Here is a 461373-nt window from a genome sequence, read left to right as displayed (position 1 = left end):
ATAGTAACTTTTTAAAGAGCATAGTGTGTTTAATTTATTACAAGTGCAAGTTAATCATTAGTATTGAAATATTCTTCTAGAGTAACATAAGACTAAAAGAAATTAAATGCTTTTCATTGATTATTATGCCATATTTCTGTTAGAAATAAATTAGTATTAATTTTAAAGTTTTATAAGAAAAAGGACTTTTTTTATCTATAATGTAATGCTATTTGTCCAAGTTGTCCAACAATTTGAACAGAGTCTCTCATGGATAGTTTAGATCCATCGGCATGAACCCATCTTTTAAGAGGTTGTTCACAGATGTATGAAATTGCTTTTTGCTTTCCGTAATGATTTCGCATTCTCATAAAGATTTCAACATCAAAAATCCAACGCGTAATAAACTTATCTTTAAACATAATATTAACAATATCTTTATCCATAATTTTTGCGCCACATTGTGTATCATTGAATGACATACCCAAGATGGTTCTAATTATAAGGTTTATTGTTTTACTTATTATTGCACGGGCAGATTCTTTAGCAATATTGGCACCCATTCTTGTCATTCTGGAGCCACTAACAATTTTAAAATCTGTGGTTTCTATGGTTTTAACTAGATCGTCAAAATCTCTAAAATCTGTTGATAAATCGGCATCTAAATACCCTATATAATCTAATTGAGGGTCTTTTGCCAAGTGTAATACACCTTGTCTTACGGCTTCAGCCTTTCCTCCATTTTTTTCACAGTTATAAATACTTATATTTTTTTCTCTATCTTTTTGTAATTCATTTAAAACATCTAAAGTTTTATCTGTACTACCATCATTTACAAAACATAAATGATAGCCTAAATTACTATCAACAAAATCAATAAACTCTTTACTTAATAGTCTATCTTCCTCATTATAACAAGGAATAACAACACCTACACAACGTTTTTGAAGTATCTGATCTTTTGTGGTCTTACTTTGTAGCTTATCTGTTTTTAACCCAAATATTCTAGATATCCTTACAGTTACTTCGTTAAGAGATACGGGTTTTTTCATGTAATCATCAATACCTAAGTCAAAGCCATCAATAATGGTATCATCATCAGTATTTCCAGAAAGTACTAAAATTTTTGTATCAGATTTTTTTTCAATTCTAATTTTCTTTACAACCTCTAATCCAGACATGCCATCCATATTAATATCTACAATAACGATATCTGGTTTAAACGTGTCGAAAAGATCTAAGCCTTTTTCTCCGCTGTCAGCACATTTTATATCAAAGCCTAAATCGGTTAAATGCTTTTCTAATGATAACAGAATTAATTGCTGATCATCTATGGCTAGAATTTTTATCATGATTTTAGGTTTTTGTTTAATTTTTTATTTTAACATTTTATTTGAAAGTGTATTATCAAGTTGTAAATGTAATATTTTATTGAAAGAAAGATATTATAATTTTGATTTATTTATCGACAAAGTGTTATATTTACACGTTTTAATGTAGGATATAGTATAATTGACCTAATTAATTTGTCTTTATTTAAGGATTTATTTCTTAGTTATTAGAACAAATAAAAATGAACCAAACGAACTTATTATGAAGTTAGCCATTATAACCGCATACCCACCAAGTAAAGTTACTTTAACCGAATATGCCTATCATTTAGTTAAATCTTTCAGGCAAAACAAAGCAATAACAGAATTAATATTATTATGCGATTTTACAGAAGGAGCAAAGGATATTGAATTTGAAGAAGCTGGGTGTAAAATTACGGTTAAAGAGTGTTGGTCTTTTAATAGCTATTCGAACATATTAAATGTTACCAAAGCAATAAATAAGACACAACCAGATGCTGTTTTATTTAATTTACAATTCATGAAATTTGGTGACAAAAAAATAGCAGCAGCATTGGGATTGATGTTACCCTTAGTATGTAAGCTTAAAAAGATACCAAATATTGTGTTATTGCATAATATTTTAGAAGAAGTAGACTTAGGAAGTGCTGGTTTTACATCTAATAAAGTGATGCAAAAACTATATGGTTTTATAGGAACAACTTTAACTAAATTAATTCTTAAAGCAGATACTGTTGCTGTTACTATGCAGAAGTATGTTGATATTTTACAACCTAAATATAACGTTAATAATGTTAAATTAATACCGCATGGTACGTTTGAAATTCCAGATGAGCCAGATTATAAAGTACCTACAAATCCTATGCAAGTGATGGCTTTTGGTAAATTTGGCACTTATAAAAAAGTTGAGAATATGATAGAAGCCGTTGCGAAGGTTAGGGAGTCTACAGGTTTAAATCTAGAGGTTGTTATCGCTGGTACAGATAACCCTAATGTTCCAGGATATTTAGCTAAAGTAAAAGATGATTATAAGCATATACCGCAAATTCGTTTTACGGGTTATGTTGAAGAATATTCAGTTCCTATTTTATTTAATGAAAGCACGGTTGTTGTCTTTCCTTATACATCTACCACAGGTAGTTCTGGTGTGTTACATCAAGCAGGTAGTTATGGTAAGGCTGTAATTATGCCAGATTTAGGAGATTTAGCGCTATTAGTTAAAGATGAAGGCTATCAAGGAGAATTTTTCGATCCAACATCTGTAGCTAGTTTAGCTAAAGCTATTGAAAATATTGTTACTAATGACGCTTATAGGATAGAATTAGGACGTGTAAATTACAAAGCAGCAACGGCACATCCTATGTCACATATAGCTCAAATGTATATAGATACCTTTAATAAAATTATTAGCGAAAAATAATTTTTAAAATAATGTATAGCTTTTATTTTGATAATAGATCTATTCATCTAAAGCTAAACGTAATTCACCGAAATATAAAAGCACGCCATTGATTATTAAGAGATATTTGTAATAGAAATAAAGATCTTATAATAAAGTGTTTGTAGGTATTGGCATAATTAATAGAACATTAATTTTTAAAACAAAAGGCATGCAAATTTTAAGCACTTTAAAATCTAAAAAAATTACTCCAGAGCAATTCTTTATGTTAAGTGTTCTAATAGTAAACGGTGGTAATTATTTGTATAATTTAATTCTAGGTCGTGTATTAGGACCAGCTCAATTTGCAGATGCGGCAGTTCTTATTACATTTTTGTTAGTATTGAGTTTTGCTGCCATGACGTTTCAATTAGTAACAGCAAAATTCTCAGTACTTTTTGAGAACGAAATTTTTAAAAGTTTCGTTTCCAAAATATATAAAAATGCACTTTTGGTTGGTGTTATAATGGGAGTACTCATTATCATTTTTTCAAACCAATTGCAAAACCTATTTAACACATCTTCATCAAATATGTTTCTTATTTTTGGTTGTGGTGTTCCGTTATACTTTTTAATGAGTGTAAATCGTGGTGTTTATCAGGGAAAAAAAGCATTTAAATCTTTGTCGATTACCTATCAAAGTGAGATGTTAAGTCGTTTAATTATAACGTTAGGACTTATCTTAATTTTTGATATACAATCGTCAGTGGTTATTGCTATTGGTATTGTCGTTTCTTTTGTGTTTGGATTGATACCGTTTAGATTTCCTACTCTAATTCCGAAGAAGGCCTTAATATTAAGTGATACACATTCAAAAGACATAAGGAGTTTCTTTATGATTACTGCATTTTATGAGCTCACACAAATCATTATAAACAATAGTGATATACTTTTAGTTAAGCATTACTTTGAGTCTTATGAAGCTGGTTTATATGCTTCTTTAGCTTTAATAGGTAGAATTGTTTACTTTATCGCTTGGATGTTTGTTATGCTCTTATTACCAACAGTAGTTCAACTAAAAAAAGAAGGGAAAGAAACTGCGCCAACGCTTTTTAAATATGTAGGCTATATTGCCGCTATTTCAATATGCATAATAGTGGTTTGTTTATGTTTTCCAGAAACTATTATAACATTGCTTTTTGGTGATAGTTATATAGCTATGGCACCTTTATTATGGCAATACGCGATTGCAACATCTATGTTTGCTATATCTAATATTTTCGCTTATTACTATTTATCTTTAGATAAATATATTCCCGTAGTTATATCTGGTATATTCGGGATGCTACAAATGGGATTGGTTATTTTTTATCATGATAGTTTAGAGCAAGTAGTACACATGCAAATTATAGCAATGGTTTTATTGTTAATTATACAGCTGTCATTTTTCTTTTTTGAATATAAATCGAAAACTGAAAAATAGTTAACCTATAACAATTCAAAAACAGAAACCTCTAGCTTATTCTAGAGGTTTTTTTATTTTATAAAAGTAAAAGAATTATAATAGCAATAATACCTATAACAATCAGTTATAGTTAATCTATAGTGATATTCCATTCGTCTGCAGCAATTGGTAATCTATCTAAAGACAACTGTTTTACTCTTTTTAATATTGCAAATTTGCAGTGTAAAAATTAATTAAAACTTATAATGAAACTAGCAATAGTAACTGCATACCCTCCAAGTAAAGTAACCTTAAACGAGTATGCATACCATTTGGTAAAACACTTTAGACAGAAAGAAGACGTAACAGAATTGGTTTTATTAACCGATAAAACTTATGAGCATAAAGATGTTGTTTTTACCGAAGATGGATGTAAAATTACAATAGAAGAGTGTTGGGAGTTTAATAGTTATAGTAATATTTTAAACGTTACCAATGCAATAAGTCGTGTAAATCCAGATGCTGTATTATTTAATTTACAGTTTATGAAGTTTGGTGATAAAAAAGTAGCGGCTGCTTTAGGTTTAATGTTGCCTTTAGTTTGTAAGTTAAAAAAAATACCAAGTATTGTTTTATTACATAATATTTTAGAAGAAGTTGATTTAGGAAGCGCAGGGTTTACAAAAAATAAGGTGATGCAGAAAGTTTATGGCTTTATAGGATCTAGTTTAACCCGTTTAATTCTACAAGCTGATACGGTTGCTGTAACCATGCAAAAATATGTAGATATTTTAGAAAAGAAATACAACGCCAAAAACGTGAAATTAATTCCTCATGGTACTTTTGAAATTCCTGAAAAACCAGATTTTAATGTACCAGTTGGACCGATGCAAATTATGACATTCGGAAAATTTGGAACTTATAAGAAAGTAGAAGGGATGATTGAGGCTGTAGAAAAAGTTAGAGAATCTACAGGTCTAGATTTAGAAGTAGTTATTGCAGGAACAGATAATCCTAACGTACCAGGTTATTTAGCCAAAGTACAAGAAGATTATAAGCACGTGCCGCAAGTTCGTTTTACCGGTTATGTGGAAGAAAAGGAAGTGCCTAAATTATTTAACGATAGTGCTGTAGTTGTGTTTCCTTATACATCTACCACAGGTAGTTCTGGTGTATTACATCAAGCAGGAAGTTATGGTAAAGCTGTGGTTATGCCAGATTTAGGAGATTTGACTTCTTTAATACAAGATGAAGGATATCGCGGTGAATTTTTTGAGCCTACAAGTGTTGATAGCTTAGCAAAAGCGATTGAAAATATTGTAACAAATAAAATCTATAGACGTGAATTAGGAAAGGCTAATTATCAAGCAGCAACGGGATATCCTATGTCCGAAATAACAGAAATATATTTAAATACTTTTAAAAAAATTATGGAGATACCTTCTAGAGCTGTAATGTTAATAGTTTAAAATTAGTTAGAAGAAATATATTTTAAAGCGGGTTTAGTCTCTCCATTTTTGTTGATAAAACCAAAATGTTCTTGAGCTCGCTTGCGCCAAGGAAGTCGTCCAACGACTTCCTTTGGTATTTCTACAAAGTCGTAAAGTGTCCAAGACATAAAACTGATGGTATTATTACTAAAAATAGTTTGGCATTTTTTATGATATTCGCTCTGGTCTTTTTCATTATTTCCAAAAGGATTCCATAAACCTTTGTAAGATGATAACCCGAATTCGGTGATAGCAATAGGCTTATTTGAAACTTCTAGTTTTAAATTTCTAAAGGCTAATTCTAAATCATCCAAATCTTCATAATAATGAAAACTAATAAGGTCTAATTTGTCTTTTAGAATAGTAGCGCTTTCAATATTAGACCACCCAATTGTTACAGGATGCTTTGGGTCTATTGTTTTCACTAAATCGATCATTTTATCTAACCATGCAGTAACTAATGTTTCTCCACGAGAATCAAAATCCAAATTGGGTTCGTTTTTAATGTCCCAAGCTAATAGTGCGTTATGGTTTTTAAAGGTTTCAATAATTTTTTCTGCGTGACGCTGATTTAAAGTCCAGTTTAAAACTGAATAATCACCGTAAAAATCGAACAATGTTAAAACTACTTTCAGGTTATTTTCTTCTGCAGCATCTAAAGTTTGTTTTAATTTCTCTAATTTTAGTGGGTTCACTTTTGCTTTCCCGAAGTCATCATATTGCACAAAAATCCGCACCGAACTTAAGCCAGCATCTTTTATAATTTTAAAGTCTTTTGCTATGGTGTCTTTTGCAAAAGCATCGCCAAACATATTCCAAGGGGTTGCCTGCGGATAGTAATTAATGCCTTTAATGGTTAGCCCGTTAGTTTCAATTGGTGCAGCTTCAACTTTATATAGTTCACTGTTTTCTTTTACCAAATGCCTAATACGCCAAAAACCATCCTCTAATAAAAATACTATTTTATACGTAGATGTTTCTGTGGTTTCTAAAACTAATTTTTTGGCTTTAAAAACACGTTTAAACTCGACAACATTTCTATCTGTAACGACTGCTAATTGTCCATCCTCACTAAAAAACTCTAAAGTAGGATTGTGGTTTAAAGTGGTTGCTTCAATATTGATGTTTTCATCTTTATTGCGTTCAATAAAATCAAAAATATTTTCTTTGGCACTATCTGTATAATAATCTTTGATGCCAGCTATCGAATTACTGCTGTAGGCAACTTGCTTAACATACCAAGCATCTAAATAGTCGTTTTCTAAAGCCTTTAGATTTTGGTTATCCATTGGTCTGCCTTCATTATTTAAAGGTTCCCAAACAATTTTAGGTAAATATTGTTCTATTTTTTTTATTTCAGTATGCAACATTTTACTTCGGTCTGCTCCCGTATTTAGATAACTGAATAAGGCGCTAACACCATAAATTATTAGAGCAATAATTATAATATATGATGCTACTAGTATGGTACGTAGTATGTTTTTGTTAAGCCCTACCATAGTTTTTTTGTATTGGATTCTTTTGTTTTTCCAGCAGTTTCAATTCTAAAATTATAATCGCCATTTTCATAAATAGCAGGTTTTAAAATAAAGTTAACATAGCCATTATATGATGTTTTTGTAAGCGTATCTATAAGTAAATTGTGTTTATAAATTTTAAGTTTTACTTGTAAACCATCAGGAATCATTTGTAGCATAAAACTTTGCAAAGGCCCTATCGTTATTTTTCTGTTTTTTTCTGAAAACGCAATATCAAAATCTTCAATAACTTGTTTGTATTTAAGTGATATTATTTTGCTTTCAGACATGCCATCAATGTAAGCTTTGATACTCCAAGTATCTTTGAAATTTGGATGAATTATTTTAGCATGCGCCACACCTTCAATAGTAGTTCCTGTAGTTTTTAAAATATTTTCGTCAGCATTGGTGATAAAAAACGTAACAAATGTACCATCACTAACCACATTGCCTTGCTTGTCTTTTATTATAGATGTTGAAAATGTAGTGACTTGATTTCCATCTGCATAATCATGAGGTCGCTTTGCCGAAATAGTGAAATCGGTTGGAATTGCAGCTTTTATATTTATAGTAAATTCTTTAGAATTGATACCTAAACTTTCAGAGGACACTAACATTCTGCCGCTTTCTTTTTTAGAATTTATATTTTTATAAGCAATTAAATTTTTAGTGAAAATATCATTGTTTTCTTCGGAAGCTAAAAATTGATGTTTTGCTTTTACTAAAGAGTTTTCAGCTAAAGGGTTATCTAAAGAATCTGTTGGAATAACAACCAGCATAGTATAATCCGTTCCACCAGCTTCAATACTTGGTGGCCCTATATATGTCTCCATAGTTGCAACTTCTTTTCTGGGTGTTATTTTGATTGTACCTGTAATAGATTCAATAGTATCCAATATTTTCCAATTAACGGCACCTATTTTTTTACTGATAGTTTGTGGAAGAGTATATTGAAGTGTGTTGCTTTCTAAATTTGGTGACACTAAAGTAGAACCATAGCTATTTGAACAATACAATAAAGGTTTTGAAGTTTCTGTAGTTGAGAATTTTAAAACAATTTTGCTGCCAGCTTCATAATTGGTTTGTGAGGTTAGCAACTCTATTTTATTTGCCGTTTTATTTTGTTGCACGACAGCAAAAGATGATAATAAAATTAAACCTAAAACGAATATGTATATATGTTTTAACTGCATTAATTTGGACTTCCTATGTACGTGTTAATTTCAATTTTAATATAACTAAATTCTGGATGATCAATTTTTTGTAATTGTGCATCGCTGTGGTTTTTAATTCTATCTGGTACTATTTTACTAGCAATAGCATTGTTTGGTAAACCATTTACAAAAATATTTTTCATATCATCATTAATAATTTTCACTCGGCCATCTTTTAAAATTTGGTATTCAAAAGCTTGTTTGCGTTGCTGCCTGATTCCTGCTTTTACAAATAAATGGTCTACCCAAACCATATTCTTATTCGCATCATAATAGGTAATTAAAAGTTGTGGAATGGTTATTTCCTGAATTCCGCTATTAAATAAGTTCCCGTTTATAGTTCCGTTTTTAATATTAATAGCACTCAACACTACATTTTTATATAAATCAGAACCAGACACATTTCCTGCTATTTGTAGGTTGAATTTTGTTGGTTGTTCTTCAAAAGCAATAGGTGTAAATTCATCTGGGTTAAACGTATCAGGAATAGAATCTTGTGTTTTAGACCAAGCTATACCTTCAAAATTAATACGAAAACTACTAGATTCTTTAGGCATCAACTTATGCTTAATATGATATTTTGCATTGTAGGTTGCTAGTTGTTTATTGTCATCATTATACAAGGTTCCTTTTAAAATAACATCTGCAGGAACATTGTCTATATTTTGAACTTCACCAATAATGGCATAACTGCCATCATACTTTACTAATTTGGCCGAAAGTACTTCTAAAACAGGTTGTTTTAGTATATCCTCATGGTGTGTTTGCTCGGTTGTAATGCGGCGTCTACCTTGGTTAAAATATTTTGTGGTATTGGCAGAGTATAGTTGATCTGGTGGTAAATCGTTGTTTAAATCGTCTGGTTGTAAATACCATTTTCCTTTCCGTTTAGATAGCGATTTATAATCTGTTTTTTCAATTTTTTCTAAAGGTGTAATCCAATTCGTAGTCACTTTTGCAGAGACTGTACTGTCGTTATATTTTGTAATTTCAGTCTCTATAGCATCCATTTTAGCATAACTACTTAATAAGCCATCAGTCACCGAAATTTCTAGCATATATTGGGCTATAGGTAATTTACTTTCTGGATCCACTAAACTATATGCTTTTTCAAATTCTTTAAAATCTAAAGCATCGTAATAGGCAATAATTGCATTCTCAGGACTACGTTGCGAATCGTTTTTTAGGTAGAATAAATAAATACCATAAAATAACACAATGGCCAAAATGAACGACCAAATATGAGTAATACGTAAAACGGTTCGTGAAAACTTATTATAAGTAACAGGGTATTTTAAAAAGTCTGGAATGGGTTTTACTCGTGTTTTTAGCATGTTTACCCAAAGCATTTGTATGTTAAGTACAAAAGCAACTAAAACAGTTAAAAAAGGAATAACACCCCAAATAATTTTAATCCATTTTGCAACATCTTCTTTTGGTAAAATAGCAGAGACAGGAGGGATGTTAAGGCGTTCCCAAACCATAATTCCATTTTCTAATTGACGTAAACGTTGCCAACCACAGAAGTAGAGAATAGGGTCGTAAAATTTATCGTTAGAAAATATATACTTGAGGTTATATTTTTCGGGTGTTGTTAAAAACTGTTGTAAAGATCCAATACCCGCAACACCTTTAAATTTTGAGTTCTCTAAACGTTCTATTGGTCTGGTTGTTAATTCGGGTAATCGCCTTGCAGAGTGATAGTTTCCATCTACCGTCATCGCATTAGTTTGTGCACTTAACCAAGCCATTTGGTCGCCAAAACCAAGTGTTAAAAAACGCCATTTGTCGTGATCATCTTGATTTAAAAAATTCACGATTGGGAGCATCTTTATTTTCTGTGGTTGCGATGGTCTAAAATAATTTAAACTCATGGTGAATATTACCATAAACACTAATAATCCAGCTAGTATTCCACCAATAATACGATGGTAAATAGCGCCAAGTTTAGTTTGTATTAATTCTTTTAAATCGCCTTCCACAAAACGATAGGTGAATTCGCCTAACATGGGTATCGATAAAATGGAGGCCCAAAGCGTAAACCTATCAAGCGTTAAAATATTAAAAGCAGTTTCACCTAACATTTTTAGTGGTACAGGCGTAGTACCTCCAGTTCCTAAAATGGTGCAAATGGTTATGGATAAACCAAAAAACATATATCGTTTACTGTAGTATCGGTAAAATATATAAGGCAATAATATGAGTAAAATTCCCCAAGGGATTAAAAAGAACACCAATCCAGACGAAGTGATTTCTAAAAAATTATCTCGGGAACCATGAGGGATTGGAACTTGGGTAATTGGGTTGGCCTTTGAGTTTAACCAATATGGAAAAATGCAACCTATGATTAGCACTAACGATAACATCCCGAAACTAATTATACGCTTAAAGAGTTTGAAAAAACTATTTAAAAACACTTTAAAGGTTACTTCTTTCATCGAGTTGACTTGCTCTCTCGAAACATCCATTATAACCATCCCTATTAAAGGAAAGATGAAAAAGATCATCCCGAAAATAGGTGTAACGTGATGAGATGTAACCGTTACAGCTATTAATGATAAAGATGTCGCTAAGTACCATTTCTTACCTGTTTTTAACCATAAATAAATTTCTGGTAAGGCGTGCATTAAAACAGAAACACCAATAATACTTGGTAATTGTCCAAAAATATGGAGTGTTTCTACAAATGAAGACGAGAATACAGCTAAAACTGCTGCATAACCAGCAACTGTTTTGCTGGCCGTCATCATTAAAGAAAAGCGATAAGCTCCGGTAATAAATAGAACAATAGCAATAAGAGCAACACTGAACATTCCAAATTTCAACCCACCAATCATAGACAATAGTGCTATAGATTGGTGAACTAAGGGCGGATAACTTTGTACCGTAAACCCTGTATACCATTCGTAATTCCAAGGTTCGAACCAACTATTTGCATAATGATCTGCAAAAAACAAGTGTATTAATGCATCATACGTGGTTTCCAAAGTGAAAAAGATAGCACTACCATGAAAGGCTAACCCTAAAAGGATGGCCGTGATTAAGAATTTATTTGAGGTTTCTTTCATTAATGACTTGACAGGTAGTAACTACATGGTAAAGATAAATAATTTAATTACGGTACATAATTTATTTATCTATACAAATCTACCATTCGTCTACAGTTCTTCATTCCTTAGGCTAAATATTAATTTTAAACGCCTCTTCAAATGTATTTTTGTCAGGTAATCCATTATTAAAATTAGTAAAAATGAAAATATTAGCCATCGACGATGACCAATTAGTTTTGCTTCCCTTAAGCAAAAGATTAGAGGAATTAGGATATAAAGTCTGTACCACAACCAATCCTAAAAAAGGGACCGAATTATTTGGGTCATTCAAACCAGATTTAATTATTGTCGATATCAATATGCCTAAATTTTCAGGATTAGAATATATCAGGTATGTTAGAAAGATTAAAAATTCCTCTATTCCAATTATCGTGCTATCTGGAAATACAAGTATAGAAGTTATGTCCGAAGGATTCAAATTAGGAATTAGCGATTATATAAAAAAACCAATAAGTTTAAGTGAGATTTGTAATCGTATTAAACGTATTAATATTTATTTCAGAACCCATTAACCATTTCTATTAACCTTAACCTACAATAAAAAATTAGTTATGAAAATATTAGCCATAGATGACCAACAGTTGGTTTTACTTCCTCTCCAAAAGCGATTAAGCGATTTAGGATACGAAGTTAAAATAGAAACTGATGCGAATAAAGCGATATCCCTTTACAACGACTTTGTTCCAGATCTAGTAATTGTCGATATTAATATGCCTAGCGTCTCTGGGTTAGATATTGTAAAATATATAAGAAACTCCGAATATAGCGATACTCCAATTATGGTTTTATCGGGTAACACTGAAGATAAAGTGATTACTGAAGGTTTTGAATTAGGTATTAACGATTATATGAAAAAACCTTTAAGCTTAAATGAAATTTCAGCAAGGGTAAAAAGATTAATCGGTCAACCAGATGTTGTATCTACCAATGATACAACTGGAGATGGTGTAATACAACACCGTTGTGTAGGCGTTGTAATCCCTTGTTATGATGAAGAAGAGCGCCTGTTAAGTAAAGAGTTTACAGATTTTATAAGTAAAAACACGGGTTACCATTTGTGTTTTGTTAATGATGGTAGTAAAGATGATACTTTAAGAGTTTTAAAAGATTTAAAAAAGGGTCGAGAAGATTTTATTACTGTTTACGATTGTGAAAAAAATGGAGGTAAAGCGGAAGCTGTTAGACTTGGGATGTTGCATATGGCTCAGCATGATGATCTAGATTATATTGGCTTTTTAGATGCCGATTTATCAACCGATTTAAGAGATTTTGACGATTTAGTTAAAACCATAGAAAGTTCAGATTTTAAAATTGTTAGTGGCTCTCGAATTAGTAGAATGGGAGCAAATATCACTAAAGAATCTGCAAGAAAAATAATTAGTATGACTATTAATTTCATTATCCGAAAGATTTTGGGAATGGATTTTAAGGATACGCAATGTGGTGCTAAAATTTTCAGTAAAGATGTTATTGAACTTTCTTTTAGAGAAAAGTTTGTAACACAATGGATTTTTGATGTTGAGATATTTAAAAGAATGACGCTTTATTTCGGCACAGAAAAAGCTAAAACATATATCTGTGAACAACCATTAAAAAGATGGATACATGCCGATGGATCTAAGTTATCTATGAAATATTCTGTAAAAATTGTATTTCAATTGGCACAAATTACATGGGTATATAGAGGAAAAAAAATGAATACTTCAAATATAAAAGCTGTTAATAGTTTTTCTAGCTAATTATAATGAAAATTGGAGTAATAATAGTGTTTGATAATAACGCTGTAGATATTGAAAAAGGTTTATTTGATGGCTTGTTTGGTTTTCGTAGTGATGTTCACTTATGTTTAGTAAACAATGGCAGTAGAGATGATACTCTGGATAAATTAGAAATGTTAATTGATACGTCGGGATTAGATTGCACTTTAATAGATATTAAGCAAAATAAAGGAGTGAATTTTGCGATAAAGGCAGGTGCTAGATATTTTTTTAGCCAAAATAAGTTGAAATATTTTGGATATTCTACCACCTCAAATGTAAGAGCAACAAACGATTTGTTCTCATTAATGAATGAAATTGAAAATTTTTTAAAAACAATGATTAATTATAAAGTGGATAAGTCGCAAAGTACAAGTCCAATTAAACCGGTGTTTTTTAAAATTCAGAAATAACAAACAATTAAATATCGCTTGTAAAGCATCGTGATATTTAACTTGTGAAAGCACGCATAACCTAACTTATGTTGTTACTAAAAAACGTTGAAATCCTCCCCAGATTTTAGCGTTTTTTTTATTCTAAATTTTGTCAAATCACTTTGCGATTAATGCGGTAATTCTTTTAGTAATCTTATTGCCAATAAGTACTTTGTCTGTTTTGTTTGATGTGAAATTAACCACCAATAGTAATCATACTACGGTTATTGTTATGCAATTTAGGCTCTTGTAGTTTTTTTAATGTATCCATACCACCTCGCACTTTAAATTTAGCTTGTACCGCTTTTTGTATAATAGGTTCTATGTTTTTCCCTTCTCTCAAGCTTGTTAGTAAATCCGATTCTCCAGAAGAAAATAAACAGTTTTTTAATTGTCCGTTGGCTGTTAAACGCAATCTGTTACAAGAATCGCAAAAGGGATTGGTAACCGAACTAATCACTGCAAAACTACCTTTATAACCTCTTATTTTGTAGTTTTTAGATGTATCATTTGGAGCATCGATTAAGCGTTCAATTTCTTCTTCGGAAAAGGAAGCGTTAACTAAATGCATCACATCGGCATAAGATACCATTTTGCTCATATCCCATTTATTGCCATCAAAAGGCATAAATTCTATAAACCGAACAGAAATTGGTAAATCTTTGGTGAAATGAATGAAATCGATAATTTCATCTTCATTAAAATCTTTCATTAAAACGGCGTTCAATTTCACATTAAAACCTTCTTTTACTAGAAGTAGAATGTTGTTATAAACTTTCGTGAATTGATCACGACGGGTAATATGTTTAAATTTTTCCGCATCTAAAGAATCTAAACTCACGTTGATTTTTTTAACGCCATGTTTTTTAAGAATATCAATATATTTATCGATAATTACAGCATTAGAGGTAATTGATAATTCCACAGGAAGTGATGCCAAACGTTCTAAAATAACAGGAATATCTTTTCTTATTAACGGTTCGCCACCTGTAAGTCTAATTTTTGTAACACCATGTTTTACAAAGGTTTTAGCAATGTCATAGATTTCCTCATAAGTCATTAAATGGCTTTTTGGAGAAAGAGGAACACCTTCGGCAGGCATGCAGTATGAGCATCGTAAATTGCAACGCTCAATTAACGAAATTCGTAAATATGCGTGATCTCTGCCGTGTAAATCCTGTAATACGGGGATTTCGTTTTTCATTACTATTCTTTTAATTTATTCTATATTTTCACGTTTAAAAAACCAGAAGTAATCTTTTACTAACTAATCGTGTCTTGCACCTTTCAAAATCCTGAAACTATGCAAAACAGCAGGGAAAATGGCATCCATAGATTCCTTGGCTCCATTGGTTGAACCTGGTAAAGCTAAAATCAAAGTATCTTTTATTGTTCCTGCAACACTGCGCGAAAGCATAGAATATGGTGTGCGATCTTGCCCATAATTTCTAATAGCTTCTTCAATACCCGGAATACGTCTATCTAGCAAAGGAATTAAAGCTTCTGGAGTAACATCACGTCCCGAAAGCCCTGTGCCACCGGTGTATATTACCATATCGATACCTTGTGCTTCAAAATGTTTAGCTTTATTTTGAATGTCATCAATTTCATCTGGAATAATAACGTATTCTGCAATTTTCACATCGCAAGATTCTAATTTTTTAATAATTGCTTTTCCTGCTTTATCTTCTTTATGTCCTGCCGAAATAGTATCGGAACACACCACAACAGCAGCTTTTAAATCTTTTCTAAAACGATCTCTAAAATCCGATTTTCCGCCTTTTTTCTCTAATAATTTAATAGCATGAATTTCAATGCCTTTATCAATAGGTTTCAGCATGTCGTACATGTTTAGTGCAACAACACTTGCGCCATGCATCGCTTCAACTTCAACACCTGTTTTGTAAATAGTTTTTACTGTGAAAAGCACGGTGATTTCTAGTCCGTTAATTTCGTATTCTACACCTGTAAATTCAATAGGTAAAGGGTGACAATCAGGTAAAATATCCGGCGTTCGTTTTACACCCAACAGCCCGGCAGCTTTGCTCATCGCAAAAACATGACCTTTAGGTACGGTATCGTTTTTAATAGCTTCTATAGTTTCGGGTTTACTTACTTTTACCACAGCTTGAGCAGTTGCGGTGCGTAAAGTTGTGCTTTTATGGGTGATGTCTACCATTGTATTGTTATGTATTTAACTGAAATTTGCGTAAAGGATTTAGTTTATTAGGGGTTTTTCAATTTAATTCTTTCGCTATAAAATATATTATGAATTCACTTTCCATTGATGTGTTTCATCTTCAAAAATTTCTTTTCCAAAAACAGGAACGTCTGCTTTAATCGCTTCAACAATAAACTCTAAAGCTTTAAAAACCACTTTTCGTCTTGGAGAAGATACAAATACAAAGAGGCAGATCTCACCTGCTTTTACAGTTCCTAAACTGTGATAAATATGCATGCAGGTTAAGTCGAATTTTTCAAAAGCCAATTCTCTAACTTCATGAAATTTAGCGTTGGCCATCTCTTCGTATGCTGTATATTCTATAGCGGCCACCGTTTTATTATCGATAACATCGGCACGTACTTGGCCTAAAAATATATTATGTGCACCAATGCTCGTTTTGGTTTGATGTTTAGCAATTGAATTTCCGATAAATTCGGATGAAATTGCGCCTTGTTGAAATACGTTTTTTGATTTTTTAGGTTCCATATGTTTGTTTTTTAGACTGTTTTAGTTTTTAAAGTTTCTATAAGTTCTAAAGCTCCTTCTTTTAAACTAAAACAATTATTAATTCCATTGTTTTTCAAAATTGAAACGGCTTTTTTACTGCGCATTCCCGATTTGCAAAACAAGTAATTCTCTTTTTTTGAATCTATTGTATTTAAGTTGTTTTCTAATTGAGATAAAGGAAGGTTTATCACATTCAAACCTTGAATTTTAGGTGTCTCATGTGTTTCACGAACATCGATAAATTGAATATTTTCTTTATTTAATATACTTTTAATTGAAATTGTTTCGTTCTCGAATTCACAATTGAAATTGAATATTTTAGATTGAAAGTTATCTTTTTCATCTAAAACCGTTTGAATAACAGTTTCATTTCTTTTTATTTTTAAGGTCGAAGTTTGATAAGTTAAGGCATTGTAAAACAGAATTTTTCCTGAAAGCACGTTGCCTATGCCTAAAATAATCTTTAAAACTTCGTTCGCTTGCATAGTGCCGATAATACCAGGAAGGACACCTAAAACTCCAGTTTCCGAACAATTAGGAACGCTATCTTTCTCCGGTGGATTTGGAAATAAGCAACGGTAACTTGGCCCGTTTTGATAGTTAAATACCGAAACCTGACCTTCGAATTTATAAATAGCTCCAAATACCAATGGTTTGTTGGTTATTACGCAAGCATCGTTAACTAAGTATCGGGTTTCAAAATTATCAGATCCATCAACTATAATGTCGTAGTTTTTAAATAAATTTAAGGCGTTTTTATAAGTCAGTTTTTCAGGAAATGCTTTTATAGAAACGGTATCGTTTAAATCTTCTAAACGTTGTTTTGCAGCAATAGCTTTGTTGATTCCTAGAGTTGATTTTCCAAATAAAACTTGGCGTTGCAAATTAGATAATTCTACCACATCAAAATCTATAATCCCAATTGTCCCAATTCCTGCAGCCGCTAAATATTGCAAAATAGGGCAACCCAAACCACCAGCGCCAATAACTAAAACCTTGGCTTGGTTTAGTTTATTTTGACCTGTTTTTCCTATTTCAGAAAGGGTGATATGCCGGTTGTATCTGCTGCTCATTAACTTATTTTATTTTGAAAAAAATTTATACTAAAACTTAAATAATTATCCACCAGCAAATGGAGGCAATAATGCAATATCTGCACCTGTTATTTCTGTGTTTCCCGAAACCAATTCTTGATTTTGAGCCACTTGAAAATCTTTGTGTTTTAAGTTTTCATATTTTGAATACAATACCTTTAAAAGTTCAGAAACGTCATCTCCTAAAAACTCAATTAACTCTTCATTAACCTGAGTAACTTCAGCAATTTGCCCAAAATATTTTATGCTTATTTGCATGCTTTTAGTTGTTTTAATTCGTCTTTAGTATTTACGTTTGTTGTAAACTGATTTTCATTGTCTTCAATTGAAACACTCTTAACTTTACATTGATTTACAGCAAACTGTAACTTGCGTTCACCTTTATTTAAAAGGTTTATAAAAGTTGTTTCGCAAGACTTATTATATAAAGCAATTAGCGGCATTTTTTGTCCTTTACTTTCTATTTGAATAACTTCTGATGTTTTATCAATACCTAAAATTAATCGATTTAAAATATTAGCATTTATTAAGGGAATGTCGCAACTTAAAACCAAATTGTACTTGGTTTTAGATGCTTTTAAACCTGAATAAATTCCCGCTAAAGGTCCTGTGTTTTCAATAATATCGTCTATTCTTTTTAAACCAAATACATCATAATCTGTATTATTTGAAACAATTATTATTTTGGAAACTAATGGTTTTAAAGCATCGATGCTATGTTGTATAAACGATTTATTATTCAACATTAAAAAACCTTTGTCCGTACCCATTCTAGAGCTTTTTCCTCCTGCTAGAATAATACCCGATATGTTTTTTTTATCTATCATATTATGTGAAAAATAATTTGCCACAGGCCATAATTAAAACAAAAGCTAAAATATAGCGCAACTGCATGTTGTTAATTTTTTTACTTCCGTAATATCCACCTAGAATACCACCGATTAACGCAATGGCTACTAATAAAAATGATTCTTTTTCAATGGTTACACCACTATATAGTTGACCAACCAAACCTGATGCTGAATTCACCCAAATAAATAATGCCGAAACAGCTGCTGCTTCCTTCATTTTACCCCAATGGAATAATAGAATTACCGGACTTAAAATGATGCCACCACCAATACCAATTAATCCTGAGAAAAAACCAATAGTACCGCCGAAAAGCAATCCTTTCCAAAGCTTAATTTCTTTTATGTTATCGCTTTCTTTTCCAAAAACATTCAGCATTTTAAGTATGGCGAAAATCAATAAAACAGCTAATATTTTTTTATAGATAGAAGCATCAATTTCAATAGTTCCTCCTAAAAAAGCGAATGGAATAGAGGTGATTGCAAAAGCTAGAAATAGTTTTTTATTAAAAAATCCAGCTTTATAATAATAATAAAATGATATACCTGCTACAAATATATTAAGCAGTAGAGCAGTGGGTTTCATGGTTTCTGGAGCAAACGAAAATATTGCCATTAATGCTAAATAACCGCTAGCGCCACCATGACCTACACTGGAGTACAGAAAGGATATAATGGGCAAAATAATTAAAAACAAGGTTATGTTTTCGATTTGTAGCATGTTAAACTTTTATAGCTCTTCGAGTTTTATTAATTGTTCGTCTAAAAAGTTCCAGCAGTTTTGGTTTATTTCATCGAAAACGGAAATTAATTTTTTGCCGTAATCGGTGAGTTCCGCACCACCACCACCTTTTCCGCCAGTGCTATTTATGGTTACTGGTTTTTTAGCCGATTTGTTAACTGAATCTATTAAAGACCATGCTTTTTTGTATGATAAACCTAAAGTTTTTGCAGCTTTAGATAAAGAACCTTCTGTTTCAATGGCTTTTAATAATTGTACACGACCTTCTCCCAAAAGCACATGGTTTTCGGCTTCTATCCAAATTCGACTTTTAATTTTGTAGCTCATATTATATGGGTAAAATTATAGTTTCAACTGTTTTGCCTATAGTTATTTCTTGTTCGTTTTCATCCATAAATACTAAAGCATTTGCTAAAGCAAAAGTTTGTTGCATAGCCGAACTTTGTCCTTCTAAAATTTCAACTTCACCTTTATTGTAAATGGCTTTTAAAAATTGAGCTCTATCACCTTTTTTTATAAAGCTTGTTATCGATTTGGCGTCTACTCGCTCTAGTTCTAAGGCATCACGATTCATCATGTTTTGCAAAGCGATGTATACATAAATGTAAAAACATGTTAATGCCGCTGCAGGGTTTCCTGGTAAAGCAAAAACTTGAGTACTTCCTTTTTTTCCGTAGAATAATGGTTTTCCCGGTTTTTGTTTTACTTTATAAAAGAGCTCTTCAACGTGTAATTCTGTTAAGGCTCTGCTAACAAAATCGTAATCACCAACCGATATACCACCTGTTATAATAACAAGATCATTCTCGTTAATGGCCTCTTTTAATTTGGTTACCGTTTGGCCATAATTATCGGATACATTATATAAATTAACATCGTAGAATTTTAAATTGTACAATGCGCTCAAAAGCATTTTTGAATTGCTTTCGTAAATTTTTCCGTAGCTTAAATCGTTTCCAGGTTCTATTAATTCGTTACCTGTTGTTATAATAGCTATCGCTGGTTTTTTGTAAACCGCAACAGTTCCAACACCTAAAGATGCTAAAAACCCAATAGCTGCGGGTGTTAGTTTTGTACCTTCTTTTAAAGCTAAATCCCCTTGTTTAACTTGTTCGCCTAGCGGACGGATATTTTGATTTAAAGATGTTGAGCCTTCAATATGAATAAACGTTTTTTCGATCTTAACCTTTTCTTGCATAACTACCGCATTAGCAGAATTAGGTACCGCAGCTCCAGTAAATATGCGCACGGCTTCTCCTGGTTTTAATATAGGTTGGTGTTTATCGCCTGCCTGAATTTCACCTATTAAGAGGTAAGTTGCACCATTATGTAAGTTTAAAGCGTAACCATCCATTGCGGATTGGTTAAAAGGCGGCATATTTATAGGAGACTTCACAGCTTTAGAGAGGATATAACCTCCTGCTTTTTCTACCGTTTTTACGGTAGTTTTCATTAAAGGCTTGGTGTTTTGTTTAACTGTAGAAATGGCTTGTTCTATGGAAATCATCATAAATATCGTTATGTATTGGCAAATATAACGAATTTAATTTTTTATTTTAACTTTATTATAACATGATATTTGTCATTAATTTTTATAAAATAATACTACATTTTTGCTAAATAATTAAAAGACTTGATGTTAGTTTTGTTTGAAATAATAAAAAAACGTATTTTTAACAGAATATTAAGATTTGAATTGAAGAACATTTAAAAGAGGTAAAAGGCAGCTTATTAATAAACTTGATAATTTATACTTGTGAATATCCAAAACAAATTATTACCAAATAAAAAATCTAGATGGCGTACAATAGCGGTTTTTTTTATTGCTATTATTACAGGTTTAGGTTTGTTTATGACAAAAGAAGCTGAACTAGTTTCCTATATGTCCGATGATCCTTTAGCTTGTGTAAACTGCCATGTGATGACGCCAGTTTACAATAGCTGGATGCATAGTTCTCATAGGCAATGGGCTTCCTGTAACGATTGCCATGTACCACATAATAACATATTTAATAAGTACTATTTTAAAGCGAAGGATGGTTTATTTCATGCATCGGTTTTTACTTTAAGAGCAGAACCCGAAGTAATGTTTATGAGAGAGGAATCTCAAGAAGTGGTTCAAAATAACTGTATTCGTTGCCATGTGCAACAAGTTACTCAAGTAAAGTATGATGGTTATATAGAAGATCATGCTAAAAATAGAACAGAAAGACAATGCTGGTCATGTCACCAAGAAGTACCACATGGTACAGTTCATGGCATTTCAACAATTAAAAGTAATATTTCGCCACTACCAACCGATAAAGAAGAAGCTGTAATACCAAGCTGGTTGGAGAAAGAAATGGAAACCAAATAGATTATTAAAATAATTATACTTAATACATGAAAAACAAGGTTTTATTTATCGTAACAGTAGTAGTCGTGTTTCTACTGGGATTATTAGCATCAAGTATTGTTAATAGGAAAAACGAAGCTAAATATCAATATGTTCCAAAGGTTAACATTGGCGATAATGAACCAAGAAACGCCGAATGGGGAAAAAATTATCCAGCGGAATATCAATCGTTTTTGCAAACAGCCGATACTAGTTTTGCCTCTTTTCAAGGAGGTTCTGCTATGCGCGACATGTTAGATGAAGATACAAATCTAGTAGTGCTTTGGGCTGGTTATGGTTTCTCTAAAGATTATAGCCAAGGTAGAGGACACATGAATGCTATTAAGGATATAACAAATTCACTTAGAACTGGTGGACCTAAAGGAGAAGGTGATGGACCAATGCCTGCTACATGTTGGACTTGTAAGAGTCCTGATGTGCCACGTTTAATGAATGAAAAAGGTATAGCCGAATTTTATTCTGGTAAATGGGCTGATAAAGGTGACGAGATTGTAAACCCAATTGGTTGTGCAGATTGTCATGATTCTAAAACTATGAAATTAACGATATCTCGTCCTGCTTTAGTGGAAGCCTTTGATGCTATGGGTAAAGATATTAACCAAGCCACGCACCAAGAAATGCGATCTTTGGTTTGTGCGCAATGCCATGTGGAGTATTATTTCGATAAAAAATTACCAGGAAAAGAAGGTGTTCCATATTTGAAGTTACCTTGGGAAAACGGTATGTCTGTAGAAGCTATGGAAGAGTATTATGATGCTATTGAATTTAGTGATTGGACACACAAATTAAGTCGTGCGCCAATGTTAAAAGCACAACATCCAGGTTACGAAACATACTTAACTGGAGTTCATGCAGATCGTGGTGTATCTTGCGCAGATTGCCATATGCCATATAAAAGTGAAGGCGGACAAAAATTTACGGATCACCATATACAATCACCTTTAAACAATGTATCTAACGCTTGTCAAGTTTGCCATAGAGAAGATGCTGATAAATTAAAGTTGAACGTTTACGATCGTCAACGTAAAACAGCAGAGAACAGATTAAAATTAGAAGGGTTTATAGTGAAAGCGCATGTAGAAGCTAAAAAAGCTTGGGATTTGGGAGCTACGGAAGAACAAATGAAAGATATTTTAATGGATATTCGTCACGCACAATGGCGTTGGGATTATGCAGCAGCATCTCACGGTGCATCATTTCACTCGCCAGTTGAAACTGCTAGAGTTATAGGTAGTGGTTTTACAATTATTCAAGACGGACGTGTAAAATTAGCACGTTTACTTGCAGATTTAGGATATAATAAACCAGTTGAAATGCCAGACATTTCCACAAAAGCAAAAGCTCAAGAATATATAGGCTTGGATATGGAAGCTTTAAGAAAAGAAAAAGCTGAATTCAAGAAAAACTTAGTACCTAAGTGGTTAGAAGCTGCTAAAGAAAGAGAGTCTAAATACGATTCTAAAGATGTATCTTTAAACAATTAGGAATTAGTATTCGTTTTTAATAATTAAGAAAGATAGTTTTTGATGATTAGTAAGATCACCAAAGCTATCTTTCTTCTTTTAATAGAGTTTTATGCAGAAATTATACAAGTTTTTTTCATCATCACGATTGGCTTTACTTTTATTACTAACATTTGCCGTATCAATGGCTATAGCCACGTTTGTTGAGAATGATTATGGAACAAAAACAGCTTGGGTTATCATTTACGATTCTTGGTGGTTCGAGGTGGTAATGGTTGGTCTGGTTTTTTCATTTATTGCAAATATTTTTAAATATAATTTGCTTCGGAAGGAAAAATGGCCAATTCTGCTTTTTCATGTTTCATTTATCATTATTATTTTAGGTGCAGGTATTACACGATACACATCTTATGGAGGTGTTATGCGGATTAGAGAAGGGCAATCATCTAATGTTGTTATTTCCGATACTAATTTCCTGTCTCTTACAATTACCGATGGAACAACTTCAAAAACAGTAAAAGAAAAATTATCTTTTTCATCTATAAAAAATAACGATTTCACTTTAAAAACAGATTTTGAAGGCGCAACAGTAGCTGTGTCTTATAAAGATTATGTAGAAGATGCTATTGCAGAAGTTATTGAGGATGAGAAACACGGCGAGCCACTCCTAGAAATGGTAGTAACTGAAGGGAAAGGCAGGAACACGGTATATCTTAAAAAAGGAGAAATTGAAAAAATAGGGGAACACCAGCATGAAATTGGTTTCAATTCTAATAAAAAAGGCATTATTAATATTGTCGAAGAAAATGGTGCTTTCAGTATCAATTCTCCACACGATTTAGATTTCTTCATCATGTCGTCTCAACAGGCAGGAATAATATCGAAAGATAGTTTGCATGCTATTACTTTAAGAACTTTATATCGATCTGGCGATATTTCATTTGTGCCACTAACGTATTTTGAAAGCGGAATTTTTCATTTAAAAAGTGAATCTGAAGATTCTAAAGAAAATGATAAAATGAAGGATGACGCGTTACTTGTAAATGTATCTGTAAATGATGTTGAAAAGCCATTAAATATATTGTATCGTGAAGGGTTTTTACCAACACATCACGAGGTTAATATTGATAATTTAAGAGTGATTTTATCTTATGGAGCAGGAGCAATAGAAACACCGTTTGCTATTCAGTTAGATGATTTTCAGCTAGAGCGTTATCCCGGTTCTTCTAGTCCGTCGGCCTATGCTAGTGAAGTTACTATTTTAGATCAAGATGAAAAAACACCTTTTAGAATTTTCATGAATAATGTGTTAGATTACAGAGGTTATCGTTTTTTTCAAGCTAGTTATGATACCGATGAAAAAGGTACCGTACTTTCTGTTAACCATGATAGTTTAGGTACTTGGATTACTTATTTAGGTTATCTGCTTATGACGTTTGGTATGTTTGCCACGCTTTTTGGAAAAACATCTCGTTTTCATTTAATTAATAAAAAGTTGAAGCATTTAAAAAAGAAACATGTAGCCGTTGTTATATTGCTTTTTGGTTTGCAAGCCTCATTTGCACAACAATTAAACGATTCTACGGCACTTCAAATAGAGAATTTAGTAAAATCGCAAGAAGTAGATAGAGCACATGCTGATTATTTCGGGCGGATTTTGGTGCAAGATCTTGACGGTAGAATAAAACCTGTAAATACTTTAGGATCTGAATTTTTGAGAAAAATATCAAGAAAATCGAGTTTTTCATATCAAATAAATGATGAAAAAGTAACTTTTGATGCGAATCAAACGTTTTTAGCCATGCATATAGCGCCACATGTTTGGCAGAAAATACCGCTGGTTAAAGTTGATTTCGATAAAACAGGCGATCTTTTTAAAGATGTGGTAGTTGGTACAAATAATCTTTTACCTTATACTAGTTTGCTAGATGATAAAGGTGATTATATTTTAACCAATCAAGTTGAAGAAGCTAACAAGAAAAAGCCTGCAGAACGTAATGAGTTTGATAAAGAGGTTTTAAAAGTTGATGAGCGATTTAATATTTTATATAATTTATTTGCTGGAAATTATTTAAAAATTTTCCCGAATAAGAATGATGCCAATAATACGTGGTTTAGTTTTAAACATCATTTTAGAGATTTTCCAGAGGAAGATGCTCAGTTCGCGCAAAACATTATCCCATCTTATTTTAATGACATTGTAATGCTTAAGTATGATGATGCTCAAGAGAAATTAATGTACATTAAAAAGTATCAAGAGGTTCTAGGTGCAAGTGTGATACCAACTCCGGAGCGCATAGAAGCAGAACTTTGGTACAATAAGGCCAATATTAATTTTTGGTTATTTCAAGTGTTTTTTACACTTGGGTTGGTGTTATTAGTTTTAGCTATTGTAAAAATGTTTGTTCAAAAGAAAGCTATAGAATTTTTTAATAATGCATTTATAGTATTAACGCTCGTTTCATTTTTATGCTTTACCGGAAACATTATTTTACGTTGGTATGTGGCCCAACATGCGCCATGGAGTAATGGCTACGAGATGTTGGTTTTTGTTTCTTGGGTGCTGCTTTTATGCGGTTTACTTACGTTCCGTAAATCCGATTTTTCTTTACCCTTAGCAACACTGTTTTCAGGAGCTTTATTGTTTGTAAGTTACTTAGATTGGTTAAACCCAGAAATCACGAATTTAATGCCTGTTTTAAAGTCGTATTGGTTAAAAATACATGTGGCAACCATTGTTAGTAGCTATGCGCCTTTGGCTTTATCTGCTATTCTAGGTTTAATGGCATTGTTACTTTATATTTTTAAAACACCAAAAACGAAGGCGATAATAGAAATTAAAATTAAAGAGCTTACTTATATTAATGAAATAGCCATGACTATTGGTTTGTTTGTTTTAGCTGTAGGTACATTTTTAGGTGGTGTTTGGGCTAATGAATCTTGGGGACGTTATTGGGCTTGGGATCCAAAGGAAACATGGGCTTTAATAAGTATTATTGTTTATGCTATTGTGTTGCATTTAAGATTTATCCCGAAACTGAATAACAACTTTGTTGTAAACGTAGCAAGTATGTTTGCTTTTTGGTCTATTATCATGACGTCTTTTGGAGTAAACTATTACTTGTCTGGGTTGCATAGTTATGCCGCTGGCGATCCGTTGCCAATCCCTAAATTTGTTTATGTTTTAGCGGCGTTTATGGTTATTGTAACGCTTTTAGCGTATTACAGAAAGAAGACTTTTTGTCGTAAAAAATGAGAGTAGTAGAATAGATTTAAACTCTTAATCAATAGAACGATATACATAAAATCTATTTTTAAAATTACGGTTTTAATAATAAAGGCATCATAAATATATGATGTCTTTATTATTTGAAGAATCTATTTGTGTAATTATCAAAAATAAGTAGTGTTTTAAATAATTACGTATTAATACTTATATTTGTGTAAGTAGCTTAAAAGCTTGATATGCAAAACACAGTTATAAATACATATAGAACAACATCGAACGGGAGATCGCTCACAGGGACAGCTTGCGAAGTATGTGTTAATAACAATTGTTTAATAAAGAATGCATTAAATACCTTAGGTCCTGCAATTCTAGAAAAAGAAAAGAGTGATATCCGTTGTAAAAAAGGACAACAATTTATAATAGAAGGAGCGCCAGTTAATGGGTTGTTTTTTATTCTGAAAGGAACGGTTAAGGTTTTCAGGACTGGTATTAATGGTCGTGAGCAAATAGTTCGTTTTGCTAAAGAAGGCGAAATTATCGGGCATCGTGGTTTTGGTACCGAAGAGTATTATTCTATTGGTGCTGTGGCTTTACAAGACACTGTGCTTTGTTATTTTTCTAAAGATAGTTTACAAGAAGCCTTAAGGAAAAGTCCTGAGTTTAGTTATGAGTTAATGCTTTTTTATGCCAACGAGCTTAATCGTAGTGAATCTAAAGTAAAGTCTATTTCTCAAATGACGGTTCGTGAGCGTGTTATTGATACATTGTTATACATTAATAGAAAATTTGGAGATTTACGTGGTTATCTCAATTTACCACTAAGTAGAAAAGAATACGCCGATTACGCAGGAACCACAGAAGAACAGGTTATTCGTGTATTTTCTTTATTAAAAAAAGAAGGTTTAATTTCTGCTAAAGGAAAAAAAATTGGTGTTCCTAATGTACAATCGCTCAAAAATGAAATTAGCGAACATAACTATTTCTTAGATAGTTAAGCTACATTTCAAAGTAATATTATATACTTTTTCATTTCTTTCTTCAACTTAAAAACCGCCTTGGTTGTTTTAAGTTATGCTTCATTTAAAATATTATTTCAACTTAATTTTTATAAATACTCATTTTTATACGTAGTTTTTCACGCTCACTATGTTGGTTTACGTAGTTTGTTTTATGTGTTTAAGTTGTTTTTATTCAGTTGGTTATTTCTTTTAACTGTGTTTTCGCAGGTTTTTATATGCTAAAAAAGATGTTATTATATGGGGAATATCATGTAATAAATTAGGTTCTACTTATATATTTGCAACAAGTAAGTATTAATACTTAGTAATTAATTAAAACAATTCAACATGAAATCATTATTAACAAAATCCTCTTTAGTTGTTGCCTTAGCGGTTGCATTAAGTGCTTGCGGAGGCAAAGAGAAAAAGAAAGAAATAGCAGAAACTGTTGTCGCTGAAGTTTCTAAAACAAAAACATTAGATATTGAAAAACCTCAATTAACATTTGGTTTTATAAAATTGACAGATATGGCACCTTTAGCCATTGCAAAAGAAAAAGGGTTTTTTGAAGATGAAGGTTTATTTGTTTCAGTTGAAGCACAATCGAACTGGAAAAACATTTTAGATCGTGTAATTGATGGTCAGTTAGATGGTTCGCATATGTTAGCAGGGCAACCAATTGCTGCAGGAGCAGGATTTGGACGTCAAGCCGATTTAGTAACGCCATTTTCAATGGATTTAAATGGTAATGCCATTACGGTATCTAACGATGTTTGGTCTAAAATGAAATCTCATGTACCAACAGGAGAAGATGGAAAACCTGTACACCCAATTAAGGCAGAAGCATTACAACCTGTAATTACAGAGTATAAAAATTCTGGTAAGCCTTTTAAAATGGGAATGGTATTTCCGGTATCTACACATAATTATGAAATTAGATATTGGTTAGCAGCAGCTGGAATTCACCCAGGAATGTATACTGCAGATAATGTTCAAGGACAAATTGATGCTGAAGTTTTACTATCTGTAACACCTCCGCCACAAATGCCAGCAACGTTAGAAGCAGGAACTATTCACGGGTATTGCGTAGGTGAACCATGGAATCAACAAGCCGTATTTAAAGGTATTGGAGTTCCTGTAGTAACAAATTATGATATCTGGAAAAACAACCCAGAGAAGGTTTTTGTAATGACAAAAAAGTTTGTTGAAGATAACCCAAACACGGCTATAGCTGTTACTAAAGCTTTAATTAGAGCTGGTAAATGGTTAGATGAGCCAAGTAATAGAGCAGAGGCTGTAAAAATATTATCAATGTCTCAATATGTTGGTGCGCCAGAAGAGGTTTTAGCGAATTCTATGACAGGAACTTTTGAGTTTGAGAAAGGTGATAAACGTGATATGCCAGATTTTAATGTATTCTACAAGTACAATGCAACATATCCGTTTTATTCTGATGGTATTTGGTTCTTAACTCAAATGCGTAGATGGGGACAAATTCCTGAGGCTAAGCCAGCAGCATGGTATGCAGAAACTATTAATAACATTTACAGACCAGATATCTGGAAAGAAGCGGCTAAGCTTTTAGTTGAAGAAGGAAATATTCCTGCAGGAGATATTCCAACAACAGATGGATTTAAGCCTGCAACATCAGATTTTATCGATGGGACGACTTACGATGGAAAAGATCCAATTTCTTACATCAACAGTTTTAAAATAGGAAATAAAGATAAAGCGATACAATAATTAGTAAAGCCAATAAATAAAGAAGTCATGAAACAAAGTATAACATTAGGAAAAGTAACCAATTTTATAGGTCTAGGTTTTTTAAGCACATTAAAAGATTTATTTACTGGTAAGCTGGAAAGAGAAGATTTAAAAAACCTCCTACGTAAAACAGTTGTTCCACTGGCTTCTATGCTATTATTTATTGGACTGTGGCATTTGGGTGCAAAATCTTTGTACAACATTGAAGCCGAACATAAAATTGAAAAAGCACTTACAGATCAAGGACAAGAAGCTGCCGATGCTTTGCAAGCATGTATTGCATCGGGAGATTCTAGTTGTCAACCTAATACGTTGCCATCTCCAAGTCAGGTTTGGGATTCTTATAAATCGTTATTAAGAGATCACAATATTATAAAAGCAGATAAAGCTGCGTTTATTGAAAAAACAGCTGTTTTAAACGAGAAACGATTGGCAGAAGGCAAGGATGCTATTACTTATACTGGGCGACCATCATTTGTAGATCAAATATTTAGAAGTTTAAAAACGGTATTCGCAGGGTTTTTATTGGCCTTATTTATTGCGGTGCCCTTAGGGATTTTCATAGGGTTGAGTCCTACTTTAAAAAGCGCTTTTAACTGGTTTATTCAAATTTTTAAGCCTGTTTCTCCGGTAGTATGGTACTTACTTGTTTTTATGATTGTAAAAACATTATTGATAGATTCTAACGAAGATAGTTCGTTTACCATATCCTTTATAAGTGTTGGTTTTTGTTCTATGTGGGCTACTTTGGTTAATACGGCAATGGGTGTAGCTACTGTAGATAAAGATTATATTAATGTTGCTAAAGTATTGAAGTTAGGGCCGTTTCAAAAAATATTTAAAGTTGTGCTTCCTTCATCTTTACCATTAATTTTTACTGGTTTAAAAATCACATTATCAGTAGCTTGGATGGTTTTAATTGCCATTGAATTATTAGCACAGAGCCCTGGTTTAGGCTTATTTGTCTGGGAAGAATTCCAGAACGGAGCAAACGATTCTAATGCAAAAATTATTGTTGCCATGTTTGTTATTGGAATTATTGGTTTCTTATTAGATAGAATCATGTTAACCATACAAAACTGGGTGTCTTTTGATAAAACAGAAGGGATTTAATTGAATAGACGAATTTGCGTTAGGGATTGCAGTGGAAAGCCCACAGCGTAGGAACGGAGCGAGGACTTGAAGCGTAAAGCCCGACCCTTGTGGTAACGCCCAAATAAAACTTAGAAAAATGGCATATTTAGAATTAAATAATATTTATAAAACTTACGGTAAAGGCGAAAACGAACCGGAAGTATTATCGAACATTAATTTATCGATAGAAGAAGGTGAATTTGTTGCTATTGTAGGGTTTACTGGTAGCGGAAAAACAACTTTGGTAAACTTAATTAACGGTTTAATTACTCCAACTAAAGGTGAGGTTTTGTTTAAAGGCGAGCCGGTTATAGGAACTAGCCATGAGCGTGGTGTGATTTTTCAGAATTACTCATTATTGCCTTGGTTAACGGTTGGGCAAAATGTGTATATGGCGGTTAAAGAAGCTTTTCCTAAAAAAACTAAAGCTGAGTTACATGCTATTGTTGCCGATTATGTAGAGATGGTGAGTTTAACACCCGCTATTAATAAAAGGCCTAAAGAATTATCGGGTGGTATGCGCCAGCGTGTATCGGTTGCTAGAGCATTAGCTATGAAGCCAGAGATGATTATTATGGACGAACCACTTGGTGCTCTAGATGCATTAACGCGTGGTAATTTACAAGATGAAATTTTAAATATCTGGGGAAAAGATAAACGTACAGCTCTATTAATTACGAACGATGTGGATGAAGGGATTTATATGGCAGACCGTATTATTCCGTTACGTCCAGGACCAAATGCAACTTTAGGACCTGAGTTTAAAATTGATATTGAACGTCCTAGAGATAAAACAGAAATGAATGATAATCCTAATTTCAAAAAAACAAGAAATGCTATTATTGAGTATTTAATGGATATTGGAAATGAAAGGAAAACTGAGGCTAAGGAAGCCATTGTACTTCCGGATTTAAGTCCTAAGGATTTTGTTAATCAATTTGAATTTTAATGAGCGATATAATGGAAAATATAAAAGCAAAACACGTTTTTAAGAACGAACTTTTTCCTTCGAATGAGGTGATGCTAAATTTAGAGCATTTAAAGAAGGTTTACCCAACGCCTAAAGGAGATTATGTGGTTTTGGAAGATTTAAACCTACAGATTAGAAAGGAAGAGTTTGTTACCATCATTGGCCATTCGGGCTGTGGAAAAACAACCATGCTTTCTATGATTGCGGGATTAAATCCTATTTCTGGTGGTCATATATCGGTTTTAGGAAAACACATAAAAGGACCAGGACCGGATAGAGGTGTTATTTTTCAGGCGCCTAGTTTAATGCCTTGGATGACCTCTTTACAAAATGTGCTACTTGGTGTTAATAAAGTGTTTCCGCATGCTACAAAAGCACAAAGGCATGATATTGCTAAGTACTATTTACAGAAAGTAGGGTTAGAGGATGCTTTTGATAAGAAGGCATCAGATTTGTCTCAAGGTATGCAACAGCGTGTAGGTATTGCTCGTGCGTTTGCAATTAAACCTAAAGTATTATTGTTAGATGAACCTTTTGGAATGCTAGATTCTTTAACACGAGGTGAGTTGCAAGATATTTTAATTGAAATTTGGAATAAAGAAAAAATTACAGCGGTAATGATCACGCACGATGTAGATGAAGCTATTTTTTTAGCAGATCGTGTGGTTATGATGACGAGTGGACCTAAGGCGAAAATTGGTGATATTTTGAACATTGATTTTGAGAGACCAAGAACACGAAAATCGGTGTTAGAGCATGATGATTACTACAAATATAGAAAACACTTAATAGACTTTTTAGAACACTAAAAATGAGTATTAATATGAGATTTATCATAAAGTAAGACTTAACAGTCGCATATATTTGCCATGATAAATTAAACTTATTGATACTAAATAAAACGAACAATTAACGACTACAAATTTAAAATTATGAAAAAAATTTATTTAACTATAGGCATCTTAACCATGATGGTTCAATTTGCTCAAGCACAATTTACATTGGATGGTGAGTTTAGGCCAAGAACAGAATACCGTAATGGTTTTGGAAGTATTATTCCCGATGCTGCAGATCCAGGTTTTGGTATTTCTACTAGAATTAGATTAAATACAGGTTACTCTACAGAGGCTTATAAGTTTTATGTAAGCTTACAAGATATTATGGTTTGGGGAGAAAACAGACAAATTTTACCATACGATCAAAATAACTCGTTTGCAGTATTTCAAGCTTGGGCAGAAGTGAAATTAGGCGAAGGGTTTACTACTAAATTAGGACGTCAGGTTATTTCTTATGATGATCAACGTATTTTTGGTGGCTTAGATTGGGCACAACAAGGGCGTAATCATGATGCTGCATTATTGAAATACAAAAAAGGTAAATTTTTATTAGATGTAGGATTAGCTTTTAGTCAAGATTATTCTAATCCAACAGGATTTCAATCGACTTCTACAGCTTACGGTACTACAGGATATTTTTCTTATAAAACCATGCAATATGCTTATTTAAAACAATCTTGGGATAGTTTTTCTGGTAGTTTATTATTGTTAAACAATGGTTTTCAAAAATATGAAGCCGATGGTGTAACACCAGATGGCGTAAACAGCATTCAAACTTTAGGAACGCATTTAGATTATAAAAGTGGTGATTTTGGAGCGGCTTTAAATGCTTACACGCAAATGGGTGATACTGTTGATGGTGCATATTTATTAGGTTTAGAACTGACTTACAAAGCATCGACTAAAGTTGCTTTAGGTGCAGGTATGGAGATTATTAGTGGTAACGATACAACAACTTCAGATTCTGAGGCGTTTTTTCCATTATACGGAACAAACCACAAGTTTAATGGTTTTATGGATTATTTCTACGTAGGGAACCATGCCAATAATGTTGGTTTAGTTGATTTCCACGTAAGTGCTAACTTCAAATTAAACGAAACGTCTAGCTTAATGGTTAAAGCTTTAAATTTTAGCGGAGAGCAAGAATTAGCTAGTGGAGAGAAATCTTTAGGAACCGAGTTAGATTTAGTGTACTCTAAACAGTTTAAAGGTTATGCTTTAAAATTAGGTTACTCGCAAATGTTTGCTAGCGATGGTATGTACGAATTAAAAGGTGTTACAGAATCTGCTGCTGCAGATATGCAAAACTGGGCTTGGGCTATGTTAGTTATCAAACCTAAGTTTTTAAACTAAGAGCTTTTAAAATAAAATTGATATTATATGAAATCCCGCTTATGGCGGGATTTTTTATGTTTAAGAATTAAGCCTAATCGGAAAAGAACTTACACGCATTGAAAAACGCTGTTAACTCATTCTTGATATTTTGTAGGCTATGATATTTATAAATTCGAATAAGAAAAATAAATATTATGAAACAACAATTAAGTATTTCGGTAAAGCAACCATGTTCGGAAGATTATAATCAATTTAAACCTACGGCTTGTGGCGGGTTTTGTAATTCCTGCGACAAGGAAGTTATAGACTTCAGGAGAATGAGTGATGATAAGTTAAAGGCTTATTTTAAAACCAATAAGGAAAATACCTGTGGCATTTTTGCGACCTCGCAGTTAAAGACTTATACTTTCGAAGATAAAAAAGGAAGACATACATCGTCTTTTAATTTTCTAAGAGTAGCTAGTGTGGCTTTTATTTCGTTAATTTCTTTACAAAATATACAGGCGCAACAACTACAACGACCGACGCAAACGGTACAAAAAGTAAGTGCTTTTGATAGTGAAAAGCAAACTGAAACAACTCCTTCTAAAACTGAATTTTTAAAAGGAACGGTTTCTGATACGTCTAGTCCGTTACCAGGTGTAAATATTATATTAAAAGGTACTACTATTGGTACAAGCACTAATTTTGATGGTGAGTTTGAGTTTCCTGAAACCTTAAAGGAAGGAGATATTTTGGTTATAAGTTACATTGGTTTCGAAACACAAGAAATCGCCATTAAAAAGAATCAAAAACCATTAGAGATTGTAATGCGTGATGATGTTTGCATACTTGTTGGTAAAGTAGCAGTAAAAGAGGTTTACGAGTCTAAGCCAAACTTATGGCAAAAAATAAAAGGTATATTTTAGATGAAGCGTTTTCTATTCATTTTAGTTGCGTTAGTTGGTTTTTCGGCAATATCTCAACAGTCAGATTTCAATACTATCGATTTTAAAAAAGCCGATAGTATTTCTGAGTTTTATAATCATACTGCATTAAAGAATTTGCCAGTTTTAGCACATAATCTCACGTTTCATTTAGACTCTGATGTCGAAAAATTTAGAGCCATTTACAAATGGGTTTGCCTCAATATAGAAGGCGATTATGGCTTTTATTTAAAAACCACTCGTAAGCGGAAAAAGTTTAAAAATGATAGTTTGGCTTTTACTAATTGGAATAAGACTTTGCAGAAAAAAGTATTCAAGCAATTGGTAGACAACCAAAAAACTATTTGTTCAGGTTATGCTTATTTAATTAAAGAATTGGCGGCACTATCTGGTATTGAGTGTGAGATTGTAAATGGCTATAGCCGTTCGCCAAGTAGTCAAATTGGTGAACTAGGTGGAGCAAATCATTCATGGAATGCGGTGAAGCTGAATAATAAATGGTATTTGGTAGATGCTACTTTAGCGAGTGGTTATTTTAATGTGAATGAAAACAAATTTGTTAAGAATTATAACGATGGTTATTTTTTAGCCTCACCAGAGCAGTTTTCTAAAAGTCATTTTCCTTTAGATTCAAAGTGGTTATTGTTAGATGATAAACCACGGGCTGATGAATTTGTTAATGGGCCGATGGTTTATGGAAGTTCTTTTAAATATAAGATTTTGCCTATTTTTCCACAGAATCTAAAAAATGAAATTTTAAAAAATGATTATGTTGTTTTCAAGTTGAAGGTTTTTGACGAGAATGATATAGAAGAGATAGAGCTTATAATAACCAAAGGAAGTAGTTCTAAAGTAATTAAATTAGTCGACTATAAATATGAAGATGGTTTACTTGAATTCAAACATCAGTTTAATAAAAAAGGCTCCTTTGATGTTCATCTTAAAAAAGGAAATGATATTCTTGCTTCTTATAGCGTAATAGTGGAGAAGGAGAAAAAGATTTTGATATAATTTAAGAAAGTATGAGTGCTATTTTGTTTTAAAAATCTCGCCTTATTTTTAGAAAATAAATGAGACGAGATTTTTTTTAAATTAAAAATTAATTTTTTACAAGCTTATAAGTTGTACTTTGGTTTTTGTCATTACTCAACTTAACAAAATAAATTCCTTTGCTTAAGTTATCCATAGAAGCAGAATAAATATCACTGTTTAAATTTACTTTATTTACAACTTGCCCAGTTGAATTTAAGATAGAGATTTCAGAGATGTTCTCTTTAGATTCTATAGTCAGTTTTTGGTCTCCAGAAATAGGGTTAGGATAAAAGCTAATTATATTTTTAGAGAAGTTATTGACACTTAAAGAAGATGATGCTAATTTTCTAATTCGGTGATTATTGTAATCCGCAAAGATTACATTTCCAGAATTATCAATAGCAATACCTGTTGGTTTATTTAACAAAGTAGCTGTGCCTATTTGTCCATCTCCATTATATCCTCCACCAGAATAACCAGTAGTGCCAGTTCCAACAATAGTATTAATAATACCATCTGTTCCAATTTTTCTAACTCTATGATTATCTCTGTCAACAACATATATATTTCCGGTTGCATCTAATGCAATTCCATTGGGGTCATTGAATTCTGCATCTGTAGCTTGTCCTCCGTCTCCACTAAAAGCATTAAAACCTCCTTTGCCTGCAACAGTAGTAATAATACCGCTGGTGCTTATTTTTCTAATTCGATCGTTGCTTCTGTCTGAAAAATAGACATTTCCAGCGGCGTCAACAGCTATGCCATCAGGGCTTTTTAATTTTGCGGCAGTGGCTTGACCGTTATCTCCAGAAAATCCACTATCACCGGTTCCGGCATAAGTAGATATAACTCCACTTGTATTGATTTTTCTTATTTTATTGTTATACCAATCAGAAATATAAATATTTCCATTAGCATCAACTGCAACATCCCTAGGATTGTCTAAGTTTGCAGCAGTAGCTTGACCACCATCACCACTATCACCATCAGTACCATTACCTGCAACAGTAGATATAATACCGTCAGTAGCCACTTTTCTAATTCTATGATTCCCTCTGTCGGATATATATAAATTGCCATTAGCGTCTACTGCTAATCCTGCAGGGAAGTCTAGTTTTGCTACACTAGCAGGTCCACCATCACCATCAAAACTACAATTACCGACAACACCGGCTATTGTTGTTATTGTTCCATCTGTAGCTATCTTTCTAACAACACAATTAGTGAGTTCTGAAAAATAAATATTTCCAGAATTATCAATCACAACATCTGAAGGAAAGTTTGTAACAGCAGAAGTAGCAGGACCTCCATCACCACTATAACCTTGACTACCATCACCGGCAATAGTTGACACATTTCCATATTGAGAAAAGGAAAGTTGGAAGCATAAAAATAATAAAAAAGCGTATTTTTTTTTCATAAATGTAGGTTTTAAATGAAAACAAATATCTAATTTAATATTGTTAAAAAAAAATTATTTATTAAAATAACCTTATTAAATCAAGGTAAAAACTTACTTTTTTATCTGTTTAACGGTGAAAATGTTATTAATATCCAATATTAGCTTGTTTGTTAAATGTTGCAATGAATTCATTTATAGGTGCTTAAAAAATGGATTTTCTGCTTTTTAAGTTTAAGGAGTTATTATAGTAAATCTAAAACGGTATCAGTAATTATTTTTTTAGTTAGTATGTGTTTCAATTAAATTAGCTAATCAAAAGTAGTATTACTATTGCATATCTCACAACTGAATAGTAATATTGAAATAATGAAAAAAATATTCGCAAAAGCAATTTGGTTAATCCTATACTTAGCATTCAATATTGTTTTATTTTTTATTTAAATAAACCTGTTCTTCAAGAAGAATAACGCTAGTTAAATTGATTATAGTGGTGTTATTTCATTGGATGATTTTTTTGCTTTATCTCATGCTTCTTTTAATGTCCTTGGAGAATTAGCAATAGTAGGGTTTTCATTTGTAGCTATGAGTATAGCTTTGGTTGCTTTTTTACTTTTTATACCACTTCAAGTTTATATTATAAAACCTAAATACAAAACCAGTAAGAAGAATTTTTTATTTAGTTTGCTAGCTGCTTTCTCCATAGTGATGATACTAAAATTGATTGTTTATATTTGGATGTTTGTGGATCTTAATTATTAATGTTCGCTTTTTATTTACAACTAGATATGTCATTAATTTAAACAATAACCCATGAAGAAACTGATAGTTTTATTATTAATATTGGTAGTGAGGTTTGCATCTTGTAAAAATTCAGAAAAGCAAATTGACAAGATTGAAATTTCAAAACAATACTTTAAAGGTCTTAGCAATTCGGATTACTCTAGAATATTGTCTTGTCTTACAGATAGCATAGCTACAATTGAAGGCGAGTACGAGGTAGCATATTTTAAAAAGGATTATTTAGAGTTATTGAAATGGGATGCTGTTTTTAGCCCTAACTATGAAATACTTGAAATTGAGGAAAAGGATGGAATGGTGAAAGTAAAAATTTCAAAAATGGATAAAAGAATAGCTTTTCTTCAGGAAGCGCCATTTATAACGCATCAAACTATAAAATTTCAAAAGGAAAAAATAATTAGTATTGAAACGGAATATTTGGATTTTAAAGAAGCTACATGGGAAAGGAACAAAAACACACTTATAAGCTGGATTGATAAAAATCATCCTGAATTGAATGGATTTATACACGACCAAACAGAATCTGGCGGAATCAAATTTTTGAAAGCCATAACGCTTTATAAAAACAGAGAATAAAGTGTTAGAACAATGTGGAAAATAATTCACTAAATTTAGAGATTAAACATCGGAACTATTCGTATAAGTAAACTTCTAATGATACAACTTGAAAAACTATTAATTGCATTTTTATTATTGAGTATTGTTTCTTGTGACCACAACAAAAAAGATACGTACGTAGCTCCAAAAGCAGATACGGGAATTCAAATTGGCTTAATAGATACCTTATATTCTAAAGTACTAAACCAAGAAAGAGAACTTGTTATTTATATTCCTGAAAGTGCTAAAGACCCAAAAAGAAAAAGAAAACAATACCCTGTAGTTTATCTATTAGATGGTGATTATAATTTTGTGCCATTTGTTGGAATGTTAAAACATTACAGTGAAATGAACGACACTAAGATTCTGCCAGAAATGATAGTCGTCGGTATTCCTAATATAGATAATAATAGTAGAATGATGGATTTCTCACCAACAACAGATGGAAAGCCGGAACAACAAGGAGGCGGAAATAAGTTTTTAGAGTTTATGGAAACAGAGCTTTTTCCGTACATCGAACAAAATTACTCAGGTTCTCAAAATAGAAGCATTATTGGGCACTCATTTGGTGGTTTAGTGGTTATGAATGCGCTAACAACGCATCCAGAAATGTTTACTAACTATTTGTTAATAGATGGCAGTTTATATTTTGACGACAAGTTATTTTTGAATAATCCCAAGTATAGTTTAAAAGGTAAAGATTTAAAAAACAAAAATCTTTATATCGGTATTGCAAACACTGCAACTTATGGAAGTGATTTAGAAAGTATAAAAAAAGATACTATTCGAGCTAATAAATATGTTCGTCATTCTCTTGAACTTGTCAACCAAATAGAAAGTTTTGATACTAATTTAAATATGAAATGGAAATATTATGAAAATGATACACACGGAAGTACGGCCTTTTTATCTCAAATGGATGGTTTTCGATTTTTCTATTCTTGGTTTGAGTTTAAAGATGAATACAAATACAGAGGAAAAAGTTTTATCCCGAAGACTATTGAAGATCACTTTGCAAATTTAACCAAATCTCATTTTGAACTTGTCTCCAAAAAAATAGGTTATACTTTTAAACCCGAAGAGCAGTGGGTTAGTGGAAATGCAAGTATGCTTTTTAATTATCATAAACTTCCTAAACAGGCATTGGAAAACTATAATCTAAATATAGAATATTATCCAAATAGCTCAAAAGTTTATAAAGATTTAGCAGACTTTTATCTATTGCAGGAAGATACTATTGCAGCTAAGGAATATTATGCTAAAACCCTCGAATTGGATGATAATTCTTAGTATATAAAATACTAAGAAAATTAGAGAATTAAAGCAAGCATAGGAAAAGCTTTAACATAACAAAGTGCAGGCATAAAAAACTCGTTTTCCTTTATTATTAAATAATTTCAATTAGAATAAAAGTATACAGTAATTAGGGATGAAACTTAATTAATTATAAAGTATCAAATACATTTGTTACATTTAAGCATAAAACAATGTTGATTTATGCTTAAAAAAGTTTTTGCTAGTGCCGTTTTCGGTGTGGAAGCTTCGACAATTACAGTCGAGGTAAACGTAGATAAGGGAGTCGGTTATCATTTAGTAGGTTTACCAGATAATGCTATTAAGGAGAGTAATTTTAGAATTGCCGCCGCACTTCAGAATAACGGATATAAAATTCCTGGTAAAAAAATTATCATTAATATGTCGCCAGCAGATTTGCGAAAAGAAGGATCTGCTTACGATTTAACTTTAGCTATCGGCATATTAGCTTCAACAGACCAAATTAAAGCTGACGATTTAGATAAATATCTCATTATGGGAGAATTATCTCTCGATGGGAATTTACAGCCTATAAAAGGCGCTTTACCCATTGCTGTAAAAGCAAGAGAAGAAGGATTTAAAGGTTTTATTTTGCCAGTCCAGAATGCGAAAGAAGCCGCTATTGTAGATAATTTGGAAGTTTTTGGTGTAGAAAATATTAAACAAGTGATTGACTTTTTTGATAAAGGCATCGCTCTAGAGCAAACCATAATTAATACACGAGAAGAGTTTGAGAAAAGTTTAGATTTTCCTGAATTCGATTTCTCGGATGTAAAAGGCCAAGAAGGCATTAAACGCTGTATGGAAATTGCTGCGGCTGGCGGACATAATATTATTTTAATTGGGCCACCAGGAGCAGGGAAAACTATGTTAGCAAAACGATTGCCTAGTATTTTACCACCAATGACGTTGCATGAAGCTTTGGAGACTACTAAAATTCATTCGGTGGTTGGTCGTGTAAAAGATACTGGGTTAATGTCGCAACGTCCGTTTAGAAGTCCGCATCATACAATATCAAACGTCGCTTTAGTCGGCGGAGGAAGTTACCCGCAACCTGGCGAAATTTCTATGTCGCATAACGGTGTTTTATTTTTAGATGAATTACCAGAGTTTAAGCGCGAAGTATTAGAAGTTATGCGCCAACCATTAGAGGATAGAGAAGTAACAATTTCAAGAGCAAAATTTACGGTTACCTATCCATCATCTTTTATGTTGGTGGCAAGTATGAATCCTAGTCCGAGTGGTTATTTTAACGATCCTAATGCGCCCGTAACATCAAGTCCTGCAGAAATGCAACGTTATTTAAGTAAAGTTTCTGGACCGCTTTTAGATCGTATTGATATCCATATAGAAGTAACACCTGTGCCTTTTGAAAAACTATCGGATGATAGAAAGGGAGAAACATCTGTTGATATTAGAAAACGTGTTACGGAAGCTAGAGAACGACAAACACAACGTTTTGCAGAGTCTGATACCGTACATTATAATGCGCAAATGAATACCAAACAAATTAGAAAACATTGTGTGTTAGATGAAGCTTCTAAGCAGTTATTAAAAACAGCTATGGAACGTTTGAATTTATCGGCTCGAGCTTATGATAGAATTTTGAAAGTTTCAAGAACTATCGCCGATTTAGAAGGTGTTGACAAAGTTGATGGTTCGCATATTGGTGAGGCAATTCAGTATAGAAGCTTAGATCGTGAAGGTTGGTTGGGATAGATTGCTTGTAGGTTTGTAATTTTTGTTCCAAATATTATATAAGGATTTTTTTAATAGTAAAGGAGCACTGTTTTATACCTTTTGAACTTTAGCTTATAGTGATTATTTTACTTTTATTGTAGTATTGATTAATCTTGCTAATGTTACAAGAGTAATGTTTTTAACATTGTATAAATAAATTGTAAATGTTAAAACAGTAGTTAAGTTTTTTTATGACTAAATTGATTTTAAATAAGCGTTGTATTCTATTTTTTATGATTCTCTTTTTTTTAATCGTAAAAGCGTATAGTTCTGTTTTTATATATAATACACCTTATAATTTCGATGGAGATGCTGTGGTATCTCAAGAGGGATCTTTTAACATGTTTTCTTTAGATGTTCTGCCACCCAGTTGTACAACCTTATCATCACCAATATCTGGAGATACAGGTGTTCCTGTAAACACAACGTTATCTTGGAACTCCGTATCCAATGTAACAGGTTATAAATTAACTATAGGAACCGTTTCTGGCGGAACGGATATTTTGAATGCGTTTGATGTTGGAAATGTTTTAATTTATAATCTACCTATAAGTTTACCAGAGAGCACAACTATATATGTTAGCATAATACCTTATAATTTAGATGGAGATGCTCTAGGATGCCAAGAGGATTTTTTTAACACATTCGCTCCAAATGTTCTGGCACCTATTTGTACAATATTAAGAACCCCATTGGCAGGAGATATTAGAGTACCTCTTGAAACCGATTTATCTTGGGAGTCTATCTCCAATGCTACAGGCTATAAGTTGACTATAGGAACAACTTCCGGAGGAACAGACATACTAAACGCTTTTGATGTTGGTAACGTATTAAGTTATAATTTGCCTTTGAATTTACCAGAGTTTACAGCTATTTATGTTAGCATAACACCATACAATATAGCTGGTGAAGCCTTTGCCTGTGATGAAGAATTTTTTACAACAAAATCTTTAGTTCCAGTGCCTAGTTGCACGAGTTTGTTAGTACCATTAGATAATGCTAAAAATGTACCTGTTGATACAAATATAGAATGGCCCTCTGTTCCTGGTGCAACTGGCTACATGTTAACTTTAGAAACACTTACAACAGGAATAGATGTTTTAAATATATTCGACCTTGGAGATGTTACCAGTTATACGCCTCCTACAAATTTGCCTAAAAACAGAACTATTGTAATTACAATAGTTCCTTATAATATAGGAGGAGAAGCTATAGGCTGTATTGAAGAATTTTTTCAAACAGGAGAAGTTATAGGAGCCGAAATACCTCCTAAGTTTTTTACACCAAACAACGACAACACTAACGATTATTGGATAGTTCCAAACCTATTAAACCAAGTCTCTAAAGTGTTAATTTATAATCGTTACGGAAAGCTGTTAAAGCAAATCAATGATTTATCCATAGGATGGGACGGCACACTTAATGGAAATCCTTTGCAGAAAGATGATTATTGGTATCAAATAATCTATAAAGATGGCAAGGTTTTAAAAGGTCATTTTAGTTTAGTTCGATAATGTTTAACATACGCAGTTAGATGGTAGTTTTATTGTCTCTTTTTAAATGATAAATAAAACTCTTTTCAAAAATTGAATTAGAAAAGTATTCGTATAATTTAAGCCAATTCTAAAGCGATTTTAATCATATCATTAAATGTAGTCTCACGTTCTTTACTTGTGGTACGCTCACCAGTTACTAAAGAATCAGAAATGGTAAGAATTGTTAATGCATTCACACCGTGTTTGGATGCAATTGTATAAAGTCCAGCCGTTTCCATTTCAACACAAAGAACTCCAAATTTGGACCATTTTTTATAAGATTCAAAATCGTCAGCATAAAATTCATCCGAAGTAAATACATTACCAGCTTTTATAGGTATGTTTTTTGTTTTTGCAGCATCTACAGCTTTTTGAAACAATTCAAAGTTTGCGGTAGGTGCGTAATCTGCTCCTCCAAAACGGAGTACGTTAACTCCAGAATTTGATGATGCGGCCATGGCTAAAACAATATCTCTAATTTTTATCTCCTTTTGATAAGAGCCAGCACTTCCAACGCGAACTAAATTTTTAACACCATATTCTGTAATGAGTTCGTTCGCATAAATTGAAATAGAAGGTACACCCATACCTGTGCCCATAACAGAAACTTGTTTTCCTTGATAGGTACCTGTAAAACCTAACATTCCTCTAACTTTGTTAAAGCAAACCGGATTTTCTAAAAATGTTTCAGCAATCCATTTTGCCCTTAAAGGATCTCCTGGTAATAGAATGGTTTCTGCAATTTCACCTTTTTTGGCTTCAATATGTACACTCATTATTAATAATTTGAATTTGATGATTTATCATTGGTAATTATTGCAATCCCAGAAGATGTTCCTAAACGTTCAGCACCAATATTTATGAATTCTAAAGCGGTTTTAGTGTCTTTAATACCTCCCGAAGCTTTTATTTTGGCTTCATTTTTTGCTACACTCTTCATAAGTTTTACATCTTCAATAGTAGCGCCACCAGTTCCAAAACCTGTTGAGGTTTTTATAAAATCGGCACCACTTTGTATGGCAAGTTCACTAGCTTTAATAATTTCTACTTCTTCAAGATAGCAGGTTTCTAAAATAACTTTTAGAATATTATTAGGCATAATTTCTTTAACAGCTTCGATATCTTTCCAAACGGCATCAAAATCTTTGCTTTTTAGTAAGCCAATATTGATAACCATATCAATCTCATCTGCACCATCATTTAATGCTGATTTTGCTTCTTCAACTTTGGCTTGGGTACTCATTGCTCCCAATGGAAAACCAATAACACTACACACGTTTACTTTACTGTTTTTTAATTCTGATTTGGCTAATGCCACATAACAACTATTAACACAAACTGAAAAAAACTGGTATTCTTTAGCTTCTTTACAGAGTTTAATGATCTCGTTTTTAGTGGCTGTCGGTTTTAGTAGAGTGTGGTCTATATATGTATTTAAAAGTTTCATAGTCATATTAAAAATAAGTATGTTTTTATAAATAAAACGGATTAATAACTAGTGATTTATAAAACCCTAAGATGCGCATAAAGAGTGTTTCCAAACTATGATTTAAGTCAGGTTTTTATTATTTGCTGAATAATAACATAATCTTAATTACTTGTTTTATGTTATTTGCAGTTAATGCACAAGATAATGAAATTAGTTCAACTGCAAATTATAGAAAATGGCAAGTAAGATTGCGTGCTTTAGTTTAAAAAGTAAAAAGATGGTTGTTTTATTTTAGATATAAGCGATTAATTTCAAAATAAGGAAGTCATTTGTAGCTTTTTATACTGAATTGGCACATGTTTAATTCGCTAAACTTTTGTTAAAGTATTCATAACCAATATATGTTACTTGCAAATTATTTATTGTTTAGCTATATTCGCACAAGTTTAAACAAAAAAAATAGTTATGGATATTTTAAAAGAAGCAACAATCTTTGAAAGCGCCAAGATGAGTCATATGTCTACAAGTGATAGAGTGGTGGCTTCAAGAGAAGCAAAGCGGCTTATTTTAGCAATCAACGAGATTTATAAGAAAACTAAAGATATTACGCTCATGGATGCCATGAAGAGGTTAACAGCTAAGAAAAAGAGAATTGATATTCGGTTAAAAGGAAGACCTGATTCAGGTATCTAATAATGCGTAAAAGCAGTGACTAAATATTTTTAGAACTCATTTAGAGGCGTGTTGCAATAATCTTGTGATAGTACATTTTAAGGATGAGTTTTGAGTTACTTTCTAATACACACACGCACACATTTTTTTTCTCTCTTATTTCAACTCAATAAATTTTTATAAAATTTCTAGAATTTACTTTTTTACTTCAATAGCTTACTTGAGTTTGTTTGTTTTAAAATTAGGTTTAAATATCTTTTGAAAAAGATTGAGATATTATATCTTTTAAAATATAGTTATGAAAACAATTGATAAAGCCAAATTAGCTTCGAATAAATCTACTGAAATAAAAAAGCATTCAATTTATGATATAGCTATTAATGCTATAGATGGTAAATCTATTTCTCTTTCAGAATTTAAAGGGAAGAAAATACTTTTTGTTAATGTTGCTTCAAAGTGCGGATTTACAAAACAATATAAGGATTTGCAAATGATGAATGATAAGTATAAAGAAGAGCTAGTAATTATTGGCTCACCATGTAATCAATTTGGACAACAAGAGAGAGGTGATGCTTCACAAATCCAAAAATTTTGTGAACTCAATTTTGGTGTTAAATTTTTACTTACAGAAAAGATTGATGTTAAAGGAGCCAAACAACATTCTTTATATAAGTGGTTGACAACTAAAGATCTTAACGGGAAAATGAGCTCAAGTGTAAAATGGAATTTTCAAAAATATTTAGTTGATGATAATGGCGGTCTTATAGATTACTATTATTCAATAACCAATCCAATGAGTTCAAAAATAACTAAGTATTTGTGATATTTTAAACTTTGGCTAATGTTAAGTAGAGCTAATATTTATTAGTTAAGAATAATTGATTTGTCAAGTTTTGGTTAACTAATAGAATACAAAATTAGAATATATAAAAAACCCCATAAACATAATGTTTACGGGGCTTTTTTTTGGAGAGTAGTGAGCTATCTATAATTATTACTTTACCAATGTTTAAAGTTTTTTTGAGAGCTAAAAAATGTAGTTTTCCGAATTGGCCACTTTTCAATATTTATTAAATATTAGACTATTTTACTGTTAATTCATTTTATAAGTCCGAAGGTGTTGTGTTTTTAAATCAAATTTTATCTTAGAATACCTTTCATTAATATTCGAACATATGTATCAGGAATAATAACATGCATTGCTTATTTTTTAAGTCATTTAAATAAAATATAGAAGAAATTTCATTATTAAAATTAAAGGTTTATCTTACATTTTATTATTCAGTATTATAGATTGTGCAATACTTTTTTTAGAGTGTTTTGTTTTATTTGAAAGTAATTTTAACATATCTCGACAAACCCATAACTAACACATTAACAATCAAATGAAATTAACTAAAACTTTAGGGTATCTAGGCCTTATTGCTTCTATTCTTGTAGGTTTGGGCGAATACTTTTTACACTATTCACCCTCAATTTTAGAACATTCCGAAAACTATCAATTTTTTAAATTTGTATCATTAAATAATCTTACCGCAGGTCATTTCTTGGCCGTTATTGGATTGCCTTTTTATTTTGCAGGATACATTCATATATACAGAATGTTAAAATCTGGAAACGAAACATTGGCTAGGCTGGTTTTAGCTATAGGGTTTATAGCTTTTGCTGTTGGCGGTGTATGGATTGGCTCACGCGCTTCTATTGGTAATATTGTGCATTTAAAAGAGAGTATGGATGCCTCAGTTTACCAAAACCTATTAGCGCATTACACCAACCACATGGAAGTATTAGTGCAAGCGCTACGTGTTATTATAGCAACATTATCTATTGTTTTTGCTGTCGCTATTTTAAAAGGAGGCACGTATTACAAAAAATGGATGGCAATTTTCAACCCTATTGTTATACTTATTTTATTAGTGGTTTTAGGAAAACTAATACCTGCTTTAGGAAAGCACATGCTGCCTATCTTAATGAACGTCACTCATTTTATTCTTTTCGGGTTATCATTATACCAATTTAACAAATACATTAAAAATCAAAAAAATGCTTAAAAAAATTCTAAAATTCACAGGAATAGTAATCCTTTTACTGGTTGTACTTATTCTTGGTTTTTTCTGGCGCGATTCAGTTTCAGATAAATATGACATCACAATAGAAGATAGTAAAATTCCTTTATTCGAGGACGTTGTAATCGATTTTAAACATCAATATAATGACGATAAATCGTTACCAATTGCACCTTCAGCTTTAATAGATATTGATAACGATAATATAGATGAAGTCTTTTTTGGAGGCGGTATGTTTCAAGAAGACGCCATTTTTGCTTATCGAGATAATAAGTTTGTCGATATTTCTTCCGAAGTTAATTTACAGAAAAAAGGAAACACTTTAACCACGGTTGGTGTCGTTTCTGCCGATTTTGATAACAACGGATTTACAGATATTATACTTGGTAGAGAAGATGGGTTAACAATCTATTATAATACCGATGGAAAATTTACCGCTAAAAAAATTGACACACCTATAAACGAAAAATCAACACCTGCGGGATTAACGGTTGGTGATATTGATAAAGATGGTGATTTAGATATTTTTATGGCAACCTACCTTAAAAAAGAGTTAATGGAAGGGCAAACCATTTTTGAAGATTATACTTATGGTTCTACAAGTGAATTACTTTTAAATACTGGAAACGAAAACTTTGTAAGTATTACTAAACAAGCTGGCTTAGACTATGTTCATAATACGTTTCAAGGTGTATTGGTCGATATTGATAACGATTCTTGGTTAGATTTAGTTGTGGTACATGATACCGGTGAAGCAAGAACGTATAGAAATAATGGAGACCTAACATACACTATGAAGCCAAACCCATTAACCAAAAAATTTGCCTACCCAATGGGATTAGCAGTTGGTGATTATAATAATGATGGTTTGGTAGATTTTATGTTTTCTAATACAGGAAGTACGTTACCAAGAGCTTTAGCTAAAGGTGATATAAAAGATGCATCTTTATTTAATGAAAAATGGATTCTGTTTAGAAATGATGGCGATTTTAAATTTACAGATACAGCCGAAGAAACTAAAATTGCAGATTATGAATTTTCTTGGGGATGTACTTTCGCAGATATGAATAACGACGGTTTACAAGATTTAATGGTAGCTGAAAATTATGTGGATTTTGCACCTAATAAACTATTTAAGTTACCTAGTAGATTTTTAGTTCAGAAGGAAGATGGCACGTTTGCACCAACCGAAGAAAAAAGTGGTGTTGTTAACCCATATTACGCTATAACATCATTAGTAAGTGATTTTAATCAAGATGGTTATTTAGACATGATTTGGGTAAATATCGATTCGCCATCTTTAGCCTACATCAATAAAGGCGGAACTAATAATTATCTACAAGTAGATTTGGGAGAATCTGTAAATGCACAAGGAGCAAAAGTAACAGTAACTACGCCAACAAAAACGTTAACCGATTGGTTGGTAAGTGGAGAAGGTTTAGCTAGTGATCAAACGGCATTACTTCAATTTGGATTAGGTAAAGAATCTACTGTTCTGAATGTAAAAGTCCTTTTGGCAGACAACAGGGAAATTAGTCTTGATAACCCAAAAATTAACTCGATTATAGATTTAAAATCGCAGGTTAAAGTTCAAGTTGCTCAAGAAATAGATGTAGATACAGAAACAATCGAAGAAAGTAAGTAAGAAATGAAGTTTATAAAACAATTATTAGGAAAAGGTAAACAGGAGACGATCAATGATTTATCTAAGGGCTATTGTCCTAATTGTTGGGGGCATCAAGAGTACGATAACCTCATAAGAGAAAAGTATGAAGATGCACAGATAAGTGTTAATAACCATAGTGCTAATTATGCATTTGTACAGAATTTCATGGTAACACATCTAAATGGCATAAAATTAAAGAGCACAGTTAAAGGTACAGAATGCCCTACATGTGTGGTTGTAAATAACAAATAATGCTAAAAAGAATTGCATATTATGCTATTCTTGGTATACTCATAATAGGCGTATATGGAGCTGGCGGATTAGTTGTGGAAGAATTTAAAACAGGTGAAGGCTGCCCAAAAATAATGGGCATCCCCATGTGTTTGGTTATTCTATTCTGTTTTCTTGTTCCGTTAATAGTACATCTTTTAAAAAAGAAGAATGTCTTGTACTTTTTATTTACAGGCTTAGCAGGTAGTATTGCTTTAATGGCTTCAGTCATGCAGTTTTTAGGTTATGCCGAATGCCCGAAAACAGCTTCAGGAACGCCAATGTGTTATTATTCTTTATTGCTTTTTAGTAGTTTAATAGTACTAAAAATTTACCATCAAAAACCAAACAAATTATGAGTATTTTAAAAAGTTTTAGAAAAAATATTTTATATTTTTTCCTACTGACGGTTTCCATTGTTTTGGGACAAAAAAACGATAAATCAATCTATCTAATAGCCAATACAGGTACAGCAAATGATACTAATGTATTGGATGAAATTATCAAGGATTCTAAAACATCCGAAAATTCTATATTATTATTGCTTGGGAATTCAGTAAGCGACAATGATAGTAGTAAAGATTTTGAACAAAATATTTTATCTCAATTAGATAAGCTGTCTTTGTTCAATGGGGAAGCTTATTTTATGCCTGGAAAAAACGAATGGGCAATTAATGGACACAAAGGTGTTCAATCTATTGAAAACCATATTCAAAAAAATAGTAATTCAAAATTTTATCCGGACGATGGTGAGGCTATAAAACATAAAGATATATCTGAAAATATAGTGCTTATTACCGTCGATACACAGTGGTTTCTGGAAGATTGGGATAAGCATAGTTATATAAATGATGATAGTGAAATTAAAAATAGAACATTATTTTTCTTAGAATTTGAGAATAGAATAAAGAAAGCCTATGGTAAAACAATTCTAGTTGCATTACATCATCCTATTGAAACAAATACAAAACAAGGGCTGTTAAGTAATGTAGGAGGAGTTAGGTCGCACGATTTTCAGAACAAGAAATACAGAAAACTTAGAAACAGATTAAAAACGATTGCTCAGGCTGCTGGTAATATCATTTTTATATCTGGGAAAGATAAAAATTTACAATATATAGATAAAGGCATACCTCAAATTATTAGTGGGGCGGTTGGAAAGACTAAAAATATTAGTAACGTTAGTGAAGGTGATTTTGGTCTTGCAGAAAACGGCTTCGCAAAGTTAGAAATAGGTGATAATGGTGCTGCACAGGTAAAGTTTTATACTGTAAAAAAGGGTGTGTCTACTGAAGTTTTTACATCTAAAATTTTAGAAGGAGATGAAGACGATAGTCAAATCAACCATTCTTTTGAAGAAACGTTTCCAAAAACGCAATCGGCTTCAATCTATACAGAGGAAGCTATTGATAAAAGTAGTTTTTACAAAACAGTTTGGGGAGAACACTATAGACCGTTTTACGGAACAAATGTAAATGTACCAGTAGTTTTATTAGATACATTAATGGGCGGACTTTCTCCTATAAAAAGAGGTGGAGGTCAACAATCGAAATCGCTTAGATTAGAAGATAAAAATGGAAAGCAGTTTGTTATGAGGGCCATAAAAAAGAGCACAGCTAAGTTTTTGCAAGCCAATGCTTTTCCTAATACTTTTATAGAAAATTCACTTGATGATACAACTATAGATAAGTTTTTATCAGATTTTTATACTACATCAAATCCTTACGCGGCATTTGCAATTGGTGGATTATCAAGTGCAGTAGGTGTTAATCATACAAATCCGATATTATATTACATTCCTAAGCAAAAAACATTAGGTACGTTTAATGAAGATTTTGGTGATGAGTTATACATGATAGAGGAACATGTTGGAAGTACGCAGGCAGGTTTAGAAAGTTTTGGAAATCCTAAACAAATATTGAGTACAGCTGATGTTTTACAGGAAATTCATAGATCTGGAAAATCTGTTGTTGATGAGCCATCATACATTAAAGCGAGACTTTTTGATATGCTTTTAGGAGATTGGGACAGACATGAAGATCAATGGCGTTGGGCTTATTATGATGATGAGGATGGAACATCACATTGTGAGCCTATTCCTAGAGATAGAGATCAGGCATTTTCAAAATATGATGGAGCTCTAATTTCTTTTCTAACCCGTTCCATTCCGGCGCTTCGTAAAATGCAATCTTATGATGAAGAAATTAGAAGTGTAAAATGGTTAGCATCTTCTCCTTATCATTTAGATTTAATGCTGGTTAATTCTTCTGGTTGGGATGAATGGGAAAAACAAGCACAACACATTCAAGAGCATCTTACAGATGAAGATGTAGAGAAAGCTTTTGAAGCTTTTCCATTAGAAGTAAGAGGTGAAGTTATTGATGATATAAAAGTAAAACTTAAAGGAAGACGGTCTAATTTGGTTAAAATAGCAAAAGCGTATTACGAGTATTTAAATAAATTTAAAGTTATTGTTGGAACTCAAAAAACAGATACATTTTCTATAACACGCCTTCCAAATGGAGATACTGCTATAAAAATAGATCGTAAAGACATGGGGCTTTTAAACAGAACTTTTTCTCATGATATTACCAAAGAAATATGGATTTATGGTCTAGACGGAAAAGATACTTTTGTTGTAGATGGAGAAGGAGATCATCTTATTAAAATTAGAATAGTTGGTGGAAAGAAAAACGATATATACGATTTTAAAAACACCAAAAAAGTAAAACTTTATGATTACAAGAGTAAAGAAAATACCATTGTAAACAAAAAATCTAAAAAGTGGCTCGTTGATGATTATGAATTAAATAATTACGACCATAAAAAAGTAAAACATAATTTTAGTCAAATACTACCTTTATTAGGTGTAAATCCAGATGATGGCGTTAAACTAGGGGTTCTAAATAACTTTTCATACTTCGGCTTACAACGCAACGAGTTCACTTATAAACATAGTATAAGTGCGGCATATTACACAGGGAACTCAGGGTATGATTTATCTTATAAAGGTGAATTTTCAAATATTTTTCATAAATGGAATTTTGGAGTAGAAGGTAAGTACACGAGTCCAAACTTTGCACAGAACTTCTTTGGTTTTGGTAATGAAACAAGCTATGATAAAGATGAGGTAGAACTCGATTTTAATAGAGTAAGTATAAAAGAATGGAATGCTGCAGTGTCATTAATATGGCATGGTGAAAATGGAGGCTCTTTTTATTTTAAACCTTTAATAGAATCTTTTGAAGTTGAAAATGTAGAAGATAGATTTGTTAATATTTTACCTGAAGAAGCAACCCTCTTTGAAAAACAAATTTATGTTGGTAGTGAAGTAAACTATACGTTTAAAAACAGAAATGATATTGCTTATCCTACAATGGGCTTAGATGCAGGAATTACAGTTGGTTATAAAACTGTAATTGATGGAGGAAATGATGATAGTTCTTTTGGTTATATTAAACCACATATCGCTGTTAATCACAAGTTAAATAAAAGTGGTAGCTTAGTATTTGCAACAAAATTAGGAGGAGAAGCTATTCTTGGAGATGATTTTGAATTGTATCATGCAGCACAATTAGGAGGTGGAGAAAACCTTCGTGGGTACAGAAAAGAACGTTTTATAGGTAATTATTCAGTGTTTCAAAGTACCGATTTAAGATTAGAAATAGGTGATTTTAACAGTGCTATTATTCCAACAAAATATGGTGTAACTGGTGGTTTTGATTATGGTCGAGTTTGGTTGAAAAATGACACATCAGATAAATGGCACAATAGTTTGGGAGGTTCTTTTTGGATTAGCGGCTTGGAAACATTTACACTAAATGCAGGATATTATTCAAGTGCCGATGGAGGAATAATCTCAGTTGTGCTTGGTTTCTCTTTTTAAATCTAACATAAAAACATAAATATAACCATGAAAAAACCAGTAGTAATTGCTCAAGTAAGTACTTTAGAAAATAAGCAACCGGAACACGCCCTAGTAAATGGGTTGGATTTAGTAATCGTAAAATTTGATGATGATATTTCTGTACTCTACGGAAGATGTTTACACAGAGGCGCACTAATGTCCGACGGTCACGTAGATGGAGAAAATTTAATTTGTGGTGTTCATGGATGGGATTATCGTGTAGATTCTGGAGTTTCAGAATATAATAATAAAGAAGTACTTCATAAATTTTCAACTAAAATTGAAGGTGATGATTTATTTGTAGATGCATTCGAAATTGAATCTTATTTAGTAAATAGTCCGCAACCCTTTAATCGTGATGCTTATTTAGGTGCTTATGCAGATACGCATCCGGAAGAAACAGAACCATACACTGGTTATATAAAGGAACTGGCTACAAATGGATTAAAAAATATTGGACATCATGGATTTTCTGCATCTATGGGAGTCGATAGAGATACGCTTCCTAAATGGAACGATATTCAGTTTTTACCAGCACAATTAGCATCAAGACCTTTATTAGATCATGAAGATGTTGCAACTAAAGTTGTTATTGGTCCAAACGCAAAAAAACCGCTAGAACTAGACATGCCACTTTTTGTAAGTGATATGAGTTTTGGAGCTTTATCTCGCGAAGCTAAAATAGCATTATCAAAAGGAGCGCAATTAGCAGGAACAGGAATTTGTTCTGGTGAAGGTGGTATGCTGCCAGAAGAACAAGCTAGCAATTCTAAATATTTTTACGAATTGGCTTCGGCACAGTTTGGGTTCTCTTGGGATAAATTAGATAACGTACAAGCCTTTCACTTTAAAGGTGGGCAAGGTGCAAAAACAGGAACAGGTGGACACTTACCAGGAAGTAAAGTAAGTAAAGAAATTGCAGAGGTTAGAGGTTTAAAAGAAGGAGAAACAGCTATTTCTCCTGCTGCTAATCCTAATTTTCATACCGTTGAAGATTTTAAAGTATTTGCAGATAAAGTAAGAGCACGTACAGGAGGAATTCCTATAGGGTTTAAAATTGCTGCAAGTCATATTGAAAAAGATATCCAATTTGCGTTAGATGTTGGTGTAGATTATATTATTCTCGATGGTCGTGGTGGCGGAACAGGTTCTGCTCCAACCATTTTAAGAGATCATATTAATGTGCCAACCATTCCAGCATTAGCAAGAGCAAGAGCGTATATGGATAAAGTAGGAGCAACAGGTGTCACTTTAGTAATTACTGGAGGTTTGCGTGTTGCTGAGGATTTTGCTAAAGCGATGATGCTTGGCGCAGATGCTATTGCGGTCTCTAATTCTGCATTACAAGCTATTGGCTGTTTAGGTATGCGCGCTTGCGGATCTAATAACTGTCCGGTTGGTATCGCAACTCAAAAAGAATCGTTACGTAGTCGAATAATTATAGACTCTTCTGCTAAACAATTACAAAATTACTTTGAAGCAACAAACGATTTAATAAGGGTTGTAGCACGTGCTTGTGGTTACGATGATGTTACTAAGTTTAATCCAGACGACCTTTCAACCTTTGATAGAGATATACATTATTTAACAGGAATTAACTACGCAGGTTTAAAATAATATATCATGGAAAAACAAATGCATTTAGTGGCACAATATTTAGCTGCTGCTGGAATTAGTTTTCTAGAAAAGGAGTCAGACGACAGTCATACAAACCTAGGTTTTAACATAGAAAATGGATGTCTTTCTACGCATACACTTTCCGAAAATGGAGATGTATTATGTTTAAATTACAAAAGTTTTACACTAGAGTGGAAATCGAATCAAGAAACAAAAACGTTTAGTTTAGATGGTGCAACGCATACTGAAGTTTTAAAATGGCTTACAGATACTTCTAAAGCATTCTTAAATAAAACATATCAATATAAATTTCATTACGATTTACCTTATGCAATAGACGATGCGTTTACATTCAAATTAGCAGATGTGTCTAAGTTGAAAGCGTTAATGCATTTGCGTGTTTTGGCACAATTGGTTCTTGAAAATATAGATAAACAATACAATCTTAATACTTCAATTAGAATCTGGCCACATCACTTCGATACAGGTATTTATAGCGCTCTACCAAATTCTGATATTACTATTGGATTAGGTTTAGCAATACCAGATAGTATTTGTAACAACCATTATTTATATATCTCTGGATACAAAAATGGAAATACCATGGACACTTCTAAATTATCGAAATTAGAATCTGGAGAGTGGAAATCTAATGGGTTTACTGGAGCTATTCTCGATACAAATACTATCGTAGAATCTAAAGGTGTCGCATTTTTTAAAGAAGCAATTAACCAACTAAAGAACAATTAATAATGAATACAATAGATTTATATGGCGCAGATTGGTGTCCAGACTGCCAAAGAGCAAAAGCCTATTTAAAAGAGAATAATGTTGATTTCAATTTTATTGATGTCGATTTAGATAAAGATGCAACAGCGAGAGTAGAGGGTATTAACAATGGTAAACGTATTATACCAACCATTCTTATTAACGAAAAACCATATACCAATCCAGATAATAGTGTTTTAGCAAACGTATTAGGGATTAATGAGCAAGGACGTGTTATTTTATATGGAGCAGATTGGTGTCCAGATTGTCAGAGAGCAAAAGGATATTTGCAGGACAATCATATTAATTTTCAATATATAGAAGTCGATAAATACGATTGGGCTGCCGAAAAAGTAGAAGAAATTAATAACGGAAAACGTATTATTCCTACCTTATTTATTGGTGATAAAAGCTATACCAATCCAGATAATTCAATTTTAAAAGACGTTTTAAACATTGGTAAAGAATCAGAAAAAAAGGTTTACGATAGTATTATTGTAGGTGCTGGTGCAGCAGGATTAACGGCTTCTATTTACATTCAACGCGATCGTTTTAGTTCTTTAATTCTTGAAAAAAAGAATATTGGAGGTAATGCCTTTTTAACACAAAAAATTGAAAACTATCCTGGTTTTACAGAGATTTCTGGCCCAAAATTAATGCAACGTATGGCAGAACAAGCCAAGGTATACGGAGCAAGCATTGAAACTGGTGTGGAGGTAAAAAGCATTTCTAAAAACGGTAACTTATTTGATATAGATTCTAATATGGGCGCATACCAAAGTAAATCTGTGGTACTAGCTTTAGGGTCTACATATCGCAAATTAGGTATTACAAATGAAGAAGATTTAGTAGGTGCAGGTATTCACTTTTGCGCTACTTGCGATGGTGCTTTTTATAGAGATAAAGAAGTGCTTGTAATTGGTGGAGGAAATAGTGCTTTGGAAGAAGGTATATTTTTAGCAGGTTTTTGTAAAAAAGTAACGATTGTAAATCGTGGTTCAGCATTTTCAGCTTCTGAAACTTATATTGAAAAATTACCATCCATAAAAAATATAGAAACACACCTTAATAAAGAATCCTTAGCATTTACCAAAGATGAGAAGGGCAACTTTAAAGGTTTGGAAATCAAAGATAAAACGACTGGAGAAACGGAAGAATTAACCGCAGATGGTGCTTTTATTTTTATCGGATTAATTCCAAACACAACGAGTGTAAAAGGCGTAATTGACTTAAATAAAAGCGGGTTTATTACCACAACGGCTTTAGGAGAAACCAATGTAGCTGGTGTTTTTGCTGCTGGTGATTGTCGCGAAGGTGCAATTGCACAAGTAGCAGCTGCTACAGGCGAAGGTGTATTGGCAAGTTATGGTGTTCGAAATCACTTAAAATAGAGATATGGAAAACTGGCATTTACCAATTACAATTGTTCCTGGCTTAGGTTTACTTATTCTTTCTACTTCAAATTTAATGGTAACATTGAGTAATGAAATAAGCGGAATGATCGAAAATTCTAATAAAAAATCAATTACTGCAAGAAAATTGAAACAACTAAGGTTGCTTAATATGGCTATGGTTTTTTTCTATGTGGCTGTAGCACTTTTATTAATTTCTGCCGTTATTAATGGTTTATATGAAGTAGGAAAAACGTCTTTATATACAAGCGTTTTGGCAATTGTTTTTGCGCTCATTGGTCTTATTTCTTTGATTGTTTATTCTTTTAGAGCGGTAACCATTCGTCAAAATCAATTTAAAAGCAAACTAGATTAAACCTGAAATATTATGAAAAAAACAACAAAATGGTACAGTGTTTTAAAAGATAAAACAACTTTACCAGAAGGACGTGTACAAACAGTAACTGCAGGTCATCAAGGTGTATGTTTAACACATTATGATGGTAAATTTTCTGCATTAGATAATAAATGTCCGCATCAAGGTGGACCATTAGGAGAAGGTTCTATTGAAAACGGTATGTTACGTTGCCCTTGGCATGGATGGGATTTCGATCCTTGTTCTGGTTTACCACCAGGAGGTTTTGATGATGGCGTTAAAACCTTTGAAGTAAAAGAAGAAGGTGACGAAATTTTTGTTGGTGTTTTGGAAGAAGAAGAACATCAAGATACCATTTCGGATGTGATGATGCAGACCATGGTAAATTGGGGAGTTGATACAGGTTTTGGCATGGTTGGCCATTCTAACTTAGCAGTTGCCGATGCTATGATGCGATTAGAACAACAAGATAAATTTCAGTTTTTTGGTATTCGTCATGAAGGTGCAGCAGCTTTTGCAGCTTCAGCTTATGGAAAATTAATGGGAAAACCGGCAGTTTGTTTTGGTATTGCAGGACCAGGTTCGACCAATATGTTTACTGGAATGTGGGATGCAAAAGTAGACCGATCACCAATGTTAGTATTGTCTGGTCAAGTAAATACACAAGTATTAGGCACAGGTGCCTTTCAAGAAGTAGATTTAGTTGGTGCGTTTCAAACCGTAGCCAATTTTAACCATAGCGTACAACAAAACTCAAAGCATAGCGAGTTAATGAGTTTAGCCATAAAAAGTGCTTTATTAAACAGAGATGTTTCCCATATAACATTTCCAGATGAAGTCGCATTTATGCCAAAACCAGAAGGAGAAGAAGCGCAAACACCAGAAGATAGAATAACACCTATGAATATTTCGCCGCCAAGGCAAATGGTTGCAAAAGCCGTAGGCATGTTAGAAAATGCTAAAATGCCAGCAATTATTGTTGGTCACGGTGCTCGTTTTCATATGGAAGCTATTACCGCTTTCGCGGAAAAGTTAAACTGCCCAGTAATTACGACATTTAAAGGAAAAGGATTAATAGCAGATAATCATTCATTAGGCTGTGGTGTACTAGGAAGAAGTGGTACACCAATAGCCTCTTGGTTTATGAACGAAAGTGATTTACTGCTAGTCTTTGGAGCTTCGTTCTCTAATCATACAGGTATTACACCTAAAAAACCAATTATTCAGGTGGATTACGATCCTGCAGCTCTAAGTAAATTTCATAAAGTAGATGCTGGGCTTTGGGGAGAGATTTCCGAAACTTTAGCATTAATTGAAGAACAAACGCAAGGTAAACTGAATACAATCGACAGACGACCAGAGATTGCTGAACGTTGGGCGATTTGGCAAGAAGAAAAAGCAAGTCGATTAAAAGACGAAAGTAAAGTTGGATTAAGTTCTATTGCTGTTTTCGAAGCAATGAATAAAGTCGTACCAGAGAATGCAGTAATTGCTGTAGATGTAGGGAATAATACGTATTCTTTTGGGCGCTATTTTGAGCCTAAGAATCAGTCGGTTTTAATGTCTGGTTATTTAGGATCTATAGGTTTTTCATTACCAGCAGCAATGGGAGCTTGGGCAGCACAAGGAAAAGAGAGACCCATTTGGTCGGTTTCTGGTGATGGTGGTTTCGGGCAGTATTTAGGAGAAATGATGACTTTGGTGAAGTACAATATGAACATCAAGCACGTATTGCTTAACAACTCAGAAATTGGAAAAATTTCAAAAGAACAGAAAGCAGCAGAATTAGACGTTTGGAAAACATCTTTACACAATGCAAACTTTGCTAAATATGCAGAAAATTGTGGCGCATTAGGCATAAGAGTCACCAAAAAAGAAGAACTATTACCAGCTTTAGAAAAGCTAAGAGATCATAATGGTCCTGCATTATTAGAAATAATTACTGATGCAACTTTAATATAAATAAAAACAAATAAAATGAAACAAAATTTAAAAGACGGAACAGCAGCACAAGGATATGATGTGGTATCATTCTTTAACGGAAGCCCTAAAAAAGGAAACGCAGCTTATACTTCAACTTATAACAATGCAAAGTACCTATTTGCGTCATTAGAGGATAAAGAAAAATTTGAAAAAGCACCAGAATCGTATACACCAGAATACGGTGGGTTTTGTGCGATTGCAATGTCTGAAGATAAACAGTTAGATCCTAATCCTAAAAGTTGGGAAGTTAGAGATGGAAAGTTATATTTTTTCACTAGAATGTTTTTCGGAATTATAGATGCAAAAAGACAATGGGTTAAAAAGCCAGAAGAATTAAGAGATTTAGCAGATACTGCTTGGGCTAAAATGAATGCTTAAAAAGGCAGCACGATTCTAATAAAGAATCGTAGTACTTTATATAAAAAAATACAAGGGAAAGATTGAAGTAAATACTACAGATAATCTTTCTCGAGTATATTCTCCTAGACTAACCGGCGCATTGTTTTGCTATAGTAGAGAATTAGAAACAAGCTTACACTAATTATTATGAATAAAATTAAAAGCATAGTTTATTTAGTTATACTAGTTATTACTACTAACCTAAATGCACAAGATCTATCTGCTTTATTCAAAGAACTCGATCCATCAGTGGTAACCATTGAGGTTATAGAATATAAGGTAAAAGATGACAAAATAACAAGTTCAGGAGGTTTAGGCTCTGGGGTTATTATTGATAAAGAAGGCTTTATTTTAACAGCAGCTCATGTTGTTGAATCGGCAAATAAAGTATCGGTTAAACTTCAAAATGGTGTTGAGTTTACGGCAGATGTGTTATCAAGTTCAACAGCTGCAGATGTAGCTCTTCTTAAAATAAGAACGGTACCTATAAATTTAAAACCAGTAAAAGTAGGAAGTTCTAATACTTCAGAAGTTGGAGAACAAATACTTGTAATTGGTGCACCTTTAGGTTTGGAGCACTCATTATCTGTTGGGCATATTAGCCGTAAGATGAAAAAAAATATTATTTCTAATGGTGAGATGGCCGGTTTTATACAAACAGATGCTTCTATAAATCATGGGAATTCTGGAGGGCCAATGTTTAATACCAAAGGAGAATTAATTGGTATTGTAAGCTTTATTTTGTCTAATAGTGGAGGGTTTGAAGGACTTGGTTTTGCTGTAGATATTGATACGGCGAAAAAAGTTTTGTTTGATGTTAATAGTTTTTGGACAGGGTTTGAAGGTGTTTTTTTAAGCGAAGGTCTTGCTGGTGTTTTTAATACACCACAAAAATCTGGAGTCTTAATTCAGCGTATAACGCCTAACTCTTTTGCAAATAAAATTGGATTAAAACCTGGTGTTATTCAAGCAGAAATATTAGGTCAGAAATTATGGCTAGGTGGTGATATTATTTTAAGTATTCAAGGCTTAAGCTGCAATGCACCTCACGATTTGGGGAATATTAAAAAGCAGATAGAAAGTCTAAAAGTTGGAGATAAAGTGTTAATTGAGGTTTTAAGAAAAGGAAAGGTATTAACGCTTGAGTCTAATTTTTAATATATAATGAAGCTACAATCAGTAATTAACTGGAAGAAAATTATAAAATATAAGTATTTGATTGCGCTTGTAGCGGCCTTCAATTTTTTATTGACCCCAGTACATGTAGCATTTAGCAGTTTTAGTGCAAGTTATGTAGTAGTTATAAATTATACATTGGTTATTTTGAGTAGCTCGTTACTTGCCACTAAAAAAATCGCGAAATTAACTACCTATATTATTGGTTTTCTGACCTTATTGGCTATTTGGTTAGAGTTTGCAAATGCTAATTCTGAGTCAATTTTAATTTGTAGGTTAATGTTTTCTTTTGTGCTATTTGCTTGTTTTAGTGTTATTCTTATAAGGCAACTACTAAAAATAAAGGAGATAAGCCTGCAGTTTATCCTTGGACCATTATTAGGGTTTCTTTACTTAGGTATTCTTGGAGGCATTCTTTTTGAAGCTATTAACTTCTTAAATCCAAATTCATTTCAACTCATTGAAGGGTTTTCAGGCTTTAGTTTTTACTATTTCAGTTTTATAAGTATTACCACTGTTGGTTATGGAGACATTACACCGCTTACGGCGCCAGCACAATCTCTTACGCTTGTTATGAATATCATCGGGCAATTTTATCTGGCTATTGTTATCGGTGTTTTTGTAGGTAAATACATTAATACAAAATCTAAATAAAATGTTCGAATCTTTCAGTATTGTATTTACAATTTCAGCACTTTTTAGCTACATTAATTATAAGTGGTTAAAATTACCAACAACTATTGGGTTAATGATTTTAAGTTTAATCTTAATCATCCCAATAACCCTAAGTAAAACTATTTTCCCTGAATTTTACAGGTTCTTTTGCGACATTATTGTTAATGCAGATTTTAAAACACTACTACTTAATGGTATTTTAAGTTTTTTACTGTTTGCTGGAGCTCTACATGTTAACCTTGCCGCACTTAAAAAAGAAAAAAAATCAATTTTTCTGTTTGCAACTTTAGGGGTTCTCATATCTACATTTTTAGTTGGTGGTTTAACCTTTTTTGGTGCGCAACTTATTGGTTTAGAATTACCTTTTTTACACGCACTTTTATTTGGTGCATTAATATCTCCAACCGATCCAATTGCTGTTATGGCTATTTTAAAAGAGGCTAATATTGCGGAAAGTTTAGGAATTAAAATAGAAGGAGAATCGTTGTTTAATGATGGTATTGGTGTTGTTGTTTTTTCAGGAGTATTATTAATAGCTGCTGCGACAGGAGAGCATAGTTCAACCGAAATAGGAACAGAAATAGGAACATTATTTTTAGAAGAAGTAGTAGGAGGAGTATTCTATGGACTAGTAATTGGTTTTCTAGGATTAAAATGTATTCAATCTTTAAAAGAAAATCCTCAATTAGCGGTAATGATTACACTTGCTGTAGTTATGGGTGGAACAGCAGGTGCCTTTTTATTGCATATTTCAGCACCATTAGGGATGGTTGTTGCAGGATTATTTATAGGAAACAAAATACATCTTAATGAAGATAAAAACCCTGTGCAAAAAGCAATTAGTTCTTTTTGGGAGATTTTAGACGATGTATTTAATGGTATTTTATTTGTACTTATTGGGCTTGCCATTCATTTATTAAATTTTAATACAGGTTATATTGTATTAGGTATTCTTGCTATTCTAATTGTGCTTCTAGCTCGGTTTATTTCTGTGCTTTTACCATATTCATTATTAAAACATGAAGAAGAAAAACCAATTAAAACAGTTGCTATTTTGACATGGGGCGGCTTACGAGGCGGTATTTCTATAGCATTAGCTTTAAGTTTAAGTAAAGAACTTTCAGGAGATTTAATACTTCATATAACTTATATTATTGTGTTGTTCTCAATTATTGTACAAGGATTAAGTATAGGTCGTTTTGTAAAGAAATTATATAAATAAACAACATAGGTGAAAATGAAAAACTTAAAAGCTCTGTGTTTTACAATTACTCTATTTATTATAAACTTTAGTTTTGCTCAATTAAGCGATTTAGCAAGAATTGACTATACAATACTTCCAGCGGGAGAATCTAATATTCAATATAGTCGGGTACGTGCATTATTTAACTATCCTATTAAATTAAAAAAAGAGGGTACATATTTATTTTTAGGAGTTGATTATAGTACTGTAAATCTTAATATGAGAGAAACTCCTTCTTTTGGCAAAGAGGAGCTTAATGATTTTCAATTATTAGATATTAATATAGCTTATACAGCGCCTTTAAAAAACGATTGGCGTTTAGGTGTAAGATTAACACCAGGCTTTAGCTCTAATTTAACGGCAAATGATTTAAATCTTGAAGATGTAATACTCTCCGGAGATGTTATTTTTATAAAAGATAAAAAGGAAAGTAAAGATGTAAAAAAACCATGGAGACTTGTCTTAGGTGTATCTTATTCAGGAAACCGTGGGTATCCTTTTCCTTTACCATTTATTAGTTATTACAGGAAATTTCATTCAAAATGGTCGTATAACCTTGGGGTTCCAAAATCAAATTTACAATATCACGCTTCAATTAAACACCGATTTAAATTATATACAGAGCTTGATGGTTTTACATCAAACTTGCAGCGTGGTGTTCTTATAAATAATTCTATAGTTGCAAAAAGTATTAATATGTCTTTACTTTTAAGTGGATTGCAATATGAATTTCACATTACCAACAATATTCAATTTTATGCAAGAACATCTTACGTGCTAAGTAATTCAGTTAATTTAAGGGATAAAAACAAAGATGATATTGTTGGATTAGATAGCTCTAATCCGCTGTATTTAAGAACAGGAATTCGCTTTAAAATTTAGAAAACATGTTAAACACAAAGGAGTATTATAATAGAGATTTATCATGGTTAAGGTTTAATCATCGCGTACTTCAGGAAGCCGCAGATGAAAGAAACCCATTGTATGAACGTATTAAATTTTTGGCCATATTTTCTTCTAATTTAGATGAGTTTTTTAAAGTTAGAGTTTCAGATATTAGAAAAATAAAACAATTAGATAAACCACTTAGAAAACGTTTAATAACAAAGCCAAATAAATTACTGAGAGAAATTAAAAAACAAGTTAATGTACAGCAAAAAGAATTTGGACGAATTTTTTTTACTAAAATAATTCCGGCATTAGAAAATGAAGGTGTTAATTTGATTTGTTATAAAGAATTTAATCAAGAACAACAGGCGTTTAGTAAAATATATTATAAAGAAAAAATAGAGTCTTCGCAATCTTTAAATATCAGTAAAGAGAAGCCTTTTCTTGAAAATGAAGCATTGTATTTAGTTTCTCAAATGGAAGATGATTCTCTTATTTGGGTAAAAATAAATGAGCAAACACCTCGATTTATAGAACTTCCTTCAATAGATAATAAGCATTATATAACATTTGTTGATGATATTTTAAAAGATAATCTTAAAGCAGTTTATAAACAGAGTTTTTATAGTGTAAAGATATCAAGAGATGCAGAACTGTATATAGACAATGAATATTCTGGTAATTTATTAGATAAAATTAAAGCAGCATTGCCTAATAGAATTAGCGGTCAGGTTACAAGAGCTTTAATAGATGAGCTATCTCCCAAAAAATTACAGCTTAAATTAAACGAGGTTTTAGATATTAATGAAACCGATATTATAAAAGGCGGTACTTATCATAATTTTAAAGATCTGTTTACTTTTCTTAATCCAACTACTAAAAATTTATCTTTTGCAAGTTTACCACCCTTATTAAGCAAAGAGTTTATTGATTATGACACTATGTTCCAGTCTATTAAAGCTAAAGATAGACTTTTGTGTTTTCCATATCAATCCTACCAACCGGTTATTCAATTATTAGATGAAGCCTCTAATGACGATAGCGTTACAAAAATTAAAATCACTTTATATCGAATTTCAAAAAAATCACTTGTTGCAAATGCACTTTTAAATGCAGCGAAAAATGGAAAAGAAGTGTTTGTTTTTATTGAAACAAAAGCACGTTTTGATGAAGAAAATAATATAAAATGGGGAAAAGTTTTAGAAGAAAATGGAGCGCATGTAGTCTACAGTTATCCGGGAATAAAAGTACATTCTAAAATTTTATATATAGAACGTATTGAGAAAAATAAATCGCTTATTTATGGTTATATAAGTACGGGTAATTTTAATGAAAAAACCTCGGAGATTTATACCGATTTTGGGTTAATGACTGTAAACCCTAAAGTTACAGGAGAACTTTGCCAGGTATTTCAAGTATTACAAGGACAAATTATTATACCAAAATCTAAAAAACTTTTAATATCTCCATTTACAACACGAAGTAAATTTAGAGAATTAATAGAGTCGGAAATTGAAAATGCTATAGCAGGTAAAGAAGCCTATATCATTTTGAAACTAAATAGTCTTCAAGATGCTAAAATGATTAAGTTACTCTATAAAGCAAGTAATGCAGGAGTGAAAATAAGATTACTTATACGCGGTATTTGTTGTTTGGTTCCAGGAATTGAAGGACAAAGTGTAAACATATTTATAACTAGTATTGTAGATCGATTTTTAGAACACGGTAGAATTTATGTTTTTGGAAATAATGGAAAAGAAAAAATGTATCTTGGTTCTGCAGATTGGATGACACGTAATTTAGATCATAGAATAGAAGTTATAACACCTATTTTAGATAGAGATATTCATTTAAAATTAAAAGAATTATTAGACTTACAATTAAAGGATACTATAAAATCTAGAGTAATAGATTCTAATCAAAACAACAGTTATGTAGAAAAAGGTTCATTAGGAGAATCTTCTCAACATATAATTTATAAAACATTATTATGAGTGATAAACAAAAAGAAAAAGCAGAAGATAAGTATTTAATGGATGAATTAAGTCTTGATAAAGACGGCTTAAAGCAGTTAAAAAAGAAATTAGCTAAAGTAGCACCAAGGTCGGAAAGAGGTGTAGAAACATTGTTTAGATTGTTATCTAAAAATCAGTATACATTGAATACAATGATAGATACAAAATCAAATATTTTGATATCTATAAATGCTTTAATTTTATCGTTAATATTAGGGACTGTCATGAGCCAATTAAGTAACGACCCACATCTTATTTATCCAATAGTGATGATATTATTCACCAATTTAGCATCAATTACTTTTGCCATTTTTGCAACACGTCCAGAATTGGTTCACGGAAAAAGTGAAGCGAAAAATTTAATGTTTTATGGCAATTTTCAAGATATGGAAGAAGATGAATATGTTAATAATATTACCAATTTAATGAATGAAGGGGATGAGCTTTATAAAACAATTGCAAAAGATACTTATCATTTAGGGAAAACGATTGATCGTAAATTTAAGCTCCTTCGTAAATCGTTTAATATTTTTTTGATTGGCATTATTTTATCTGTGATTGCTTTTATCGCATGTCATGCTTTGTTTGGAGGATTCATGTAGTTTTAAATGTGTTACTATTAATGTGGATAGATTTTTATGACAATCTTCAAGGTTACAGAAATGGTTAGGAACAACAAATTATATTGTACGGCATAATTAAAAATTTTTATTCTTTGGAAAAATTAAAAAATAACTTCTAATAAAAAAAGAACTCATAAGAGTTCTTTTTTTATTGTACCATAATGATTACTAGTAGTTTTATGAAAATTACTCACCCTTAAATATTCTTTATTTGAATCATCCATAATCAGTGAGTTCTGACTATCTGCCAAAAACAAAAACCCCATAAACATAATGTTTAAGGGGTTTTACAGAGATTTTGTAATCTCTAAGCGGAGAGTAAGGGATTCGAACCCCTGGAGGTGTGACCCTCAACAGTTTTCAAGACTGCCGCATTCGACCACTCTGCCAACTCTCCAGTGTGTCTCATCAAGTATTCCCTGATTGCGGGTGCAAATATAAGAGCCTTTTTCGTTCTATTCAAATAAAATTTAAGTTTTTTTACATTAATTTTAAAACTAGTTTATAAAGTATTCATTTATAGGTAAAAACAATGAAATTGAGTTTTAGAAATAATAAAACAAATTCAGTAATCATCAATATTTACCAATCAATTCAAAAAAAATAAAATTATAAAACCTTACTTTTGCATAGCAATCAAGTAAAACTAGATGGATATTATAAAACAGTTGCAATGGCGTTATGCAACAAAAAAATTCGACGTAAACAAAACACTAACACCTACTAAGTTAAATACACTAAAAGAAGCCTTTAACCTAACCGCAACCTCTTTTGGTTTGCAAACGTTAAGCCTTGTTATAGTAAAGAACAAAACACTTCGTGAAAGCCTACTGCCTCACTCTTATAACCAATCGCAAGTGGTAAACGCATCACATTTACTTGTAATATGTATTCAAGAAAATATAGAAGAAAACGATGTAATCGACTATTATAATAACATAAAAAATATACGTAATACACCCGAAAGTATTCTAAAACCATACCGGGAACAGCTAGCTGGGATGATGGAGAGTAAAAGCCTAGAACAACGCCAAAGCTGGTCTAAAAACCAAGCCTACATTGCACTAGGTAATCTCATGACGGTTTGCGCTATAGAAAATATAGACGCTTGCCCAATGGAAGGGTTTATCCCAGAAAAATACGACAAAATCCTTCAACTAAAACAAAAAGGACTAAAATCCGTATTAACTTTACCTGTAGGTTATCGCGCCGAGGATGATATGTTTTCAACCTTAAAAAAAGTACGAAAACCAATTAACCAAACCATTATAGAAATTTAATGTTTTTGGGCGTTACCGCAAGGGTCGGGCTTTCACTACTCAATCTTTTTGTTTTTTCACTAAAACAAAAAGGATTTCAAACAAGCCGTTCAATCCCTAACGCAGCAACCGTCCACCATTAAATAAAAAGATAAAAAAAATAACAATATGCCAGGATTTGAATTATTTGGAGAACTAGAAAAACAAGAAGTAAATGATGTTTTAGACAATGGTGTTTTAATGCGCTATGGTTTCGATGGTATGCGTAAAGGGCATTGGAAAGCCAAAGCCTTAGAAAGCGAACTGCAAAACACATTTCAATCCAAACACGTACAACTCGTATCTAGCGGAACAGCTGCTGTATCGGTAGCTTTAGGGGCTGCTGGCGTTGGAGCAGGAGACGAGGTTATTATGCCAACCTTTACCTTTGTAGCCAGTTTTGAAGCTATAATGATGTTAGGAGCTATTCCTGTTTTAGCAGATATAGATGATACTTTAGGCTTAAACCCAGAAGCTGTAGAAGCCGCTATAACACCAAAAACAAAAGCCATTATGGTGGTGCAAATGTGTGGTAGTATGGCTAATATGGATGCGCTTAAAGATATTGCAGATAGACATAACCTTCTTTTAGTAGAAGATGCTTGTCAAGCTATTGGCGGAACTTTTAATGGTAAACCATTAGGGAGCGTTGGAGATCTTGGATGTTTTTCATTCGATTTTGTTAAAACCATAACCTGTGGAGAAGGAGGAGCTGTAATAACCAATAACGAGAAATATTACACTAATGCCGATCATTATAGCGATCATGGTCACGATCACGTTGGTAGCGATCGTGGAGCAGAAACACATCCGTTTTTAGGATATAACTTTAGAATATCAGAATTGCATGCCGCTGTAGGTTTAGCGCAAGTAAAACGGTTACCAGAATTTTTAGATATACAGAGGCGTAATTTTAATATTATACGTGAAGCTTTATCAACCATTCCAGAAGTTGTTTTTAGAACGGTTCCAGAAGGTGGAGTAGAAAGTTGTGCATTTTTAAACTTCTTTTTACCCGATTTAGAAACATCTAGAAAAGTAATAGAAGCCTTTAAAAATGGAGGCGTAGATGCTTGTTGGAATTATTTCGATAACAATTGGCATTACATTCGTAAATGGGATCATTTAAAGAATTTAAAATCGTTGTTTCCTATTTCTAAAGAAGTTAAAGAAGGATTAGAATATCTTCAAACTAGAACATTCGAAAAATCCGATCACTATATTTCTAGAAACATATCTTGTTTAATAAAACTATCATGGACAGAGGAGGAAGTTAAACAACGTGCTAATAAAATGGCAGAACTCATTAAAAGTGTATTATAAGTTATAAACACATAACCTTATAGGTTGTTATAGAATAACATAAACATAAAAAAGGCTTTAAATTTAATATTTAAAGCCTTTTTTATGTAAAGATTTTAACTGCAATCATCTGTTTTTTATATAATTGCGTATATTTAGTAAGCTATTAATTATTCTTATGAAATTCGCATGCTTTCCATTTTTATTTTTGGTCTGTTTTTGTTCTTTAGGACAAAATGATAAACAGTCAGATTCTGCTGTAATTGCAAAATACAAAACAAAGGTAATTCAGTACATAAATCCAAAGCCCGACAGTGCGCTTTATTATATACAGAAGAGTTTTAAAGTTGCAAAAAAAAGCAGTTATAAAAAGGGTATTGCCGATACGGAATATTTATATGCTCAGTATTTTAGACGCACGCAACAAAGGGATTCTGCCTTATATTATTTTCAAAGTTCAGCAAGGAAATCAGAAAATGAAAAATATAATATTGGAGCAGCCATAGCTTACAATGGGTTGTGTAGAAATTTGTACCTCTTAAGCGAATTTAAAGAAGCAGAATTTGCATGTGAGAAAGCTTTATTAAATATTAATAGCGAAGACGAACTGTCTTATATGACCAAAGCAGATACATACACCGCTTTAGGAACTATTTATAAGCAACAAAATTTTATTAAAAAGGCTCAAATATATTTTTTAAAGGTCGATTCTATGCATGTTAAAAAGACATTAAGACCAGATGTTATTGCTGCAGCATATCAAAATTTAGGAAGTATTTACTTGGAGTTTGACGATCTTGAACTTGCCGAATCATATTATTTAAAAGCAAATAATCAGTTTGGAAAACTACCCGCGGCAGCTGCCGAATATTACATGAGTACTAATAATGTAGAGTTAGGTAAACTATATTTTAAACAACAAAAATTAAACTTAGCAGATAGTATTTTAACCAATTCGCAGAAATTTTTTATAAAAATTAAAGACTTAAGTAATGCCGCAGAGATAGGGAGAGCACTTGGCCTTATTAAATTGGATAAAAATCAACTAGAAGAAGCAAAAGTCTATTTTACGAAATCTTTTGAATTTTATAAGAAATCAAAATTTAATTTACAAGCGGCCACAAATGCACTTGAACTCGCAAAACTTTCATTACTCCAAAATAATTTACAAAAAGCTTTATCATGGTCTCAAGTTGGGATTCAATTAAATGAAAGTATAAATAACAGCATACTTAAAAAGGATTTGGCATTTGTTATTGCAGATGTTTATACTCAAACAGGGGAGCATCAAAAAGCAAATAACCTCAATAAAATAGCGTACAAAATAAAAGATTCACTCAGTCAAATTCAAATTGCTGAAACGATTAAAGAAATTGAAGAGAAATATCAAACAGAACAAAAAGACAAGGAGATAAAATCTTTAAAAGCAGAAAGTGATTTAGCCCTACAACAACAAAAGAATGAGCGCAACTTATTAGTTGGCGGTTTAGGGTTTACAACGCTTGCTGGACTATTTCTTTTCGTGCTTTACAGAAATCATCAAAAAACAAATACTAAATTAAAAGAGCTGGATACTGCCAAATCAAACTTTTTCGCTAATATATCGCACGAGTTTCGAACACCACTTACTTTAATATCAAATCCAATAGATGCCGCTATTGAAGATCCTTCTATTTCAGATAAAAAACGAGAGCAGTTTGTTATGGCTAAACGCAATTCCGATAGGTTATTGGCATTAGTTAATCAATTATTAGATCTATCAAAAATAGACGCAGGACAATTAAAACTTCATATTCAAACAGGTAATATTCAAGACCTTATTTCTGGGCTAGCAGAATCTTTTAACTATTCAGCTAAACAAAACCATATTAATTATCAACTACAAATTGAAAAATATGAAGATACCGTTTGGTTTGATAAGGACGCAGTTGAGAAAATAAGTATCAATTTATTGTCTAACGCCATAAAATACACACCCGCTAATGGCAGTGTTACTTGTAAGTCTTATATAGAAAATAATACATGGCATTTTAGTGTAAAAAATACAGGTGTAGGATTAACAAAGCAAGAACAAGAAGATGTTTTTACTCGTTTTTATCAAACCGATGAAAACAACCAGGGAACAGGTATTGGTTTAGCTCTAGTGAAGGAATTAGTAGAACTTCATAAAGGAACCATAAAAGTGGAAAGTAAGCTTAATGAAGCTATTTGCTTTAGTGTTACATTGCCCATAGATAAAAATAGTTTTAAAAATGAGGTATTTATAGCATCATCTAAAATTACCGACAATTACGAATCCGTTCAAATTGAAGCTTCCAAAAACATAGAGGACGATTTTGAAGATGCAGATAAGCCTATTTTGTTAATAGTTGAAGACAATGCAGACGTTACCATTTTACTAAAACAAACATTTGAAGATTATTATAATATTATTACGGCTAAAAATGGACAAATTGGTATAGATTTAGCTATCGAGCATGTGCCAGATATTATAATATCTGATATTATGATGCCTGTTAAAGATGGTGTAGCACTTACTGAAACATTAAAAGATAACGAGCTTACTAGCCATATTCCCATTATTTTGCTAACCGCGAAAGCAGGGGACAAAAACGAATTGAAAGGTATAGAAATTGGTGCCGATGATTATATTACAAAACCATTTAACTCTAAACTGTTAAAAACTAAAGTATCTAACCTTATCGCGATTAGGCAAAAGCTTCAAAGTCGCTATAGTCAGGAAATAGTGCTAACTCCTAAAGATATTGCTGTTACTAATTTAGACGAACAATTCTTAAATAAAGTTCAGGAAATTCTAGAAACAAACCTCATAGAGTCTTCTTTCAATGTCGAAAATTTCAGTAAAGCTGTCGGTATGAGCCGTATGCAACTGCATCGCAAAATAAAAGCACTTACTGGTTTATCGGCTTCGGAATTTGTTAGATCACAACGTTTAAAATTAGCTGCTCAGCTTTTAAAAACTTCCGATATTAATATTTCTCAAGTAGGATATTCGGTTGGTTTTAACGATCATTCTTATTTCGCAAAATGCTTTAAAGATACTTACAAGTGTACACCAACCGAGTATGCAAAAAAGCATGAAAATTTATAAGGTTTTAATAAAATATTTCTCGTTTTCTTTAATCTTTAAAAAGAATTAATCTATTAATGTCTTAAAAATTAGGTAGGCAAAACTAGGTCTATTATAATTCAACGCTTATGAAATTTCTTTCTTAAATCAAGCTATTACTAGCTTGTTACATATGTTATATGTATTGTTACATATGTTATAACTATCATGTTTTTAGTGTTTTATATTTGAAGTAATTATTAGCAATAGTTTTTACCTTAATAGCAAGTGGCACACAAAAACAAAACTTATAACGGTAAAATTGAATCTCTCCCGAAGCATAAAATTTATCTAAATGTTACGCATTTAGAGCATGGTAAATACATCTTAAATATAGTTTATAAAAATAAGATTATTAAAAAAATCAGCTTTAAAAAATAACGACATGAAAAAACTTTACACTTTATTCTTTGCAATATGTTTTGCAGCTATTTCTAATTTATGTGCACAAACCGAGTTTCGGTTAGATTCTACACATGTGTATTCTTGGTATATCGACGATTGGTCGCACAATACTAGGGAGCTTTATACTTATGAAAATGGAGGAACCAAAGAAACTAATTTATTACGCTTGATTGGCAATGCGAGTGGTTGGGTTAATTATTACCAACGAAATAAAATATATAATGCTGCTAATAATATTACAGAAAACATCCAACAAAACTGGGAATCTGGCGCTTGGGTAGATAAATTGAGAGAAAGCTATACTTACGATGATTTAGATAACCAAACATCATACGTATCTGCCATTCTAGTTGGCGGAACTTGGGGCAGCACTAAAAGAGAGGTTAAAACCTATGAGAGTGGTAGGCTTGTTTCTAAAACTGTCGAAAGTGCTTATGTTGGTGCTACTTTAGTGCCTACAACTAGATATTTATATGATTATGACCCATTAACAAATGAGTTAAGCGAAGAAATAGAACAAACTTATTTTGCAGATGTTGATGTATGGCAAAACGTGCGAAAAATGAAGTACAGTTATACCACTTTTGGAGCATTACACACAGTAGAAGACATTGGGTTTAATTCTCGAAACGGTGAGTTTAACAATTTTCCTACCCTACAAACCTTGTTTAATTATAATGCTTTACAGCAACTTACCGACCAAGTTGTGCAATTGCGCATAAATGATGGCTATAGAAATAACAGCCGCTTTGTATATGTATACACGTTTGGTAATCAAACAGAATTGATAATTCAGGAATGGCATAATTTAAGTGAATCTTGGCAAAATAAGAGTAGACAATTACGAACTTTTAATACCGATAACAATGAAACTTCGCTTATTTACCAAAGTTGGGATGCAGATACAGAAACATGGAAAGGCTTTGTACGTACAGATTCGTTCTGGAGTATAGCTGAAGATTTTGATATTACACTAAGCAATACGGAACCTATTGAAAAGGAGTTTGGTATATCGATGTATCCTAACCCAGCTACAAATTTTATAAATATAAATTCACAGGAAGAGGTGAAGTCTATTACGCTTTATAATCTGCATGGACAGCAAATTTTAGTTGATAAAAACAACACAAGGCTTGATGTAAGCCATTTGGCAGCGGGACTTTATGTGGCTAAAATAGATTTAGGAAACTCTATAAAAACAAAGAAAATACTAATTAAAAACTAAAAAAATGAAAAACTTAATCAGCTTTGGTATTGCATTTCTAATGGTTTCAGCAAATTTAACCGCACAATGCACCGATATCAACACAAAAGAAATAGCCAATTATTTAAACGAAAAAGTTAAACCTAGGTTAGATATTAAACTGGATAGAACCGATGGGTTCGTTGCCCTTAATGGTACCAGGCAAAATTTAGATCTTCAAGACATTAAAATCAGTCCAATTAAAAGGGAATGGACTTATTTTTTTCAGGATGTAAGGCGTGCAGATAGTAATTTTTGGTACGATTCAAAAAAAAATAGTTTTATACTAGATGTAAAATTTGAAAATAATGGCATTGAAATAAAAGGAAGGTGTGAAGGGTGTATAACAAATAGAATGAAGGATAGCCGTGCACCAGACATTGAGTGGAGAGCGCCACAAATACTACGTTTTACATTAAAACCTATAACCTATCAAAGATCTGTGTCTTTCGAGGTAACAGAAGTTGAAATGATTGGTAAGTTAGAAGGTGGTGGTTTAGCTAAGGTTATTAAAAAGCTAACAGCAAGCGTAGGCGGTATGGTAAGTAAAGATTTAAAAAGGGTTTTTGCATCGGATGTTACAAAGCGATTATTAAATGATGCTATGCGCCCGCTATTAAAATCTAAAAACACAGTGTCTGCAAATAGCGTATCACTAGCATCAACTAGTTTAAGAGTTTGTAAATAATTAAAAATCACTAAAAACTAAAATTAATCCATCATGAAAAAACTATCAATTATCCTCTTTATTCTTGTAAATTCAATCTTCACGTTTGCCCAACAAGGTATTAACTATAAAGCCATTATTAAAGATGCTAGTGGCAATGTATTAAGTAATTCGTACATGACGATACAATTTAGCATTCATCAAAATACAGAAACAGGTACTGTGGTGTACCAAGAAGATCATAATTATACCACCGATGCTAACGGTCTCGTAATATTAAGCATAGGTACAGATATTACACCAAGTATTGGCGATTTTAATAGTATAGCTTGGGGTAAATATGCTCATTTTTTGCAAACAAGTGTAAACTATAGTGGTGGCACTATTAATTTTGATGCTACCGAGTTCATGTCTGTTCCCTATGCCAAACACGCTGAAACTGCAGCTGTGGCCGAAAATGTATTTAGTGGCGATTATAACGATTTAATAAACCAGCCTACTACTATTGCTACAGGTTTAGAGTCTATAGATGAAGGTAATGGTTCGGGATGGAGGCTAATAGGTAATAATCCTGAAAATTATGGTGAGATTGGATCGGGTGCTGTTGATTTAAGTTTTAGTGATGAAACCTCAGAGTTATATGGTGCTACAGGATATGCTTCTTTTGCAATGGGAGCTTACACAGAAGCTTCAGGCCGGTATTCAACAGGAATGGGAGTGTACGCAAAGGCTTTAGGAGATTGGTCTACAGCCACGGGGAGTGGAACAACAGCTTCAGGAGATTTTTCAACAGCCATGGGCTATTTTTCAGAAGCTTCAGGATATTCGTCTACAGCCATGGGGCGTGGAACAACAGCTTCAGGAGATTTTTCAACAGCCATGGGGACTGGGACAACAGCTTCAGGAGGTTTATCTACAGCAATGGGATCTGGAACAGAAGCTCCATCTTTTGTAGAAATGGCTATCGGTAGATATAATACAACCTATGAACCAACGGATATACTAAGTTGGGACGAAAATGATCGCTTGTTTGTTGTAGGTAATGGCAATTCAGACACAAATAGAAATGATGCATTTAAAGTTTTAAAAAATGGCACAATAACAGCACCATCATTAACCCCAGAATTAATTGAGTTTGCAGGAGATAAAGCCTTAATAACTAAAGAATATATAAGCCCAATGGTCCCTATAGCTTACGGCCTAGTAGAATCTAATGGTAATATTTTAAATGGTACAGGTAATTTTACAGCAAGTGTAAATAGTAATGTTTTTACTATAAATATAGATAATGAAAATTTTAGCCATGAAAATAATGTGTGCTTTATTACTCCAATTTCAGGAGGTTTTAGAACGTCTAGTATTAGTAGCTCTGGCGGTAATGTTACGGTTCGCATTTTTAATTCAGATGGAAATACCACGAGCACATCATTTCAATTTATGGTCTATAAACTTTAATCTAAAACTCATGCAAACATACAAATTCATCTTACTACTCGCCATATTTGCAATGTCGTGTAAAAACGAAACTAAAACAGCAGAAGTTGAGAATAATACGCCAGAAATAGTTAAAAAGGAAACTCCAAGTGTAGCCAATAAAACATCAAAGGGCACTTTTCTTTGTAAAATTAACGGTAAAGACTGGAGTTATACTAAAGCGTCTGGAATTGTATTAACACATAAAAAAACAGGAATAGTTACCGCTATTGTCACGTTTACAAAGCAGTTAGAGAAAGGTAAAGAAACCTTGCAACTTTTTTATGATGGTGACACTAAGCAATTAGAAAAAGTATCGGTACATTTAAAACAGCCCACAAAAGAAGGAGGCAGAATGACTGCCATGTACCAGTTACTCGTAAAAGGAGGGAAGCGACATCCTGAAAGCAAAATATCTGGAACGATAGATTTATCTCATCCAACAACAGCCTCTGGTAATGCCGAAGTTTCTAAGATAAAAATGCTTTTTGAAGCCAATAAATTAGAAGATGAGAGCATGCAAATAATTTCACTTTCTTCTATTCAGTTTAGCGGTATAGGATATTCTAAATAAAACGCACAATTATGAAAACTATAAAATTAACTTTAATGATAATTACCTTATGCACATGGTGTGGATATAGCCAATCAATTGAAAAATTTAGTATCGATTCGGGTGGCGCATCTACTTCTGCAGGTGGTTTGCAAATACTATATGTTATTGGAGAGGTAAATGTGGCAGAGCAGATCTCTGGCGATTTGAGCGTATCCGAAGGCTTTATAAGTGGCGGTTTGTTAAATACCTTAGATGTTAATGATGTTGACGTTTCTGTCCCTCAGATTGAAATCTATCCAAATCCTGCATCAGATGTGATACATATTAATTCTGATATTCAATTTACAAAAATTGAAATATATGATATGTTAGGAAAGCAAGTTTTTAAATCTTCTTATTTGAATAAGATTAATGTGGAACAGTATAAATCTGGTATTTATATTCTTAAAATGTACGCAAACGATAATCAATTTATAAGTAAGCGCATTGTTATTAATTAGTAGTCTATAATCTAAAAACCAAAATGGCTGAAGCTTATAAGCTTATATGTATTCTTAACCTTTTAAATAAAACAATTATGAAACAAGTAATTTCAAAAACAAAACAAGTATTTATTGTATTAGTAACAGTATTAGCATTTTCGTGTAGCGCAGAGGATGGTGCTGAAGGACCAGCAGGTGCTGATGGTACAGATGGTAATGCTAATGTTCAAGTTTTTACTTTTACAGATTTTAATGCAGAGTTTCCAACTGCTAGATATGATTTTTATTTACCAATAGCATCATTAACAACAGAGCAAAATGACACAGTAACGGTACTGGTTTATCTAGAAAGTAGTTTAGGTTATATTCAAGCTCCAGGTCTAGGTGCAACAATTGATCATACAATAGAATATTTTAGTTATCTTGACGGTGCTACTCCAAGTATTAACGTAGAGTTTATTACCACTTCAACCCCATTAACAAGTTACATAGTTGAGGAAGGTACATATTCCAAAGCAAAAATTATTTTAATAGAAGCTTCAACCGTAGTTAGCGGTAAGAGCAATGTTAAAGATAAGTTAGCTAAATCTGGTGTAGATTATACTGATTATTACTCAGTTTGCGATTATTATGGTTTAGCGTATTAGTAATTCTAGATTTAATTTTTTATATTTTAAAGCAATTTAAAAAAAGGAAATGTCAATTAAGTTTTTTTTGATGCTTCCTTTTTTTAATACTTAACGTAATCCACAATCTCTAGACCGTAACCAATTAAACCAACACGTTTGGTTTGTTCGGTATTAGAAATTAAGCGTAATTTATGTATGTTTAAGTCGTGTAATATTTGCGCGCCAATACCAAAATCACGGTTATCCATGTTTATCTTTGGTGCTTTAGTAACACTATTTTCAGCTTGATTATCTTTTAGAAAAGCTAATCGACTTAAAATATTCATTGATTGTACCTCTTGGTTTATAAAGATAATAGCACCTTTTCCTTCATTATTAATAACCTTAAACATGTTTTCTAGTTGTGCGTCTACATTGTTTGTAAGCGTTCCTAAAATGTCGTTATTTATAAGCGTAGAGTTTATTCTAGTTGGCACAGCTTCTTCATCGGTCCAAGAGCCTTTTGTTAAAGCTATATGGATTTGGTTGTTCGTGGTTTGTTTGTAAGCTCTTAGTCTATAACTTCCAAAGCGAGTTTCAATCTCGAAATCTTCTTTTTTCTCAATTAAAGAGTCGTGTTGCATTCTATAAGCCACTAAATCTTCAATAGAAACGATTTTTATATCGTGTTTTTGTGCAATTTTGTACAATTCAGGTAAACGTGCCATGGTACCATCTTCATTCATTATTTCAACAATTACACCTGCTGGTTGTAAACCTGCTAAGCGAGCAAAATCTATTGCAGCTTCCGTGTGTCCAGTTCGTCTTAAAACACCACCTTCTCTTGCTACTAGTGGGAAAATATGTCCAGGTCGTGCTAAATCTTGTGGCTTTGTAGATGGATCTATTAATGCTTTTACGGTTTTTGAGCGGTCTCCTGCCGATATTCCCGTAGTTACTCCTTGTCCGCGTAAATCTACAGATACTGTAAAAGCCGTCTCCATTGGGTCTGTATTATTCCTAACCATCATGTTTAGGTCAAGAGCTTTACATTGTGTTTCCGTTAATGGTGCGCAAATTAATCCACGGCCATGTGTGGCCATAAAGTTTATAACTTCTGGAGTTACCTTTTCGGCAGCAGCCAAGAAATCTCCTTCATTTTCTCTGTTTTCATCATCGACTACGATAATAACTTTTCCATTTCTAATGTCTTCAATAGCATCGTGAATGGTGTTTAATTTAATATCTGGGTTCGAAGTTTGGTTCATAATTTCTGTAATCATGTATTATAAAATATTGTTATTTCAAAGAATCTAAACAAAATCGCTTTATATCTTCTTTCAATTTAACATTCAATAGTGGATATGTTATCATATAAAACGGTAATCCTAAAATTAGTAAACCAAGGTTAGGGCGTTTTGTTTTTTTGTTGATATAGGTGTAAAAACTATTTAAATTGAAAATAGTTTTTGCATAGTAAATAACGTAAAGAGCAAATGATACAACGCTTAATTGTATAGAAGCCGTTGCAAGTGGTAGTAGTTTATTGTTCTTAAATACAAAAAACAGAATAAGTAATACCGCAGATGTTCCGTAAAGGAAAATAGCAAACTTAGAATGATCGGTGTAATCTTTAGAAATCTTTTCCGAAGCATCGTAGCTCTTGTCTATGTTAATTTTATTGGCCTCTTGTAAATCTTGAATACTGTATCCGCGTTCATTTAAAATATTAAGCGCTTCATAACGGCAGTTTTCATCGTGTCCTAATGCTTCATAATTTTTAACGACATCAATAAGTTCTTCGTTTTTGTAAGATCCTAAAAATTTATAATCAACACTGTCTTTTTCTTTAATTTTGAAGATTTTTTTAAGCGGAACCATAATACTTCCAACTTCAAATAAACCTTTATCGTCAGTAGCACGTTTAGTTAGAAAAAAGCCCAAAGGCAGCATAACTAATGTTGAAAACCAACTGGCTAGAACAGGATTAAAATCACCCGTTTTAGCAGAGTTTGTTGCGAAAATCCCTATAAAGTGATAAGTTAAAAATAATAAAATGGCAACAACCATTGGCAAACCAATACCACCTTTTCTAATTAATGCACCCAAAGGAGCACCAACAAAGAATAAAATAATACAAGCTATACCTAACGCGAATTTTTCGTGAAATGAGATAATATGGCGGTTAAATGATGTTTTTGCTTTTTTAGATGTTATAATTTTTTGACTTACAGTTTGCAGTGTGCTTGATGCGGCTTTTAGGGTGAGTTCTACTAATTTAGATTTTTCTTTAGTATCAAAAACATCAAGAATAGGGCCAGTGTAAACAGAGTCCGTACGTTTTTTAGTGTTACGGTATACTTTAGTAACGCTCGATCTATTAATTAAATTTTTAGCAAGGCCTTCGCTTTGGTTTTTTTGTTGTACAATTAACGAGTCCATTGCAGTGTTTAAATCTACAACATCGAGCATACTGTATTTATCAGTTTGAGATTGCTCGTCCATATCGACTTTATTAAGGTCCGATAAATCGATGTTTATAATATACTTTTCAAATGTGCTTTTTGCAAAAGGTTTTTTCTCTCTGCTTTTTTTATTTTTACTAGTGATATCGCTATAATAGTTTCCGTCGAATAAAATTAGCTTTAAAACGTTAGAATCTGGCGCACTAGCTAATTCTCCTGTTTTCGACTTAATAGTTGTGGCATTTGTACGTCCATCTGCAGCTTTTAAGTGGATGGTAACATCTTCTAAATACTGATCGCGATCACCGTATTTATTGGCAAATTTAATATTGTAGTTATCGACTTGGTTAAATTGACCTTCAGCGAGTAACATGGCCGGTTTCATTTTGGCTATATTTCGTCGGAGATTATAAGAGTTAACTTCTGCCCAAGGAATAACGTTATTAGCAAAGAAAAAAGTAAGAATACCAAGACCTACAATAAAAACACTTAAACCCGACATAGCACGTTGCAATGAAATACCTGTAGATTTCATTGCAGCAAACTCATAGTTTTCTGCAAAACTACCAAACACCATAATGGATGACAGTAAAATGGTAAGCGGTAATACCAATGGTATAAGCTTAGGCATAAAATAGATTAAGAACTTAAAAATAACACCTATTTCTAGATCTTTACCTGCAAGTTCTTTAATGTATAACCAAATGGTTTGTAAAACAAAAATCAGCATGAGTATAATAAACACGCTGAAAAAAGTTTTTAGGTAAGTTGTTAATATGTAACGGTCTAATATTTTCAAAGGAAACCTAATCTAATTTATTGATATAATAGTCTTGATACTTGTTAGCATCAAAGGTAAATAAGGTTTTTGATAAAGTCTCGTTTGTTTTAAAAGAATTAACAGTAAGTGTTGTTTTTGTACTGTTTTTCCCCATTTGTATTAGATTATAAATATTTTTTGTTTTAGAATCTATACCTAACAAGATGGTTTTAATTTCCGAACTAGAATCAATAGGTGTTAATTTTACATATTGAATTTTTCTTCCATTAATGTTTTGCTCGATATCTAAAGCGTAAGTGTAACCATCTTCATAAAAAGATAGCATTTTACTTGGTGTAATAGCATCGTTTTCATCATCATTTTCCGAAGAAATTGTTACCTCTTCATCTTCTGGACTTATGCTATATAAAGTTTTTCCGTCGAATAGGCGTGTAATACCAAGAATGTTTAATTTGTAATTATCACCTTGCATAACAACATCACCTTTTGTGACTTGTTTAATACTTTCGGCCGTGTTTTCTAACACATATTTAAAATCTATTGAAATGTTATCATAACTTTTTACTTTTTGAGAGACTTCATTCAACAGTGCTTTTCCTTTATTTTGAGCAAAGGCGTTAACTGAAAGGGTAATTAATAAAAGTGCAATAATTTTCTTCATTATTATTTTAAATTATATTTCGTTTTCTAAATGTAGATCCAATGCTACTAAATCTGTTATTAATACTTGTCTGGCTTTACTACCTTCAAATTGGCCAACAATTCCTGCGGCTTCTAATTGATCGATAATTCGTCCCGCGCGGTTATAACCTAATTTCAACTTTCGTTGTAATAATGAGGCCGAACCTTGCTGTGCTGTTACAATAACTACAGCAGCATCTTTAAAGAGTTTATCTCTATCCGATATATCTATATCAAGACTTGTGCCACTTTCTTCGCCAACATACTCAGGAAGTAAATAAGCTTCTGGATACGCTTTTTGTGCACCAATAAAGTCTACAATACGTTCTACTTCTGGCGTATCAACAAAGGCACACTGTACACGTATTAAATCGTTTCCTTGCGTGTAAAGCATATCTCCACGACCAATAAGTTGATCGGCACCCGAACCATCCAAAATGGTACGTGAATCGATTTTAGAGGTTACTCTAAAAGCAATACGTGCAGGGAAATTGGCTTTAATAATACCGGTAATTACATTTACCGACGGACGCTGTGTGGCAATAATTAAGTGAATACCAATGGCACGAGCAAGTTGAGCTAAACGCGCTATAGGAGTTTCTACTTCTTTACCAGCCGTCATAATTAAATCTGCAAACTCATCGACCACCAAAACAATATATGGTAAAAATTGGTGTCCGTCGTTTGGGTTTAATTTACGAGCTTTAAACTTAACGTTGTATTCGGCAATGTTTCTACAAAGTGCATTTTTAAGCATTTCGTAACGGTTATCCATTTCAATACAAAGTGAATTTAATGTATTGATAACCTTAGTGTTGTCTGTTATAATAGCTTCTTCGCTATCTGGAAGTTTCGCTAAATAATGACGTTCAATTTTATTGAAAAGCGTTAGTTCTACCTTTTTAGGATCGACTAATATAAACTTAACTTCCGCAGGGTGTTTTTTATAAAGTAAGGACGTTAAAACAGCATTTAAACCAACCGATTTACCTTGTCCTGTAGCACCTGCCATAAGCAAGTGAGGCATTTTAGCTAAATCCACAACAAGTGTTTCATTACTAATTGTTTTTCCTAAAGCTATAGGAAGTTGCATTTCGGATTTTTGGAATTTCTGCGAAGCAATAGCAGATCGCATGGAAACAATAGTGGAATCTTTATTTGGTACCTCAATACCAATAGTTCCTTTTCCAGGAATAGGAGCAATGATACGAATTCCTAAAGCGGCTAATGAAAGTGCAATATCATCTTCTAAATTCTTAATTTTAGAAATACGTACACCTGCTTCTGGTACAATTTCATAAAGAGTAACTGTTGGTCCAATGGTAGCTTTAATACTTGCAATACCAATTTTATAATTGCTTAAAGTATCAACAATTTTATTCTTATTACTTTCTAATTCTTCTTGGTTGATGGTAATACCACCAGTATCATACTGTTTTAGTAAATCTAAAGGTGGGAATTGATATTTACCAAGTTCTAGAGTAGGGTCGAACTGCCCAAAATCTTCAACCAGTTTATTGGCTAAATTATCGGTTTCCGAAAGTTCTTCAGGAACTTCTACCACTTTCATTTCTAAATCTTCATCGATAGCTTCTTCTTCAGCAACTTTTACTACTAATGGTGTTTTATCTTCAACCGTAACTTTTTCTACTTTAGGTTTTATAGGAACTTCAACCTTTTGGAGAGGTGTTTCTATTGGTTTTTCATCCTCTGCAGTAATATTGAAAGCCGCTTTAATATCATCTGCTTCTTCAGATAAATTATTATCTAAAGGCACGATCATATCTTCTTTCATATCCGATAACTCACTTTTTAAATTGCTTTTTGCAGATTTAAATTGATTCGAAATACTTTCAAACGTAAGTTTAAATCGAATAGCCAAATAGGTAATTAAGCCAAAAAGAAGTAAAAGTGAAACGCCTATTTTTCCAATATAATCTTGTAGGTAGCTGTTAATTTCGAAACCTATAGTACCGCCAAGAATGGCATTTTTATTTCCGAAGAAACCAAAAAGTACAGATAACCAAATGATGATTAAAACGCCCCAAAACCAATGTCTTCTCAGTTTTTCTTTATTGATGTTCATTAAAACATACATACCCGATAGGCAAAGTAGACCAGCAAATATGAATGAAGGCAAGCCAAAACCACGTTGAATAAAAAAATCGCTTAACCATGCGCCAGATTTACTTAACCAGTTCTCGGTTTCGATCTCGCGATCTGCAAAATGAGATAAAGTGCTTTGATCGGCTTCTCCTGTAAAAAAGAACGATACAAAGGCAATGGCTAGCACAAAGCCGAAAATTATTAAAAAGCTACCTAATACTAGTTTTTGTTGACTAGATATTTTAAAACTAGGTAGTTCTGCTTTTTTACGAGGTGCTTTTTTAGGTTTAGTTTTACTTTTCGCCATTAATGCGTTTAGATTTCATGATTGAGGTCTTGAATCGAATTCAAAAGAGGTCATTATATTTATAACGACACAAAAATACAAATTACTAACGTTAACGAAACTATATTTTAAAAAATTGCAGAGTAAACCTTTTAATTCACTCATTTTTAAAAGATGATGTCTAGAAAATTTTAGGAATATAAATGATAAGCCCAATAATAGAGGTGAAAATAGCAGCAATAAATACGGCTCCGGCGGCAATATCTTTTATTAAACCTATTTTTTCGTGATGTTCTGGGTGAATAAAATCGGCTATAGCTTCAATGGCTGTATTAACGCCTTCGGCACACATCACTAAGGCAATGGCCAAAAGCTGAATAAGCCACTCGGTAGTAGATATATTGTAGTAAAACCCAGCGATAGTAACTATAACGCCGAGTGTAAATTGAATTTTAATGCTGGCTTCGGTTTTAAGGAGCAATACAGCACCTTTAAAAGCAAAGCCAACACTTTTTAATCTATTTACTAAAAAAGATTCTTTTTTGTTACTCATTTAAAAGAGCTTCTAAAGCAGCTTTATAGTTTGGTTCTTCTGTAGTTTCTGCAACTTGCTCTGTGTATAAAACCGTTCCTTTTTCATCTAAAACAACAACGCTTCTAGAGTGTAAACCATCTAAAGGGCCATCGATAAAATCTAAACCATAAGCTTTCCCAAAGTCTCCCGTTTTAAAATCAGATAAACTAATTACATCATTTAAACCTTCTGCACCACAAAAACGCGCATTAGCAAATGGTAAATCGCGAGAAACACATAATACTTTAGTATTGTCTAATTCACTAGCTTCACGGTTAAATTCGCGAACAGATGTTGCGCAAGTTCCTGTATCTACACTAGGGAATATATTTAAAACTACTTTGCTACCTGCAAAATCGCTTAATTTTTTTATTGATAAATCGTTTGCTGTTAAAGCAAAATCAGGTGCTTTTGTTCCTTTTGCAGGAAGATTTCCCGATGTATGTATTGCGCCACCTTTTAATGTTACTGTTGCCATAGTTTTATGTTTTATTAATTGTGTTGTAAAATTAAGAATAATAAGATGTTTAAACTATTTGTTTAATCTTTTTTTAATGCTTATGATTTTGATTAAATCACTATGAATCAAATAAATGAATATCTCTATGCGTTAATAAAGTGTTAATGCTGAAATTCTTATAAACCAATATCGACTAAGTCTCGTATATGTAAGATAATTTGTATAATTACGATTTTGGATAAAGAATAATTATAAAACACTCAATACTAATGGAATACATAATTAATGTGTTTAATACTATAATATTACAATTATCTTAATTTACTAGGGATTTATTAAGATTATTTAAAAAGCTGCTTCAAACTGAAGTGGCTTTTTTTTTGTCCCCTAAGTTAGGTTTGCGTAAATTTAGAGACAGATTAGAATAGAAGGATTATAAGAATTACTTATGATAAAATAAAAACAATCAATTTTATTTATCGTTTTAAAGTTCTATAATAGAGTAATTTTATAAAAAAATTAAAACGTAATAACTATATAATATGGATCATAACAGCAGCGGAGACATGAGCAAATGCCCTTTTATGCAAGGCGCAATTACTACAACCGAAAAAACAGTAACAGATTGGTGGCCAAACACACTTAATCTAGATATTTTACACCAACAGGATACAAAAACAAATCCATTAGGTGCAGATTTTGATTACCAAGAAGAACTGAAAAAATTAGATGTAGCCGCTTTAAAGAAAGATGTTCATGATTTTATGACGGATAGCCAAGATTGGTGGCCTGCAGATTGGGGACACTATGGTGGATTAATGATTAGAATGGCATGGCACGCAGCAGGTTCATATAGATTAGCAGATGGTCGTGGTGGCGGTGGTACCGGTAACCAACGTTTTGCACCTTTAAACTCTTGGCCAGATAATGCCAGTTTAGATAAAGCGAGACGTTTACTTTGGCCAATCAAGAAAAAATACGGTAATACCGTTAGTTGGGCAGATCTTATTATTTTGGCAGGAACCATTGCTTACGAAAGTATGGGATTAAAAACCTATGGTTTTGCCTTTGGTCGTCAAGATATTTGGCACCCAGAAAAAGATGTGTATTGGGGAGCAGAAAAAGAATGGTTAGCACCAAGTGATGAGCGTTACACAAGTGTAGATCATCCTGATACTATGGAAAACCCGTTGGCAGCAGTACAAATGGGTTTAATTTATGTAAACCCAGAAGGTGTAAATGGTAAGCCAGATCCTTTAAAAACCGCTTTGCAAGTTAGAGAAACGTTTAAGCGTATGGCGATGAACGATGAGGAAACGGTTGCTTTAACAGCTGGCGGACATACCGTTGGAAAAACACACGGAAATGGAGATGCTAGTATTTTAGGTCCAGATCCTGAAAGTGCAGATGTAGAAGAACAAGGTTTAGGTTGGTTTAATCCAACAAAATCAGGTAAAGGTAGGTATACGGTTACAAGTGGTTTAGAAGGCGCATGGACAACAAACCCAACAAAATGGGATAATGGCTTTTTCGAAATGTTATTTAACCACGATTGGGAATTACGTAAAAGTCCTGCAGGTGCTTTACAATGGGAACCTGTAAATATTAAGGAAGAAGATATGCCTGTAGATGTTGAAGATTTGACAACAAAGCATAACCCAATGATGACAGATGCCGATATGGCCATGAAAATGGATCCTATTTATAAAGAAATTTCATTAAGATTTAAAAACGATTTTGATGCTTTTTCCGATACATTCGCACGTGCATGGTTTAAATTAACGCACCGTGACATGGGACCAAAAGATCGTTGGTTTGGACCAGATGTACCTCAAGAAGAATTAATTTGGCAAGATCCAATTCCAAAAGGAAATTACGATTATAATGTTGATGCTGTAAAAGCTAAAATTGCTGCTACAGGCTTAAGTATTTCAGAATTAGTATCTACCGCTTGGGATAGTGCAAGAACCTTTAGAGGATCGGATTTTAGAGGTGGAGCAAACGGAGCACGTATTCGTTTAGAGCCACAAAAAAATTGGGCAGGTAACGAGCCAGCACAATTGCAAAACGTATTGTCTGTTTTGGAACCTATTGCTACAGAATTTGGTATTAGCATTGCAGATACTATTGTTTTAGCTGGTAATGTTGGTGTAGAAAAAGCCATTAGAAAAGCCGGTATGGTTGTAGATGTGCCTTTTGCACCAGGTAGAGGCGATGCATCGCAAGAGATGACAGATGCAGAATCTTTTGAGTCTATGGAGCCGCTTGCAGATGGTTACAGAAACTGGCAGAAAAAAGAGTATGTGGTTAGCCCAGAAGAAATGCTGCTAGATAAAACACAATTACTTGGCTTAACAGCTGCAGAAATGACAGTTTTAGTTGGAGGTATGCGTGTTATGGGAACCAACTATGGTGGAACTAAACATGGTGTGTTTACGGAAAATGAAGGCGCTTTAACAAACGATTTCTTTGTAAACTTAACAGATATGATTTTCGAATGGAAATCGCTTAACAATGGTATTTACGAAATTAAAAACCGTAAAACTGGCGAAGTTAAATTTACCGCAACTCGTGTAGATTTAGTATTTGGTTCTAATTCTATTTTGCGCGCTTACGCGGAAGTTTACGCTCAAGACGATAGCAAGGAAAGGTTTGTAAAAGACTTTGTATCTGCTTGGACAAAAGTGATGAACGCAGATCGTTTCGATATAAAATAATAACATTAAACATAGATTTTAGAGGAATGGTTTTTATAGCCATTCCTTTTTTTATAAAAAAAATCCAAATGAAAGACATTAATAACTTATTTGACAGCATAAAAAACAGAGATATTTTAACTCTAAAAAACTTACTATCAGAAAATCCTAAATTAGCCGAAGCTAAAGACGAGCGTGGCTTTACACCATTAATTTTAGCGACTTATTTTGATAACGAAGCTGCAACCAAAACATTAGTAGAACACCAAGCACCTATTAACGCTAAAGATGCCTCAGGAAACACGGCCTTAATTGGTGTAAGTTTTAAAGGTAACGTTGCTTTTGCTAAATATTTAATTGAAAACGGCGCCGATCTAAACGAAGTGAATACCAACGGAACCACAGCCTTAACCTTTGCTACGCAATACAACAAAGTAGACATTGTTAAACTACTTTTAGAGCATAACACTGATAAAACCATAAAAGATAACGCAGGAAAAACAGCTTTAGCTTACGCTGAAGAAAAGAAGTTTACCGAAATTGTTGCGCTTTTAACCTAGTAGAAACGTTGACTAAAATTAAAAACTGAGTTTAGAATTAAGGTTGTTAAAGTTTTTTTTAACTCAGTTTTTTTTAGGGTATCTTACTTATCTTTGACCTAATGAAGAAAAAAATAGTAATTATTGGAGGTGGACTTTCCGGTTTGTATTTAGGATATAAATTAAAAAAAGAAGGCTTCTCTATCCAAATTCTAGAAGCGAATAATAGAATTGGTGGAAGAATTTTTACCAAAAAAAATGATCATACAAAAGTAGAATTAGGTGCCACTTGGCTCTGGAGATACAATGAAGAGCTTATAAAGTTATGTGCTACACTACAAATTTCTTTATTTGAGCAAAACACGAAAGGTGATGCTTTATATGAAGCTTCAAATACCAATTTGCCAGAACGTTTTCAATTGCCAGGAAACCAGGAAATTAGTTATAGAATTGTTGGCGGAACGGCAACTATCTTAGAAAAACTGTCTAGCGATTTTTCGGAAGATGAATTGCAATGCAATCAGAAGGTTGTGCGCATTGAGGATCAAGAAAATTCAATACACGTACTAACTGAAAATGCAACTTTTACTGCAGATATGGTTATTTCTACAATGCCACCACAACTCTTAGTTAATACGGTTCATTTTTCTTCTCAATTAGACCTCAATCTTATAGAAATTGCAAATAATACGCATACTTGGATGAAAGATTCCATTAAGTTTGCATTGGTTTATAAAACTCCTTTTTGGAAAGAAAAAGGACTGTCTGGAGTTGGTTTTAGTAATGTAGGTCCTTTTACAGAAATCTATGACCATTCTGATTTTGAAAATAATCATTTTGCATTAATGGGCTTTCTTAATGCAGGTTTAGCTAACGAAACCAAAGCGTATAGAGAAGAAAAACTAAGAGCCCAACTTTTTAATTTTTTCGGTGAAGCCGGAAAAAACTATCTTTATTATGATGAAAAAGTTTGGAGTAAAGAAGATTTACTACATGTAGATAATACTACTTTTTTAAATCCGCATGTAAACAATGGCCATCCAGTCTATCAACAAGACTATCTAAATGGTAAATTTATAATTGCTGGTTCAGAAACGTCACCAAGCTATGGTGGTTATATGGAAGGTGCTATTTATAGAGGTAATCAAATTGTGGAACAATTAAAAAATAAATTTTAAGAGATAGAAGTGGGTTTTTAACTTCATAACTGCGTTTTATAGCATTCTATTTAAATCTATTTCGCTTCTTCTTTTTCTTCTTTTGTTTCGTCTAGCATATCTAAATAAAGGTCTTCAACATGCTCTCTTGCCCAAGTTGTTCTTCTTAAAAATCCAAGACTAGATTTCATAGTAGGATTGTAGATAAAACAGCGAAGATTAGTACGTTCTCCCAAATAAGCCCAACCATAATGTGCTACCAAACGTTCTAAAACCTGTTTTAGTTTTACTCCATGAAACGGATTGCTTAGTTGTTCTTCTGTTGCTGGTCTTCTTATGCGTTTAGGCTTTGGTTGAAGTTCTGTTTCTTTGAGTGTTTTAGATGGTGTCTGTTTATTAGCCAATTTGTTCTTTTTTTAGTGTATATGCGGATATATGTTCTTCGCTGTTTACCCCAGCATAAGTCTCGTTAAATGTTTGCTTTCCAATCGCTTTTAAGTTTTCAATATCTCGAAGACTTACTTGTTTGATTTTCATTTAGTTTTGGTGATGGCTGGTTTTAATCTCCATTTTTTGTTGTTAAAAATGACGTGTTTATTTCATTAATTCTATTTGAAATTCTGTTGCTCTAAAAGCCATTTCTAAACCTCTAAGATCAGATTCCGATGCATGTTCTTTAAATAGCGCATTTAAGTATTCAGTTTGTTTTATAACGTTACTATGGTCTCTTAAAAATATGTGATGCTTTAACAGAACTAAATTAGCCATTATTTTGTCCGAAATATTTAAACCCTTTTCTTTTAGAATGTCATCGAGCGTATTGTTTATTTTGTTATCGTTTTCTGGTAATTCATCAAACAAATAAGCATTTGCTAAATCAGGCTTAGACATAATTGAATAATCATTTTTGTTAGACATGTCTTTTCTATAAGTCATTTTGTTTGCATTTAAAAAATACCAACGCGTGTAAGAATCGTTTTTAATGTCTATGTTCTTTTCAAATAGCCGTTTTTTCGAATTCCAATTGGTATAGGCCACTAAAAGTTCATTGCCGTCTTTTGTTTTAAGAATAGACATTTTTATTAAATAATTTCTATCTCCTGGTTTTTCAATTTCAATTTCCAAAGGCGTGTCTGCGGAAACATAGGTTTTTATAGCTTTTAATATAGACGAAACATCTTCTGTACTCGCCATAGGAAATAAGTTCTCTCGTAAAAATAAATCGATATAGAGATAATGCGTTAAATAGAAATCATCGGCTTTTAGATAGTTATCTTCATTAAGTTGATCAGATTTTATTATAATTTTTTCAGATTGAGCGTATCCAAAACTAGTTATGAAGATTGTGGCTATTAATATTATTTTGTGCATGTTTTTGGTTTTATAATCTTAAGGGAAAGGATTTGAGTTTTATATGATAAGACTTTTGAATTGCTAAATTGGGACTGATTAATAAAGATACTTATAGAAGTATAAAGTGAAAAGTTAATGAGTTTTTACTTGCTTTTTGCCATAGTACTTTGTTAGGCAATGTAATTATATGTTTTCAAAAAAATTATTTATAATATATATGTCAAAATCATCTAAATATTTTGAGCATTTTTTGAGTATTTGCTTTTTACCGACAGACTTTAATAAGCTTATGGCTTTTTCAATATTCATTTCATTGTTTTCAAAATCGATTAATTTACAATAATTAATTTTTTTAGTAATCATTCTAGGTAATCCATACTCTTCTAATTCTAAAACCACTGATGGCATAAATGCACTAGAACATTTTCCTGTAAAATTGGATATATCAATAAATTCATCTTTATTAATTATTTCATTTAAAACATTAAAATCATTAAGATACCCTGAAAAATTATGACAAATTTTCTTCTCTAAGGTAAAAAAATCTTCAATAGATATATTCTCACTTTTAAGCTCTAACATTAAATTAGGAAGAGATGTTTCCCAATTTTTTGAAATAACTTGTATAAATTTTTTAGCTTGATTGAATTGAACATTATTTCCATTATTATTCCATCTCAAGCTGTTGGGGTTCAAAAAACATAATTTTCCAAGAATACCCCACCATTTATCTGAGTCTTCACTGTTTAATAATTTTAATCTTTTCCATTCTGAATAATTTTCTTTTAATTCTATACATATTTTATAGATTAAGTCTTCATTATTAGAATTTAGTAAATTTTCTTCGCGTAATTTTCTATAAACTCCAACGCCTAAAATAGATTCTATTTTATCTATTTGGTCATTAGCTATTGTTTGTTTTTCAGAGCTAATTTGAGAAAGAAAATTTTCATTTGTGATTCCGCCAATAAGAGAATTGTCAATTTCGATTGACAATTGTATATCATCCATGTTTTTTAATTTTGGCTCTACTAATTCATATACATTTCCAACAAAATGCTTAAACATTCGGCCAGCTCTTCCTTTAATGTTTTTATAGGATAATGACGTTAAATTATTATTACCTTGACCGCTTTTTATAGACCAAATAATAACATTTTTTGCAGATGTGTTTACCCCTTCGATAAGAGAAGATGTCGAAATAAGACTATTCAGTCCACTATTCTCATCATCAAATAGGAGTACTTGATATTGCGTAATAGATCTATGTAGTCGACCGTTATGTATTCCAACTCCTTTTAAAATTAAATTAGCTAAATCCCAATCTGGATTATAATTAGCTTTTAACCAATTTGAAAACTCTATAACTTTTTTATTCTTTATATCTTCAAATTTGTTTAGAAATAATTGTTGAAGTTTATCGATTTCTTTATACAGTGCAGCATAAATTAAATTTTTGTCATTCCTACAAGTTTTCAAAAGAAATTTCTTTTTTAATTCTTCATCTTTTTTTATTTCTTTATATACTTTATGGTGTTCGAGTACGACAGTATTAAAGTCTAATTTGACAATTGGTATCATTCCATCAGTAAAAGGATTGTCTTTTATGGATTTTATGTTCGGGGCTAAAAAGTATTTTTGCTTTGATTTTCTGTCAAGCTTTATAAGAGCTTCTTGTAATTTAACAGCTCTCTCTCTGTCATTAACTTTACTTATTTTATAAAACTCATCAATAATCAACAAATCAATTTCTTCAATAATATTACTGTAGTTAATCGCTCTTTCTTGTGGAAAAATAAAAATATTTTTATCTGATAGTTTTATATTAGGAGTTGTAATTATTTTATATTCTTCCCCGAATTTTTTATTTATTCTCTTCCTAGTCTCATCTGTAAGGGATATGGTAGGGACAATAATTACTACATTATTTGGTTTTTTATTTGCAATAAAAGCATCTATTATAAAACTCTTTCCAAAACTAGTAGGTGCACTTAAAGCAATATTATCACCATTTAAAAGGTGTTTTAATATAGAGGATTGTTCAAAATGAATGGTTTGAAATTCATTACCTGTATTGACTTTAAATGACTCTTTTGCAAATCTATCACTCCAATTACTTGATATTTCATCTATATATTGATATAGTCCTACTTCTCTAATTAAATGGTTAACCAATTCATCATACTGAATTTTATTCTCCTTTAAATCATGTAGTAAATGAATCACGCCATTACGAGCTTTTGGGTAATCGTTAGTATTAATTAAACCAAAAAGTTCTTTACACCTATCAAAATATTCAATCATAATTCATTTCTTAAAAATTCTGCTCTATTTAAAAATTGGGAAATTATCTTCTTTTTATCAGGCACAGGGAAAAAGATAAAATGAAATTTTATTTTATCGAAGTTTATAATAGGTTTAACACTGTTGTTATTTTTAATTGCTTTATTATATAATTTTTGATAGAAAGAATTAACTCGTTCTTTTTGATAATTCAAAATTTGTTCAATGTAATCCTCTGAATTTTCTTTTTGTTGATTTGTTATCTTACATTCATGTAATAAAAGAATTGGAATGTTTAATTTAGCTTTTACATAATCGATAGGCGTGTCTGTATCAAGAATACCACTAATTTTATCAAACAAGGTTTTGTTGTCATTTAAATATTCTTTTAAGTCATTGCTATTGCTTAGTATCCTATTCTCTGTGTTAAAAGCAGAGTCGGAGAATATGTTTAAAACGGAATTTACAATATCATATAACCTAGCATCTTCAATGCTATTATAAAATTTAGATTCTCCGTACCAAATAGAAAAATCATTTTCTTTTTCTAAAACGATATGAACACTATCTGCTCCTTTTGCATTGTCATTGGAATTTTGCTTATTGAATATTTTAGGAACTACGGGTAGTGCCTTATAGTGATGGTGCATAATACCATATAATAAAATCTCTGCCAGTTCGCTGCCTTCAGTATCAGTTTTGATGTTTTTTCTATCAAGAAGTCTAAGTTTTTTAGCGGCCTCAATTAAGTTTCCATAACTATCATCAATAATATTATCTCTTTCTTTTTTTGATAAAGCAGTTTGAGCTATGTTATTAAAAATGAATTTTTGAAACTTTTGAAATTGCCAATTCTCATCAGAAAAATCATTTGCAATACTTAAAACTTCTCTACCGTCAATTATTTTATAATCGACTTCAGGGCAAAAATCTTTTAAGCTACTATCAAAATGGATATTGAATTTATCTAATTTTTTCATGTATTACTCAATAATTCAGTTCTCTTATATTTTTTCTAAATTAAACTCATTATTATCTAAAATAGTAAGATTAAATTTCGGAGTTCTCCCTTTTTTCCAAGGTGCTAAATTATTCGAAATTAGCCACTCTCCAATTCGTTTGTCTCTAAATTCAGGGCAATTTCTCCAAAACCCGTTACTTAATTTAACTTTAATAAATTCAGAGTTTTCAATCGATAGCTTTATTTCAGATATATTTTCATTAAAAAATTCTCGTCCTTTTTTACCAACTCTAATTCCATATCCATTTCCATTCGGGTTTTGTTTTCCATCGTTCCAAGAACTAACTTTCAGCTTTTTCATTTTTTTCTATTAAATACTTGTTTTGTTTATTAGAACAAGGAACTAGAGTAAAATTCAAAATATTTGTATTTCATTTTTCAACAGAACTTTACTTCAATGTTTTCCAACTATTAAATTATACTCACTTCTATTAATCATATCCAATTTATAACTACACTAAAAACAAGAACCAGGAATTGGTCTTTCAATACAATTTCCTGCGCCAAAACATACGGTTTCTGTTTCGCAACCGCCTTCGTCTTCGGTGCAAGACGTAAAGCTTAAGCAAATTATAGCAGCTAGTAAAAAGTGTTTTAATGTCTTCATCTGTTTTGTTTATTGCGTTAAACATGGCGTATACTTTGTACTTCAAAAGTACAAGCAACGAATTTACCTTGTTTATGTAAAAAAATCCATACGTATATCTACGTATTTTTCTTTACCATAGCAACTTACAACAGTTTTTTTAGTTGTTTTTACGGGTAACCGTAATTTGAAAAAAAAAGAGTAAAAAAACACCTTGCTTTTGCAAAGTGCTTTTAAAAAAAAATACGTTTTTAGAGGCTTTAAATTTAAACCTGCTGTGCTTTAATGGTTTAAATGCGCCAATGTTCTATATAATTCTAAATGCACAAGGGTTTGCGCATAAGGGTTATTTTGATCGTAATAATTATTATTGGCCGAATTTTTTACAATAACAGTATTTGTGGTTGGGTTAATATAGATATGCTGGTTAAATACGCCAATGGCCATAAACTCACCTTCGTTACCATCGTTAATCCACCATTGATAACCGTAACCTATGCCAGGGCTAGAGGAGTTTTTACTTTCTGCTTGCAAATGTTCTTCGGTGGAATTTACGGAAGCTTCAAACCAACTTAGCGGTACAATTTGTTTGCCATTCCAATTTCCTTTTTGGAGATACAGTTTTCCTAGTTTGGCATAATCTCTTAAGCAAGCATTGAGTCCGCCGTTTGCCATTTCCATGCCTTCGCCATCGGCTAACCAATAGGCATCGAATTCTGTGCCAATAGGTTTCCATATTTTTTCTTCTAGATAGTCGGTTAAACTTCTGCCGGTAGCTTTAACGATAATCATGCCCAAAACATGGGTGTTAATGCTTACGTAATGGTTGTAAGTTCCGGGAGGTATGTCGTTAGTTAATGTGCTAGCAAAGGCATCTTGAGATTTTCCGGTAATAAAACCTTGCCAATATCTATTAATATCAGAATTGAGGTCGCTGTAGGTTTCGTCGAATTTAATGCCTGTAGACATTTGTAAAACATCTTTTATTTTTACACCATCGTAACCAGAGCCTTTTAATTCGGGTAAGTAGGTTTCTACGGTTTCATCGATACTTTTAATATAACCTTCTTCCATAGCGATGCCAAAAAGCGCCGACACATAAGATTTTGCCATAGACCAAGAGATATGCCGCACATCTTCTTTTTGTCCGCGCCAATAATTCTCGTACTGAATGGTATCATTTTGAATAAAAATAAAACCTTGCGTGTACGATGAGTCAATATATTTTAAAGTGTTGTAGGTTGTGCCATTATGACTAAAATTTTCAGGCAATGTTATGTTATTTACTCGAGGGAATATAAAAGGGGTATCGGCTTTTTTTACTTTTTTAGTAGGCAAATATTTGTCCATGTGTATAAACGAATATTCTTGATTTTTCATGGCCATAGCGTCTTTAAACTCTTGGGCTTTTTTGTTGTTCTGGTTATAGATCACAGCTGCTACTATTATAATTAGCGATAAAATGATAAATGGAATTTTGAGCTGTTTTAAATTCATGGTTTACTATTTTTTTGAAATTATAAGTATTCTTAATACATATCGTTCTTTTTTAAAACGCTCTCGATTTTACTGAGATTAACATGTTTTTGAGCTTTTATTACAGTATTTACCAATAGCTTTTTATGCTTAGTTTATTTTCAGCTTATTTATGGTAAACTCCAATGCGCTTATATCGCCTTTTGCTTCATTAATTCTAGAATTTGTATAATACAGCTCGTTTTTATAAATACTAAAAGTATCGGCCCATTTTACTTGTTCGCCTTCTGCAACAACACTTGTTTCGCCGCTAGTAACATCTAGCTTCATTATTTTATTATGTTCTAAATCGGCATAAAAAAGTTGTCCTGATGCATCCATAATCATCCCGTCTGGAGCAGATGTTTTGGCTATATGTTTTACACCGTTTTCAATAGTTGCTTTATTTTGGCTCAATAGATTTTCGGTTGAAATAGCATAGAGATTATAACCGGTAAGTGCATGAAAATAAAGCATATCGTTTTTAGTATCGAGCGCAATACCATCGGAATGTACTGTATTTTTCCAAATCCCGTTATTAAACGTTAGTTGGTTGGTTTCTGCCAAGGTAGATTTGTGATTATCGAGCGCTCTAAAAGATGTTCCGGAAGCTATATCGATTACCACAAGACCAGCATGACCAGAATCTGTTAAGTAAATTTTACCCTTCTTTTTGTCTACGCGTAAGTCGTTAATGTAAGAGTCTTTATGAAAACTTTCCTCTTGTAAAATATAGATTTTTTCTAGTTTATTGGAAGATAGATTAAAAGCGAAAATTCTAGGGTTTGCTATAACACCTTTAAATAACGGGTTGCGAGTATCGAGAACATACAACGTATTTTCGAAAGCAACCACCGATTGTACAGCCACAAATACACTGTCGGTAACGGTTTTTCCAATATCCCAACTGTTCCAAGTTTGATTAGGAAAAGGTGTTGATGTATTATTAGTTACTTCAATTACCGAGTTTTTAACCTGTTCGCGCCATCTCGGAAAGTTGGCAAAAACACGACCATTATCACTCACTGTAACACCAGTAACTTGTTGACCTTTAAAAGAGGCTATATTTTCAATTTCGGGCTTTTCAGAGGTACAACTCCAAATTCCAAAGGCAATAACTAGTATAAATATCTTTCTCATGTTTTCCATTTAATTAAGCTACTAATTTAGCAAATATAACCGTAATAGAAACTTAAAAAGCTTTTGAAAATAGGGAAGTGGTTTCAGAAAAAAACTATAGGGTTAATCTTTTTTATTGTTCTTTTTTTAATGTGGTTTCGTACTTAATTAAAGCGTTCCAAATGGATACGACTTCGGGCCAAAAATTATCATCGAAATCGGAGTCTGTATTTACTAAAAGTATTTTGCCTGTTTCAGTAATTGGATTAAAATACATGGCTGTCATCACGCCAGGATCCGATCCGTTATGGCCAATAACGTTGTCTTTAATTTTTATAAAGGCATTGCTAAACTCCATAAAAATGCCAAATTGTTCTCCCGTTTCTATATTCGGGAATTGTTGTTTTTCAAATAACTTTTTATAGCTCGCTTTGCTTAAAAGTTCACCATTTCCCTTGTAGCCTTTCATCAACTCTGTTAAAAATAGGCCTAAATCTCTATTAGAAGTAATAAAACCACCATCGGCATAGGTGATTAAAGCATATTCTGCGATTAGCATCTCTTTGTTTGCAAATAGTCTAGAACGCTTCGTGGTATCAATATCTTTAGAAGACCAACCAGACGATGTCATTTTTAAAGGTTTTAATATATAGTCCTTCGTAAACGCTTGGTAATCTTGTCCTGTTGCAAATTCAATAATTTGAGCACAAAGCGCAGCGCCTATATTCGAATAAGCTCTTAGTTCTCCTGGCTTGCTATTGGTAAACATATCTTTGCTATACCATTTTCCTTCGGGAGTAAGGCTGTTTTCAATATATTCTATAAGCGAAATTTTAGATTCAGGCATGCCAAACCAATCGTATACACCTTCGTTTTCATTATGCTTAGATTTTTTTAAGACATAGGATTTAGAATACACCTCGTCAAGATCATTTATAGAGCTCGTGTGGTAGGCGAGATGTTTAATTAAAATGGGTGTTTGAGGAAAATTAGGATTTGTAATTTCGAAAGGTAAATACTTATTTATAGGATCATTCAGATTTAATTTCCCCATTTCTTGAGCTTTTAAAAGAGAAACTCCAATTAAAGTTTTTGATATGGAAGCTATATTTTGTGTGGTGTTTGGCGTGTACTTTTTTGTTAGTGCTATATCTGTATAGCCAAAGGCATTTTCATAAATTAAACCTTGATCATCCACCACAGAAACCGACAACCCAATAATAGCATCTTTTTTGAAAGCACTTTGCAAGTTGTTAGTTAGCGTATCGTTTATTGCCGTATAGTCTCTTTTGAGTGTTTTGTGAGATGCTTCTTTTTGTTTACACGAAAATAATATAGTTGATACTAAAAGAAATAGAAGTGTATTTTTCATCTTGACTTAGTTTGTTTTATTAAATGTGTAATTGTATAGATTAACAATCGTAATATTCTGGTGCCGTTATTATTTCTAATCCGGTTAATTTAGATATTTTTTCTTTGTATACATCAAAATTGTGGCAAGAACCGTAAAGAATGACATAGCTTCTGTCATCATTCTTAAAATTTAGTTCTAAATAACTGGCACCTCCACCTTTTGCGGGCAGGACATTTTGAATAGTTAAAGATGAAATATCACATGTATTATAAACTTGAGAATAGCATTTATCTGCAAAGCCAATTTTAGAATTTTTATGATCGACCCAAATAGTTGCTGCATCGTTATTATTCGGTAAAAGATTTGCTGGTCTTCGCTTTATTTGTCTGTTTCTTTTGTAATCGGAAGATGTTTTAACGCTTGCATCAATAACAACATATTCGCTAACTTCTATGATATTCTCGTAATCACTATTAGCTAATAATTCGGGATAATCACGTTCGTTTTTTACAGAAAGGGATGTATATGCTCCATCAAATAGATACGTGCTATCATAAGTGTAAACTATGGAAATTACGATACCTTTAGCTTTAAATGAAAAGCTGTTTTGATCATCGCGCTCATAACCAAAGTATTGGTTTTCTTCTGAAAAATCTTTTTGAAAGCGTTCTTTTAAAGCGTAATAACTTTTATCTGAATTTGAAACGTTGAAAGCATGTGTATAAAAATGCAAAACAGGAACATCTGTTCTGGCATTATCAAAATACGCCTTAAAATCTGTTAAAATGATGTTCCCAAGTCTAACAGGATATTTAAAATTCAAAATCTTTTGGCCATAAGGCGACTCGTTAAAATAAACATGAGGATGCTGTTCTAAATATTGATAGGCTCTGTCCCAGTTTATAAAGGTTTTTTCTTGAGATTGTATTTCAAATCCTAATGCGTAATCATTATAGTTTTCATCAAGAATTTTAAAAGTTGTGTTGTGTAACTTACGCCAAACTAGATGCTTTTGCTGGGGGTTTTTATTTATATTTTTGAAAAAAGCTGTATCGTTAAAATTAAACTTTTTAGATAATGTATTGTAAACTTTGGAGAAGCCTTTAAAATTAGTTGGTAACCAATTTTGATGGTGATCGCATATAAATAATGAAGATTCACCTTCTGCATTTACAACCATATAGGCGTATTGCATAGCATCGATGTTAATCTCACAATTTTTAAAAGCATCGTTACTTCTGCAAATAATTTTGTTTTCTGCTATGTAAATTTCGCCTAGATTTTCTTCTTTAGGAAATTTTCTTTTGTTTAAATATTTTCCAAACATGTTGCTGCTATTTAAGATGCAAATTGCTCCATTCCATTATTTTGGTCAAGTTTTCTTTTAGCGATTTACCTTTTTCTGTTAATCGGTATTCAACTTTAGGTGGAATTACCGGATAAGCCTTTCGGTCTACTATTTTTAATTCCTCTAAGTGTTTTAATTGCTGCGATAGCATTTTCTGGCTTATGCCGTCTATGGCTTTATCCAATTCATTAAAGCGCATCACGTCGTTTAACAATAAAAGCCAAATAATAACAGGTTTCCATTTGCCACCAATTTGCTCCATAAATAGTGTTATTGGGCATTCTTTGGCTTTTTGATATTTTTTTTCAATTTTTTTTTCCTCTGTTTTCATTTTAATAGCGATTTTCCGACCAATTAGTTAGTTACTTACCTAAAAGTAAGTACTTGCCAAATGTAAAGTTATTTACCAAATTTGCAAAAAAACAATATGGATAGCAAAAAAATAGTGATTACAGGCGGCACAACAGGTATTGGTTACGCTTGCGCGGAATATCTCATTGGGTTAAATTACCAAGTGATTATAACGGGTAGAACCCAAGAAAATTTAGATCGTGCCATTTCTAAATTAGGGCATCAAGCATTCGGGATTCTGTCAGACACATCATCTTTAAGTGCTATTGATGATTTAGTACTAAACGTTAAAAAGGAGTTTGGAACCATTGATGGTTTGTTCGTTAATGCGGGTATATTTAAAGGGTCTAGTTTTGAAAGTACTTCCGAAGCATTATTTGATGACACCATGAATATTAATTTTAAAGGCGCTTTTTTTACCATTCAAAAATTTATTTCCATTTTAAAAAATCCATCGAGTGTTGTTTTAAATACGTCTATTGTGGTTTTTAAAGCCTTTGCGAATACAAGTGTTTATACCGCAAGTAAAGCGGCGCTGGAGAGTTTATCACAAGTTTTGAATATAGAACTTGCAGATCGAGGCATTCGGGTAAATGTAGTAAGTCCTGGTGTTACGGAAAGTCCAATTCAAAAAAAATCTGGAATGACGGACGAAGCTATTAGTAATTTGTTAGAGCATTTTTCAGAAACATCTCCCATTGGTCGTATTGTTCAACCTACCGATATTGCACCCATGGTAGAATTTCTACTTTCGGATAAATCGCTAGTGTTAAGAAATGAAAAAATTGTTATCGATGGTGGAACAACGCTTTAATTAATTGTGTGAAAAGACTTTTATTCCAGATTGTAATTTGCGTTTGCCCATTTTACGGTAGGTTTAATATACCCTTTTACAATGTCTTCACTTAAAAAATAGACATAGCGCTCAACTTTTCCGGCTTCTAAAAGTTTGGTTTGCGCTGTTACGTGTTTGCAAATAAAACAATGTTGAACGAAGCGAGTATCTTCTTCTGTTAAAGTAAATTGCGATTGAAAATAGTGTAGTAAGTTTTTCATGAGCTTGCTTTGAATAGGGTAGAAGATTCTTCATTTCTAACAAACAAAGACAAACATCATTTAAAGCAAAAAACCACTAAGCTTTCGCAAAGTGGTTTTTAAATACTAATTTTTCTTTTTCAATTATTTATCAATAGATCCTAATACGCGTTGCATAAAACTGTTTACAGCTTCCTTTTTAGGGGTGCCTTCTTTTATCATTTTATTCACTTCTATGGCGCCGTACATATTAGAAATAAGCTCACCAATAACATCTAATTCTTCATCTTTTAGAGAAGAGACTTCGGTTAAAGCTTCTAATGTTTCAATAGTTTCAACAACGTAATCTTCGTCGTTTTCTTCAATAAATTGAGTTAAATGTTTTATTACTGGTAATTTCATTTTAATAGGTTTTTATTCTGCTTTCGCAAAAAGATCTTTAATAGGTGTTAAATCACTTCGCTAACTAATTCTTTTAAAACATCGAATTTGTTAGTTTGTACTTGTTTAACCAATTTTCCGCCTTTAAAAGTAGCAAAGGTTGGTAAATTATCTACCGTAGCTAGCTTTCTAGATTCTGGAAATTTTTCAGCATCAGCAATAACAAAAGATACACCTTCGTTTTCTGTTGCTAATTTTTTGAATTTAGGTTTCATAATTCTACAGTTACCGCACCATGTTGCAGAATATTGTACAATTACAGTATCATTACTCGAAACGATTTCACCTAAGTTATCTTGGTCTAATTCACTTATCATAACTATATTTTTTTAACCTGTCTGGTTTAAAATAAAAACAGACAGGATTTTAATTTTTGTAACTTATTAGTGAGTTGCTAAATATGCAGCAGTTCCTTTTGCATTTGGAGCCATTGCATCTTTACCTTCTTCCCAGTTTGCAGGACAAACTTCACCTTTTTCTTGTACATGTGTTAAAGCATCTACTAAACGAATGTACTCACCAACATTTCTACCTAAAGGCATGTTATTAATACTTTCGTGTTGTACAACACCATCTTCATCAATAATGTAAGTTGCTCTGTAAGTTACGTTATCACCTTCAACTTGTACAGTTCCAGTTTCTTCATCAAACGTTTCATTAGTGATATCTAAAATACCTAAGATGTTTGATAAGTTTCTGTTGCTATCTGCTAAAATTGGGTAAGTTACACCTTCAATTCCACCGTTATCTTTAGCTTGGCTTAACCATGCAAAGTGCACTTCTGGAGTATCGCAAGATGCACCAATAACAATAGTATTACGTTTTTCGAATTCTGGTAAAGCTGCTTGGAATGCGTGTAATTCTGTTGGGCATACAAAAGTAAAATCTTTTGGGTACCAAAATAAAACTACTTTTTTCTTATTGTTAACCGCTTCTTCTAGAACGTTTACTTTAAAAGTATCGCCCATATCGTTCATTGCGTCAACGTTTAAATCTGGAAATTTTTTTCCTACTAATGCCATGTGTTTTATATTTTATTTGTTAATTATTTTTGCTGGTACAAATATAAAACACATTGAAGATTTTTACTGAATTACCAAATTTTAATTTCTTATTTGAGAATAGATTTTGTCTATATAATTAAAACTAAATAATAATATAACTCTATTTAGAAGCGAGTTGTTTAATTTTAATATTTAAAGCAGCAAATAGGAGTGTAGTAAACGGACTTAACCAGTTGAAAATGGCATAAACAAAATATTCTGATATACCAACACCTAAAACACTAGATTGATAGGCTCCACAAGTATTCCAAGGGATAAGCACGGAAGTTACTGTACCAGCATCTTCTAAAGTTCTACTTAAATTCTCTGGTGCTAAGCCACGATCTTCGTAAGCTTTTTTAAACATTTTTCCAGGTATTACAATAGCTAAATATTGATCGGAAGCTATAATATTTAAACCTAAACAACTAATTACCGTACTGGCAAATAAACCAAAAACAGAGGTTGCTATAGAAAGCAATCCTTTTGTAATTCTGGCTAAAGCTCCAATGCCATCCATAATACCACCAAAAACCATGGCACAAGTAATTAAATAGATGGTCCAAAGCATACCTTTCATACCACCAGCAGAGAAGAGCTCGTTAAGTTTTTCGTTATCGGTTGTTATTTGGGTGTCACTTAAAATAGATGTTATTATAGTCGAAATTTTAGAATCTCCTAAACCATTAAGAATTTCTGGTTGAAAAATAAATGCAAAAACAGCCGCTAATAAAACACCCGTTATTAAAGCAATAAGAGGTTTTGTTTTTAATAATATTAAAGCAATTACGGTTACAGGGACTAAAAACAACCAAGGTGTAATGTTAAAAGTACTTGCAATTGTAGTTAACAAACTAGAAACATCGGCGGTTCCTGTAGTTTCAACATTCATACTTAAAACAGTAAAAAATATTAATGTAATTACTATGGTTGGTACGGTGGTAATCGTCATGTATCTAATATGTGTAAACAAATCTGTGCCAGCCATAGCAGGAGCAAGGTTAGTAGTATCACTTAATGGCGACATTTTATCTCCAAAATAAGCGCCAGAAATTACGGCTCCAGCAATCATACCTGGCGCAATACCTAAAGCGGTACCAATACCAACTAGGGCAATACCAACAGTAGCCGAGGTGGTCCAAGAGCTTCCTGTGGCAATCGAAATTATTGCAGCAATAACAACAGAAGCTGGTAAAAATATACTTGGGCTAAGCACTTGTAAACCATAGTAAACCATGGCAGGAATTACACCACTAACGAGCCATGTACCAGCTAATGCTCCCACCAAAAACAGTATCATAATTGGTACAAAAACACTTTTTAAGTTTTCCCAAACTTCTTTAATCATTAAATTGAAAGATACTTTATTATAAAAACCAACGATGGCGGCAATAGATGCTCCAATAAGTAAAATAAGTTGATTAGAGTATTCTCCGAACCACTCGCCATCTTCGAAGGTGATATTATAAAATAATAATCCCATTAAAAGAATTACCGGAATTAAAGCTTCCCAAATATTTAACTCTGAATTTTCTATAATTGTTTCGTGGCCTGCTTTTATTTCGGAAATATTCTTGTCGTCGTGCATACTATCAATTTAGTACCGTAATGTTACGATTTTAGTTGAATGTATGCAAATAAGAAATACTTTCTCACTTTTTCCTTTCAAATTTAGAGCAGAATATATATTTATTAATTCAAATCGTTTTAGGTGAAAAACCATCAATAAAATAATGTTTTTTTTGAATAATTAAAAGGTGTTCTTAATTTTAATATTGAGAAGACCTAGACCATTTTAGTCTAAAAAAATTAATTATGCAGTATAAAGCTATACTAAAATTTTTATTATCTTGTTGCCTTTATTACAACCCCAATACCTTAAATAATGCCACATATTGAAGAAAAGGATCTTGTTGCAATGCATGATCAAATAGAGCATAGCGAAAAGACTCTAAATGAATTTAAAGACGTTTTTTATGGAGAACGTAAAAAAACAGAAGTTTTAAAAAAACAGCGAAGTATTTTTATGGGTATTTCATTTCTGTTTTTATTGTTTTTACTCTTTGTGATTTTTACAAATTTCACGAATCCAACAAGCCCTAATAATGAAAGCCATCTTCAAGATAAAGGCCTTAAATTGTATGAGAGTGTATATGTAGATTCACTTGAGAATAAACTTGGCGAGTTTAATAAGATAAATCAAGATTTTTTAGATCCTAATATGCTTCAAGATAAGGTAGCAGACGATGTTGTAGTTTACGCCGTTCAGGTAGGTGCTTTTGAAGAGCGCATGGTTTCTACACCTTCAGAATCTTTAATAAATTTGAAAGAATTTCAAGAAAATGGATTTTATAAATATGCCATTGGACAATTCGATAACCTTAACGAAGCACAGCGTCTAAGAAAAGAACTTTTAAAAATAGGTTTTAGTGATGCTTTTATTGCTTCTTACAAAAATGGAAAACGTATAAAAATTGAAGAAGTATTGTAAAATTAATTAGAGATCTAACTAATCCAAATATTTCGACGGAATTGGGTTATACCAAGCTTCCTTTGTCCAATAAATATTAAGAATCCACCAACGGCTGCCATCATTTAATAATTGGATACTATTAATACCTCGCATATTTGGTTCCTCTTCCTCTTTACTATTAAAAGTTTCATAAGTACTAAAAACATGAGCCATACGACCAAAAATTTCAGTTTTTCTACTAATTTCATTTTCAATAAAACCATTAGAAAGCATCCATTTTTCTGAACTTTTAATATAATCTGCAGATCCCATAAATTTAACTAGAAATTCTCTGTCATTATTTTTTCCAGCGGTAATTAGTTTTGCATCTGGGTAAAACAAAAACTTAAAAAGTTTCCAATCGCGTTTTTCTCCCTTTTCACCCGAAACAACACTATAAAATGTTTTAATAACGTCATCAACCGTAGCTACATTTTTCTTATAATCAATAGGTTTTTCTGTTTTCTCGTTACCTTTTTCTTTTTCCTTTCCTTTTTGAGCAGAAGCAGTAATAGAAATAACAGTTAAAAGAAGTATAAAAACGTATTTTTTCATAGTAATTTATTTGTAAATTTTCTTAATTCGGTCTAGATTTCGCTTATTATCTCGATCTTTTATCGATTCACGTTTATCATAAAGTTTTTTACCTTTAGCTAAAGCAATTACAAGCTTAGCATAACCATTATCGTTAATAAATAAACGTAACGGAATAATAGTTAAACCGGTATTTTGAACCTCTTTATATAATTTTTTTAATTCCTTTCGGTTAAGCAGCAATTTTCGTTCCGCTTTTGGTTTATGGTTGTAATAATTTCCATAAATATATTCCTCAACAGTCATATTTATCACAAAAAGTTCGCCAGCCTCGTTAAACTCGCAAAAACTTTCGGCAATAGATGCTCTACTACTTCTAATCGACTTAATTTCAGTACCCGAAAGTACAATTCCTGCGGTGTACTTATCTAAAATCTCGTATAGAAAGCGCGCCTTTTTGTTCTGTATGTTTATCTTATTTTGCATGACCAACAAAATTACAAAAATTATTATGGCATTCCCTTTTTTAAAGCTAGAAGATTTTTTTAAATTAAATCTTCTAGCTTTAAAAAACGTCGGGCTATTCGTTACAAGTCCTCGTACCACCAATTACCATTGGCAGCACTGTGGGCTTTTCACTGCTATCCCTAATGCGAAAGCCAAGTTTAGGTTTACCAACAAATTATTGTAGACCTTCTGCAACCAGAAATTCTTTTAATTGATAATAAAAGGATAGTTTATTATCAATCAAAAAAATAAATTACATTTACAAATCAATAAATTACCGTTTAGCTTCCATGCGAAAATTAGTTATATTTTCAATCTTAATCATTCAACTTGTATCATGTGTTAGTACAAAAAAACACAATCAACAAATTGAAACTTTACATACGCCAGAGTCTTTATACAAAGACATCGATAAAGTTTATAGTCAACTAAAAAAACACCATCCAAACCTCTATCAATACACGTCTAAAAAAGATTTAGATTTCAAATTCGATAGCTTAAAAAAATCTATTAAAACCCCTATTAATTCGCGCGAATTTTATAAAAAATTAGCACCAGTTGTAGCTCAAGTAAAACAGGGCCATGTTTCTTTAGGTTCAGCATACAAAGAGTTTACAAGAAAAGAACGGAAGGAATTAAAAAAGAAAGAATTTGAGTTTTATAATCTCGATTTTGAGTATTTAAACAACAAACTTTGGGTTGTAAAAACTCGCGGTAAAGACTCATCGATGATAGGCGCAGAAGTTCTTAAAATTGATAATGAAAAGGCTTCAGTTTTAGTAGAAACTTTTAAAACGCGTTTCGCTTCCGATGGTTATAATCAAACATTGCAAAATAGGTTAGTTGGCCGGAGTTTTTCAACATTCTACTATAAAGATAAAGGGTTTTTAGATAGTTTAAATATTCAGTTTAAACTAAAAGATTCTGTTTTCTCAAAAACATTAAAACGTATTTCAAAAAAGAAAAAAACTAAAGAAAACGATTCAGTAGAACAAAAAACACCAATAAAACTCACTAAACTAGAACGTAAGCAAAACAAGATTGCAGCCAAAAACAAACGTAAAAAAGATAAGAAATTTGGCTTTATTGCTAAACGAAAAGAATACACACGTAACTTTAATTTTATAGGTAAAGACAGCACCACGGCATACATGAAAATTAGAGGGTTTAACAATGGAACCTATCGTAAATTTTATAAAGAGAGTTTTAAAAAGTTAGATTCTGCTAAAACTAAGAATTTAATTCTTGATTTACGTGATAATGGAGGCGGGCGCATAGAAGAGATAAACTATTTATATGGGTATTTATCCAAAACAAAATACACGTTTATGGCGCCTAGTAAGGTAAATAGTAGATTATCTTTTTTTCCTGCTTTTATGAATAATACAAGTGGTGTACCTCAAAAAATATTTGCTGGTATTATTTCTCCTTTCTTGGCTTTGGACAATCTGTTAAAAACAAAAAAGAAAGATGGAGAACTGTATTATAGATTTCCATATTCAAAAGAAAAAAGCCCTAAAAAAATAAATTATATAGGTAATTTATATGTGTTAATTAACGGGAATTCGTTCTCGGCATCTTCATTAATTTCAACGAATCTCCAAGCTACCAAAAGAGCGGTTTTTGTTGGAGAAGAAACTGGTGGTGCTTATAATGGTTGTGTTGCAGGCTTATATAAAATTTATCGATTGCCAGAATCAAAATTAAAAATAAGAATGGGTTTAATGCAAATTGAAGCACCTTTTAAACAAAACCCAGATGGTTATGGAATAAAACCTAATGTTGAGATTGCTCCAACTATTTCTAGTAGGCTTTCAGGTAAAGATCCAGAACTCGATTGGATTCTAGATAATATTTCCAAAAAATAAAAATATTTGGCAATGTATTTGCATAAAACAATTTGAAATTAATAATTTCGTTTTCAATACAAATACAACCTATTTAAATTAAGATTTTATATATGAAATTAATAAAATTATTGTCTTTACTATTTTTTCTTTCTTCAATTATGCTTTCTGCACAAAGCATCAATAAATTTGATAGCGCAGGGAAAAGAGATGGGGTTTGGAAGAAGAATTTTGAGAGTACAGATATTATACGTTATCAAGGTACTTTTTTGCACGGTAAAGAAGTAGGAGAATTTAAGTTTTATAAAAATATAAACGGTAAAGCTGTTTTATCTGCAACAAAGGTATTCAACAAAGAAAATAATATTGCTAAAGTTACTTTTCTTGGTTCAAAAGGAAAAATTATAAGTGAAGGAGAAATGGATGGTAAAACCTTTATTGGTACATGGAAATACTATCAAAAGAGTAACGATAATCTTTTAATTTTAGAGAATTTCAATAATAACGGAGAATTAATAGGAGATCGTTTTGTTTATTATAAAAACGGTGAAATTGCTGAAAAACAAAGTTATCTTGCTGGTAAACTCAATGGTGAATCCTTTTGGTATTCTGAAAACAATGTGGTTTTAAAATCTTTTGTTTACGAAAATGATGAAATTCATGGACCTTCAAAAATCTATAACGGAAAAGGTGAGTTGCTTATCGAAGGACAGTACAAACGTGATAAAAAAGATGGTGTTTGGAAATACTACGAAAACGGGGCTTTAAAGGAAGAAAAAGATTTTACTTATGTACCAAAATACGTAAAGAAGTAATAATTTAATTCCGCTTTTATTAGTAATAATTCTTATATTTTTTGCTTATCGAGGCAATAGTTATTTACTATCACAATTCAATTTTAAAACCAATCGATTATACCTACCTTTGTGAACTAATTTTTTAGACGATAAACCATTAATCATAACATTTTATTTGTAGATTTTTACTTAATATTATTAAGTATATCTTCAAGTATATTTTATAATAAAAAACAATGAAACGAGTTGTAATTGGACTTTCAGGAGGGGTAGATTCTAGCGTTGCTGCTTATTTATTGCAGGAGCAAGGTTACGAAGTTATTGGGTTATTTATGAAGAATTGGCATGATGATACGGTTACAATATCTAACGAATGCCCGTGGTTAGACGATAGTAATGATGCCATGTTGGTTGCCGAAAAATTAGGAATCCCTTTTCAAACTGTAGATTTAAGCGAAGAATATAAAGAGCGTATTGTTGACTATATGTTTAATGAATACGAAAAAGGACGCACACCAAATCCAGATGTACTTTGTAATAGGGAAATAAAGTTTGATGTGTTTATGAAAATCGCTCTAGATTTAGGTGCAGATTTTGTAGCAACGGGTCATTATTGCCGAAAAGGAACGCTTCAAAAAGATGGTGAAGATATTTATCAATTATTGGCAGGTGTTGATGGTAATAAAGATCAGTCTTATTTTTTATGTCAATTATCACAAGAGCAACTTGCAAAATCATTGTTTCCTATTGGAGAATTAACGAAGCCTGAAGTTCGTAAAATTGCTATGGATTTGGATTTAGTTACTGCGGAGAAGAAAGACTCTCAGGGTCTTTGTTTTATAGGGAAAGTAAAATTACCCGATTTTCTTCAGCAACAGCTAAAACCAAAAGAAGGTGTTATTGTAGAAATACCTAGTGAGCAATCTGTATATACCGAAATAGAAGATACTTTTGCTTCCACGGAAGAAAAGCTTGCATATTTGTCTCGGAAAATTGATTATAAAGTCGATTTAGGAAAAATAGTAGGAAAGCATCAAGGTGCTCATTATTTTACAAAAGGCCAAAGAAAAGGTTTAGGTGTTGGAGGAACAATTGAGCCGTTATTTGTAATTGATACCGATGTAAACGAAAATGTTATTTATACAGGACAAGGAAAAACACATCCAGGTTTATATAAAAGTGCACTTTTTGTAACGAACGAGGAGTTACATTGGGTTCGACAAGACTTAGAATTAAAAAATGGTGAAACAATGGAAGTTCTTGCTAGAATACGCTATCGCCAAGCTTTAGAAAAAGCAACGCTGCATAAAGTAGATTCTGGTTTGTATGTAGAATTCGAGAATCCGCAATCTGCAATTACAGAAGGTCAGTTTGTTGCATGGTATTTAGAAGATGAGTTGCTTGGTTCCGGAGTTATTTCGTAACTTAGTAGGTCTAAATCTATTGTCTTGAAAAAACTATTTATTGTTTTAAGTATTATTTTTTTTTCGTGGAACCTATTTTCTCAAGAAGATGCTTGGGTTTATTTGGTAGATAAAGAAAACGAGTCTGTTTATCTTGCAGATCCTATTTTAATGCTTTCTCAAAAAGCTATTGATAGAAAAGAAAGGCACGGTGTTTCTATTGATAGTAGAGATATTCCTGTTAACGAAACCTATATTTCTGCTTTAAAAAGTGCCAATGGTATTACTGTTTTGGCCAAGTCAAAATGGTTTAATACTGTTCATATTCGTGGAGAAAAAACGGATATAGAAAATTTATTCCTCAATCAAAATAGTCTGCTGGACCCAGAAAAACAGTTTATAGATAAAATTGTTTTTGCCGATAGATCGGAAGCTGCTTTAGAGCGCAGTGTAAACAATAAAACTAAGACGAAGCTCGAAACGACTCTAACTACTTTTGATTATGGTAATTCGGCCAACCAAATTGAAATGTTTAATGGTGATGTTTTACATCAGGAAGGTTATACTGGAGAAGGAATGACAATTGCTATTATGGATGGTGGTTTTCCTAATGTAAATAACATGAGCGCTTTTCAAGACTTGAGAAATGCAGGGAAAATTATTGATGATTACGATTTTGTTAATCGCGATGATGATGTTTACACCAGCACCGTTACAGATCATGGCACATTGGTTCTAAGTACCATGGCCGGCTATTTTAATGGCGATGGGAAAAACTTTGTGGGTACAGCTCCAGATGCATCATATTATTTGTTTATTACTGAAGACGGAAGTGACGAAAACCCGGTAGAAGAAAGTTATTGGGTAGAAGCTGCGGAACGCGCAGATAGTTTGGGTGTGGATATTATAAACACATCTCTCGGTTACGACGATTTTGATCCTGGAACAAAATATGACTATTCAGATGCTGATATGGATGGTAATACAACTTTTATAACAAAAGGTGCTAACATTGCTTTCGATAAAGGTATGTTATTGGTTACATCTGCGGGAAATGCTTATGCTACAAGCATTGGTGCTCCTGCCGATTCCCCTAATACTTTAACTGTTGGTGCGGTAGATTCTAATGGTGATTTTGCTTTTTTTAGTTCTATTGGTACCTCATATCAGCCGTCTTTAAAACCAGATGTTGTAACACAAGGCTTAAATAGTTTTGTTATAGACGAAAATGATAATATTACAACAACTAGTGGTACATCATTCAGTTCTCCAATTATGGCTGGAGGTGTAGCTTGTTTATGGCAAGTTTTTCCTGACTTAAGCAATTTAGAAATTATTAATTTGGTTAGAGAATCTGGATCGCAATACAATAACCCCGATTATTATTTAGGCTATGGAATTCCAGATTTAGAAGTTGCATTCAATAATATCAATGCTTTATATCTAATAGGTTCTAATACTAAATTCGATTTAAAACTTTATCCAAATCCTGTTACAGATAAATTATATATTAGTTTACCAACGGAAGGTGTGTTTACTTTAAATTTATTTGATATTTTAGGTAAAATAGTAAATACGTTTCAAGTTTCTAATGAGTTTAATACAATAATTACCGCTAATTTAGCAAATGGTATTTATGTTGCGCGTATTCAAACGTCTACAGGTACGCATACATTTAGATTAATAAAGCAATAATGAAAAATAAAATAACCGAACTTTTTGGAATAGAATATCCTATAATTCAAGCAGGGATGATTTGGAATAGTGGATGGCGATTGGCTTCTGCAGCAAGTAATTCTGGTATTTTAGGTTTAATAGGAGCAGGATCGATGTATCCGGAAATACTACGTGATCACATTCAGAAATGTAAAAAAGCAACCAATAAACCTTTTGGTGTTAACGTTCCTATGTTGTACCCAAACATTGAGGAAATTATGAATATTATTGTTGAAGAAGGCGTTAAAATCGTTTTTACTTCAGCTGGAAACCCAAAAACTTGGACGTCTTGGTTACAAGAAAAAGGTATAACGGTTGTACACGTCGTAAGCTCTGTTAAGTTTGCTTTAAAAGCGGAAGCTGCTGGCGTTGATGCTATTGTTGCCGAAGGTTTTGAAGCTGGTGGGCATAATGGTAGAGATGAAACGACGACGTTAACATTAATCCCGATGGTGAAAGAGCAGGTGAAAATTGCGTTAATAGCTGCAGGTGGAATAGCCACAGGTAAAGCTATGCTGGCGACTATGATTTTAGGAGCCGATGCAGTACAAATAGGAAGCCGGTTTGTTGCAAGTACAGAAAGTTCGGCACATGAAAGTTTTAAACAAGTTGTTGTAGATAGTAAAGAAGGTGACACACAATTAACTTTAAAAGAATTGGCACCTGTACGGTTGATAAAAAACTCATTTTATAATCAAGTTCAAGAATTATATAAATCATCACCAAGTATTGATGCTTTAAAGTCCTTATTAGGACGAGGACGATCTAAAAAAGGAATGTTTGAAGGTGATTTAGAAGAAGGCGAACTAGAAATTGGTCAAATTGCGGGTTTAATTCATGATATAAAACCTGTAGATCAAATTGTTACCGAAATTATTGCTGAATTCGAGGAAGCAAAAGCTAGTATTTCTGCACTTTAAGAAGATACATTCCATTCAAATATAAGTTGAATATTTCCTTTTAAATTAGGAATACAAAATTGCTTAAGAGAAAGCATAAGATTACTTTTGCAAAATGCAATTAACCGACTACACTAAAGAATTTAAATATAATTGGCAGCTAGCAGCACCAGTTATGTTAGGTATGCTCGGTCATACTTTTGTTAGTTTTATAGATAATATTATGGTTGGGCAGTTAGGAACCGCTCAACTTGCCGCTGTTTCTCTTGGTAATAGTTTTATGTTTATTGCAATGTCTCTTGGTATTGGATTTTCTACTGCCATTACCCCATTAGTTGCAGAGGCGGATGCCGAAGAAAACTTCATAAAAGGTAAATCGTCTTTTAAGCATGGTTTATTTTTATGTACAGTTTTGGGGATTTTACTGTTTTTTTTAGTGTTTTTTGCAAAACCTTTGATGTATTTAATGAAACAACCTATTGAGGTTGTAGAATTGGCTATTCCATATTTGGATTTAGTTGCGTTTTCACTTATTCCTCTAATTATTTTTCAAGGATTTAAGCAGTTTAGCGATGGTTTATCGCTAACCAAATTCCCTATGTATGCCACAATTTTAGGTAATGTAGTTAATGTGGTTTTGAATTATTTATTAATTTTCGGAAAGTTTGGTTTTCCAGAAATGGGTATAGTTGGTGCGGCTTATGGAACTTTGGCATCTAGATTTATAATGGTTTGGTATCTCTGGTTTTTATTAAAAGGAAAAGAGAAATCTAAGCGTTTTGTTACTAATATTAAGTTTTTTGTACTTGATAAATTAATGCTTAAAAAAATTATAAACCTTGGTACGCCAAGTGCTATGCAGATGTTTTTTGAGGGCGCCATTTTTACCGCTGCTATTTGGCTTAGTGGGTTGTTAGGTAAAAATCCGCAAGCTGCAAATCAAATTGCTTTAAATCTAGCTTCTATGACATTTATGGTGGCTATGGGATTAAGTGTAGCTTGTATGGTTCGTGTTGGAAACCAAAAAGGCTTAAAGAACTTTGTTGATTTGCGCCGTATTGCATTTTCTATCTTTTTATTGGGAATTATTCTCGCCTTTGGTTTTGCGCTTATGTTTTTTGCGCTACACGATTATTTACCAAGGTTATATGTGGATTTAGATGATATTAAAAATTTTGTCGATAATACGGAAGTGGTTAGTATTGCTTCTAAATTAATGATTGGAGCAGCCATTTTTCAAATAAGTGATAGCATACAAGTGGTCTTTTTGGGTGCTTTACGAGGTTTGCAGGATGTTAAAATACCAATGTTTTTAGTGTTTATAGCTTATTGGGTTATTGGTTTTCCTATTAGTTGGTTTTTTGGAAAAGAAGATGCCTATGGAAGTTTCGGAATCTGGCTAGGCTTAATAGCAGGATTAACAACGGCTTCTATTTTATTGTTTATAAGGTTCAATTATTTATCAAAAAGGTTAATTTTGTCTAACAAGTAACAATTCAAAAATAAAATGACACTACCAAAATTTATATTAGGCGATAATACGGAATATCCGAATGCTATATTTGTAATTCATACGGAGTTTCCAAGATTCATTATTAATCTTGAAGATGACGATGTAGAATGGTTTGAGGATTTTGATGCTGATGATCAAGAAGAATTAGAAACTGAAACTGAAAATGCTATTAAAGAAGCGACTGCTTTTTATGATGCTGAAATTTCTAAATACGACGAGTAATTGCGTTAGGGATTGAGGCATTGTTGAAGCTCTTTTTGTGTTGTTGCACCTATGCAACACAAAAAAGCGACTGCCGAAAGCCCGACCCTTGTGGTAACGCCAAAATAAAATACAATGATAGATCAGCTTTTACATTACGATACGGAATTATTTGTTTTCTTAAACAATTTAGGCTCGGAACCTTGGGATGGTTTATGGTTAGCAATAACAGATAAGCTCACTTTTATTCCTTTATATGCAATTCTGTTATATTTACTTTATAAGAAATTTGGTTTAAAATCGATGTTAGTTTTTGTTGTTGTTATAGCATTAATGGTAACATTTACAGACCAAATAACAAATGTTTTTAAGCGTGGATTTCAAAGACCAAGACCTTGTGGAGCGGAAGATTTGATTGGTAGAGTACGGTTTATTGCTGTGCGCTGTGGTAAGTATGGTTTCTTTTCTGGGCATGCATCTAACACGATGGGAGCGGCTGTTTTTGCTGGTTTAATGCTAAAACCTTTCTATAAAAATTTAATTTTTATTATGCTGTTTTGGAGTGGAGTTGTGGCTTTTAGTAGAATTTATGTTGGTGTCCATTACCCTCTAGATATTTTGTGTGGCTTAACTTTTGGTGCTTTTTCTGGGTTTATATTCTATAAATTAGCTAAATACTTATTGAATAGGTTTATTAAACCTGAGTAAATAAACGGCTGTGCAAAAAGGTTGGTTTTTCTTAGTTTTCGATTAGTTTCATGAACCTATATTATTTTCTGGTATATTGAAAAATAGGCGTTTTAATTTGTTCTCTTTTAAAACTTGATTTCCAAATTTAACCAATCGATAAGATGTTTTTATAGTACAACCTACCGGAAACTTATTTAAGAGGAACAGAAACTTTTACAGTATCCCAAGCCATTGTTAAAAATAAATCGTCTGTAGAATTATCGAAAGCAATGGTGAATTGTTCAACAGGCTTTTTTAATTTATGCACGGGAACTTCAATGGTTAAGGCATCATAATTAGGATCCCACATAGGTTTCATTTCTGAATCTACACCCCAAGAATATTGCTTCGAGTTGAAAATAACGGTCCAAACAGAATCTTTTGGAACAGTCCATAAAGTATATTCTCCAGCTGGTAACGGCATGCCCGCAACTTCAAGAGCTTTATTAGTATCGAATGTGGTAGCCTCATTTGCACCAGTTCTCCAAACTTTATTAAAAGGTACCAATGCACCAAAGATTTCCCTGTTCTTTTTAGAAGGTCTATTATAAAAGACTCTTAATTTTAAATCATTTAATTCAAATTTAACGGTATCTTTTGGACTTAAGCGTTTTGCAAAGATATTTTCAACGAAAGTTGAATATAAAAATAAGCCTAAAGCTATAACTGATAATAAGATTAAAAGGCGTTTTAAAAAGGTATTCATTTATGGAGCAATTTATTAAGGGAATAAAGATACTTTAAAAAGTCAGGATTACTAAAAACCTAACGCACATTTCTTCAATTTTGGTATATTTTAAATAAAATTTAAGAGTTTTTGCAACACTTTAGTTTTTTTGTCGTCTTTAGAATGAACCAAAGCCAACATATTGATAAATTGGCTAAACCAAACCAAAAGCAAAATTAGTATGTTTCAAGTTGACATTATTGAAAAATGTAAACAAAACAACCGAAAAGCACAATTGCAGTTATACAACCAGTACTGCGACGGGATGTATATTGTTGCCAAACGGTTTTTAAAGGATGCTAACGATGCTGAAGATGTGGTACAGGAGGCTTTTATAAAAGCATTCTCTAGACTACACCAATATAAAGCGGAAGTGACTTTTGGAGCTTGGTTAAAACGTATTGTTGTTAATAAAAGTATCGATTTCTTAAAATCTAAAAAACAAGAGCTTGTAGAATTAGAAGAGGTGCACCTGAAAGTGATTGATACAACAAAAGATGACAAATGGTTAGTAGATGATGGCGTAACGCTAAAAGATATAAAGCAGGCTATTAATGAATTATCACAGAAATATCAATATGTGGTCATGTTATATTTAATTGAAGGGTACGACCATCAAGAAATATCGGAGATTTTAAACATAACACAAGTAGCCTCGAGAACACAATTATCGCGTGGAAAAGTAAAATTACAAGAACTGTTAATTCATAAAAATAATGGCACAAGATATTAGAGACTTATTTAAGAATGAAAAAGTTGAGCAAGAAAGTATGCCAGCAAAGCATGAAGCACGTTTTCTTGATAAGTTAGATGAAGCATTACCTCAGGAATCGAAAAAAACAGGTTTAGGATGGATGCAAATTGCGGCTAGTGCTGTTGTGTTTTTAGGTTTAAGTTTTGGTGCTTATACCTTTTTTGAAGGCGATACTGAAACAACCAAAACTATAGAAAATGTTGCAACTACAAAGTTAACTGAAACAAAAACTTTGGGTGATGTATCTCCGGGACTTAAAAAAGTAGAAGACTATTATTTAGCGAGTATTAATTTAGAATTGTCTAAAATGAAATACACGCCAGAAACCAAAGAATTATTCGATGGTTATTTGGCGCAGTTAGACGAGTTAGATAAGGAATACAAACGATTATCGTTAGATCTTACAGAGTCTGGGCCATCGGAATTAACAGTGAATGCATTAATTGATAATTTAAAATTCAGATTAAATTTAATGTATCGATTACGCACACAATTAAAAGAATTAAAATCATCTGATGCTTTATCAGAAAAAAAACAATCAATCTAAATCAATCAAAAAATGAATAGTATAATCATAAAAATTAAATTATTAATGCTGAGTTTTGTTTTAACGGCAAGTGCTTTTGGGCAACAAAAGTTAACAAAATTAGAGCAAAGTATTAAAGTGAATAAAGATGTGGTTATCGATTTAAACACAAGCCATTGTAATGTAGTTTTCGATACATGGAATAAAAATACTATTGAAATAGAAGCCTATGTTGAAGGTGAAAAAATATCGGGAGAAGCCCTTAAGAGCGTTTTAAAATCTTGGGATGTGGATATTGATGCGACTTATGATAAGGTTTCGATAAATACGAATAAAACAAATTCTAATGTCGTTTGGGTAGAAAAGAATGAGGATAACGATGGCGATCTATTAACAATAATTTTTGATGAATTGAAATACGAGTTGGCCGATTTACCACAAGCTATTATGAATGGATTGGCTGTAGGTGTTCCTGAAATGCCTGCTATGCCCGAAATGCCACAATTGCCAGAGCTACCGACGGACGCTCATGCTATGGAGTTTGATTATGAAGCTTATAAAAGGGATGGTGAGAAGTATTTAAAAAAGTATGAAGAGAAATTTGAAGCCACTTACGGAAAAGATTTTGAAGCCAAAATGGAAGCTTGGGGTGAAAGATTTGGAGAGGAATGGGGTGAAAAGTTTGGAAAGCATATGGAAGTATGGGCAGAAGATTTTGAAAAACGATTTGATAGTGAAGAGTTTGAAGAAAAAATGGAAGCTTGGGGAGAACGTTTTGGAGCACAAATGGAAGCGCAAGCTGAGCGTATAGAGGCTCAAGCTAATCGGGTTGAAGCTCAAGGCAAACGTGTAGAGGCTAATAGAGAACGCCAGCAAGAACGTGCTATTTTATTAAAAAACCGACAGAAAGAGGTTGAGAAATTAATGAAAGGGCATGGAGATTCTAATGTAAAGAAAACTATTAAGATAAAAATGCCAAACCATGCGAAGTTAAAAGTTAATATAAAATATGGTGAAGTAGAATTTGCTTCTAACATTAACGACTTAAAAGCCAATTTATCACATTCTAAATTTACAGCATATAGCATTAATGGAAGTTCTACTTCCATTAATGCTTCTTATTCACCAGTTAATGTAAGTATTTGGAATTTAGGTGAGCTTAATTTAAATTATGTAAAAGATGCTAAAATAAAAGAAGTGAAACAATTAGTTTTAAATGCCACATCATCTAATATCGATATCGATAAACTTACGGGTAGTGCTATAATTGACGGTAATATTGGTGATTTAAATATTTCTAAAATAGAAGATAGTTTTAATAATTTAAATATTATTCTTCAAAACAGTAATGCCTTTATAAAATTACCAAATGTAGATACTAACGTGCAATACAAGGGAAGCTATTCTAAGTTTTTACACCCGAATCAATCTCCTAAAAATCAATCGTCTTCTTCTTTTTCTAAAAGTGGTTCTAGCGGAAAAAGTATTATTATAAATGCTAAGTATAGTAATGTTGAAATGGAGTAGATAATTAAATTTAACCTTAAATTTTTAGCATAAAAAAAGCGCCTTAAAAAAGACGCTTAAATTTTATTATTGATATCAAAATGTATTAGAATTGGTATCGCACTCCTAAAGCGATATCAAAAATGGTATTATCAGTAAAATCATTATTCCCAAACTCAGGTCTAAAATCAAGAGAAATTAATAGAGGGATATCAAAATTATATTCAATACCTATATCTCCAGCAACAAAAAATCCAAAATCATCCGTTCCGTCAAGTGATTTTTTTCCAGAAAAAGAAGATATTCCTGCACCAGCACCAGCATACCAATTAAATCCACCTTCAATATTCCAAACCCATTGGTATAAGCCTGTTAATTTTATAGCGCTATAATTATTGTCGTTTCTCCAGCCTAAATCGGCTTCAAGACGATTGAAATCGCTTAATGCACGTTGATATGATATTTCTGCGCCGTAAGAGTTACTTCCGCCTAAGCGTAACCCAATTGCGTTATCTGAAATGTCTTGTGCGTTAGAAATTAATGATACCCCTAAAATGGCAAATGATAATAAAAATAATTTTTTCATAGTTTAATAGTATTTGTTGTTTATATACGATCTTTTGCGTTGAAAAGATCTTTCTTAATATGCATTTGAAATGCACTGCAATAACGCAAAATATTTATTTATATTGAGTTAATTAAAGCGTTTGAAGTTGTTATTTATCTGTTTGTGTTAAAACAGATTTTTTCGAAATTATTTTAGTGATGGGTAGAATGACTAAAACTAAAAATTATTTAATTCGCTTTGCTTGTGTTGTAAAAGATAATCCTTGTTGACCTACTGTAGAATTCATAATACCTTCAAAAAGTGGTTCGGGAGAGTTCTTTGGAATTTTCCATTCGAAAATAAAATTTGAACCTGTTCCTCCAGAATTATCAATTTCATCAATAATAATTTCGCAGGTTTCCATTGGTGCTAAAAAAATAGGATGATCAAAATAAGTTCGAACTAGCTTTCCATGAGTGTCGAAATATTTAGCATTCATTAGATAAATAGTATCAGCATCACTAGTGTTTCTCAAGCTAACCATAGAAGTTAAATTGTGTGTCTTGTGCTCCGACATACTATAAATTTGAGAATAAATAGATAGGTAAGATTTTCCATATTCCAAAGAATCCTTCAAACTTATGTTTGCTTTACGTTTTGTCCAGTTTTCTGTGCTTATTGAGCTTATTTGGGTTTCATTATTACAGCTTAAAAACAGAGAGATTGAAAAAAGGAAGAGTATGTATTTGGATGAATTAAGTTGAGATTTTATTGACATAAATTTGTGCTTTTAGGATAAGTTATTAAAATAAACCTTTTTTCCCATAAAGGAAATATAAAGCGAACTATTCTTAGTTGTTTTATATAACAAAGATAACAAGTAATGCATTTATGATTAAATGAATTTAATTTTTTATGTAGATTATTTTAGTATTCTAAAAAGAAAAACCACCAAATTGATATACACTTTGGTGGTTTTTTATTTTTTAATAATATAAAGTTACTCTATTCCATTTGAGAAACAATAAACTCTGTACGTCTGTTAAGCTGATGCTGCGCTTCAGTACATTTAATGCTACCATCACAATTATTGACAAGTCTTTCTTCTCCATAACCATCATATGAAATAATTCTATTTTTATCTACTCCATTTTTAATTAAATAGTCGTAAGTAGATTTAGAACGTTTAATAGAAAGACCTTTGTTATATTTGGCAGGACCTCTAGAGTCGGTGAAAGATTCAATTCTAATAGCCATTTTAGGATGTTTATTATTCATTAAATCGATAATTTCGTTTAATTCAGAAGTATCTTGATTTCTAATTGTAGCCTTATCGAAATCGAAATAAATAGGGGCTAATTTAATAATTGGGGAAGGTTCTATCTTATCATCTTCAATTTTATTTAAAATAAAATCTTCAATTATTTTAGATGTTTTCTTATCTGTATTTGTAGATGTTGTATTACGTGATTGTTCTGTATAACCATCTTTTATAACCTGCAATATATAATCGGTATCTCTATCAATGTTTATATCAAAATGACCATCGCTATCAGTTTCAACAAATGCAATAATGTTGCCAACGGTGTCTAATAAATTGATTTTTGCATTTTGTAGGGGTAAATTAGTTTCACCATCTTTAACAGCGCCTTCTATTTTTAATTGAGGCGTTTTATCAAAAGCATAAATATCATCACTACCAACGCCACCATCACGATTTGAAGCAAAATAGCCAGAAAGTCCATTTTCATTTAAAAAGAAAGAGAAATCATCTTTACTAGAATTTACAGGAACACCTAAGTTTATAACGTTATTAATGTTTTTATCCTTATCGGAAACTGTTGCAAAAATATCTAGTAATCCTAAGCCTTGGTGCCCATCGGATGAAAAGAAAAGGACATCCTCTTTATTTAAAAAAGGAAATTTTTCATTTTTATTAGTATTTACAATTTTACCCGCGTTTATTGGCTCTCCTAAACTACTATCATTATTTATTGAAACATAATAAATATCCGATCCTCCAAAGCCTCCAGACATATCCGAAGCGAAATATAATTTTGATTCATCATTATTTAAAGCAGGATGTCCAGTAGAGTAGGAGCTACTATTAATAGAAAGATCTTCTATGTTTTTCCATTTACCATCGATTAATGTTGCGCGATAGATTTTTAAATTAGTAATGCCTTCATCATTTTTTCCTAAAACATTTTTATTAAAATCGTTTCTAGAGAAATAAATAGTTTTTCCATCTTTCGTTATAGTAATTGGTCCATCATGAAAAACAGAGTTAATGTCACCTTTTAATTTTGATTTGTAATCAATTAAACTGTCATTCGCATTTTTTTCAGTTACATAAATATCTAAAAACGGTTCTTCATTCCAACCATATCTATGTTTTGTTAATACTCCTTCATCTCTAGCTGAAGTAAAATAAATATTACCATCGTGTTCTATAGCGCCAAAATCACTAAATTTTGAATTAAATTTTACATCTGTTAAAAAATATTGTTGTTTGGCATTTAGTACAGATTTTAAGAAATCTTTATCATTGGTTAACTGGTCCTCATTAATAATTCCACCTTCATTTTTATATCGCTTCATCAAATTGCGATAACCTTTATAATCTTTTACACCACGTAATGCTTGTGCATAATTATAGTAATATTCAATTGGAATATTTTCTTGTTCTACAGCTTTTTGATAATATACAACTGCACTATCTGGGTTTCGCATAAAAGCATAACTATCGGCTAATTGTCTGGTAGCGTAATCTGCGTTAAAATCTTTATGGATTAGCTTAGTATATACCTCTTTTGCATCAGCAAAGGCAAATGAGTTGAATAATTTATCTGCTTTTTTTTGCATGCCATACTGTGCGAACACAGTAATGGAAACAAGCAAGAGCATACTTGTTAAGTAGTAATTTTTTAATTTCATGGGTCTTTATTTAATTAAAAAAATATAAGTAGGTTTTATGTTAGGTAAAACACACATGATTATATGTATATATTATTCCATTTTTATTACTATAAATTGTGTACGTCTGTTTAACTGATGATCTTTTTCTTCACATTTTTGTCCATCTTCACAACCATTGGTTAATCTGCGTTCTCCAAACCCTTGGTGCTCTGTAATTCTTTCTGCTTTTACACCATTAGAAACTAGATATTCGTAGGTGGAATTGGCCCTATCAATAGATAGTTTATCGTTGTAAGATAGAAGTCCTCGAGAATCTGTATGCGACTCAATTCGTATTACCATTTCCGGATACACGTTTAACATTAGATCTACAATTTTATCCAATTCTAAAGCGGCATCAGGACGAATATAATGCTTGTCGAAGTCGAAATAAATAGTATTTAATTCTGCAAGCTTAATTACATTTGGTACTGGATTTAAAAGTAAATTGGCTGTAATTGATGTTAACTCAGTTTGTATATGTTTTGACGTAAATGTTCTATAGTCATCAATATATTTTTTTTGACTTGCGATAATTTTATAATCTTGATTTCTATCGATATTGATTTGATAGAAACCATTTTCATCAGTTGTCATGTATGCTATCTTTTCTCCTTTAGAGTTTAGAAGTTGAATTACCGAATTAGGAATTGGCTTGGAGTTAATAGCATCGGTTACAACACCTTCTACTTGCAACACAGGTTTTCTATGATACGCATAAATATCATCGTCACCACGTCCTCCTGGTCGATTTGAAGCAAAATAACCTGTGATACCATTAGGATTCATACTAAATGAAAAATCATCTTTATTTGAATTTATTGGAACTCCTAAATTTATTACGTCTACAACTTCATCAGCTTTTTCATCTTCACCTTTAATAGTTGCAAAAATATCTAGTAAACCAAGGCCTACGTGTCCAGCAGAGGAGAAGAATAAGGTGCCTTCATTATTTATATACGGAAAACCATCGGCTTCTTCTGTATTGATTATAGAACCAACATTAACCGGTTCAGCTAAAGTACCATCGGTATTAATATCTACCACATAAATATCCGATCCACCATGACCTCCTGGTCTATCGGATGCAAAATATAACTTGTTGTCGTCTTTATTTAAAGCGGGATGCTGTGTTGAAAAATCGTCACTATTAATGGATAAATCTTCAACATCTGTCCAAACACTGTCGCGTAATGTGGCCCTAAATATTTTCATATTGGTTAAACCCTTAGCATCTTTTACTTCAACTTGGTCTTTATAGTTGTTTCTAGAAAAATACATGGTTTGGCCATTTTTGGTTATAACCGCTGGCCCATCATGATAAATAGAATTTACATCGCCTTTAAGCTTTGCTGTGTGGTTTACATTTCTTCTTGTGCCTGCTTTAGCAACGTAGATATCTAGAAAGGGCTGTTCATTCCAACCATATAATCTTTTAACAGCTACACCTTCATCTCTTGAAGAGGCAAAGTATACTTGTCCATCTTGTTCAAAAGCACCAAAATCACTATACTTAGAGTTAAACCTTACTTTATCTAGGAAATATTGTTGTTTTGAATTAAAGACACTTGTAATAAAATTTAAGTCTTTTGAGAAATCGTTAGAATTAACAACACCACCAGAATCTTTAAAGGTTTGTAACCATTTTCTAGATTCGTCATATTTTTTCATTCCTCTTAAAGATTGTGCGTATTTATAGTAATACTCAACAGGCACATTATCTTGTTTTACCACACTTTTATAATATCTAGATGCATTTCTAGGATCGCGTAATAAGGCATAACAATCTGCTAATTGCCTAGTTGCATAATCTCTATTATAATCTTTTTGAATAAGTTCGCGATAAACGTTAGCAGCTTTTACGAACGAAAATTTATTAAAAAGGGTATCCGCTCTTTTTTGTTTTCCTTGTTGAGCAAAAGCATTAATACTTAATATTAAGGCGATACAAACCAATATGTAATTTTTTAGTTTCATATATAAGGTTTTATTTCTTTTTGTTAGTTAAGCCTATTTAAATTAGTTATTTGATAATGCTGCAATAATATGATTTCTAGAAGTATCTAGGAGATTTTAATTTTGAACTCAAGAATTTGAATTCATAAATTAATAACACCTCATGAGTTCCGGTAGTATAATCGGCAATTTCTGAAATTGGTTTTTCGTAAGCATACCCTAAACGCAATTGTCTTGATATTTGAAAATCAACAATACCTCCAATAGCGGCTGTTTGTTCGTTTATTCTATATGATCCACCAAGCCATACTTTTTCTTTATAAAGAAAATTAGCAGTTAAGTCATATGAAACAGGAGCACCGTTTGTTGCTTTTATTAAAGCAGCTGGTTTAAATTTAAAATCTTGACTGATATCTAATACTCCACCAACTGTAAAGTAATAACTGACTCTTTCAAGGGCTTCGAAATCGTTTTTATTATTAATATCGTTGTTCAATATTCTTGGTGCAGATAAACCTGCATATATACGATCTGTACTCCAGTAAACACCTGCACCAATATTTGGTGTCCATCTATCTTCAGATCCAAAAATTAATGGATCCGTTAAATTAGAGGTTTCCAATCTGAAATCAGTATCAAAACTAAATTGTGTAAAACCTCCTTTTAAACCGAATGCTAGCTTCCCGTTTTTTCCTGTTGGAATAGAGTAGGAGAAATCTGCATACAAATATGAGAAGTTCTGAGGTCCTAAATCATCTTCAATAAAAGATAAGCCCACACCAATACGATCGTTTCTTAACGGTGTATGTATCGATAATGTTTGTGTAATTGGGCCGCCTTTAAAACCAACCCATTGGCTTCTGTGCAATCCAACAATGCTTAATGCTTCTCGGCTACCAGCATATGCTGGGTTAATTGAGATTGTATTGTACATGTACTGCGTAAATTGAGGTAATTGTTGCGCAAATCCAACCGTACAAGTAAACAATGCAAGAGCAATTATGTTTTGTTTTAAAAATTTCATAGGTTAATTTTTTATTTGGTTCCTAAATATACAGGGCCAGTTAAAGGTTGCAATCCACTATCTTTTAATTGAATAATATAATAATATGTTCCATTAGGTAATTTACCGTTGTTTCCAATGGCAGATTTAGGAGAATACCCATCCCAATCTCCCTGACTACCTGAGGTAGACATGCTACCTAAAGTATAATTTGAAGATTCGTAAACTAGTGCTCCCCAACGGTTAAATAATTTTACGTTGGCAACAAAGCCGCATAAATCAATTCCTGAAATATCAAATGTATCGTTTATACCATCACCATTTGGGGTGATTGCTGTAGAAATACTTATATCATTTTCTCCACATGGTAATACATCACAATCGGCATGAATATTCATGGTGATTTCAGTAATGCTTATACAGCCGTCATTTGTAGTTGAATATCTGAATACATAATCAATACCTCCATCGTTTGGTAAAAAATCAGCACTAAGTTCAAGTCCTGTTGGATCAAAAAGGTTATTAGATAAGGTTGCTTTTAAATCGCCTTCTAACATTTCCCAAGTGCCATCTGTATCTAAAGTTTCATCAATAAATTCATTTAAATCCACAACACCTTCTTTATAACACCAATCTGGTGCTACTATATCTGTATAAATCTCGTCTAAAGCAACGTTTAAAGTTTGTGTGTAAGTTTCCGTATTATCACAAGCATCACTAACTTTCCAAGATCTTACTATTTGATAATCTGCTAAAATTGTTTTATCAAATGAATTTGTTTCGCTGTATTCTATAGTAATATCAGCTGAACAATTATCAGTAAACTCAACAGTTGGAGCATCTGGAATATCTGTACAACTAACGTCCAATACAGTTTCAAAAGTTGTAGACGGCGTTGGTGCAGTTGTATCTGTTATTGAAATTATTTGAGTATGTTCTACTTTAAGGTCACATTCATCTGTTGCAGTCCAAGTTCTAGTAATAGTGTAATTTGAAGGGCAGTCGCCATCCGTTCTTACGTCGTTAACTTCTACTGTTGCAGTTCCGCAATTATCAGTAGCTGTTAAAATTTCAGCATCAGGAATCGCATCGCATTCTACATCTAGAGTTGCAACTGGCAAGGTGCCATCAAATACTGGTAATGTCGTGTCTTGCACTGTAATAATTTGTGTATAAGATGCTTTGTTTTCACAGCTATCTTCTGCTGTCCAAACTCTTGTAATAGTATAATTAGATGGGCAATCACCAAGTGTGATGATATCCTGAGATGTAACTGTTGCTGAGCCACAAGAATCTTCCGCCTCTATTATTTGAGCAGCAGGAACATCATTGCATTCAACTACTAAATTAGGACTTGGTAAATCGCCACTAAATTCTGGAGGAGTAGTGTCTTGCACAGTGATAGTTTGTGTAAAACTAGTTGTTAAATTAGCAGCATCTGTTATTGTCCAGGTCCTTTCTAATATATAATTATTTGTACATGATCCATTTGTACGTTCTTCATTAAATGTAATAATTGCTGTATCGCAATTATCTGCGCCAGTTAATGTTTCAGGGGTAGGAACAGCATTACATTCTATCGTTAAAGTTTCCATTGGTAAATCTTCAACGAAAGTTGGATTAATATTATCTACTACGGTTACTGTTTGTGTACAGTTACTTATATTGCCTTCAGAGTCTGTTACCTTCCAAGTTACTTCTGTATCTCCAATAGGAAAAGATTCAGGCGCATCGTTTTCTACTATAACACTTGTACAATCTTCAATATCTAAAGTTCCTAGTTCAACATTTGTTGCGTTACAAGAATCTTCATCTACAAATATTGAAATATCTGCAGGACAAACCACTTGAGGTATATTACCATCTGTAACGGTTATTGTCTGTAAGCAAGTTGTTTCATTTCCAGAAGTATCAGTTACTGTCCATGTTACAATTGTTTCACCTAAAGCAAATGGTTCTAAGGCGTTATTTAAAACAGATGTTATTTCACAATTATCATCGGTAGTAGGTAGTCCTAAATCGACGTTAGTTGCAGTACATTGACCTAAATCGGCGGTTACTTCAATATCCGAAGGACAAGTAATGGTAGGGAAAATGTTATCTTCTACAGTTACGTTCTGTGTACAGTTTGAAATATTATTAGCTTCGTCTGTCACAGTCCAAGTTACTACAGTTACTCCAAGAGGAAAAGAAAGAGGAGCGTCATTTACTATGGTGAAAGAAGTACAATCTATGGCATTAATTGATCCAAGATCTACGTTTGTTGCTTCACAAGAATCGGCATCAACAAAAACATTGACATCGGCAGGACAAGTTATTTCAGGTGCATTACCATCTGTAATTGTTACTATTTGTTCACATGGATCACTATTATTCGTGCCATCGTTAGCTATCCATGTTATAGTTGTTATTCCAATAGGATAAGAAGCTGTAATTGCTAAGCCATCAGAACGGGTTGCGGTATAAGTGAATGCAGTTGCACAGTTATCGGTTGCTGTTGGTTCTGTAATGTTAACATTAGTATATTCACAACTTTCTGCATCAAGCTCTAAATTAATAGGACTTGGGCAGGTGATTATAGGTTTTTGGGTATCTGTAATAGTTACTTTTTGCGAACAAGTTGTTTCGTTTCCTGAAGTATCAGTTACGGTCCATGTTACAATTGTTTCACCTAAAGCAAACGGCTCTAAGGCGTCATTTAAAACAGATTCTATTCCACAATTATCATTGGTAGTTGTAAGTCCTAAATCGACATTAGTTGCAGTACATTGTCCCGGATCGGCAGCTACTATAATATCCGCAGGACAAGTAATAGTAGGAGCTACATTATCTTCAACAGTAACAGTAGCATCACAGGTTCCTTCGTTTCCATAAGCGTCTGTAACAGTTAAAGTAACTGTATTTGCACCAATATTTGTACAATCGAATATGGTTTGAGAAGCAGAAAGAGAAACGTCGCCACTACAATCTGAAGAGCCATTATCGATATCAATAGGTAAAATAGTTACAGAACCAGATTCATCTAAATAAACTGTAATATTTTTGCAGGCAATAGTAGGAGCAATGTTATCTTCTACAGTTACAGTAGCATCACAGGATGATTCATTTCCATAGGTATCAACCGCGGTTAATGTTACTGTATTATCTCCTAAGTTTGAACAGTCAAAACTTGTATTAGAAATACTAAGTGTAACAGAGGAACAAGCATCGCTAGATCCATTATTAACATCCTCTGCTGTAATAGTTGCATTTCCAAAACTATTTAGTTGAACAATGATGTCTTGGCAAACAACATTAGGAGCAATATTATCTTCTACATTTACCGTGGTAGAACAAGTATCGGTATTACCATTATTATCTGTAACTGTTAATTCTACAGTATTTGCACCAATATTATCACAGGTAAATGCTGTTTTATTTATGGATAACGTTTGTATTCCGCAAGCATCATTAGAACCATTATCTATGTCATTAGCAGTAATTGTTACATTTCCTGTAGCATCTAATTGTGCTGTGTAAGATTGACATATAACTGTTGGCTTAACGTTATCTTGGACAGTAACAGTTGCTGTACATTGTTCAGAATTTCCACTGTTATCGCTAACAGTTAGTATAACTTCATTTGGTCCAATATTAGAACAGTCAAAATCAGATTTTGATATTGATAAAGAACTAAGTCCGCTACAATCTCCAGAACCATTGTCTACATCTCCAGGAACAATTGAGGCTGTACCAAATTCATCTAATTGAATAGTTATATTTTGACAAATAATTTCGGGAGCTACATCATCTATAACATTTACTGTAGTAGTACAAGTATCAATGTTTCCAGCAGTATCAGTAACAGAAAGTGTTACTGTATTTGAACCAACATCACTACAATTAAAATCAGTTTTATCTAAAGTAACACTAGCTATGCTACAATTATCAGTAGAACCATTATTAATATCTTCAGGAGTTATTGATGCATTTCCAGCACTGTCAATACTAATATCTATAGATGCAATACAATTAGCTTCTGGAGCGATATTGTCTTCTATTGTAACTATAGTGGTACAAGTAGATTCGTTATTACTGCCATCTGTAACTGTTAGTGTTATTGAGTTATCTCCAAGGTTAGAACAATCAAAAATTGTTTGAGAAGCAGAAAGAGTAACTGTACTACAGTTATCATTAGAACCACCATCAATATCCGATAGATTTAAAGTAGCATTACCATCATCATCTAACGCGATAGTTGTTGTTTTACATAAAGCGGTAGGTAATAAATTGTCAGCTACTGTAACTTGAGCAGTACAAGTTGCTGTATTATCATTATTATCTGTTACAGTAAGTATTACTGTGTTAGTTCCTAAATCGGTACAAGTAAATGTTGTTTTATCTAGTTCTAGAGATTTAATTCCGCATATATCGTTTGAACCATTATCTACAGAGCTAGCTTCTAATGTAGCTTCTCCATCGGCATCCAAGTAAATTGTAGCACTTTGGCAAATAGCTGTTGGGGCTATATTATCGGTTACGGTTACTGTAGATTCACACGTAGCAGTTGCTCCGTATTGATCTGTTACAGTTAGTGTTACTGTATTGGCTCCTATATTAGAACAATTAAAGGTAGAAGGTGCAGCAGATAATGTTACGTCACCACTACAAGCAGATGATCCGTTGTCAATTTGTTCTCCCGTAATTGTTACATTTCCACTAGCATCTAAAAACACCTCGATATCTTGACAAATGGCGGTTGGTGCTGGAGATGGCATTTTTGTGATTTTTTGCGTTACATATGTAATATTTTCACAATCATCAGTTATACTATATGTTCTTGTAATTATTTCAGGTGACCCATTATCAGATTTATCGTCAACAAATGCTACCACCGGTGTTATTCCAGAGTTATCTTTTAAATCTGTTACGGTTAAGATATCAACTACAGGAAGTTCTTCACCACATATAATACTAACATCTTCAGGAGCCTTTCCTGTAGGAGGAGAGTTTTTATAATCTTGATAATTAATAGGTATTATTATTGGCGCAGCTATTGTTTCTCCAATACAGTTGCCATCCATTTCGTAACCTTGAATTAAAGTAAGATTAAAAGGGGCGTCAGATATAGCGCCTACTCCACTAATTTTACCATTAACAGAAACAATTTTATCTAAATTATCTGAAAAGAAAGTACAGTCTGTTGTTACCGTTAGCGAGAAACTAATGGTTGCTAAAACAAAATCTGGATCACTCGGAACAGGTAAGGTTCCAATATTCCAAACTATAGCTCCGTTTGTTCCAATTGTACTATCATATACATAATCTGTTGTATTAGAAACAGAACTATCAACATCAGTTGTTACTTTTAAGTTGTTCGGGTCTACAGAATCAGGAAGCGGTATTGTTAATTTTGTGTTATCCGTAGCTTCAGATCCTGCATTTTTAATTTCAATAACATAATCTGCACTTTCAGATGGTTCTAACTCTGTGTTGGTGTCACTAGGAGTAGTCCCATTTAGTGATGCAACACTTAACAGACCTTGTGGTTCAGGGATATAGGCATCTACAGAAAAGGTAACATTAAAAATAATATATGTATCCTGAGTAGAATTATATCTAAACCTAGTGTAATCTTGGTTATTAGCAATTAGCGATTTACTTGAGTTTTCAATATTTAGTAAAGCAATATCTACTCCCGAATTATTTGCTAACTCTGGCGTTCGCTTTCCAGGAACTCCATTATGGGTGTATATTGAAGAATTAAAGAAATTAGTTGCAGAGTTGCCTGTGTGACTTAAATCTTGATATGTGTTATCGTTTAAGGTTGCTAAATTATTTTTATCATCATTGCCATCTGGCACAATTATAGAAAATTTGTCTCCACCAATAGTGACATCACCTTCACCGGCCATAACGCCTAATTTTACATTAACGTCCCCTTTTTGTACAGCCTTAAAACCATTTACATCAATAAATTCCTCTCCACCTTGCGATGCAACATACGCATAACCATCAAAAACGGTAATATCACGCCATTTCATTTTAGAGTTTGAGTAAACAACAACTAATCCCCAACCACCATAATAACCAACAGGGTAGCCATTACCTTCTACAGTAGCAATGTTTGCAATAGTATACTCTCCGGCACCACCATTATTACTAACAATTTCGGTAACATCAGCATAAGCCGCATACATATTATTATAGTTTCCATCAGGGAATTGAATGTCGGTAGCGACTACTTCTTCATAGTTAGAGCTTGGTCCTTTTATTAATACTTTAGTTTTATCAAAATTTTTAGTTTCACCATCTTTTGTAACTGTAAAAGTATTTGGATTACCATCTCCATCGAAGTTATCATCAACACCATCAACTCTAGCTCTTCCTGTCCAATACAAACCAGCAAAAACAATGCTAGAACATTCTGGGTCAGCTCCATTTTCGGTTGAAAAATCTAAAACTGCAGAAGAAGAATTGAATGTTTTGTCATCTCCATCAATATCGACATATCGCATGTCTTCACCGTTATTAGAGGTGTCATCATAATCTACTAACGTTAGGTTGGAGTTCCCTATCATAGAGAAATCACCTTTAATGTTATATGAAGACTCTCTAGGTGTGAAGTCGACCACTACTTGACTATTCCCTTTAAAAACTGATGAGAAAAGCAAAACAGCAAAACACATCAAACCAAATGATGTATTAAATTCTGAAAATTGTTTAGTGTAGAATTTTTTCATTTCTTAATTTTATTAAATATCGAAATATTATTTTATGATGGTTTTTCTGATGTGTAAAAAACACGAATTTTACTATTTGATATATTTTTTACAAAACCTTTAATTTGCTCATTGCTGCATTCAAAAAGGCATTTAATATATAAATATTTTAATTCTGTTAATCCATTTTCGCTTGGTAAGCTAATAGGGTCATATAAATCACTCAAGCTTTTTAAGGTTATTGTAATTAATTCAACATTATTATAATTCAATCTATCTTGTGTCACTAAATTTAAAGAAGAAATATCGTCAATATTTACTTTTACAATATTGCCATCACCATATTTGTTTTTTAATCTGTTTTCTCCTAAATAAACCGTTGGATGTAGTTTTTGAGATAAATTATAAAATTCCGCTCTAGTATTTGTTCCTTTAGACTTTGCTGCAGATACTCTATAAAACTGATTAGAATTATTTAATTCATAAATCCCATTTTCTTGAGCATTACATTCATAGATGGACAAAAGTGATATACCGCAGAAAAGTATAAAGCTTTTTAATATATTAGATAAATTGTTTTTCATAGCCATTCATTTTTACTATAACTTAATTTCTTTGCACGCTTAATTACAAATTAGTTTTAAACATGTACTATTTGCATCCTATAAATAAAATATCAAAACCTTTTTTGAAGAAAAAACAAAATGATAAAACAATGTGAAATAATGTTAATTTTGTCTCTAAAATTAGATTTGGGATCATAATTTTCCTATGCTATTTGTTGATCAAAAGAAAGCATTGAAGGCTTGTTAATCAAATATAAATGGTAAATCACTAAAAAAATCGTTGTAAGGTTATTTATTCATCTATAAATAGTTTTTAACACATATTTAATGATATCAACTGTTTGCAAAAGTTTAATACATTAAAAAGATAATTGCTGATTTTTTTTAATATTTTTACCATATAAATTAGTTGAATTTTATTGAATAGAATATTGTTTTGTCGATAAAAAACAACGCTTTATCGATAATAATGAAGAAATTAATTTTAGTCCGTCATGCCAAATCATCTTGGAAACATAATGTAATTGATCATGAACGACCATTAAATAATAGAGGGTTGGAAGACGCTCATCTTGTTTCTAAATACTTTTCTACCTTTAAAATCATGCCAGACTTACTTATTTCAAGTGATGCGAATAGGGCAAAAACAACAGCAGAAATTTTTATTTCTACTTTAAATATTTCTAACAAAATAGTACAGTATAACCACGAAGTTTATGATTTTTCAGGTGAAATGCTCACGCGAACTATAAAGTCTTGCTCAAAATCTATAGATTGCTTAATGGTTTTTGGCCATAACCATGCTGTTACAGATTTTGCAAATAGTTATGGGAATAAAATTATTGACAATATTCCTACTTGTGGTGTTGTTGTTATTGATTTTGAGACCAGCGATTGGAATGATATAAAACCAGGTAATACCATTGAGATAATTTCACCAAAAGACTTGAAATAAGTAACTTAAGTGTTGTTGAGTGCTTGATTTTATATAATTCATCGATAAAGTGGGTTTTTGAGATTATTTTGAATTAAAAATTTGATAACTATAAATTTTTGTTTTTTTACATCGAAATAGAATATATTTGTTTCTTACATGTTTTCAACTTAAAAGTACAATGACAAAATCCGAACTCGTCCATAGTAATACTTATATCAATAGAGAAATAAGCTGGTTGCAATTTAATGCAAGAGTATTGCAAGAAGCTTCATCTGCCAATGTACCATTAATAGAACGCCTTCGTTTTTTAGGTATTTTCTCTAATAATTTAGATGAATTTTTTAAAGTGCGTTATGCTACGGTTAAGCGAATTGTAGAAGCCGGAAAAGGTGGGAAAAACGAATTAGGTGGTATAAAAGCTAAAGAGTTACTCGAAATAATTACTCAAATTGTAATTAAGCAGCAAAGCGAAAGTTTAGATATTTTGAGTATTATAAAATCTGAATTAATAAAAGAAGATATTTATATTATTAATGAAACTCAAATAGATGCATCGCAGCATGAGTTTATTAATAATTATTTTATTAAAACAGTAAGTCCTGCTTTAGTTACCATTATTCTTAACGATTTGGTTGTACTTCCAAATTTAAAAGATAGTGCGGCCTATTTAGCTGTGCGCATGTTAATGGGTGATGATAAAAAACAATTTGCGCTAATAGAAATACCAAAAACTATAGATCGTTTTGTTGAGTTACCTAAACAAGGCAATAATAGTTACATTATATTAATAGACGATTTATTGCGCTATTGTTTAAGAGATATATTTAATATTTTTGATTATAAAACTATTTCGGCTCATATGATTAAAATTACCAGAGATGGTGAATTAGATTTTGATAGTGATTTAAGTAAAAGTTTTATTGATAAAATATCTGATAGTGTAAAACATAGACAGCTTGGTGAACCGGTTCGTTTTGTATACGATAAAACAATACATAAGGAAACTTTAGAGTATTTAATGTCTAAAATGGGTATTGATGGTACAGATAGCATTATTCCTGGTGGGCGTTATCATAATCGTCGAGATTACATGGGTTTCCCTAGTTTAGGAAGACAAGATTTACTTTATGATAAAATTGAACCATTACCAATTAAAGGACTTAGTTTTCAGGAAAGTATTTTTAAAGCCATAACTAAAAAAGATTATTTGCTACATACGCCATATCAAACATTTTCGTATGTGGTTAAATTTTTGCGTGAAGCGGCCTTAGACCCAAAAGTTAAAACTATTAAAATAACTATTTATCGTTTAGCTGAAATTTCTCATGTTGCAAGTTCTCTTATAAATGCAGCCATTAACGGAAAAACGGTTACGGTTTCCATTGAGTTGCGTGCCCGATTTGATGAGCAAGCAAACATTGATTATGCCGAGCAAATGCAAAGCGAAGGTATTAATATGATATTTGGGGTTGCTGGTCTAAAAGTGCATAGTAAAATGTGTGTTGTAGAGCGTGAAGAAGGTAAAAAACTAAAACGTTATGGATTTATAAGTACGGGTAATTTTAACGAATCTACAGCAAAGATTTATACAGATTATACGTTGTTCACCGCCGATCAGCTTATACTAAAAGATGTCAATAAAATATTCAGCTTTTTCCAAGCTAATTATAAAATTTACAGCTACAAACATTTAATTGTTTCTCCTCATTATACTCAAAAAACAATTTTCAAATTAATTAATAAGGAAATTGAACATGTTAAAAACGGAAAAAAAGGCTTAATTCGTTTAAAGATGAATAGCGTTTCGAGTTACACTATGGTAGATAAACTATATGAAGCTAGTCGTGCTGGTGTTAAAATACAAATGATTGTTCGTGGTATTTGTTGTTTAATTCCAGGTATTAAGGGGATGAGCGAAAATATTGAAGTAATTAGTGTTGTAGATAAATTTTTAGAACATTCTAGGATTTATATGTTCGGAAATAATGGCGATCTAAAACTATATATTTCATCTGCCGATTGGATGAGCAGAAATATTGAAAATAGAGTAGAAGTTAGCTGCCCTATTTATGATAAAGATGTTCAGAATGAAATAGTAGATACCTTTAATATTAGTTGGAACGATAATGTTAAAGCTAGAATATTAAACAACTCACAAGAAAACCAATATAAAGTTAACACTAAAGAAAAAGTTCGATCTCAATTTGCGGTTTACGATTATTACCTTAAAAAATTAGAAAACTAATATGCTTTCAATTAAAAAATATGCGGCCATAGATATTGGTTCAAATGCAGTCCGGTTATTAATATCTAATATTATTGAACAAAAGGGTAAGCCTGTTCAGTTTAAAAAAAACTCATTAGTTCGTGTACCTATTCGTTTGGGAGCCGATGTTTTTATTAAAAATAAAATTTCTAAAGAGAATACTATTCGCATTTTAGACACTATGTTAGCTTTTAAATTACTTATGAAATCTCATAAGGTGGTTAAATATAAAGCTTGTGCAACTTCCGCAATGCGAGAATCTGCTAACGGAAATAAAGTAGTAGAAGCTGTGTTAGAACACGCTGGCATAAGCATAGATGTTATAGATGGAGAAGAGGAAGCTGCAATAATTGCGGCTACAGATTTAAATAAATTTATAGATCCAAATAAAATATATTTATATGTTGATGTTGGTGGCGGAAGTACGGAGTTTACAGTTATTGACCACGGGAAGCACATCATTTCTCGTTCGTTTAAAATAGGTACGGTTCGGCTTTTAAATGATATGGTTGGTAAGGAAACATGGAAAGAGCTGGAGATGTGGATTGATATTAACACCAAACACTTCGAAAAAATTGAAGTTATTGGTTCTGGTGGAAATATTAATAAAATTTTTAAAATATCTGGTAAAGCGATGGGGAAACCTCTAACTTACTTCTATATGACATCTTATTACAACACGCTTCAAAGTTATTCTTACGAAGAACGTATTACCGAGTTAGATTTAAATCAAGATAGAGCAGATGTAATAATACCAGCCATGAGAATATATATGTCTGCAATGAAGTGGAGTAGAGCAAAAAATATTTACGTTCCTAAAATAGGATTAGCCGATGGTATCATAAAAAGTATATACTACGATACGGTTTCGAGCAATACACAGTAAAATTTTGCACTTTACCCTCAATAATTGCGTGCTTTTAATTTTATAATATATATTCGTATAGATATTATAAACCCAAACTATTAGTTATGAAAAAAATAGTCCTATTTACAGTTTTTATAAGCCTATCATTTTATGGTTTTTCGCAAGATGTAAAATATGGAGTGCGTGGTGGTTACAATATTTCGAACTTAGATTTCGATAATCCATACGCTATAGAGAATAAACATAGAAACAGTATGTATTTCGGTGCATTTGCAACTATTGGTTTGAATAAAACATTATCATTAATGCCAGAATTTCAGTTTTCTGCAGAAGGGGCTAATGAAGAAAAAATTAATTTAGATTATCTACAAGTACCAATTTTAGTTAGATTTCGAATAAGCGAAAAATTTCATGCAGGTATTGGTCCACAAGTGGGATTAAAGATTAATAAATTTGAAGATGGTATTCGAAATTTCGCCTATTCAGGAGTTGCTGCTGTTGAGTATAAAATAAATTTAATGCTCTTTGCAGATGTTAGATATACTTATGGTTTTTCTAATGTATTCGATGAGCCTTTAGGTATAACTGCAAGAAACAGAAACATTCAACTTGGAGTTGGCTACAAGTTTTAAAGATAAAATTATTAAGCTTGGTTAAGTTGTAAAACGAACTTGGTAATTTAACCATGTATAGTTTCCGACTTGCTTAAGTTTAGCATAATTTTAGCCTCATATTCAAGAAGTTCTTGCCATTTGGCATCAACTTCTTTTTTTTCGCCGTATTGTCTCGCAAAGCCTAAAAACATGGTGTAGTGATTAGCTTCACTTACCATTAAATTTCTATAAAACTCGGCAAGTTCTTTATCTTCTAATTCTTCCGAAAGCAATCTGAAACGTTCACAACTTCTAGCTTCAATTAAAGCCGCATAAAGTAATCTATGCACTAATTGTGTTGTTCTGCTTCCTCCTTTAGGGAAAAACTTTAAAAGCTCGATAACATAGTCGTCACGACGATCTCTACCTAAAACCCAGCCATGTTCAATAATTTTATCGTGTACCATTTTAAAATGGCTAATTTCTTCTTTAACTAAAGCAACCATTTCTTGCACTAACTCGGTATATTCAGGAAAACTAACAATTAGTGAAATTGCCGTACTCGTTGCTTTTTGCTCGCAAAAGGCATGGTCGGTTAATATTTCTTTAATGTTTTTTTCTACAATATTTACCCAGCGAGGGTCGGTTGGTAATTTTAAGCCTAACATATTAAATGGTATTTGAGAGCAAATTTATTTCTTTAATTTCAATTGATCCTAAGGAATTAATTAAAATACTAAAGTCTTTGTAAGTTTCGGTTTCTAGAACTCGAAAAGACGTATTTAATTGTACGTATTGTTCTGTAGAATGTTCATGGTCTATCCAAACATGTTGCATAATAGCATGCTTCCAAAATTCCGTATTAGCATAGTTTTTAAACAGACCTTTATTTATTAAACCTTCAGTAATTAATTCACCATGTATTAAAACCTTTAATTCAGCTTCAAAATCTTTATAAAGCGTTTCTTGAGCGCTTTGGTCTTCCGCTGTGATAATATTCGAAATAAAATTGTTTTCAATAGAATTGTATTTCAATTTTACTTCAAATCCTGAACTTAAAATGGTATCGGTTACAATAACAACAGGTTCTTCAGGTGTAAACTTTACTTTTTTAGAAAAAGATTCTAATAAATTCGTGCTTTGTAAAACATCACGGCTATTACTATACTTACGGTCTTGTCCATCGAAGTGCGCAAAAACAATTGAAATAATAAGTATTAAAAATATAAGTTTCTTCATGTTTTTTATTGAAATTAATACGACTAAATACTTTCAAAGATACCAAAATTCACGCTAATGCTCTAAATTTATAAAAGGGTGATTAATAGAAATGCTTGTAATAAAGACAGGTTTTAAATTCTGGTATTATTATTGATTGATTAGTATTACCTTTAAATCTATATATTAGATACCCTCGATTAGTTTGAACAAGAAAAGTAATTTAAATTTCTATAAAAACATTTCTAAAAGCAGTTTACCATTGGCTGATCTTTTAAAAGATGAAAATCTGTTTTTTAATGTTCCAGAAAATTGGTCTATAGTGGTGACAGATATTGAAAACTCTACAGATGCTGTGGCGAGAGGATTTCATAACGATGTAAATTTAAGTGCAACAGGAAGTATTATTACCGTTTTAAATACTTTAAAATCTGTGAATAGTAAAATAAAAATCCCTTATTTTTTTGGTGGCGATGGATCTACGTTTATTGTTCCCAATAAAGTTTTAAAACCCATTCTGTTGGCTTTAAATAATTACAGCCAGCATATTAAAAAATCTACAGAGCTAAATTTAAGAGTTGGTTATTTAGAAGTAGAAAAAGTGTATGCAAATAACGTGACTTTAAGAATCACAAAACTTAGGCATAATAAATATTTAACCACACCGGTGGTTTTAGGAAATGGTCTTAAATATGCCGAGCAAATTATTAAAGAAAGTTTTAAAACATCAGATATTTATAGCGAAAAAGTAACCAAGCTTAATTTAAAAGGGATGGAATGTCGTTGGGACGAAATATACCCTAATAAAACTGATAAAAAAGTAATTTGTCTACTTGTGGATTGTGATGACGAAAACATACAAGCAGAAGTATACAGTGAGATTATGACCGAAATTGATTTAGTTTTTGGAACTTTAATTAACCGAAACCCCATTTCTAGCGATAAGTTAAAACTAGATCCATCTTTAGAAAAAATCAGAAAAGAGATGTATGCTAGAATCGGCAAATACCGCCTCAGTTATTTAATAAGCAATTGGTTTATTACTTTAATTGGTGTGGTTTATTTTAAATTTTTTAAAGCAGGAAAACTTCAGAAAAAACGTATCGCTCAATTAACCGATACCATTATGCTAGATGGTTTCCTAAACACTGTAATTTCAGGAACCGAAGCGCAGGTTGAAAACTTAAAAAACTTCTTAAATAGGCTAGAAGCCGAATATAAAATAATTTACGGTATACATATTACTCATGCCTCTATAATGTCTTGTTATATAGAAGATCGTGAGGAAAAACACATTCATTTTGTAGATGGTACAGAAGGTGGTTACACCAGTGCAGCTGTTATGTTTAAAGAAAAGCTTAAAAAGCTAGAGTTGAGACGATAAAACCGACTAAATTTTTTCTTGTTTGATATTGAAAACATAATTTTTGTTGTATTCAAATGTGATCATGTCAATAGTTTACATGAATTTATGACAATTATTCTGAAAAAATGACAGAAATATTTATCTAAAATTTAAAAAAATGTGTTTGGTATTTTTTTTGTTTTATACGCCATGAAATCATAAAGGTTTCAAGTTTGAAAAACATGTTTAATTTAAAATTTTGTAATTATGAGCAATTTAGTAAATGTTCCTAAAGGCGGAAGTTTAGCAAAAACAAATTCAAATATAAGCTTCCCAAGTAACTCTAATTGGTTGGATGATATTTTTAACAGAGATTTCCCTTCCGTATTTACTTCTAATTTTAATACAGATGTCTCGTTACCAAAAGTAAATATTAAGGAAACTGCCGATGCCTATGAAGTCGAAATGGCTGCACCAGGTTTAAAAAAATCAGACTTCAAATTAGATCTAAACAATCAAGTGCTATCTATTTCTACAGAGAAAAAAGAAGAACATGAAAAAAAAGAAGAAAACTACACCCGTAAAGAGTTTGGTTATACTTCTTTTAAAAGAACCTTTACCTTACCTGATACGGTAAATGATGAAAAGATTACAGCCAATTATCAAGATGGTGTGTTAAATATTCTTTTACCTAAAAAGGAAGAAGCAAAACAAAAAACAGCTAGAAGTATCGAGATTTCTTAGCAGTTGGCTAAACTATAAGGCAAAAGGGATATTAGATTATTAAGTGAGGCTGATTTTTTTCAGCCTCACTATATTTAACACCATGTATTGTGAAAATAAATTATGGTTTAATGCATAAAACAAGTGTTTAACTTAAAATTTAAACTAATGAAAAAGTGTATTTTAATATTAGCAGTTGCATTATTAAGTGTGAATTGCAGCGGCCAAAAAAATGAAAATAAAAAAGCTGAAATAACAGGTACAGAACAACCTAAAGGTTCATGGAAAGTAGATAAGGAATTTGATGAAAATGGTAATTTAATAAAATACGATAGTATTTATTCTTGGTCTTCTAGCAACAATATAGACGCGTTATCGGCTATGGATAGAGATAGTTTAATGCAAAGTTTTAAGTCGAAGTTTTTTAATAATTACTCGAGATTTGAACATCAAGGATTTGAAAACCTTTTTTCTGAAGATTCCCTTTTTAGTAATCATTTCTTTAATGATGATTTCTTCGGAAGTGATTTCGGGACAGATTTTATGGATATAGATAATATCACTCAAGACCTATTTTCGAAACAAAAACAGTTTTTAGAAAAGTATCAGTCTGAGTTTGTTTTACCAGAAGAAGATAAGGAATAGCGAAAGCTATTCTTTATGTGTTAGTTGTTATTTCATGCCATTCTTCGGAATAGTAAGTAATCCAATTAATTTCGTAATGCCTTTCCTTCACAATACTTGGATTAAATGGAATATTTTCTTCATTGTTTAATCCAGCATTTCGTATTGCCTAATGAATTCTATATATTATGATAACCTCGAAGCTCTTGATGAATATTAGAACGTTCCTTATTTAATTGATCTATATATTCTGTACAAGTATGAAAATATAGATTTTTTTTCTCTTCTAGATTCTGATAAATTTGACTTAAATTTCTTAAACCCTATAACTTTTCCTATTTCAATACCTAATTCAGTTAGCTCACATCTTAGTTCGAATAACGGTTTTGATAAATCATACGTTTCTAAATTATATACTATTCTTTTTGTGTCAAAAGGAATATCGGATGTGTGTTCCGTCTTCTAAAGCGAAGTATAGATATAAGTCATAATAATCTCTTTGATTTAGCTATCTTTCTCAATACTATTTCTGTCAAGTCGTCTAAACTGTATTTATTCTCTTTCCTATCTATTCCTATATTTTCATTGGGTGGTTTTTAATTGGGTACAACGTTTAGCTATTGTTAATACGGGATTTAGAAGCACTGAACTTTCGGTTAATTACCTAGCCAGATCTTTTTATTTTGTTTTACCTTTTTCAATATTAAAACTAAAATAAAAGATTTGACGGACTTAGTTAAAAAAGCACTAAACTTAATTTTAAGCACCAAAACCCGCATTAATTATAGTTTTTTATTTACATTTTTGATTATATAAACGTTCCCCTTCTTTTTGTCCCATTTTTTTTAAGTATTCCCAATCTATACAAGATTTTTTATTGTTATTTATAATAAGGTTGGTATAAGCTCGGTTATAATAGGCGTCAAAATATAAGGAGTCAATTTTCGTAACTTCATTAAATTTATCTATAGCCTCGATATAATTTTTTTTGGTGAAATCAAAAATTCCCTCATTATATAGTTTTAGCGACTTATCTTTATCTTTAATAGACAAGTTTTTTCCTTTTCTTGAGCTTATTTCATTGGTATTCGTATTTATGCTAATTCCATACATTCCGCTAAACCTAGTAAAAGAAGCAACAAAATCCACAACATGATTATACTTTTTTCCAATTTCAACTGGAATAAAATCTATTTTTTTTAATTCTTTGATTAATCTATTTTCTATGATTTTGAAAATTTCTATATTTTGTTTTATTTCAACACTATCAATTTTGCCTAAGGTGTTTATATGAAATTCACCAATTAAATAGCCTTGTTTAAATTTTTTGTCTTTTGATGTACTAAAATTCTTTTTTTTTAATGATTTTGAAATAATGGTACTTAAGTCTTTATTTTCTTTTAATTTGGGTTCTAAATATTTCTTAGCTTTTATAGTACTATCATTTAGAAAAGTAAGTAAGTTGTTTTTTATTAAATAATTAATTAACTTTTTAGACTCTATAAAATAAAGTCTGTTTTTTTTGTCATCTGTAATGTTAATCTCTCCCTTTTCACAAATTATTAATTCTGTATCAGTTAATTTTTCAATAGTATATTTTTGATTTCCAACAGTCAATTCAGAGTCTTTAATTTTATAATTTGCGGCAGGTTTAATTGAGTTTATTGTAATTTTATCTATTGATTTAAAATGGTATTCGGTGAATGAATTTTTCGTATTGAGTCGATCATGTATAACACTCCCATCTTTTCTTTCTGCATTAATTTTCAACCATTTTGTACCTATTAAATTTTGACTAGAAAGATTAAGACTAAAAATTAAGATAATTAGAAATATTTCATTTTTCATTTTTTTATTACACATAACAAATAAATAAACTCATTTAAACCATAAAATTAACAAATAAAAGCAAGAAACCTCTTATTCAATAGTTTAGTTTTAAACAAAATAATTAACAATAAAGGGTATAAGTAATTGGGAGGTAAGGTTTAAACATCTAAATCGAAAACACGGCGTAAAATCTCAATGTTTGGATTGGCCTCTATCAATTTTTCATATTTATCTTGAGGAGTAAAAACGTATTTTTTATTCATGACTTCGTTTACCGAAATCACCAAACTAATATCGAAATTTTTCAAGGTTGTTCTAATGTAAGTCATTAGGTCGTACTGGCCTTGCATTACTTCACGTTTATTAGTTTCGGTTGGAAACTGTAAATGAATATCTGTACCCTTAATTTTAGGCGTATCCATGTTTAGAATAGAAGCCAAATTATGTTTACCGTCTTTTTCTAATTTGTTTAAAAAGAAGGTCCATTCCTTCATAAAAGCTTCATCTGTAAAAGGCTCGGTCGGTAAGTTCTCTTCATCGACAACTACTTCGAGTTGTTTTATTTGATGTTCTTTTTTTGCTCGAATACTACTTAGAGAAAGTCCAGATCTACGCCTGCTGCCTTGAGATAAATCTAACTTTATATGTGGCTTTTCAGGTGGTTTAGGAGTTGCTACTACTTTTTGGGAAGCAACAGTAGCATTTACGGTATTTGCTTTCGCGGAAGGTTCTATGCTCGGTTTAGCCGTTGGAACTTTTACCGGAATAGGCGTAATACCTTTCTTTTTAAAGTAAGATGCTGGAATTATGTAATGTTTGCTATTTTTTTTTTCTCCATCGAAAGTGATAGAGGCAAGTTGCATGAGACATAATTCAACGAGAAGCCGTTGATTTTTACTGGTTTTATACTTGAGATCGCAGTCGTTTGCGAGATTTATACCTTGCATTAAAAACTCTTGCGAGGCCTTTTTAGATTGTTCTAAATATTTTATCTGCGTTTGTTCTCCTACTTCTAGCAATTCTATTGTTGCTGGTGTTTTACTTACTAGTAGATCTCTAAAATGCGAGGCTAAACCAGCAATATAATGATGACCATCGAATCCTTTTGATAAGGTATGGTTAAACTGAATGAGTAAATCTGGTATTTTATTTTCGAGAATTAAATCTGTACTTTCAAAATAAGTTTCGTAATCAAGAACGTTTAAGTTTTCGGTTACGGCTTGCCTGGTTAAATCTTTTCCCGAGAAACTTACTACACGATCAAAAATGGAAAGTGCATCACGCATAGCGCCATCTGCTTTTTGAGCAATAATGTGCAATGCATCGTCATCGGCAGTTATACCTTGTTCGTCAGCAATATATTTTAAATAATTTTTAGCGTCTTTTACCGTAATACGTTTAAAATCGAATATTTGACAACGTGATAAAATTGTTGGAATTATTTTATGCTTTTCGGTGGTTGCAAGAATAAAAATACAGTGTTTTGGTGGCTCTTCTAATGTTTTTAAAAAGGCATTAAAGGCTGCCTGAGATAACATATGGACTTCATCAATAATATAAACCTTGTATTTACCAACTTGTGGCGGGATACGAACTTGATCGGTTAGACTTCTAATATCGTCTACCGAGTTGTTCGAGGCGGCATCGAGTTCAAAGATATTGAAAGCGAAATCTTCATCGCCCGTTTCTTTACCATCACTGTTAATCATTTTAGCCAAAATACGCGCGCAAGTGGTTTTACCAACACCACGCGGACCTGTAAATAGAAGGGCTTGTGCTAAATGGTTGTTTTCTATAGCGTTTAACAAAGTATTGGTAATGGCTTGCTGCCCAACTACATCTTTAAATGTTTGGGGTCTGTATTTTCGAGCCGATACTATAAAATGTTCCAAATTTTTTTCGCTATTGAGTAAGTAACAAAGTTAAAAATTCAATTTGGATAATTAAATTGTAAAGACGAAAATAAAAGGGAGTTATTAACAAAGTTTAGTGCTTTGCTTTTTCGATATGTTTTTATGGGTTTGCTTGAGTTAACGTATTTGAAATTATCCTTTACAGATTAACCCGCGTTAGGGATTGCAGCATTGTTGGAGCTCTTTTTGTGTTGTTGCACTTATGCAACACAAAAAAGCGACTGCGGAAAGCCCGACCCTTGGGTAACGCCCAAACTTATATTTTAATGTTTTTAAGTTTATAATGTGGTATTTTATTATTTGTTTGTTGTAATTTTGACGGCTAGTAGATCGCCTTATCGCTGTCTTAAATTTATTTAGGATGGAGGAAAGTCCGGACACCATAGTTCAATATAGTGGCTAACGGCCACCAGCCGAGAGGTTAGGACCAGTGCAACAGAAAGAATGTACAGGTAATGCTGTAGTGAAACCAGGTAAACTCTATGTGGTGCAATGTTATGTAAACCAGTGCTTGAGGGTTGAACGCCCGATGCTGGAGGGTAAGCAGCTAAAGTGTTTTGGTAACAAAATGCGTAGATAAATGATAAGGGCTTTTTTTGCTTGTTTTGGGTTTTCTTGAAACGGGTTCGAAGGGTACAGAATCCGGCTTATAGATTTACTTACTTATAAAAAAAACCTTCTTAGCTTGCGCTTTGAAGGTTTTTCTGGTTTAGAATGGTTTAGTTTAGTTGTGGTATTTTTATGCATTTTCGAAAAAGCTAAACATATTACCTCCGTAACTTTTGGAGTAGCTGTAGTTGCTTAGTTTAGATAAATCTGTATGTTTTGAGTGTTCTACAATTAATACACCTTCTGGCAATAACATATTGTTTTTAAATATTAGTTCGGGTATTTTTCCAAATTTATCTTCGTCGAAATTGTATGGTGGATCGGCAAATATAATATTGGCTTGTAAAGTCGATTTTTCTAAAAACTTAAACACATCACTTTTAATGGTGTTTATTGGCATATCGAATTGCTCTGCCGTTTTGTTTATAAATTTTACACATCCAAAATCTTGGTCTACACAGGTAATTTGTTCGGTACCGCGTGAGGCAAATTCATAGCTTATATTCCCGGTGCCTGCAAATAAATCTAGTACAGAAACATCTTCAAAATAAAACGTATTGTTTAAAATATTGAATAGCGATTCCTTTGCCATATCTGTCGTTGGACGAACGGGTAGGTTTTTAGGTGCTGATATTCTTCTGCTTTTGTATTGTCCTGATATTATGCGCATTAAAAGCTATTTATTAAAGTGAAATTAGAATATTGTGTTTCTGGTTCTTCATTAAATACATAGTTGTTTTTTTGATTACCTAAACTTACATTACGTATGTATTTATATGCTATGTTGTATAGCGCATCGTCTTTATTTATATCACCAATTAAAATAAGATTTAATGTTTCTGGATCTAGTTTTAATTGTTCGGCAGTAAAGAGGATGTAATATATAAAATCTTCTTTTGTGGTGTACTCAAAACTGTTGTAAAATTGAAGCTCACCTTTGTTTGTAATTACAATTTCGAAACGATTATGATTAATGTGTGCGTAAAATTGAGAGTTTCCGGATTCTTTTTCAGATTCCAAAATAGTTTCAATTAAAACAGTAGAGGCGTGCTTGTATGTGAAATCTCCGAATAAATCGTAAATGTAATTATTCACGTTTACATACGGGATATATACGTTTACGCTTTGGTTACTGTCTATGGTATCGAAGGTTATAAAATCGGACTTTAAAATTTTAGAATTGAATTTTAAATAGTCGGCTATAGCTCCTTCATTAAAAATAGATTTTGGAACTAAGGTTGATAGCTCATTATCATGAATGATGTTTATAGCTTCAAATTTGTTTTGTAATATGGCTTCTGTATCAAAGCAATGTTTTAGCTTTTCTAATACTTCTAATGGGTTTAATTGCTTTTTAAACTTTATTTCTTTTAAATTAGAAATGGAATTATTATCCCGATTTAGAGTACAAAAAGAAAGTCCACTCAAGCTTATTTGAATGGACAGTTCTATATTTATTAATTTGCTAATACTAGCAGTATTATTTTTATTATTCGCTATCGCCATAAGTTTTTGGCCAGTTTCCAGTTGTATTAACTTCGTTCATTGATCCTACTTTTAAAGCGTCTCCATTAACTCCATCAACCGCTATTACTTGATTTTCTTGTGCTACTAAATCTGGGTTTTGATCGAATAAAATAACATCTTTCTTTACTTTAGTTTCGAAAACAGGAATGTTAATGTCGTTTTGGTTAATAAAACCAGCTTTTAAATCAAACTTAGTGCCTTCTTTTCCAACAGGAACATTCATCATTTTTTTGTAACGATCAGAATTTTTGAATAAAGAATCTTTTACAGGTACAGTGCCCAGAGTATCAATAATCATAATATCTTTTGTGGTATCAACACCGTAACGTTTTGTTAATACTTCATCAATTATACTAGAGTCACGACGTTGTGTAATAGTATATTCTGCTGTATCAATAAACTTTATTAAGTTATCAAAGCTGTCTGTAAATCTACCAGTTACTTGTCTGTGAGCTAATTCAGCATCTCTAATATCTTTTAAACTTTCTATAACTACTAAATAACGTTCGTTTTTTAGTTTGTTAAATTGAATAGGCTCATAAATTGACAAATAGGTTTGGTAACCAAAAAACACAATTAATGCCCAAAGCGCAATATTTAAAACCGGCTTTAATTTATTAGGAACAAATTTATCAACTAACTTCACCAAGCCAATTGTTGCCAAAATCACCGCAACCACAATAAGAATAAATGTCAACATAATACGTTATTTAATTTAAAAGTTTATTAATCGTTATTTAGCAAATCTACAATTTTTTTTTAATCGTAAAAACCAAAGCGAATAAAAATCATCCTATATTTGAATAATTTTTAAAATTATTTTTAATTAATGACCGCATCCGAATTCTATTCCCTTATAAAACAGCAGTTTCCGTTTAATCCAACAGTTAAACAAAATATTGTACTTCAGCAACTTTCTGAATTTATTTTTAAAAGTGAGAAAAACGCTCTTTATTTACTTAAAGGCTACGCTGGTACTGGGAAAACTACCATTGTAGGGGCTATTGTAAACAATTTATGGAAGGCAAAAAAGAGTGCTGTTCTTATGGCTCCAACTGGCAGAGCGGCTAAAGTAATCGCTAATTATTCCGGAAAAGAGGCTTTTACTATTCATAAAAAAATATATTTTCCGAAAAAAGATTCTGGTGGTGGTGTTAAATTTGTTTTACAGCCAAATAAGCATAAAAACACTATTTTTATTGTAGATGAAGCTTCTATGATACCAGATACACCTAGCGACTCTAAATTGATAGAAAACGGTTCCCTTCTCGACGATTTAATGCAATATGTATACTCTGGACTTAATTGTAAATTATTACTAATTGGTGATACGGCCCAACTGCCACCTGTGAAATTAGATATTAGCCCAGCTTTAGATGAAAATACTTTAGCATTAAATTATAATAAAGAAGTGACCAGAATGGAACTCGACGAGGTTGTTAGGCAAGGTCAAGATTCTGGTATTTTGGTTAATGCAACTATACTGCGTGATGTATTGGCACGTGAGGTGTACGATTATTTTAAGTTCGATTTAAACGGGTTTAAAGATATTATTAGGCTTGTTGATGGTTATGAAATTATGGACGCTATAAACGATGCGTACAGCGATTTAGGGAATGAAGAAACTGCTATTATAGTAAGAAGTAATAAACGTGCCAATGCCTATAATCAACAGATTAGAAGTCGTATTTTATATAATGAAAACGAATTATCTGCCGGAGATTATTTAATGGTGGTTAAGAATAATTATTTTTGGCTGAAACCGACCACAGAAGCTGGTTTTATTGCTAATGGTGATATTATAGAAGTTTTAGAAATTTTTAGTATTCAGGAATTATATGGTTTTCGCTTCGCGGAAGTAAAGGTTAGAATGGTAGATTATCCCAAAATGATACCTTTTGAAACCGTGTTGCTTTTAGATACTATTGAAGCAGAAACACCATCGCTACCTTATGAAGAATCTAACAGGCTCTACCAGGAAGTGATGAAGGATTTTGAAAACGAAACATCAAAGTATAAAAAGTTTTTAAAGGTAAAAGGAAATAAACATTTTAATGCGTTACAGGTTAAGTTCTCTTATGCTATTACTTGTCATAAATCTCAAGGTGGGCAGTGGAACACCGTTTTTGTGGAGCAACCTTATTTGCCAAACGGGATTGATAAAGATTATCTACGTTGGCTATATACTGCTGTAACTAGAGCAAAAGAAAAATTATATCTAATAGGTTTTAAAGATGAATTTTTCGAGGAAGACATCAATTCTTAAATAACTAAAAGTTTTTTTATTTTGGAATAAATATTGCATTCATAAAATTATATTTATGTTTTGTAACTTTGAAATATACTTAAGATAAGAGATTTTAATAATTTATGACTGGAGAAACAATAATTAGTATTTTTTTAGGTATCGGACTTTCCGCTTCGGTGGGTTTTCGTGTGTTTATGCCTTTATTCGCTTTGAGTTTAGCGGCTTACTTTGATGTTTGGGAACTTAACGAATCTTGGCAATGGATTGGTAGTACAGCAGCTATTATCACTTTAGGAGTGGCTACAATAGTAGAAATTTGTGCTTATTTTATTCCTTATGTCGATAATTTATTAGATACGGCAGCAGTACCATTAGCAGCATTAGCAGGTACTGCCGTAATGCTTTCTACAGTAGCAGATTTAAGTCCTGTTGTTACTTGGGCATTAGCTATTATAGCCGGTGGAGGTACAGCAGCTGCAGTTGCTGGAACATCTAGTACTACACGTTTAGCTTCTACGGCAACAACTGGAGGTTTAGCGAATCCAATTGTGGCTACTTTAGAAACAGGTACATCAATAGTAATGACGGTTGTCTCTATTTTTATGCCAATTTTGGCCATATTTTTGGTTCTTCTAATATTATTCATAATTTTCAAATTATATAAAAAGTTTAAACCAACTAAGACCTAAAACATTTATTATTTATCTTATTTTTGAAGAAGATTTAAGTTTCAATTGAAGAATTGCTTCAACCATGGCATAAATAGAAAAGGTATTAATAACAGTAATATTTCAAATGAAAATAATTTCAATGATCCCTGCACGTTACAGTGCATCGCGCTTCCCGGCTAAACTTATGCAAGACTTAGGAGGTAAAACCGTTATCCTTAGAACTTACGAAGCTACCGTAGCTACTAAATTATTTGATGATGTAATTGTAGTTACCGATAGCGATATTATTTATAACGAGATTGTAAATCACGGTGGAAAAGCCATGATGAGCAAAAAGGAACACGATTGCGGGAGTGATAGAATTGCCGAAGCTGTGGAATCTTTAGATGTAGATATTGTAATTAACGTTCAAGGTGATGAGCCTTTTACCGATAAAGAATCGTTAACAAAACTTATTGAAGTTTTTAAAAATGATCCGAATAAAAAAGTAGACCTAGCATCATTAATGGTACATATAACTGATGAAGAGGAAATAAAAAATCCGAATACGGTTAAAGTTATTGTAGATCAATCCAATTTTGCTCTTTATTTTTCTAGAAGCCCTATTCCATATCCACGTGATAAAAATGCCGGTGTTAGATACTTTAAACACAAAGGTGTTTATGCTTTTAGAAAACAGGCCATCATGGATTTTTATAAGTTACCTATGTTATCTTTAGAAGCTTCAGAAAAAATAGAATGTATTCGTTATTTGGAATATGGGAAACGTATAAAAATGGTTGAAACCGATGTGCAAGGTGTTGAGATTGATACGCCTGAGGATTTAGAACGAGCCAAAAAATTATGGAAATAAACTATAAAGACATAAAAGTTATTGGTTTTGATGCCGATGATACACTTTGGGTAAACGAAACTTATTTTAGAGAGGCAGAAGATGAAATTGGTAGATTATTATCAAAATATGAAACTCCCAATAAAATAGATCAGGAGCTTTTTAAAAAGGAAATAAGCAATTTACCTTTATATGGTTATGGTATAAAAGCCTTTACGCTATCTATGGTGGAAGTGGCTTTGGAATTATCAAATTATACAGTAACAAATAAAACTATTGAAGCTATTTTAAATATTGGAAAAGATATGCTCAATAAGCCTGTGGAACTTTTAGATGGTGTAGAAGAGGTGCTGGAAAATCTTTCAAAAAAGTATAAAATTATTTTAGCGACTAAAGGCGATTTGTTAGACCAAGAACGTAAATTGGAAAAATCTGGATTAACTAATTATTTCCATCATATTGAAGTTTTAAGTGATAAGCAAGAAGATAATTATTCCAAATTATTAACACGTTTGGATGTTAAGCCTTCAGAGTTTTTAATGATTGGAAATTCTTTAAAATCAGATGTTTTACCTTTAGTAAATTTAAACGCTCAGGCTATTCACGTTCCATTTCACACAACTTGGGCACATGAGCAAGTTACAGAAAAAGAGACAAACGGTAAGGCTTATAAAACAATAAACTCATTAAAAGACCTTTTAAAACTAATAAATTAATTTGAAAGTAATCGATATAAATACCTGGAGTAGAAAACAGCATTTCGAACATTTTTCGGCCTTAACCGATCCATCGTTTGCAGTTACTATTCCTTTTAATGTTACAAATGCATATCAAGCATCAAAAGCAACACATACTAGTTTTTTTACTCGGTATTTGCATGATTGCATGCGTGCTATTAACGAAATTGAAAATTTTAGATATAGAATTGAAGATGATAAAATAGTGGAGTATGATGTAATCCATGCATCTCCAACTATTTTAAGAGAAGATAATACTTTCGGATTTTCATTTGTTAATTATAATGAAGATTTAGTGAAGTTTTCTAATAATCTAGAAACCGAGAAAACACGTATTAAAAACTCAAAAGAATTGTTTCCACCTGTTAACGGGCTAGATTGTATTCATTGTTCCGCAATGCCATGGGTTAATTTTATAGGCCATAAAGAACCAAGTTCTGGGCTTGTGGATAGCGTTCCTAAACTATCATTTGGGAAGGCAACTTCCATAAATAACGAATTAATCATGAATGTTTCCATACACGTTAATCATGCTTTAGTCGATGGATACCACGTTGGACTTTTTTCTAAGAAATTTCAACACTTTTTAAACCAGTAGAATTTAAATTAGTACTATTTTTACATTTCGAAAAAGAAAACCGAACAAATGACTTACAAAAACTTTCCAATGGTGCCTAGAGTTATATTTGGCAGAGGTAGTTTCAATCAAATAAATGATATTTTAGCCCCAAAGCGTTCAAGTATTCATGCGCCTTTTATTTTTTTAATAGACGATGTTTTTAAAAGCAACGCTTGGTTAACATCAAGAATAAAGCTTTCATATGATGATCGAATTATATTCGTTTCAGCAAAAGAAGAACCTAAAACCACACAAGTAGACGACCTTGTAGAAGATATCATATTGAAATCTAAAGAACGTCCGTCTGGAATTATTGGTATTGGTGGCGGTAGCTTACTCGATTTATCGAAAGCTGTTGCTCTTTTAATAACCAATGAAGGGGAAGCACAGGATTATCAAGGATGGGATTTAATAAAAAACGCTGCTATATACCACGTTGGTATTCCAACAATTTCAGGAACAGGAGCCGAAGTATCTAGAACAGCAATACTTACAGGCCCAAAACTTAAATTAGGAATCAATAGTGATTTCACTCCATTCGATCAAGTTCTTTTAGATCCAGAACTTACAAAAGAAGTACCTAAACAGCAATGGTTTTATACAGGAATGGACTGTTATATTCATTGTGTAGAGTCTTTAAACGGGACGTATTTAAACGAATTCAGTAAAACTTACGGAGAGAAATCTTTCGATTTATGTAAAGAAATATTCTTAAACGGTAATTTATCAGTAGAGGAAACTCAAGATAAATTAATGATGGCTAGCTGGCATGGCGGTATGAGTATTGCTTATTCGCAAGTAGGTGTTGCTCATGCTATGAGCTACGGATTATCGTTTTTACTAGGTATAAAACATGGTATAGGGAATTGCTTAGTTTTCGATCATTTAGAAGAGTTTTATCCAGAAGGTGTTGTTCTTTTTAAGCAAATGAAAGAAAAGCACGGTATCGAACTACCAACAGGTGTTTGTGATAAGTTAACCGATGAGCAATTCGATATTATGATTGGTGTAGCATTAAGTTTAGAGCCACTTTGGGAAAATGCCGTGGGTAAAAACTGGAAGGACACCATAACACCAGAAAAATTAAAAGGAATTTATAAAAAAATATAATATGTATTGGCTTGCCAAAATTATATACTTTAAAATATTAGGCTGGCAAGTTGTTGGTAATACTAATTTTTCTAAAAACTCAGTAAAAAAAGCAATAATAATAGCGGCGCCACATACTAGCTGGCACGATTTTTATATTGGCGTTTTATTGCGTGCTGTTGCTAAGTTAAAAACCAATTTTGTTGGCAAAAAAGAGTTGTTTGTATTTCCTGTGGGTTGGTTTTTTAGAGCTTTAGGAGGTGCACCTATTAATCGCCAATCTAACGAGAATAAAGTAGATGCTATTGCTAAACTTTTTGACGAAAAGGAAGAGTTTAGAATGACTTTAGCTCCAGAAGGTACCCGTAAAAAAGTTACCGAATGGCGTACAGGATTTTATTATATAGCCAAAAAAGCTAATGTTCCAATAATTATGTTTACTCTGGATTTTGAAAATAAGCAAAATCGAATTTCAGAACCATTTTATACAACAGATGACACCGAGGCAGACTTTAAATTTATAAAGGATTTCTATAAAGGAGTAAAAGGGAAAGTGTCAGAATATTCATAAAAACAAATTTGGCACAGTATTTGGCATTAACATAGTAGTTGCAGTTAATGAAACATAAAGTAAACAATTGTTTGTCCCTAAAAAGAAACATATCTTCAACTAAAACCCCAAAAGCTATTTCTCTCAAGGTTATAGCTTTTTTTATTACTAATTTCTAGTAGAAAAAACTTTCAAATAAACATAATTTTGGGCGTTCCCGAAGGGTCGGGCTTTCCGCAGTCGCTTTTTTGTGTTGCATAGGTGCAACAACACAAAAAGAGCTTCAACAATGCTACAATCCCTAACGCGGGTAATCTTCAATTTATGTCACCAAGAAGATGTTAATTACTTATTTGCTAATTAATCTCAAAAAAATAACTCAAAGAAAATATAGAATCTATTATATTTTTTTATCTTTAATAATTATGATAAAAGACACAAAAATTGCCGTTTTAATCGATGGCGACAACATACCATCTAGATATATTTCTGAAATGATGGAAGAAATAGCCAAATACGGCACACCAACAATAAAACGAATTTATGGCGATTGGACCAAACCGCATCTTTCCAAATGGAAAAATGTATTGCTCGAAAATGCTATAACACCAATCCAGCAGTACGGCTATACTACAGGTAAAAATGCTACAGATTCAGCGATGATTATCGATGCCATGGATATTCTATATTCCGAAAAGGTAAACGGTTTTTGCTTAGTATCATCAGATAGTGATTTTACAAAATTAGCAACCCGATTACGCGAAGCCGCTATGGTTGTTTACGGTATGGGAGAAAAGAAAACGCCAAACCCTTTTATTGTGGCTTGCGATAAATTTATCTATCTAGAAATCCTTGCAAAGGATAGCGACGAAGATGAAGACGCTAATAAGGATAAGAAAGGAGTGAAGCCTAAAAAAGAGAATTTATATAACATAACACCAAAAATTATTAAATTGTTAAAGAACTCTGTAGAAGATGCCGCAGACGATGATGGTTGGGCATTTTTAGGCGATGTAGGTTCTTTAATTCTTAAAAAGCAACCTAACTTCGATTCTCGAAATTTTGGTTTCCAGAAGTTAACACCGCTGTTTAAATCACTACCACAATTTGAAATGGAGCAACGCGACCAAACTAACGGACGTTTTAAGTTGATATACGTGAAAAATAAATAATAAAATCTATTTAGAGCTTATCTAAAATTTTATCCATTATCCAACTGGTATGAAGTGCTGTTTTTCCTGTAGAAGGATGTGTAGCTATTTCATTAAACAAAACCTGCTTCATATTTTCTACATGAGGTGTTTGTATGTGTTTAGGGTTTTCGATAAACAGGCTTTCATTTTTAGATTCGCTTTTTAGTACAATTGGGTTTTCATGAAATACAGAAAATTCAATTGTGCCTTTACTACCATAAATAGTAACATGATCTAAGTGTTCACTACATCCAAAATTCCAAGTTCCTGAGCCTGTAATGCCACTTTTATGTAACCAAGATGCGATAACTGCATCTTTAGCAGAATATAAATTTTGCTGATTTAAACTAAAACCTTTAGCATCTTCTATATCACCTAGCAAGAAGGTGAATAAATCTAATCCGTGACTCGCTAAATCATCAAAATAACCTGCTGGTGCAATTTTAGAATCTGTTCGCCAATTATCCTTTTTCAATAAATCGGTTTGGTTTGCAGGTTTGCTTAAATGTGCCGTTATATGTCTAACATCGCCAATATAATTATGGACTAGCCATTCTTTAACCTTTAAAAACCGAGGTAAAGATCTACGGTAATAGGCTACAAACAAAGGAATATCTTTTTCGCTAAAAGCGTTATAAATTCCTAAACTATCAGCATAACTTGGGCTTAATGGCTTTTCAATACAACATGGTTTTCCGGCGGCAGCTACTTTTAATGCATAAAGTTTATGGCTATCGGGTGGGGTTGCTATATAAACAGCATCAATGCTACTATCATTAATTAGTGCATCGGCATCTGTATATATTTTATTGATATTATGGCGTTGGGCGTAATCTTTCAACTTTTCAACATCACGACGCATCACGGCTTCAATATTAAAACCATCTGTAAGTTTGTAAGCAGGTCCGCTTTTAACTTCGGTTACATTACCACAGCCAATTATTCCCCAGTTAATTGTTTTCATATAAAAAGTATAAAAAAAAAGAGAACCGCTAAGTTCTCTTTTAGATATTAAATTCAATATTAATCTGTAGTTTCTTCCATAGTGTGATATACGTTTTGTACATCATCATCTTCTTCAAGTTTTTCTAAAAGTTTTTCTACGTCGGCTGCTTCTTCTGCGGATAACGGTTTTGTTACTTGTGGAATACGTTCAAATCCTGAAGATAAAATTTCAATTTCACGAGATTCTAATTCTGCTTGGATAGCTCCAAAACTTTCAAAAGGTGCGTAAATTAAAATACCATCATCGTCAGCAAAAACTTCTTCGGCTCCAAAATCAATAAATTCTAGTTCTAATTCTTCAGGGTCTAATCCTTCAGCATCAATTCTGAAATTACAAGTATGATCGAACATGAATACTACCGAACCCGATGTACCTAAACTACCATCGCATTTATTAAAAAAGCTACGTACATTGGCTACTGTTCGGGTATTATTATCGGTAGCTGTTTCTACTAATACGGCAATGCCATGCGGTGCATAACCTTCAAAAATGACTTCTTTATAATCGCCCTGACCTTTTTCACTCGCTTTTTTAATAGCACGCTCTACATTATCCTTTGGCATATTTACAGCCTTAGCATTTTGTATTACGGCACGCAAACGCGAATTACTTGCAGGATCGGGACCACCTTCTTTTACAGCCATAACAATATCTTTACCAATACGTGTAAAGGCTTTGCTCATGGCAGACCAACGTTTCATTTTTCTTGCTTTTCTAAATTCAAAAGCTCTTCCCATAATTACATTCTTTTAGTTGTTGTGGCTTCAATTAATCTGGTTATTTGAGATAAATAGACCACTTTATTATTGTTACATTTCCGCGAAAGCGAAAACATATTTATTCATTTAATATCACAAAGTTAAAAACCTTAGGCAGAAATACAAATTATTCCTCGTCTTCAGGTACTACAATGCTATCTATTGCTTTTGCTAATTTAAAATCTTTTGCAGTAACACCATCTGAATCGTGCGTAGAAAGCGTGATATTTAGAACATTATACACATTACTCCAATCTGGATGATGGTTTAATGCTTCGCACTCAAAGGCAATGCGGCTCATGGCACTAAAGCAATCTTTAAAATTATCGAATTCAAATTCGGCGTGAAGTGCGTTTTCATAATAGTCCCAATCTGGGTATTGAAGTAATCTTTTTTCTATATCGTCTTCCGAGAGTTTAAGCATCATTTATATCTTATTTTAAGAGACTAAATTAGTGTTTTATTTACTGATAAAGGGCTCATTTTTGTAATTCTGATAAAATATCTTGACTCACCAATTGTAAGTGTTTTGGTAATTTGTTGAATTTTGGTAAAACAGCAAGATAGCGCTCGTCGTTAGTCGTGAAAACTTGTTTGTATATTACTTTGTTTTCTAGTCGAAGTGTTTCAATAATTTCTTTTACAAAATCGTCATGATGTACTAAATCATTACTTCCTAAATGAAAAACACCCGATTTATTTCTATTGATGATGTAATGAATTTGTTGTGTTAATTTATTAGAAGAAGTAACGTTCATAATTAAATTAGGGAATACCTCTATAGGTTCATTAAGATCTATAAGCTGAAGTATTTCGTCTATGCGAGGAGATTGTGGCCCAAAAACCATTGGTAATCTAATAATAGCTACTTTCTTTTTGGGTAGACGTAATAGCATATTTTCAATTTTAATTTTGAAATGCCCATAAATACTATTGCTTAAGGTTTTGTCTTGCTCGTAACTAGGGTATTTGCTATAGGCATCAAAAACGTTTGCTGACGATAAAAATATAAGTTTAGAATTTTCTATTAATAAATATTCTGCTATATGTCGATGCATCATAACTTGTTTAGAGAAATCGCCGCGAAGTGCCGAAATAATAATGGTTGGTTTTACAATCTCTAAAATTTCGTAAATATCATCTTCTTCATAATTATATTGAAAAAATTGATGATTTTTTTCTAAAGTTTTGTTTGATGTATTGTAGGTACCATAGGTTCTAAAATAGGGGAAGAGCTCCTTGTAAATGGCGCTTCCTAAAAAACCACTTACTCCTAAAACTAGAATTCTATGTTTACTTTCTCGCTTTATCATACATCAAACATCTTAAGTCATTTGGTAAGTTGAAATTAACTTAGAAAATGGATAACTTTGTTTTAGTCGTAAAAGCCTCTAAAGCCAACATACCTAATTTGGAATTTCCTTTTTTATTAAGTCCTGGCGACCATGTTGCAATGGTAAAATTATCTGGTAAAAGCGCTACAATACCTCCGCCTACACCAGATTTTCCTGGTAAACCAACCTCGAAAGCAAACTCTCCAGCTTCATCATAAAAACCACATGTAAGCATTACGGCATTTATACGTTTTGCCTGAGTTTCGGTAAGCCGAACTTTATCCAACATACATGTGCCTTTGTTTGCCAAAAATGAAAACGTTTTGGTGAGTTGGCTACACGTCATTTCTAGTGAACATTGTTGAAAATAGAAATCTAAAACATCGTTTACTGGATTGTCTAAATTTTTAAATGATTTTAGAAGATTTGCCGCCGCATAATTTTTGAAACCTGTTCGCTTTTCGGAATCTGCAACTGCTTGGTTATATTCAATAGTTTTATCGTTAGTTAAATCGCGTACGTAATTTAAAAAATCCTGTTTCGGGTTTTCTAAATTTGAAAGTAGAATATCTGCAATTACGATGGCTCCTGAATTAATAAATGGATTTCGAGGAATACCATTTTCAATTTCTAACAACGCTAATTGATTAAATGGGTGACCAGAAGGCTCTACATCCATACGCTTCCATATGTTTTCGCCAATTAGTGACATAGCTTTAGAAAGTGCTAAAACTTTAGAAATACTTTGTATTGAAAAATGCTTATTAAAATCACCAACACCGTAACTTTTTCCGTCGGAAGTGCGTAGATGAATTCCGAAATTATCCTTACTAATATGGGCTAATTCCGGAATATAAGTTGCTACGGTTCCTTTATCGGCCGCTTGTATGGCATTTTGATGAATGCTTTCTAAAATAGCTTGAAAATCTGGCATAAATTATTTGTAAAACGGTAACTTAACTACTGTTGCAGGTATCGCTTTTTTTCTAATTTGAATATTTAACTTACTATTTACATCGGTAAAAATGGTTGATACATAACCTAAACCAATACCTTTTCCTAAACTTGGTGACATAGTTCCTGAAGTTACTACGCCTATCTTGTTTCCGTTGCCATCCACGATATCATAGCCATGACGAGGAATACCACGTTCATCCAATTCAAAAGCAATTAGTTTTCTTTGTGGTCCACGTTCTTTTTCAGCCTTTAAAGCCTCAGAATTTGTAAAATCTTTATTGAATTTTGTAATCCAATTTAAACCAGCCTCGATAGGAGAGGTAGTATCATCAATATCATTTCCGTAAAGGCAATATCCCATTTCTAAACGTAACGTGTCACGAGCGGCTAAACCAATAGGTTTTATACCGAAATCGGCACCAGCTTTAAAAACATTATCCCAAACTTGTTTTACTTCACTGTTTTTGCAATAGATTTCAAACCCGCCGCTACCTGTGTAACCTGTTGCAGATATAATTACGTTTTCTACACCTGCAAAATCTCCGACTACAAAATTGTAAAATTTAATAGCAGCTAAATCGTGACTTGTGATAGATTGCATAGCCTCAATAGCTTTTGGGCCTTGAATAGCTAATAAAGAATAGCCTTCGCTTAAATTTTTCATGTCTGCTCCAGCATCATTTTTAGACTGGATCCAATTCCAATCTTTTTCAATATTGCTAGCGTTTACTACTAAAAGGTAGGTTTCTTCTTTTATTTTATAGATAATTAAATCGTCAACAATACCACCATTATCATTTGGTAAACAGCTGTATTGCGCTTTTCCGATGGTTAATTTATTAGCATCATTACTCGATACTTTTTGAATTAAATCGAGAGCATGTTCACCTTCAATTAAAAATTCTCCCATGTGCGAAACATCAAAAACACCAACGCTAGTGCGTACCGTTTCGTGTTCAGCATTTACACTTTCATATTGCACAGGCATGTTATATCCTGCAAAAGGAACCATTTTTGCTCCAAGAGCCTTGTGAGTTTCTGTTAAAGCCGTATTTTTCATTGAGATAATTTTATATAATTAATAGAGATTTCTGTTTTTTTGAGAAAACAAATGTATAGAAAAAATATAGATTTACTTTTTAAAGTCTTTAAGTTTTCGTTTTCTTTTGAATTGATATTATAGAGTTTGTTCTTTGTGAATAAACTCACAAAAGATAGCATAAAACACAAAATAAATGCAAAAATCTTACACATATCTTGCTTTTAATCGTTAAAAAGACTTCTTTTGTCTGTAATTAATTCTAAATGGAGCAAAGTATACATACTCTTAAATTCTCAGATTTAAAACGTAAGACTTTTTTTAAGCTCGCGATGCGTATTTATTTTGCAGCACTTATTTTTACCACATATTATGCATTTATTAGTTTTTATAATGGTTTTACGGCTTCTGGAATTCTTACTTTATTTCCTTTTGTTGGTTTTGCTGTAAGTGTTTACCTTTTTATTGTTAAACGTAATTATTTAGTGGGGCCTTATATTGTTTATATTCTTTTAGGAATAGCAACTTTAGGATTATCATATTTAGAAGGTTTAATGTCTGGTTATTATTGGTTTCAATTGGCTTTAATTTTTTCTTTGCCATATGTTATTCGTAGAGAAATCTATTTTCAGAAACACACTAATATTCTTTATTTTATAGTTATTATATTTTTAATTACGTCTTTTTTAGTCTCTCCTATGTATTCTGAGTATTATAAAGAATTAACTAAAGAAGATATACATTATAGATTCATTTTAAATTCATTGGTAAATTTTGTGCTCATTATGGTATTTTCATTACAAGCACTTAGCCGTAGTAAATATTTTATAAAAAAAATATATAGCGATAAAGAATTTGCTGAAACTGAAAAGGATAGAAGGACAAAAGTTTTGTCTAATCTAGGACATGAATTACGTACACAAATTAACAGTATTAATGGGGTCACACAATTAATTCTTGGTAGGGAGATAGATGAAGTACCAAACAAAAAGTATTTTGAAATATTAGATTATTGCAATAATAATATGTTGCTATTAGTAAATGACATGTTAGATATTCATAAAATTGAATCGGGCCGTTTTGAATTGTTTAACGAGCCAAAAGTACTTTACGATTTTTTAACTAAAATTACAATTCCCTTTATTGGTAAGGCAGAAGAGAAGAATTTAGAACTTAGCTCTTTTATTGATTCTAAATTGAAAGGTGTAGTAGTTAATATCGATGAAAAGCGTTTTGCTCAAGTTATATATAATTTAATATCTAATGCTATAAAATTTACAGAGCAAGGAAGAATTACCTTTTCTGCAGAAGTAATTGACCTAGATAAAGAGCGTGCGGTAGTTTTATTTAATGTTCATGACACTGGAATAGGGATTGCTCCTAAAAATTTAAAGAAAGTATTTGATAGTTTCCACCAAATTCAAAATGAAAATAATCCAGTTTATGGTGGGACAGGGTTGGGTTTAGCTATTTCTCAATCGATAATAGCGGCAATGGATTCTGAAATAAAAATAGAAAGCAGATTGAATGAAGGGACTCGTTTTCAGTTTCCTTTAAAATTAAAACGTGTTGCATCAATACCAAATAAATTTAAAAATAAAGAAACTTTCAATGATAATTTTTCATTGAACTCTAATATATTGTTGGTAGAAGATAATATGGTAAGCATGATGTATGCTAAAAAGCTATTGGAAAAACATGTTAATAAAGTTTATGAAGGTACAAATGGACTAGAGGCTATAGATCAAATAAAAGCTCATAATGATATTGATTTAGTGCTTTTAGATTTAGAAATGCCTAAAATGAATGGTTTTAAAGCCATTGAGCATATTAAAATAGCAAGACCAGACGTTATAGTTATTGCATTTACTGCAAATATACCTAGTACTGAAATTATTGATAAATTGGATAATTTAGGGTTTGATGATATACTCTCGAAACCTTTTAATAAGCAAGAACTTTTTTCTATTTTGAAACAATATACTCCAGAAGTGATAGCTTAGAATTATATTGGTAACTATTTTATTTTTTAATAAAGAGTAAATATCGCTACTTCTGTTTGAAGTAAAAAAAGCGATTTTATAGCTTGAAATTAATAAGCTTATAAAACCGCAGTCTTTATATTAAATTTGTAATGAATTACTTAAGTAAGAAGCTTTTCAAATCGTTATAAGTTGAAATTTTTACTGCTACTTTTTCTCCACCCATAACAGCTTGTATTTGCTCAGGCAAAGGTTGTTTTTCTTTAATAACTTCTTCCACCACATCTAGAAATTTAGTTGGATGAGCCGTTTCTAAAAACACACAATGCGCATTAGGATTTTCTTTTAAATAAGCTTTAGAACCTAAATATCCAACAGCACCATGTGGATCTGCGACATACTTACAATCGTTAAAGATTTCTAGCATCGCTTCACGTGTTTCTTTATCAGAAAAACTGTAAGATGATAAGTTTTCTTTTAAGCCTTCAAAGTTGTTTTTATAAATTTCTTGAATTCTTATAAAGTTACTAGGCGCTCCAACATCCATAGCATTACTAATAGTTTGCACAGATGGTTTTGGCTCGTATTTTTCAGAATCTAAATAACGTGTTACCACATTATTTTCGTTATTAGAAGCTATGAAATGCTTAATAGGTAAACCTAATTGCTGAGCCATCATTCCAGCACAAACGTTTCCAAAATTTCCACTTGGAACGGAAAATACAATGTTTTCATGTTTGTTATGAAGTTGTTTATAAGCAAAGATGAAGTAAAATAATTGTGGCAACCAACGAGCTACATTAATAGAATTAGCAGATGTTAATTGCATTTTACTCGTTAGTGTTTCATCTAAAAAAGCAGTTTTTACCATGGCTTGGCAATCATCAAAAGTACCGTTTACTTCTAGTGCTTTTATGTTTTGTCCAAGTGTAGTAAGTTGCATTTCTTGAATGTCACTCACTTTACCACTAGGATAAAGAATAACTACATTTACACCCTTAACGCCTAAAAAACCATTAGCAACAGCTCCTCCGGTATCTCCAGAAGTTGCTACTAATACAGTTACTTCATTTGTGTTGTTTTGGTTAAAATAGCCTAAACAACGCGCCATAAAGCGTGCACCAACATCTTTAAATGCCATAGTTGGTCCATGAAACAATTCCAAGGTAGAAATATGCTCATTAATTTGCACTACAGGAAAATCGAAAGACAAAGTTTCTTCAACGATCGTTTTTAAAACAGCTTCTGGAATTTCTGGTGAAACAAATTGTTTTATAGCTTCAAAAGCAATTTCGGAATGCGATAAACTATCAATATTATCGAAAAACGATTTTGGTAAAGGTGTAATACTTTCTGGAAAGTATAAACCTTTATCTGGTGCTAATCCTTTTATAACAGCATCTTTAAAAGAGGTGTTTGGTGCTTGTTTGTTTAATGAGTAGTAGTTCATGATGTATGAAAACCTGTAAATACAGGAAACTATTTATTATTAATTCGTAATTGTTATATATGATTTCTCATAATGTCGAAATGCCGACCTAAATCAAAATCTAAACTATTTTAACGCCTTCTGTATTAATTTTAGAAACATGAATATCAAATTCAATTCCTGTTTCTGCATATACTTTATTAATGGCTTCTTTTACTTTGTTAGCCGTTTCTAGCCCTTTACTCAATGAGAAAATTGAAGGTCCAGAACCCGAAATACCACAACCTAAAGATCCCGCTTCTAATGATGCTTTTTTTACTTCATTGTAATGTGGGATTAATTTACTTCTATGGGGTTCTACAATTACATCTTGCAGTGAATTTTGAATTAAATCGTAATCACTAGTATGCAATGCGTGAACCAAACTACCCACATTAGCCCATTGTGTAATGGCATCTGCAAGTGCAACTTCTTTTGGAAGTACAGCACGAGATTCAGATGTTTTTATTTCTATCTGTGGATGAATAATAGTAGCGTATAAATCTGTTGGCGATGGGATTTCTAAAATACGAACGGGATTTATACTTTTAACTAAAGTAAATCCACCAAATAGAGCAGGAGCTAGGTTATCTGCATGTTCACATTTGCTAGCAATGGCTTCACCTTTTATGGCGAATTCAGTCAGTTGTGTTTTATTAAACGGACGCCCTAAAAGTTCATTCATTCCAAAAACACTACCAACGGCGCTTGCTGCACTACTTCCAATACCACTGCCTGGTTTTATATTTTTATAGATTTCAATTTCAAAACCAAAATCTACATCAATAGCATTATACATCGCTAAAGCCGAAACACCCGCCACATTTAATTCAGATTCATATGGCAAATCGAAACCTATAATTTTGGTAATATAAATTCCTTTTTTATCGGTTTTTCTAATCACCATATCGTCGCCAACACTATCTAAGCAAAATCCTAAAACGTCGAATCCGCACGATACATTGGCAACGGTTGCCGGTGAAAAAATTTTTATTTCGTTCATCAATTATTAATTTTTTTATTTCCTTCTTCAAGAAAATCTAAATTTAATTAATTTGAGTTTTAATCATTTCCTATTCTAATAATATCGGCAAATAAACCAGATGCTGTAACATCGGCACCAGCTCCGGCACCTTTAATTATCATAGGTTGTTTTGGGTAGCGTTGTGTGTAAAACATCACAATATTGTCGCTGCCTTCTAAATTATAAAAAGGGTGCCCTTCTGGAATTTCTTGTAAGCCTACACTGGCTTTTCCATCATTAAACTGCGCTACATATTTTAACTGACAGTTGTTCGCTTTCGCGGAAGCATATAAACTTTGGTAATGCGCTTCGTCTTCAACTAAAGTTTGATAGAAATCATCAACAGTATCACTTTTTAATCCTGCTTCCGATAGGAAAGGTGCGTTTTTAATATCTTCTAAATTCATTTCAACACCACTCTCTCGGGCAAGAATTAAAATTTTTCTAGCAACATCTACGCCACTTAAGTCTATTCTTGGATCTGGCTCAGTATATCCTTCAGCTCCAGCTTGTTTTACAACATCATAAAATTTTGTTTTATCTGTAAAATTATTAAACACAAAGTTTAAACTTCCCGATAAAACGGCTTGAATAGAATTTACTTTATCTCCAGAAGCCATTAAATTATTAAGTGTATCTATTATAGGTAAACCTGCACCAACATTGGTTTCAAATAAATACGGTGCATTATATTTTAAAGATAATTCTTTTAATAATTTATAGTTTTTAAAATCACTAGAACAAGCAATTTTATTGCACGCTACTACACCTATACTTTGGCGTAAGTACTTAGCATATAAGTCTGCAACATCTGCATTAGCCGTAACGTCTACAAAAATACTATTCCGTAAATTTAATGCTTTTGTGTTTTCAAAGAAACCTTGTAAAGTTGCTTTTTCACCATCTTCTAATTGGTCTTTCCAGTTTTTTAAATCGATACCATCTTCATTAAAAATCATTTTTCTAGAATTAGATAATCCAGCAACACGAAGATTAATTTTAAGGTTATCTTTTAAATATTTTTTTTGTTGTTTTATTTGCTCAACTAAGCGCTCACCAACATTTCCAACGCCAGTAATAAATACATTTAGCTGTTTTGTTTTAGATTCAAAAAACTGTTCGTGTAATGTATTCAAGGCTTTTTTAACATCACTTTCTGCAATTACAGCAGAGATATTTTTTTCCGAAGCTCCTTGAGCAATAGCACGAATGTTAATATTATTCTTTCCTAAGGTACTAAACATTTTTCCGCTAATACCTTGGTGGTTTTTCATGTTATCACCAACAAGAGCAATAATAGAAAGTCCAGTTTCAACTATAATCGGATCAATTTTTTGTAAAGCAATTTCATTCTCAAAAGCAGCATCAATAGCTATTTGAGCAACTTCGGCTTCCTTGTCATCAATACCTAAACAGATAGAATGCTCAGAAGATGCTTGAGTAATCATGATGATATTAATTTTTTCCTGTGAAAGCGTTTCAAACAAACGTCTAGAAAAACCTGGGATACCAACCATTCCACTACCTTGTAAAGTTAATAAAGCAATATTACTAATATTGCTAATTCCTTTAACAGGAGTCATTTCTTGAGTATTCTCATTAGAAATTACAGTACCTGCATCATTAGGTGCCATAGTATTTTTTATATGAATAGGAATTCCTAAACTCAAAACCGGTTGTACCGTTGGTGGGTATAATACTTTGGCTCCAAAATGCGATAATTCCATCGCCTCTTGATAGGATATTTTAGAAATAGGGTAGGCTTGTTTTACCATTCTTGGGTTGGTAGTATACATGCCACTAACATCTGTCCAAATTTCTAATTGATCTACTTTTAATGCTGCAGCAACAATAGCAGCTGTAAAATCTGATCCTCCACGACCAAGTGTAGTTTGTTCTCCTAACTTAGATTTTGAAACAAAACCAGGTAAAATTGTAATATTTTGAGATGCCGATTTAAAGTAGTCTTGAATATTAGCATTGGTTACTTTAAAATCAACTTCTGCTTTTGTGAAGTTAGAGTTAGTAACAACCAGCTCTTGAGAATTTTTTCTATCCGCCAATAACCCACGATTTTTCATCGTTTCAGCAATAATAAAAGAAGATAGTTTTTCACCAAAACTTACTAATTTATCCGATGTTTTTGGAGATAATTCATTTATTAAGTAAATACCGCTAAGTAAATCTTCTAATTCTTGAAATTCATTATCAACCACTTGCGTGATTTTTTCACCATTGCCTAAATTCAATTCATTTATAATATTGAAATGAATATCTTTTATCAAATTTAGCGTGTCTTTATAGCGAATATCTTTGTTTTGGGCTTGTTTACCAGTTAATAGTAATTTATCTGTAATACCACCAACAGCAGAAACTACACAAACTACAGCATCTGTTTTGCCATAATTTTCTAAAATATCGATAACTTTATTTATGTTTTTTGAAGAACCTACAGAAGTTCCTCCAAATTTTAAAACTTTCATGTTTTAATGAATTGAAAAATTAAAAAAAAATATTGTGATTATGCGATTTTTAAAATCGCAAATATTGTCCGAAGAATATATAATTAGTAACCCCAAAGGGTTGTAATGTTTGTAGTTGTAGCCAAAATAATAGCCGTTCCTTTTGTAGAAAAAGAAATAGTAGCGTTTGTATTTTGGTTGAAATGATTCATTATTGTTATATAATACACTTCAAAAGTATTACTTTTAGCCTTATAAAAAAACTAAAATAAATTTTTTATAGAATTCTTATATAGATTGAGTTTTCATAGAAAAAAAACGACAAACTTTAATAAGAATTGAAAATTCAATAATAAAAAGATTAATGAAAATATTTTCAAAAGAACAAATTTACGAAGGCGATAAAATTACTGCGGAAAAACAAGAAATCTCGTCAACAGATTTAATGGAACGAGCGGGAAGTCAGATTTTTAATTGGATCGATTTACGCATGCAAGGTGCACAAGTACCAATACATGTTTTTTGCGGTATAGGAAACAATGGTGGCGATGGATTAGTATTGGCAAGACATTTGATACTTGCTGGTTATAATGTAAATACCTTTGTAGTGAATTGTAGTGATAAACGATCTAAAGATTTTTTAATTAATTACGATCGCGTTAAAAATGTTACCAAAAATTGGCCTACACTTTTAAGTTGCACTGAAGATTTTCCTGAAATAAAGGCAGAAGACATTATTGTTGATTGTGTTTTTGGAATAGGATTAAACAGGCCTGTTGATGAATGGGTTAAGAATTTATTTATTCACTTTAGAGTTTCGAAAGCATTTACATTATCTGTCGATATTCCTTCTGGATTATACACAGATAAAGCCATCACAGATGAAGATGCTGTTGTTTATGCAGGTTATACCCTTAGTTTTGCTTCGCCTAAATTGGTGTTCTTTTTACCGGAAACAGCTAAGTTTACAGTACAATGGGAAGTTTTAGATATTGGTTTAGATCCAGAGTTTTTATCTGCAACACAAACCGATGTTCAGTTAATTGGTAAAAATGAAATATTACCTAATTACATTCCGCGAGATAAATATTCACATAAAGGTCAATTTGGACATGCATTAATTATTGGTGGAAGTTACGGCAAAATAGGAGCGGTAACTTTAGCGAGTCGTTCAGCACTTTCAGCAGGGTCAGGATTAGTTACTGCTTATATTCCTAAATGTGGATATAACATTTTGCAGACCGCATTGCCAGAAGCGATGGTTTTAACCGATGTTGATGATGAAAACATAACCAACATTAACTTTACCATTAAACCTACAGTTATTGGTATAGGAATTGGTATTGGTACCGATTCTAAGACGAAAAAAGCATTTAAAGCCTTTTTGAAAGCAAATAAAACGCCTTTAGTTGTAGATGCCGATGCGATTAATATTTTGGCTAAAAGGAAAAGTTTACTAAAATTATTACCTCCAGAAAGTATTTTAACGCCACATCCAAAAGAGTTAAAACGATTAATTGGACCATGGGAAAATGATTTTGATAAGTTAGAAAAGGTAAAAGCATTTTCTAATTTACACAAAGTAATCGTTGTAATAAAAGGAGCAAATACTATAACGGTATTCGATGATACACTCTATGTGAATACTACAGGTAATCCTGGATTATCTACCGCAGGAAGTGGCGATGTTTTAACGGGTATTATTACTGGATTAATCGCTCAAAGTTACCATCCTGTAGTTGCATCAATTTTTGGTGTTTATTTACATGGGAAATCTGCCGATATTGCTGTTGAAAACTATGGCTATCAGAGTTTAATTGCTAGCCACGTTATAGATAATTTAGGCGAAGCGTTTATAGATCTATTTACGCAGCCTGAGCAACCTGAACAAGTTGAAGCAGAGCAACCAAAACCTTAAATTAATTTCAATAGTATAAAAAATAGTGCCCATTACAACAATTGTTATAATGGGCATTATTTATGTTTTTTTTGAAAATAGGTATACCTATAGCAAATTTTTAAATATTCAATGAATTAAACAAGGTAATTAACCTAGAATCCGAAGGTCTAGGAGCGTTTGTTTCTACAATGTTTCCTTCTGGATCAATTAATATAAACCTTGGAATACCTTTAATTTGATAATCCTTAACAAAATTTGAATCCCAATTATTATCCGCAAATAATTGTACACCTTTTAAGTCTTTATCGGTTACTGTTTTTTTCCATTTGTTAAAGTCTGATGCTTTATCAATTGAAATACTTACAAATTCTATGTTTTTACCGTGATATTGCTCTTCAACTTTTTTCAAAGAAGGAATTTCTTTAACACAAGGGCCGCACCAAGTTGCCCAAACATCGATATAAACAAATTTACCTTTTAGATCATCTAAAGAGGTTGTTCCTCCTTCGTGATTTTTATAATCGATAAATTTTGGAGAAACATTTCCCGCAACTAAGCCGGCTATCCTTTTGTATTTTTTATCTATTATTTCGTTGTTTTCTTCATTTGTAGAATTTTCAGAATACAATGTGTAGAGTATTTTTGCATTCGAACTTGATTCTAAAAATTTATTAGTGAAATCGAATAAAAGTTTATTCTTTATAGTTTCATTTTCTATAGCGCTTACGGTCTCTATAAAAGCAACATCGTTTGCAATAACATCTTGTTTTGCCTTTTTTTCAGATTTATCAGTGTAATGTAATGCAACAATGTCTTTATAACTATTAGAAAAGTTAAAATCATTTTCATTATTATAATCTAGATCATTCATTTCATTTAGAAAATCTTCCGAAACCTTAAAATCTTGTTCTTTTGTAAAGTAAATATGTGCACGCTCGTAACGTAAAAGCCAATTGTAATAGTCGTAATTAATATTGCGTTTTTCATTAGAAACATAATCAGCAGGAATTCCTTCTGTATTTACTAATTCGAGTTCTTGATCTTTTATTATTCTCTGCAATAGAGCTTTGTAATCAGCTTCATTTTTTGAAAACGTTTCATTCGGGCTACCTAAATGTTTTGCGAATATCTGTTTTTTACCGAACAAATAATTACTTATTTCCGAACCTTTTCCAGAAATTTTAACGGTATTAAAAATATCTTTTGCATCGTAATTAATATTTATGCTATCACCTGGTTTTACATTTAATTGTAAAGGTTGTCTATCAATATATAGCGAGTAATTTGCATTATCAGTAGTTAACGTATCAATAAAATGCCCGTCGCTAGAAATGTTTATGCTATGCTTAGAATTAAAACTATCACCAGAAACTATGGTAAGCGCGCTTGCTGTATTATTAGAAATTTTACCGGTAATAATGGCGTAATCTCGGTTAGTGTTTTTATTACACGCCGTTATCGCTAAAGCAAGTAGGAGGTAAGTTCCTTTATTCATTTTTCTTTTAAGATTTTATAATTTATGAGTTAACGTTTCATACGTTACAATTTCTGGAATAATATTTAATGCAAATAATTCTTTTTGCACATGGTTTAGTGTTTCTTTATCTATTAGTTCTTGAGACCATTCGGTAATACTTAACCATTCTTGAACATCTTCTAATTGCTGTTCATAACGATTTGCAATGGTTTTATCAATACTAGGAATCTCTTTAAATTCTTCGGTAGTATTGTTAATTATTTTAAGTATTGTTTTTAATTCAGCTTCATTGTTTTTAATAAAATCTTCGCGAACTGCAATAACAAAGCAAGGCCATGGCGACGGACAATTATCTATACGTCTAAAAACACCACTATCAACCAATGGCTTTGTGGTAAATTTTTCCCATAAAAAATAATCACCTTTTCCTTTAGTTAAACCTTCTACAGCGCCATCAAGATTTTTTATAACTTCAAAATCAAGATCTTTTTCTAAATCCCAATTATTATTTTGGGCATTTATATATGCCATTAAATGAGATCCAGAACCATAACGACTAATAGCAGCTTTTGTTCCTTTTAAATCTTCTACCGTTTTATATGTTGAATTTTGGGCTACATGAACGCCCCAATTTAAAGGTGTTTGTACAAATGTTTGTACAATTTTACTTGGGTTTCCCGCAATAATATCTTTTACAATACCTTCGGTAAGTATAACGGCAATATCGATATCACCATCTCTTAAAGCCTTACACATGGCTCCAGTACCTCCATAATAATCATGCCAACGCAAATTGATGTTTTCGTCTTTGTATTCACCATTTTTAAGGGTTAAATACCAGGCTAAATTAAAATGCTCTGGCACACCGCCTATATTTACTTTTTTCATGTTTATGAATTACTATTCAACAATCTTATTAAGTGAAAATTGAATTAAATTGCTAATTACTTGTTTAGGATCTTTACTGAAAGTACCATTTGCACGATTGGCAATAATGGCGTTTAGTGAAACCGCACGATGGCCTAATAGTTTAGATAAACCATATATAGCCGATGTTTCCATTTCTAGATTTGTAAAACGGTAATCTTTAAATTTGAAAGAATCTATTTTTTTGTTTAAGCCTGAGTCTTGAAGCTCTAAACGAAGTACGCGACCCTGTGGACCATAAAAACCGTTTGCCGTAACTGTTATGCCTTTAAAAACTTTTTGATTTGCATCTTGAAATTTCTCTGCTAAACTATTACTATTTTCTACAATAATTGGTCTTGCTTTATTCTTACTCCAATCACTTTGCTCAATAAAAGCATCTTCAATTTCCGGATGCGAAATACTTTCTGTTTTATATGAATGCAGCGTGCCATTAATATCCAAACCATGAGAACTCAACAAAATTGAATCTACAGGAATATCGCTTTGTAAAGATCCAGAAGTACCAACCCTTATAATATCAAGACTTATTAGTTCTTTATTAACTTCTCTGGTTTCAAGATTTATGTTTACAAGAGCATCCAATTCATTTAGAACAATATCTATATTATCAGGACCAATTCCTGTTGAAATTACTGATAAACGTTTGCCTTTATAAAGACCTGTTTGGGTTTTAAACTCACGCTTATGCGTTGTAAATTCTATAGAATCGAAGTGTTGTGTTATTTTAGAAACACGATCGGGATCACCAACAAGTATAATAGTTCTTGCTATGTTTTCTGGTTTCAGATTTAGATGATAAACGCTACCATCAGGATTTAATATAAGTTCAGATTCTTTAATTGGCATCTATACGGTTTTTATTAGTTTGTTTAATTTTTTATCAAACTCAAAATCATGCTTTTTAATACCACCATAAATCATTTGATTATTTAGTTCGGCAGAAAAATTATGTTTGCCCAAAAGCGCTTCATGACCTTTTGTATTTAATGTAAGACTATTTTCTTCTTCCGTAAAGAAAATATTTAATTTTTCTATAATTCTGGTTAGTTGAAGTTCTGCATATCCATAATATCCTTGATAGTTTAAGGCATAACCTAATAAATGATGTTTGGATTTTATGGTGTTATTATTTACAATTAATAATATATTGCGCTCTAAAATATTAAGGCCATCTACGGAATCAGGAAAGCGCTCTAAATGCGCTTTTAAACAATTACTTAAATAGGCGAAATTAGAGGGTTTTACTATATATGGTTTTAATAAATTATGATCTTTACCACAATAAATTCCCCAAACGCTAGTAACAAAATCGATGTCCTCAGGTTTTAAAAGCACTTTGTTTTCATAATGACTTAAAAACTGTTCTTTACTTATCTCTGCTAAGTTTTGTAGATTTTTACTGCCTTTAATACGTCCGCTACAAACTAAATATATGGGGAGTTTAATTTTTTCTTGATGTAAAAGATTAATTGCAGTTATCATGTTAATATGGCAAAATAGATCGTACCCAAACCATAAAACAATATGAGAATACTTGTCATTGGCATCATTAAGCTTTTTAATTTCAGTATTAACCTTCTTTAAGTCTAAATCAATGTCGTAAAAATCGTTAAAAAATTTAGATCTTAGATCTATAAATTCTTGATTTCTTATTTGCTCTACAGTTGGCCCTTCGCAAAACATTTCTTGTAATGTAAAACGTTCACCCTCTATTTTTAATTCATTTAACCTAGAAGTTACTCGACCTCCATTGGTGATATGTAATATTTTTTTGCTCATAAGTTATCCTCCAACGCGTTTTACATTAAATCCTTTTTCTTTTAACATAGCCATAATTTTATCTCTGTAATCGCCTTGAATAATTATTTTATCGTCCTTAAAACTTCCACCAACACTAAGTTTTGTTTTAATTTCTTTAGCTAAAATTTTAAAATCTTCTGTAGCTCCAGTATAGCCATCTAAAATGGTTATTGGCTTACCTTTTCGCTTTTCGTATTTGCAAAGAATAGGATCATCTTGCATCCAAATATCAGAAGTTTTCTGCTCACTTTCGGGAGATTCTTCTTCAATATGTTCTGGAAAGAGGTTTTTTAATTGGTCTTGTAAATCCATATTTTATTTTTGGGTGGCAGTATAAGTCGCATTGATTTGTTTTTCAACTAAAAACTACAACTAAGGTCTTTTACTTTTTCTTCAGTCCTAATTCAATTAAGCGTTCGTTTAAAAATTCTCCGGCTGTAATATCATCAAATTGTTTAGGATTGTTTTTATCTATGCAACCTTCTAAAACATCTAATTTCATGGCACTTACAGGGTGCATAAAAAACGGAATAGAATAACGTGATGTACCCCAAAGTTCTTTTGGAGGGTTTACAACACGGTGTATTGTTGATTTTAATTTATTATTTGTGTGTCGCGATAGCATATCACCAACATTAATCATTAATTCATCATCTTCTGCAATGGCATCAATCCATTCACCTTCGTGATTTTGTACTTGTAAACCGCGACCTTGTGCTCCCATTAACAGTGTGATTAAATTAATGTCTCCATGTGCAGCGGCACGAACAGCTTCTTTAGGCTCTTCATTAATTGGAGGATAATGTATTGGGCGTAAAATAGAATTTCCGTTGTGTATATAATCATCAAAATAAGTCTCTTCTAGGTTAAGGTGTAAAGCTAATGCACGTAGCACATATTTAGCCGTTTTCTCTAACATTCTATAGGTTTCTTCGCCTATCTTATTAAAATTAGGCAGCTCTTTAACGGTAACGTTTTCTGGATATTCAGCTTTGAGCTCGTCATTATCATCTACATATTGTCCAAAATGCCAAAATTCTTTTAAATCACCTTCTTTTTTACCTTTAGCACTTTCTTTTCCAAAAGAAACATAACCACGTTGACCACCAATTCCAGGGATTTCGTATTTCCGTTTAGTTTCAGTTGGTAACTCAAAAAAGTTCTTTACTTCTTGATATAAATTTTCGACTAGAGCATCATTTAGAAAGTGACCTTTCAATGCTACAAATCCAATCTCTTCATATGCTTTACCAATGGCATCAACAAATTGTTGTTTTTTGGTGCTATCGCCCGAAGTAAAATCTTTTAAATTAACGCTAGGTATAATATTCATTATTAAGTAATTTTAATCTATGTAATACAAATGTACAAAAACATTGGGGAGTTTTGTAATCTCTATTTCATATTCATAATTTGGCTAATTAGACTATATTTGATAGACTAAACGGATTCTTTTATGACTTCTAGCCACATCAATTATCAAGAACACAATCTGGATCATTCTCTTTTGCTAGCATTATATAAAAATATGCTAAAACCTAGGCTTATAGAAGAGAAGATGCTCGTTTTATTACGCCAAGGTAAAATTAGTAAATGGTTTTCGGGTATTGGCCAAGAAGCCATATCGGTAGGTGTAACAATGGCATTAAAGCCAAATGAATATATACTACCAATGCACCGAAACTTAGGGGTTTTTACTACGAGGAATATTCCGTTAAGGCGTTTATTTGCGCAATGGCAAGGCAAATTATCTGGTTTTACTAAAGGTCGAGACCGCTCTTTTCATTTTGGCACACAGGAGTATAAAATAATTGGAATGATTTCGCATTTAGGTCCGCAATTAGGTGTTGCCGATGGTATTGCATTAGCTTCTAAACTAAAAGATAAAAAAGAAGTTACAGTTGTTTTTACTGGTGAAGGTGGTACAAGCGAAGGTGATTTTCATGAAGCTTTAAATGTGGCCTCCGTTTGGCAGTTACCCGTTTTATTTTGTGTTGAAAATAACGGGTATGGTTTATCTACGCCAACAAATGAACAATATAATTGTGTTAATATTGCCGATCGCGGACAAGGTTATGGCATAGAATCGCATATTATTGATGGGAATAATATAGTTAAAGTTTATACTAAAGTGAATGAAATTGCTGAAAGCGTTCGGAATAATCCTCGACCTATTTTAATAGAATTTAAAACCTTTAGAGTACGCGGTCATGAAGAGGCAAGTGGTACTAAATATGTTCCTAATAAACTTCTAGAATCTTGGTCGAAAAAAGACCCTATCCATAATTTTGAATCGTTTTTAAAAGAAAATAATATTTTAGATGAAGAAGAAAACAAACGATTAAAAGATGAAATTTTAAATGAAATTAATGAACATTTAGATATTTCTTTTAATGAAGATAAAATTATTTCAAGTGTAGATAATGAAATAAATGATGTTTTTCAAATAGTTAAAAATGAGTCGATTAAAGCAAGTGGTAATTCAAAAGAAATTCGTTTTATCGATGCTATTTCCGATGGTTTAAAACAAAGTATGCAGCGTTATGAGGATTTGGTTATTATGGGGCAAGATATAGCAGAATACGGTGGCGCATTTAAAATAACTCAAGGTTTTATTGAAGCCTTTGGAAAAGATAGAATAAGGAATACACCCATTTGCGAATCTGCTATAATTGAAACGGCTTATGGATTATCGATTGCAGGAATTAAAAGTATTGTTGAAATGCAATTTGCAGATTTTGTGAGTTCAGGCTTTAACCCAGTGGTAAACTTATTGGCTAAATCTTATTATCGATGGAATCAAAATGTCGATGTGGTTATTAGAATGCCATGTGGCGGAGATGTTGGTGCAGGACCATTCCATTCGCAAACTAACGAGGCTTGGTTTACAAAAACTCCAGGTTTAAAAGTGGTATATCCAGCTTTTCCTTTTGATGCTAAAGGTTTATTAGCTTCTGCTATTAACGATCCCAATCCGGTGCTGTTTTACGAGCATAAAGGCTTGTATAGAAGTCTTCGGCAAGAAGTTCCTGTAGATTATTATACGCTCCCATTAGGAGAAGCTGCATTAATAAAAACCGGTACCGAAATTACAATTGTTAGTTATGGAGCTGCTGTACATTGGGCTTTAGAAACTTTAAATAACAATCCCAATATTTCAGCAGATGTGATAGATTTAAGAACACTACAGCCCTTAGATTTAGAAACTATTTTTAATTCAGTAAAAAAGACAGGAAAAGTAATTATTCTTCAAGAAGACTCCTTATTTGGTGGGATTGCTAGTGATATTTCAGCAGAAATTATGGAACATTGTTTTGAGAGTTTAGATGCTCCAGTAAAACGAGTGGCTAGTATGGACACACCCATTTCATTTATAAAAGATTTAGAAGATCAATATTTGCCTAAAAATAGATTTGAAGAGGCGTTAATTACGCTATTAAATTATTAATAAAATAATATTGAGTTATTCTGTTGCCGCAAAATAACTCAATATCTAACTTGTTTTAATTCTATTTGGTTTCAGCTTCCGATAGAATAAATGGGTAAGCATTTTTTACTTTCTGTAAATCTGCTTTGGATAGATTGTCAACCGACTTTTTTAGAACATTGGCAGCATAATTACTTCTTAATTCATAATAAGCTTTCGATAATTCATTCTGAACAGCCACAAATTGCTTGTAAGTAGTTTGTTTTCCGTTTTGAAGAGAAACTACGGCATCTTTCGGGTTATCAGCAGAATTTGGGGATTTATTACCGTTGCAATACAAACAAGTAGCGTCTCCGTTATTATCCAAAAAGACTTTTGTAGCCTCTTTTAAATCGGCTAGAGCTACTTTTTCATTTTCAACCATAATTTCATCGTTATTATTAATAACAATGCGTAAAATGTTACGTTCATGTTTTAAGCTTTCGCAATCTCCGGTTGGGCATTCGGCTGGCAAAACGCGATTAATTCCTGCATCGGAGGAAATAGTTGCTGTTACTAAAAAGAAAATAAGTAGTAAAAATGCAATGTCGGCCATAGAACCCGCATTAACTTCTGGTACTTCTTTTGAATGTCTCATAAATGTTAAAATTTAAATGTTAATATGAAATCAAGACACACAAAAACGATACCATAAAAAGAAGATAATTGCTGAAAAACAAGATTGCACTAGTTGTTCGAATAAACAGTATGGAAGTTTAAAGTGTTTTAAATCAGATTCTAACGAGAGTTTCTTGTTGAAAATGGGCTTTTTTATCTTTAAAGTTATTTAAAAATTCATCTTTTTTAAAAGGGAACTACTGGTTACCATATTAATGTTAAAATTATTGTATTGCCTGCTGTTAATGGGGTCTTAGAGATATTATAACGCTGTTTAGTTTTACAGTAAATAGAACATAAATCAATTAAAAAAAATAATGTAATAGCGTTTCTAGACATCAATTATTATTCCCAGTATACCGTTCTTTAAATTACCGTATTAAAATAATTATTTAATCCATAATTCTATTAAAATATAATTTAACCCCTTCTCAAATGGAAAAAATTAATGGACTGAAACGATTTAAGCTTAAATGTTCTCACCTTAACTTATATTTTTTTCTAAATTTGTATAAGTAATTTCGCAAATCAATATTATGAAAAAACACTTTCTTTTACTCCTAATATTTCTTAATTTTTCTTCAACAGTTTTTTCTCAAATTAAATCTTCTGAGGATCTAATAAAAAAATATAATAAATATTTTGAATTAGAACGAGAAACAATATTTACGCATTTAAATAAGTCAATATTTTTTGAAGGTGAAGAAATTTGGTTTAAAAGTTATATTTATAATAATAAATATCAAACACCTTACGAAAGCACAACAAATATATATGTCAGTATTTTTAATGAAACCGGCAGTGTAATAACTTCAAAACTTCTCTATGCCTCAAATGGTTATGTGAATGGAAATTTTTTAATTGACAAGAAATTCACTCCTGGGATTTATTACGTGAAGACCACCACGAATTGGATGAAAAATTTTAAAGAAGACTTGTCTCATGTTCAAATAATTGAAATTATGGGCAAAGTAGAAGAATACACTAAAAATGTAGTAAGTGAAAATAAATATGATTTACAGTTTTTGCCAGAAGGTGGTCATATTGTTGAAAATGTAAACAATACTATTGGTTTTAAATTACTCGATGAACAGGGGAATGGTGTTGTAATTAGCGAAGGAACTGTTTTTGATAAAAACAAAAATATAATTACAACTTTTAAAAGCAATCAATTTGGGTTAGGGAAGTTTGTGCTAAATGCTAAAGAAAACAATAATTACACTGTTAATGTTACTATGACAAACGGTAAAACCATTAGCAAACCAGTTGGATTGATTGAGAAAAAAGGTATCTCTTTTAAAGTTGCGGTTACCAATGGTAACAATGTAATTATTGCTTTGGAAACCAACCCATTTACTATTAATGATTTAATAGGTAAACCTTACTATTTATTGATACATAGAGACAGCCAGATCATAAAATTAAAAATTGATTTTGAAGAAGGTAAACTAAACTATTTTCTAAATGTAAAAAAGCCAGAATTGTTACCAGGTATAAATATACTCACTTTAGTTAATGAAAATTATAAACCTATAGCGGAAAGATTAATATTTAATAATTTAAAAACTCCAATTAAAGACATTGAAGTAGCAAGTGTAGTAGCCCAAAAAGATTCGAGCACGGTAAAACTTAAAACAAATATAAAAACAGAAATTAATCCGAGTTTTAGTGTATCAGTTTTGCCAGCGTCTAATGAATCCTACAAGAATCAGTCTACGATAATGGCATCATTTTTATTAGCTCCATATATTAAAGGCCATATAGAAAAGCCGTATTATTATTTCAGTGATATTGATCACAAGACGCTATATGATTTAGATTTGTTATTATTAAACCAAGGATGGAGTAGGTATAATTGGGATAATATCTTTAAAGATCAGCCAAGAGCTAATTATGCATTTGAAACAGGATTTCAAATAAAGGGAAGTCTTAATAATTACAAACAAAAAACAGGAGATTTGATGGTGTTGTCTTCTTCGGCAAATCAAATTCATGAATCTGCCGTTATTGAAAATTCAACTTTTAGTTTTGAAAATTTATTTTTAGCGGATGATACAAGTATTAATTTTAGTTTAAAAAATAAAAACGGGAAATTAACAAAACCATTTTTATACGTTAATATATCTCCAAAAGGTATTAAAGATAACTTAGAAGATTTAAGTACTTATCCCAAAAATAAATTACGCAATCAACAAACGGAAGAAACATTTAATAATCTCATAGCGTCTACGCTTTTAGATACTGTATTATTAAAAGCTCGCGCTAAAAATAAGACACCTAAAAACAAGCCATTAATATCCATGCATGGGGCCAAATATATTAATTTAGCCGAATCTGATTTTCAAAATGAGACTTTAGCAAGTATAATTAGAAAAAATGGATTTGATGTTGTTACTACATTTGATAATGTGGTTATTCGTACCAAACGAATAGTGCCTGGGAATCCAGTACCGTCTATTTATGTGGATAACATGCCACTGTTTGGTGATTTTAGAACATTAGTAGGTCTTAGAGCTTTGGATGTTGAAGATATGTATATTAGTCGCATGCCAAATCCTGGGGATTCACCAGCTGGAACCATCAAAATATTTACCAGAAACGGAGGTGGCGTGAGTACTACCGATGATGAATATCACACTATTTATAATATATTTGGATTTTCAGTTCCTAAAGAATATTATAAGCCTAATTATACAAATACTAGCTCAGATACGTTCTTAAAATTTGGAACTATTCATTGGATACCAAATATTACACCTAATGATAAAGGAGAATTAACTTTTAAAGTTCCAAATTATGATTCAGATAGTATAAAACTTTATATTGAAGGTATGTCTGCCGAAGGTTATTTATGGTCTAAAAGAGAATCTATTAACTTAGCGAGATAGGCTTATTTTTTTCGCATCAAGTTTTTATGAAAATTATATTGAAGACAAATTATGCCCATAAAATGTATTATACAGATGTAGTTGTTTTATATAATTTATTCTTACAAAGAATATTATAAGCCGTTTAGCATTCTCATAAATTCAATTTTCCTTATTAGAAGAAGTGTTCATTTAAATGAAATATAATATTTTGTCACTAATAATCATGTGATTATAAACGTTGATATATTTTAGGAACGGTTATTGTATTAATTTTTTCCTAAATAGAAACGGGTATAATTGCGATTTAAATGATAACATTTATCTTTGAAACATAATTATAGCAAATTTGTTGCCTATTATAATTAAAAGACACCGAACAACCAATGAAGTTTTATTATTCATTTTTTATACTTTTATTTTTCACTATCTCTAGTTTTGCCCAAATAGATAGTAGAAATAAGTCTACGCCATTCCCTGTTATTGAAAGGGAAAATGATTCTTTAAAAGCGGAAATTCCAAAACCTTCAACACCTATTGAAGCAAAGAGTGATCCTTTAAGTGGTATGAATGCTCCAAGAGTTTCAATAGATTTAAGTACTCCAAAAAGACAATTATCTATGTTTCCTGAAGAAGAGTTTGGAAACCCTGGAGAATTATACACCAAAAATCTAGACCGACAAGCTAAAGCAGTATTACCCGATGGTTATGGTGAAAATGCTGGATTAAAAGAAGATGCATTTTGGGGAGATTACCATACAAAATCTTTATCTATACAAGTTAAATATAGGGATTATAGTGCTGTTGATGGTGATTTATTGCGTGTCTATGTAAATGGAGATGTTATAAGGTCTAATGTATATTTAACCAGAGGTTTTAGTGGTTTTACGCTAAAATTATTGGAGGGCTCTAATAAAATTGATTTTTTTGCCATCAATACAGGAGCTTCTGGACCAAATACTGCTGAATATCGCATTGTAGATGATACAGGCGCTGTTATAGCTAGTAAAGTATGGGCATTAGAAAAAGGAGTGAAAGTTACTGTTGTGGTGGTTAAGGATTAGTTTCACCCAGAACAACAATAACTTTTTTATTTAAATTGTATGGTCTTCCCTTTAAGAAAGCACCTCTTCAATACGTTTTAATTCTTCCTCAGTAAATTCTAAATTATCTAAAGCCTTTACATTTTCTTTTAATTGATTTGTAGAACTCGCACCAATTAATACCGACGCCACTTGCTTTTGTCTTAAAATCCAAGCAATAGCCATTTGTGATAGTTTTTGCCCGCGAGATTCAGCAATTTCAGCAAGTTTCTTTATCTTTTCAATATTCTCGTTTACGGTTTCTGTGTTTAAATACGTTAAATCCTTTGCCGCTCTCGAATCTTTAGGAATGCCATGTAGATATTTATCGGTAAGCATACCTTGTGCCAATGGTGAAAAGGTAATGCAACCCACGCCATTATCTTCTAAGGTATCTAAAAGGCCATCTTCAACCCAACGATCTAACATAGAATACCTCGCTTGGTGTAAAATAAAAGGCACATTATATTCGCGCAATAACTCAGCAGCACGTTGTGTTTCTGCTGGCTGATAATTAGAAATACCAACATATAAGGCTTTTCCTTGTCTCACAATATCGGCAAGTGCTCCCATGGTTTCCTTTAAAGGTGTATCAGGATCTGGACGATGATGATAGAAAACATCAACATAATCCAAATTCATACGTTTTAAACTTTGGTCTATACTAGAAATCAAGTATTTTCTAGAACCAAAATTTCCGTAAGGTCCAGGCCACATATCGTAACCTGCTTTGGTGGCAATAAACATTTCATCTCTATAATTTTTAAAATCATTTTTAAAGATGGTACCAAAATTTTCTTCGGCAGAACCATAAGGAGGTCCGTAGTTATTGGCTAAATCAAAATGTGTAATTCCTAAATCGAATGCACATCGTAAAACGGATCTAGCATTTTGAATATTATCAATAAAACCAAAGTTATGCCATAAACCCAATGAAATAGCAGGTAGTAAAACACCACTGTTTCCAGACCTTTTATAGGTCATGGTATCATATCGTTTGGGGTTTGCTAAATAGCTTTGATCTCCCGACTTATCGTTAATTTGCATGTTCTTTAAATTTAGATAATGTAAATGTATAAATTAGTTTTCAAATTTGCTTCAAACTGAGAAATCAAAATTCATTTTAAATTTTCACTAAGAACATACAGTAAAAACCCTTTAAAGGTGTTATTTTTGCAGCCACTTTAAAGAATATTTCATGTCCGTTTCCAAAACAGAATTAGAAGAAAGAAAAGCAGGAAAAGATTTATATAGTTACCAAAAAGGTGCTATTGACAAAATTTTTACAAGTTTTGAAGAATCTCCAGCCGATTATCATTTACTATATCAGCTTCCAACAGGAGGTGGGAAAACGGTAATATTTTCTGAAATTGTTCGACAATTTTTAAAAACGCACAAAAAGAAGGTGTTAGTAATGACGCACCGTATTGAATTGTGCCGTCAGACATCGAATGTACTTACCGAGTTTGGTGTAAACAATAAAGTGGTTGATAGTAAAGCCGATTTGAGCGATCAAGCCGATTTTAGCTGTTTTGTGGCTATGGTTGAAACCTTAAACAACCGTTTGAACGATGACAAACTTGATATCTCGGATATTGGTTTAGTTATTATTGATGAGGCACACTATAACTCGTTTACAAAATTATTTAAATTCTTTAGCCAATCGTTTATTTTAGGAGTTACAGCAACACCTTTAAGTTCGAGTATGGAATTACCAATGACCGATAATTACGATGAGTTAATTGTTGGAGAAAGTATTGAATCCCTTATAGAAAATGGCTTTTTGGCTCGTGCCGATATGTTTTCATATAATGTAGGTTTAACGTCTTTAGTTGTTGGTGCCAATGGTGATTATACAGTAAAATCTTCTGAAGATTTATATACGGCAACCGATATGCTTTCTAAGTTAGTACAAGCTTATGAAGAACGTTGCAAAGGTAAAAAAACATTGATTTTTAATAATGGTATTAATACGTCTTTGCACGTTTACGATTCCTTTAGACGCGCTGGTTACCCTGTAGCTCACTTAGATAATACGAACTCCAAAAAGGAGCGTTCTATGATCTTGAAATGGTTTAAGAAAACGCCTGGAGCAATCTTAACTTCGGTTAGTATTTTAACCACTGGTTTTGATGAGCCTACAGTAGAAAGTATTATTTTAAACCGTGCAACAAAATCGTTAACGCTTTATTACCAGATGATTGGTCGTGGTTCTCGTATCCTGAAAGACAAGAAGAGCTTTGCTGTTATTGATTTAGGTAATAACTTCCATCGATTTGGCCCTTGGGGAGAAGATTTAGATTGGCAACGTATTTTCCGTTCACCAAACTATTATTTAGATGCTATTTTAAGTGATGATGAATTAGAAAGCAATTTTAGATATGAAATGCCGGATGCTTTACGCGCCGAATTTGCTAAATCTAAAGATGTGTATTTCGATATTCAAAAAACGTATGTAAGCTCTATTAGAAATGGCGAATCTTCAAAAGTAGTTTTAGAACGTTCTATCGAACATCATGCTAAAATTTGTATAGAAAATAGTGAAGATGTTTATGATGCTTTAGGCTTGGCTAAAATGTTGGGAGACGATGTAGACTTCCGTATACAGCGTTACACTAAATGTATTAGTAAAAGTACATTTAACTTTGTAGAATGGTTGAAAGGGGATTATCGTAAAAAATTGAACTCCTATTTACGTACTAATTTTGATGAAGTTTTCGAACAAATTCATGGATTTCCACCAGAGGAATAAACCAATCTAGTTTAATTAATTTTTAGCTTAGTTTAATAAGTACATTATTTATTTTTATTCAGAATTTTAAACCTTTTGTAAAATTGAAGGTCTTAATAGAAAATATTTAATGATGAAGAAGTATATAGCTGCTTTAATTTTCTGTTTAAGTTTTCAAATATTTTCATATTCTCAAAACCAATTAACGGCAACGATTATTGGTTCTGGATCGCCAAAATATAATATCGAGCGGGCAGGACCTTCTGTGTTAATTTCATATAAAAACACCAATATATTGGTTGATATGGGGAATGGAGCACAAGCTAATTTGGAAAAATTAAACATTAAAACCAAGGACCTAAATGCGTTACTTTTTACGCACCATCATTTAGATCATAATGAGGAATTTACTCCAATTTTTATAAAAACTTTATTAAGCGGAAATGATTTTGAAGTTATCGGGCCAAAACCGACTAACGATTTAGTTAATAGTATTTTAAAAAACTACGAAGAGGACATTGCTTATCGTCTTTCTAAAAAACAACGCACTTTTAATGATGTTGCTTCTAATTTTTCCGTTAAGGAATTAAAAGGAGGGGAAACGTTTTCTATTGGAGAAATAAGTATCTCTTGCACACCTGTAAAACATACTATTTCCACTATGGCGTATCGGTTTGATGCCGGAGGAACATCTATTGTTATTTCGGGAGATTTATCATATTCCGAAAGTTTACCAATTCTAGCCAAACAAGCCGATTATTTAATTATAGATTCGGGAGGAAGTCTTGAGCTTGGAAAGACAAATACAAAAAAAGGAAATGGTAAAGCTCGTAGTAATAAAGAGCATGCACATGTTAATTTAGATGAAAGTTCTCGCATGGCAAACGAGGCTAAAGTTAAAAACCTAGTGCTTACACATTTTACTTTTACTAATATTGATGAAGCGGCAACTAGTGCGGAATTAAATAAAAACTATACTGGAACTATTTTTTATGCTGAAGATTTAATGAGCTTTCCAAAATTGGAAGGTAATATAGAACCATCTAAACAATCGAGAAATAATAATAAAACCAATCAATCTCCTAATTTTAAGAATATGTTGAATAGAATGGATGCCGATAAAGATGGCAAAATTTCTAAAACAGAAGCAAAAGGTAAATTAAAAGAGAATTTTACCAAACGAGATAGTAACAATGATGGGTTTATAACAGAAAATGAGTTAGGAAGTGGTAGATAAAGATGTTAATTATTTGTACTTCTTAAATGGTAATCCAATTATAAAGACTGAGACTTGTGAGAACCACAGAAAGATTGAATAAATACAATGGTTTTAAAATATTTTTGTCTTGCTTAATTTTTAATATACTGAATATTATCACATCATAAAAATAAGCCGTATCTTTATCCCTTATTAATTTACAAAAAAAAGTAGGATATTTTAAACTATGGCAAAATCGCAAGTCACATTTAACAAAATTGAAAAAGAAAAAAAACGCTTAAAGAAAAGAGAGGAAAAGCAAAAGAAAAAGGACGCTCGTAAGGCTGAGGCTAAAGAAAACCCTCAAGGCATCCAGTTTGCTTATGTTGATTTTAACGGAAATTTAACCGATACGCCGCCAGACCCGGCTATGCGTGAAAAAGTTGAAGCCGAAAGTATTGAATTGGGAATCCCTAAAAAGGAAGACCGTATTGAAGAAGAACCAGTAATTAAGGAAGGTAAAGTATCATTTTTTGATCATTCTAAAGGTTTTGGTTTTATTATCGATAGCGTGAATCAAGAAAAATATTTTGTTCATGTTAGCGGTTTATTAGACGATATTGAAGAAAACGACAAAGTAACTTATGATCTTGAACGTGGTCAAAAAGGTATGAATGCCGTTCGAGTAAAGAAAATATAATTTTATTCGTTAACCAGTTCTTTTTAAAGAACTAAGCACGTTTTATTTAAAGTAAATTTTAAAATAATCCTCAACAGTTAAACTGTGAGGATTATTTCTTTTTAAAAAGGTTTTTAATGGCTGTTTCACGTAAATCGATTACTATTTTATTGGCATTTTTTGCTATTTATGTTATTTGGGGATCTACATATTTACTTAATAAAATAGCGGTAACAGAATTGCCGCCATTTATGTTAGGCTCCATGCGTTTTATAACGGCTAGTATTCTTATTTTTATAATTGCTAAAATTTTAAAACTAGATCTCTCCATCACCAGAACGCAACTAAAAAACGCTATTCTTGCAGGTTTTTTATTTTTGGCTTTTGGCAACGGCGTTGTAGTTTGGGCGCTCAAGTTTGTAGATAGTGGTTTTACTGCTTTAGAAGTTTCTGCTCAACCTCTTGTTGTACTTATATTAATGCGCATTTTACAAGGCAAAAAGATATCTGCCATGTCTTACATTGGTGTGGCACTTGGCTTTATCGGTATATTTCTATTAGTGAGCCAGAAGCAAATAATTAGCAAAGACGGACAAATTTTAGGAATGATCATGATTTTTGTATGTATGATTAGTTGGGCTTATGCCAGTATATTTGTAGGTAAAGCAAACCTTCCTAAAAACTTTTTTGTGAACACAGGTTATCAAATGCTTTCTGGTGGCGTAATGTTAGCCATAGCAAGTGTATGTTTTGGGGAAGAGTGGACATCGCCAACAACTTGGAGTACGCCAGTACTTTGGTCTATGCTTATGCTTATTATTTTTGGTAGTATTATCGCTTTTACAGCGTTTAATTATTTACTAAAAGAAGTTTCACCAGAAAAAGTATCGACGTCAACCTATGTAAATCCGGTGATTGCCTTGTTTTTAGGTTGGTTTGTTTTAGATGAAAATTTAACAACACAATCAATTATTGCTGCCGTTATACTATTAACAGGTGTCTATTTTATAAATTCGAAACGTAAATTTAAACCCCGATCTCTTGGACGTTAAAAAAGCTTTACAATTCATGCTTATTAGTACATTAGCCTTTGCTTGCATGAATACAACGGTAAAATATTTAAGTGGCTTTAGTGCCTTTCAAATTGTTCTGTTTCGTTCTATAGGCTCTTTGTTTTTTACATTTGGTTTCTTAATAAAAAACAAGATTTCATTTGTAGGGAATAACAAGAAATTATTAATTCTTCGTGGGTTAGTTGGAGTTACTTCTATGAGTTTGTTCTTTATGTCTACCAAATATTTACCTATTGGAAGTGCGGTATCTTTACGTTATTTGGCTCCTGTTTTTGCAGCTATTTTTGCCGTTATAATATTGAAGGAAAAAATTAAAGCGGTGCAATGGTTATTTTTTGCATTGGCTTTTGCGGGCGTTTTAGTCTTAAAAGGATTTGATAAAGAGGTTAGTGGCTATGGCTTACTACTCGTATTTGTTTCTGCTGTATTTAGTGGTCTTGTTTACATTATATTGAGTAAAATAGGAAAAAGTGAACACCCAGTAGTTGTCGTTAATTATTTTATGATAATATCTACAATTGTTGGCTTAGTTGGCTCTATTAATAATTGGGTTATGCCCGTTGGTAAAGAATGGTTTTTACTTTGCATATTAGGAGTGTTTGGCTATTTCGGGCAGGTTTACATGACCAAGGCTTTTCAAATGGCATCTACAAGTCAAGTAGCACCATTAAAATATATTGAAGTTGTTTTTACACTGCTTTTTGGAACTTTTATTTTTGGAGAAGTTTATACATTTTGGAGTTTACTTGGTATTGCTTTAATAATTGGAGGTCTTGTTTTAAATATTTTGTACAAAGAAAAATATAAGTCTTAATAGTTTTTTGCCAAGCTGTTTCCTTATTTGTAATTTCGCAATATTATTCTAGATAATTTAATAGATGACTTTTAAAAAACGTGTTAATAATATAAGAAGAAATATAATGCGCGGCATTACTAAAAATGTGGGCAGTTCTTATAACGAGCCAGAAAAAGGCTCTATTAAAATTGAAGATGTTAAACGTGTTTTAATTATTCGTCCTAATCATAGATTAGGAAACCAATTGTTACTTACACCACTAGTTCAAGAAGTTATTAATACCTTTCCTAATTGCGAAATCGATTTGTTTGTAAAAGGAGGTGTAGCATATCCAGTGTTTGAAAATTACAATGAGGTTTCTAAAATTATCCAACTGCCTAGAAAACCATTTAGCAATATATATAAATATGCCAAAAGCTGGATTTCGGTTAAATCGAAATCTTACGATATGGTTATTAACGGTGATAAAAACTCATCTTCTGGGCGTTTACTTACCAATTTAGCAAAAGCTAAAGTTAAAATTTTTGGAGATGTAAATGAAAGTATTCAGAATGAATATAGCGATCATAGGCATATCTCTAAATATCCCATTTATAATTTAAGATATGATTTAGAACGGTTAGGTTTTAAAAAAAATATGAGTCCGTTACCTGTTTTGGATATAAAGTTGGATGTATCCGAAATAGCAAAAGGAAAAGCCATCCTAGATGATATTATTAAAAATGATAAAAAAACCATTTGTATTTATACCAATGCAACAGGAAATAAATGTTATTCGGAGACTTGGTGGGAAACTTTTTATGAACGTCTAAAAGCGGAATATCCTGATTTTAATATTATCGAAATGCTACCTATTGAAAACATTTCTAAAATCAACTTTAAATCTCCGAATTTCTATAGTAAAGATATTCGAGAAATGGCGGGAATTATAAAAAACACAAGCATATTCATAGCAGCCGATAATGGTGTAATGCATTTGGCAAGTGCTAGTTTAACACCTTGCGTTGGCTTCTTTTCTGTTACTAATGAAAATATTTATGCACCTTACGGAAACGGAAGTGTGGCACTTAATACTAACCATACTGATATTGAGGATTGGATAAAATCTATCGATGGTATATTAAGATAGAATTACTTTTTAGATATTCCGTTAACATAGTTTTTTATAATATCAACCTCTTTTGCTTGTTCTGATCCCTCAAAGCCAGTAATATCAGTATAGCTAATATTGTTATTGTAAAATTCTAAATATGTTTCAGCTAATGGCATAAACGACCAATGCCATTTTTCCATATTATAACCAGTTCTTCCACCTGTTTTATTTGTGTAAACCTGACTAAAACCATAAGTTTTGGCATGTTTTTCTAACCAGTTATAAATTTTTAAACCTTCACCTTTTTCAAAATAACTATTGTTTAGATTATTTAAATCCATATCGGTTCCCCAATGGTGACGTGAGGAAGTAGGCATTGAGCTGTATTCTAAAATTTTTAAGGCACGCGTTTTAGGTTTTAAACTGGCATATTTTTTCCATTTACGTTCCCAAATACTTTTTTGTTCGTAAAAATTTCGTGTTCCTGAGATAATTATTAAATCGATGCTATCTGCTTTCGCATGGTTATACATCTTTATAAAAGCTTCATAACATTTTTTGTTCAAATAGATGGTTTTGGATGAATGGGATACGCTTACCTTTTGAAATGCATGATGCGTTCGGTAATCGAACTTACCCAAAACAAATTCTTTGGTAATCATTGTATCTATGGTTTTCTTAGGTATTTCTACCGGAATAGTTTCAACTATCAAATTCTCTACAATTTGTTTTGGTTTTTCGTTTTTACACGAATTCAATACAGTTAATATTACGACAAAAATGTATAATAATGGTTTCTTCATATTAAAAATAATTAACGATGGCGTCTGCCAGAAAATTCCATGGCTTCACCTTTTCCAAATCCATAGCTTACACCGAAGGAAACAAAACGTCCACGTTTACGACTGTTGTATAAATAAAATTCTGGTTGTGTAGTTTCAGATTGATTTTTACGAGAAGCAAAAACATCTCGAATACTCATATTTAGTATTACTTTTCCTTTTAATATTTTTTTTCTAATACCCAAATCGGCATACAGATTATCATAGGTTTCACCTTGTAAACTTTTAAATTTAGATTGATAATCGCCAGACATTTCTAAATCGAAATCCAAAGGTAATTTAAATTTTGTTGTTAAGCTAGACGTCCATCTGTTACCCTTAAAATCGAAAGATTCATCTTCAAAAACACCATTACGATCAAAGAAATTAATATTGAATTCACCACTTAAAGAAAACCAATTTAGAGGATTATATTTACCATTAAACTCAAAACCGGTAGTATTGCTTGTTCCTATATTTTCTGGTCTCGAGGTACTAATATCGTCTTCATATTCAGTAATATTTTCAATAACGTCGGTAGTGTAACGATTGTATAAACTGAAATTTAATGAGGCTTTTCCAATTTTATGAATACTTGTTAACTCGTAAGAATTGGTGTATTCTGGTTGCAAATCGGGATTCCCAGTAGATATACTATAATTATTTCTAATGTTAGAAAACGGGTTTAAGGATCGTAAATTAGGTCGGTTTATTCGCCGAGAATAACCGGCTTGTAATGAGAAACCTTCGTTAACAGTATAAGATGTGTGTGCACTAGGGAAAAGGTTGGTGTAATTGTTAGAATCTTTTTGATTTGTAGTCTCCAACAAGGTTTCAGTTTTAGTATCTTCTAATCGAACGCCTATTTTAACACCCCATTTTTCGCCTTCGTAAGCGGCAGTAGTATAAACTCCGAGTACATTTTGATCGAAATTGAAAACATTAGTTAAATCGACATTGTCTACCCAAACACCATTTTCTAAGTCACTTACTGCAAAATCGTTTGAAACTTGATTAATTACATATTGAGAACCTGTTTCTATGGTGTAATGTTTTAAGAATGGATGAACATAATCTAACTTAAAAGTATAATCTTCTAGTTTGTAATCGGTTCTTGTATTTTGTTCCGAATCGGGCAAACTTCCAATGCTCGTGGTGTTATTAAAGTTAGACGATTGGTCTTTTCTAAACGAACTTCCTAATGCACTAAAAAGTAAACTTTGATCTTTATTACGTTTAAAATCCTTTTTATATTGTAATTCGTAGCTTAGTTTTGGGTTTGTAGCTTCTGTTTTTTCATCACGCAACCAGGCATCGGTAGTTGTGTTGTTTGAAGTGTCTAAACCCGTATAATTTTGTTGCGAATTTTGATCTTCAACCTCATAAGCATAAGATCCTGTTAAGGTAATTACATTTCTATCGTTAATATGATAATCTGTTCCGATAAGAATATTACTGAATTTCTCGTCAAACTCGCTATCTCCAAAACTATTTATTTCGGTATTATCTATTAGATCACGATTTATACTTTCGGTTTCGGTAGGGTAGGTACGTAAACCAAAACCTAATTGACTAAAAAGATTAAATTTTTCAGTTCTTCGATTCAAACTCAAACCAAAACTGTTACTATTTGGCACACCAACATTTAAAGAAGCCGAACCGTTAAGTCCTTTTTTTTCAGATTTTTTAATTACAATATTTATAATTCCCGAAGTTCCAGCAGCATCATATTTAGCTGATGGATTTGTGATAACTTCAATTTTTTCTATCATATCGGCAGTAATTGTACCTAATGCATTACCATCTGCACTAGCCAAAACTGATGGTTTTCCGTTAATCAAAATTTGCACACCCGAGTTTCCGCGTAAGCTTACTTCACCTTCAATACTAACATTTACCGAGGGTACATTGTTTAAAACCTCTAACGCACCAGCACCAGTAGAGCTTAAATCCGATCCTACATTAAAAATACGTTTATCTAGTTTAAATTCGGTTTGCGATTTTTCGGCTCTAACTAAAACTTCACCTAAAGCTTCTAAATCTTCAGAAAGGGAAATGGTTTTTAAATCAATTTTATTCTTTATTATTTTAAAATCTCGAAATGTTTTAGTTGTAAATCCTAAAAAACTCACTTCAATATAAAATTTAGTAGCTTTTACATCAATTGAAAAAACACCGCTTTCATTACTTATAGTACCTGTTATTGGTTTATTTGAAGTAGAATCCAATATTGAAATCGTGGCGTATTCAATGGCTTGTTTACTTTCAGTTTCTATCACTTTTCCCGTAATTTCTATAACAGTATTTTGAGCGTTAACCAAAATACTTCCTATAAAGAATAAGAAAAAAATAATATGTTTTGGGTATTTTGAAATCATAAAATGAGTTATTTGGCTATCTTACAAAGATAAATGGCATCGATTTCTTTTTATGTTAATTTTGAAGCTTTTATTCCGAAGAAAATAGACATTTTGAAAAATAAAAAGATTGTAGCACAAGTTTTTAAGTTTTTTCTGGTCTAACTAATTAAAAATAAGAACAAAATGAATTATAAAATTATTTTAATGATTTCTATATCCGCTATTTTTTATAGCTGCCATGCACAAAAAAGCAATATAAATAGTGAAGAGAAACCCACAGAAACAAATACCGACTATTTTGGAAACTACACGTTAAATAACAAAACGTTTGGGACAAAAACTAGTGTAGTTATAGATGGTGATTACCGTATAATAACTACCAATGCATTACCAAATCACGAAACGGGTGAGTACCCAAGAAAAGGAAATCCAAATAAAATTTCTGCACAAAATAAAACCTACAAAATCCCTTTAAAACCTATTTTTACAGGAATAGCCAAATGGGCAAGAGAACCTGGTGTTGCCTTAAATGGTGTGAAATTTGAGCCAGAAACTGCAGAAATGGTAATTTGTGATAGCGGAGAAAACTTTAAAGTAGAAGCCGTACAAGATTTAATAGATTTAGGTTTAGATTTTAATAATGCCCATGTGCAACCTACAGGAGAATATCATTATCATGGTATTGCCGAGGGATTAGTAGAGGCTTTTGATAGCAGTGAAGATTTAGTACATCTTGGTTTTGCTAAAGATGGGTTTCCAATATATTATTCAAAAAGCGGAATATATAAACCGAGTTATCAAATAATTAATGGTACTTATTCTGCAACCGATTGTACATACTCTAACCCTAAAACAAGTATAGATGTTGAATTGGATGGTGATGAGTTTGATGGTACTTTTGTATCCGATTGGGAATTTGTTAAAGGTAAAGGAGATCTAGATGAATGTAATGGTATTTACCTAAATGGTACTTATATGTATATTATTACGGATACATATCCATATGTTGGTCGGTGTTTAATGGGTGAGTTTGAAGAAGAAAGACATCCTGGTCCACCTCCTGGACGTGAAGGAAGAGGCCAGCGGCCACCAAGAAATCGATGAGAAAATATCAAACATAAATCGAAGTAAAATTTATGATTTAAAAAAGGAATTATTTCTAAAAGAAATAGTTCCTTTTTTTTCTTTCATATAGCATTTAGGCGTTGATTTATAGTTAACTAAGTAATTAGGTTTTTTAAATGATTTTATAGCGGATAATTTTGTCTTTTATATAAAATGATTATATTTGCCACATAAATAAATAGAAATATGTTTTCAAAATCTTGTGAATATGGACTTCGAGCGGTAATTTTTATTGCAGAGCAGAGCTCTAAAGGGGGAAAGGTTAGTATGGGGACAATTTCTAAAGAAATTAGTTCGCCACCTGCTTTTACTGCTAAAATTTTACAACAACTTACTAAAAGTAGCATTGTAAAATCTGTAAAAGGACCTTATGGCGGGTTTACTATTGAAGAACCCAAAATGGAAACCAAGCTTAGTGAAGTTGTTAGTTTGTTAGATGGTGATTCGATATATAATGGGTGTGGATTAGGATTGAAACAGTGTGATGAAAACTCGCCTTGCCCGCTGCATTTCAAATTTATAGAAATTAGAGATAATCTTAAGAGCATGTTAGAAAACACATCTCTTAGAGCATTAACTAATGATTTAAGTTTGGGTAGTTTCATTTTAAAACGATAAAAATTTAATTAAATAAAAGATAAAAAGGTCTTTTAATCTTGTATGGAAAAGCGAACAACATTTATTATTGCAATCACCTTTATATGGGTAGGGTATATATGTGCCATTAGTTTTATGGAAGCATGGCTAAAATTTAGAGCGCCCGGTATCACAACAGAATTAGGTTTAGGCATTGGGCAATTAGTGTTTAATGCGCTTAATAAGGTAGAGATTATATGTGCTGCCTTAATTATCGTAATAAGCTTAAGCTATAAAGAAAACCCAAAAAATAATTTTAAATGGCTTTTTATTATCACTGTGTTTATTGTGTTATTACAAAGCTTTTGGTTATTACCAGCTTTAGATGAACGTGCCGTTTTAGTAATGAATAACCAAACCGTACCAAAAAGTAGTTTGCATTTATGGTTTGTTTTATGTGAAGTTATAAAGGTGACGTGTTTAGTACTTTATGGTATTTCGAAATTTAAAATTAGTAAAATAAAATTTATAAAAAATGATTACGCCTTGTTTATATAAAGTAACCATAATCGATACTATAGGTGAAAGTCATGCCATTAATTTTAAGCGCTTTGAATACCCTAACCTCATGGAGCTGATTATCGATAATACTTATGATGATATTGGAGATTGTAAAGGACGTGCTATGTGCAAAACCTGTTTTGTAGAACCTATTGAAAATGAAATTGAAAAAGATATAAATAATATAAGTTTTATAAACACACCAGAAACTATGGACTATTTATTTGCATGCCAGATTATAGTTGATAAAAATATAAACAATCACACATTTAGAATTTTAGATAGAGATTAAAACAATATAAACTGATAACCTCAGCGCAATTTTGCATAACAATTAAAATAGAAACTATTATGAAAACAGCATCAATAACAGAAAACCTTATTTATAGTGAAGACAGACCAATTGTAACAATTTTATTAAAAACAGACACAACTAGAGAAATTAGAATTGCGTTCAAAAAAGGACAACTTATGAAGGAACACAAAGCACCGTTCCCTATAGTAGTAGAGATTTTTGAAGGTGAAATTGAATTTGGAGTAAACGGAGAACAACAAATATTAAAAAAAGGAGCCATTTTAGCGTTAGACGCCAATGTGCCTCACGATTTAAAGGGATTAGAAGATTCTATTATTAGACTATCCATTTCTATCGCAGATAAAGTACAACGTGTAGAAGACGTTACTAAATTATAATTTTTAAAAAAAACTAATAAAAAACAATCACAATGAAAAAAGTTTGGATCGCATTTTCCAGCGTCGTAATTCTTTCCTTTATCGCATTAATTTGGGTAGGAACAGAAGTGTATCAAAAACAACCGCCGATTCCTAAAACGGTTATTATAAAAGAAACAGGAGAAACTGTATTTACTAAAGAAGATATTCAAATAGGGCAAAATGTTTGGGAGTCTATTGGAGGTATGGAAGTAGGTTCCATTTGGGGGCATGGTAGTTATGTGGCGCCAGATTGGAGTGCTGATTGGATACACAAAGAAGCCATTTTTTTACTTGATACTTGGGCGAAAAAAGACTTTAATACAAGCTACGAAAGTTTAGATGTAGAACCGAAAGCGGCTTTAAAAGCACGTTTAATTAAAACTATAAAAACAAACACGTATAATCCATTAGATGAAAGTGTTACCATTACAAAAGACAGATATGATGCTATTGTAGAAAACTCAAAACATTATGCTGATATTTTTTCTAATGGACATGAAAAATATGCTATTCCAGAAGGCGCTTTAGTTGATGTTGAAAAGCTAGAACAATTAAACGCATTTTTATTTTGGACCTCTTGGGCCGCAAGTACAAATCGCCCAGAAAAGGATTATACATATACATCTAACTGGCCACACGAACCGTTAATTGGTAATACTATAACTCCCGACTCTCAAATGTGGTCTGGATTTTCGGTAGTATTGTTAATTCTTTTTATTGGAATTTTAACGTATTACTATCTTAGAAAACATGAAAAAGGTGATGCCATTGTTCATCCAAAAGAAGATCCATTAGACACTCTTATTCTTACTAAATCGCAAAAATCGGTTTTAAAATATTTCATAGTTATTTCATTATTAATTGCTCTGCAAGTTGTTTTAGGAGCCGTAACAGTGCATTACACTGTAGAAGGTCAAGCCTTTTTTGGTATGGATTTATCAAGTATTTTACCATATTCAATAACAAGAACTTGGCATACACAATTAGCTGTGTTTTGGATAGCTGCGACATGGTTAGCTACAGGATTATTTTTAGCACCCATGATTAGTGGTAAAGAAATGAAATTTCAAGTATTTGGTATTAATTTCCTTTTCGGTGCTTTATTAGTAATTGTTTTAGGTTCGCTAGTAGGTGAATGGTTAGGCGTACACCAATTTTTAGATTTAACAACCAATTTCTTCTTTGGTCATCAAGGTTACGAGTATATGGATCTTGGGCGTTTCTGGCAAATATTCTTAGCCATTGGACTTGTTTTATGGGTGTTAATGGTTGGTAGACATGTAGTGTTTGCTATTAAGAAAAATGACGATTCTAAACATTTACTAATTATATTATTGATTTCTGTAATTGCTATTGGTATGTTTTTCTTTTCAGGATTAATGTATGGTGAAAACAGTAGTTTACCTGTAATTAATTATTGGAGATGGTGGTTAGTTCACCTTTGGGTAGAAGGGTTCTTTGAAGTTTTTGCAACCGTAATAATCGCGTTTATTTTCTTAAGAATGAAGATTCTTTCAGCTAAAACAGCTGGACGTGCATCTATAGCCTCTGCTACTATATTTTTAGCCGGTGGAATTATAGGAACACTTCACCATTTATATTATTCAGGCACACCTGTACAAGCTATTGCTTTAGGAGCCACGTTTAGTGCTTTAGAAGTAGTGCCGTTAACCTTAATGGGCTTTGAAATCCGTGAAAACTGGAACCTTTTAAAAGAACATAAATGGATGCAAAAATACAAATGGCCTATTTTCTTCTTTATTTCGGTATCTTTTTGGAACATGGTTGGAGCTGGTGTGTTTGGTTTCTTAATTAATCCTCCAATTGCTTTGTATTATATTCAAGGATTAAATACTACAGCAGTACACGCTCACACTGCATTATTTGGGGTTTATGGCTTGCTAGGTATGGGATTCATTATTATTTGCTTACGTTTTTATTCCGATCGTGTTTGGGAGTCTACAAAACTAAAACGTGCCTTTTGGCTCTTAAACATTGGTTTAGTTGCTATGGTTGTTTTTAGTATGTTGCCTGTTGGAATAATACAAGCTTACACGTCTATAACAAAAGGATATTCGTTTGCACGTAGTGCCGATTTATTATACTCTCCAACAGTTCAAACTTTAAAATGGATGCGTATGATAGGTGATGTAATTTTCTCTGTAGGTATATTTTATTTCTGCTGGTTTACTATAAAAGAAACTATTTACTGTTTAAAAAGAAAAACGAATTAATTAATTTAAAATGAAGCAAATAGAAAACAGAGCAGACGTAAATAAACTAGTATCCGAATTTTATAGAATTGTAAGGAAAGACGATTTATTAGGTCCTGTTTTTAATCATCATTTAACAGATGAACAATGGCCGCCGCATATTGAAAAACTTACCGATTTCTGGGTGACCAGTTTATTTGGAGAAGCCTGTTTTAAAGGAAATCCAAGCCAAGCGCACGTAAAAGTGGATAAAAACTTAAATTATGGTATGCACCAAGACCATTTTAATCGTTGGTTAAAACTTTGGGCAGCAACGATTGATAGTTTATTTGAAGGCGCTTTAGCAAATCGAGCTAAAGATGCATCACAACGTATGGCCATGGGGCAATTTGCTCATGTTTATAAAAAAAGACCAGAAGATTGTAAACATTAAAATTATGAAATAGAATATTTATTTTATTAAGATTCTTTTAAAACGGATCCTTTAAATTCAATACTTACTGTATTAATCCAAAGATTATTATTTAGTTTTCGGTTTATCAGAAAAGCAACTTCTTTAATAGTTGTTATGGGTATTGAGTTTTTTGGATCTGTTTTTATTTGGTTATATAAACGTTTTAGATACATTATAATCATATGGTAAATTATATTTAAAATCGATAAAAGGTAAATTAATTCGTTAAAAAGCATTTTTTATTAAATCAGCTTGATTTTTCAATTTAAATCGTTGTAACGTCCTTTTTTATCGATTAAATTCGCCTTTTTAAAGATAAATGCTATATAAAATGAAAAACTTAACCTTATTAATACTGTTTTTTAGTATTAATATTTTCTCTCAGGTAGGTGTAAATACAGTTGCACCAGATGCGTCTTCTATTTTAGATGTTACTAGTTCCGATAAAGGAATTTTAATTCCAAGAATAAGTTTATTATCAAAAACAGATGTTGCTACCATAACTTCACCTTTAACTAGTTTGTTAGTTTATAATACCGCTACTATTGCAGATGTAACTCCAGGATATTATTATTGGAATGGGACAGAATGGTTGAAATTAGCAACATCGACAACATTTGGTGGAGCCTGGAGTATTTTAGGTAATTCTGGAACTGATGACACCGTCAATTTTATTGGAACTACAGATGATCAAGATTTGGTTTTTAAACGCAATAATGTACAGGCTGGTTTATTAGATGCTAATAATGTCTCATTTGGGGTTAATAGTTTACCGCTTAGTACTACAGGTACAGATAATGCAAGTTTTGGTGTAAATGCTATGTCTTCTAATACATCTGGAGGACAAAATACAGCTGTTGGCCAAAACGCTTTAAGAGATAACCTAAGTGGAGGTAGTAATACTGCAGTAGGTTTTAATACGCTTATTGCAAATACTGCGAGTTCTAATACAGGAATTGGATCAAGCTCGCTTGTTAATAATACTTCTGGTTCTGGTAATACAGGAGTTGGGTCGTTAACCTTAAATCAAAATACTACAGGAGGAAACAATACTGCAATAGGTATGCAATCACTAACTAAAAATACAACAGGAACTAATAATACTGCTAGTGGTATTTTCTCTTTATTTGATAATACAACAGGAACACATAACACAGCTAGCGGCTCGGAATCTTTAACTTTTAATACTAGTGGTGATTTCAATACCGCTGTCGGTACTAATGCGTTGTATTCTAATAAGACTGCTAATGAAAATACTGGAGTTGGAGCAAATGCTTTGTATGCTAATGTTACTGGATTTAATAATACTGCTTTAGGTGCAAATTCGCTTAAATACAATACTGCAAGTAATAATACAGCTATTGGTAAAGATGCTTTAATTACTAATACCAATGGAAGTAACAATGTAGCTGTAGGAGGAAGAGCATTGGCAACTAATAATGGACATTATAATGCAGCTACAGGAGTAAATGCTTTAGCTGCTAATACTACCGCTAGTTTTAATACTGCAAACGGTTATAATTCTTTAAATGCTAATACAGAAGGAGGTAGAAATACGGCAACAGGCTCAAATTCTTTATTTAAAAATGAAACAGGAGCTGGTAATACAGCTGTAGGATCAAGTTCGCTGTATGAAAATATTCTTGGAGGAAATAATACTGCAATTGGTAGTGGTGCACTAAATAAAAATATAGCAAGTAGTAACACAGGTTTGGGTACTAATGCACTTCATAATAATACAACGGGACAACATAATATAGCTAGTGGGGTAAATTCATTACTTTATAATACTGAAGGGTCCGGTAATATAGCTAGTGGTGTAAACGCATTACTTAACAATACTACTGGTAATTATAATACTGGGTTAGGCTTTGGTTCTATGTCAGCAAATACTGAAGGTACTTACAATATTGGATTAGGAGTAAACTCTTTAAATTCTAATACCGTAGGAGGTTTTAATACCTCGTTAGGTGGTTCTTCATCAAATTCTAATACTTTAGGTATATATAATACAGCTGTTGGGTATAATGCATTTCCTTCAAATACAGAAGGAAATAGAAATGTTGCATTAGGTTATAACTCTCTTACCGATAATACTACAGGTGATTATAATATTGGAATAGGATTCAATGCGAATAATTCGGCAAGTGGCAGTGGAACTGGTGATAATAATATAGCTATTGGTTATAATGCTGTTGTTCCAAATACAGATCTTAGTAACCAATTACGTATAGGTAATACTGCAATAACATACGCAGGAGTGCAAGTAGCGTGGACTGTAACATCTGATAGACGTTGGAAAAACACTATTGAGGATTCAGATTTAGGACTAGATTTTATAAACAAATTACGTCCAGTATCTTACTTCAGAAATAATGACGAAAGGAATAAATTGGAGTATGGTTTTATAGCTCAGGAATTACAAGAAACATTAAAAAATAGTAGTTCAAAAATAAATGGAATTATTACAGAAGATACCGAAGGTATGCTAAGTGTAAGATATAACGATTTAATGGCGCCAATGGTAAAAGCTATTCAAAAACAAACAGAGGTGATTAAGGTGTTAAAGTCCGAAAATGACGCTTTAAAATTAAGACAAGTAGTTATGGAAAACGAGTTGAAAGAGATCAAAGACTTGTTATTAAATAAGAAATAATTAAGCTCTAATATTAGAGGTGCAAGCACCTCTTTTTAGCAACATATACTCACCATTATTTTTAAACTCACGTATAGATGTACCTGCATAACGCTTAAACGTTTTAGATAAATGACTTACATCTGTAAACCCTAACTCGTCAGCGATTTGAGTTAATGTAAAATCTGAGTTTAGTAGTCTTATTTCTACTAATTTGAGCTTCGCTTTAATAATATATTCACGTAAAGGCATATTAACTTGTTTTTTAAAAAACTCGCTAACATAAGTTGGAGACATCATAAAGACATCGGACAGATTTTCGACTTTAAGCAACTCTGTTTTATCAATATTTTCATTAATATAAGTTAACATTTTTGTAATTCTATCGTCCGAATTATTTTTAGGTAATTCAAAATAGCTACCTTTTTTTATGTTCCTAATTAGTATTTCAAGAATGCTAGTCATTAGGCTTGTCACAAGGTTTATAGACGATTCTCCGTAGTTTCTAGATTCTTGTAAAATCATACTGATTAAGCTTTCTAGATGGTTTCTATCTACATCATTCTTAATAATATCTCCTGGTAATTGGTTGTAATTTGATAAGATAAAAGAGGCTTCTTTAAACCATTCATTTCTATCAATAGTAATGCGATTTATGTTTTTAAAGAATGAATCTGTAAATTTCAAAAACACAAATTGTGTAGGTTCCGCTATTGTAAATGAGTGGCATTTTAAAGGTGGTAATAAAAAAATGCTGCCTTTCTTATAGGCGTGCTCGTTGTAGTTAATACATTGTGTTCCTGTACCATTTTTAACTAAAACCAATTCAAAAAAGTTGTTTTTAACAGGACGTTGTTTCCAATCTGTTAATTCTATTTCTTGTATTTCGAAAGGTTTAAAAGCTTCAATTACTTGCATTTTTGTCTGATTTTTTACAATTTCTATTCAAATTTAGATAAAAAAGAAATATCAACCTGATTTTTCACACTCATAACCTTTATTTATACATTATTATCCATTTAAAGTACATTAAAAGGGTTCAGTTCAATCATACCTTTGTATTGTATTTGATACTAATCTTAAATCCATTTAAACATTTTACTCATGAAAAAATCGTATTTAACAATTGTAGCAAGAATTTTAGTAAAAGAGGAACATAGAGCGTTTGTAAAAGCAGAATTATTAAAACTTTTAGATGTTACTAGAGCAGAGGAAGGTAATATAAGTTATGATCTACATCAGGATAATAATAATCCAAACTTCTTTATATTTCATGAAAAATGGGTTAATCGTGAGTTATGGCAAAAACACATGGGTAATAAATATTTAGCGCATTATTTAAAAGAAACAGAAGGTAAGGTTGACGAGTTTATTTTAAATGAAATGACAGAAATAGTTAACTAGATATAAAACAGAGTCTATTATTTCAAGATTAATAGGGGTTAGAATTTAAATTCTAATCCCTATTTTTGCCTAAATTAAAACGCCTTTAATGTTAAAATACATTCAGAAGCATACTATTTTATCTATTTCTGTAGGTATCATTTTTAGTTGTACTTTATTGGTTTTCTTTGCTACAGAGGCGAGTTACAATGCTATAGAAGATGCGTCGTTATGGGTTCGAAATTATTTTGGTTATTTTTATCTTTATTTGGGTTTTAGTTGTGTTTTGGCTTTGTTGGTAATTGCATATTCTAGATACGGAAACATTAAACTAGGAAAGCCCAATTCTAAACCAGAATATTCACTCTGGGCATGGACAGCTATGTTATACAGTGCCGGAATGGGGTCTGGTATTTTGTTAAGAGCAGTCCAAGAGCCTGTTTTTATGCAACAGAATCCGCCTTATGCGTCTAATTTATTACCAGATACCTTAGCCCTAGAATATACTTTTTACCAATGGGGATTAACGGCTTGGGCATTTTATGGGTTGTTTGCCATGATAATTGGCTATGCACTATATATTAGAAAAAAGAAAGTACGAATTAGTGCAACTATAGAAGATCACGTAAAAAGTGAATTTGTAAAAAAAGGAGTCGATGTTATAACCATTATTACTACTGTTTTTGGCTTAATTGCTGCCATAGGGTTAGGGACTACTCAAATAAAAGGAGGCCTTAATCATATAACCGATTCTAATTTTGGAATAGTTACAACCATTTCACTTTGTGTAATTATCTCTACAATAGCTTGTTATTCTGCTTGGCAAGGCGTGAATAAAGGAATTAAAATATTCTCTAAACTTAATATAATAGTCACTTTTGTCATTTTAATATTTGTGTTTGTAACTAGTGATATAAGTACCATTTTGATCTCTTTTGCAACTGCTACACTTTATTATATCATAGATTTTATACCTATGAGTTTGGCTATAGGTTCTTATAATCCAGGATTAGATTTTTTAACAGGTTGGACCTTCTATTATTGGGCCTTTTGGCTATCTTGGGCACCTTTTACAGGCATTTTTATTGCACGTATTTCTAAAGGGCGTACTATAAGACAATTGTTATTGGGGGTATTAATTATTCCGTCCATTGGTACTTTTTTCTGGTTTTCTGTGTTTGGAGCTTCTGCATTTAAATTAATAGAAGAATGGGGTGTTTACAACAACGAATTCTGTAATGTGTTCTCTTCCATATTTGTCTTTTTTGAACATTATCCTTATGCTACTTTTTTAAACATAACATCTGTATTTTTATTAATCAGTTTTTTAATTACTTCTGTAGATTCAGCGGTGTTTGTATTAAGTATGTTTACAGATAATGGTTCTAAAAACCCAAGTAAAATACATCGTGTTATTTGGTCTGTTTTTATTTTATTAGCAACCATAGCTTTAGTGTTGTTGGGCAATGTAAAAGCCGATATTAATGTTTTGGAAGCCGTACAGCGTTTACTAATTATAACTTCGCTACCATTTGCTTTTCTTATTGTTATTATGCTTGGTTATTTTATTAAAGATTTGAGAAAAAACAAGTTAGAAAAAAGCAAATAAGACTATAAGTTTTTGTTAGCCTTTTACTTTTTTTTCGATTAAAGCATAAATGATTTAAAATAAAACGAAATGGATTTATTTAAACAACCCAACTTGTTTTCTACAAATGAAATTATAAAAACGGAATTCGATTTACCAGGAGCTGATGTTGTTTTATTCGAAAATTTTTTCAGCACAGAAGAAAGCGATCGCTTATACAATAGCTTACTTAAAAATACCATTTGGGAACAAGACCAAATGACTATCTATGGCAAAGAAGTAGATTTACCTAGATTAACAGCTTGGTATGGAGACCAGAATGAATTAGTAGCTTATGCAGAGAGTGAAAGTAAAATGTTACCGTGGAATGCAGATTTACTATATATAAAAGAAAAAATAGAGCAGGAGGTGGGGATTAAATTCCCACGTTGTTTGCTTAATTATTACAGAGACGGAAAGGATAGTGTAGATTGGCATCAAGATTATGAACCAAATCAACGTAAAAATACGGTTATTGGTTCTGTTACTTTTGGAGAAACAAGATCTTTTCAATTAAAACATGCCACGCGTACAGACCTAAAACGCATTGATATTCCTTTAGAGCACGGAAGCTTTTTAATCATGCAAGGCGCTACACAAGATAATTGGAAGCATAAAATTCCTAAAACCAAAAAGCAGATTCTACCGAGAATAAATTTAACATTCAGGTGGATTTATTAAATTTTAAACATGGTACTAATAAAGGTTTAATGTTTGCTTAATGTACGTTTAAAAGCTAAAAAGAATCATTTTATACCCGTTTTAGTGAAATTTTAAGAATTAATCTCTTATTTACCTTTATTTATACCTGTATTCCCTTTTTTTATACATCATTTTACTTGTATGGTGTATTTATCTTTGTTCCAGAATTAGAATTAACCTAATAAAAAAACATATTAAAATGAATTTACAAGAAATTTTAAACTGGAGATACACCACAAAGGAATATGATACCACCAAGAAAATATCTGATGTAGATATGGCTGAAGTTAAAAACTTATTAAGAATGAGTCCTTCTAGTGTAAATCTGCAACCTTGGCATTTTATAGTTGCTGAAACTAAAGAAGGAAAAGCGCGTATTGCCAAAGGAACACAAGGCTTTTTTAGTTTTAACGAACCAAAAGTAACTAATGCTTCAGCTGTTGTATTATTTTGTTCTAAAATTGATGCAGATGAAGACTACTTCAAGCATATTGCAGATACCGATGACAAAAACGGAAGATTTCCAAATGAAGATATAAAAAACGGTTTTTTAGGTGCCGTTAAGGCATTTGCGGGTATTCATAAATACGACTTAAAAGATCTTCAACATTGGATGGAAAAACAAGTTTACCTTAACATTGGTAGTTTTTTATTGGGTGTTGCAAGTTTAGGTATTGATGCTACACCTATGGAAGGGATTGATGTAAAAGCTTTAGATGAAGAGTTTGGGTTAAGAGAAAAAGGATACACATCTTTAGTTGCGGTTTCTTTAGGTTATAGAGCTGAATCTGATTTTAATTCACCTGAAAAAACACCAAAATCTAGATTAGCAGTAAGCGAAATTTTTACCGAAATATAATTCGTTACAAAATATAAACTATTATGAAAGCAATAGGATATAAAGAGAATCTTCCAATTGAAGATATAAAATCTTTACAAGACATAACATTAGATAAGCCAAAAGCAACTGGAAGAGACATTTTAGTTGAAATTAAAGCGATATCGGTTAACCCTGTAGATTATAAAATTAGAGCAAACCGATCTGCTCCAGATGGTAATTGGAGCGTTATTGGTTGGGATGCTGTTGGAATTGTAAAAGCGGTTGGTGAAGATGTTTCCCTTTTTAAAGTTGGTGACGAAGTTTGGTATGCAGGAGATCTTACACGTCAAGGAAGTAATGCAGAATATCAAGTGGTAGACGAGCGCATTGTTGGTATAAAGCCTTCAAGTTTATCGTTTGCTGAAGCTGCTGCTTTACCATTAACATCGCTTACTGCTTATGAAATGTTGTTCGATAGATTGCAAGTTGCAAAGGATGATGCTAGCAAATCAATTTTAGTAATTGGTGCTGCTGGTGGTGTTGGTTCTATTTTAGTACAATTGGCTAAAAAGTTAACCAAACTGAATATAATTGGTACGGCTTCTCGCGAAGAAACTACAGCTTGGTTAAAAGATTTAGGTGCAGACACGGTTATCAACCACAGAAATAAACTGAGTGAAGAGTTCGAAAAACACAACTTACCAGCTCCAGAGTATGTTGTGAGTTTAAATGCTACAGAACATCACGTAGATGAAATTGTAAAACTGATTAAACCTCAAGGTAAATTCGGATTTATTGATGACCCGAAAGTGATGAATGTGATGCCTTTTAAAGGAAAAGCTGTTTCTACGCACATCGAATTAATGTTTACACGTTCTATGTTCCAAACGGAAGATATGATTGAACAACATAATATTTTGAATGAAGTTTCAGAGTTAATCGATAATGGGAAAATAAGAACAACTTTAGGCGAAAATTTCGGGATAATTAATGCGAAAAACTTACGGAAAGCACATGCGTTTTTAGAAACAGGAAAAGCGAAAGGTAAAATTGTTTTAGAAGGTTTTTAGTTAATTAATAATGTATTAAAAGCAGAAAACAGAAAGGAAGTTATTGTGGGTTTTTCTGTTTTAAGCGACATTATGAGTAAAACAATAATAGTATCAGAATACAGACGGCATTGGAAATTTAACAGCTTTAAGCTTAGCTGAAAAAGGACATACGGTTTATGTACATCGAAGAAGTGAAGCAAAGGTAGACGCGGTTGTTTCAGAAATAAAAACAATAACAAACAATCAGAGCATTCATGGTTTGGTTACAGATTTTTCTATTGAATTTAATTTTAAAGCAAGCACCCTTAAAATTAGGTTTTTTATCAGTAAAGCTACAATGTAAACCTGTCTTCAAGTTCCTTTTAGGAAATTCATATAAATCACAATGTTTAGCCTGAATCATTTTACTGTAATAGCTTCTTTTTATTAAATAGCATCTAAAAACGGCTTCATCTCTAATAATTCAATATCATCACGTTTACGTAATTCCTTTAAAAACCAACCTTTATGTCCGGCACCATAAGTAATTAGTATACGTTTTCCTTGATAACGGTGTTTTTCTAAGGCCTTCTCAATATTCCAATAATGGGCTATATTAATATTTTCCCAACCACCAAGACCAAGTTCATCATTAAACAATGTATTATACGTTTGCAGGCCTATATTTTGAATGCTATCGTATTCATTAGTATGAATAAAGTAGGGGTCATTTACTTTTCCACTGGCTCGATATAATGAATCTGAAAGTTTATTTCCTTTTACATATTCAGCCCAATCATTTATTCTAGAAGAGTCTTTACGAATGGCTCTTAATTTTGCCCCACGTTCGGCTGCCATATATTTTGTCCATCCCGCTGTTGGAATAATTTCAAAATCCATTTTCTTTGATAACGGAAAAATAACATCAACATATTCAGGAAAACGCATGGTGCGAGGCTCCGAAATGCTATCGTCTCTTTTAAATCCATCCATGGCTGTTTTAAAAGCCTTTGGAGGAATCTCAGTTAATATATAATCTGGGTTTATTTGTGTAATTAATTTTTGTAGATAATCTATGTTATAAACACTATCGCTAAGGTGCCCACCGTGTATTGTTCCTAAAACTAAAACTTCATTTTTTGTTTTTTTATCTGAAGAGGTTTTTTCCTCAGATTGATTACAACTTGATATAGAGAAAAGTAAGATTAATAAAATAGAAAAATTGATTGTTACTTGTTGCATTAGATTTTTAGTTTTAAGCATGTGTAAATGTATGTAAATTGAGAATAACTAGTTTTACTAGTATAAGTAGTCAATTTATTTTCTATTTCTTACAGTTTTTGCGCGTAGATGGTGGAAGTATCTGCTGTGGCTAAGACATAGTTTTTTATTTCCTGAATTTCAGACAAAATATCAACTTTATTAATCAGTTTATCTTCATTAAATATTTCTTCTTTTGTAGGTTTCCAAAATGGAAAAGCCAGGTAGAAGAAGTACTTAATTCTTTATAGTTTGATGCTTCGATTTCGATTTCTGTTCTTTTTTTATAGCAAGTGTTACCTTTGTAATACTTTGTTATTCTTTTCTTTTGAGTGAATAAATTAAATAAATCGTCAACAACTTTATCTAGATTGTCAAATTCCGGATAATAGTGTCGGTGATTAAATCCGCAGCCAATAGTTATTTCATTATCATCACAAGCTATCCAAATATCAGTATCAGTTATTGTAAGGCGAGTTTCTGTATATCCGTCATCATATTTATCTGTATCAACGGTTAATCTCTCTACTAAATGGTTATTTAAAATTGCTTGTGTTTTTTCAAAAATAAATTGATGAGTTTTCATTTTTTAATAAATTTTTATAAACTCTATAACGTCATCCATTGTATCACTTTTTGCGTGAACTTTTAATCGAGTGCCATTGGTTTCTACTATTTCGCAATAAATTTTATTTCCAATTAGATTACTCATATCTAATGGATGGTTTAAAATTTCGTTGTAAGTCAATATATATTCGCAATCAGATGTCCATTCAATTGAAGTTTTTACTACAACTTTGTTAATAAGGTTTGTCTCGATTTGCATGTTTTCGGTACGCACAATGGTTTCAAGCATTCCTTCTTTTGTGTATCTAAATTCGCCAGTTTTAAAATCGGCACAATTCTTTTCTTTTGAGCAACTGGCAACTATTAAAAATAGATTTATTAATGATAATTTTACTATGTTATTCATGTTGTCTTTTATATTGCTCTAATTACGCGTAATGTGATTATATATTGTTAATTGCTTAGTTTAACACTTGATTTTACACCGTATTATTTCTCGTTTTTATTTCTTTTCTAATTTTATTATTTTATTCTTTAAAAAGGAATCATTATTTAATGAAACTGATTTTTTATAATTTTTAATAGCTTTTTTTCTATTTTCAATCGCTAAATAAAAATCTCCCAGTGATTCATATACAGTAGAATTTTCAGGATAATTTTTTATATTCAATTCAAATGTTTGTTCCGCTTTTTTAAATTGCTTTTTACTTAATAATTTAAGACCTAAATTATTAACATATTGTTCTTCTGGTTTCATCTCTATTCCAAACCCTTTTGATAGACCGTTATAGTAATTTTCAACTTTAGCTAAAATATCAATTTCGGGATTTGTATAGTCTTCGTCATTAAGCTTAAATCTATAAAAATTAAAAATATAATGCAGGGCATCATATTCTGCAATTAAAGGAACTGAGCCATGATCATCATTTTCGTAGTATTTTGATTTAAAGGATATTTTGTTTTGACTAGCCTTATTTAAATAAGAATTAAGTTCTAAAATAGCGCGTATATGTCTTGTTTTAGACGTTGTATCTTTTTGTACACTTATGGTATCCATATCCTTATGCATCGTATTTGCTATACCTAAAAAAAGTGTTTTTTTAGCATGTGTATCATTGAATGTTGATGTCTTAAGTTTATTTAGCAAATTTTTATTATTCCACCACATCGAAGGATCGATTGCAACATAGGCATTAAATAAATTAGGTTTATGTAATAAGGTGTTAATAACGGTAAGTCCTCCAAGAGAATGCCCAATAAATGTTCGATATGGTTTTGTTGGGTAATTTGATTCTATATGTGGTATTAGTTCCTTTTCAACAAATGAAATAAAATGATCTCCACCACCTGAATTTTCATATTTTCCTTTCGTAGGTGTTAAGTCTCTTGTTCTATCAGTATTAGAAATACCAACAACAATCATTTTTGGGCAAATAGTATTTCCATTTACAGAACTGAGTTGTTGTATCATACTAACAACTGAATAAAAATGGGCATCTCCATCTAAAAGATAAACTACAGGGTAGGTATTTTTATCATAAGGATTATGTTCAGGGACATAAACCAAAACTCGCCTTTGTTCATTTAGTATCTTAGAATATATTTCTTCAATTTTTCCAATAACAATATCATTGCTATTTTGTGCATTCAAATTATAGAGACATAAGCATAACAAGTAGATTAAGTTTATTTTTTTCATTTACTATTTTATAGGTTTCTTTTTCTTATATCTTAATTAAGCTTAAAAAGTATATTTCTAATTTAATAAACTTTAAAAATTCTCTCAAACATGGTGTCAAATTCATTAGAATTAAGCTTTTTTAAATTCATATGGTTGGTGTTTAAAAAATCTTTTAAATATTCCAATATATCTTCTTGTAATAAATCTGTGGCCTCCGTTTTGTATTGTTCAACTTTTTTCACTTTCGAACCTCCGAAAAATTGAACGAATTTTGAAGTCGGTACTATGTTAGATTCTTTAAATTCAATAACTAATTTTATGTCATCGGGTTTTACACTTGGAGTAGGGTAAAGGTGCGGATAAATATGAAGGATATATTCTTTTTTGTACTTTTCATATTCTATTGAAAAATTCCAAGAATTATCATCCATGATATCCGAATCATTCTGGTTTTCAGGTGTTGCTTTTTTGAGTAATTCAAACCAATTGATGCTTTTATAGTGTTCTATAACTTCCTTAGTAGAAGAGACTGTAGTTTCTACACCCTTTTTTCCTGATAAAGAGTTTTCAAAAGCTATTTTATATTTTTCCATTTAGTTTATAATTGTTAATGCTTTAAATTATAAGTCTTTATTATTGACTAGGATTAGCTAAGGCTTTTCCTAGTGTTTCTCCAAGTTCGAAAATGTACCCAAAAGTTAGTATGATTAATACAAAAGCAATAGTTAAGTACCAATAATTTAAATTTTTTGATTTATTCATGTTTTTAAATAAGTTTTGTCTGTTAGTGTTTGATTTTGTTGAAATGTTAACAAATCTATTTATTTATATCAGTGATTAATAAAGGGTTTTTTACTTGTACTTTAATGTATCAGAAATAATTCTTGTTATCATCAGCATATTTACGATATAAATCTCGCATAAATCCATCTGGATAATCCGAAAAATCACTGTCAAATTGCATCATTTTTTCTTCACTCTCTTCATCAGAAGTTTCAAAAGACCAAGTGTTATCTTTGGGTATTAACTCAATAGCTTGTTTTATTATTTTAGCTGATTTAGTTGCTCCAATTTCATTTAAAGATATTACTACTTGCTCTTTTTGTTCAGGAAACCATTCTTGTAAAAAACTTAATATACTATCTGCTTGACCTGCATTTTCTAATTGCATACACAGAAATAAATTCAGTTGTTTTGGGTTTAGTGAATTAGGGTTTTTGTCATATCTATTAACTAGTATTTCATGTAATGCAAAGGAGAAGTCAGAGTTATCGCTTAATGAAAACAAACTTTCAATATCTTCATTACTTACAATTTTATCTCGTTTTTGCATTTCATATTTTATTTCATCTGTAATCCATGAAAGTCTACTAAATGAGTCTTTTTCCATAATTAAGAGTTTTTTTAGCTTAAGTACAACGTTTATTATAAAGATGGTAAAGGATTAAAATATACTTATTTTTTGGTTTGGCACTTGATCCTTATAATTTTTATACATTGTTAACGCAAGTTTTTATTTATTCAATGATATTTTCAAGGCTAAGTTCAATTCTTTAATATCATCGACGTATCTGGGATATTTCTCAATATTTCGCACGCTATGATTTTGATTATTTACTATTCCTACTTCATTATTGGTTGAGAATTTTCCATTCATAACTAATCCATTTAGGATACATTCTGCAATATATTCAGCCTTTTTCTCAAATAGTGGTATCAATTTTAAATATTCAGTTATTAAGTGTTTTGCTGGTTCTATTTGTTTCTGTTCAATTCCTGTCATTGGTAATAGAAGAAGAAATAATAAGTCAAATTTTCCAAATTTAATGAGTTCGTCAAGGGTTAAAAACCAAGCCTCAAAATGACCTCCTAAATTCCCAATATATATGTCATTCAAATAATACAAAATTTTACTTTCTTGAAAATCAATATGAAAACTCATATTTTGATTTAATTTCCCTTCAATAAATTTAAAATTTTGATTAGAATTATTATTCGAATAGAATTTATTTTCCCAGTCATTTAACTCTTTCTTATTTATTTCAATTACTTTAAGAGCTTCGTCAAGATTTATTTCTTTTAATTCATCATAACCTCTAAATAAACTAATATAGAAATACCAAAAGGAAGTATTATCTTTTATGTCTTCAGGTTTAATTTGATTAGCCATTTTAAATTTGCGAGTTTTTTTGATATACGCTAACAAACATATAAAAACGATTCCACTAAACTCAAAATATTGATTAACAACTTGTAAGAGTTTTTAACAATTCCGTACCCAAACTAAACTCAACCCAAACCTTCCCAAAAACAAAAAATCCGCTAAGCTAGCGGATTTTTTCATTGTTATTTCGGGAGTATATCCCAAAAACTTGTTTATTAATTAGGCTGTTACAGCTACCGAATATTGATTTTCTTGGTAATACTTTGGGCTACAGTTATATTTTTCTTTAAAAATTTTAGAAAAATAACTTCTACTAGTTAAACCAACAGTATAAACAATTTCAGATATATTTAAGTCCGTTGTTTTCAATAGGTTTTCTGCAGTTTCCACACGGGTATTTCTAATAAAGTCCGATACCGTACGGTTGTGCAATAATTTAAAACCTTCTTGTAATTTTGCCGGAGACATACCACCTTTTTTACTTAAGTAAGCCAGTGTATATTTAATTTCAGGGTAGTTTTGTATAAAGTTAGATAACTCGTTAATGGTATCCATTTCACTTCTAGTTAAAGACCCGAAGTTGGTTACACCATTTTTAGTATCCTCGTTGTGTTGCTCAATTTCTAAAGCCAAAATCATGTGTACAATACCGTTAGTTAATAATTGTCTAACAATACCTTTTTGCTTAATCGCTTCTAGTTGTTGTATTTTATCTGAAATTCTCAGGTTATAAGATCCTATGTATGCAAAAATTTCTTTGTCTCCTTTTGGCATAAAGGTTTTTAAAAGTTGAGTTTGCAATAGGTTTATAGCATCGGCATCTTCACTATCAGATTTTGTATCGAAACTAATGTTAGAGAATTTTACTGTTTGTCCTTTTCTAAAAAAGAAACAGCTTGTTTTATGAGGATCACTAGCAAAAATACCTGTTTGGAATTGATTTAAAGAACGTTGTTTACTGTTTAATCCAAAACCATGGCTCATTTGTCCTTCCGCACAATACAGAAAGTAAATAGGGTTAGTGGTTGGTGTGTTTCTAGCGATTACGGTATCGTTTTCAAACGTAATATTATATTCTAAGAAAGATATATTTTCGTTAACAGATACACCTTTAATTTCTCCCTTAGCGATATCATTATCGATTGCTAAAGCGTATTCTTTTTGAGCAGAATCTAAACGTCCACCTAAGTCTTCCTTTAGTTGGTTAAAGGTTTGTTCTAAATTATTTGTTTTAAGATCTATAACTTTCATAATAATGCTTTTAAGGGTTTTACTTTTCTTTTAATACTCTAATAATTAGTATTACTGTTGCCGATACTAAAAAAATATGTGAAATAATGATAAGGTTGTACACAAAGAATCCGATGGCCCAAAGACCGAAAAGAACTATAGCGAGTACATTTAATATTTTAGACATATCATTAATTTAAGGTCAATATTTTTTAATAATTTGGGTCTTGTTTAGTTCCTTCTGTAGAACTTATGTGTGATGGGTTCGAAACATCGTTCTCTTTATCGTTTAATGTTTCTTTAGACCATCTACGTCCCACTCTCGAATTTGTCAGGTAATTTTGGCTATTATTTTTAATAATTGGTCTGCTATTTTGTTTGATACAAAGTTCAGAAATAGACACACCTTTTTCGTTATACAATTTTCGTATTATGTTATATAATTATCGGAAAGTGCCTGTTTTAGGCCGTTAAACCATTAAATTTTGATGCAAACGAAGTATTTCTAGTAAACTGTGGTTAATTTTTTATAAATTTCATCTATATATTAAACTCTATTCAAATTCACATAAAAAAGAGATTAAACCATGTTCGAAATATTTTCAAGTCCCGATGCTTGGGTAGCTTTATTAACCCTAACCTTTTTGGAAATTATATTAGGTATAGATAATATTGTGTTTATTTCCATAGCGGCCGATAAACTTCCGGAGCACCAACAGCGTAAAGCAACCAACTTAGGGCTCATGCTTGCTATGGTACAGCGTATTCTTCTATTATTAGGTGTATCTTTCCTTGTAGGTCTAAAAGAGCCGTTTTACACCATTACATGGTCTTGGTTAGAAGTAGGTATAAGTTGGCAAGCACTCATCTTGTTTTTCGGTGGGCTATTTCTATTATATAAGAGTACTTCGGAAATTCATGAAAAACTAGACGAACCAGGGCAGGAGGAACATGAACTAAAAGCAAAAAAGATCACTTCACTATCTAAAGCTATTGTGCAAATTGTAATTATAGATTTTATATTTTCTATAGATTCCATACTAACAGCCGTTGGGATGACAAACGGTATTGGCGAACACCATAACGATGCCCTTATATTAATGATAATAGCCGTAGTAATATCTATATTAATAATGATGCTGTTTGCAAATCCAATACGCGAGTTTATAAGCGAACATCCATCTATGCAATTATTAGCCTTATCTTTTTTAATACTTATTGGCTTTATGCTAGTTACCGAAGCTGCACATTTATCTGGCACTGTAATATTTGGGCAAACCGTTGGTGCCATTCCAAAAGGATACTTATATTTTGCTATTGCATTTTCACTTTTAGTGGAGTTTTTAAATATGAAACTTAAGAAAAAAACAATCAAAAAATAAGCGCATCGTGTTAAAGATGCGCTTTGTAATTTTGTTTTATAGGAAAAGTTAATGGCTACCCAACTCTAAGCAGGCAAGTAAATACAGAATGTAGAACCTTTACCGGGCTCACTCTGCGCTACAATATGTCCTTTATGATTTAATACGATTTTCTTGCAAATGGCTAAGCCAATTCCGGTTCCCGAATATTCGTCTTTTTGATGTAAACGCTCGAAGAGACCAAATATTTTTTCGGCATTTTCCTGATCGAAACCAATACCATTATCCATTATAGATATGCGATAGTAGTTTTTACGTTTCTTATCAAAGACTTCCGTAATTTTATTTCTAGATAGTTTTTTACAGTCAATAACAATTTTTGGAGGCTCTGTAGTGCTGCCATATTTAATAGCGTTAGAGACTAAGTTATTAAACAGTTGCTCCATTTGAAAAGGAATGGCTTTTAATGATGGCAAGGTGTCTATAGCAATTTCAACACCCGTTTCCTCAATACGTTCTTCTAAATCATCCAATACTTTTTCCATAATATCGCTAAGCGATATTTTTACAAAATCCTTTTTAGTACGGTTAATGCGCGAGTAGGCTAGCAAATACTTAATAAGCGTTTGCATACGGTTTGCAGAACTATCTATTTTTTCAAAATACATTTTTCCCTTATCGGAAAGTTTATCTAACTCACGTTCCGAAAGGCGAGAAATAAACATTTGAATTTTCCGCATAGGTTCTTGTAAATCATGACTCGCCACACGGTTGAAACTTTCCAATTCGGCATTAGAACGTTTTAACTCTTCATTCTTATTTCTTAATTTTTCTTCAGTCTTTACACGGTTGGTAATATCTTGCACCACACCAACAGAAGCTGGTCTACCATCTTTTATTACTTTTTGTCCGTTTACATAAATATGTTTTACGTTACCTCTTTTAGTAATTACACGGTAGGTATGTATATCAGAGTTTCCATGTTCTACCGTTTCCTCACCTAATTGATCGTAACGACCCAAATCGTCTGGATGCACAAGTTCTCGATAGTTTTCAAAAGTAACATCAAATTCCTTTGGAGTAAAACCTAAAATTCTATAGAAATTGTCCGATATATTTGCGGCACCTGTATCTAAATACCAAACATAACTACCAATATCTGCAACACCTTCGGCATCTTTAAAAATGGAGTTTTGTATTTCTAGTTCAGCATTTAGATCGTTTAATTTAGCAGCTCTTGTTTTTTCAAGTGTAATATCGCTTGTGGTTACCGTTACACCATCGTTAAGTTTAATAGCTGTAGCTTGGAACCATTTGGTTTTACCATCTTTTTCAAAATGCGTTTCGTATTCTATTTGGCGCTCTTCTTCTATACAAGTCACCATTTTTTCGAATACGCCATTTGTGAATATTGAAGGATAAATTTCCGAAGCTTTTTTATGCTTAACATCGGCAGGAATATCACCCATAACATCGCTAATGGCATCGTTGATAAATAAGGTGTCAAAATCAATAATTTTACCGGCCGCATCTCTAATAGATTTAAAGTGCATCACGATGTTTGAGGTACTTTTAAATATGTTACTTAAAAAAGCACGATTATCTAGCAGTAAAAGGTTTTGAGTTTCTAGTTGATTTTTAGCAGAAATTAGGTTTTGCTTAATAGCATATTCTTCGGTGGTATCGCTGGCAGTAGCTAAAACACCATCGTTTAGTTTAACCACATTGGTCTTAAAACGATATTTGATACCATTAAAATTATTAGTTTTTTCGAAGCGTTGGGTTTCGCCACTGTTGTAGCAGGTTACCATAGCATCGAAAACACCATTTTCAAAATGAATAGGCAACACTTGAGAAAGTAATTTACCTTCCAAAACAAGTGACGATGTGTCTAATACTTCTTCAATATTTTCGTTGACATAAACAATTTCGAAATCGGTTATTTTATCATGCTCATCTTTAATAGGCTTGTAATAACTCACTATATTTTCGGTGTTTTTTAAAACACTTTCTAGGAAGGCTGTGGTTCTATCATTCTTTTTTCGTTGTTTATTAATTTGCCAAAACGAAATTATAAATATAAGCAAGGCAAACATTCCTAAAAATAAAGTCATTATCGGGTTTAGGCGTCTCGATGCAGAAAACTCTTCTTGGCGACGCGATAACAGTATTTCTTCGTGGCCCAGCATGTTGGCCTTAATAGTTTCTATTTTACGTATTAAGGTAGATACATCACTTAAATATGCATTTTCAAGTTCTTTATCTGTAGTGATATTTGCATTTAAAGCGTCTAAGTTTTTATAGAATGCACCTTCCAAATCCATTAACTCTTCTAAGTTCTTTTGTTGCTTAAGGTTGTCTTTTGTTAATATATTAAGCCTTTTAAATATTTTTAGGGTAGTATCTCTATGGGTTTTCAGTAAAGCGGTGCCATCAACATTATTTAACAGCTTATTTTCAAAAACTCTGGATTGCATCATAGCATATTGCGAAAACAGACTGTTAATCTCGGTTTCTACACGTAGTGTGTGCATTACCATTTCGGCAGTTTTCTCTAATTCCTTAATTTGCTTGTAGCTATTGCTACCTAAATACATAAGCACCGATAGGGCCAAAATAAGGAGTACAATAAATATTTTGTATGTTTTAATCACCTTCTAATTCGAATTTATATGAATGATAACCTCGCTAAAGTAAGGAAACTATTTTTTAAAAAACCGTTTCGATTAAAGCTGTAATCGATTGCGTTAAAAAAAATAGTGAATGAGCACAGAAAAGAATCTTTCCTATGTTATCCGACAATAAACCTTAAAGAAGTATCCGTTATAAGCGTAATAAAAAATTATCTCTATTAAGGGCAGAGGTGTGGTATTGCCAATTAATTTTTAGAACTTTATCTATAGCTTTTTTTAAAGCAGAAAAACTATTGGGTTTATTAATATAGACGTTGGCACCGTTAACAAAGGTGTTTTCAATATCTTCTTCGGATGATGATGTGGAATATATAGCAACACATAACTCTTTAAGTTTATCGTTTGCACGAATTTCTTTTAAGCATTGCATACCATTTTTTATAGGCATATTTAAATCTAAAAATACAATTTCGGGTAAAATGGTATCTGGTAAAACTAAATAATCCATAAGGGCTTTACCATCATTAAATAACGATAGTTTAGTTTTTACATCAATTTCCGATATAGCCTCATCGAATAATAAGCGATCATCTTCGTCATCGTCGGCCAAAACAATATTCATAATAGTTAACGGCATAGCTCTAAATTTTTATTATTCAATTTCTTGTCGTTTTTTAATAATACGCTGAAAAGCAGAAGGCGTAAGGCCCGTTGTTTTTTTAAACTGCGTAGATAAATGTGCAACACTACTATAATTTAGTTGGTGAGCAATTTCTGTGAGAGTAAAGTCTTTATGAATAATAAGATGCTTGGCAAGGTCAATTTTTTTCAGAATAATGAAATTCTCTATAGAAGAATAGGTTATTTCTGAAAATAAAGACGATAGATGTGCATAAGAATAGTTTAATTCATCGGCCAAATAACTAGAAACATTATACTTTCTAGATTTCTCTGGATCGCTTATAAGTTCTGTTATTACGTCTTTTATGCGTTCTACTAAAACGTTTTGTGGGTTGGCTAATATTTCAATGCCATACTTGTTAAAAGCTTCCTTTACGTTTTCGATTTCTAATGCAGAGAGTTTTTTCTGGAATTCAACTTCACCTAAGTTATTAAGCTTGTACTCTAAACCAAGCGCTTCTAATTGTTCGTGTAAAACGGCTTTACAGATAAAAGTATAATCAAATTTGATATTTATTTTCATAAAACCAGACTAATATTGGATCTAAATTATTTAAAAAAAATGTACTTTTTTGAGTATAAATTTATTTCGATAAATATAGTATTTTTATTAATATGGAATCTTTTTATTTAAGCAGTAAGAAAACAAAAGAAAAGGGTAATTGAAACCAGAAAACATGAAGTTAAGAAGGTGTACAAAAAAGCCATTACTAAGTGGAAGAATTTCCATGTTTGTAATTCTTCTTCGTAATATTTTATTATGGGAATTAAGTGCTTATGAAGTTAAAGAATCTATTAAGAATTCTGTTTTTCTTGTTCGAAAATATTAGCTTTTTGTGATACATTTTTATTTGGGATAGCTTTAAAGAATTCTGCCGTACTTGTATTGCTAGCAGGACTGTAGTTTGCCAAAACAGTACCTTTATTGCCATCTCTTGTTTCAATAACATATAGCATGGACATATCGGAAGGGTTACTGATTCCCTCAAAACGATGTTCTGCAACCACTGTAATATCTATAGGGTAGTACTCCGTTTTAGTTTCGGTACCTACTAATTTATGGTTCACCATCATGAAATTGCTAGTAAAACCTTTTTGTTGGTACATTTTAATGTAATCTTTCTCGCTTTTTAAATTTTTATTTTCCATGGTCTCTTTATTTTCAAGAAACAACGGGCTAAATCTTTAAGTAGAAATGCCCGTTGTTTGCTATTATATTAATTCTTTCTATCAATACTATTAATTGTCATCAGTAGCATCGTCAATTTCGTCTTCAATTTCCTCAACACCTTCTTCGATGTTGTCTCCAGCATCATCGATGGTTTCTTCAACTTTTTCCGATGTCGATTTTTCATCTCTACAACTTGTAAAAGAAGATATTGAAATAGTGAATAATAAGGCGTATGCTAGTAATAAAAATGGTTTTTTCATTGTGTATATGTTTTTATTGTTAATGTGGTATTGGTCTGTTTTTTCCTTGCACCAATATTTGCAAGGTGAGTTAAATTATACCCTTTTATTTCCTCTAATTAAAGAGACTATAAATAGTACAATGAAAATGAAAAATAAAACTTTAGCGATGCTTGCAGCACCTGCAGCTATTCCTCCAAACCCGAAAACTCCGGCAATTATTGCTAATATTATAAAAGTGACTGTCCAACGTAACATAGTAATTTGTTTTTAAGGTTAATAATTCGGTTGATACTTTATCAACTTCCTTTACACAAAGATGCCATTTAACTGGCGTGTAGATTGCCGTAATCGGTTCTATTGTTAATCCATTTGATGAATACTTGAAAAAACTTGGTATTCCTTGTTATACTGTAGATTCCGCCCAAGAATAAATAGAGACTAACAAAAAAAGATGCTATATAGCATCTCTTTTTTTATTAGTAAACATAAGTTGATATTAACTTAGATCTTCTAAAAATTTTATAGTGTTTAAGTCAGATTTAATACTTTTCATCTGGTTGCTTAATAATGTTGCCGTACTTAATGGTAAGGCGGTGTCTTTTAGAGCATCTTCATATTCTGCCACGGCAGCTTTTTCTCCTCTAATAGATTCTTCTAGCATAGATTCGGCATCGTTTGCAGAAAACAAGGCTTTGGTGTCCATCCAGGCTCTGTGTACAGTTCCCGTTACGCTGCCACCTTTTTCTGGCTCTTCACCAAATTTTAAAATTTCAGTTTTTAAGTCGTGACCAAAATTGTAACGTTCTTTACTACGTTTTTTAAAGTATGGTTTTAATAAAGAGTGATCTGTATTTTCTGCTGCTTTTGCGTAGCCTTTTTCAGCATCGTATGTTTTTTCTAAAATTTCGTTTAGTTTATTTCCTACTGTTTCTGTGTAAGTACTCATAGTCTTTTTTTGTTTTTAATTAGTAGACTTTTCTTTAATGATACAGCCTATTTAATATCACACTCAAATTTACTATTATTGAAAGGTTAACCTTAACGGAAACCATTCAGTTATTAGCTCAAATGATAAACGTTTTAATTAGAGTGAATTAAAGTTGATATTTTTCTTTTTATTGAAATGAAGCTCGTGAAGTGTTTTGAAATTTAGGATAATAAATGAAGGCGAGCACCTTTCATATTAAAACAAAAAAATACAACTAAAACGTTTTAAGGTTCTAGTTGTATTAGTTTGTTTGTTTGTTTGTTTGTGTAAAAAAATCTTGGGAATATTTTACTATTTAATAATTTTGCGTAGAAGCATAAGTACGCCGTATTTTTTAATGCCTGTTAGGGCTGTGCTTATCCAGTTTGCTGGACTTAAGTCTTCTTTTAATTGATGTTTGGTCAATTTTAGTTCTTCTAAATGAATTTCGCGTTGAATACTCAATAGATGTAGTGCTGTATTAATTTCCTCTAAGGAATTATAATTTTTCTTTTTCATTAGTCAAAATAGTTTTCAGAGAGTTTTTTAATAACGCTATTTTCTATCTTTTTTCTCAGTAAATAAACAATACCAATTAAAAGGAAGAATACGCCAGCTATACATAAGTAACCTAAAGCGGCACTTTCAAAATACGTGCTTAAAGCGGCTGCACCTGCAACGGCTAAAAATATGAGACCCAGCGTACAAAGTATGCCGTAAATGGCTAACTTAATACCAGCAGTAGATAAAATGGCTAACTGCTGAAATACTTTTAATTCAAAGTAATTTTTAGAAGTCTGCACATACTCTTCTCCTGTTTTTACTGCCTTCGAGCTGGTCTCGTCTAATGCTTCAATTATTCCCATTTATGATTTCTTTTATATTGTTCTTATTATGATTTTTGAAGCTTTTTGTTTTTAGCTTTAAGATCTGCTAATTTAGTTTCTAACGTTGAAATTACGTCTTCTGCTTTATGACTTACATCCGATACAATGTTATCCAATTGTGTATCTAATGTTTCTCTTTTAGAGGCTACAGTAGAAGCTGCTTTATCTCTAATATCGAGTGTGGTTTCTGTAATACTCTCTTTAGCAGATTCTGCTTGTTCGGCAATTCTTTTTCTAGTTGCAGATCCTTTATCTGGTGCAAAAAGAATTCCTAATGCAGCACCTATTGCTGTTCCTGCTAATACTCCTAAAAATGTGTTTCCATTATTGTTCATGTTGTAAAATGTTTTAAATTAATATTACTTCTTGTTTCTGTTACAAAGATGCAATCTATTTACGGTTAGTATTGACGCAAACGCTTAAAATATTAACTTAGTCGGCATAGAATGGTATGAGGCAATATGTAAATGGATTGTGTTATCTTTATTGATAATATGTGTATACCTTGTGGCAGTATATTTAAAAATGAAATAATTATGATAACAACTAAAAACCCCTTTAATAATAAGGATATAAAGACTTATAAATTACATACGGAGTCTGAAGTTCAGCAAATAATTGATAAAGGCGCTAATGCTTTTAAAGATTGGAAAATGAAAACTATTGGTGATAGAACTGATATGCTTAATAAGGTATCTCAATTGCTACTAGAAAGAAAACAGGAATACGCAGAACTAATGACCAAAGAAATGGGTAAACCTATTTCACAGAGTATAGCCGAAATAGAAAAGTGTAGTGCAGTTTGCGACTTTTATGTAAAAAATGCGGCTTATTTTTTAGCCGATGAATTAATTAAAACCGATGCCAAAGAGAGTTTTATTAGTTACGATCCTTCTGGTACTATTTTAGCCATTATGCCATGGAACTATCCGTTTTGGCAAGTTATGCGCTTTGCTGCGCCAACACTTACTGCTGGTAATACAGCTATTTTAAAACATGCGTCTAACACCACAGGTTGTGCCTTGGCTATGCAGCAATTGTTTATAGATGCTGGATATCCAGAAGGTTGTTTTCAAACCGTATTAATAGGCCATGAGGATATTGAAACTATTATAGCTCACCAAAGTGTTACTGGTGTTACCCTAACAGGAAGCGAAAAAGCCGGACGTAGTATTGCAGCTTTAGCCGGAAAGCATTTAAAGAAATCGGTTATGGAATTGGGCGGAAATAACGCTTGTATTATTCTAGAAGATGCAAAATTAGAAAAGCATATCGATACTATAGTAATGGCAAGAATGCAAAATGCAGGACAGAGTTGTATTGCCGCTAAACGTTTTATTGTGGTCGAAGCTATTTACGATGAATTTATAGAAGCCTTTAAAAAACGTGTTGCTGAAATTAAAAAAGGAGATCCTATGGAGGAAGATACCGAAATAGGCGTAATGGCTAGAAAAGACTTAGTAGAAGGTTTAGAGAAACAAGTTGAAGACTCTATTAAAAAAGGCGCTAAAGTAACTTACGGTTATAATAACGACGGTAATTATTTTGAGCCGACTATTTTAGAAGATGTAAAACCAGGTATGCCAGCATTCGATGAGGAGCTTTTTGGACCAGTAGCAGCCATTATTCGTGTAGCGGATAAGCAAGAAGCTATAGAGACTGCAACACATTCTAAATTTGGTTTAGGTACCATGATTTTCACAAAAGACCTAGAAGCGGCTAGAAAGCTTATTAGTGATATTCCTGATGGCGCATTTTTTATAAATGATATGGTAAAATCGGATCCTCAATTACCTTTTGGAGGTACAAAGGCTTCTGGTTATGGACGCGAATTGTCTCAGGAAGGTATATTAGAATTCGTAAATAAGAAAACGGTATATATCAAGAAATAGAAATCTAATAAAATAGATTGCGTTAATATAAAAAGAGCCCTATAATTAGGGCTCTTTTTATGTCTAGCGCATAAAAAAACCTCATCTTGAAGTTAATTTCAAGATGAGGTTATTTAATTCTATTTAGTTTGAAAAAGTCTATTCAAACTAAGTTAATTATTTTTGTTGTGTAATGGCTTTTGCATTAGTAAACTCGCGTACACCAAAACCACCGTGTTCTCTTCCGTAACCCGAATCTTTTACGCCTCCAAAAGGCATATTAGGATACGCTAAGCCATAAGAATTAATATGTATCATTCCTGTATCAAAATGATTTTTGGCTAACTCTAAAGCTTTCTCTTCGTTTTTACTGAAAATACCACCACCTAAACCAAACTTACTATCATTGGCAATGCGCATAGCATCTTCATTATCTTTTGCTTTTATTAAAGAAGCTACAGGTCCAAAAAGCTCATCGCTATATGCAGGTTGCCCTGGTTTTACGTTATCTAAAACAGTAGAAGGGTAGAAGTAACCTTTTGTGTTCGGTATTTCGCCACCGCATAAAATTTTAGCACCGTTTTCAACACTTTTTGTTACTTTATCATGTAGTTCTTCTCTTAAATCTTTTCGAGCTATAGGGCCTAAATCGGTATCCGAATTTGTGGGATCACCAAGTTCCATACTCTCCATAAGGCTTACAAATTTTTCTTTAAAAGCATCGTAAGCACTATCAGCTACTATAAAACGTTTAGCGGCAACACAGGTTTGTCCGTTATTGTATATTCTAGCTTTGGCACAAACTTCTGCTGCTAAGTCTATATCAGCATCGTCTAAAACAACATAAGCATCGTTACTACCAAGTTCTAAAACGGTTTTCTTTAATACTTCGGCAGATTTTATAGCTACGTGTTTTCCGGCTCCAGAACTCCCTGTTAAGGTAACACCTCTAACGGCATCGTTGGCAATAATTTCATCCGATACATCGTGATTAATAACTAGTACCTGAAACAAGTCTTTTGGAAGCCCTGCTTCTTCATATATTTTCTTCAACATAATGGCCGATCCTGTTACGTTTTTAGCGTGTTTAAGTAAAACACCGTTTCCTGCCATTAAGTTGGCTATAGAATAACGAATAGGTTGGTATAACGGGAAATTCCAGGGTTGAATACCGTAAATTACGCCAATTGGCGAATAATGTATAGTTCCTTTTCCTCCATCATAAAGTGGTCTGTGTTCATCTTGTAAATGTTTTAAACCTTCTGTAGCGGTATAGTCGCAAATGCCAATACACAATTCTATTTCTTCATAACTCTGTGAAATTAGTTTACCCATTTCTTCAGTCATAAGTTTAGCATAGGCATCCTTATTTTTCTCTAAAGTTTCACCAATAGATTTTATAATTTTTGCACGTTCATCTAAAGATGTTAATTTCCACTTTAAAAAGGCGTTGTGTGCGTCTTTTACTTTGCTGGCAGCTTCTTTGCTGTCCATGTATTTATATGTTTCTATTGTTTCTCCTGTTGCAGGATTAATAGTCTCAAAATGGGTTTTATCTTTTGTATTACTCATAATTTTTTCTTTCTTTTTCTAGTTTTTATTTATGGACTCAGGCGCGTTTCTACTTCTCACTTCTGCTTACATTGGCACGTTCTGGAGCTTCTAAATTCTCTTTGTCTTCACCGCCTTGTCCAAATAGGGTGTTTTCTTCATCTGTAATAATTTGAGTGGTGTTAATACCACTTTTACTTCTTCCTGGGATATCTAAATCTTTCCCTTGAAAATCTATCGATTCTTCGCGGTCTAGTAACAATCTATCATCTTCAGAGTCTGCTCTCAGGCCTTTTTTTCCTAGGGCGCTGATATCATCTTCTGTAATGTTAGAATTATAAGTTGAATCTGTATTATTTATGTTTTCTGAAGTTTTCATTGTATTATATTTTAAGGGTTAATGTTAAAATGGGATGGCTTTAAAAGAAATAGGCCTCAACATTCAAAAGTTTGTCAAGACCATTTCCAACCACCTATAGTTATCTTTAATTAAGCGTTTATCTAGCTCCCATTTTATCTTTTGTCTTGTTTAGCTGAATCTCTAAGTCTTGAAGAGTTTCAGCAATAGCGGCTTCAAATGTTTCTGCATTTGTGGATGCAAATACCCTTGGGCCAGGCAAACTTAAGCGTATGTCACAAATTTGTTCTTTATCATCCGTTCGGTTTTGTACTTTAAAAAATACATCTGCCCGATGGACAAAATTGAATTTTTTCTGTAAGCTTTCTAGTTTGTCTTTTGCGATGGCTTCTAAGCTACTATTTGCAGAGACATCGTGATATTGATATATAATTTGCATGTGTTTAGGTTTTAGTTAATTTCTTTTTAAATAAGTAAAGAAATTTTGGTGTTAAAATGATTTTTGAGAATGAATGGTATCTAAAAGTTCTGTTTTAGAAACCGACATACCGTAAATTTCTTGATCGGGATCCATAATTTTAGAATCACTTAAGTTTCCAACATAAACAGCATCGAAACCAATATCTTCTATAAGTTCTTTTACCACGTTTTTACTACTTTCGTCTTGCGCTGCAAAAGGGACAGATAGTTTGTCTTGCATTCTAAAAGCACGATTTTTTAAGTGATCGGCTTGTATGGTATTAAATGCTTTGGCTGTTTTTGCTGTACCAAATTTCATGGCTGTATATTCCGATGCATTATAATTAGCATCTCTTACATTTTGTGCCATATCGCCATCTCGAGATGGATACGGATTAGTAGCATCTAAAATGATGCTGTTTGCATATTCGCCTGCGTAATGTTCTGCGATTTCGTCAATGGCTTTAAACGGCATGGCTAATACATAAACATCAGCTTTAGCTTCAAAAGTTTCTGTTACAGTCAAAGCTTTAGCATTGGCTCCAGCTTCCTTAACAAGACTTCCTAATTCTTCTGGGTGTCTCGAGCTAAATAGCACGTTATGGCCTGCTTGTGCCCAATGTTTTCCTAAATTTCCTCCAATTTTTCCGCTTCCTATTATTCCTATTTTCATAATTGTATGTTTTTATATTCTGAATTGCTTCAGAAGGGTTCATTATTCTTACTACTTCAATATTACGACTCAATGACGGTGTGGGTTGACTTGTTCCCGTTCTTTTTTGATGCTATCCATTAAGAAGGATTAAATCGCTATAAATTGAATGGTATTTAACGTGTAAGCTGTTTCTATTACTATTTATTGGGTTTCTCCGTATTGCTTTTTGTAAATGCGAAGTACAATAAGGAATAAACTAACTAATAAAGGCCCGAAGATTAACCCGATAAAACCGAATAGTGGTACCCCAACCAAAACGCCCACTAAGGTTATTAAAGGGTGTACATCGTCGAGCCTTTTTAATATATATAGTCTAAACACATTATCGGTGGCCCCAATAGCTACAATACCGTAAATTAATATTCCCCAAGCTTGGAAATTATCACCGTTTGATAAGGCTAATAAAAACACGGGAATGGTACCCAATGCGCTACCTACAAACGGAATCATAGATCCAACGGTAACAATGGCTGCCCAGAAAAATGGATCGGAAATGCCGAATATTAAAAAGCCAATTAGGCTCACAATACCTTGACCAATGGCTACTAAAGGAATACCGAGTGCATTTGCTTTTACATTGGCGTTAGTTTCCTTGCCTATGGTTTTTAGGTTTTCATCTTTTATAGGGATATATTCATATAAAGATTCTTTTAATTTTTTTCTATTGGTTAACATAAAAAACAAAAGGAAGTACATTAAAGTTATGGATATTACCATATTAAATGTGCCACCTGCAAAATTTTGTAATTTATCTGATAACCAAGATGTAATGGCTCCAGTATCTATATCGGAAGCCGTGTTTATATTGAAATACGATTCTACTTTTTCTAATTGTCCTTTTCCGGCATTAATCACTTTCTGAGAGTTATCAACCGCATATTGAATTTTACTTCCCATCATAACTGCTAAACCAGCTACGGGAACCATAATACACAAAAAAGACATCATCATTAAAAAGAGGGCTGCCATATTAGGGTACCAACCTTTATCAGTTAATTTTTTCATTGGTTTTTTTAGAATAACATAAATAGTTATTGCCCCAAGAACACCACTTAAATAGGGTAGAGTTTCCTTGATTATGAGAGTACCCATTAGAATTATGAGTAGCAGAACGAAAATTTGTCTAATAATTTGTGGGCTGATATGTTTCATAAGTAATAGTGATTAATGGTTAGTTTTCCATTACATCAAAACTCAGGATTTAAGATGAAATCAATTAATGGTATCCATTAAAAAGTTAACTCGTATAGAACTGATAGTTATTCTTTTATAATACCGATAGTCTTCGGTTCAATGCCTTTACCATAACGTTTTGCATAGACATAGGTGAATTCGGCACCAAAGAACAGAATAAGGGATGAATAAGATACCCATAACAAAATTAGAACAATACTTCCGGCTGCGCCATAGGTAGAACCCGGATCGGCTTGACCGAAATAAATACCTAATAATAATTTACCAACTACAAAGAGTATGGCGGTAAGTATAGCACCAATCCATACAGTTCGCCATTTAATTTTAGCATCGGGTAAGTACTTAAACATTAAAGCAAAAAGCACAGAAATAATACCCACAGATAATACAAAATCTAATATGTAAGCGATGTATAATAGAACATCTGGTAAGGCATCGCGTATATAACTATTTAATGCGCTAATGGCTGCTGTAACTATAAAACTAACTAAAAGTAAAAAACCTATAACCAATATGAAGGCAAAGCTCAAGGCACGATCGGTAATAATTTTCCAGATTTTAGCATTAGGATTGGTTTTAATTTTCCAGATTTCGTTAAGCGATATTTTTAGCTGATAAAATACACCAGTTGCACCAAAAAGTAGCGTACCAATACCTATAACTGTAGACAGAAAATTACTTTCTGAATTTTGAGTTTCACTAATAATATTCTCTATGGCACTTGCGGCATCTTTACCTAATGCGGCCGAAATTTCATCGGTTAATTGTCCTTGTACAATCTCAACACCCCAAATAGCACCAATTACATTTATTATAATCACCAATAAAGCGGGTAGTGCCAATACGGTATAGTACGCCACAATAGCACTAAGCCTAAACGGATCGTCGGCCATCCAAGAGGTGTATGTTTCTTTTATTAAAGAAGGAAGTTCTTTAATGCTAAATTGATGTGTTGTTTGTAATTGCTCCATGGTACAGCGCAGTTTTAGTGGGATTTAAAAAGCGGATTGAATAAAAATGAATGCATGCTCTTTATTAAAAAAGGTGTGCCTTTTTTATTCTAAAAATAAAAAGACACACCTAATAGTCTTGAAGTATATATTTTTAATTAAGATAGCGTGTCTAAAGCTTCTCCGATAAGAGTATTACCTTCTATAATTTCAAAAGTTTGGTTAATAGCGGCGTCATCATGTAGTGATCTCACTAAAGTTTGAGCAACATCGGCTCTACTAATAGAACCACTTTTATTTAAACTTTTTTCTAATTCAATATGGTCTGTGGCGTTATTATCTGTTAAGCTTCCTGGTCTAACAATAGTATATGTTAATTCGCTTAATTTTAAATATTCATCAGCATTATGTTTAGCCATTAAGTAGCTTTTTAAGTCGCTTGCTTTTTCTGGGTTTTCTGCTCCCATAGAACTTAACATAACAAATTTCTTAACATTGGCTTTTTTTGAAGCATCTACTAATTTTTTTGCACCTTCTTGGTCTACGTCAATAACGTTTTTTCCTCCAGAACCCGCTGCAAATATTACTTTATCTATACCTTTTAAGGTATGAGAGATATCTTTTTCTAAATCTCCTAAAACGGTTTCTATACCATCTTTTTTGAACTGTTCTTCTTGTTCGGCTTTACGAACCATAGCAACAGGTTTAAAATATTGAGATGCATTTAATAAGTTTACTATTTTTTTTCCGGTGGTACCGTTGGCACCAGCTACTAATATATTTTCCATAATTTGTTTTTTTCAAAGGTGCTACTATTTCATGTTTATCTTTAATCCAAATGAATCTATTATTGACACTATTACTTTTTGAGAGTATAAACTTTGAGGAGATTGAATCTACTGTTTTATTGAGTTAAAAATTTATAGGATACCGTTAATCAGAGTTATACTTGATAATTAAATTTGACGGCATTATATAGATTAACAAACTTGTAATAATAAATCATCAAGGATGATTAAGTAAACACATAAAAAGAAAGATAATGAAACAAGGAAAAGAAAATTTTGAATTTGTAAAAGATAAGAATGATGAAAAAGGGAATTATATTTTTCAAAAAGATAAGCTGACGAAATATGGATTCTATTTTGTGGCAGCTATATTAATTATTTTGGTAACTTTTTTGATCTCTTTATAGGATTAAAGACGAAATTATTCAACTCTATAATTATTTATAATTTTATCCAAGTAACCCTAATAGGTACTCATAACTTATTCCGAAAAGAACAGCTAAACCATAGCTTAATAAAGTTCCTATAAGAATGTATTCTGTAAGTTTTCTATCTTTTGCTTTAGACAAATCACTAAAACGAAGCACTGACTTTGCGGCAATCAAAAAGCCAATACCTGTCCAGTGTTGAGAAATTATTAGAACAAACACAAAAAGACGTTCAAGGATACCAATAAAAGCACCAGCATTTTCTAAAGATAAATTACTGTTATTTTCTTTAAAATACCATTTAGATATTACGGTTTTCATGATAATTGAAGAAACCACTGTTACGCCTAATATGGCTGTAATTAGTAATAAGAATTTAGGGTTGTATAATGAGTTAATGTTTAAGGCGTAAGGCTTATAAACACTAACAACAATGGCGATTACTATTAAATGTGCTAGTTGGTCTAAACCAAATAATAATCTAGCATTAGATTTTGTTTTTAGTTTAAGTTTGATGAGGTCTATAATGTAATGAGATAAGATGATGATTAGAAAACCGAGCCAATATTCGAAATTGAATTGTAAAACGACAAGTAAAGCTGCAAAATGCACTAAAATATGATAATATAAGTATTTAGATTTGTGCTTGCGAGATTCTTTATGTTCTACCCATTTTTGTGGTTGAAGCAGGAAATCGCCTATAAAATGAGCAAGTATGAGTTTAATAAAGAGTATAATCATAATGTTTTTACTTGTGCGTTGTAGTAGTTTAATAGTTTGGAAATTTCATCGAAACCACCACGTTTCAGTCCTTTGCTAATATTACTTTGCGTAGTGTTAAAGTGTGCTGCAAGTTCCACTTGGGTAAGTTCGGGATTTTCTAAAGCCATTTTAATGAGTTTAGCTGAGGTTGTTGTCCAATTATTTATGGTAAGCAAAGCCAATTCAAACATAATATTGGTTTGTATATCAAAATGCTCAAAAGGGGATTTTATAGCAAGTGTTGTTTTTTTTAAGTCGTCAAAGCATTCACCAGAATTAATATAAGCCGTGCCGTTAGACTCGGTTATTTTATCGGAGGAATATGTTTTTTCTCCAAGACCTATCGCAATTCTAACATCAATTTTTTTGAATTGTTTTATACTCGATTTTATTAAAATAGCCGCTTTTAATGCTTGTTCCGGCTTGGTTTCTAATTGGAAACTATCACCTCTAAAAACGTCCCACTGCGTAGGCTGTTTACCATATTGGTTCAAAACTTCTTTAAGCGTATTTAGCCATTTTTTGGGCTCGCTAGATTTTGAATTTATAATATCTCCCGTTATTATGCTAATCATTGTAATTTAGGCTTCTTTATCAAATGTATTACTTTTCTGTTTCATTACAAAATATATTCCTTTAAAATAGAATATTTTATTTTATTCCTTTATATGGTAATATTTATAAATATTACCTTTTAAGGTTTTAATTTTAAATATATTGTAATTAGCTACTATTTATATGCTTTAATTTTAAAAGTGAGGAAAATTAAAACTTCAAACTAATATATTTGCAGTATAATTTATCAAAAATATGACATTATTTAAAGAGTTTAAAGAATTTGCTGTAAAAGGCAATATGATGGATATGGCAGTCGGTATTATTATTGGTGCTGCATTTAACAAAGTAATCGATGTTCTGGCGAAAAAAGTAATTTTACCGCCATTGACTTTATTAACCAGCGGCGTTAATTTTAAAGATCAACGGCTAATTCTTAAAGATGCGGTTTTAGATGCTACAGGGAAAATATTAACCGATGAGGTTGCTATTGGTTATGGCGCATTAGGTGAAGCTTTAATCGATTTTTTAATTATAGGTTTTACTATTTTTATTGTAGTAAAATTTATGAATAAATTACGAAATAAAGCACAAGATTCTGAAGATAAAACAGTGGCAACACCAAAGGATATTGAGTTGTTAGGGCGTCTTACTGATTTAATGGAAGAGCAGAATAAGTTATTAAAATCGAAGTAGAATTATGGGAAAGACAGGACGAGATAAAAACACAAAGAATAAAGCTAAACACTCTAGGTTAATGGACCAAAAGAAGAATAAGAAAAAAGCTGAAGTTGCGTTGAGAAAAGAACGATTAAAGGAAATTATTAAACGTTCTAAAGAGGAAAAGAGTTAGTTTTAATCTTCCTTATTTTCAAATGCAGACTCATTACGCTCATTATATTTTACATTTTCTTTTATAAGAATATCGATGGGTAAATATGTCTTAGAATTTGGTGCTTTATTTTGAACCAAATAATCAGTTAATATACGCACGGCTTCATAACCCTGATCGAATGGTTTTTGAGATATTAAAAAAGAAACCGAATCGTTTAATAAACATTCAATGTTTTGAGGTGTGTTATCAAAACCAATCAATTTAATATTTTCTAAGGTTTTATTTTCTATACAATCTACAATAATGTAAATTCTACTCGAAGGAACAAAAATGCCTTTAATTTCAGGGTTTTTAATTAAATAGCTGTTTATTTTTTCTTTAGTTTCTGCCGTATTATCTAAGCTATCTAATTTTAGTGTTTGGCTTTTAGAGCTAACATTGTTTTTTAGAAAATAATCATTGAATCCTTTTATTCGGTTCGATACGGCATTGTTTTTTAATATATTATGTCGTGCCTGAAGAATTAAAAAAGTTTCAGCATTTGGACTGCTAAAATGCATTAACTTTCCAGCAATATATCCAGCTTTGTAAGAGTCTTGCCCAACAAAAGCCATGTTTTTAAACCCATCAATATCAATGTTTAAAAATAAGTAAGGAATATTTTTATCTTCTAAAAGTGCTACTATTTTTTTTGTTTCTTTCGAAAAATTAGGTACCATTATTACAGCCGTAGGTTCCGATGCTAATAAGGTTTTAAAAGTATCGAAATAGGAGAGTGCATCGTATTGATTAAAAGAAAAATTGTTAACCTGAATACCAAAAGTTTTTAAATCATCGGCCGCTTTTAAAATGCCCATATGTGGTGATTTCCAAAATAAATCGTCTGCATTATGTTTAGGCATTAGCGTTGCAATTATGTGCTTGTTTTTCATGGCAAGAGCACTAGCAATAGGGTTTACACTAAAGTTATGACGATTAAGAATTTCTCTAATTTTCGCTTCTGTTTTTTTAGATACGCCACCACGGTTATGAATAACACGATCTACTGTACCTTCGGAAACTTGGGCTTCTTTTGCAATATCTTTTATAGTAATCATCTTAAATAGGTTAAGTTTAAGTTTATAAGAAACAATTAAAAATTGAAATTATAGAACTTTAATTTTAAGCAATTTAGTTAAAAATAATTAGTTTTAGTGTGCGCACACTATTTTTTTGTTATATTTGTGTGTGCGTACACGAAAACGTGCTATTAAAGAAAAATTCAACTATCAAAACTATGAGTAAAGTAATTGTTTTAACAGGAGCAGGAGGCGTTATTTGTGGCGCATTAGCCAAAGCATTAGCCAAAGAAGGTCATAAAATAGCCGTTCTAGATTTGCGCAAAGAAGCCGCAGATATTATTGCAAACGAGATTAATGCCGATGGAGGTGTTGCAATTGGTGTTGCTGCAAATGTTTTAGAAAAAGAATCGTTACAAGACGCTAAAGACATTGTGAATGCTAAATTAGGCCCTTGCGATATTTTAATAAACGGAGCAGGAGGAAACCACCCATTAGGAACAACTTCTAATCCTCATTTTGCTGAAGCAGATTTAGATAATAAAACAGAAGGATTTAAAACCTTTTTCGATTTAGATCCTACAGGAATTAAATTTGTATTCGATTTAAACTTTCTAGGCACTTTGTTACCAACACAAGTTTTTGCTAAAGATATGGTAGGCAAAAAAGGATGCAGTATTCTAAATATTTCATCTATGAATGCTTTTACACCGTTAACAAAAATACCAGCATACAGTGGTGCAAAAGCTGCCGTATCAAACTTTACACAATGGTTAGCAGTACACTTTTCTAAAGTGGGGATTCGTGTAAATGCATTAGCACCAGGTTTCTTTTTAACAGATCAAAACAGAAGTTTACTTACCGAAAGCGATGGTAGTTTAACACCACGTGGTAATCAAATTATAGAACAAACACCAATGGGTAAATTCGGTGAGCCGGAAGATCTAATAGGCACAACATTGTGGTTATGTGGAGAAGGCGCATCATTTGTAACAGGTGTTGTAATACCAATCGATGGCGGTTTTAGCGCTTATAGTGGTGTTTAAATAAATTAAAATTCTACGAGGTTTTCAAAAACCTTGTAATAAAAGTATATAAAATATGGAGCAAACATGGCGTTGGTATGGACCAAATGATCCCGTATCGTTATCCGATATAAAACAAGCAGGAGCAACGGGTGTTGTTTCGGCATTACATCATATTCCAAACGGACAAGTATGGACGGTAGAAGAGATTCAAAAAAGAAAAGATACTATTGAAAAAACGGGTCTTACTTGGAGTGTTGTAGAAAGTGTACCCGTGCATGAAACTATTAAAACGCGCTCTGGTAACTTTCAAGAGTATATAGATAATTATAAAACCAGTATTCAAAACTTAGCAAGTTGTGGTGTGCATATTGTATGTTATAATTTTATGCCTGTTTTAGATTGGACACGTACAGATTTAGGGTTTGAAGTGGAAGATGGATCTAAAGCTCTCCGGTTTGATGTAGTTGCTTTTGCGGCATTCGAGTTGTTTTTATTAAAACGCCCTGGTGCAGAAAATGATTATTCTTCAGAATTACAAGCCGAAGCTAAAGTTTACGCCGAGAATCTTTCCGAAGCCGATAAAAAACAATTAATTAATAATATTATTGCGGGATTACCAGGTGCTGAAGAGGGTTATACTTTAGAGCAATTTCAAACGATACTAGATACTTACGCCGATATTGATGCGCAAAAATTAAGAGAGAACTTAGCGGCATTTTTAAAGGAAATTATTCCTGTAGCATCTCAAAACGAGGTGTTAATGTGTATTCATCCAGATGATCCTCCTTATGCTATTTTAGGATTGCCAAGAGTGGTAAGTACAGAGGAAGATTATGCTTATTTATTTGCAGAAGTACCAGATAGATCGAACGGAATTACATTCTGTACAGGATCTTTAGGTGTTCGTGCCGATAATGATTTGGTGAAAATATTTGAGCGTTTTGCAGATCGTGTTCATTTTTTACATTTTAGAAGTACCCAACGTGATGCAAAAGGAAACTTTTATGAAGCCAATCATTTAGAGGGTGATGTTGATATGTATAGCGTAGTAAAAGCTGTAGTTTTTGAAGAAAGAAGACGAAAAGCTGCAGGTATGAAGGATGCTTTAATTCCAGTACGTCCCGATCATGGGCATCAAATGTTAGACGATTTAGGTAAGAAAACAAATCCAGGGTATTCTGGAATAGGAAGGTTGCGTGGTTTGGCAGAATTGAGAGGTTTAGAATTTGGAATTTCGAAAAGTTTATAAATTATGAGTACTATAAATTCAAAAAACTTTATAAATGATAATTTTTTACTGAATTCTGAAGTTGCTGAAACATTATACCATCAGTACGCTAAAGATTTACCAATTATAGATTATCATAATCACTTATCTGCTAAACAAATTGCCGAAAACAAACCTGTTAGAAATATAACAGAAGTTTGGTTAAAAGGCGATCACTATAAATGGCGTGGTATGCGCGCTAATGGTATTGAAGAGTTTAATATTACAGGAGAAGCATCATTAAAAGATAAATTTTTAAGCTGGGCAGAAACGGTACCTTATACTGTTAGAAACCCGCTTTTTCATTGGACGCAGTTAGAATTAAAACGTTATTTTGATATCGATGACATTCTGCAACCAAGTACAGCAGAATCTATTTACGAGAAAGCAAATAGTATTTTAGAAAATAAAACACCGGCGCAGCTTTTAGAAGATATGAAGGTAGAAGTGGTTTGTACAACCGACGATCCATCTGATGATTTATTATTCCATAAAGAGATTTCTAAAGGTGATTTTTATACTAAAGTATTACCAACTTTTAGAGCAGACAATCTTTTCTTTATAGGAAAACCGGATTTTTTAGACTATTTAAAAAAGCTTGGAAATACGGCTGGTTTTAAAATTGATTCTCTTGAAACCTTTTTAAAAGCGATAGATGAACGGATTGTTTATTTTAATGGATTAGGATGTAGATTATCTGATTTTGGAGTAGGTGAAGCCTTAGAAATGGTTGATTTTACCGATGAAGAGATTCATACTCTTTTCGAAAAGAAATTAAATAACGAAATCCTTTCAACTGTAGAAATAAACATATATCGCTCGTTTTTATTTTTATATTTAGGAAAAAAATATCACGAATTTAATTGGGTACAGCAATACCATTTGGGACCAATAAGAAACAATAATTCTCGATTGGTATCGCAAGTTGGATTAGATGCTGGTTGCGATTCTATAGGCGATTTTCCGATGGCAGAATTTATGTCGAAATTGTTTAATACACTCGAATCAACAGGTCAATTAGCCAAAACGATAACTTATAATTTAAATCCATCACAAAATGAAGTATTCGCCACAATGATGGGGAATTTTCAAAGTGCAGATGCTCCTGGAAAAATGCAATGGGGTTCCGGTTGGTGGTTTTTAGATCAAAAAGATGGCATGGAAAAACAACTAAACACGCTTTCTAATATGGGCTTATTAAGCCGATTTGTTGGAATGTTGACCGATAGTCGAAGCTTTTTATCTTTTCCAAGACATGAATATTTTAGAAGAATTTTATGTAACCTAATGGCAGAAGATATTAAAAGTGGACTTGTACCAAATGATATAGAATTTATTGGAAAATTAATTCAAGACATTTGCTATTATAACGCTGTTAAATATTTTAACTTTAAATAAATAAAGATCACCACTAAACTAAACTAAATAAGAATGATGAATAGAATAATATATGCATTTTTAATTTTGTTCGTTATGCAGGGCTGCAAGAAAAACGACGATGTTAAAATGATGTATTTAGCGCATACATTACCACAAACACATCCCGTTCATAAAGGGATTTTGGAGTTTCAAAAAGCTTTAAATGAAAAATCGGGAGGAAAAATACAAATTAAAATTTTCCCTGATGGCCAATTAGGATCAGAACGTGAAGCCTTAGAATTACTTCAAATTGGAAGTGTAGCAGTAACTAAAGTTAGTGCAGCAACGTTATCTAATTTTGTGCCAGAATACCATATTTTAGGTATTCCATATTTATTCAGAAATAAACAACATCAATATGATGTTTTAGAAGGTGAAGTTGGAAAAGCTATTTTAGAGAAAGGTAGTAAATTTTGGTTACGAGGTTTGTGTTATTATGATGCGGGTAGCCGTAGTTTCTACACATCGAACAAAGCCATACGCAAACCAGAAGATTTAAAAGGTCTTAAAATTAGAGTGATGAATAACCAAATGGCTATTAATATGGTGGAAGCTTTAGGAGGCTCTCCAACACCAATGGCTTACGGAGAATTGTACACTGCTATACAACAAGGTGTGGTTGATGGTGCTGAAAATAATCCTCCATCATTTGTATCTTCAAATCATTATGAAGTAAGCAAGTATTATACTTTAGATCAACATTCTTCTGTGCCAGACGTATTATTAATAGGTACAAAGTTTTGGAATAAATTAACCGATCAAGAAAAACAATGGGTTCAAGAAGCTGCAGATGAATCATCTCAAGCTGAAAAAGTATTTTGGCAAAATTCTGTTGAAGAATCTATGGCTACAGCAAGAAAAGCAGGTGTAGAAATTATAATTCCAGATAAATCTTTATTTCAAGAGCAATCAAAATCTGTGTTAGAAGGTTTCGAAAAAGAACATCCAGAAATGAGCGAACTTATCAACAAAATTAAAAACCAATAGGTATGAAAAAAGCAGATATTCTTTTTAATAAAGTATGTCGAATTATGGAAATTATTTTAGTTTTTATATTCGGTTTATTGGTTATAGATGTTTTAAGTCAGGTGTTTTCAAGATATGTTTTAAATACCTCGTTTGCCTTTACGGAGGAGTTAGCTCGATTTTCTTTAATTTGGTTATCTATTCTTGGAGCTGCTTATTTAAGCGGAAAAAGAGAACACTTATCTATGGATTTCTTGTATCAAAAATTTTCAGGTAAAACAAAGAAAAAAGCACTCATTTTTATTGAAATCTGTATCTTTTTATTTGCCTTAATCGTTATGGTAATCGGTGGTTTCAATTTAGTTTATACTACATTACATTTAGGGCAATTATCTGGAACATTACGGATTCCTTTAGGTTACATTTATGCTATTTTACCAATAAGTGGCCTTTTTATTATGTGTTTTTCCGTGTATCATTTAGGAAAAATTAATGCTAACGAAATAACCGAATAATTATGAGTATTGAAGTAATAAGTATTATCGTATTATTTGTCAGTTTTTTTACACTATTAATGTTGAGAGTGCCAGTCGCTTATAGTATTGGTATTTCTACAACAATAAGTTTATTATTGAATATAGATAAATTACCAGGGTTAACAACCATTGCACAACGTATGACGACTGGTATTGATAGTTTTGCACTTTTAGCCATTCCGTTTTTTGTATTGGCAGGAGAAATTATGAAACAAGGCGGTATAGCCAACAGATTAATAAATTTTGCAAAATCTTTAGTAGCAAGCTTACCAGGAGGTTTAGCTTATGTTAATGTATTAGCGTCGATGTTATTTGGTGCTATTTCTGGTTCTGCTATTGCTGCAACTTCTGCTATTGGTAGTATTATGACCGATAGAATGGAAGAAGAAGGTTACCCAAGAGAATTTAGTGCATCGGTAAATATTACCTCGGCAACTACAGGTTTGTTAATTCCTCCAAGTAATATTTTAATTGTTTATGCTTTAGCAAGTGGTGGTACAGCATCTGTGGCGGCACTATTTATTGCAGGTTATCTACCTGGGATTTTATTAGGTGTTGCAATTATGGCTTACATTGCTTTTGTAGCTATTACACGAAAATTTGCTAAAGGACATCGTGCACCATTGTCCTTAATATGGACGTATTTTAGAAAAGCTTTTTTTAGTTTATTACTATTAGTGATTGTTGTTGGTGGTATTGTAGCTGGTATTTTTACAGCAACCGAAGCCTCTGCTATTGCTGTTCTATATGCTGGTGTTTTAGCATTGATTTATGGTGATGTAAAAGCTAAAGATTTTCCTTCTATTTTATTAACTAGTGCAAAAACTACAGCAGTTGTAATGTTTTTAATTTGTACATCTATGGCGATGTCTTGGTTGTTTTCTTTTGAAGGTATTCCGGAACTTATAAGTAGTTTTTTATTGGAGCAATTCAGTAATAAAATCGTTATATTTTTAGTGATTAATTTAGTGCTTTTAATTATTGGAACTTTTATGGATATGACGCCAGCAGTTTTAATATTTACACCAATATTTTTACCAGTAGTGGTTGCATTAGGCATGGATCCTGTACATTTCGGTATTGTATTAGTACTTAACTTATGTATTGGGTTGTGTACGCCGCCCGTTGGAACTATTCTCTTTGTAGGTAGTGGAGTTGCTAATGTATCAGTCTCGCAAGTTATAAAGCCATTAATTCCATTTTTGATTATAATGGTAGTTGTTTTACTTTTAATTACTTATATCCCTGCAATTTCAATGTTTTTACCGCAACTTTTAGGGTTGTAAGTATAAATATACTTAATCTAAATATTAAGGTTGAATTTCTAAAAACGCTCATTTTTTTATGGTGTTTCTAGAAATTCAACCTTATTTGTTTAAAAAATAAACTGTATAGCACGAGATTGGGGTGTTTTTCATGCTGAGAAAGGAGTGATTTTTTTGAAAAAATTCTCGATATATCTATTTTTTTTTAGGTAACCTTAATATTGCTTGTTAGAAACAGGGTTTTCTCTAACATAGGTTTTTCCTTTAAAAGAAATATGGTAATCACTTTCAAAAAAACGGCTAGGTAAGTAATAATCGGTAGTAATTATTTGTGCGCCAGATTTTTTTGCATCTTCGAAATGCGTATAATCGTTAGCTCTTGCTTCTTTAGTTCCAGCATCGGCACGTGTTCTAATAATATAGCCTTTAGAAACGAGGTTTGATATAGTAGAATCTTCTGGATTATTTCTTATTAAAGCTGCCGCTTCTGGTGTTCCAGGTTCAGCATTTACAAATAATACACGGTTTTTTAAAGAAGGATGATTTTTTATATATAAAGCACGTTTAGCTTTTGCATCATCTAAAATAAAAAGAAACTTTCCGCGCGAAGCTTTTAAAGTTGGCCAGTTATTATTTAAAATAGCTTCTTCTAAGGTAACGTGTGTACCTCTAACATCGTCTGGAGTTATAAGTTTACCTCTGCCAAGACCTGCAATTAAAGCATCATCTAAATTTTTAAAAGCGGCTTCAGTAAAGGTTTCAGGCGTTGTTCCAAATCTATTAGTCTCCCCATCTTTAGCTTCCAAAGTAATAAATACAGGTTCATGCGTTGGGTGTGCATCCGACCACGTTTTTATGGCTAGTAAACACGCTTCTAAAGTGTTGTAGTGTGTTCTAAAATCAATATCAGGTATGTGTAAAACTTTAAAACCTGGTTTTATCATGTCTTTGTTCATGTCAAAACCTTCTTGTGGCTTAGCAAGCTGTAACCCTTTAGGATTTGCAAATTTTCCACCTTCCGTGTCAACGTAAACATCTATTTCTAAATTTCGTAAACCTAAATCTAACTGTTCTGGTATCGTGATGTGATCGTATTGTATTGACTTCATTTTATCACTTTGCGATTCTAAAAAGGTATACAATTTATCTTCTATAGCCTTTTTATAACTGTTGTGAGAGCCAATAACTTGTATTTGGTTAATGTGTAATGTATCGTGCTGTGCAAACATGTTAAAACTAAAAAACAGAAGGAGTAAAGTGCTGTAACGTTTCATAAAATAAGATTGAATTAAGGTCAACAAAAGTAGAACGTTAAGTTTAATGTTGTGTTAATAAATTGAAAACAAAATATAAAGATTTTCTTTCAGATTAATCAATTAAAAATTATTTAACGTATTGTTTTTTAGTGTTTTAATGTTGTTTTGCTGGGATTGTGAGTTATGCTTTATTTAATAATGAGATAACAATAAGGTAAAATAAAACGGCTTAATATTTTATTTTTTTGCAGTCTCTAAGATCACAAATTAATGTTAAATATTTAAACTCTCAACTTTATGTAACAATTAAAAGGAACCCTTATTTACAAATTAAAACCGTAGCTGCTGGAACAACTACGGCTAAATCATTAAGCATTGTAAAACCAATCACTTAAAAATGTACACTAAAAATAATTTTTTTACACTAAAAAACATAGCTTTTTTAGTTTTATCTATACTATTATACCAAAGCGGGTATTCACATAGTGTCTCAACAAGGTCTATAAATTTTTCAAAACAAGCTGTTCAAAAAACAGTTAATGGTGTTGTTGTAGACGAATCTGGGGTGCCATTACCAGGAGCTACTATTGTTTTAAAAGGAACTTCTACAGGAGCTTCTACCGATTTTGATGGTCTATTTTCTATACAAGCAGCCATTGGGCAAACCTTGCAGATTTCTTTTGTAGGTTACGAAAGTAAGGATGTTGTTATTGCATCTACAGAGTTAAAAGTTTCTCTAAAGCCATTAAATGCCATGTTAGACGAGGTTCTAATTGTTGGTTATGGACAACAAACAAAAAAGGATTTAACAGGAGCTGTTACCCAGCTTTCTGCAGGCGATTTTAAAAAGGGAGTAAACCTATCTCCAGACAATTTATTACAAGGTAAAGTTGCTGGTGTTCGTGTGGTACAATCTAGTGGAGAACCAGGGGCTGGTGTTAATGTATCTATTCGTGGTGTGGGATCTATTCGTAGTGGTAGTTCCCCATTATTTGTTGTAGATGGCGTACCGTTAAGTAATAATAATGTTAGTGCGGCGAGCCCCAACGTTGGCTTAGGTAGCTCTAGTGCTAAAAACCCGTTAAACTTTTTAAACACAAGCGATATTGCTTCTATTACGGTTTTAAAAGATGCTTCGGCAGCAGCTATTTATGGAGCTAGAGGTTCTAACGGTGTTGTAATTATTACAACCAAAAAAGGAAAAACTGGCGATGCTACTATAACAGTAGATTCTTATTTAAGCGTTGCTTCTGTTATTAAAAAAACAGATGTTTTATCGGCTAGTGAATACAGAAATGCTATTACAGAGCCGGCTTACGATCACGGCGGAAATACAGATTGGCAAGACGAGTTGTTACGCAGTGCCGTTACACAAAACAATAATTTCTCTTTCGCAAAGAAAACTGAAACCGGAAATTACTACACATCTTTATCTTTTATGGATCAAGAAGGGATTGTTGAAACTAGTGGGTTTAAACGAACTACGGCGCGTTTAAATGCAGAAGAATCTTTTCTAGATAACAAACGATTAAAGGTTAAAGTGAATTTAACAGCGAGTCAAATTAACGAAACAGGAGTTCCTAATGGAGCTAATGCAGGTTCTGACGGACAGTTAATTATTCATGCTTTAATGGCCAACCCAACACAACCTGTTTTTACTGAAGATGGCGGTTTTACCAATTTCAACTTAAACCAGAATTATAATCCCATGTATTTATTAGACATTTATGATGATCGTACACAAACTTTACGTGTTTTAGGTAACATAGAGACCTCGTTTAGAATTATTGATGGTTTAGAATATAAATTTAACTATGGTATAGACCGTTCGGTTTCCGAAAGAAATTCTACTATTTATCCAAACGCGACCGATAGAACTCCGGATGGTGCTTATGTTCAGAATAATTTAGATTCACAAAGTACTTTAATGGAGCATTATTTAACCTACCGTTTTGATTTAAATAAAAGCAAATTTGAAGTTTTAGGAGGGTTCTCTTATCAAGAATTCGATTTCTCAGGAACAAACTTTTCTTTAACAGGAATAGATGAGCAGGATACAGGTGTTGCACCAGAATACGATCCTGGTTATTCTGGAGAGCAATCTGGCGTTGGCGGATATGCACAAGTAAACGAGTTACAGTCTTACTTTGGAAGATTAAACTACAATTTTGACGATAAATATTTATTAACAGCATCTTTAAGAGCCGATGGTTCTACACGTTTTGGTGAGAATAATAAATATGGTTATTTCCCTTCTTTTGCATTAGGTTGGAATTTGGATAACGAAAACTTTATTGGAGAAGCAGAAAATATCGATCAATTAAAATTAAGAATGAGTTGGGGACAAACCGGTAACCAGGAAGTTCAAAATAAAATTACCCAAGCGAGTTACTCGCAATCGGCTTCTGGTGGATATTATTTGTATGATGATTATAACTTAATTAATGGTATTGTAGTAAACCGTACGGCTAATCCGGATTTAAAATGGGAAGTTGTAACGCAGCTTAACGTTGGTGTGGATTTTAGTTTATGGAACAATAAACTATACGGGTCTTTAGATTATTACAACAAAACAACAACCGATGCTATTTTAAATATACCATCCGAGCCATTGAGTCCAACTACAACAGTTTGGAAAAATATAGATGGAAAAATTGTAAACAAAGGATTCGAGTTTTCTTTAGGTACAAACCTTATAACAACCGACGATTTTTCATGGAATTTAGATGTTAATGGAGCAACATTAAACAATGAAATTCAAGATTTACCAGTATCAGAACTTTATTCTGGAGATGTTGCAGGTCCTGGCTTATCTGGTGTTTATGCTAATATTTACAAGAGTGGTTACGAGGCGGGTTCTTTCTACATGTTAAAACATTTAGGTTTTGATGCTGACGGAAAGGATATTTTTGAAGATTTTAATAATGATAGCGTTATTAATACGGAAGATCGCCAAATATTCGAAGGCGCGCTTCCAAACTTCACTTTTGGTTTAAATACAAATTTAAGTTACAAACGTTGGGATTTAAGCTTAGCATTTATTGGCCAAACAGGTGGTTTATTGGTTAACAATACCAACTTAGCATTAAACATTAATAATATTGTTTCGGATAGAAACGTATTATCAGAGTTTTATAACGATGGTGCAAGTTTTACTAACCAACCTCAATTATCTACGCTGTATTTAGAAAAATCTGATTTTATTCGCTTAAACAATGCAAGACTTGGATATTCTATAGATACCGATGCACTTAATATTACTTGGTTGCAAGGTCTAAATCTTTATGTAAGCGGACAAAACATTTTTACAATCACCAATTATTCAGGCTTCGATCCATTAGTAAACAGCCCTCGTGCTGCTGGAGGAAATCAATCTATTGGTATAGATTATACCACGTATCCTTCTTCAAGATCATTTTTACTTGGTGCAACTTTAAAACTATAATTTATGAAAATTTCAAACATAATATCAAAAACAGCTTCTGTTTTTATGCTTAGTACACTTGTTTTTAGTTGTACAGATTTAAATGAAGAAGTGATAGATGAAGTGATTGGAGGCGCAAGCTCTAATCCGGAAAGTGCTATGGCAGCTGCTTATGGGCAATTAGCAAATAGAACATTTACAGATCACGGAAACGTATTTGGTTTACAAGAATACCCTACCGATGAGTGTATGTTACCAACACGAGGAAGCGACTGGGGCGATGGTGGAAAATGGCGTGCATTAACCGAGTTTACTTGGGGAACTAATAATGCAGCTGTTTCAGGAACTTGGAATAACTTAACAAGCGGTATTACAAAAACCTTAACAGCCATTGAGTCTTTAGAGGAAAATCCAGATTATGCCAATTACGATTTGTTTTTAGCAGAAGCGCGTGGTTTATTAGCACTTTATGTGTACAATACCTTAGATTTATTCAACCAAGCACCATACAGAGATCCTTTTGCAGTAGGTGCTCCATTAGAAATTCTACAAGGAGAAACAGAAATGGACAACTTAATTTCCGATGTAGAAGCTATTATTCCTAGTCTTGTAAATTTAGGCGAAAACCAAACTTACAATGGTCGTTTTACTAAACAAGCTGCTTATGCATTATTGGCAGATATGTATTTGAATAGAGCCGTTTTTAAAGACCGTTATAATGCAAGTTCTAGTTTTAATTTTACTGAAACGGCTGTTGATAACGATGGAAACGATATGGATAAAGTAATTTATTACACATCGCTTTTAATAGATGGAGGCTTTAATTTAGAGAGTAACTATTTTGATAATTTTGCTATAGATAACACCAACGGATCGGAAATTATTTTTGCTGTAGCTCAAGAAAATGATAACATTAGATCTAGCGATAACGATTTTGCATACATGTCTACTGGTCGTGCGCAAAAACAAACACCAGATAACCGCGGTACAAACGGATCTTGTGTAGAACCTGAGTTTTACTATACTTGGGATGGAAATCATGACGATCCTCGTTTTCATCGTTACTATCAATATAGTGATGGGACTTGGTTTATGAACGATGGTACAACTGGATCTGTACCTGCTGAAGATACAAGAACCGACACTGGAAAATTACGAGTACATTTTAACCGTGGTTTACAAGAAGGGCAACAGTATGGGCCAACATTAGATGGTGAAGGTGGTTTTAATATGACGACCGATGGGCGTATTGCTATCAGCATGTTATACATGGAAAAAAACACAAGTACGCCTATGGATTACACACCAGATTTAGATTTTAGCAATCCAGTAGAAGCCGTGTTTTCTCAAGATGAAATTAATCGTGGTGTACGTAATTTTAAATGGGAATTCGATCCAAATTATGGCAATGGAAACTCTGCAGTAGATGTGCCATTGTATCGATTAGGAGGTATGTATTGTATGCGTGCCGAAGCTTATTTCCGTAACGGAGAAACAGCTTTAGCGCTTGCTGATATCAATATGTTAAGAACCAGTAGAACGCGTGAAGCACTCTTCGGAAATGCGCCAGGTGTTGCTATTACTTCTTTAGATGAAACAACCCTATATAACGAGATTGGTTTCGAGATGTATTGGGAAATGTACCGAAGAAAACAAATGATACGTTTTGGAACTTTTGATGATGCCTACACTGCAAAATCTGTTACGGAACCGTATTTAAGAGTGTATGCTATTCCGCAGGCTACTATTGATGTAACCGATGAAATTAGTCAAAATTTCGGGTATATTAACTAAGCGTCAGTTTATTTAAACTGGTAATATTAAAAATCTCAGGCTTTTGGTCTGGGATTTTTTTGTTTGTAAATGGATGAAAATTTGAGTTTTCAGAAAAATAATTATTTAGTTAAAATTCAATTTAACACCAATTCGTCCTGGAGCAAATGTTAAATCCCAATGTACCTTTTTATTGTTTTCATTATATTTCTGCTCATATCTAGAATCTAAATACTTATCAATAGATTCTACTATTAAGATACTCATTACGGTTCCAAATACAACATCAGAAAACCAATGTTTACTAATAATTATTCTTGTAAAACCTGGAATCATTCCCACAGTATATATACCAGCTTTTACCCAAGGATTATTAAACTGTTTACCAATAGCATAAGCATTAGCAAAAGATAAAACGGTATGTCCAGAGAAAAAGGAGTCGTAACCTTCAGCTTTCTCAAAAAACTTTAAATCAAAGTTATTTGCAGATTCTCCCGTTAAAGGTCTCGCTCTATTTAATATACGTATGCTAAGCTGTTGTAAAAAACCTCCAGTAATGGTAGAGGCAATCATTAAAACTCCTGTTCTGCGTAGTTTTTCATTTTTTATAAATAAGCCAGTAAAGTAAACAGCACTAGATAGTCCGTAATTACCTTCTGGTCGAGCGTAATGGCCACCAAATTCTAGAAGATCATTTGATATATCATTTCGAATGCCATCAGTCCAATTATCAATTTCATCATCGCCCAAAGTTAATATGGCGGTTCCAGTAGCAATTCCGGCAAAGTTAAGCCATTCTTTACCTTTCCAATGTGCTGGCCTGCTAAAAGCATGGCCAATACCACCTCCAATACTTCCTATATCATATTTGAAGTTTTGCCATGTTGTTTGGTTTTTTAATGATTCTATTGTTTGTCCACTAATATAACATGAGCACAAAAGTAAAAATAGAAAAAATATGTTTTTCATAAGTTAAATATAAGTAGGCAGTCTAAGGATGGCGTTTATAAAAAAATGTTGCAAATATAAATCATTATTTGGGGTACAGCTACATATTTTATAGTTGTATTGATGGTATAGTAATTTTGTCGAGTAGCCACTATTAAGAATGTAATAATTATAATACTTTCTTGGCAACTAAAACTACCTTATTGTTCTCCATATTTGTTGTGAAGAATAGGTAGACTTCACCACCATCTTTAATATTAAGTTTTTTTCTGATATTTTGCACCGTTTCCGGGAAGTTTCTTGTGGTAATATTAGCTTTAATAAAACCTGCTTTTTTTATTGCTTTTTTGTTATAGGGGAGTATAGTTTCAATTTTAAAAGCCCTTCCGGGGAAAGTTCTAAGATTATCACTTGTATATAAATGCGAATGTTTATGAAGTTTAGAAACTATTAATTGTTTAGATATAGAATGGAAAGCGCCCGATTTTAAAATGGCAGCATTAGGCTCATATAAATAGGTGAGTGGCTTGCTATAACTTGAATCTGTTATTTTTTCTTCATTTAAAATAAAATTAAACGATTCAATATTATCTTTTTTTAAGTTAGAAGTTTCAATACTTATCTCTCCATTAAAATCGGATTCTAAAATCCAAAGCAATTCTTTTACTTCGTTATTTACAGCAATAACATGTATAGTTTTTACATGTTTTAATTCACCAATACCAACCGAAAAATCGAGTAGTGGTGATGTTTTTATCATGATGTTTTTACTGCGTTTAAAGAGTAAATCTAAATGCTCAGGAACATTTGGCAAACAGTCGTTTAAAAAAAAAACTTTGCCTTTGCTGTCGTGTCTCCTAGAAGGATCGATATAAATCCAATCGAAACTAGACGTGCTGCTTTTTAAATATTCTACGCCATCTGTACATGGCGTTTCAATATTTTCAATGCCAAGTTGTTTGTAGTTGTGTTTTACTATTTGCGAGAGTTGTGGGTTTATTTCGCAATGTGTTACGCTTTTAAAGCGTTTAGAAAAGTATAAACAATCTACGCCAAAACCGCCAGTTAAGTCTATTACAGTTTCGCCTTGCATTAAATTGGCTTTGTGTTGCGCTGTAATTTCCGAAGAAGTTTGCTCAATATTTAGCTTATTAGGAAAATAGATATTTTGAGTATTAAACCAAGTAGGTAATTTTTTTTCACTTCGTTTTTTTGCTTCAATTTGTTCTATAATAGAACTAGTTTCAATATCAGGAAAGTTGGTGCCTTTTAATAAAACAGATGTAATATCTGCATGTAAATTGGTATCAATAAATTTTTGAGTTTCCGTATTTAAAATAGAGGTATTCAAACTAGAATTATAATCCTTTAGTTAGTTTTTTTACAATTTTGTTTTCAGCCAAAAACTCTTTTAAAATCACTTTTATAACGGTGTAAGCAGGCACTGCTATAATTAAACCAATAATACCGAAAAGGATTCCCGTTATTAAAATAATCAAGAATATTTCTAAAGGATGTGATTTTACACTTTTAGAAAATATAATGGGTTGACTTCCAAAATTATCAATTAATTGCCCAATCATGAATACAATAAATACCCAAAAGGTTTTTGGTAAAATAACATTACTAAAGCTTTCGTCTAAATTGCTTGTCATGGTTAGGATAAGCATCAAAGCAGCTCCAATTAGTGGGCCAACGTAAGGAATAAGGTTTAACAAAGCGCATAAAAATGCAATAACAATAGCATTTTCTACACCAATAATTAGTAAACCAATGGTATAAATAATGAATAAAATTAATATTTGAAAAATAAGACCTACGAAATAACGTGATAATAAATCCTTAATTTTAGTTGAAGAGTTTTTCCAGCGAGACTCTTTGTTTTCTGGTATAAAAGTGAGTAAGCCATTTTCGAACAAACGGCTATCTTTTAAAAAGAAAAAAGAAATAAACAACACAGAAAAGAAGCCTATACTAAAACTACCAAGTCCACTTAAAACCGAGTTTAAAAAATCGGGAATCATGGCGAAATTAACTTTTGATAGTAGATTAGAATCTTTTAAAGATTGCTCAACATCAATTTCATGCAAATCGAAATAAGTCATAAATTGGACATATAAATTCTCGATATTGCCTTGTAATGCGTCAATATCTAAAAGTGATAAATTTTGTCCTTGTTTAATAATTAAAGGAATAAACAAACCTACCAAACCGATAAATAAACTAAGTAAAATGAGCATCGTTACAATTACAGCAATGGTATTTTTAAATTTTAATTTACGCTCTAAGAACAAGACTATTGGACGTCCAATTAACGAAATTACTGCTGCTATAGCCACGTAACCAATCACCGATTGTATTTGGTATAGAAAATATAAAGTAAGCGCTACGCCTAGAACTATGGCAATGGCTTTGAGTATACCGTTTGAAATAGTGTTTGAATTCATGTTGTAAATATAATATTATTTAGGGCTAAATTTTTAAGACTTGTAGAGTTTTTGAAACTTGATTTACTTTTAGAAGATTTCAACGAGCTCAGTCTAACAATAATATTTAAATAGACATCATAAACGGTAGACGGTTTAGTTTTAAAAAAGTTGCTTAGTTATCTCGTAAACTGCAATATTTGTAGCTTGTACAACATTCATGCTACTGTTCTGACCAAACATATCAATATGAATTACATTATCGGAAAGATTTAAAATAACTTCGGATACTCCGAAGTTTTCATCGCCAATGACTAAAACTATTGGTTTTTCAGTTGAAAACTTAGCGGTATGGATAGGTTGACTTTTATCCGTTATTTCTAAAGAAATGATTTGATGATTATTTTTTTTAAATTCTTTAACAACTTCTATAGCCGATTCATAAATTTCATAATTAACTACTTTTTCTGTTGCTCGAGATGTTTTTGATACTTTACGCCCCAACTGAATATTTTCACCGCAAAGCACTAGTTTTTCAACACCAAAAGCATCGGCCATTCTAAACAAACTACCAATATTTGGTGCATTAGTTACATTGTCGCAAACCAATGTTATTGGGAATGTGCGTTTCTTGAAGTTGGAAGTGTAGTGGGTGAGTTGCAATTTTGTTCTGTTATTAGTTGTTTTTTTTTATTAATTAAAGTGAAAAGCCTTTCCGCAAATATAGCTAGAATGACTGGTTCTATATCCAAAGCAACATGTTATGCCATCAGGACATTCATCATAATGAAAATTAGAAAAACCAGTTGAATAGGTATGATTATTTAAAGGTTGAAAGATTAACAATGTAATAATGATAAATGTTATACTTTTTAGATGAAAGGATGATTTTTTCATACGTTTAATCTCTAATTCTCAAAAACATATTTTATAATATTAGCTCCCATTTTCAAGGCTTTTTCTCTAACATTGGCAGGATCATTATGTACTTCTGGATCTTCCCAACCATCTCCTAAATCACTTTCATAAGTAAATAATAGAATCAATCTGTCCTTTTCAAAAAGGCCAAATGCTTGTGGGCGTTTACCATCATGTTCATGTATTTTCGGTAAGCCTTTTGGAAAGTTAAAAACCGAACTAAAAATAGGGTGGTTTGCAGGCAGTTCAATTAAATCTTTATTCGGAAATACTTTTTTGAGTTCTTTAGTAATGTAAGGCTGCATCCCGTAATTATCATCGATATGTAAAAATCCTCCTGAAATTAAATAGTTTCTCAGATTTTCGATATCTGTTTCGCTAAAAAACACATTGCCATGTCCCGTCATGTGTAAAAAAGGATATTGAAAAATATCGGGACTGCTAACTTCTACATTTTCTACTTTCGGGTTTATTTTGGTGTCAATATTTTCATTACAAAACCTTATTAAATTTGGTAATGCTGTTGGGTTACCATACCAATCGCCACCGCCTTGATACTTCAGAATAGCCAAATCTTGCGGAAAGCAAGCTATCGAAAATAGACAAAATAAAATGAGCGAAATGAATTTCATGTTTTAAGCTTTGTTACATTTCATTAATAAACGCTACGGAATGGCAGGCAACAATAGCTGCTGTTTCTGTACGTAAACGTGTTTCTCCCAAAGTTACAGGAATAAAATCATTTTGAAGTGCTAGTTCTATTTCTTTAATCGAAAAATCGCCTTCGGGACCAATTAAAATGGTGATATCTTGTTTAGGCTTAAGCTCATTTTTTAGTGATTTTTTATCAGTTTCCTCACAATGCGCTATAAATAAATCACCAAGAAAATCTTGTTTTAAAAAATTTTTAAAAGAAACAGCCTCATTTAATTTTGGTAAATAACAGCTTAGAGATTGTTTCGCGGCCGATTGTATAATGCGCTCAAAACGTTCTGCTTTAATAATTTTGCGTTCGCTATGATCGCATATAATAGGCGTAATGCTATCGATCCCAATTTCGGTAGCTTTTTCTAAAAACCACTCGTAGCGGTCGTTCATTTTGGTAGGAGCAACCGCTAGGTGTAGATTATATTTTTGTTTGGGCTGTAATGTTTTAGATGTAATTTCTGCGGTACATTTATTAATGTTTGGTATAGAAATTTTTGCAGAGAATAACCAGCCTTTCCCGTTAGTTATGTGTAAAGTATCGCCAACTTGTTTACGCAACACTTTTACAATATGTCTGCTTTCTTCTTTTTCGAAAGAGAATTGCGTGGTGTTTTCGTTTATGTTGGGATTATAGAATAATTGCATTAATTTTTGGCTTCAACAATTTTCAAAACTTCAATTTCCGCAATGTCTTTTGGTTCATGAGTTTTCAATACCACATAATACCAATTTTTTTCGGGAATATCAATAGTGAAAATATCATTTAATTGGTGACCGCCGTTAGCAATCTCGTTGTCAAAATCGGGATGTACATCAGTCGATAAAAACCAACCTAGATCTCCTCCTTTATTTGCGTTATCATCCATGGAGTATTGTTTCGATAAAAAGTCGAATGGTGCACCATTATTAAATTTTGCTATAATTTTATCACGTAAGTTGTTTATTTCTTCTAGGCTATATTTTGTGCCATCTAGGTAAATATAAGAAACTCTATTGTATGTTTTTTTATTTTTTTCAACGACTTTATAAGCGGTTTTTTCAAATTCGTTTTCATAAACCTTAGTGCCTCCAAGGCGTAGGTCGAAAAGATCTGTTGTTAAACTTGTTTTGTGCTTTTCCTCGTTAAAGGTAATTAGCTTATTTTTTTTCGAGTGCTTGGATTCTAAAAATTGCTCGATTTGCTCCGGAGTTTCAACAAGTTCTAATTGTTTTTCTATTGATTTTTGAGCGTTTAAAATGAAAGAAAAGCCTATGAAGGCTAGAATAAATATAGGTTTTATCATAATATATGGGGTATATTTTAACGCCAAATTTAGAGTTAATGTTTGTGATATGAAAGAAGAAATATTAAGTTATTAACAATTTATTGTTGATAACTTCAAAATCAGGCAATTAAATTAGTCTTTTTTTTAATTTTGAATAGAAGAAGAAAAGTAAACTTAAAACAAATAAAATTTCTGTTATTATAATGAAAACAGGTTATAATAAATTTTGTTTCATATACATTTAACACAGCAACAGCAACAGAATTGAACAAACATGCACTGATGATACCTCATAAAAGAGCTAAACTCTAAATGTAAATTTGAGTTTTTTGTTTCTTCAGATTAAAAAATTATATTTTCAATCGAGCAGATGCTACAATATCTTGTTCTGCAAAATCACCTTCCAAGAATTTCAAATAACCCACAATAGCAATCATTGCAGCGTTATCTGTGGTAAATTCAAACTTAGGAATGTAAGTTGTCCATCCAAATTTTTGTTCACCATCTTTTAAGGCTTGCCGTATTCCTGAATTAGCCGATACGCCACCTCCAATAGCAATATGGTTTATGCCTGTTTCTTTTGTAGCGAGTTTCAATTTATCAATTAAAATTCCGATAATGGTATATTGAATTGAGGCGCAAATATCATTTAAGTTCTCGGCGATAAAATTTGGATTTGCTTTAACTTCTCTTTGAATAAAATATAAAACAGCTGTTTTGAAACCGGAAAAACTAAAATTTAACCCAGCAACTTTTGGTTTTGTAAACTTAAAGGCTTTTGGGTTTCCTAATTTGGCACGTTTATCAATTTCTGGACCAGCAGGATAGCCTAATCCTAAAATTTTTCCGCTTTTATCAAAGGCTTCTCCTACAGCATCATCGATGGTTTCTCCAATAACTGTCATTTCAAAATAAGAATCTACTCGAACAATTTGTGTATGTCCGCCCGAAATAGTCATGGCTAAAAACGGAAAAGTTGGCTTATCAAAGCCTTCTTCATCTATAAAATGTGCCAAGATATGCCCCTGCATATGGTTTACATCTATCAACGGAATATTTAATCCATAGGCTAGAGATTTGGAAAAAGATGTGCCAACTAGTAAACTCCCCATTAATCCGGGACCACGTGTAAAAGCTATAGCATTGAGCTGTTCTTTTGTAATATTAGCCTTTTTAAGAGCTTGGTAAACAACCGGAACAATGTTTTGTTGGTGGGCGCGCGAAGCTAGTTCTGGCACAACACCGCCGAATTCTTCGTGTATTTTTTGGGTCGCGACAACATTACTTAAAATTTTACCGTTGTGTATTACGGAAGCCGCTGTATCATCGCAAGATGACTCAATTCCGAGTATATAAATATTTTGTTCCTTCATTAGTGAATTTTAGGCACAATAATTGTTAATTTTGAATCCGAATAAATGAATTAATAGATTCTATTTATTTCGAATTGCAAAAATAGTTTATTCTAAATAAAATTATAACGATAAGGGTATCAAAAAATTTCTAAAAATACTATTAAAAATAGCAGGTATATTGCTAATGCTATTCATCATTTTGGTGTTGATTCTTTCTATTCCTGCCATACAAACTGGGCTTGGAAATTACGTAACCAAGCGTATAAATAACGATTTTAAAACCAATATAAATGTTGATAAAGTAAGCTTGCAGTTTAATGGAGATGTGGAGCTTAAACAAATTTATATTCAAGATTATAAACAAGATACACTTATAAGTATTGCTGAATTAAATACGTCTATTTTGGGTGTTAGAAACTTGGTGAATGGGCAGCTCGTATTTGGTGATATTGATATTGAGAACCTTAATTTTTATATTAAAACTTATAAAGGAGAATCTGATACCAATCTAGATGTTTTTGTTGCTCGATTTGATAGCGATAACCCAAGAACAGAAAAAAGCAGTTTTTTATTATCTTCCAGTGATGTTTCTATTTATAACAGTGTTTTTATGCTTTTAGATGAAAATAGAGAGACCACAAAAATACTTCATTTTGAAGATTTAAATATTAACGCTACCAATTTTTTAATTAATGGAAGCGATGTAAATGCCAGAATAAACACTCTAAATTTTAGGGATAGCCGAGGCGTTACGGTAAAGAATATGATGACTAATTTTAGTTACACCTTAACCGAAATGAATTTTGCTAACCTAGACATTAAAACCCCAAATTCTGAATTAAAAGGCGATTTGAAGTTCTCGTACGATAGAGCGGATTTTAAATACTTTACAGATAAGGTTTTGGTGTCTGCAAGTTTTAAAGATTCTAAAGTTCAGTTAGATGAATTGAATACTTTTTATAACGAGTTTGGTGTAAATCAAACCGCAACTTTTAGTACCGAAATATCTGGAACATTAAATAATCTACAAACCTATAATTTAAAATTAAATACCAATAGAAAGACCCGAATTTACGGAGATATTAACTTTAAAAACTTGTTTAATAAGGAGGAAGGTAATTTTTATATGACGGGTAATTTTAGAAACCTATCATCTACTTATAAAGATTTAAAAAGTTTGTTGCCAAATGTCTTGGGAGCTGCTATTCCGTCATCGTTTGATAGATTAGGCTATTTTACGGTTGTTGGCAATTCTCAAGTTACATCGTCTACTGTAGTTGCAGATATTCAGATCGATACCGAGTTGGGTTTTGTAGATTCAAACTTAGAAATAAACAAAATAAACGATATTGATAATGCTGCTTACAAAGGTAATATTATTTTTACTGAGTTCGATTTCGGGACCTTTTTAAATGCGCCAGAAGTTGGTAGAGCGTCTTTAAATTTTGATGTAGATGGTAATGGTTTTGTCACTAAAACTATTAATACTAAGGTAAAAGGTGATGTTTTTGAAATTGAATATAACAACTATAAATATCAAGGTGTTAAAGTAGCTGGAAATGTAAAAAACAACATTTTTGACGGAAACCTTATTACCAACGATAAAAACTTAAAACTTAATTTTACTGGGCTTGTAGATTTTTCAGAAGCTATAAATAAATACGATTTTGAAGCCAAGGTTGATTATGCCAATTTAAATGCATTAAACTTCATTAAAAAAGATAGTATTTCCATTTTTAGAAGTGTTGTAAAAATGAATATGAACGCGAGTAATTATGATGATGCTCACGGTAAAATTTCATTTAGAAAAACGAAGTATAAAAATGAAAACGATACGTATTATTTCGATAAATTTGATGTTTCTTCTCGTTTTAGCGAAGGTTTACGTTACATAGAAATTAATTCGCCAGATATTATTGAAGGCGAGCTTAAAGGGCGGTTTAAGTTTAAGGAGCTTAAAAAATTGTTCGAGAATTCTATTGGCTACATTTATACTAATTATATTCCAAATAAGATAGAAGACAATCAAAGTATCGATTTTAATTTCACAATTTATAATAAAATTGTAGAAGTTATTTATCCAGAACTGGAATTGGCAAAAAACACTTTTATTCGTGGGCAAGTAGAAAGTGATGAAAGCCAATTTAAACTCACTTTTAAATCACCTAAAATTAAACTTTCAAATTATTTTGCAAACAACATCGAGTTGCAAGTAGATAATAGTAATCCAGTTTTTAATACGTTCGTAGAAATCGATAGTTTAAATACCAAATATTACAATGTTTCTAATTTTAATTTAATTAATGTTACCGTTAATGATACGTTGTTTATGCGATCGGAATTTAAAGGTGGAAAGCGTAATAAAGATAATTACAACCTAAGTTTTTATCATACTATAAATGAAGCAAATGAATCTGTTATAGGTTTTAAACAATCGGATGTTACAATAAAGGATAATAAATGGAACATCAATGAATTACAAGATAAGTTCCATAAAATATCTTTTGATAAAAAGTTTACAAAATTCAATATAGATAAGTTTAGAATTAATCATAATAATGAAGAAATTAGACTTTCGGGTTTTCTTAGGGATTCAACAGAAAAAGATTTAAAGCTTAATTTTACAAATGTCGATTTAACTAAAATAACGCCAGATATTGATAGTTTAACCTTATCAGGAAATGTAAATGGAAAGTTAGACTTATTGCAGCAAAATGGCAATTATTTACCGAATTCTAGTATTATAATTGACAATTTTAGGGTGAACGATTTTCTTCTTGGTTCTTTCGATGCTAATATTATTGGTAACGAATCGCTTACAAATTATAGCGTAGATGCTACAATAAAAAATGACGATTCGGATTCCTTTACAGCAAAAGGAGATATTTATGTAGCCGGAAAACAATCTAAAATTGATGTCGATTTAATGTTCGATGGTTTCGATTTATATCCATTAAATCCATTATTAAGAGATGTTTTAAGTAATATTAGGGGTAAGGCCGAAGGAAAAGTAAAAGTAGTTGGAGATTTAGCTAAACCTAATTTTAATGGCGAGCTTTTATTAAAAAATGCCGGTTTGGGTATTCCTTTTTTAAATGTAGATTACGCTTTTGCGGAAAAGTCTTCCGTTTCCTTAAAAAATCAAAGTTTTATTTTTAATAATATCAATATAACCGATACTAAGTATAATACTAAAGGATTACTTAAAGGAGATTTAAGCCATGTTAATTTTGGTAAATGGAGTTTAGGCCTCGATCTATCAACTAAAAACTTATTGGTTTTGGACACTAAAGAAACCGAAGATGCCTTGTACTATGGTACGGGGTTTATTGGAGGAGAAGCTAGTATTTCTGGGCCAACCTCCGAGTTAAGAATAAATGTAATTGGCGAAACAAAAGCAGGTACAGTATTTAAAATACCGCTAAACGATGCCGAATCTTTTGGAGATAATACTTTTATTCATTTTATTACAAAAGAAGAAAAAGAAGCGAGAAATAAAGGTATAGAGCTTGTTTTTGAGGAAATAAAAGGATTAGAACTCGATTTTGATTTGGATGTTACCGAAGATGCTGAAGTTGAAATTATTATTGATAAAAATTCTGGTCACTCTTTAAAAGGACGAGGACGTGGAGGCTTGTTGGTTGAAATTAATACTAATGGTAAGTTTAATATGTGGGGGGATTTTGCGGTGTTCGAAGGGGTTTATAATTTTGCCTATGGTGGCTTTGTCCAAAAACAATTTATAGTACAACCCGGTGGCACTTTAGCTTGGGAAGGCGATCCGCTTGATGCCTTAATTAATATGAAAGCTGTTTACAAAACACAAGCTAATCCATCGCCTTTGCTTGATACTCCTATTAATAGAACCATTCCTGTTGAGTTAAATATTGCCTTAACTGGAAATTTAGAGCAACCTATTCCAGATTTCAGCTTTGAGTTTCCTAATGTAAATTCTACTATAAAATCTGAGTTAAATTATCGTTTAGAGTCGGAGAGTGATCGTCAGGATCAAGCCTTGTATTTAGTTTCAACAGGTTCCTTTTCAGGAGGTATAGATGAGCTTAATTTCTCTGGTACTATTGCAGAAAGACTTAATGGCATTATTAATAGTGTGTTTTCTAATGGTGATGGCAAACTTAATTTAGGCTTAAATTATGAAGCTGGACAAAACACTCCCGATTATCAAACCGATGATAGAGTAGGTTTAACGCTTCAAACTCAAATTAGCGACCGTGTGCTTATTAATGGTAAAGTTGGTGTTCCTGTCGGTGGAGCTAGTGATACGGTTATTGCTGGCGATGTAGAAGTGTCTTTTCTTTTAAATGATGATGGAACTTTAACAGCTAAAGTCTTCAATCGTGAAAACAGTATACGTAATTTTGGTGAAGATATTGGATATACCCAGGGTGTAGGACTTTCTTATAATGTGGATTTTGATACATTTAGAGAATTACTTCAAAAAATATTCAAAAAGAAATCCGAAACCGAAAATGAAGTCTTGGAGCAACCTAAGAAAGAAGCGGAAAGCGCCTTACCTGATTTTATTTCTGTAAAATAGGCTTCAACAGACTAGAAGTTTTTTAAAAATTCTCATTTAAATTAACTCAAATTGGTTATTGTTTAATTTTTTGAGGTTAAAATAGCATGTTATTTATAATTTATTACTAAAACGTTATAGTAAAAACAATGAATAAAACAGTACAAATAGTATGATTATATACTTTTTCTTTATTAAATTTACGTTTTAATTCAAAGAAATAAATGCCAAATAAAATAAAAAAAATTGGAGTGTTTACATCAGGAGGAGATGCTCCTGGTATGAATGCCGCCATCCGATCTGTAGTAAGGTCTTGTGCTTACCATAATATAGAATGTTTTGGGATATATAGAGGTTACGAAGGTTTAATGGAAGGTGATTTCGAACCAATGGATGCCCGTAGCGTTAAAGGTATTATCAATAAAGGAGGGACGATTTTAAAATCTGCACGTTCAAAAGAATTTAGAACTAAAGAAGGCCGTCAAAAAGCCTTCGATCAATTAAACAAAGCAGGAATTGATGCTTTAGTGGCTATTGGTGGTGATGGTACATTTACTGGAGCATTGGTTTTTAACGAAGAGTTTGGTTTTCCTGTAATGGGGATTCCGGGAACTATCGATAATGATATTGTTGGAACATCACATACTTTAGGTTTTGATACGGCTCAAAACACAGTAGTAGAGGCTATTGATAAAATTAGAGATACTGCAAGTTCACATAACCGTTTATTTTTTATTGAGGTTATGGGACGTGATGTTGGGCATATTGCTTTAAATACTGGAATTGCTGGTGGTGCCGAAGAAATTTTAATTCCTGAAGAAGATTTAGGATTAGAGCGTTTGGTAGAATCTTTAAAGCGTAGTAGAAAAACAGGTAAAACATCTAGTATTGTTGTTGTAGCTGAAGGTGATAAAATAGGTAAAAATATTTTTGAACTTAAGGATTATGTTGACGAAAACATGGAAGGTTACGATGTTAGAGTATCTGTGTTAGGACATATGCAACGTGGCGGGTCACCATCATGTTTCGACCGTGTTTTAGCAAGTAGAATGGGCGTTAAAGCTGTAGATTCTCTATTAGAAGGTAAATCTAGTTATATGGTAGGTTTAATTAATAATAGTATGGAGCTTACACCATTGGATAATGCCATAAAAGGAAAAACAAAAATAAATTTAGAATTATTGCGTGTCTCAGATATCATGAGCACTTAACATTTATAAACACGATTATGTCAAAATTAAAAATTGGAATTAACGGATTTGGTAGAATAGGTAGAATTGCTTTTAGAGTAGCAGCTTCTAGATCTAATGATATTGAAGTAGTAGGAATTAATGATTTATTAGATGTAGATCATTTAGCTTACTTATTAAAATTTGATTCTGTTCACGGACAGTTCGATGGTACTATCGAAACTAAAGATGGTAACTTAATAGTAAACGGTAATACTATTAGAGTAACTGCAGAACGTAACCCAGAAGATTTAAAATGGGATGCTGTTGGAGCAGACGTTGTTTTAGATTGTACTGGTATCTTCACTTCTTTAGAAGGTGCACAAAAACACATTACAGCTGGAGCTAAGAAAGTTGCAATTTCTGCACCATCTGCAGATGCACCAATGTTTGTTATGGGTGTAAACCACAAACAAATTACTGCTGCAAATACAATTGTATCTAATGCTTCTTGTACTACTAACTGTTTAGCGCCATTAGCTAAAGTAATTAACGATAAATTCGGAATTGCTGAAGGTTTAATGACAACTGTTCACGCTGCAACTGCTACACAATCTACTGTTGATGGTGTATCTAGAAAAGATTACAGATTAGGTCGTGCTTCTTTAAACAACATTGTACCAGCTTCAACTGGAGCTGCTAAAGCTGTTGGAAAAGTAATTCCTGAATTAAACGGAAAATTAACTGGTATGGCTTTTAGAATCCCTACTGTAGATGTATCTGTTGTAGATTTAACTTGTCGTTTAGAGCGTCCAGCTCCATGGGCTGAAGTTAAAGCTGCTTTAAAAGAAGCTTCTGAAGGTGAATTAGCTGGTGTATTAGGATATACTGAAGAAGGTGTAGTTTCTCAAGATTTCGTATCTGAACCAAAAACTAGTACATTCGATGCTAACGCAAGTATGGCATTAAATGATGGTTTTGTAAAATTAATTTCTTGGTATGATAATGAGTTTGGTTACTCAACTAAATTAATTGATTTAGCTCAATATATTGGTGCTGTAAAATAAATTATCTATATATTTCCACAGTATTATTTTTTTTTGAATAATGCTGTGGATTTTTTTATTCTAAGAACTTATGATTTTAATTGTAGATAGTGGTTCTACTAAGTCCGATTGGCTTGCTGTAGATAAAGATGGAAATAGATTAATGGATAAAATCCGTACTAAAGGATTAAATCCAGCCATTTTAAGTGAGAAAAAGCTTAATAAATTAATTAAAAAAAGTAAAGAATTAAAATCGAATGCAGAAAAAGTGACACACGTGTTTTTTTATGGCGCTGGTTGTGGTACGGATAATGCAAAAGATTTATTAAATACCGTTTTAAAAGATATTTTTTCTAATGCGCATGTTGAAGTTAATGAGGATACTTTGGCTGCCGTTTACGCTACTATTAACAATCCAAAAGAAGCTGCTGTAGTTTGTATTATGGGTACAGGTTCTAACTGTAGTTATTATGATGGCGAAATATTGCACCAACGTGTTATATCACTTGGCTACACATTAATGGACGATGCTTCAGGAAATTATTATGGTAAGCAGTTAATTAGAGATTATTACTTTGGCCAAATGCCAGAAAATGTTAGAATAGCCTTTGGTGCTAAGTTTAATATGGAGGCCGATTTTATTAAATACAACTTGTACAAGCAACCAAGTCCTAATGCTTATTTAGCAGGATTTGCTGAATTTATGTTCTTACACAAAGATTCAGAATATACCATTAACTTAATTAAAGATGGTATTCGTTTGTTTGCAAAAAACATGATTTTTCAGTTTAAGGAAGAGTTAAAAACAGTTCCCGTACATTTTGCTGGATCTATAGCCTTTTTTGCGCAAAAAGAAATTAAAGAAGTTGGTGAAGAAATGGGCTTTATAGTTGGAAATTTTGAACGTAGACCTATTGATGGTCTAGTGCCTTTCCATACCAAAAATCTATAATTTAAAGTAAAAGATAATTGCAAAAACATTTAGCAATTTATATATCTAATAGTTTTGATAAGGAAAGCCTTATCAAAACTATTTTTTTAGGAGAACTTATCCCTAGTTTTTCTAGTTCAAACGGTGCACTTTTTTCTGAAATAGTTTTAAATAAATTCATAGATGAAGAAATCCGTCACGGTAAAATGAATGTTGCGACCGAAACAAAAAATAGTTTACTTCATTCTTCAGAAGGTGAACGAAAAAAAGCGCTTTTAGATCATATAATTTCCGGAAAACCAGATTATTTAGTCATCGATAATGTTTTTGGTAATTTAGATGTGGCTACCCAATCGCAAATCGAAAAGCAGCTTACGGTTTTAAGTGAAACAACTTCAATTGTTCAAATAGCAAATCGAAAATTAGATATCCTTCCTTTTATAAAAAACATATATCAGATAAAAGACGATATACTTGTTGAGTTTTCAAATACTGAAAGTAAAACAGAATCTTTTCATTTTATTGAAGCCTTACCGTCTGTAGAGTATCATGAACCAACTAAAATTTTAAACCCTTTAGTAAAGTTTAATAACGTATCTATTAATTATCGTGAGCGTGCCATTTTAAATTCCATTTCATGGGAAATTAAATCGGGAGAGTTTTGGCAATTAATGGGGCCAAACGGATCAGGTAAAAGCACCATGTTAAGCATGATTTTTGGTGATAATCCAAAAGCTTACGGTCAAGATATTACATTATTTGGAGTTAAAAAGGGGAGTGGAGAAAGTATTTGGGACATAAAACAAAAAATCGGATATTTTTCTTCGGAAATGCTTCGCGGTTTCACTCGTCGAGATACTATTGGAAACATGATTGTATCAGGTTTTTTTGATACGGTTGGTTTGTATAAAACACCAACGAACGCGCAAATTAAAATTGCCCAACATTGGTTACGGGTTTTAAATATGTTTGATATTAGAAAGCAATGCTTTTTATCGCTTTCACATGGTCATCAACGTTTGGTATTGATAGCGAGAGCCATGGTTAAGAATCCACCATTACTTATATTAGACGAACCTACCAACGGTCTTGATGATAACGATGCCGCTTTATTTTGCGAATTAATAAATAAAATAGCTTTAGAAACAAATACAGCTATTTTATATGTTTCCCATAGAAAAGAGGCTAATTTAAATCCTGAATTTGTTTATGAGTTAGTTCCAAACGAAAACGGTTCTATTGGAAGTATACTAACTTAGAATTACACAGCAGGTCTAATATCTACTTCAACTTTCATTTTGTTTTCACCTGAACTATAAATAACTCCTTTTAAAGGAGGAACATCATAATAATCGCGTCCGTAAGCCACAATAATGTGTTGGTCTTTTGGTATTTGATTATTAGTTGGATCAAAATCTACCCATCCAAATTTAGGAATATACACTGAAAACCATGCGTGAGAAGCATCTGTACCAATAAGTTTCTCTTTTCCAGGAGGCGGTAAAGTTTCTATATAACCACTTACATAGCGTGCAGACAAACCTATAGATCTAACGCAGGCAATAGCGATTTGAGCAAAATCTTGACACACTCCTTTTTTATTCTCCATAACTTCCTGAATTGGTGTTGCTACATTTGTAGCGGTTGCATCAAACTCGAAATCGATATAAATGCGTTGCATGAGCTCTAAGGCCGATTCAAAAATGGGGCGTTTCGGTTTGAAAGAAACCAAAGCATAATCTTTTATATTTTTTGTTATTTTAGCAATTAAAATCGATTCAAGTAAAAATTGTTTTACTTCTAAAATTTCTGAGGAAATAGATTTCATCTCTTTTTTAGCTTCTTCGAGAGTTATCGCCATTCCAGCAGTCGATTTGTAAATATCTGGTGCTAGACTAGAATCTCTTAACACCTTAGTTTTTGCGACAACTTTTAATTCTTCATGGTATTGCTGAATAGAAAAGCGAGTAATAGTATTTCCGAAGAAATCGATACGTTCTGAAATTTCAGTCGGTTTTGGGCTTATTTCCAATTCATAACTTAAAATGCTTTGTCCTAAAAAATCAAGGGGTTTTAGAGTCGCTATATTATGGCAAAATGTAACACCATTGCCATATTTGTATATTGTTGTATGTGATAATTGAAAAACCATTATTGTAGCGGGAAGTTTTGATTAACCAATTGAGTTTGTTGATAGGAATGATTAAAATATGTATCTGAAATAGATAAGGATGTTTGGTGTAATAATTCGCTTAGTTCGGATAATAAATCATCTAAATTACCTCTAATAGCACCATGTTCATCTAACTCCAAAAGCTGTTCTATTTTTGAATTTGAAATTAATTGGTTTGCTTCTTTTATTAGGTTATAGCATTTCGAATTGTCTGTAATACCTTTTGGTAATGGTAATTTTCCAATATCTTTTAAAATACGACTTAGTTGATAGGTTAGTGAACGGCTGTATTTATCGTTAAGTAAAACTAATTTAATTACATTTTCGACACTTAGATACGATCGGTAGCTATAACGGTATATATTTAAACTTTCGTGACTAGATAGCAAGGCTTCAAGCATTTCATATTCTAAATCTTCATCGTATTTTGCAACAATTAGCGAGCGGCATTTTTCAATAGTTAAACTTGCTTGTTCGGTTTGTAAACCAATAAAATAAAGCAATAATCCTTGATCTACTAAAATGCTTTCTTCAATTAAACCCATAAAAGCTATAAGTCTCGTTGTTGTACTATCTAGTAATTTTAGTAATGAAGAAACAGAATATTCTTTAGTTTTATCATACTTATTCCATAATTTTTTTATACCATCGAATACACGCCACATGTCTTTAGACCATAGGTTTCTTAGAGTGTAATAACTATTGTTAAAACTGCCTAAAGTTTGCGCTAAAGAGCCCATTTTAAAATTATCAAGAATAAGTGAGTTGAGTTCTTTTAAAGGATTTTTTAATACCTCTTCTTTCCCTTTCCCAACAAAACCTGGTAATGTTGATGTTATATTTGTTACGGCTTCAAAAATTATTTTTAAACTCTCTGATGGATCTTTACTTTTATCAAATTGCGAACTTTGCATTTTATTTAAACACATTCGCAGTAGGCGAGAGGTAATTAATGTACGACCAAGATATCTACCAGACCAAAATAAATTTTCGGCCGTATGGCTAGGTAAATCGTTCATGTCCGAAACCTGATTTCTAAACGTGTTATCCCACGCATAATTATGGAAGTGGTTTTGAACTTTATCTGTAACAATCCAAAAATCTTTACTAACGCCGCCTCTTTGGTTGGATACTCTTAAATCTTCGCGTTCTGATGCTACACGAACCAAACCACCAGGCATAATACTATAGCTGTCTTTTTTAGCGATAGCAAAGGTTCTACACATAATTTTTCTTGGCTCTAATTTATCTTTTATGAAATCTGGAGCGGTAGAAAATTTTATTTTATCTTGAGCTACAAATCGATATGGATTTGCTAATATTTCTTCTTTTAATTTGTTTAGTTCGGCTTCATCTAAAAATTCACAGAAATATATGCTTTCTCTATTGGATCGGTCAATACGTTTTACAACGTACTTTTCTATATTTTTGAATACATGATCTCGTTCTTTTTCCTGTCCACACCACCAAGAGGCAATTTGTGGAAGTAATAATTCTTCCTTTAAAAAATACTTAGAAATAGCATTCATAAAAGGAATAAGTCCTGAGTTCTCTAAAACACCGCTACCTATTGGGTTTACAATACTTACGTTTTTCTGTCTAATAACATCTAGAATTCCTGCAATTCCTAAATAAGAATCTTCACGAAGTTCTAAAGGATCCATATAAGCATCGTCTACACGCCTTAAAATAACATGAACTTGCTTTAATTCCTTTAAAGATTTCATCCAAACTTTTCCATTTCTAACCACTAAGTCGTTCCCTTTCACTAGAGAATACCCTAGAAAAGACGACATGTAGGCATGTTCGAAATAGGTTTCATTATGGGGGCCAGATGTTAGTATAACAATGTTTGGATTCGCAACATTTTTAGGTGCTGCATCAATGAGCATTTGGTTATAATCTTGAAAAAAACCACTTGGTTGTTTTACATTAATTCCGCTAAATAAATTAGGAGCCACCTTATTAAGAGCAAACCTATTTTCTAATGCATAACCTAAGCCAGAAGGTGCTTCTGTACGGTCGTTCACGACCCACATACGTCCGTCTGGACCACGTGCTAAATCGGTAGCATGAATTAATAAATTTTTAGAAGTATTGTATTGTATTTGATCGCATTGACGTAAAAATCCACGATGGGCAAATAAAACTTCTTGAGGAACAATACCGTTTTTTATAAGTTCACGTTTACCATAGATATCTTTTAAAATTAAATTAAGTAGCTCGGCACGTTGTATTAAACCTTTTTCAATGGTTTGCCATTCTTTATCATGAATTAAAAAGGGAATAACACTTAAATCCCAAGCGCGATGTAAGCCCTTGGGATCGTTATAAACATTGTAAGTTACTCCATTCTCGTCCATTAACCAATTAATTTCCTTTTGTCTGGAAATTAATTCTTCAGGACCTGCTTTTGTTAAATTTGATAGTAAATTATCCCAATTAGGATTAATTTTATTATTAGATTTCAATACTTCATCATAATTTTTATGATCGGTAAAATAATTCTGAAATAGTGTATTCGAATCTATGGTCATTTAATATTTTAATTACTTTTTTCTTAAATCTGTTGTGTTAGGAAACTCATAATTTATAGGTAATTCCTTGTAATGAAACTTTTTGGAGCTACCTTTCTTTTGTACTGTTGTATTAGAAGAAGCATCATCGATTATCGTTTCTTGCACAGGATTAATTTCTCCTTGTGTATGTCCCGATTCCCAAAAACGACTAATTCGTCTAGATTCTGCTTCGTAACTGTTTACAGGGTACGTATCATAAGAACGTCCTCCAGGATGAGATACAAAATAAGTACAACCACCAATAGAACGTTTGTTCCAAGTATCTACAATGTCGAAAACTAACGGTGTATCTACTCCAATTGTTGGGTGTAATGCGGAATAAGGATCCCATGCTTTGTAACGAATACCAGCAACAAGTTCCCCTTTTACAGCGGTAGCTTTTAAGTTTACTTTAACACCGTTGCAAGTTACAACATATCTTTCTTCTGTGAAGTTAGAGACTTTAATTTGGATTCGTTCCAAAGAAGAATCGACATATCTAGCTGTTCCGCCACCTGTCATTTCTTCACCTAAAACATTCCATGGTTCTATAGCTGCTCTAAGTTCAATATGAATATTATTAATGGTAACCATGCCATGTAAAGGAAATCTAAATTCAAAAAACGGATTAAACCATTCTTCTTTAAATCTATATCCAGCTCTGTTTAATGAAGTTACAATATCTTTAATGTCTTCCCTAACAAAATGTTCAATTAGAAATTTATCGTGCAATTCGGTTCCCCAACGTACTAAATCGTGCTCGTATGGTTTTTTCCAAAACCAAGCTACTAAGGTCCGCACTAATAAGTTTTGCATTAAACTCATTTGTGGATGTGGTGGCATATCGAAAGCACGAAGCTCTAAAATACCTAGACGTCCTGATGACGAATCTGGTGAATATAATTTATCGATACAAAACTCTGCACGATGTGTGTTTCCTGTTAAATCTGTTAATAAATGTCTGAACAATCTATCGGTTAACCAAAACGGAACTTCACCATCTTTCGGTATTTGACTAAAGGCTATTTCAAGTTCGTATAGGTTTTCCATACGTGCTTCGTCTATTCTTGGAGCTTGACTTGTTGCACCAATAAAAGAGCCTGAAAATAAGTAAGATAATCCCGGGTGATGTTGCCAAAACGTAAGTAAACTTCGTAATAAACTTGGTTTACGTAATAATGGACTATCTGCAGGCGAAACACCTCCTAATGTTACGTGATTTCCCCCTCCTGTACCTGTATGCTTTCCGTCGAGCATAAACTTTTCGGTACCAAGACGAGATTTTTTAGCTTCTTCATATAATGTAAACGTATTTTTGGTAAGCTCGTCCCAGTTTTTAGCAGGATGTACATTAATTTCAATAACACCTGGATCTGGTGTTATTTTTAACGATTCTAATCGGTTGTCTTTTGGTGCTGCGTAACCTTCTAATATTACAGGAATATTTAATGTTCTCGCTGTAGCTTCAATTGAAGAAAGCAAATCCAAATAATATTCCGCACAATCTAGAGGTGGTAAAAATAAATAGAGTTTTTGGTCTCTAACTTCAGCACAAAGTGCAGTTCTAATAAAATAATTGGTTGTTGGGCTCTCTATTTCTCCATTAACAAATGATGCATACCTATTAGTTGCAACTTTTTTATAACTCGGGAATCTACCACGTTTGGTAAATTGATCTGGTTCGAACTTTGGAAATTCTTCGTATTCTGATTTATGAATAAGTGATGATAATGGTAATCTTAAACCAACAGGTGAATTACCCGGCGTTAAAAACAAATGGTTTCGTCTAAATTCCCAATCGCAGGTAAGCCAATTACCAAAGCTATTATTTAGCGGTAATAAGTAGCCAACTACTTTTGAGGTACCTTGCTCTAAAATTTCACCTAATTTCTTTTGAATTAATGAGCCATCTTTATCTGTTCTTGGATCAATATCCGTTGGTAAATTGCCTTCTTCCCAAAGAAAGTAAAAAGCATCTTCAAAAGCCGGCATAATAGTCTTATCTGTTATACCTAAATACTGAGTTAAAGTGTCTAAAAATAATTTATCGGCATTTTCTGGAACAATTTTGTTGTCAGCAAATGTTGAAAGTAGTTTTTCGTTATGCCAGATAACACGGCCATCTTTTCTCCAACACATTTCGGTTCCCCAACGTGGTAATGGCTCACCTGGATACCATTTACCTTGTGCTCGATGTAAAAAACCTCCTTTTGCAAATTTGTTAAATAAACGTTTGGTAAGATCGTCTGCTAGTTGTCTTTTGTGTGGTCCATCGGCATCTGTATTCCATTCTGGAGATTCCATATCATCGATAGAAACAAAGGTAGGTTCTCCACCCATTGTTAAACGTACATCACCTTTTTCTAGTTCTTTTTCAACTTTAAATCCAAGTTTGTAAATGTCGTTCCATTGTTTATCTGTGTATGGCTTTGTAACTCGTGGCGATTCGAAAATACGTTTTACAGAGTTTTCAAACTCAAAAACAGTTTCACAAACATCCGTCATTCCAGAAACTGGTGCAGCACTTTCAAAAGAAGGTGTACACGCTAATGGAATATGCCCTTCACCAGCTAATAATCCTGATGTAGCATCGAAACCAATCCATCCAGCACCAGGTAAATAAACTTCAGCCCAAGCATGTAAATCGGTAAAATCTTCTTCAGGTCCAGATGGTCCATCAAGCGATTTTTCATCAGACTTTAATTGTACTAAATATCCCGAAACAAACCGTGCACCAAAACCTAAATGTCTTAGAATTTGAACAAATAACCATGCGTAATCACGGCAAGATCCATTTCTTTGCAGAAGTGATTCTTCACAAGATTGAACACCTGGGTCGAGCCTGATGTTGTAGCTTAGATATTCGTATATTTTCTGATTGATATCAATTAAAAAATAGATTGTTTTTCTTGGCGTATAATCTATTGTTTTAATGAATTCGTGAATAAGCGGGCCATCATCTGTAATTTCTAAATAGGGTAGAAGTTCCTTTTTAATGGTGTCAGAATATGTAAAAGGATATTCTTCCGCAGATTCTTCAACAAAAAAGTCGAATGGGTTTATAGTTTTTAAATCAGCAATAATTTCAACTTCAACAGATAATTCGGTTGTTTTATCAGGAAAAATTAATCTCGCTAAATAATTTCCAAAGGCATCTTGTTGCCAGTTAAAAAATTGATTTTCAGGTTTTATTTTTATTGAATAAGCCTCAATTGGAGTTCTACTGTGTGGAGCAGGACGTAATCTAAAAATATGTGGTGATAGATTTACAGCTCTATCATATTTATACTTTGTTTTGTGTGAGATTACAATTTTTAACGCCATAAATTTTGTGGTTTTATTTTAAATGAATTTAGTAGTAAAAAAGATTCTTATAAAAATACATTAATTTTCTCAGTAAAATAGAGTTTTAAATAAAACTAAACCGATTAGTTAAATTATTAAAACATTAAAAATTATAATGACGAAAATTGATGATATGACGAATTTAGGGATTGTTTACCTTTTTTTTGATAAACACTAAAAATCATAAATTATACAGAAAATTTATTTTTTACGAATTGTAAAATCTGTTTTCTTGTTCATTAACTCTAATAAATGTAGTCCGTTTTGTGAGTTCTTTTAATCTAGATGCCCCAACATAGGTGCACGTACTGCGTAACCCTCCTAAAATATCTTGTAAGGTGCTTTCTACAGGTCCTTTATATGGTATTTCTACTGTTTTTCCTTCACTAGCCCTGTATTCGGCAACGCCACCAACATGTTTTTCCATAGCCGTAGAGGAACTCATACCATAGAATTTCTTGAATTGCTCACCATTTTTTTTAATAATTTCACCACCACTTTCATCATGTCCAGCAAGCATGCCTCCAAGCATTACAAAATCTGCACCAGCTCCAAAAGCCTTAGCTATATCTCCGGGAGTTGTACAACCACCATCGCTAATAATTTGTCCTCCTAAACCATGGGCAGCATCGGCACATTCAATAATTGCTGATAATTGAGGATAGCCAACACCGGTTTTTACTCGTGTAGTGCATACCGATCCAGGACCAATACCAACTTTTACAATATCGGCACCAGAGAGAATAAGTTCTTCTACCATCTCGCCTGTAACCACATTTCCTGCAATAATAACTTTATCAGGGTATTGTTTTCGGGTGCTTTTCACGAAATCTGCGAAATATTCAGAATAACCGTTTGCAACATCAATACAAATAAATTTTAATTCTGGTTTTAGTTTAAATATTTCGGCTAGTTTTTCGGAATCATGCTCACCAATACCAGTACTAACAGCAATATGATTTAAATCGTTTTTAGAAATAGAAGATAAAAATCTCGTCCATTCCGATAATGAATAATGCTTATGTATTGCAGAAAAAAGTCCTTTACTAGCAAGGGCTTTAGCCATTTCAAAAGTACCAACAGTATCCATGTTTGCGGCCATTATTGGAATGCCTTTCCAAACTGTCGAACTATGTAAAAATTTAAATTCTCGGTCTAGACTTACTTCCGATCTGCTTTTTAGAGTGGATCTTTTTGGGCGAAACATAACATCCTTAAATCCTAATTTTATTTCGTTTTCTATGCGCATTATGATTATTTATCTTTTAAAATTAGTTATTTTAATAAAATTTAAAATTAAACAAAAAGAATATAAATAAGAGAGACTAATTAATTATATTAGTGTTTTAATGAACATATTTTATGTTTCCCTAACCAACCAAGATCAATGAAATTTTTTCTGCAGTCAATAAAATATATAAAAATGAAAAAGAAATTATCTTTTTCTATTTTAATATCAATTGTGGCCATTTTAATTATTGGCTATTTTTTTGTTGATGGCAAAATTTATGTTGAAGCAGCCGCTATATCTCTCTTTATTCTTGCTGTAGTCCAGGTTTTTCTTTTACAATTTTTTTTAAAAAATCTTTTAAAAAATGATGTCGTTAAAGAAAATTTAATGACTAGAATAAAAGAATTAAAGATAGATTTAGAAAAGGCAGAGGATTTAGCCGAACATAAATCTATTTATTTAGCAAACATGAGTTATGAGGTTCGCACCCCACTTAACACGGTTTTGGGTATGCTTAGTATGCTTAAGCAAACAAATTTAGATGAAGATCAGGTTGCTCAAGTTGAAATTGCAGAGTTTTCATCGATGCATTTATTACAATTGGTAAAAATGGTTACGGATAATGCAGAAGTGGATACTAGTGATGTTAAATTGAATTTTATTGCCATCGATTTAAGACAAGATTTAGTTCACTTATTTAAAGTATTTGAATACCAAGCTTGGGAAAAAGGTTTAGAATTCGATTTTAAATTTTTATTTGAAGAAAAGGATAAGTCTTTGGTTTATGGCGATTCTTCTAGAATTCAGCAAGTGTTGATTAACTTGATTAATAATGCTATTAAGTTTACTAATTCTGGAAAAGTATCGATAATAATTGATCAGACGGTTGGTATTGATACTGAAAAAATAGTGACGTTTTATGTTAAAGATACTGGAGTAGGTATGCGTTCAGATGAAGTAAAACGCTTTTTTGATGGGGATAGTAATATTCCGGCTGCTATTATTAAAGATTATCGCGGTGCAGGTTTAGGATTGTCGATTTCGCGCAAACTGGTAAAATTGATGGGCGGAACTTTAAAACTAGAAAGTAAAGAGAATGAAGGCTCTACCTTTTATTTTAGCCTTCAATTAAAAAAGACGCTTAATGTTAATGTGGTTGAAGAGCCATCGAAAACTTTGAATGCTAAATTTAATGTTTTGGTTGCTGAAGATAATAGAATGAACCAAAAAGTAATTAAGTTTTTATTAGAGAAACAAGGTGCCGATTGTACGTTTGCAAAAAATGGTTTGGAAGCTGTGGAGCTTTATAAAATTTTAGATTTCGATATGATTTTTATGGATATCTACATGCCAGATATGGATGGGTATGAAGCTACGGAAGCTATTATAAAAACTAAAAAATACGCACAACATAAAACACCGATAATAGCAGTTTCGGCAAGTGCTTTTGAAGAAGATATTGAAAGCGCAAAACGAGCAGGAGCAAACGATTTTTTAGCAAAGCCAATAGAACTGCCAAAGCTAAAAAAGTTATTAAATAAGTATGCGCTTTAAGAGGCAATAATATAGTAGGACTAAATAAGGTGAGTTCTGAAAACCTTATATTATAGGCTTTTACCTCTAGCTGTTGTTTTTATTTCTACAGGTATTTTCCAAATATCTATTTCTGTTTTCCAATCTGTTTTATATCCTTCCCCGTGGATTAAATTTTAATCGATATTTTATAAATTCGTTATTTTTAAATTTATTTAAGATCTTTTGTAGTAAACTCCACACTGGTTTTTCATGATTTTCTATCTAATCTTAAGTATAATCAAAATAAAAATCAGGTATAGCTCTCCAAAAAATCAATAAAGCGATTACTTTGTTACATTTTGGGCTATCAATAATCCAATTTAATATAGTTGTTCCATCGTTCCAATTGTAATGGTCCGCGAGATAGGATTATTCGTCTAAATTTAGAGTTTTAAATTTATTGAAATCAGGAAGTTTTTCATCATCACATTCTCCAAAAGAAAATTGGATAAAATTTATTCTTAATAACCAATATCTTGTTTGGTTAGACTATCAGATTTATAAAGATTACTTAACAGCAATAACGCTAATTTCGACATTTACATTTTTAGGTAATCGGGCAACTTGAACTGTTTCGCGTGCAGGAGCAGTGGCGTCGTTAAAATAACTTCCGTAAACTTCGTTAATACTAACAAAATCGTCCATGTTACTTATGAAAATTGATGATTTAATCACATTTTCGAAAGTCATATCAGCCGCTTTTAAAACAGCTTTTAGATTATGCATAACTTGTGTAGTTTCTGTTTTAATGTCTTCTAAAACAAGCTCGCTGGTTTCTGGGTTAATAGCTATTTGTCCAGATGTGTATAATGTGTTTCCTGTTAAAACGGCTTGATTATATGGTCCGATAGGAGCTGGAGCTTCAGTTGTTGTTATTATTTTTTTCATCTAAAAAGTATTTTAATTTTTGTAAAGTTGAAAATCAACGAAATGTTTCTATAAAAATAATAAATTTACACTTTATTCAGTACAAACAATAAAGGAATAGTTAATTTTAAAGTTGAGTATCTGCCGATTTACGTTTTTCATATTTAAGATCTTGTAAAAGGCTAGATTTTATACCAATGAAGAAATTCCATGAGGTATAAGTTCCAAAAGGTACCCAACTCATATTCATTCTCCAGCTTTCTAAATCACGTTCAAAGCGAAGTTGAGTAGAGGTGAAACCATTGTTTTTAACATCGTAACCAGAGGATGCTCCAATAGACCATTTATCAGATAATTGAATATCTCCAGAGAACATTAAGGAATGCGATGATATCTCGTTTTGCCTTGTAGAGTTGGAGTAATTTACAGCGTAAGCTAAACGTAAACTCCAGGGGATTTTATAGCGATAAAAAGCATTTTTGGTGTCTTTATCTTTATCGTCTTTTTCAGGAATAGGTTTAGAGAAATCTTGAGATACACCGAACATATCATCGTCTCGACCACCACCTTGTAAATTTTCATCACGGTTTCTATCATCGTCTTTAGAATCCTTTTTTCCTTTTTTATCACTAGATAACGACCAACTAGCTGTCATGTTGGCACTAGTTAGCCTAAATAGACTTCCGTTATTATCAATGTTAAAAGTATTTATTCTATTATTGTTATTATCCAAAGCGTATGGGTCTAAAGTAGCTCCAAAATTCAAACTTAATTTATTATCAAACAGTTGTGTACCACCACTCATTCTTACCGGACTCCATTGTAAAGAGTCGCCTGCAAAATTATAAGATGTAGAAAAGTTTAAATTGTTTAATAGAACAACCTTTTTTGGTTCGGTTGCAGTACTATCTTTATCTCTAACTTTTGCTTCAAAATTGTTGGATAATGAAATCCCCATAGAACTAGAAAAAGTCTGTCCAGGAGTACCAAAAATACTTTCTTCAAACCGAGTAAATGAAACATCTTCAACCGTTTCTCCATCAGCACTAACAACCTCGTAAGTATCATAATATTTATCGAAAGCCGGATTTATATTATAACTAATAGACGGACGCATAACGTGCCTAATTTTTTGAATTTTTGGATCTTTACCTTCTTTTTCAAAATCGAACATACCATAAATAGTAGTTCCTAAACTCGTACTAAAATTATATGTTCTAAAAGAATCGAAGCCATTAACTGTTTCAGTTACTGTTTCTCTAGTTGTATTATCAAAGCTTTTATCAATGGTTTTAAACGTCCAAACTTCATTAAAATTAGTACTTGTACTCATACTAAAATATTTGAATAATTTAAAGTTGGTTGTTAAAGGAATAGTGTGTTGAAATCCAGTTTTAGCATCGTCAAACATTTCCTTTTTAAAGAATAAAGAATCGGTAGTTGATATTCTATTTTCACCACGTAAATTATACTGTAAATTTATATTTTGAATAATCCCTTTTTTAGATCCTGTTTTAGGAGCAAAAGGATACATTCTACCAATACTACCAGTTAAGGTAGGCAAGGTCATATTAATAGTTTCTGTTTGCGTATTTTGCGAATGCGTAGCTGTTAAACTTAAACTAACTTGCGGTTCGCCTTGAAATGTTTTAGAGTAAGAAACCGAAGATGATAACGTATTATTAAATCGGTTTGCTAGATTTACTTGGTTTAATGAGCCACTGTAATAATTACTACTACCAAGGTTTACCGAGGCAGAAAAACGTGAGTTAGGGTTAGCTTTAGCATCTTGGCTATGCGACCAACGTAAATTGTATAACGTGTTTTTAGCATAATCGGAAAAGCCAAGTTCGCTGGTAATTAAGCTTTCATATCTAAAGGCTAAATTACCTCTGTATTTATAACGTTTTGCATAAGTGTTTTCTACTCTTAACCCGTAACTTCCGTTAGTATAATAATCTCCTAAAACAGTTAAATCTATGTTGTCACTTACCGCAAAATAATATCCACCATTTTGTAAAAAGAAACCTCGATCGTTTTGTTCTCCAAAACTTGGTAAAATTACACCCGATGTATGTGTTTCAGTTTGTGGAAAAAAAGCGAAGGGTAAACCTATTGGTGTAGGTACATCATATATAAATAAATTGGCTAGGCCTGTTACAATCTTTTTTCCTGGAACAATTTTAGCTTTTCTAAGTTTTATGTAATAATCTGGATCTTCAAGGTTTTCAGCTGTAGTGTATTTTGCATTCTTTAAAAAGTAAACCGAATCGTTTTCCTTTTTTGTAATACTAGCAATTACAGTTCCTTCACCTTGTTCGGTTTTCGAGTTATAAATAAGTGCTTTTTTCGATTTGCTATTAAAAATAATAGAATCAGGCTCTACAACACTACTTCCTTGGGTAAATACGGGTTTTTGGGTGTATTCGCCAGTAGTATCAATAATACCTCGAGCACGAACGGTGTTTGTTGTATAATCTACAATAATACTTCCTGCAGTAATATTCATATCACCATAATCAATTTTAGCTTGATTATATAAGTACAGTTTATGTTTTATTTGATTGAAGGTTGTGTAATCTACAGCACTATAAACCACTTTATTTTCTAAAAGGCCTTTTTTAGGTTTAATAGAATCGGTTTTAATGGAATCCTGAACTTTTTCATCAATTATTGGTACTAGTACACTGTCGGTTTTTATAGTCACCCGATTTTCAACAGAAGGTATAATAGAATCCGTCTTTTTTTTGATGTCTTGCCCAAAGCTTAGCATGTTAATAAACATGGTAAAACTTAGTGCAAAAAGTATATTAAAGTTGTTTGTCTGCAACGCTTTTAAATGTATTTTTGTAAAAGTATGGCTCGGTTTTTGAAAAGCCAAAATTACATATATTTTTCTGTGAATGTTTTATATTCTAAGAAAAATTTAAAATTAAACTAAACTGAGTATTTTAATCGTTATTATTTTAAAAAAGGCATACTTTTTATTTTAGAATAGCCACATTTTTCAATACACCGATTTAAAACACAATCTTATTTATCTCATGAAAACGAACACCTTATTACTTTTCGTATCTTTTATATTAGTATTAACATTTTCTTCATATGCAAATAATAGAAATAACGACGCTGATAAATTTGTAGTTGTACTCGATGCAGGCCATGGCGGAAAAGATCCTGGGAATTTAGGAAATGGTTATAAAGAAAAAGATATTGCATTAAAAGTAGTTTTAGCTATTGGAAGTGCCTTAGAGAAAAACCCAAATATAAAAGTAATTTATACTCGTAAATCTGATAAATTTATAGATTTATTTGTACGCGGAAAGATAGCAAACAAAGCTAAAGCCGATTTATTTGTATCTGTACATTGCGATTCGCACACATCACAAGCTTATGGAGCAGGAACTTTTGTTTTAGGTTTACACCGAAATAAAACTAATTTTGAGGTAGCTAAAAAGGAGAACTCAGTAATTTTATTGGAAGATAATTACCATCAAAATTATTCGGGTTACGACCCAAATTCACCAGAATCTGCAATTAGTATAATGATGGGAATGGAAGATTATTTAGATCAAAGTATTCAGTTAGCAAGTTTAATTCAAAAAAACTTTGTTGGAAAATTAAAAAGAAAAGACAGAAGTGTTAAACAAGCTGGTTTTATTGTTTTACACCAAACAGTAATGCCAAGTGTTTTGGTAGAATTAGGGTTTTTAACCAATAATAAAGAGGGTGCATTTTTAAATTCAAAAAAAGGCCAACAACAGATGGCTAAGGCTGTCACCGATGCTATTTTACAATATAAAGCATCCTTAGAACAAAATGTGGCGCATACTATTTTTGAAGAAGAAGAGATAGAAACATCTTCTACTAGCGATGAAATATATAAGGATATTACTTTTAAAATTCAAATAGCTGCAAGTTCAAAATCTCTAGTAACTAAGCCATACAATTTTAAAGGTTTATCTAATATTTCTAAAGAAAAAACGGGTAGTTTATATAAGTATTATTATGGTTCTACATCAAATTATACACAAACAAAGCAATTGGTAAGCGATGCAAAAAGCAAAGGCTATAAATCAAGCTTTGTTGTAGCTTTTAAAAATGGTAAAAAAATTAGTCTTAGCGAAGCTTTAAAAAGGTAATTAAGAAATTACAAGCATTCTTTTTAAAATTATCTTAAATTTGTCTTTGTTATTTAAAGAATATACAATTTGAAAATATCTAGAGAAGTAAAAACAGGCATATTAGTATTATTAGGAATTCTCCTTTTTATTTTTGGTTTTAATTACCTAAAAGGACAAAATTTATTAGATAGTTCTAAAACTTATTATGCAGTTTACGATAATGTTGAAGGCTTGGTGCCATCTACACCTGTAACCATAAACGGACTAAACGTTGGAAAGGTAGTTAGTATTAAATTTAAGGAGGACGGCTCAGGGAAATTATTAGTAAAACTAATGGTAGATAATGACTTTGAATTCTCGAAAAATAGTACAGCACAATTATACGATACAGGATTAATAGGAGGAAAGGCTATTGCTATTCTACCAGCTTTTGATAAGGCAGGTAACGCCGAAAGTGAAAGTGTATTAAACGGAACGGTAAAAGTAGGATTAACAGACGCTCTTGCAAACCAATTAACGCCATTACAAGGTAAAATCGAAAAAATGCTAACGAGTGCTGATGCATTAATTTCAAATTTAAATGATGTTTTAGATGAAAAGGGAAAAGCCAACTTAAAAACAAGTTTGGCTAGTTTAAGCGTAACTATGAAATCGTTTGAAGGCACATCAAAATCTTTGAATCAAATTATGCAAACTAATGAATCTAAAATTACCACGGTTTTAACAAATGCAGAAATTGCAAGTAATGATTTAGCAAAAATGACGAGTTCACTTTCTAAATCTGATTTAGCTGCAACTATGAAAAATCTTGAAACTACTTTAGCTAGTTTCAATAATATAATGGCAAACCTAGAAAAGGGAGAAGGTTCTATGGGCAAACTGCTTAAAGACGATGCCTTATACAATAATTTAGAAGGAGCAACCGAAGAATTAGAATCTCTTTTAAAAGATTTTAAATTACACCCAAACCGTTATACTAGAATTCTTTCTAAAAAAGAAATCCCGTATAAAGAACCTGAAACTAACTAAATATAAATGACATATTTACCAAACATAGTATTCGCTATAATTTTAATTTGTGGCATTGGATATTTTGCAAATAATGTAAAAAAGCTCTTCCGAAATATTAAACTCGGTCAAGATGTAGATGTTAATGATAATAAGCCTCAACGTTGGAAGAACATGGCCCGCATTGCCCTTGGGCAAAGTAAAATGGTGCGCCGCCCAATTTCTGGATTTCTGCACGTTGTTGTTTATGTAGGATTTGTTATTATAAATATAGAAGTACTTGAAATTATAATTGATGGGCTTTTTGGCACACATCGTATAGGCTTAAGTCTATTACCAACATCTGTTTACGGTTTTTTAATTGGCACGTTCGAGGTGTTAGCAATTCTTGTTTTTATTGCTGTAATCATATTTTGGATCCGTAGAAATGTAATAAAAATTCAACGTTTTTGGAAAAGTGAAATGACGGGTTGGCCAAAAAATGATGGAAACTTCATTTTATATTTTGAAATGGTTTTAATGACCCTATTCTTGTTTATGAATACTACCGATTTTCATTTTCAAGCCTTAAATTCAGGAAACGTTATCAGTCAATTTATATCGCCGTTATTTTCAAGTTTACCGGAAACTACCTTGCATGTTATAGAGCGTAGTGCTTGGTGGATACATATTATTGGTATTTTAGTATTCCTAAATTATCTTTATTTTTCGAAACATTTACATATATTATTAGCGTTTCCAAATACTTATTATGGTAAATTAACACCAAAAGGGCAATTCAATAATTTAGAGTCTGTTACCAATGAAGTAAAACTCATGATGGATCCAAATGCAGATCCATTTGCAGCACAACCGGAAACCGAAACAGACGAAGCTCCTGCTAAATTTGGAGCTAGCGATGTGCAAGATTTAAGTTGGGTTAGTTTATTAAATGCTTATACTTGTACCGAGTGCGGACGCTGTACTAGCGAGTGTCCTGCAAACTTAACAGGTAAAAAATTATCACCTCGAAAAATAATGATGGACACACGTGACCGTCTCGAAGAGGTTGGTAAAAATATCGATGCCAACAATGGTGAATTTAAAGATGATGGTAAACAATTACTTGGAGATTACATCACAAATGAAGAACTTTGGGCATGTACCAGTTGTAATGCCTGTGTAGAAGCCTGCCCAGTAAGTATCGATCCATTATCTATTATTATCGAAATGCGCCGTTACCTCGTTATGGAACAAAGTGCGGCACCAACAGAACTTAATAACATGATGACCAATATTGAAAATAATGGAGCACCATGGCCATATAATCAAATGGACCGTTTGAATTGGAAAGATGAATAATAATGAATGAGATACTCTTTAATTATATTAACTATTACTTTATTTTGCTTTAATCGGGTTCTATCTCAGGTTGGATATCAAAAAGATTCATTGCAAATAAAAGTTTATGCTGCTATTGATTATGTCGATACCCATCCAGTGGAGATTAAGGTTAAAAAGGTGTTTTGTGATTATTGTACAGAGTTTCAAATAGAAAAATTATCAGAAGAGGCATATCGAAGAACATTTTTAATTCGTAATGATAAAAATGTTAGACTTACAAACGGCACATTTAAACATGCTTTATATATTAGAGTTTCTAAAAAAGATTTAGCTGGTTTAAAAAGAGAAGATTTTGAAATAGAAGAAGATATAAATCCAAATAATTAAAATTATCCATTTTAATTTAGAAAAGAATAAAAATGAGCGAACAACTAAACGTACCAACCATGGAAGAACTCATGGCACAAGGCAAACAGCCCGACATTTTATTTTGGGTAGGTTCTGCTGGAAGTTATGATGATAGAGCCAAGAAAATAACACGTGCTTTTGTTAAAATATTAAACAAAGCTAACGTTAATTTTGCTGTTTTAGGAACTGAAGAAACATGTACTGGCGATGTTGCAAAACGTGCAGGAAATGAGTTTTTGTTTCAAATGCAAGCCATGATGAACATAGAAGTTCTAAATGCTTATGAAGTAAAACGCATTGTAACTTGCGATCCACATTCATTTAATTGCTTAAAAAATGAATATCCGGGTTTAGGCGGAAATTACGAAGTTCTGCACCATACACAATTTATAAAAGAATTAATTGAAACTAAAAAACTAGATATAAAGGATGGTGTGTTTAATGGTAAGCGTATTACCTTTCATGATCCCTGTTATTTAGGACGAGCAAATTCGGAATATGATGCACCTAGAGATGTTTTAGCTTCATTAAATGCTACCCTTCTAGAAATGAAACGTAGCAAGGCTACTGCATTATGCTGTGGAGCAGGAGGCGCGCAAATGTTTAAAGATGCCGAAAAAGGGGATAAGGAGATTAATGAACTTCGTACGGAAGATGCTCTTAAAACCAATCCAGAAATAATTGCAACGGCTTGCCCTTATTGTATGACTATGATGAGCGATGGCGTAAAATTAAAGGAAAAAGAAAATGAAATTACGGTTTTGGATATAGCAGAATTAATTGCACAATCTCAAGGTTTGTAACTAAAGTTAATTAAATAGAAGCTATCAGTCTCAGCTTGTCGAAGACAATCAATACCATCTTTTATAATTCGTAAAAAATAATAATGTTAGTAGATTTCAATATATTACCCGAAGAATCACGTGTTTGGATATACCAAGCAAATCGTTCGTTTAACGAACAAGAGTTAGAAGAAATTCATGATAAACTCAATGTTTTTATAGAAAATTGGACAGCACATGGTAGTGATTTACAATCGGGCTATACCATAAAATATAAGCGTTTTATAATAATAGGAGTAAACCAAAGTATGAGCCAAGCATCTGGTTGTTCTATAGATGCTTCAGTACGTTTTATTCAGCAATTAGAAAAAGATTACAATGTCGATTTAATGGATAAAATGAATGTATCGTACAAACAAGGCGAATATGTAGCATATAAAACATTAATAGATTTTCGTAAAATGGCTAAAGACAAAGCCGTTTCTAAAAATACCATTGTGTTTAATAATTTAGTTGCAACAGTAGGTGAGTTTAAAGAAAATTGGGAAGTTCCTGCAAGCGAAAGCTGGCATAGCCGATTTGTAAAATAAAATTGAAACACCCACAAATAATTAAAATTTTTGGGTGTTTTTTTTTCGTTTTATTTAATGGTAGTGTGATATTTTACAAGAACGGTGCAAAGTGTTTTATTCTATAAAAAACTTTCATAATTCAAATAGAATAATGATTTTTACATCTTTGAAAAAAGTAAAAACTAAATTATGGCTAAAGAGATTGTTTTATTAAATATTTCAGGGCAGGATAAACCGGGCTTAACATCTAGTTTAACTGGTGTTTTGGCCGAGTATGGTGCAAAAGTTTTAGATATTGGTCAGGCCAATATTCACGATACATTGTCGCTTGGTATTTTGTTCGAAATAAAATCTAAAAAGAAATCGGCATCTGTTTTAAAAGATTTACTTTTTAAGGCATATGAACTTGGTATTTCGGCTAAGTTTACTCCAATTTCTTTAGATAAATATGAAGATTGGGTAACGCTTCAAGGAAAAGATCGTTATATCGTGACACTTTTAGGTGAAAAATTAGCAGCCAAACAAATATCTGAAGTGACTAAAGTCATTTCAGATAAAAATTTAAATATTGATTCTATAACCCGATTGACAGGCCGGTTATCGCTTAAAAAAGAAGCCGAATATCCACGTGCATCTATTCAACTTTCCATTCGTGGTCAAATTGATAATAAAGCTGAAGTCACTGCAAAATTTATGCAAATTTCGAATGATCTCGATGTTGATATAGCTTTCCAAGAAGATAATATTTATCGTAGAAACCGTCGTTTAGTTTGTTTCGATATGGATTCAACTTTAATTCAAGCTGAAGTTATAGATAAATTAGCAGAACTAGCAGGAGTAGGAGATGAAGTTAAAGCCATTACAGAATCTGCTATGCAAGGTGAAATTGATTTTAACGAAAGTTTTAAACAAAGAATGAAACTTTTAAAAGGGTTAAGTGAAGATGTTTTGCATGATGTAGCTGTAAACTTGCCCATAACTAAAGGTGCCCGTCGCTTAATTGATACTTTAAAAAGCTACGGTTTTAAAACGGCTATTCTTTCGGGTGGTTTTACTTATTTTGGGGAATATCTAAAAAAAGAATTGGGCATGGATTATGTTTATGCCAACCAATTAGAAATTATAGACGGTAAGTTAACAGGTGGTTATTTGGGAGATATTGTTGATGGAAACAAAAAAGCCGAATATCTAAAAGAAATAGCCAAAAGAGAAGGTATTGATATTAGCCAAACTATTGCTGTTGGTGATGGCGCAAACGATTTGCCAATGCTTAACCTTGCAGGTTTAGGTATTGCTTTTCATGCAAAGCCAAAAGTAAAAGATAATGCACAAAGTTCTATATCTAGCATTGGTTTGGATGGTGTTTTATACCTATTGGGTTATCATGACAGGCATATTGATTTAATTGAATAATAAGCATTATTTACTTTATATTTTATAACGGAAAAAGCTCTAAAATTATTTAGAGCTTTTTTGTTGTTATTAATCACAATAAGTAGCCATTATCTGGATGTCGAAGATATACTATAAATCTTCAGTTAAATTAAGAATAACAAGCGTTGATAGAAATTTTGTTTATGATTAATTAAGCAAACGATATCTATATTGTTGCTAATACATTATTTCTTTAAATGTTTCTAATAGAGGGGGAAATGGGGTCTAAGTCTTCCAAATCGAAATTAATGACGTGTAATTTTGAATTAAACTCTTTAGATTTTTCAATAACATCGACCAAAGGAAGAATTTTATCTTTTTTATTTTCGACTACAAAACAATATTTGGACTTTATTATATCTAGATACATGCTTGCTTGATGATACTTTTTAAAATTTATTTATATTTAATCTAAATAAATTTTGTTTTCTCCAAAAAGAAAATATATTTGCATTTCTATTTATATTAAGTCTAAATAAAAATAAAAACATGAAATTTAAATTAATTAACTTACTTTATTTATTAACTATCTCTCTATTCATTACTGCGTGTTCTAACGATGATGATGGAGGAGAGCCATCTGTAACTGTAGAGAGGTCTGCCGTTATAGAAAATTATTCAAACCTTGTTTACCAATCGTATTTAGATAGCTACAACGGGGCTGTATCTTTACAAACCGCTATAGATGTTTTTATTGAAACACCTACCGATGCTAACTTTACAGCAGCAAAAACAGCTTGGTTAGCAGCTCGTGACTTTTATGGTCAAACTGAAGCTTTTAGAGAAGCTAACGGGCCAATAGACACCGAAAATGAATCTTGGAGTCTTGGCACGGAAGGGCAACTTAACGCTTGGCCTATTGATGAAAGTTATATTGATTATGTGGCAACAGGCACAGAAACTTACGCGGGAAGTTTTACAAGTATTATTTCTGATACTAGCGTCACTATTGATGAAGCTACTTTAGCTTCTTTAAATGAAGAAACAACAGATAAATCAATAAGTACTGGATGGCATGCTATTGAGTTTTTACTTTGGGGGCAAGATAATACAACTCCAAGTGAAGATTTACCAGGGCAACGTGATTATACAGATTATACTATAGCAGATGATGCAGATCGTAGAGCTGAATATTTAGAAGCTGCTACAGATTTATTAGTTAGTGATTTAAACGCTTTAACAACCACTTGGGCTCCTAATGGAGATTACCGTACAGTTTTTGAGGCTTTAGATGAAGATGTAGCATTAAAACAATTTATTAATGGTGCCTTTTTTATCGCTGGAGATGAGTTAAGTTCAGAACGTATTATTGCACCAGTAGATTCTACAGATGGTATAGATGGCCTAGGTCAAGAAGATGAGCACTCATGTTTTAGTGATAACACGCATCAAGATATTTGGGCAAATGCTCAAGGGGTTTATAATGTTGTTTTTGGCAGCTACGGAAGTATTTCTGGTGATTCTTTTTACGATTTAGTAAAAGCAAATGATGAAGAACAAGCTCAAAAATTAAAAGATGCTGCTGATGAAGCTATGGAAAAAGTTAACGCTATTGCTAATAATGCGGAACCTTTCGATTACTTAATTACTTTAGAGAGTTCTACAGACGCTAACTTTGGTGTTGTAATGCAAAGTGTTGTTGCTTTACAAGACTGGGCAGATGAGATAAGTGCATCGGCTATTACAGTAGGAATTAGTTTATAATTAACATAAATTATTTATTAGGTGAAATCTCGAATATTATATTCGAGATTTTACTATTTAAAAGAATAACTCAAAATGACGCATAAAATTATATTATTCTTTGTTCTAACATTGAGCTTTTTTAATTGTTCTAATGATGATTATGAACCAATTGCTGAAGCAGAATATGAAGAAGGAGAGGAATTATTAACGGGTGCATTAGGCGTAAATTCTACGAGTAGTAATGCTTTTGGTTTTGAAATAAGCGGTTTATCGTTTGTGCAACAAGCGGAATTTGCATCTGGTAATTCGTTATTTAATCAAACCTGGGTGTCCTCTCCTGCATCAACAACTGCTCGTGATGGCTTAGGGCCAACATTTAATGCGAGAGCTTGTGCAACATGTCACTTTAAAGATGGTCGAGGTCAAGCTTTTATAAATGGCGAAGATTCTAGTGGGTTTTTAATGCGGTTAAGTTCACCTGGTCAGGATAGTAATGGTGATGCTTTACCTGTATTAGGCTATGGTACACAACTTCAAGATCGTGCTAATAATGGTATTGATTTTGAGGCTAAGGTAGTTGCTGCTTATGAAACAATAACAGGGACTTATGCAGATGGTACACCTTACGAGTTACTAAAACCAATTTATAGCTTTTCTCAAGAATCTTTTGGTTCTTTAGCGGGAGTTTTAATGTCTCCAAGAGTAGCGCAGCAAACCATTGGTTTAGGCTTAATTAGTGCTTTACCAGATGATGAAATTACTAAGTTTGAAGATGAAGCTGATGCTGATAATGATGGTATTTCTGGTCGTGCAAATTATGTTTATAATTATGATTTAAACGAGCAAGATTTAGGAAAGTATGGGTGGAAAGCTAATGCACCAACATTAAAGCAACAAGTTGCAGGGGCTTTACATGGAGATATGGGGTTAACAACATCTCTTTTCTCTGAAACAAATTGTCCGTCGCCACAACAAGATTGTGAAGATGCCATTAATGGTGGAGAACCAGAAGTTACCGATGAGCAATTGGATAAAATTCTTTTTTATCAAGCTCATTTAGCTGTCCCTAATAGACGGAATTATAAAGAAGAAAATGTATTAAAAGGAAAAGTTCTTTTTACGTCTTTAAATTGTATAGGGTGCCATGCTATTAATCAAAAAACAGGAACAGATGCGGCAAGTGAGTATCTAGAAAATATAACGATAAAACCATATTCTGATTTTTTATTACATGATATGGGAGAAGATTTAGCCGATAATAGGCCAGATTTTTTAGCAACAGGAACAGAATGGAGAACACAACCTCTTTGGGGAATCGGACTTATTTCAACAGTAAATAGTCATACAAATTTGCTTCATGACGGTAGAGCTGCTAATATTGAAGAAGCTATTTTATGGCATGGTGGTGAAGCTGAAACTATAAAAGAAAATTTCAAGAATTTATCGGCCGAAGATCGTGAAAACCTTATCAGTTTCGTTAATTCACTTTAATAAGATATCTATTATTCAGATTTATAAAAACAAGACCATGAATACTATTAAAAATCTAACACTTTTATTTATTTCTCTTTTATTGTTTACTTGTAACTCATCAGATGATAGTAGTGAGCCTTCCTTTAAAGTTAATTTACTTGTAACTGATATTGTTAATCAAAATATTTTACCATCTGTAGATAATTTTGTTTCAGAAAGTATCAGTTTAAACACTGCTGTAGAGGCTTATTTAGAAACATTAACAGAAGTTGATTTAGAAATTCTGCGTGCACAATGGCAAGTTTCCGCGAAAGCGTACGGAAGTATTTACGCTTTTAATATTGGTGATGTACGTGGGCAGTTTATGCATCAGGCTTTGTTTAATTGGCCAACATTACCAACGGCAATTGAAAATATATTAACTAATAATGATGAAATCACCGAGACTTTAATGTTAAGTTTAAGTCCTCAAATAAAAACCCTTTCAGGATTAGAATATTTACTTTTTGGAGACGATTTAGCAGTTGTTAATGCTGGGTTTATTGCATCAGAAAAAAGAAGAGATTATTTAAAATACACAGCTTTAGAATTAAAATCGCAATCGGAAAGACTTCAAATTATTTGGGGAACTTTAAATTCTGGGGCTTACGCCACTACTTTTATCAATAATGAAGAAGCGGGAATAAAAAGTTCATTCAACTTATTGTATAACGGCTTATTCAATTTAATTGATAATGCTAAAATAACTAAAATAGGAAAGCCTGCAGGTTTAGAAAATTCTGAAAACACAAATCCTGAAATTTCACAAGCATATTTCAGTCATACATCATTAAAAATTCTTGAAAATAATATTAAAAGTATTGAAGCGGTTTATTTTAACCCAAAGGGTTTAGGTATTTCAGATTATGTTTATGCTACGGTTGATAATGAAGATTTAAATAATGCGATAGAAACTAAAATTGCAGAGGTTTATGCGGCTATTGATGGAATACCAACAAATTTTTATACTGCTATTTCCAGCAACCCTATAGAGGTAAAAACTTTACATGAAAAACTTAATGAATTAGGGGTTTTATTTAGCGTTGATGTGCGCAGTATTTTGTCTATTATTATAACAACTACCGATAATGATGGCGATTAATTAGAGTGTTATATAACAGGTTTTAGATTTATAGGAAATGTATTTCATTTACTAAATTTAAAATCTGTTATAAACTTCTTTATAAATCTATCTTAAAGTCTTTCCATCTTCCTTTTAAAAGTATTATTTTGGCACGATTATTAGTACTATACTTAATTACTAATAGTTTCTTAATTAATTCTTTTTATGCGTCATATAAAATTTACGGTAGTTTGTCTGCTTTCGGTACTTTCTATTTATAGTCAAACCTCTAAAAACCCCTTAGAAATAGCAAACCCAGAAGCACAGCACAAATGGGTTGATAGTGTTTATTCATCTTTATCTTTATCAGAAAAAATAGGGCAGTTGTACATGGTTCAAGTCATGTCTAGCCAAAGTGCTGCAACAAAAGTTAAGGTAGAAAACTTAGTAAAGAACAATCATATTGGTGGAGTTATTTATTCTAATGGCGGACCGTATAGGCAAGCTAAGCTTAATAATCAATTACAAGCTTTATCAAAAACCCCACTTTTAGTAGGTATGGATGCCGAATGGGGATTAAGTATGCGTTTAGATTCTACTTATGCATTTCCTTGGAATATGACGCTTGGAGCCATAAAAGATGATAAATTGGTTGAAGAAGCGGGTCGACATATTGGAGAACATTGCAAACGTTTAGGTGTCCATTTTAATTTTGCGCCTGTAGTTGATATTAATACAAATCCTAAAAACCCAATTATAGGGAATCGTTCTTTTGGGGAAGATCGTGATAATGTAACTCGTAAAGCTTCTGCTTTTATGAAAGGGATGCAAAGTGCTGGCGTGTTGGCCAATGCAAAACATTTTCCTGGTCATGGAGATACCGATCAAGATTCGCATTTAACGTTACCAACTATCAGTTTTGATGAAAAACGTATTGATTCTATTGAATTGTATCCGTATAAAAAGCTAATAACAGAAGGGCTTTCAAGTGTTATGGTTGCGCATTTAAACGTTCCTGGCTTAGATAATTCTGGTGTGCCATCTTCTTTATCAAAACACATTGTAACCGATATTTTAAAAAATAGATTAGGTTTTCAAGGGCTTATTTTTACAGATGCATTAACGATGAAGGGTGCCGCAGATTTTGATGAAACCGGCGATATTGATTTGGCTGCTTTTAAAGCAGGGAATGATGTGATGTTAATGTCTGAAAATGTAAGCATTGGTGTTTCTAAAATTAAAGAAGCTTATAATAGAGGTGAAATTAAAGAAGCGCGATTAGAACTTTCGGTTAAAAAGATTTTAATGGCTAAGTACAAAGTTGGTTTACAGAATTATAAACCAATTAGTTTAAAAAACCTTGCTAAAGATTTAAATAGACCTGAAGATGATATTTTATATGAAGAACTTCTTGAAAATGCTATTACCGTTGTAAAAAACGAAAATAACTTAGTGCCAATTACACATTTGGAAATTAAAACATTGGCTTATGTAAATATGGGTGACGATTCTGGCAATGTATTCTTTAATGAGCTGAAAAAGTATGGAAAAGTGCATGCTGTTAAAGGAAATACTTTAGAAGAATTAATGGGGCAATTGGAACCCTATAATACTGTAATTATTGGTTTACATCGTTCTAACGCAAATCCTTGGAAAAGTTATAAATTTACTGAAGAAGAGATTGGTTGGTTACATGAAATTTCACGAACGCATAGTGTTATTCTCGATGTATTTGTTAAACCTTATGCGCTTGCCGATTTAAGAACAATGGCGAATATTGAGACCATAATAGTGAGTTACCAAAACAGTGCTATCGCTCAGCAAAAATCTGCTCAGCTTATTTTTGGAGCCATTCCGGCAAAAGGGACATTACCAGTTTCTATAGGTCAGTTTTATAATGCTGGTGAAGGCATAGATAGTGATGCCATAAAACGATTAGGATACACAGTTCCTGAACGTGTAGGTATGAATTCTAAAAAATTAAATAGAATAGACTCTATTGCAAACTATGCTGTAAGTCATAAAATGACACCGGGAATTCAACTTTTAGTGGCTAGAAAAGGTAAAGTGATTTATAATAAGAATTTTGGAAAACACACATATGCTGGAAAAGAAAAAGTGGGTTTCGATGATATCTATGATGTTGCTTCATTAACAAAAATATTAGCAACTTTGCCTTTGTTAATGGAATTGGAAGAACAGAATATTGTTTCGCTCGATACTAAATTGGTTGAAATTTTACCAGAATACAAAGGCTCGAATAAAGAAAATATTACATTAAAACAGATGCTATCTCATTATGCGCAGTTACGCCCTTGGGAACCCTTTTATTATCATACTTTAGATACGGTTACTAAACGGCCAAGTGCAAAATATTACAGAAAAGTTAGGAGTCCGAAGTTTAATGTTGAAGTGGCTAAGAATTTGTTTTTAAGATCTGATTATCAAGATTCTATCCCGAAGATAATTAAAGATTCCGAATTGCTAGATCGTTTAAGATATCGCTATAGTGACTTTCCTTATTATATTTTAAAGAAATTTATTGAAGAGTATTACGACAGAACTCTAGAACAATTAGTGCAAGGACATTTTTATGAGTCTTTAGGAGCAAATAACACCATGTATAATCCGTATCATAAAATAAGTAGTAAAAAAATTGTGCCTACTGAAGAAGATAATTATTACCGTTTTCAAAGAGTACAAGGTTATGTACATGATATGGGAGCAGCTATGCAAGATGGTATTGGTGGCCACGCAGGTGTTTTTAGTAATGCGAACGATGTTGCAAAAATTATGCAAATGTATTTGCAAAAAGGGTTTTATGGCGGAAAACGCTATTTAAAACCGGAAACTGTAGATAAGTTTAATACACGTTATTTTGAAGCTCAAAATAATAGAAGAGGAATTGGTTTTGATAAACCTCAATTGGGAGAAGCGGGTCCAACATGTGGATGTTTATCCATGAAAAGTTTTGGGCATTCTGGCTTTACAGGAACCTATGCATGGGCAGATCCTGATGAAGAAATAGTGTACATTTTTATGGCAAATAGAACGTACCCTAATGCAGGTAAAAATTTGCTGTTAAAAGCAAATATTAGAACAGAAATACAGCGCTTAATTTATGAAGCGATTGAAGATTAAAAGGTATAGTTTATAAAATTAAGAAAATGAAAATAGGTATAGTTTGTTATCCAACATTTGGAGGTAGTGGAGTTGTAGCAACGGAGTTAGGAATAGAACTTTCTAAGCGTGGTCACGAAATTCATTTTATTACATATAACCAACCTGTGCGACTGGAATTGTTAGGAAACAATGTTCATTATCACGAAGTAAATGTTCCTGAATACCCGTTGTTTCATTATCAACCTTATGAGTTGGCTCTATCTAGTAAATTGGTGGATATGGTGAAGCTTCATAAAATAGAAATCCTTCATGTACATTATGCTATTCCACATGCTTACGCGGCTTATATGGCTAAAAAGATGTTAATTGAAGAAGATATTTACGTACCTATTGTTACCACATTGCATGGTACCGATATTACGTTAGTTGGAAGTCATCCTTTTTATAAACCTGCCGTAACTTTTAGTATTAATAAATCTGATGCGGTAACAGCGGTCTCTGCAAGTTTAAAAGAAGATACCTTGCGTTTATTTGATATTAAAAATGAGATATCGGTTGTTCCTAATTTTATAGATTTAGAAAAATATAATCATCATGGAATGACGGATTGCCAACGTGGCATGATGGCTAAAGAAGATGAAAGGATAATAACACATATAAGTAATTTACGTCCAGTTAAGCGGGTAGAGGATGTGATAAAAGTATTTTATAACATTCAAAAAGAAATGCCTGCAAAACTTATGTTTATAGGTGAAGGACCAGAAAAGGAAAAGGTAGAAAATCATTGTGCAGAACTAGGTATTACGGATAAAGTTATTTTCTTCGGAAGAAGTAATGAAATTGATAAAATACTATGTTTTAGCGACCTATTTTTATTACCATCTCAAACGGAAAGTTTTGGTTTAGCGGCTTTAGAAGCTATGGCATCTGGAGTTCCTGTTATTTCTAGTAATACAGGTGGTATTCCAGAAGTTAACATTCATGGAGTTTCTGGATATTTAAGTGATGTAGGTGATGTTGAAGATATGAGTAAGAATGCTATATATATTTTAAGTGATGAAAAGCGATTAAAAACTTTTAAGGAAAATGCTCGAAAAGAAGCCTTAAAATTTGATTTACGCGAAATTGTTCCTCAATATGAAAAAATTTATGAGGAGACTTTAGCGAAGTGTTTAGTTTTATAATTGGATAGTGAACAAATATTTTCATCGAGTTTAATAAAGAAAATAAGATTTCATATAAAAAATTAACCCCTTGTTTTTTTGTGAATTAAAACAATGGGTTATTTTATTAAAGAGCTAATATTAGTGCATGCAAAACTATGTGCGCTTCAACTGTTTTTGAATCTTTTTAATAGCCGATTCAATAGATTTTTCGGGCTCAATAATATTGTATTCACCCCAAAACCTAGGATCAGAAAACCCAGAAGCTTCATCGGCTAAAATAGTTGTAGGTCTAAGTGTTCTTTCTCTAGACTTTGCTATTTTGGTATCGATTTCTTCCCAATCCGTAATAGCCATTTCACTGTTTAACGTATAAATGCTATTAAACAATTTACCTTTCCAATTTACTTTAAAAGTAAGTGAAATGTTGCTGTAGGCATAATGCCATTTTCCATTTTGTGTTCGGTAATTTACGCGATATGTAGCTTGGGTTGGATAAACATCTACTTTTCTAGGTTTTTTACGAATGTACATTTTACTCGATAACTCTTTATTTTCGACATTTAAGCTATAAACGGCATTGGTAAGCGCTAATGTTTCGGAATCTATATAAAGTTTACCGTAATAAAGTGGTGTAATAATGTTTGGTTTTTGTTTGAAATTTACAACATAAATTTGTTGGTTGTTTACTTGGGTGTTGGTATCAAAACTAAATTCATAAAGCGGCATATCTTCATCTGTAAAAATATATTCAGGATACTTTATAATATCTGTATATAAATTGGAAAAAGGTCCTCCTTGTAGTTTTAAGGCTAGCGTATCTAATTTTGTGTAATCTGTGCTTTTTCTTGCTTTTACAAGCTCTATAGCATCTCTTTTTAAACTGTTATACGGTTGTTTATGTATTTGCACAACAGCTTCTGATAATGAGGCGTTTTTTCTTCGTTTTTTAATGGTTTCTCTATAAAAAGCGGTCATTAAAGTATTGCTGTTATTATAAAGTGTACTTTTTTTACCTAGAGTTGCTCTCACTAAAGCTTCGGGATCCGTATGTACGTTTATACTTATTTCGTTTAATGTTGTAATGGCAGGAATTAATTTAATTTTGGAGTTTTTATTTAATTCTGAAATGTTTATTTTTTTTGTTTCATACCCTAAACGAGATACTATAATTATATTATGGTTTGAAGTTTCTGGAATTTTTAAGACAAACTCACCATCGGAGTTTGAAACCGTACTAATGTTAGTGCCGCTGATTACAAAATTGGTAAATGTGAGAGGACTATTAGTTTTATAGTCTACAACGCGGCCTTTAATTTCTTTCGCATTCTTTTCCGATTGCGCCATGAGCGTACTTGTAAATACAATAAGTACGCTTAAAACAATAATTTTAATAAGGTTTTGAGTTTTCATAACTTTCTGTATTTAAAAGGGTTTAGACCTGTTTTAAGATACAAAAAAGAAGTATGATTTCAAAATATTTTAACAATTTGAGTTAAATACAGTCTTGGTAATTAGTTGTTTAGGTTAAATTTAGACTTCATCTACTGTTTCTGTGAGGGTTTTCATAAAAGAAACTAAGGCATTTTGTTCTTCGGAAGTTAAATTTAGTTCATCGAAAGGCAAGGTTTGGTGCTCTAAATCGAAACCTAATCCGCCGCCGCCGCCAAGGTTATAAAATTCAACCACTTGTTCCAAAGTGTTGTAGACGCCATTGTGCATATAAGGCTCTGTTAACGCTACATTTCTAATACTTGGTGTTTTAAACATACCTTTGTGTAGCTCTTCTTTATAACTCCAATAGAAACCTAAATCGTCGTCTAATTGTTTGTTTTCTGCAGTTTCAGGAACTCCAATCACTTCTTTTTCAGTTTCTGTAAAAAATGGAGGCACTGTTCCATTTGTTAATGGCATAAAATGACAAGTGGCGCACAAGGCTTTTCCCATAAATAAATTATATCCTAGTTTTTCTTCATCTGAAAAATTATTTTCTTCACCTCTAATATTTTTATCAAATTTAGAATTGAAACCATTTAATGTAGAAATATAAGATGAAATTGCTTTTATTACATCGGTATTATTAGATGCTATTTTACCAAAGGCATCTTTAAAAAGTGATGTGTAAGTGGAATCTATTAAGATGGCATTAGAGAATTTATGAACATTAGAATTAAACTCTTTATCGTTTGTAAATACCGATGAAATTTGATCTAAAAGTGTATTCGATCTCCCGTCTAAAAAGAAACTTTGCTGAAAAGCGGTATTTATAAGTGTTGGTGTGTTACGCTGTAAAGGTTTGCCCTTATTGTCTAGATTTAAAGCTACATTATCTGCATAACCTTTATTTTGTAAATGACAAGTAACACAAGCCATTTTTCCGTTTCCTGAAAGTTTAGGGTCTGAAAATAGTTTTTTACCTAAGGCTATTTGTTTGCTAGTTGGGTTCTTGTTTATAGTAGCTGTAAAGTAATTTAAATTGAAACTATTGTTCTCAAAAAAGGTGGGTGCATCAAAATTAAACGGTGTACTATCTATAGGTTCCCAAAGTGCGCTCGATTTTCTAATTTCAACCCAATTCCGAGTAATCGGATTCATGTAATCTCTAGTAAATGTAAAACGATCGAAAGTATCGAAATCTTTATTTTTATTGATGAATGCAATGGCGTTTTCTATGTTATTATTAAATTCTGAATCTAGTTTTTTATGCTTTTTTTGAATAACACTTTGTATGGTTTGCTCGTAAACGGTTTGTAAACTTTCTAAAGAAATAATGGTTTCGTTAATTCCTAAATGACTCACTGGTGTATCAAAACCAGAAATGGCCAAACTCACTATTCTTAAAAGTTGTTGATGTGTGGCAATAAAAAAACGTTGTGGGTTTAAATCGCGCTTTTCAATTCCTTTTTTCAAATTAGAAAGCATGCCTTTTTGCACATACAGTTCCTGTTTAAAATCGGTTTCGGATGTTTCATTATCAAAAATACTTTCTTCAATTTTTTGATAACCAACTGGTTTTATAATTTTCCCAGTGTCTTCTTTATAAATTGGTAGGGCAGGACCATTGGCTCTGTGCCCAACTTCGGGGTTTAAATACGATGCATAAGGTTCTGCTTTTTTGAATGCCACTCGTGATAAAGCAAAATAATCTTTCGCTTTTTCACCATGCATACCTTGAGCTTCTAAGCTGTCTAAATACAGTAAAGCCGTATCAATATTTTGAGCATAATATTGTTGAGCAGATGCCCAGTTTATTACTGAAATAGTTTCTTTTTTATCTTGATTACAAGATGTTATAAGAATACAAGTTAATATAAAAAATAGGGATTTAAAATACTGAAACATGGTAAAAGTTATATAAATGAAAGAATCTTCATTATGAAAATGAAGATTCTTAATATTAGAAAAATTTAAGGTGTACTATCTAGCTAAGCCTTTTAATAACACGATTTGACCACCTTGGTTATGTGGTAAGCTGCTGGATACAAAAGCATCGCTTTCCCAGTAATGTGGTTGTAAGTTTAATAGAAAAGTATCTGGAACACCTACTTTATCAGAGATATCGGTTAAAGCGCCAAACTCACCAGAAAACCCTGTAGATCCCGATGGGTCTAAGTTGTTTTCAATTTTTAATTCTAAAACTACTTTAGTGTTATTTCCATCTAAATCTGATTGGTAAATTTGAGCAGCATGATTTCTAGAAAAAGAGTTTGGATCTTCTTGCGTATAAATATAGTTTTCTGTTACACAAATGTTATCTGGACTTTGTAATTCTGCAATATTACCATCTTTATTATTTGTATCGGTATTTCCGCTAATAATTTGAGTTAATTTACCTTCTAATGGGTTGGTTTCATCAAGTTCAATCTTGTAAACAGTTCCCCAATCGTTATAAGTTCCTCTTCCAGGACCTCTTCCGGTTACGGCAAAAAACACTTCTCTTGCATTAGCATCGCTACCTTTTCTGTAATCTACATCTTCAACACGCATAAATTGGGAAGCAAATACATTTGTACAAGCTGTTTCCATTTCGTCTTTAGTTAAAGAAGCACCATCAACGATTTCAACAAATTCGATATCGTAAGAATTAGCGAAATCTAAACTACCTTCATTATAAACGGTATTTGCAGTAACATCCATTGCACCTCCAGCACCATCAGATACTTGTTTAAACCTTAAAACGTAAACTTTTCCGTTTTCTAAATCTGCATCGCTGTTTTCAGATAAATACATAATAACCTGACCTTCAGATCCACTAGAATCATCATCCCCACCAACAATAACTGTTTTACCAGAATAGGCGCCTTTTGGCAATGGTACTGCATTTTCCCATGAAAATTCACCTAAAGCATCTAAACCAAAATCTGCAGTTGGAGTAGGTGTTTCAATCCAAGGATCGATACCTTTTACATCGTAAGCATAACTTTCTGAAGCAGATAAAAATATATCTTTATCACCACCATGTATCGCAGCTTCCCACATAGTTCCAGAACATTGTCTAGCATAATCGGCAACGCCACTATTTAATAACCATTCACCTGTAATTGGGTTTAAGTTTTTATCAAAACGAATTCTAGAAACGGCATAATCATCTTCAGCATTAACAACGTATATGTACTCGTCTCCATCTTTTAAAAATCCAGCGCCATCTTGAGCACCCACTAAACGGAAACCATTAGAAAGCACATCTGTAGAGCTTATTAAAGAAAAGGCTTCCACTGTGCTAAAATCAGAATGTAATTTTACTAAAGGAGCTAAAGAAGATTTGTTTGTAAACATAGTTGTAGGAGGCGTAAAATCTTCTCCATTCTCACCGTCTTCACCATCTTTTCCGTCAACACCGTTAACACCGTCTTTTCCGTCTTCAATATCACAGCTAGTTAATACTGTACTTACAGAAGTTACTACAAAAAGAAATAAAAATAATTTAATGTACTTGTTCATCATTATAAAAATTGGTTAATTAATTCGGTTCAAAATTATAATTTGAATCAAAGAATCATGTTAACTAACCACTGTGTTTAATTTAATTTTAAGTAACCTTAATGTTAAAAACGTTACTTAAATATTAACCAATAGCTGAAATTTGGAATGAAATGTTAATTGAATATAAAATGAATGTTTCCTGAATTTAATACGACTTATTAGGTGCTTCAATTTCCTTTGTATTTCTTAACGAAATTTTTAGAATTGCAAAATTGAATAAGCTTATATTTACACTTTCTATCTATTTTACTATGCCAGCAGACTGTATTTCGTTTAAAAACACAGGATATTTTTCAAGTTTAATTTGTGAATATCTCAATGAAAATCAAGAGTTAAAGCCGTTCTATAACCGTTTTCCAAATCTTGATAATTTTAAAAAACAAATTGATGAAAAGCAATCGAGTTTCACGCAAGAATCTCGGAATGTGTTATATTCTGTATTATCAAAACAATATAAAAAGGTTGATGCTTCAATATTAACACTTCAAAATATAGATTTATTAAAATTAGAAAACACCTTTACAATTACTACAGGACACCAATTAAATTTATTTACTGGGCCACTTTATTTTCTGTATAAAATTGTATCGGCAATAAATCTTTCAAAAGAATTAAAAGAAAAATATCCTAATCAGAATTTTGTTCCTATTTATTGGATGGCAACAGAAGATCATGATTTTGATGAAATAAATTATTTTAATTTCAAAGGAAAAAAAGTACAATGGAATAAAGAGGCGAGTGGTGCTGTTGGCGAATTATCAACCGATGGTTTAGCAGAAGTGTTTGAAGTATTTTCTAATGAAATAGGACACACCAAAAATGCAGAACATTTAAAAAATATTTTCAAAAATGCTTATTTAGAGCATGATAATTTAGCCGATGCCACGAGATACTTAGCAAATTCATTATTTAGTGAATATGGATTAGTAATTGTTGAAGCAAATGATGCTGAATTAAAAAGAAGATTTATACCTTATATAGAAACAGAATTATTGAGCGAAACAGCGTTTAAAGCAGTTTCTGAATCTATTGAAGAATTGAGTAACTATTCTCGAAATTATAAAGCTCAAGTAAATCCTAGAGAAATTAATTTATTCTATTTAAATGAAAATTTAAGAGAACGTATTGTTTTTGAGCACGATGTTTATAAAGTTTTAAACACCAATCTTTCGTGGAGTAAAGAAGCTATTTTGGATGAAGTAAAAAATAATCCAGAACATTTTTCACCAAACGTGATTATGCGACCTCTATATCAAGAAGTTATTTTACCAAACCTTTGCTACATTGGTGGAGGCGGAGAATTAGCTTATTGGTTTCAATTAAAAAAATATTTTAATACAGTTGAAGTGCCTTTTCCTGTATTGTTATTAAGGAACTCTGTTTTAATACAGACGGAAATTCAGAGTAAAAAGCTTCAGAAACTAAATATTTCAAAAGAAGATGTTTTCTTAAAACGAAATGCCTTTATTAATAAAAAAGTTAGAGAAATTTCTAATATTGATATCGATTTTTCGGAACAAAAAAAATATTTAGCACAACAGTTTGAAGGTATGTATAAACTTGCAGAAGAAACTGATAAATCGTTTTTAGGTGCTGTAAAGGCGCAAGAAGTAAAGCAAATAAAAGGTTTAGAGCATCTTGAAAGTCGTTTGTTAAAGGCTCAAAAACGCAAGTTGAAAGATACGGTTTCTAGAATGACGGACTTGCAAACAGAACTTTTTCCGGGTGGTAGCTTACAAGAAAGAAACACCAATTTTTCAGAATTTTATCTAGAACATGGTACACAATTAATACCAGATTTAATTAAAAATTTAGAACCTTTAAAAGGCGAGTTTTTAATATTAACTTTATAATTTAAGGATGCATAAGATTGATATTGAATTGGTAGAAATGACTATGGATATTATGAAATATACCATAGATAGAATTTCATCTACAAAGCATAAAATAGGAAAACCTAAAACCGCAGAAGAACTAAAAAAATTGGTAGGTGAAACGGTTACAGAAAAAGGTGTTGGAGGTGAGCATGCTTTAAAGTTGTGGAAAAAACATTTGATGAAGGCTAATGTGCCTATAGATCATCCACGAAATTTAGCCTTTGTGCCCGCAGCTCCTACAAGAGCAGCAGTTATGTTCGATTTGGTTGTATCTGCTTCTAGTATTCATGGTGCGTATTGGATGGAAGGTGCTGGTGGTATTTTTTGTGAAAACGAAGCTATGAAATGGATTGTATCTTTAACAGGATTGCCAAAAGGAGCTTTTGGTGTTTTTACTAGTGGAGGTACCGCTGCAAATTTATCGGCAATTGTTACAGCAAGAGAATATTGGCGTAGCTTAGATGATGATAATAAAACAAGAAAAGGGCTTATAATAACTTCAATAGGTGCACATTCTTCAGTTAAATCCATGGCTAAAGTTGTGGATGCAGATGTATTATTTGTAGATACTGAAGATAAAATGTATGCGGACGCCTTACAAAGTAAAATAGATGCTTTAACTATAGATGATCGTAAACGGTTATTTGCTGTTGTAGCCACAGGAGGGACTACAAACGCTGGAATTATTGACGATTTATCGGGTATTGGAAGTATTTGTGAAAATGAACATCTTTGGTTTCACGTTGATGCTGCTTATGGTGGAGGCGCTTTAGCTGCCGATTCTGTAAGACATTTATTTAATGGTATTGAAAAAGCAGATAGTATAACCATAGATCCTCATAAATGGATGTTTTCTCCGTATGATTGTGGCGCGGTTATATATAGAAAACCAGAATTAGCAAAAAAAGCACATGCTCAAGAAGGATCTTATTTAGATATTTTTAAAGATGAAGGAGCTCATGGTTTTAACCCTACAGATTATCAAATACAATTAACGCGCCGTGTTAGAGGTTTACCGTTATGGTTTTCTTTAGCCATGCACGGCACTGATAAATATAAGGAAGCGGTAGAACGTGGTTTAGAATTAGCTCAAATAGCAGGTAAATTAATAGAAGAAAAACCTTTTGTAGAGTTGGTTAGAGCTCCAAGTTTATCTTGTGTGTTATACCGAAGAATTGGTTGGAGTCCAGAAGATTATACACATTGGACCTATGAGAATCATGGAAAAGGTTTTGCTTTAGTAACGCCCACAAAATGGAAAACAGGAGATAGTTTTGAAACTGTTTCTCGCTTTTGTTTTATTAACCCAGATACTACTGAGGAAGATATAGATATGATTTTGGATTCTATGAAATAAAAATTAATCTAAAAATCTTGCGCCCTAAATTCGTCATTATAAAATCAATTACTATTTTTGCGCATGCAACATGACAAGGTACTTATTTTAGACTTCGGATCGCAATACACACAACTTATTGCTCGTCGAGTTAGAGAACTCAACATTTACTCCGAAATACATCCATTTAACAAAATCCCAAAGGATTTAGAAACTTTTAAAGCGGTTATTCTTTCGGGAAGTCCAAATTCTGTTAGAGGTGAAGATGCTTTGCATCCTGATTTATCAGAAATTAGAGGAAAAAAACCAATGCTAGCCGTATGTTATGGTGCGCAGTATTTAGCTCATTTTTCGGGAGGGGAAGTAGCCCCATCGAACACAAGAGAATATGGTAGAGCTAATTTATCATTCATAAAAAATGATGAAGCTTTTCTGAAAAATATAAGTGAAGGCAGCCAAGTTTGGATGAGCCATTCCGATACTATTAAGCAATTACCAACAAACGGTGTTTTACTAGCAAGTACAAACGATGTAGAAAATGCCGCTTATAGAATTGAAAACGAAAGTACATTTGCTATTCAGTTTCACCCAGAAGTTTATCATTCTAAAGATGGAAAACAACTTTTAGAAAACTTTTTAGTTGAAATAGCTGGTTTAAAGCAAGATTGGACTCCAGATTCTTTTGTTGAAGAAACCGTTGCGGCAATTCAAGAAAAAGTAGGAAAAGACAAAGTGGTTTTAGGCCTTTCTGGTGGTGTAGACTCTACCGTAGCAGCTGTTTTACTTAATAAAGCGATAGGTGAAAATCTATATTGCATTTTTGTGAACAACGGTTTATTGCGTAAAGATGAATTTACTTCTGTTTTAAAACAATACGAAGGCATGGGACTTAACGTAAAAGGCGTTGATGCTTCCGAGCGTTTTTTAGAAGCTTTAAAAGGTCTAGAAGATCCTGAGAAAAAACGTAAAGCTATTGGTAATTCATTTATTGAAGTTTTTGATGATGAAGCTCACAAATTAACAGATGTGAAATGGTTAGCGCAAGGAACAATTTATCCTGATGTTATCGAGAGTGTATCGGCAACAGGGGGACCATCTGCAACTATTAAAAGTCACCATAACGTTGGTGGGTTACCAGATTTTATGAAACTTAAAATTGTAGAGCCACTTCGTGCTATTTTTAAAGATGAAGTACGCCGCGTTGGTGCTACTTTAGGTATAGATCCAGAATTATTAGGACGCCATCCTTTTCCTGGTCCAGGTTTAGGGATTCGTATTTTAGGCGATATTACTGCCGAAAAAGTAACTATGCTCCAAGAGGTTGATGCTATTTTTATCAACGGTTTAAAAGAATGGGGACTTTATGATAAAGTTTGGCAAGCAGGCGCTATGTTATTACCCGTTAATAGTGTTGGTGTAATGGGCGATGAGCGTACATACGAAAAATGTGTAGCACTTAGAGCCGTAGAAAGTACAGATGGTATGACGGCCGATTGGGTAAATTTACCTTATGAGTTTCTTCAAAAAACATCAAACGATATTATTAATAAAGTAAAAGGTGTAAACCGTGTGGTTTACGATATTAGTTCTAAACCGCCAGCTACCATTGAGTGGGAATAGTGACGCGTAACGAATTTTTAACCCTTTGGGTTTTATATTCAACAGCAGAGAAAGCTTATCGATTTAAATTCGAGGTTTAGTGGTCTGTTTTGTAAAAACCCAACGTATATCAAAATAATGATAATACCTAATTGATGTTTAATTTTTGGCATGTTATGTGCTATATCTATTAAGAAAACATCAATTAGGTAATTTTAAAAATAAATAAATGAGTAAATTTTTTTCCATTCTTTTAATCGTTTTAGTGTGTGGTTTTGGCACATTAAATGCACAGAATTTCAGTACGCATCAAGTAAAAAAAGGAGAAACTATTGAGAGTATTGCAAAGCGTTATTTTGTAACGCCTGCAGATATTTATACTTTAAATCCCGATGCGAAAAAGGAGTTTAAGGCAAATACTATTTTAATTATTCCTATTTCTAAAGCCAATAAACCAGCGGTTACAACGGTAAAGGAATTAAAAGGTTTTAAAACCCATAAAACTAAACGTAAAGAGACCTTATATAGTCTAGGTAAAAAGTACGATGTATCGGAAGATGATATTAAGAAGTACAATAAATTTTTATACGCCAATACACTTCGTAAAGGAGATAAACTTCAAATTCCTATTTTTAAGGAAACAACGGTTGTTGAAGAAAATAATAACACAAAGCCTTACCTAGTAAAAGCTAAAGAAGGAAAATGGCGTATTGCTTATAAATTTGGAATTACTTTAGAAGAATTAGAAGCGCTTAATCCAAAAATGGGTGATGTCCTTAAAGAAGGTCAACAAATTAATGTGCCAAATCTAGAAAGGGAAGAGATTAAGCAAGTTGATGAAACTTATGGCTATTACAAAGTATTACCAAAAGAAGGTTTTTATCGTTTAAAATTAAAATTAGGTTTAACTCAAGAAGAATTAGAAGCTTTAAATCCAGGGTTGAAAGAAACAGGATTAAAAGTTGGAATGATTTTAAAAACGCCACAAGGAAACACTAATTTATCTGGTATTGTAGATGCCGAATATGGCGGAGTTTCTTCAGGTTTAAGACTAAAAATTAGAGATTATAGTACTAAGCATATAGCTGTAATGCTTCCGTTTAGATTAAACCGTGTTGAATTTGACACCGTTGCCGACACTAAAAGAAGTATTAAAAACGATCCTTATTTAAATGCTTCATTAGATTTTCAATCTGGTGTTTTAATGGCGATAGATTCTTTGAAAACTTTAGGTATTTCGCTTAACGTAGATGTTTACGATACTAAATATGAAGTAGGTGAGGTCTCTCGAATTTTAAGCACTAATGATTTTAGTGATGTAGATGCTGTAATAGGTCCACTAACTCCTAAAACCTTTGCTAAAGTGGCTTCGGAACTAGAAAGATATAATATTCCTGTAGTATCGCCAATTGGTTTAGATTTAGATTTGCGTTCTAATGTGTTTCAATCGAGACCTAAAACAAATTTATTAAAAAATAGAATAGTAAACTTTGTAAAGGCCGATAGTTTGGTGGATAACGTTATTATTCTTGCCGACTCTAAGCATATTTCTACAGCGAATGAGTTAAAACGTATGTTTAATCATGCAACTATTGTTTATTCAAGAAAAAATAAAAAAGGACAAGACGAAAATTATGTACTTGTTAACGATGTTATCGGATCATTAAAAAGTGGTAATAATTATGTCTTTTTAGAAACTGATAATCCTGGTTTTGTTTCTAATGTAACGAGTTTATTGGCTTCGGTTAATAAATCTTTAAATGGACAACAAAGTAATGAAAAAAAGCAAATTACTTTGGTAACAACCAATATGAACGATGCATTTGAAGACGATCAGGTTTCTAACGAACACTTATCAAAATTAAACTTTCATTTTGCTGCAACTTCTAAATGGTTTGATGAAAGTAATAATTCATTCGTTAAGAAATATGAAAGTCTTTATAACGCAACACCAAATAAAAGAGCTGTAAGAGGTTTTGATTTAACTATGGATGTGGTTTTACGTTTAGTATCTTCTAATAGTTTATATGAATCGGTTAACGATTCGCCATTAACAGAATATATTGAAAGTAAATTTGCTTATAAAAAGAATATCTCTGGCGGTTATTATAATGACAGTATTTATTTAGTAAAACACGAAAATTTAAGAATTATAGAAGTAAAGTAATAAGGATATAATCTAATCGTTTTATATCATATTAATAGATTTATTTTTTTATTGTGATTAGAACTTTAGTCTTATTATGTTGTTTTATTGGCTTTCAAACAGAAAAGCCAGTAATTTCTTGGACAGATAATTATAAGCTGTCATGGACAGATTTTAGAGGGAAACCAAAGCAAAATTCAGGAGCAGTTGCAGAAACAGCATCGGGAATTAGCTTTGGTTTTTCTCTTAAAAAATTAGAATCTAACGTTGTTAGTTTTTCTACTGAAGTTAACGCGTATTTCTATCCTGAAGATTCGTGGTTTCATCCTGAACAGGCTAGTGCTTATATTTTAGGGCACGAGCAATTGCATTTTGATATAACAGAATTATTTGCAAGAAAATTTAGAAAAGGAATTTCAGAATTAAAAATATCTAATAACATTAAAGAGCAGTTAAAAACACTTTATAAAAATAGCGAAAAGGGATTAGGAATGATGCAAAGGCAATATGATGCAGAGACAAATCATTCTAAAAACCCTGAAATTCAAAAAGAATGGCAACTTTATATTAAGTCTGAACTTGATAAATTGTCAAAATATAAATCCATAGAATAAAACTGTGACTCCAGATAAACAATTCCTAATAACTTTAGCGCATACTAAAATGCCTTTCGGTAAATATAAAGACCGTTATTTAATAGATTTACCTGAGTATTATGTAGTTTGGTATCACAATAAAGGATTTCCTAAAGGTAAATTAGGAGATATGTTGTTACAGGTTTATGAGCTAAAATTGAATGGATTAGAAGATTTAATAAGGAACATCCAACGTAAATATCCTAAATAAATGCACATTAAAAATATTCGAACTATAGTTTAATATTCTCAAATTCATAAGAGACATTCTATTTCCTTAAAATTTCAGATAAATTAATTCCAATAGCAAGCTCCATTTTAATTAAAACTAATAACTTTGATATTATTAGAAAATTAAACAATTCTATTTTGTGCAAGCCTATCTTTTAAAGTGCTTTCCTCCAAATGCAAAATTGTATTTAACTAAACCATATTTTAATAAAACAGATGAGTTTAACGAGTTTAGAATTGGAGTTATCTGGAGAGTTGTTGTATGATGATTTATCAAAATCTATTTATGCAACCGATGCTTCTGTGTATAGAATGTTACCCTTAGCGGTGGCTTATCCAAAAAACAAGGATGATATTAAAAAGCTAATTAATTTTGCTAAATCTAATAATACCACGCTAATTCCAAGAACTGCAGGGACTTCATTAGCAGGCCAATGTGTAGGAACTGGTATTGTAGTTGATGTCTCAAAACATTTTACCGAAATTTTAGAATTCGATGAAAAAGCACAAACTATAAAAGTACAGCCAGGAGTTGTTCGGGATGCGCTTAATAACTATTTAAAACCATATGGTCTTTTTTTCGGACCAAACACATCAACTTCTAACCGCTGTATGATGGGCGGTATGGTTGGAAACAATTCATCTGGAACAACATCAATTCAATATGGAGTTACACGAGATAAGGTTCTAGAATTAAATACTATTTTAAGTGATGGTAGCGAGGTTATTTTTGGAGAATTAACTTCTGAAACTTTTATGCAGAAAACTTCAGAAAACACTTTAGAAGGGGAGATTTATAAAACGATATATGATGAATTAAAATCTGATAAAGTAAAAACTCAAATTCTTGAAAATTTCCCTAAACCAGAAATTCATAGAAGAAATACAGGGTATGCTATAGATGAATTAATAAAATCTGATGTTTTTTCTGAAACAACCGATAAATTCAATATGTGTAAACTACTTTCTGGTAGTGAAGGTACATTAGCCTTTTCAACAGAAATTACATTAAAATTAGATAGGCTTCCGCCGAATGAAGCTATAATGGTTGCTGCTCACTTTGATAGTATTGAAAACTGTTTAAGCGCAGTAGAATTAACTATGGAACATAATTTGTTCAATTGTGAAATGATGGATAAAACCATTTTAGATTGTACAAAACAGAATAAAACGCAAGAAGAAAATAGAGTATTTATAGAAGGCGATCCTAAGGCTATTTTAATGTGCGAAGTTAGAGCGACTTCACTGGTAGAAGTTGAAAAACTAGGCTTTAATTTAGTCGAAGCTATAAGAAAGTCTGGGTTAAGCTATGCTTTGCCTGTATTAGTTGGTAAAGATATTCAAAAAGCAAATAATTTGAGAAGTGCAGGCTTAGGCTTGTTGGGAAACATGATTGGTGATAAAAAATCGGCTGCATGCATTGAAGATACTGCGGTTGCATTACCAGATTTAGCAAATTATATATCGGAGTTTACAGCACTTATGAAAGGCTACAAACAAGATGCTATTTATTACGCACATGCAGGAGCTGGAGAGTTACATTTACGCCCGATTTTAAATTTGAAGAGAGGTGAAGACGTTGTTTTATTCAGAAAAATAACAACAGATGTTGCACATTTAGTAAAAAAATATAATGGTTCCATGAGTGGTGAACATGGTGATGGTATTGTTCGGGCAGAATTTATACCTTTAATGATTGGCGAGGAGAATTATCAATTAATAAAGCGTATAAAATCGGTTTTCGATCCAAATAATGTTTTTAATCAGGGTAAAATTGTAGATGCTTTCCCTATGGATAAAGCGCTACGTTATGAAGTAGATCGTGTAGAACCCGAAATAAAAACCTTTCTAGATTTCTCAAAATCGCAAGGTATTTTAAGAGCTACCGAAAAATGTAACGGTTCTGGGGATTGTAGAAAACTTCCTGAATTTGGAGGAACAATGTGCCCAAGTTATCGCGCTACAAGAAACGAGAAAGATACAACAAGAGCTCGTGCTAATGCTTTAAGAGAATTTCTAACAAATTCTGATAAAGAAAACAAATTTGATCACGAGGAGTTAAAATCTGTGTTCGATTTATGTTTAAGTTGTAAAGCTTGTGCTTCGGAATGCCCTAGTAGTGTTGATGTTGCTAGTTTAAAAGCTGAATTCTTATATCAATATCAAAAAGAGCATGGTATTTCTTTAAGAACAAAACTTTTCGCTTACAATAATCTATTAAATAAATTTGGAAGTATATCTCCAAGTGTAACGAATTTCTTTTTCTCTAACGGTTTTACTTCTTCAGTTTTAAAAAAATTATTTGGAATTGCTACAGAAAGAACTTTGCCTTTAATTTCTAAGAAGAATTTAGAAAAGACGTTTAAAAGTTTTTCAAAAAAGACGGGAAATAAAAAAAATATAAAAACGGTATATTTATTTAATGATGAATTCACAAATTATTTAGATACACCAATAGGTATAGATGCTATCGAACTTTTAAGCGCATTAAATTATAAGGTTGAAATTGTTAAGAATGAAGAATCTGGACGTACGTTTTTATCAAAAGGGTTATTGGAACAAGCTAAAAAAGCAACAAATAAAAATATAGACGTTTTTAAAAATATAATTTCAGAAGTATCTCCATTAATAGGTATTGAACCTTCGGCTATTTTAACTTTTAAGGATGAATATTTAAAGTTGGCAGACGATAAAGTTTCTGCACAATCCATTGCAGAAAATACTTTTCTAATTGAAGAATTCCTTCAAAAGGAAATAGAATTAGGGAATATTAAGCAAGATCAGTTTACTTCAGAAACAAAAATTATTAAATTTCATGGGCATTGCCATCAAAAATCGCATAGCAATCAGTTATCTAGTTTTGCTGTTCTCAATTTGCCTAAAAACTATAAAGTAACAATTATTCCAAGTGGCTGTTGTGGTATGGCTGGAAGTTTTGGTTATGAGAAAGAACATTATAAAGTGAGTATGCAGGTAGGTGAGCAAACGTTATTTCCTGCAATTAGAAAAGCGACTGAAGACACTGTTATTTCTGCGAACGGCACAAGTTGTCGTCATCAAATAGAAGATGGAACAAATCGTATTGCTAAGCATCCAATTACTGTTTTAAGAGAAGCTTTGCTAGTATAATTCAGGTTTAATTAAATTAAAATGACTTAATAAGCTTAAAAACAGGGTTGATTTCTTATAATCTAAAATGCTTATTTCATTCAAATTAGCTCGTGTTTTAGTAAGAAAATAGCAGATAAAAACGGTTCAAAATTAATATTAGTAAATCACTTTTAAATTAGCCGAAAACAATTCTGAAATAACTATTTAAATTTTGTAAATTTGCCTGCGTTTACAAGCGCAACATGACAACTACAGCAAAATACATTTTCGTAACCGGTGGGGTTACATCATCTCTTGGAAAAGGGATTATCGCGGCATCGCTCGCAAAACTTCTACAAGCACAAGGCTATAGAGTAACTATCCAAAAATTAGATCCATATATCAATGTCGATCCAGGGACTTTAAACCCTTACGAGCATGGCGAATGTTATGTTACGGAAGATGGTGCCGAAACGGATTTAGATTTAGGGCATTACGAACGTTTTTTAAACGTGCCAACAAGTCAGGCTAATAATGTAACTACAGGTCGTATTTACCAAAGTGTTATCCAAAAGGAACGCCGTGGTGAGTTTTTAGGGAAAACCGTTCAGGTGGTTCCTCATATTACCGATGAAATTAAGGAACGTATACAAATACTCGGTAAATCTGGAGATTACGATATTGTTATTACCGAAATTGGTGGAACTGTTGGTGATATAGAATCTTTGCCATACATTGAAGCTGTGCGTCAATTACGCTGGGATTTAGGCGAAAATAATGGTATTGTTATTCATTTAACTTTAGTACCATTTTTATCGGCTGCAGGCGAATTAAAAACAAAACCAACACAGCACAGTGTAAAAACATTAATGGAAAGTGGAGTACAAGCCGATATTTTGGTTTGTAGAACAGAACACCAATTACCTATAGAATTACGCCGTAAACTTGCATTATTTTGTAATGTAAAACAAGAAGCTGTAATTCAATCTATTGATGCATCTACTATTTATGATGTACCAAATTTAATGTTAGAAGAAGGCTTAGACAAGGTTGTACTTAAAAAGTTGAATCTTGAAAGTATTGTTCCTGATATTTCTAACTGGAATAAATTTGTGCACCGCCATAAAAATCCAAAGTATGAAATTACTATTGGTTTAATTGGAAAATATGTAGAATTACAAGATTCTTATAAATCAATACTAGAATCTTTTATTCATGCCGGAGCTGAAAATGAAGTTAAAGTAAATATAGAATCTGTTCATTCAGAATATATAAATGAAGATAATGCTAAGCTAAAATTAGGTCATTTAGATGGTGTTTTAGTAGCACCAGGATTTGGTGAGCGTGGTATTGAAGGTAAAATTGACGCTGTAAGATATGTGCGTGAAAATAATGTTCCGTTTTTCGGAATTTGTTTAGGAATGCAAATGGCAGTGATTGAGTTTGCAAGAAACGTACTTAAAATAGAAGATGCTGACTCTACAGAAATGAGTCCTGATACCAAGAACCCTGTTATTAATTTAATGGAAGAGCAAAAGAATATTACCGATATGGGTGGTACTATGCGTTTAGGTGCTTGGGATTGCGATTTAAAATTAGGTTCTGGAGTGCGTGATATTTATAAATCAGAAAGTATTAGCGAACGCCATAGGCATCGTTATGAATTTAACAGTGACTATAGAGATCAATTTGAAGAAGCTGGTATGAAAGCAACAGGCTTAAACCCAAATACAGGTTTAGTCGAAATTATAGAAATACCAACACATCCTTGGTTTATTGGTGTACAGTATCACCCAGAATATAAAAGTACAGTTGCCAATCCGCATCCATTATTTGTAGCTTTTGTAAAAGCCGGATTAAATTTTAGTAAAAAGCGTAAAAGTGCCAAGATGGCACAAAATGAATAGTGGATAGTTTTTTGATTTAAAAAATTATAATAGATAAAAGGCCTGGTGGATTTTATAATCTGTCAGGTCTAAAATTTGAAATATGGAAGAAAAAAAATTAGATCTTAATTCGATCATTGGTTTTGTACTTATTTTCGGAATATTGGCATTCATGCTTTGGCAGAATAAACCAACGCCAGAAGAACTCGAAGCGCAAGAAAAAGCAAAGCAAGAACAAATTGCTGCTGAAAATAAAGCAAATAATCAAGAAGAGACCAAGGTGGTTACTGCTGATGATTTTAAAGTTGCTGGCGTTTCAGATTCATTACAATTAATTGGTCTTAAAAATAAATTTGGAGCATTTGCTTATGCAGCATCAACAGCTTCGGATAAAGAAACCCTTGTTGAGAGTGATGTTTTCGCTTTAAAATTTAGCAATAAAGGTGGTTATCTTTCAGAATTGGAGCTTAAAAAGTTTGTAAACTACGATTCTCTTCCTATTTATTTAATAAAGAACCGTAATGCGGGTTTCAATATTAATTTCGGAACTACAGATAGCCGAATTTTAAACACCAAAGATTTATATTTTACACCAACAGTTACTAAAAATGGTGAGAATACAATAGTTTCTATGAAACTTAAAGTATCAGAATCTAAATTTTTAGAATATCGTTACGAGATTAAGCCAGGAGATTATATGATGGATTTTTCTGTACGTTCTCAAGGTTTAAGTGATGTTATTAATAGTTCTCAAGCTATTAATTTAGATTGGGCTTTAAAAGGGTATCGTCATGCAAAAAGTATTTCTTATGAAAATAGGTATACAGATATTCATTACGAATACGAAGATGGTAAAGCGAACTACACAGGAGCTCGTGATGCTGATAAAGAATTAGAGGATGTAACTTGGATTGGTTTTAAGCAACATTTCTTTTCGTCTGTATTATTATCAGATACGGCTTTTAAAACCGCACATATTAAATCTGAAAATTTAGTAGACGACGAAGTTATAGATACCTTGTTTACTAAAAGCTTCGATGCTAAAATGCCTTTAACATTGCAAGCAGGAGAGATTAATCAAACTATGGATTTGTATTTTGGTCCTAATGATTTTGATGTTGTAAATTCTTATGATCGTAATTTAGATGAATTAGTACCATTTGGTTGGGGACTTTTTGGATGGATTAATCGTTATATTTTTACACCTTTATTTGCCTTTTTAGCAGGTTTTTTACCATACGGAATTGCAATTATTGCTATGACGGTTTTAATTAAATTGTTATTATCATTTGTACAATACAAGCAGTTTTTATCGCAAGCTAAAATGAAAATTCTAAAACCAGAATTAGATGCTATTCGTGAAAAAAACAAAGACAATAAAGTAAAAGCGCAACAAGAAACTATGGCGTTGCAAACCAAAGCAGGAGCAAGCCCAATGGCGGGTTGTTTACCGGCTTTAGTGCAGCTTCCTGTGTTCTATGCCTTATTTCAATTTTTCCCGTCGGCCTTTGATTTAAGACAAAAATCTTTCCTTTGGGCAAACGATTTATCATCTTATGATGTTATTGCAAACTTACCTTTCAATATTCCATATTATGGAAGTCACGTAAGTTTATTTCCTTTATTAGCGTCTGTTGCAATTTTCTTTTATATGCAATTAACTACAGGACAGCAAGCAGCATCGCAACCACAACAAGAGGGTATGCCAGATATGGGGAAAATGATGAAATACATGATGTATTTCTCTCCTATAATGATGTTGTTTTTCTTTAACAATTATGCGTCAGGATTAAGTTTATATTACTTTATCTCAAACTTAATTAGTATCGGAATTATATTAGTGATTAAGAATTTTATTTTAGATGAAGATAAAATTCACGCTCAAATTCAAGAGAAGAAAAAACAACCTAAGAAAGAAAATCGTTTCCAGAAAAAAATGGCTCAAATGATGGAGCAAGCTGAAAAGCAAAAACAAGCTCAAAACAAAAAGAAATAGATTATACTTTTAATATATTTCAAAAGCCCATTAGCTATCTAGTTAATGGGCTTTTTTTATTATTTATAAACATGGAGTACTCTAAAGGGATCAAGCTTTATTCGTTTAATTTTACTTTAAATTAAGGAAATCATGAATATGAATGTTTTGCTACTCAATTTTAAAAAAAAAAGATTTCAAATATTTAGCCTGACCTCTAATTCAAATTCGGGTTATAATATTTACTTTTTATAATCTGAGTTCGATTAATATTAGATAAGATTTTAGCCGTAAAAGAGATAGATTTTTAGTGAATTAAAGAACACAATTTTAATTTAAACATTCGAAAATATGTAAATTGTTTTCAAAAGTAAATACTTTAACATACTAATTAAATTTCTTCATTGCGCCCGTTGTATGAATGTTATTTATTCTCTAGTTTATGTTTATAAGAGTAATTATTATATAAAAAAAGGAACAAAAACGTACCCGTTTTTGCTCCTTTCTAATAAACTTTTTTCAATTATTTTAAAACATTTTTTCAATGTCCTCCTACATTTGTGTAAATTTTTTAATGTATTATTCCAATAAATGGATTACTCTACCGAGATACTAAAAATAGCTTGAATATCTGTTTCTCCACCAGCATTTGTAATATCACCATCGCTTACTCCAGTTCCGCTTTTACTAGGCTCATGTCTTAAAGTAATTGTTAATGTTCCAGTTCCAGTAGTATCGCCAGTAGTTACTGTAAATTCTAGTCCAACAGGATTACCGTTTTCATCTTCATCCTCGTAAGTAAAAGTTGCAAGGTCGTTACTTACTTGGAAGAAAAATTGATGATCTTCATCTTCTTCTTCAATTTCTGCATTGATAGATTCCGCTGGTGATTCAGTTTCATTTAAAAGCTCAAGTGTTCCACTATAAATCGTGTTTGCAGCTAAAGCTCCAGATACAGTAATCACAGGGTCGTTAGGTCCATCACCATCTAAATCTTGTGTTTGTAGAGTAATAGTACTCCCGTCGCCAGCAGGTATTAAAGTAGCTGTTAGTGTTGTGATTACTTCTTCTTCATTTACTGCTTCCGGATTGTCGTCATCGCTAGAACATGCTGTAAATACTAATGCTGAAATAAATAATAGTGATAAATTTTTTAAAGTTTTCATTCTTTTTTTTTAATTATTAATAATTTATTTTTAATTGTAACATAAAATTTCTTCCTAAATCATCGGCGAAATATCTTAATCTATTAAGGTATTCTCTATAAGAAGTATTAAAGATGTTTGTAACATTCAGACCTATATTTAGATCTGATTTTTCAGAAAGTTTAACCGTTATATCACTTTCAAAATGCATTAAATGATAGGTTGGAGGTGGTGTACTAATATCTAATAGCACAGTTTCTCCGGTGGTTGGAATAAACACCTCAAAATTATTATCAGGATAGTCATTTTGCTTTAAAACCAACTCACTTTGTAACTTGGCATTAAAATTCAGCCATTTTTTATTTGAATAACCTATCGCATTAACGGTTTTAAAAGAAGGCATATCGATTAAAGCTTCTTTTTCTGTGATGTTCCTACCTTTTATAAAAGCTGTTTTATTATTTAAATTCCATTGGGCATCAAATTTATAATTCGCAGTTACATCTAAGCCATACAATAAGGCATCCGTTTGTAAATAATCCCAAACTGGAAAAGCACCTCTTATGGTTGTTTCTGTTCCAGTAGGTTGTATATAAATATAATCGCTAATGTGATTTAAATAACTTTCCAAATTTAAGGTTAGTTTCTCATTTTTAAATAAATACGACGCACCAATACGGTTCGATGTTTCTTGCTTTATACGTAAGTCACCTAATTCTATTCGTGCTGCAGAGTGGTGTAAGCCATCACTAAACAACTCGGAAGGGTTTGGCGCTCTGTTTGACAATCCGTAATTAAAAATCACAGAATTATTAGCATTGAATTGATGGGTAATTCCAGCAGAAGCTGAAACGTTATGATACGTAAGTACAGGGTTTGCTAATAATTGTGTACCTAAGTCGTCAATTACAATATCCGCAAAATCCTCGTCGTATCCACGTTCTTCCCAACGGCTTGTTATATAAAACTTTTTAGCATCTATTCTGTTAAAGTCGTAACGTAATCCAAAATCTAAATTGGTGTTTTCATTTAATTTAAATTCTGAAATGGCATAAATTCCGAAATCATATTTATCATAATCAGGAATTAATCGCCTTACACCAGTATCAGGGTTTGCAAAATTATTCTGAAAACCAGCGTTCACCCCAAACTTATAAATAGCATTGGTATTAGAGTCTATTTTTAAATCAGACTTTAAAGTATGCGTTTTTAAAGTTAAATCTAGCGCAGGTTTATCTCTGTCATCCCCAACACGAATGTCGTATTCTAACCTTTGGTTGTTTTGGAAGTCGTATTGGACTTCCAAGCGGCCAAATTTTTTGAAACGTTTATAAAAATCTGCTTTAATAACTTGGTGCGTGATCTCTTGCTTGGGGTCATTGATATCATAACTAAAATCGTCTTGAACTAAGGGCTCTGGACTATTTATAGCATTTACTAAATCTTCAATGTTACCAATGTGTGAAGATCTTAAAATACCTATTTCGTTATCTAAGTAGCTATAAAAAACATTAAATCCTTTTTCAAAAGTTTTAAACCCTGCGTTTAATGAGAATCCTTTTGAGTTCATTCCAGTATTGGTTAAATAATAATCTGGTGCTTTAAAATCACCAAACAACTTATAAGAACCTTGGCCAGTTATATACCACCCTTTTTTCCAAGATTTGGTTAAAGAAGATGAGATATTAGAACCTCTGCCATTACTTTGCATGCCCATAATAGTTTTTCCATAAAGAGAATCTTTCAATCTAATACTTTTAGGTTTTAGCACAATAACACCTCCAATAGCATCGCCACCATAGGCTAAGGCATTTGCACCTTTAATAACGTTTACTTGTCCAGCAGCATTTAAATCAATATTTGGAGCATGTTCAATACCCCATTCTTGATCTTGCAAACGCACATTGTTGGTCATGACAATAATTCGACTACTATGCAAACCATTAATAACAGGTTTTACAATAGTGTTTCCTGTATTAATGGATGATACACCACTTATCTGTTTTAAGGCGTCACCCAGACTAAAAGCACTAAAGCGTTCAAGAGTTTTCGATTTTAATTGAGTTTCTTGCGATGTTTTAGTTAACTTAGGATTTCCGTGAGCATCAATTTTAATTTCATGAAGTTCTTCAATATGGTGTTCCATATTAATTTCATATTGAGTATCTCCATTAATTTGAATTTCTATTCTTTTTGTGTCGCATGCTAAATGAGATACTTCAAGAATTAAAAGCCCTTTACAGAGATTTTCAATACTATAATTTCCGTCAATATCAGATGTTGTATACCTGTCGAGAGATTCAATATAAATGGCAGCACCAGTTATTGCAGATCCATCATGAAAATCTTGTACATTACCAGAAAGCTTGTAATTGCAGTTTTGACTATAAGCAATGCTGAAAAAACAACACGCTATAATCATCATATAGTGTTTCATTACTAAATTTTAGTTTAAAAATAAATGTTTTTTAATTTAAACTAAAGTAGGAGGACCCCTTAAAGAAAAAGATAAAGGTCGATGATTATTAAGAAATTTATATGTTAAATTATAAGTAAGAGTATAGGGTAAAATTTGAAATAATTCAACAAATTGTTCCGATAATTGAAAGTGATGTGTTATACTAAATTTATGAAATTCACAATCTAAATCAACTTTATGGATATGTACCTTATTACCTCCAACACATACCTTATGATGATGATGCGCAAAAATATGAGCCATTTTAACACCAGATGGCACAAATAGCATAAACACTAACAGTAATGTTAGTGATCTAAAAATAATATGTTTTTTAATGTTATCCAATTAATCAACAAAGCGTTTTAGTCCAAGTCTACGTAGCATTTTTTTTTCAAAATTCCAGAAAAATTTATATTGTCCAAATACCCATCCAATTAAAACTAAAAGTATCTGATAAAAAATAAATCCGATAATGATGTATAGAACCCAATAGGCAAATGTCGGTAAATTTTCTTTATTAATCCCCATAAGTTTAATTAATGGTCGACTTACGAATACAGAAGAAGAGCCCGTAGTTGCAAAAACCAAAAAAATACTTATTAATTCCCAACGAGAATTTACTTGCCATTTATTTTCAAGTTTCCCGAAGAGTTTGAGTGTTAATTTCAATAGTAATAAAAAAATGATAGCTCCTAAACCTATAGTGATAGCTATGTTTTGGCCACTTATAAATAAACCTGCGAGTTTATAAGAGGAGTAGCCCAAGGCCAATAAACCTAATAGAGGAAAAATGAGTTGCCAGTTTTTAGTTATTTGCCAGTTTGCTTTAAATTTTTGCACAGTAATAGTTTAGTGATGCAAAAATAGGTAAAGTGATTTAAATACGAGGGTTGTAAGGCCCTAATCTTTGTTTATAAGTTCTTTGAAAGTAGATGAAGTAGTTGTATAATTTGTAATTTACATCATACCCGTAATCTATATTGCTTTGATAATCAATTTGTAACTCATATAAGCTAGAGTTAAACCGTGATGGTTGATTAACGCGTTGATTCCATTCTATTACATATTGATAATTTTTATTTTCTAAATATTGCTGTGAATAAAAGCCTTCTGGTCGAGCTTGACTTGCTAACCAATAATTAAAACCAGGTTCTATAATGATGATTTCGTATTCTAAATCGTCGTTAACAATGGTAACCGTATCACTAAGTTTCTGGTTGGCTGCTTGTTCGTTTTTTATTTTGTTTGAAACTGCTGTTCTACCAGTATTACAACTAGCAATAAAAGCACAGACTAATAAAAGGTATATAAAATTTTTCATGATAAATATTGTTTAGTCAAATTTAGGTTTCATGGCTCTATTTAAAAAACACGAATGAGTAAACCATGATTTTGACTGAGCGAACAGCTTTAAGTTCATTTAAATTTACAAAAATCATTCTTTAATGCAGATAAACTAAATGGTTTTAACAAAAAAAGAGTCAAGCTATTAACTTGACTCTTTATATATATTTATGTAATTCAGGAATTTATTTACCAAAAAGACCTCCTAAAAGACCTCCAATACCGCCTGATGATTTACCAGCACCACCAAGTACCATTCCAGCAACATCATCAACAATGCTTCCGTCACCATCAGCATCTAAAATAGACTCTAAGAAACTTTGTTCTTTATCTGCAGAGTTACCTCCAAGTAAACCGCCTAATAAATTACCAATCCCGTTAGAATCACTAACGTTTTGTTGTTTAGCTTGGCTACCTAAAACACCCATTAAAATAGGAGCTGCAACTTTTAATATGTTAGCAACAGAACCAGCATCTAAACCAGATTTCTGACCAATAACTTGTTCTACACCACTTTGTTTAGCACCTAAAACGTGACCTAATATTTTTTCTCCATCGTTTTTTACAGAATCATCAACACCACCACTAAATAATCCACCAAGATTATCTAAAATGTTTCCATCTTGTTTGCTTTGTATTGCACCCATAAGTCCTGCTGCACCTTCTGGTGTTGCTGCATTACGTTGCATTGCTTTCATTAAAACGGGTAAAGCCATTGTTAATACACTGCCTGTTTTACCAGCGTCGTTTCCAGTTGAACCAGCAACACCACTAATGATTGATTTTCCTAAGTCACTGCCTAATAAGTCTAAAATTCCTGACATTTGTTTTGTTTTTTTAAGTAATACCTATTTAGAAGAAAAAGGTATTTAGGGTTTATAAATTGGATTTCAAGGTACAAAAAAAGTCCTTACTTCTAATAATAGGACACACAATTTACTGATAGGTCACATTTAAAATAAAGAAACCCTCAAAACTTAAAGTTAAGAGGGTTTTTATAAATTTAAATTATTATTAATTCTTATCCAAGAATAGAAATAATTTGAGATGCTAATTCTGTTCCAATTCTATCTTGCGCTTGGTTAGTTGCTGCACCAATGTGAGGTGTAAGCGATAACGCAGAGTTCATAAGTAATTGCATTTCTGGTTTAGGTTCTTTTTCAAAAACATCTAATGCAGCTCCCGCTACTTTTCCACTTTCTATAGCTTTAACAAGTGCTACTTCATTTACTACACCACCACGTGCTGCATTTGCAAGAATTACACCATCTTTCATGATATTGAATTCAGCTTCATCAATTACGTAACCATCTTGAGCAGGAACGTGAAGTGTTATAAAATCTGCTTGTTTTAAAACATCTTCTTTAGAAATTGTTTTAATATCGAAGTTTACTTTTTGTCCATCAAAAAAGTCTAACTCTAAGTTTGCTTGTTCTAAGAACGGATCGAAAGCTACTACTTTCATACCAGCACCTAAAGCTACTTTTGCTGTAGCTTGACCAATACGACCAAAACCTAAAACACCTAAAGTTTTTCCTTTAAGTTCGGTTCCTTTGGCATAAGCTTTCTTTAAACCTTTAAAGTTACTATCACCTTCTAGAGGCATATCGCGGTTCGAGTTATGTAAAAAACGAGCTAAACCGTAAAAGTGACCGAATACTAATTCTGCAACAGAATGTGAAGATGCAGCTGGAGTATTAATTACCGAAAGTCCTTTTTCACGAGCATATTCTACATCAATATTATCCATACCAACACCACCACGACCAATAATTTTAAGTCCTGGGCAAGCATCGATTAAATCTTTACGTACAGTAGTTGCGCTACGTACTAATAAAACAGCGATGTCTTTTTCGTTGATATAATTAATTAATTGCTCTTGAGCTACAGTAGTTGTAATTACCTCGTAACCTGCTTTTTCTAAGGCATCAATTCCACTTTGAGAAACGCCATCGTTTGCTAATACTTTCATTGTAATATTCCTTTTTTATATTTCCATTAAGGTGGAAATTTTAATAATTATATTTGGTGAGCTTAATGATATCTCCATTTTCGTGGAAATTAAAAACCATTTATTTAAGCTTTCGCTTCCAATTCGCTCATTACTTCAACAAGTGCTTTCACACTATCTAGCGGTAAAGCATTGTACATAGAAGCACGATAACCGCCAACACTACGATGTCCATTAACAGCACAAATCCCTGCTTCTTTCAACATAGTTTCAAACGTTTCTTTTAGATTATCGTTTGTTAAGTTGAAAGTGGCATTCATCATTGAACGATCTTCTTTTGCTGCAAAACCTTTAAATAAAGGGTTTAAATCAATTTCAGAATACATTAATGTTGATTTCTTTTTATTTTCTTCTTCTATACCAGCAATTCCACCTAAACCTTTTAACCATTCTAAAGTTAACATAGATGTATAAACTGCAAAAACAGGAGGCGTGTTGTACATACTGCCTGCTTTTATGTGTAATTTATAATCCATAATAGAAGGAATATCACGAGATACTTTTCCTAAAATTTCTTCTTTAACAATAACTAAAGTTGTTCCTGCAGGTCCCATATTTTTTTGAGCTCCAGCGTAAATAAGATCGAATTTTGAATAATCTATAACACGAGAAAAAATATCGCTACTCATATCGCAAACCGTTGGTACGTTAGTTTTTGGAAACTGTTTCATTTGTGTTCCAAAAATAGTATTGTTTGATGTGCAATGGAAATAATCATAATCTGAAGGAATATCGAAACCTTTAGGAATGTAATTGTAATTTGCATCGGCAGAAGAAGCTACTTCATAAATATCGTCTAATTTCTTAGCTTCTTTGATAGCTTTAGCACTCCAAGCTCCTGTATTTAAATATCCTGCTCTTTTTTCTAAAAGATTCATGGCTACCATTAAAAACTGAGTACTTGCGCCACCTTGCAAAAATAATGCTTTGTAACCTTTACCTTCTAAACCTAATAATTCTAAAGCTAATGCTCTAGCATTTTCCATAATATCAACAAACTCTTTACTTCTGTGTGATATTTCGATTAAAGATAAACCCGTATTATTATAGTCAACTATAGCCTCGGCAGCTTTTAACAATACACTTTGAGGTAAAATACTTGGTCCTGCACTAAAGTTATGTTTTTTCATTTGTAAAGTTATATGGTTTTAAATATCATCCAAATTATACATTTTGTTATTCTTTAAAAATGTGGATGTTTCATTTAAATTTTCAAAAAATGTAAGTTACAAAGTTGCTAATTAATTGCGGAATTGGTGTTAAAAATTCGATAATTTTTTCATCGAATCGCTAACAAAAATTCAACAGAATCAACACTATCCGCATAATCCCAAAGTTCTGGTTTTTGTGTGGCACCAAATGCGATTTCATTTTTAGTAAATCCTTTGGAAACTACACACTGTATTTTGTTGGATTCTGCATCTAATTTTTCATTTAAATCATCTGCAGATTCGTAATATTCATAAAAAAGTGTAGCAATAGGAGATGCATAGCTTTCATCTTCTTTAATCATAAAAAAGCCATTTTCTAACATATCAAACTCGCTCATTAAATATACGGCTTTATTATAATCGTAGTTATTAGCGTATTTTGCTTTATTTACAATAGGATGCCAGTGGTAAATGCCTTCAAAAAAGCCGTCAAATTTATAACCCTTCGGAACAAATAATTTTGATACATTTCGGCAACCAAGACCATAATACCTAAAAATATCTTCTGATAGGTTTTTTAAATCTTCCGAAGTTTCATTTCCTGTTAAAACAGCAACCGAATTTCTATTATTCCTTATTATAGAAGGTTTTCCTTTAAAATAATATTCAAAATAGCGAGCAGTGTTATCACTCCCTGTTGCAATAACCGCATCAAAAAGGGTTAGTTTTCCTTCCGTAAAGCTCATTTTTCCTTTAAACTGTGGTTCTACAAATTCCAAATATTTAGCCAAATAGGGTAGTAGATGCTTATCGTTACTCGATTGTTTTACAACGACTTGATGTCCGGAAATTAATACTGAAAGAAAATCGTGAAAGCCTACTAACGGAATATTTCCAGCCATAATAATAGCCACGTTTTTTGGTGTTACGTTATTAAACTCATAAGCATTAAGCCATGTATTTAGCTTTTTATGAGTTAAACTTTCTGCCCAGCCTTGCAAAGCGAACGCCATATTTTCTTTAGTAAACCAGCCATTATGTTCTTCGGCAAGCTTTAGTTGATGCTTAAAGCCGTCGAAAAACACATCGTTAAGTTCAACATTATCCTTCTTTTGTATCTCTTCATTAGAAAATTGACTTAAAAATTCTCCTAATTTTACAAAAGCGTTAATTCTTTCTTGTAAATTCATTCTTAATTTGGTTATGAATAGTTTTGGCTTTATTTTTGCAACTGCAAATTTAAGGAAACTGTAATAGAGTTCTTAAATTTTAAAAATAAAAATTACTATGGCAATTATAATAACAGACGAGTGTATAAATTGTGGGGCTTGTGAACCTGAGTGCCCAAATACAGCAATATATGAAGGTGCCGACGATTGGCGCTATAAAGATGGAACGAGTTTAGATGGTAAAGTTGTTTTAACAAACGGACATGAGGTAGACGCTGATGAAGCGCAAGAACCTATTAGCGATGAGCTTTACTATATTGTACCAGATAAGTGTACAGAGTGTAAAGGTTTTCATGATGAGCCACAATGTGCTGCAGTTTGCCCTGTAGATTGTTGTGTACCAGATGAGGATGTTGTAGAAACGGAAGAAGAGCTTTTGGCTAAACAACGTTTTATGCATCCAGAAGGATAAATTTTAATAGGTTTTAAATTATAAAACGAATCCCAAGTGTATAGCTTGGGATTTTTTTTGTTCTATAATAAAATGTTATAAGGATTTCTGGCTTTTAGATTGCTTATCCATAATTTTATAAACCTCTTTGCTAAATGATGTTGTATCTTTTTGATTGGTCTTTTTAGATTTTATATAAGCATTTTTCTTTTCAATTAAATCTTTAAGTTTTTTATCGTTAGTGTCTCTTTTATTAATTAAATCTTTAATTAAGTATTCTTTTTCGATTGTACTTTTTCCTTTTAATTCTTCAGGTAATTTTTCATCTTCGATAAGATCTAGTTTCAATTTTCCCGATTTATAATCCTTAATAATTTCTTGCGTGCCAAAAGCTGCTTTTTTGCCAACTTTACTGTTTTTATATTCAGCGCGAGAACTGTTTGCTGTTGCAGAACCTTTATCATAAACTTCCATAGATTTAGCTTTCTTTGTATAGTTTTCTTCACGTTCTTGATGTGTTCCATAATAGATTCTAGAAGCATCAATATCTTTTGATATGTTGTTAATTTCAGAATCGTAAGGTGTGGCTATAGAATAATCTGTAGCATCTTGGTCTAATTTAAGAAATTCGCCGTTAGTACACTCTGCCATTTTTTTAAAATGGTAAATAGCTTCCTCACAACCGTTACCTAATTTAATAGTGTTTATTATAATTCCTTTTTCAGCGGCTTTTTTACAGCTTTCAGAATATAAAATATCGTCTTTATAATCCATGTGAGGCGGACAATCTCCAACAACAAAGATAGTTTTATAAGTTTTTGGGTTTGTAGACCATAACATGGTGGTTATCGATTCATTTAATGCTTGATTAACACTTTCTGGTGTATCACCACCGCCGTTAGCAGTAATTTCTAATAAATCGGAATATGCTTCATCTAGATCTGCAGTTATTGCAATGAGTTTTGTTATAAAATTATCGCCCCTGTCTCTATAAAATACCATACCCATTTTTAAAGTGTCAATATCATTACTTTTTGCTAACTCTGAAACAATATCCCAAATTTTCTCCTTTGCGGTACCTATAAGTCCACCCATGCTTCCGGTTGCATCAAGACAGAATACAATTTCAGCATTTTTAGTATTGGTTTCTTTATTATTTGCGGCGACTAATATTGGTTTTTCGTTTTTACTTATTTCTTTTTTATTAATATTCTTGCAATTGAATATTGAGATGAATGAGACTAAGATGAAAAATAATTTATACATAAGATCTATATTTTAGGTTAAAAGTAACTTGTAAGGTTAAGTTCGAAAATGAATAATGAGTGTAGTATATGTTTAAATGCGTAAACTGTGCCTTTCGATGAGTTTAGTGCATTATTAAATTGAAAAATTAAAATTCTTATTATGTTTTGATTTATTAGGAAAAAGGAAGTGATTGAGTTAAGAACAAAGGCAATTATTATAAAAGTTAATTCATTCAAGTTAAAATTAAACTCTATTTATTTATAAGTTTGACAAAAGTTTATATAATTTAAGTTTATAATTTAATGATGAAAACTAACTCTCTTTTAGAAGATAAGGATATAAAGAAAAAGCTTAAATTAAAAATATGATATATAAGAGATTTGGAAGGCTTAAAAGTTATTCTAGATTTTAAAATATTTGTGAACAATCAGTCTACTAAAAAGAGAATTTATGTAGAGCAATGTTGCAAATTTGAACTTTTAAAAATAAGCATTGATTTAAGTTTTATTCGTGATAAGGATATCACATACTTTTCGATGTTTTTTAAATAATGTAATTAATAAAACCATTTGAGATGAAATTTAGTGTAAAAAGTTCCTTATCGTATATTGTAAGTAGTCCAACGACTTTTATTTTTAATATTCATGCTTTAAACACCGCGAGTCAAACGGTTTTAGAAGAAAATTTGGTTATTGAACCATCAATTAATCATGAAATTTTTACTTCCCATGATGGTAGTTCTAAATTTATGAGATTAAAGATACAAGAACCTTGTGATTTTTCAATGTCTTACTCGGCAGTTGTAGATATGAATTATAAGGTTATTGATGAAAGTAATTCCGAAAATTTGGTGTCTGTTGTAGAACTCGATAGCTATATTGCTTCTTTTCTTTATCCAAGTCGATATTGCCAGTCTGATAAGTTAATGAAGTTTTCTTTTAAGGAATTTGGACATTACGTATCTGTTTATGATAGAGTTTTAGCAATAACGGAATGGATTTATAATAATATTGAATACACTAGCGGTAGTACCGATTCTCAAACTTCGGCAATAGATACGGTTACGGAACGTGTTGGTGTTTGTCGAGATTTTGCACATTTAGGTATTGCACTTTGTAGAGCGTTATCCATTCCGGCTAGGTATTTTACTGGTTATGCATATCAATTAAATCCGCCAGATTTTCATGCTTGTTTTGAAGCCTATATCAATGGCGATTGGATAATATTCGACTCCACTAAATTAGTAGCTTTAAACGGACTTGTAAAAATTGCAAATGGTAGAGATGCCGCAGATTCTGCCGTTGCTAGTATTTTTGGAAATGCTGTAGGCACCTCAGTCAATGTGGATTGTCAAGTCATGGATAATTCTTTTCAACCTTTTGTTTATAGTGGTAATCAAAAAGGTATTTCTTTTCAATAAAAAGATGCTTATTAAAAATAATAAAATTCCTAAGTTTGCGCTTAGGTTTTTTATGTGACATTTAGTTGAAAACGTCTAAAAGTTATTTAGGCGCTTTTTTTTTGTTCCGATTAAACCTTTACACAATAGTTTAGTCAAATCCCAAAAAAAAATATAGTTATGACCAAGAAATGGATGCGTATAATACATCGTTATTTAGGATTTTTTTTAATCGGAGTAATGATTGTTTACTCATTAAGTGGAATTGTTTTGATTTTTAGAAACACAGATTTTCTAAAGAGTGAAATCGCTGTAGAAAAAACTATAAAGCCCAACTTAAAAGGTGAAGCTATTGGTCGTGCTTTAAAAATAAAACGATTTAGAGCAGAGAAAACAGAAGGCGATTTAATTTTATTTAAAAATGGCCAATACAATAAAACTACAGGTTTAGCAAAATACACTAATAAGGAATTACCTTATATGTTAGATAGAATGACGCATTTACACAAAGCCACATCGGCAGAACCTTTATTTTGGTTGAATGTGTTTTGCGGAGTTTCGCTTTTCTTTTTTGCAATATCATCTTTTTGGATGTTTATGCCTAAAACTAAAATTTTCAAAAAAGGTATGTTTTTTACTGTTTTTGGCGTGGTGTTAACTCTAATTATGCTGTTTCTTTAATACTATGGTTTATTAAGAAAAAATATAGAAATTTATGTCCTATAACTTTCTTATTTTTGTTTAGATGAATACAGAACAAGTATGTTTGTTTTTAAACGGCGAACAACCAAAGTCTATTCCAAATTTAAAAAACTATAAAATGGTTTGTGCCACAGATGGCGCTTATACGTTTTTAGAAGCAAATAATATTGTTCCGCACTTTATTAGTGGCGATTTCGATTCTATTAAAACCATTCCTGAAACTGTTGAAGTGATCCATACACCTAATCAGGATTTCACAGATTTTGATAAGGTTTTACAAATTCTTTCTGATAAGGGATTTAAAACAGTTCATGTTTTTGGCGCAAGCGGGAAGGAGCAAGATCACTTTTTAGGAAACCTACACACAGCACTGCAATGGAAAGCAAAGCTCAATTTAACTTTTTTCGATAATCATGGCTATTACTTTTTAGCTGATAAATCTTCGGAAATTAAAAATTGCTTAAATAAAACGGTATCATTAATTCCATTACCAGAAGCTACAGGTATTGTTACCGTAGGTTTACAGTATGCTTTAAAAAATGAGAGTTTGGCTTTCGGAGATCGCATAGGAACTCGAAATAAGGCTATAGAAAATAATATTTCGATAACTTTTAAAACAGGAAATTTGTTTTTATTCATTAATGATTAAAAATTTGTTTTATTGAAAATTGGTACATGAGTGCAGAAAAAAACTTATCGGAATTAATAAAAAATATGACACCAAAATTAAATGATGGTGTTTACGTTTTTGTGACGTTGAAAGATTATAATTTGGTAGATAGAAAAGATACTATTGCTGAGTTTAAAGAAGCTGAAGGCTTAACCGTTATTATTGAAAAAACTAAGGCAGACAAACTAAGTTTAGATTATGCTTATGAAGCAAGTTGGATTACGCTACAAATACATTCATCATTAGAAGCTGTGGGGTTAACGGCGGTATTTTCTTCAGAGTTAGCCAAACATAGTGTAAGCTGTAACGTGGTTGCAGGCTATTATCACGATCATATTTTTGTAGATAAAAAAGATACAAAAACAGCTGTGGAGGCTTTAATTAATTTATCAAAAAGCTATTGAAAATTCACTCATTTAATAGATTATAAAACATAAAAAAAGCCGAGCAATTTTGCTCGGCTTTTTGATGTAATCTATTTAAAATCCTTTTTATAATTTAAAGTTTAATCTAGCAAAAGCATATGTGCCATCAGATCCCATTTGTACAGAATCGGCTAAACCACCTTGATCTGTCCATCCATCAAATTGTGGAGTCGGGTAGGTGTTAAATAAATTGTTTGCACCAATACTTAACTTTAGTTTTTCTGAAATTTGATAACCTAAGCTTAAATCTACAATTAAAGCAGCCTCATAAACATCGGTAGCTACAGGGAAAAGAGCATCTGCTTCAGCTTGCGTTGTTGGAGGGGAATCTACCCATTGAAAATCTTGAAGGGTTACTTCACTAAACTGTGTTAAAGCTACCGAAGCGTTGAATTTTTTGTTGGTATATCCAAGATTTAAACCAAATTTATAATCGGGAGCAGCCGCTTTTAAATAAGCCTGAGAAAATGGCCCGAAGAACGTAAATTCATTTAAATCACCGTTGTGAATGTCTTTTATCTTTAAATCATTTAAGTTACCTATTAAATCCACTTGAATTTTACCCTCGTCACCTACGCTAGTTCCGTAACCTAAAACAATATCTAAACCATTGGTTCTAGTATCTACACCATTAGCGAAAAACTGCGCTGCATCTACATTTAAAGGTCCTAAAACAGTTTGATCTGTAAAATTATCTGTTAAAATAATACGATCGTCAACCGAAATGGAATACGCATCGATAGTTGCTGTAAAACCACCTTGCTTATAAGTAAACCCAATACTTGCGTTAAAGGCTTTTTCTTCATTTAATTGTCCAATGCCAAAAGCTTTAGTTACCGTGCTATTATTAGCAGATAATAAAGAAGGCACAGAGGTTCCTGCAACAATATTGGTGAATTTTAGGTTGTAATATAATTGCGCTAAAGATGGTGCTCTAAAACCTGTAGAAATAGATCCTCTTAAACTAAAGTTGTCAGTAACTTTTAATCTACTTGCTAATTTTCCGTTAAAGGTATTTCCGAAGTCACTGTATTTTTCAAAACGTAAAGCTGCGGCAAACATAAGCTGCTCAGAAACATTAAGTTCCGTATCAAAATAAATACCATAATTGGTTCGGCTTCTATCTACTTCGTTATCTGGGCTATAACCTGGAAAGCCTTGAGAACTTCCAGATAACACATCGTCGTTAGTATCTGTAGCAACTGTTTGTACAGCTGGGTTTGTAATGATGACTCCATTATTATCATAAAGACCGTAAGATGCTTCTTCACCTGCAAAAATTCCAAAATTTTCAGTTCTATATTCAAAACCAAAAGCTAAACTTAAGCCAGAAGCTACATCATCTAAATATTTATTGAAATCTAAACCTGTAGTGTTTTGAGATAAGAAATGGCCACCGGCATCAAAATCGGTAGGCGATAAGTCTTGCATCGAAGCATTGTTACTGTCCTTTATATAATAGTGAAAAAAGTTTCTTCCAAAGGTGTTATTAAAATCTACATTCCAACCATTTTCCATTTCATGTCTTACACCAACGGAAACAGAAATATCTGTAATATTAGAGGTGATTCTAGGTGTAAATCCGTTAGGATATAAGCTAGGTACCGATCTGTTATCGCCATTTGCAAAACTATCTCTAGAAAAGGCATAAGCATCGGTATCTCTATAATTTCTACCACCAAAGGCATAAATTTCGGTGTTATCATTAATGGGCAAAGCAGAGTTAATCATAAAGTTAAAACCATCAACACCAGCACTACCGTAGCCTTGTCTCCAAGAAAACCCTGGTCTTAACGTATTTTGTCTAGATAAAAATTCTGTTGTAAAATTCATGTAACCACCAGCATCATTTAAAGATACACCATAATTAGCATCAATTTTTACAGTTTCACCATCCCAACTTTTACTTTTACCATCTAGGCGATTTTCACCTTCAACATTACTTAAGGTTTCGCCCGTTGCGTCTTCCCAGCCTTCACCAATTGCTGTGCTGTATGCACCGTAAGTTATTCCGCCGGTAAAACCATCGGTATTATCTTTTAAAACAATATTTATAACACCAGCAATCGCATCCGAGCCATATTGCGCTGAAGCTCCATCTCTTAAAACCTCAATACGTTTAATGGCATTGGCAGGAATAGCGTTTAAATCTGTTCCAGAATTTCCACGTCCACGCGTTCCAAAAATATTTACTAAACTCGATTGGTGTCTACGTTTTCCATTAATTAAAACTAAAGTTTGATCTGGACCTAAACCACGTAAAGATGCTGGAACAATATGGTCGGCCCCATCAGATCCCGATTGTTTACTGGCGTTGAATGAAGGTGCAGCATATTGTAAAATCTCATTCACTTCAACTTTTCCGGTGTTAGAAGCAATATCCGCAACATTAATAACATCTACTGGAACAGCCGTATCTATTGCAGTTCGTTTCGGGCTACGAGAACCTACTAGCATCACTTCGTCTAGACTTACGCCATCTTCCAAAGTCACTTCAATAGTTGTACGATTGTTTACGTTTACTTCTTTAGAATTGTATCCAATATAGCTAAATATAAGCATTGCACTGCCGTTGGCTGAAATACTAAAGTTTCCATCAAAATCAGAAATTGCGCCATTTCCAGTGCCTTTTTCAACAACGTTAACTCCTGCTATTGGAATTCCTGATGCATCGGCAACATTGCCTTTTACGACTTGCTGTGCGTACGAAAACATAAAGCTTCCTAAGCACAGTATTAATGTGTAAAGTTTTCTCATAATTATATTAATTTGGTTTTGAGTTATTTATAGCTAATATATGTTAAAATTTTATTAACACTATTTGGTTTTGTGTTAAAAAACTGATACATATGTTATTTAATTAATATTTTATTGAGTTATGTTTAGTATTTGAGGTGAAAAAATAAATATAGAAATACTATCAATATACCCTATATTTGCACTCGAAAAATATAGGTTCCCAGCTTTATGGGAATGATAAAATACATATTTCAATGAAAGCAGGCATCGTAGGATTACCAAACGTAGGGAAATCGACTTTATTTAATTGTTTATCTAACGCAAAAGCGCAAAGTGCAAACTTTCCGTTTTGTACTATTGAACCTAATATTGGAGTGGTTAATGTGCCAGACCCACGTTTAGAAAAATTAGAAGAATTAGTAGTTCCAGAACGTGTGCAGCCGGCAACTGTAGAAATTGTAGATATTGCAGGTTTAGTAAAAGGAGCAAGTAAAGGTGAAGGTTTAGGAAATCAGTTTTTAGCTAATATTCGTGAAACTGATGCGATTCTTCATGTGTTGCGTTGTTTTGATAACGATAATATTATACATGTTGATGGGAATGTAGATCCAATTCGGGATAAAGAAACTATCGATATGGAGCTTCAACTTAAAGATTTAGAGACCGTTGATAAAAAACTTGATAAAGTAAAACGTGCTGCAAAAACTGGAAATAAAGAAGCTCAAAAAGAAGAAGCTGTTTTATTGAAAATTAAAGCGGCCTTAGAATCTGGTGTATCGATTCGTGCTTTAGAGTTTTCAGATGAAGATAATGCCGATTTTGTAAAACCATCGCAATTTATTACAGATAAGCCTGTAATGTATGTTTGTAATGTAGATGAAGGCGCAGCCGTTTCTGGAAATGCTTACGTAGATTTAGTGCGTGAGGCTGTAAAAGATGAAAATGCAGAAGTTTTAGTTTTAGCTGTTGGTACGGAAGCGGATATTAATGAATTAGACGATTACGAAGAACGTCAAATGTTTCTTCAAGATATAGGTTTAGAAGAAGCAGGAGCTGCAAAATTAATTCGTTCGGCTTATAAGTTATTAAACCAACAAACGTATTTCACAGCAGGTGTGAAGGAAGTTCGTGCATGGACGGTGGATATAGGAGCTACAGCTCCACAAGCAGCAGGTGTAATTCATACCGATTTTGAAAAAGGATTTATTCGTGCCGAAGTTATCGGGTACGAGGATTTTGCAAGCTACGGTAGTGAAGCTAAAGTAAAAGAAGCAGGTAAAATGCGTGTTGAAGGTAAGAATTACATTGTTAAAGATGGCGATGTGATGCATTTCTTATTCAACGTATAAAACATATAATTATAAATTTAAAAAACTTCATTTCTAATCTTAGTAATGAAGTTTTTTTATGTCTAAATTTTAAGCTTTTAGATACTATAGGTAGGTTTAAATCTTTAAATCACTGATGGATGGCATAGAGATGCTAATTTCGGATTAAAATTGAAGTAAATAGCGCTTTTTAACGTCGATCATGAAGAATATATTGTGAAAAACATATTTTGGATGTCGTAATTCTAATACTTTTTAAAGAATTATCAATAAATGAATTCTAATTTAGAGCCATGCAAACAACAAAAAAGTTTTGGTCTGGTATTGCAATAGGTGTTTTAGGCATTGTATTGTTTTCTTCAAAAGCCGTTATGGTAAAATTAGCCTACAACTATAATGTAGATGCTATTAGCGTTTTGTTATTACGTATGTTATTTTCATTTCCGTTTTATGTAGTTATCGCTATACTATATAGAAATAAAAATAATGGAGTAGAGGTTAAAAAAGCCGATTATAAATGGTTGTTATTCTTTGGGTTTGTTGGTTATTATTTAGCGAGTTATTTCGATTTTGTAGGTTTAACGTATATAAAAGCTAGTTTAGAGCGCATTATTTTATTTTTATATCCAACAATTGTTATTTTGTTAAATCGTGTGTTCTTGAAACAAGCAATCTCAAAAATACAGGCTATTGCTATTGGCTTAACCTATATAGGTATTATAATCGCGTTTTCCGAAGAAGTTAATGTATCAGGCTCAGAAGCTTATTTAGGTGGTTTCTTTATTTTGTTAAGCGCAATAACCTATGCCTCGTATTTGGTAGGTAGCGGCTGGTTAATTCCGCGGTTTGGCGTTGTTAAATTCACGGCTTATGCTATGTTAGTATCTTGTGTTTGTGTGTTTATTCATTACGGGTTTATTGGGGAAATGGATGTATTCGGGTTTCCTTGGCAAGTTTATGGTTTAGGTTTTTTAATAGCTATTTTTGCCACTGTAATTCCATCATTTTTAGTCTCTTTATCTATAAAAATGATTAGCTCATCCAATTTTGCTATTGTAGCAGGTATTGGTCCTATTTCAACTATAATATTAGCATCAATTTTCTTAAATGAATCTTTAACGATATTGCAGATTTTTGGAGCTTTAATAGTTATTGGTGGTATTGTGTTTATGTCTATTAAAAACCGACAAAAGGGTTAAAAGTACTGTATCAACAATAAAAAAAACGTATTGTTAATTACTTTGTTTGCATGCTATTCTATTTTTTATTTACTTGTGCTATCTTAGCTTTTTATACACAAAAATCACGAAACCTTAATGGCAGAAGAATCTAACTATACCGAAGATAATATACGTTCACTCGACTGGAAGGAACATATTAGAATGCGCCCGGGTATGTATATTGGAAAACTTGGTGATGGTAGTTCTCCAGACGATGGGGTTTATATCTTGCTAAAAGAGGTTCTCGACAACTCGATAGATGAGTTTGTAATGGGAGCTGGTAAAACCATTGAAATTTCCATTCAAGGTGTAAAAGTTACTGTTCGCGATTATGGTCGTGGTATTCCTTTAGGAAAAGTGGTTGATGTGGTTTCTAAAATGAACACGGGTGGTAAATACGATTCTAAAGCCTTTAAAAAATCGGTTGGTTTAAATGGAGTAGGTACCAAGGCTGTTAATGCGTTATCATCGTTTTTCAGAGTAGAATCTACACGTGATAATAAAAGCGCTTCCGCGGATTTTTCTCAGGGAAACCTAACAAACGAGGAGTTTTTAGATGAAACATCTCGCCGAAAAGGAACCAAAGTATCCTTTATTCCTGATGAAATTATCTTTAAGAAATATAAGTATAGAAACGAGTATATTATTAAAATGCTTAAAAACTATGTGTATTTAAACCCAGGTTTAACTATAGTTTTTAATGGCGAAAAATATTTCAGTGAAAACGGTTTAAAAGATTTATTAGCTGAAAAAATAAACGAATCAGATCTATTATATCCTATTATTCATCTTCGTGGTGATGATATTGAAGTAGCATTAACACACAGTAAAACTCAGTATAGCGAAGAATATAATAGTTTTGTAAACGGACAGAATACCACACAAGGTGGAACGCATTTAACTGCTTTTCGGGAAGCATTGGTAAAAACCATTCGTGAATTTTATGGTAAAAACTACGATGCTTCGGATATTAGGAAGTCTGTTGTTTCTGCTATTGCTATTAAAGTAATGGAACCTATTTTCGAAAGTCAGACTAAAACTAAATTAGGTTCTACAGATATGGGAGGTGAATTACCTACGGTACGAACCTATATCAACGATTTTCTTAAAAAGTATTTAGACAACTATTTACATAAAAATACGGATACAGCTGATAAAATTCAACGTAAAATTCTCCAAGCAGAGCGTGAGCGTAAAGAGCTATCAGGTATTCGTAAATTAGCTAAAGATCGTGCTAAAAAGGCAAGTCTTCATAATAAAAAGTTGCGTGATTGTCGTGTGCATTTTGGTGATACTAAAAACCCGAAAAACCTAGAAAGCACTTTGTTTATAACAGAGGGAGATTCAGCTTCGGGAAGTATCACAAAATCGCGAGACGTAAACACTCAGGCGGTATTCAGTTTAAAAGGGAAACCTTTAAATTGCTATGGACTAACAAAAAAAATTGTTTACGAAAACGAAGAATTTAATTTATTACAGGCTGCATTAAATATTGAAGAAACACTTGAAGATTTACGTTATAATAACGTGGTGATAGCAACAGATGCCGATGTCGATGGGATGCACATTCGTTTATTACTTATTACATTCTTTCTTCAGTTTTTTCCAGAAGTTATAAAAGAAGGACACCTATATATTTTACAAACACCATTATTTCGTGTTCGAAATAAAAAAGAAACTATTTATTGTTATTCTGAAGATGAGCGCCGCAGTGCTATAGAAAAATTAAAACCAAAGCCAGAAATTACCCGATTTAAAGGTTTAGGTGAAATTTCTCCTGATGAGTTTCAGCACTTTATTGGTGAGGATATTAGGTTAGACCCAATTATGCTAGATGATAATATGTCTATTGAAGATTTATTGTCCTTTTACATGGGGAAAAATACGCCAACGCGACAAGAATTTATAATAGATAACCTTAAAGTAGAATTAGATTTAATAGACGAATAACATTTTTGTATTATCATATTAAGATTTTATGTGTTTAAATTTAATTATTTCGTAATTTTGCAGCGAAATATTAAAAATACTCATAAATCTCTTGTTTTCAGCTTGTTTTGATTGCAGTCTGGAATTAAGAACAAAAAACCTTATAATGATGTTATATACTAAAGAAAAAAGCAAAGCAAAAAAACGTTCCTACGAATACTTATACATCCATGATGTAACTAGTAAAGCGAAGAAACGAAGAGAAATTGGACGTGTTACCCTTAGCGGTAAACCAAAAGAGTAATAATTTTTAATGACAGAAGACCAAAACGACGATTTAATTAATAGCCAAGACGAACCGCAAGAAACCATTACTCGAGTTACGGGTATGTATAAAGATTGGTTTTTAGATTATGCATCTTACGTAATTTTAGAACGCGCAGTTCCTGCGATAGAGGACGGATTTAAACCTGTGCAACGCCGTATCATGCATTCTATGAAAGATTTAGATGATGGGCGTTATAATAAGGTAGCGAATATTGTTGGGCATACTATGCAGTATCATCCTCACGGAGATGCTAGTATTGCAGATGCGATGGTTCAAATTGGTCAAAAAGACATGTTAATTGATACTCAAGGAAACTGGGGGAATATTTTAACAGGTGATCGTGCGGCAGCTTCGCGTTATATTGAAGCTCGTATTTCGAAATTTGGTCTCGATGTTGTTTTTAATCCTAAAATTACCGAGTGGCAAGCGAGTTACGATGGAAGAAGAAAGGAACCTGTAAATTTACCGGTGATGTTCCCATTGTTATTAGCGCAAGGAGGAGAAGGTATTGCGGTAGGGTTATCTACCAAAATATTACCTCACAATTTTATAGAACTTATTGATGCGTCTATAAAGCATTTGCAAGGTAAGCGTTTTACAATTTTACCCGATTTTCCAACCGCAGGAATAGCCGATTTTTCCAACTATAACGATGGTCTTCGTGGAGGAAAGGTTAGAGTGCGTTCTAAAATTTCTCAACTCGATAAAAACACTTTAGTTATTACCGAATTGCCATTTGGAACTACAACAACATCTTTAATCGATTCCATTTTAAAAGCGAACGATAAAGGGAAAATTAAGGTTAAAAAAATTGAAGATAATACAGCTGCACAAGTAGAAATTCTCGTGCACTTACCTTCGGGGTTATCTCCAGATAAAACAATAGATGCGCTATATGCTTTTACAAGTTGCGAGTCGTCAATTTCACCATTAGGTTGTGTTATTGAAGATAATAAGCCGCTTTTTGTTGGAGTAACAGAAATGCTTAGAAGAAGTACAGATAATACGGTAGATCTTTTAAAGCAAGAATTGGAAATTCGTTTAGGTGAATTTGAAGAGCAATGGCATTTTGCTTCATTAGAACGTATTTTTATTGAAAATAGAATTTATCGTGACATTGAGGAAGAAGAAACTTGGGCAGGTGTTATAAGCGCCATAGATAAAGGACTGAAACCTTATACAAAACATTTAAAACGTGCTGTAACCGAGGAGGATATTGTGCGTTTAACCGAAATACGAATTAAACGTATTTCAAAATTTGATATTGATAAAGCACAACAAAAAATTGATGCTTTAGAGGAGTCAATTGCAGAAATTAAGCATCATTTAGCGCATCTTATTGATTACGCTATTGCCTATTTCAGACGTCTTAAGAAAGAATATGGAGAAGGACGTGAACGTAAAACAGAAATTAGAACTTTTGATGATGTTGATGCAACAAAAGTAATAATTCGAAATACAAAACTCTACGTTAATAGGGAAGAAGGTTTTATTGGAACCTCATTAAAGCGAGATGAATACGTTGGTGATTGTTCTGATATTGATGATATTATTGTGTTTACCAAATCGGGAATCATGATGGTTACTAAAGTGGATAGCAAAACCTTTATAGGTAAAGGTATTATCCATGTGGCTATCTTTAAAAAGAAAGATAAGCGTACCATTTACAACATGATTTATCGTGATGGTAAAGGGGGACCGTCTTATATAAAACGCTTTGCTGTTACTTCGGTAACTCGAGATAGAGAGTACGATTTAACCAACGGAAATAAAGGTTCGGCATCATTATACTTTTCTGCAAACCCTAATGGTGAAGCAGAAGTTGTTTCGATTTCATTGCGTCAGGCAGGAAGTATTAAGAAATTAAAGTGGGATATCGATTTTTCAGATATCTTAATAAAAGGGCGTGCTTCAAAAGGAAATTTAGTGACTAAATTTCCTATAAAACGTGTAGAATTAAAAGAGAAAGGTGTTTCAACCTTAAAACCTCGTAAAATTTGGTTTGATGATACGGTGCAACGTTTAAATGTTGATGGTCGTGGTGAGCTTATTGGTGAATTTAGAGGTGAAGATAAACTATTGATTATCAATCAGTCTGGTTTGATTAAAACGGTAACACCTGAGGTTACCATGCATTTTGATGACGATATGATTGTCATGGAAAAGTGGATACCAAATAAACCTATTTCAGCTGTGTATTTTAATGGTGAAAAGGAAATGCATTATGTTAAACGCTTTTTAATTGAGCAAGAAGGTAAAGAGGAATATTTTATTTCCGATCATCCAAGCTCGGTGTTAGAAATTGTATCTACAGATTGGAAACCTATAGCAGAGATTGTATTTGCGAAAGAAAGAGGTAAAGACCGAAAAGATAATTTAGAAATTAACTTAGAAGAATTTATTGCTATAAAAGGTTTAAGTGCTTTAGGTAATCAATTAACAAAAGAAAAAGTGAATCAGGTAAATTTATTGGAGCCGATTCCTTTTGAATCTCCTGAAAAAGTTCATTCTGAAAATTTAGAGGTTAGTAATAATGATGATGATGGGGATTCAAATCCAGAGGATGAATCAGATCAAACTACTTTATTTTAATTGTGCTTGCTCTAAAAATTATAATTAGAGCATGTTTTCGGTTATTTTATTAATAATAGCATCTAAATCACTTTCATAATCAAACCAAAGTGTGTTTTCATTTCTTTTAAACCAGGTAAGCTGACGTTTTGCGAAACGGCGCGTATTCTTTTTAATTTCTGAAATCGCAAAATCTAGAGTCCATTCTTCATTTAAATATTGAAATAATTCTTTGTAGCCAACTGTGTTTAGGGCATTCAGTTTTTGGTATTGAAGTAGTGTTTTAACTTCATCTAATAAACCTTGATTTATCATGATTTCTACACGCTGATTTATGCGATTGTAAATCAGTTCACGATCGGCAGTTAAACCAATAGTTATAGTTGTAAAAGGGCGCTTATTTTTTTCCTTATTTAGAAAAGAAGAATACGGTTTTCCGCTTCCAATACAAACTTCTAGTGCACGAATAACACGGTGAGGATTGTCTATGGCTATGTTATTATATGATGCTATATCTAACTCTTTAAGTTGATTTTGTAAAAAATCTAACCCGTTGTTTTCTAAAGATTTGTTTAGCGCTTCTCGAACTGAAGGTTCAACTTCAGGAAAATAGTCTAGTCCTTTTGTTACGGCATCATTATAGAGTCCTGAGCCTCCAACCATAATAGCTACATCATGATTTTCAAAAAGAGTCTCAAAGCAACTTATCGCATCCTTCTCAAAAGCCCCAACATTGTAATTGTCTTGGATAGATTTATGATGGATAAAATGATGTTTTGCCCCTGCAAGTTCTTCAGGGGATGGCGCTGCTGTACCTATTTGCATTTCTTTGAAAAACTGACGAGAATCGGCCGAAATAATTTCGGTTTTAAAATGCTGTGCTAGTTTTATACTTAATGCTGTTTTTCCTATGGCTGTAGGGCCAACAATGGAAATAAGATATTTTGATGTTGTATTGATAAGTATTCTTTTTTTAGAGTTATCAAAAATAGATAAAAGTCTCGGATTTTTTGAAGGAAAACGAAAAGTATTAGCTTGGCAAGTTTATGCTGTCTTTTAGTCTTTAGAAAATAATATACAACCTGCTAAACGTTTATTTAAAATAAGAGTCAATGTAATACAGTCTGATTTAATAGGGGTAGCGTTAAAAAGTATATTTACAAAATTTAAAATTTATGCCCGCAATTATAACAAAAATCAGCGTTGTCTTTATGGCCTTCAGCAGAGCAATTTGGGCAAGATTGTGTGTTAATTTCAGGTTTTTTTTCTGATACTTTAGATAATTCCGCTGTTACAATTCCAGTTGGAACCGCAATGATGCCGTAACCTAAAATCATGACTATAGATGCTATTAATTGTCCCATTGGAGTTTGTGGCGCAATATCTCCATAACCAACTGTTGTTAGGGTTACAATACACCAATACACGCTTTTTGGGATATTTGTAAAGCCGTTTTCTTCGCCTTCTACCATGTACATTATAGTACCTAGAATGACGGATATAATAACAACAGCAAATAAAAATACCGATATTTTTACACGACTAGCCTTAATGGCAGTAAGTAAATTATTTGATGCGCCAAGATAGCGACCCAATTTTAATATTCTGAACACTCGTAATAACCGCAAGGCTCGAAGTGCTACCAAAGCGTGTGTTCCTGCAAAGAGCAGTGATAGGTATTTGGGAATTGTAGATAGTAAGTCGATAATACCATAAAAACTAGTGATATAATGTAATGGTTTTTTTACTGTAGCAATGCGCGCTATGTATTCTATGGTAAAAAGTATTGTAACAATCCATTCGCAAATATCTATTATAGTGTGGTATTTACTATCTATACTATTTACGCTTTCGAGCATAACGAGTAGGATACTGGCAATTATAACAATAAGGAGTACAACATCGAAAAGTTTACCTTCCGGCGTGTCTGCCTCATAAATAATTTCATGAAGACGGGTTTGCCAATGTTTTTTTTGTTTTTGACTCATAATGATTCAAAAGTAAGGAATGATTTCTTATTTTCTCCTTAATAATATTAGTGAATTTGTTTGAATATCTACCACCTTATTCATAAACTCTTTTAAATATGGGTAATAGGCTGGCGGGTATAAAGCATTATTAAATCTTATTTTGAGCATAAGTTGTAAATAATCTTCTTGAGCTACCGATGAAAAAGAAACGACGCCTTTATTGTTTGGTATGGTAAGATTTACATTTTTTGGTGTTTCGGAAATCTCAAATTTTTCAGGATCGAAATTTAATTTTAATGTATAAAAATAAGTATCAGGATATCCAAAATCTATCGGGTAGGAGCGTTCTTGAAGTTTAAACGGATTGGTTGAGAAAAATTTAACAATAAAAGGATTTAGATATAAGAGATCGGCGCTGCTATTATCAAATTCAAAAGAGATATCATAAGCTTCGCTAAATTTACCACTCGTTTGCCCTTCACTTAAAACTTTATAGTTGTTTATTTCAAGATTCGGGTATTTGTCTTCCAAGTTATCTATGTAGGCATCACTATTTTTGTAATATTCTTTTTTAGAAGATAAGGCGTGGTAGCCCGTTTTATTTGTTTTTATAACCCCGTTAATACTAGCATTTTCATTTAAGGTTAGCATTGTTGAGTACATGGTTGCTGTATGAGTTTTTGGTACAATATCGACCCATTCGCTTCCGTTTTTAAAATCTAAAACACGGCCTTTATCATTCAAGCACCTAAAGGGTATTTCTCCAAAGCTTAAAAATTTATCGGTAGCATCTAAAAAATAGGTTTCGTTATTTATAGTTGCCTGAACTATTAAGTAGTTAAAATCTGAAATTACAGGGTAAATGGTTGTAGGAAAACCGTTATTTCTAGTAGAAAGTAGAACAGGTTTTACCTCGATATTGGCCTCTCTTAAAATATTATGTAATAAGATGTTTATTGAAGAAACATTGCCAGAATTCGTTTTTAGTAGTTCTTTTATAGAAACATCTTTAAAAATTTTATAATCACCGTTCCATGTATAGTTATTCTGTGTGTATTTATAAATGGCTTCGGCTTTTTTTAAGATGTCTGTTTCTGCGATAACACCAGGGCTTAAAAGCTCTTCTAATTTTATTGATTTTTTGATTTGACGTCCAATTTCTTTTTCGGTTCTAAACTCTCTATCAACATCTTTCCATGTTTTTGTGTAGTGTTTGATAGATCCGTCCGGACCTCTAAATGTTTTTAGCTCGTATTCAATTCGTGCTAAATAGTTGCTTTTAGTGGTCATGTAATCTTCTTCAATAAAAGCAGGAATGTTTTTCATGCCATATGTGCTGTTACCACAATCGGCGGTAGCTCCGTTTCGCATTACCAAACATTCTTTTTTAATTACAGACTCATTTACGTCAAGTTTTTCTTGTCCTACAAGCTTTATATTATATAGCCAATTACCAGGAATACTCGCTTTATATTCGCTATAAAGTTTTGGAATATCGCTTTGAAAATCCCAACCATGGTATTTAAACATAAATGGCGAAATTATTTCATAACTATAAGTTATTACCGATCCTTCTTTTATGTTTGGTAAAGTGAATTTAACGATATTGTAATTTTCATTGTAGACTTCGGTATAAATATTTTTTTTTAAAAGATGACTTTTAACCATTTTACCACTTACTTCGTTATAAGTTGTGGCTTCAATATGCTCTACTTCTTTTTTACTGTCTTTAGATTTGTATAAGTAAATAGTAACGTTTGCGTGATTGAAACCCTCTTTATTCAGTATTTTTATTTTGTGTTTTATTTGGGTGTGAAGGTCGTAATCTTCCTTGTCAACATAACTATTGCCTTGCTCGTAAATAACAATGGCATTTGCAGAGGAGTCTTTTGCGAATGTTCTAGTTTGTAAATCTTCAAGAGTAACATCAAAGCTTTCTGAATTATAAATTTCTTCTTGAGCAGAGATTAGTAAAGTGTTTAATAGAAAGAGGAATAGTGCAGCTTGCTTCATGTATTAGTCGAAGTTTATTATTTTTATGCGCTTGTTTTTTCGAATATAATTTTTAATAATATGCTGTGCATCTCGGTTGTTTTCCATAGGTGTAATAATGGATTCAAGTACTTTTATATTGTTAATCTGATAATTTAGATTGAAGAATCCAAGTCCTTTAAAAACACCATTTTCTATTAAAACAGCAGTGCGTTCATCAATATCACGGCCTCTATCAATAATTACCATGTTTTTCTTGGCGTAACTGTGTTTTTCAATTAACGCATTTACTCTTTTATTGTATGATTCCGGAGCTTCTTTTTGAATACAAGCCCCTTTGCAAGCTTTTATATCGTAACTAAAACAGCTAGTTTTGGTTTTATAAAGTCCAGCTAATTTTTGGCAGAGTTCATATTCTTCAACAACGTTAGCTAAAAAACTTTTTGCACTCTGTCTGTTAGTAAATGTTGTTATGTTTTTTTTACGGCCATCGGCCACATCAATTTTTAAATTAATATAGTTGTTTTCGTCAACAAAACTATATAAAGCATGTGTAAAGATGGATCGTCGTAAAGCTCTGTTAAATAGTGGTTTGTTTTGTTTTATTTCTTCATTTTCTTTAAGGAGTGCAACAAGTTCACTTCCTGTAGATTCGTAGGTTACATCGCATACTAATCTTTGTAATTTTTTTGACTTTGAATTCGTTCCGGTAAAGTGTTGGTTAAGTCTTTTTTTAATATTATTACTTTTCCCTATATAGATGATATCGCCTTCAGCATTATGAATGTAATAGACACCGGTAGCGGAAGGAAGACGGTCTAATATATTTAAGAATTTAGAATCAAGTTTGTTTTTTTGATTCAGTTTTATGGATTTCTGAATAATACTTTTTGTAGTATCCTTGGTAAGTAATAGCTTAAAAAGTTTAACTGTTGCTAATGCGTCTCCAGAAGCGCGGTGTCTATCTGTTACTGGAATACCAAGCGACCTAACAAGTTTACCCAAACTATAAGACGGCTGATCTGGAATTAAATCTTTGGAAAGCTCTACCGTACAAAGTGTTTTACGTTTATAATCGTAGCCTAATCTCCTAAATTCAGTACCTAAAATACGATAATCGAACTGGGCATTATGTGCAATTAGAATACAATCTTCGGTAATTTCTATGATACGTTTTGCTACTTCATAAAACTTTGGAGCATCGCGTAGCATATTGCTGTTTATGCCTGTAAGATTGACTACAAATGGCTGTATTTCACGTTCTGGGTTTACAAGGCTGATAAATTGATCGACCACTTCATGACCGTCGAACTTATAAATGGCTATTTCGGTAATACCTTCTTCGTTAAATTTGCCACCTGTTGTTTCTATATCTACTATTGCGTACAAATGCTTTTCTTTTAGAATTCAGTCGTATTCGGTTGGCAGTCTTCAGTCATCCGTTTTTTTATACTTCTGTTAATTTCCTTTTAATAATTTCTTAACCCAAATATACTACTTCCAACGCGAACCATAGTACTTCCAGATTGAATTGCTAATTTATAATCGCCACTCATTCCCATGGAAATGGTTGTAAATGCGCTGTTATCAGGATGTATTTCTTTTAAACTATCAAAATTTGATTTCAATAATTTGAATTCGGTTTCAACCTGCGATTCATTATCAGTAAAAGTTGCCATACCCATAACACCAGTAATTCTAATGTTTTTTAATGTTGAAAAATCTTCGGATTGAAGAATTTCTAAAGCGTCATTTGGAGATAAGCCAAATTTAGAATCTTCCGAAGCTATCTTTATTTGAAGTAAACAATCTATAATTCTATCGTGTTTTTGGGCTTGTTTGTTTATCTCTACTAATAATTTGTAATTATCTACACCATGAATTAAAGCAACAAAGGGGGCCATGTATTTTACTTTATTTCGTTGTACATGCCCAATCATGTGCCATTGAATATCTTTCGGCATGGTTTCGTGCTTATCGGCCATGTCCTGAATTTTGTTTTCACCAAAAATACGTTGACCAACATTGTATGCTTCCATTAAATCGGGAACAGGTTTAGTTTTAGAAACCGCTACAAGTGTTACGTGTTCTGGTAAAGTTGATTTTATTTCAAGGAGGTTTTTACTAATACTCATTTGGTTTGTTGTTAATCTATTATTAATTATTCTTAATAAACAAAGTAGGGTCTATGTATCCCTTTGTAATATTCGAATAACCATTGCCGATATCTAACTCTATGGAATCTCTAATTTCTAGATGTAAATGAGCTAAATACACACCGTTACAGTTGCCTATAGTCGCTATTTTGTCTCCACGTTTTACAAATTGGTTCTGTTTAATTAAAATAGTATCGCAATGTGCGTATACCGATTGGTATAATTTGTTTTTAAAAAAATGATTAATTCTCACTACGTTTCCCCAACCGCCTTTGTAGTTTTTGGTTTCCATAATATAGCCGTTACTAATAGAGTAGATGGTGTCGCCTAAATCGGAATTACCACCTTTAATGCCATTCCAATCGTCGCCTAAATGGGAGTTTTCTTGAAACTTCTGAGCATTATAATACCCTTTTGCATTTGGTTTCCCTACGGGGAAATCGAACTTTACCGATTTATAATCAGGTGTGTTTTGAAATAGTGAAGTGTATTTCTCTTTTAAAGTTATTTGTTTTTTAACCGCTACTTGTGCTATCTCAATTTTTGGTATACCGCTTTTTTCTTTGCATGAAAGAAATATTAAATTTGTTATTATTATAAGAATCGGTAGTCTAGACATAATATTATAAAAACTGTTTCGATACTTTTTCTGCTTTTCTACTTTCAGAATAATCATAAAAACCCTCACCCGATTTTACACCAAGTTTTCCAGCATTTACCATATTAACCAATAAAGGGCACGGTGCATATTTAGGGTTTTTAAATCCGTTATACATCACATTTAATATCGATAAACAAACATCTAAGCCAATAAAATCTGCTAATTGTAATGGTCCCATTGGGTGCGCCATACCGAGTTTCATTACGGTATCAATTTCATTTACGCCAGCAACGCCATTATAAAGTGTTTCTATAGATTCATTTAGCATGGGCATTAAAATGCGGTTGGCAACAAAGCCAGGGTAATCGTTAACTTCAACAGGGGTTTTACCTAATTTAACAGATAAATCCATGATGGTTTTTGTTACCTCGTTACTTGTGTTGTAGCCTCTAATAATTTCAACCAGTTTCATAATAGGCACCGGATTCATAAAATGCATGCCGATCACGTTTTCTGGTTTCGCGGTAATTGCAGCAATTTGTGTTATAGAAATAGAGGAGGTGTTGGTTGCTAAAATTGTATTATCGTCGCAAGTATCACTAATTTGTTTAAATATTTTTAATTTTAAATCTAGATTTTCGGTAGCTGCTTCAACCACCAAATCGGTGTTTTTTACTCCTTCTGGGATTGAAGTATAAGTTGAAATATTGGCAAGTGTACTCGTTTTATCAGTTTCGCTTATTTTTTCCTTTATAACCATGCGATCTAAATTTTTCGCAATAGTTTCTAAGCCTTTTTTTAAAGCATTTTCACTAACATCAATTAAGTTTACAGTAAAACCACTTTGTGCAAAAGTATGCGCAATACCATTTCCCATGGTTCCTGCGCCAATAACTGCTATGTTTTTCATTCTAATAATGTGTTTTAATTCCGCGTAAGCGAAAACCTTCTAATATTTAGAATATTAAAAATTTAAAGCGTTTTTATGTTAAAAACATTCAATAATTTGAGTTGCAACGCGTAGCGCTTCCGTACCGTCGTGCAATGTTACAACAGGAGTTGTGTTTGTGTTTATGGCGTGAGCAAAAGTTTCTAATTCATCTAAAATAGAATTGTTATCGGCAACTTTAGGGTTATCAAAATAAATTTGTTTTTTAACACCTTCTGCATTTTGCAAAACCATATCGAAATCACCAGGAGTTTCTGGAGCATCTTTCATTTTAACAACTTCACACTTCTTTTCTAGAAAATCGACAGAAATATAAGCGTCTTTTTGAAAGAAACGCGCTTTTCTCATTTTTTTAAGTGAAATTCTACTCGCAGTAAGATTGGCAACACAGCCATTTTCGAACTCTAAACGTGCATTTGCTATATCTGGTGTATCGCTAATAACCGAAACACCACTGGCAGAAATATGTTTTACTTTAGATTTTACAACACTTAAAATAATATCGATATCATGTATCATTAAATCTAATACCACAGGTACATCAGTGCCACGCGGATTAAACTCTGCTAACCGGTGTGTTTCAATAAACATTGGTGATTTAATTTCGTCTTTTACTGCTAAATAAGCAGGGTTAAACCGCTCTACATGACCAACTTGGCCACGTAAATTATGATCGGCTAAAAGCTGTCTAATGTGTTCGGCCTCTTCAACCGTATTGGTAATAGGTTTTTCTATAAAAACATGTTTTCCTTTTGCTATAGCTTGTTTAGCGCAATCGTAATGCGATAGGGTTGGCGTTACAATATCCACCATATCAACAGCATCAATTAGCTCGTCTATAGAATTGAAAAATTTGTATCCAAATTCAGCTTCTACAAGCTTTCCATTAGCTTCATCGGCATCATAAAACCCGACAAGATTATATTTTTCTGATTGATTAAGTAGTCTTAAATGAATTTTTCCAAGATGACCAGCACCAAGTACTCCAGCGTTTAGCATAATATATAGGTTTTCAACAAAAATAACATAATTAAGACTTCAATTTACTTAATTACGCTTAAAATTTTACGTAATTTTTACTAAAAATAATTTCTATAAAAAATGCTTTCTGCTTAAAAATGTTTGACTAATTTTAGCCTTTAAAACTTCGCAAGCATTGAAAGACACTTTTAAACATCAGGGATTAAGGCAGCAATTGGTTAATATATTAAAAAAGAAAGGTATAACCGATCCTTCTGTATTGGGTGCTATTGGTAAAATTCCTCGACATTTATTTATGGATTCTAGTTTTTTAGATCATGCTTACCAAGATAAAGCGTTTCCTATTGCAGCCGATCAAACCATATCTCAACCCTATACCGTGGCTTTTCAAAGTGAATTAATGAAAATTAAGGCGGGACATAAAATTTTAGAAATTGGTACGGGTAGTGGCTATCAAACGGCTGTTTTGTGCGAATTAGGCGCAAAAGTATTCAGTATTGAGCGCCAAAACGAACTGTTTAAAAAAACAAGCAAATTTTTACCAAAATTAGGCTATCGTGCTAAAAAACTCATTTTTGGAGATGGTTATATAGGTTTAAAAACCGAAGCGCCTTTTGATAGTATTATTGTAACAGCAGGTGCGCCATTTGTGCCAAGGCCTCTGTTAAGCCAGTTAAAAATAGGAGGAAGACTTGTTATTCCTGTAGGCGACGATGTGCAGATTATGACACTTTTTATTAGAAAAGGGCAAAAGGAATTTGAGCAAGAAGAATTTGGTGAATTTCGTTTTGTGCCTTTATTAGAAGATAAAAATTAGGCTTTAGTTATAGCTATTCATGCCTTTTAGTATGAATTCACGAATTTGATGTTTCTAATTTGTGAATTCATAGCTGTTTTTTTATTCAGAAAGTACTCCAATTTCAATCATACAGGTTTTCATGATTTCAAAACTTCGTTCGATATCGTGATCTAAACCAATTGAAAACCGTATTAATCCATTAGATAATCCCATTTCTTTTTGTTCTGCTTCAGGTATTTCTGAAGATGTTGAACTTCCAGGTGTGCTAAACAGCGTTTTGTAAAAGCCAAGACTTACCGCTAGATAGCCTAAGTTTTTATGTTGCATGAGTTCCATAAGTGCATTCGCTTTTTCCGCAGAGCCAACATCTATAGTTAGCATGCCTCCAAAACCGTAAGCTTCATTCATTATGCTTTTAAATAAATTGTGAGATGGATGCGAGGCTAAACCTGGATAAACCGTTTTTAAACCTAAATTCTCAAAATTTTCGGCCAAAAATAAAGCGTTTTTACTGTGCTGTTGCATCCTTATATGCAAGGTTCTTAAGTTTTTTAAAATAGACGAAGCCCGTAAACTATCCATGGTAGCGCCTAGTAGCATAGATGCGCCGCTATTTACGTTTCTTAAATCGTTAATAAGCTCTTGTGTACCACAAACCACACCGCCAACAGTATCGCTAGAGCCGTTTATAAATTTTGTTAAACTATGGATTACTACATCCGCACCTAAAATGGCAGGGGAAATAGATAGTGGCGAAAACGTGTTATCTACCACCAATTTTAAGTTGTGTTTTTTTGCTATAGCAGCTAAACCCTTAACATCAGCAACTTCTAATAACGGGTTGCTCACCGATTCGCAATACAATACTTTGGTATGTTTTGTAATGGCGGCTTCAACTAATTCTAACCTTGTAATATCAACAAAGCTGGTTTTTATATTAAAACGAGGTGTAAAGTTTTTTAAAAAAGCATAAGTACCACCATAAATAGTTCGGCTAGAAACTATATGGTCTCCGCTATTACATAATTGTAGTAAAACAGGGGTGATAGCACCCATTCCCGAAGCCGAAACGTTAGCGGTTTCTGTGCCTTCCATAGCAGCTAAAGCTTCGCCTAAATAAAGATTAGTAGGCGAGGAGTGGCGCGAATATAAATAGCAGCCATCGGCATTGCCCTCAAACGTATCGAACATGGTTTTTGCGGATAAAAAAGTATATGTAGACGAATCTGAAATTGAAGGGTTAACACCTCCGAATTCTCCAAAATATTGTAAATCCTGAATATTATTTGCGGGTTTAAAAGCCATAAAGTTTGTTTTATATGTTATACAAATAAGGTTATTAGTAGATTAATAAACAATAAGAATTTCTTTTAAAGGAAAATAAATCTAAGATAGCTTTATAATGCAGAATATATTTCATTACATTGTAAATTAAACCTTGTTTTAACGATATATTTTCGATTATGATTTTTGATGCTACCGATAAAAAACTGCTGGAATACCTGCAAATAGATAGTAAACAGACTAATAAGGAACTTTCTAATAAATTAAACTTATCGGTTACTGCGGTTTACGAGCGGATTAAAAAACTAGAAAAAGCAGGTTTTATCGAGAGTTATATTGCATTACTAAATAAAACAAAAATTGAGCGCGATTTTGTGGTATTTTGCCATATAAAACTCGTACAGCACAGCCAAGATTATGTGGTAAAGTTTGAAAAAGAAGTTACAAAATTAAACGAAGTATTAGAGTGTTACCATTTAAGTGGTGAATATGATTATTTATTAAAGGTTTTAGTTGAAGATATGGTTGCTTTTAGAGCGTTTATGGTCGAAAAATTAACCACCATTAATCATATTGGGAGTACGCACAGTATGTTTGTTATAAATGAAGTGAAATATACTACAGTTATTAATTTTTAGCCGAAAATTTAGTTATTTAGCTAATATTTAAGGTTTTTCATACAGAAATAAGCTTTGTTTTCTATTAGAGCTAAACTAACTTAAGAGGCATAAATCTTTTTACTACTTTAGCGGAAATCAAACCATTTTAACCAAATAAATATGAAAAAATTAGTTTACATTATTTTGGGCTTTATTATTGGAGCCGCATTAACTTATTATTTTTGTCCAAGACCAATAGAAGAGGCGGGAGAAGCAGAAAATGAAAGAGTAGCAGTTGTTAAAAAACCAACAGGAACTATTACTATTATTGAAGCCGAAGCACTTAGCGCGAATTGGGAACAAAACAACTCGAAAGAAATAGACTCTACTATAGAGTTAGACGATAAATCTAAAAGAAAGCCTATGCGTTCTGTAATGTGGGATTTAGAAAATATTGAAGATTATATCGCTTTCGCTAAAAAGGAATCTGATACGGTAGGGTATACCATGACGGGTTTACGTGTTTACTTAGGTAATTACGGAAAAAACGGAAAGCCTGGTAAGAAAAACAGAAATACTATGTTTATTGTACCAACTGGACATAAAAACACATCTAAAGCAAGTAGTTTAAATGTATCGTTTTTTGGAGATGCCGATGACGATATCCCAGTAGACCCATTAAATGAAGGTGGTGGCGGAGAAACAGGATATCCTTGATAAATATACGTCATGGACGAATTTTTATTAGCCTATAAATTCCTTATTACAACCGGAGTTGAAGTTTTAGCAGCTGTTACAGGTTTATTTTTTTTAAAAAAGTATAAACCTACAGCTGCTAAATTTTTTATATACTTTTTGGTGTATTTAACCTTATGCGATTTTATATCAAATTATCCACGTTACATCAAAGATTGCGGGCTGTTTAGTTTTTTACAAGGTACGGTGTTTGTTAAAAACTATTGGTGGACCACTTTGTATTGGAAAATTGGGGCTATTGTATTTTTTGCATTTTATTATCATAGAGTTTTGAAAACAGTTCTTTTTAAGAAGCTAGTTAAAATAGCTGCTTTTAGCTTTTTGCTGTTTTCAATAAGCTATATTGCTTTTAATTGGGACGATTATTTTAGAATGTTTTTTCCTTCTATTAGTGTTTTTGGGGCTTTTATTATTTTTTTATGTACAGTTTGTTATTTTATAGAAGTGTTAAAAAGCGATAAAATACTCACCTTTTATAAATCGTTAAATTTCTATATTAGTTTTGCTGTTTTTATTTGGTGGCTCATTATTACACCTTTGGTGTTTTACGATTTATATATGAGCCATTTAGATTGGGATTTTATCTTTTTAAGATGGCAAATTTATTTAATTGCTAATGTTTGCATGTATGGTATTTTTATTTTTGCTTTAATTTTTTGTAAACCTGAATTTGACGATTTGAGTGAGTAGATTTTATTTATTAATATGAAATTTTTTTTGTCTTTTTTTACTTATAAATAACAGAAATTTAATACATTAGTCTTGTTAGTAACCATCCCAAACACCTATTAAATAACTTTAGGTAAAACTGATAACTTGCTCCTGTTAAATAGTTTACATGTAAAATGATTACTGTGAATTTTTAATTTCAAAATTATCTAAAAACAGAGATGAACTCCGAGGTAGCTAGTGTTTTGCAATATGTGTATTACTTCAACTTAGCGGTGACGGCTTTGGTTGCGTTTTTGCTTATAAAAAAATATAAAAATAGCTATAACCGTTATTTTAACTACTTTCTAATCTATGTGTTCTTTGTTGAGGTAGTCTCTCGATTTCCATTATTTTTATTTAAAATAAAATATTTTGAATGGATAGAACACACCAAATTTAGCAGTAATTATTGGTTTTATATGTTTTTTTGGGTTATTGCTAGTGCTTGTTTTTTTAGTTTTTATTTTCAGAAAACATTAAAAATTAAAGCTTTCAAATTAGTTTTAAAATATGCTCGATACATGTTTTTATTAATTGTTGTGGTTTTGTTAATCATAGATTCAGACAGGTTTTTTGATGTTCATTTTTTAGTTCTAGATTACTTAAACACCGTAATTGTTGTTGGATGTGTAGCGCTGTTTTTTTTAGAACTATTGTTAACCGAAAAAATTCTTGATTTTTACTTTAATATTAATTTCTATATTGCTTCAACTATATTAGTTTGGTGGTTAGTGACTATTCCTTTGCAAATTTATTCAGAATATTATCACGAAAACGATATGCATTATGTGTATCTCAATAGGATAATAATGGCGTGTTCCAACATTTTTATGTATACTTGTTTTACTATTGGCTTACTTATTTCTAAACCTCAATTAATAGATGAATAATTTTTTATGCCTACTATTACAAGCTGAAAAAGCTTCTACTGCTGCCGAGCGTTATTTATTAATCTACATGATAGGCGTGTTGGTTACTGTAACTGCTTTAGTTATTGTATTTTTTGTAGTGTTTTTAAAACGAAAAAATAAATTACTTTTAGATAGAGTTAAGCAAAAACAGGCTTTTGAAGAAGAAATAACCCAAGCACAAACTGAAACGCAAGAGCAGACTTTAAAAAATATTGGATGGGAATTGCATGACAATGTTGGGCAATTATTATCCTTTGCGAGTATGCAATTAAGTATTTTGAAAATGCAGGTCGATAGTGATGTTCGTGATAAATTTAAAGACACAACGGAAGCCTTAAAAGAGAGTTTATCTGAAGTTCGCGCACTTTCTAGGACCTTGAATAATGAAGTAGTTTTAAATATTGGTTTCGAAAAGTCGATTACCAATGAGCTAAACCGACTTAAAAAAATGAAATTCACTTCTGCCGAATTAAAATTAGTGGGTGAGAAGGTTGAGTTTAAAGATAGAAAGCACGAAATTATTGTATTTAGAATTCTGCAAGAGTTTTTATCGAATTCAGTAAAATATTCCGAAGCCAAAAATTTAAATATAATTTTAGAGTATACAGTCGATAATTTTAGAATTATAGCTAAAGATGATGGGAAAGGTTTCGATATGGAAACAGTTGAAAAAGGTTCGGGTTTAATTAATATGAAAAGTCGTGCAGCCTTAATTCATGCTAATCTAGATTTGCAGTCGCAACCTGGAGAGGGTGTTACTTTAACTATAGATTATCCGCTAACACAAATTGTTTAAGTGAAGTATTTAAAAAATGCTTTTATCAGTTTTAATTTTCCAGAATAAGGTGCATACCGTACCGGAGGATCTATCCAAGTTTTTCGTTTTACAATAGATTTTTGATGCGAAAACGTATCGAAGCCAAACTTACCATGGTAACTCCCAATACCACTGAAACCAACGCCTCCAAAAGGTAGTTTGTCGTTTCCAAAATGCATTAAAGTATCATTTACCACGCCACCGCCAAAACTAAATTTACTAATTAAACCTTCGGAAAAAGCTTTGTTTTTTGAGAAAACATAAAAAGCTAATGGTTTTTCGTACTTAGAAATTATGTTTTCAATATCCTGTTCGGTTTCATAAGAAAGAATAGGTAGAATAGGTCCGAAAATTTCTTCTTGCATTGATGCGCTTTCCAAATCTGGTTCATCAAGTAAAGTAGGTGATATGTAGCAGGTGTCTTCATCGACTTCACCGCCAAAAAGAATAGTTTCATTGTCCAGCATATTAGCTAAACGTTGCGTATTTTTTTTGTTTATAATTCTCGGGAAATCTTCTGAAGTTTTAATGTTTTCAGTATAAGCTTGTTTTATTTCTTCAATTAAAAATTTTACAAGGTCAATTTTAGAATGCTGTTTTACTAAAATATAATCTGGAGCAATACAGGTTTGTCCGGCATTTAAGAATTTGCCCCAAACAATACGTTTTGCTGCGAGTTTTAAATCGGTAGAATCGTCGATTATACATGGCGATTTTCCACCTAGCTCTAAAGTAACTGGTGTTAGGTGTTTTGCGGCGGCTCTTGCTATAATTTTTCCAACAGAAACACTTCCTGTAAAGAAAATATAATCCCAACGTTGGTTAAGTAATTCAGTAGCAACATCTACACCGCCTTCTATACTGGCAACGAGATTTTCTGGAAATACTTTTGTTATTATTTTAGAGACAAGTCCAGAGGTGTGTGGTGTTAGCTCACTTGGTTTTAAAACAACGGTATTTCCTGCTGCTATAGCAAGAATTAGTGGTTCTAGAGCAAGAATAAATGGGTAGTTCCAGGGAGATATAATTAAAACACTCCCGTAAGGTGCTTTGTAAATAAAACTACTTGCTGGAAACAGGAGTAAAGAACTTTTTACACGTTCTGGTTTCGCCCATTTTTTCAGGTTTTTAATAACCAAATTTAATTGAGACATCACCATGCTGTATTCGCTGAGATAGGTCTCGAATTCCGATTTTTTAAAGTCTTTGTATAGGGCGTCGAAAACAGCTTTCTCGTTGTGAAGTAATTCTTGTTTTAAGGTTTTTAAAAGTGAAATTCGGTAATCAATAGATTTTGTTTTTTCAGTATTGAAAAAAAGTTTTTGATTGGCGATTATTTCTGAAATATTTTTCAAGATGCTGATTTTTTTTAAACAGGTAATTAATTGATTTTAAGTTATACACGCATCCCAAACTGAATCTTTAGGTAAAGGTGCAGTTGCTTCGATAATTTCCTTTTTTACAGGGTGAATAAAGCTTAAGTGACGCGCGTGTAAATGGATGCTAGCATCTTTGTTACTTCTATCAAATCCGTATTTTAAATCACCTTTTATCTGGCAACCAATGGTTGATAATTGCGAACGTATTTGGTGGTGTCGGCCTGTTTCTAAGTTAATTTCAAGTAGAATATATCTATCTAATTTCTTCAAGATTTTGTAATGAAGAATTGCCTTTTTACTCTCTTTTACTTCTTTTGGGTATGCGTAAGATTTATTGTTCTTCGGATTCTTTTTTAACCAGTGAATTAAAGTGTCTGCGCTTTTTTGTGGTTCATTTTTTACTACAGCCCAATAGGTTTTTTTAGCTTCCTTATCTGCAAAAAGTTTGTTTAATCTTGGCAACGCTTTGCTGGTTTTAGAAAACACTATAATCCCAGTTGTAGGGCGATCTAACCGGTGGACAACGCCTAAATAGACGTTGCCTGGTTTGTTGTATTTTTGAGCAATGTATTCTTTTACAACATCACTTAATGGTTTGTCTCCCGTTTTATCGCCTTGCACAATATCTCCTGCTCGTTTATTTACGATGATAATATGATTATCTTCATAAAGCACTTGGAGGTTATCTTTATCTGAAATTATTTTTTTGTGCATTTTTCTTAAATCAAACAAGCTTCGGGAATCACTATTTTAATCAGTAAATTTTTAATATTGCTCGCTATCATTAGGGAAATCAACAGATTTTACGTCGTCAACATATTGAGCGATTGCTCCTGTCATGTCTTCATATAAATTTAAATAACGTCTCAAAAACCTTGGATTGAATTCGTGCGTCATTCCAATCATATCGTGAAGCACTAAAACTTGTCCGTCAACATCATGTCCTGCGCCAATACCGATAATAGGGATACTAACACTTTCGGCTACTTGTTTAGCTAAAGCAGCAGGTACTTTTTCTAGAACAATAGCAAAACAACCAATTTTCTCAAGTGCTTTGGCGTCTTCAATAAGAGCTTTAGCTTCTTCTTCTTCTTTAGCTCGAACGGTATAAGTCCCGAATTTATAGATAGATTGCGGTGTTAATCCTAAATGTCCCATAACTGGGATTCCTGCATTTATAATGCGTTTAATAGATTCTTTAATTTCACGTCCGCCTTCAAGTTTTACAGAGTGTCCGCCACTTTCCTTCATAATTCTAATCGCAGAGCGTAAAGCTTCTTTTGGATCACTTTGGTAGCTTCCAAAAGGTAAATCAACTACAACTAGTGCGCGATTAACGGCGCGAATTACAGAAGAGGCATGATAAATCATTTGATCTAAAGTAATAGGCAATGTAGTTTCGTGGCCAGCCATAACGTTACTTGCTGAGTCTCCGACGAGAATTACATCTACACCAGCGCCATCAACAATTTTGGCCATGGTATAATCGTAAGCAGTTAGCATCGATATTTTTTCTCCATGGCTTTTCATGTCAATCAATGACTTTACTGTTACTCGTTTATATTCTTTTTTTGCTGTAGACATTATATTTTTTGTTTTATTTTATCAATGAGTTTTTATTCGAAGCATTTTCGTCTTAAATTTTAACAAGAAAATTATAAATGAAAGGCTTCTTTTTAAGCGTTTTATTTAGTTAGTGTTGGTTTGTAAAAATACTAAATAATGAAGATAGTATTCAACTTTTATTCCAACTCTTCTGTTTTTAATAATTAAGTTTTTTTATTTTTATAATACTCTTTAATAACCGATTGTCTACCAATGGTTTTGGTAATAATATCTTTTTCTAAATCCCAACCTCTCGCTGGAGAATATTGTCGGCCGTACCAAATAATTTGAAGATGCAATTCGTTCCAGAGTTCTTCAGGGAATAGGCGTTTAGCATCTTTCTCGGTTTGTACTACGTTTTTTCCGTTGGTTAAGTTCCAACGATACATTAATCTATGAATATGAGTATCTACCGGAAAAGCAGGTATTCCAAAAGCTTGTGATAATACTACCGCAGCGGTTTTGTGCCCCACGGCTGGCAAGGCTTCTAGGGCTTCGTAAGTTTTTGGTACTTCGCCATTATATTTATCGATTAATATTTGTGATAACCCATGAATGCCTTTACTTTTCATAGGTGAAAGGCCAACAGGTTTTATAATCTCACGAATATCTTCTACGGTAAGTTTAACCATATCATAAGGGGTGTCTGCTTGTTCAAACAAAATAGGAGTGATTTTATTTACACGAACATCGGTGCTTTGTGCAGACATAAGTACGGCGATTAGTAAGGTGTAAGGGTCTTTATGATCTAAAGGAATAGGGATTTCGGGATAAATTTTATAAAGTGTATTAATAACAAAGTTTACCTTTTCTTGTTTAGTCATAAATTGTATTTTTGTTTGAGAAATCAAAGTTAATACTATGAACACACTAAAACAAGGTGATGTCGTTCCTAATTTTTCGGCACAAGATGAACAAGGTAATACTATTTCGCTAAGCGATTATAAAGGGCAGAAGCTAGTCGTGTTTTTTTACCCAAAGGCTAGTACGCCAGGTTGCACGGTAGAAGCTTGTAATTTGAGAGATAATTATGAGGTTTTAAAAGAAAAGGGATATGCTTTATTAGGTGTTAGTGCCGATTCTGCAAAACGACAATCTAATTTTAAAAATAAGCATGAATTTCCATTTCCGCTTTTAGCAGATGAAGATAAAACGGTAATTAATGCTTTTGGGGTTTGGGGGCCGAAAAAGTTTATGGGAAAAGTTTATGATGGGATTCATAGAATGACCTTTTTAATTGATGAAAACGGAGTTGTTGAGCGCGTTATTGAAAAAGTAAAAACTAAAGATCATGCTGCTCAGATTTTAGAGTAAGCGTAAATTAAGTTAATAAAAAAACAGCTATATTATTGAAATATAGCTGTTTTTGTGTTTTTATATGAAGTGTTACTTTCGTTTTCTACTTAAGGTTAATGGTCTTCTGGAATAACCAAATAATCGATAATCTTTAATTAAATCATCAGTCCCTTCAGGAACCATAGATTCCCATCCAGGTTCTCCATTCGCTATTTTGTTTAAGATTTCTCTAGAGAAAATATTCATGATAGTTTCGTCGTAATCTTCAATATCTATAACTTTTCCATTGTATTTAAAGAATTTATAAAGCTCCTTCATACGTGGATAGACTTTTAAATTCTCACTGGTAATTAATTCTCCAGTTTTAGTGTCTTTCATTGGGTACAGGTAGACTTTTAAATCTTTAAAGAATAGTTTCCCGAAAGCTTCTAAAATTCCTCCACTTAAATGACGATAGTATTTTTCGTCGAAAATATCAACTAAATTACTCACGCCCATAGCAAGGCCAATACGTGCTTTGGTGTAGATAGAGAAGTACTCAACCACCTTAAAGTATTCTTGGAAGTTGGATATCATAACCGATTGTCCTAGAGAACATAATAAATCTGCTCTGTCGATAAAATCTTGTTCATCAATCTCGCCTTCAGCCCTTAAGTTAGAAAGTGTAATTTCAAAAACAACAACGGTTTTATCTTTGTCAACTTTATTTTCTTTGATAAACATCTCGTATGATTTCTCATACATAGCCATGTTAACTTTAGTTACTGGTCTAAAACTTCCGCGAAGCGCTAAAATATTTTTTTTGTAAAATACACGAGCGGGAAGTACGTTTGTTCCATCTGGTCCAAACATTACAGCATCAGTCATGCCGTTTTTAACAAGTTGCAAACTCATTAAACGGTTATCGATATCTTTAAATACAGGTCCTGAAAAGTTTATAGTATCAATTTCAATTTGATCTTTATCAAGATGATCGTATAGATAGCGCAGTAATTTTTTGGGTTCGTTGTGTTTATAGAAAGCGCCGTAAATTAGGTTGGTTCCTAAAACACCAAGTGTTTCTTGCTGTAAACGTGCATCGGTTTCTTTAAAGCGTAAATGCAGAATAATTTCATTATAATCTCCAGATGCTTCTACTTGATATTTAATTCCTACCCAGCCGTGGCCTTTAAATTGTTTCGCAAAATCTATGGTTGCAACGGTATTGGCGTAGGTAAAAAATATTTTATTCGGATTTTTTTCACGTGTTAACCTTGTTTCCATAAGGTTCATTTCGTGAGTAAGCATTTTACGTAATCGAGCTTCGGTTACATAGCGCCCATCATCTTCAACACCGTAAATGGAATCACTGAAATCTTTATCATAGGCAGACATCGCTTTGGCAATAGTGCCTGAGGCGCCGCCAGCTCTAAAAAAATGACGACAAGTTTCTTGTCCTGCGCCAATTTCTGCAAATGTCCCGTAAATATTTTCGTTTAAATTTATGCGAAGTGCTTTCGATTTTAACGAAGGAATATCATTAAACTCTTTATCGCCTTTAATGGTAATATCCATATAGTATATAGGTTAGGTCTGTCTAGACAAAGGTATTAAATAAGTATGCTAAACAAAAAAATAAGTTTATTTTTGTTTCAAAATATACACTTTTGAAAATTACATTTCTTGGTACAGGTACATCGCAGGGTGTTCCGGTTATTGGTAGTAAGCATCCTGTTTGTTTAAGTACGGATCAAAAAGATAAACGTTTACGAGTTTCGGTTTTGGTAGAATGGAATGATTTTACGTGTGTGGTGGATTGTGGGCCAGATTTTAGATATCAAATGTTGAGATCGGCTTGCGATAAGATTAATGCCATTGTGTTTACTCATGAACATTCCGATCACGTTTTAGGGTTCGATGATATTAGGCCTTTTTATTTTAGGCAAGGTGATATTCCGATTTATGCCCATAAACGTGTTCTAAATGAGTTGAAAAAACGTTTTGATTATGTGTTTAAAACAAAAGATAGGTATCCTGGGGCGCCAGAAGTTACCGTGAATGAAATTGAAAACAAACCTTTTGAGTTGGGTGGTTTAAAAGTGATTCCTATAAATGGAACACATGGAGGCTTGCAGGTTTTTGGTTTTAGGTTTAATGATTTTGCTTATCTAACCGATATGAAAAAGGTGGAAGATTCGGAAATCGAAAAAATTAAGAATGTCAAGGTTTTAGTTGTTAATGCCTTACGGATTGAGCCGCATCATTCTCATTTTAACTTAGAAGAAGCTTTAGATTTTATAAAAAAAGTAAATCCAGAAAAAGCGTATTTAACTCATATTAGTCATTTATTAGGTTTTCATGAAGCAGTTGAAAAAATACTTCCTGATCATGTGTTTTTGGCTTATGATGAATTAGAATTAAACTTATAATAATACCCAATGAAGCAAAAGATTTTTATGTACTTGTTTGTGTTTTCAATGTTAATTGTACTGTTTCAGTATGTTGGCTCTAAAAATGCTTTTGAAGGAATGAATAATAAACTAGGTAAACAGAAAGCGCTAGTAGATAAGTATAAAGATTCTGTTTTGGTTTTGAATACTGAAATTTCGAACCTTTCGTATTTTAATTTAGAAAAAAATGAAGATGCACTAAGTTATTTTGAGCGTGATGGTTTTAATGTTGAAGAATTGATTCCTTTTATAAAAGATGAGCTTTATTCTTTAAACGAGGTAAAAGGTGAGCATTCGTTAATTCCGTATGCTTCTAGTGAAGGACGGCGTATGCTTATTAATAAAGTGAAAATGTTAAACCACAAATGGATTATTGCCGATTTCTCGGATGGTGAATTTTGGGGCGAGCTTTTTTTGACTTATCGAGTAACCAAGGATAGAGAAGTTGAGTTTAATTTAGTGGAATCTTTCTTGTATCCGCTGCCATAGGTTTATTCTGCTCTATAAGCAATTCCTTTTTGTTTTTTTGTTTCCCCAACGTACGAGTATTCATAAGTATATGATGAATCGGTAGTTGTTAGTATTTTTAAGTGAATATCTTTTTGTTCCGCCATATTCCTTGGGTTTATGGTTTTAAAGACAACCTCGCAGTCGTTTATCCATCTCAGTTGTGATGAATCTGTTTTGTTGTTATAGATTTCCGTCTGAAGTGTTTCACTTCTTTTAAACTTCGATTTAAATAATTCTCCATTAATAGAAACCTCACTATAGAAGGTGCCTGTTTTAAAGTCTGTACAATTGCGTGCGCTTTCGTAGCAGTTAAAAAGAAAAAGCAAAGGTAAAAGGTATAAGAATCTCATAAGTGTATCTTGAAATGCAAAATTACTTTAATTCTGATAGTTTTTAAAACTTCCGTCGGAATAAAAAACAACAATACGTTCAATAGTTTTGTCTGCGTCTACTTTTAGGTTGAGGCTATTTTGAATGTTATCTGTTTTTTGAGGGGTTTGAATATTATTATTTGGCGGTAGCGAAGGTGTTTTTGTTTCTTCTTCAGTTTTGCTTTTCGCAGGAAAAGATCCTTTACCATTCATTAGCCAATACAGTTCAACTTCCGGAAAGGCGGTAAGGGTTTTTAAAACAAATTCTAAACTTGGCTTGTTTCTGCCAGATAATATATGTGATATACTTGAGCGTTGAACACTGATTTTTTCAGCAAAAGAAGATGCAGATTCTCCGTAGTATTCCATTACTTTTTGGAGTCTTTTAATGAATGCTTCGCTGTTTATCATTGTAAATTGTGTTTTTTGTAAATCACTGTTACAAATGTAACAATTATATATGGATTTGCATCTTATTTTGTGTTAAAATCATATTTTACATATAAGTTAAGCTTTAACAATAAGTATTTAATAACCTGAATTATAGCCGTTTAAGTAGTTTTTGTGTTTTAAAGCATCAATTCCTGTTGAATCAAGGGTATACTTGTGTACAAGTGTAAACAAATAGTTTGTTTTTTCTTGTTTACAATTGTAAATTAGTAATTGTTTACATTTGTATCATAAATAAAACACATGAAATTAGACATTATAAAATCCCTGTTTTTAAAACACAAAGAATCTAGTCTTTCACATCGTTATATTACCAATAATCATATTAAACCACTTTTAAAAAACCTTGAAAAAAATATCACGGTTGAAGTTATTGGTGAGTCGGTTTTAAAAGAATCCATCTATGGATTAAAAATTGGACAAGGTGAAAAACGTATCTTAATGTGGTCGCAAATGCACGGAAACGAATCGACAACAACTAAGGCTATTTTCGATTTATTAAACACCTTATTAGATAAAGATTCTGGTTTAAACGCCGTTTTAGAAAGTTGTACCTTATATATAATACCTATTTTAAATCCAGATGGAGCTAGCGCATATACGCGTATAAACGCGAATAAAGTCGATTTAAATAGAGATGCACAAAACCTTACACAGCCGGAAAGCAACGTTTTAAGAACTGTTTTTAAACGCTTTAAACCACATTTTTGCTATAATTTACATGGTCAGCGTACTATTTTTAGCGCTGGAACGACTAACAAACTTGCTACGGTGTCGTTTTTAGCTCCTGCTCAAGACAAAGATTGTGCAATAACACCTAATAGAAAAAGAGCCATGGAGGTTATTGGTGTAATGAATGAGACTTTGCAGGAGTTAATACCGGATGGAGTAGGTGTTTATGATGATGCTTTCAATTTAAATTGCGTTGGGGACACCTTTCAAAGTGAAAACATACCGACTATTTTATTTGAAGCAGGACATTATAAGGATGATTATGGTCGTGAAGTTACTCGAGAGTTGATTTACACATCTTATATAATATCTTTAATATATATCGCTGAAAACAGTGTTAGTGGCGACCATTATGAGTCTTATTTTAAAATACCTGAAAACGATAAATGTTTTTATGATATAATTATTAGAAATGTAAAAATCGGAGTTTCATCAGAAGAAAGAAAACTAGATATTGGTATTCTTTATCAAGAGAAATTAGTTGACAATAGAATTGAGTTTTTGCCAAAAGTGGATAAAATTGAAAACCTAGATGCTTTTTTCGGACATAAAGAATTTGATGCTAAAGGTTTACATGTATTAAATAGTAACGGTGAAGATTTGCAAGTAGGTAGCGAAAACGTTTTCGTAATTATCAATAACCAAAATATTTCATTATTAATGTAATAAAACGCAGATATTGTGTGTAATTATTAGCAAAAATGTATTATTTTTGCTTTTTATTTAAGAATAGTTAATTATGGGGAAAATAAAGTTAGACGAAATAGATCACCAAATTCTTGACATGTTAATTGATAACACAAGAATTCCGTTTACAGACATAGCAAAAAAATTATTGATATCTGCAGGTACAGTACATGTACGTGTAAAAAAAATGGAGGAATCGGGCATTATTCGTGGTTCGTCTTTAACACTAGATTATAAAAAATTAGGGTATTCGTTTATTGCCTATGTTGGCGTTTATTTAAACAATACCTCACAAACTAAATTTGTGTTAGAACGTATTAATGAAATTGCCTATGTTACTGTAGCGCATATAACAACAGGAAAGTTTAATATTTTCTGTAAGATTAGAGCGAGAAGTACGGAACATGCAAAAGAGGTTATTTTTATGTTGGATGACATTGAAGGTGTTTACAGAACAGAAACAATGATATCTTTAGAAGAAAGTATTAACGACAAAAAGCGACTAATGCATTCTATTTTCAGTGATATGTAGGTAACACATTGTATATATACATGTTAAGTCCTTTCTGTTTAAATAGAAAGGACTTTTTTATGCCTTATTTTTTGTAGCTGTGAATAGGTTTTTTATAGAAAAAATTTTTATTTATATTTTTTTTTGAAATATCTAGAATGGCTATTATCAATTCAAAACTAACTCATGTTATTTAATTCTTTCGAATTTTTTATTTTTCTAATTATTGTATATCTCCTTTATTGGTTTGTTCTAAAGAAAAGTTTAAAATCACAAAATATCCTCTTGCTATTAGCAAGTTATTTTTTCTATGGTATTTGGGATTGGCGGTTTCTATCGTTAATTTTATTAAGTACTATTGTAGATTATATTATTGGTAATAAAATATATGCTTCCGATGATAATTCTGTAAGGAAAAGATGGCTTTGGTGTAGTGTTATTTTTAATATAGGTCTATTAGGCTTTTTTAAGTACTATAACTTTTTTATTGATTCTTGGATCGATTTAGCATCTGCTATTGGTTATAACATAAAAAGTACTTGGACTTTAAATGTTATTCTTCCGGTAGGTATTTCGTTTTACACTTTTCAAACGATGTCGTATTCTTTCGATATCTACTATAAAAAATTAAAACCAACAAAAAGTTTTTTGTCTTTTGCGGCGTTTGTTAGTTTTTTTCCACAATTAGTTGCAGGGCCAATAGAGCGCGCATCAAACTTGTTATCTCAAATAACAAATAAACGTACTTTTAATTATGCGCAATCTGTTTCTGGTTTAAAATTAATTCTTTGGGGATTATTTAAAAAGATTGCGATAGCAGATGCTTTAGGCCCTATTGTAGATGATATTTTTGCTAATTATGGTTCATACCCGAGCTCTACATTATTAATAGGTGCTATATTTTTTGGCTTTCAGATCTATGGAGATTTTAGTGGGTATTCAGATATAGCTATTGGTACTGCTAAGTTATTTGGTATTGAGTTAATGTCTAACTTTAAGTTTCCTTATTTTTCTAGAAACATAGCTGAGTTTTGGAGGCGTTGGCATATTTCGTTATCCTCATGGTTTCAAGCTTATATTTACGTGCCTCTAGGCGGATCACGAGAGGGGAAATTTAAAACTATTAGAAATGTATTTATAATTTTTCTAGTGAGTGGTTTATGGCATGGAGCGAATTGGACATTTATTTTATGGGGATTGGTTCACGCCTTAATTTTTATTCCTGTATTACTTTTAGGAAATAATACAAAGTATAAAGATACCATTGTAGCTCAAAATTCTATTTTACCATCCTTTCGAGAATTAGTAAGTATTTTTAGTGTGTTTTTTACTGTAACAATTTCTTGGATATTTTTTAGATCTAATTCCATAGCCGATGCCTTTAGTTTTTTAGGTAGTATGAGCAATTTCTCAATAGGAACTTATTTTCATCCAAACGGTTATAGAATGATAGATTATTATGTTATTGTTATTGTGTTTTTATGTTATGAATTTATTATAAGGAAAGATGAGCGTTCACCTTTCAATTTTAAAAACAAATACGTTAGGTTTTTTACTTACACGATTATGATTTTTGTAATGATGCTTTTTTATGATAATGGTATAGATCGTTCATTTATATATTTTCAATTTTAATAGTTATGAAAAAATTACTTTTTAAATCAGGACTATATTTCATCCTAATTTTAATAGCATTAGAATTACTTGTTCGAGCTTTTCACTTAGGAAAAGATAGTCCTTCTAGGTATATTGATGAATATGGCGTGGAGAAGTGGGAACCCAATCAAGACGGCTATTCGGTAACAGGTAACAGAAGACAGAATTTTTCGGCATACCGTATTAATAAATCTGGATTTAATTCTTATCGTGAGTTTAATCCAACTATAGCTAAAACAGAAATTGCTTTGGTTGGCGATTCTTTTATTCAAGGTTTTCATCAAGATTTTTACGACTCGGTAGGTAAAAAAATCGAAAATCAGTTACGGGATGTTGAAGTTTACGAATATGGCTATGCTGGTTACGATTTTGCAGATCAACTTCATTTATTATATCAATACAAAGACACGTTTGATAAAATTGATTATGTAGTTTTAGGGCTTCGGTTTCGAGACGATCTATTTCGAGGCGAATATCAGGTTGTTCACGATCGTATGCGACTTGAATCTTCTCTCTATAAAAATTTAAGAAAAATAAAGTTATTGGTTTATGCACAAAGTATTGGTGTTTTAGATTCTGCAAAGAAGTTTCCTGGTAAAATAATTTCCTTGATTAAAGGGGGAGCTAAAAATGATAATAATGTTGCTAAAAAGGAGACGCTTGTCGAGAAGCAAGCAAAGCAATTAAAGTATATTAAAAACTTTGAATTGCTAGTAGAAAAATACGGTTATGATAAATCGCGGTATGTGTTGCTTATTGATAAGAGCAAAACACCTATCGATTTTCTAGTATTTTTAGAGAATAATCATTTTAAGTATATTGATTTTGGTGAATCCTTAAATAACTCGAAAATACCTCCAACTTTAATTTTCGATCAACATTGGAATAATCATGGTAGAAATTTAATTGCCGATTGTGTTGTTAAGGCTTTTAAAACCTTTAAAAGTAATTAATTTGTAATATATAATATCATTTCAAACGATTTGACCGTATAACAAGTATTTCAAAGAATAATTTTGACAAGGACTTTATTATTAGGCTATATTTATCCTAAATATATGGATTTTAATAGACCTAGATGATAAATGTTTATATTAAAATTATTTGAAATTAATAGTAGTAATATTAAATATAGAATCTAAGTTCTCGTATTTCTCGTAAATACATTGGGTACATATAGAAAAAATAGTGTTTATTTATAGAGTAAGCATGAAATTTAATTTATTACAAACAAATTATACATAGGTATATATTTATTATGAATATATTAATTACATCAGCAGGAAGGCGCGTTTCATTAGTTGAAGCTTTTCAAAAGGAGTTAAAAGAAATATTTCCGAAGGGAAAGGTAATGACAACAGATTTTAATATTAAGTTATCTGCTGCATGCCAAATATCAGATGGGTCTTTTCAATTGCCTTTAGTAAGTGATGACGATTATTTTGATCTCTTGCTTAAGGTTTGTTTAGAAAACGAGATAAAACTCATTATTCCAACCATAGATACTGAACTACTTTTACTTGCAAAAAAGGAAAAGCAATTTTTAAAACATGGGATTAAACCAATAATAGCATCTCAAAAATTTGTTGAAATGTGTCGAGATAAAAGACAGATTCACGTGTTTTTTGAGGAAAACAATGTTCAAATTGCTAAAGAATACTCGAAGTACGATTATAAATTACCTATTTTTATAAAGCCAAAAAATGGTAGTAGAAGTATTGATACCTACACCATTACCAAACATGAACAATTAACTAAATATCATTTTAAAAATGATGATTTAATGTTTTTAAAATATTTAGACCATGATGAATTCGAGGAATATACTTGTGATTTATACTATGATAAAAACCATGACTTGAAATGTGTTGTTCCAAGAAAACGAATAGAAGTAAGGGATGGCGAAGTAAATAAATGTGTTGCCGAAAAAGGGCCTTTGGTGGATTATATAAAAGAAAGATTGAGTTTTATAGATGGAGCCATTGGCTGTTTAACTGCTCAGTTTTTTAAGCATAAAAAGACAGATGAAATTTTTGGTATAGAAATAAACGCTCGATTTGGTGGTGGTTATCCCTTGTCTTATTTTGTTGGAGCTAATTATCCAAAATGGCTGATACAAGAATATTTGTTGGAAGAAGATATCACGATAGATTATTTGGCAGATTGGGAAGAGAATTTACTAATGTTGCGCTACGATAAAGAAGTTTTGGTACATGACTATAAAGCATAATATTGTATTTGTATTTGATTTAGATGATACATTATACAAAGAAATTGATTTTTTAAAATCGGCCTATAAAGAAATCTCCAGGTACATTTCGGAAAGTACAAGTTTTGCGGAGCAAATTATTTTTGATAAAATGATTTCTTCTTATTACAATGGTGATAATCCATTTCAAACTATTATAGATTTCGTTAAATCGGAGGATATAAAGATATCTGCGTTACTATCTATTTATAGAAATCACGAACCAGATATTATTTTAAAAAAATCTCACCAAGATATATTGGCATTTTTAAAAGAAACGGTTTATAAAATTGGTTTAATAACAGATGGTAGGAGTATTCAACAAAGAAATAAATTAAAATCGTTAGGGTTAACCAAGTTTTTCGACGAAGTCATAATATCGGAAGAGTTTGGTTCAGAAAAACCAAATGTTAAAAATTTTAACTTTTATTTAGATAAATACGGTAAAAATTATAAGTACATTTATATAGGAGATAATACTAAAAAAGATTTTATTGCACCTAACGCATTAAATTGGATAAGTATCTGTCTAAGAGATAATGGCGATAATATACATAAACAAACATTCGATTTAGAAGAAAAATTAAAACCCCTATTTGTTATTAATAGCTTAAAGCAAATACCAGAAATTTTAAAAAAAATCGAAAAATTTTAATGAACTTAGTTTATAGCAAAATACAAAGTGAGCAAGATTTAAGCGTTTATCTTTCTAAGGTTAGTTTATTTAAAGAGATATATCCGTTTTATAAAATTATATCAGGATATTTAAAGGAACAAGAAAAAGAACAGTTGTGTTATTTTACATTAGAAGAGAATGGAAACGTTTTGATTCTTATGCCTTTTATATTAAGAGAAATAAATCATAAAGTTGCAGGTGAAACTTATTTTGATGTCGTTTCTCCTTATGGATATAGTGGCCCATTATACGATCAAAATTTATCTAGAGCTTATTTATTAGAATTTTGGAAACTTGTTGATCAATGGTATCAAGAGAACGATGTTGTTTGTGAGTTTATTAGGTTTAGTTTAAATAATAATTATCAATTTTATTCTGGTAAATTAGTTCCTACGTTGTCTAACGTAAAAGGGCATATTATTCAAGATGAAAAGAAACAATGGGATGCTTTTAAGTCTAAAGTAAGAAACAATTACAGAAAGGCGGTTTCTAATGGTTTACGTTTTGAAATTAATCAAGACAGCACCAGTTTAAAACATGTAGAAAATTTTTATCAGGTTTATATTAAAACCATGACTCGCATTGGTGCAGCAAAAGAATATTTCTATTCATTAGATTATTTTAAGAATATTATAAAGAGAAATAGTGATAACTATGCCTTGGCATTTGTCTATAAAGATGATGTTATTATCTCTGTAGAACTTATTTTGATATTAAGAACGACCCTTTATTCTTATCTAGGCGGTACGTTGTCAGATTATTTTAATTACAGACCAAATGATTTCTTGAAAATAGAAGTCATGAATTGGGCTCGTAAAGAAGGGCATGAATATTATGTTTTAGGAGGCGGAAGAGAAGATAATGATAACTTATATCATTATAAGAAAACGTTTTTTCCTAACGATAGCGATGTTATCTTTTATACGGGACGTAAAGTAGTAAATACTCAAATATATAAAGCATTAGATGTTGCTTTTAACGGTCCAAAAGAAAAGGGTAAGGTTAAGTCCAAAACTTCGAGCAAAGTTTATTTTCCAATATATAGAAAGGCTTAATAGAGTAGGTGCTTATAAAGCAGCAAAAGGATACAAGTAGTAATCTATTATTTTAAATGAATTTTTTGTTTATTATTGAGGTAACCTTCATGTTTTTCTCTGTCTCTTATTTCCTTAGTAGGATTTCCATAAGCAATTTTAAGGTTTCCTACATCTTTAATAACGGTAGAGCCGGCACCAATGTGTGTATGTGCTCCAATAGTAACACCTCCAACTACGCAAGACCCAATACCTATAGAGCTACATTTTTGTATGGATACGTGTCCTGCAACATTAACGCCAGGAGCTAGACTTGAAAAGGATTCCATATAACAATCATGACCTAAGGACGCCGCCGTATTAACTATACAAAATGCTCCAATTTCGGCATTTGCATTAGCAATTGCACCAGGCATTACTACAGTTCCTTGTTTAATATTCACATTTTTACCAATAATAGCATTTGGGTGAACCGCACTAACATATTTAAAATTCACTTTTAAGGATTCAATTTTTAAATGCATTTTATAGCGATCGTAATTATCACCAATCCCTATAATACCACCTATAATTTTATTTTTTTTAATTAACTCAGGAATGCAATCTTCGGTTCCTAAAACCTCGTAACTAAAAAGTTTTGTTCCAACAGGTTTAAAAGAATCTATTAATCCAAAAATGATATATTTATTTTGTCTTTCAATAATGTCTATAATAACGCTGGCATGTCCAGAAGCTCCTATAACTACAATACCGGGTTTTTCTGCAGGTGTTAATATCATTTTGAATATAAATTAAGTTGGGCTTTAGGGAAACTTTATTACTACAAAAATACACGAAATTAAATACCTACATCATAAAACACCTAATTTTTAAATATCAATTAAATAATTTTTCTAGGTGTTTTATTCATCAGCACCACCAGTAAAGGTTGTCATGTTAAGGCCATCGCTGTTATTTATACCTTGTGGAATCACAAGTCTTTTTGCTGTTAAAAGTAATATTTGTAAATCTAATAGAAATGAAATATTTTCAATATACCAAACATCATATTTAAATTTCTGATTCCATGAAATGGAGTTACGCCCTTTAACCTGTGCCCAACCCGTAATACCTGGTTTTACATTATGACGCTTTTTTTGTTCTTCATTATACAATGGTAAATAATCGGTTAAAAGCGGTCGAGGACCAACTAAACTCATATCACCTTTAAGTACATTAATTAACTGTGGGATTTCGTCTAAGGAATATTTTCTAATAAACGAGCCTATTTTAGTTACGCGTTTATCAAAAGCTAGAAATTCGCCATTAGCATCTTTCTTATCGTTCATGGTTTTAAACTTAATAATTTTGAAAACCTTTTCATTTTTACCAGGGCGTTCTTGATAGAAAAACGCTTTTCCACCGTTAGATATCATTAAGCAAATAAAAACCACGAAAAAAACAGGAGATAGTAGAAGTAAGGCTGTAAAAGCAATTATAAAGTCTAAAAATCTTTTAATTATAAGGTACATTAGTTTTTTTTAAAATTAATTGAAGTGGAGGCTGAATATGCAGCCCAATTCAGGCTCAAAAGTATTGTATTTTTCTTAGCATTTAAATAAAAACACGTTTATGTTTAAATATTATCGTTATTATTAATTTAGTAAACTTGAAGTGCAATTTTTATTATAAAAGCCGTAAATATTTTAATGTAAAGAAATATTTCGTCTTTAGAATTGGTTAATTATTTGGCTTATATAAGTCATGTTGTTTTCATTATATCTATAATCTATATGAATATTTAAAAAGAATCCATATTCAACTGGGTTATTTGGCCATAATAAGGAAGGGTATATGTTGTTCGAAACCAGATGGTTCTTAAAGTTATTCATAAACGTTATTTCATCAAAGTGTACCGTTAAACCAAATGGAGTTTCCATATTATTTAATACTTTAAAATTTTTATTATCTTTTAATAAAAGCATTAACTTTTGGTAATTATCGGTTTTTAATTGCAAGTAGTTAACTTTCAAATAGTCTGTTAAAGTATCTTTATTGGCTTTACTAAGTTCTACAAGGTCGTAATTGTGGTGCATTTTATTTTCAGCATCATTAATTAAAACTAAAAACTCGTTTTTTAAATCGTCACTGCCATTATCTTCTTTTTCGAAAGTATGCTTTTTTTGCATAGCCAAAGCAGTCGTGTTCCATATATTGGTGAAAATACCAGAAGCTTCTAAGTCTAATTTTTTTAAAGCTTCACCGTTGGGTTTCCATGCCATGCCACCTAGGGGAGCAGGTACCGATTTACGCAAGGAGGCCACACAGAAATCGGCCTTACTATTAATGCAAGATGTACTTAGCCAACCATGAGAATGATCTTCAATTATTATACTTTTAGTCTTACAGCTAAAATTGCATTTTGAAATACCCCAAAAATTATTAACTAAAACAACATCATTAGGTTGAATAAAACGGTTACCATCAATAATAAAATCTGGGTCAGCAGGATCTACTTTATAAGTTTTAATATTATTGTAGTTGCTTTTTAGCCAATGTGCTACATGTTGGCAATAATATTCCGGTAACCAAAACGTATTAATTTCTAAATCTAATTTAATAGTTTCTATAACATATTTTATGGCGTGCCTACCCGTATAAAACAGTTTGTTATTCTCGGGATGAAAACTATTTTCTGAAGTTGCCAAATAGCTTAATTTTGGATCGACGTATGAAAAAAATGATCCATAACCTTTTTTAGGACTTATATTATTCGACATAAATATGAAAAATATTTTTTTTTTGCAGTTAAAGACTTTAAAAGTATAAATAAAATCTGTAGAATATCAATTTATCGATTAATATAGTTATTCAGGGTCATTTTTCGTTTTCCAGAAGAAAGTAAAGGGATTTCATTAACGAACTCAACATTTATTTCAGCATTATCTCCAAGAAAACTTTTAAATTTGTCTCTAAGGCCTTTGTCATCGCTAAAAACATCAGAACAATTTAACTTTATGGTATAATTTGTTTTGCTTTCCTGTATGAGTTGAATTTGTTTTATCCCATCAAAACGGACACTATTAATCATAATAAATGAAGAAACAATCTCTCCATTGGTATTGTATATTGTATCCGTTGTTCTACCTGCAATATTTTTTAAAGTTGGTGGATTAACCGAAAAATCTATGGCTCCAATATCACCTGTATCATATCTAATTAATGGCATAGCGTAACTAAACAAATCGGTAACTACAATTCTTCCTAAAGCACCTTTTGGAGCCTGTTCATTGTTATGTAAATTTAATATTTCAATATGGTATGATGCCCAATTGATTGTATATTCCGTTTTGTTTGCCATTTGCTGAGCCAGAATACCATTTTCCATATTAGAATAACGTGAAACCATAGGGCATTTAAAATAATAACTCATCCGCTCCTTGGTATAATCGTTAATACCTTCTGCCATGCCAATAATAAATTTGAAATTAGCATCAATAGGTTGCGATTTTTCTTGATCTAGAAATTTACAAATTTGCTCAAAAGCAGAAGGGAAGCCTAACCATCCTTTATTACCTGGGTTTTTCTTTATTTTTATAATAAGTTCTTTAATACGGTCTGTATTAAGATTTATCACTTCAACAGGTTTTAAATTTTGAGCCCAATTTTTAAAGTTTGAATTTTTAAAATTCAGCCCCCAATATCTCAAATACCATAACTGATATCCAATTTTAAATCCAGCTAATTCAGAAAAATAAATAGTATCGGCACTGTTTCTATAGATTTTATTTTTATTATGAATCACTTTAAATGGTGTTCCTGTAGATCCACTAGTAGAGCGTGTTATATTTTTTTTATTAAGAAATATGTTCGATCTAAAAAGGTATTCATTTTCTGTAATGATATTTTTAGTAATTACAGGAAATAATTTTAAATCGAATTCATTAATTTTAAGATTTTTATAAAATGCTGTGGTGTTAATACTATGCTTTAAAAGTCGCGTTACGGTTTTGTATCGTTTTTCTTTAGTGTTATCAAAATTATTTAAAATATCACTTATATCGATTAAATGCTTTTTTATCGGACTACCTTTGGCCGCATCAACCCACCAAAACGTCTTATTTCGCAGAGACTCTAATTTTTTTTTAAAAGCTGATTTCATTTTTTTAGTTCAAGGAGTATTTCCTTTATATACTTGTTATTTAAATAACCACCGCAAGCCACATCGGTAACATGTAAAGAAGGACTTTCGTTGCCTTCTAGTAGTATTGGCCCTTGGTCTGTAATAGCGACATCCCAACCCACAATGCGGTTTGGTAATGCGTTTGAAGCTTTTAATGCCAACTGAAAGGCTTCTTTATAAAACGGAATTTGAAATCCATCTAAAACTAATTGGCTATTTGGATGATGGGTAATCTCTTTGCCGCCTTCCACAATATCCTGCCGACCTACACCTTGTAATTTTCCAGATTCTAAATTTAGAGAGATGTAAAAACCTCCAGTATGTGTGTTATCGGTAAAGGTATTACCCGTACCAAAACGCATTAGAGCAGAGAGCACGTGTGCTTCATTATTAGTATCTATATAGGTGTCTATTCTAATCGTGTTTACGGAGTTGCTAAATATGCCATTAATGGTATCGTGTTGTTCAACATAAGCTTGATGCACATAGCTGTTCGAAATTAAAGCTGTATATATGCTTTCAATTTGAGACTCTAAATTTTCCTTTTTAAGCAAAAAGCAACCTTGTCCACCTTCTCCTAGAGTCGGTTTTAAAAATAGAATTTCAGTTTGCGAATCTCTAAAAACATATTGAAAGAATTGTAAAACAGATTCTTTAGAGGTTATTATTTTAATTTCATTGTTACAAAACCAACGAATATTAAAGTTGTAACTTATTAGAGTAGGTGTTGGTATATTTAAATTGACGCAATGATTATAAAAGCTTAATTTGTTCGCTAAAATAGACGTAACCTCAGGAAAAACCATTTTTCGAGAACCAATAATTTGGTAAAATTCGTTTAAGCTTAAATAGTTCTTGTAATTTATAACATCTTTTCGATAAAGATATTTCCTAAAATAATCTGTTGGCAGCATTTGTTTGTCTATACCATACAAAATACATTCTTTTACTACTTGCAGCAAAGGCTTTTTGTTCGAATCCTTTAAGTATACATTTAGGTGTTTCAGTCTCGAAAGCATGTATTTATTATTTCAGTGAGTTATATTCATTCAGTTGAGCTTTCCATAATATGCTTTGCTCATAACGATTCACTATTAATTCTCTACATGTTTTAGAGTTTATTATTATTTCATTATTGTAAAAACTAAGCATGGCTTGTTTTAATTTGTCTTTGTTCATTGAAGGTATTATTATTCCATTTTTATTAGGGATAATAATTTCGTTAGCACCATTAATATCTGTTACAATACTAGCAAGTCCCATAGCGCCAGCTTGCATTACAACATTAGGAAATCCTTCTCTATAACTAGGAAAAACCAAAAGGTTGGATATTTTAAAATAAGGTCTTACATCTTCTACCCACCCTGTAGAAATGATATTTTTATTTGTTTTAATAATATTTAAAGTTTTCTTTTTGAGAGGGTCTAAATCATGTTCATAATCTCCAACCAATAGAAGCTTGGTGTTTTCAAGATTCGAATTAAGTTCATTAAAAGCAGATATTAGTTCGTTTATGCCTTTGTCTTTTACTAATCTACCAATAAATACAAACACATAATCTTTTTCAGAAATACTAAATTCCTTTTTCAAGTTTGAAATAAAATTCTCATCGAAATTATTCGAGTTATAGTGATTTATATTTATACCATTGACATTACCATTAGCAATTATTTTTAATGGTTTAGACGTGATTTTATAATTAATCAAATCGTTTTTAATTCCTTGTCCTTCAGGATATATTTGAGTGGCACAGCTGCATAAAATTTTATCTGTAGAAATGAGTAGTTTTTTTATAAAACCCCGTTTTGTTGGAAATATTAGACCCGTAAATGTATGTAATCTATGTGGTACACCTGCAAATTTAGAAGCTATCATGCCTAATAAGCCAGCTTTAGGTGTGATAGAGTGAACAATGAAAGGTTTTTCTTTTTTTAAAACTTTATAAAGTTTCCAAACTGTAATTAAATCGTTAATAGGTGAAATTTGTCTTTTAAGTTCTACAGGAATAGTTCTAATATTTTCTTGATTGGAAACATTTTGTAATTTATCACCTCCTTTAGATGAAATGCCTACAACTTCAAAATAATTAGTCATGTATTTTAACTGGCCAGTTAAAAGGCCACTTAGAGACATTGGAACCGTTGAAATTCTAATTATTTTTTTTTTCATTAATCGATAAGGAGTTATAAATCCTAACAAATATATAAAACTTAATGTTTGCTTAACATTTAGGTTTCCTTTTTTTTAAATTAAAAATGTAATATTAATATCATTAATACTGTGCATAACATTTTGTTATTTAATTTTTATTAAAACCGAATAAAATCGTAATTAATTGATTAACAAATGTTTAAATTCCTACAAGATATGCTTTTAAGTTTTAAAAAGTTATTAACAATCAAGGGTGTTTAAATATATCATGGTTATTTTCGCGATTTATAAAATTTTTTATAGTCCAAATCGCACTTAGCCTCGTAATTATTAGAAGTATAACAAAAATATTGTAACACAATGTGTTTTAGCGATTAAAAAAGCATTTAATCGAATTTAATCAACTCGAAATAAGCTATTTATCGAAAAAATATGTTTTTAATCGATAATTATAGATATTATTGTTGTGTTGAATATTTTGAAATTTTAACTATGAAGAAATTAAAGAATTTGATGTTAGTCACATTAATTGGAATGAGTGTATTGGGTACGTTGTCTTGTAACAATGAGGAATTGTATGAAGAACCCGTTGCAATAGTGGAGGATGAAAGTAATGAAGATGAAGGTTTAAACGTTGCAAATGTAGATGAACCTTGCGATTTTAATTTAGATGATATTGATCAAAATTCTACAGTCATTATTAATTGTGTTTTAGATTTACAGGGTGAAACTTTTAATTTACCAGAAAACGTTACTTTGATAGAAGAAGGTGGAGAAATTATTAATGGTACGCTTAATTTTTCTGAAGGCTCTTCAATTGATGGGGATTTATTAGGTAATACTCTTACTGTTTCAGGAGTAAACCCTGCCTTAAGAAGCACTTCTTTTAACTTTGATATCGAAAGATGGGGCATTGTAGAAGGAGTTGTTTCTGATGAAATTGCTTTGAGAAATAAAGAGATACTTCAATCTACTATAGATTTAGTTAAGAAATATGGTATTGATACTTTTATTATCGATAAAATGGATGCTTATTTTCATTTTGAGTATGGATGGTTTGATTCTAAAGGATACGCTGAGATGGCTATCAATTTGCCTTCAGATTTTCATTTAAAAATGAGTGATAATACTTATTTCAGACTTCAACCAAATAATTGGCCAAAAGGAAGATTAATGAGTGTTTATGAGAAAGAAAATGTTAAAATCTCTGGAGGTAACTTTTATGGAGATCGCTACACTCATGATTATAGTGACATATTTGATGAATTGAATATTTCGAGAGGTACTCATGAATGGCCTGGACTAATAATTGTTGATGGTAGTAAAAATGTCCTTGTAGATAATGTTTATTGTACCGAGTCTACTGGGGATGCTTTTATTGTTGGAGCTTCAAATGGTTTTAGATATCAAAATACTAGTTACAATCAAAATATTAAAATCACTAATAGTACTTTTACTGAATCAAGAAGAAACAATATTACAGTTACAGATGGTGAAGATATTTATATCGAAAATTGTTTAATTAGTGGAGCTGGTAATGGGGATGATATTTTTGATTCGAGCAATAATAAAATATTTAGTTCAGCAGGAGTTGCTCCAAGAGTCGGGATTGATATTGAACCTATTCGAGGATGGAATGAAACGGATGGTTTTACTTATTATGAAAAGGTAGAGCGTGTTTATGTTAAAGGTTGTACTTTTGTTAATAATAATCGTGCTAGTTTTGTTGATTATTCTGGGGTTGATGTAACTGTTGAAAATTGTATTTCTGATAATGGGTTTAGTTCTGCTTACAGCACTGGTGGCAAATATTTGAATAATACATTAATTGCTTCTGACTTAAACAAAAACGGAACAGGAATAACCATGGGATCTATGGATGTAACTATTAATGGCGAGGCGACACAATTATCTGAAAAGAATATTGTGAAAGGGAATTCTATAGAAGGATTTGTTATAGGGACCGTAGTACGAAGTAATAATTCTGAAGTATCTAATAATTCATATTTAAACTGTTGGGTGGGTTTGAAAATATTAAAAACAGAAAATACTATATTTGATGGTAATGATTTTAAAAGCTCTAGAACTAGTGATAGTAGAGCTATATCATTTTTCGAAGGTGTTGCTAAAAATTTAACATTAAGCAACATGACAGTAGAAATGCCTCGAAAACCATTAGATCTAATTGGAATTAATAAAAATAATACTGACTATTATTTAAATTTTGTTAACTGTAAGTTTACTTCTGAACAAGGGTATTCTATTGAGATAAAAGACACTCCTAATGTTACATTTACAAATACAACTCTAACTAATACTAAGTTTGATGTAACTAACAGTATTAATTTCATAACTAAGTAATATTATATTTTAGTACAGACTTTATAATTTTATTAAAAAATAGGTATCAATCATTAAGCGTATTTAAAAAATCCTCCAGGATGAGATTGGTGTTTTTTAAATCGAATTTTCTAGCAAATAAGCCGTTAGATTCTTTTAGCTTGTGGAGATCTGATTTATCTAATACTCTGGGATAATTAGGTCCTGTTTTCCAATCAATATATCGTAAATCATCGTTCATCACTATTTTTTTTAAATGAGAATTCATTATAATAGATTGAATCCAAATTTCATCTGTTGCTCTTGAGTATTTTAATTTTTTAAGAAAGGATGGATTCTTTTTTAAAAAATTAAATATTAAATCTAAACTTTCATGGGTTAAGTTTAACCAATTAGAACCGGCATAATAATCAATTGGATATCTTTCCCTTTTTAAACCTAACAGACGTTGACAAAACAAAGTTAGACGTCCTATTATTTTTACAAATTGACGATTTTTATTATGCATTAGCCAATATCGATCTAAACGGTCGAACCCGTGATTAAAACCCCATGTTTTAATTGGTAAGGGGTTTGCATACATAAAAATTCTATTCTTATTTTTATTAAAAAATTCTTGGATATAAATATTGCTCTTAATCGGTAAGTCATCTCCACTGATCATACAATATCTGTCATAACCTTTGTTAAATGCTTGTTCAAATATATATTTCATATTATATATTTGACTTACATGTCCCCAATATACTTCTATGTTTTTATAACAAAATATATTTTGTGCAGCAGGTAAGTCCCTTTTATCAAAATTAGCTTTTTTGTCTATTTGAACATAAATATCAAAATCAGGACTTAAGTGATTAATTAAAATACTTAACTGTTGCGGATTATGATGTGCTAAAATTAAAATAGCAACGGAATTTTTTGACATTTTATTTGTTTTTTATACAATAGAACTTACAGGTTAAAGAGAATAAAATATTTTGGTTTGAAAACCATCTAAATTTATCCTTTTTTTTATCTCCTGTTTTGTATGGAATAGGATAAAGGTTTTGGTTTTTAAGTTTGTCAAATATATCTTTTTTGATATTGTAGTCATTAATACCTGTCAATACTCTTAAAAGCATTGTAGAAATTAAAGCACACGTTCTTTTTTTTACAGGTAGATAAGCAGTTGATTTGTTGGTTATAAAGGTTTCGTTAAATTGATTTATTGATGATAGTACAGTATATATATCGTAAATCATTTTTTTTGTTTTTGTTATATTATTTGTTCTTGTAATAGAACCATCTCGTTGTAAAAAACGTGCAATAATAGTGTCTATAGCTTGAATTTTTTCTGCTTTAAATACGGCTCTAGTATTAAACTCTATATCCTCAATATATACATCTCTCATAAATTTCAGATTATTAGCATTTAAAAATGTACGCTTATATAATTTATTACAAGCTGAACTCATATAGCTAATATTTGTCAAATATTTCTCTCCTGTTAGCACTTTGTTTTTAGTTGAACTTTTGCTAACATATATTATTTTGGATGTTTCACTAATACCTTCTGCTCCAAATTCTAGTATATCTAAATCATGTTTTTCAACAATGTTAAGAATTAGTTTTAAGCTGTTTTTAAGTATATAATCATCCGAATCTACAAATAAGATATAATCTCCATTAGCTTTTTCAATACCCTTATTTCTAGCCGCACTAAGCCCTTGGTTTTCTTGCGTGATAATGTTAATAGATGGATAGATTAATCTTAGTTCATTTAGAATTTTAAGGCTATCATCTGTTGAACCATCATTAACTGTAATTACTTCATATTCATTTATTTCTATATCTTGATTAAATAAACTATCTAAACATTTTTTTAAATAATCTTGAACATTATACACGGGTACAATAATTGAAAGTCTCATATTTTTATTTTTAGCGAAATTCATAATAGTAGAACATAAGATATGTAAAGCTATAATATATTAATAAAATTAGGCCGATTTTTTTAAACTGGTGTTCCCAAAGTATTTTTTTGAATAGAGGGTATCCAACCACTAAAGCCATTAAAAACCAAGATAAATACGCAAATCGATTAGAGAAATTGGCACGTATTACCATAATCCAAAAAGCGTTTGAAATAATATAAGTATGTAGAATATGGTTGTAAATTACATCGTTAAAACCTTTTTTGATTACATAAAAATAGGCTAAAACTAATGGAGCTCCACTATATATAAGAAAGTCAAATCTGAAACCTGTAGAGCTGAATTGGTTAGGATCTGCTTGCGCTGTTAAATAGCCTGCCAATCGATCGTCTCCAAAGCCTAGGGATGCGAATAGTTGTACCCAAAATGCACCCATCGCTAATGATAAGATGATACTTAGCCCCCAAAATATAAAGTATTTTTTAGTATCTGTTATAAAAAAAGATACAACCAACGCTAAAACGGGTAAAGTCATACTTTTATGAAACATAACAGAAAACGTTAAAATAATAACCATTTTAACATGATTTTTTCTCAAATAAGATAAACCTAAAATAAATATTGAAGTTGCCATTCCGTTGCGTATCCCGTTTGTTCCATATGTCCAAAATGAAAAAGATGCTACTAAAAGTAAAAAAGCAAAAAAATAATAGTGAGGAAACCATGTTTTAGCAGCTATAAACAAGGGAACTACGTATATTATTGCACATAATAAAAAAAACATTTCTACACTCATAATATTAGAGCATCCTTTTATAAATAATTCAAAGGCGATATCTCCATTAATACTTATTGGCATTCCATTTTTAAATTGTTCAAAAGTCCTTGCATATGTGGCCATATCAACGAAGTAGACTCCGCTAATAGGTCGAAGTCCCATATATAATAAAATGAACGATAATAATAGAATAGACAAATTCCTATTGTAATTATAGGTCTTTTGCTCGTAGCCAGTTAGTACTAACGTGTGAAAGTAAGTTATTACACAAGTTAAAAATATGATTTGATAATAATAAAAGGTATAATCTTCTAATGGTATAAAATCGAACATGAATGTTTTGTGTTTAAGATTTAGCTAGATATTGTTTGGAGACAAATTCTAAATCAAATTTTTCCAATAATTTCGAATTTATTTGGCCAACGAACTCGCTTTTTTTGTTTAGAGCTTGCTGTAATGCAATAGCCATCTGTCTTTCTTCTTCTGTATAGTCGTTGTTTTTTGGAAAGCCTAAAAAACCTTTGTACAAATTAGGAGTTATTATTCCTGCTTCTACTACAATATTATTGTTACTTTTTTTATGCTTTTCTAAGCTCATCAATTCGATTATTCCTTCTGTACAATTAGAACTTACCACAGGTGTTCCTAAAGCAATAGCTTCTACAATAACGTTTGGAGTGCCTTCATAGTATGATGATAAAGCTAGAACATTAGCTTTTTTCAAGTATTTGTAAGGGTTGTTTTTTCTGCCTAAAAAATAAATATGCGATTCTATATGATGCTCAATAATTAATTTTTTTATATAATTTAGAACTGAAATATCACCATCACCAATAAATATAAGATTCACATTTTCGTTGTTTTTTAAGAGTAAACTAAAAGCATTAATAAGATGCCAAGGTGATTTTTGATGAGATACTCTTCCTATAAAAATTATATTTTGAGTATCATTTTTAAAAAGTTTTTTTTCGCTAGGATCATCAATCCTTTCTAAGGATAGTTTTCTGATAGCATCAACATCATGAGGATTATAAATAACCTCTAGGTGGTTATAAAATTTATAATTGCAGTTATCTATAAGATCTTTTTTTATAGCTTTACTAATACAAACTACTTTATCTAAGTTTTTGTAAATGGAGCGGTAAGATTTTTTTATAATCTTTGTAAATATACTTTTACTGTTAAGTTCAACACTTTTAAGAGCATGGATACTTCCTATTTTAAATTCATCAGTTTTAGTTAAGGATGAGAAAATATTAGCCATATCACCAAAAGCAATACTGTGCGATATTCTTTCTTTTTTTATAATTTTCCTTAGTTTTAGTGGGGCTGAAATGTAAAACCATGCTCTCTTTATTGATGATAATTCAGAAAGATCTTTTTTTAAAAGAATGTACTCATCTTCAGGAAAATTGATAATATCAGAGTTTAAACCAATAAATTTAACCGCTTTTATATGATACCCTTTACTTTTATAATAGTTATAAAAATGTAAGGCTAGGCGCTCCATACCTCCAACGCTACCATAGGGCATTATTAGTAAGATACGTTTCATGACAGCAATAATTTAAATAGAGAATTCCATTGCTCAATTATAATGTCAGGACTAAATTTTAAGGCTTTATTCAGAGCTTGATTCCCCATTGTATATCTTAAATTATTGTTTTTTATAAGTTTAGAAATTGTATCGGCAAAGTCTTCAATATTTCCATTTTGTATTAAAAAGCCATTTTTATCATGGTTTATAATATCTGATGGACCATAAGGGCAGTCAAAAGAAATACATGGTACTCCGTGTATCATAGCTTCAGTTAATACCATGCCAAAACCTTCAAAACGCGATGATAGAACAAAAATTGACGCTTTTTGATAAACTTGACTTATATTTTTTACTGGATCAAAAAATTTTACTGAAGAGTTTATATCGTAAATTTGGGCAGTTTTTTCTAATTCTAATGAAGTATTACTTTTTCCATAAATATGTAATTCCCAATCGGGATGGTCTTTTATTACCTTTTGCCAAATTAGTAATAGCCTATCATATCCCTTTTGGTAACTTTGTCTGCCTACAGCTAGGACAATTTTTTTATCTAAATTACTTTTAGGAACATTTATATTAAATGATAAAGGATTATTTATGACCATTGTGTTTTTTAATGGCCATTCTTTCAAATTACCTTCTGTAAGAACAACAAATTTATCATATTTTTTTCCTGCCCAATACATTAATTTGAAGGTCAGTTTATTTTTTAGCCATTTTAAAATATTAAAAGAATCAGTGGTGTTTTCAATTTTTTTAGATACATGTCTCTCATAAACCATAGGGCAAGGTTTATTTAAAATTAATGGTAAAAAAAAACCTTTTAAGCCATCGTCACAAACACAAATAATATCAGGTTTTATAGAATTGACTTTATTTTTTATATTTTTTATATATTGTTTTACATATGCCATCGGATTTCCAGAAACCGATATGTCGTGATATGTTATTTTATTTCCGAAATCATAAAAAAGCTCTACATTACCTTGGTTTAAGGTAATTATATGCAACTTGTAATCATAATTTTCAGCTAATAGACGAGCTTTAATTGATAAAACACGTTCTAAACCAGCAGCTCCGCAAATTTGATTTGTTATATATAAAAGTTTAATTTTCGAGAGCATCTTTTAAATAAGTTTTAGAGCTAATTATTAGGTTGTTTAAAAACTTGTTAGGAACATTATAATTAATAGTGTTTAATTTATGTTTGTCTATCATATTTTGATCTAAAATTAAAAGATCGTTTAAACTTATGGAGTTTAATAAATCTCTCATTCTAGTATTTATACTCGAGGTTCTGTTGAATACAACAAAATCTTTTTCAAAAATAATCGAAAATGCTACAGCATGAAAGCTATTCGAAATAACGAATTTAGCATTTTTTACTAAGTTTAAAAAAGAACTAGGACCTTTGTGCCAAAAATTTCTATCCGAATATTTAATATTTTTATTTACTGAAATTATTTTCCAACCCGTTTTCTTCTTTATTTTTTTAGCCATTATTTGAATTAAGGGGTTAGAATCAAAATCATAAACAAATATATAATCTTCAATGATTTCTAAATCCTTTTCTAATTTGCTCCATTCTTTTTTATTTAACAAAAAAACAGGATCAAGAACTTGTGTAACGTTTTTTATACCCAAATCTTCAAGAATAGTCTTTCCAGAAGACTCTCGGACGGAGATATGGTGCAAATTGGAAATATTACTCTTGACAAAATCTTTTATGTTATTTTCTAACTTATCAATAGCAAAACTAGCAGCATAAGAAATTTTTAATTTAGTTTGAGGTACAAAGTTTAAGTAAAAGGCAGGGTCTTTACCGTTTTGAAAAAAAGAATTCCATATTTGGTCACTACCACAAATATAAATATCAGCTTCCGGAAGGTTAGTTTTTAACTCGTCGTTACTTTTGTAAAGTTTTTTAGTTGTTTTAATATGATTTTTTGAGAAGTTGTCAAAGTTCTTCTTTCTTTTTAAAAATTGTAATCTTTCGGGTAGTTTAATAAAAATATAGAATGCCTTAGTAATAAAAAACTTTTCGTATTTTTTATTAGCAATATACCAGAAGTCATAACGGTCGCATAAATATGCTGGTTTGTAATGAATAGTCTCAGCTTTGTGATCTAACTTGTTAAGATATGCAAGTAAAGCATATTCTTGTAAACTGGCTCCATAATTATAAACTTCATGACATGTTATTGTTTTAATATTCATTTATGTAAGTATATTAATTTAGTAGGAGGGATATTTTTTCTAAAGAATCTTCTTTATCTGTATTTTCTCTAAGAGATAAATTTTTAATTACAAAACCCTTTAATTTTTCATTATCAATATAAGTTTCAATAGAATCCGCAATAGCATTCGGATTCATATCGCATATTAACCCTGTTATATTATTTTCAATAATTGTATAGGCTGTCGGGAAATTTGTGGTTACTATAGGCCTTTTTAGAATGCTAGCTTCAATAACTGTAAGTCCTAATCCCTCAAACAACGATGTTTGAACATAAATATCACAAGATTTAATATAAGGATATGGATTTTCTTTATATCCTAATAGAATTAAATTTTCTTTTAATTTTTTTTCTTCAATAAGGATTTCTAACTCTTGTCTCTTAGGGCCTTCACCAATAATATACCATTTAATATTTCTTCCTCTTTTTACTAATATTTCCATTGCAGATATAGCTAAATGCCAACCTTTTTGTTCAGCTAAACGTCCCACTGAGCAAATGTTTGTTATATTCTCTTGAGTTGATAAAACTATATGTTCGGAGGCTAGTTTATTAACAATATCAACATCTGTAATGTCTTTAATTACAGTTGTTTCGATTGAGAAATTGTATTTGTTTAATTCAGATTCAAATGAGGAATTACATTCCTTTGATACAGTTACAACTTTATTAAACACTCGATATTTATTTATGTCAAAATTAATGTTATAGCCTGCTTGATAATAATCTATATTAAGCCAAGCAAACTTTTTATTGGCTTTAATTTTTTCAGCCACAAAATAAGTTGCTAAGCCCTGGTTGTAAGCGATAGCGATATCGTAGTTATTATCTATTTTTTTTGCATATTTTCCAAATGTATCCCAATACAATTGTGCATTATGATGTTTTTTGTTTTTGTTGATTTTTTTCTTAATTTTAAAAGACATCCTTAAATAAAGCAAGAGTAATATATTTAATTCTGAAAAAATGTTAATTATTTTAAGATTTACTTCTTTTGGTAAAAATTTCTGAAATGCTGAATTTTCTATATTGATTATTAAATCCACATCATAAATTTGGTAATCAAAATTTTGTAACAATGTTACAAGACTTTTTTCAGCACCACCACATTGTAAGGATTCAATTACGAATACAATTTTTTTCATAATATATTTATTTTTCTTCTAATAAATTAAGTTAATTTTTATGGTTATCGATAAAAATTTCAATATTTGAATAAAATTCAGCTATTCGTGACTTTATTTTTTTTTCGTCCCAATTCCACCAGGCAATTTTATTTAGTGCTAAAATGACTTCTTTACTATGTTTTAATTTAATCACTTTTGCTGGACTACCAAAAGCTACAGCATAATCTGGAATATCTCGTGTAACTAATGAATTTGCACCTATTGTTGCGCCATTTCCAATTGTAACACCTGGCATAATAAAAGTTCCCATACCAATCCAAACATCATTTCCAATAGTAATACCTTCTTTTTGTTTTATTTTATTAATAATTTCATTAGCAATGCTTGATTTATTATTTAATAATTCTTCTTTGAATAAATTATTCACAAGAGGAAAATTAGTAATAGTCGATGCAGTATGATGACCTTCATCAACTATAAATCTTACATTATTTGCTATACTACAAAATTTACCTATAACTAAAGGGGCATTAGTCCATCTCCAAACTAAAGCACCGTTGTCATATGTTTTATCTCCAATTGTAGAGAATTTATCTTTTTTTAAAAAAACATAATCATGTATTCTTAGTGTGTGATCATAATCGATACCTAATATCTTCCAGAGAAATACCCTAATTTTATTTTTCATTTAATTAGTTTCTTATTTTAGTAAATATTCCAGAAAATAATTCTTTTTCATAGGGAATCGTACCAAATTTATACATAATGACTATAAAGGCTATTGAGTAAATACTTGCTTTTGCTATGAAATTAATCCACCCATTACCTGGAATATAATTAATAAAATAACCTATAGCTAGTATGAATAAAAATGAAATTAAAATTTTATTAAATAGCTCTTTAAAAAAACGTAGCACATCAAGTTTTAATACTCTATGATAAAAGACATTCATTACATTTTGAGCGATAAACCACCCTATAACAGTTCCTCCAATCATTCCTATTGCTCCATGTTTTTTTGCTAAGAAAAAACCTAAAAGAGTTCCTAATGCTAAAAAAACCAAATAAATTACAGCCTTAAAAGCAACTTTATTTTGAGCTTCGATTAGTGGACCTGTAAAACCTTGAACAAGTGGTATTGTATATACAACCATAATGATTACCGCGATAAGGTATGAATCATAATATGACTCTCCAACCCATAGAAACACAAACTGTTTGCCGTACAAATAAAAAGCACCTAAAACATACATTAATACAATAAATGATACTCGTCCTATTTTTATCATTGTATCTGTAAGTTCTGCAGGCGATGCATTGTTTGCTATCATTTGAGTTGCTCTAGGAAGAAATACACCTGTTATGGCAGATGAAAATGCTCCGTAATAACTTCCTAATGTTAAACCTATGGCATATACCGCTAGCACTTCAGTGTTAGAAAAATTCCCCAAAACAATTTGACCGGATTTCCATTGAAATTGAGCGACTATACCATAAACAAAAATCCAAATTGAGTAACTGAATATTTTTTTTAAGAAAACAGAGCTAAAGTAATGAAGTTTTATTCTTACTTTTAATTTAAAAAAAACAAAATAGGCCTCAGTAAGCATAAATAAAATATTAAATACAGTATCAATAATTACTAACGCAATAGCTTTACCACCCATTAAAAGTATTGATACTACAACAATTGTTCTTAAAAGGTATCTTACTACATTTATTGATTTTGGAAACACAAAGTTTTCATATCCATAGCATATAGCAACAAAACTTCCTCCAGGTAGTCCTATAGCTAAATTAAAGATCAACAATATAAATATTGTTTTAGAAATATTTATTTCTTCCGAATTCATTTTAGTGAAATAACTATCAATATGTCCATAAAAAATGAAGCCAATAATAACAATAACAATAGAAATAGCAATATAGATGAGCATTGTTGTGGCTAAGAAATTTTCTTCAGATCTTCGATCTTTTTCTGCCTTATATTTAGCAACAAAACGTATTATAGTATTATTTAATCCTAGATCTAAAACAGAAATAGTACCAACTAAAGCTCCTATAGCTGTATAAATTCCATATTCAGATTTACCAAGATGATTTAATATAAATGGAGTTATAAATAAACCGACTACATTTGTTAAAAAAATAGTAATATAATTTAGTAATGCACCTTTTTTTATTTGACTCAAAATAATGTTTTTTAAAGTTAAAAAATACCAAATGTTAACTACTATAAAAAATTACAACGGCCGATGTAACAAGGCCTCTTAGTTTGCCTAACTCGCCAATTTTATTAAAATGTAGATTAGTGCTATTCATTTAATTTGGATATGTAAATATAATTATTAGAATCTTCCGTTAACTTTGTCTTTCAAAACCCCTTTAAAATCGTATAAAATCCCATTGGGTTTTAAGAAGCTATTCCAATCTTTGTCCATGTATAGTCCCCTTTTTTTTAATTGACTCAAAATGTTTTATTTTATTTGTAAAAAGATTTATACCAATCTATAAATCCCTTAACTCCTGTTTTAATAGAGGTGTTAGGTTTGTAGTCATAATCTTTTATTAAGTCGTCTACATTTGCCCAAGTTCGCTCAACATCTCCTGGCTGCATGGGTAGCAGATCTTTTTGAGCTACTGTATTTAAATTAAACTCAATTTCTTTAATGAAGTCTAATAATTTCACGGAGTTGTTATTTCCTATATTGTATATTTTATAAAGTCTGTTTTTTACTGGCTTTTCAATAATTTTAATCACGCCATTAACAATGTCATCAATATATGTAAAATCTCTTTCCATATTACCATTATTAAATACTTTAATAGGTTGGTTATTAACTATTGCATTGGTAAATAAAGACATGGCCATATCTGGTCGACCCCATGGTCCATAAACGGTAAAAAACCTTATCCCTGTAGTAGGGAAATTAAATAAATGACTATACGTATGCGCCATAAGCTCATTCGATTTTTTTGAAGCAGCATAAAGACTTATAGGTGAATCAACCTTATCTTGTGTTTCAAATGGTACTTTTTCATTTAACCCATATACGCTAGAGCTACTAGCGTAAACTAAGTGTTTAATACTATTATTTCTGCAACATTCTAATAGATTAATAAAACCAACAATATTACTGTTTATGTAAACCATTGGATTCTCTATGCTGTATCGCACACCAGCTTGTGCTGCCAAATTACAAACAATATCAAATTTTTCTGAATCAAAAATTTTTGGTAATTCAATTTGATCTTCTAAATTAACTCTAATAAATTTGAAATTATAAGCACTATTATTACTTAAAACTGGTTTGTTGAAAACTCCGGCGGGTTCTCTAGAGATACCGAGTTCTTTTAATCTCGCATATTTTAAATTAACATCATAATAATCATTAACATTGTCTATTCCTACTACTTCGTGCCCAGCTTCAACTAATTTTTTAGACACGTGATATCCAATAAATCCTGCTGCTCCTGTTACTAAAATTTTCATATTAAATATTGTTTAGATAACTTATAATCTTCCACTAACTTTTTCTTTCAAAACCCCTTTTACATCATATAAAACCCCATTTGGTTTTAATAAGTGATTCCACTTTTTTTGTGAAAATTCTTTATGAGCCACCGTAAGTATAATAAGATCAAACTTACCTTCTGGTAATTTCTTAACGGTTTCTAAGCCATATTCATGTTTTACTTCTGCAGGATTCGCCCAAGGATCGTAAATGGTAATATCTGTTTGGTAACTCTTTAATTCGTTGATAACATCTACAGCTTTCGTATTTCTTACATCTGGACAGTTTTCTTTAAACGTAATCCCTAAGTTTAAAACCTTAGCGCCTTTGATGCGGATATCATTCTTCACCATTAGTTTTACAATTTCTGAGGCTACATATTGCCCCATGCCATCATTAACTCGTCGACCAGCTAAAATAATTTCTGGATGATAACCTACTTCTTGAGCTTTTTGAGCTAAATAGTAAGGATCTACACCAATACAGTGTCCGCCAACTAGGCCAGGCTTAAAAGGTAGAAAGTTCCATTTAGTTCCTGCTGCTTCTAAAACAGCATGGGTATCAATATCCATTAAATTGAATATTTTGGCTAATTCATTTACAAAAGCAATGTTAATATCGCGTTGCGAATTTTCTATCACTTTTGCTGCTTCGGCCACTTTAATAGTAGGAGCGAGGTGTGTACCTGCAGTAATAACACTAGCATAAAGGGCATTCACTTTTTTTCCTATTTCGGGCGTAGACCCAGCTGTTACTTTTAGTATTTTATCTACGGTATGTAGTTTATCGCCAGGATTGATACGTTCTGGAGAATAGCCTGCGAAAAAGTCTTTGTTAAATTTAAGACCACTAATTTTTTCTAAGACAGGAACACATTCATCTTCTGTAACACCTGGATATACGGTTGATTCGTAAATAACAATGTCTCCTTTTTTTAGAACTTTAGCAACGGATTCACTCGATTTGTAAAGCGGTGTTAAATCTGGTCTGTTATTTTTATCTATAGGGGTAGGAACAGTAACAACGTAATAATTACAATCTTTAATATCGTTTAAAGTTGAAGAAAAAAACAAGCCATTTTTGTTGCTATTAGTTGTTTTTAAAACAGATTTCAATACCTCTGGCTCAACTTCTAAGGTTATATCATTACCTTCTTGTAATTCGTTTATTCGTTTATCATTGATATCAAAACCGACTACATTAAATTTTGTAGCAAACAACCTAGCTAATGGCAGTCCAACATATCCCAAACCGATAACCGCAATTTTTATATTTTTCATTTTATGTAATAATTTGCAAATGTTTTATAAGTTCTCCCAATACCAAGAAACCGCTTCTTTCAAGCCAGTTTTAATATCGAATTCTGGTGCATAGCCTAATAATGTTTTTGCCTTATTAATAGAAGCAAGGGAGTGGGGGATATCTCCAGCTCTATTATCTCTATGTTTTATTTCAACGTTTTTTATTTTATTATCAAATTTTGATAAATAGGTTTTTAGCAACGTCGTTAATTCTTTTAGTGTTGTACGTTCGCCATAAGCTACATTATAAACCGTGTTTAGCGCCTCTTTATTTGTTGTTGTCAAAGCTCTTAAATTCATTTGAACAACATTGTCTATATATGTAAAATCTCTTGAATAGCTACCATCTCCATTTATTATTGGTGATTCGTGACTAACAAATTGCTGTACAAATTTAGGTATAACTGCGGCATAAGCACCATTTGGATCTTGTCGTTTTCCAAAAACATTAAAATATCGAAGACCTACAACATCTAAATTATACGTTGTATGAAAGATATCGGCATATAACTCGTTAACATATTTTGTGATGGCGTATGGTGAAAGTGGTTTTCCGATAGTTTCTTCCACCTTCGGTAAAGCTTCGTGATCGCCATAGGTAGATGAGCTAGCAGCATAAACAAACCGCGTAACACTTGCATCTCTAGCAGCAACTAGCATATTTAAAAAGCCAGATACATTAACATCGTTTGTTGTAATAGGGTCGTTAATAGATCTGGGTACAGAACCTAAGGCCGCTTCGTGTAAAATGTAATCGACATTATTACATGCTTTATGGCAATCGTCTAATTCTCTAATATCTCCTTCAACAAGATTAAAATTTGGGTTAGATAAAAAAGGGGCTATATTTTTTCTTTTTCCAGTAGAAAAATTATCTAAACAGGTTACCTTAATGTTATTGTTTAGCAAAACTTCAATTAAATTGGAACCTATAAATCCAGCTCCACCTGTAACTAAAATGTGTTTTCCTTTTAAAGTTTTGATTAAGTTAGCATTCATGTGAAAATTGCCTTAATTTAATTAATGAACAAATATGTGAAAAATATATTTAACTATTTTAGTAAATTATATTAAGGTTGTTTTTTTCCGACGAAATCCATGAATATTTGAAAAAAGCCGATTAATTATCTTTTAATTGGGTGTGTTTTAAATGAATTGGTAAAAGCATGTAATTATCTTTTTTGTAAGTATATGTACGTATGTTTTATGAGTAATACTAGGTGAATTCCTTTTTTTCTAATCGACAATCCGCAAAGATTAACCATGAACTAAACTGCTAACTGTATTTAACCGATTTTTATAATAGTTTTAGCGAATTAAAACCAAAGTAGCATTTCTACTTGAAAACAATTAGTAAATTTACACCATTAAGAAGAGCATAATTTGAATTGATTAATAGCAAATTAATTTAATATGTTTTATAAAATTACTTGATCCCTCTCAAAAGTAATTTAACGCAAAAGTGTTGAATTTAAGGTTAATAAAGTAAAAATTGTATTAGATATTAAAGAAATTAGGCTAGTGTTTTATTAAATATTTTGATAATTTATCGGTAAAAAGGTAAATTTTATATAAATATTTAATTTGATTCTGTTGTTAAAAAGACAGCTGGCATGATAAATGTTATTAAAGTAAATGTAAATGCTAACAAAAACTAAAATATATTTGTCTTCACCTCACATGGGGGGAACAGAACAAAAGTATGTAGCCGATGCTTTTGATACGAATTGGATTGCGCCTTTAGGACCTAATGTAAATGGTTTTGAAGATGATATTAAATCTTATTTAGGTAATACTAATGAAGTGGGAGTTCTAAGTTCTGGAACCGCATCTATTCATTTGGCTTTAGAATTAATAGGAGTTTCTAAAGGAGATGAAGTACTGTGCCAAAGTTTTACTTTTTCGGCATCTGCCAATCCTATTATGTATCTAGGAGCAACACCTATTTTTATAGATAGTGAAAAGGATACTTGGAATATGTCTCCAGAATTACTTGAAATTGCTATTCTAGATAGAATAGAAAAAAACAAAAAACCAAAAGCTATTATTGCAGTACATTTATATGGTATGCCATTTAAAGCAAAAGAAATAAATGCCATAGCGCAAAAATATGATATTCCAGTAGTAGAAGATAGTGCTGAAGCTTTAGGAAGTAAATATCATGATAAAGCTTGTGGAACACTTTCTGATTTTGGAATATTATCTTTTAATGGAAATAAAATTATTACAACCTCTGGTGGTGGTGCTTTAATAACTAAAACTAAAGCCTTAAAAGACAAAGCTGTGTTTTTGTCTACACAGGCTAGAGATGACGCACCACATTATCAGCACTCACATGTGGGTTATAATTATAGAATGAGTAATGTTTTAGCAGGAATAGGTCGTGGGCAAATGGAGGTTTTAAATGATAGAGTTGAAGCTAGACGTGCTAATTATGAGTTTTACAAGAAATATCTGTCTTCTTTTAATAGTATTGAATTTCTAGAGGAACCGTCTGGAAGTTATTCTAACAGATGGATTACTTGTATAAAAACAGATTCTTATGAGACTCGAGAAAAAATAAGATTAGCTTTATTAGAAGATGATATAGAATCTAGACCTTTATGGAAACCCATGCACCAACAACCTGTTTTTAAAGATTATTTACATTTTACAGACGGAACATCTCAAGATCTTTTTGAAAAAGGACTATGTTTGCCAAGTGGATCTAATTTAACTGGTAACGATTTAAATAGAATTTTAGAAATAATCAATAATACCCCAAACTTATGATTAAAAACTACTTCGCCATTTACTCTCAGAAATACGCCTCGAAATGGCTTGTTTTGGCTATCGATTTATCGATAGTTATGGCTGCTTTTTTTATAGCTTATTTTATTCGATTTAATTTTTCATTAAAATTTAATGTTGAGCAATTTACATTGCAATTACCTTTTGTTTTAACAGTTTCGGCTATAAGCTTTTTAGTAGTTGGATCTTTTAAAAGTGTTATTCGCCACACAGGCTTTACCGATGTTGTTAATTTATGTAAGTCGGTATTTTTAATTGCTACAATAATGGGGGTGTTTGTATTCTTTAATAATAAGTTTCAATTAGTTTCTAATTTCACTATTCCTCGTACTATTATTGTTTTTCACGCTATTATTAGCTTTGTTATTTTAAGTGCTAGTAGACTTGTGTTTAAAATGGGTTTTAAACACTTAAAATGTAAATTACTTGCTACTAAGCGTGTTTTAATCTATGGCGCAGGAGATGAAGGGATTATTACTTATAATGCTTTAGTAAATAATACAGTTTCTAGCTATGTAGTGGTTGCTTTTATTGATAATAATAGAAAAAAGAAAGGTAAAAATATTGACGGAGTTCCAATTATGTCTTTTAGACAAATTACAGCAGAATTTACTTTAAACAATAATATAGATGAAATTGTTGTTGCTTCTGAAGGCGTAAGTGCAAATAAATTAATTTCTTTAGTGGATAATTTATCTGCGGCTAATGTAAAAATAAAAAAAGTACCACCAATTGATAGTTGGATTAATGGTGAGTTAAATTCTACTCAAATAAAGCAAGTTCAAATTGAAGATTTATTAGGTCGTGCTCCAATTGAAATTAATAATCCTAATCTATTGAATGAATTTAATGGTGAAACTGTTTTAGTTACAGGTGCCGCAGGATCTATAGGTAGTGAATTGGTTAGACAATTGTCAGAATTTGATGTAAAGCATTTAATTTTAGTTGATCAGGCAGAATCTCCTTTATATGATATAGAACAAGATTTAAAACGATCTGGTAAAAGAAGTTATACAGCTATTGTTGCGGATATTCGTGATGGTTTAAGATTGGATAGTATTTTTCAAGAACACAAACCAACTATGGTTTTTCATGCAGCAGCATATAAGCATGTTCCATTAATGGAGAAAACGCCATATGAGGCGATAAAGATTAATGTGAATGGTACAAAGCTATTAGCTGATACTTCATCCCGATATAATGTAAAGAAATTTGTTTTTATCTCTACAGATAAAGCGGTAAACCCAACAAGTGTGATGGGAGCTACTAAGCGAATGGCTGAAATGTATATTTCTTGTCTTCAAAAAGAAAGCAAGACTAAGTTTATTACCACTCGTTTTGGTAACGTATTAGGATCTAACGGATCTGTTATTCCATTATTTAAAAAGCAAATTGATCAAGGTGGTCCATTAACTGTTACTGATAGTAAAATTACTAGATATTTTATGACGATACCAGAAGCTTCTCAATTAGTTTTAGAGGCTGGGACTATGGGGAAAGGTGGTGAGATCTTCATATTTGATATGGGTGAATCTGTTAAGATATTTGATTTAGCTAAAAATATGATTAAATTATCTGGCTTAAGATACCCAGAAGATATTGATATTAAAATCACGGGTTTAAGACCTGGAGAAAAGCTATATGAAGAGTTACTTGCAAATGGTGAGAATACACTATCTACATATCATAAAAAGATTTTAATAAGTAGAACTCGAGAACTTGATTACGGAAAAATTAAATCTTCAATAGAAGAGCTTTGTATTACAAATCGTTTTCAGAATAATAATATAGTTCTTAAAATGAAACGTTTAATTCCTGAATATAAATCGAATAATTCTGATTATGAAAGATTTGATAAACGTGTTCAAACTTACAAGAAAAGTAAAGGTTTAAATAATTCTGAAACAGATAAAAACTATGTTAATAGTTAATTTAATTAAAATTTTATAATTTTCCCCAAAATATTTATTTAAAATGATCGCATCTATTTTCAATAGCAAAACATACTTTGCTCTAATTTCTATTATCATTCTTTGTTTAACTTCATGTAAAACAAAAAAAGACGTCGTGTATTTTCAAAATGCCAAAAACTTTGAAACTGTAGTTGATACAGATACTTTTCAAGCAAAGCTAAAAGTAGGAGATATGTTAACTATTTATGTTTCTACTTTAGATTTAACAGTTACTAAACCATATAATGTAGTTATAGAAGCTGGAACTGCTGGTGAGTTAATTCAATATGTTATTGATTTTGAAGGAAATATTGATTTTCCTGTTTTAGGAAAGGTAAAATTAGTTGGTTTAACTATAGAAGAAGCTAAGCAGCTTTTTAAGAAAAAATTTGAAGACGGCCAATTGCTTAAAGATCCAGTAATTATAATGAATTTTACCAATTTTAGAGTTACTGTAGCAGGTGCTGTAAATAGCCCTGGTGTTTATCCTGTATCTGGTGAGCGTATTTCTATTTTAGAAGCTTTAGGAATGGCTGGTGATTTAACCATTAAAGGTCGAAGAGATAACATTTTAGTTATTCGAGATTTTAACGGATCTAAAACATATACAAGGGTTGATATAACGAATAAAGAAGTTTTTAATTCTCCAGTGTATTATTTAACTCAAAATGATTATGTTTACGTAGAGCCTAACAATTCAGGAATTAGTGCTGCTTCTGGAGATACTAGAATAAGTACCATTATTACTATTTCATCATTTGTATTAACTACAGCTCTTATTTTTGTAACTAGAAATTAGCCCTTTTTTATGATTTCAAACGAAAACAAATTTGATATAGAAAATTCAAGTTCTGAACATTTTAATTTAAAAAAGACAATAGGATTATATGCAAAGCATTGGATGTGGTTTGTAATAAGCATATTGTTTTTTTGTGTTTTGGCATATATTCAAATTCGTTACTCGATACCTAAGTATGCTGCTACAGCCAAAATCATGATTCTAGATGATAATGATGGTACAGGCGGAGCGAATGCTTTACAGGAATTATCTCTTTTTTCGGAAAATGAAACTGCCGCAATAGAAGATGAAATAGAGGTTATGACTTCGAGAACCTTCATGAAGGATATTGTTAAAAAGTTAAACTTAAATATTTCATATTACGCTTCTGGCAGAGTTAATGAGTATGAGTTGTATAAAAAGAACCCTTTTACGGTTAATTTTATAGTATCTGATTCAATTGTTGATAATATTTCTTTTAATTTTTTTGTTGATGTTATTTCTGATACGGAGTTTAACTACAGGGAATTTGAAGATGATGAGCCTGTAAAAATAACATTTGGTGAAAATATATCTACAGCTTATGGAAATATGGTTTTAATGCCACGAGAAGGCTATCAAGGTGTATATACAACAACAATTAGAGTTCAGTTTACGCCTGTAATGAATATAGCAACCTATTTAAACGGAAGTGTTTCTGTTTCGCCAATAGCAAAATCTTCTAAGGTATTGTCTATATATTATGAAGATACAGTTCTTGAAAAAGCAACTGATATAATTAATACATTAATAGATACTTATAATATAACATCTTTAGAGAAGAAAAATATAAGATCGGAAAATACTGTTAAATTTATTGAGAAAAGGATAGATTCAATAACTTATGATTTGGTTAATGTTGATAATAATATTGTACGATATAAAACGGTTAATAAAATTACTGATGTTGCTTCTGAAGCTGGTCAGTTTTTAGCTTCTAGTACTGTAAATGAGCAAGAAATAGATAACGCTAAAACTCAATTACGGAGACTTAATTATATGGATGAATCATTAGGTGATAATAACTCGTTCTCACCAATCCCCTCTAATTTAGGTCTTGGTGATGGGGCTATAAACACTTTATCTGAGAAGTATAATCAATTATTAAGAGAGCGTAATAGTAAATTGCAAAGTGCTGGAGAAAGAAACCCTATTGTTCTTGAATTAAACGAAACCTTAAAAGGAATAAAGCAAAATTTAAATAGTAGTATTAAAAACTCAAAACAATCATTAGGAATACAAATCAATAGTCTTCAAACGCAATCAACACGTTTAAGTTCAAAAATCTATGCAGTTCCTGGTCAAGAAAGTAAATTGCGATCAATTGAAAGAAAACAAGGAATTAAAGAGCAAATTTATTTGTTTTTATTAGAAAAACGTGAAGAAGCAGCGATTACCTTAACAGCAACAACTCCAAATTTAAAAATTATTGATGAAGCCTATTCTTATGGTGAAGTTTCGGTGAATGGAAAAATACTTTATATAGGCGCTTTGTTTTTAGGTTTTTTAATTCCATTTGGATTTATTTATGGTCGTGACCTTCTCGATACAAAAATACATAATAAAGAAGATGTTCACAGAGAGATAAAAAATATTTCGATTCTAGGTGAAATTCCGCGATTGTCTAAAAGTGACAAAAACCTGGTTGAACGAAATGATCGCTCCGTATTGTCAGAATCTTTTAGGATTATAAGAACTAATTTTGATTTTGTAAGAAGGGGGCGTGAAGTTGAAAATTATAAAAATGTGATGTTTGTAACTTCAACAATAAATGGTGAAGGAAAGTCTTTTTTTAGTATGAACATGGCACTAACTTTGGCTAGTACTAATAAAAGAGTATTACTTATTGGTGCTGATATTAGAAACCCTCAATTGTTTACAAAAATTAAAAGTATTGAAAATAATAATGAATCTAAAGGACTTGGATTAACAGAGTTTATTGCTGATAAATCAACTCTGTTAAATGATGTTGTTACTAGTCATACTATAAATGATATTAATATTGATGTTATGTATTCAGGAAGTATTCCTCCAAATCCTGCAGAACTATTAATGAGTGATCGTGTTAAAGATTTGTTCGATAAAGTTTCTGCCGAATACGACTTTGTCATTGTTGATACAGCACCTTCTATGCTTGTTACGGATACCTTATTAATAAGCAAATATGCTGGGCATACATTTTACGTAACAAGAGCAGGTTATACTGAAAAAGAAATTTTAAACTTTACTAAAGAAATTCATGCTGATAATAAGCTTAATGGTATGATGCTAGTTGTTAATGATGTTGATCAATCTAACTTTGGTTATGGTGCTAAATATGGCTACTATGGAGCTCCAGAGAAGAGAGGTTGGTTTGGTAGAAAAAAAGCTTAGCTATCTTTTTAAAAATATTATAGTATCCAGTTTAAATTGATTAAAAAAAAATCTCGTTAAGTATTTATACTTAACGAGATTTTTTAATTCAGACTGTTTTAAGCTTTAGGATGATATATTCAAGGAGCGACAAAACCATATTATAATTGAGTATTTAGAATAACTTAACTCGCATAAAATTCAAAAGCATCCAATATAACACCATCATCGACTAAGCAATCAATTTTAGTAATACCAATATCTTCAAGTAAAACAAAATTAATATTACCATGATGGTTTTTCTTGTCATATTTTAGTAATTCAATTATAGCAGGAAGTTCGCTTTGTTCAATAGTTATTTTACCGTAATAACTTAAGAATAGTTCTTTAATTTTTATAGTTTTCTCTTTAGGGAAATTTGTAAGTTCTGTAGATATGTAGCAAGCTAATATCATTCCAACAATTACAGCCTCTCCATGGAGTAGCGTTGTTTTATTTAGATTGCTTAAAAAATAAGATTCTATGGCATGACCAAGTGTATGACCAAAGTTTAATGTTTTTCTCAAGCCATTCTCAAAAGGATCTTCTTCAACAACATTCTTTTTAATAATTACCGATTCGTAAATTAATCCATCTAAATCATCTAGTGATAGTTTAGATAAATCTTCAAAATTACTCCAATAACTATCCCCAGTAATTAAACCATGTTTTAACATTTCGGCAAGTCCAGAACGCATTTGGTTTACTTCTAAGGTATTCAGATAATTAGTATCTATCAAAACCAAATTAGGATTACTAATAACACCTACTTGATTTTTTAAATGCCCTAAATCTACACCGGTTTTCCCTCCAACAGAAGCATCTACCATAGAAAGTAAAGTTGTTGGTACATTAATGTAAGCAATACCTCGTTTAAATGTGCATGCAACAAACCCACCTAAATCTGTAATCACGCCGCCACCAATGTTTATTAGTAAACTTTTACGGTCCGCATCCAGTTCAGATAATGTATTCCAAACACCAACACAAGTATCAATAGTTTTATTTATCTCGCCAGATTCTATTTCCATAATTTCAATTACAGCAGTTGTTTCCATTTTTTCTAAGAAAAGCGGTAAACAATGTTGATGTGTATTCTCATCTACTAGTATGAAAATTTTAGAAAAATTATTATCTTTAAGATGTGTATTTAGTGAAGAATAACAAGTGTTATTAAAATGTATTGTACAGTTTTTTGTGCTAATAGAATCCATAAAATATTTTAACTTTTTAAGAATGTGAAATTAAGGAGATTTTATATAAAATGATAACTTAGCAATAATTATATTTATAAAAAAATAACAAATGAATACGAATTTGATATTTAACAATACTGAAATCGCTTTTTCCTTGAAAAGTGACTCCGAATTAGAAAGAGCTTACTTCTTATTTAAGATGATATCTATAGAACCTTTAGTGCGCATTGGAACTGTAGCGACCAATTTTGCTTTAAAGGCACACTTGCCTATTGAAGGATTAATTCGTTCTACAGTGTTTGATCATTTTTGTGGTGGCGTTAGTGAAGACGACTGCCTAGTTGTTATTAATAATATGTACCAAAAAGGAGTTAGCTCTGTTTTAGATTATTCTGTTGAAGGAAAAGAAAGTGAAGTGGAATTTGATGGCGCGAAGGATAAGTTGTTAAAAATTATTGAGTTTGCGAAACATCTAGATGCAATTCCTATTGCTGTATTTAAACCATCCGCATTCGGACGTTTTTATTTATATGAAAAATTATCAAAAGGAGATACTTTAACAGAGAAAGAACAAGAAGAGTGGGATAGGGTTATAGCACGTTTTGATAGTGTATGCGCTAAAGCAAAAGCTTATGATGTAGCTGTTTTGATTGATGCAGAAGAGAGTTGGATTCAAGATGCCGCCGATGAATTGGTAAGGCAATTAATGGTGAAGTACAATACTGAAAAGCCTATTGTTTTCAATACACTGCAAATGTACCGTCATGATCGTATGTTGTTTTTAGAAGAAGAACACGCAAAAGCCAAAGCAGAAAATTATTACCTAGGATTTAAATTGGTACGCGGTGCTTATATGGAAAAAGAAAATGATAGAGCGGAAGACAAAGGCTATCTGTCCCCAATATGTGTGAGTAAAGCAGCTACAGATCAAAACTTCAATACGGCACTTAATTACATGTTAGAAAACTTAGATAATATGTCTGTTTTTGCAGGTACACATAATGAAGATAGCTCGTATTTATTGATGGATCTTATGGAAAAGAAAGGTATCGCTAATAATGATACTCGTGTTTGGTTCGGTCAATTATATGGCATGAGTGATCATATTAGTTTTAATTTAGCAAATGAAGGTTATAACGTGGCTAAATACATGCCATTTGGACCTGTGAAAGATGTGATGCCTTATTTAATTCGTCGTGCCGAGGAAAACACTTCTGTAGCCGGACAAACAGGACGTGAACTAGCTCTATTATCTAAAGAGAAAAAGCGCAGAAAAAGCTTGTGATTTATAAATAACTTTTTAAAATAGCCTTTATGTCTTTATGAGATGTAAAGGCTGTTATTTTTGATAGGCTTTCTAAATATGATATAGGGAAGTTGAAATTATTTTTTTTCTTCACTAATAAAATATCATTATGTATTGTTGGAATTAAAATTTCGTTTTCTGAAACTAATTCTTCATGAAGTTTTTCTCCAGGTCTTAATTTTGAGAATTTTATATCCACCTGTGTTTCATTACAAAATAAAATGAGACGCTCTACTAAATCAGTTATTTTTATAGAATTTCCCATGTTGAAAGTAAAAAGTTCACTTTGCTTATTATAATCTGAAGCTATTTTTAATATAAGATTACAAGCTTTCTGCATATCAATAAAATAGCGTGAAATATCTTTATTTGTTATTATTACTGTCTTTTCATTTTCAATACGGTGCTTAAATAATGCTACCGCCGATCCGTTGGAACCAAAAACGTTTCCGAAGCGTGTGATTAAAAATAGGGTTGAACTCGATTTAGACAAAAATGATAAATAATCTTCAGAAATTCGTTTAGAAAGTCCCATAACTCCTATTGGGTTTACGGCTTTATCGGTAGAAATAAAAATGAATTTTTTAACCTTATAAATAAGTGCTAAATCTGCTAACAATTTAGTTCCAAAAATATTTGTTTTAATAGATTCATAAGGGTTTGTTTCCATTAAAGGCACATGTTTGTAAGCTGCTGTATGGAAAATAATTGTTGGTTTAAAAGTTTTAAAAAGATGTTGTAGTGAGTCTTCTTGAGTGATATTAATTATTGAAAATTCAACATTATTTATGTTTTCAAATTCAGGAGCGTTTATTAAATCATATAATGGAGATTCAGCAATATCTATTAAAATTAATTTTTTAAATATACAGGCACTAAGTTGTTTTGAAAGCGAACTACCAATGGAACCTGCCGCTCCGGTAATTAAAATGGTTTCTTTTGAAAAATCGAAATTTAAATAATTTTTAAAAGGTTGCTTATCTTTCGGAAATAAACCAGAATGTTGTAATAACTGATCAATTTGATTTGCGGTTGCTGTATTCATTAAATTTTATCTGCTTTATTGCAAATTAGCAATAATAATATTTAAGAGCAAAAATAGATGTAAAAAGAGGCTGAGCTAATTAAGAGAATTACTTAGCAATAACTTTTATAATGGTTAAACCAATAAGCTTTAAATCGAAAAATAAATTTTGATTTTTTATGTATTCCTTGTTAAATTTCAATTTATCTGGAATTATAGTTTTTATAAATAATTCTTCAGGATTTTCAGCGGCTTCTAATAATTCAACTTCATTTCTGTATTTTAAAGATGCTAGACCTGTAATGCCTGGACGAACTTGAAAAATCTGCATATCATCTTCAGAATAAAAATTCACATAATAGCGCAATTCTGGTCTTGGACCAACAAAACTCATGTCGCCTTTTAAAATATTAATTAACTGCGGAAATTCATCAATTTTATAGCGTCTTAGAAAATAACCGACTTTAGTTACGCGAGAATCATGGTTTCCTAAAGTAAGTAATCCTTTTTTTTGAGATTGTATTTTCATGGTTCTAAACTTGAAAATATTAAAATCATTATTGTTTTTCCCAACACGACCTTGAACAAATAAAATAGGACCTTTAGAATCAATTTTTATAATAATAGCAAGAACAAAAAGAAATGGTAATAGAAATATTAAACCCATTAAAGAAAAAAGAACATCAAAAGCCCGCTTTATCATTAAGGTTTCTCTATTTTTAAATCAGTAACTGTGGCTGTGTCTTCGCAGTTTTCAACGGTTATAACAATGTCTTTTTCATCGAATTCACCTTCTACCAAATAGATGCCACAAGGTTTATGTCTAGGATCGCTATCCGAAAAATTAATATCGCCTTTTTTTAAAATTCGTCTTATTTCTGTAGAATCAATGATGTTATCCGAAATATATTCAAAAATCACATCATTATAAATTATTTTCTTAGAATTAATGTTTTTTAAAACTCTAGCATCTGGACCATAACTACAAGATGCTTTTTTTCCGTTTAAAAAGAATGCTAAAATTATTAGCCCGATAGAAAATCCGCCGAGGTAATAGCCAATACGCTGAATAAGTTTCATTTAAAATAATTTGATAATAATTTACAGAAAGATTGTTAAAATATAAGTAAATTAATATCACTATATTCTAATCCAAACCATTCTCCCACAGATTTACTTGTTAAAATCCCGTGGTAAAAATACAACCCATTTTTTAAACCACGATCAAAACGTAACGAATTTTCTAAACCTCCATCTTCTCCGATTTTTAGTAAATACGGTGTAAAAATATTACTAATAGAAACAGATGCTGTTCTAGAATATCGTGCGGGAATATTGGGCACGCAATAGTGTACTACATTATGTTTTACAAAGGTAGGGTGCTTATGCGATGTAACTTCACTAGTTTCGAAACAGCCCCCCATATCAATACTTACATCAATAATAATGGCTCCTTTTTTCATGTGTTGCACCATAGATTCTGATACAACAATTGGGGCTCTATTTGCACCTCGAACGGCACCAATAACAACATCACAGCGTTTTAAAGCTTTTGCTAAGTTTTTTGGTTGAATAGTTGATGTATATATAGGACGCCCTAAATGCGTTTGAATACGTCGTAATTTTGTTAAAGAATTATCGAATACTTTTACGTTTGCACCTAAACCAATAGCACTTCTACTAGCAAATTCGCCCACAGTTCCAGCACCTAAAATAACCACTTCTAAAGGCGGAACACCACTAATGTTACCAAACATAAGTCCGTTACCAGTGTTGGCATCTGATAATAATTCCGCTGCAATAAGTACAGAAGCTGTTCCTGCAATTTCACTTAAAGATTTTACAGCAGGATATGCGTTATCGGAATCTCTAATAAACTCAAATGCTAATGCCGTAATGCGCTTAGTGGCTAATGTTTCAAAATATTTTTTATGCTGTGTTTTTAATTGCAACGCAGAAATTATAATAGTATGTGGGTTTATTAGCTTTATTTGTTCCAAACTTGGCGGCTCCACTTTTAAAATCATGGGACAAGCAAAAACTTTTTCGGCATCTTTGGTAATTTCAGCACCAGCTTCACTGTAATCTTTATCACTAAAGTTTGCGCCTTCGCCAGCACCAGATTCTAATAAAACGCGATGGCCATTGCACACCAATGCATAAACAGCATCTGGCGTTAAGCAAACTCGTTTTTCTTTGTATGCCGTTTCTTTCGGGATACCAATAAATAATTCTCCTTTTTTCTTAAATATTTCAAGCGTCTCTTCTTGAGGTAAAAGTTGCTGTTTTGTAAAAGGTGAAAGTGGTTTGTTCATATTTTTATAAAAAAAAACAAATTACAAATAAATTTTGTAATTCAATTCATCAAAATATAGAATTAAAACGAAGAAATATAAACCTTTGTAGAGATGTAAGAATTTTGACTAATTTAGGTAAGGACATACCGCAAAATGTATTCGTTTTTTTATTTTAAGTTTGCATTAAGTTTACATGTATGATGCGAAAAATTGTTGTTTTATTTATTTATTTATTTTCAATCGTAGGGCTTTCTCAAGGTCTGGAAATAAAGGGTAAAGTTGTTGATACGGAAAATAAACCAGTTGCTTTTGCTAACATAGTTGTTTCTGATGGGACAAATACTTCAGGTTATAAAGGTACCATTTCTAATGAAACTGGTGATTTTGAAATTGGTAATTTAAAAACCAATAAATATACCCTGAATGTTAGTTTTTTAGGATACAAAACTCAAGCTATTGAAGTTCAGCTTGATAAAAGTGTTTCTCTTGATGATATTATTTTAGAAGATGAACAACAAGAACTAGATGGTGTGCTTATTGTTGTTAAAAAACCAACAGTAAAACGTATGGTGGATCGCTTAGTTTTTAATGTTGAAAATTCCACATTATCTAATAATAACATGCTAGATGTTTTGAAACATACGCCTGGAGTTATGGTAAATAATGATGGTATTTCTGTAAAGCACGCTAGCCCTACCATTTATATTAACGATAGAAAAGTGCATTTATCTACTACAGAGGTTATACAGCTTTTAGAGAGTATGCCTGCCAATAACATTAAAGCTATTGAAGTAATTACTTCGCCACCATCTAAATACGAGGCAGAAGGAGGGGCTGTACTTAATTTTGTGACAAGTAAAAATCTAGTTTCCGGATATAACGGTAGCGTTTTTGGTAATTTTAAACAAGGATTTGAATTTCCAAAATATTCTGTTGGAACAAGTCATTTTTTTAAAGGAGAAAAAATAGACGCTTACATTAACTATAATGTAAGTCCGCGAAAAGATTTTAGAAACACCGACGAGTTTATTAACTTTATAGATAATGAAGAAACGACTTCTAGTTGGGAAACGGACTATAATAGAACTCGAAAATCAGCAAATCAAAATATAAATAGTAATATAGATTATACTATTGACGATAAAAACACCTTGAGTTTTTCTGCAAACTTAATGTTTCTACCTAAATCGGGAACCGAAACAGATATTAATTCTTTAACTGAAGTATATGGTGCAACAGGCGTGCTAGATTCTACGTTTAATACCATTAACGCTGCTGTAGATAAAACAACCAATGCTGCATTTACATTAGATTATGTTCATAAATTAAATCAAGAGGACGAGCAATTATCATTTAGTGCACATCATACTAATTTTAGCTTCGATAGCGATCAAGATGTTAATACAGAATATTTATTTCCTGATCAATCTTTAATTAGAAATAACGAATTCGAATCACTTTCTAGCCAAGATATTAAGCTTTATACAGGGCAGGTAGATTATGAGTTACCTATTAGTGAAACAGCTTTTTTAGAAGCAGGAGGGAAGGCTTCATTTATTAATTCTGAGAGTGTTATAAATCGATTTTTTATTGATAACGGAAGTAGAGAAGAGGATTTAGAAAATTCTGATACCTTTTTATATGATGAAACTAACCTGGCACTATATGGTAGCTATAGTAAAGATTGGGAACATTGGAGTTTAAAAGCAGGACTAAGAACAGAATACACAAATATTGAAGGGAATTCATTATCGACTAATCAAATTAATAACTCGGATTACATCAAGTTTTTTCCAACATTTCATATTTTGAATGTTTTAAATGAAAACAACGAAATTTATTTCACCTACAACAAACGCATCTATAGACCAAGATATAGCCAATTAAACCCCTTTAAGTTCTTTTTAAGTGATAACTCATACAATACCGGAGATCCTAATTTGAAACCGCAAATTGACGATAATTTTATTTTAGGTTATACTTTTAATTCAAAATATACTTTCGAGCTTTATTATAGAAACGAGAATGATCCTTCAATACAAATTACATTTCAAGACAATGATTCTAAATTGTTAAAAAATGTTGATACCAATATAGATAGAAGTATATCATATGGATTAGATTTTACAACGTTTACGCCTGTAATTTCTAACTGGGATCTTTATGTGTATTCTTCTTTATTTTATTATGAAAACAGATTTGCTGCCTTAGAAAGTAATAACCAATTGTATACTACCGATAAATGGTCCGTGTATTTACAAATGGTAAATTATTTTTCTTTTTTAAAGGATAAAACATTAACTGCTGATGTGTCTCTAATTTATATTTCACCATTAGTAGATGGGCCTAGTGAGATTAGTAATAGAACTGGACTAGATATTAGTGTTCGTAAAACATTTTGGAATAATAGAGCGTCTTTAACTATGGGTATAACCGATATTTTTAACACTCAAAACTTTACGCAAACAACAAAGTATTTAAATCAAGATATATTATTAAATTCCAGAATGGAAAACAGAATGTTTACGCTTGGTTTTAATTATAAGTTTGGTAATTTCAGGTTAAAAACAAATAAGAAAGATATAGAATCTATAGAGCGAGATAGGTTATAGTAATAAAATACTTTAGTGTTATTAAAAACGAGAATTCTAGAGAGCATTTTTAAGCTATAAATGTTAATTCTAATTTTTAAATGGTTTTAAATCACTTATTTTTAACTCTAATTTCTTAGTTTTTATAGGCTTCTTTTGCTTGTTACAAAATCAAGCATAAAATGCAAGTTTTGACTATTGGAAGTGTTTAAAAGAATAAATCCGCAACTCTTAAAATGGAGTTGCGGATTTCTTTTTTAATTAGTAGTATATTATCTTATGCTAAAGATAATATTTGATTACATTTTTAAGTAAACACTCTCATGTTTACGCTATATTCATCTTCGTACTCTAAAATAATTCATTAAAATTAGTTTAACGCATAATTTTAAAATCGATTGAAATGATCATATAAGAGAGATATAATTAATAGATTGGTTAGTTACTACTAGAAATATTCTTTTATTTTATCCCAAAAGGTTTTTGGAGAGACTTTAAATTCATCTTCTAAATCTTGTAGGGATTTGTTTGCATTGTTAACCTTATTAAATATTTGTGCTCTTATTAAATAGATAGATGGTATAATTATAACCATAATAGGAATCAAATAAATAAGTTGATTTGAATCCACAAACGTTAAATCATCATTTATTGTTGTGAAAATTTGATATATGTACATTGAGATGGGTACCAATAATGTATGATACCACCAATGACGGCAGGTAAAAAACCAAATAAACAGTAAAAAAAGGGGCATTGCTTTTCCCATTAAGGTCCAAGCTACAGTAAGTATACTTCCGTAATATTTACTGTCATATCTAAACAAAAAAGTATCCCAAGTTGGTGTATCTGGAACACTTTCATATAGGTAAAACAAATAAGGAGTTGCAGCTATTAATGTGGCTACAACAGTTCCTATTATCAAACTCTTTCTATCCGTGCGTTGGAACTCTGATTGCACTTCTTTGAATTTTTGCAGTTTGTTGCTCATCTTGATTAATTGTGTTAGCTGCATAAGCTGTAAACAACATTCCTCCGAAAATCGCGATTGCGATTAAGTAATTTTTTGCTTTCATTCTATAGGGGTTTTAAAATTATATTTCAAAACTAAAGAAAGAGTAAGTTTCAAAACCCGTTAAAATGTTAAAATTATGTTAAAAACATTGTTTTTTAAATATTCCGATGTGGGTTTCCCGTAAAACAATATTTTTTTGGAACTTTTTAGTTGTTATAGCTTGTAATAGCTAGTTTTGTTAGGGTTGATAATTTTAATCTGCTATTAATTGCCTCATGTTTTCTGACTGAATAGATAACTTTATAATACATTCATTACCCGATAAAATTGGTTCTATAACATCAGGCCATTCAATTATTATCCAATTATCAGAATCTAAATAATCTTCTATTCCAAAATTATAAGCTTCTTCTAGATCGTTAATTCTATATAAATCGAAATGAAAAATTTTTTCATCTTTCAATTCATATTCATTTACAATAGAAAAAGTAGGACTGCTCACATCGTCTTTACTACCTAAACCTTTCACTATGGCTTTTATTAGTGTTGTTTTACCAACACCCATATCGCCGTAAAATAATAGGGTTCTTGATGTTGCTTGCAAAATAAGTTTGTTTGCAACTTGTTCAACCTCGTCTATTGTATAAGTTATATTCAATTTGAAAAATTTAACATAACAATATTAAGGAATTTAATTTAAAAACACCAAAAAATGTATCAAAGTAATTAGTGTTTATCGCTGTTGGCACATTATTTCAAATTAAATAGCACAAAAGCAATTATCATTTTTATCAACGAGACTCGACCTTGCAGATAAGAGTTTCTGAAATGTCTTACAACATAATTTCACCCCTTTTTTTATGAAAAATAATTAATTTTCACAAAAAAAGTTGGAACTACCGATTTTAATATATTATAGATTGATTTTTTCGAGTATTTAACAATAAAAAAGCATTGCCTTACAGGATAAAGTTCTACGGTTTCACATTATGAATTTAAGCTAGTTTTTAATTGCTAATGGTTTCCTGCAAGCGTTTTGCTTAGTTTAATAAAATAATTACTTGAACTATGCTTAAACTAAATATTTATAGAAAGAAGTAAATACTCAATGGTAGTATTCTAAATAATATTGATTTGATAAACAAATAAAAAAAGTGTTCGAGATGAAAAACATCTGGAACACTTTTTAATAACAAAATAGATTGTTTAATTACGAAAATAGGCAATTAAACAATCTATAGTCAAACTTTACTATCCGTGCGTTGGTACTCTAATTGCACTTCTTTGAATTTTTGCAGTTTGTTGCTCATCTTGATTAATTGTGTTAGCTGCATAAGCTGTAAACAACATTCCTCCGAAAATCGCGATTGCGATTAAATAATTTTTTGTTTTCATTCTATAGGGATTTAATAATTAATTATATTCCAAATCTAAAGAAAGAGAGAGTTGTAAGATGTACTTAAATGTTAAAATTATGTTAAAAACATTGTTTTTTGAAAATTCCGATGTGGGTTTCCCGTAAAACAATATTTTTTTGATTTCGATAAGTTGTTAATCGCTTGTTTTTACTCGGAGTTTCAATTTTAATGGATTATCAATTGTTGCTTATTTTCTAAAAAAACGGATGTTTTTAATGCATTATTTAATAATGAAACTAGTTAAGTGCTAGTAAAACAATGAGTTGTAATGAAAATGAGACTTTATTTATTCGTTATTGTATAAGTAAAAAAATGATTCACCATCTTCATATAATAAATTAGTCTATAAAGTTAATCCCAACTTGAAAAATAAAAACACTAAAAAAGTCATTAGCTTAATTAGTGCTTTTATTAATTTATTTTTTTGGATTAAATACAACAAAAGGAATTATCATTTCTTCTAAAGATACTCCACCATGTTGATATGTGTTTCTAAAATAACTGACATAGTGATTGTAATTGTTTGGATAAGCAAAGAACATATCGTTTTTTGCAAAAATGAAAGAACTACTCATGTTAATAGATGGCAAGTGAATTTCTTTAGGGTCTTTAGCTACAAAAACATCTTTGCTTTCATAGGTTAAACTTCTACCTGTTTTATAACGAAGATTTAAACTTGTATCTCTATCTCCAATTACTTTCGATGGATTTTTTACATTAATAGTACCGTGATCGGTAGTTAAAATAAGTTTAAATCCAAGATGTTGCGCTTGCTGAATCATCTCTAATAGCGGTGAGTTTTTAAACCAACTATGTGTTAAAGAGCGGTAAGCTTTGTCATTAGAAGCTAATTCTTTTACAACTTCCATTTCTGTTTTAGAGTGAGAAAGCATATCAACAAAGTTGTAAACAACAACCGTTAAATCGTTCTTTTTTAAGCTTTTAAAATTGTCAACTAATTTCTTTCCAGCTTTTAAGTTCGTGATTTTGTAGTATTCGTGTTCTAAATTACTTAGACCTAAACGTTTTAATTGTGCTTCTAAAAATTCAGCTTCAAATAGATTTTTACCACCTTCTTCAGTATCATTTTTCCAGTATTGTGGAAAAAGTTTTTCCATAGCACTTGGCATTAAACCAGAAAAAATGGCGTTACGAGCATATTGTGTAGCTGTAGGAAGTATGCTGAAAAAGGCCTCTTCGGTTTCTTTTTTATAGTAATTATTTATTATTGGTTCAAACACTTTCCATTGGTCGTAACGTAAATTATCAATAACAACTAATAGTGTTGGTTGTTCTTTGCTAATCTCAGGTGCAATTTTTTCTTTAAAAAGGGTATGCGACATAATTGGCGCATCGGTATTTGGCTCAAACCAATCGGCATAATTTTTATCTATAAACTTTGCGAACTGCGAATTAGCTTCCGTTTTTTGAGATTCTAAAATTTCGAACATGCCAACATCTTCAATATCTTCTAGTTGAATTTCCCAATAAATTAGTTTTTGATATAGGCTAACCCATTCCTCAAAACTATTAACCATAGATAAATCCATAGCTATTTTTCTGAATTCTTGCTGATAATTGGATGTCGTTTTCTCGGAAACTAGACGCGAATGATCCAAATTCTTTTTTAAACTTAAAAGGATTTGGTTTGGGTTTACAGGCTTTATAAGGTAATCGGCTATTTTATTACCAATAGCTTCTTCCATTATATATTCCTCCTCACTTTTAGTAATCATTACCACCGGCAGGTTGTCTGTTTTCTCTTTAATTTCATGTAAAGTCTCCAAACCAGTAAGTCCGGGCATGTTTTCGTCTAAAAAAACAATATCAAAATTTTCTTCATCTAAAATATCAATAGCTTCAGAGCCACTATTACATTTGGTAACTTGGTAATTTTTCTTCTCAAGAAATAAAATATGTGGTTTCAATAAATCAATTTCATCGTCTACCCAAAGTATTTTTATTTTATTCATTTGTATGTTTTTTGTAATGATTTATAAAGTCTAAAATAATAGCTTATTTATGAAAATCACGATGACTAAATTGTTAGTTATGCTCATTTCATATAGCTATATTTGTAAATAATAATTGTAAAAACTTAAAGTTTGAACAAACTAAAGATATTAAACGACCCAATTTACGGATTTATTACTATTCCAAATTCGCTGATATTCGATTTAATTCAACATAAATACTTTCAACGCTTACGTAGAATTACACAAATGGGTTTATCCTATATGGTATATCCGGGAGCACATCACACTCGATTTCATCATGCCATAGGTTGTGTACATTTAATGCAACAAGCTGTCAATGTATTACGTTTTAAAGGAGTTAGCATTTCTGAAGAAGAAGAAACAGCCTTATATGTTGCTATTTTATTACATGATATTGGGCATGGTCCATTCTCTCATGCTATGGAGCATAGCATTGTAAATAATATATCGCACGAGCAAATTTCACTCCTTTTTATGGAGCGTTTAAACGAAGAATTTAACGGAAGTTTAACGCTTGCCATTGAAATATTTAAGGGTAATTATCACCGTGAATTTATGTGCCAGCTTATTTCTGGTCAATTTGATATGGATCGGGCCGATTATTTAAAGCGTGATAGTTTTTACACAGGTGTAGCAGAAGGTAATATAAATAGTGAGCGCTTAATTACCATGCTAAATGCTGTTGATGATAAATTAGTAGTTGAAGAAAAAGGGATTTATAGCGTAGAGAAATTTATAATTGCGCGCCGTTTAATGTATTGGCAGGTGTATTTGCATAAAACAGGCATCGTGGCCGAGCAACTTTTAATACGTGTTTTGAAGCGAGCAAAGGAATTAGCTTTAAAAGGGGTGAAGCTAGAAGCTAGTAAACCGCTTCAGTATTTTTTAAATAATATAGTTTCAATTGATGATTTTAATGATGAAATATTAGATCTATTTTCTCAATTGGATGATTACGATGTAATTTCGGCCATGAAAGCTTGGCAATATCATGACGATTTTGTTTTAAGTAACATATGCGAAATGATTATTAATCGTAATCTATTAAAAATTAAACTGAAGAATAAGCCTATTGGAAAGCAAAACTTAGAAAAACAGATAAAAATCTTTATTTCTGCTCATAAAATAAGCAGGGAAGAAGCCGAATATTTTGTGTTTACCGGAAGCATTTCTAACCAAGCATATCAATTAAAACATCAGGGAATTAATATATTACACAAGTCTGGTAAAATTGAAGATATAGTAAAAGCATCCGATCAACTTAATTTAAAAGCACTGTCGAAACCTGTCACCAAATATTATATATGTTACCCTAAGGTTAAAGTTTAGCACATTTTTCCTATTTTTGCCAAAATCAAACAAAAAACAATAAATTTTTAGTGTGAAGTTTACTGCACAACAAATAGCTGGTATTTTAGAAGGAGAAGTTATAGGTAACCCTGAAACTGAAGTATTCAAGCTATCCAAAATAGAAGAAGGGTTTGAAGGTTCGTTAACCTTTTTAGCCAATCCCAAATACACCTCATTTATATATAAAACCGAAGCGTCTATTACAATTGTAAATAAAACGTTTAAACCGGAAAACGAGTTAAAAACCACTTTAATTAAGGTAGATGATGCTTATATGGCATTCTCGAAAATACTTGAATACTATAATTCGGTAAAACTTAATAAAGTAGGCATAGAGCAACCGTCATTCATATCAGAATCAGCTAAATACGGCGAAAATGTTTATATTGGCGCCTTCAGTTATATTGGTGATAATGTAGTACTTGGCGATAACGTAAAAATTTTTCCGAACAGTTATATTGGTGATAATGCGGTATTGGGAGATAATACCATTATCTTTTCTGGCGCTAAACTTTATTCTGAAACCATTGTTGGAAAAAGTTGCGTTATTAATTCGGGTGCCATCATTGGTGCCGACGGATTTGGATTTGCGCCAAATGAAGATGGAGGTTATACTAAAGTACCACAAATAGGAAATGTAATCCTTGAAGATTATGTAGATGTTGGTGCTTGCACTACTATAGATAGAGCAACTTTAGGTTCAACAATTGTGCGTGAAGGTGTTAAATTGGATAATCAAATCCAAATTGCGCATAATGTAGAAATTGGAAAAAATACAGTAATTGCAGCGCAAACTGGTATTGCTGGCTCAACACATATTGGTGAACATTGCCAAATTGGTGGTCAAGTTGGTATTGCAGGGCATATTACCATTGGAAACAATGTGAAAATACAAGCACAGTCTGGTATTGCTAGACATGTAAAAGATAATGAAATACTCCAAGGTTCACCAGCTTTGGCAATTAGCGATTATAATAAGTCGTATGTTCATTTTAAAAATCTGCCTAAGATTGTTAAAAATATAAATGATTTAGAAAAAATAAATGGGAATAGTTAACACTGAGATTAGACAAAAAACCATTCTTAAAGAAGTTACTCTAACAGGAGTTGGTTTGCACACAGGTAAAAATGTAACCTTAACATTTAAGCCTGCGCCAGCAAATTCTGGTTTACGTTTTAAACGCGTAGATTTAGAAGGGGCACCTATTATAGAAGCAGATGCCAATTATGTAACCAGCACACAGCGTGGTACATGTTTAGAGAAGAATGGAGTAACCATCCAAACTTCAGAACATGTTTTAGCCGCTTTTGTAGGTTTAGATGTTGATAATGCTATTATAGAATTAAACGCTGCCGAACCTCCAATTATGGATGGATCGTCTAAGTTTTTTGTTGAAGCTATCGAAAAAGCTGAAATAGTAGAATTGGATGCTTTTAGAGAAGAGTATGAGGTTACTGAAATCATTTCTTATGTAGATGAAGAGTCTGGTAGCGAAATTTTAGTAATGCCTGCTAAAGAATATCAAATAACCACTATGGTGGATTTTGGGACTAAAATTTTAGGAACTCAAAATGCAACATTAAATCAAATTTCAGATTTTAAAGAAGATATTTCTAACGCTAGAACATTTAGTTTTCTTCATGAAATTGAAATGCTTTTAGAACATGGTTTAATTAAAGGTGGTGATTTAAATAATGCTATTGTTTATGTTGATAAAGCTTTATCTCCAGAAACAATGGAAAAATTAAGAGTTGCTTTTAATAAAGATAACATTGCCGTTAAACCCAATGGTATTTTAGATAATTTAACGCTACATCACCCAAATGAAGCTGCGCGCCATAAACTTTTAGATGTTTTAGGCGATTTAGCTTTAGTTGGTACACGCATTCGCGGAAAAGTGATTGCTAACAAGCCTGGGCATTATATTAATACGCAGTTTGCTAAAAAATTATCTAAACTTATAAAAATAGAACGTAGAAACAATGTACCAAAAATTGATTTGCATCAAACACCTTTAATGGATGTGAATCAAATTATGGACATGTTGCCTCACCGTCAACCTTTTTTACTTATTGATAAAGTTTTCGAACTTTCTGATAATCATGTAATCGCTCAGAAAAATGTAACCATGAACGAAGAGTTCTTTAAAGGTCATTTTCCTGGAGCACCAGTAATGCCAGGTGTTTTAATTGTAGAAGCCATGGCACAAACCGGTGGTGTTTTAGTTTTAAACACCGTTCCAGATCCAGAAAATTATTTAACCTTTTTCATGAAAATGGATAAAGTAAAATTTAAACAAAAAGTGGTGCCAGGTGATACATTAATTTTTAAATGCTCACTAATTACACCAATACGCCGTGGTATTTGCCACATGCAAGGTTATGCCTATTCAAACGGTAAACTTGTTGCAGAAGCCGAATTAATGGCGCAAATATCAAAAGTAAAATAAGATGTGATTTTTAGATTTAATCAAATTGAGCTCAAAACTAAATTTGATTAAATCTAGTTTATCACTTTTCTACTAAACTAAAATATATAAAATGAATCAACCATTAGCGTATGTGCATCCTGGTGCAAAAATCGCAAAAAATGTGGTCATAGAGCCTTTTACAACTATACATAATAATGTTATAATTGGAGATGGCACATGGATAGGGAGCAATGTTACCATTATGGAAGGTGCACGCATAGGGAAAAATTGTAATATTTTTCCAGGTTCTGTAATTTCTGCTGTACCACAAGATTTAAAATATAACGATGAAGATACAACGGTAGAAATTGGAAACAATGTTACCATTCGTGAATGTGTTACCATTAATAGAGGAACCACCGATAGAATGAAAACCGTAATAGGCGATAATTGTTTAATTATGGCGTATTGCCATATAGCTCATGATTGTATTGTGGGTAAAAACTGTATTTTCTCTAATAATAGTACGCTTGCAGGACATATTACCGTTGGTGATTATGTGGTTATGGCAGGTATGACGGCTGTACATCAATTTGTTTCGGTTGGTAATCACGCTTTTGTAACTGGAGGATCTTTAGTTAGAAAAGATGTACCACCTTATGTAAAAGCAGCGAGAGAACCATTATCTTATGTTGGTATCAATTCTGTAGGTTTACGTCGTCGTGGTTATACTACCGATAAAATAAGAGAAATTCAAGATATTTACAGAATTCTTTATCAAAAAAATTATAATAATACGCAGGCTGCCGATTTAATCGAAGCAGAAATGGAAGCGACTCCGGAACGTGATGAAATTCTTCAATTTATCAGGAATTCTCATCGAGGTATCATGAAAGGATATTTCAAATCAAATTAAATATGAATTAGTCAATTTTTAATCGACTAAAATCAAATAATAAATTTTCAAAAAAAACATTATGGTTACTACAAGTGATATTAGAAATGGTTTATGCATTGTATACAACAACGATATATATAAAATTATAGAGTTTTTACACGTTAAACCAGGGAAAGGTCCAGCTTTTGTAAGAACAAAAATGAAAAGTGTAACCAATGGAAAGGTTTTAGATAATACTTTTTCTGCTGGTCATAAATTAGAAGATGTTCGTGTTGAAACTCATAAGTTTCAATATTTATATAATGATGGAGAATTTTATCATTTTATGAATGAAGCCGATTATACACAAATCCGTTTATTAGAAGCGGCTCTTGATAATCCAGGATTAATGAAAGAAGGTGAAGTAGTTACTGTATTAATTAACACAGAAGATAATATGCCTCTTTCGGTAGATTTACCAGCAAGTGTTATTTTAGAGATTACTGCAACTGAGCCAGGAGTTAAAGGAAATACAGCAACTAATGCAACTAAACCTGCGACTGTAGAAACAGGAGCAATTGTAAATGTCCCTTTATTTATTAACGAAGGTGATAAAATTAAAGTTGAAACAGCAAAAGGAACTTATAAAGAAAGAGTAAAGGAATAAGTATTCCTATAAACTTTTAAAAATACATAATGAAATTTCCAAAGCAACATACCTTAAAACAAATCGTAGACCTTATTGGGTGCGATTTTGTTGGTGACATAGATTTTCCTGTTTTTGGCATGAATGAAATTCATGTGGTTGAAGCTGGGGATATTGTTTTTGTAGATCATCCAAAGTATTACGATAAAGCATTAAATTCTGCAGCTACTATTATTTTAATTAATAAGAAAGTAGAGTGTCCAGAAGGGAAGGCTCTATTGGTTAGTGACGATCCGTTTAGAGATTTCAATACATTAACTAATCATTTTAAGCCTTTTAAATCGGCTAATAGTGCTATTTCAGCGTTAGCTAAAATAGGGGAGAATACAATCATTCAACCTAATTGCTTTATTGGTCATAATGTTGAAATTGGCGATAATTGCCTTATTCATGCCAACGTAAGTATTTATGATGATACGGTTATTGGTAACAATGTCACTATCCATTCGGGAACAGTTTTAGGAGCAAATGCTTTCTACTATAAAAAACGTCCCGACGGTTATGATAGATTAAAATCTGGCGGTCGTGTAGTTATCGAAGATTATGTTGATATTGGAGCAGCATGTACTATTGATAGAGGTGTAACAGCCGATACTCGTATTGGATATGGCTCTAAATTAGATAATCAAATTCAAATTGGTCACGATACTGTTCTTGGTAAAAAATGCCTTATAGCATCGCAAGCTGGAATTGCAGGTTGTGTTATAGTTGAAGATGAAGTGGTTATTTGGGGACAAGCAGGTGTAAAAAGTGGGATTACCATCGCAAAAGGAACCGAGCTTTTTGCTCAATCTGGATTAGGACATTCAACAGATGAAAATAAGGCGTATTTTGGGTCACCGGCTGGTGAAGCTAGAGCAAAATTTAAGGAATTAGCCTATATTAGAAAGATTCCGGAAATATTAAAATCAATAAAAAAATAACAAAAAAAGTAATTCGGTTTTTACTTTAAAAATAGGATTCAAAAAATTACTTTTGTTAAGTAAATATAATAACGATAAAAAATCTTCTATGAGCGTTTTAGTAAACAAAGATTCAAAAATAATAGTTCAAGGTTTTACAGGTAGTGAAGGTACTTTTCACGCCAGTCAAATGATTGAATATGGAACAAATGTTGTTGGTGGTGTTACACCAGGAAAAGGTGGTCAAACACATTTAGACAGACCTGTTTTTAATACTGTTTTAGAAGCAGTAGAGCAAGTAGGAGCAGATACTACCATTATATTTGTACCGCCAGCTTTTGCTGCCGATGCTATTATGGAAGCTGCCGATGCTGGAATAAAAGTTATTATTACAATTACAGAAGGTATTCCTGTTGCCGATATGATTACGGCATCAAACTACATAAAAAACAAACCATGTCGTTTAATAGGTCCTAACTGTCCAGGTGTTATTACACCGGGTGAAGCTAAAGTTGGTATTATGCCAGGTTTTGTTTTCAAAAAAGGTAAAGTTGGTATTGTTTCTAAATCAGGAACTTTAACTTATGAGGCTGCAGACCAAGTTGTAAAACAAGGTTTAGGTATCACAACGGCTATTGGTATTGGTGGAGATCCAATTATTGGAACTACAACCAAAGAAGCTGTTGAATTATTAATCAATGATCCAGAAACAGAAGCGGTTGTTATGATTGGTGAAATTGGAGGTCAATTAGAGGCAGATGCTGCAAACTGGTACAAAGCTAGTGGAAGTAAAAAACCTGTTGTTGGTTTTATCGCTGGTGAAACTGCACCTGCAGGTCGTACTATGGGACATGCTGGAGCTATTGTTGGTGGAAGTGATGATACTGCACAAGCAAAAAAGAAAATTATGAGAGCATGTGGAATTCACGTTGTAGATTCTCCTGCTGAAATTGGAAAGAAAATTGCTGAAGTTTTAGCATAAGTATTTGCTGAAATTAAAATATAGTTCATAAGAAAAATCGTTAACTTCTTTGAGTTAACGATTTTTTTATGCTTAATTTTAACCTTATCATCTAAAAACTCAATCTATGAATCAAATTAAAACAATTTTTATTTTTGCCATTTTAGCTATTTGTTATAGTTGTAAAACGGATCAAAATTCTGAAACAGCTGCTTTATCAGTAGCTTCAAATACCGATGCCAATGGTTTTTCTTATGAAACTATAGAAAACGATCCAACAGGTTTACGTTTATATACTTTGGAAAACGGGTTAAAAGTTTATTTAAGTAAAAATACCGACGAACCAAAAATTCAAACTTTTATTGCTGTTCGTGCAGGATCAAATTACGATCCAAAACAATCTACAGGTTTAGCGCATTATTTAGAACACATGGTGTTTAAAGGAACCGATAAAATTGGAACGTTAGATTGGGAAAAAGAAAAAGTGTACTTAGATGAAATTTCTGATTTATATGAAGCGCATCGTGCGGAAACGGATCCCGACAAAAAAGTAGAATTGTATCGTAAAATAGACGAAGTTTCATTAGAAGCATCAAATTATAGTGTAGCTAATGAATATGATAAAATGATTAGTTCACTTGGAGCAACAGGTACCAATGCGCATACTTGGTTTGAAGAAACCGTTTATAAAAATAAAATTCCGGCTAACGAATTAAATAAATGGCTTACGGTAGAAAGCGAGCGTTTTAGTCAATTAGTTTTACGTTTATTCCATACGGAACTTGAAGCGGTTTTCGAAGAATTTAATAGAGGTCAGGATAGTGATTATAGAAAAGCGCATTACGCTATGCTAGATGGCTTATTTCCAAATCATCCATATGGACAGCAAACCACCATTGGTAAAGCCGAGCATTTAAAGAACCCTTCAATGGTTGATATTCATAACTATTTCAATACTTATTATGTGCCTAATAATATGGCTATGGTTTTAGTTGGCGATTTAGATTTCGATAAAACTATAATAGAAGTTAATAATGCCTTCGGAAAATTTAAGAATCAAACAGTAACGCATCCAACTTTACCAAAAGAGAAACCTATTACATCACCAATAACAAAGGAAATTTTTGGGCCAACGGCAGAAAATGTATCTATTGCATTTAGAGCGAATGGTATTGGAAGTGAAGATCAAAAATTTGTTACGCTGGCTGATATGATTTTAGCAAACGGAAATGCTGGTTTAATCGATTTAAACCTAAACCAAAAACAAATAGTGCAAAACGCTGGATGTTCTCCAACATTTTTAAATGATTATGGTTATCATCAATTTACGGGAACACCAAAAGAAGGACAATCTTTAGATGAAGTTAAAACACTGCTTTTAGAGCAAATAGAAAAATTAAAGAAAGGTGAGTTTGAAGATTGGATGATTGACGCTGTAGTTAACGATTTAAAACTAAGTCAAACAAAGCAATACGAAAACAGTACTGCTTTGGCATCGGCATATTATAACGCTTTTATTCATCATGAAAATTGGGCTAGTAAAGTGAAATTTTTAAATGATCTTAAAAAAGTAACCAAACAGGAATTGGTAGATTTCGCTAATAAATTTTACCAAGATAATTATGTAGTTACTTATAAAAGACAAGGAGAAGATTCAAATATTGTAAAAGTTGAAAACCCGGGAATTACGCCTGTTCATTTAAATCGGGATAAAAGCTCAGAGTTTTTAACTAATTTCAATACGATTGAATCGGAATCGTTAAAACCTAAATTTATCGATTACAAAACAGCCATTAAATCTACGGAAACTACTAATGGGATTGAAGTTTCATATATTGAAAACGAGTTGAATGATTTATTCGATTTAAACATCATATTTGATATGGGTGGCGATAATGATAAAAAACTAAAACTCGCGGCAAATTATTTAGATTATTTGGGGACAGATAAATATAGCAATGAAGCTCTTAAAAAAGAATTTTATAAACTTGGAGTAAGTTATTATGTTTTTGCAGGTGATGATAAAACGTATGTTGGCCTTAACGGTTTAAAAGAAAATCTACCAAAAGGATTAGAACTTTTGGAACATCTATGGAATAATGCAATTCCAGATCAAGAGGCATATAAAAAATATGTAGAGTCGATTATAAAAGGACGTCAGGATAATAAAGGGCAAAAAGGAAGTATTCTTAGGAATGGCTTAATGAGTTATGGTAAATATGGTGAAAATTCTCGTTTAAGAAATATCTATAAAACAGATGAGCTAAATGCCATTGATCCTAAAGAATTAGTAGATATTGTAAAGGATATGAAGAACTATAAGCAACGTATTTTTTATTATGGAAAAGATATTGATGCTATGGTAACGGCACTAAATACAAGTCATAATATTCCTAAAGATTTAAGAGTATATCCAGAGGCTGTAACTTATGAAGAACAAGAGACGGGTGGAAATGTTTATTTTGTAGATTTTGATATGGTACAATCGGAAATGGTGTTTTTAGCAAAAGGAGATCCCTTTAATGCCAAGAACATGGCTGCTTCAACCTTATTTAACACTTATTTTGGTAGCGGATTATCATCTATTGTTTTTCAAGAGATTCGCGAATCTAAATCTTTAGCATACTCTGCTTTTTCAAGTTACCAAATGGCAGATGAGAAGGGAAAAGCTAATTATGTTATGGCTTATATGGGAACGCAAGCGAATAAAATGCCTCAGGCAGTAACGGCTATGATGGATTTAATGACTAACATGCCAGAAGCAGAAAAGCAATTTAATGCTGCTAAAGATGCTACTTTGAAAAAAATAGCGGCGCAACGTATTACTAAATCGGGTATTTTTTGGAATTATGAAAATCTAAAAAAACGAGGTATAGATAATGATAATCGTGAAGCTATGTATAACACCATAAAAGATATGACCATCGAAGATTTACGTGATTTCTTTAATAATAACATAAAAGGAGAGCAGTATAATGTAATGGTTATAGGGAACAAAAAAGATATTGATTTTAAAGCCTTAGAGGCGCTAGGTAAAGTTCAGGAAATGGATGTTGATTATTTGTTTAATTATGAAAAAAGTGAAAAACTAAAAATGTAAATGAAAAGCCGATAAGTTTTTGTAACCTATCGGCTTTTTTTATGTGCAATTATAATAGGAATTGTTATATTTGATTTTGGTTTAAAACTAATCCAAAGCATAAAATAAGTAAGATATCAACTAAATTTTTATAACGCATTCTTAAATAACAGTTTACTCGAGTAAAGTCTTGAATGTATTAATGTTGTATGTGGTAAATAAAAAATAATAAGTAAACACATGAAATTATTAGAAGGAAAAACAGCCATAATAACTGGTGCAAGTAGAGGTATTGGTAAAGGCATTGCCGAAGTATTTGCTCAAAACGGTGCAAACGTAGCATTTACATACAGTTCGTCTGTAGATGCAGCTAATCAACTCGAAAAAGAGTTAAATGCACTTGGAGTAAAAGCAAAAGGTTATCAAAGTAACGCTGCAAATTTTGCAGATGCCCAAAAACTAGCTGCTGAAGTTGCTGAAGAATTTGGTAGTATTGATATTCTAGTAAATAATGCTGGTATTACAAAAGATAATTTACTTATGCGTATTAGCGAAGAAGATTTTGATACCGTTATTGAAGTAAACTTAAAATCGGTTTTCAACATGACAAAAGCTGTACAACGTACTATGTTAAAGCAACGTAAAGGCTCTATTATTAATATGAGTTCGGTTGTTGGAGTTAAAGGTAACGCTGGTCAAACTAATTATGCGGCTTCTAAAGCTGGTATTATTGGTTTTTCTAAATCGGTTGCTTTAGAGTTAGGTTCAAGAAACATTAGAAGTAATGTAGTTGCTCCTGGTTTTATTGAAACTGAAATGACTGCAAAGTTAGATGAAGAAGTTGTTAAAGGATGGCGTGCAGGAATTCCATTAAAACGTGGTGGAACTCCAGAAGATATAGCGAATGTTTGTGTGTTTTTAGCTAGCGATATGTCGGCTTATATTACAGGGCAAACTTTAAATGTTGATGGAGGAATGCTTACTTAATTTAAGTTTTATGTACACCCGTTAATGTGGGAATATCATTAAAATTTACTCTTAAAAGCTTAAATGCAAATAGAAACAATAATTTACATTATACTCGCTGGAATTATAGCGCTTTTACTGGCACTTTTCCAGTATATTTATAAAACGAAAAGCATGTCTAAACTGAACATGCTTTTCGCTTTTTTGCGCTTTATTACTATTTTTTCAATACTTGTTTTATTAATAAACCCAAAATTTAATCAAACAACATTTACTACAGAAAAGCCAAATTTGGTGATTGCGGTAGATAATTCAAACTCTATAAAGCATTTAAATCAAACTGAAAAAGTTATGGCTTTAGTTGAAACTATAACGGATAATACAGCATTAAAAAATAAATTCAATCTCGAATTTTACACCTTTGGAGAAACCTTTAAAGCTTCAGATTCACTAACATTTTTAGAGAAGAAATCTAATATAAATGAAGCTTTTATTCAGTTATCTCAAATTTATAAAACTAGTAATTCTCCTACCGTATTAATTTCCGATGGAAATCAAACACTTGGAAACGATTACGAGTTTGCTAGTTCAATATATAAACAGCCAATTTATCCTGTAATTTTAGGAGATACCATAACATATGTTGATTTAAAAATTCAACAACTCAACGTTAATAAATATGCTTATTTAAAAAATAAGTTTCCTGTTGAAGCTATTGTAGTTTATAGTGGTAACGGAAATGTAACTTCTAAGTTTGTTGTAAAAAAAGGAAATACAGTTGTGTTTTCTAAAAACGTAGTGTTTTCGAAAAACAACAATTCAACAATTATTAATTTTAATCTACCAACATCGCGTGTTGGCGTTAGTGTTTATAAAGCAACATTAATTCCAATTGATAATGAAAAAAATAAGGTTAATAATTCTAAAAACTTCGCAGTAGAAGTAATCGATCAGAAAACAAATATAGCCATAGTTTCAACCTTTTCGCATCCCGATTTAGGAAGTCTTAAAAAAGCTATTGAAAGTAATGAGCGTAGTACGGTTTCGTTTTTAGATCCAAAAGAAATAATTTCAAAAATAAATGATTTTCAATTAGTTATACTTTATCAGCCAAATAATAAGTTTAAAGAGTTGTTAGTTCTTTTAAATGCTGAAAATAAGAACAGATTAATTATAGAAGGTAGTAAAACAGACCTAAATTTTCTAAATGAAAACAATAAAACGTTTGATCACGAAATAACGGATCAAACTGAAAATTATCAAGCTGAATTAAATATTAACTATTCACCTTTTTTAATTGATGATATCAATTTTGAATCATTTCCGCCGTTAAAATCAAATTATGGATCGGTGGTTTTTGCTGTTCCTTTTCAAACTATATTATATAAAAATGTAAATGGTATTTCAATTAAAGAACCCTTATTGGCTACATTGGAAACAAATGGCAGGAGGGAAGCTGTTCTTTTTGGAGAAAATATTTGGAAGTGGCGTTCGCAGAATTTCTTGAATTCAAAATCTTTTACTCAGTTCGATGATTTTTTTGGAAAAATAGTTCAATACTTGGCTTCAAATAAAAAGAGAAGTCGTTTAAATGTCGATTATGAGTCTTTTTATAATGGAAGCGGAAATATTACTATTAAGGCTGAGTTCTTTGATAAAAACTATGTTTTTGATGCTCGAGAAAGTCTTCAAATTAAACTAATTGATAAAGTTTCAAAAGAAGAAAAAAACCTTCCTTTAATTCTTAAAAACAATAATTATCAAGTTGATTTAAGCAGTTTGATTCCTTCTGAATATAGTTTTACGGTAAGTTCAACAAATGAAAACTTATCTAAATCTGGTAGTTTTCAAATTTTACAATATAATGTTGAACAACAGTTTTTAAATGCCAATTATTCTAAGATGCAACAATTAGCAACTAACAGCAATGGTAATAGTTATTTTATTGATAATTCTGACGATTTACTAAACGATTTACTAAACGATAATCGATATCAAGCCATTCAGAAAAGCCATAATAATAGTCTCCCTTTAATTGATTGGGAATACCTATTAGGTATAATTGCATTAAGCTTGACCGTAGAATGGTTTTTAAGAAAGTATAGTGGATTAGTGTAAATTTATCAACTGAGTTAAACTATAAAAAAAGAGAAGTATTTCTTCAGCTATATGAAAGAAACACTTCTCTTTTTTTAATTTTAATTTAAATAATTACTCTACTTTTTTTAATTAAGCATGAATGGAAAGTAAAGGAATATCTAATCCAGAAGACATCATTCGGGTTTTACTTTTATGAATTAATGATGACCAAAATCCATATTCGTAAGGAATCATTATTAGTATATCTGGTTTGTACTCTATCATTTCATTTTTAATTTCGTCTATAACAGCTTCAGATTGAACGCTTTTGTAGAAATAAGAAACCTCTTCTAAAGGTTCTAGAATCTCTTTATTGTTTTTCAATTCAGTTATTTTATCGTTAACATGTAAAACCCTCAATTCGGCATTAAACTTCTTCGTTGTTTTTTTAATTTCTTTTACAATATTAGTTGTAATACCTTTTTCAAGATCACATGCAAATAATATTTTTTGAACATCTTTAAATTCAGCCTTAACTGGAACGGCTAAAATAGGAATTTGTACTTTGTTTATAGCTTCTGATGTTGTACTACCTAATAAATCATTTTCTATGCTTTTTACATGCATACCCATAACCATCATATCTGCATGGTGCTCTGCTATAGCTCGTTTTAATTGTTGAAAATATCCTCCCATAGCAAAATCAACTTTGATGTCAATATCATAGGTTTCCGAAAGTTTTTTAACACGATCTTCTACTTTTGTTTTTGCGTAATCTATTGATTTTAGAATATCTTTATAGGGTAACCTAGCCTGAACAGCGTGAACAGAAACGATATGTAGGTGAAAAAGAACTAATTTAGCTTCGATTTTTTTTGCAATCCCAATGGCATATTTAGTCGCGTTTTTTGCTTCTTCAGAAAAATCTGATGATATTATAATTGTTTTCATTCTGTTAAAATTTAGTGGTGTATAAAGTAGAATAAAAGTACGAATTTAAACCGTCAACCTCAAGGGTTTTAACACTCATTTCACGTCTATATTATGGTGGGTAAATTCGTTGAAACTGTTTAAATACCGTATATTTACAACTTAACTAAATAATAAAAATGGAAAAATTCCCTAAAATAGCATTCCCGTTCATCATTGCAGCGGTTGTATTAGTAATTGTATTGTCTAAATCTGCTGTAACCATTGGTTCTGGAGAAGCTGGAGTACTATTTAAAACTTTTGGAGAAGGTGTGGTTGTCGATGAGCCAGCCTTGGGTGAAGGATTTCACGTTGTAGCTCCTTGGAATAAGGTTTTTGTTTATGAAGTAAGACAACAAGAAATTCTAGAAAAAATGAATGTTTTGTCGTCTAATGGATTAGATATTCAGCTTGAAGCATCGGTTTGGTTTCAACCAGATTTTAAAAACTTAGGTAGACTACACCAAGAGAAAAGTGAAATGTATAAAGAGCGTGTATTGCTTCCTGCAATTAGATCTGCTGCTAGAAGTGTAGTTGGTCGTTATACACCAGAGCAATTATATTCTAGTAAGCGTGATGCTATTCAACAAGAAATATTTGAAGAAACTAGAAATTACGTTAAAGATCAATTTATTCAATTGAATGAAGTTTTGGTTCGTGACGTTACATTACCATCTACAATTAAAGATGCTATTGAGCGTAAATTAAAACAAGAGCAAGAATCTTTAGAATATGAATTTAAGTTAGTTACAGCAGCCAAAGAAGCCGAAAAAGTAATTATTGAAGCTCAAGGTAAAGCGGAATCTAATAGGATTTTAAGCGCTTCGTTAACTGATAAAATTTTACAAGACAAAGGTATTGATGCAACTATTACATTAGCACAGTCACCTAATAGTAAAATTATTGTTGTTGGTTCTGGAGATAGTGGTTTACCTCTTATTTTAGGAAATCAATAATCGATTTGATTTTAACACAACTTAGAAGTAAAATAAATGATTAGGTTTGTTAAGTTTAAAATAAAACAATTCAATATTTTAAAGCTTCTTTTGAAGATTAATTAATCATTTGTAAACAAAATTAAAGAATGCATAAATATTAAGAATTTATTTCTTATTTGTTTGGCATTTTAAACATATATTTTGCATATTTGTAGTGTTAATAAAACAAAGACATGACTTTTATTCAAATACATCATCATTTTCATATTTGCTTTCAAGCGAACTGAAAATGTATTGAATAAAATCGACATATTTTTAAACCCGTTTGAGCCAATCAAGCGGGTTTATTTTTTTAAAACCAGTGAGGTTGTTTCAAACTCATAAAAACAATAAAATGAGTAAATTAAGAATTGCAGTACAAAAATCAGGACGTCTAAACGAAGACTCAATGTCACTTTTAAAAGATATCGGTATTTCTATCGATAATGGTAAAGATCAATTAAAAGCCTCGGCAAGGGATTTCCCTGTTGAAGTATTTTATTTGAGAAATGGTGATATTCCTCAATATTTAAAAGATGGTGTGGTAGATGCCGCCATTATCGGAGAGAACGTTTTAATCGAAAAAGGTGAAGGTATTAACGTTGCTGAGAAATTAGGTTTCTCTTCATGTCGTGTTTGTATTGCCGTGCCAAAAGATGCCGATTATAATAGCATAAAAGATTTAGATGGTATGCGTATTGCAACCTCGTATCCAAATACTGTACAACAATATTTAGATAAAAACGGTGTAAAAGCTAATATTCACATTATTAACGGATCGGTTGAAATAGCACCAAACATAGGTTTAGCCGATGCTATTTGCGATATAGTATCTAGTGGAAGTACCCTTTTTAAAAATAATTTAAAAGAGGTTGAATCTATTTTAAAATCTGAAGCTGTTTTAGCAGTTTCACCAATTTTAAGCGAAGAAAAACAAGCAATTTTAGATACTATTCAATTTAGAATTCAATCGGTTTTAAAAGGAAGAAACTCAAAATATGTATTGTTAAACGCTCCAAATGATAAGCTAGACGCTATTATTTCATTATTACCAGGAATGAAAAGCCCAACTGTATTGCCATTAGCGCAAGAAGGATGGAGCTCAGTACACTCGGTAATTCCAAAAAACGATTTTTGGAATATTATTGAAGGATTAAAAGCAAACGGAGCCCAAGGTATTTTAGTTTGTCCAATTGAAAAAATGGTACTATAATTTGTTGTCATTCTGTACTTGTTTCAGAATCTAATACTATTAAGAACATGCAAATAATAAATAACCCAAATAAAGCGGATTGGAAGGACCTTTTAAAACGTCCAACTCAAACTGTAAACGATATTGAAGGTACTGTAACTAATGTGTTTCAAGATGTTATTAATCGAGGTGATGCGGCTATTAAAGAATACACCATTCGTTTTGATGGTATAGATTTAGAGTCGAATATTGTTTCTACAAAAGAGATTGAAGATGCTATAAAAGTGGTTCCTGAAAATCTTAAAAATGCTATAAAGAGCGCTAAACATAATATTGAAGTTTTTCATAAGGCACAACAAACATCAAAAATTGAAGTAGAAACAACCAATGGTGTATCATGCTGGCAAGAAAAACGTCCAATAGAAAAGGTTGGTTTATATATTCCAGGTGGAACTGCACCATTATTTTCAACGGTTTTAATGTTAGCTGTTCCTGCACAAATTGCAGGTTGTAAGGAGATTGTGTTATGTTCACCACCTAATAAAAAAGGAGCGTTAGCTCCAGAAATTCTGTTTGCTGCAAATTTATGCGGTGTCACTAAAATTATTAAAGTTGGCGGAATTCAAGCGGTTGCAGGTTTAACTTTTGGAACAGAAACAATACCACAAGTATATAAAATTTTTGGACCAGGAAATCAGTTTGTTACGGTTGCTAAGCAATTAGCCACAAAACACGGTGTTGCTATAGATATGCCTGCTGGACCAAGTGAATTATTGGTTGTTGCAGATGATAATGCTAATGCTTCATACATAGCATCAGATTTGTTAAGTCAAGCAGAACACGGTACAGATAGCCAAGTTATTTTGGTTTCAACTTCAAAAGAAATTATAAAAGATGTTTCAACTGAAATTGAAAAGCAATTAGAGGTGCTTCCGCGTAAAGCGATTGCTGAAAAAGCGATAGCAAATTCGAAGTTAATTTATGTTGAAAACCATGAGCTTGCTTTAGAAATGATTAACGAATATGGTCCAGAACACTTTATTATTTGTACTAAGAATGAAGATTTCTATGTAAGCGGTATTCGTAATGCAGGTTCTGTTTTTATCGGTGATTATACACCTGAAAGTGCAGGAGATTATGCTTCGGGAACCAACCACACACTACCAACAAATGGGTTCAGTAAAGCATATTCTGGAGTAAATTTAGATAGTTTTTTAAAGCAGATGACGTTTCAAAAAATTTCTAAAGCAGGTTTACTGAACATTGGAGAAACTATCGAGTTAATGGCGGAAGCCGAAGGATTGCATGCCCATAAAAACGCAGTTTCAATTCGATTAAAAGATCTGAAATGAATATTCAAAACTTAATAAGACCAGTAATAAAAGCACTTAAACCGTACTCATCAGCACGTGATGAGTTTCAAGGTAATAGTGATGCTATGGTGTTTTTAGATGCTAACGAAAACCCGTACAATAACGGCGTAAATCGATATCCAGATCCACAACAAAAAAATGTGAAAGCATTGTTATCTAAAATTAAGGGTATTCCGGTAAAGCAAATTCTTTTAGGAAATGGGAGTGATGAAGTGCTCGATTTAATTTTTAGAGCCTTTTGCGAACCTAACCAGGATAATGTTATTTCATTACCGCCAACTTACGGTATGTATGAGGTTTTAGCGAATTTAAATGCTGTTGAAATACGTAAAGTAAACTTATCGGAAGATGATTTTCAACCTAAAGTAGATACTATTTTAGCAGCAACAGATGCTCATAGTAAAGTACTCTTTTTATGCTCACCAAATAATCCAACAGGGAATAGTTTTTCGAATGGATCTGTTCTTAAATTATTAAAAGGGTTTAAAGGTTTAGTGGTTATAGATGAAGCGTATATTGACTTTTCAACAGAAAAAAGTTGGTTAACACGATTAGAGGAATTCCCAAATTTAGTTATCACCCAAACGCTTTCAAAAGCTTATGGTATGGCAGGAATTAGACTTGGAATCTGTTATGCTTCCGAAGAAATCCTTAAAGTTTTAAACACAATAAAACCGCCGTATAACGTTAATGAATTGAGTCAAAAAAAAGCAATTGAGCTTTTGAACGATAAGGACTTAGCGAGCGTACAAATAAAATCGATTCTTGAAGAACGTACAAGGTTAATTTCAGATTTAGCAACTATTTCTTTTGTATCAAAAATATATCCATCGGATGCTAATTTTATTTTAGCAAAGGTTGATGATGCTACAAAACGTTATAATCAATTGGTAGAAAGAGGTGTTGTTGTTCGGAATAGAACCACGCAGTTTGGATGTGAAAATTGTTTAAGATTTACGGTTGGAACCAAGGAAGAAAATGAGGAATTAATAAAAAATCTTTTATTAATTTCGAAATCCTGAACTTGTTTCAGGAACTTATAAACGAAAGATGGAGGTTTGTTCAAATGAAATATATTACTGTTGCATTTTAACAAATAAAAATAGAACGATGTTGTATATCGGTTATACTGATAATTTAGAATGAAGAGTTAATCAACATCGAAAAGGAAGCGGAGCATTATTTACTAAGAAATATAATGTGACTGATTTAATTTATTTTGAAGCATTTTTTGAGAAAAAAGAAACCAAAGTAAGGGAGAAACAATTAAAAAATTGGCATAAAGAATGGAAATGGAATTTAATAAAAGAAACCAATCCAGAATTAAAAAGTATCATCGTTAATTAAAAGACCCTGAAATAAATTCAGGGTTATAACAAGTTATATGAAAAAAGTACTATTTATAGACCGTGATGGCACATTAATTAAGGAGCCAGCAGACGAACAAGTTGATTCATTTGAAAAACTCGTTTTTTACCCAAAAGTATTTCAATTTTTAGGTAAGATTTGTAAAGAATTGGATTATGAAATTATTATGGTAACCAACCAAGATGGTTTGGGAACGCCTGATAATCCATCTGAGAAATTTTGGCCAATACATAACTTTGTATTAAGTACTTTTAAAAATGAAGGTGTTGAGTTTAAAGAAATCTATATCGATGAAACTTACGCCAAAGATAATGCGCCAACAAGAAAACCAAATACAGGGTTATTAACCAAGTTCTTTTCAGATGAATACGATTTAGAAAATTCTTTTGTAATTGGAGATCGATTAACAGATATAGAATTGGCTAAAAATCTAGGTTCTAAAGGGATCTTTATAAATGATGAAACCCATTTAGGAACCGATGAAATCACGGTTAAACGTGAAGCCTTAGATTCTTATATTGCATTAGAAAGTAATGATTGGGAGGAGATTTACGAGTTTCTTAAATTAAAAGATCGGGTTCAAGAAATTACTAGAAATACGAATGAAACTAAAATTTATATTAAGTTGAATTTAGATGGTTCTGGTAAAAATGATATTCATACAGGTTTATCATTTTTCGATCACATGTTAGATCAAATTGGACGTCATGGTGCAATGGATTTAACGGTAAAAGTGGATGGCGATTTAAATGTGGATGAACACCATACTATTGAAGATACCATGATTGCTTTAGGTGAATTATTCAACAAAGCCTTAGGAAATAAATTAGGCATTGAGCGTTACGGATTCTGTTTACCAATGGATGATTGTTTAGCGCAAGTTGCTGTAGATTTTGGTGGTAGAAACTGGTTAGAATGGGATGCGGAATTTAAACGTGAAAAAATAGGCGATATGCCAACTGAAATGTTTTATCATTTGTTTAAATCTTTTACAGATGGAGCCAAATGTAATCTAAACGTAAAAGCGGAAGGTTTAAACGAACATCACAAAATAGAGGGCATTTTTAAAGCTTTTGCAAAGGCAATGAAAATGGCTGTAAAACGTGATTCTAACAAAATGTTTTTGCCGAGTACAAAAGGGATGTTATAATAAATTTTGACTGCTGATTTATTTTCAGTAGATCGAAGTATAAATCAAGAATCAATTGAAATTAGTCATAATAAATTACGGAGCTGGAAATATTAAAAGCATACAGTTTGCTTTTAAAAGGCTAGGTGTTGATGCTGTTTTATCTAATGATCCAGAAGAAATTTTGGCTGCCGATAAAATTATTTTCCCTGGAGTTGGTGAGGCGAGTACTGCAATGAAAATGCTTAAAGAAAGTGGATTAGCATCTTTAATTCCAAATTTAAAACAACCTGTTTTAGGAATTTGTTTAGGGATGCAATTAATGTGCAAAACTACAGAAGAAGGTAATACTAAAGGACTTGGCATTTTTCAAACCGATGTAAAGCGCTTTGATCATTCAGTAAAAGTTCCACATATGGGCTGGAATGTTATTAAGGATTTAAAATCCGATTTATTCAAAGGTTTAAAGGAAAATGAATATATGTATTTAGTGCATAGTTATTATGCCGAGCATTGTAAAGAAACTATTGCAAAAACAGATTATGGATTAAATTACGCCTCGGCATTGAGGCATAATAATTTTTATGGGGTACAATTTCACCCTGAAAAAAGTGGAATTGAAGGCGCGAAAATTTTACAAAACTTTTTAGACCTTTAATTTCTTTATATAATTACGGCGGAATTAATACTAATAACCAGAAACTATTAACGAGTAATCAATAATAATGAGAATAATACCAGCAATAGACATTATAGACGGTAAATGTGTACGTTTATCAAAAGGCGATTACAATACTAAAATAATATATAATGAGAATCCTTTAGAAATAGCTAAACAATATGAAGCTCATGGTATCGAGTGTTTACATTTAGTGGATTTAGATGGAGCTAAGGCCAGTCATATTGTAAACCATAAGGTTTTAGAAGCTATTGCAAGCAAAACCAGTTTGAAAATTGATTTTGGTGGTGGATTAAAAACAGACGAGGATTTACGTATCGCTTTCGAGTGTGGTGCTGGACAAATTACAGGAGGAAGTATTGCTGTAAAACAACCTGACGTTTTTAAAAATTGGTTATCTAAATTTGGTGCAGATAAAATTATTTTAGGCGCCGATGCTAATAACGAAAAAATAGCCATTAGTGGTTGGTTAGAAGAATCGGAGGAAGAATTAATTCCTTTTGTAAAGAACTATCAAAAAGAAGGTGTGCAGTATGTAATTTGTACAGATATCGCTAAGGATGGCATGTTAGAAGGGCCTTCTTTCGATTTGTATGAAAAAATGCTTAACCAACTTCCTAATATAAAATTAATTGCAAGTGGTGGTATTTCAACTTTTGATGAATTACCAAAATTAGCCGAATTAGGTTGCGAAGGCACTATAATTGGTAAAGCCATTTATGAGAATAAAATTAGCTTAAAACAATTGGAGAATTTTATCTTGAATAAATAATAAAACGTTCAAAATGCTTACAAAAAGAATAATTCCTTGCTTAGATATTAAAAACGGACGTACTGTAAAAGGTGTGAATTTTGTTGATTTGCGTGATGCCGGAGACCCAGTAGAACTCGCAAAACAATATGCGGACGTAGGAGCGGATGAACTTGTATTTCTAGATATTTCGGCCACTTTAGAAGGCAGAGGAACCACTTTAGATATGGTTTTACGTGTGGCCGAACAAGTTAATATTCCGTTTACGGTTGGGGGAGGAATTTCTTCTGTAGAGCATGTTGATGAGTTATTACACTGTGGTGCAGATAAAGTTTCTATTAATTCTTCGGCTGTTAAACGCCCAGAATTAGTGAACGAATTATCAAACAAATTTGGTAGCCAATGTGTTGTGGTTGCTATCGATGCAAAAGAAGTTGACGGACAATGGAAGGTGCATTTAGCAGGTGGAAGTATCCCGACGGATATTGATTTATTCGAATGGGCAAAAGAAGTAGAAACACGTGGTGCGGGTGAAATTTTATTCACATCAATGAATCATGATGGAACAAAAAACGGTTTTGCAAACGAAGCTTTAGCCAAATTATCCGAAACCTTAAATATCCCAATAATAGCATCGGGTGGTGCAGGGAATGTTCAACATTTTATTGATACCTTTGAGGTTGGAAAATCGGATGCCGCCTTAGCTGCAAGTGTTTTTCATTTTGGTGAAATTCCAATCCCCGAATTAAAGAAAGAATTAAAAGCAAATAATATACAAGTACGACTTTAGTCGCCATACTGAACACTCGTGCTTAGCAGTGTCGATATAAGTTTCAGTACCATATAAAATTTTTATTATGAACATTAAATACGACAGCAACGGACTAGTTCCAGCAATTATTCAAGATGCAACAACAAAAAATGTTTTGATGTTGGGTTATATGAATGAAGAATCTTATCAAAAAACATTAGAAACGAAGAAAGTTACTTTTTTTAGTAGAAGCAAGCAACGCCTTTGGACAAAAGGTGAAGAAAGTGGAAACTTTTTAAATTTAGTTGATATTAAAAATGATTGCGATAACGATTCATTACTTATTCAAGTAAACCCAGTTGGTCCTACTTGCCATACAGGAACTGATACGTGCTGGAAAGAAGAAAACAAATCTAATTACGGTTTCTTTTCAACATTAGAAGATGTAATTACAGAACGTGTTGCAAACAAGGATACAAACAAGTCTTATGTAGCCAGTTTATTTGCAAAAGGCATTAATAAAGTTGCTCAAAAAGTAGGCGAGGAGGCCGTGGAAACGGTTATTGAAGCTATGGATAATAACGACGAATTGTTTATTTATGAATCTGCAGATTTAATGTTTCATTATCTAATGTTATTACAAGCAAAAGGCTTCACTTTAAAAGATATAGAGAAAGAATTAATAGGAAGACATAAGTAAAACGTCTTTTTTTAACATTTTATCGTAAATTGCATATATAAACCTACTTATAATGACAATCTACACTCTTAAAAAATCAGCACTACTATTATGTAGTGTTTTTTTTGTTTTTGCATGTTTCGAAGATTCAGATGATTCTTTATCTTACAAGAATACACCGTTAAGTGCAACGGATTTAAATAATCCAAATCCGTTCTCTGGTACCATGGCTCCCATAGAAACAATGCCTTACAGCGAAATTTCAAGTTTAAAATATTGTATTGAATTGGACCGATGGGATATTCCAAATAACAACTCAAATCCAGAAAAAACAACAGATAATTTACAACTAGCTATAGATTGGGCGGTTTCCGAAGGTTATGGCCAAATTTGCCTACCAGAAGGTCATTATCTTATAGGTAAATATGGGAATGATATTTATCAAGCCGGTATTGTATTGGATAGTAATATGGCTTTTTTGTTAGATGAAAATGCGATAATAGAAATGGCTCCAAATAATAAGTGGAACTATTGCGCTATTGCTGTGCGTGGAAAATATAATGTTGTTATTTCTGGAGGAACCATTCTTGGAGACCGTGAAAACCATGAATATACTGCTAGAGAAAGTGATGGAGCTATAGCTCATGATGAAGGACACTTAATTTGTATTGAAGGAGAAAGTGAATCTGTTACTGTAGAAAATGTAACTTTAGGAAAAGCAAACGGCGATGGTATTTTAATGGTTGGAAGTCCAAAAGATGATACAGAACAAAAGCTAAAAGATATTACAGTTAGGCGTAATAATTTTTCGGATAATAGAAGGCAAGGTATTTCGTTAGTTGGTAGTTCAGATGTTTTAATTGAAGATAATGAAATTCATCACACAAATGGAACTTCACCTCAGTTTGGTATAGACTTAGAAGGTGCCGGACGATTAAATCAAAACATTACTATTAGACAGAATTATTTTCATAATAATAGAGGTGGAGATGTTGTAAATACTGATGGGGAAAATGTTTTATTCGAAGATAATATTTTAACACAAGGCGAAGATAGTCAGTATATAGACGGACCAATTGTGTATTGGAAAAATGCAGATTGGACAATAAGAAATAACAGTATAACCATGCGTACGGTTTCTGTTAATAATTGGAATGGAATTATTATGTACTCTAATGATAATGATAAAACAAACCCTGCAACTACTTATATTTATGAAAACACATTAAATAATTGTGGTATGTATATGTACAAAGGTGGTGATTTAGAAATCACCAATAACGACATGATTAATGGGCATTTGGCTTTTAAAGAAATGACGAATTTAACACTTGAGGACAACCGTGTAGAACACGAGAGTACATGTTGGGCTTATCGTTTTTTAGAAGTTAGTGGTTCTGCAACTGGAAATACATATAACGGTGAAGCTTTTGAGATACCTTTACAAGCAAATATACCTTGGGATGGCTGTTGGATAAACTAACCTTCTAAAAAATTAGTTTATAAAGTAGTCTAAGATATATTACTATAATTAGTAAAAAGAATGTATTTTTCACGACTTTAAAAATAAGTAATGAAAAAATATTTCTATCTCATAACCATTCAATATTTAGGCTATCGTTTTCATGGTTGGCAAAAACAACCAAATGTAAAAACGTTGCATTTAATGGTGGATAGAACGTTTAATTTCATCTTAGAAGGTAAGCGTTTTAAAAGTTTAAGTTCGGGTAGAACAGATGCTATGGTATCTGCGGAATGTGCGGCTATTGAACTTTTTTTATTTGAACCTATTGAGGATCAAGTGGCTTTTTTAGAGCTTTTTAATAGAAATTTACCACAAGATATTCGCGCTTTAGAAATTAAAGAGGTTGATGCAAAATTCAATATTATTCAAAATTCAAAAATTAAAGAATACTTATATTTATTCGCTCATGGAGAAAAGTGCCATCCTTTTTGCGCTAATATAATGACGACGGTTCTAGATGAATTAGATATTGATTTAATGAAAGAAGGAGCTAAACTTTTTGAAGGCGAGAATTACCTAAAGTCTTATTGTTACAAACCAACTGATAATGGAGTTTATACACGAGAGATTATAACTTGTGAATTAATTGAAAACACGGTTTATACCGCTAATTATTTTCCAGAAAAAACATATATTTTGCGTGTACAAGGTAAAGGATTTATGCGAAATCAAATTCGTTTAATGATGGGGACACTCTTCGATTTGGGTAAGGGGAAATTATCGCTTCAAGATATTCGTGATAGTTTGAAACCAGATAACAATATTGCGATAAATTACGTTGCTCCAGCTTCAGGTTTAATTTTGAAAAGTATTGATTTCATTGACTAAACCTCAGTCTTTTATTCTTAATTATTTTAACTTTTTAAGTTTTATTTAACTTAATTTATGTTAAATAAAACTTAAGACCGTTAAAGCCTGTTAAAGGGTTTGGGAACGCTTATATAGCTCTTATATTGAATGGAAACACAAACAATATATTATGAGCTATTTAAAAATGAATGATGAAGAATTATTACCTGTGGTGATGGAATTGAATATTTTATTAGCCGATTACCACGTTTATTACCAAAAATTACGCAGCAACCATTGGAATGTTGTCGGCAAAAACTTTTTTGATTTACATGAAAAGTTTGAACAAATGTATAATGATGCACTTATAAAGATAGATGAAATTGCCGAACGCATCTTGACGTTACGCTATCATCCAATGAGTCAGTTGGAGGATTATCTTAAATCGTCTTCTATAAAACAAAATGTAACTCTTAAGTCTGATGAAGCTATGGTTGAAGAGGTTTTAAGCGATCATAAATTGCTACTAGAGCAGATGGGGAAAGTTATGGAGAAGTCTAATAATGCTTCCGATGAAGGAACTTCCGATTTAATCGGAGCTTATATCCGTGAACTGGAGAAAACAAGTTGGATGCTAGAAGCATGGACTAAAGAATCTTCTAAAATCATTAAGGAAGAAGTTGTTGAAGTTCGTTAGGTTATTTAATTATTATTAAAAAATAATTAATAATCATAAAAACTTAACAATTATGGAAACTACATTTAATGAGGCGTTTAGTAGCCTTATTACAAAACTAGAAGGTTGGTTTACAACTATAATAGAATATTTACCAAATTTAACATTAGCAATATTAGTATCAATTGCAGCTTATTTTGCTGCAAAATATGTAAATAGATTAACCTATAAAATGGTCTCTAAGCGTATACAACAAGATTCTGTTGCACACATGATTTCAAGAATAGCAGCGGTAATGCTAGTCATTATTGGTTTATACATTTCTCTTGGTATATTAAATTTAAGTAAAACATTAACCTCTTTATTGGCTACAGCAGGTGTTGCAGGTTTAGCTATTGGTTTAGCATTACAAAACACCTTAAGCAATACAGTTGCTGGTGTGTCGCTTTCTTTTAGAGAAAAAATACAGATAGGAAATTGGGTAGAAACTAATGGATACTCTGGAGAAGTTATGGATATCAATTTAAAAGAGTTTGTTATAAAAGAAGCTGATAATAATATCGTGATTCTACCAAACAAATTGATTCTAGAAAATGCTTTGAAAAACTATTCTTTAACCACAAGAATGCGTGTGGCTTTAAAGTGTGGTGTTGGGTATGAATCCGATTTAGCAAAAGTAAAATCCTTAACAAAAGAAACAATTGCAGCTAATTTTGATCAAGTTAAAAGTGCTGATGATGTCGAGTTTTATTACACTGAATTTGGTGGTAGCTCGATTGACTATTTATGCCGATTTTGGATTGACTCAGAAAGCATGCTCGACAAATTAAATGCTAAAACAGAAGCTATTATAGCGATTAAAAATGCATATGATAAAGCAGGAATCAATATTCCTTTCCCAATTCGAACACTTCAATTCGATAATAAATTGTCTGTAGACACGTCCAAAACATCACAAAAAAACGAATTCTCTAAGAACTAGAGTAGATTTATCATTATCGATAAATTATTTATTCAAATTTAAAAATAAAAACAATGAAAAATTATATATACATAGTTGTATTACTTATTTGTGGTACCGCTATGGCGCAAGAAAAGCCTAAAGACATAAAAGAAGAAACCATTGAGAAAACGGTTAAATATAACAATGGAGAAGAAGTAACTGAAAGTAAATTAAAAGTTATTTCACGAGAAACATCTAGCATCGAGTTATCTATGGATGATATGGAAAAAGTGAATCAGGAACGGATTGCTTCAACTAAAAAAGTGGAAACTATGGTAATGGTAGATGATGATATGGATCCCGATTATGATTTATTATCAAAAGAAACTCATTTTGTAAGCGATGATAAAAATTTTAAATTTTCGCCTAACGATGGTGGATTTAATATTGTTTTCGATAATAATGATAATGAGTTTGTTGTTGTTGGAAAGGCCTGGAGTACAAAAAATCCTGGCAGTTATATTGTAAAAGGAGAAACATATAATGGTATTGGGTATTTAACCGAAGAAGGCGAATTTGTTGTAGAATATTATAACTCCGATTCGGAAAGTATAGAAACCATTTCATACAAACCAATAAAACTACAATAGATAGTCGTGTTAAGTTATTAATAAAAGTCCCGATTCGTTCGGGACTTTTTGTATTTTAGATGTTCAATAAAAGGAAAGTAATATATATGAGTGTTTCTGTGCCGAAATCGGCTTTTACATATTTAAAAAAGTTAGAAAAAAATAATGACCGCGAATGGTTTGGCGATAATAAAGCGGAGTTTCAATCCATTCAAAAAGAAATAAAAGTATTTTATAATGCGCTTCTAGAAGCTTTAAACAAACATGATGAAATTGATAAACTTAAAATTTTTAGAATTTACAGAGATGTAAGATTTTCTAAAAATAAATTACCATATAAAACACATTTTAGCGGTTCTTTCCAAAGAGTGAAACCTAGGTTACGTGGTGGCTACCATGTACAAATTAAACCAAATAATGAAAGTTTTATTGCTACAGGTTTTTGGGATCCTGCTCCCGCCGATTTAATGCGTATTAGAAAAGAGTTTGAAATGGACGACTCGGAAATTCGTGAGATTATTAGTGAAAAGTTGTTTAAAAAAACATGGGGAGGTTTTGTTGGAGATGAAGTAAAAACAGCGCCACGCGGATTTAATAAAGAGGATAAAGCCATCGATTTAATTAAAAAGAAACAATACATTTTTATTAAGAAATATACCGATGCTGAAGTTTTAGATGTTAATTTTATAAATGAGGTAAGTGCTGCATTTAAAGTGATTCGTCCGTATTTTGATTATATGAGTGATGTGTTAACCACAGATTTAAATGGGGTATCTTTAATAGATAATTAATTCTTCAACTAAAAAGATGCGTTAATTATTCATTTTATAGTGATACGGGAAATCCTTTATATTGTTTGTAGCGTATATACAAATTTAATGCCCCAAACATATGAAAAATAATTACCTCGTACTTTTCTGTTTCACATTTGTAGTTTCATTAAGTTCTAATTCGCAGATATCACAGATTAGTTTTGTGAATGCAAATTATAGTTATGGAATCCAGCCTAAAAATATTCAATCTAATGATATATACAATGTATATGTTGCATGGAGAAATGCTTTTGCAGAACCATGTACTAATGGGAGGTATCGAATAAAATTTGATACACCATCAGAAACAGTGTCTGAAGGAATTGGTTATGGAATGTTACTTTCTGCTTATGCTAATGATAGAGAATTATTTGACGGATTATGGCTGTATTATAAAGATTTTTCTAATAGTAATGGAGTCATGAATTGGAAAATCAATGAATGTACTTCTGTTATTGAATCAAATGGTGCTTCCGATGCAGAGTTAGATGCAGCTTATGCTTTAATTGTTGCAGATAAACATTGGGGAAACTCAGGAACTATTAATTATAAAGATGATGCCTTAACTTTAATTAGTGCTATAAAAACACATGAGGTAGAAAGTGGAACTTACGTTTTAAAACCTGGTGATGCTTGGGGAGGAACTAGTAATACCAATATATCTTATTTATCTCCAGGTTATTTTAGGGTTTTTGGAATTTATTCTAATGATACCGTGTTTTGGAATGCTGTAACCGATAAAAGTTACGACATTTTGAATGCAAATTTATCTATAAATAACGCATCATATAATTTAGTGTCCGATTGGTGCAAAGCAGATGGTACATATTCAAACGAAGTATCATGGGCTGATTACGAAGGTAAAACATATGCTTACAATGCCGCAAGAACACCTTGGAGAATAGCTTTAGATTATATTTGGTTTGGAGATTTACAAGCCATTAATTACACTAATTTGTGTAATGGCTTTGTAAATGCTCAAGGCGGTTTTAATCAAATATTTCCTGGTTATTCTCAAGCAGGAGTCGCTATGAATACCGAGTATAGAGATCCAACTTTTACAGGAGCATATGCCTCTGCAGCAATGTCTTCAACAAGTCAAAATTTTGTAGATAGCGGTTATTCCGAATTAAAAACTCAAACTACAGACGCTTATTTTGGTTCAACTTTAAGAGCTATATATATGTTTGCGTTATCTGGAAACATGTATAATGCTTTATCGGAAACTGTTTTGAGTAATATATCTGAGACACAAAAAATATTTAAATTATATCCAAACCCAGTTTCAGATAATTTAAATATTTTATTTAAAACATCTAAGCTTAGAACCATTAATGTATATACAATTAATGGTGAACTTTTACTTTCTAAGGAAGTAAATACTTTACAAGTAAAAATAGATTTAAGTCAATTTAATTCAGGTTTGTATTTTTTAAATATTGATAGAGAAAACTTTAAGATTATTAAATCTTAATTGAAATTTTACTATCAAAAACATATCAAATAAAAAAAGCGTGTATTTAAATCAATTCTTTTTTTTAATTGAATAAAAATACTACGCCTAAATTTATGCTTTTATTTGGTGCTAAACTGCTTTAAGTAATTCTGGTTTTTCAAAAAGTTGAATATTACTTAATAATCTTTCTTTCACAATATTCATCATGCGTTTATTTAAAGCCGACGAGTTTTCAGTATAAATTAAATACTCTTCAACTGTAAAAACGCCAATAATCATCCCTTTTAAAGAATTCCGAAATTTCATATTTTTTTGGATAGCATTTTCCATATAATCCATACGTTTTTCCAACGATAAACCGTAAAAAATCGATTTATGCTTTACTATATAATTCCTAAAAGCGGCAATCAATAAATCGTTTTGCATTTTAATGCATGGGCGTAGCACAAGGTTTTGGAAACGCTCGTCTGCAGACATGGCATCGTTTATAGTTGCTGTTAAAATCTCTGGACGAATGTTCTTTAAATTAAAGTCTCTTGAATTCATAGTTTTGATTTTTATTCAATTTAAAGATTATTAAGGTCGATATAGGATTTGTGATTTTTAATTATCCACGAGGTTATTAACATTTATAATTTTTTATCTTTATAGCAGATTAATTTTCTTTTATTTTTAAATCGAAAAACAAAATAAAGCACATGAACTTTGGTAGCGTTATAAACCCCGGAAATATTGAGTTTACACTACCTAAAGATCATATAGATACCAAGTATATTTTAGATAAAGTAAAAGATGATAAAGTGCCTGAAATTTATGTAGGTTGTGCAAAATGGAATAGGGCAGACCTAAAAGGTTTTTATCCTCGTGGAACAAAAGATGAACTTAATTATTATGCTTCTCAATTTAATTCAATAGAATTAAATGCTACTTTTTATAATCTTTTCTCGCCAGAGCAGTTTGCAAATTGGTTCGATAAAACGCCTCCAGATTTTAAGTTTTTCCCGAAGTTGCATAAAGAAATAAGTCATAAAAAAGTTTTAAATGATACTCAAAATAATGTTGAGAATTATCTATATAATGTATCCCAATTAAAAGAAAAGCTAGGCACTACCTTTTTGCAAATGCATAGTAGTTTTAGCCCTAAAGATTTTGATAACGTTATCGCTTTCGCGCAAAACTGGCCGAAGAATATTCCGTTAGCTATGGAGTTCAGGCATACCGATTGGTATAATGATAAAACTGTTGCTGAAGATTTATATCAACTTCTAGAAGAGAATAATATTTCGAACGTGATTACAGATACTGCAGGTCGACGTGATTTATTACACATGCGCTTAACGAATGCAACCGCTTTTGTACGTTATGTAGGAGCTAATCACTTCTCTGATTATTCACGATTAGACGAGTGGGTAGAACGGCTAAAACTATGGAAAACACAAGGTATTAAAGAAATTGATTTTTTTATTCATCAAAACATTGAAAAAGAATCGACTTTGCTTTCTGCATATTTTATAAAAAAGATAAATGAGGAATTGGGATATACACTAACCATTCCAAATGATGATGGACAGCAACTTCTCTTTTAAGTTAAATATTAAAATCAAATACAAGAATAAAGAAAAGTAATTACAAACAATATTCAAGTTATAATTGTTATGTTACTTTTATGCTATAAATCGAATAATAATAATAATAATAATAATAATAATAAAGTTTTAATGAAAGACGACAAAAACAGAAATATGAAATTTCATAGTAGAAAATGGGTAAAACCCGAAGATTTAAATGCGAACGGTACCTTGTTTGGAGGGCGCTTATTAGAGTGGATTGATGAAGAGGCTGCTATTTATGCCATCATACAATTAGAAAACCAAAAAGTGGTCACTAAATTTATGAGTGAAATCGATTTTAAATCGTCTGCAAAACAAGGTGATATTGTTGAAATTGGTATCAATGTTGTCAAGTTTGGTCGGGCTTCACTGATACTAAGTTCGGAAGTTAGAAATAAAATGACACATGAAACCATTATTACTATTTCCAACATTGTTATGGTAAATATTGGCCCGAACGGAAAGCCAATGCCACATGGGAAAACAGAAATCGAATATGTGGTTGATAGGTTGTAAAAAGAGGCCTTAAATTTCTTTTAAAAATTATAATCAATTTTAAGTATTTGTTGCATTAAATTCAATTAATAACACTCACGTTGGTAATTTTATAAAAATATACTAACAAAGGGGTTTAAAGTTTTGAAATACTGTAATAAACTCTAAATTTGTTTTTCTTATAGCTCTAAAGCTATTTTAATACAAAATTAAAAAAATTTATGAGTAGTACATTATTTGACAAAGTGTGGGATTCGCATGTAGTGCGAGACATTGCAGATGGACCAGATGTGTTGTATATAGACCGTCACTTAATTCACGAAGTTACAAGTCCTGTGGCTTTTGTAGGTTTAAAAAGTAGAGGTTTAAGCGTATTATATCCAGAGCGTACATTTGCTGTTGCCGACCATAATACACCAACTATTAACCAACATTTACCTGTTGAAGATCCGTTATCGGCTAATCAATTAAAAACGTTGGAAGATAATGCTAAACAATACGGAATTAGTCACTGGGGATTAGGTCATCAAAATAATGGAATTGTTCACGTTGTAGGACCAGAAAATGGTATTACAGTTCCTGGAGCTACTATTGTTTGTGGAGATTCACATACATCTACTCACGGTGCTTTTGGAGCTATTGCCTTTGGTATTGGTACTTCAGAAGTAGAAATGGTGCTTACTACACAATGTATTATGCAACCAAAGCCTAAAAAAATGCGTATTAGTGTTAATGGGCCATTAAGCAAAGGTGTTACTCCTAAAGATGTTGGTTTATATATTATTTCACAATTAACAACTTCTGGTGCTACAGGATACTTTGTAGAGTATGCTGGTGATGTTTTTGAAAATATGAGCATGGAAGGCCGTATGACGGTTTGTAACCTTTCTATTGAAATGGGTGCACGTGGTGGTATGATTGCTCCAGATGAAAAGACATTCGAGTATATTAAAGGAAGACCAAAAACACCAAAAGGTGCAGATTGGGATAAAGCCATGACGTATTGGAGTACTTTAAAAACTGATGAAGGTGCTACTTTCGATAAAGAATTAAACTTTAATGCAGCAGATATAGAACCAATGATTACCTACGGAACAAATCCGGGAATGGGTATGGGTATTTCTAAAAACATTCCATCTGCGGAATCTGTTGAAGGAGGAAAAGCAACTTATGATAAGTCTTTAGCTTACATGGGTTATGCTGAAAATGAATCCATGATTGGTAAGAAAATCGATTATGTTTTTATTGGAAGTTGTACTAATGGACGTATTGAAGATTTTAGAGCATTTGCTTCTATTGTTAAAGGACGTAAAAAAGCAGATAATGTAACGGCTTGGTTAGTACCAGGATCACACATTGTTGAAGCTGCAATTAAAAAAGAAGGGTTATTAGACATTTTTGAAGAAGCAGGTTTTGTTTTAAGAGAACCAGGTTGTTCGGCTTGTTTAGCAATGAATGATGATAAAGTACCTGCAGGAAAATATGCAGTAAGTACATCTAATAGAAACTTTGAAGGCCGTCAAGGGCCTGGATCTAGAACGTTACTTGCTAGTCCGTTAGTTGCGGCAGCTGCTGCGGTTACTGGAGTTGTAACAGATCCTAGAGAGCTTTTATAAGTTCGAAGTTAGGCAATAGTTTTTCAGTCAAGTAGATTGAAATTTGTTGCTGTATTAAAATTAAAAATTAACCTGTTAGTTGATGGCCAAGTACTAAATACTAACAAACAGAATACTGAACACATGGCATACGATAAATTTACAACATTAACGACTACAGTGGTTCCATTGCCAATTGAGAACGTTGATACCGATCAAATTATACCTGCTCGTTTTTTAAAAGCGACAACTCGTGATGGTTTTGGAGATAATTTATTCCGCGACTGGAGATATAATGGTGACAATACACCAAAAGAAGATTTTATATTAAATAACCCAATTTACACAGGAAAAATTTTATTAGGAGGAAAGAACTTTGGTTCGGGCTCTTCTCGTGAGCATGCTGCTTGGGCGGTTTACGATTATGGTTTTCGTTGTGTGGTATCTAGCTTTTTTGCTGATATCTTTAAAAACAACTGTTTAAATATTGGTGTTTTACCAGTACAAATTAGTCCAGAATTTGCAAATGAAATTTTTGAAGCTGTTTATGCAGATCCAAAAACGGAAGTTGAAATTAATTTAGAAGCTCAAACTATTACTTTACTTTCTACAGGAAGTCAAGAGTCTTTTGATATTAATGGCTATAAAAAGGATAACATGCTAAATGGTTTTGATGATATCGACTATTTACAAAGTATGAAAAGTGAGATTGAAACATTTACAGAATCTCGTCCTTTCTAAAAAAATGGTAGTAAAAAGAATTGAAATAATGGATACGACATTGCGCGATGGTGAACAAACCTCGAGCGTGTCGTTTTCTGCTTCTGAGAAGCTTACTATTGCTAAGCTTTTACTTGAAGAATTAAGGGTTGACCGTATTGAAATAGCCTCGGCACGTGTGTCGGAAGGTGAACTTCAAGCCGTGAAAGATGTTACGGATTGGGCCAAAGAAAACAATTATTTAGGTGCTGTTGAAGTATTAACTTTTGTTGATAATGGCGTATCTATTGATTGGGTTCTTGAAGCTGGAGCAACGGTACAAAACCTGCTTACAAAAGGTTCTTTAAATCATTTAACACATCAGCTTAAAAAAACTCCTAATCAGCACTTTACGGAAATAAAAGAAAATATTAATTTGGCTACCGAAAAAGGTATTGAAACTAATATTTATTTAGAAGATTGGAGTAATGGTATGAGAAATTCAAAAGCTTATGTTTTTGAATTTTTAGAGTTTTTATCTACTCAAGCTGTAAAGCGCATTATGCTTCCAGATACTTTGGGAATATTAACACCAGAAGAATCTTATAATTTTGTAAAAGAGATTAAGGATAAATACCCTGATTTACATTTCGATTTCCATACCCATAACGATTACGATTTAGGTGTAGCGAATGTAATGGCCGGTTTAAACGCTGGAGCCGATGGCCTACATTTAACTATAAATGGTATGGGCGAACGTGCAGGAAATGCGCCAATGGCTAGTACAGTTGCAGTTATTAACGATTTTATGCCTCATATTAAAATTGGTGTAAACGAAAAGTTTTTGCATACCATTAGTAAGCTTATTGAAACCTTTTCTGGTTTCATGATTCCTGCTAATAAGCCCGTTGTTGGTGCTAATGTATTTACGCAAACTGCTGGAATACATGCCGATGGGGATAATAAAAACAATTTATATTTCAGTGATTTAATGCCAGAGCGTTTTGGGAGAACCCGAAAATATGCTTTAGGAAAATCGTCTGGAAAGGCTAACATACAAAAGAATTTACAAGAATTAGGACTTCAGCTTGATGATGAAGACTTAAAGAAAGTTACCCAACGTATTATTGAGTTGGGCGATAAAAAACAAGTAGTTACCAAAGAGGATTTACCTTATATAATTTCGGATGTTTTAGATAGAACTTACGAAGAAAAGGTAAAAGTAAACGCTTACGTGCTTACGCATGCTATGGGTTTAAAGCCAACAACTACAGTTTCTATTACTATTAACGGTGATACTTTTGAAGAAAGTGCACATGGTGATGGCCAGTTTGATGCTTTTATGAATGCTATTAAAACAGTGTTTAAAAAGAAACAATTGAGCTTGCCTAAATTAGTAGATTACGCGGTTCGAATACCACCAGGATCTAATTCTGATGCGCTTTGTGAAACTATTATTACTTGGAAGAGTAGTGATAAAGAGTTTAAAACACGTGGTTTGGATTCGGATCAAACGGTTTCGGCTATTAAAGCGACCGAAAAGATGATGAATATTGTTGTGAGCTAAGTTATTAGTAGATAAGAATTGACTAGTAATTAATAACGGAACATTGCAGATCAACTTGCGTTAGGGATAGAACGGCCTGTTTGAGCTCGCCGACGGTAGGAGGAAGCGAGTAGTGAAAGCCCGACCCTAGGGTAACGCCCAAAGGATTATTGAAAAGAATATTTTAAAATTAAAGATTAAATACAATAAAAGATGAAATTTAATATAGCAGTTTTAGCAGGTGACGGGATTGGACCTGAAGTAATGGAGCAAGCACAAAAAGTTAGTGACGCGGTTGCGAAAAAATTTGGACATGAAATAACATGGAAACCGGCATTAACAGGAGCAGCAGCAATTGATGCGGTTGGAGAGCCTTACCCAGATAGTACGCATCAAGTTTGTTTAGCTTCGGATGCTGTTTTATTTGGCGCTATTGGTCTGCCTCGTTTTGATAATGATCCTTCGGCAAAAGTTCGACCAGAAAATGGTTTGCTTCAAATGCGTAAACAACTTGGCTTATTTGCTAATTTAAGACCAACTTTTACGTTTCCGTCTTTATTAGATAAATCGCCTTTAAAACAAGAACGTATTGAAGGTACTGATTTAGTATTTTTACGTGAACTTACTGGTGGAATTTACTTTGGAGAAAAGGGTAGAAGAGACGGTGGTGAAACGGCTTTTGATAACTGTGTTTACACACGTGTAGAAGTACAACGCTTGGCTAAAAAAGGTTTTGAATTAGCGATGACACGTTCTAAGAGATTGTGTTGTGTTGATAAAGCTAACGTTTTAGAAACATCTCGTTTATGGAGAGAAACTGTTCAGGCTATGGAAAAAGATTACCCAGAGGTTGAAGTAAGTTATGAACTTGTTGATGCAGTTGCTATGCGTTTGGTGCAATGGCCAAATAGTTATGATGTTTTAATTACTGAAAACTTGTTTGGTGATATTTTAACCGATGAAGCTTCGGTTATTTCTGGATCTATGGGGTTAATGCCATCGGCATCTATGGGAACTGATAATTCTTTGTTTGAACCTATTCATGGGTCTTACCCACAAGCAACAGGATTAGATATTGCTAACCCAATGGCTATGGTATTATCTGCAGCAATGATGTTTGAAATTGCTTTTAACTTACCTGAAGAAGGTAAAGCTATTAGAGATGCTGTTAACAAAGCTTTAGCTGAAGGTATTGTTACTGAAGATTTATCCGATGGTGGAAAAGCTTACGGTACTAAAGAAGTAGGAGATTATTTGGCTGCTAATATTTAGTAAGTCTTTTAATTATAAAATTTTAAAAGCGTGAATTCTATATTAGAATTCACGCTTTTTTATTTGTAATAAATATTAAATTCTAAGTAAAAGTTTTTGAAAACAATAAATCCGTAATTGCAATATTTATTTTCCTTAACATTTTGTGAAAAAAAAGTATTAATGATATTAATTTTTTATTTTTAAAGATTATATATCTAACTCTTTCTTTATGAAAAAAACAATACTAGCAACTTTATCATTAGTGATGTGCTTGACTACCACAACCAACCATGCACAATCTAAACGAAAAAAGAATAAAAAAGATAAAAGTGAAATATCTAAACCCGTTGAAAAGAAAAAAGAGGGTAAAATAAAACCATACAACGAGGTGATTACTAAAAGTGCCGTTTCTGATGATGGTTTATTTAAAACACACCAAGTTGGAGAGTCTTACTTTTATGAAATCCCTATGGAGCACTTAGGAAAAGATATGCTTCTGGTAAGCAGAATTTCTAAACTGCCAACTAATATGGGAGACGGCTATGTTAATGCGGGAACTAAAACCAATTCGCGTTTAGTAACGTGGGAGCGTTTTAAAAACAAAATATTAATTAAAGAGAAGTCTTATAGTTCGGTAGCTAATGAAGAGTTACCTATTAGCATTTCGGTTAAATCTAATAATTACGAACCTACATTATTTGCTTTTGATATTAGTGCGTTTAGCAAAGATTCTACTGCTGTAGTGATCGATGTTACTAAATTTTATACGAGTGATGTTAAAGCGATTAGTGGTTTGCCAGCTTATATGCGCAGTGAATACAAGGTAAAAAACTTAGATGCTTCTAGAAGTTTTATAAACAGTGTTAAGAGTTTTCCTGAGAATATTGAAGTTGTACAAGATATGACTTACAATGCATCTGCACCGCCATCTTTTAAAAGTGGTGAGTCTATAAGTTTACAAATGAATCAATCTATGATTTTGTTACCAGAAAACCCTATGCAATCTCGTTTTTCAGATGAACGTGTGGGATGGTTTACTTTAGATTATGTAGATTATGGAAGTGAAGCATTAAAATCTGACACCAAGACATTTATTCGTAAATGGCGTATGGAACCTAAAGATCCCGAAGCTTATGCTCGTGGTGAATTGGTAGAACCTATTAAGCCTATTGTGTATTATTTAGATCCTGCTACGCCAGAAAACTTACGTAAATACATAAAAGAAGGTGTAGAGTTATGGCAAGGTCCTTTTGAGAAAGCTGGTTTTAAGAATGCTATTATCGCAAAAGACCCACCAAGTATAGAAGAAGATCCTGATTTTAGCCCTGAAGATATACGTTATTCAGTAATTCGTTACGTAGCCAGTACAACTAGAAATGCTAGTGGACCAAGTGTATCAGACCCAAGAACTGGAGAAATTATTGAAAGTGACATTATTTGGTATCATAACCATTTACGATCGTATAGAAATAGATATTTAATTGAAACAGGCGCGGCTAATCCTGCGGCTAGAACATTAAATACACCCAAAGAAGATATTGGTGAAATGATGAAAATGGTAATTGCTCACGAAGTAGGGCATACCTTAGGTTTACCACATAACATGAGCGCAAGTAAAGCTTACGATGTTGAAAGCTATAGAAATGGCGATTTTACACAAAAAAACGGCATTGCTTCTACTATTATGGACTATGCGCGTTATAATTATATTGCGCAACCTGGAGATCAAAACATTAGGTTTATTAGAAAATTAGGAGCTTACGATGATTATGCTATTAATTGGGGTTATCGTGTAATTCCAGAAGCGCATACTCCAGAGGCCGAATTAATAACTTTAGATGGTTGGATTCTTGAAAAGGCTGGTGACCCAAAATATATATTCGGAAAACAAAGAAGTCGTTTTGACCCTACATCACAAACAGAAGATATAGGAAACAATGCTATAAAAGCGAGTACTTATGCGCTTAAAAACTTAAAGTATGTTTCTATCCATTTACCAGAATGGACTAGTGATATCACTAATGACTACGATGATTTAGAGGAATTATATGATGAATTATTTGGAGCGTGGCGTCGTTATATTAGTCATGTATTAACCAATGTTGGAGGTGTGCATGAGAATTTAATTAACCCGAACCAATCAGGAATTCCGTTTGAAGCTGTGCCTAAAGTAACTCAAAAGGCATCTGTACAATGGTTGCATGAAAATGCATTTACAACACCGAGTTGGTTAGTTCAAAAAGAACTTTTAAGCCGAACAGATTATGAAGGTTATACATCGCATTTAGGTAAATACCAAAGTAGTTTTTTAAATAAGTTATTAAGCCAGGAGATTTTAGAACGTTTAATAGATCATGAAACTATAGATGCAAATAATTATTCTGCTTTAGAGTTATTACAGGATGTTCGTAAGGGACTTTGGGTAGAAGCTAACGCAACTAAAAATGTAGATATTTATCGTCGTAATTTACAACGAGCGTATATTGAGCGTATGGCTTTTTTAATGACGGAATCTTCAGATGTTAGAGCTTTAGCTAGAGGAGAATTATCTGTATTGAAAAAGATTGTTATTAGTGCGTCTTATCGTTCTACTAACACAACCACAAAATACCACTATAAAGATTGTTTAGAGCGTATTAATACTATTTTAGACCCTAAATAGGCGTAAAGTTTTAATAAGATAGATACTATATTATAAAATTTAAAAAGCGTGAATTCTAATATAGAATTCACGCTTTTTTATCTATTAATACTTTAGTAAACTATTTTTTAATCATTAATTTTTGTGAAGCACCGTTTGTAGCTTTTACAAAATACATACCGTCGCTTAAATTACCAACGTAAACTGTAGTTTCAATTGTAGATTGCGTATTGAATGTTTTTACAGTTTGCCCTAATTGATTAATAATTTGGAAATCGCCTCCTAAACTAGATTTTAATTTTACGTTATTAGAACCAGGGTTTGGATACATTGAGAATTTAGATTTGTTTTCAATATTACTAGTACTTAATGATGGGACAAGTTTTGTAGTGATATAAAATTGTCCTTCACTAGTAAGATTAGTTGTTAGGGTTGTGGTATAATTTGTTTCAGATATTTTTGTAAACACATGCTTTTCACGGTCTTCTAAATAGATTTCTTGAGTACCTGAAGGATCAAAAATTTCAGATGAAAAAGTAATTATATCTCCACTAGAACCAATTACGCCTACTGGAATCACTGTATTTTCGTAATCGGAATCAGGCAAAGTTTGCACTGCTAAATTACTACTTCCGCCAGCTACCAATTTAGTAAATACAGCTATGTCGTTATTATTGCCATCAAAGCCTTCGCCAGAAACAGGAATAGATATTATTTCGGAATCGTATCCACTATCAAAACCTGTAGTTGTACCAGCTTTATAGAAAATTTCAGTCGATATTTTAACTGGTCCTCTTTCTAAAAATAATTTAATATTAGGAGTTTCAGGTGTTACATTCTCAGAAGGTTTATGACTTCGGTTTGATGCCTTAAAAACTGCAGTTCCTTCCATCGATGCGTTTACAAAGAAAGCTTGTCCAGGAGCGATTTCAATAGGGTTTAAAGCATTGTGTGCTATATATCTAGTGCCATTCCATACCCAAACAGTTTCTTCGCTAAGTAATGCTGTATTTGCAGCAGCAAAACTTGCAGAGTTTATATAAGCTGTAAAAGGATTACCAATTAAATTATAATTATTTATAGTTCCAGTGAATAATAATCTGTCAAAATCTGATGTTTTAGCAGTTCCTGTAATAGAAATATCTCTAGGACTATCTAATTTTACAGATATACCTTCACCTGAATCTAAAGTACCGGTAGTCGATGTTTCGGAATATGCCCAAGCATTAGTCATATCTCTAAAATAATAACCAAGTCCAATTCTAGAACCCGATCCAGCATAAAAATTGCTGCTAGGTTCATTTATTAAGTCTTCTATAGTCTCTCCAAAAACAGGAGCGGCTATTAAATGCCAATTTGTATCAGGGATATTTTTTTTATAAGTTATTATTCCTGTAGCCGTACTTTGAGGAATAAAAGAAGCTTCAGAATTAATGGTTAGTGAATTAAATATTACCGCTTCTGAAGCAGTTGGATAATTTGTTAAATTAGACGGAATTATAATATCGGCATATGATACTGGTACAGAGTTAGTGTCCCAATTGGAAGCAGTATCCCAATCATTATCAGTTGCACCTGTCCAAGTTACTGTTGGAGGCGTTGCATCTACTAAAACAGCAGTAGTAGAACTAATACTATTTAAGGTTAAATTTGCTTCTAGCTGCCCATAATCTTTTAAAGTACCACCATTTACTGTTAAAGTACCTACAGTTATTCCATCGGTGTCTATCTCATTAGTTTGAATAGTATATCTAAATACCAAAGCATCTGTACCGCCACCACTTTCGTAATTTGCCGAACGTGTTGTAGAGCCAACGGTAATGCTTAATTGAGGTATTCCATTGGTAGTATTAACAATAACATTTTCATTATAGTTAACCACGAAGTCTAAGTTTTCATTAGCAGTATAAGTGGCATCGCCCGGAACCGAAACACTGGTTACTGTTGGAGCAACTGCACTAGAAATAACAGTTGTGGTAGTATCAGAGCTATTACTTGTACCATCGTTAACCACTACTGTAAAAATTGTAGTTTCAGAAGTGGCTGTTCTATTATTTGTAGGATTAAAAGATAAAGCTCTTAATTTACTTTGTAACTGTGCAGCAGTTGTACTTGTAATGTTATATGGCCCTGTTCCTGATAAACTCATTCCCGATAACGTACCTTTAGCATTGATATCTAAAGAAATAGTTGCAGAAAGCGCATCGCCATCGGCATCTGTTGTACTTATAGTTGAAAAAGGTAAAATTGTACTATCATCATTAACGGTTTGTCCCGAAGTTGTTCCTGTTATTGTTGGAAGCGTGTTTGAAGTGACACCTTGAACAACTAAATCGAATACAATTTGTCCATAAGTTGTTCCAGCAGTAGTTGCCGTCCCCGTATTAATCGTTACACCAATTCCAGAACTAGCAACCGAAGCCGTAACAGCAGAAACATCTACCGTTGACTGAACTGCATTAACATTTATACCTGTAATTCCTGTTACCGTACCACCTGTAAAATTAAAATCCAAAGGGATTTCTATAAAATCACTATTTCTAAAATTATAAATAATTTGATCAGCATCAATATCATAAAATATGTCGGGATATAGTTGAAATTCACCTGAATTATTAGAAGGGTCTTCAACTATAACCGTATAAGTACTACCATTTTGAACTAGGCTAGCTTGTGATCCTTCAAGTGTTTGTCCATTGAGATATAATGATAAAAATATAATTGGAATTAATAAAAGGTTTTTGTACGACTTTTTCATAATAAATTTGGGATTGTAGGTTAAAAGGCACTAGCAAACGTAAGTTAAATATTTAATAAATAAAAGAATTAAAGCGTGTTTCATAATAAAAACACGTTGTTTATCAATTAAAAACGCATTTCGTCGATTTAATTTGAAAAATTCAATTGTAGGAGTAAACTTAAAAAGTGAAAAAATAAATATGTAATTTATACATAACAGACTGCTGATTAGTTTATTAAAAATTGATCGTTTTTGCAAAAAAATCAATTATTTTAGATAGGATTAGCTTTTCAATTTAAAGTACTAAATTTGTTTTTATAAGAAGACGATAAATTTCAACACCCCAAAATGATTGACCATATAGATTCCTTAAAGCGTGAAAATGCGATTCTTAAAGAAAAGCTTGAAAAACTTAGTAATAAAAAAGGTAAACCTAAAAAGCGTGGACTATTTAAATTTGTAGGAACATTAATAGCAGGTAAAAACCTAAAGCGGAGTATTTATAATTCTATAAACGAATTTAACGAACAGCGTAAAATATCTATAAATACAACATCCAATTTAATAGCGAGTTTAATTAGGCGTATTACACGTATTGGTGTTGTTGGCTTGCTGGTTGCGTTATTACCAACTACTTTAATGTTTTACCAAAATAGCTTGTTAAAAATACAGAATAGTAAAATAGAAACACAAACACATTTGGCAGAAGCTTCGCGCCGTTCTACCCAAATGTTTATTATGGGAGAGGTTTTAAGCGATGTAAATAGTGAATTAAAAAACAATGCATCATCAAGATTATCAAATACTTTAGCTGGGCGTATTATTGCTTTAAGCCGCGCTATGAAACCGTATAGATACATGGTTGGCGATAAACTTATTGATGAAGCTATAAGTCCAGAACGTGGACAATTACTTATTTCGCTGTGTAAAAGTAAAATAGCGTCATCTTTTTTTGTTGATGAAATTTTACAAGAAAGTGATTTCACTAAATCGGAATTAATTGATGCCAAATTGAGAGGAGCTGTTTTACGAGATGTTAATTTAAATGAGGCCAATTTATCGAGATCAGATTTAATGAATGTCGATTTACAACGTGCCAATTTAAAAAACGCTAATTTAACACATGTTGACATGGACGATGTTAATTTAATTAATGCCAATTTAGAAGGTGCCAATTTAACTGGCGCTTTTTTAATTAGAGCTCAATTAAAAGGTGCGAACTTAACGCATACTGTTTTAGATAGTGTAAAAGTAGATCGTGGAGATTGGCTGTTATACATTAAAGATAAATTAAAACTTAAAGGTGCTTCGGAATTATACGAAACCTATAAAATTGATAGCGTTTATTATTATGAAACATCGAAGCTTAAACAACCGATGATTTTAAGACGTTAAAGAAGATATCTAAGTTAATATTCTTATCAAGAAACATATAAACCTCCAATAAAAAACCAGTTAATATTACGATTAACAGGTTTTTATTGAGATTAAAATATTTTATAACACAGAGAAGTTTACTTATTTGTATTAATAAACTGAATCACTTCTTCAGCAAATAAATCTGGTTCATTTAACATAGGGGAGTGCCCAGAGTTTTCAAAGATTACTAACTTTTTTGAGCTTGAACCTAAATTATCATAAGCATCTTGAGCAAATTTTATAGGAACAACCATATCATTCTTACCCCAAAGTACTAAAGAAGGAATGGTAATTTCTTGAAGTTGGTTTGTATAATCTACCGTTTCCCAAAGTCCTTGATCTGCTAGAATAGATTGGGTATTACTTCCAGTCCAAAGCATTGTTAGTATGTTATATTTAAAAATAAATTTGTCGCTATCGTCTTGCGATTCATTATTAAGACCATCATTTTCGAATTTAGTTTCTGCATTATGAGCTTTACTATTCAATTTAGAAGCATCATCGCTATTATATGCTGTTTGGTTTGCATTATTTGCTATATCTAATGCATTTTGCCAAAATTCGACACTATTATCCGCTTCAATTTGTTCTGTAGCCACAATTCTAAAATTGGAGATATATTCAAAATATAAACCTTTAGGGTTGTGTGCGCCATCGACATCAATCCATCCTAAAAAATCACTTTGATCTTTTAATAGTGTTGCAGGACCTAAGGTGCCACCCCAACTATGCCCCATAAGAAAGAACTTAGCATCACTTCCGTATTTATGCTTAATAACTTTTACAAGAGCCAAAACATCTTGAGCCATAATATCTATACTTATGCCATTTTTGGAGTAACTTCCTTGTGCCATACCAGAACCTCTTTGGTCAAAATAAACTACTGCACATTCTTTTTCAATGTCACTTTTAATTGTATTTGCGCGGTATCCCAATCCATTACCGCCTGGGCCTCCATGCAATATTATTAAGAATATTTTTTCTGAAGCATTACCATGAATATACGCTGGCATATCTGCATCTTTATGGCGCACGAATATAGTTTCATCTAAATTGTTAATATTTTGGTCTTTAGAACATGAAAAGATCATGACCAAAGCAACCACTAGCAGTACTATTTTTGAGTAATTATTAATTGCTTTCTGCATCTCTTTTTTTCTTTTTAAAATTAAAACGGTAACCATATTCAAAATTAAAAGCAGGTAAACTTCCCGCATTATACGGTGTTCTTAACATGAAATTTATGTTAAAATACCGACCTGTTATTTTTTTTCCAGGCCGTTCCTTTCCAATTCCTACAGAAATAGAAGGCGCATAATAGCCTCGTCCAGGAAGCGATACTTTCTCAACATTATTGCCCGTAACTTTATATGTTTCTGGTAAAAAAGAACGGTAGTAACCTAAAGGATTTAACTCTATACTAAACTGCTTTCCTTTTTTGTTTGTTCTTCGCCAAGTAACTCCATAATTTGTAAAAACACCGGTATCCGTTTTTGAAGAAAAATTAGAGGTGAAGCCTAAATTTCCGGTAAGAAGAAATTGATGTTTATTGGTTCTAATCCCTTTTCTCTTATGCTTAATTTTATCCTTTTCTATCCAGAGATATTCGGCCCCAATAGTAAGCCCATTATTCCAAAAAATATTACCAAAATAACTCGCCTTAAATTCTGTTCTATCTATAAAAGAATAGGAAGACAGATCGACTTGCTTTTTTGTTTTTTCTAAATTTTGTGTGTATCCTGTTTTAAAAAAAAGTAGTGAAACAGGAATTAATAAACGTAGTTTTTTATGCATAGAATGTGTTTTAGAAACACAAAACTACTTTTATAAATTTAAAATAATGTTAATAGATAACCAATTAAAAGTTAATTAAATTATAAAATAAAACACTGTAAAACAAGTATTTAAACTGTTAATTAACGGTGTTTACGTCGCTTTACAGGTTGTTTTAGATGAAAATATAGTGTTATGCTAAAAAGCTAAAAACAATCTGGTTTTTGAAAACACTTATAGTTTTTGAAATTATTTTTTAAAATTTAACTTAGTAGGATATTCAAAAATTTCTAATTCAAAAAACGGAACAGCAGCAATAGTATGATCGAAAATATCGGCCATAATGTACTCGTAATTCTCCCATCTTTTATCACTACTAAAAGCATAAATTTCTAAAGGAATTCCTTCTGCCGTTGGCGCAAGTTGGCGTGTCATGATCATCATGTTTTTATTAACGCCAGAGTGTCGTTCAATATAGGTTTCAACATACTTTCTAAAGACACCCAAATTCGTTAGGTTGCGTCCGTTAAGTGCCATGGTTTTATCAATATTTTTATCCTTATTATATTGATCGATATCCATTTGGCGTTTTTCTAAATATTCAGAAATAATTTCGATGCCTTTAAGCTTATTTATTTGTTCCGAAGAAAGATAAACAACACTATCCATTTTTATGTTTATGGCACGTTTAATACGGCGACCATCAGATTCTACCATACCGCGCCAGTTTTTAAACGAATCGGAAATTAAGGCATAAGTAGGAATGGTTGTAATCGTTTTATCAAAATTCTGAACTTTTACAGTCGCTAAATTAATTTCGGTAACATCTCCATCGGCACCATATTTTTCAAAAGTAATCCAATCGCCAATGCGCACCATATCATTAATAGATACTTGAATACTGGCAACAAAACCCATTATAGTATCCTTAAAAACAAGAATAATAACAGCAGAAACGGCTCCAAGACCCGTAATAAACTTTATAAAAGGTATACTTGTAATAATTGCAATAGCCGACATAAAACCGGCTAACCAAGCAAATATCATAAAGACTTGAATGTAGCTATCTATAGGCTTGTCTTTAAATCTAGGAAGCGTTTTTAAGTAATCTTTAAGCGTACTTAATAAACTTCTAACAATCCAGAGTGTTACAACAATAGCAAATACACGAAGCCCTTTTTCAACGATACTTTCAGCATAAGGAAAATCGACAAAAACCTCAGAGATAAACTCTAAAGCTATAAGTAAAGGTATTATGTGCGATATGTTTCTTGGAACTTTATTTTTAACGAGTAAATCGTCGAAGTTTGTTTTTGATGCTGAAGCAAACTGAGAAAACACACGAATTAATATTTTTCTAGTTAGAAAAAATATAACACCTACAAATAGAATTAAAACCAATACCAACCCAAGCATATTAAGGTACTTCGCAGAAGATTCTGTTAGATGAAGCGTATCTACCAAGTAGTTGTAGATTACATGCTTATAATCTGTTCCTTCTATGGTTGTTTCAATAGATGTTTTAATTGAAGTGTTTTGCATTAATTGGCGGGTTTTAAAAGTTTCATATCAACATAAAAAGTTCCGCAAGGAATTACAGAAGCAATAAGTACAAAAAGAAATGTTTTACTTGTCCATTTCATTTCACTCTTAATTAAAAATGCAAGAATAATATATACTATAAAAAGCATACCGTGTGGCATACCTAAAAGCTTTACATATTCTGGATTTCCAGACATATATTTAATTGGAGTGGCTATAAATAATAATAAAAGATAAGATACACCTTCTAAAAAGGCTACTATTCTAAAAATATTTAAAAGTGAAAACATGCTATAAATTTTCCTGCAAAAATAAGGTACAAAAGTTGTAAACCCTTCATATTAATCGTTAAAAATATAAGATAAATAGGAGAGGAGACTTCTTGAGTTAGATAAGGGTTTTTATAAAAATCTAAATCTACAAGGCGCTAAAAATAATGATGCCATAAATAGCGAAACGAATAAACCTTAATGAACCAAAAAGCATCACGTTTTTAAAGGGAAATTCTATAATACCGGCTGCTAAACAAGCAATAGAAAAGGGTAGTGGCAATACGGCACCAACCATAATTAAAAAGCCACCCCATTTTTTGGAATTTTTAAGTTGCTTTTCCATTTTAACGGCAATGTAATTATGTACCGATGGAATTTTGGTAATTGTGCGTCCCATCCAATAGGAAACTAAACCACCTCCATAAGATAGTACAGCCAGAAGTCCTAAATAAAGCCAAGGATTATGCATTTTACCTGCCCAGGCAATAAAAATTTCTGGTGGTACAAGTCCTAAAAGTGTTTCAGAAGCAAAAAAGAAACTAAGCACGCCGTAAGCAGGAAGAACTTCTGTTAAATGCGTGAGTGTTCTATTAATATCATAAAAGTGATTTACTACATAAACCAAAATTACAATACCAATAATAAAGGGCAAAGCCTTTTTTACTGCTTGCCAAACAAAGCTGTAAAACCCTGTATAAGAGTAGTATTGATGTAAAAGCTTAAACTTAGATTTTTTAGCTTTCGATTTTGGATCCGGTTTCATTAATATAATAATTTTTGGGTGGCAAATATAGCCTATTTTTTAGTCGGAAAAAGGTCGCGAACTTTACATAACAGTATTTTAACATTTTATTCTAAAAAAATATATTTAAGAAAAACTATAAATTAAAACCTATTCATCCATATTTTATGTTCTAAACACATGAAAACAGATAATTCACAAAAAAAAGATGACATTATATACTTATTTTTGCATTTAATAAATTATATCAATAACTTAACATTCCAAATCAAATAAGCTTGACTTGAATAAACTATTACTATTCATATTACTACTTTCTAACTTTTTCTGTATTAGCCAACCTAAGACTAGCACAACAAAAGTTGCGGATAGCATTGATGTATTAATCAATCTGGCCGATAAGGAAAACTTGGGTTCTAATTTTGAGAACGCTTTAAACTACTCCATAGTTGCTGTTAAACTTGCAAACATATCTAATATTAAAGAAGAACAAGCTAAAGCTTATAACAGTTTAGCCAGTACGTACGAGATATTGAATGATAATGATAGTGCTGAAAAATACTTTTTACTAACGCTTAAATTTGCTAGAGAATTAGATAATGATTTCATTATTTCGTCGGCATTAAATGGTCTGGGAAACGTATATTCTAAGAAAGAAGAAACTTTAAATCGCGCCATAAACTATTATAATGAAGCTTTTGAATTTGCTGAAAAAACAGGTAAACAAAGTAATATAGCTGCTTGGTATTTAAACATGGCTAGTTTATTTTTAGATTTTAACAAAACAGACGAAGCCTTACCGTATTTAGATTCTGCTACCGAGACATTAGAAACTTATAACATTGAAGAGCCCGTTTATTTTGCTACATTATATTATTTAAAGGCACTTTACAATAAGCAGAAAAAGGAATATACTACTGCAAATAATTATTTAGAAAATGGTATATCTATTTCTAAAGAAAATAACTTATACCCAGAACTTATAGATAATTACCAATTGCAGTATGATATTTACCAAGAAGAATCTAATTATGCTTTAGCCATTAAAAGTTTACAAAATCTTCAATTTTATAAAGATTTAATTTTTAATAAAGAAAAGAGTTTAAAATTAGAAGAACTAAATACGCAATTTAAAGTTAGTGAATACCAAAAAGAGCTCACTGAGGCTAAATTGCAAACAGAAACTGCTAATTTTAGAATTAATCTTATTACGGCTGTTGTTGTTTCTTTTGTGTTATTTTCCATTTTAGTTATATTTATAATTAATACGTTTAAAGTACGCCAAAGACATAAGGATTTAGACGATGTGAGAACGAAAACCGAACATTTAACTAATCTAAAATCCGAGTTACTAACCAGTATTAGTCACGAGTTACGTACACCTTTGTACGGCATAATGGGTATAACATCCATGCTTTCCGATGATAAAACATTGGATACCGAACATCAAAACTTAATAAGTTCTTTGCAGTTTTCAGGGAATAGATTACAGGAACTTGTTAATAAAATATTACGAATTACAGAAATTGAATCTAATAGGGTAGCGGAGAAAAAAGCAATTATTAATTTACATGTTTTGATTAACGATTTGGTTAAGTCGCTTAATTATTCAGCTACAGAAAAGAATAACGATATCGTTTTAAATCTACCAGAATCTATAGATAACCTTTATAATATTGATAGTTTAAAACTTACCGAAGTTTTGGATAATTTAATATCAAATGCTATAAAATTTACTAGTAACGGCCGCATTAATATTAGTGTTTTACTTGTTGAAACCAAAAACGATATTGATTTTTTACAGTTTAAAATTGAAGATACAGGAATAGGAGTGGCTAGTGAAAACCATAAATTAATTTTTGAAAATTTTAGACAAGCCACAGAAAAAAATACATCTAATGGTTCTGGTCTAGGTTTATCTATTGTTAAAAACCATTTAGAAACCTTGGGAGGAAGTATTATGTTAGAAAGTGCACTTGGCCTTGGTAGTGTTTTTTCGTTTATTATACCTTGCCAAATTGCTACACCAGATATTATAGCGAAAAGTACCATGCATAAAAGTAAAAAACCTTTAAGGGTTTTAGTGGTTGAAGACAATAAAATTAACCAAATGATTACCAATAAACTTATTTTATCTATCGGACATATTTGTACTATTTCGAATAATGGACTGGAAGCTGTTGAACGCTGTAAAACTGATGATTTTGATTTGGTTTTAATGGATATTAATATGCCAATAATGAATGGATTTGAAGCATCTAAAAATATAAAATCCTTTAAACCAAGCACAAAGATTGTAGCATTAACTGCTTTAGAAATAAGTGAAGTTAAAGAACAGTGTAATGCGGTTGGAATAAATGGTATTGTTAATAAACCTATTGGTAAAAATCAGCTTAATGAAATTATCCAAATGAATGTTGCAAGCTAGATCTCAATACAAAGTTATTTATTGTGAATTTTGAGAATATAGAGTATGAGTTTAAATATTCTATTTTACATAATATTAATTATAGTACAAATGTTCATTTATGTTGTTTAGTACAAAGAAGTATATAAGTCTTCCATTTGATAGCTATAATGATATTATGTAAAATATCCCAGAAACATTGAGGTACTATTGTATAATCTTAACTTGGGTCATTAAACAAGAATCGGTGTGCTACGCACAGTTAATTATTTATTTGTATCTATAATTTGTCGTTATGTAAAATAGCCACTGCCAAACGCTCGATTGCTTTTATAAAATCAAATTGCCTATTGCAATTTATTTATAACACAATTATCCATCGCTTGCCAGCGCCAAAATAAAAGCTAACCTTTTTACTGTTATTGAAAATTTAGCGTATTTGAATAATTGTGCACAATATTTTTTTCTACGCGATTCTCGCAAGCTTCCCATAAGAGCTTAAATTTTAAAAAAATAAAATTCCAAGCACTTATTCTATTTTCACAACTATTTAAACTTTTTTATTTAGAACTATTAATATTATGTAAAATAGAATTCAAATCTTTATAGCTCACCTAGTTGTTGATAAAAAAACATTCAGTCTTAAAATTAACTCAAACAAATTGTTTAAATTTGGAAAAGGTTCTTATGGTATGCCTGCTCGTTCGTGCAAAGATTTCATCAACCATAATTGATAATATAAACCCTCAAGGCTTATTATCCGTCATTAGTTTACGAACGCACATTCTTTTGGATAATAATCTTTGAACAACGGATTATATTATGAATACTATTGACTTTTTTAAACTTCAATCAAAAAACTTACACAGAGATTTTAAAACTAGAAAACTTGTCTTTAACAATGAATTTGGTGAATTGTCATATGAATTTGAGCCAAAGCATTTCGATATCGAATTAGTTATTGACGATTTCAATCTTGATGCAGAAAATTTCACTCTAATGAAGGCTCAACATGTCATAGCTAAAATGGCTGGATTTGAAAAGTGGACCATTTTAATTAAGGCTTCAGAACCTGATCTAAAAATTGCAAAAATTCTTTACGAAAATCAACATAAAGTTGACCAGCTAATGTGGTTGTTTTATTTAGCGGAAGTTGAGGAAATGAATCAAACTATATATGACTCAGAGACCAAATTAGCAATTTGTGAAGACGCTTTTGAAAGAGAATATTTCGATGATAGTGTATCATTTGATTGTTACCTGTTAGATAAAAAATACGGATAAAGGAATTGAACATTCTATTCTTTTTTTCTTGATAAAAAAAGAAACAAAAAAATCATGACTGCATATAATTTTGGAAACAATTACGGCTCGTTACGCTATATTTTAGGAAACATTGGAACTAACCAAGATTTCTGTAGAAAACGCTTTAAAACGCAGGAAAACCAATAATAACAGTAACTAATCCCCTAAAATATTACGCTCCTCTCTCCTATTGTTTTACCAAAATTCTATGAGGTCAAAATATGTTAATCGTAAAAAAGCAAAATTAACTCGTATTAGCCAGTGTTCTAATATATTTACCTTCTTTTTCAAAAGAGAATTTTTTTATTAAATTTTTCTGATACAAACGCTCAATTAGATTTAAATTCTCTTTTGTGTTATTAAATCTAGGTCTTTTATTCTTGATAAACATTCTTTTGTAATCACCAGATAAATCACTAACCAAAGTTTGAATTTCTGGGTCAATTAGTTGGTCAAAATGATTTTCGAGAATTTTCATTCTTATTGTATTAGAATTGGCGCTCTTTGAAATTGAATTTATCTCTGAATATTTTAATTTTTTATATCCTATTTCTGAAAAAACGATACCAGCAATTTTAGCAATTTCTGTTTCATTAATTATTCTTTCCCTTGCAAAATTTGCAAGCAAATTCGATTTTATTGATGTTTTAATATTTATAGAATTTAAAATAGAATCTACTTCATCTGTTGTAAGTGACAATTCTTCGTCATTAATAGCTTGTATAAGAAATTGTTGGTTATCTTCAATTAAAGTTATTTTTAAGTTAGGGAATATTTCTCTTAAAAAATCATAGTTAGATTCTGATAATGTTAAAAAATGATTATTAATTAAGTACATAACTTTATCTTCATCCAAATTTTCTAAACCTAAATTATTCCATCTATTTAATGTATTAGGAACGCTTTTTAGTAAATACTTATAACTTTCAATTGTAAGTCCATTACATTCAATTAAGGATATTGTAAACTTTTTTATGATTTCATTGTCATGAAATTCACTTGAGTATTTGTTTTTCTTTAATTGTTTGTAATTATTGTCTAGGTTTAAATAATTAACAAGCATTAAATCTATCTTATTGTCTGAAGAATTATAATATGTCCAAACATTATCCCAAGAGATTGTCATCTTTTCTTCATTTAAAATCTCAATTTTATTTGACTGATTTTCAATATAGGCTAAGTCAGAAATTTTTCTAAACCTTCATAAATAAACAATACTGCAAAAGAAACTAGCCATATTACTGAACCTAACGCGAATGCTTTTAATTTTTTATTAGAAATACTTTTTATTCTCTTGAATCGAGAATCGGGTATTTCTTTGGGTTCAACATGATAGAAAATTTGTTGAAGTATACTTAGTTCAAGTAAACGGTCAATATCTAATATCTTCTTTAACTTTCCTTTATCATCGACAGAGTTAAAAGGGGTTTTATCTTCTTCTTTGAAAGAAGCTAGAGAAACATTGATATACTCGTAATTTTGATTTCTATCTTGAAAAGTTGCCAAGACTGTACTTTTTCCTGAACCGTAATCTCCTGTAACAGCAATATTGGTGACTCCTTTTGCTTCTATACCTGATTTTAGGGAATCTAGATATGGTTTAATTCTTTTTAGCTCTTTTGCATCTTTAATGATTTTTGGAGCCAATGACCTTACAATATTAACTTTAGTTTCTTCTTTCTTTTTTTCAGACATTAAATAATTATTTAAATAGGAAATATTTTTCAATATTTCTGTAAGAATTAGAGACTACAATTTAAGATTGTTTAGTGAGAAAAAAACTAAAAATTATAAACATTAGTTAACAAAGTTTATCCACTCCACACACATTCCACTTCTCTCCTATCGTCGCTTTGTAAAAAGCGTGTTCCATTAACATCGTAGAGAAAAATTTATAGTATAAAAAAATAAAGAAAAACATGTAATAAACTTGAGCTTTTAAACCCAAGCTCAAGTTACATAACGCGGTACATTATAGTACAATTTATAACAATTAGCGAAATAGCGCTTTTGGGCGATATTTGACATAATTACAGATATAACGTCGTAGACTTATATCGATAGTAATTATGTACAAGCCAATTGGTGGCTTATGTATCTATAATTAGCCGTTATGTAAAATAGTCGCTACCAAGCGCTCGATTGTTTTAACCAAAATTTTATGAGGCCAAGTTTAAAATCGAGATTCTATGAATGTGAAACAAGGCATTTATAAAGGAATGCCTTTTAACGTCGAAACAATACGCTTAATCGATTTTGAGCTATTTTTTTTATTATATTAGCCATCTAAAAACGTAACTCCAAACTTAAGTATATGAAACACCTTTACTTTTTTGTTTTTTTAGTTCCTTTTTTCATAAATGCGCAAACTATTAGCATTCCCGATGCCGTTTTTAAAACAAAATTACTAAGCCATAACCCCGTAATTGATACCAACGGCGATAACCAAATACAAATAACGGAAGCCGAAAGTTTTACAGGAACGCTTGACTTAACAAACCTGAGTGCTGCTGCAAATGCAAGCATGCAAATACAGGATTTAACTGGTATTGAGTTTTTTATAAATATTAGTGTGTTACGATGCCGAAATAATTCTATAAGTATATTTGATTGCTCTGCATTAGCAAACCTGACCTATTTAACGATTTCTAATAATAGGCTTACCTCTTTAGATGTTTCAAATAATTTAAAGCTCGAAACCCTAGAATGTAATTCAAATAATTTATTGACATCTTTAGATGTAACGAAAAATACCGTCTTAAAAACGTTGCGCACTAATGCCAGCCCCGTTGGAAATCTAGATTTAAGTAAAAACACAGCATTAGAAAGTTTGTATTGTTATGGTAGCAGCATCAACGCTTTAAATTTAGAAAATAACTCTGCCCTCATAAACTTACGCTGTAACAGCAATACAATCACTAGCCTAAACCTTAATAACAATCCAAATTTAGATTATTTAGATTTTTCAGATAACACTATAGAAACCATCGATTTAAGTGCCAATACAAATTTGCGTATTTTGGATATTGATGCTAATTTATTATCGGATCTAAATCTTTCAACAAATATAAAGTTAGAAACAATTTACTGTTCTGAACTGCCACTCACTAGCTTAGATTTATCTTCAAACAAAAAACTACAATTGCTTTTTATTCAAAATAACCCGCTGTTAGCTTACGTGAATTTAAGGAATGGAAACAATGTTAATATAAAAGCATTGCCTTATAATTCGTTGGGGGAACGTTATATGTTTATAAGTAGTAATCCAAATTTAGAATTTATTTGTGTAGACGATGTTACTTATGCTAGCGAAAATTTGTATCATAATGTAGATAATACGGCTAGCTTTACCTCCAATTGCGCTTCAGGTGGCAGCAATTTAAATACCATTAAAGGCGAATTAAAATACGATATTTCTAATTCTGATTGTACTACAGATGGTATTTACGCTAAAAACAAACTCATTACTGTGGTAGGCACCAACGGAATTTATGGCACGTTTACAGATGGTTTAGGCGATTTTGAAATTCAGGTACCTACCGATGGTACTTTCAATGTCGGTTTAACAAGTACCTTACCCAGTTATTTTGAAACAC

403 protein-coding genes, 1 tRNA gene, 1 other RNA gene and 2 pseudogenes (2 of these 407 running past the window's edge) are annotated in these 461373 nt (G+C 31.9%); 216 read left to right on the top strand and 191 right to left on the bottom strand.

Annotation, left to right across the window (positions count from 1 at the left end; all coding sequences use genetic code 11):
* Together M4I23_RS07165 and M4I23_RS07160 are read right to left on the bottom strand one after the other, a co-directional pair.
* Positions 1–22, bottom strand: partial view of a tetratricopeptide repeat protein gene (locus tag M4I23_RS07165; protein ID WP_249753939.1) — the 5' portion only. Its footprint begins 2039 nt before the window's first position; the window shows 22 of its 2061 coding nt (coding positions 1–22); the start codon lies at positions 20–22; the stop codon falls past the left edge of the window.
* A 169-nt stretch (positions 23–191) separates the two neighbouring features.
* On the bottom strand, positions 192–1328 hold the full coding sequence (locus M4I23_RS07160) for a response regulator (protein ID WP_158851815.1): 1137 nt from the start codon (positions 1326–1328) through the stop codon (positions 192–194).
* A gap of 244 nt (positions 1329–1572) precedes the next feature.
* Here M4I23_RS07160 and M4I23_RS07155 point away from each other — a divergent pair, with 244 nt between their 5' ends.
* The 3 genes from M4I23_RS07155 (at position 1573) to M4I23_RS07145 (ending at position 5622) form a co-directional block, all read left to right on the top strand.
* Positions 1573–2751: a glycosyltransferase gene (locus M4I23_RS07155; protein WP_158849334.1), complete on the top strand. Its 1179-nt coding sequence runs from the start codon at positions 1573–1575 to the stop codon at positions 2749–2751.
* Positions 2752–2941: 190 nt separating this feature from the next.
* Positions 2942–4192 (top strand): oligosaccharide flippase family protein, encoded by a 1251-nt coding sequence (locus M4I23_RS07150; protein ID WP_199269855.1) that lies wholly within the window; start codon positions 2942–2944, stop codon positions 4190–4192.
* Between the two features lie 227 nt (positions 4193–4419).
* Positions 4420–5622: a glycosyltransferase gene (locus M4I23_RS07145; RefSeq protein WP_249753938.1), complete on the top strand. Its 1203-nt coding sequence runs from the start codon at positions 4420–4422 to the stop codon at positions 5620–5622.
* A gap of 2 nt (positions 5623–5624) precedes the next feature.
* Here the strand turns inward: M4I23_RS07145 and M4I23_RS07140 are convergent, their stop codons facing one another.
* From M4I23_RS07140 to M4I23_RS07130, 3 genes are read right to left on the bottom strand one after another with little or no spacing between them, the layout of a single operon-like run.
* A complete protein-coding gene (locus M4I23_RS07140; protein WP_249753937.1) occupies positions 5625–7142 on the bottom strand; it encodes a glycoside hydrolase family 2 TIM barrel-domain containing protein in 1518 nt (505 codons plus the stop codon).
* Entirely contained in the window at positions 7136–8353 is a 1218-nt protein-coding gene (locus M4I23_RS07135; protein ID WP_249753936.1) for a hypothetical protein, read from the bottom strand. Before M4I23_RS07135 ends, M4I23_RS07140 begins: the two co-directional genes overlap by 7 nt.
* Positions 8353–11442 (bottom strand): hypothetical protein, encoded by a 3090-nt coding sequence (locus M4I23_RS07130; protein ID WP_249753935.1) that lies wholly within the window; start codon positions 11440–11442, stop codon positions 8353–8355. The genes M4I23_RS07135 and M4I23_RS07130 overlap by 1 nt, the downstream gene beginning before the upstream one ends.
* A gap of 182 nt (positions 11443–11624) precedes the next feature.
* On the opposite strand from M4I23_RS07130, the gene M4I23_RS07125 reads away from it, so the two are divergent.
* From M4I23_RS07125 to M4I23_RS07115, 3 genes are read left to right on the top strand one after another with little or no spacing between them, the layout of a single operon-like run.
* Complete coding sequence (locus M4I23_RS07125; protein WP_158851819.1) at positions 11625–11996, top strand: PleD family two-component system response regulator; 372 nt, start codon at positions 11625–11627, stop codon at positions 11994–11996.
* A 39-nt stretch (positions 11997–12035) separates the two neighbouring features.
* Positions 12036–13223, top strand: coding sequence for a response regulator (locus M4I23_RS07120; protein ID WP_249753934.1), 1188 nt, complete (start codon positions 12036–12038; stop codon positions 13221–13223).
* 5 nt (positions 13224–13228) lie between these two features.
* A complete protein-coding gene (locus M4I23_RS07115; RefSeq protein WP_158849346.1) occupies positions 13229–13654 on the top strand; it encodes a glycosyltransferase in 426 nt (141 codons plus the stop codon).
* Between the two features lie 217 nt (positions 13655–13871).
* On the opposite strand, the gene moaA is transcribed toward M4I23_RS07115, so the two are convergent.
* From moaA to glp, 9 genes are all read right to left on the bottom strand, one after another.
* Positions 13872–14879, bottom strand: coding sequence for a GTP 3',8-cyclase MoaA (gene moaA, locus M4I23_RS07110; protein ID WP_158849347.1), 1008 nt, complete (start codon positions 14877–14879; stop codon positions 13872–13874).
* A gap of 63 nt (positions 14880–14942) precedes the next feature.
* The gene (gene moaCB, locus M4I23_RS07105) at positions 14943–15854 is read right to left on the bottom strand and encodes a bifunctional molybdenum cofactor biosynthesis protein MoaC/MoaB (protein ID WP_249753933.1); all 912 of its coding nucleotides are present in this window, start codon (positions 15852–15854) and stop codon (positions 14943–14945) included.
* Between the two features lie 87 nt (positions 15855–15941).
* On the bottom strand, positions 15942–16385 hold the full coding sequence (locus tag M4I23_RS07100; RefSeq protein WP_158849351.1) for a molybdenum cofactor biosynthesis protein MoaE: 444 nt from the start codon (positions 16383–16385) through the stop codon (positions 15942–15944).
* A gap of 11 nt (positions 16386–16396) precedes the next feature.
* Positions 16397–17479, bottom strand: a complete 1083-nt coding sequence (moeB, locus tag M4I23_RS07095) for a HesA/MoeB/ThiF family protein (protein ID WP_249753932.1) — start codon at positions 17477–17479, stop codon at positions 16397–16399.
* Between the two features lie 45 nt (positions 17480–17524).
* Positions 17525–17758, bottom strand: coding sequence for a MoaD/ThiS family protein (locus M4I23_RS07090; protein WP_249753931.1), 234 nt, complete (start codon positions 17756–17758; stop codon positions 17525–17527).
* The gene (locus tag M4I23_RS07085) at positions 17749–18327 is read right to left on the bottom strand and encodes a molybdenum cofactor guanylyltransferase (protein WP_249753930.1); all 579 of its coding nucleotides are present in this window, start codon (positions 18325–18327) and stop codon (positions 17749–17751) included. The genes M4I23_RS07090 and M4I23_RS07085 overlap by 10 nt, the downstream gene beginning before the upstream one ends.
* Position 18328: 1 nt before the next feature.
* Positions 18329–19069, bottom strand: coding sequence for a sulfite exporter TauE/SafE family protein (locus tag M4I23_RS07080; RefSeq protein WP_249753929.1), 741 nt, complete (start codon positions 19067–19069; stop codon positions 18329–18331).
* A gap of 9 nt (positions 19070–19078) precedes the next feature.
* A complete protein-coding gene (locus M4I23_RS07075) occupies positions 19079–19417 on the bottom strand; it encodes a winged helix-turn-helix domain-containing protein (RefSeq protein ID WP_249753928.1) in 339 nt (112 codons plus the stop codon).
* A 1-nt stretch (position 19418) separates the two neighbouring features.
* Positions 19419–20600 (bottom strand): gephyrin-like molybdotransferase Glp, encoded by a 1182-nt coding sequence (glp, locus tag M4I23_RS07070; protein ID WP_249753927.1) that lies wholly within the window; start codon positions 20598–20600, stop codon positions 19419–19421.
* A 246-nt stretch (positions 20601–20846) separates the two neighbouring features.
* Here glp and nrfH point away from each other — a divergent pair, with 246 nt between their 5' ends.
* The 11 genes from nrfH to M4I23_RS07015 all read left to right on the top strand — a co-directional run bounded on the left by nrfH (position 20847) and on the right by M4I23_RS07015 (position 35151).
* A complete protein-coding gene (gene nrfH, locus M4I23_RS07065) occupies positions 20847–21446 on the top strand; it encodes a cytochrome c nitrite reductase small subunit (protein WP_233267543.1) in 600 nt (199 codons plus the stop codon).
* A 26-nt stretch (positions 21447–21472) separates the two neighbouring features.
* The gene (gene nrfA, locus M4I23_RS07060) at positions 21473–22969 is read left to right on the top strand and encodes an ammonia-forming cytochrome c nitrite reductase (protein ID WP_249753926.1); all 1497 of its coding nucleotides are present in this window, start codon (positions 21473–21475) and stop codon (positions 22967–22969) included.
* A 91-nt stretch (positions 22970–23060) separates the two neighbouring features.
* Entirely contained in the window at positions 23061–26204 is a 3144-nt protein-coding gene (gene ccsA / locus M4I23_RS07055) for a cytochrome c biogenesis protein (RefSeq protein ID WP_249753925.1), read from the top strand.
* Between the two features lie 209 nt (positions 26205–26413).
* Positions 26414–27172: a Crp/Fnr family transcriptional regulator gene (locus M4I23_RS07050; RefSeq protein WP_233267544.1), complete on the top strand. Its 759-nt coding sequence runs from the start codon at positions 26414–26416 to the stop codon at positions 27170–27172.
* Between the two features lie 351 nt (positions 27173–27523).
* The gene (locus M4I23_RS07045; RefSeq protein WP_249753924.1) at positions 27524–28918 is read left to right on the top strand and encodes a CmpA/NrtA family ABC transporter substrate-binding protein; all 1395 of its coding nucleotides are present in this window, start codon (positions 27524–27526) and stop codon (positions 28916–28918) included.
* 27 nt (positions 28919–28945) lie between these two features.
* Positions 28946–30052 (top strand): ABC transporter permease, encoded by a 1107-nt coding sequence (locus M4I23_RS07040; protein WP_159020113.1) that lies wholly within the window; start codon positions 28946–28948, stop codon positions 30050–30052.
* A gap of 118 nt (positions 30053–30170) precedes the next feature.
* Entirely contained in the window at positions 30171–31022 is an 852-nt protein-coding gene (locus M4I23_RS07035; protein WP_158849371.1) for an ABC transporter ATP-binding protein, read from the top strand.
* Positions 31023–31033: 11 nt separating this feature from the next.
* The gene (locus tag M4I23_RS07030) at positions 31034–31852 is read left to right on the top strand and encodes an ABC transporter ATP-binding protein (RefSeq protein ID WP_158849373.1); all 819 of its coding nucleotides are present in this window, start codon (positions 31034–31036) and stop codon (positions 31850–31852) included.
* A 123-nt stretch (positions 31853–31975) separates the two neighbouring features.
* Positions 31976–33232: an alginate export family protein gene (locus M4I23_RS07025; protein ID WP_249753923.1), complete on the top strand. Its 1257-nt coding sequence runs from the start codon at positions 31976–31978 to the stop codon at positions 33230–33232.
* 176 nt (positions 33233–33408) lie between these two features.
* The gene (locus M4I23_RS07020; protein ID WP_249753922.1) at positions 33409–34122 is read left to right on the top strand and encodes a carboxypeptidase-like regulatory domain-containing protein; all 714 of its coding nucleotides are present in this window, start codon (positions 33409–33411) and stop codon (positions 34120–34122) included.
* On the top strand, positions 34123–35151 hold the full coding sequence (locus M4I23_RS07015; RefSeq protein ID WP_249753921.1) for a transglutaminase domain-containing protein: 1029 nt from the start codon (positions 34123–34125) through the stop codon (positions 35149–35151).
* Between the two features lie 88 nt (positions 35152–35239).
* On the opposite strand, the gene M4I23_RS07010 is transcribed toward M4I23_RS07015, so the two are convergent.
* Complete coding sequence (locus tag M4I23_RS07010) at positions 35240–36592, bottom strand: T9SS type A sorting domain-containing protein (protein ID WP_249753920.1); 1353 nt, start codon at positions 36590–36592, stop codon at positions 35240–35242.
* A gap of 792 nt (positions 36593–37384) precedes the next feature.
* On the opposite strand from M4I23_RS07010, the gene M4I23_RS07005 reads away from it, so the two are divergent.
* The 4 genes from M4I23_RS07005 to M4I23_RS06990 all read left to right on the top strand — a co-directional run bounded on the left by M4I23_RS07005 (position 37385) and on the right by M4I23_RS06990 (position 42537).
* Positions 37385–37948, top strand: coding sequence for a hypothetical protein (locus M4I23_RS07005; RefSeq protein ID WP_249753919.1), 564 nt, complete (start codon positions 37385–37387; stop codon positions 37946–37948).
* 78 nt (positions 37949–38026) lie between these two features.
* Positions 38027–39259 carry an alpha/beta hydrolase-fold protein gene (locus M4I23_RS07000; protein WP_249753918.1) on the top strand — a complete coding sequence of 411 codons (1233 nt, stop codon included), beginning with the start codon at positions 38027–38029 and terminating at the stop codon, positions 39257–39259.
* Between the two features lie 207 nt (positions 39260–39466).
* Complete coding sequence (locus M4I23_RS06995) at positions 39467–41002, top strand: YifB family Mg chelatase-like AAA ATPase (protein WP_249753917.1); 1536 nt, start codon at positions 39467–39469, stop codon at positions 41000–41002.
* Positions 41003–41256: 254 nt separating this feature from the next.
* Positions 41257–42537, top strand: coding sequence for a T9SS type B sorting domain-containing protein (locus M4I23_RS06990; RefSeq protein ID WP_249753916.1), 1281 nt, complete (start codon positions 41257–41259; stop codon positions 42535–42537).
* Between the two features lie 98 nt (positions 42538–42635).
* Here the strand turns inward: M4I23_RS06990 and deoD are convergent, their stop codons facing one another.
* Both deoD and deoC read right to left on the bottom strand, forming a co-directional pair.
* Positions 42636–43334: a purine-nucleoside phosphorylase gene (deoD, locus tag M4I23_RS06985; RefSeq protein WP_249753915.1), complete on the bottom strand. Its 699-nt coding sequence runs from the start codon at positions 43332–43334 to the stop codon at positions 42636–42638.
* A gap of 2 nt (positions 43335–43336) precedes the next feature.
* Positions 43337–44005, bottom strand: a complete 669-nt coding sequence (gene deoC, locus M4I23_RS06980) for a deoxyribose-phosphate aldolase (RefSeq protein ID WP_249753914.1) — start codon at positions 44003–44005, stop codon at positions 43337–43339.
* Between the two features lie 447 nt (positions 44006–44452).
* On the opposite strand from deoC, the gene M4I23_RS06975 reads away from it, so the two are divergent.
* The 18 genes from M4I23_RS06975 to M4I23_RS06890 all read left to right on the top strand — a co-directional run bounded on the left by M4I23_RS06975 (position 44453) and on the right by M4I23_RS06890 (position 65701).
* Positions 44453–44680: a hypothetical protein gene (locus M4I23_RS06975; protein WP_158849398.1), complete on the top strand. Its 228-nt coding sequence runs from the start codon at positions 44453–44455 to the stop codon at positions 44678–44680.
* Positions 44681–44957: 277 nt separating this feature from the next.
* Entirely contained in the window at positions 44958–45482 is a 525-nt protein-coding gene (locus M4I23_RS06970; RefSeq protein ID WP_249753913.1) for a glutathione peroxidase, read from the top strand.
* Between the two features lie 562 nt (positions 45483–46044).
* On the top strand, positions 46045–46710 hold the full coding sequence (locus tag M4I23_RS06965; RefSeq protein WP_158849402.1) for a DUF6796 family protein: 666 nt from the start codon (positions 46045–46047) through the stop codon (positions 46708–46710).
* Positions 46703–48370: a CRTAC1 family protein gene (locus M4I23_RS06960; protein ID WP_249753912.1), complete on the top strand. Its 1668-nt coding sequence runs from the start codon at positions 46703–46705 to the stop codon at positions 48368–48370. The genes M4I23_RS06965 and M4I23_RS06960 overlap by 8 nt, the downstream gene beginning before the upstream one ends.
* Before the next feature lie 272 nt (positions 48371–48642).
* On the top strand, positions 48643–49020 hold the full coding sequence (locus tag M4I23_RS06955; protein WP_249753911.1) for a hypothetical protein: 378 nt from the start codon (positions 48643–48645) through the stop codon (positions 49018–49020).
* Entirely contained in the window at positions 49017–52547 is a 3531-nt protein-coding gene (locus tag M4I23_RS06950) for a metallophosphatase (protein ID WP_249753910.1), read from the top strand. Before M4I23_RS06955 ends, M4I23_RS06950 begins: the two co-directional genes overlap by 4 nt.
* A gap of 27 nt (positions 52548–52574) precedes the next feature.
* Positions 52575–54185 (top strand): glutamate synthase-related protein, encoded by a 1611-nt coding sequence (locus M4I23_RS06945; protein WP_249753909.1) that lies wholly within the window; start codon positions 52575–52577, stop codon positions 54183–54185.
* A gap of 6 nt (positions 54186–54191) precedes the next feature.
* Positions 54192–54935: a hypothetical protein gene (locus M4I23_RS06940; protein ID WP_249753908.1), complete on the top strand. Its 744-nt coding sequence runs from the start codon at positions 54192–54194 to the stop codon at positions 54933–54935.
* A 2-nt stretch (positions 54936–54937) separates the two neighbouring features.
* The gene (locus M4I23_RS06935) at positions 54938–56344 is read left to right on the top strand and encodes an FAD-dependent oxidoreductase (RefSeq protein ID WP_249753907.1); all 1407 of its coding nucleotides are present in this window, start codon (positions 54938–54940) and stop codon (positions 56342–56344) included.
* 4 nt (positions 56345–56348) lie between these two features.
* Positions 56349–56720 carry a hypothetical protein gene (locus tag M4I23_RS06930; RefSeq protein ID WP_249753906.1) on the top strand — a complete coding sequence of 124 codons (372 nt, stop codon included), beginning with the start codon at positions 56349–56351 and terminating at the stop codon, positions 56718–56720.
* Positions 56721–56732: 12 nt separating this feature from the next.
* Entirely contained in the window at positions 56733–58682 is a 1950-nt protein-coding gene (locus tag M4I23_RS06925; protein WP_249753905.1) for a thiamine pyrophosphate-dependent enzyme, read from the top strand.
* A 15-nt stretch (positions 58683–58697) separates the two neighbouring features.
* Positions 58698–59081, top strand: a complete 384-nt coding sequence (locus M4I23_RS06920; protein ID WP_249753904.1) for a YHS domain-containing (seleno)protein — start codon at positions 58698–58700, stop codon at positions 59079–59081.
* A 168-nt stretch (positions 59082–59249) separates the two neighbouring features.
* Positions 59250–60260, top strand: coding sequence for a S1C family serine protease (locus M4I23_RS06915; protein ID WP_249753903.1), 1011 nt, complete (start codon positions 59250–59252; stop codon positions 60258–60260).
* A gap of 6 nt (positions 60261–60266) precedes the next feature.
* Positions 60267–60932: a potassium channel family protein gene (locus tag M4I23_RS06910; protein ID WP_249753902.1), complete on the top strand. Its 666-nt coding sequence runs from the start codon at positions 60267–60269 to the stop codon at positions 60930–60932.
* Between the two features lies 1 nt (position 60933).
* The gene (locus tag M4I23_RS06905) at positions 60934–62175 is read left to right on the top strand and encodes a sodium:proton antiporter (RefSeq protein WP_249753901.1); all 1242 of its coding nucleotides are present in this window, start codon (positions 60934–60936) and stop codon (positions 62173–62175) included.
* Positions 62176–62190: 15 nt separating this feature from the next.
* Complete coding sequence (locus tag M4I23_RS06900) at positions 62191–63078, top strand: DUF6268 family outer membrane beta-barrel protein (protein WP_249753900.1); 888 nt, start codon at positions 62191–62193, stop codon at positions 63076–63078.
* Positions 63079–63083: 5 nt separating this feature from the next.
* Positions 63084–65078: a polyphosphate kinase 1 gene (ppk1, locus tag M4I23_RS06895; RefSeq protein ID WP_249753899.1), complete on the top strand. Its 1995-nt coding sequence runs from the start codon at positions 63084–63086 to the stop codon at positions 65076–65078.
* Entirely contained in the window at positions 65075–65701 is a 627-nt protein-coding gene (locus M4I23_RS06890) for a Pycsar system effector family protein (RefSeq protein ID WP_158849430.1), read from the top strand. Before ppk1 (M4I23_RS06895) ends, M4I23_RS06890 begins: the two co-directional genes overlap by 4 nt.
* Positions 65702–66034: 333 nt before the next feature.
* Here the strand turns inward: M4I23_RS06890 and M4I23_RS06885 are convergent.
* Positions 66035–66119 (bottom strand) — tRNA-Ser (locus M4I23_RS06885).
* A gap of 253 nt (positions 66120–66372) precedes the next feature.
* Here M4I23_RS06885 and M4I23_RS06880 point away from each other — a divergent pair.
* The 9 genes from M4I23_RS06880 to M4I23_RS06840 all read left to right on the top strand — a co-directional run bounded on the left by M4I23_RS06880 (position 66373) and on the right by M4I23_RS06840 (position 76925).
* Complete coding sequence (locus tag M4I23_RS06880) at positions 66373–67002, top strand: NAD(P)H-dependent oxidoreductase (protein ID WP_249753898.1); 630 nt, start codon at positions 66373–66375, stop codon at positions 67000–67002.
* A 147-nt stretch (positions 67003–67149) separates the two neighbouring features.
* Complete coding sequence (locus M4I23_RS06875; RefSeq protein ID WP_249753897.1) at positions 67150–68343, top strand: DegT/DnrJ/EryC1/StrS aminotransferase family protein; 1194 nt, start codon at positions 67150–67152, stop codon at positions 68341–68343.
* Between the two features lie 157 nt (positions 68344–68500).
* Positions 68501–71434 (top strand): response regulator, encoded by a 2934-nt coding sequence (locus tag M4I23_RS06870; protein ID WP_249753896.1) that lies wholly within the window; start codon positions 68501–68503, stop codon positions 71432–71434.
* Between the two features lie 403 nt (positions 71435–71837).
* Positions 71838–73082 (top strand): T9SS type A sorting domain-containing protein, encoded by a 1245-nt coding sequence (locus M4I23_RS06865; RefSeq protein ID WP_249753895.1) that lies wholly within the window; start codon positions 71838–71840, stop codon positions 73080–73082.
* Between the two features lie 4 nt (positions 73083–73086).
* Complete coding sequence (locus tag M4I23_RS06860) at positions 73087–73788, top strand: hypothetical protein (protein ID WP_249753894.1); 702 nt, start codon at positions 73087–73089, stop codon at positions 73786–73788.
* Between the two features lie 33 nt (positions 73789–73821).
* Positions 73822–75222, top strand: coding sequence for a hypothetical protein (locus tag M4I23_RS06855; protein ID WP_249753893.1), 1401 nt, complete (start codon positions 73822–73824; stop codon positions 75220–75222).
* Between the two features lie 10 nt (positions 75223–75232).
* Positions 75233–75814, top strand: coding sequence for a hypothetical protein (locus M4I23_RS06850; protein WP_249753892.1), 582 nt, complete (start codon positions 75233–75235; stop codon positions 75812–75814).
* Between the two features lie 11 nt (positions 75815–75825).
* A complete protein-coding gene (locus M4I23_RS06845) occupies positions 75826–76296 on the top strand; it encodes a T9SS type A sorting domain-containing protein (protein ID WP_249753891.1) in 471 nt (156 codons plus the stop codon).
* Positions 76297–76373: 77 nt separating this feature from the next.
* Positions 76374–76925: a hypothetical protein gene (locus M4I23_RS06840; protein WP_249753890.1), complete on the top strand. Its 552-nt coding sequence runs from the start codon at positions 76374–76376 to the stop codon at positions 76923–76925.
* Between the two features lie 83 nt (positions 76926–77008).
* Here M4I23_RS06840 and ribB read toward each other — a convergent pair whose 3' ends face one another.
* The 6 genes from ribB to tpx all read right to left on the bottom strand — a co-directional run bounded on the left by ribB (position 77009) and on the right by tpx (position 84257).
* Complete coding sequence (ribB, locus tag M4I23_RS06835; protein WP_249754059.1) at positions 77009–78154, bottom strand: 3,4-dihydroxy-2-butanone-4-phosphate synthase; 1146 nt, start codon at positions 78152–78154, stop codon at positions 77009–77011.
* A gap of 31 nt (positions 78155–78185) precedes the next feature.
* Entirely contained in the window at positions 78186–80150 is a 1965-nt protein-coding gene (locus M4I23_RS06830) for an LptF/LptG family permease (protein WP_262922236.1), read from the bottom strand.
* A gap of 7 nt (positions 80151–80157) precedes the next feature.
* The gene (locus M4I23_RS06825) at positions 80158–80793 is read right to left on the bottom strand and encodes an outer membrane lipoprotein carrier protein LolA (protein ID WP_249753888.1); all 636 of its coding nucleotides are present in this window, start codon (positions 80791–80793) and stop codon (positions 80158–80160) included.
* Positions 80794–80805: 12 nt separating this feature from the next.
* A complete protein-coding gene (locus tag M4I23_RS06820; RefSeq protein ID WP_249753887.1) occupies positions 80806–83226 on the bottom strand; it encodes a DNA translocase FtsK in 2421 nt (806 codons plus the stop codon).
* A 160-nt stretch (positions 83227–83386) separates the two neighbouring features.
* Entirely contained in the window at positions 83387–83758 is a 372-nt protein-coding gene (locus M4I23_RS06815) for a diacylglycerol kinase (protein ID WP_158849468.1), read from the bottom strand.
* Positions 83751–84257 carry a thiol peroxidase gene (gene tpx / locus M4I23_RS06810; protein WP_158849470.1) on the bottom strand — a complete coding sequence of 169 codons (507 nt, stop codon included), beginning with the start codon at positions 84255–84257 and terminating at the stop codon, positions 83751–83753. Before tpx ends, M4I23_RS06815 begins: the two co-directional genes overlap by 8 nt.
* A 548-nt stretch (positions 84258–84805) precedes the next feature.
* On the opposite strand from tpx, the gene katG reads away from it, so the two are divergent.
* The 3 genes from katG (at position 84806) to M4I23_RS06795 (ending at position 88652) form a co-directional block, all read left to right on the top strand.
* On the top strand, positions 84806–86956 hold the full coding sequence (gene katG, locus M4I23_RS06805) for a catalase/peroxidase HPI (protein ID WP_262922246.1): 2151 nt from the start codon (positions 84806–84808) through the stop codon (positions 86954–86956).
* Positions 86957–87024: 68 nt separating this feature from the next.
* Positions 87025–87495 carry an ankyrin repeat domain-containing protein gene (locus M4I23_RS06800; protein ID WP_249753886.1) on the top strand — a complete coding sequence of 157 codons (471 nt, stop codon included), beginning with the start codon at positions 87025–87027 and terminating at the stop codon, positions 87493–87495.
* A gap of 101 nt (positions 87496–87596) precedes the next feature.
* The gene (locus M4I23_RS06795; RefSeq protein ID WP_249753885.1) at positions 87597–88652 is read left to right on the top strand and encodes an FAD-dependent oxidoreductase; all 1056 of its coding nucleotides are present in this window, start codon (positions 87597–87599) and stop codon (positions 88650–88652) included.
* A gap of 56 nt (positions 88653–88708) precedes the next feature.
* On the opposite strand, the gene M4I23_RS06790 is transcribed toward M4I23_RS06795, so the two are convergent.
* From M4I23_RS06790 to M4I23_RS06735, 12 genes are all read right to left on the bottom strand, one after another.
* Complete coding sequence (locus tag M4I23_RS06790; protein WP_306799987.1) at positions 88709–89035, bottom strand: VF530 family protein; 327 nt, start codon at positions 89033–89035, stop codon at positions 88709–88711.
* Positions 89028–89168, bottom strand: coding sequence for a hypothetical protein (locus tag M4I23_RS06785; protein ID WP_249753884.1), 141 nt, complete (start codon positions 89166–89168; stop codon positions 89028–89030). Before M4I23_RS06785 ends, M4I23_RS06790 begins: the two co-directional genes overlap by 8 nt.
* 57 nt (positions 89169–89225) lie before the next feature.
* Positions 89226–90002, bottom strand: a complete 777-nt coding sequence (locus M4I23_RS06780; RefSeq protein ID WP_249753883.1) for a hypothetical protein — start codon at positions 90000–90002, stop codon at positions 89226–89228.
* A gap of 165 nt (positions 90003–90167) precedes the next feature.
* On the bottom strand, positions 90168–92288 hold the full coding sequence (locus M4I23_RS06775; protein ID WP_249753882.1) for a DEAD/DEAH box helicase: 2121 nt from the start codon (positions 92286–92288) through the stop codon (positions 90168–90170).
* Positions 92285–93247 (bottom strand): DUF1837 domain-containing protein, encoded by a 963-nt coding sequence (locus M4I23_RS06770; protein ID WP_249753881.1) that lies wholly within the window; start codon positions 93245–93247, stop codon positions 92285–92287. The genes M4I23_RS06775 and M4I23_RS06770 overlap by 4 nt, the downstream gene beginning before the upstream one ends.
* Before the next feature lie 24 nt (positions 93248–93271).
* On the bottom strand, positions 93272–93589 hold the full coding sequence (locus M4I23_RS06765; RefSeq protein WP_249753880.1) for a hypothetical protein: 318 nt from the start codon (positions 93587–93589) through the stop codon (positions 93272–93274).
* A gap of 156 nt (positions 93590–93745) precedes the next feature.
* A complete protein-coding gene (locus tag M4I23_RS06760; protein ID WP_249753879.1) occupies positions 93746–93895 on the bottom strand; it encodes a hypothetical protein in 150 nt (49 codons plus the stop codon).
* Between the two features lie 261 nt (positions 93896–94156).
* The gene (locus tag M4I23_RS06755; protein WP_249753878.1) at positions 94157–95371 is read right to left on the bottom strand and encodes a serine hydrolase; all 1215 of its coding nucleotides are present in this window, start codon (positions 95369–95371) and stop codon (positions 94157–94159) included.
* A gap of 129 nt (positions 95372–95500) precedes the next feature.
* Positions 95501–96529 (bottom strand): major royal jelly family protein, encoded by a 1029-nt coding sequence (locus tag M4I23_RS06750; protein WP_249753877.1) that lies wholly within the window; start codon positions 96527–96529, stop codon positions 95501–95503.
* Positions 96530–96641: 112 nt separating this feature from the next.
* The gene (locus M4I23_RS06745) at positions 96642–97880 is read right to left on the bottom strand and encodes a serine hydrolase (RefSeq protein ID WP_249753876.1); all 1239 of its coding nucleotides are present in this window, start codon (positions 97878–97880) and stop codon (positions 96642–96644) included.
* A 40-nt stretch (positions 97881–97920) separates the two neighbouring features.
* Complete coding sequence (locus M4I23_RS06740; protein ID WP_249753875.1) at positions 97921–99189, bottom strand: hypothetical protein; 1269 nt, start codon at positions 99187–99189, stop codon at positions 97921–97923.
* A gap of 7 nt (positions 99190–99196) precedes the next feature.
* The gene (locus tag M4I23_RS06735) at positions 99197–99541 is read right to left on the bottom strand and encodes a helix-turn-helix domain-containing protein (protein WP_249753874.1); all 345 of its coding nucleotides are present in this window, start codon (positions 99539–99541) and stop codon (positions 99197–99199) included.
* A gap of 96 nt (positions 99542–99637) precedes the next feature.
* Here M4I23_RS06735 and M4I23_RS06730 point away from each other — a divergent pair, with 96 nt between their 5' ends.
* Entirely contained in the window at positions 99638–100375 is a 738-nt protein-coding gene (locus M4I23_RS06730; protein WP_249753873.1) for an SDR family oxidoreductase, read from the top strand.
* A 20-nt stretch (positions 100376–100395) separates the two neighbouring features.
* On the opposite strand, the gene M4I23_RS06725 is transcribed toward M4I23_RS06730, so the two are convergent.
* From M4I23_RS06725 to nhaC, 5 genes are all read right to left on the bottom strand, one after another.
* On the bottom strand, positions 100396–100617 hold the full coding sequence (locus tag M4I23_RS06725; RefSeq protein ID WP_249753872.1) for a hypothetical protein: 222 nt from the start codon (positions 100615–100617) through the stop codon (positions 100396–100398).
* Positions 100618–100740: 123 nt separating this feature from the next.
* A complete protein-coding gene (locus M4I23_RS06720; protein ID WP_042503452.1) occupies positions 100741–100998 on the bottom strand; it encodes a hypothetical protein in 258 nt (85 codons plus the stop codon).
* A gap of 47 nt (positions 100999–101045) precedes the next feature.
* Complete coding sequence (locus tag M4I23_RS06715) at positions 101046–101354, bottom strand: co-chaperone YbbN (RefSeq protein WP_158849503.1); 309 nt, start codon at positions 101352–101354, stop codon at positions 101046–101048.
* A 66-nt stretch (positions 101355–101420) separates the two neighbouring features.
* Positions 101421–102059 (bottom strand): peroxiredoxin, encoded by a 639-nt coding sequence (locus M4I23_RS06710; protein ID WP_158849504.1) that lies wholly within the window; start codon positions 102057–102059, stop codon positions 101421–101423.
* Positions 102060–102201: 142 nt separating this feature from the next.
* On the bottom strand, positions 102202–103668 hold the full coding sequence (nhaC, locus tag M4I23_RS06705; RefSeq protein WP_249753871.1) for a Na+/H+ antiporter NhaC: 1467 nt from the start codon (positions 103666–103668) through the stop codon (positions 102202–102204).
* Between the two features lie 297 nt (positions 103669–103965).
* On the opposite strand from nhaC, the gene M4I23_RS06700 reads away from it, so the two are divergent.
* Positions 103966–104571: an SPOR domain-containing protein gene (locus M4I23_RS06700; RefSeq protein WP_249753870.1), complete on the top strand. Its 606-nt coding sequence runs from the start codon at positions 103966–103968 to the stop codon at positions 104569–104571.
* 18 nt (positions 104572–104589) lie between these two features.
* On the opposite strand, the gene M4I23_RS06695 is transcribed toward M4I23_RS06700, so the two are convergent.
* Positions 104590–105147 (bottom strand): hypothetical protein, encoded by a 558-nt coding sequence (locus tag M4I23_RS06695; RefSeq protein ID WP_249753869.1) that lies wholly within the window; start codon positions 105145–105147, stop codon positions 104590–104592.
* A gap of 6 nt (positions 105148–105153) precedes the next feature.
* Positions 105154–105612: an SsrA-binding protein SmpB gene (gene smpB / locus M4I23_RS06690; RefSeq protein ID WP_158849517.1), complete on the bottom strand. Its 459-nt coding sequence runs from the start codon at positions 105610–105612 to the stop codon at positions 105154–105156.
* Between the two features lie 311 nt (positions 105613–105923).
* On the opposite strand from smpB, the gene M4I23_RS06685 reads away from it, so the two are divergent.
* The 8 genes from M4I23_RS06685 (at position 105924) to M4I23_RS06650 (ending at position 114717) form a co-directional block, all read left to right on the top strand.
* On the top strand, positions 105924–107501 hold the full coding sequence (locus M4I23_RS06685; RefSeq protein WP_249753868.1) for a S41 family peptidase: 1578 nt from the start codon (positions 105924–105926) through the stop codon (positions 107499–107501).
* 92 nt (positions 107502–107593) lie between these two features.
* Positions 107594–108295, top strand: coding sequence for a toxin-antitoxin system YwqK family antitoxin (locus M4I23_RS06680; protein ID WP_249753867.1), 702 nt, complete (start codon positions 107594–107596; stop codon positions 108293–108295).
* A 218-nt stretch (positions 108296–108513) separates the two neighbouring features.
* Entirely contained in the window at positions 108514–109701 is a 1188-nt protein-coding gene (mnmA, locus tag M4I23_RS06675) for a tRNA 2-thiouridine(34) synthase MnmA (RefSeq protein WP_249753866.1), read from the top strand.
* 24 nt (positions 109702–109725) lie between these two features.
* Positions 109726–111375, top strand: coding sequence for a S8 family peptidase (locus M4I23_RS06670; RefSeq protein ID WP_249753865.1), 1650 nt, complete (start codon positions 109726–109728; stop codon positions 111373–111375).
* Positions 111375–112316: a nitronate monooxygenase family protein gene (locus tag M4I23_RS06665; protein WP_249753864.1), complete on the top strand. Its 942-nt coding sequence runs from the start codon at positions 111375–111377 to the stop codon at positions 112314–112316. The genes M4I23_RS06670 and M4I23_RS06665 overlap by 1 nt, the downstream gene beginning before the upstream one ends.
* A 94-nt stretch (positions 112317–112410) precedes the next feature.
* Positions 112411–113787 (top strand): MATE family efflux transporter, encoded by a 1377-nt coding sequence (locus M4I23_RS06660; protein ID WP_158849527.1) that lies wholly within the window; start codon positions 112411–112413, stop codon positions 113785–113787.
* A gap of 15 nt (positions 113788–113802) precedes the next feature.
* Positions 113803–114030, top strand: a complete 228-nt coding sequence (locus M4I23_RS06655) for a hypothetical protein (protein WP_158849529.1) — start codon at positions 113803–113805, stop codon at positions 114028–114030.
* 114 nt (positions 114031–114144) lie between these two features.
* Complete coding sequence (locus M4I23_RS06650) at positions 114145–114717, top strand: phosphatase PAP2 family protein (RefSeq protein ID WP_158849539.1); 573 nt, start codon at positions 114145–114147, stop codon at positions 114715–114717.
* Between the two features lie 172 nt (positions 114718–114889).
* On the opposite strand, the gene M4I23_RS06645 is transcribed toward M4I23_RS06650, so the two are convergent.
* Positions 114890–115444, bottom strand: coding sequence for a DUF2911 domain-containing protein (locus M4I23_RS06645; protein WP_158849541.1), 555 nt, complete (start codon positions 115442–115444; stop codon positions 114890–114892).
* 202 nt (positions 115445–115646) lie between these two features.
* On the opposite strand from M4I23_RS06645, the gene M4I23_RS06640 reads away from it, so the two are divergent.
* Genes M4I23_RS06640 through M4I23_RS06630 form a run of 3 tightly spaced genes read left to right on the top strand, consistent with a single transcriptional unit; the run spans position 115647 to position 118272 of the window.
* The gene (locus M4I23_RS06640) at positions 115647–116198 is read left to right on the top strand and encodes an RNA polymerase sigma factor (protein WP_158849543.1); all 552 of its coding nucleotides are present in this window, start codon (positions 115647–115649) and stop codon (positions 116196–116198) included.
* Positions 116182–116766 (top strand): hypothetical protein, encoded by a 585-nt coding sequence (locus M4I23_RS06635; protein ID WP_249753863.1) that lies wholly within the window; start codon positions 116182–116184, stop codon positions 116764–116766. The genes M4I23_RS06640 and M4I23_RS06635 overlap by 17 nt, the downstream gene beginning before the upstream one ends.
* Positions 116767–116778: 12 nt before the next feature.
* On the top strand, positions 116779–118272 hold the full coding sequence (locus tag M4I23_RS06630) for a YggN family protein (RefSeq protein WP_249753862.1): 1494 nt from the start codon (positions 116779–116781) through the stop codon (positions 118270–118272).
* A gap of 85 nt (positions 118273–118357) precedes the next feature.
* Here the strand turns inward: M4I23_RS06630 and M4I23_RS06625 are convergent, their stop codons facing one another.
* The 7 genes from M4I23_RS06625 to M4I23_RS06595 form a co-directional block, all read right to left on the bottom strand.
* A complete protein-coding gene (locus M4I23_RS06625; protein ID WP_158849548.1) occupies positions 118358–118837 on the bottom strand; it encodes a hypothetical protein in 480 nt (159 codons plus the stop codon).
* Between the two features lie 205 nt (positions 118838–119042).
* Positions 119043–119576: a DUF3124 domain-containing protein gene (locus M4I23_RS06620; protein ID WP_158849550.1), complete on the bottom strand. Its 534-nt coding sequence runs from the start codon at positions 119574–119576 to the stop codon at positions 119043–119045.
* Between the two features lie 227 nt (positions 119577–119803).
* Positions 119804–121735: an OmpA family protein gene (locus tag M4I23_RS06615; protein ID WP_249753861.1), complete on the bottom strand. Its 1932-nt coding sequence runs from the start codon at positions 121733–121735 to the stop codon at positions 119804–119806.
* A gap of 72 nt (positions 121736–121807) precedes the next feature.
* Positions 121808–123733, bottom strand: coding sequence for an OmpA family protein (locus tag M4I23_RS06610; RefSeq protein WP_249753860.1), 1926 nt, complete (start codon positions 123731–123733; stop codon positions 121808–121810).
* A gap of 76 nt (positions 123734–123809) precedes the next feature.
* Complete coding sequence (locus tag M4I23_RS06605) at positions 123810–124736, bottom strand: type IX secretion system membrane protein PorP/SprF (RefSeq protein ID WP_158849554.1); 927 nt, start codon at positions 124734–124736, stop codon at positions 123810–123812.
* 11 nt (positions 124737–124747) lie between these two features.
* Positions 124748–131437: an HYR domain-containing protein gene (locus M4I23_RS06600; protein WP_249753859.1), complete on the bottom strand. Its 6690-nt coding sequence runs from the start codon at positions 131435–131437 to the stop codon at positions 124748–124750.
* A 32-nt stretch (positions 131438–131469) separates the two neighbouring features.
* Positions 131470–132000, bottom strand: a complete 531-nt coding sequence (locus M4I23_RS06595; protein WP_158849558.1) for a hypothetical protein — start codon at positions 131998–132000, stop codon at positions 131470–131472.
* A gap of 451 nt (positions 132001–132451) precedes the next feature.
* Here M4I23_RS06595 and M4I23_RS06590 point away from each other — a divergent pair, with 451 nt between their 5' ends.
* From M4I23_RS06590 to M4I23_RS06575, 4 genes are all read left to right on the top strand, one after another.
* Positions 132452–132937, top strand: a complete 486-nt coding sequence (locus M4I23_RS06590; protein WP_158849560.1) for a histidine phosphatase family protein — start codon at positions 132452–132454, stop codon at positions 132935–132937.
* Positions 132938–133097: 160 nt separating this feature from the next.
* A complete protein-coding gene (gene ppk1 / locus M4I23_RS06585) occupies positions 133098–135164 on the top strand; it encodes a polyphosphate kinase 1 (RefSeq protein WP_249753858.1) in 2067 nt (688 codons plus the stop codon).
* Between the two features lies 1 nt (position 135165).
* Positions 135166–136071, top strand: coding sequence for a Ppx/GppA phosphatase family protein (locus M4I23_RS06580; protein WP_158849564.1), 906 nt, complete (start codon positions 135166–135168; stop codon positions 136069–136071).
* 86 nt (positions 136072–136157) lie between these two features.
* Positions 136158–136685 carry a porin family protein gene (locus tag M4I23_RS06575; protein ID WP_249753857.1) on the top strand — a complete coding sequence of 176 codons (528 nt, stop codon included), beginning with the start codon at positions 136158–136160 and terminating at the stop codon, positions 136683–136685.
* 47 nt (positions 136686–136732) lie between these two features.
* On the opposite strand, the gene M4I23_RS06570 is transcribed toward M4I23_RS06575, so the two are convergent.
* Both M4I23_RS06570 and M4I23_RS06565 read right to left on the bottom strand, forming a co-directional pair.
* Complete coding sequence (locus M4I23_RS06570; protein ID WP_158849568.1) at positions 136733–137314, bottom strand: tRNA-(ms[2]io[6]A)-hydroxylase; 582 nt, start codon at positions 137312–137314, stop codon at positions 136733–136735.
* 1 nt (position 137315) lies between these two features.
* Positions 137316–137885: a hypothetical protein gene (locus M4I23_RS06565; RefSeq protein ID WP_249753856.1), complete on the bottom strand. Its 570-nt coding sequence runs from the start codon at positions 137883–137885 to the stop codon at positions 137316–137318.
* 184 nt (positions 137886–138069) lie between these two features.
* Between M4I23_RS06565 and M4I23_RS06560 the strand changes: the two genes are divergently transcribed.
* From M4I23_RS06560 to M4I23_RS06550, 3 genes are all read left to right on the top strand, one after another.
* The gene (locus M4I23_RS06560; RefSeq protein WP_262922235.1) at positions 138070–139248 is read left to right on the top strand and encodes a DUF3095 domain-containing protein; all 1179 of its coding nucleotides are present in this window, start codon (positions 138070–138072) and stop codon (positions 139246–139248) included.
* Between the two features lie 228 nt (positions 139249–139476).
* Entirely contained in the window at positions 139477–139953 is a 477-nt protein-coding gene (locus M4I23_RS06555; protein WP_249753854.1) for an Hsp20/alpha crystallin family protein, read from the top strand.
* A 147-nt stretch (positions 139954–140100) separates the two neighbouring features.
* On the top strand, positions 140101–140577 hold the full coding sequence (locus M4I23_RS06550; protein WP_249753853.1) for a hypothetical protein: 477 nt from the start codon (positions 140101–140103) through the stop codon (positions 140575–140577).
* Positions 140578–141348: 771 nt separating this feature from the next.
* On the opposite strand, the gene M4I23_RS06545 is transcribed toward M4I23_RS06550, so the two are convergent.
* Positions 141349–142404 carry a hypothetical protein gene (locus M4I23_RS06545; protein WP_249753852.1) on the bottom strand — a complete coding sequence of 352 codons (1056 nt, stop codon included), beginning with the start codon at positions 142402–142404 and terminating at the stop codon, positions 141349–141351.
* A 140-nt stretch (positions 142405–142544) separates the two neighbouring features.
* Entirely contained in the window at positions 142545–144278 is a 1734-nt protein-coding gene (gene dnaX / locus M4I23_RS06540; RefSeq protein ID WP_249753851.1) for a DNA polymerase III subunit gamma/tau, read from the bottom strand.
* A 343-nt stretch (positions 144279–144621) separates the two neighbouring features.
* Between dnaX and rnpB the strand changes: the two genes are divergently transcribed.
* Positions 144622–144965, top strand: an RNA gene (rnpB, locus tag M4I23_RS06535) — RNase P RNA component class A.
* 73 nt (positions 144966–145038) lie between these two features.
* Here rnpB and rsmD read toward each other — a convergent pair.
* Genes rsmD through M4I23_RS06520 form a run of 3 tightly spaced genes read right to left on the bottom strand, consistent with a single transcriptional unit; the run spans position 145039 to position 147135 of the window.
* The gene (gene rsmD / locus M4I23_RS06530) at positions 145039–145578 is read right to left on the bottom strand and encodes a 16S rRNA (guanine(966)-N(2))-methyltransferase RsmD (protein ID WP_158849582.1); all 540 of its coding nucleotides are present in this window, start codon (positions 145576–145578) and stop codon (positions 145039–145041) included.
* Complete coding sequence (locus M4I23_RS06525; protein WP_158849585.1) at positions 145578–146414, bottom strand: DUF3822 family protein; 837 nt, start codon at positions 146412–146414, stop codon at positions 145578–145580. The genes rsmD and M4I23_RS06525 overlap by 1 nt, the downstream gene beginning before the upstream one ends.
* On the bottom strand, positions 146398–147135 hold the full coding sequence (locus M4I23_RS06520; RefSeq protein WP_199269858.1) for a hypothetical protein: 738 nt from the start codon (positions 147133–147135) through the stop codon (positions 146398–146400). The genes M4I23_RS06525 and M4I23_RS06520 overlap by 17 nt, the downstream gene beginning before the upstream one ends.
* Before the next feature lie 129 nt (positions 147136–147264).
* Here M4I23_RS06520 and M4I23_RS06515 point away from each other — a divergent pair, with 129 nt between their 5' ends.
* The 8 genes from M4I23_RS06515 (at position 147265) to M4I23_RS06480 (ending at position 154353) form a co-directional block, all read left to right on the top strand.
* Positions 147265–148701 (top strand): ATP-binding domain-containing protein, encoded by a 1437-nt coding sequence (locus M4I23_RS06515; protein ID WP_249753850.1) that lies wholly within the window; start codon positions 147265–147267, stop codon positions 148699–148701.
* A 104-nt stretch (positions 148702–148805) separates the two neighbouring features.
* Positions 148806–149372, top strand: coding sequence for a DUF4126 domain-containing protein (locus tag M4I23_RS06510; protein WP_158849589.1), 567 nt, complete (start codon positions 148806–148808; stop codon positions 149370–149372).
* A 106-nt stretch (positions 149373–149478) separates the two neighbouring features.
* The gene (gene kdsB / locus M4I23_RS06505; protein WP_249753849.1) at positions 149479–150207 is read left to right on the top strand and encodes a 3-deoxy-manno-octulosonate cytidylyltransferase; all 729 of its coding nucleotides are present in this window, start codon (positions 149479–149481) and stop codon (positions 150205–150207) included.
* A complete protein-coding gene (locus M4I23_RS06500) occupies positions 150198–150902 on the top strand; it encodes an HAD family hydrolase (RefSeq protein WP_158849593.1) in 705 nt (234 codons plus the stop codon). Before kdsB ends, M4I23_RS06500 begins: the two co-directional genes overlap by 10 nt.
* Before the next feature lies 1 nt (position 150903).
* Positions 150904–151521 carry a CatA-like O-acetyltransferase gene (locus M4I23_RS06495; protein WP_249753848.1) on the top strand — a complete coding sequence of 206 codons (618 nt, stop codon included), beginning with the start codon at positions 150904–150906 and terminating at the stop codon, positions 151519–151521.
* Between the two features lie 48 nt (positions 151522–151569).
* Positions 151570–152652, top strand: coding sequence for an iron-containing alcohol dehydrogenase family protein (locus M4I23_RS06490; RefSeq protein ID WP_158849597.1), 1083 nt, complete (start codon positions 151570–151572; stop codon positions 152650–152652).
* Position 152653: 1 nt separating this feature from the next.
* A complete protein-coding gene (locus tag M4I23_RS06485) occupies positions 152654–153202 on the top strand; it encodes a 1-acyl-sn-glycerol-3-phosphate acyltransferase (RefSeq protein WP_158849599.1) in 549 nt (182 codons plus the stop codon).
* 404 nt (positions 153203–153606) lie between these two features.
* Entirely contained in the window at positions 153607–154353 is a 747-nt protein-coding gene (locus M4I23_RS06480) for an NYN domain-containing protein (protein WP_158849601.1), read from the top strand.
* A gap of 10 nt (positions 154354–154363) precedes the next feature.
* Here the strand turns inward: M4I23_RS06480 and M4I23_RS06475 are convergent, their stop codons facing one another.
* From M4I23_RS06475 to gcvT, 6 genes are all read right to left on the bottom strand, one after another.
* Positions 154364–155338 (bottom strand): Gfo/Idh/MocA family protein, encoded by a 975-nt coding sequence (locus M4I23_RS06475; protein ID WP_249753847.1) that lies wholly within the window; start codon positions 155336–155338, stop codon positions 154364–154366.
* Between the two features lie 59 nt (positions 155339–155397).
* Positions 155398–156117: a YebC/PmpR family DNA-binding transcriptional regulator gene (locus tag M4I23_RS06470; protein ID WP_158849605.1), complete on the bottom strand. Its 720-nt coding sequence runs from the start codon at positions 156115–156117 to the stop codon at positions 155398–155400.
* A gap of 148 nt (positions 156118–156265) precedes the next feature.
* A complete protein-coding gene (locus M4I23_RS06465) occupies positions 156266–156562 on the bottom strand; it encodes a 4a-hydroxytetrahydrobiopterin dehydratase (protein ID WP_158851839.1) in 297 nt (98 codons plus the stop codon).
* Between the two features lie 55 nt (positions 156563–156617).
* Complete coding sequence (locus tag M4I23_RS06460) at positions 156618–157451, bottom strand: sugar nucleotide-binding protein (protein WP_249753846.1); 834 nt, start codon at positions 157449–157451, stop codon at positions 156618–156620.
* A gap of 40 nt (positions 157452–157491) precedes the next feature.
* Positions 157492–158406 (bottom strand): glutaminase, encoded by a 915-nt coding sequence (locus M4I23_RS06455; RefSeq protein ID WP_158849609.1) that lies wholly within the window; start codon positions 158404–158406, stop codon positions 157492–157494.
* A 3-nt stretch (positions 158407–158409) separates the two neighbouring features.
* On the bottom strand, positions 158410–159489 hold the full coding sequence (gene gcvT / locus M4I23_RS06450) for a glycine cleavage system aminomethyltransferase GcvT (RefSeq protein WP_249753845.1): 1080 nt from the start codon (positions 159487–159489) through the stop codon (positions 158410–158412).
* 245 nt (positions 159490–159734) lie between these two features.
* On the opposite strand from gcvT, the gene M4I23_RS06445 reads away from it, so the two are divergent.
* Positions 159735–161471 carry an ATP-binding protein gene (locus M4I23_RS06445; protein ID WP_249753844.1) on the top strand — a complete coding sequence of 579 codons (1737 nt, stop codon included), beginning with the start codon at positions 159735–159737 and terminating at the stop codon, positions 161469–161471.
* Between the two features lie 136 nt (positions 161472–161607).
* Here M4I23_RS06445 and thrC read toward each other — a convergent pair whose 3' ends face one another.
* The 3 genes from thrC to thrA form a co-directional block, all read right to left on the bottom strand.
* Positions 161608–162900 (bottom strand): threonine synthase, encoded by a 1293-nt coding sequence (gene thrC / locus M4I23_RS06440; protein ID WP_249753843.1) that lies wholly within the window; start codon positions 162898–162900, stop codon positions 161608–161610.
* 100 nt (positions 162901–163000) lie between these two features.
* Positions 163001–163921 (bottom strand): homoserine kinase, encoded by a 921-nt coding sequence (locus M4I23_RS06435; RefSeq protein WP_249753842.1) that lies wholly within the window; start codon positions 163919–163921, stop codon positions 163001–163003.
* Positions 163922–163980: 59 nt separating this feature from the next.
* The gene (gene thrA, locus M4I23_RS06430) at positions 163981–166425 is read right to left on the bottom strand and encodes a bifunctional aspartate kinase/homoserine dehydrogenase I (protein ID WP_249753841.1); all 2445 of its coding nucleotides are present in this window, start codon (positions 166423–166425) and stop codon (positions 163981–163983) included.
* A 343-nt stretch (positions 166426–166768) separates the two neighbouring features.
* Between thrA and M4I23_RS06425 the strand changes: the two genes are divergently transcribed.
* The gene (locus M4I23_RS06425) at positions 166769–168322 is read left to right on the top strand and encodes an NAD(P)H-hydrate dehydratase (protein WP_249753840.1); all 1554 of its coding nucleotides are present in this window, start codon (positions 166769–166771) and stop codon (positions 168320–168322) included.
* A gap of 100 nt (positions 168323–168422) precedes the next feature.
* Here M4I23_RS06425 and M4I23_RS06420 read toward each other — a convergent pair whose 3' ends face one another.
* The 6 genes from M4I23_RS06420 to M4I23_RS06395 form a co-directional block, all read right to left on the bottom strand.
* Positions 168423–169799, bottom strand: a complete 1377-nt coding sequence (locus M4I23_RS06420; RefSeq protein WP_249753839.1) for a TlpA disulfide reductase family protein — start codon at positions 169797–169799, stop codon at positions 168423–168425.
* A 15-nt stretch (positions 169800–169814) separates the two neighbouring features.
* Positions 169815–170669, bottom strand: coding sequence for a substrate-binding domain-containing protein (locus M4I23_RS06415; RefSeq protein ID WP_158849625.1), 855 nt, complete (start codon positions 170667–170669; stop codon positions 169815–169817).
* A gap of 12 nt (positions 170670–170681) precedes the next feature.
* On the bottom strand, positions 170682–171557 hold the full coding sequence (locus M4I23_RS06410; RefSeq protein WP_249753838.1) for a nucleoside phosphorylase: 876 nt from the start codon (positions 171555–171557) through the stop codon (positions 170682–170684).
* Entirely contained in the window at positions 171558–172490 is a 933-nt protein-coding gene (locus M4I23_RS06405; protein ID WP_158849629.1) for a DUF1835 domain-containing protein, read from the bottom strand.
* 3 nt (positions 172491–172493) lie between these two features.
* A complete protein-coding gene (locus M4I23_RS06400) occupies positions 172494–172823 on the bottom strand; it encodes a translation initiation factor (RefSeq protein WP_249753837.1) in 330 nt (109 codons plus the stop codon).
* A gap of 70 nt (positions 172824–172893) precedes the next feature.
* A complete protein-coding gene (locus M4I23_RS06395; protein WP_158849633.1) occupies positions 172894–173844 on the bottom strand; it encodes an isopenicillin N synthase family oxygenase in 951 nt (316 codons plus the stop codon).
* Between the two features lie 123 nt (positions 173845–173967).
* Here M4I23_RS06395 and M4I23_RS06390 point away from each other — a divergent pair, with 123 nt between their 5' ends.
* Positions 173968–175959, top strand: coding sequence for a thiamine pyrophosphate-dependent enzyme (locus tag M4I23_RS06390; RefSeq protein WP_249753836.1), 1992 nt, complete (start codon positions 173968–173970; stop codon positions 175957–175959).
* A gap of 61 nt (positions 175960–176020) precedes the next feature.
* Here the strand turns inward: M4I23_RS06390 and M4I23_RS06385 are convergent, their stop codons facing one another.
* A complete protein-coding gene (locus M4I23_RS06385) occupies positions 176021–176575 on the bottom strand; it encodes a biopolymer transporter ExbD (protein ID WP_249753835.1) in 555 nt (184 codons plus the stop codon).
* 556 nt (positions 176576–177131) lie between these two features.
* On the opposite strand from M4I23_RS06385, the gene M4I23_RS06380 reads away from it, so the two are divergent.
* Together M4I23_RS06380 and M4I23_RS06375 are read left to right on the top strand one after the other, a co-directional pair.
* A complete protein-coding gene (locus M4I23_RS06380) occupies positions 177132–179483 on the top strand; it encodes a hypothetical protein (RefSeq protein WP_249753834.1) in 2352 nt (783 codons plus the stop codon).
* 365 nt (positions 179484–179848) lie between these two features.
* Entirely contained in the window at positions 179849–180526 is a 678-nt protein-coding gene (locus M4I23_RS06375) for a hypothetical protein (protein ID WP_249753833.1), read from the top strand.
* Between the two features lie 51 nt (positions 180527–180577).
* On the opposite strand, the gene mgrA is transcribed toward M4I23_RS06375, so the two are convergent.
* Entirely contained in the window at positions 180578–181591 is a 1014-nt protein-coding gene (gene mgrA, locus M4I23_RS06370) for an L-glyceraldehyde 3-phosphate reductase (protein ID WP_249753832.1), read from the bottom strand.
* A gap of 151 nt (positions 181592–181742) precedes the next feature.
* Between mgrA and M4I23_RS06365 the strand changes: the two genes are divergently transcribed.
* The 6 genes from M4I23_RS06365 to M4I23_RS06340 all read left to right on the top strand — a co-directional run bounded on the left by M4I23_RS06365 (position 181743) and on the right by M4I23_RS06340 (position 188150).
* On the top strand, positions 181743–183296 hold the full coding sequence (locus M4I23_RS06365; protein WP_249753831.1) for a DEAD/DEAH box helicase: 1554 nt from the start codon (positions 181743–181745) through the stop codon (positions 183294–183296).
* 112 nt (positions 183297–183408) lie between these two features.
* Entirely contained in the window at positions 183409–184512 is a 1104-nt protein-coding gene (locus M4I23_RS06360) for an MBL fold metallo-hydrolase (protein WP_249753830.1), read from the top strand.
* A gap of 208 nt (positions 184513–184720) precedes the next feature.
* Entirely contained in the window at positions 184721–185173 is a 453-nt protein-coding gene (locus tag M4I23_RS06355; RefSeq protein WP_158849650.1) for a cold-shock protein, read from the top strand.
* A 116-nt stretch (positions 185174–185289) separates the two neighbouring features.
* On the top strand, positions 185290–186204 hold the full coding sequence (locus M4I23_RS06350) for an EamA family transporter (protein ID WP_249753829.1): 915 nt from the start codon (positions 185290–185292) through the stop codon (positions 186202–186204).
* Positions 186205–186220: 16 nt separating this feature from the next.
* Positions 186221–187039 (top strand): DMT family transporter, encoded by an 819-nt coding sequence (locus tag M4I23_RS06345; protein WP_249754056.1) that lies wholly within the window; start codon positions 186221–186223, stop codon positions 187037–187039.
* Positions 187040–187103: 64 nt separating this feature from the next.
* A complete protein-coding gene (locus tag M4I23_RS06340) occupies positions 187104–188150 on the top strand; it encodes a glycosyltransferase family 9 protein (RefSeq protein WP_158849654.1) in 1047 nt (348 codons plus the stop codon).
* Between the two features lie 2 nt (positions 188151–188152).
* Here M4I23_RS06340 and M4I23_RS06335 read toward each other — a convergent pair whose 3' ends face one another.
* On the bottom strand, positions 188153–188917 hold the full coding sequence (locus tag M4I23_RS06335) for a M15 family metallopeptidase (protein ID WP_249753828.1): 765 nt from the start codon (positions 188915–188917) through the stop codon (positions 188153–188155).
* 11 nt (positions 188918–188928) lie between these two features.
* A complete protein-coding gene (locus M4I23_RS06330; protein ID WP_249753827.1) occupies positions 188929–191313 on the bottom strand; it encodes an outer membrane beta-barrel family protein in 2385 nt (794 codons plus the stop codon).
* Positions 191314–191478: 165 nt separating this feature from the next.
* Between M4I23_RS06330 and M4I23_RS06325 the strand changes: the two genes are divergently transcribed.
* From M4I23_RS06325 to M4I23_RS06295, 7 genes are all read left to right on the top strand, one after another.
* A complete protein-coding gene (locus tag M4I23_RS06325) occupies positions 191479–192399 on the top strand; it encodes a YHYH protein (protein WP_249753826.1) in 921 nt (306 codons plus the stop codon).
* A gap of 207 nt (positions 192400–192606) precedes the next feature.
* On the top strand, positions 192607–193038 hold the full coding sequence (locus M4I23_RS06320) for an Rrf2 family transcriptional regulator (protein WP_249753825.1): 432 nt from the start codon (positions 192607–192609) through the stop codon (positions 193036–193038).
* 42 nt (positions 193039–193080) lie between these two features.
* Entirely contained in the window at positions 193081–193554 is a 474-nt protein-coding gene (locus M4I23_RS06315) for a hypothetical protein (protein ID WP_249753824.1), read from the top strand.
* On the top strand, positions 193532–193849 hold the full coding sequence (locus M4I23_RS06310) for a hypothetical protein (protein WP_249753823.1): 318 nt from the start codon (positions 193532–193534) through the stop codon (positions 193847–193849). The genes M4I23_RS06315 and M4I23_RS06310 overlap by 23 nt, the downstream gene beginning before the upstream one ends.
* Before the next feature lie 59 nt (positions 193850–193908).
* A complete protein-coding gene (locus M4I23_RS06305) occupies positions 193909–194250 on the top strand; it encodes a cupin domain-containing protein (protein WP_158849668.1) in 342 nt (113 codons plus the stop codon).
* A 32-nt stretch (positions 194251–194282) separates the two neighbouring features.
* Complete coding sequence (locus tag M4I23_RS06300; protein ID WP_249753822.1) at positions 194283–196505, top strand: nitric-oxide reductase large subunit; 2223 nt, start codon at positions 194283–194285, stop codon at positions 196503–196505.
* Positions 196506–196515: 10 nt separating this feature from the next.
* Positions 196516–196917: a group III truncated hemoglobin gene (locus M4I23_RS06295; RefSeq protein ID WP_249753821.1), complete on the top strand. Its 402-nt coding sequence runs from the start codon at positions 196516–196518 to the stop codon at positions 196915–196917.
* Between the two features lie 26 nt (positions 196918–196943).
* Here the strand turns inward: M4I23_RS06295 and M4I23_RS06290 are convergent, their stop codons facing one another.
* Positions 196944–197120 (bottom strand): hypothetical protein, encoded by a 177-nt coding sequence (locus tag M4I23_RS06290; protein ID WP_249753820.1) that lies wholly within the window; start codon positions 197118–197120, stop codon positions 196944–196946.
* Between the two features lie 149 nt (positions 197121–197269).
* On the opposite strand from M4I23_RS06290, the gene M4I23_RS06285 reads away from it, so the two are divergent.
* Entirely contained in the window at positions 197270–199594 is a 2325-nt protein-coding gene (locus tag M4I23_RS06285) for a tail fiber domain-containing protein (protein ID WP_249753819.1), read from the top strand.
* Here M4I23_RS06285 and M4I23_RS06280 read toward each other — a convergent pair whose 3' ends face one another.
* Positions 199595–200491, bottom strand: coding sequence for an AraC family transcriptional regulator (locus M4I23_RS06280; RefSeq protein WP_249753818.1), 897 nt, complete (start codon positions 200489–200491; stop codon positions 199595–199597).
* A gap of 186 nt (positions 200492–200677) precedes the next feature.
* On the opposite strand from M4I23_RS06280, the gene M4I23_RS06275 reads away from it, so the two are divergent.
* From M4I23_RS06275 to M4I23_RS19925, 6 genes are all read left to right on the top strand, one after another.
* A complete protein-coding gene (locus tag M4I23_RS06275) occupies positions 200678–200977 on the top strand; it encodes a putative quinol monooxygenase (RefSeq protein WP_249753817.1) in 300 nt (99 codons plus the stop codon).
* Positions 200978–201065: 88 nt separating this feature from the next.
* The gene (locus tag M4I23_RS06270) at positions 201066–202565 is read left to right on the top strand and encodes a BCCT family transporter (protein WP_249753816.1); all 1500 of its coding nucleotides are present in this window, start codon (positions 201066–201068) and stop codon (positions 202563–202565) included.
* 69 nt (positions 202566–202634) lie between these two features.
* The gene (locus tag M4I23_RS06265; RefSeq protein WP_249753815.1) at positions 202635–203264 is read left to right on the top strand and encodes an alpha-ketoglutarate-dependent dioxygenase AlkB; all 630 of its coding nucleotides are present in this window, start codon (positions 202635–202637) and stop codon (positions 203262–203264) included.
* Positions 203265–203484: 220 nt separating this feature from the next.
* A complete protein-coding gene (nfsB, locus tag M4I23_RS06260; protein WP_249753814.1) occupies positions 203485–204144 on the top strand; it encodes an oxygen-insensitive NAD(P)H nitroreductase in 660 nt (219 codons plus the stop codon).
* A gap of 23 nt (positions 204145–204167) precedes the next feature.
* Positions 204168–205175, top strand: a complete 1008-nt coding sequence (locus M4I23_RS06255) for a zinc-binding alcohol dehydrogenase family protein (RefSeq protein ID WP_249753813.1) — start codon at positions 204168–204170, stop codon at positions 205173–205175.
* Between the two features lie 109 nt (positions 205176–205284).
* The gene (locus M4I23_RS19925) at positions 205285–205500 is read left to right on the top strand and encodes a hypothetical protein (RefSeq protein WP_368736176.1); all 216 of its coding nucleotides are present in this window, start codon (positions 205285–205287) and stop codon (positions 205498–205500) included.
* Positions 205501–205583: 83 nt separating this feature from the next.
* Here M4I23_RS19925 and M4I23_RS06250 read toward each other — a convergent pair whose 3' ends face one another.
* From M4I23_RS06250 to M4I23_RS06210, 9 genes are all read right to left on the bottom strand, one after another.
* A complete protein-coding gene (locus tag M4I23_RS06250) occupies positions 205584–206378 on the bottom strand; it encodes a hypothetical protein (RefSeq protein ID WP_158849690.1) in 795 nt (264 codons plus the stop codon).
* Positions 206379–206562: 184 nt separating this feature from the next.
* A complete protein-coding gene (locus M4I23_RS06245; protein WP_249753812.1) occupies positions 206563–206982 on the bottom strand; it encodes a hypothetical protein in 420 nt (139 codons plus the stop codon).
* Positions 206983–206985: 3 nt separating this feature from the next.
* Positions 206986–207369, bottom strand: a complete 384-nt coding sequence (locus tag M4I23_RS06240; RefSeq protein ID WP_249753811.1) for a hypothetical protein — start codon at positions 207367–207369, stop codon at positions 206986–206988.
* A 96-nt stretch (positions 207370–207465) separates the two neighbouring features.
* Positions 207466–208662, bottom strand: coding sequence for an alpha/beta hydrolase-fold protein (locus M4I23_RS06235; RefSeq protein ID WP_249753810.1), 1197 nt, complete (start codon positions 208660–208662; stop codon positions 207466–207468).
* Between the two features lie 62 nt (positions 208663–208724).
* Entirely contained in the window at positions 208725–209237 is a 513-nt protein-coding gene (locus M4I23_RS06230; protein WP_249753809.1) for a hypothetical protein, read from the bottom strand.
* 278 nt (positions 209238–209515) lie between these two features.
* Complete coding sequence (locus tag M4I23_RS06225) at positions 209516–210034, bottom strand: hypothetical protein (protein ID WP_249753808.1); 519 nt, start codon at positions 210032–210034, stop codon at positions 209516–209518.
* Between the two features lie 123 nt (positions 210035–210157).
* Positions 210158–210814: an Imm19 family immunity protein gene (locus tag M4I23_RS06220; protein WP_249753807.1), complete on the bottom strand. Its 657-nt coding sequence runs from the start codon at positions 210812–210814 to the stop codon at positions 210158–210160.
* A 213-nt stretch (positions 210815–211027) separates the two neighbouring features.
* Positions 211028–212059: an AraC family transcriptional regulator gene (locus tag M4I23_RS06215; RefSeq protein WP_249753806.1), complete on the bottom strand. Its 1032-nt coding sequence runs from the start codon at positions 212057–212059 to the stop codon at positions 211028–211030.
* A 191-nt stretch (positions 212060–212250) separates the two neighbouring features.
* The gene (locus M4I23_RS06210; RefSeq protein ID WP_249753805.1) at positions 212251–212460 is read right to left on the bottom strand and encodes a hypothetical protein; all 210 of its coding nucleotides are present in this window, start codon (positions 212458–212460) and stop codon (positions 212251–212253) included.
* 165 nt (positions 212461–212625) lie between these two features.
* On the opposite strand from M4I23_RS06210, the gene M4I23_RS06205 reads away from it, so the two are divergent.
* Positions 212626–213420: a TerC family protein gene (locus M4I23_RS06205; RefSeq protein WP_249753804.1), complete on the top strand. Its 795-nt coding sequence runs from the start codon at positions 212626–212628 to the stop codon at positions 213418–213420.
* A 65-nt stretch (positions 213421–213485) separates the two neighbouring features.
* Here M4I23_RS06205 and M4I23_RS19920 read toward each other — a convergent pair whose 3' ends face one another.
* From M4I23_RS19920 to M4I23_RS06155, 10 genes are all read right to left on the bottom strand, one after another.
* Positions 213486–216053, bottom strand: coding sequence for an ATP-binding protein (locus M4I23_RS19920; protein WP_249753803.1), 2568 nt, complete (start codon positions 216051–216053; stop codon positions 213486–213488).
* 169 nt (positions 216054–216222) lie between these two features.
* Positions 216223–216669, bottom strand: a complete 447-nt coding sequence (locus M4I23_RS06195) for a response regulator (protein WP_158849708.1) — start codon at positions 216667–216669, stop codon at positions 216223–216225.
* A gap of 15 nt (positions 216670–216684) precedes the next feature.
* Positions 216685–217236, bottom strand: coding sequence for an AraC family transcriptional regulator (locus tag M4I23_RS06190; RefSeq protein WP_249753802.1), 552 nt, complete (start codon positions 217234–217236; stop codon positions 216685–216687).
* Positions 217237–217508: 272 nt separating this feature from the next.
* A complete protein-coding gene (locus tag M4I23_RS06185; protein ID WP_249753801.1) occupies positions 217509–217862 on the bottom strand; it encodes a hypothetical protein in 354 nt (117 codons plus the stop codon).
* A gap of 90 nt (positions 217863–217952) precedes the next feature.
* Positions 217953–218144 carry a hypothetical protein gene (locus M4I23_RS06180; protein ID WP_158849714.1) on the bottom strand — a complete coding sequence of 64 codons (192 nt, stop codon included), beginning with the start codon at positions 218142–218144 and terminating at the stop codon, positions 217953–217955.
* Positions 218145–218219: 75 nt separating this feature from the next.
* On the bottom strand, positions 218220–218381 hold the full coding sequence (locus M4I23_RS06175) for a DUF1328 family protein (RefSeq protein WP_249753800.1): 162 nt from the start codon (positions 218379–218381) through the stop codon (positions 218220–218222).
* A gap of 241 nt (positions 218382–218622) precedes the next feature.
* Entirely contained in the window at positions 218623–219072 is a 450-nt protein-coding gene (locus M4I23_RS06170; RefSeq protein ID WP_249753799.1) for a PA2169 family four-helix-bundle protein, read from the bottom strand.
* A gap of 333 nt (positions 219073–219405) precedes the next feature.
* Positions 219406–219612: a DUF6327 family protein gene (locus M4I23_RS06165; protein WP_249753798.1), complete on the bottom strand. Its 207-nt coding sequence runs from the start codon at positions 219610–219612 to the stop codon at positions 219406–219408.
* Entirely contained in the window at positions 219612–219959 is a 348-nt protein-coding gene (locus tag M4I23_RS06160; RefSeq protein WP_158849722.1) for a hypothetical protein, read from the bottom strand. The genes M4I23_RS06165 and M4I23_RS06160 overlap by 1 nt, the downstream gene beginning before the upstream one ends.
* Before the next feature lie 26 nt (positions 219960–219985).
* Complete coding sequence (locus M4I23_RS06155; RefSeq protein WP_158849724.1) at positions 219986–220315, bottom strand: YtxH domain-containing protein; 330 nt, start codon at positions 220313–220315, stop codon at positions 219986–219988.
* A gap of 201 nt (positions 220316–220516) precedes the next feature.
* Between M4I23_RS06155 and M4I23_RS06150 the strand changes: the two genes are divergently transcribed.
* Positions 220517–221872, top strand: a complete 1356-nt coding sequence (locus tag M4I23_RS06150) for an NAD-dependent succinate-semialdehyde dehydrogenase (protein ID WP_249753797.1) — start codon at positions 220517–220519, stop codon at positions 221870–221872.
* Positions 221873–222028: 156 nt separating this feature from the next.
* On the opposite strand, the gene M4I23_RS06145 is transcribed toward M4I23_RS06150, so the two are convergent.
* The 7 genes from M4I23_RS06145 to M4I23_RS06115 all read right to left on the bottom strand — a co-directional run bounded on the left by M4I23_RS06145 (position 222029) and on the right by M4I23_RS06115 (position 227866).
* Positions 222029–223423 carry an NAD-dependent succinate-semialdehyde dehydrogenase gene (locus tag M4I23_RS06145; RefSeq protein WP_249753796.1) on the bottom strand — a complete coding sequence of 465 codons (1395 nt, stop codon included), beginning with the start codon at positions 223421–223423 and terminating at the stop codon, positions 222029–222031.
* Between the two features lie 49 nt (positions 223424–223472).
* A complete protein-coding gene (locus M4I23_RS06140; protein WP_249753795.1) occupies positions 223473–223781 on the bottom strand; it encodes a hypothetical protein in 309 nt (102 codons plus the stop codon).
* Between the two features lie 118 nt (positions 223782–223899).
* Positions 223900–224199: a ribosome-associated translation inhibitor RaiA gene (gene raiA, locus M4I23_RS06135; protein WP_249753794.1), complete on the bottom strand. Its 300-nt coding sequence runs from the start codon at positions 224197–224199 to the stop codon at positions 223900–223902.
* A gap of 51 nt (positions 224200–224250) precedes the next feature.
* A complete protein-coding gene (locus tag M4I23_RS06130; protein ID WP_042498672.1) occupies positions 224251–224892 on the bottom strand; it encodes an NADPH-dependent F420 reductase in 642 nt (213 codons plus the stop codon).
* 183 nt (positions 224893–225075) lie between these two features.
* On the bottom strand, positions 225076–226086 hold the full coding sequence (locus M4I23_RS06125; RefSeq protein ID WP_158849732.1) for an AI-2E family transporter: 1011 nt from the start codon (positions 226084–226086) through the stop codon (positions 225076–225078).
* A gap of 107 nt (positions 226087–226193) precedes the next feature.
* A complete protein-coding gene (locus tag M4I23_RS06120) occupies positions 226194–227099 on the bottom strand; it encodes a YihY/virulence factor BrkB family protein (protein ID WP_249753793.1) in 906 nt (301 codons plus the stop codon).
* Positions 227100–227236: 137 nt separating this feature from the next.
* Positions 227237–227866 carry an SDR family oxidoreductase gene (locus M4I23_RS06115; RefSeq protein WP_249753792.1) on the bottom strand — a complete coding sequence of 210 codons (630 nt, stop codon included), beginning with the start codon at positions 227864–227866 and terminating at the stop codon, positions 227237–227239.
* A 254-nt stretch (positions 227867–228120) separates the two neighbouring features.
* Between M4I23_RS06115 and M4I23_RS06110 the strand changes: the two genes are divergently transcribed.
* Positions 228121–228273 carry a hypothetical protein gene (locus M4I23_RS06110; RefSeq protein WP_158849738.1) on the top strand — a complete coding sequence of 51 codons (153 nt, stop codon included), beginning with the start codon at positions 228121–228123 and terminating at the stop codon, positions 228271–228273.
* 42 nt (positions 228274–228315) lie between these two features.
* Here the strand turns inward: M4I23_RS06110 and M4I23_RS06105 are convergent, their stop codons facing one another.
* Together M4I23_RS06105 and M4I23_RS06100 are read right to left on the bottom strand one after the other, a co-directional pair.
* Positions 228316–229035, bottom strand: coding sequence for a DUF3307 domain-containing protein (locus M4I23_RS06105; RefSeq protein ID WP_249753791.1), 720 nt, complete (start codon positions 229033–229035; stop codon positions 228316–228318).
* The gene (locus tag M4I23_RS06100) at positions 229032–229631 is read right to left on the bottom strand and encodes a SatD family protein (RefSeq protein WP_249753790.1); all 600 of its coding nucleotides are present in this window, start codon (positions 229629–229631) and stop codon (positions 229032–229034) included. The genes M4I23_RS06105 and M4I23_RS06100 overlap by 4 nt, the downstream gene beginning before the upstream one ends.
* A gap of 235 nt (positions 229632–229866) precedes the next feature.
* Here M4I23_RS06100 and mscL point away from each other — a divergent pair, with 235 nt between their 5' ends.
* Together mscL and M4I23_RS06090 are read left to right on the top strand one after the other, a co-directional pair.
* Positions 229867–230307 carry a large conductance mechanosensitive channel protein MscL gene (gene mscL / locus M4I23_RS06095; RefSeq protein ID WP_158849744.1) on the top strand — a complete coding sequence of 147 codons (441 nt, stop codon included), beginning with the start codon at positions 229867–229869 and terminating at the stop codon, positions 230305–230307.
* A gap of 4 nt (positions 230308–230311) precedes the next feature.
* Positions 230312–230464 (top strand): hypothetical protein, encoded by a 153-nt coding sequence (locus M4I23_RS06090; protein ID WP_199269861.1) that lies wholly within the window; start codon positions 230312–230314, stop codon positions 230462–230464.
* 2 nt (positions 230465–230466) lie between these two features.
* On the opposite strand, the gene M4I23_RS06085 is transcribed toward M4I23_RS06090, so the two are convergent.
* A complete protein-coding gene (locus M4I23_RS06085; protein ID WP_249753789.1) occupies positions 230467–231543 on the bottom strand; it encodes a substrate-binding domain-containing protein in 1077 nt (358 codons plus the stop codon).
* Positions 231544–231722: 179 nt separating this feature from the next.
* On the opposite strand from M4I23_RS06085, the gene M4I23_RS06080 reads away from it, so the two are divergent.
* Genes M4I23_RS06080 through M4I23_RS06055 form a run of 6 tightly spaced genes read left to right on the top strand, consistent with a single transcriptional unit; the run spans position 231723 to position 238006 of the window.
* On the top strand, positions 231723–232550 hold the full coding sequence (locus M4I23_RS06080) for an SDR family oxidoreductase (protein ID WP_158849748.1): 828 nt from the start codon (positions 231723–231725) through the stop codon (positions 232548–232550).
* A 55-nt stretch (positions 232551–232605) separates the two neighbouring features.
* Positions 232606–233781 carry a mannonate dehydratase gene (gene uxuA / locus M4I23_RS06075; RefSeq protein WP_158849750.1) on the top strand — a complete coding sequence of 392 codons (1176 nt, stop codon included), beginning with the start codon at positions 232606–232608 and terminating at the stop codon, positions 233779–233781.
* Positions 233782–233784: 3 nt separating this feature from the next.
* Positions 233785–235197: a glucuronate isomerase gene (gene uxaC, locus M4I23_RS06070; protein ID WP_249753788.1), complete on the top strand. Its 1413-nt coding sequence runs from the start codon at positions 233785–233787 to the stop codon at positions 235195–235197.
* Positions 235198–235230: 33 nt separating this feature from the next.
* Complete coding sequence (locus M4I23_RS06065) at positions 235231–236205, top strand: TRAP transporter substrate-binding protein (protein ID WP_249753787.1); 975 nt, start codon at positions 235231–235233, stop codon at positions 236203–236205.
* Between the two features lie 2 nt (positions 236206–236207).
* Positions 236208–236699: a TRAP transporter small permease gene (locus M4I23_RS06060; RefSeq protein WP_158849754.1), complete on the top strand. Its 492-nt coding sequence runs from the start codon at positions 236208–236210 to the stop codon at positions 236697–236699.
* Positions 236700–236701: 2 nt separating this feature from the next.
* A complete protein-coding gene (locus M4I23_RS06055) occupies positions 236702–238006 on the top strand; it encodes a TRAP transporter large permease (RefSeq protein WP_199269862.1) in 1305 nt (434 codons plus the stop codon).
* A gap of 194 nt (positions 238007–238200) precedes the next feature.
* On the opposite strand, the gene M4I23_RS06050 is transcribed toward M4I23_RS06055, so the two are convergent.
* A complete protein-coding gene (locus M4I23_RS06050) occupies positions 238201–239259 on the bottom strand; it encodes a phosphatidylinositol-specific phospholipase C1-like protein (protein WP_249753786.1) in 1059 nt (352 codons plus the stop codon).
* Positions 239260–239638: 379 nt separating this feature from the next.
* On the opposite strand from M4I23_RS06050, the gene M4I23_RS06045 reads away from it, so the two are divergent.
* Together M4I23_RS06045 and M4I23_RS06040 are read left to right on the top strand one after the other, a co-directional pair.
* On the top strand, positions 239639–242686 hold the full coding sequence (locus M4I23_RS06045; protein WP_249753785.1) for a TonB-dependent receptor: 3048 nt from the start codon (positions 239639–239641) through the stop codon (positions 242684–242686).
* Positions 242687–242689: 3 nt separating this feature from the next.
* Positions 242690–244459 carry a RagB/SusD family nutrient uptake outer membrane protein gene (locus tag M4I23_RS06040; protein WP_249753784.1) on the top strand — a complete coding sequence of 590 codons (1770 nt, stop codon included), beginning with the start codon at positions 242690–242692 and terminating at the stop codon, positions 244457–244459.
* A gap of 105 nt (positions 244460–244564) precedes the next feature.
* Here the strand turns inward: M4I23_RS06040 and M4I23_RS06035 are convergent, their stop codons facing one another.
* The 8 genes from M4I23_RS06035 to tsaD all read right to left on the bottom strand — a co-directional run bounded on the left by M4I23_RS06035 (position 244565) and on the right by tsaD (position 252076).
* Positions 244565–245407 carry a phosphatase PAP2 family protein gene (locus tag M4I23_RS06035; protein WP_249753783.1) on the bottom strand — a complete coding sequence of 281 codons (843 nt, stop codon included), beginning with the start codon at positions 245405–245407 and terminating at the stop codon, positions 244565–244567.
* A 148-nt stretch (positions 245408–245555) separates the two neighbouring features.
* A complete protein-coding gene (locus M4I23_RS06030; protein WP_249753782.1) occupies positions 245556–246737 on the bottom strand; it encodes a class I SAM-dependent methyltransferase in 1182 nt (393 codons plus the stop codon).
* A 7-nt stretch (positions 246738–246744) separates the two neighbouring features.
* Positions 246745–247833, bottom strand: a complete 1089-nt coding sequence (locus M4I23_RS06025) for an AI-2E family transporter (protein WP_158849766.1) — start codon at positions 247831–247833, stop codon at positions 246745–246747.
* A gap of 141 nt (positions 247834–247974) precedes the next feature.
* Positions 247975–248475: a TrmH family RNA methyltransferase gene (locus M4I23_RS06020; RefSeq protein WP_249753781.1), complete on the bottom strand. Its 501-nt coding sequence runs from the start codon at positions 248473–248475 to the stop codon at positions 247975–247977.
* Positions 248476–248720: 245 nt separating this feature from the next.
* Positions 248721–249362 carry a DUF4159 domain-containing protein gene (locus M4I23_RS06015; RefSeq protein WP_158849767.1) on the bottom strand — a complete coding sequence of 214 codons (642 nt, stop codon included), beginning with the start codon at positions 249360–249362 and terminating at the stop codon, positions 248721–248723.
* Positions 249363–249375: 13 nt separating this feature from the next.
* Positions 249376–250083 (bottom strand): 16S rRNA (uracil(1498)-N(3))-methyltransferase, encoded by a 708-nt coding sequence (locus M4I23_RS06010; protein ID WP_249753780.1) that lies wholly within the window; start codon positions 250081–250083, stop codon positions 249376–249378.
* On the bottom strand, positions 250083–250721 hold the full coding sequence (locus tag M4I23_RS06005) for a peptidylprolyl isomerase (RefSeq protein WP_249753779.1): 639 nt from the start codon (positions 250719–250721) through the stop codon (positions 250083–250085). The genes M4I23_RS06010 and M4I23_RS06005 overlap by 1 nt, the downstream gene beginning before the upstream one ends.
* A gap of 332 nt (positions 250722–251053) precedes the next feature.
* Positions 251054–252076: a tRNA (adenosine(37)-N6)-threonylcarbamoyltransferase complex transferase subunit TsaD gene (gene tsaD, locus M4I23_RS06000; RefSeq protein ID WP_249753778.1), complete on the bottom strand. Its 1023-nt coding sequence runs from the start codon at positions 252074–252076 to the stop codon at positions 251054–251056.
* Between the two features lie 166 nt (positions 252077–252242).
* On the opposite strand from tsaD, the gene M4I23_RS05995 reads away from it, so the two are divergent.
* The 5 genes from M4I23_RS05995 to M4I23_RS05975 all read left to right on the top strand — a co-directional run bounded on the left by M4I23_RS05995 (position 252243) and on the right by M4I23_RS05975 (position 261000).
* Positions 252243–256616: a translocation/assembly module TamB domain-containing protein gene (locus M4I23_RS05995; protein ID WP_158849775.1), complete on the top strand. Its 4374-nt coding sequence runs from the start codon at positions 252243–252245 to the stop codon at positions 256614–256616.
* 203 nt (positions 256617–256819) lie between these two features.
* Entirely contained in the window at positions 256820–257806 is a 987-nt protein-coding gene (gene pfkA / locus M4I23_RS05990; RefSeq protein WP_158849777.1) for a 6-phosphofructokinase, read from the top strand.
* A gap of 17 nt (positions 257807–257823) precedes the next feature.
* Entirely contained in the window at positions 257824–258831 is a 1008-nt protein-coding gene (gap, locus tag M4I23_RS05985) for a type I glyceraldehyde-3-phosphate dehydrogenase (protein ID WP_158849779.1), read from the top strand.
* Positions 258832–258901: 70 nt separating this feature from the next.
* On the top strand, positions 258902–259762 hold the full coding sequence (locus tag M4I23_RS05980; protein WP_158849781.1) for an N-acetylglucosamine kinase: 861 nt from the start codon (positions 258902–258904) through the stop codon (positions 259760–259762).
* A 17-nt stretch (positions 259763–259779) separates the two neighbouring features.
* Entirely contained in the window at positions 259780–261000 is a 1221-nt protein-coding gene (locus M4I23_RS05975; RefSeq protein ID WP_249753777.1) for an ATP-binding cassette domain-containing protein, read from the top strand.
* Between the two features lie 2 nt (positions 261001–261002).
* On the opposite strand, the gene M4I23_RS05970 is transcribed toward M4I23_RS05975, so the two are convergent.
* The 4 genes from M4I23_RS05970 to M4I23_RS05955 all read right to left on the bottom strand — a co-directional run bounded on the left by M4I23_RS05970 (position 261003) and on the right by M4I23_RS05955 (position 269066).
* On the bottom strand, positions 261003–261893 hold the full coding sequence (locus M4I23_RS05970) for a transglutaminase family protein (protein WP_249753776.1): 891 nt from the start codon (positions 261891–261893) through the stop codon (positions 261003–261005).
* Positions 261893–264451, bottom strand: a complete 2559-nt coding sequence (locus M4I23_RS05965; protein WP_249753775.1) for a circularly permuted type 2 ATP-grasp protein — start codon at positions 264449–264451, stop codon at positions 261893–261895. Before M4I23_RS05965 ends, M4I23_RS05970 begins: the two co-directional genes overlap by 1 nt.
* Positions 264452–264463: 12 nt before the next feature.
* Entirely contained in the window at positions 264464–267796 is a 3333-nt protein-coding gene (locus M4I23_RS05960; RefSeq protein WP_249753774.1) for a DUF2126 domain-containing protein, read from the bottom strand.
* Between the two features lie 229 nt (positions 267797–268025).
* Positions 268026–269066 (bottom strand): GMP reductase, encoded by a 1041-nt coding sequence (locus M4I23_RS05955; RefSeq protein WP_249753773.1) that lies wholly within the window; start codon positions 269064–269066, stop codon positions 268026–268028.
* A 174-nt stretch (positions 269067–269240) separates the two neighbouring features.
* Here M4I23_RS05955 and M4I23_RS05950 point away from each other — a divergent pair, with 174 nt between their 5' ends.
* Positions 269241–270602 (top strand): response regulator, encoded by a 1362-nt coding sequence (locus tag M4I23_RS05950; RefSeq protein WP_249753772.1) that lies wholly within the window; start codon positions 269241–269243, stop codon positions 270600–270602.
* A 249-nt stretch (positions 270603–270851) separates the two neighbouring features.
* Here M4I23_RS05950 and M4I23_RS19915 read toward each other — a convergent pair.
* The 3 genes and pseudogenes from M4I23_RS19915 to M4I23_RS05940 form a co-directional block, all read right to left on the bottom strand.
* Positions 270852–270977, bottom strand: a pseudogene (locus M4I23_RS19915) (DUF4274 domain-containing protein); the annotation flags it as partial.
* A 153-nt stretch (positions 270978–271130) separates the two neighbouring features.
* On the bottom strand, positions 271131–271511 hold the full coding sequence (locus tag M4I23_RS05945) for a RidA family protein (RefSeq protein WP_158849795.1): 381 nt from the start codon (positions 271509–271511) through the stop codon (positions 271131–271133).
* 106 nt (positions 271512–271617) lie between these two features.
* On the bottom strand, positions 271618–274371 hold the full coding sequence (locus M4I23_RS05940; protein ID WP_249753771.1) for a putative LPS assembly protein LptD: 2754 nt from the start codon (positions 274369–274371) through the stop codon (positions 271618–271620).
* Positions 274372–274534: 163 nt separating this feature from the next.
* Between M4I23_RS05940 and M4I23_RS05935 the strand changes: the two genes are divergently transcribed.
* From M4I23_RS05935 to bshA, 12 genes are all read left to right on the top strand, one after another.
* The gene (locus M4I23_RS05935; protein ID WP_158849797.1) at positions 274535–275632 is read left to right on the top strand and encodes an N-acetylmuramoyl-L-alanine amidase; all 1098 of its coding nucleotides are present in this window, start codon (positions 274535–274537) and stop codon (positions 275630–275632) included.
* 69 nt (positions 275633–275701) lie between these two features.
* A complete protein-coding gene (locus M4I23_RS05930) occupies positions 275702–276643 on the top strand; it encodes an MlaD family protein (RefSeq protein ID WP_158849799.1) in 942 nt (313 codons plus the stop codon).
* Positions 276644–276649: 6 nt separating this feature from the next.
* Positions 276650–277963: a (Fe-S)-binding protein gene (locus M4I23_RS05925; protein WP_249753770.1), complete on the top strand. Its 1314-nt coding sequence runs from the start codon at positions 276650–276652 to the stop codon at positions 277961–277963.
* A 6-nt stretch (positions 277964–277969) separates the two neighbouring features.
* Positions 277970–278332, top strand: a complete 363-nt coding sequence (locus M4I23_RS05920; protein ID WP_158849803.1) for a hypothetical protein — start codon at positions 277970–277972, stop codon at positions 278330–278332.
* A gap of 32 nt (positions 278333–278364) precedes the next feature.
* Entirely contained in the window at positions 278365–279156 is a 792-nt protein-coding gene (locus tag M4I23_RS05915) for a (Fe-S)-binding protein (RefSeq protein WP_158849805.1), read from the top strand.
* 83 nt (positions 279157–279239) lie between these two features.
* Positions 279240–279725, top strand: coding sequence for an ABC transporter ATPase (locus M4I23_RS05910; protein ID WP_158849807.1), 486 nt, complete (start codon positions 279240–279242; stop codon positions 279723–279725).
* Positions 279726–279896: 171 nt separating this feature from the next.
* Positions 279897–281120, top strand: a complete 1224-nt coding sequence (gene serB, locus M4I23_RS05905) for a phosphoserine phosphatase SerB (RefSeq protein ID WP_158849809.1) — start codon at positions 279897–279899, stop codon at positions 281118–281120.
* A 510-nt stretch (positions 281121–281630) separates the two neighbouring features.
* Positions 281631–282845: an imelysin family protein gene (locus M4I23_RS05900; protein WP_158849811.1), complete on the top strand. Its 1215-nt coding sequence runs from the start codon at positions 281631–281633 to the stop codon at positions 282843–282845.
* A gap of 75 nt (positions 282846–282920) precedes the next feature.
* Complete coding sequence (locus M4I23_RS05895) at positions 282921–284318, top strand: di-heme oxidoredictase family protein (protein ID WP_249753769.1); 1398 nt, start codon at positions 282921–282923, stop codon at positions 284316–284318.
* Between the two features lie 37 nt (positions 284319–284355).
* On the top strand, positions 284356–285441 hold the full coding sequence (locus M4I23_RS05890) for an imelysin family protein (RefSeq protein WP_249753768.1): 1086 nt from the start codon (positions 284356–284358) through the stop codon (positions 285439–285441).
* A 186-nt stretch (positions 285442–285627) separates the two neighbouring features.
* Positions 285628–288543 carry a glycoside hydrolase family 3 N-terminal domain-containing protein gene (locus M4I23_RS05885; RefSeq protein WP_249753767.1) on the top strand — a complete coding sequence of 972 codons (2916 nt, stop codon included), beginning with the start codon at positions 285628–285630 and terminating at the stop codon, positions 288541–288543.
* A gap of 26 nt (positions 288544–288569) precedes the next feature.
* Positions 288570–289709: an N-acetyl-alpha-D-glucosaminyl L-malate synthase BshA gene (gene bshA / locus M4I23_RS05880; RefSeq protein ID WP_158849819.1), complete on the top strand. Its 1140-nt coding sequence runs from the start codon at positions 288570–288572 to the stop codon at positions 289707–289709.
* Between the two features lie 135 nt (positions 289710–289844).
* On the opposite strand, the gene M4I23_RS05875 is transcribed toward bshA, so the two are convergent.
* The 3 genes from M4I23_RS05875 to M4I23_RS05865 all read right to left on the bottom strand — a co-directional run bounded on the left by M4I23_RS05875 (position 289845) and on the right by M4I23_RS05865 (position 294632).
* The gene (locus tag M4I23_RS05875) at positions 289845–291101 is read right to left on the bottom strand and encodes a carboxypeptidase-like regulatory domain-containing protein (RefSeq protein ID WP_249753766.1); all 1257 of its coding nucleotides are present in this window, start codon (positions 291099–291101) and stop codon (positions 289845–289847) included.
* A 120-nt stretch (positions 291102–291221) separates the two neighbouring features.
* Positions 291222–293030: a cytochrome c peroxidase gene (locus tag M4I23_RS05870; RefSeq protein WP_249753765.1), complete on the bottom strand. Its 1809-nt coding sequence runs from the start codon at positions 293028–293030 to the stop codon at positions 291222–291224.
* Between the two features lie 75 nt (positions 293031–293105).
* Complete coding sequence (locus M4I23_RS05865) at positions 293106–294632, bottom strand: PhoX family protein (protein WP_233267550.1); 1527 nt, start codon at positions 294630–294632, stop codon at positions 293106–293108.
* Positions 294633–294922: 290 nt separating this feature from the next.
* Here M4I23_RS05865 and bshC point away from each other — a divergent pair, with 290 nt between their 5' ends.
* The 9 genes from bshC (at position 294923) to yidC (ending at position 309467) form a co-directional block, all read left to right on the top strand.
* Entirely contained in the window at positions 294923–296524 is a 1602-nt protein-coding gene (gene bshC / locus M4I23_RS05860) for a bacillithiol biosynthesis cysteine-adding enzyme BshC (protein WP_249754055.1), read from the top strand.
* Between the two features lie 7 nt (positions 296525–296531).
* Complete coding sequence (locus M4I23_RS05855) at positions 296532–297905, top strand: aminotransferase class V-fold PLP-dependent enzyme (RefSeq protein ID WP_249753764.1); 1374 nt, start codon at positions 296532–296534, stop codon at positions 297903–297905.
* Between the two features lie 63 nt (positions 297906–297968).
* Positions 297969–299504: a glutamine-hydrolyzing GMP synthase gene (gene guaA / locus M4I23_RS05850; RefSeq protein ID WP_158849827.1), complete on the top strand. Its 1536-nt coding sequence runs from the start codon at positions 297969–297971 to the stop codon at positions 299502–299504.
* A 208-nt stretch (positions 299505–299712) separates the two neighbouring features.
* A complete protein-coding gene (locus tag M4I23_RS05845; protein ID WP_249753763.1) occupies positions 299713–301650 on the top strand; it encodes a LysM peptidoglycan-binding domain-containing protein in 1938 nt (645 codons plus the stop codon).
* Between the two features lie 53 nt (positions 301651–301703).
* Positions 301704–302243, top strand: coding sequence for a DUF922 domain-containing protein (locus M4I23_RS05840; protein WP_249753762.1), 540 nt, complete (start codon positions 301704–301706; stop codon positions 302241–302243).
* A 4-nt stretch (positions 302244–302247) separates the two neighbouring features.
* Positions 302248–302475: a DUF3820 family protein gene (locus tag M4I23_RS05835; RefSeq protein ID WP_158849833.1), complete on the top strand. Its 228-nt coding sequence runs from the start codon at positions 302248–302250 to the stop codon at positions 302473–302475.
* Between the two features lie 236 nt (positions 302476–302711).
* The gene (locus tag M4I23_RS05830) at positions 302712–305624 is read left to right on the top strand and encodes an FAD-binding and (Fe-S)-binding domain-containing protein (RefSeq protein WP_249753761.1); all 2913 of its coding nucleotides are present in this window, start codon (positions 302712–302714) and stop codon (positions 305622–305624) included.
* 224 nt (positions 305625–305848) lie between these two features.
* Positions 305849–307492 carry a CTP synthase gene (locus M4I23_RS05825; protein ID WP_158849837.1) on the top strand — a complete coding sequence of 548 codons (1644 nt, stop codon included), beginning with the start codon at positions 305849–305851 and terminating at the stop codon, positions 307490–307492.
* A gap of 82 nt (positions 307493–307574) precedes the next feature.
* The gene (yidC, locus tag M4I23_RS05820; protein ID WP_158849839.1) at positions 307575–309467 is read left to right on the top strand and encodes a membrane protein insertase YidC; all 1893 of its coding nucleotides are present in this window, start codon (positions 307575–307577) and stop codon (positions 309465–309467) included.
* 575 nt (positions 309468–310042) lie between these two features.
* Here the strand turns inward: yidC and M4I23_RS05815 are convergent.
* From M4I23_RS05815 to M4I23_RS05780, 8 genes are all read right to left on the bottom strand, one after another.
* Positions 310043–310612 carry a type 1 periplasmic binding fold superfamily protein gene (locus tag M4I23_RS05815; RefSeq protein ID WP_249753760.1) on the bottom strand — a complete coding sequence of 190 codons (570 nt, stop codon included), beginning with the start codon at positions 310610–310612 and terminating at the stop codon, positions 310043–310045.
* Between the two features lie 16 nt (positions 310613–310628).
* Positions 310629–313028 (bottom strand): TonB-dependent receptor, encoded by a 2400-nt coding sequence (locus tag M4I23_RS05810; RefSeq protein ID WP_249753759.1) that lies wholly within the window; start codon positions 313026–313028, stop codon positions 310629–310631.
* A 369-nt stretch (positions 313029–313397) separates the two neighbouring features.
* Positions 313398–313892, bottom strand: a complete 495-nt coding sequence (locus M4I23_RS19910; RefSeq protein ID WP_158849845.1) for a DUF6787 family protein — start codon at positions 313890–313892, stop codon at positions 313398–313400.
* Positions 313893–313929: 37 nt separating this feature from the next.
* A complete protein-coding gene (locus M4I23_RS05800; RefSeq protein ID WP_249753758.1) occupies positions 313930–314373 on the bottom strand; it encodes a DUF6146 family protein in 444 nt (147 codons plus the stop codon).
* Positions 314374–314581: 208 nt separating this feature from the next.
* Positions 314582–315220 carry a DUF937 domain-containing protein gene (locus tag M4I23_RS05795; RefSeq protein ID WP_158849849.1) on the bottom strand — a complete coding sequence of 213 codons (639 nt, stop codon included), beginning with the start codon at positions 315218–315220 and terminating at the stop codon, positions 314582–314584.
* Positions 315221–315417: 197 nt separating this feature from the next.
* Positions 315418–316368 carry a D-2-hydroxyacid dehydrogenase gene (locus tag M4I23_RS05790; RefSeq protein ID WP_158849851.1) on the bottom strand — a complete coding sequence of 317 codons (951 nt, stop codon included), beginning with the start codon at positions 316366–316368 and terminating at the stop codon, positions 315418–315420.
* Positions 316369–316472: 104 nt separating this feature from the next.
* Entirely contained in the window at positions 316473–317537 is a 1065-nt protein-coding gene (serC, locus tag M4I23_RS05785; protein WP_158849853.1) for a 3-phosphoserine/phosphohydroxythreonine transaminase, read from the bottom strand.
* A gap of 149 nt (positions 317538–317686) precedes the next feature.
* The gene (locus M4I23_RS05780) at positions 317687–318748 is read right to left on the bottom strand and encodes an acyl-CoA reductase (protein WP_249753757.1); all 1062 of its coding nucleotides are present in this window, start codon (positions 318746–318748) and stop codon (positions 317687–317689) included.
* 97 nt (positions 318749–318845) lie between these two features.
* Between M4I23_RS05780 and M4I23_RS05775 the strand changes: the two genes are divergently transcribed.
* Positions 318846–319199 carry a 4Fe-4S dicluster domain-containing protein gene (locus tag M4I23_RS05775; RefSeq protein WP_147678779.1) on the top strand — a complete coding sequence of 118 codons (354 nt, stop codon included), beginning with the start codon at positions 318846–318848 and terminating at the stop codon, positions 319197–319199.
* Between the two features lie 75 nt (positions 319200–319274).
* On the opposite strand, the gene M4I23_RS05770 is transcribed toward M4I23_RS05775, so the two are convergent.
* Positions 319275–320444, bottom strand: a complete 1170-nt coding sequence (locus M4I23_RS05770; protein ID WP_249753756.1) for a vWA domain-containing protein — start codon at positions 320442–320444, stop codon at positions 319275–319277.
* A gap of 556 nt (positions 320445–321000) precedes the next feature.
* Between M4I23_RS05770 and M4I23_RS05765 the strand changes: the two genes are divergently transcribed.
* The 4 genes from M4I23_RS05765 (at position 321001) to M4I23_RS05750 (ending at position 323601) form a co-directional block, all read left to right on the top strand.
* A complete protein-coding gene (locus M4I23_RS05765; protein WP_249753755.1) occupies positions 321001–321846 on the top strand; it encodes a transglutaminase family protein in 846 nt (281 codons plus the stop codon).
* 159 nt (positions 321847–322005) lie between these two features.
* A complete protein-coding gene (locus M4I23_RS05760) occupies positions 322006–322506 on the top strand; it encodes a hypothetical protein (protein WP_158849861.1) in 501 nt (166 codons plus the stop codon).
* Positions 322507–322570: 64 nt separating this feature from the next.
* Entirely contained in the window at positions 322571–323176 is a 606-nt protein-coding gene (locus M4I23_RS05755; RefSeq protein ID WP_249753754.1) for a thiamine diphosphokinase, read from the top strand.
* Between the two features lie 26 nt (positions 323177–323202).
* Positions 323203–323601 (top strand): ACT domain-containing protein, encoded by a 399-nt coding sequence (locus M4I23_RS05750; protein ID WP_158849865.1) that lies wholly within the window; start codon positions 323203–323205, stop codon positions 323599–323601.
* 87 nt (positions 323602–323688) lie between these two features.
* Here the strand turns inward: M4I23_RS05750 and M4I23_RS05745 are convergent, their stop codons facing one another.
* Positions 323689–326379: a TonB-dependent receptor gene (locus tag M4I23_RS05745; RefSeq protein ID WP_249753753.1), complete on the bottom strand. Its 2691-nt coding sequence runs from the start codon at positions 326377–326379 to the stop codon at positions 323689–323691.
* 236 nt (positions 326380–326615) lie between these two features.
* On the opposite strand from M4I23_RS05745, the gene ychF reads away from it, so the two are divergent.
* From ychF to M4I23_RS05720, 5 genes are all read left to right on the top strand, one after another.
* Positions 326616–327710, top strand: coding sequence for a redox-regulated ATPase YchF (ychF, locus tag M4I23_RS05740; protein WP_158849869.1), 1095 nt, complete (start codon positions 326616–326618; stop codon positions 327708–327710).
* A gap of 272 nt (positions 327711–327982) precedes the next feature.
* Entirely contained in the window at positions 327983–328888 is a 906-nt protein-coding gene (locus tag M4I23_RS05735; protein ID WP_249753752.1) for a DMT family transporter, read from the top strand.
* Positions 328889–329005: 117 nt separating this feature from the next.
* A complete protein-coding gene (locus M4I23_RS05730) occupies positions 329006–330859 on the top strand; it encodes a DNA topoisomerase IV subunit B (RefSeq protein ID WP_158849873.1) in 1854 nt (617 codons plus the stop codon).
* Positions 330860–331004: 145 nt separating this feature from the next.
* Complete coding sequence (locus M4I23_RS05725) at positions 331005–331142, top strand: hypothetical protein (RefSeq protein ID WP_158849875.1); 138 nt, start codon at positions 331005–331007, stop codon at positions 331140–331142.
* 9 nt (positions 331143–331151) lie between these two features.
* A complete protein-coding gene (locus M4I23_RS05720; protein WP_249753751.1) occupies positions 331152–333758 on the top strand; it encodes a DNA gyrase/topoisomerase IV subunit A in 2607 nt (868 codons plus the stop codon).
* Between the two features lie 24 nt (positions 333759–333782).
* On the opposite strand, the gene miaA is transcribed toward M4I23_RS05720, so the two are convergent.
* From miaA to M4I23_RS05680, 8 genes are all read right to left on the bottom strand, one after another.
* Complete coding sequence (miaA, locus tag M4I23_RS05715) at positions 333783–334697, bottom strand: tRNA (adenosine(37)-N6)-dimethylallyltransferase MiaA (protein ID WP_249754054.1); 915 nt, start codon at positions 334695–334697, stop codon at positions 333783–333785.
* Positions 334698–334903: 206 nt separating this feature from the next.
* Positions 334904–335725: an ion transporter gene (locus M4I23_RS05710; protein ID WP_199269863.1), complete on the bottom strand. Its 822-nt coding sequence runs from the start codon at positions 335723–335725 to the stop codon at positions 334904–334906.
* Between the two features lie 27 nt (positions 335726–335752).
* A complete protein-coding gene (locus M4I23_RS05705; protein ID WP_249753750.1) occupies positions 335753–337720 on the bottom strand; it encodes a DUF3857 domain-containing protein in 1968 nt (655 codons plus the stop codon).
* Between the two features lie 3 nt (positions 337721–337723).
* Complete coding sequence (locus M4I23_RS05700; protein WP_249753749.1) at positions 337724–339088, bottom strand: exonuclease domain-containing protein; 1365 nt, start codon at positions 339086–339088, stop codon at positions 337724–337726.
* 80 nt (positions 339089–339168) lie between these two features.
* A complete protein-coding gene (locus M4I23_RS05695) occupies positions 339169–339834 on the bottom strand; it encodes a YggS family pyridoxal phosphate-dependent enzyme (protein WP_158849883.1) in 666 nt (221 codons plus the stop codon).
* A gap of 22 nt (positions 339835–339856) precedes the next feature.
* Positions 339857–340474 carry a M23 family metallopeptidase gene (locus tag M4I23_RS05690; protein WP_158849885.1) on the bottom strand — a complete coding sequence of 206 codons (618 nt, stop codon included), beginning with the start codon at positions 340472–340474 and terminating at the stop codon, positions 339857–339859.
* Between the two features lie 4 nt (positions 340475–340478).
* Positions 340479–341366 carry a 3-hydroxyacyl-CoA dehydrogenase family protein gene (locus M4I23_RS05685; RefSeq protein ID WP_158849887.1) on the bottom strand — a complete coding sequence of 296 codons (888 nt, stop codon included), beginning with the start codon at positions 341364–341366 and terminating at the stop codon, positions 340479–340481.
* 78 nt (positions 341367–341444) lie between these two features.
* Positions 341445–342404, bottom strand: coding sequence for a Gfo/Idh/MocA family protein (locus M4I23_RS05680; RefSeq protein WP_158849889.1), 960 nt, complete (start codon positions 342402–342404; stop codon positions 341445–341447).
* A 157-nt stretch (positions 342405–342561) separates the two neighbouring features.
* On the opposite strand from M4I23_RS05680, the gene M4I23_RS05675 reads away from it, so the two are divergent.
* Complete coding sequence (locus tag M4I23_RS05675) at positions 342562–343203, top strand: protein-L-isoaspartate(D-aspartate) O-methyltransferase (protein WP_158849891.1); 642 nt, start codon at positions 342562–342564, stop codon at positions 343201–343203.
* 81 nt (positions 343204–343284) lie between these two features.
* Here the strand turns inward: M4I23_RS05675 and M4I23_RS05670 are convergent, their stop codons facing one another.
* Positions 343285–344490, bottom strand: a complete 1206-nt coding sequence (locus tag M4I23_RS05670) for an aminotransferase class I/II-fold pyridoxal phosphate-dependent enzyme (RefSeq protein WP_249753748.1) — start codon at positions 344488–344490, stop codon at positions 343285–343287.
* Positions 344491–344648: 158 nt separating this feature from the next.
* On the opposite strand from M4I23_RS05670, the gene M4I23_RS05665 reads away from it, so the two are divergent.
* From M4I23_RS05665 to M4I23_RS05645, 5 genes are all read left to right on the top strand, one after another.
* On the top strand, positions 344649–345107 hold the full coding sequence (locus tag M4I23_RS05665; RefSeq protein WP_158849895.1) for an Lrp/AsnC family transcriptional regulator: 459 nt from the start codon (positions 344649–344651) through the stop codon (positions 345105–345107).
* Between the two features lie 141 nt (positions 345108–345248).
* Entirely contained in the window at positions 345249–345785 is a 537-nt protein-coding gene (locus tag M4I23_RS05660; protein ID WP_158849897.1) for a hypothetical protein, read from the top strand.
* Between the two features lie 12 nt (positions 345786–345797).
* Positions 345798–346514, top strand: coding sequence for a hypothetical protein (locus tag M4I23_RS05655; protein WP_158849899.1), 717 nt, complete (start codon positions 345798–345800; stop codon positions 346512–346514).
* 200 nt (positions 346515–346714) lie between these two features.
* A complete protein-coding gene (locus M4I23_RS05650; RefSeq protein WP_249753747.1) occupies positions 346715–347425 on the top strand; it encodes a hypothetical protein in 711 nt (236 codons plus the stop codon).
* A complete protein-coding gene (locus M4I23_RS05645) occupies positions 347418–348242 on the top strand; it encodes a sensor histidine kinase (protein WP_158849903.1) in 825 nt (274 codons plus the stop codon). The genes M4I23_RS05650 and M4I23_RS05645 overlap by 8 nt, the downstream gene beginning before the upstream one ends.
* Here M4I23_RS05645 and M4I23_RS05640 read toward each other — a convergent pair.
* The 4 genes from M4I23_RS05640 to nth all read right to left on the bottom strand — a co-directional run bounded on the left by M4I23_RS05640 (position 348239) and on the right by nth (position 352071).
* On the bottom strand, positions 348239–349621 hold the full coding sequence (locus tag M4I23_RS05640) for an aldehyde dehydrogenase (RefSeq protein ID WP_249754053.1): 1383 nt from the start codon (positions 349619–349621) through the stop codon (positions 348239–348241). The two genes, M4I23_RS05645 and M4I23_RS05640, sit on opposite strands and share 4 nt — an antisense overlap.
* A 33-nt stretch (positions 349622–349654) precedes the next feature.
* Positions 349655–350356, bottom strand: coding sequence for an RluA family pseudouridine synthase (locus M4I23_RS05635; protein ID WP_249753746.1), 702 nt, complete (start codon positions 350354–350356; stop codon positions 349655–349657).
* Between the two features lie 51 nt (positions 350357–350407).
* Positions 350408–351226, bottom strand: a complete 819-nt coding sequence (panB, locus tag M4I23_RS05630) for a 3-methyl-2-oxobutanoate hydroxymethyltransferase (protein ID WP_158849909.1) — start codon at positions 351224–351226, stop codon at positions 350408–350410.
* Between the two features lie 185 nt (positions 351227–351411).
* Positions 351412–352071, bottom strand: coding sequence for an endonuclease III (nth, locus tag M4I23_RS05625; RefSeq protein WP_249753745.1), 660 nt, complete (start codon positions 352069–352071; stop codon positions 351412–351414).
* A 37-nt stretch (positions 352072–352108) separates the two neighbouring features.
* Here nth and bcp point away from each other — a divergent pair, with 37 nt between their 5' ends.
* Positions 352109–352561 carry a thioredoxin-dependent thiol peroxidase gene (gene bcp, locus M4I23_RS05620; RefSeq protein ID WP_249753744.1) on the top strand — a complete coding sequence of 151 codons (453 nt, stop codon included), beginning with the start codon at positions 352109–352111 and terminating at the stop codon, positions 352559–352561.
* A gap of 72 nt (positions 352562–352633) precedes the next feature.
* Here bcp and M4I23_RS05615 read toward each other — a convergent pair whose 3' ends face one another.
* Complete coding sequence (locus tag M4I23_RS05615) at positions 352634–354097, bottom strand: TonB-dependent receptor (RefSeq protein WP_158849915.1); 1464 nt, start codon at positions 354095–354097, stop codon at positions 352634–352636.
* Between the two features lie 92 nt (positions 354098–354189).
* Between M4I23_RS05615 and M4I23_RS05610 the strand changes: the two genes are divergently transcribed.
* Positions 354190–354951 carry an MBL fold metallo-hydrolase gene (locus M4I23_RS05610; RefSeq protein WP_158849917.1) on the top strand — a complete coding sequence of 254 codons (762 nt, stop codon included), beginning with the start codon at positions 354190–354192 and terminating at the stop codon, positions 354949–354951.
* A gap of 9 nt (positions 354952–354960) precedes the next feature.
* A complete protein-coding gene (locus M4I23_RS05605) occupies positions 354961–355461 on the top strand; it encodes a hydrolase (protein WP_158849919.1) in 501 nt (166 codons plus the stop codon).
* Positions 355462–355463: 2 nt separating this feature from the next.
* Here the strand turns inward: M4I23_RS05605 and M4I23_RS05600 are convergent, their stop codons facing one another.
* Entirely contained in the window at positions 355464–355832 is a 369-nt protein-coding gene (locus M4I23_RS05600) for a DNA topoisomerase IV (protein ID WP_158849921.1), read from the bottom strand.
* Between the two features lie 27 nt (positions 355833–355859).
* Complete coding sequence (locus M4I23_RS05595; RefSeq protein ID WP_158849923.1) at positions 355860–356264, bottom strand: helix-turn-helix domain-containing protein; 405 nt, start codon at positions 356262–356264, stop codon at positions 355860–355862.
* Positions 356265–356546: 282 nt separating this feature from the next.
* Between M4I23_RS05595 and M4I23_RS05590 the strand changes: the two genes are divergently transcribed.
* From M4I23_RS05590 to M4I23_RS05560, 7 genes are all read left to right on the top strand, one after another.
* Positions 356547–357701, top strand: a complete 1155-nt coding sequence (locus M4I23_RS05590) for a M14 family zinc carboxypeptidase (RefSeq protein WP_158849925.1) — start codon at positions 356547–356549, stop codon at positions 357699–357701.
* A gap of 73 nt (positions 357702–357774) precedes the next feature.
* A complete protein-coding gene (locus M4I23_RS05585; protein WP_158849927.1) occupies positions 357775–358254 on the top strand; it encodes an Lrp/AsnC family transcriptional regulator in 480 nt (159 codons plus the stop codon).
* 264 nt (positions 358255–358518) lie between these two features.
* Complete coding sequence (locus M4I23_RS05580) at positions 358519–359868, top strand: MBOAT family O-acyltransferase (RefSeq protein ID WP_306799986.1); 1350 nt, start codon at positions 358519–358521, stop codon at positions 359866–359868.
* A gap of 5 nt (positions 359869–359873) precedes the next feature.
* On the top strand, positions 359874–360842 hold the full coding sequence (locus M4I23_RS05575) for a hypothetical protein (RefSeq protein WP_249753743.1): 969 nt from the start codon (positions 359874–359876) through the stop codon (positions 360840–360842).
* A 305-nt stretch (positions 360843–361147) separates the two neighbouring features.
* On the top strand, positions 361148–362119 hold the full coding sequence (locus M4I23_RS05570; protein ID WP_158849933.1) for an ATP-grasp domain-containing protein: 972 nt from the start codon (positions 361148–361150) through the stop codon (positions 362117–362119).
* On the top strand, positions 362103–362792 hold the full coding sequence (locus tag M4I23_RS05565) for an HAD family hydrolase (protein ID WP_249753742.1): 690 nt from the start codon (positions 362103–362105) through the stop codon (positions 362790–362792). Before M4I23_RS05570 ends, M4I23_RS05565 begins: the two co-directional genes overlap by 17 nt.
* Positions 362792–363868: a GNAT family N-acetyltransferase gene (locus M4I23_RS05560; protein WP_249753741.1), complete on the top strand. Its 1077-nt coding sequence runs from the start codon at positions 362792–362794 to the stop codon at positions 363866–363868. The genes M4I23_RS05565 and M4I23_RS05560 overlap by 1 nt, the downstream gene beginning before the upstream one ends.
* Before the next feature lie 47 nt (positions 363869–363915).
* Here the strand turns inward: M4I23_RS05560 and M4I23_RS05555 are convergent, their stop codons facing one another.
* The 6 genes from M4I23_RS05555 to M4I23_RS05530 form a co-directional block, all read right to left on the bottom strand.
* A complete protein-coding gene (locus M4I23_RS05555; protein WP_158849939.1) occupies positions 363916–364626 on the bottom strand; it encodes an acetyltransferase in 711 nt (236 codons plus the stop codon).
* Between the two features lie 123 nt (positions 364627–364749).
* Complete coding sequence (locus M4I23_RS05550) at positions 364750–365358, bottom strand: sugar transferase (RefSeq protein WP_158849941.1); 609 nt, start codon at positions 365356–365358, stop codon at positions 364750–364752.
* Positions 365359–365556: 198 nt separating this feature from the next.
* On the bottom strand, positions 365557–366606 hold the full coding sequence (locus tag M4I23_RS05545) for a hypothetical protein (RefSeq protein ID WP_249753740.1): 1050 nt from the start codon (positions 366604–366606) through the stop codon (positions 365557–365559).
* A gap of 71 nt (positions 366607–366677) precedes the next feature.
* Positions 366678–367988 (bottom strand): CoF synthetase, encoded by a 1311-nt coding sequence (locus tag M4I23_RS05540; RefSeq protein WP_249753739.1) that lies wholly within the window; start codon positions 367986–367988, stop codon positions 366678–366680.
* A complete protein-coding gene (locus M4I23_RS05535; RefSeq protein WP_249753738.1) occupies positions 367985–368971 on the bottom strand; it encodes a sugar-transfer associated ATP-grasp domain-containing protein in 987 nt (328 codons plus the stop codon). Before M4I23_RS05535 ends, M4I23_RS05540 begins: the two co-directional genes overlap by 4 nt.
* Positions 368972–369035: 64 nt before the next feature.
* Positions 369036–370178: a glycosyltransferase family 4 protein gene (locus M4I23_RS05530; RefSeq protein WP_249753737.1), complete on the bottom strand. Its 1143-nt coding sequence runs from the start codon at positions 370176–370178 to the stop codon at positions 369036–369038.
* 474 nt (positions 370179–370652) lie between these two features.
* Here M4I23_RS05530 and M4I23_RS05525 point away from each other — a divergent pair, with 474 nt between their 5' ends.
* On the top strand, positions 370653–372521 hold the full coding sequence (locus M4I23_RS05525) for a right-handed parallel beta-helix repeat-containing protein (RefSeq protein ID WP_249753736.1): 1869 nt from the start codon (positions 370653–370655) through the stop codon (positions 372519–372521).
* A gap of 46 nt (positions 372522–372567) precedes the next feature.
* On the opposite strand, the gene M4I23_RS05520 is transcribed toward M4I23_RS05525, so the two are convergent.
* The 12 genes from M4I23_RS05520 to M4I23_RS05465 all read right to left on the bottom strand — a co-directional run bounded on the left by M4I23_RS05520 (position 372568) and on the right by M4I23_RS05465 (position 385913).
* Complete coding sequence (locus M4I23_RS05520) at positions 372568–373428, bottom strand: beta-1,6-N-acetylglucosaminyltransferase (protein WP_249753735.1); 861 nt, start codon at positions 373426–373428, stop codon at positions 372568–372570.
* 1 nt (position 373429) lies between these two features.
* Entirely contained in the window at positions 373430–374413 is a 984-nt protein-coding gene (locus tag M4I23_RS05515; protein WP_249753734.1) for a glycosyltransferase, read from the bottom strand.
* Between the two features lie 10 nt (positions 374414–374423).
* The gene (locus tag M4I23_RS05510) at positions 374424–375356 is read right to left on the bottom strand and encodes an EpsG family protein (protein WP_368736175.1); all 933 of its coding nucleotides are present in this window, start codon (positions 375354–375356) and stop codon (positions 374424–374426) included.
* A 184-nt stretch (positions 375357–375540) separates the two neighbouring features.
* Positions 375541–376749, bottom strand: coding sequence for a glycosyltransferase (locus M4I23_RS05505; RefSeq protein ID WP_249753732.1), 1209 nt, complete (start codon positions 376747–376749; stop codon positions 375541–375543).
* Positions 376746–377858: a glycosyltransferase family 4 protein gene (locus M4I23_RS05500; protein WP_249753731.1), complete on the bottom strand. Its 1113-nt coding sequence runs from the start codon at positions 377856–377858 to the stop codon at positions 376746–376748. Before M4I23_RS05500 ends, M4I23_RS05505 begins: the two co-directional genes overlap by 4 nt.
* Entirely contained in the window at positions 377842–378951 is a 1110-nt protein-coding gene (locus M4I23_RS05495; RefSeq protein WP_249753730.1) for a polysaccharide pyruvyl transferase family protein, read from the bottom strand. Before M4I23_RS05495 ends, M4I23_RS05500 begins: the two co-directional genes overlap by 17 nt.
* 13 nt (positions 378952–378964) lie before the next feature.
* Positions 378965–380116: a glycosyltransferase gene (locus M4I23_RS05490; protein WP_249753729.1), complete on the bottom strand. Its 1152-nt coding sequence runs from the start codon at positions 380114–380116 to the stop codon at positions 378965–378967.
* Positions 380117–380147: 31 nt separating this feature from the next.
* On the bottom strand, positions 380148–380786 hold the full coding sequence (locus M4I23_RS05485; RefSeq protein ID WP_249753728.1) for a CatB-related O-acetyltransferase: 639 nt from the start codon (positions 380784–380786) through the stop codon (positions 380148–380150).
* A gap of 4 nt (positions 380787–380790) precedes the next feature.
* The gene (locus M4I23_RS05480) at positions 380791–382290 is read right to left on the bottom strand and encodes a lipopolysaccharide biosynthesis protein (RefSeq protein ID WP_249753727.1); all 1500 of its coding nucleotides are present in this window, start codon (positions 382288–382290) and stop codon (positions 380791–380793) included.
* A 290-nt stretch (positions 382291–382580) separates the two neighbouring features.
* On the bottom strand, positions 382581–383591 hold the full coding sequence (locus tag M4I23_RS05475) for an NAD-dependent epimerase (RefSeq protein ID WP_249753726.1): 1011 nt from the start codon (positions 383589–383591) through the stop codon (positions 382581–382583).
* Between the two features lie 21 nt (positions 383592–383612).
* On the bottom strand, positions 383613–384893 hold the full coding sequence (locus M4I23_RS05470; protein WP_249753725.1) for a nucleotide sugar dehydrogenase: 1281 nt from the start codon (positions 384891–384893) through the stop codon (positions 383613–383615).
* Between the two features lie 24 nt (positions 384894–384917).
* On the bottom strand, positions 384918–385913 hold the full coding sequence (locus M4I23_RS05465; protein WP_249753724.1) for an SDR family oxidoreductase: 996 nt from the start codon (positions 385911–385913) through the stop codon (positions 384918–384920).
* Between the two features lie 642 nt (positions 385914–386555).
* On the opposite strand from M4I23_RS05465, the gene M4I23_RS05460 reads away from it, so the two are divergent.
* The 4 genes from M4I23_RS05460 to M4I23_RS05445 are packed head-to-tail and all read left to right on the top strand — an operon-like array spanning position 386556 to position 392846.
* Positions 386556–387686 carry an aminotransferase class I/II-fold pyridoxal phosphate-dependent enzyme gene (locus tag M4I23_RS05460; RefSeq protein WP_249753723.1) on the top strand — a complete coding sequence of 377 codons (1131 nt, stop codon included), beginning with the start codon at positions 386556–386558 and terminating at the stop codon, positions 387684–387686.
* On the top strand, positions 387683–389635 hold the full coding sequence (locus M4I23_RS05455) for a nucleoside-diphosphate sugar epimerase/dehydratase (protein ID WP_249753722.1): 1953 nt from the start codon (positions 387683–387685) through the stop codon (positions 389633–389635). The genes M4I23_RS05460 and M4I23_RS05455 overlap by 4 nt, the downstream gene beginning before the upstream one ends.
* 43 nt (positions 389636–389678) lie before the next feature.
* On the top strand, positions 389679–390455 hold the full coding sequence (locus M4I23_RS05450) for a polysaccharide biosynthesis/export family protein (protein WP_158849990.1): 777 nt from the start codon (positions 389679–389681) through the stop codon (positions 390453–390455).
* 9 nt (positions 390456–390464) lie between these two features.
* Entirely contained in the window at positions 390465–392846 is a 2382-nt protein-coding gene (locus M4I23_RS05445; RefSeq protein ID WP_249753721.1) for a tyrosine-protein kinase, read from the top strand.
* A 164-nt stretch (positions 392847–393010) separates the two neighbouring features.
* Here the strand turns inward: M4I23_RS05445 and aroB are convergent, their stop codons facing one another.
* Positions 393011–394078 (bottom strand): 3-dehydroquinate synthase, encoded by a 1068-nt coding sequence (gene aroB, locus M4I23_RS05440; RefSeq protein ID WP_158849994.1) that lies wholly within the window; start codon positions 394076–394078, stop codon positions 393011–393013.
* A 91-nt stretch (positions 394079–394169) separates the two neighbouring features.
* Here aroB and M4I23_RS05435 point away from each other — a divergent pair, with 91 nt between their 5' ends.
* Positions 394170–395345, top strand: a complete 1176-nt coding sequence (locus M4I23_RS05435) for a proline dehydrogenase family protein (protein ID WP_158849996.1) — start codon at positions 394170–394172, stop codon at positions 395343–395345.
* A 1-nt stretch (position 395346) separates the two neighbouring features.
* On the opposite strand, the gene M4I23_RS05430 is transcribed toward M4I23_RS05435, so the two are convergent.
* The 4 genes from M4I23_RS05430 to M4I23_RS05415 all read right to left on the bottom strand — a co-directional run bounded on the left by M4I23_RS05430 (position 395347) and on the right by M4I23_RS05415 (position 398705).
* Positions 395347–396411, bottom strand: coding sequence for a polysaccharide biosynthesis protein (locus M4I23_RS05430; RefSeq protein WP_249753720.1), 1065 nt, complete (start codon positions 396409–396411; stop codon positions 395347–395349).
* Between the two features lie 88 nt (positions 396412–396499).
* Positions 396500–397093, bottom strand: a complete 594-nt coding sequence (locus M4I23_RS05425; protein WP_158850000.1) for a sugar transferase — start codon at positions 397091–397093, stop codon at positions 396500–396502.
* Entirely contained in the window at positions 397093–397470 is a 378-nt protein-coding gene (locus M4I23_RS05420; protein WP_249753719.1) for a DUF4258 domain-containing protein, read from the bottom strand. Before M4I23_RS05420 ends, M4I23_RS05425 begins: the two co-directional genes overlap by 1 nt.
* A 35-nt stretch (positions 397471–397505) precedes the next feature.
* Positions 397506–398705, bottom strand: a complete 1200-nt coding sequence (locus tag M4I23_RS05415) for an alanine dehydrogenase (RefSeq protein WP_158850004.1) — start codon at positions 398703–398705, stop codon at positions 397506–397508.
* 179 nt (positions 398706–398884) lie between these two features.
* On the opposite strand from M4I23_RS05415, the gene M4I23_RS05410 reads away from it, so the two are divergent.
* Positions 398885–401299 (top strand): outer membrane beta-barrel family protein, encoded by a 2415-nt coding sequence (locus M4I23_RS05410; protein WP_249753718.1) that lies wholly within the window; start codon positions 398885–398887, stop codon positions 401297–401299.
* Between the two features lie 427 nt (positions 401300–401726).
* Here the strand turns inward: M4I23_RS05410 and M4I23_RS05405 are convergent, their stop codons facing one another.
* The 5 genes from M4I23_RS05405 to M4I23_RS05385 form a co-directional block, all read right to left on the bottom strand.
* Positions 401727–402239: a hypothetical protein gene (locus tag M4I23_RS05405; RefSeq protein ID WP_249753717.1), complete on the bottom strand. Its 513-nt coding sequence runs from the start codon at positions 402237–402239 to the stop codon at positions 401727–401729.
* Positions 402211–402354 carry a hypothetical protein gene (locus M4I23_RS05400; RefSeq protein ID WP_199269865.1) on the bottom strand — a complete coding sequence of 48 codons (144 nt, stop codon included), beginning with the start codon at positions 402352–402354 and terminating at the stop codon, positions 402211–402213. The genes M4I23_RS05405 and M4I23_RS05400 overlap by 29 nt, the downstream gene beginning before the upstream one ends.
* 192 nt (positions 402355–402546) lie before the next feature.
* Positions 402547–402951, bottom strand: a complete 405-nt coding sequence (gene tsaE / locus M4I23_RS05395) for a tRNA (adenosine(37)-N6)-threonylcarbamoyltransferase complex ATPase subunit type 1 TsaE (RefSeq protein WP_158850014.1) — start codon at positions 402949–402951, stop codon at positions 402547–402549.
* 593 nt (positions 402952–403544) lie between these two features.
* Entirely contained in the window at positions 403545–403688 is a 144-nt protein-coding gene (locus M4I23_RS05390; RefSeq protein WP_199269866.1) for a hypothetical protein, read from the bottom strand.
* A gap of 439 nt (positions 403689–404127) precedes the next feature.
* The gene (locus M4I23_RS05385; RefSeq protein ID WP_158850016.1) at positions 404128–405684 is read right to left on the bottom strand and encodes a PglZ domain-containing protein; all 1557 of its coding nucleotides are present in this window, start codon (positions 405682–405684) and stop codon (positions 404128–404130) included.
* 132 nt (positions 405685–405816) lie between these two features.
* Here M4I23_RS05385 and M4I23_RS05380 point away from each other — a divergent pair, with 132 nt between their 5' ends.
* The 10 genes from M4I23_RS05380 to M4I23_RS05335 all read left to right on the top strand — a co-directional run bounded on the left by M4I23_RS05380 (position 405817) and on the right by M4I23_RS05335 (position 419078).
* The gene (locus M4I23_RS05380) at positions 405817–407037 is read left to right on the top strand and encodes an HD domain-containing protein (RefSeq protein WP_158850018.1); all 1221 of its coding nucleotides are present in this window, start codon (positions 405817–405819) and stop codon (positions 407035–407037) included.
* Positions 407038–407089: 52 nt separating this feature from the next.
* Positions 407090–408115 (top strand): UDP-3-O-(3-hydroxymyristoyl)glucosamine N-acyltransferase, encoded by a 1026-nt coding sequence (gene lpxD, locus M4I23_RS05375; RefSeq protein ID WP_249753716.1) that lies wholly within the window; start codon positions 407090–407092, stop codon positions 408113–408115.
* Positions 408102–409508, top strand: a complete 1407-nt coding sequence (locus M4I23_RS05370; RefSeq protein WP_158850022.1) for a bifunctional UDP-3-O-[3-hydroxymyristoyl] N-acetylglucosamine deacetylase/3-hydroxyacyl-ACP dehydratase — start codon at positions 408102–408104, stop codon at positions 409506–409508. The genes lpxD and M4I23_RS05370 overlap by 14 nt, the downstream gene beginning before the upstream one ends.
* A gap of 91 nt (positions 409509–409599) precedes the next feature.
* Positions 409600–410385 carry an acyl-ACP--UDP-N-acetylglucosamine O-acyltransferase gene (gene lpxA, locus M4I23_RS05365; protein ID WP_158850024.1) on the top strand — a complete coding sequence of 262 codons (786 nt, stop codon included), beginning with the start codon at positions 409600–409602 and terminating at the stop codon, positions 410383–410385.
* A gap of 61 nt (positions 410386–410446) precedes the next feature.
* Complete coding sequence (gene efp, locus M4I23_RS05360) at positions 410447–411013, top strand: elongation factor P (protein WP_249753715.1); 567 nt, start codon at positions 410447–410449, stop codon at positions 411011–411013.
* 29 nt (positions 411014–411042) lie between these two features.
* The gene (locus M4I23_RS05355; protein ID WP_158850028.1) at positions 411043–411975 is read left to right on the top strand and encodes a UDP-3-O-(3-hydroxymyristoyl)glucosamine N-acyltransferase; all 933 of its coding nucleotides are present in this window, start codon (positions 411043–411045) and stop codon (positions 411973–411975) included.
* An 88-nt stretch (positions 411976–412063) separates the two neighbouring features.
* Positions 412064–412936 (top strand): succinate--CoA ligase subunit alpha, encoded by an 873-nt coding sequence (sucD, locus tag M4I23_RS05350; protein ID WP_158850030.1) that lies wholly within the window; start codon positions 412064–412066, stop codon positions 412934–412936.
* Positions 412937–413042: 106 nt separating this feature from the next.
* Positions 413043–416015, top strand: coding sequence for a M16 family metallopeptidase (locus M4I23_RS05345; protein ID WP_249753714.1), 2973 nt, complete (start codon positions 413043–413045; stop codon positions 416013–416015).
* A gap of 219 nt (positions 416016–416234) precedes the next feature.
* Complete coding sequence (gene fabG / locus M4I23_RS05340) at positions 416235–416981, top strand: 3-oxoacyl-[acyl-carrier-protein] reductase (RefSeq protein ID WP_158850034.1); 747 nt, start codon at positions 416235–416237, stop codon at positions 416979–416981.
* Between the two features lie 153 nt (positions 416982–417134).
* Positions 417135–419078, top strand: coding sequence for a VWA domain-containing protein (locus tag M4I23_RS05335; RefSeq protein ID WP_306799985.1), 1944 nt, complete (start codon positions 417135–417137; stop codon positions 419076–419078).
* 111 nt (positions 419079–419189) lie between these two features.
* Here M4I23_RS05335 and M4I23_RS05330 read toward each other — a convergent pair whose 3' ends face one another.
* On the bottom strand, positions 419190–419990 hold the full coding sequence (locus M4I23_RS05330) for a universal stress protein (RefSeq protein ID WP_158850038.1): 801 nt from the start codon (positions 419988–419990) through the stop codon (positions 419190–419192).
* A gap of 158 nt (positions 419991–420148) precedes the next feature.
* Here M4I23_RS05330 and M4I23_RS05325 point away from each other — a divergent pair, with 158 nt between their 5' ends.
* The 17 genes and pseudogenes from M4I23_RS05325 to M4I23_RS05245 all read left to right on the top strand — a co-directional run bounded on the left by M4I23_RS05325 (position 420149) and on the right by M4I23_RS05245 (position 435755).
* Positions 420149–420964 (top strand): prohibitin family protein, encoded by an 816-nt coding sequence (locus M4I23_RS05325; protein WP_158850040.1) that lies wholly within the window; start codon positions 420149–420151, stop codon positions 420962–420964.
* A 376-nt stretch (positions 420965–421340) separates the two neighbouring features.
* Positions 421341–422198, top strand: a complete 858-nt coding sequence (gene hisG / locus M4I23_RS05320; RefSeq protein ID WP_249753712.1) for an ATP phosphoribosyltransferase — start codon at positions 421341–421343, stop codon at positions 422196–422198.
* A 47-nt stretch (positions 422199–422245) separates the two neighbouring features.
* Complete coding sequence (hisD, locus tag M4I23_RS05315; protein ID WP_249753711.1) at positions 422246–423529, top strand: histidinol dehydrogenase; 1284 nt, start codon at positions 422246–422248, stop codon at positions 423527–423529.
* Complete coding sequence (hisC, locus tag M4I23_RS05310) at positions 423526–424572, top strand: histidinol-phosphate transaminase (protein ID WP_249753710.1); 1047 nt, start codon at positions 423526–423528, stop codon at positions 424570–424572. Before hisD ends, hisC begins: the two co-directional genes overlap by 4 nt.
* A 136-nt stretch (positions 424573–424708) precedes the next feature.
* A pseudogene (locus M4I23_RS05305) lies at positions 424709–424897 on the top strand (GIY-YIG nuclease family protein); the annotation flags it as partial.
* A gap of 37 nt (positions 424898–424934) precedes the next feature.
* Complete coding sequence (gene hisB / locus M4I23_RS05300; RefSeq protein WP_249753708.1) at positions 424935–426068, top strand: bifunctional histidinol-phosphatase/imidazoleglycerol-phosphate dehydratase HisB; 1134 nt, start codon at positions 424935–424937, stop codon at positions 426066–426068.
* Between the two features lie 55 nt (positions 426069–426123).
* On the top strand, positions 426124–426705 hold the full coding sequence (gene hisH / locus M4I23_RS05295; protein ID WP_249753707.1) for an imidazole glycerol phosphate synthase subunit HisH: 582 nt from the start codon (positions 426124–426126) through the stop codon (positions 426703–426705).
* Between the two features lie 67 nt (positions 426706–426772).
* Entirely contained in the window at positions 426773–427498 is a 726-nt protein-coding gene (gene hisA, locus M4I23_RS05290; RefSeq protein ID WP_158850052.1) for a 1-(5-phosphoribosyl)-5-[(5-phosphoribosylamino)methylideneamino]imidazole-4-carboxamide isomerase, read from the top strand.
* A gap of 13 nt (positions 427499–427511) precedes the next feature.
* A complete protein-coding gene (hisF, locus tag M4I23_RS05285; protein ID WP_249753706.1) occupies positions 427512–428267 on the top strand; it encodes an imidazole glycerol phosphate synthase subunit HisF in 756 nt (251 codons plus the stop codon).
* Between the two features lie 67 nt (positions 428268–428334).
* Positions 428335–428928 (top strand): bifunctional phosphoribosyl-AMP cyclohydrolase/phosphoribosyl-ATP diphosphatase HisIE, encoded by a 594-nt coding sequence (gene hisIE, locus M4I23_RS05280; RefSeq protein ID WP_249753705.1) that lies wholly within the window; start codon positions 428335–428337, stop codon positions 428926–428928.
* 52 nt (positions 428929–428980) lie between these two features.
* Positions 428981–430390: a right-handed parallel beta-helix repeat-containing protein gene (locus M4I23_RS05275; protein WP_249753704.1), complete on the top strand. Its 1410-nt coding sequence runs from the start codon at positions 428981–428983 to the stop codon at positions 430388–430390.
* A gap of 90 nt (positions 430391–430480) precedes the next feature.
* Positions 430481–431260, top strand: a complete 780-nt coding sequence (locus M4I23_RS05270) for a tRNA pseudouridine(38-40) synthase TruA (protein ID WP_158850060.1) — start codon at positions 430481–430483, stop codon at positions 431258–431260.
* Positions 431261–431411: 151 nt separating this feature from the next.
* The gene (locus tag M4I23_RS05265; RefSeq protein ID WP_249753703.1) at positions 431412–431918 is read left to right on the top strand and encodes a Dps family protein; all 507 of its coding nucleotides are present in this window, start codon (positions 431412–431414) and stop codon (positions 431916–431918) included.
* 52 nt (positions 431919–431970) lie between these two features.
* Positions 431971–432879, top strand: a complete 909-nt coding sequence (locus M4I23_RS05260) for a mechanosensitive ion channel family protein (RefSeq protein ID WP_249753702.1) — start codon at positions 431971–431973, stop codon at positions 432877–432879.
* A gap of 53 nt (positions 432880–432932) precedes the next feature.
* The gene (locus M4I23_RS05255) at positions 432933–433490 is read left to right on the top strand and encodes a hypothetical protein (protein WP_249753701.1); all 558 of its coding nucleotides are present in this window, start codon (positions 432933–432935) and stop codon (positions 433488–433490) included.
* A gap of 86 nt (positions 433491–433576) precedes the next feature.
* Positions 433577–434260 carry a DUF2461 domain-containing protein gene (locus M4I23_RS05250; RefSeq protein ID WP_158850068.1) on the top strand — a complete coding sequence of 228 codons (684 nt, stop codon included), beginning with the start codon at positions 433577–433579 and terminating at the stop codon, positions 434258–434260.
* Between the two features lie 100 nt (positions 434261–434360).
* Positions 434361–435755 (top strand): glycosyl hydrolase family 8, encoded by a 1395-nt coding sequence (locus M4I23_RS05245; protein WP_249753700.1) that lies wholly within the window; start codon positions 434361–434363, stop codon positions 435753–435755.
* A gap of 111 nt (positions 435756–435866) precedes the next feature.
* Here the strand turns inward: M4I23_RS05245 and M4I23_RS05240 are convergent, their stop codons facing one another.
* On the bottom strand, positions 435867–436283 hold the full coding sequence (locus tag M4I23_RS05240) for a glyoxalase (protein ID WP_158850072.1): 417 nt from the start codon (positions 436281–436283) through the stop codon (positions 435867–435869).
* Positions 436284–436435: 152 nt separating this feature from the next.
* Between M4I23_RS05240 and M4I23_RS05235 the strand changes: the two genes are divergently transcribed.
* From M4I23_RS05235 to M4I23_RS05205, 7 genes are all read left to right on the top strand, one after another.
* Complete coding sequence (locus M4I23_RS05235) at positions 436436–437323, top strand: DUF72 domain-containing protein (protein WP_249753699.1); 888 nt, start codon at positions 436436–436438, stop codon at positions 437321–437323.
* A gap of 156 nt (positions 437324–437479) precedes the next feature.
* Positions 437480–437863: an acyl-CoA thioesterase gene (locus M4I23_RS05230; protein WP_158851857.1), complete on the top strand. Its 384-nt coding sequence runs from the start codon at positions 437480–437482 to the stop codon at positions 437861–437863.
* A gap of 200 nt (positions 437864–438063) precedes the next feature.
* The gene (gene leuC, locus M4I23_RS05225; protein ID WP_158850076.1) at positions 438064–439458 is read left to right on the top strand and encodes a 3-isopropylmalate dehydratase large subunit; all 1395 of its coding nucleotides are present in this window, start codon (positions 438064–438066) and stop codon (positions 439456–439458) included.
* 123 nt (positions 439459–439581) lie between these two features.
* The gene (gene leuD, locus M4I23_RS05220; protein WP_158850078.1) at positions 439582–440178 is read left to right on the top strand and encodes a 3-isopropylmalate dehydratase small subunit; all 597 of its coding nucleotides are present in this window, start codon (positions 439582–439584) and stop codon (positions 440176–440178) included.
* A gap of 4 nt (positions 440179–440182) precedes the next feature.
* Positions 440183–441703, top strand: coding sequence for an alpha-isopropylmalate synthase regulatory domain-containing protein (locus tag M4I23_RS05215; protein ID WP_249753698.1), 1521 nt, complete (start codon positions 440183–440185; stop codon positions 441701–441703).
* A 192-nt stretch (positions 441704–441895) separates the two neighbouring features.
* Complete coding sequence (gene leuB, locus M4I23_RS05210; protein WP_158850082.1) at positions 441896–442954, top strand: 3-isopropylmalate dehydrogenase; 1059 nt, start codon at positions 441896–441898, stop codon at positions 442952–442954.
* A gap of 211 nt (positions 442955–443165) precedes the next feature.
* Positions 443166–445598, top strand: a complete 2433-nt coding sequence (locus M4I23_RS05205) for a zinc-dependent metalloprotease (protein WP_249753697.1) — start codon at positions 443166–443168, stop codon at positions 445596–445598.
* 100 nt (positions 445599–445698) lie between these two features.
* Here the strand turns inward: M4I23_RS05205 and M4I23_RS05200 are convergent, their stop codons facing one another.
* Complete coding sequence (locus M4I23_RS05200; RefSeq protein WP_249753696.1) at positions 445699–448335, bottom strand: T9SS type A sorting domain-containing protein; 2637 nt, start codon at positions 448333–448335, stop codon at positions 445699–445701.
* Positions 448336–448665: 330 nt separating this feature from the next.
* Here M4I23_RS05200 and M4I23_RS05195 point away from each other — a divergent pair, with 330 nt between their 5' ends.
* The gene (locus tag M4I23_RS05195; protein WP_158850089.1) at positions 448666–449712 is read left to right on the top strand and encodes a pentapeptide repeat-containing protein; all 1047 of its coding nucleotides are present in this window, start codon (positions 448666–448668) and stop codon (positions 449710–449712) included.
* Between the two features lie 119 nt (positions 449713–449831).
* Here M4I23_RS05195 and M4I23_RS05190 read toward each other — a convergent pair whose 3' ends face one another.
* From M4I23_RS05190 to M4I23_RS05170, 5 genes are all read right to left on the bottom strand, one after another.
* Positions 449832–450884, bottom strand: a complete 1053-nt coding sequence (locus M4I23_RS05190; RefSeq protein WP_249753695.1) for an alpha/beta fold hydrolase — start codon at positions 450882–450884, stop codon at positions 449832–449834.
* Entirely contained in the window at positions 450868–451530 is a 663-nt protein-coding gene (locus M4I23_RS05185; RefSeq protein ID WP_158850093.1) for a hypothetical protein, read from the bottom strand. The genes M4I23_RS05190 and M4I23_RS05185 overlap by 17 nt, the downstream gene beginning before the upstream one ends.
* Before the next feature lie 228 nt (positions 451531–451758).
* Entirely contained in the window at positions 451759–453051 is a 1293-nt protein-coding gene (locus tag M4I23_RS05180) for a mechanosensitive ion channel family protein (protein ID WP_249753694.1), read from the bottom strand.
* Entirely contained in the window at positions 453051–453341 is a 291-nt protein-coding gene (locus M4I23_RS05175; RefSeq protein ID WP_158850097.1) for a DUF3817 domain-containing protein, read from the bottom strand. Before M4I23_RS05175 ends, M4I23_RS05180 begins: the two co-directional genes overlap by 1 nt.
* A gap of 127 nt (positions 453342–453468) precedes the next feature.
* Entirely contained in the window at positions 453469–454086 is a 618-nt protein-coding gene (locus M4I23_RS05170; RefSeq protein WP_249753693.1) for a YqaA family protein, read from the bottom strand.
* Between the two features lie 262 nt (positions 454087–454348).
* On the opposite strand from M4I23_RS05170, the gene M4I23_RS05165 reads away from it, so the two are divergent.
* Positions 454349–456493: an ATP-binding protein gene (locus M4I23_RS05165; RefSeq protein WP_249753692.1), complete on the top strand. Its 2145-nt coding sequence runs from the start codon at positions 454349–454351 to the stop codon at positions 456491–456493.
* Between the two features lie 801 nt (positions 456494–457294).
* The gene (locus M4I23_RS05160) at positions 457295–457756 is read left to right on the top strand and encodes a hypothetical protein (protein WP_249753691.1); all 462 of its coding nucleotides are present in this window, start codon (positions 457295–457297) and stop codon (positions 457754–457756) included.
* 265 nt (positions 457757–458021) lie between these two features.
* Here the strand turns inward: M4I23_RS05160 and M4I23_RS05155 are convergent, their stop codons facing one another.
* Positions 458022–458903 carry a hypothetical protein gene (locus tag M4I23_RS05155; RefSeq protein WP_249753690.1) on the bottom strand — a complete coding sequence of 294 codons (882 nt, stop codon included), beginning with the start codon at positions 458901–458903 and terminating at the stop codon, positions 458022–458024.
* Between the two features lie 50 nt (positions 458904–458953).
* The gene (locus M4I23_RS05150; protein ID WP_249753689.1) at positions 458954–459472 is read right to left on the bottom strand and encodes a hypothetical protein; all 519 of its coding nucleotides are present in this window, start codon (positions 459470–459472) and stop codon (positions 458954–458956) included.
* A gap of 619 nt (positions 459473–460091) precedes the next feature.
* On the opposite strand from M4I23_RS05150, the gene M4I23_RS05145 reads away from it, so the two are divergent.
* Positions 460092–461373, top strand: the 5' portion of a protein-coding gene (locus tag M4I23_RS05145) for a T9SS type A sorting domain-containing protein (RefSeq protein ID WP_249753688.1). The gene runs 1136 nt beyond the window's last position; 1282 of the gene's 2418 nt are visible here — the first part of the coding sequence; it begins with the start codon at positions 460092–460094; the stop codon falls past the right edge of the window.

It is taken from the genome of Algibacter sp. L4_22, assembly GCF_023473045.1.
Lineage (GTDB): Bacteria > Bacteroidota > Bacteroidia > Flavobacteriales > Flavobacteriaceae > Algibacter.
This window is presented reverse-complemented; position numbering and strand designations above follow the sequence as displayed.

Excerpts from the sequence above, each read along its gene's own strand:
- M4I23_RS06755 (WP_249753878.1), bottom strand. The coding sequence starts at position 95,371 with ATGAATTTAAAACAGCTCAAAATTCCATTTATCATTTTATCGCTAATT.
- M4I23_RS06365 (WP_249753831.1), top strand. The coding sequence starts at position 181,743 with ATGTCCGTTTCCAAAACAGAATTAGAAGAAAGAAAAGCAGGAAAAGAT.
- M4I23_RS06435 (WP_249753842.1), bottom strand. The coding sequence starts at position 163,921 with ATGAACGAAATAAAAATTTTTTCACCGGCAACCGTTGCCAATGTATCG.
- M4I23_RS07020 (WP_249753922.1), top strand. The coding sequence starts at position 33,409 with ATGAAACAACAATTAAGTATTTCGGTAAAGCAACCATGTTCGGAAGAT.
- M4I23_RS05950 (WP_249753772.1), top strand. The coding sequence starts at position 269,241 with ATGAAAAAGAAATTATCTTTTTCTATTTTAATATCAATTGTGGCCATT.
- fabG (WP_158850034.1), top strand. The coding sequence starts at position 416,235 with ATGAAATTATTAGAAGGAAAAACAGCCATAATAACTGGTGCAAGTAGA.
- M4I23_RS05420 (WP_249753719.1), bottom strand. The coding sequence starts at position 397,470 with ATGAAACTTATTCAGCGTATTGGCTATTACCTCGGCGGATTTTCTATC.
- M4I23_RS06920 (WP_249753904.1), top strand. The coding sequence starts at position 58,698 with ATGAAACAAAATTTAAAAGACGGAACAGCAGCACAAGGATATGATGTG.
- M4I23_RS05655 (WP_158849899.1), top strand. The coding sequence starts at position 345,798 with ATGGACGAATTTTTATTAGCCTATAAATTCCTTATTACAACCGGAGTT.
- M4I23_RS06300 (WP_249753822.1), top strand. The coding sequence starts at position 194,283 with ATGAAAAAAGTTTGGATCGCATTTTCCAGCGTCGTAATTCTTTCCTTT.
- M4I23_RS05180 (WP_249753694.1), bottom strand. The coding sequence starts at position 453,051 with ATGCAAAACACTTCAATTAAAACATCTATTGAAACAACCATAGAAGGA.
- nth (WP_249753745.1), bottom strand. The coding sequence starts at position 352,071 with ATGACTAAACAAGAAAAGGTAAACTTTGTTATTAATACACTTTATAAA.
- M4I23_RS06470 (WP_158849605.1), bottom strand. The coding sequence starts at position 156,117 with ATGGGAAGAGCTTTTGAATTTAGAAAAGCAAGAAAAATGAAACGTTGG.
- M4I23_RS06900 (WP_249753900.1), top strand. The coding sequence starts at position 62,191 with ATGAAAAACTTAAAAGCTCTGTGTTTTACAATTACTCTATTTATTATA.
- M4I23_RS05235 (WP_249753699.1), top strand. The coding sequence starts at position 436,436 with ATGAACTTTGGTAGCGTTATAAACCCCGGAAATATTGAGTTTACACTA.
- M4I23_RS06490 (WP_158849597.1), top strand. The coding sequence starts at position 151,570 with ATGACTTACAAAAACTTTCCAATGGTGCCTAGAGTTATATTTGGCAGA.
- M4I23_RS05815 (WP_249753760.1), bottom strand. The coding sequence starts at position 310,612 with ATGAAAACTTTAAAAAATTTATCACTATTATTTATTTCAGCATTAGTA.
- M4I23_RS06345 (WP_249754056.1), top strand. The coding sequence starts at position 186,221 with ATGCTTATTAGTACATTAGCCTTTGCTTGCATGAATACAACGGTAAAA.
- M4I23_RS07030 (WP_158849373.1), top strand. The coding sequence starts at position 31,034 with ATGGAAAATATAAAAGCAAAACACGTTTTTAAGAACGAACTTTTTCCT.
- deoC (WP_249753914.1), bottom strand. The coding sequence starts at position 44,005 with ATGAAACTTTTAAATACATATATAGACCACACTCTACTAAAACCGACA.
- kdsB (WP_249753849.1), top strand. The coding sequence starts at position 149,479 with ATGAAAATAATTTCAATGATCCCTGCACGTTACAGTGCATCGCGCTTC.
- M4I23_RS06425 (WP_249753840.1), top strand. The coding sequence starts at position 166,769 with ATGAAAATATTTTCAAAAGAACAAATTTACGAAGGCGATAAAATTACT.
- M4I23_RS05355 (WP_158850028.1), top strand. The coding sequence starts at position 411,043 with ATGAAATTTCCAAAGCAACATACCTTAAAACAAATCGTAGACCTTATT.
- M4I23_RS05460 (WP_249753723.1), top strand. The coding sequence starts at position 386,556 with ATGCTAACAAAAACTAAAATATATTTGTCTTCACCTCACATGGGGGGA.
- M4I23_RS05720 (WP_249753751.1), top strand. The coding sequence starts at position 331,152 with ATGACAGAAGACCAAAACGACGATTTAATTAATAGCCAAGACGAACCG.
- M4I23_RS05490 (WP_249753729.1), bottom strand. The coding sequence starts at position 380,116 with ATGAAAAAAATTGTATTCGTAATTGAATCCTTACAATGTGGTGGTGCT.
- M4I23_RS07005 (WP_249753919.1), top strand. The coding sequence starts at position 37,385 with ATGAAGAAACTGATAGTTTTATTATTAATATTGGTAGTGAGGTTTGCA.
- M4I23_RS06740 (WP_249753875.1), bottom strand. The coding sequence starts at position 99,189 with ATGTTTGGAAAATATTTAAACAAAAGAAAATTTCCTAAAGAAGAAAAT.
- M4I23_RS05550 (WP_158849941.1), bottom strand. The coding sequence starts at position 365,358 with ATGTACCTTATAATTAAAAGATTTTTAGACTTTATAATTGCTTTTACA.
- M4I23_RS06645 (WP_158849541.1), bottom strand. The coding sequence starts at position 115,444 with ATGAATACCTTTTTAAAACGCCTTTTAATCTTATTATCAGTTATAGCT.
- M4I23_RS05670 (WP_249753748.1), bottom strand. The coding sequence starts at position 344,490 with ATGGCTTTTAAACCCGCAAATAATATTCAGGATTTACAATATTTTGGA.
- M4I23_RS05170 (WP_249753693.1), bottom strand. The coding sequence starts at position 454,086 with ATGAAACCGGATCCAAAATCGAAAGCTAAAAAATCTAAGTTTAAGCTT.
- M4I23_RS06555 (WP_249753854.1), top strand. The coding sequence starts at position 139,477 with ATGAGCAATTTAGTAAATGTTCCTAAAGGCGGAAGTTTAGCAAAAACA.
- M4I23_RS05615 (WP_158849915.1), bottom strand. The coding sequence starts at position 354,097 with ATGGATATTACCATTAAAGGCGATAAAGAGTTTAATGATATTCCTTCG.
- M4I23_RS05725 (WP_158849875.1), top strand. The coding sequence starts at position 331,005 with ATGATGTTATATACTAAAGAAAAAAGCAAAGCAAAAAAACGTTCCTAC.
- M4I23_RS05595 (WP_158849923.1), bottom strand. The coding sequence starts at position 356,264 with ATGATAAACAGCGAAGCATTCATTAAAAGACTCCAAAAAGTAATGGAA.
- M4I23_RS06940 (WP_249753908.1), top strand. The coding sequence starts at position 54,192 with ATGGAAAAACAAATGCATTTAGTGGCACAATATTTAGCTGCTGCTGGA.
- leuD (WP_158850078.1), top strand. The coding sequence starts at position 439,582 with ATGGCATACGATAAATTTACAACATTAACGACTACAGTGGTTCCATTG.
- M4I23_RS06695 (WP_249753869.1), bottom strand. The coding sequence starts at position 105,147 with ATGAAAAAATACGTTTTTATACTTCTTTTAACTGTTATTTCTATTACT.
- M4I23_RS06995 (WP_249753917.1), top strand. The coding sequence starts at position 39,467 with ATGCTTAAAAAAGTTTTTGCTAGTGCCGTTTTCGGTGTGGAAGCTTCG.
- M4I23_RS06465 (WP_158851839.1), bottom strand. The coding sequence starts at position 156,562 with ATGCTTAAACTCTCGGAAGACGATATAGAAAAAAGATTACTTCAATAC.
- M4I23_RS05150 (WP_249753689.1), bottom strand. The coding sequence starts at position 459,472 with ATGTCTGAAAAAAAGAAAGAAGAAACTAAAGTTAATATTGTAAGGTCA.
- M4I23_RS05425 (WP_158850000.1), bottom strand. The coding sequence starts at position 397,093 with ATGATAAAGCGGGCTTTTGATGTTCTTTTTTCTTTAATGGGTTTAATA.
- M4I23_RS06390 (WP_249753836.1), top strand. The coding sequence starts at position 173,968 with ATGACTTCTAGCCACATCAATTATCAAGAACACAATCTGGATCATTCT.
- M4I23_RS06060 (WP_158849754.1), top strand. The coding sequence starts at position 236,208 with ATGAAAAAAGCAGATATTCTTTTTAATAAAGTATGTCGAATTATGGAA.
- M4I23_RS06570 (WP_158849568.1), bottom strand. The coding sequence starts at position 137,314 with ATGTTAGGCTTAAAATTACCAACCGACCCTCGCTGGGTAAATATTGTA.
- M4I23_RS05195 (WP_158850089.1), top strand. The coding sequence starts at position 448,666 with ATGATTGACCATATAGATTCCTTAAAGCGTGAAAATGCGATTCTTAAA.
- M4I23_RS06140 (WP_249753795.1), bottom strand. The coding sequence starts at position 223,781 with ATGAAAACTTCAGAAAACATAAATAATACAGATTCAACTTATAATTCT.
- hisG (WP_249753712.1), top strand. The coding sequence starts at position 421,341 with ATGAGTAAATTAAGAATTGCAGTACAAAAATCAGGACGTCTAAACGAA.
- M4I23_RS05665 (WP_158849895.1), top strand. The coding sequence starts at position 344,649 with ATGATTTTTGATGCTACCGATAAAAAACTGCTGGAATACCTGCAAATA.
- M4I23_RS05650 (WP_249753747.1), top strand. The coding sequence starts at position 346,715 with ATGAACTCCGAGGTAGCTAGTGTTTTGCAATATGTGTATTACTTCAAC.
- M4I23_RS05155 (WP_249753690.1), bottom strand. The coding sequence starts at position 458,903 with ATGACAATCTCTTGGGATAATGTTTGGACATATTATAATTCTTCAGAC.
- M4I23_RS05435 (WP_158849996.1), top strand. The coding sequence starts at position 394,170 with ATGAATACGAATTTGATATTTAACAATACTGAAATCGCTTTTTCCTTG.
- M4I23_RS06875 (WP_249753897.1), top strand. The coding sequence starts at position 67,150 with ATGCCAGGATTTGAATTATTTGGAGAACTAGAAAAACAAGAAGTAAAT.
- M4I23_RS06170 (WP_249753799.1), bottom strand. The coding sequence starts at position 219,072 with ATGAGTACTTACACAGAAACAGTAGGAAATAAACTAAACGAAATTTTA.
- M4I23_RS06850 (WP_249753892.1), top strand. The coding sequence starts at position 75,233 with ATGCAAACATACAAATTCATCTTACTACTCGCCATATTTGCAATGTCG.
- M4I23_RS07155 (WP_158849334.1), top strand. The coding sequence starts at position 1,573 with ATGAAGTTAGCCATTATAACCGCATACCCACCAAGTAAAGTTACTTTA.
- M4I23_RS06780 (WP_249753883.1), bottom strand. The coding sequence starts at position 90,002 with ATGCACAAAATAATATTAATAGCCACAATCTTCATAACTAGTTTTGGA.
- M4I23_RS06565 (WP_249753856.1), bottom strand. The coding sequence starts at position 137,885 with ATGAAGAAACTTATATTTTTAATACTTATTATTTCAATTGTTTTTGCG.
- M4I23_RS05760 (WP_158849861.1), top strand. The coding sequence starts at position 322,006 with ATGACCAAGAAATGGATGCGTATAATACATCGTTATTTAGGATTTTTT.
- M4I23_RS06990 (WP_249753916.1), top strand. The coding sequence starts at position 41,257 with ATGATTCTCTTTTTTTTAATCGTAAAAGCGTATAGTTCTGTTTTTATA.
- M4I23_RS05270 (WP_158850060.1), top strand. The coding sequence starts at position 430,481 with ATGAAAAAATATTTCTATCTCATAACCATTCAATATTTAGGCTATCGT.
- M4I23_RS05500 (WP_249753731.1), bottom strand. The coding sequence starts at position 377,858 with ATGCTCTCGAAAATTAAACTTTTATATATAACAAATCAAATTTGCGGA.
- raiA (WP_249753794.1), bottom strand. The coding sequence starts at position 224,199 with ATGCAAATTATATATCAATATCACGATGTCTCTGCAAATAGTAGCTTA.
- M4I23_RS05485 (WP_249753728.1), bottom strand. The coding sequence starts at position 380,786 with ATGAAAAATAAAATTAGGGTATTTCTCTGGAAGATATTAGGTATCGAT.
- M4I23_RS05555 (WP_158849939.1), bottom strand. The coding sequence starts at position 364,626 with ATGATATTAACACCTGCAGAAAAACCCGGTATTGTAGTTATAGGAGCT.
- uxaC (WP_249753788.1), top strand. The coding sequence starts at position 233,785 with ATGAGTACTATAAATTCAAAAAACTTTATAAATGATAATTTTTTACTG.
- M4I23_RS06795 (WP_249753885.1), top strand. The coding sequence starts at position 87,597 with ATGAAGAAAAAAATAGTAATTATTGGAGGTGGACTTTCCGGTTTGTAT.
- M4I23_RS06950 (WP_249753910.1), top strand. The coding sequence starts at position 49,017 with ATGAGTATTTTAAAAAGTTTTAGAAAAAATATTTTATATTTTTTCCTA.
- M4I23_RS06185 (WP_249753801.1), bottom strand. The coding sequence starts at position 217,862 with ATGGAAAATAAAAATTTAAAAAGCGAGAAAGATTACATTAAAATGTAC.
- M4I23_RS07040 (WP_159020113.1), top strand. The coding sequence starts at position 28,946 with ATGAAACAAAGTATAACATTAGGAAAAGTAACCAATTTTATAGGTCTA.
- M4I23_RS05160 (WP_249753691.1), top strand. The coding sequence starts at position 457,295 with ATGAATACTATTGACTTTTTTAAACTTCAATCAAAAAACTTACACAGA.
- M4I23_RS06970 (WP_249753913.1), top strand. The coding sequence starts at position 44,958 with ATGAAAACAATTGATAAAGCCAAATTAGCTTCGAATAAATCTACTGAA.
- M4I23_RS06460 (WP_249753846.1), bottom strand. The coding sequence starts at position 157,451 with ATGATAAAGCGAGAAAGTAAACATAGAATTCTAGTTTTAGGAGTAAGT.
- M4I23_RS05915 (WP_158849805.1), top strand. The coding sequence starts at position 278,365 with ATGAGCGAACAACTAAACGTACCAACCATGGAAGAACTCATGGCACAA.
- M4I23_RS06245 (WP_249753812.1), bottom strand. The coding sequence starts at position 206,982 with ATGAAAACTCATCAATTTATTTTTGAAAAAACACAAGCAATTTTAAAT.
- M4I23_RS06240 (WP_249753811.1), bottom strand. The coding sequence starts at position 207,369 with ATGAATAACATAGTAAAATTATCATTAATAAATCTATTTTTAATAGTT.
- serB (WP_158849809.1), top strand. The coding sequence starts at position 279,897 with ATGGCTAAAGAGATTGTTTTATTAAATATTTCAGGGCAGGATAAACCG.
- M4I23_RS06395 (WP_158849633.1), bottom strand. The coding sequence starts at position 173,844 with ATGAATATTATACCTAGCGTTAATTTAAAAGATTTTACTTCGGGCGAT.
- M4I23_RS06665 (WP_249753864.1), top strand. The coding sequence starts at position 111,375 with ATGAAAAATAAAATAACCGAACTTTTTGGAATAGAATATCCTATAATT.
- rsmD (WP_158849582.1), bottom strand. The coding sequence starts at position 145,578 with ATGCGCATAATATCAGGACAATACAAAAGCAGAAGAATATCAGCACCT.
- M4I23_RS06975 (WP_158849398.1), top strand. The coding sequence starts at position 44,453 with ATGGATATTTTAAAAGAAGCAACAATCTTTGAAAGCGCCAAGATGAGT.
- panB (WP_158849909.1), bottom strand. The coding sequence starts at position 351,226 with ATGTCTACAGCAAAAAAAGAATATAAACGAGTAACAGTAAAGTCATTG.
- M4I23_RS05750 (WP_158849865.1), top strand. The coding sequence starts at position 323,203 with ATGAGTGCAGAAAAAAACTTATCGGAATTAATAAAAAATATGACACCA.
- deoD (WP_249753915.1), bottom strand. The coding sequence starts at position 43,334 with ATGAGTGTACATATTGAAGCCAAAAAAGGTGAAATTGCAGAAACCATT.
- M4I23_RS06700 (WP_249753870.1), top strand. The coding sequence starts at position 103,966 with ATGCCACATATTGAAGAAAAGGATCTTGTTGCAATGCATGATCAAATA.
- M4I23_RS05845 (WP_249753763.1), top strand. The coding sequence starts at position 299,713 with ATGAGTAAATTTTTTTCCATTCTTTTAATCGTTTTAGTGTGTGGTTTT.
- lpxA (WP_158850024.1), top strand. The coding sequence starts at position 409,600 with ATGAATCAACCATTAGCGTATGTGCATCCTGGTGCAAAAATCGCAAAA.
- M4I23_RS05830 (WP_249753761.1), top strand. The coding sequence starts at position 302,712 with ATGAGTTTAACGAGTTTAGAATTGGAGTTATCTGGAGAGTTGTTGTAT.
- M4I23_RS05175 (WP_158850097.1), bottom strand. The coding sequence starts at position 453,341 with ATGTTTTCACTTTTAAATATTTTTAGAATAGTAGCCTTTTTAGAAGGT.
- M4I23_RS05810 (WP_249753759.1), bottom strand. The coding sequence starts at position 313,028 with ATGAAACACTATATGATGATTATAGCGTGTTGTTTTTTCAGCATTGCT.
- M4I23_RS06720 (WP_042503452.1), bottom strand. The coding sequence starts at position 100,998 with ATGAAATTACCAGTAATAAAACATTTAACTCAATTTATTGAAGAAAAC.
- nhaC (WP_249753871.1), bottom strand. The coding sequence starts at position 103,668 with ATGCACGACGACAAGAATATTTCCGAAATAAAAGCAGGCCACGAAACA.
- M4I23_RS06575 (WP_249753857.1), top strand. The coding sequence starts at position 136,158 with ATGAAAAAAATAGTCCTATTTACAGTTTTTATAAGCCTATCATTTTAT.
- M4I23_RS06250 (WP_158849690.1), bottom strand. The coding sequence starts at position 206,378 with ATGCAACAAGTAACAATCAATTTTTCTATTTTATTAATCTTACTTTTC.
- M4I23_RS06050 (WP_249753786.1), bottom strand. The coding sequence starts at position 239,259 with ATGAAACGTTACAGCACTTTACTCCTTCTGTTTTTTAGTTTTAACATG.
- M4I23_RS06025 (WP_158849766.1), bottom strand. The coding sequence starts at position 247,833 with ATGAATTCAAACACTATTTCAAACGGTATACTCAAAGCCATTGCCATA.
- M4I23_RS05585 (WP_158849927.1), top strand. The coding sequence starts at position 357,775 with ATGGGGAAAATAAAGTTAGACGAAATAGATCACCAAATTCTTGACATG.
- M4I23_RS05445 (WP_249753721.1), top strand. The coding sequence starts at position 390,465 with ATGATTTCAAACGAAAACAAATTTGATATAGAAAATTCAAGTTCTGAA.
- M4I23_RS05565 (WP_249753742.1), top strand. The coding sequence starts at position 362,103 with ATGACTATAAAGCATAATATTGTATTTGTATTTGATTTAGATGATACA.
- M4I23_RS05455 (WP_249753722.1), top strand. The coding sequence starts at position 387,683 with ATGATTAAAAACTACTTCGCCATTTACTCTCAGAAATACGCCTCGAAA.
- M4I23_RS05890 (WP_249753768.1), top strand. The coding sequence starts at position 284,356 with ATGAATACTATTAAAAATCTAACACTTTTATTTATTTCTCTTTTATTG.
- M4I23_RS06330 (WP_249753827.1), bottom strand. The coding sequence starts at position 191,313 with ATGATTTCAAAATACCCAAAACATATTATTTTTTTCTTATTCTTTATA.
- M4I23_RS06715 (WP_158849503.1), bottom strand. The coding sequence starts at position 101,354 with ATGATAAGTGAATTAGACCAAGATAACTTAGGTGAAATCGTTTCGAGT.
- M4I23_RS05325 (WP_158850040.1), top strand. The coding sequence starts at position 420,149 with ATGGAAAAATTCCCTAAAATAGCATTCCCGTTCATCATTGCAGCGGTT.
- M4I23_RS06520 (WP_199269858.1), bottom strand. The coding sequence starts at position 147,135 with ATGTTGACATTTATTCTTATTGTGGTTGCGGTGATTTTGGCAACAATT.
- M4I23_RS05385 (WP_158850016.1), bottom strand. The coding sequence starts at position 405,684 with ATGAATAAAATAAAAATACTTTGGGTAGACGATGAAATTGATTTATTG.
- moaA (WP_158849347.1), bottom strand. The coding sequence starts at position 14,879 with ATGAAAAACGAAATCCCCGTATTACAGGATTTACACGGCAGAGATCAC.
- M4I23_RS07015 (WP_249753921.1), top strand. The coding sequence starts at position 34,123 with ATGAAGCGTTTTCTATTCATTTTAGTTGCGTTAGTTGGTTTTTCGGCA.
- M4I23_RS06840 (WP_249753890.1), top strand. The coding sequence starts at position 76,374 with ATGAAACAAGTAATTTCAAAAACAAAACAAGTATTTATTGTATTAGTA.
- hisC (WP_249753710.1), top strand. The coding sequence starts at position 423,526 with ATGAATATTCAAAACTTAATAAGACCAGTAATAAAAGCACTTAAACCG.
- M4I23_RS07000 (WP_249753918.1), top strand. The coding sequence starts at position 38,027 with ATGATACAACTTGAAAAACTATTAATTGCATTTTTATTATTGAGTATT.
- M4I23_RS06010 (WP_249753780.1), bottom strand. The coding sequence starts at position 250,083 with ATGCAATTATTCTATAATCCCAACATAAACGAAAACACCACGCAATTC.
- M4I23_RS06640 (WP_158849543.1), top strand. The coding sequence starts at position 115,647 with ATGTTTCAAGTTGACATTATTGAAAAATGTAAACAAAACAACCGAAAA.
- M4I23_RS06145 (WP_249753796.1), bottom strand. The coding sequence starts at position 223,423 with ATGAGTAATACAAAAGATAAAACCCATTTTGAGACTATTAATCCTGCA.
- M4I23_RS05475 (WP_249753726.1), bottom strand. The coding sequence starts at position 383,591 with ATGAAAATTTTAGTAACAGGAGCAGCAGGATTTATTGGATATCACGTG.
- M4I23_RS07120 (WP_249753934.1), top strand. The coding sequence starts at position 12,036 with ATGAAAATATTAGCCATAGATGACCAACAGTTGGTTTTACTTCCTCTC.
- M4I23_RS06865 (WP_249753895.1), top strand. The coding sequence starts at position 71,838 with ATGAAAAAACTTTACACTTTATTCTTTGCAATATGTTTTGCAGCTATT.
- M4I23_RS05770 (WP_249753756.1), bottom strand. The coding sequence starts at position 320,444 with ATGTATAAATTATTTTTCATCTTAGTCTCATTCATCTCAATATTCAAT.
- M4I23_RS06965 (WP_158849402.1), top strand. The coding sequence starts at position 46,045 with ATGAAATTAACTAAAACTTTAGGGTATCTAGGCCTTATTGCTTCTATT.
- M4I23_RS05695 (WP_158849883.1), bottom strand. The coding sequence starts at position 339,834 with ATGAGTATTAGTAAAAACCTCCTTGAAATAAAATCAACTTTACCAGAA.
- M4I23_RS06420 (WP_249753839.1), bottom strand. The coding sequence starts at position 169,799 with ATGAATAAAGGAACTTACCTCCTACTTGCTTTAGCGATAACGGCGTGT.
- M4I23_RS06480 (WP_158849601.1), top strand. The coding sequence starts at position 153,607 with ATGATAAAAGACACAAAAATTGCCGTTTTAATCGATGGCGACAACATA.
- M4I23_RS05970 (WP_249753776.1), bottom strand. The coding sequence starts at position 261,893 with ATGGTTTTTCAATTATCACATACAACAATATACAAATATGGCAATGGT.
- M4I23_RS06035 (WP_249753783.1), bottom strand. The coding sequence starts at position 245,407 with ATGAAAAACATATTTTTTCTATTTTTACTTTTGTGCTCATGTTATATT.
- M4I23_RS06340 (WP_158849654.1), top strand. The coding sequence starts at position 187,104 with ATGACTTTTAAAAAACGTGTTAATAATATAAGAAGAAATATAATGCGC.
- hisIE (WP_249753705.1), top strand. The coding sequence starts at position 428,335 with ATGAACATTAAATACGACAGCAACGGACTAGTTCCAGCAATTATTCAA.
- tsaD (WP_249753778.1), bottom strand. The coding sequence starts at position 252,076 with ATGAAGGAACAAAATATTTATATACTCGGAATTGAGTCATCTTGCGAT.
- M4I23_RS06710 (WP_158849504.1), bottom strand. The coding sequence starts at position 102,059 with ATGGCATTAGTAGGAAAAAAATTTCCAGATTTAAACGTTGACGCAATG.
- M4I23_RS06130 (WP_042498672.1), bottom strand. The coding sequence starts at position 224,892 with ATGAAAATAGGAATAATAGGAAGCGGAAAAATTGGAGGAAATTTAGGA.
- M4I23_RS05995 (WP_158849775.1), top strand. The coding sequence starts at position 252,243 with ATGCTATTCATCATTTTGGTGTTGATTCTTTCTATTCCTGCCATACAA.
- M4I23_RS06115 (WP_249753792.1), bottom strand. The coding sequence starts at position 227,866 with ATGGAAAATATATTAGTAGCTGGTGCCAACGGTACCACCGGAAAAAAA.
- pfkA (WP_158849777.1), top strand. The coding sequence starts at position 256,820 with ATGCCAAATAAAATAAAAAAAATTGGAGTGTTTACATCAGGAGGAGAT.
- M4I23_RS05795 (WP_158849849.1), bottom strand. The coding sequence starts at position 315,220 with ATGTCAGGAATTTTAGACTTATTAGGCAGTGACTTAGGAAAATCAATC.
- M4I23_RS05260 (WP_249753702.1), top strand. The coding sequence starts at position 431,971 with ATGGAAACTACATTTAATGAGGCGTTTAGTAGCCTTATTACAAAACTA.
- M4I23_RS05960 (WP_249753774.1), bottom strand. The coding sequence starts at position 267,796 with ATGGCGTTAAAAATTGTAATCTCACACAAAACAAAGTATAAATATGAT.
- M4I23_RS06765 (WP_249753880.1), bottom strand. The coding sequence starts at position 93,589 with ATGAAAAAGCTGAAAGTTAGTTCTTGGAACGATGGAAAACAAAACCCG.
- M4I23_RS05800 (WP_249753758.1), bottom strand. The coding sequence starts at position 314,373 with ATGAAAAATTTTATATACCTTTTATTAGTCTGTGCTTTTATTGCTAGT.
- ychF (WP_158849869.1), top strand. The coding sequence starts at position 326,616 with ATGAAAGCAGGCATCGTAGGATTACCAAACGTAGGGAAATCGACTTTA.
- M4I23_RS06655 (WP_158849529.1), top strand. The coding sequence starts at position 113,803 with ATGACACTACCAAAATTTATATTAGGCGATAATACGGAATATCCGAAT.
- M4I23_RS05870 (WP_249753765.1), bottom strand. The coding sequence starts at position 293,030 with ATGTTTCAGTATTTTAAATCCCTATTTTTTATATTAACTTGTATTCTT.
- M4I23_RS07145 (WP_249753938.1), top strand. The coding sequence starts at position 4,420 with ATGAAACTAGCAATAGTAACTGCATACCCTCCAAGTAAAGTAACCTTA.
- M4I23_RS06500 (WP_158849593.1), top strand. The coding sequence starts at position 150,198 with ATGGAAATAAACTATAAAGACATAAAAGTTATTGGTTTTGATGCCGAT.
- M4I23_RS05430 (WP_249753720.1), bottom strand. The coding sequence starts at position 396,411 with ATGAATACAGCAACCGCAAATCAAATTGATCAGTTATTACAACATTCT.
- M4I23_RS06630 (WP_249753862.1), top strand. The coding sequence starts at position 116,779 with ATGAATAGTATAATCATAAAAATTAAATTATTAATGCTGAGTTTTGTT.
- M4I23_RS05390 (WP_199269866.1), bottom strand. The coding sequence starts at position 403,688 with ATGAAAACAAAAAATTATTTAATCGCAATCGCGATTTTCGGAGGAATG.
- M4I23_RS06855 (WP_249753893.1), top strand. The coding sequence starts at position 73,822 with ATGAAAAAACTATCAATTATCCTCTTTATTCTTGTAAATTCAATCTTC.
- M4I23_RS06275 (WP_249753817.1), top strand. The coding sequence starts at position 200,678 with ATGAAAAAATCGTATTTAACAATTGTAGCAAGAATTTTAGTAAAAGAG.
- M4I23_RS06005 (WP_249753779.1), bottom strand. The coding sequence starts at position 250,721 with ATGATAAAACCTATATTTATTCTAGCCTTCATAGGCTTTTCTTTCATT.
- M4I23_RS06445 (WP_249753844.1), top strand. The coding sequence starts at position 159,735 with ATGGAGCAAAGTATACATACTCTTAAATTCTCAGATTTAAAACGTAAG.
- M4I23_RS05245 (WP_249753700.1), top strand. The coding sequence starts at position 434,361 with ATGAAAAATAATTACCTCGTACTTTTCTGTTTCACATTTGTAGTTTCA.
- ppk1 (WP_249753858.1), top strand. The coding sequence starts at position 133,098 with ATGACAAAATCCGAACTCGTCCATAGTAATACTTATATCAATAGAGAA.
- M4I23_RS06270 (WP_249753816.1), top strand. The coding sequence starts at position 201,066 with ATGTTAAAATACATTCAGAAGCATACTATTTTATCTATTTCTGTAGGT.
- M4I23_RS05545 (WP_249753740.1), bottom strand. The coding sequence starts at position 366,606 with ATGTCGAATAATATAAGTCCTAAAAAAGGTTATGGATCATTTTTTTCA.
- M4I23_RS06650 (WP_158849539.1), top strand. The coding sequence starts at position 114,145 with ATGATAGATCAGCTTTTACATTACGATACGGAATTATTTGTTTTCTTA.
- M4I23_RS06605 (WP_158849554.1), bottom strand. The coding sequence starts at position 124,736 with ATGAAATTTTTAAAACAAAACATAATTGCTCTTGCATTGTTTACTTGT.
- serC (WP_158849853.1), bottom strand. The coding sequence starts at position 317,537 with ATGAAAAAACATAACTTTAGTGCAGGACCAAGTATTTTACCTCAAAGT.
- hisB (WP_249753708.1), top strand. The coding sequence starts at position 424,935 with ATGAAAAAAGTACTATTTATAGACCGTGATGGCACATTAATTAAGGAG.
- ppk1 (WP_249753899.1), top strand. The coding sequence starts at position 63,084 with ATGTTAAACACAAAGGAGTATTATAATAGAGATTTATCATGGTTAAGG.
- M4I23_RS06350 (WP_249753829.1), top strand. The coding sequence starts at position 185,290 with ATGGCTGTTTCACGTAAATCGATTACTATTTTATTGGCATTTTTTGCT.
- M4I23_RS07100 (WP_158849351.1), bottom strand. The coding sequence starts at position 16,385 with ATGGAACCTAAAAAATCAAAAAACGTATTTCAACAAGGCGCAATTTCA.
- M4I23_RS05920 (WP_158849803.1), top strand. The coding sequence starts at position 277,970 with ATGAGATACTCTTTAATTATATTAACTATTACTTTATTTTGCTTTAAT.
- M4I23_RS05935 (WP_158849797.1), top strand. The coding sequence starts at position 274,535 with ATGAAAACGAACACCTTATTACTTTTCGTATCTTTTATATTAGTATTA.
- M4I23_RS05200 (WP_249753696.1), bottom strand. The coding sequence starts at position 448,335 with ATGAAAAAGTCGTACAAAAACCTTTTATTAATTCCAATTATATTTTTA.
- gap (WP_158849779.1), top strand. The coding sequence starts at position 257,824 with ATGTCAAAATTAAAAATTGGAATTAACGGATTTGGTAGAATAGGTAGA.
- M4I23_RS06310 (WP_249753823.1), top strand. The coding sequence starts at position 193,532 with ATGATTACGCCTTGTTTATATAAAGTAACCATAATCGATACTATAGGT.
- M4I23_RS07010 (WP_249753920.1), bottom strand. The coding sequence starts at position 36,592 with ATGAAAAAAAAATACGCTTTTTTATTATTTTTATGCTTCCAACTTTCC.
- M4I23_RS05600 (WP_158849921.1), bottom strand. The coding sequence starts at position 355,832 with ATGAGATTCTTATACCTTTTACCTTTGCTTTTTCTTTTTAACTGCTAC.
- M4I23_RS06315 (WP_249753824.1), top strand. The coding sequence starts at position 193,081 with ATGGAAAAGCGAACAACATTTATTATTGCAATCACCTTTATATGGGTA.
- M4I23_RS05780 (WP_249753757.1), bottom strand. The coding sequence starts at position 318,748 with ATGAATTTACAAGAAAGAATTAACGCTTTTGTAAAATTAGGAGAATTT.
- M4I23_RS06160 (WP_158849722.1), bottom strand. The coding sequence starts at position 219,959 with ATGGGAATAATTGAAGCATTAGACGAGACCAGCTCGAAGGCAGTAAAA.
- M4I23_RS05250 (WP_158850068.1), top strand. The coding sequence starts at position 433,577 with ATGAGTGTTTCTGTGCCGAAATCGGCTTTTACATATTTAAAAAAGTTA.
- M4I23_RS07150 (WP_199269855.1), top strand. The coding sequence starts at position 2,942 with ATGCAAATTTTAAGCACTTTAAAATCTAAAAAAATTACTCCAGAGCAA.
- M4I23_RS06045 (WP_249753785.1), top strand. The coding sequence starts at position 239,639 with ATGTACACTAAAAATAATTTTTTTACACTAAAAAACATAGCTTTTTTA.
- M4I23_RS06935 (WP_249753907.1), top strand. The coding sequence starts at position 54,938 with ATGAATACAATAGATTTATATGGCGCAGATTGGTGTCCAGACTGCCAA.
- M4I23_RS06635 (WP_249753863.1), top strand. The coding sequence starts at position 116,182 with ATGGCACAAGATATTAGAGACTTATTTAAGAATGAAAAAGTTGAGCAA.
- M4I23_RS06290 (WP_249753820.1), bottom strand. The coding sequence starts at position 197,120 with ATGATTATAATGTATCTAAAACGTTTATATAACCAAATAAAAACAGAT.
- M4I23_RS06415 (WP_158849625.1), bottom strand. The coding sequence starts at position 170,669 with ATGAAAAAAGTAAATATAGGCGGTGTGCCAGAGCATTTTAATTTAGCC.
- M4I23_RS06155 (WP_158849724.1), bottom strand. The coding sequence starts at position 220,315 with ATGAACAATAATGGAAACACATTTTTAGGAGTATTAGCAGGAACAGCA.
- M4I23_RS06110 (WP_158849738.1), top strand. The coding sequence starts at position 228,121 with ATGAAACAAGGAAAAGAAAATTTTGAATTTGTAAAAGATAAGAATGAT.
- M4I23_RS06355 (WP_158849650.1), top strand. The coding sequence starts at position 184,721 with ATGGCAAAATCGCAAGTCACATTTAACAAAATTGAAAAAGAAAAAAAA.
- hisA (WP_158850052.1), top strand. The coding sequence starts at position 426,773 with ATGAGAATAATACCAGCAATAGACATTATAGACGGTAAATGTGTACGT.
- M4I23_RS06380 (WP_249753834.1), top strand. The coding sequence starts at position 177,132 with ATGAAAAAACACTTTCTTTTACTCCTAATATTTCTTAATTTTTCTTCA.
- M4I23_RS06280 (WP_249753818.1), bottom strand. The coding sequence starts at position 200,491 with ATGCAAGTAATTGAAGCTTTTAAACCTTTCGAAATACAAGAAATAGAA.
- M4I23_RS05540 (WP_249753739.1), bottom strand. The coding sequence starts at position 367,988 with ATGAAATCAGCTTTTAAAAAAAAATTAGAGTCTCTGCGAAATAAGACG.
- M4I23_RS05705 (WP_249753750.1), bottom strand. The coding sequence starts at position 337,720 with ATGAAGCAAGCTGCACTATTCCTCTTTCTATTAAACACTTTACTAATC.
- M4I23_RS06015 (WP_158849767.1), bottom strand. The coding sequence starts at position 249,362 with ATGAAATTCATTTCGCTCATTTTATTTTGTCTATTTTCGATAGCTTGC.
- M4I23_RS06890 (WP_158849430.1), top strand. The coding sequence starts at position 65,075 with ATGAGTGATAAACAAAAAGAAAAAGCAGAAGATAAGTATTTAATGGAT.
- M4I23_RS07090 (WP_249753931.1), bottom strand. The coding sequence starts at position 17,758 with ATGCAAATAAGCATAAAATATTTTGGGCAAATTGCTGAAGTTACTCAG.
- M4I23_RS07025 (WP_249753923.1), top strand. The coding sequence starts at position 31,976 with ATGAAAAAAATTTATTTAACTATAGGCATCTTAACCATGATGGTTCAA.
- mgrA (WP_249753832.1), bottom strand. The coding sequence starts at position 181,591 with ATGCAAATTAACGATAAGTCGGGAGATCAAAGCTATTTAGCAAACCCC.
- M4I23_RS06485 (WP_158849599.1), top strand. The coding sequence starts at position 152,654 with ATGTATTGGCTTGCCAAAATTATATACTTTAAAATATTAGGCTGGCAA.
- M4I23_RS05240 (WP_158850072.1), bottom strand. The coding sequence starts at position 436,283 with ATGAATTCAAGAGACTTTAATTTAAAGAACATTCGTCCAGAGATTTTA.
- M4I23_RS05710 (WP_199269863.1), bottom strand. The coding sequence starts at position 335,725 with ATGAGTCAAAAACAAAAAAAACATTGGCAAACCCGTCTTCATGAAATT.
- gcvT (WP_249753845.1), bottom strand. The coding sequence starts at position 159,489 with ATGAAAAATACGGCTTTAACAGAAACTCACAAGGCTCTTGGAGCAAAA.
- M4I23_RS05185 (WP_158850093.1), bottom strand. The coding sequence starts at position 451,530 with ATGCATAAAAAACTACGTTTATTAATTCCTGTTTCACTACTTTTTTTT.
- M4I23_RS05645 (WP_158849903.1), top strand. The coding sequence starts at position 347,418 with ATGAATAATTTTTTATGCCTACTATTACAAGCTGAAAAAGCTTCTACT.
- M4I23_RS05825 (WP_158849837.1), top strand. The coding sequence starts at position 305,849 with ATGACAACTACAGCAAAATACATTTTCGTAACCGGTGGGGTTACATCA.
- M4I23_RS05685 (WP_158849887.1), bottom strand. The coding sequence starts at position 341,366 with ATGAAAAACATAGCAGTTATTGGCGCAGGAACCATGGGAAATGGTATT.
- smpB (WP_158849517.1), bottom strand. The coding sequence starts at position 105,612 with ATGCAAAATAAGATAAACATACAGAACAAAAAGGCGCGCTTTCTATAC.
- M4I23_RS05775 (WP_147678779.1), top strand. The coding sequence starts at position 318,846 with ATGGCAATTATAATAACAGACGAGTGTATAAATTGTGGGGCTTGTGAA.
- tpx (WP_158849470.1), bottom strand. The coding sequence starts at position 84,257 with ATGGCAACAGTAACATTAAAAGGTGGCGCAATACATACATCGGGAAAT.
- M4I23_RS06335 (WP_249753828.1), bottom strand. The coding sequence starts at position 188,917 with ATGAAGAAACCATTATTATACATTTTTGTCGTAATATTAACTGTATTG.
- M4I23_RS06100 (WP_249753790.1), bottom strand. The coding sequence starts at position 229,631 with ATGATTAGCATAATAACGGGAGATATTATAAATTCAAAATCTAGCGAG.
- M4I23_RS06180 (WP_158849714.1), bottom strand. The coding sequence starts at position 218,144 with ATGAAAAAACCATTTTTATTACTAGCATACGCCTTATTATTCACTATT.
- M4I23_RS06255 (WP_249753813.1), top strand. The coding sequence starts at position 204,168 with ATGAAAGCAATAGGATATAAAGAGAATCTTCCAATTGAAGATATAAAA.
- M4I23_RS06910 (WP_249753902.1), top strand. The coding sequence starts at position 60,267 with ATGAAGCTACAATCAGTAATTAACTGGAAGAAAATTATAAAATATAAG.
- M4I23_RS07075 (WP_249753928.1), bottom strand. The coding sequence starts at position 19,417 with ATGAGCTACAAAATTAAAAGTCGAATTTGGATAGAAGCCGAAAACCAT.
- M4I23_RS05730 (WP_158849873.1), top strand. The coding sequence starts at position 329,006 with ATGGCAGAAGAATCTAACTATACCGAAGATAATATACGTTCACTCGAC.
- sucD (WP_158850030.1), top strand. The coding sequence starts at position 412,064 with ATGAGCGTTTTAGTAAACAAAGATTCAAAAATAATAGTTCAAGGTTTT.
- M4I23_RS06410 (WP_249753838.1), bottom strand. The coding sequence starts at position 171,557 with ATGCCAATTAAAGAATCTGAACTTATATTAAATCCTGATGGTAGCGTT.
- aroB (WP_158849994.1), bottom strand. The coding sequence starts at position 394,078 with ATGGATTCTATTAGCACAAAAAACTGTACAATACATTTTAATAACACT.
- M4I23_RS06660 (WP_158849527.1), top strand. The coding sequence starts at position 112,411 with ATGCAATTAACCGACTACACTAAAGAATTTAAATATAATTGGCAGCTA.
- M4I23_RS06105 (WP_249753791.1), bottom strand. The coding sequence starts at position 229,035 with ATGATTATACTCTTTATTAAACTCATACTTGCTCATTTTATAGGCGAT.
- M4I23_RS06325 (WP_249753826.1), top strand. The coding sequence starts at position 191,479 with ATGAATTATAAAATTATTTTAATGATTTCTATATCCGCTATTTTTTAT.
- bshA (WP_158849819.1), top strand. The coding sequence starts at position 288,570 with ATGAAAATAGGTATAGTTTGTTATCCAACATTTGGAGGTAGTGGAGTT.
- M4I23_RS06960 (WP_249753912.1), top strand. The coding sequence starts at position 46,703 with ATGCTTAAAAAAATTCTAAAATTCACAGGAATAGTAATCCTTTTACTG.
- guaA (WP_158849827.1), top strand. The coding sequence starts at position 297,969 with ATGCAACATGACAAGGTACTTATTTTAGACTTCGGATCGCAATACACA.
- M4I23_RS07035 (WP_158849371.1), top strand. The coding sequence starts at position 30,171 with ATGGCATATTTAGAATTAAATAATATTTATAAAACTTACGGTAAAGGC.
- M4I23_RS06730 (WP_249753873.1), top strand. The coding sequence starts at position 99,638 with ATGGATAGCAAAAAAATAGTGATTACAGGCGGCACAACAGGTATTGGT.
- M4I23_RS07085 (WP_249753930.1), bottom strand. The coding sequence starts at position 18,327 with ATGATAGATAAAAAAAACATATCGGGTATTATTCTAGCAGGAGGAAAA.
- M4I23_RS06625 (WP_158849548.1), bottom strand. The coding sequence starts at position 118,837 with ATGAAAAAATTATTTTTATTATCATTTGCCATTTTAGGGGTATCATTA.
- M4I23_RS06610 (WP_249753860.1), bottom strand. The coding sequence starts at position 123,733 with ATGAAACTAAAAAATTACATATTGGTTTGTATCGCCTTAATATTAAGT.
- M4I23_RS06955 (WP_249753911.1), top strand. The coding sequence starts at position 48,643 with ATGCTAAAAAGAATTGCATATTATGCTATTCTTGGTATACTCATAATA.
- ribB (WP_249754059.1), bottom strand. The coding sequence starts at position 78,154 with ATGAACCAAACTTCGAACCCAGATATTAAATTAAACACCATTCACGAT.
- M4I23_RS06880 (WP_249753898.1), top strand. The coding sequence starts at position 66,373 with ATGGATATTATAAAACAGTTGCAATGGCGTTATGCAACAAAAAAATTC.
- M4I23_RS06455 (WP_158849609.1), bottom strand. The coding sequence starts at position 158,406 with ATGCCAGATTTTCAAGCTATTTTAGAAAGCATTCATCAAAATGCCATA.
- M4I23_RS05900 (WP_158849811.1), top strand. The coding sequence starts at position 281,631 with ATGAAATTTAAATTAATTAACTTACTTTATTTATTAACTATCTCTCTA.
- M4I23_RS06150 (WP_249753797.1), top strand. The coding sequence starts at position 220,517 with ATGATAACAACTAAAAACCCCTTTAATAATAAGGATATAAAGACTTAT.
- M4I23_RS06165 (WP_249753798.1), bottom strand. The coding sequence starts at position 219,612 with ATGAAAAAGAAAAATTATAATTCCTTAGAGGAAATTAATACAGCACTA.
- M4I23_RS06385 (WP_249753835.1), bottom strand. The coding sequence starts at position 176,575 with ATGAGACATTCAAAAGAAGTACCAGAAGTTAATGCGGGTTCTATGGCC.
- M4I23_RS07080 (WP_249753929.1), bottom strand. The coding sequence starts at position 19,069 with ATGCTACAAATCGAAAACATAACCTTGTTTTTAATTATTTTGCCCATT.
- M4I23_RS05955 (WP_249753773.1), bottom strand. The coding sequence starts at position 269,066 with ATGCGCATAGAAAACGAAATAAAATTAGGATTTAAGGATGTTATGTTT.
- M4I23_RS07140 (WP_249753937.1), bottom strand. The coding sequence starts at position 7,142 with ATGGTAGGGCTTAACAAAAACATACTACGTACCATACTAGTAGCATCA.
- M4I23_RS06190 (WP_249753802.1), bottom strand. The coding sequence starts at position 217,236 with ATGAAAATAAATATCAAATTTGATTATACTTTTATCTGTAAAGCCGTT.
- M4I23_RS05505 (WP_249753732.1), bottom strand. The coding sequence starts at position 376,749 with ATGAAACGTATCTTACTAATAATGCCCTATGGTAGCGTTGGAGGTATG.
- M4I23_RS06905 (WP_249753901.1), top strand. The coding sequence starts at position 60,934 with ATGTTCGAATCTTTCAGTATTGTATTTACAATTTCAGCACTTTTTAGC.
- M4I23_RS06090 (WP_199269861.1), top strand. The coding sequence starts at position 230,312 with ATGGGAAAGACAGGACGAGATAAAAACACAAAGAATAAAGCTAAACAC.
- M4I23_RS06870 (WP_249753896.1), top strand. The coding sequence starts at position 68,501 with ATGAAATTCGCATGCTTTCCATTTTTATTTTTGGTCTGTTTTTGTTCT.
- M4I23_RS06230 (WP_249753809.1), bottom strand. The coding sequence starts at position 209,237 with ATGGAAAAATATAAAATAGCTTTTGAAAACTCTTTATCAGGAAAAAAG.
- M4I23_RS06305 (WP_158849668.1), top strand. The coding sequence starts at position 193,909 with ATGAAAACAGCATCAATAACAGAAAACCTTATTTATAGTGAAGACAGA.
- M4I23_RS05765 (WP_249753755.1), top strand. The coding sequence starts at position 321,001 with ATGAAATTTAGTGTAAAAAGTTCCTTATCGTATATTGTAAGTAGTCCA.
- M4I23_RS07050 (WP_233267544.1), top strand. The coding sequence starts at position 26,414 with ATGCAAAACACAGTTATAAATACATATAGAACAACATCGAACGGGAGA.
- ccsA (WP_249753925.1), top strand. The coding sequence starts at position 23,061 with ATGCAGAAATTATACAAGTTTTTTTCATCATCACGATTGGCTTTACTT.
- M4I23_RS05745 (WP_249753753.1), bottom strand. The coding sequence starts at position 326,379 with ATGAGAAAACTTTACACATTAATACTGTGCTTAGGAAGCTTTATGTTT.
- M4I23_RS05330 (WP_158850038.1), bottom strand. The coding sequence starts at position 419,990 with ATGAAAACAATTATAATATCATCAGATTTTTCTGAAGAAGCAAAAAAC.
- M4I23_RS05465 (WP_249753724.1), bottom strand. The coding sequence starts at position 385,913 with ATGAATGCTAACTTAATCAAAACTTTAAAAGGAAAACACATTTTAGTT.
- leuB (WP_158850082.1), top strand. The coding sequence starts at position 441,896 with ATGAAATTTAATATAGCAGTTTTAGCAGGTGACGGGATTGGACCTGAA.
- glp (WP_249753927.1), bottom strand. The coding sequence starts at position 20,600 with ATGATGATTTCCATAGAACAAGCCATTTCTACAGTTAAACAAAACACC.
- M4I23_RS06760 (WP_249753879.1), bottom strand. The coding sequence starts at position 93,895 with ATGAAGACATTAAAACACTTTTTACTAGCTGCTATAATTTGCTTAAGC.
- bshC (WP_249754055.1), top strand. The coding sequence starts at position 294,923 with ATGCCAGCAGACTGTATTTCGTTTAAAAACACAGGATATTTTTCAAGT.
- M4I23_RS06220 (WP_249753807.1), bottom strand. The coding sequence starts at position 210,814 with ATGGCTAATCAAATTAAACCTGAAGACATAAAAGATAATACTTCCTTT.
- M4I23_RS05400 (WP_199269865.1), bottom strand. The coding sequence starts at position 402,354 with ATGAAAGCAAAAAATTACTTAATCGCAATCGCGATTTTCGGAGGAATG.
- M4I23_RS05190 (WP_249753695.1), bottom strand. The coding sequence starts at position 450,884 with ATGCAGAAAGCAATTAATAATTACTCAAAAATAGTACTGCTAGTGGTT.
- M4I23_RS05415 (WP_158850004.1), bottom strand. The coding sequence starts at position 398,705 with ATGAACAAACCACTTTCACCTTTTACAAAACAGCAACTTTTACCTCAA.
- M4I23_RS06800 (WP_249753886.1), top strand. The coding sequence starts at position 87,025 with ATGAAAGACATTAATAACTTATTTGACAGCATAAAAAACAGAGATATT.
- M4I23_RS06595 (WP_158849558.1), bottom strand. The coding sequence starts at position 132,000 with ATGAAAAACAATTTATCTAATATATTAAAAAGCTTTATACTTTTCTGC.
- bcp (WP_249753744.1), top strand. The coding sequence starts at position 352,109 with ATGAACACACTAAAACAAGGTGATGTCGTTCCTAATTTTTCGGCACAA.
- M4I23_RS05635 (WP_249753746.1), bottom strand. The coding sequence starts at position 350,356 with ATGCACAAAAAAATAATTTCAGATAAAGATAACCTCCAAGTGCTTTAT.
- M4I23_RS06265 (WP_249753815.1), top strand. The coding sequence starts at position 202,635 with ATGGATTTATTTAAACAACCCAACTTGTTTTCTACAAATGAAATTATA.
- M4I23_RS06775 (WP_249753882.1), bottom strand. The coding sequence starts at position 92,288 with ATGATTGAATATTTTGATAGGTGTAAAGAACTTTTTGGTTTAATTAAT.
- M4I23_RS06545 (WP_249753852.1), bottom strand. The coding sequence starts at position 142,404 with ATGAAAAATGAAATATTTCTAATTATCTTAATTTTTAGTCTTAATCTT.
- M4I23_RS05680 (WP_158849889.1), bottom strand. The coding sequence starts at position 342,404 with ATGCTAAACGCTGGAGTACTTGGTGCTGGTCATCTTGGAAAAATTCAT.
- hisF (WP_249753706.1), top strand. The coding sequence starts at position 427,512 with ATGCTTACAAAAAGAATAATTCCTTGCTTAGATATTAAAAACGGACGT.
- M4I23_RS06085 (WP_249753789.1), bottom strand. The coding sequence starts at position 231,543 with ATGATTACTATAAAAGATATTGCAAAAGAAGCCCAAGTTTCCGAAGGT.
- M4I23_RS05855 (WP_249753764.1), top strand. The coding sequence starts at position 296,532 with ATGCATAAGATTGATATTGAATTGGTAGAAATGACTATGGATATTATG.
- M4I23_RS06815 (WP_158849468.1), bottom strand. The coding sequence starts at position 83,758 with ATGAGTAACAAAAAAGAATCTTTTTTAGTAAATAGATTAAAAAGTGTT.
- M4I23_RS05275 (WP_249753704.1), top strand. The coding sequence starts at position 428,981 with ATGACAATCTACACTCTTAAAAAATCAGCACTACTATTATGTAGTGTT.
- M4I23_RS06820 (WP_249753887.1), bottom strand. The coding sequence starts at position 83,226 with ATGGCGAAAAGTAAAACTAAACCTAAAAAAGCACCTCGTAAAAAAGCA.
- M4I23_RS05735 (WP_249753752.1), top strand. The coding sequence starts at position 327,983 with ATGCAAACAACAAAAAAGTTTTGGTCTGGTATTGCAATAGGTGTTTTA.
- M4I23_RS05520 (WP_249753735.1), bottom strand. The coding sequence starts at position 373,428 with ATGTCAAAAAATTCCGTTGCTATTTTAATTTTAGCACATCATAATCCG.
- M4I23_RS06615 (WP_249753861.1), bottom strand. The coding sequence starts at position 121,735 with ATGAAATTAAAAAATTACTACTTAACAAGTATGCTCTTGCTTGTTTCC.
- M4I23_RS06120 (WP_249753793.1), bottom strand. The coding sequence starts at position 227,099 with ATGGAGCAATTACAAACAACACATCAATTTAGCATTAAAGAACTTCCT.
- M4I23_RS06680 (WP_249753867.1), top strand. The coding sequence starts at position 107,594 with ATGAAATTAATAAAATTATTGTCTTTACTATTTTTTCTTTCTTCAATT.
- M4I23_RS06580 (WP_158849564.1), top strand. The coding sequence starts at position 135,166 with ATGCTTTCAATTAAAAAATATGCGGCCATAGATATTGGTTCAAATGCA.
- M4I23_RS05945 (WP_158849795.1), bottom strand. The coding sequence starts at position 271,511 with ATGAAAAAAATAATAACAACAACTGAAGCTCCAGCTCCTATCGGACCA.
- M4I23_RS05965 (WP_249753775.1), bottom strand. The coding sequence starts at position 264,451 with ATGACCATAGATTCGAATACACTATTTCAGAATTATTTTACCGATCAT.
- mscL (WP_158849744.1), top strand. The coding sequence starts at position 229,867 with ATGACATTATTTAAAGAGTTTAAAGAATTTGCTGTAAAAGGCAATATG.
- M4I23_RS07130 (WP_249753935.1), bottom strand. The coding sequence starts at position 11,442 with ATGAAAGAAACCTCAAATAAATTCTTAATCACGGCCATCCTTTTAGGG.
- hisD (WP_249753711.1), top strand. The coding sequence starts at position 422,246 with ATGCAAATAATAAATAACCCAAATAAAGCGGATTGGAAGGACCTTTTA.
- M4I23_RS07115 (WP_158849346.1), top strand. The coding sequence starts at position 13,229 with ATGAAAATTGGAGTAATAATAGTGTTTGATAATAACGCTGTAGATATT.
- M4I23_RS05605 (WP_158849919.1), top strand. The coding sequence starts at position 354,961 with ATGAAGCAAAAGATTTTTATGTACTTGTTTGTGTTTTCAATGTTAATT.
- M4I23_RS05265 (WP_249753703.1), top strand. The coding sequence starts at position 431,412 with ATGAGCTATTTAAAAATGAATGATGAAGAATTATTACCTGTGGTGATG.
- M4I23_RS05575 (WP_249753743.1), top strand. The coding sequence starts at position 359,874 with ATGAAAAAATTACTTTTTAAATCAGGACTATATTTCATCCTAATTTTA.
- M4I23_RS05560 (WP_249753741.1), top strand. The coding sequence starts at position 362,792 with ATGAACTTAGTTTATAGCAAAATACAAAGTGAGCAAGATTTAAGCGTT.
- M4I23_RS06055 (WP_199269862.1), top strand. The coding sequence starts at position 236,702 with ATGAGTATTGAAGTAATAAGTATTATCGTATTATTTGTCAGTTTTTTT.
- efp (WP_249753715.1), top strand. The coding sequence starts at position 410,447 with ATGGTTACTACAAGTGATATTAGAAATGGTTTATGCATTGTATACAAC.
- M4I23_RS06725 (WP_249753872.1), bottom strand. The coding sequence starts at position 100,617 with ATGAAAAACTTACTACACTATTTTCAATCGCAATTTACTTTAACAGAA.
- M4I23_RS06205 (WP_249753804.1), top strand. The coding sequence starts at position 212,626 with ATGTTCGAAATATTTTCAAGTCCCGATGCTTGGGTAGCTTTATTAACC.
- M4I23_RS06040 (WP_249753784.1), top strand. The coding sequence starts at position 242,690 with ATGAAAATTTCAAACATAATATCAAAAACAGCTTCTGTTTTTATGCTT.
- M4I23_RS06750 (WP_249753877.1), bottom strand. The coding sequence starts at position 96,529 with ATGAGAAAGATATTTATACTAGTTATTGCCTTTGGAATTTGGAGTTGT.
- M4I23_RS06590 (WP_158849560.1), top strand. The coding sequence starts at position 132,452 with ATGAAGAAATTAATTTTAGTCCGTCATGCCAAATCATCTTGGAAACAT.
- M4I23_RS05495 (WP_249753730.1), bottom strand. The coding sequence starts at position 378,951 with ATGAATATTAAAACAATAACATGTCATGAAGTTTATAATTATGGAGCC.
- M4I23_RS05450 (WP_158849990.1), top strand. The coding sequence starts at position 389,679 with ATGATCGCATCTATTTTCAATAGCAAAACATACTTTGCTCTAATTTCT.
- M4I23_RS06080 (WP_158849748.1), top strand. The coding sequence starts at position 231,723 with ATGAGTAAAGTAATTGTTTTAACAGGAGCAGGAGGCGTTATTTGTGGC.
- M4I23_RS05910 (WP_158849807.1), top strand. The coding sequence starts at position 279,240 with ATGTTAGTAGATTTCAATATATTACCCGAAGAATCACGTGTTTGGATA.
- M4I23_RS06065 (WP_249753787.1), top strand. The coding sequence starts at position 235,231 with ATGATGAATAGAATAATATATGCATTTTTAATTTTGTTCGTTATGCAG.
- M4I23_RS06620 (WP_158849550.1), bottom strand. The coding sequence starts at position 119,576 with ATGTCAATAAAATCTCAACTTAATTCATCCAAATACATACTCTTCCTT.
- M4I23_RS05525 (WP_249753736.1), top strand. The coding sequence starts at position 370,653 with ATGAAGAAATTAAAGAATTTGATGTTAGTCACATTAATTGGAATGAGT.
- M4I23_RS05865 (WP_233267550.1), bottom strand. The coding sequence starts at position 294,632 with ATGATGAACAAGTACATTAAATTATTTTTATTTCTTTTTGTAGTAACT.
- M4I23_RS06400 (WP_249753837.1), bottom strand. The coding sequence starts at position 172,823 with ATGGATTTACAAGACCAATTAAAAAACCTCTTTCCAGAACATATTGAA.
- M4I23_RS06320 (WP_249753825.1), top strand. The coding sequence starts at position 192,607 with ATGTTTTCAAAATCTTGTGAATATGGACTTCGAGCGGTAATTTTTATT.
- M4I23_RS06285 (WP_249753819.1), top strand. The coding sequence starts at position 197,270 with ATGAAAAACTTAACCTTATTAATACTGTTTTTTAGTATTAATATTTTC.
- M4I23_RS06915 (WP_249753903.1), top strand. The coding sequence starts at position 59,250 with ATGAATAAAATTAAAAGCATAGTTTATTTAGTTATACTAGTTATTACT.
- M4I23_RS05925 (WP_249753770.1), top strand. The coding sequence starts at position 276,650 with ATGACATATTTACCAAACATAGTATTCGCTATAATTTTAATTTGTGGC.
- M4I23_RS06515 (WP_249753850.1), top strand. The coding sequence starts at position 147,265 with ATGACCGCATCCGAATTCTATTCCCTTATAAAACAGCAGTTTCCGTTT.
- M4I23_RS05875 (WP_249753766.1), bottom strand. The coding sequence starts at position 291,101 with ATGAAAACTCAAAACCTTATTAAAATTATTGTTTTAAGCGTACTTATT.
- M4I23_RS07045 (WP_249753924.1), top strand. The coding sequence starts at position 27,524 with ATGAAATCATTATTAACAAAATCCTCTTTAGTTGTTGCCTTAGCGGTT.
- M4I23_RS05530 (WP_249753737.1), bottom strand. The coding sequence starts at position 370,178 with ATGAAAAAAAAAATAATTAGAATTTCAACGGTTCCAATGTCTCTAAGT.
- M4I23_RS06860 (WP_249753894.1), top strand. The coding sequence starts at position 73,087 with ATGAAAAACTTAATCAGCTTTGGTATTGCATTTCTAATGGTTTCAGCA.
- M4I23_RS05570 (WP_158849933.1), top strand. The coding sequence starts at position 361,148 with ATGAATATATTAATTACATCAGCAGGAAGGCGCGTTTCATTAGTTGAA.
- M4I23_RS06930 (WP_249753906.1), top strand. The coding sequence starts at position 56,349 with ATGGAAAACTGGCATTTACCAATTACAATTGTTCCTGGCTTAGGTTTA.
- M4I23_RS06745 (WP_249753876.1), bottom strand. The coding sequence starts at position 97,880 with ATGAAAAATACACTTCTATTTCTTTTAGTATCAACTATATTATTTTCG.
- M4I23_RS06785 (WP_249753884.1), bottom strand. The coding sequence starts at position 89,168 with ATGAAAATCAAACAAGTAAGTCTTCGAGATATTGAAAACTTAAAAGCG.
- thrC (WP_249753843.1), bottom strand. The coding sequence starts at position 162,900 with ATGAACTACTACTCATTAAACAAACAAGCACCAAACACCTCTTTTAAA.
- M4I23_RS05205 (WP_249753697.1), top strand. The coding sequence starts at position 443,166 with ATGAAAAAAACAATACTAGCAACTTTATCATTAGTGATGTGCTTGACT.
- M4I23_RS05370 (WP_158850022.1), top strand. The coding sequence starts at position 408,102 with ATGGGAATAGTTAACACTGAGATTAGACAAAAAACCATTCTTAAAGAA.
- M4I23_RS06510 (WP_158849589.1), top strand. The coding sequence starts at position 148,806 with ATGACTGGAGAAACAATAATTAGTATTTTTTTAGGTATCGGACTTTCC.
- M4I23_RS06215 (WP_249753806.1), bottom strand. The coding sequence starts at position 212,059 with ATGAAAGTTATAGATCTTAAAACAAATAATTTAGAACAAACCTTTAAC.
- M4I23_RS07125 (WP_158851819.1), top strand. The coding sequence starts at position 11,625 with ATGAAAATATTAGCCATCGACGATGACCAATTAGTTTTGCTTCCCTTA.
- M4I23_RS05215 (WP_249753698.1), top strand. The coding sequence starts at position 440,183 with ATGGTAGTAAAAAGAATTGAAATAATGGATACGACATTGCGCGATGGT.
- M4I23_RS06225 (WP_249753808.1), bottom strand. The coding sequence starts at position 210,034 with ATGGAAAAAGACTCATTTAGTAGACTTTCATGGATTACAGATGAAATA.
- M4I23_RS05660 (WP_158849897.1), top strand. The coding sequence starts at position 345,249 with ATGAAAAAATTAGTTTACATTATTTTGGGCTTTATTATTGGAGCCGCA.
- M4I23_RS06475 (WP_249753847.1), bottom strand. The coding sequence starts at position 155,338 with ATGAAAACAATTAACTGGGGAATAATTGGCTGTGGTAATGTAACCGAA.
- thrA (WP_249753841.1), bottom strand. The coding sequence starts at position 166,425 with ATGAAAGTTTTAAAATTTGGAGGAACTTCTGTAGGTTCTTCAAAAAAC.
- M4I23_RS05980 (WP_158849781.1), top strand. The coding sequence starts at position 258,902 with ATGATTTTAATTGTAGATAGTGGTTCTACTAAGTCCGATTGGCTTGCT.
- M4I23_RS06360 (WP_249753830.1), top strand. The coding sequence starts at position 183,409 with ATGAAGAAGTATATAGCTGCTTTAATTTTCTGTTTAAGTTTTCAAATA.
- M4I23_RS05345 (WP_249753714.1), top strand. The coding sequence starts at position 413,043 with ATGAATCAAATTAAAACAATTTTTATTTTTGCCATTTTAGCTATTTGT.
- M4I23_RS06525 (WP_158849585.1), bottom strand. The coding sequence starts at position 146,414 with ATGGCGATAGCGAATAATAAAAATAATACTGCTAGTATTAGCAAATTA.
- M4I23_RS06175 (WP_249753800.1), bottom strand. The coding sequence starts at position 218,381 with ATGTTACGTTGGACAGTCACTTTTATAATATTAGCAATAATTGCCGGA.
- M4I23_RS05885 (WP_249753767.1), top strand. The coding sequence starts at position 285,628 with ATGCGTCATATAAAATTTACGGTAGTTTGTCTGCTTTCGGTACTTTCT.
- M4I23_RS05335 (WP_306799985.1), top strand. The coding sequence starts at position 417,135 with ATGTCTAAACTGAACATGCTTTTCGCTTTTTTGCGCTTTATTACTATT.
- M4I23_RS05410 (WP_249753718.1), top strand. The coding sequence starts at position 398,885 with ATGATGCGAAAAATTGTTGTTTTATTTATTTATTTATTTTCAATCGTA.
- M4I23_RS05255 (WP_249753701.1), top strand. The coding sequence starts at position 432,933 with ATGAAAAATTATATATACATAGTTGTATTACTTATTTGTGGTACCGCT.
- M4I23_RS06945 (WP_249753909.1), top strand. The coding sequence starts at position 52,575 with ATGAAAAAACCAGTAGTAATTGCTCAAGTAAGTACTTTAGAAAATAAG.
- M4I23_RS06295 (WP_249753821.1), top strand. The coding sequence starts at position 196,516 with ATGAAGCAAATAGAAAACAGAGCAGACGTAAATAAACTAGTATCCGAA.
- M4I23_RS05755 (WP_249753754.1), top strand. The coding sequence starts at position 322,571 with ATGAATACAGAACAAGTATGTTTGTTTTTAAACGGCGAACAACCAAAG.
- M4I23_RS05790 (WP_158849851.1), bottom strand. The coding sequence starts at position 316,368 with ATGAAAGTATTAGCAAACGATGGCGTTTCTCAAAGTGGAATTGATGCC.
- M4I23_RS05230 (WP_158851857.1), top strand. The coding sequence starts at position 437,480 with ATGAAATTTCATAGTAGAAAATGGGTAAAACCCGAAGATTTAAATGCG.
- katG (WP_262922246.1), top strand. The coding sequence starts at position 84,806 with ATGAGCAAATGCCCTTTTATGCAAGGCGCAATTACTACAACCGAAAAA.
- M4I23_RS06405 (WP_158849629.1), bottom strand. The coding sequence starts at position 172,490 with ATGAGCAAAAAAATATTACATATCACCAATGGAGGTCGAGTAACTTCT.
- M4I23_RS05515 (WP_249753734.1), bottom strand. The coding sequence starts at position 374,413 with ATGAGACTTTCAATTATTGTACCCGTGTATAATGTTCAAGATTATTTA.
- M4I23_RS06235 (WP_249753810.1), bottom strand. The coding sequence starts at position 208,662 with ATGAAAAAAATAAACTTAATCTACTTGTTATGCTTATGTCTCTATAAT.
- M4I23_RS06195 (WP_158849708.1), bottom strand. The coding sequence starts at position 216,669 with ATGCCGTTAACTATTATGAATATTGTTTTGGCCGACGATGACGAAGAT.
- M4I23_RS06685 (WP_249753868.1), top strand. The coding sequence starts at position 105,924 with ATGCGAAAATTAGTTATATTTTCAATCTTAATCATTCAACTTGTATCA.
- M4I23_RS05895 (WP_249753769.1), top strand. The coding sequence starts at position 282,921 with ATGACGCATAAAATTATATTATTCTTTGTTCTAACATTGAGCTTTTTT.
- mnmA (WP_249753866.1), top strand. The coding sequence starts at position 108,514 with ATGAAACGAGTTGTAATTGGACTTTCAGGAGGGGTAGATTCTAGCGTT.
- M4I23_RS06735 (WP_249753874.1), bottom strand. The coding sequence starts at position 99,541 with ATGAAAACAGAGGAAAAAAAAATTGAAAAAAAATATCAAAAAGCCAAA.
- moaCB (WP_249753933.1), bottom strand. The coding sequence starts at position 15,854 with ATGGTAGACATCACCCATAAAAGCACAACTTTACGCACCGCAACTGCT.
- M4I23_RS06125 (WP_158849732.1), bottom strand. The coding sequence starts at position 226,086 with ATGAAACATATCAGCCCACAAATTATTAGACAAATTTTCGTTCTGCTA.
- nrfA (WP_249753926.1), top strand. The coding sequence starts at position 21,473 with ATGAAAAACAAGGTTTTATTTATCGTAACAGTAGTAGTCGTGTTTCTA.
- M4I23_RS05690 (WP_158849885.1), bottom strand. The coding sequence starts at position 340,474 with ATGTCTAGACTACCGATTCTTATAATAATAACAAATTTAATATTTCTT.
- moeB (WP_249753932.1), bottom strand. The coding sequence starts at position 17,479 with ATGAGCAGCAGATACAACCGGCATATCACCCTTTCTGAAATAGGAAAA.
- M4I23_RS06825 (WP_249753888.1), bottom strand. The coding sequence starts at position 80,793 with ATGAAGAAAATTATTGCACTTTTATTAATTACCCTTTCAGTTAACGCC.
- nfsB (WP_249753814.1), top strand. The coding sequence starts at position 203,485 with ATGAATTTACAAGAAATTTTAAACTGGAGATACACCACAAAGGAATAT.
- uxuA (WP_158849750.1), top strand. The coding sequence starts at position 232,606 with ATGGAGCAAACATGGCGTTGGTATGGACCAAATGATCCCGTATCGTTA.
- M4I23_RS06600 (WP_249753859.1), bottom strand. The coding sequence starts at position 131,437 with ATGAAAAAATTCTACACTAAACAATTTTCAGAATTTAATACATCATTT.
- M4I23_RS06770 (WP_249753881.1), bottom strand. The coding sequence starts at position 93,247 with ATGAAAAAATTAGATAAATTCAATATCCATTTTGATAGTAGCTTAAAA.
- M4I23_RS05510 (WP_368736175.1), bottom strand. The coding sequence starts at position 375,356 with ATGGGACTTCGACCTATTAGCGGAGTCTACTTCGTTGATATGGCCACA.
- M4I23_RS06845 (WP_249753891.1), top strand. The coding sequence starts at position 75,826 with ATGAAAACTATAAAATTAACTTTAATGATAATTACCTTATGCACATGG.
- M4I23_RS06375 (WP_249753833.1), top strand. The coding sequence starts at position 179,849 with ATGAAGTTTTATTATTCATTTTTTATACTTTTATTTTTCACTATCTCT.
- M4I23_RS06550 (WP_249753853.1), top strand. The coding sequence starts at position 140,101 with ATGAAAAAGTGTATTTTAATATTAGCAGTTGCATTATTAAGTGTGAAT.
- M4I23_RS05470 (WP_249753725.1), bottom strand. The coding sequence starts at position 384,893 with ATGAAAAATATAAAAATTGCGGTTATCGGTTTGGGATATGTTGGACTG.
- M4I23_RS05590 (WP_158849925.1), top strand. The coding sequence starts at position 356,547 with ATGAAATTAGACATTATAAAATCCCTGTTTTTAAAACACAAAGAATCT.
- M4I23_RS07135 (WP_249753936.1), bottom strand. The coding sequence starts at position 8,353 with ATGCAGTTAAAACATATATACATATTCGTTTTAGGTTTAATTTTATTA.
- M4I23_RS06925 (WP_249753905.1), top strand. The coding sequence starts at position 56,733 with ATGAAAAAAACAACAAAATGGTACAGTGTTTTAAAAGATAAAACAACT.
- yidC (WP_158849839.1), top strand. The coding sequence starts at position 307,575 with ATGGAAGAAAAAAAATTAGATCTTAATTCGATCATTGGTTTTGTACTT.
- leuC (WP_158850076.1), top strand. The coding sequence starts at position 438,064 with ATGAGTAGTACATTATTTGACAAAGTGTGGGATTCGCATGTAGTGCGA.